Source organism: Streptomyces sp. NPDC028907 (assembly GCF_055564995.1).
In genome coordinates this window covers 57,447-511,230 of record NZ_JBVHVE010000002.1, presented here as the reverse complement: position 1 = coordinate 511,230, position 453,784 = coordinate 57,447, and the positions used below count along the sequence as shown (strand labels likewise).

Here is a 453,784-nt window from a genome sequence, read left to right as displayed (position 1 = left end):
CGTGAGCTGTACGACGTTCAGCGGGCGCCGCGCGGCAAGGGCCAGCTGCGGGAGGGCCTGCGCTATGTCGCCGGGCGCCCCGAGCTGATCTGGACGATCGTCCTCGCCGGGTTCGTCAGCACCTTCGGCTTCAACTTCCCGGTCTACCTGTCCGCCTTCGCCGACGACGTCTTCCACGCGGGCGCCGGCTCCTACAGCCTCTTCAACACCCTGATGGCCGTCGGCTCGCTGGCGGGCGCGCTCCTCGCGGCCCGGCGCGGTACGGCCCGGATGCGGGTGCTGGTCGTGGGGGCGGTGGCCTTCGGCACGATGGAGATCGTGGCCGCGTTCGCCCCGTCCCTGTGGCTGTTCGCCCTGCTGATGGCGCCGATCGGCATGTTCGGCATGACGGTGAACGTCACCGCCAACAGCAGCATCCAGATGTCCACCGACCCCAGCATGCGGGGCCGGGTGATGGCCCTGTACATGATGGTCTTCATGGGCGGCGCCCCCCTGGGCGCCCCGATCGCCGGCTGGATCACGGACGCGTACGGCGTCCGGGCGGGGCTTGCGGTGGGCGGCGCGATCACGGCGACCGCCGCCGCCGTCATCGCCCTGGTGCTGGCCCGTGTGGGCGGACTGCGGTTGTCGGTGGGGTGGAATCAGGGGCGTCCGCGTGCTCGGTTCGTGCCGCGTGAGAAGGAGCAACTGGCGCCGGTGGCGTAGGAGGCGCCAAGGGGTCAGCCGACGGGGAACTCGTCGGTCTCGATGACGAGGCCGACGGGTGTGCCCGTCAGGTCGATGTCCTCCCCGAAGGAAAAGCTGACGTTGCTGTGGTACTTGCCGTCCTTCGGCAGGGTGTGGAGATGCCACTCGCCGGTGTGCGGGTCCACGATCAGGTACGCCGGTACCTCAGCCGCGGCGTAGGCGTCCTTCTTCGGGCCGTGGTCGTTGGCCGCCGTGTCCTTGGAGATGACCTCGGCCACGAATTCGACGTCCTGATAACGCCAGCGGCCCCTGCTGTTCTTCACCGACCGCTCGGCCATGGCCGCCAGGTCGCAGGCGAAGCCGTTCAGATGGCCGGGAAAATCGATCCGCACGTCCGATGCCAAGCGCTTTTGCGAGTACTTGGCGTCCAACTGCTTAGCGATGCAGAAGATGATCTCCCAGTGGTTCTGCCGCTGCGGTGACATGAAGATGTTTCCCCCGACGATCTCGACCTTCGTTCCCTCGGGGATGGGCATCTTCTCAAGCCACTCGAACAGGACGTCCAGAGTCAGCTCGACGCATTCCTCGGCCATCTCGATCCTGTCGTCAAGGACGGTCATCGTGGCGCTCCTCCCCGGCTGCCGCTCGGTCACGGACAGCCGCGCGGTACAACGATACGCACGGTGACCGGGACACGTGTGGCCATGGTCACGCCGCGGCCTGAAGGAGCTAGACCCTCCGGGCCAGCACCTGCCCCGGCCAGTCGTCCCTGCCCGTGTACGTCTCGGTGCGGACGAAGCCGTTGTTCTCGTAGTAGCGGACCAGCTTGCCGTCGGCGCCCGCGTAGCAGTCCACGCGAAGCAGGGAGACGCCCGCCCGTCGGGTCTCCTCGGCGGCGTGGGTGAGCAGGGCGCTGCCCGCGCCGTGGCCCTTGAAGCGGCGGTCGGAGGCGAGCCAGTGGATGTAGCGCTCGGGCTCGCCTGGCGGGGGGAGGTGGGCGAGGTGGGCGCCGGGGGCGTCGGTGAGGGTGAGGGTGGCCGCCGGGACGCCGCCGATCTCCGCGATGAAGACGCTGCCCTCGTTCATGTGCCGGGTCACCGACTCCACCGTCCCGGGGTTCTCCGACAGCGGCTTCGTCCCCCACTGCCCCGTGCGCCCCTGCCCGACCAGCCACTCCACGCAGCTGTCGAGCATGCCGAGTATCGCGGGGATGTCGTCGCGTCCGCCGTCCCTGATGGTGATCTCCATCCCGTCATGGTGCCAGGCTGGACGCATGAGACTCTTCGCCGCCGTGCTGCCGCCCGAGGACGTGACCAGTGAACTGGCCGCCGAGGTGGCCGAGTTGAAGAACCTGCCCGGTGCGGACGGGCTGCGCTGGACCGGCCGGCCCGGGTGGCACTTCACGCTCGCCTTCTTCGGCGAGGTCGACGACGACCTCGTACCGCATCTGTCGGCCCGCCTGGAGCGGGCCGCCCATCGAACCGCCCCCTTCCCGCTGGCCCTGCGCGGAGGCGGCCAGTTCGGGCACGGCAGGGCGCTGTGGACCGGGGCGGAGGGGGACCTGGCGACGCTGCGGCTGCTGGCGGACCGGAGTGAGGCGGCGGCGCGGAAGGCCGGGGTGGACATGGGGGAGCACCGGCGGTACAAGGCCCACCTCACCGTGGCGCGGAGCCGGTCGGCGGTGGACGTACGGCCGTATGTCGAGGCTCTCGGGGAGTTCACCAGCCGGACCTGGACCGTGGGCGAGCTGACGCTGGTGCGCAGCAATCTGCCGAAGTCCGGGGTGGCGGGCGAGCAGCCCCGCTACGAGGCGGTCGCCCGCTGGCCGCTGGAAGGCGCCGGTTAGGCTCGGTCCCGTGGACCCGAAAACCCGGAACCGGATCATGGCCGGTGCGCTTGTGCTGATGTTCGTCCTGGTCGCGGTGGCGGCGGCGTTCGGACAGTAGGCCCGTCCGGCCTCGCCGGCCCCTGCCCTGACCCACCCCGGTTCAGGCGAGCTCGATCAGCCCCAGCCGGACGGCCTCGCTGACCGTCGCCGCCCGGTTCTCCGTGCCGAGCTTGCGGTAGATCCGTACGAGGTGGGTCTTGACCGTCGCCTCGGCCAGGAACAGCGCGCCCGCGATGGCCCGGTTGCTGTGCCCCTCGGCGAGCAGCCGTACGACCTCGATCTCCCGTTCGCTGAGCACCGGCCCGGGGCGCTCGACCGCGTGTCCGACGACCCCGGCGGCGGCCTCCGGCGCCAGGGCCATGCCCCCGGCCGCCGCGGCGCGCACCGCGCGGAACAGTTCCTCGGGAGGGCCCGCCTTGAGGACGTAGCCGCGGGCACCGGCCTCGACGGCCCGCAGGACGTCGGCGGTGCGGCCGTAGCTGGTGAGCATGACGACCCGTACGCCGGTGGTGCCCGCCAGGATCCGGCGGGTGGCCACGATGCCGTCGACTCCGTCGGGGGATCGGCCCGAGTCGGTGAGCCGGAGGTCCATGAGGACGACGTCGGGGCGCAGCCGCGCCGCCAGGTCGACGGCGTCGGTGCCGTCGCCGGTCTCACCGACGACATCGAAACCGGGCTCGCCTTCGAGTAGGGCGCGCAGACCGGCCCGTACGACGGTGTGGTCGTCCACGATCACGATCCGCAGCGGCGCGGCGCCGGTGTCGCTCACCGGGCGCCGACCAGTACGCGGTCCGCGGTCGGCAGGGCCGCCCGGACGCGGGTGCCGTGGCCGGGCGCGGACTCGATGGTGAGCGTGCCGCCGAGGGCTTCCAGCCGGTCGCGTACCCCGGCGAGCCCGAAGCCGCGGCCCGGGCACGTCGACGGGACGGCGGACCGGACAACGGCCGGGTCGAAGCCCACTCCGTCGTCGCGGACCTCGACGGCCGCCGTCGCCTCGCCGCCGTGCAGGAGCGTGACCTGTACGTGTGTGGCACGCGCGTGTTCGCGGGCGTTGGCGAGGAGGCACTGTGTGACCCGCAGCAGGGCCACCGCCTGTTCCAGGGGAGGGGCGACGGCCGGGTTCTCGGCGCTGAAGGAGATCCTGGGCGCCCCGGCGGCGGAACCGGCACGGGCGGTCAGCTCGTGCAGGGCCGCCTCCAGGCCGTCCCGGGCGAGGACGGGCGGGGTGAGGTCGTCGATGATGCCGCGGGTCTGGGCGAGATGCTCGCCGAGTGCGTCGGTGACCGCCCGCATCTGCCGCCGGGCCGCGTCCGGGCGGCGGTCCCAGTCCCGCTCGGCCGCCTGGAGGAGCATGCGGCTGCCCGCGAGTTCCTGGGCGAGCGTGTCGTGCAGGTCCCGTGCGATGCGGGCCCGTTCGGCGAGCCGCCCGGCCTCCCGCTGCCGGCGCGCCAACTCGCCCCGGGTCTCAGCCAGTTCGCGGGTCAGCCGCTGCTGGGTGCGGTAGAGGACGGCCGTTGCCAGAACGGCGGCGACCGGCGGCGCCAGCACATCGGGGTCGGGCCCGCCGCCGACCCGGACGAGCACCGCCACCAGCAGCGCCGTGACGACGCCGAGCGCCGCGCCCCGCACCGCGCGGGTGGGCATCCGCAGGGCCAGCACGGCGAACGGGACGGCCAGCCAGGCGTACCCGAAGGCGAGCGGGGCCGGGACGGCCCAGGCGATCCAGGTCCACAGCAGCAGAAGCAGACCGAGCCACACCGGCCGGCCGCGGCTGCCCAGCCGCTCCCACCGGGCCAGTCCGGCGGCGTACAGCAGGGCCAGCGCGGCGGTGGGCGGCGCGACGGACCAGCACAGTTCGTCGTTCAGCTGGACGAGCCGTACGAGGGTGCCGGCGACGGCGACGAGGAACACCAGGTGCGGGAGGTGCTCCGCCGGCATACGGGGCCGGCGTACGGTGCGAAGGGTGGCGGGCACGACGGTGGCTCCCTGGACGGGCCGACGGGGATTCGGCAATGCCGTCAGGAGTGTAAAGCGATGCCCGTGTGACTGGGGTAAAGCGCTTTCCGTGTGACCGGGCCCAGTGGTGTTACCGCCCCGGGTGCAGTCCGAGCCACCCCGGCGACGGGTCGCCCTTCACCTCGCCGAAGTACAGCGCGAAGGTCTGCTTCAGCCGCTCGATCGCGGCCCGGTCCTCCATGAAGCGCGGGAAGCCGTCGACATGGGCGTTCGGGAGCTTCCACACCGGCTTGAGGCCGGCGGCCGGGGTGACGTCGGTGCGCACCGACCAGCCGTTGAAGCTGGTCTTCTGGCTCTCCTCGGACAGCATCCAGCTCAGGTACAGCTTGGCCGCCGCCGGGTGGGCCGCCTGCTTCAGGATCGCGGCCCGCTGGCCCCACGCCATGAACGGGTGGTCCCCCTCCGGCACGACCCACTTGATCGGGTCCGACGTGGCGACCGGGCTGCCCGCGGTGCCGACCCCGATGGTCTTCGTGCCGCCGCCCACCGCCTCGTCCGGCGTGTGCGTGCCCCGGGCGAACCGCGGCTGCTGCGCGGCGAACTTCGCGACCCAGTCCCAGCCGTACTTCTGCTGGTAGAGGTGGTACAGGTAGAGCACCGCGTCGTCGTCGTGCGGGTAGGCGGAGGCGATGGCGCCCTTCCAGCGCGGGTCGACCAGGTCCAGCGGGGTCCTGGGGGCGTCGGCGCCGGCCGCCCGGACGTCGTACAGGAAGCTGAAGCCGATGACCATCAGCGCCGTCCACGTGCCGTCGGGGTCCTTGAACCCCTTGTGGACCTTGGAGAACCCGGCGGGCTTGTAGGGCAGGAGCCTGCCCTCGCGCTTCCAGCGGGTGAAGTCCTGGAGCGTCTGGAGCTGTACGACGTCGGGGACCAGGGTGTCGGTCGCGAGCTGGTTGTCGACCCGGACGTCGTGGTACTTGCTGTAGTCCACCACGGCGGTCAGCTCGACCTTCGGGAAGCGGGCGGCCCACGCGGCCCGGGTCCCCGCCGCCTGGCCGTCGACGTCCCCGCCCTGGTAGAGGACCAGCTTGCCGCCCTCGGCGACGGCGGCCGCGTACAGCTCGTCGAGCGAGCGGGTCTCCTCGCGGACGCGGCGACCCGACGAGGGGCTGTTGGCGGAGTGGCCGTTCGCGGAAAGGGTGTCCGCGTTGGCCGGCGCTCCGGTCGCCGAGACCGCGGCGGCACCGCCGAGCGCGACACCGGCCCCCGTGGCGAGCAGCCGGCGCCTGCTGAAGTCCCTGGACATGGGGGGTCCTCCAAACCTGTGCGCCGCCACGTCCGTTACGCGGCGGCGCGGCAAGTCTGCCGACGGGAGACGTCACTCCGCGTCGTCCACCCGCTGTCTTCCTGTTCAACCGTTCGATGGAACGGTGTCCTGGGCAGCGGACGTCACCAGGCGAAGGCCTCCGGGGACGGTCCCGGGCCCGGGAAGATCTCGTCCAGCCCCGTCAGCAGCTCCTCGCCGAGCTCCAACTCGACGGCCCGCAGGGCGGATTCGAGCTGCTCCGCCGTGCGCGGGCCGACGATCGGGCCGGTCACGCCGGGACGGGTGAGCAGCCAGGCCAGGGCGGCTTCGCCGGGCTCCAGGCCGTGCTTGTCCAGCAGGTCCTCGTACGCCTGGATCTTCCCGCGTACGGCAGGGTCGGCCAGGGTGTCGGCGGCCCGCCCCGAGCTGCGCCGGCCGCCCTCGACCTCCTTCTTCAGCACGCCGCCCAGCAGACCGCCGTGCAGCGGCGACCACGGGATGACGCCGAGGCCGTACTCCTGCGCGGCCGGGATGACCTCCATCTCGGCGCGGCGCTCGTAGAGGTTGTAGAGGCACTGCTCGCTGACCAGGCCGATGGTTCCGCCGCGGCGGGCGGCGATCTCGTTGGCCTGGGCGATCTTGTAGCCCGGGAAGTTGGAGGACCCGACGTAGAGGATCTTCCCCTGCTGGACCAGCACGTCGATGGCCTGCCAGATCTCCTCGAACGGAGTGGCGCGGTCGATGTGGTGGAACTGGTAGACGTCGATGTAATCGGTCCGGAGCCGCTTGAGCGAGGCGTCGACGGCCCGCCGGATGTTCACGGCCGACAGCTTGTCGTGGTTGGGCCACGCCTCGCCGTCGGCGCCCATGTTGCCGTAGACCTTGGTGGCGAGGACGACCTTGTCGCGGCGCTCGCCGCCCTTCGCGAACCAGTTGCCGATGATGCTTTCGGTACGGCCCTTGTTCTCGCCCCAGCCGTAGACGTTCGCGGTGTCGAAGAGGTTGACGCCCGCGTTCAGCGCCGCGTCCATGATGGCGTGGCTGTCCGCCTCGTCTGTCTGCGGACCGAAGTTCATGGTGCCGAGCACCAGTCGGCTGACCTTGAGTCCCGTGCGTCCGAGCTGCGTGTACTTCATGGTCCGCACGCTAGTCGCGTGGAGTGCGCTCTAGGCAAGGAGCTTGACACTAACTTGGGGTTAGTGCTCTCCTTCGGGAAGTGAGATCTTGAAGTTTCAATCTCCTGCATCCCTCCTGTCCTCCTGAGGAGCGCACATCGTGACCCCCACCACGCCTGCCCGCAGGGCACTTGTCGCCATCCTGGCCTCCGCCACCCTGCTGGGCGCCGCCGCCGTGCCCGCCGTCGCGGCACCGCCGACCGCCTCCGCCACCCACCTCGGTTACGGCTCCGCCACCCGCCTCGGCCATCAGAAGGCCGTCGCCGTCCGCGTTCTCAAGGGCGTGTTCGAGCACGGCGACACCGAGGTCGTCGACCGTCACGTACGCCCCGACTACATCCAGCACAACCCGCTGGCACCGGACGGGGCGGAGACGTTGAAGAACCTCGGTGTCTCGGTCCACCAGCAGTTCCCGGACTTCCGGTACGACATCAAGCGGGTCGTCTCCGAGGGCGACCTCGTGCTGGTGCACTCCAACGTCGTCGCGACGCCGGGTGCCCGGGGGCAGGCCGTCTTCGACATCTTCCGCTTCCAGGGCGGGAAGATCGCCGAGCACTGGGACGTCGGCCAGGACGTGCCGGAGTCCTCCGCCAACGGCAACGACATGTTCTCGACCGAGAGTTGGCCGCGGACGGAGTGGCCGGGGCCGCGGTGGCTGACGGCGTACGACAAGAAGCTCGTGACCAAGGCCTTCGAGCAGTTGATCGTGCGGAAGGATCTGTCCGCGCTCGACCGGTACTGGGGGGCCGAGTACCACCAGCACAACCCGAACATCGCGGACGGGGTGGCGGGCGCGAGGGCGGGGCTCGGGGGTTACTTCGAGGCGTTCCCGCAGTTGAAGGTCACGCCGAAGCGGGTGATCGCCGAGGGTGACCTGGTCGCTGTCCACAGCCACTACGTGAACGCGCCGGGCGAGCGGGGGCAGGCCGTGGTGGATCTGTTCCGGGTGCGGGGCGGGAAGATCGTGGAGCACTGGGATGTGCTCCAGGACGTGCCGGCCACTGCCGCGAACGACAACGGGATGTTCTAGCGGCGGGAGTTGAGGAAGGCCGTCCAGGTGGTGGGGCTGCCTGGACGGCCTTGGCCGCTGTCAGAGCTGGTGGGCCGCCGGGTACAGGGCGGCGAACACGGCGCGGGCGCGGGTGTCGTCCGGGGACTGCCAGGCGCCGATGACATGGCCGGTGGCGCCGTCGGGGGTGGTGTCCGGGGCGGTGGGCCGCAGGACCCGGTGGATACGGAGCGTCGTGCCGTCCGGGGTGGGCAGTTCCGTGCCGCTCTGGTCGTCGGTGGCCTTGACGGGCCAGTCCCCGGAGGGCAGGCCGTCGCCGGTGTAGGCGTGGGCGACCTCGTGGTCGGGGGTGTCGGTGAGGCTCTGGGCCTGGGCCTGGACACGGCCCTCGAACAGGGCCAGCAACTGGGCGACCAGCACCGGGTCGTGGGCGCCGTCGTAGGCCCAGCGCGGGCCCAGTACGCCGTGCTCCATGGTGCCGACGAGGGCGTGCTCGGCGCCGGGGAGCGGGGCGCCACGGTATGTGAGCGGTACGAGGTAGGGGACCGCTGCGGTGCCGGAGGTGTCCGTGGCCACCATGAACTCGATGCCGACCTCGCCCTCGGGGTCGTCCAGCCGGAAGCCGCCGGCCTTGGTCAACGCCGGTTCGCCGGTGCCGGTGTACCAGGGGCGAGTGGGGAGCCAGGAGGTGAGCAGGTCGAGCTTGGTGGGCTTGAGGGTGGTGTGGTGGATGATCGCCATGTCCCCCAGCCTTTCAGCGGTCGCGGGGGAAGTCGTCGGTCTTGAGGTGGAGGTCGACAATGGTCCCGGTCAGGTCGACGTCGGTGCCGAAGTCCACCGGCATCCGGTCCTCGTAGTCGCCGTCCTTGGGGCCGGTGTAGACGTAGCACCGGCCCTGGTAGGGGTCGGCGATGACGTAGACAGGCACTTCGGCGACCGCGTAGGCCGTCTTCTTCGGGCCGTAGTCGTTGGCAGCGGTGCCCTCGGAGATGACCTCGGCGACGAACTCGACGTCCTGATAACGCCAGTGGCCCGTGTCGTCCTTCTTCGCCGAGTCCTTCAGCAGGGCGATGTCCGGACAGAAGCCGTTCTCGTGGCCGGGAAAGTCGATGCGGACGTCCGTGAAAACTTTGATCTCCCTCCCGAACCTGTCCTCAAGGGCCCAGAGGAACCGGCGGATGATTTCCCAGTGCGTGTCCCGCTGCGGTGTCATGTGGACGTTGCCCCCGACGATCTCGACCCTGTATCCCTCGGGGACGGGCATGCGTTCCAGCAGCTCGAACCACTCGTCCAGGCGCTCGGTGTTCGGGTCGGCCATCTTGATCCTGTCTTCAAGGACGGTCATCGTGGCGCTCCTCCCCGGCTGCCCCACGGACAGGTGCAGCCGCGCAGTACAACGATACGCACAGTAACTGCGACACGGAGATGAGGCTCACATGCCGCTCCCAGACACCCAGCACCTCCTCCCCCTCCTCCACCGCACCCTCGCCGACACCGTCCTCGGTATCTACCTCCACGGCTCCGCCACCCTCGGCGGCCTCCGCCCGCACAGCGACCTCGACGTCCTGGTCGTCGTACGCGAGCCCACCACGCACGGCCAACGCCGGACGCTGGTCGAGGAGTTGATGAAGGTGTCCGGCGGCGCCGCCCGCCCCGTCGAGCTCATCGTCGTCGTACAGGACGACGTACGGCCCTGGCGCTACCCGCCCACCTGCGACTTCCTGTACGGCGAATGGCTGCGGGACGAGTACGAGCGCGGCGGTACCCCGGGCCCCGAGCCCAGCCCCGACCTCGCCCCGCTCCTCACCATGGTCCTGCTCGCGGACGCCCCGCTGCACGGGCCGCCGCCAGCCGACCTCCTCGACCCCGTCCCGCACGCGGACCTGCGGCGCGCGATCGTCGCCGGGGTTCCGGAGCTTGTGGGCGAGTTGGACACCGACACCCGCAACGTCCTCCTCACCCTGGCCCGGATCTGGACCACCCTCGCCACGGGGGCCATCCGGTCCAAGGACGCCGCCGCCGACTGGGCCCTTCCGAGGCTCCCCGCCGAACACCGGCCCGTCCTGGCGCACGCCCGCGCCATCTACCTCGGGGAGAGGGATGAGCGCTGGGAGTCCGACCTGTTGCCCGGTGTCCGCCCCTGCGCCGACTTTCTCGTGCAGGCCATCGGCCGTCAGCGGGCGGCGTAGGGCTCGCCCAGGTCCCACGCCTGGTACATCGCCTCCGCGAACGCCTCCGCGATCTTGTGTTCGCCGCTCGCGTTCGGGTGGGTGCCGTCGTAGGTGTCGAGATGGATGTCGTACGACGGGGGCGGGGAGGTCAGCAGGAGCGGGGAGCGGGGCTCGTCGAGGTCCGCGAGGGCCTTCGCGAGGAGTTCGTTGAAGCGGGTGACCTCGGTGGCGAAGGGTTCCTCCGCCTCGGCGCGGATGTTCGGGATCACCGGCAGGACGACGATGCGTACCCGGGGGTTCGCCGAGCGGGCCTCGGTCACGAAGGCCCGTACGTTCTCGGCCGTCTGCTCGGCGTTCGTGTAGAAGCCGAGGTCGATCAGGCCCAGGGACACCAGCAGCACATCCGCCCGGCAGGTCCGCACCGCCTCGCCGATCAGCGGGGCCATGTGCAGCCAGCCCTCGCCCCAGCCGGCCAGGTGGGCGCGGGGGAAGGCCGGGTCGGGGTCGGCGTACTCGTACGACGTGGGCGCGTCCGTTGCCTTGTCGTAGAGGGTCTCGCGCGGGCCGACGAGGGCGAAGGGGCCGCCGTACGTCTCACGCAGGTGCTGCCACATGCGGTAGCGCCACGTGTGTTCGCCGGCGCTGCCGATGGTCTGGGAGTCGCCGACGGGCATGAACCTGAGCATCCGCTCATGATGGACGATCGCTACCTGGCGGTAGGGGCAGGCGGGGTGTGAAGCCTGACACGCCACTCCGACGCCACGCGGGCGCCTCACCGACGTGCCACCGACGTGCCACCGAGGCACCACCGGCCGTCACCCTCCGCCGCCCCGGCTCCGAACCATCGGACCGGATGGCAGGCTTGGCTCATGCGTCGACCGATCGCCCTTCTCACCGGACTGCTGCTCGCGGGGGCCTGCGCCCTGCCCGCCTCCGCCTCCGCCGCCGACGGAGACGGCAAGGGCAACGAGGACTTCACGATCAAGGACCCGCGCATCACCGAGTCCAGCGGCCTCGCCGCCTCGCGTCAGCACCCCGGCATCTACTGGACGCACAACGACCAGGACGAGGGCGCCTACCTCTACGCCGTCGACAGCGGCACCGGCGAGACCGTCGCGAGGATCACCATGACCGGTGTGGGCACCCCGCGCGACGTCGAGGCGATCTCCATCGGGCCGAACAACGAGATCTGGGTCGGCGACATAGGCGACAACGACGGCGTGCAGTGGCCGTACGTCTGGATCTACCGCCTCCCCGAGCCCAAGACGCTGAAGGACCGGACGATCCGGGCCACGCAGTACGTCGTGAAGTACTCCGACGGCACCCGCGACGCCGAGTCGCTCGCCGTGCACCCCAGGACCGGGCGCGTCTACATCATCGACAAGCAGGAGGACGGCGGGCACCTGTACGAGGGCCCGGCCAAGCTCTCCGCCTCAGGCACGAACGTCTTCAAGCCCACCGTCCCCGTCGACCTCTGGGCCACCGACGCCGCCTTCTCCCCGGACGGCCGGACCCTCGCCGTACGCGGCTACTTCGGCGGCATCGCCTACGACTGGAACGGCGGCAAGCTCAAACGGCTGGAGCGCATCAGCGTCCCCCTCGGCCAGGGCGAGTCCGCCAGCTACTCCACCGACGGCACCAAGCTGATGCTCGGCAGCGAGGGCGTCGGCAGCGCGGTGGTGGCGGAACCCGCACCCGGCGACGCCGGATCCTCCGACTCGTCCTCCGGGAGCGGCAGTTCGGCTTCGTCGGACGACGGGGGCGACGGCCCCGACGGCCAGCTCAAGACCGGTGCCATCGCAGTTCTCGTCGCGTGCGTCGTGGTCTTCGGGTTCCGGCGGCTGTTGCGGAGGGGATGAGCGGAGGGGCGACCGGGGGTGGCGTACGCCGTCCTGGTCGCCGTACCCGTGGGGCTGCTGAGCTGGATCGGCATGGTGGCGGAGCCGACGCCGTAGGTGGGTAGGCTCGCGCGAACGGACGTGGAGCAGACACAGAGATTGTGAGCCGTGCGGTGATTCGAGATCTCTACAACGTTCGGCCGCGGCCCGCGGAGGGCGCCACGGGGCCCATCACCACGCCGCTCTCCGACGAGGAGGAGCAGCGCGTCCGGGCCGTGCTGTTCAGCGAGCTCGGCAACACGATCGCCGACCGGGGCTGGGTGCGCTTCCCGGCGTACACCGTGGAGGACAGGCGGCGACTCGTCGCTGTCGCGCAGCGGCTCACCGCCCACTGGGGGCAGCAGGTGCACGTCGAGGCGGAGGACCACACCCGCGTCAGGCTCAGCCTCTCCGAGCACGAAGCGCTGTCGGAGGCTCGCCGCTAGCCCTGCTCCTCCGCCGCGCGTCGCGCGACGAAGACCTCCAGGCCGTCCAGGATCCGCTGCAGCCCGAACTCGAAGTGGTCGAAGTCGGGGCCCCAGGTGTTCTCGTCGAGGCCTGCGAGGAGCGGGTAGCGGCCGGACGTCATGATCTTTTCCAGTATCGGTGCCTGGGCCTGCCAGAACTCCGTGTCCGTCAGGCCCGTCCGGCGCTCCGCCTCCCGCGCGTACAGCTGGGTGCGCGCCGCACCGACGACGTAGCCGTCGATCATGACGATCGCCGAGACCAGTTCGGGGTCGCTCAGCCCCATCGGCTTGATGCGGTCGAGCACCTTCTCCATGCCGTCGAGGGCGCTCGGGCCCAGGATCGGGCGGGACTGGTTGACCTGGAGCAGCCAGGGGTGGCGGCGGTAGAGGTCGAGGGTCGCGCGGCCCAGGGCTTCCAGCGCCGAGCGCCAGCTGCCGTCGCCCAGGTCGGACGGGTTCTCGGAGGGGCGCTGGACGCGGTCCAGCATCAGGTCGAGCAGCTCGGCCTTGCCGGGGAGGTAGCGGTACAGCGACATGGTGCCGGTGCCCAGCTCGGCGGCGACCCGGCGCATGGACACCGACTCCAGGCCCTCCGCGTCCGCGACCCGGACGGCCGCTTCCACGATCTGGTCCAGCGTCAGGGCCGGCTTGGGGCCGCGGCTGGGCCGTCGGCCCGTCTCCCACAGGAGCTCAAGGGTGCGGACGATATCGCCGCTGCCACTGGTTTCCGTACCGCCGGTACCGCCCTTGCCGCTCGTCATGCACTTCAGCTTAGGTCCTTCCGAAAAAACTGGGTACGCCGTACGCGCAATCGGGTACGGTGTACTCAGTTAAGGAGAGGGGGACCCCATGGGTGAGGGAAGCGTCGGCAGCGACGGATACGGCGGCGGATACGCGGTGCGGGCCGAAGGCCTGGAGAAGCGCTACGGCGACAAGCGCGCCCTCGACGGCTTCGATCTGGCCGTCCGCGAGGGCACGGTGCACGGCCTGCTCGGCCCGAACGGCGCCGGCAAGACCACCGCCGTACGCATCCTGTCCACGCTGATCAAGCTGGACGGCGGCCGGGCGACGGTGGCCGGACTGGACGTGGCCCGCAACCCGCGCGAGGTGCGGGCGCGGATCGGACTCACCGGGCAGTACGCGGCCGTGGACGAGGTGCTGACCGGCCGGCAGAACCTGGAGATGTTCGGCCGGCTCTTCCACCTCGGCGGCAAGCGGGCCAAGCTCCGCGCCGGCGAACTGCTGGCGCAGTTCGACCTGACCGACGCCGCCGACAAGGGCGTGGGCAAGTACAGCGGCGGTATGCGGCGCCGCCTCGACCTCGCCGCCTCCATGATCCTCGCCCCGGCGGTCCTCTTCCTCGACGAGCCGACGACGGGACTCGACCCCCGTAGCCGGGGCGAAGTCTGGGAGTCGGTGCGGGCGTTGGTGGCGAGCGGCACGACCGTACTGCTGACCACGCAGTATCTGGAGGAGGCCGACAAGCTGGCCTCGCAGATCACCGTCATCGACCAGGGGCGGGCCATCGCCGACGACACCCCGGACGGGCTGAAGAACCTCGTCGGCGGCGACCGTATCGAGGTCGTGGTCGCCGAGCGGTCCGACATCCCGCGCGTGGTGAAGGTGATCGCCCGGGTCTCGGACGGCGAACCCGAGGCGGACGAGGAGGAGTCGCGGGTGCACGCCCCGGTCACCGACCGGGTCTCCGCGCTGACCGAGGTGGCCCGGACGCTCCAGGACGAGGGCGTCCAGGTCGAGGACATCGGGCTGCGCAGGCCGAGCCTCGACGACGTGTTCCTGCGTCTGACCGGACACCGTACCGAGCCCGCCGCCGGTGCCGGCGAGTCCGCCAAGTCCGCCGAGAAGGAGGCCGTCGCATGACCGCTGTAGACCTGACCGTCCCGGCCACGCGCGGCCGCCTGTACTGGGCCCTCGCCGACGTCTGGAACATCGTCCGCCGGGGCATCACCCACTACCAGCGCCAACCGGTCAACATCGCCTGGCAGTTGGGCTTCCCGATCCTGTCCGTCCTCCTCTACGGCTATGTCTTCGGCAGTGCCATGAAGGTGCCCGGCGGCGGGGACTACAAGGACTTCCTGATGCCGGGCATGTTCGTGATGACGATGGCGTTCGGCTTCATCAACACCGCCACACTCGTCGTCTACGACTCGACCAAGGGCGTCATCGACCGCTTCCGCTCCATGCCGATGGCCTCGTCCGCGGTGGTCGCCGGACGCGGGATCACCGATCTGCTCGCCGCCTGCGCCGAGTTGGCGATCATGATGCTGACGGCCTTCGCGATGGGCTGGCGCCCGGACGGCGGCCTCGGCTTCCTCGGGGCCTTCGGTCTGCTGCTGTGGCTGCGGTTCGCGCTGATCTGGATCGGCGTGTGGCTGGGGCTGCTGGTGCCCAACCCGGAGGCCGCCGGTGGCCTGTTCGCCGTCGCCTTCCCGCTCACGATGATCTCCAGCATCTTCGTCGCGCCCCAGCTGATGCCCGACTGGCTGGGCTGGGTGGCCGCCTGGAACCCGATCTCCTCCACGGCGGCGGCCAGCCGTGAGCTGTTCGGGGTGCCGGGCGAGGCGGTGGCCGGGGACTCCTGGGTCGAGCAGCACGCGCTGCTGATGGCGGGGGTGTGGCCGGTGATCCTGACGGTGATCTTCCTGCCGCTGGCGGTACGCCGTTTCCAGAAGCTGAGCCGGTGACGGGGGCCTGGTCGAGCCCGGGCTGAACCGGTGAATGCCGCGCACCTCCTTGACGTGCCCATGGTGCGTCAGTTTCCTGGGAGGTGCGCGGTGTATGGGAGCGCTCCCATCGTTCCGGGGCCGCGCCACCCCGAGAGGAACAAGGGACATGTTCCGCAGCTTGCGAAGAGCGTTGTGCGTGGCCGCGGCGGCGTTGCTGATACCGCTGGGGGCCGGGGCGCAGGCCGTTGGCGCGGCGAAGCCCGGCGAGGTACGGGCCGCCGGGGCCGGGGCCGGCTACTGGCACACCAGCGGCCGGCAGATCCTGGACGCGGCCGGGCAGCCGGTCCGTATCGCCGGCATCAACTGGTTCGGCTTCGAGACCGGCAACCACGTCGTCCACGGCCTGTGGGCCCGCGACTACAAGAGCATGCTCGACCAGATGGCCTCGCTGGGCTACAACACCCTCCGCCTGCCCTTCAGCGACGACATCCTCAAGCCCGGCACGATGCCGGACAGCATCAACTACGCCGACGGCAAGAACGCGGACCTGCAAGGGCTGACGTCGTTGCAGGTCATGGACAAGATCGTGACCTACGCCGGTCAGATCGGCCTGAAGATCGTCCTCGACCGGCATCGTCCCGACGCGGGCGGCCAGTCGGCGCTCTGGTACACGTCGGCGGTCCCCGAGTCGACCTGGATCGCCAACCTCGGATCTCTGGCCACGCGTTACGCCGGCAACCCGACCGTCGTCGGCATCGACCTGCACAACGAGCCGCACGACCCCGCCTGCTGGGGCTGCGGCGACACGACCCGCGACTGGCGCCTCGCCGCCCAGCGGGCCGGCAACGCCGTCCTGTCCGCCAACCCGGACCTCCTCGTCATGGTCGAGGGCGTCCAGTCGCACAACGGCGTCAACGGCTGGTGGGGCGGCAACCTCATGGGCGTCGCCCAGTACCCGGTCCAACTGGACGTCCCCAACCGGCTCGTCTACTCGGCCCACGACTACGCCACCAGCGTCGCCCAGCAGCCCTGGTTCGGCGACCCGTCGTTCCCCGACAACCTGCCGGGCGTCTGGGACAAGTACTGGGGCTACATCTTCAAGCAGAACATCGCCCCGGTCTGGCTCGGTGAGTTCGGTACGACGCTCCAGCCGGCGGTGGACCAGAAGTGGCTGGCCGCACTGGTGACCTACCTGCGCTCGACGTCGACGTACGGCGCGGACTCCTTCCACTGGACCTTCTGGTCCTGGAACCCCAACTCCGGTGACACGGGCGGCATCCTCAAGGACGACTGGCAGACCGTCGACACGGTGAAGGACGGCTACCTGGCGAGCATCAAGGCGCCGGGCTTCCCGGCGGGCGGCGGGGGCGACCCCGACCCGGACCCGGGTGGCGGCACGGCGACCTGCGCAGCCGCCTACAGCGTCAGCAGCGACTGGGGTGGCGGGTTCAACGCAGAGGTGAAGGTGACCAATACGGGGGCGGCTCCGCTCAAGTCCTGGAAGGTGACGTGGACCTGGCCGGGCTCCCAGCAGGTCACCAGCATGTGGAACGCGTCGTACACGCAGAGCGGGTCGACGGTGACCGCGTCCAACGCCGTTCACAACGGGGCGGTCCCCGTGGGCGGTTCGGCGAGCTTCGGGTTCGGGGGCGCGCCCGGGGGCGGGGGTGTGCCGAGTGTGAGCTGTACGGCCGCGTAGGGGGTTGCCGTACGGATCATCGTCTTTGCTCGACATTACGTAATAACGTAATGTCGAGCAGGACTGGTGATCTCGACGGGGGAGCAACCCATGAACCGAAGGAAGTTTCTCGGCGTGACGACGGCGGCGGCAGGAGTGTCACTGCTGCCGGGCAACGCCGCGGCCGCGGACGACCGGCTGCCCGGGCTCGTCAGGCGGTACCTGGACCAGGCGGTGGCCGCGGGCAGTCCGAGTGTGGTCTGCGGGGTCGTCCGCGGCCGGCGTGCATACGTCGAGGGCGCGGGCGCGGCGGTGGGGCGGGCGGTGCCGGACGGCAGGACGGTGTTCCAACTCGGCTCCATCACCAAGACGCTCACCGCCACGGCCCTCGCGCGCGCCGTCGGCACGGGCGCGGCCCGCCTGGACGCGCCGCTCGTGCTGCCCGCCCGGTTCCCCGTCCCGCGCAAGGGGACTCGGCGGATCACCCTGGCCCACCTGGCGACCCACACCTCCGGTCTGCCCTCCCTGCCGCCGAACCTGCTCGCGGAAGCGGACCCGTACGACCCCTATTCGCACTACACGCTCGACGACCTGGCCGCCGGACTGCGCGACACGGAGCTGAGCACCGAGCCGGGTGCGGACTATGCGTACTCGAACCTGGGGTTCGGCCTGCTCGGCCAGGCGCTGGCCTTCGACAACGTCGACTCGATGCTGCGGCACCGGGTGGCGGTGCCGCTCGGCATGGTGGACACGACGACGACCCTGCGGCCCGACATGGCGTCCCGCAAGGCTGTCGGGCATCTCGAAGGAAAGCCGGTTCCCGACTGGCACGACCGGGTTCTCAGCGCGGCCGGATCGTCGATGTACAGCACCGCCGACGACATGGTGCGCTTCCTGCGCGCCCAACTACGGCCCGAGAGCTCGCCGTTGCGGGACGCGATCGAACTGACCCAGCGGCCCCGGTTCACGGTGGACCCGAACCTGCGCCTGGGACTCGGCTGGCACCTGAGCCGACTGCCCGACGGTTCCACCATGACCTGGCACAACGGCGGCACCGGCGGATTCAGCACCTGCGCCGCGTTCAGCCGCGAGAGCGGCGTCGCGGTGGTCATGATGGTGAACACCTTCAGCGAGGAGACCGCGACCGCCGCCCGCCCGGTCGACGCCCTCACCTTCCGGCTGCTCGGCGAGCTCGCCGCGGCCTGAGCGCGCCGCAGAGCGCACGGTGGTTGCCGGGCGCCCTGCGTCGTCATGCAAGGACGACTACGCCGGGTCGATCGCCCGGGTGTCCGAGCGGCTGGCAGCAGGCGGCGAAGGTGCGGACATCGCGCTGGGCCGGGGAGGTGAGCTGATGCCGGACTTGTGCGGCGCGCTGCCGCCCACGTCCCCGGATCAGTGCGCCAGCGCGATGCCGAAGGCGTCGCCGTCGCTGCCCGCGGTGAAGCCGAGGTCGGCTTCGGCGAGGGCCGTGGCCGATTCCAGGGTGCCGGACCTGACCTTGAGCACGGTGACCGTGCCGGCGGCGTTGCCGGGGGCGCCGACCAGCGGTTCGACGCGGCCGTTGCCGTCGGTGTCCAGGGCGCCGACCGTCCAGCCGAAGTGGTCCGCCTCGGCCGCGGTGCCGGGCACCCCCTCGGTGTCCTGGTCTATCCACAGCGCGCCCTTGGTCGTGATGCCGCCGGTGGCGTTGCCGAAGAGGATCATGGAGGCGCCCGCGCCGGTGGCGGAGCCGACGGCCTCGCTGCGCATGCCGATGACGAGGTCGTCCGTGCCGTCGCCGTCGAAGTCGCCCGACGCCAGTGAGGCGGCGAAGTAGTCCTCGGTCTCGGGGCTGCCGGAGATCCCGGGCGAGGACTGGTCGAAGAGCTTCACGCGGCTGGTGGCGGACAGGCCCTGGGAGCCGCCGTAGAGGACGGCGAGCCGTCCGGCGGCACCCTTGGTGCCGACCTGCTGGTCGGAGACGCCGACGGCGACGTCGGCGTACTCGTCGTCGTTGAAGTGGCCGACGGCCAGCGCGCTGCCCGCGAACTCCTCGATGCCGGTTACGTTTCCGGAGTCGACGTATCCGCCGGAGGCGGGGGTGCCGTTGTTGATGGGCCCGTACAGAATGTGCAGTGAACCGCGGTCCGAGCTGCCCGAGATCTGTTCGCCGATGGTGGCCGAGATCAGGTCGCCGACGCCGTCACCGTTGACGTCCGCGACGGCGAGCTGCTCGCCGAAGCGGTCCTCGGCCTCGGGGATGCCGGGAACGTTGGCGGTGTCCTGGTCGATCTGGACGGTGTCGGCGGCGTTGAGTCCGGTGGCCGTGCCGAGCATGATCTTGATGGTGCCGGCGTTTGACTTTCCGCCGGCGTTGTCGAGGGGCTGGCCGATGGCGAGGTCGCAGTATCCGTCGCCGTTGACGTCGCCGGCGGCCAGTGAGTGGGCGAAGATCTCGTCCTTGGCGACGGTGCCGGGGTAGCCCGCGGTGTCCTCGGTGAAGACCTCGCTCGTGGAGTCGTAGATCCCGCCGGAGCTGCCGTAGTGCACGCTCAGCAGGCCGGCGCCCTCGGTGGTGTCGATGGCCTCCAGCGGGACGGAGACCGCCAGGTCGGCGTAGCCGTTGCTGTCGAAGTCGCAACTCGCCACCGACTGGCCGAAGCTGTCGTCTCCCTCCGGGTCTCCGGAGACGCCCGGGGAGGCCTGGTCGATGCGGACCGCGGTACTCGCCGGACCGGTTGACGTGCCGCCCGCGATGATGACCGATCCCGCGCGCGCGTGACCGCCGACGGAGTTCCCGGGAAGGCCGACGGTGAGGTCCGGCTTGCCGTCGCCGTTGAAGTCGTACGGCGCGGCAGCTCCGCCGGATCCGGCGACGAGGGCGACCGTGGTCGCCGCAGCCGCGCACACGAGCAAAGCGACGGCTGCGTGCCATGCCCTGGGCCGACGTCTGGTTGCCTTCTCTTCGGCCATGGCTGCCCTTCACTTGTCTGCGGCCGTACGGGAGTTCCCGTGACGGGAAATCGCTGTGGAGACCCGTGACCGGGAGTGCGGACCAGGGTCACGACAGACCTGGCCGCGCGGTCGACGACGCAGGTTATCCCGGCTTTCATCTCGACTTGATCACGGTCGACAGGGGGCGCCGCATGCCGATCTGGCAGTGGCTGAATTCGTTTGCCGCTGGTCAATGGGGGTAGCAGACCGTCTGAAGATCCCGTGACCGGCCCGTGTGCGGCAGGCATAGCGGTTGATCTCGTTACAAATCCGTTGTCATGGGCATAGTCAGGGCGCTTGCGATCATCTACCGTGAACGCCGCTCGGGTGCGTCCTGCCCTCCGGTATCGACCGCATCCGGCTCCCCTGCTCCCGGCCGATCGTCTCCACGCGGGCGATCGGCCTTGTGGTTTGAAGGAGTGCCGTGCCCAGCCCCTCTCGCCGCCGCTCGCTCGCGGGTCTCCGGCGCCGTCGCGCCGGACGTCCCGCGCGCGCCGTCGCCCTGACATCCGGCAGTGTGCTGCTGGCACTGTGTGCGACCGTGCTGCCCCAGCCCGCGCTGACCCCGACGGCCCGCGCCGCCGAGTCCGCGCCCTGGGCGGACACCGAGCCTCCCGAGCAGCGCACCGGTACCGCCGCGGGCCGGGGGCACGAGGTCGGTGCCGGGCGCACCGACGCCACCGGAAGCGACACGCTCGACGCCGAGGACCTGAGGGCGGCGAAGGACGCGCTGCGGCTGCACGAGTCCGGCCCCGGGTTCACCCCGGTCGAGCCGGAGGTGAAGGCACCGAAGCTCGAACCGGCCACCACGGGCGGCCCGGACGGCTCGACCGGCTTCGACGCCGGGCGCAGCGTCGAGCTGTCCGGCGAACGGACCACGAACTCCAAGGAGTTCCGCAACCCCGACGGCACCCGCACCACCCGCGTCTACACCGAGCCGGTGCACTACCGGGACGGCTCCGGGGCCTGGAAGGAGATCGACACCTCCCTGGTCCCGGCCGCCGAGGCCAAGGGCACGCCGGAGCAGGCGGGCGGCGACCGGCTCGCCGCCACCTCCGACGACACCGGACTCACCCTGGCCACCCGCGGTGACGACCCCGCGCTGGCCGAACTGACGGTCGACGACGGTCGGCACAAGGTCGGCTTCGGCCTCGCCGGCGCCGCCGGCAGCACCGCCGAGGTGCGGGACGACGCCGCCCACTACGAGGACATCCGGCCCGACTCGGACGTGGTGCTGGAGGCGGCGCACGGGGCCGTCAAGGAGACGATCGTCCTCAACTCGCCCGACGCGCCGCGGGAGTGGACCTTCCCGCTCCACCTCGACGGGCTCACCCCGTCGCTCGACGAGCACGGGGCCGTGCTGCTGAAGGACGCCAGGGGGAAGGTCCAGGCCGTCGTCCCGAAGGGGTGGATGGAGGACTCCGGCCACGATCCGAAGACCGGCGGACCGGCCCTCTCCGGGGACGTCGACTACCGCCTGGTGGAGAGCGACGGCCGCTGGTCGCTCAAGGTCGAACTGGACAACGCCTGGCTGGACTCGCCGGGGCGCGTCTACCCGGTGCGGGTCGACCCGAGCGTCGACGACATCGACACCAACGGCGACTCCTTCGTCCAGGACACCTGGCCGGACGGCAACTTCGCCGGTGACGACGAGCTGAAGATCGGCAGCTACGACGGCGGCACCAACCGCGCCATCAGCTACATGCGGTTCGACAACGTCACCAGCCAGCTGAAGAACCGTTACATCCTCAACGCCGACCTCGGCCTGTACAACGTCTGGTCCTCCAGCTGCACCGCACAGGAGATGACGGTCAACCAGGTCACCGGCTCGTGGAGTTCGACCACGGTCACCTGGAACAACCGGCCGCCGAGCGCCGACCACGTGATCGCCTCCGACTCCTTCGCCTACGGTGAGAACTGCAGCGGCTCCAAGTGGCGCGTCATCGACCTGGGCAAGAAGGGCACCGACCTCGTCGAGGGCTGGGTCAACGGATCGGTCGCCAACCACGGCCTGGCGATGTGGGCCGACTTCGCCTCCTCCGGCCCCTGGAAGCGCTTCGGCAGCGCCAACTCCGCCAACAAGCCCTACCTGGCGATCACGCACAGCGCATACGGCGCCCAGTACAGCGTCGGCTCGCAGACCGCCCCGCTGACCGGTGGCCAGAGCGGCGAGGTCACCGTCAACGTCAAGAACCTCGGCGACTTCACCTGGGAGCCGCTCGGCTGGAACGAGGTCCGCCTGGGCGCCCGGGTGCGCAACTACAGCACCGGCGCCTTGATGGGCCAGGTCGCCTTCACCCGCCTCAACGAGCGCCTCACGCCGGGTGACGACGCCGACCTCAGCGCGCGCATACCCCCGCTGCCCCCGGGGCAGTACAAGATCAACTTTGATATGCAGCGGCTGCGGGACCAGAAGTGGTTCTCCAGCGAGGACGTTCCGGTCGCCACCGTCACCGTCACCTCGCAGGACGTCGGCCCGCGCATCACGGACGTCTACCCGAACCCGGGTGGCCAGGTCGGCAGCCTGACCCCGGCGCTGTACATGTCCGCCGAGTCCATCGACAACTACCCGGCGGGCGCCGCCCTCAACTACTACTTCGAGGTCTGCGCGGGCACCGCCGCAGCCCCGTCCGGCTGTGTCAACTCCGGCTGGCTGACCAAGCGCACCTGGAACGTCCCGGCCGGCAAGCTGACCTGGGGCAAGCAGTACATCTGGCGCGTCAAGGCGCGTGAGAACGGCCTGGCGACCCCGCTGAGCCCCTTCTACACCTTCACCACCGCCGTCGAGCAGCCCGCGATCACCTCGCACCTGGGCGGTCAGGGCCTGGACGGATCCGGCCGTGAGGTCGACCCCGGCATCGGCAACTACACGACCACCGACACCGACGCGACGGTCGCCACGGCCGGCCCCGGCCTGACCGTGACACGCACGTACAACAGCCGCGACCCGCGCTCCGACAACGTCTTCGGCGCCGGCTGGTCCACCCGCTACGACATGCGGATCGAGCCGGACGGCGACGGCACCGGCAACGTCGTGGCCACCCTTCCGACAGGCCGTCAGGTCCGCTTCGGCAAGAACCCCGACGGCAGCTTCGCGCCCCCGTACGGCAGCTTCTCCACCCTCACCGCCGTCACCGGCGGCGGCTGGAAGCTGACCGACAAGGACCAGACCAGCTACGTCTTCGACGACAGCGGCAGGCTCACCGGTGTCACCGACTACCGGGACCGCGAGCAGACCCTCACCTACAACACCTCCGGCGAGCTGACCACGGTCACCGCCACCGGCGGCCGCGCCCTGCACTTCACCTGGTCGGGCGGCCACGTGGCGACCGTGTCCACCGACGCCCCCGCCACCGGCGCCGACCCGCTGACCTGGTCGTACACCTACGACGGCGACAAGCTCACGCTGGTCTGCGGCCCGGAGGACAGCCTCGGCGCCTGCACCGCGTACGGCTACGGTGACGGCTCGCATCACCGCACGGTCGTCCGCGATGCCGGTCCGTTCTCCTACTGGCGCCTGGACGAGCAGGACGGCGCCACCGACGCGGCCAGCGACCTGCCGCTGGACCGGGACGCACACGCCGGCACCTACCAGGACGTGCAGCTCGGCACCGCCGGTGCCCTCGCGGGCAGCGCGGCCACCGCGGCCACCTTCAACGGCAGCACCTCCTATGTGCGACTGCCGGACCAGCTGGTCACCGACACCCCTTATCTGACCGCCGAGTTGTGGTTCCGTACCACCGGCAGCGGTGTCCTCTTCAGCTACCAGAACCACACCCTGGAGGAGGCCACCACCGGCAAGTACACCCCGGCCCTTTACGTGGGCACGGACGGCAAGCTGCGCGGCGAGTTCTGGAACGGCACCGCCGCACCGATCACCTCGGCGGGCACCGTCAACGACGGCACCTGGCACCACGCGGCCCTGACCGCCGCCGGAAACACGCAGACCCTCTACCTGGACGGCGCGAAGGTCGGCAGCCTGGCCGGCGACATCACCCAGGACGACCAGCGCTTCGTCTACCTGGGCGCCGGCTACTGGAACAACTGGCCCGCCACCACCGGCACCATCGGCCACTTCACCGGCGACATCGACGAGGCCGCGGTCTACAACCGCCCCCTCGGCGCCCGCACCGTCGCAGAGCATCACGCCGCCGCGCAGGTCGCCCAGCAGCTCACCACGGCGACACTGCCCAGCGGCCGGGTGCACGCCCAGGTGGCGTACGACACCGTGCACGACCGGGTGTCGTCCTACACCGACGCGAGCGGCGGCACCTACGCCCTGTCGGCGCTGAAGGTCACCGGCACCGAGGCCAAGCCCGCCACCGACGACGGGCCTGCCGTCGCCGGGACCACCACCCTCACCGCCACGGTCACCGACCCCGACCAGCGCAAGTCCAGCTACACCTACGACCCGTTGCAGGGCAACCGGCTGATCGAGCAGACCGACGCCCTCGGCAACACCGCGCACTTCGCGTACGACACCGGCGGCTTCCTGGCGGCCACCACCGGCCCCGACGGCTCGGTCACCCGCCTCGGCCACGACGAGCGCGGCAACAAGATCTCGCAGACCACCTGCCGTGACACCGGCGACGAGAACAGCTGCCACACCTCCTACTACAGCTACCACCTGAACACCGCCGACCCGCTCGACCCGCGCAACGACCAGCTCATCGCCGTACGCGACGCCCGTTCGTCGAGCGCGAGCGACAACACGTACAAGACCGGCTACGGCTACAACGCCTACGGCGACCGGACGTCCACCACGACCCCGGCGACTGCGGACTTCCCGTCCGGCCGTACCGAGTCCTTCACCTTCACCGACGGCACGGAGGCGGCGGTCGGCGGCGGCACGGTCCCGGCGGGCCTGCTCGCCACCAGCACCGACATGCGCGGCAAGGTGACCACGCGGCAGTACACGGCCGCCGGCGACCTGGCGAAGGTCACCGACCCGGCGGACGTGACGACCTCCTACGGCTACGACGCGCTGGGACGGGAGACGTCCGCCAAGCGGATCTCCGACGCGTTCCCGACGGGCGTCACCTGGAACACCGCCTACGACGGGGAGTCCCGCGTCACGGCGCGGAGCGAACCACCGGTCGAGAACGAGGTCACGGGCGTCACCCACCAGGCCCGCACCGCGTACACGTACGACCCGGACGGCAATGTGCTGACCACGGTCGTCTCGGATCAGACGGGCGGCGACCCGGCACGCACCGTCACCCGCACCTACGACACCCACGGCCGCCTCGCCACTCACACCGACGCCGAGGGCAACCAGGAGACGTACGCCTACGACGTCCACGGCCACCAGACCAGCCGCACCCTGCCGGGACAGGGAACCTTCCAGTACACCTACACGGCTGTCGGCAACCTGGCGACGGTCACCCTCACCGGCTACACCGGCGACCCGAACAACCCGGCCGCCGCACGGGACGTGGTGCTGGACTCCTACGCGTACGACCCGGCCGGCCGTCTGGCCGAGCACACCGACGCGATGGGCCGCACCACCCGCACCACCTACTACGACGACGGGCTCGAAGCGCGGCGGATCCTGGTCGGCTTCCACAACCCGGACGGCACCACACGCGATCTCGTCCTCAGCGACCTCGCCTACGACGCGGCGGGCCACCTGACCCGCGAGACCACCGGCAACGGCAAGGTGCTCACCGTCTACGAGACCGACGCGGCCGGCCGTACCACCGCCGAGGTCCTCGACCCGTCGGGCCTGGCACGCCGCACCGCGTACACATACGACGCCGTCGGCGCGGTGCTCTCCGAGACCCGCACCGGCGCGGGTGGCACCCGCACCGAGAAGGTCACCTACGAGCGGCATGTCACGGGTGCGGTCACCCGGCAGACGGTCGAGAACGGCACCGACGACCTCGTCACGACCTACACGGTCGACGACCGGGGCCTGGCGGTCGCGGAGACCTCCCCGCGCGGCAACGCGACGGGCGCCGACCCGACGGCGTACACCACCGACCACACCTACGACGCGCTCGGCCGCCTCACCGAGACGCGGCTGCCCCCGGTGACCGCCGAGACCCGGCAGTCGGCGGCGGCCACCGTCCGCCCGACGAGCACCCTCGGCTACAACGCCTTCGGCGACGTGACGGACGCCCGCGACCCGAACGGGAAGGTCGTGCGCACCGCGTACGACCGCCTGGGCCGCGTCACGGGCACGACCCTGCCCGCCTACACCCCGCCGGGCGCGACAACCCCGCTGACCAGCAAGGTCTCCCGCACCTACGACGCGGCGGGCAACCTGGCCAGCGAGACCGACGCCCTCGGCAAGGTCACGACGTACACCTACGACCAGCTCGGCAACCTCGCCAAGGTGACACAGCCGGCCCCGCAGGACGGCGCCGCCGCCCCGGTGTCCACGTTCACCCACGACCTGCTGGGCGAACAGCTGTCGACCACCGACCCGACGGGGGCCCGCACCGAGGCGACGTACGACGACCTCGGCCGTCAGATCACGGCCACCGTCATCGAACGCCGTCCGGCACAGGGCTCGTTCACGACGACACTCCGCTACGACGACGCCGGCAACCTGCTGTCGACGAACAGCCCGACCGGCCTCACCGCGTCCGGGACCTACAACGCGGCGGGTGCTCCGCTCACCGCGACGGACACCGCGGGCGGCGTGACGGCCTACACCTACGGCCCCACGGGCCTGCCCGCGTCGGTGACGACCCCCCAGGGCCGCACCAGCCGTACGACGTACGACCTGGCGGGCCGGGCGACGGCGACGAGCGACGAGGACAGCGCCGGCACGGTCCTGCGCACCGCGGGCTCGGCGTTCGACGCGGACGGCAACCCGGTCGCGGTCACGGATGAGCTCGGCCACACCACCACCCAGACGTTCGACGCGCTGGGCCGCCTGACCAAGCTGGCCGAGCCGGTCGACGCCGACACCTCGATCACCACGACGTACGGCTACGACGCGGCGGGCCACCGCACGCGGCTGACGGACGGACGGGGGAACACCACCTGGTACGACTTCACGTCGCACGGCCTGCTGGAGTCGGTGGTGGAGCCCTCCACCACGACCCACCCGGACCCGGCGGACCGCACCTGGACCACCGTGTACGACGAGGCCGACCAGCCGGTGAAGGAGCTCCATCCGGGCGGCGTGACGGTCGAGCGCGGCTTCGACGCGCTGGGTCGTCTGACCCGGAACTCGGGCGCGGGCGCCGAGGCGGCCACGACCGCGGACACCTTCGGCTATGACGCGATGGGCCGCCTGACCTCGGCGAGCGCGCCGGGCGGCACCGACACGTTCACCTACGACGACCGCGGCAACCTGCTGTCGGCCGGCGGCCCGTCCGGCACGGCCGGCTTCACCTACGACGAGGAGGGCAGACTCACCGCCCGCACGGACGCGGCGGGTCAGGCCACCTTCGGCTACGACACCGCGGGCCGGCTGCGGACGGCGGCGGACCCGCTGACGCAGACCACACTGACATACGGCTACGACACGGCCTCGCGTCTGGCGTCGATGACGTACGGCGGCGCGGGCGCGACCCGCACCCTGGGCTACGACGTCCTGGACCGCCCCACGTCGGACCAGGTGAAGTCCCCGTCCGGGACGACCACGGCGTCGACGGCCTACACCTACGACAAGGCGTCCCGCCTCGCCGAGAAGACGACGACGGGCGCGGCCGGCGCGGGCACCCAGTCCTACGGCTACGACTGGGCGGGCCGCCTCACCAGCTGGACCGGCGTCGACGGCACGGTCACGTCGTACACCTGGGACAAGTCGGGCAACCGCACCGGCGCGGGTGCCGCGACGGCCGTCTACGACGAGCGCAACCGGCTGCTGTCGGCCGGGGACACCACCTACACGTACTCGGCGCGCGGCACCCGCACCGGCAGCACGGACGCGAGTGGCACCCACACCGCGGCCTTCGACGCGCTCGGCCGGATGGTGTCGGCGGACGGCACGACGTACGCGTACGACGCGCTGGGCCGCCTGGTTCAGCAGGGCGCTGACCCGCTCACGTACGCCGACCAGTCGAACAACCCGGTCGCCACGGCCGCGGGTCTGATCTTCCGTGACCCCGCGGGCGAGGCACTGTCCTCGGCGGCCGGCGACGGCAGCAACGCGCGCGGGCTGCTGTCGGACGTGGTGCACGACGATGTGACGGGCGCCCTCGACGTGGCGACCGGCGCGCTGGGCGCATCGACGTCCTACTCACCGTTCGGCGAGATCACGGCCCAGTCGGGCACCGCCGGACCACTCGGCTACCAGGGCGAGTACACCGACCCGGCCACCGGCCAGGTGAACATGCACGCCCGCTGGTACGACCCGGCGACGGGCGGCTTCTCCTCGCGGGACTCCTGGACGCTGAACCCCGTGCCGTCGATCAACGCGAACCGGTACGGGTACGGCAACGGCGATCCGCTGCGGAACACCGACCCGAGCGGACACGACGTATGTCTCTTCGGTGGCTGCATCGACACCGACTGGGTCGACAAGGGCATCCGAGAGGCCGAACGGTACGCGAACAAGGGGTACAACGCGGCCAAGTCGGGCGCTCGTTGGGTCGTCAAACACCCCGGCAAGGCGCTGCGCTTCGCCGGCAAGCGGGTGCTCGGCCCGATCGGCTGGGCCTGGGACGCGTACGACCTGTACAAGCAGCTGAGCAACCGGCAGACCCGCTTGGAGACGCTGCCCTACGCCACCCCCATTCCCTCCTCGGGACCGAACAACTACAGCACCGGCCCGTACCGTGGCCGCGTCATCTCCTCCGGTTACGGCGGTGGCGGTGGCGGCGGTGGAGGCGGCGGCACCGCGGGCCCGTGCGCGTTCCGCTGCGTCGACGCGGGCCCGCCGCCGCCCCCGCCCCCGCCGCCGTGGGCCGAGCTGATCAAGCAGGCCCTGACGACCAAGACGGCGCGCCCGACCTCGGGCAACCAGGTCGACAAGGAGCACCAGAAGTACGTCGACGACGCGTTCACCCGGGCGCAGAAGGACCTGAAGCTCTCGGAGGACGAGCTGCGGGGCTTCTTCAAGATGTTCCCGCGTCCGGCGGAGGGCTCGTCCTACCAGGAGGAGTTCGCCAATTTCGTCAAGAACTGGCAGGACCAGGAGGAGAACTGCACCTCGGGGAACCAGAGCTCGATCTACTACCACCCGCTCGACGACCTGGACCGAGCCAGGGGCGCGGTCGGATGCCTGCAGAAGGACGCCATCAAGCTGACGGGGCGCGGTGCCGCGCCCGACGACAAGGACACCGACCTGGTCGGCAGTGACACCCGGCGCGACGGCAAGCACGACCCGACCGGCTACCAGAAGGGCAAGGGTCTCGCCAGGGGCCACCTGATCGGCCGACAGCTCGGCGGCAGTGGGACGGAGATGCGCAATCTCGTCCCGCAGTACACGATCCCGAACTCCGTCATCCAGAAGGGCTTCGAGGACAGGATCGCCAAACGCATCACCGGTGGCGAACGGATCTACTACCTCGCTGTTCCGCTGTACGACGGCGATTCCGTGATCCCGTACGAGACCAGGCTGTACGCGATCGGCAATCAGGGCACGAACGACTCGATCGTCGTGAAGAACACGCCGACGGGGAGATAGGCACCGGCCGGGGAGGGGCGACCCTCCCCGGCTTCTCAACGCACCAGCGGGAACCGGTCCCTGACGTCGGTGAGCAGCCGACGGTGACGCGCGGCCCAGTCGCCCGGGGGCACCACGGGCACCGTGACGAACACCTGGGAGCCGGTGACGTCGTAGACGCTCACCTCCGTGCACCCGCTCTCGGTCTCCTCCGTGGGGTCGATCATGATCCGTGGGGAGCGTCCGCTCTCCAGCCAGGTCGCCTTCCGGCCGGCCTCGGCGGAGTCCAGCACCTCGGCCCAGCTGTCGAGGTCGTACGCGTTGAGATACAGCTCGACGCGGCCACTGACAAACCCGGTGTCGACCAGGATCTCGGCCTGGAGGGCGTCGTAGTCGTCAGAGCCCGAGAGACTCAGACCATCGACGATGCGCACGGAGACGCTCTGCTCCTCATCCGAAAGGTGGATCAGCTCGACAGGGCTGGAATCGGGCATGGCGTTGCTACCTCTCGCTGACAATGCGCACACGTAGCACGCCACGATGCCATGAGCCTTCCACAGCGCACACGAAGGGCGCCCTGCGGACCGTCGCAGGGCGCCCTTCGGCGTACGCGCGTCGTACGGCTACAGCTTCTCGATCACATAGTCGATGCACTTCGTCAGCGCCTCGATGTCCGCCGGGTCGATCGCCGGGAACATCGCGACGCGGAGCTGGTTGCGGCCGAGCTTGCGGTAGGGCTCGGTGTCGACGATGCCGTTGGCGCGCAGGACCTTGGCGACGGCGGCGGCGTCGATCTCGTCCGAGAAGTCGATCGTGCCGATGACGGCCGAGCGCTTGGCCGGGTCCGTGACGAACGGGCTGGCGTACTTGATGTCCTCGGCCCAGCCGTACAGCGTGCGGGCGGAGGTGGCCGTGCGGCGGACCGCCCAGTCGAGGCCGCCCTGGCCGTTGATCCACTCCAGCTGCTGGTTCAGCAGGAAGAGGGTGGCGAGGGCGGGGGTGTTGTACGTCTGGTTCTTGCGGGAGTTGTCGATCGCCGTGGGGAGCGAGAAGAACTCCGGGATGTGGCGGCCGGACGCGTGGACGCGCTCGGCGCGCTCGATGGCGGCCGGGGAGAAGACTCCGATCCACAGGCCGCCGTCGGAGGCGAAGGACTTCTGCGGGGCGAAGTAGTAGACGTCGGTCTCGGAGACGTCGACCGGGAGGCCGCCGGCGCCCGACGTCGCGTCGACCAGGACCAGGGAGCCCTCGTCCGCGCCCGCCACGCGCTTGATCGGCATGGCGACACCGGTGGAGGTCTCGTTGTGGGTGAAGGCGTAGACGTCGACGCCCGCCTCGGCCTCGGGCTGCGGGTGCGTGCCGGGGTCACTGGCGATGACGGTGGGCTCGGCCAGCCAGGGGGCCAGCTTGGCGGCCTTCGCGAACTTCGAGCTGAACTCGCCGAAGTTCAGGTGCTGCGACTTGTTCTCGATCAGGCCGTGCGTCGCGACGTCCCAGAACGCCGTCGAGCCGCCGTTGCCGAGGATGACCTCGTAGCCCTCGGGGAGCTGGAACAGCTCGCGGATGCCCTCGCGCACCTGGCCGACCAGGTTCTTGACCGGGGCCTGGCGGTGGGAGGTACCGAGGAGGGAGGCTCCGGTCGCGGCCAGCGCGTCCAGCGCTTCCGTCCGCACCTTGGAGGGGCCCGCGCCGAAACGTCCGTCGGCGGGCTTGATGTCAGCGGGAATCTGGATCTCAGCCACGGGGGGAGCGTAGCTGTTTCGGGAAACCTGGGTGAAACCTCGTCCGTCGGGTGAGACGGCGTTTCCGTGGGCGTCGGAGCGGGTGGACGTCGGCTGGTTTGCTGGAGGGATGACGGATCTCGAAGCAGAGCTGCGTACCGTCGTCCGGGGTGAGGTCCGGTTCGACGTCGCCGCCCGGGCACTGGTCACCATGGACGCCTCCAACTACCGGCGTGTCCCACTCGGTGTGGTCGCACCACATGATGCCGACGACGTCGCAGCCGTACTGGAGGTGTGCCGGGACCACATGGTGCCGGTCGTGGCCCGCGGCGGAGGTACCTCGATCGCGGGACAGGCCACCGGCACGGGCGTCGTCCTGGACTTCACGCGGCACATGAACAAGGTCGTGTCGCTGGACCCGGAGACCCGCACCGCCGTCGTCCAGCCCGGCCTGGTCCTCGACCGCCTCCAGGACGCCGCGGCCCCGCACGGGCTCCGCTTCGGCCCCGACCCCTCCACCCACAGCCGCTGCACGCTCGGCGGAATGATCGGCAACAACTCGTGCGGCTCGCACTCGGTGGCGTGGGGGACGACCGCGGACAGTGTGCGGGAGCTGGACGTGATCACCGCGCGAGGGGAGCGGTTGCGGCTCGGGCGGGAGTGGGCCGGGGCGCCGGAGGGGCTGCGGGAGCTGGTGGAGGGGGACCTGGCCCGGCTGCGGACCGGCTTCCCCGAGCTGCCCCGCCGTATCTCCGGTTACGCGCTCGACGCCCTGCTGCCGGAGAAGGGCGCCGATGTCGCCCGGTCCTTCTGCGGGAGCGAGGGCACCCTCGGCATCCTCACCGGGGCGGTCGTACGGCTCGTGGAGGCGCCAGGCGCGCGTGCGCTCGCCGTGCTGGCGTACCCGGACGAGAGCGCCGCTGCGGAGGCGGCCGCCGGGCTGCTGCCGTACGGGCCGCTCACGGTGGAGGGCATGGCGGCCGACCTGGTGCCCTCACCGACCGCGCTGCCGGCCGGCGGAGCCTGGCTGTTCGTCGAGACGGGCGGGGAGTCCAAGACGGAGGCACGCGCGCGTGCGGAGGCGATCGTGCGCGCCGCCGACGTCGTCGACGCCCTCGTCGTCACCGACCCGGCCGGACAGCGGGCCCTGTGGCGCATCCGGGAGGACGCGAGCGGTACGGCCACCCGGATGCCCGACCGGGGAGAGGCCTGGCCCGGCTGGGAGGACTGCGCGGTGCCACCGGCGCGGCTCGGGGCCTACCTGCGGGACTTCCGTGCGCTGCTGACCGCCCACGGCCTGCGCGGCACCCCCTACGGGCACTTCGGCGACGGCTGCATCCACGTCCGTATCGACTTCGACCTGCTCACGGAGGCGGGCGTCGGCCGCTTCCGGCGTTTCTCGGAGGAGCTCGCCGAGGTCGTCGTGGCGCACGGCGGCTCGCTGTCCGGGGAGCACGGGGACGGGCAGGCACGGGCCGAGCTGCTCCCGAAGATGTACGGGGAGGAGCTGGTCGGTCTCTTCGAGCGGGTGAAGGGGGTCTGGGACCCCGACGACCTGCTCAACCCGGGCATGCTGGTGCGCCCCGCTCCCCTCGACTCCAACCTCCGCTTCGCCGTCCTGCCCCGCGAGCCGGTCGACGTCGCCTTCGGATACCCGGCCGACGGCGGCGACTTCTCGGCGGCCGTACGGCGCTGCGTCGGGGTCGCCAAGTGCCGTACGACATCGGCGACCGGCTCCGCCGTCATGTGCCCGTCCTTCCGGGCCACCGGCGACGAGGAGCACTCCACGCGCGGGCGTGCCCGGCTGCTGCACGAGATGCTCGCCGGGGAACTGGTGACCGACGGGTGGCGTTCGACGGAGGTGCGGGACGCGCTGGATCTGTGCCTGGCCTGCAAGGGGTGCCGGTCCGACTGTCCGGTCGAGGTCGACATGGCCACGTACAAGGCGGAGTTCCTGCACCACCACTACGAGGGACGGCGCCGCCCGGCCTCCCACCACAGCATGGGGCGGTTGCCACAGTGGCTGCGCCTGGTGGCACGCACGCGTACCGCTTCGCTGGTCAACGTGCTGGCCGCCGTACGGCCGTTGGCGTGGGCGGCGAAACGGCTCGGCGGGATCGCGCCGGAGCGGGAGATCCCGCGGCTGGCGACGCGGACGTTCAGCCGGTGGTGGGAGCGGCGGCGTGCGCAGGCGGCGGCCGCAGGAGAGGGCCTGGGCAGGGACGGTGAGCTGGTCATCCTGTGGCCGGACACCTTCACCGAGCACCTCTCGCCGTCCGTTGGGCAGGCGGCCGTACGGGTGCTGGAGGCGGCCGGGCTGCGGGTGGCGTTGCCGCCGACGGTGCGTATGAGGACCCCGTCGGGGGACGGGGGAGCCGACGGGGGCGTGGCGGTGGCGATGGACCCGGTCTCGGTGTTCCGGGGGCGCGGGCGGGTCTGCTGTGGGCTGACGTACGTCTCCACGGGGCAGCTCGACCGTGCCCGCGCGGTGCTGCGCCGCACGCTCGACCTGATGGAGCCGGTGCTGGAGGGCCCCGCCCCGGTCGTCGTCCTGGAGCCGAGCTGCGCGGCGGCACTGCGCTCGGACCTGCCGGAGCTGCTGCACGACGATCCGCGGGCCCGCCGTCTGGCCGACCGCGTCCTGACCTTCGCTGAGACCCTGGAGCGGCTCGCTCCCGACTGGACGCCGCCCCGCCTGGACCGGCCGGCCGCCGGGCAGACCCACTGCCATCAGCACGCGGTCCTGGGCGACGCGGCCGACCGCCGACTGCGTGCCGCGGCGGGGTTGAGCGGGGAGTTGAGCGGTGGCTGCTGCGGTCTCGCGGGCAACTTCGGGTTCGAGAAGGGGCACTTCGAGGTGTCGGTGGCGTGCGCTGAGGAGCAGTTGCTGCCGGCGGTGCGGGCGGCGCAGGAGGGGACCGTGGTGCTGGCGGACGGGTTCTCGTGCCGGACGCAGCTTCAACAGCTGGCGGGGGTGCGAGGGCGGCATCTGGCGGAGGTCCTGGCGGAAGGGCTGGAGGAGAGGTGACGAACGAGCTGGGGCGGGTGGCCGTCCTCTCCGACATCCACGGGGTGCTGCCCGCCCTGGAGGCAGTGCTCGCCGAGCCGGAGGTGGCCGACGCCGAGCGCATCGTGCTCACCGGGGACATCACGGCGGGCCCGCAGCCTGCCGAAGTGCTCGGCCTGCTGCGCGAGCAGGGTGAACGCGTGCTGTGGCTGGCGGGGAACGCGGACCGGGAGCTGGTCGAGTACCGGCGGGGCGAGCGCGACGCGATCCCCGACCCGATCGGCCCGTACGCGGCCGCCTGTCTCACCGACGAACACGTCGCGTTCCTCGCGTCCCTCCCCAAGACGCTCACGCTTCCCGTCCGTGGCCTCGGCGACGTCCTCTTCTGCCACGCCACACCCCGCGACGACGAGGAGATCGTCCTGGTCGACTCGCGGCTCGCCCGGTGGACGGAGATCTTCGCGGACCTGCCGGAGAACGTCCGCACCGTGGTCTGCGGGCACACCCACATGCCCTACGTCCGCCTCGCCCACGGCCGTCTGGTGGTCAACCCCGGCAGTGTCGGCATGCCGTACGGCCGGGTGGGCGCCCACTGGTGCCTGCTGGGCCCGGGAGCCGACATGCGGGTGACGCCGTACGACATCGCCGGGGCCGTCGACCGGATCGTGGCGCGGTGCGCGTATCCGGAGATCGCCGAGTGGGCCGACACCTACCTCAACGCCCGGGCCACGGACGCCGACGCGCTCGGGGCGTTCGCGCCCCGGGACGGGCGGGAGACGGGCTCGTGACCGGGCCGGATCAGCCGTTCGGCCGAGCTCTGTCCGGTGCGCCGGGCCGGAGGCAGCGCCCGACCCGCGAACCCGCGCCGACTGTGCTGGACTGGCCTCAGTCGTCCTGAGCCACGCGCCTCTAGGAGCCCTGACCGTGCCCCTGCCCCTCCGCGTCCAGCCCCTCACCCGCGCCGAGCACCTGGCGTTCGTCGCGGCCCGTCCGTCCGCCAGCCATATGCAGATGCCCTCCTGGGGCGAGGTGAAGCCGGACTGGACGCCGGAGAGCCTGGGCTGGTTCGACGAGGAGGGGCGGCCGACCGGGGCCGGGCTCGTGCTCTTCCGGCCGTTGCCGAAGCTGAAGAAGTACCTGGCGTATCTGCCGGAGGGGCCGCTGATCGACTGGCACGCGCCCGACCTCGCCGAGCGGTGGCTCGCGCCGATGCTCGCGTACCTCAAGAGCAGGGGCGCCTTCTCGGTGAAGATGGGCCCGCCCGTCGTCGTACGCCGCTGGAACAGCGAGGCGGTGAAGGCGGCCATCGCCGACCCGGCCGCCCGGCGGCTGCGCGACGCCGAGCCGACGTCCTGCGATCAGCGTGCCCTCGACATCGCCGAAGGGCTGCGGCGGGCCGGCTGGCGGCAGGCCGAGCCGGGGAGCGAGGAGGGCTTCGCGGCGGGGCAGCCGCGGTACGTCTGCCAAGTGCCCTTCGCCGGACGGTCGTTGGACGACGTCCAGCGCGGCCTCAACCAGCAGTGGCGGCGCAACATCAAGAAGGCCGAGAAGGCGGGTGTGAAGGTCGTGCGGGGCGGCCACGAGGATCTGCCCGTCTTCTACGACCTCTACGTCGAGACCGCCGAGCGGGACCGTTTCATCCCGCGCCCGCTGCCCTACTTCCAGCGCATGTGGACCGCGCTCACCGCCGAACACCCCGACCGCATGCGGCTCTACCTCGCCCACCACGACGGAGACACCCTCGCCGCCGCCACGATGCTGACGGTCGGCACACATGTGTGGTACTCCTACGGCGCCTCCACCGGCCGCAGACGCGAGGTCCAGCCGAACAACGCCATGCAGTGGCGCATGATGACCGATGCCCACGAACTCGGCGCCGCCGTCTACGACTTCCGCGGCATCACCGACACGCTGGAGGAGTCCAACCACCTGCTGGGCCTGCTGCGGTTCAAGGTGGGGGCCGGAGGTGAGGCGGTGGAGTACCTGGGGGAGTGGGACTTCCCGCTGAACCGGATGCTGCACAAGGCGCTGGATCTGTACATGGCGCGGCGGTAGTCCGGCGGCGGCTGGGCCGGGCCGCTCCAGTCCGCCCGTCCACACTCTGGGACAGTGGCGTAATGGGTTCACACACCTGACGGGGTCTACTACCCTGGACTGGGCAGTACAGCATGATGAACGCAAGTAGACCTGCCCTCCCCTGCCCTGTCCGCCCGAGTCGAGCCCTGGAACGCCCGTGAGCACCCCCGACGCCGCCGCCACCCCCGCACCGACCCCCGCCCGGGCCGTTCCCGAGCCGGCCGTCGGCGGCCCGCGCCGCTGGGGCTCCCTCGGCCCGGTGGGTCTCGTGCTCGCCGGAGGGATCTCGGTGCAGTTCGGCGGCGCGCTCGCCGTGACCCTGATGCCGAGGGCCGGTGCGCTCGGCGTGGTGGCGCTGCGGCTGCTGGTGGCGGCGGTCGTCCTGCTGCTGGTCTGCCGTCCCCGGCTGCGCGGCCACTCCCGCACCGACTGGGGCACGGTGATCGTCTTCGGGATCACCATGGCGGCGATGAACGGCCTCTTCTACCAGTCGGTCGCCCGCATCCCGCTCGGCGCCGCGGTCACCCTGGAGGTGCTGGGCCCCCTCGCTCTGTCCGTCCTGTCGTCCCGGCGCGCGGTCAACGTCATCTGGGCCGGACTCGCCCTCGCCGGTGTCTTCCTCCTCGGCGGCGGAGGCTTCGACAGCCTGGACCCCATAGGTGTCGCCTTTGCCCTGGGCGCCGGCGCCATGTGGGCGGCCTACATAGTCTTCAGCGCCCGTACGGGCCGACGCTTCCCCCAGGCCGACGGGCTGGCGCTCGCCATGGCAGTGGGGGCCGTACTGTTCCTGCCTCTGGGCATCGCCGAATCGGGCACGAAGCTGCTCGACCCGGTGACCGTCGGACTGGGCGCGGCCGTCGCCGTCCTCTCCTCGGTCCTCCCCTACACCCTCGAACTCCTCGCCCTGCGCCGCCTGCCCGCGGCCACCTTCGCCATCCTTATGAGCCTCGAACCGGCCGTCGCCGCGACCGCCGGCTTCCTCATCCTCGACCAGTCCCTCACCGCCCCCCAGGCCCTGGCCGTCGCCCTGGTCATCGCGGCGAGCATGGGGGCGGTACGGACGCAGGTGGGGCGCGGGAAGCCGAAGGCCGCCGCCAACGGCCAGCGCCCCGCGGGCAACGCTCGTGATCGAAACACCTAGCGCATCAGCAACCCCTGCACGGAAAGCCCGTGGTTGACGCGCAGTCGGCGCAGCTCCCACAGGGCCACCGCGGTCACCGAGGCCGGGGCGCCGAGCACGAGCAGCATCCGGACCGGTACGGGCACGCCCGCGTAGGCGCCGGTGAACAGGTCGACCAGGGCCATCTCCCACACCAGTGTCATGGCCAGCAGCGGCGGCAGCGTCTCGTGGATGTCGGCGGTGCGGAAGACATGGGTGAGCGCCAGGCCCACGCCCCAGACGATGAACGGCAGCACCCACACGAAGACGACCGCGAGGACGACGACCGTGACGACGGTCATCGCCGGGCCGGTCGCGAAACGGCCCTCGGCGAAGCCGGTGAGCACGATCACCGGGAACACGAACACCGCGGCCAGGAGCGCCACGATCGCGCCGAAACACTTGGCCGAACGGCGCAGCAGCTCGCGCCGGGCCGTGTCCGGCACCAGGGCGAGCAGGATGCCGACGGCGACCGGGAACGTCACGGACAGCAGCAGGACGCTGATCCAGGACTGGTCGGTGCGGTTGTCGACGACGTCCCCGATGGAGTCCGCGATCTTGTACGTGACCGACATCCACACCATCGAGGCCAGACCCACCAAGGTGCGGATCTTCTGCATACGGGCCACCGTGGCGTCCTCGACGATGCCCGGCCTGGACGGCTTGAAGACCCTGCGAGCGGTGTGGACGGGGCCGATCCGCCGCCACAGTCGCATCAACGGGCCGGGCGGTGCGGGCGCCGGCGGACCCGGGTACGGCGGGTACGGGTACGGGTACGGCGAGTTGGGCTGCGGCGCGTACGGCTGCGGGCCATGGGGCGGTTGGCCGCCGGCCGGCGGGGTGGGCTGGGGCGGGTACGGACCCGGATGCGGCGGAAACGGCTGCTGCCGGTGTGGGTCGTAGGGCGGCTGTCCGCCCGGGTTCCAGTTGCTCATCCCTCTGTTTCCCCCGATGTGTGAGAACGCGTCGCCCATGCGACGGGCACGCCGGCCGAGTGTATTGATCGCACCCCCCAACCCACACCCACAACCTTCCCTGGGTGAACACTCCTCAATTAATGCAAGCATGCTTGCTTGTTTTCCTTCCCGCTGCCATGCTCCTCACCACGCCGTGCCAGAGGGGAGCGCACCGTGTCCGATCCGACGCCCGTCTTCGACGATCTGCGTGAGGAGAGCGAGGAACTCGACCGGCTGGTCGCCGAGTTGGACGCCGACCGGTGGGCGCTCGCGACTCCGGCGCCCGGCTGGACCGTCGCCCACCAGATCGCGCACCTCGCCTGGACGGACCACTCGGCGCTGCTGGCGGTGACCGACGTGGACGCCTTCCACACACTGGTGGAGAAGGCGCTGGTGACGCCGGGGTCGTTCGTCGACGAGGGGGCGGAGGAGGGGGCCGCTCTTCCGTCCGCCGAGTTGCTGGCGCGGTGGCGGGAAGGGCGGGCCGCGCTCGACACGGCGTTGCGCGAGGCCCCACACGGGGTCCGCTTCCCCTGGTACGGGCCGCCCATGTCCGCCGCCTCCATGGCCACGGCCCGGCTCATGGAGACCTGGGCCCACGGTCTGGACATCGCCGATGCGCTGGGTGTGGTGCGCACACCCACCGACCGGCTGAGGCATGTGGTGTGGATCGGGGTACGGACGCGGGACTTCGCCTTCGGTGTGCACGGACTCCCCGTGCCGCTCGACGACTTCCGTGTCGAACTCCTCTCGCCCTCCGGTGAGGTGTGGGCATACGGCCCCGAGAACGCCCCGCAGCGCGTCACCGGTCCGGCGCTGGACTTCTGTCTCCTGGTCACCCAGCGCGCCCACCGCTCCGACCTCGCCCTGCGCGCCGAAGGCCCCGACGCCGACCGCTGGTTCGACATCGCCCAGGTCTTCGCGGGCCCGCCCGGCGCGGGACGCGCACCGAAGGGGACGGCACAGTGACCCCGCCCGCCCCGCCGACCCTGCGGATCGGCAACGCCTCCGGCTTCTACGGCGACCGCTTCGACGCCATGCGCGAGATGCTCACCGGCGGCGAACTGGACGTGCTCACCGGCGACTACCTCGCCGAGCTGACCATGCTGATCCTCGGCCGCGACCGGCTGAAGGACCCCGGCGCCGGATACGCCCGTACCTTTCTGCGGCAGCTGGAGGAATGCCTCGGGCTGGCCCACGAGCGGGGGGTCAGGATCGTCGCCAACGCCGGCGGGCTCAATCCGGCCGGGCTCGCCGACGCGGTACGGCGGCTCGCGGACCGGCTGGGTGTCCCCGTCCGCGTCGCCCACGTGGAGGGCGACGACCTCACCGCCTCCCACCCCGGCAGCCTGGCCGCCCACGCCTACCTCGGCGGCTTCGGCATCGCGGCCTGTCTGCGGGAGGGCGCGGACATCGTCGTCACCGGGCGGGTGACGGACGCGGCGCTGGTCACCGGGCCCGCCGCCGCGCACTTCGGCTGGGGGCCGGGGGACCACGACCGGCTCGCGGGTGCCGTGGTCGCCGGACATGTGCTGGAGTGCGGGGCGCAGGCGACCGGCGGCAACTACGCCTTCTTCCACGAGAAGGGCCACGACCTCGGCAGACTCCGCCGTCCCGGCTTCCCTCTCGCCGAACTCCACGAGGACGGCACCTGCGTCATCACCAAGCACCCCGGCACCGGCGGCTTCGTCGACGTCGGCACGGTGACCGCCCAACTGCTGTACGAGACGGCGGGTGCCCGATACGCAGGGCCGGACGTCACCGCCCGTCTGGACACCGTACGGCTCACCGAGGACGGTCCGGACCGCGTCCGCGTCGAGGGCGTACGGGGGGAGGCCCCGCCCCCGACCCTCAAGGTGGGCGTCAACCGCCTGGGCGGGTTCCGGGGCGAGGTGGCCTTCGTGCTCACCGGCCTCGACATCGAGGCCAAGGCCGCCTTGGTGCGCGAGCAGATGACGGACACGCTCGCCAAGTCGCCGCCCACCGAGGTTCGTTGGGAACTCGTGCGCACCGACCGGCCGGACGCGACGACCGAGGAGACGGCGAGCGCGCTGCTGCGGCTCGTTGTGCGGGACCGGGACCAGGAGGTCGTCGGACGGGCCCTGAGCGGGGCAGCGGTGGAGCTGGCGCTGTCCAGTTACCCCGGCTTCCATGTGGTGGCACCACCGGGAAAGGGCTCGCCCTATGGGGTCTTCGAGGATGTGTACGTCCCCCATGGTGCCGTCGCCCATGTGGCCGTCCTCCACGACGGACGCCGGGTTCCGGTGCCGTCGGCCCACGACACCGCCGTACTGGACGACGTGCCGGTCCCGGCCCTGCCTGAGCCGCTGTCACCCTCGCCCACGAGACGCGCCCCGCTCGGTCTCGTCGCGGGTGCCCGCAGCGGTGACAAGGGCGGGAACGCCAACGTCGGTGTCTGGGTGCGGACGGACGACGCCTGGCGCTGGCTCGCGCACGAGCTCACCGCCGACCGGTTCCGGCAGCTGATCCCCGAGAGCGGCGAGCTGAAGGTCACCCGGCATGTCCTGCCCGGCCTCCGCGCCCTCAACTTCGTCGTCGAGGGCATCCTCGGCGAGGGCGTCGCCGCCCAGCACCGCTTCGACCCGCAGGCCAAGGCACTCGGCGAATGGCTGCGCAGCCGCCACCTCGACATCCCGGAGATCCTCCTGTGACCGTCCTCGCCTCTTCCCTGGACCCGAAGAGCCCCGAACACGCCGCCAACCGCAAGGCCATGCTCAGCAAGCTCGCCGAACTCGACGCCGAGCACGCCAAGGCCCTCGCGGGCGGCGGCGAGAAGTACGTCGCACGGCACCGCGGACGCGGCAAGCTCCTCGCCCGCGAGCGCATCGAGCTGCTCCTCGACCCCGACACCCCCTTCCTGGAGCTGTCCCCGCTGGCCGCCTGGGGCAGCGACCACACCGTCGGCGCGTCACTCGTCACCGGTATCGGCGTGGTCGAGGGCGTGGAGTGCCTGATCACCGCCAACGACCCGACCGTGCGCGGCGGAGCGAGCAACCCCTGGTCGCTGAAGAAGGCCCTGCGGGCCAACGACATCGCCCTCGCCAACCGGCTGCCCGTCGTCAACCTCGTCGAGTCGGGTGGCGCCGACCTGCCTTCCCAGAAGGAGATCTTCATCCCCGGAGGCGCCGTCTTCCGGGACCTGACACGGCTGTCGGCGGCCGGCATCCCCACCGTCGCGGTCGTCTTCGGCAACTCGACGGCCGGCGGCGCGTACGTGCCCGGCATGTCCGACCACGTGATCATGGTCAAGGAGCGGGCCAAGGTGTTCCTCGGCGGTCCGCCCCTGGTGAAGATGGCCACCGGTGAGGAGAGCGACGACGAGTCGCTGGGCGGTGCGGAGATGCACGCGCGCGTGTCGGGTCTCGCCGACTACTTCGCCGTCGACGAACCGGACGCCCTGCGCCAGGCACGTCGCGTCGTCGCCCGCCTCAACCACCGCAAGGCGTACGCCGATCCGGGCCCCGCCGAGCCCCCTAAGTACTCCGCCGACGAACTCCTCGGCATCGTCCCCGGCGATCTGCGCACGCCCTTCGACCCGCGCGAGGTCATCGCCAGGATCGTCGACGCCTCCGACTTCGACGAGTTCAAGCCGATGTACGGAACGAGCCTGGTGACGGGCTGGGCGGCCCTGCACGGCTATCCGGTCGGCGTGCTGGCGAACGCCCAGGGGGTTCTGTTCAGCGAGGAGTCCCAGAAGGCGGCCCAGTTCATCCAGCTGGCCAACCAGCGCGACATCCCCCTCCTCTTCCTGCACAACACCACCGGCTACATGGTCGGCAGCCAGTACGAGCAGGGCGGCATCATCAAGCACGGCGCGATGATGATCAACGCGGTCAGCAACAGCCGCGTGCCCCACCTCTCCGTCCTCATGGGCGCGTCGTACGGCGCCGGTCACTACGGCATGTGCGGGCGCGCCTACGACCCCCGCTTCCTCTTCGCCTGGCCCAGCGCCAAGTCGGCCGTCATGGGCCCCCAGCAGCTCGCCGGAGTGCTCTCGATCGTCGCCCGCCAGTCGGCGGCCGCCAAGGGACAGCCGTACGACGAGGAGGGCGACGCCGCCCTGCGCGCCATGGTGGAGCAGCAGATCGAGTCGGAGTCGCTGCCCATGTTCCTGTCCGGGCGGCTGTACGACGACGGCGTCATAGATCCGCGCGACACCCGCACGGTCCTCGGTATGTGTCTGTCCGCCATCCACACCGCGCCTTACGAGGGCGCGCGCGGTGGCTTCGGCGTCTTCCGGATGTGAGGGATCACCAGTGATCACTTCTGTGCTCGTGGCCAACCGGGGCGAGATCGCGTGCCGTGTCTTCCGCACCTGCGGTGAGTTGGGAATCCGGACGGTCGCCGTGTACTCGGACGCCGACGCGAACGCCCTCCACGTGCGCGTGGCCGACGCGGCGGTACGGCTGCCGGGGGCGGCGCCCTCCGACACGTATCTGCGCGGCGACCTGATCGTGAAGGCGGCGCTCGCGTCCGGCGCGGACGCCGTGCACCCCGGCTACGGCTTCCTCTCCGAGAACGCCGACTTCGCCCGCGCGGTTCTCGACGCCGGGCTCGTCTGGATCGGCCCGCCTCCGGAGGCGATCGAGGCCATGGCGTCCAAGACGCGCGCGAAGGAGCTGATGGGCCTCGCGCCCCTGGGCGAGGTCACCGACACCGATCTCCCCGTCCTGGTCAAGGCGGCCGCGGGCGGCGGCGGACGCGGAATGCGTGTCGTACGCCGTCTGCAAGAGCTGCCAGCCGCCCTGGAGAGCGCCCGCACCGAGGCCGCGAGCGCCTTCGGTGACGGAGAGGTGTTCGTCGAGCCGTACGTCGAGAACGGCCGGCACGTCGAGGTACAGATCCTCGCCGACACCCACGGCACGGTCTGGGCGCTCGGCACCCGCGACTGCTCCCTCCAGCGCCGCCACCAGAAGGTGATCGAGGAGGCCCCGGCACCGGACCTGACACCCGAACTGACCGACTCCCTGCACGAGATGGCCGTACGCGCCGCCCGCGCCGTCCACTACGTGGGCGCCGGCACCGTCGAGTTCCTCGTCGCCGGCGACAAGGCGCACTTCCTGGAGATGAACACCCGCCTCCAGGTCGAACACCCCGTGACGGAAGCCGTGTTCGGCCTCGACCTGGTCGCCGAACAGCTCCGCGTCGCCGAGGGCCACCCCCTCCCCGACGGCCCGCCACACGCGCGTGGCCACGCGATCGAGGCCCGCCTCTACGCCGAGGACCCCGCCCGCGACTGGGCCCCGCAGACCGGCACCCTGCACCGTTTCGCCGTCCCCGACGGCGTCCGCCTGGACACCGGCTTCACCGACGGCGACGACATCGGCGTCCACTACGACCCGATGCTCGCCAAGCTCATCACCCACGCCCCCACACGCGCGGAGGCGATCCGCAAGCTCGCCGGCGCCCTGGAGCGCGCGACGATCCACGGCCCGGTCACGAACAGGGGTCTCCTCGTCCGCTCCCTGCGCCACGAGGAGTTCACGTCCGCCCGCATGGACACCGGCTTCTACGACCGCCACCTCCCCACCCTGACCGCCCCGGCCCCCGACCCCCACGCCCCTCTGGCCGCCGCCCTCGCCGGCGCCCACGGCCGCTCCCGCTTCGGCGGCTGGCGCAACGTCCCCTCCCAGCCGCAGACCAAGCGGTACGCGGTGGCGGGCGAGGAGGTCGAGGTCCGCTACCGGCACACGCGCGCGGGTGGCCTGGAAGCGGATGGGGTACGGGTCGTGCACGCCGATGCCCGTCTGGTCGTCCTCGAAGTCGACGGCGTGCGAAGGAACTTCGAGGTCGGGGGATACGGCGACGAGATCCACGTGAACGCGACTCGCCTCACCGCACTACCCCGCTTCCCGGCCCCGACAGCTCAGCATGCCCCGGGTTCCCTGTTGGCGCCGATGCCGGGCACGGTCGTCCGCGTGGCCGAGGGGCTGGCCGTAGGAGCGGCTGTGCGGGCCGGAGAGCCCCTGCTGTGGCTGGAGGCGATGAAGATGGAACACAAGGTCGTGGCTCCGGTCGCAGGGACGTTGAGCGCTTTGTGTGCCGTACCTGGCCAGCAGGTGACGGTCGGCTCATTGCTGGCGGTAGTGCAAGAAACCTAGGGGCGCGGGACCGCATCGATTTGCGGCTTCCGCCGCGTGAGCGCGACCAGCCACAGACAGCCCGCACCCGGAAGGAGTCCCATGCCCCACACTCTCGAATCCGAAGAACACAAGGCCCTACGCGCCGCAGTCGCCGCCCTCGGCACCCGCCACGGCCGCACCTACGACCGCGAAGCCCTCTGGTCCGAGGCAGCCGAACTCGGCTACCTCGGCGTCAACCTGCCGGAGGTACACGGCGGCGGAGGCGGCGGCATAGCCGAACTCTCCATCGTCCTCGAAGAACTGGGCGCCGCGGGCTGCCCCCTGCTGATGATGGTCGTCTCCCCGGCGATCTGCGGCACAGTCATCGCCCGCTTCGGCACAGAAGACCAGAGACGCGACTGGCTCCCCGACCTCGCCGACGGCACCCGCACCATGGCCTTCGGCATCACCGAACCCGACGCCGGCTCCAACAGCCACCGCATCACGACCACGGCCCGCCGCGACCCGGACACCGGGGACTGGCTCCTCACCGGCCGCAAGGTCTTCATCTCCGGCGTGGACATAGCGGACGCCACCCTCATAGTCGGCCGCACCGCGGACGCCCGCACCGGCAACCTCAAACCCTGCCTGTTCATCGTCCCGCGCGACGCCGAAGGCTTCACGCGCCGCCAGATCGACATGGAACTCAACGCCGCCGAGAAGCAGTTCGAGCTGACCCTCGACGACGTACGGCTCCCCGCGGACGCGCTCGTCGGAGACGAGGACGCGGGCCTCCTCCAGCTCTTCGCCGGCCTCAACCCCGAACGCATCATGACGGCCGCCTTCGCGATCGGCATGGGACGGTACGCACTCGCCCGCGCCGTCGAGTACGCGCGCGACCGCACCGTCTGGAAGGCCCCCATCGGCGCCCACCAGGCCATCGCACACCCCCTCGCCCAGGCGCACATCGACCTCGAACTGGCCCGTCTGATGATGCAGAAGGCGGCCTACCTGTACGACGCGGGAGACGACGTCGGCGCGGGCGAGGCCGCCAACATGGCCAAGTACGCGGCCGGGGAGGCCTGCGTGAAGGCGGTCGACCAGGCGGTGCACACCCTCGGCGGGAACGGGCTCACGCGCGAGTTCGGGCTCGCCTCGTTGATAACCGCCGCACGCGTGTCTCGTATCGCTCCGGTGAGCCGGGAGATGATTCTCAACTACGTCTCCCACCAGACCCTGGGCCTGCCCAAGTCGTACTGATCCGCGCCGCGAACCGCGGACACCAAGGGAGCACACATGACGCTGATCGGCCGCACGCGCGCGCGTGGAGTCGAGACCCTCACCCTCGACTCCCCGGCCAACCGCAACGCGCTCTCGGCCGCCCTCGTGGGCGAGCTGACCGACGCGCTGACGGACTGCGCCAAGGACGCCGGCGTACGCGCGATCGTCCTCACCCACACCGGCAACACGTTCTGCGCGGGCGCCGACCTGCGCGACCCGCCGCCCCCGGACGCACTGGTGGCGCTGCTCCGGCAGATCGTGGACCTGCCCAGACCGGTCGTCGCCCGGGTCACCGGGCATGTTCGCGCGGGCGGCCTCGGCCTCCTCGCGGCCTGTGACATCTCCGCCGGGTCGGCACAGGCCACCTTCGCCTTCACCGAGGTCCACATAGGCGTCGCCCCCGCGGTCATCTCGCTGCCCCTGCTGCCCCGCACGGACCCCCGTGCCCTGGCCCGCTACTACCTCACCGGCGAACGTTTCGCCGCGCCGGAGGCGGCCCGCATCGGCCTGCTGACGGTGGCGGGCGAGGACGTCGACGCCGCCCTGACCCCGGTCCTGGACGGCCTGCGCAGGGCCTCCCCGCAGGCCCTGGCCGAGACGAAGGCGCTGCTCACGGCTAAGGTGCTGGAAACCTTCGACCGGGACGCGGCCGACCTGACCGCGCTCTCGGCCCGGCTGTTCTCCTCCGCGCAGGCCCGCGAGGGGATGACGGCCTTCCTAGAAAGACGGGATCCGGAATGGGCGGTGTGAGCACAGTCGGCGACCGCGTGGACCGAGCGGACCGCGTGCCCAAGCAGGACCGCAGCCGCGCCACCCGGCAGCGGCTCCTGGAGGCCGCCGTGGCCTGCCTCGCCGAACACGGCTGGGCGGGCTCCACGGTCTCCGTCGTCGCCGAACGCGCCGGCGTCTCCCGAGGCGCGGCCCAGCACCACTTCCCGACCCGCGAGGACCTCTTCACGGCGGCCGTGGAGTACGTCGCCGAGGAGCGCTCGACGGCGCTGCGGGCGCTGTTCCCGGAGGGTGCTGCCGGGGACCGTCGGGAGGTGGTGTCGGCGCTCGTGGACCTCTACACCGGCCCGCTGTTCCGCGCGGCGCTGCATCTGTGGGTGGCCGCGTCCAACGAGGAGCAGCTACGGCCGCGGGTCACGGAGCTGGAGGCCCGCGTGGGCCGCGAGACCCACCGCATCGCGGTCGACCTGCTGGGCGCCGACGAGTCCCGGCCGGGCGCCCGCGAAACCGTCCAGGGCCTGCTGGACATGGCCCGCGGCCTGGGCCTGGCCAACCTGCTCACGGACGACACGGCACGCCGGGACCGCGTGGTCGCGCAGTGGGCGGCGCTGCTGGACGAGGCGTTGGGCTGAGGGCGCTGTCAGTGCCCGGGGCTACGGTTCGGGCATGGGTGATCACTTCCAGACGATCGTCGACCTCCAGGCGACCCCGCGGCAGGCGGCACAGCTCGCCGAGCGCGTCGTCGAGTGGCTGGTGGCCGAGGGCATCGTGCTCGCCGAGCGCACGGACTGCGTGCTCGGGCAGCCGCTCGGCCATCCCCCGGGCCCCAACTGGCAGCGGGCCGCCGCTCCGGAGGACGCCGGCTGGGACCCATGGGACGGCCTCGCGGTGTACACCGGGCGCACCGTCTTCCACGGCGGGCAGGGCGAACCGGAGGCGGTGAGCTGTCCGCGCTGTGGCGTCACCACCCGGCTGACCACCGACGAGTGGGACCTGATCGAGGACGTCTGGGCGCTGTTCGGAAAAGCCATCGACAACTGGCACAAGACGGGCACGGCCCAGGTCGAGTGCCCCGCGTGCGCCGACTCCGTCCCGCTGCCCGACTGGACGTGGGCCGACGACTGGTTCGCCTTCGCCCACCTCGGCTTCGAGTTCTGGAACTGGCCCCGGTTCACCGAGGAGTTCCGCACCCGGATATCCGAGCTGCTGGACGGCCACCGTACGGCGTACGTGTGGGGCAAGCTCTGACCCGGGGCCCGTCGCCCCGCCGTCCCGCCGCCCCCCGTCAGTCGTCGTCCTCGCCGAGGCCGCCGTCGTCGTCCTGCTGCGCCGCGCGCTGCTTCTCCAGCTCCCGTTGAAGCTTCCGCTGCTTTTCGAGTTCCCGCTCGCGCTGCTGCTGCTGCTGCTGTTCCTGTTCCTGCTGCGCCTGCTCCAGCTCCGCCTGTTCACGCTGCTTGCGCTGCTCGTCCGCCTGCTTGTCCGCCTGCTTGTCCGCCTGGTCGTCCTGCGGGACGCCCGTCTGCGCGGCCGGGGTCGGGGAGGCCGTCGCGGAGGGGGCGGTGGCCTGGGGCGACACGGAGGCGTTCGTGCCGGTCGGGACCTCGGACTCCGTGCCCTCGGTGCCGGTCTTGTCGGGGGAGAACCACAGCATGCCGAGGAGCATCGCGGCCATGAAGAGCGCCGCCGCGGCCGCCGTGAACACCGCGCGGTTCCGGGACGGGGAGCTGGGCCTGGATCTCGACGCGGATCTGGATCTGTTGGCGGATCCGGACCGCGATCCGGGTCCGGGTCCGGGGCCGGGTCTGGATCCCGCGGCGGACGGCGTCCCCTGGGCGGAGGGCAGCATGTACGTGGTCGGGTTGCTGGTCTCACCCACCTGCTGTGACCCGGGGGCGGATGTCGACGCGACCGTGGTCCGACGGGCCGGCGACGTCGCGTCCGGCAGGGGCTCGGGACGCCCCTGCCAGGCGCCGTCGGCGAACCAGTCGGCGGCCTGCTGGGCGGCGGGCCGGTGCTCGGGCTCCTTGGCGAGCAGACCGAGGAGGTAGCTCTCGAAGGCGGGCGGAAGTCCGGGGACGCCCAGTTCGCGGGGCGGCACGGGCACGGCGTCGAGGTGCTGGTGCAGGATGGCGACGGCCGTGTCGGCCTGGAACGGCGGGCGGCCGGTCAGCAGCTGGTAGAGCACACAGCCCAGCGCGTAGACGTCGGACGCCGGTCCCGCCGACTTGCCCAGCGCACGCTCGGGGGCCAGGTAGAGGCTCGTGCCCACGATCTGCCCCGTCGCGGTGAGCGCGGCGCCGGGGTCGTCCATGAAGCGGGCGATCCCGAAGTCACCGATCTTGAGGGTGCCGTCGGCGTCGAGGAGCAGATTGCCGGGCTTGATGTCCCGGTGGACGATGCCCTGCCGGTGCGCGGCCGCCAGTCCCGCGGCGGCCTGGGCGGCGATCCGGGCGACGCGTTCGGCGGGCAGCGCGCCGGACCGGGTCAGCGTGGTGGCGAGGCTGGGGCCCTCGACGAGCTCCATCACCAGGAAGAGCCGGTTGTCGTACTCGCCGAAGTCCCGGACGCCCACCACGTTCGGATGGTCGATCCGCGCCGCCGTCTGCGCCTCCAGCCGGAACCGGGACGTGGCGGTGGGGTCGGAGTCCTGCGGCAGCAGAAGCTTGACGGCCACATGCCGGGCGAGCGTCTCGTCGTAGGCCCGCCAGACCTCCCCCATCCCCCCGCGTCCGATCGACTCGGCCAGCCGGTAGCGACCCGCTATCAGCACCTGATCCCCATCCCTCATGCCGTGAGACATCCCGATCGCCGCAGGCCGCAACTCACCACGTGGGGACGGGTGATGGTGGGATGGCCGCAGCCGCCCCAGCATACTGGCGGAGTGGATCAGTCACGTTCCGTACGGCATCGGTGCCGACACCGAACAGGGGTCCGGCCGCCGAGCGGCGTCACGCGGAGCCGGACGACTCCGCGTGACGACCGGCCCGCCGGAGGGGGTTCCGAGGATTCGGGGGGTTGGGGGCTCGGCGGGATCAGTGCGCGATGTCGGCGTAGCCCTCGACCTCGCGCGGGTCGCGCGGGCCCGGGCCGACGTAGCGCGCGGAGGGGCGCACCAGGCGGCCGGTGCGCTTCTGCTCCAGGATGTGCGCCGACCAGCCGGCCGTACGGGCACAGGTGAACATCGAGGTGAACATGTGCGCCGGGACCTGCGCGAAGTCCAGCATGATCGCGGCCCAGAACTCCACGTTCGTGGCCAGGACCCGGTCCGGACGCCGATTGTGCAGCTCCTCCAGGGCCGCCTTCTCCAGGGCCTCGGCGACCTCGAAGCGGGGTGCGCCGAGCTCGCGGGCGGTGCGGCGCAGGACGCGGGCGCGAGGGTCCTCGGCGCGATAGACGCGGTGGCCGAAGCCCATGAGGCGCTCGCCCTTGTCGAGGGTCTGCTTCACATACGCCTCGGCGTCACCGGTGCGCTCGATCTCCTCGATCATGTGCAGCACCCGGGAGGGCGCGCCGCCGTGCAGCGGGCCGGACATGGCTCCCACGGCGCCGGAGAGCGCGGCGGCCACGTCGGCGCCGGTGGAGGCGATGACGCGGGCCGTGAAGGTGGACGCGTTCATGCCGTGCTCGGCGGCGGAGGTCCAGTAGGCGTCCACGGCGGCCACGTGCTTGGGATCGGGCTCGCCGCGCCAGCGGATCATGAAGCGCTCGACGACGGACTGCGCCTTGTCGATCTCACGCTGCGGCACCATGGGCAGACCCTGGCCGCGCGCGGACTGGGCGACGTAGGACAGGGCCATGACGGCGGCCCGCGCCAGGTCCTCGCGGGCCTGCTCCTCACTGATGTCCAGCAGGGGTTTCAGGCCCCACACGGGCGCCAGCATGGCGAGCGCGGACTGGACGTCGACGCGGATGTCGCCGGAGTGCACGGGGATCGGGAAGGGCTCGGCGGGCGGCAGACCGGGCCGGAAGGCACCGTCGACGAGCAGCCCCCAGACGTTGCCGAACGAGACATGCCCGACCAGATCCTCGATGTCGACGCCCCGGTACCGGAGTGCGCCGCCCTCCTTATCCGGTTCGGCGATCTCCGTCTCGAACGCGACGACTCCCTCGAGTCCGGGTACGAAGTCGGACATCAGGCGGCTCCTAGTGAGGTGTGTGCGACGGATGGGGTTGTGGGTGGAACGACCACATGGCGGTCTGCGGAGATGGCGTACGCCGGTGGTTCCACGGTCACGGACTCGGATTCCGGGCCTTGCCGGTTCTCCGGGCCTCGGCGGACTCGCGGTCCGGGGCGTACCCGTGTGATGCCCCGTACGGCTGACAGTCATCCAACCGGATCGGCAACAGCACGATAACCCCGAGTGCCACTGTTGGGGAGGTCTTACGGCACTCAGTGCCATCCGGTGCCGCGGTGGGCACCGTCCGGTGCGGTGTCGGCCGCATGCGGCAAGATGACGGCGTGACCGACCGAGACGCCGTCCCCCTCGACCCCGCCGCGATGCGCAAGCAGTACCGGGCCGAGGGCCTCGCCGAGAACGACCTGGCCGCCACTCCCGTGGAACAGTTCGCGCGCTGGTTCAAGCAGGCCGCGGCGGAGGCCCACCTCTTCGAGCCGAACGCGATGATCGTCTCCACCGCGGACGCCGACGGGCGGCCCAGCTCCCGTACGGTCCTGCTGAAGCAGTTCGACGAGCAAGGCTTCGTCTTCTACACCAACTACGACTCCCGCAAGGCCCGCGACCTCGCCGAGAACCCGTACGTCTCGCTGCTCTTCCCCTGGCACGCGATGGCCCGCCAGGTCATCGTCACGGGCGTGGCGCGGCGGACCGGGCGGGACGAGACGGCCGCGTACTTCCGCACCCGCCCGCACGGCTCCCAGCTCGGTGCCTGGGCCAGCGCCCAGTCCTCGGTCGTCGCCACCCGCGCCGACCTCGACGCCTCGTACGCCGAGCTGGCCGCGCGCTACCCCGAGGGCGAGCAGGTGCCGGTGCCGCCGCACTGGGGCGGCTTCCGGGTGGCGCCGCGGACGGTGGAGTTCTGGCAGGGGCGGGAGAACCGGCTGCACGACCGGTTGCGGTACGCGGCGGAGCAGGACGGGAGCTGGCGCGTGGAGCGGCTGAGTCCTTGAGCCGGGGCCGGGCGTGGCGGCCCGGGAACGCGAGGTTGCGGAAAGCAGACGACCCGCGAGCTCTGGTCCTCCGCCGGGGCGGAGGAGCCGGCCGGACGTACCGGCGAGCTCGCGGGTCGGGTGACTGCTGGGATTGGGCCGGCTGCACGCGTCTGTCACGTGCTGGTCCGGCACCGCACTGGGTGGGGTGACGGGCCGCTAGCCCGCAGCCACCTCACGCGTCCGGTATTCATACATCTGCCGAACCACCTCCCTTCTCGTGTGCCCTCACATTAAGAAGTGGCTCGCCGCCCGATCAAGTGCTTTTTTCCTTGGACGGGATCCACGCTGGTCACCTAGCGTTCCGTACATGACAGAACTGCGGATTGTGCCCGCGGACGGCGACGCCATGCTCCAGGAGTGGCGGCACGTCCACAACGTGATCGTGCCGCCGGACGAGCTCAGTCTGGACGAGGTGCGTGAGCGCAGCGGCCGGCATCAGCTGCGGAACGCCTATCTCGGGGACGCGCTCGTGGGCTGCTCGACCGTACGGCCGCCGCAGGGCGACGAGGGCGCGGCGACCGTCATCGCGCGCGTGCTGCCCGAGTACCGGGGGCGGGGGTTCGGCGCCGCCCTGTACGAGGACGGACTCGCGCACGCGCGCGTGCTCGGTGCGCGGGAGATCCGGACCGTGATCCTGACCGCCAACACGGGCGGGCTCCGGTTCGCCGAGAAGCGCGGGTTTGTGGAGGTCGACCGGTATGTGGCGCCGGAGGACGAGAACGAGGTGTGGCTGACGTTGCGACTGGCAGGTTTCGAGGTCAGCGGGGCATGAGGGTGGGGCGTGGCGCCTGCGGCCGGTTTCCCCGGATTTCCGCCGTACAACGATTCCTTCAATCTTGTGGGAACTCGGTGTGCGCTGCGTCACGTTCCAGTTAGATGATTGCGAGTGAGCGAACGGACGCGTCGTACGTGCGGACGCAGCTTGGCAGGCTTGGCAGGGGGTCCAGGTGAGTGCTTCCCGGCGTAGTGGGACCACCGACGAGCTGGGGCCGGACGAACCCGAGCGGGACGGTCCGGAGGGTTCGTCGGGTGGCTCGGAGGGTTCCGCAGGCGGCTCTGATCTGCTGGCCGCACTGCTGGACGGGATGGACGCCGCCCTGTGCGCCTTCGACGCGGACGGGGTCGTCACCCACTGGAACCGCGAGGCCGAGCGCATCCTCGGATGGAGCGCGACCGAGGCGGTCGGACGGCACGGGTTCGCCGGGTGGGCGGTGCGCGAGGCCGATGCCGAGGAGGTCGAGGCGCGGCTGATGTCCGCCATGGACGCCCCCGGGCGGCAGGTGCACGAGTTCGCGCTGCTGACCAAGGACGGCGGGCGGGTGCTCGTACGCACCCAGTCGGCGGCCGTACGCGGGCCGGACGGGAAGCCCGCCGGGGTGTACTGCGCCTTCAGCGAGGTGCACGCGCAGATCGATCTGGAGCGGTCGATCGCGCTGAGCGAGGCGCTGTTCGAGGACGCGTCGTGGGGTGTCGTGCTGGTGGACGCCGATCTGCGGCCGGCCGTGGTGAACGCCCACGCGGCGCGCGCGCTCGGTATCGGCCGTACGTCCGTGCTCGGGCGGCCGCTCGGGGATCTGCTCGCCCAAGGCGTCGAGGAACTGGAGAGCGCGCTCACGCATGTGCTCGCCGAGGGCGCGCCGCCCGCGCCGGCCGAGATCTGGGTGAGCGTACGGACTCCGGAGGGCGAGCGCCGCCGGTGCTGGCGCTGTGGCTTCGTACGGCTGGCCTCGCCGCTCGCGGAGGAGCCGGTGCCGCTGGGCGTGGGCTGGCTCTTCCAGGACATGACCGAGGCGAAGCAGGCCGAGCAGGAGGCGGCGCTGCTGCGGTTCCGCACCAACCAGCTGCATCGGGCCGCGCGGGCCGCCGCGGAGTGCGACGACCCGGCGGACGCGGCGACCGTGCATCTCGACTTCGCGCTGGCCGGGTTCGCCGATCACGCGCTGATCGACCGCGTCGCGGGTGGGGCGGTGGCGGATACGGACGCGGACGAGGACTCGGGTCCGGTACGGCTCGTACGCGTCGCCGTGACGCCCTCCGGAGCGCCTGGGCCGAGCCTGCTCGGCGGGGAGGCCGGGCTGCCGGTGCGGTACGCCGAGGGGCATCCGGCGTTGCAGTGCGTGGCCCGGGCCGGGTCGGTGCGGGCCGACGCGGGCAGCATGGCGGCGGAGCAGGCGCGTGCGTGGGCGGTGGGGCGGCAGTGGCCGGCGGACGCGGTGCACGCGCTGTGCGCGGTGCTGCGGAGCCGGGGGCGGACGTTGGGCGTCGTGACGTTTCTGCGGGGCGCGGGGCGGAGCGCGTTCGAGCGGAGCGACGCGGTGTACGCGGAGGATGTCGCCGTGCGGATCGCTGCCGCGCTGGATCTGGCCGCAGTACTGGGGCAGCGGCGGTAGGAGAGTCAGCGCACGCCAGAAGAGTCAGCGGCGGTAGAAGATCCTGTCGCCGTACTGCTCGAACACCCGGCTGTTCCAGTCGAGGCCGCCGTCGACGTTGCCGGAGCGCAGGAGCGGGGGCTCGATGCCGCGGGCGGCCAGGGAGGTGGCCGCGGTGGCCATGACGGCCTGGAGGAGCGCCGCCGTGACGACCGTGGACGCGGGGGCGAAGGGGGCCGGGATCGTGTCGTGGGTGAGTTCCGCGTCGCCGATCGCGATCTTGGAGTCGAGGACGATGTCGCAGTGGTCCTTGAGGTAGGTGCCGGAGACATGGCGGGACTTGGTCTCCGAGGCATACGCCACCGAGGTCACGCCGATGACCCGCACGCCCCGGGTGCGGGCGGTCATGGCCATCTCCACGGGGAGGGCGTTGCGGCCCGAGAGGGAGATGATCACCAGGGCGTCGCCCGCGCGCAGGGGGGAGCTGTCGAGGACGGCGCTCGCCAGGCCGTCGACCCGTTCGAGGGCGGAGCCGAGGGTGGCGGGCATGACGTCCACGCCTACCGCGCCCGGGACGGCGAGCAGGTTCATCAGGGCGAGGCCGCCCGCGCGGTAGACGATGTCCTGGGCGGCGAGCGAGGAGTGCCCGGCGCCGAAGGCGAACAGGCGGCCGCCGGCGGCGACGGTGTCGGCGAGCAGGGTGCCGGCTGCCTCGATGTTCTCCGCCTCCTCGTCGCGGGCCCGCTGGAGGAGGCTGATCGCGGCGTCGAAGAACTGGTCGGCCGGCTTGCTGTCGCTCATGCGGGGCCCTCCGGTGGGGTGGCGGGGGTGCTGGGTGGGGGTGGGGCTCGGTGTGTCGCGGATCACCGTGCGGTCTGGACCAGTGTGGTGTCAATACGGGGGTGCCTGCGACGGCCCGTCGGGGTTCGGTGGGGGTTCGCGTAGCGCCTTGGGTGCGGAGTGGGGCCGGGGACGTACGCGGTTGACGCGCCGTGGGGCTGGGAAATCGCTGGTTTCGGCGGCGCGGCACGGTTGTCAGTGGTATCCGGCAGAATTGAGGGCAGGGCCAGCGCACGCGCCGTGGAGCTGTCTCGCTTCCGGCTGAGCTAATCGCAGAGCTAATCGAGGGGCACGTATGTCCGGACTGATCGACACCACGGAGATGTATCTCCGCACCATCCTCGAGCTGGAGGAGGAAGGTGTGGTCCCCATGCGCGCCCGTATCGCCGAGCGGCTGGACCAGAGTGGGCCGACCGTCAGCCAGACGGTGGCGCGGATGGAGCGTGACGGGCTGGTGTCCGTGGCCTCCGACCGGCATCTGGAGCTCACGGACGAGGGGCGGCGGCTGGCCACGCGCGTCATGCGCAAGCACCGGCTGGCCGAGTGTCTGCTCGTCGACGTGATCGGGCTGGAGTGGGAGCAGGTGCACGCCGAGGCGTGTCGCTGGGAGCACGTGATGAGCGAGGCGGTGGAGCGGCGCGTGCTGGAACTGCTGCGGCATCCGACCGAGTCGCCGTACGGCAACCCCATCCCCGGGCTGGAGGAGCTGGGCGAGAAGGACGGCGCCGATCCGTTCCTCGACGAGGGCATGGTGTCGCTGGCCGATCTCGACCCGGGGGCCGAGGGCAAGACGGTCGTGGTCCGGCGTATCGGGGAGCCGATCCAGACCGACGCCCAGCTGATGTACACGCTGCGTCGGGCGGGGGTGCAGCCAGGTTCGGTGGTGAGTGTGACGGAGTCCGCGGGCGGTGTGCTGGTCGGCAGCGGTGGCGAGGCGGCCGAGCTGGAGGCGGACGTCGCCTCCCATGTGTTCGTCGCCAAGCGCTGAGGCTTCTCGGATCGAGTAACTCCCGGTGGGCGAGCGGGAGTTGTGGTGATCTCGCCCATTCCAAGATTCAGTACGTCGAATCGCAGCGCTCCGCCGATTCGCGTGCCAGTCTGTCGCGTGAGGCATACGACCTGAGAACTCTTGGCCGTGATCGACAGTGATGCGTCCGGCCGGGGAAGGGGCGGGCGGATGTGCCGTGGATGTGGAGAGGGCCCCGGCGCCACATGGCGCCGGGGCCTGTCCTCCCCTGTGCTGACCCGGAGCCCCGAGCTCTCAGGGTCATTCCCCTCGGACCGGTTTCCCCGATCGGTCCGCCTCCCGGTGAAGATCTCCCCTCGGCGGCAGCGATCAATCCTTGAGGGGGGTCACTCGAATGAGGGGTGTTGGCCGCAGAGACGGCATTTTCGAATAGGAGTTCGATACTCTGCGGGTGACGGGTCATGCGGAACGTGCGCTTCAAGGGTGTGCGCATAAGATCACGTCAGACACACAGGACATGCACATCGTGTGCGAGGCACGGCAGGCAGGACACGGTTCACAGGACCGGCCGGCTCGAGCGGTCCGAGCGGAGCTAGGGGGGTGCCAGGACCTATGGCGCGGCGCATCGACGTGACCGGGACGGGCGGCGTACGTCTCGCGGCCTGGGAGTTCGGCGACCCTCCCAAGAACGACCCCCCGACCGAGCACGACGGCAGGCTCGGCGTCCTCTTACTGCACGGCCTCATGGGCCGCGCCTCGCACTGGGCCTCCACCGCCCGCTGGCTCTCCGAGCGGCACCGTGCCGTCGCACTGGACCAGCGCGGCCACGGTCGTAGTGAGAAGTCCGCGCAGACCGACTTCACGCGCGAGGCCTACGTCGACGACGCCGAGGCCGCCCTCGAACAGCTCGGTCTCGCCCCGGCCGTCCTCGTCGGCCACGCCATGGGCGCGTTGACCGCCTGGCAGCTCGCCGCCAAGCGGCCCGACCTGGTGCGGGGTGTGATCATCTGCGACATGCGGGCGTCCGCGCTCGGCTCGGCCTCGCAGCGGGAGTGGTCGGACTGGTTCAAGTCCTGGCCCGTCCCCTTCGCCACGCTCGCCGACGTGCGCAAGTGGTTCGGTGAGGACGACCCCTGGGTGGAGCGGCCCAATGCCGCTCGGGGGGAGTTCTACGCCGAGGTGATGCACGAGCGCGAGGACGGGTGGCGGCCCGTCTTCGAGCCGGAGCAGATGCTCCGGTCGCGGGAGACGTGGGTGTTCGACGCGCACTGGGAGGAACTGGCGCAGGTCCGGTGCCCCGCGCTTGTTGTGCGGGGGCTCGACGGGGAGTTGGGGCGGGCCGAGGCGCAGGAGATGGTGCGGGTGCTGCCGCGCGGGGAGTATGCGGAGGTGGCTGACGCGGGTCACCTCGTGCACTACGACCAGCCGGAGGCGTGGCGGGAGGCGATCGAGCCGTTCCTGGATGCGGTGCGCTCCGCTGGTGACGCCGGGCGCCTATGAGCTCGGAGGGTTCTGTTTGAGGGCGGCTGCGGGTTCGTAGTGGCTTGTCGCGCCCACGCGGCGGAGCCGCATATCGGTACAGCCCCGCGCCCCTGAGGGGGTTGCGGGCCCCTGTGCCGGACAAGGGCCGTCAGCCCTTGCTCACCGCTGTCAGGATCTCCGGGAGGCGGGACGCTGTGCGGGGGGCCGCCAGACGCAGGCCCAGCAGGGTGAGTGCCGCACCGTACGCCGCGCCGCCCGGGAGCAGCAGCCAGGTCCAGGCATCCCCGTCCGCGCTCACGTTCAGCCAGATCGTCAGGGCGATGACGGGGGCGCAGAGGAGGGCGGCGGCGATCATGCCGCCGAAGATGGAGATCCAGGCCAGGCCGGTCTGGCCGGGAGCGACGTTCTTGTAGCCCTCCTGCGGGATGGAGTACGGGAAACGGGCCGACGTCCAGGCGCCGGTCGCCAGCATGGCGCCGAGGAGGGCGAAGGAGAGACCGAGTGCCTCGGGCAGCCTCGGCCAGTCGCCGAGGAGCGCTGTGGTCAGGACGGTCACGAGGGTGGCGAAGGGGAGAGTGATCAGCAGAAGGGCCAGGGCGCGGCCGCGCAGTTCGACGTAGGCGTCCCGGGGGGACGAGATGGTCATCGCGACCATCCAGAAGGCGGAGGTGTCCTGCCCGAACTGGTTGTACATCTGGATGCCGAGCATCCCGGCCGCGAAGCAGGCGAAGTAGATCGAGCCGGTGCCCTGCAGGGCGTTGAACAACGGCACGATGAGGCCGATGGCGAGCGAGGTCACCCAGGCCGCCTTGGTCTTCGGGTCGCGCCAGACGTAGCGCAGGCTGCGTTCCATGACGGTGCCGGTGCGGCCGGCCGGCAGGAGGCGGGCCGGACCCGTGGAGTTGCGTTCGCGTACGGCGGCCTCGGTGACCGCCTGGAGCGTGGAGCCGTCGGGCGAGGTCATCAGCCGGGTGAGGTGGCGTGACCATACGGCGATCAGGGCGACCAACGCGGCCGCCGTCAGTGTGAGTTGGAGGGCGGCGACTCCGTACGAACCCTCGCTCACCGACCGCACCGCCCCGATCGCGGACGCCGGCGGCACCCAGCGCAGCACGTCCGCCGCCGGATCGAGCTGGGAGAGGCCTGATGAACCCAGCCGCTGGGCCCCGAAGTTCACGACCTGCGCGCCGACCGCGATGACCAGGCCGCTCAGCACCGCCAGATCCCGGCCCTTACGGCTGGTCAGCAGGCGGATGTTGGCCGCGGCGACGGCCCGCGCGAGCGCCACGCACACCAGCAGCGCCAGGACGACGGCGATGACAGCGACGACGTATGCCAACCCGCCGTGCGCGACCGCGATCACCGAACCGATGAACAGGCACAGCGTGAACAGGGGGCCGATACCGACCAGCGAGGCCGCGAGCAGGGCCCGGACCAGGGGCCTGGGGCGCAGCGGCAGCATCACCAGCCGGGTCGGATCGAGGGTCTCGTCCCCGCCGGGGAAGAACAGCGGCATCACGGCCCAGCCCAGCGCGAGCACCGCGACCAGGAGCACGACCACGGTGTCGGCATGCGCGTTGTCGCGCAGCATGATCAGGCCGAGGAGTTGCAGCGCGGCGAAGAGGAGCACCACGACCGCCGAGGCGATGTAGGCGGCCCGCCGGCCACCGGACTGCCGCAGCCCGTTGCGGAGCAGCGACAGCTTCAGCCGTACGACGACTGCGGTCACTCCCGTCACGTCGGTCCTCATCGCGCCCCGCCGCCCAGCCAGTCCAGGTCCATGCCCGCGTCGCGGCCGTGCGCGCCGACGAGTTCGAGGAACGCCTGCTGCAGCGAGGCCGCGTCTCCGCGTACCTCGGCGAGGGTGCCGTGGGCGCGAATGCGTCCGGCGGCCATGACGGCGACCCAGTCGCACAGCGACTCGACGAGCTCCATGACGTGGGAGGAGAAGACGACGGTCGCGCCGGAGGCGGTGTAGCGCTCCAGGACGCCCCGGATGGTCTGGGCGGAGACCGGGTCGACGCCCTCGAACGGCTCGTCCAGGAACAGCACTTCGGGGTTGTGCAGGAGCGCGGCCGCGAGCCCGATCTTCTTGCGCATGCCGGTCGAGTAGTCGACCACCAGCTTGTGCTGCGCCCCCGCCAGATCGAGGACGTCCAGCAGCTGAGTGGCCCGCTTGTCGACCTCGGCGCCGGGAAGCCCGCGCAACCGCCCCGAGTACGCGAGCAACTCCCGCCCGGAGAGCCGCTCGAAGAGCCGGAGCCCTTCGGGCAGCACTCCGATACGTGCCTTCACTTCGACGGGGTCCCGCCAGACGTCGTGCCCGACGACCGAGACGGCCCCCTGATCGGGCCGCAGCAACCCGGTCACCATGGAGAGGGTGGTGGTCTTCCCGGCCCCATTGGGACCGACGAGCCCGATGAACTTCCCGGCGGGCAACTCCAGATCGATCCCGGCAACGGCAACCTGCTGCCCGAACCGCTTCCATAGCCCACGCACACTCACGGCCGACGTCATGACTGCCAACCTAGAGGGGCGTGGGGCTGTATCCAATGTGCGGCTCCGCCGCGTGGGCGCGACAAGCCACAGGCAACCCGCAGCCGCCGTACTACCTGTCGCGCCCACACGCATAGGCGAGCGGCGAGATCAACTCCTCCGCATCCGGCAACCACCGGTTGGCCGGGGTCGGCCGGCAGGCCCACTGCACAGCCCCCCGCGACCCGAACCGGGTCGGCGGCCCGGCCACCCACGCGCCCTCACCGAGCGCGACCAGATCCAGCGACCCGACCGACCACCCCAGCTTGCGCACCAGATCGGGAACCTTCACCGACGCACCGGGCAGCACGAAGAAGTGCATCCGACGGTCCGGCGCCAACGTCACCGGCCCGAGCGTCAGCTCCATCCGCTCCATCCGGGCCAGCGCGAGAAACCCGGCCGTCTCCGGGACGGAGATCGCGTCGAAGGTGCGCCCCGTCGGCAGCAGGATCGACGCGTTCGGCTGCTTCTGCCACATCCGGCGTGCGACCGTCGCGCTCCCGGTCGCCTGCGTCTCCCAGTCGGGGCGCGCGGGGTGCGCGCCGGGCGCGGGGCACGCGGTGTCGCCGCAGGAGCAGAGCTGCACGCCGTCGACGGCTTCCAGCCAGGTCCCTGGAAACACGTCCCAGTGGCGTTCCTCGGCATAGCGAACGGCGGTCTCCAGCAGCGTTTCCCCGCGCTGCTTCGGAATCTGTGCGGCTTCGGTGGCCGGGATCGTCTCTTCCACGCTGAACACAACTCCCGCACCCACCTGTAGTTACGGGCGTAGCGCGCGCGGGGGAGGAGCATTGATTCCTCATCTGGGGCGCATGGGTGCACGTGTGGGGGCGCGCGGGAGGATCCGTGGTCGGAGCTGGGTAGCCCATTGTGGGGTCGGCTTGTGCCTTTACCCCGGCAATCCTCGCAAGCCTCGCATTTTCGGTATGCCGACGGGGCATTGATCTTCACGGCCGGAAACTTCCCGCCGTGAACGACACGTCAACTCGGTGCGTGGGCAGGCACCGCAGCCACAGGGGGTACGCCATGGCCGCAAGGCCTCTCGTCGCGCGACAGCCGAACGAACGGCTGCAGGCGCTCATCCAGGAAGCGGGCTGCTCCAACGCCGGGCTGGCCCGCCGGGTCAACATGTGCGGCGCCGAGCACGGCCTCGATCTGCGCTACGACAAGACGTCGGTGGCGCGCTGGCTGCGGGGACAGCAGCCGAGGGGACGGGCGCCGGCGATCATCGCGGAGGCGCTCGGCCGCAAGCTGGGCCGTACGGTCACGATCGACGAGATCGGCATGGCCAACGGCAAGAACCTCGCGTCCGGCGTAGGTCTCCAGTTCTCGCCGACTGTACTGGGGGCCATCGAGCAGGTCTGCGAGCTGTGGCGCAGCGACGTGGGGCGCCGGGACTTCCTGTCCGGCTCCTCCGTCGCCGCCTCCGCGCTGGTCGAGCCCAGCCGCGACTGGCTGATCTCGTCGCCGGACTCACAGGTGTCGCGCTCGGCCGGGCCCCGGGTGGGGCAGTCCGACGTGGCCGCCGTGCGCGCGATGACGCAGGCGCTCGTGGACCTTGACCACCAGTACGGCAGCGGGCATGTGCGCCCGGTCGTCGTGCACTACCTGAACAGTGTCGTCTCCGGGCTGCTGGCCGGGTCGTACCGGGAGGCGGTCGGCCGGGAACTCTTCGCCGCCGTCGCGCGGTTGACCGAGCTCGCCGGGTACATGGCCGTCGACACCGGCCAACCGGGGCTCGCCCAGCGGTACTACATCCAGGCGCTGCGCCTCGCGCAGGCGGCCGGAGACCGGGGGTACGGCGGATATGTGCTGGCCGCCTCCATGAGCCACCTCGCCGCGCAGCTCGGAAACCCGCGTGAGATCGCGCAGTTGGCGCGGGCGGCGCAGGAGGGGGCGCGGGGGCGCGTGACCCCGCGGGCGGAGGCCATGTTCCATGCGGCCGAGGCGCGAGGGCATGCGTTGATGGGGGACGCGCGGGCCGCCCAGATGGCGTCCGGGCGGGCCGTGACCGCGCTGGAGACCGCGGACACCGAGTCCGGGGACGACCCGGCCTGGATCGCACACTTCGACGAGGCCTATCTCGCCGACGAGTTGGCGCACTGCCACCGTGACCTCGGCCAGGCCGAGGCGGCGGGGCGGCGCGCGGAGGAGTCGCTGGCCGGTCTTCCGGAGACCAAGGCGCGGCGCCGGGCGATCGGCTATGTGCTGCTCGCCACGGCACAGGTGCAGCAGCGAGAGATCGAACAGGCCTGCCACACCGGGCTGAAGGCCGTGGAGCTGCTGGAGACCCTGCGGTCCAACCGGGGGGCCGAGTACCTGGACGACTTCCAGCAGCGACTGGAGCCGTTCCGGGAGGAGCCCGTGGTAAGGGAGTTCGGGGCCCGAATGGATCTTCAGGCGGCGGCGTGAAACCAGGGGACGCGAGGGCGTGCACGACAGGGAAACGAAGGCGACAGTGACGAAAGGGGAGCGTATGTAGCGGATGGGGGGCCGGGATTGTTACGGCGGTCACAGCGATGCAGGTCACGTCCTGAGCTGCGTAGCACGCGGATCGGCGGACCCGGTAGCGTGACCCGACGATTCACAAGGTCCCCCATTAGTAGGAGTCCCGGTGACGCAGAGTGGACGGGGCGAGGAGCCCTCGGCGCGACCCGCGCGCGAAGGCATCGTGCTGCCCTCCGACGGCAGTGAGCCGTTGCTGCCGGGCATGACCGGCGGGCAGGGAGGCGGGCCGACGCCGGTGCCGCCCACCCCGCCGACCACGCCCCAGCCCTCGGCACCGCCGGGCGGCCAGTCCTGGGGCACCCCCTGGGGACCCGAGCAGACCCCGCAGGCACCCTCGCCGCAACCGCCGGCCGCGCCGGGCCAGTCCTGGGGGACGCCGCCCGGCCAGTCCTGGGGCGGGCAGGAACCGCAGCAGCCGTACCAGGGCGGGCATGCCGGCGGGTCGGCGTCGCCGGCCCCGTGGGGTGCGGCGCCGGACGCCGGGGGCGCGCCGTCCCAGCCGTTGCCGCCGGAGGGCGTGTCGTACGGCGGGGGAGTGCAGGGCGCGCCGCAGGGCACGCCGTCGTACGGCCATGCGGCGCCGGCCGGTGGATCGCCGTTGCCGGCGCAGCAGCAGTACCCGCAGCAGCCCCAGCCCCGACCTGAGCAGCAGCCGTCGTACGGTCAGGGCGGTGGTCCGTCGGCGCCGCTGCCTGCGGCCGGTGGCCAGGCGTACGGTGCTCCCGGCTTCGGGGCGCCGTTGCCCCCGGCCGACGAGGGCGCGACCCAGTACATACCGCCCGTCGCCGCGGCCCCCGCGCCCGGCGTGGACGAAGGGGCGACCCAGTACATCCCGCCGGTGGCGCCCGGGGCGCTGCCGCCCGAGGTGCCCGGTGAGAGCACGCAGATCCTGGGGCGGGCCCGGCAGGGCGGCGGCGCAGGACCCCAGGGCGGTGCGATGCCGACGCCGGCCGGATCCGACGCCGACGCCACCCAGTACATCCCGCCGGTGACCGGACAGCCGGGCGGGGCGCCCCAGCCGGGGCCGGGGCGGCAGCCGCTCTCCGACTTCGACAACCTCTTCCGCAGCGAGCCGGGCGGTGAGCCCCCGGCCGCCGCCACCCAGCAGCTGCCGCGCTTCCAGCAGCCCCAACCGCAGTCTCAGGGTTCCCGCGAGACGGGGTACTTCCCGCCCGGACCGCACGGACAGCCCGGCCCCCACCGGACGGACTCCGACGACATCGGCGGGGGAGGCCGCGGGGGCCGTCGTACGGGATCCCGGGTGCCGCTCATGGCCGCCGTCGGCGTCGGCATCGCCGTCCTCGGCATCGGCGCGGGCGCGATGCTCGCCGGTGGGGACGGGGACGACCCGAAGAGCGGCGACGACAACCGGCCGGTCTCCGCGACGGCTCCGGCGACCGAGGCCTCCCCGTCGCCGTCCGAGGATCCGGCCGAGCAGCAGGCGATCGCCCTGGACAAGCTGCTGGCGGACAGCGGTGCAAGTCGTACCGCCGTGATCAACGCGGTGGCCGCCGTGAAGTCCTGTGGCAACCTGGCGCAGGCCGCCACCGATCTGCGGGGCGCGGCCAAGCAGCGCAACCAGCTGGTCACCGACCTGTCCAAGCTCGCCGTCGACCAGCTCCCGAGCCACACCGCGCTGACCACCGCGCTGACCAAGGCGTGGCAGGCGTCGGCGTCCGCCGACAACCACTACGCGGCGTGGGCGGACCAGGTGGCGGCCAAGAAGGGGCAGCTCTGCAAGAAGGGCCAGGCCCGTTCCACGGGGCAGACCCAGGCCGGCAACCGCGCCAGCGGCACGGCCAGCGAGCAGAAGAAATCCGCCGCGCAGCTGTGGAACAGCATCGCCAGGAAGTACGGGCTGACCGAGCGCCAGCCGACCCAGCTGTAGGGCGCCGGTCCGGTCAGCGGTGACGGGGGCGCCGGGCGGTCAGCTCAGCTCGGCGCTCCGCAGCGTCCTCGTCACGTCGATGAAGTTCTTGCGGGCCGCCACCAGCCTGCCCTCGCGTACGACCTGGAGGCTCACCTTTCGGTTGACCAGCCGGGGGTAGCCGACAGAGGCGAGAACGTCCTGGAACTTCCACTGGAGCGCAGGGGTGAGCCCGCCCGTGGAGACCTTCAGACCGTTGTTCAGGGCGCCGCGCACGGAGGCGGCGGTCACGGCGTCGTCGCCCAGCGACTCGACGACCTTCTTCAAGACCGTGTACGCGATCCACGTGGTCTGCACACCGGCGTCCGCGGGGTCGATGCGGTTGTCGCCGAAGGCCTGCTCGCTGATCACCTTCTTCATCGGGTCCCAGCGCGCGTCGCTCGCGACGGGGTACCAGCCGGTGATGTACGAGCCCTCGTACGGGCTGGACGCCCCGCCGTTCGCGTTGACCACGGTCTGGTCGACGCTGCCGAGGACGGTGGCGGTGCGGACGTCGGTGTAGTCCTCGCGGGAGCGCCGGAAGGAGTCCATGAAGGTGGTGGTGCGGTCGCCGAGGGCGGGCACCACACAGCCCCGGTCGGTGAGGCCGGTCGTGGAGTACCTGAGCGCCCGCTCCGACTGGCTGCCGTACTCGGTGGCGTCCTCGTCGGCCAGCTGATCGCGGGCGGCCGGATGTCCGCCCGCACGGAGGCCGGAGTTGAGCAGCGGCGGCAGTTCGTCGCCCGCGATGCTGTCGGGGCGCACCAGTGCGACGGGGCCGCAGGTGCGGGCCAGTTCCCGGCCGAGGCCGGCCAGGAGGGTGGGCTGGCCGCCGTTGACGGGGTAGGAGAGCGGGCTGGTGAACTCGGCGTTGGTGATGCCGTAGCCGCCTATGTAGGGGATGCCGGCCCCCTCCAGCGAGGGCAGGAAGGTGTCGCCGTACTGGCTGTAGGAGCCGACGACCGCGACGACGTTCTCCTCGATCGCGCGGTCGGCGCAGGCCGCGGCGGCCACGCTGTCGTTGTGGTCGTTGCAGGTGAGGACCTTGAGCTTGCGGCCGCCGAGGCCGCCGTGGGCGTTGACCCAGCGCGCGTACGCCTGCGCCAGGGCGGGCATGCCGGGCTTGTTGGTCGACTTGGTGTTCTCCGGAGCCCAGGTCATCACGGTGATCGTGGCATCCCCGGAACCCCCCGTGGTACCGGGGATGACACCACATCCGGCTGCCAACGACGCACACGCCACCAGTGCCGCCGCTGTGCGTGCGGAGGCTCGGACGGGCCGGTTGGTGATCGTGGGGAGGACGGTGCTGCGGGTGCGTCGCCTGCCGGTCATGGGTACGCACGATTCCGCCACACCGCTAACCCTGGCGTGACCCTTGGTTATTGTTCGGTGACGGCAAGGTGAATTGCGGGGGTCGGTGAGGCGCCTGTGAGGGGGAACGTACGATCGATGACCGTGCAAGGTTCGGATAGCTCTTCCCGTCGCGGCCGTCGCTCCTCCACCATGGGCGGCATGCCACTCAACGACATGCCGTGGTGGCGCTGGCGCAGCAATGTGCGCTCCGCGCTGCACATGCTCTCCGATCCGGTGTTCCAGCGGGACGTCTGGCTGGCCGGCGTCGACGGATACGGCGACGTCACCGACGCCGTCTACCGCCTCGTCGAGGACACCTGGCTGGACAACTGGTCCGCCGAGAAATACGTCGGGACGATCTTCCGCGACTCGCAGGAGGCGGCGCTCGTCGACACCGCCGTGCTGCGGGTGCTGCGGATCATGCACCAGGTCGGCCCGGACGCGCAGGTCTCCGCGTACCTGGAGAACCAGGGGTGGCCGGAGGCGGTGCGGGCGGCGCGGGACGCGCATGTCCGCATGTCCATGGCCGACGGCGAGGACCCGGACGCTCCGCCGCGCACGCTCGAAGTGCTGGCGATCATGACGCGGTCCGCGTAGGCGGTTCGCTCGGGTCGTCGGCGTGACGGTCCGCGTGACGGGACGACTGTCCGCCGGGCGGGTCGGATATGGGACCCTGTCCTGCATGAACCAGCAGTCCACCCGAGCCGCGGTCCCCGCCGACCAGTACGTCCTCACCCTGTCCTGCCCCGACAAGCAGGGCATCGTGCACGCCGTGTCGAGCTACCTCTTCATGACCGGCTGCAACATCGAGGACAGCCAGCAGTTCGGTGACCACGACACGGGACTGTTCTTCATGCGCGTCCACTTCTCGGCGGACGCTCCGGTGACGGTGGACAAGCTGCGGGCGAGCTTCGCGGCGATCGGGGACTCCTTCCAGATGGACTGGCAGATCCATCGGGCCGAGGAGAAGATGCGGGTCGTGCTGATGGTCAGCAAGTTCGGGCACTGCCTGAACGACCTGTTGTTCCGCGCCAGGATCGGCGCGCTTCCTGTGGAGATCGCCGCCGTGGTCTCCAACCACACCGACTTCGCCGAGCTTGTGGGGTCGTACGACATCCCCTTCCACCACATCCCGGTGACCAAGGACAACAAGTCCGAGGCGGAGGCGCGGCTGCTGGAGATCGTGCGGGAGCAGGGCGTGGAGCTGGTCGTGCTCGCCCGGTACATGCAGGTGCTCTCCGACGATCTGTGCAAGGCGCTCAGCGGGCGGATCATCAACATCCACCACTCGTTCCTGCCGAGCTTCAAGGGCGCGAAGCCGTATCACCAGGCGCACACGCGCGGTGTGAAGCTGATCGGCGCGACGGCGCACTATGTGACCGCCGACCTCGACGAGGGGCCGATCATCGAGCAGGAGGTCGAGCGGGTCGGGCACGATGTCACGCCGGACCAGCTCGTCGCGATCGGGCGCGATGTGGAGTGCCAGGCGTTGGCCCGGGCGGTCAAGTGGCATGCCGAGCGGCGGATTCTGCTGAACGGGCGTAGGACGGTCGTTTTCGCCTAGGAGCTCGGGGGTTCTGGTTCGAGGGCGGCTGCGGGTAGCCGGTGGCTTGTCGCGCGGTTCCCCGCGCCCCTTGACCACGTGCGGTGGACGTGCCTTTCAGGGGCGCGGGGAACCGCGCGAGCAACCACGAACCACCCGCAGCCGCCCCCGAAGCCTCAACCCACCCCTACATCCGGCTCAAGCTCGCCGCAGCCAACAGCACATCCCTGATCGCGGCACGATCACCCACCTGCCCCGCCGCGGCCTCCGCAGGAGACACATGGCCCGCGGCCAGTCGGCAGAACTCCGCGCCGTCCAGGGCGACATGAGCCACCTCGTGCTCGGCGGAGCCCACCGCGGCGGGGGAGTCGAGCGGGATCAGCCACTCCCCGCCGCCCGAGCCCTCGATCTCCAGGCGCAGACTGCGGCCGGGCTCTCCCGCAGGGACGAGGTGTCGGCCCGGCGGCGGCGCGGCCAGCCCCGCGCGGCGGCGGGCCGACAGCACCGTGGGCAGTAGGCGGGCCGCCAGGGCGACCATCTGGTGCAGGTCGCTGCCGGACGGCGGCTCGTACGGGTAGTCCACCGCCTCGGCGATGTCCTCGGCGTGCACCCAGCACTCGAAGGCGCGGTCCAGCATCGCGTCGCGCAGCGGCAGCTCGAAGTCGCCGTACGGAACGGCCAGTCTGCCCGCGCCGCCGCCGCCTCCGTCCCCGCCGCCCGTGAAGGACACCGTGCGGACCAGCGCGTGGGTCTGCTCCCGCCACGGCGCGCGGACGGCCCGGGTCGGCGGGAAGTGCGAGGCGCGCCAGTAGGCGTCCGTGCGCGCGGCCGGGGTCGGCCGGTCCGCGGCCACGTCGCCCATCGGGTCCTCCAGGCCCAGCGCGACGGCCACCAGTCCGTCGACCGTCAGCAGATGCGCGATGACCCCGGCGACGGTCGTACGGCGGCTGGTCGGCTCGTCCTTCTCGAACCAGCGCAGCCGCACGGGAGCGTGCCACTCGGCGTCCCCGAAGTCCTGGAGCAGGGCGTCGAGGCGGGCCGTCTCGGCGTCGTACGGCGTCGCCCACTCGGGCACCGGGATGCGCGGTGGGCGTCGCTCCAGGCAGCCCTCCAGGACGCGGGCGCGCAGGGCGGGGTCCAGGTCGAGGCTCTCGGCGGGGTGCAGCAGGCCGACGGCCTCGCGCAGCCGGAGCGCCTCGTCCGCGCAGGAACCGCAGTCGCCGAGGTGCTCCTCGACGGCCGCCGTCTCCTCCGGCGAGCAGGCGGCCAGCGCCCAGGCGCCGAGAAGCGCCTTCAGGACGCGGTGTTCGAGGACGAGAGGTGCCGCCGGGCGCGGTGCCTGTTCGCTGAGGTCCGCCAGGGCGGGCAGCGGGCGTCCGGTGTCCTCGACGGAGGCGCGAGGGAGCGGTATGCGGGGTGGCTGGTCCGGGGGCGGCTCGGGGGTGGGGTGCCGGCCGTCGTCGTTGCCGCCGCTCAGGCGGTCGGCTCCGCCGGAGGTGTCCCCGAAGCCGATATCCCCGTTCTCCCTGGGCTCCCCGGCTCCCCCGGGCTCGCCGGTCTCCTTGCTCTCCTCGCTCTCCTTGCTCTCTCCGAGGTCGTCGTCCGGGTCCTTGTCCGGGAACCGTTGTGCCTCGTTCACGCCGCGCCCCCGTATCCCGGCGGCGCCCCCGGGGCGGCTCCGGCGTCATGGGCGGTGGAGAGGAGTTGCAGGCCCAGGCGGAGGCGGCGGCGGGCCTCGTCCTCGGTGACGCCCAGGTCGGCCGCGGTCTGGCGGTAGTCGCGGCGCTGGAAGTAGGCCAGCTCCAGGGCGGCGCGCAGGGGGACGGGCATGGACTGCACGATGTAGTCGGCGCGGGCGGCGACCGAGGCGTGCCGCACCTTGCGCTCCAGTTCCTCGGTGGAACCCTGGCCGCCGGCCCGGGCGAGGGCGGCGGTCTCGGTGGCGCGCAGCCGCTGCACGGCGAGGCGGTGGGTCAGCGTGGCGACCCAGGTGCGCAGCGGGCCCTGCTTGGGGTCGTAGCTGTCCGGGTGCTCCCAGACGTGCGCGAAGACGTCGCGGGTGACGTGGTCGGCGGCGCGCTCGTCGGCCAGCACGGTGTGGGCGAGGCCGTGGACGAGTGAGGCGAAGCGGTCGTAGAGCTCGCCGAGGGCGGCCGCCTCGCCGCGGGCGAGCCGCTGCTGCATCTTGCGGTCCCAGCGGGGCGGTGCGTCCTTCTTCGCCATAAGGCCCCCCTCACCGGTCCGTCCTGTCCAGCGTGCGTCCTCCGTCTCCCCGAATGTAGTCGGCACGTCTGACAGCGCACGCCCCTTTGTCGCAATGTGCGCCCCTTGTAGAGCCATGGCTGGTGACACACCTCGATCCCGTGATAGAGGGCCTCGCGCTCGGATCACCCACGGGCCGCGGTCGGACCCGCACCCGGGCGGCTACCCGGCCACCGTCTGATCAGACTCGATCGAACAGGATCGAATGCGATTGAAACAAGCCTTTTCTGATCGGTGACCGTTTTCTGGAGGGAGTTTCAGGGAACAGCCGCTGGGCAGCCGCGCTGCAAGGAAGCGTAGGTGTCGCTTCCGGTTCGGCGAGCGAGGGGCGTGGTGGTGACGTTGAAAGTGACCGGTGGCGAGCGAGGCGACTGGGCTGTGCTCCAGGTGTCCGGCGAACTGGATCTGGTGACCTCGCCGGTGATGCGTCAGCACATCCATGACGTGGTGGCCGAGGGGCGCCACAGCCTCGTCCTCGACCTGTCCGAGGTCCTGTTCTGCGACTCCAGCGGCGTCGGCGTCCTCATCGCCGCCCGCCGTCTCATCCGCTCCTGCCAGGGCACCCTGCGGCTGATACTCCCGGCGCAGGGCGCGGCGGACGGGTCGCACGTCAACCGCGTCCTCGGGGCGCTGGGAGTACGCCGGCTCTTCGAGGTCTACCCGGACGTCACGGCGGCGGTCGCGGACGACGCCCGGCCGCTGTCGGCCTGAACAGGGGCGATCACCGTCGGTAGTGCCACACAGTTGTCCCGGAATTCCCCCGGTCCTGGCACAACCACCGCTTTCCCGCGCCCGGACGCCCCCCGGCGTCGTACGCTCCGACGGGAGGCCGAGAGCCTCGCATTCCACGTGACGTAAGGCGGCCCGATAAGACATGGTCAGCAGCGAGTACGAGCGCAGGAGCGCCGCCCGGTTCGCCACCTTCGACCAGGACGGCAACGGCTACATCGACCGGGAGGACTTCAGCGCGGCGGCCAAGGCACTGCTCGCGGAGTTCGGCATCGCCGCCCGGTCCGACAAGGGCCAGGCGCTGTACGGCGGCGCGGAGGCGTTCTGGCAGGGCATGGCCGGAATCGCGGACCGGGACGGCGACCAGCGCATCACCCGCGAGGAGTTCGTGAACGGCGCGGTCAAGCGGCTGCGGGACAACCCTGACCGGTTCGCCGAGATCGCCCGCCCCTTCCTGCACGCCGCCCTCGACCTGGCCGACTCCGACGGTGACGGAGCCGCCACGGTGACCGACACCGCGCGCGTGCTCGGCTGCCTCGGCGTCCAGCAGGACGTCGCCCGGGCGGCCGCCGCCTCGCTCGACGCGGACGGCGACGGCAGGGTGGCGGAGGGCGAGATCATCACCGCGTTCGCCCGCTACTTCACCGTCCCCGAGTGATCCCCAAGGCCTCTACGCCCCCGAGAAGCGCTCCCTGAGCTTGTACTTGAGCACCTTCCGCAGGGTGTCGTTGCGCGGAAGGGCGTCCACCACCTCCAACTGCTCCGGCAGCTTGTGCGTGGACAGCCCTTCGCCGCGCAGATACGACGTCAGCGCCTGAAGCGTCAGCGGCCCGGCGCCCGCCGGCTGCTCGACGACCGCGCAGACCCGTTCCCCGCGCTCCGGGTCCGGCAGACCGATCACCGCGACGTCCCCCACGGCCGGATGCCGGTGCAGCAGATCCTCGATCTCCTTCGCCGAGATGTTCTCGCCCTTGCGGATGATCACGTCCTTGAGGCGCCCGGTCAGCACCAGATGCCCGCTGTCGGTGAGGCGCCCGAGGTCACCGGTCCGCAGAAACCCCTCCTCGTCGAAGGCCGCCGCCGTCTGCGCCGGGTCGAGATAGCCCTGGCACACCGCCTCCCCGCGCAGCCGCACCTCCCCCTCGACGATCCGTATCTCCATCTCCCGTGGCGGCCGTCCCTCCGTCGTCGCCAGGTTCTCCGCCGTGTCGTCCGGCGCCCCCATCGTGATCATCGGCACCTCGGTCATGCCGTACCCATGGGTGAGCTGCACCCCCATCTCGCGCACCACGGCGTGATACAGCTCCGGTGGCTTCGGTGCCCCGCCGCCCGCCAGCAGCCGCAGCGAGGGAACCGCCTTCACCCCGTCCGGCTGCCTGCGCTGCTCGTTCAGGAGCATCGAGTAGAACGCCGTCGACCCGCCGGCGATCGTCACACCGTGCCGGCGGTAGCCCTCCAGCGCCTCCGGCAGCGCGAACTGCTCGAACATCACCGCGGGGAAGCCGTAGAGCAGGACCATCACCATGTAGTCCGGGCCGCCTATGTGCGCGTAGGGGAAGGCGATCGACCCGATGTCCTCGGCCGTCGGTCGCAGTGCGTGTGCCAGGCAGGAGCCGCCCGCGATCAGCGAGCGGTCCGTGTGCAGCACGCCCTTGGGGTCGGACGTCGTCCCCGAGGTCCAGTAGATCCAGCGCACCGAGGTGCCCTCGGCGGGCGGCGGGGGCAGGACCGACGGATCGCCGTCGGGCAGGGTGTCGTACGCCTCGAAGACCCCCTTCGCGCCCAGCCGTCGCGCCATCGCGGTGTGGTCGAAGCCCCGCCACACGCCCGGCACCGCGAAGAACTCCGCCTTCGACTCCCGCAGCGCGAAGCCGACTTCGCGGTCCCGGTAGAACGGGATGACCGGGGACTGCACGGCACCGAGACGGGCCAGCGCGAAGGACAGCAGGGCCGTCTCGAAGCGGGTGGGCAGCTGCCAGGCGACGACCGTGCCGGGGCGTACGCCCATGTCGTACAGGCCGGCCGCCACGCGCTCGGCACGCGCGCGCAGGTCGCCGAAGGACAGGGTGCGGTTCTCCTGGAGGAGGGCGGGGCGGTCGGGGGTGCGGTCGGCGCGGCCGGCGACCAGGTCCCAGAGGGTGCGGGCGGAACTCAGGACGTGAGCGGTGTCGTTCATGAACAGCCCCCTGCATCGGCCGAACATTGGCTGACGGTCCGTCAGATCGTGGGCAGAGCGTAGGGCTCACCGCCTTGTCGGTCCAGGGGTGCGGGACTTAGCCTTCCCGCAGAGCAAAATATGACGGTGCATCAGATATGGAGTGGCGGCACATGGATCTGGCCCACACACCGGAAGAGGAGGAGTTCCGGGCGCGGCTGCGCGCGTGGCTGGGCCAGGTGCTGCCCACGCTTCCGCCGAAGCCGTCCCCGGACGACTGGCCGGGGCGCCGCGCCCACGACCTCGGCTGGCAGCGGATGCTCTACGACGCCGGATACGGGGAGGTCCACTGGGACGCGTCCCCGACCATGCGCCTGATCTTCCTGGAGGAGACCGAGAAGGCGGGCGCGCCCTATGTGGGGGCGGGCTTCGTCGGGCTCCTGCACGCGGGGCCGACCATCGCGGCCGAGGGCACCGCCGAACAGCGGGAGCGCTGGCTGCCGCCGATCCTGCGCGGGGACGAGGTCTGGTGCCAGGGCTTCAGTGAACCGGACGCCGGATCCGATCTCGCGGCGCTGCGCACGCGCGCGCGTAGGGACGGCGACGACTACGTGGTGACCGGTTCCAAGATCTGGACCTCCCACGCCGAAGTGGCCGACTGGTGCGAACTGTTGGTACGCACCGACCCCGACGCACCCAAGCACCGCGGCATCAGCTGGCTGGCCATGCCCATGGACGCGCCGGGCATCACCGTACGGCCGCTGAAGACCCTCGCCGGGTCGGCCGAGTTCGCCGAGGTGTTCCTCGACGAGGTGCGGGTGCCGGTCGCCAACCGGGTCGGGGACGAGAACGACGGCTGGCGCGTGACCATGGTGACCCTGTCCTTCGAGCGCGGCACGGCCTTCGTGGGCGAGGTCGTCGCGTGCCGACGCGCGCTGCGCGAACTCGCCGTCGAGGCACGCAAGAACGGACGGTGGGACGATCCGGTGCTCCGGCGCCGGCTGGGGCGGCTGAACGCCGAGTTCCGGGCGCTGTGGCGACTTACGCAGTGGAACGTGAGCGAGGCGGAACTGAGCGGCGGGGTGCCCGGCGTCGGGGGTTCGGTTTTCAAACTGAGGTATTCGCACGCCCGTCAGGAGCTCTACGACGCCGCCGCCGACGTTCTGGGGTCCGAGTCGCTGGACCTCGACCGTCCGTGGGTGCTCGACCGCCTGTCCTCGCTGTCGTACACCATCGCCGCCGGCACCTCACAGATCCAGCGGAACATCGTGGCCGAGCGGATCCTCGGGCTGCCGAAGGGACGGTGACGGATGCGTTTCCAACTGACCGAGGACCAGGTGGCGTTGCGCGGCGGCGTCCGGGAGATGCTGACGCGGCGCTTCGGCCCGGAGGCGCTCAGGGCCGCCGTCGAGGAGCCCGGCCGCCTGGACCGGGCGCTGTGGCGGGAACTCGGCGCGGCCGGGTTCTTCGCGCTACGGCTGCCGGAGGCGCGGGGCGGAGTCGGACTCGGGCTGCCCGAGGCGGTGTTGGCCTTCGAGGAGGCAGGGCGGGCCCTGTTGCCCGGGCCGCTGGTGGCCACGCACCTCGCGGCGGGCGCGGTACCCGGCGCGGCCACCGGGGAGACGGTCGTGACGGCCGTCGGCAACGGGCTGGTGGAGTGGCTCGCGCAGGCCGACGTCGTACGGGGGGACGGAGGCGCGGTGGGTGCCGTACCGCTGCGGTCGGTCGACCCGCTGACGCCGCTGCACCGGGTTCCCACCGGCATGGGCATGCCCCCCGGCGCCGTACTCCTCACCGCGGCCGAACAGTTGGGCAGCGCCACACGCGCGTGCGAGCTGGCCGTGCAACACGCCCGGACGCGTGAGCAGTTCGGGCAGCCGATCGGGGCCTTCCAGGCCGTGAAGCATCTGTGCGCGGAGATGCTGGTGCGGACCGAGACGGCCCGCGCCGCCGTCTACGCGGCGGCCGTCACGGCCGACCCCGCCGACATCGACACCGCGCGGCTGCTCGCCGACGACGCTGCCGTGCGCGGTGCCCGCGACTGCCTCCAGGTGCACGGCGGAATGGGTTTCACCTGGGAGTTCGAGGTCCACCTGCATCTGAAGCGTGCCTGGGTGCGCACGCATCGTACGGGGCATGCTACGGAGAGTGAGGAAAACCTCGCTGCCGAACTTCTCGCCGATCCGGCCTGAAAGCCTCTGGTCTGCGGAGTCGCCGACGGCCTCGGCGTGGATGTCGCGGATTGTGGCATACCGGAATTACGGAGCGTTGATATCGGGTTGTGTCCTACGCGTGACTCGTCACGGCCTGGAGTCGGCCGTCCGCTCCGGTACCTTGTGTGAGATGCGAGTGGTTCCGAGCACGAGCCATCCCGGAGTTGCCCTTGAGGCGCCTCCGGATCCGGCGGTGCGCGCCGCTGTTCGCAGGGCGGGAGGGCGTTCTGCCCCCGCCTGTTCGACTCCCCACGACAAGCGTCGCACAGTATGCCGCAGGGGTACTCCTTCGCGCTGGAATATGCCCGAAGCGCTTGTTGGGGTGACTGTACGTCAACCATGCTGTCGGCTAAGGGATTCACGTTCTGTGACCCTGGCTTTGGCCATTGTTCTGGCCATGAAAAGAATGGCTAGGATCGTGGCCCTCGTGAGGCGCGGGGCTATGTGTCCGCCGGTTCGGATGGTGTGAGCGGTGCAGGTGCTTCAAGTGCAGCTGGAGATCCGGCCCGACCCCGCTGAGGTGGGGCGAGCCCGACGCTGGGCACGCTCGCGGCTCGCCGGGTCGGGGATACAGGCCGACGAGCCGCTCGCCGAGACGCTGATCCTGCTCGTCTCCGAACTGGTCACCAACGCCGTGGTCCACACCGGCTGTCCGGCCGTGCTACGGCTCTCCCTGCCGGGTGCGCCCCAGGACCACGCCACCGTACGGCTCGAGGTGGCCGACCGCAGCGGACGGGCGCCGGTGCCCCGATGCGCCGACGGTGACGCGACCGGTGGCCGAGGACTCGCCCTCGTCGACGGTCTCGCGGACCGGTGGGGCTGGAGCGCCGAGGGGGCCGGCAAGCGGATCTGGTGCGAACTGGACCGCGGCGCGGAGCCGGCGGCGTCCGCATCCGCCTATGGGAGCGGAGTGTCGGCGTACGAGGGGCTCGCGTACGAAGCGGTCTGATGTCCGCACCGTCCCGGTGGGGTGGTGTGAGGGCGCATGGATGCGTCGAGGTATGTGAAGCGGTGTGACGGGCGCTCGGCGTGACCATTCCGCCGGAGCCGGTGCACGGTTGCAGAGAGCGCTGTACCCCCGGTTCCGAGGGGCGTCGATGCGCCCGGGCATGCTTCCGTGCGCGGCCTTCTGCAAATAGGGCGTAAGTAACAAATCGCCGACTGGGTGTTGACGCCGCGTGTCCGATTGATCACGCTTGTGGTCAGCGATTCGCCGCGAGGGGACGACGAGGGCTTCGGTGACGGAAGCCCTTGCCGAGTGTGGGTCGTGATTCGGCGTCGGTTCTCCGAGGGCCAGGAGGGCCGGGGCGGGTACGCCGGAGTCGGATGGCGGCGCGCGGTGCCGTGCTCGGGGCGGATGGAGGCACCCCCTGCTCGGGCGGCAGCCGGGAGTGGGGAAGACGCGCCGCCAGCCGACCTTGTGGAAGAGCACCTCGTGGATGAGCTCAGAGAACGGCCACGGGAGCGACGGGAGTCCCCGTACCGCCGACGAACGGCTCGGGCATCGCGGAGAGCAGGAACGCGTAGCGGCCCTCTTGTCCACAGGCTGTGGACAACTCTTCGAGATTCCAGTTCTGACCCTGAAGCATCCCCATCTCGACCAGGTCGAGTGCGTGCACCGGCAGCCACAAATCCTCTGTCTCTGGCGGAAATATCTCAAACGTGAGCGTGTCATTGGCCACGGCCGCCACGTCGCGCGCGTGGAACCACTCCGGCGTACGGATCGACAGACCGGGCGACGGATAGCCGTACGCGTGCTTGTCACCCGCGAGATACACCTGGACCTGCCCCGTCCGTACGAGCACGATGTCGCCGGCACGCACGCGCGTGCCCGCCAGTTCCTCGGCCGCCTCCAGGTCCTGCGGGGAGACCGCGTGCCCGCCGTCGAGCCGCGGGACGCCACGCGCGCGTGCCACGTCCAGCAGCACCCCGCGCGAGACGATGTGGCGCGCCTTGTCGATGCCGCTGAACTCGGCGCCGCCGTGCGGGGTGATGGTGTGGGCGGGGCGGCCGTTGTAGATGCGGCCGGAGTGCGAGACGTGGGTGAGGGCGTCCCAGTGGGTGGCGGCCTGCAGGCCCATGGTCACGGCGTCGTCGCTGCATGCCACGGTCCCCGGGCCGAACAGCTCCTGGTTGATCTGCACCATGGTGTGCAGCGGGTTCACCCGCCCGGGGATCATCCCGGTCTGCACGCCGTCCTGCTGAAGGGGCAGCGCGAGCGGGACGCGCCGGCCGCTGCGGACGCAGGCGGCCGCCTCGCGGACCACCTCGTCGGTGATGAGGTTCAGGGTGCCGATCTCGTCGTCGGCGCCCCAACGGCCCCAGTTGTTCACGCGCTTGGCGATCTCGTTGAACGCGTCCGGCAGTGACATGAGTGCCTCCCCGGGGCTTGTCCCCGCGTATCTGACGGGTCGTAGAATCGATTCGAATCTAACGGACCGTCAGAAACTGCGGGAAGGGGCCGGGGCATGGGGAACTTCTTGGCAGGCAAGGTCGTCGCCGTGACGGGCGCGGGGCGCGGGATCGGACGGGCCGTCGCGCTCGCGGCCGCCGCCGAGGGAGCGCGGGTCGTCGTCAACGACTACGGGGTGTCGGTGGACGGCGCCTCGCCCACCAGCGCCGTCGCCGAGGCCGTGGTCAAGGAGATCGAGGCGGCGGGCGGGGAGGCGGTGGCGGTCGCCGACGACGTGTCCACGATGGCCGGCGGACAGCGGGTCGTGGACGTCGCGCTGTCGTCGTACGGGCGGCTCGACGGGGTCGTGTGCGTCGCCGGGATCCTGCGCGAGCGGATGCTGTTCAACATGACAGAGGAGGAGTGGGATCCGGTGGTCGCCACTCATCTGAAGGGGACGTTCACCGTGTTCCGGGCCGCTTCGGCGGTGATGAGGCGGCAGCGGACGGGGACCCTGATCGGGTTCACCAGCGGGAATCACCAAGGGTCGGTCTCGCAGGCCAACTACAGCGCGGCGAAGGGCGGGATCATCTCGCTCGTGCGGAGCGCCGCGCTCGGGCTGCACAAGTACGGGGTGACCGCGAACGCGGTGGCGCCGGTCGCTCGTACGCGGATGTCGGCCAACGTGCCCATGGAGCTCGCCGAGATCGGGGAGCCGGAGGATGTGGCGGCGCTGGTGGTGTATCTGCTGTCGGACCCGGCTCGGGAGCACGGGGTGACGGGGCAGGTGTACACCGTCGCCGGGCCGAAGATCGCGGTGTGGGCGCAGCCGCGGGAGCTGCGCTCGGCTTATGCCGACGGTTCGTGGACGCCTGAGCGGATCGCGGAGGTGCTGCCGGGGTCGGTGGGAGTGGATCCGATGCCGATGCTGGAGCGGGTGGAGGGGATGGCGAGGGCTGCGCGGGACGGGGCTCGGCCGAACGCCTAGGAGCTCGCAGGGCGTTCTCCGGTCGGCGGCTGCGGGTCAGTTGTGGCTGGTCGCGCCCGCGCGGCGGATCCGCATATCGATACAGCCCCGCGCCCCTGGGGGGCTGCGGCTGTCCGGCGTTGAGAGGAGAGGTCAGTGGACTTTGGATTCGGCGCTGAGGATGAGGCATTCCGTGCGGAGGTTCGGGCGTGGCTCTCAGAGCATGTCGAAGGCGCGCAGGATCGCCGTACCTGGGAGCGCACTCTCGGGAAGGCCGGGTGGATCGGGCTCGGGTGGGGGGAAGCCGGGTACGGGAACCGGGTCGCCACTCTCACCCAGCAAGTGGTGTGGGCCGAGGAGTACGCGCGGTCGGTCGCGCCCGCGCGGTCCGGGCACATCGGGGAGAAGCTGCTGGCGCCGACGCTGCTCGCGCACGGGAGCGAGGAGCAGAAGGCGCGCTTCCTGCCGCCTATCGCGCTCGGGGAGGAGCTGTGGTGCCAGGGGTACAGCGAACCCGGGGCGGGGTCGGACCTCGCCGGGGTGCGGACCAGGGCCGAGCGGGCCTCGGACGGGACCTTCCGTGTCACCGGGCAGAAGATCTGGACCTCACTCGCCCATGAGGCGGACTGGTGCTTCGTGCTGGCGCGCACCGAGCCGGAGTCGCGTCGGCATCACGGCCTGAGCTTTCTGCTGGTCCCGATGGACCAGCCGGGGCGAATCGAGGTGCGGCCCATCCGGCAGATGACCGGGACCAGTGACTTCAACGAGGTCTTCTTCGACGGCGCGCACGCGGAGGATGTCGTCGGGGGCGAGGGCGCCGGGTGGAAGGTAGCCATGAGCCTGCTCGGGTTCGAGCGGGGCGTGTCCACGCTCGCCCAGCAGATCGGGTTCGCGCGGGAGTTGGCGCGGGTCGTGGGCGCGGCGGTGCGGTCCGGTGCGGTGGAGGATCCCGTGCTGCGGGATCGGCTGGTGCGGCAGTGGGCCGAGTTGCGGGTGATGCGGTGGAACGCGCTGCGGACGCTGGGGGGTTCAGGGGGACCGGGGGCGCCGAGTGTGGCGAAGCTGCTGTGGGGCGGCTGGCATCAGAGGCTCGGGGAGCTGGCGATGCTGGTGCGAGGTGCGGCCGGCGCGGTCGGTCCGGGGGAGTGGTCGGCTGCGGCACCGTATGAACTCGACGAGGCTCAGCAGCTGTTTTTGTTCTCGCGGGCCGACACCATCTACGGCGGATCCGATCAGGTCCAGCGCACGATCATCGCCGAGCGGGTGCTCGGTCTGCCCAGGGAGCCCAAGGGGGTCGTCTGATGCGCGCAGTGATGTACGACGGCAAGCGGGTCGAGGTCGTGGACGATCTGGAGGTGCGGGACCCAGGGCCGGGCGAGGTGCTGGTCGCGATCTCGGCGGCCGGGTTGTGTCACAGCGACCTGTCGGTGGTGGACGGGACCATACCCTTCCCTGTTCCTGTGGTGCTCGGCCATGAGGGTGCGGGAGTCGTGGAAGCGGTGGGTGTGGGCGTCACCCATGTCGAGCCCGGGGACCATGTGGCCCTGTCCACGCTGGCCAACTGCGGTGTGTGTGCCGACTGCGACCGGGGGCGGCCGACCATGTGCCGGCACGCCATAGGGCGGCCGGGGCGGCCGTTCTGGCGGGGTGAGCAGGCGGTGTTCCAGTTCGCGTCCAACTCCGCCTTCGCGGAACGCACCGTGGTGAAGGCCGTGCAGGTGGTGCGTATCCCGAAGGACATTCCCCTGCAGTCCGCCGCGTTGATCGGGTGCGGGGTGCTGACGGGGGTGGGGGCCGTCCTCAACCGGGCGAAGGTGGACCGCGGGGACAGTGTGGTCGTGATCGGGACCGGCGGCATCGGGCTGAACGTCCTTCAGGGCGCGCGGATCGCGGGTGCCCTGCGGATCGTCGCCGTCGACGCGAATCCGGCGAAGGAGGCGGTGGCGCGGCAGTTCGGGGCGACCGACTTCCTGACCTCGGCGGAGGGTGTGCGGGAGCTGCTGCCGACGGGGGCGGACCATGCCTTCGAGTGCGTGGGGCGGGTCGAGCTCATCCGCCAGGCGGTCGATCTGCTGGACCGGCACGGACAGGCGGTACTGCTGGGCGTTCCGCCGGCCGGCGCCGAGGCGTCCTTCGTCGTGTCCTCCATGTACCTGGACAAGTCGATCCTGGGCTGCCGGTACGGGTCGTCGCGGCCGCAGCGGGACATCGCGCTGTACGCCGAGCTGTACCGGGACGGGCGGCTGTTGCTGGACGAGCTGGTGACGCGGACGTATCCGGTGGAGGAGTTCGAGCGGGCCGCCGCGGACGCGGTGGCGGGGAAGGTGGCTCGCGGAGTGCTCACTTTCTGAGGTCTCTCGGCGCGGTTTCCACTGGTCTTGTTTGTCCACGGTGACGGCGCGTCGCACGACGGAGGTCAGCCAGGAGTTCGGGGAGCGGTCGTCGTCGGCACACCGCCGTCGCCTCTCGCTGCTGACGGCGGCTCGTTGGTGGGGAGAGGCGCCGGGACGGCTCAAGTGCCGCTGTGGAGCTGGACGTCGGCGTTGTTCGCGGCGCGGAAGGTGCGCCGGTAGCTGGTGGGTGTGACGCCGAGCGCAGCCTGTAGGTGCTGGCGCATCGACTGGGCCGTACCGAAACCGGCTTCCCCGGCCACCTGGTCGACGGAGAGGTCCGTGGACTCCAGGAGGTGGCGGGCGCGTTCGACGCGTTGCTGGGTGAGCCACTGACCGGGGCTGATGCCGACCTCCTCGCGGAAACGGCGGGTGAAGGTGCGCACCGACATGGCCTCCTGGTCCGCCATGTCCCGCAGCTGGATCGGCTCGTGCAGGCGGCCCAGGGCCCAGGCGCGGGCCGTGGTCGTGGACGCCTGCTGCGGGTCGGGCACCGGGCGGTGGATGTACTGGGCCTGGCCGCCGTCCCGGTGGGGCGGTACGACGGTGCGGCGGGCCACCTCGTTGGCGATCGCCGTGCCGTGGTCGCGGCGGACCATGTGCAGGCACAGGTCGATCCCGGCGGCGACACCGGCCGAGGTCAGCACGTCGCCGTCGTCGATGAACAGGACGTCCGCGTCGACCTCGATCCTCGGGAACAGCCGCTGGAAACGCTCGGCGTCGGCCCAGTGCGTGGTGGCCGGGCGGCCGTCGAGCAGACCGGCGGCGGCCAGGACGTAGACGCCGGTGCAGATGGAGGCGAGCCGGGTGCCGGGGCGGATGTGGGCGAGCGCGGCGGCCAGCTCGTCGGTCAGTACGCCCTCCTCGAAGACCGGGCCGAGTTCGTACGACGCCGGGACGATCACGGTGTCGGCGGTGGCCAGGGTCCGCGGCCCGTGTTCCACCTGGATGGCGAAGTCGGCGTCCGTCTGCACCGGGCCGGGTGGCCGGATCGAGCAGGTGACGACCTCGTACAGGAGCCGCCCCAGCGCGTCCCTGGGGCGGCCGAAGATGCGGTGCGGGATGCCCAACTCGAAGGGGAGCAGGCCGTCCAGAGCCAGGACGGCTACGCGGTGCGGGCGGAACTCCGGTTCGCGCTCTTCATGCTCCGGATCACTGCTCATGGCCCGATCCTAACGAATGCTGTCCTTCGGGCCAATGGCTTCGCGACGGCGCAGGCCCGAAGCTCGTTGTCGTGACGCAGACAACCGAAGCCTCCGCCGCCTCCGTCGACCAGTCCCCGCCGACGCCGGGTCGTCCCCGCATCCACCGCGCCTGGTTCGTCGCCGCCGTCGCCTTCGTGACCATCCTCGGCGCCGCCGCCTTCCGCTCCCTGCCGGGGTTGCTCATCGACCCGCTGCACGAGGAGTTCGGCTGGTCGCGCGGCACGATCGGTGCCGCCGTCTCCATCAACCTGGCCCTCTACGGCCTCACCGCCCCGTTCGCCGCCGCGCTGATGGACCGCTTCGGCATCCGGCGCGTGGTCGCCTTCGCGCTCGTCCTGATCGCGCTCGGCTCGGGCCTGACCGTGTGGATGACGGCGGCCTGGCAGTTGCTGCTGTGCTGGGGGCTGCTGGTGGGCCTCGGCACCGGCTCGATGGCGCTGGCCTTCGCCGCGACCGTCACCAACCGCTGGTTCACCGAGCGGCGCGGCCTGGTCACCGGCATCCTGACCGCCGCCTCGGCCTCCGGGCAGCTGATCTTCCTGCCCCTGATGGCCCTGATGGTCGACGACGGCGACTGGCGCCCGGCCGCCGTCACGGTCTCCCTCGCGGCCCTCGCGGTCGTCCCGTTCGTCCTGCTGCTGCTGCGCGACCACCCCGCCGACGTGGCCTTGAAGCCGTACGGCGCGAAGGAGTTCGTGCCCAAGCCGCCCCCGGTGCCGGGCGCCGCCCGCCGTGCCGTCACGGTCCTGCTGAAGGCGGCCCGCACCGGCCCCTTCTGGCTGCTCGCCGGCACCTTCGCCATCTGCGGTGCCTCCACCAACGGCCTCGTCCAGACCCACTTCGTGCCCGCCGCCCACGACCACGGCATGCCCGTCCCGGCCGCCGCCTCGCTGCTCGCGGTCATCGGTGTGTTCGACGTCATCGGCACGATCGCCTCCGGCTGGCTCACCGACCGCTTCGACGCGCGCCGTCTGCTCGCGGTCTACTACGCCCTGCGCGGGGTCTCGCTCCTGTTCCTGCCGATGCTGCTCGCGCCGAGCGTCCACCCGCCGATGCTCTTCTTCATCGTCTTCTACGGCCTCGACTGGGTCGCCACCGTCCCGCCCACCGTCGCCCTGTGCCGGGAGCAGTACGGCGAGGACAGCGCGATCGTCTTCGGCTGGGTACTCGCCTCCCACCAGGTCGGAGCCGCCCTGGTGGCCGTCCTCGGCGGGGTCGCGCGCGATGTCTTCGGCACGTACGACGTGGTCTGGTACGCGTCGGGCGCCCTGTGTGCGGCGGCGGCGCTGATGGCGCTGGTGATCCGGCGCCGGACGGCTCCGGTGGCGGTGGCGGTCTAGGGGGGCAGGGGAGCCCGGGGCCCCGAGACCGGGAAGCCTTGGAATCCGAGAAGCCTGGAATCCGAGAAGCCTGGGGACCTGTGGGCCTGCGGGCCCGAAACAGGGTCTAGAGGAACCGCCCTTTGTGGAACAGCAGCGGCGCCTCGTCCCCGTCGCTCGCCCCCAGCGCCTCCACCCGTCCCACGACGATGAGGTGGTCGCCGCCCGTGTGCACCGCGTGGATCGTGCAGTCGATCCACGCGAGCGTGCCCGCGAGGCGGGGCGAGCCGGACACGGGAGCCGCGTCGTAGGCGACCCCCGCGAACTTGTCCGCGCCGCTCACCGCGAAGGCACGGCACAACTCGCCCTGGTCCGCGCTCAGGACGTTCACGCAGAAGACGCCCGCGCGGGCGATGCGCGGCCATGTCGTCGACGTACGGCCGACCATGAAGGCGACCAAGGGCGGGTCGAGGGAGAGGGCGGAGAAGGACTGGCAGGCGAAACCGGCGGGGGCTGAGGCTGGGGCGGAGCCCGGGGCCGGGGCTGCGGCTGGGGTCGCTGTCGGGACGGGGGCCTGAGGGGCGTCGGTGGTTCCTGGTGCCGTGACAACGGCCACGCCCGTCGCGAAGTTCCCGAGCACCCGCCGGAACTCTGCCTGCCCGACCGGCGCCCGCTCGTCGTCGCCGACACAGCGCAACTCCGGTCTCGGCAGCGCCTGCACGGGCGGTGCGTCGGCCGACCTGAGGTAGCGAACGGCGGCTGCCGCCATCCCTGCGTGTCCCATCACACCGACCATTGAAGCTGACGGTTCGTCAGATTGGAAGGGTTGTGCGCCGTGTGTGCCGGGCACGGTCAGGAGGGAAGGCCGGGCTGGTCAAGCTGCTTGCGCGCGCTCACCGCCCCTGGTACTCGGCGCTCCTGCGCTCCACGAAACTTGCCACGCCCTCCCGTGCGTCCTGAGTCGTCATGTTGATCTCCTGCGCGGCCGCCTCCGCCGCGAAGGCGGTGGCGCGGTCGGTGTCGAGGGAGGCGTTGACGAGCTGCTTGGTGAGGGCGAGAGCGCGGGTCGGTCCGGTGGCGAGGCGCTCGGCCCAGGCGCGGGCCGTCTTGTCCAGCTCCCCGTCCGCGACGACACGGTTGACCAGCCCGAGCCGCTCCGCGTCCGCTGCGGTGAGCGCGTCGCCGAAGAACATCAGTTCCTTCGCCCGATGAGGGCCGATCAGGCGGGGCAGGAGATAGGCCCCGCCGCCGTCGGGGACGAGACCGCGGCGTACGAACACCTCGATGAACTTGGCCGATTCGGCGGCCAGTACGAGGTCGCAGGCGAACGCGAGATGTGCGCCGAGACCGGCCGCGGTGCCGTTCACCGCCGCGATCACCGGTTTCTCGCAGTCGAGAACGGCGGCGACGAGGCGCTGGGCCCCGAGCCGGATCGTGCGCGCCACGTCGCCCGGGACCCGGTCGCCGGCCCCCCGCTCGCCGGCTCCCCGCTCACCAGCCGCCGACTGCCCTCCTCCGCCGCCCCGCAGATCCGCCCCCGTGCAGAATCCGCGGCCCGTGCCGGTCAGGACGACGGCCCGGACGGCCGGGTCCGCGGAGGCGTCGGCGAGGAGTTGGATGATGCGTTCGCGCTGGTCAGGGGTGATGGCGTTGAGGGCTTCGGGGCGGTTGAGGGTGATGCGGCTGACCTGGTTGTCAGTGGCGTGCAGTACCAATGACTCAACGGAATTTCCGGACACACGGGGGGAACCAGACATGTTCACTTCATCGTCGGTACGCATCTCAGCGGCACACCACCAACGCGTCCAGCGCCACCGCGCCCTGCCCCCGCTCCAGCACCATCAGCGGATTGATGTCGAGCTCCGCGAGGTCGTCCCCGAGCTCCAGCACCATGCGCTGCACGCGCAGGACGACTTCCACGAGCGCGTCCAGATCCGCGGGGGGCCGCCCCCTGACCCCGTCGAGGAGGGCCCGCCCGCGCAGCTCGGCGCACATGTCCCGGGCCTGCTCCTCGCCGAAGGGCGGCACACGTACGGCGGTGTCGTGAAGGACCTCCACGAGCACCCCGCCGAGCCCGACCGTCACGGTCGGTCCGAACAGGTCGTCGTGCGCGGCGCCCACGACCATCTCGACGCCCCGCTCGACCATCTGGCAGACCAGGACGCCGTCCAGCGAGACGTCCTCGTAGCGGGCGATGTCGGTCAGCTCGCGGTAGGCGTCGCGGACCTGACTGGCGGACGTCAGCCCGATCTTGACCAGGCCGAGCTCGGTCTTGTGGGCGATGCGCGCGCCGGACGCCTTCATCACCACGGGGTAGCCCACCAGCCCCGCCGCCCGCACGGCCGCCGCCGCGCTGGTCACCAACTGCTCGCGCGGTACGCGGATTCCGTACGCCCGCAGCAGCTGCTTCGCCGCATGCTCGCTCAACTGCTCGCCCGGGCGAATCAACGCCTGCGCCTTGCGGAAGGACGGCGAAGGCGTGCGCGGGGCCTCGTCGAAGGGGGAGCGGTAGCCGGTGACGAAGCGATGGTGGTCGAGGTAGGCGCGGACGGCCGTGATGCAGTTGGCCACCGTGCGGAAGGTGGCCACGCGCGAGGAGCCGAGCAGGACCTCGCGGTACGCCGCCTCGGTGCCGACCGGCGACCCCCACACCACGCAGACCAGCTTGTCCGTCCGCTCGGCGGCGTCCACCAGGTCCTGGACGAGCCGGTCGCTGAGCGGCGGGAAAGGACCGGTGACCGGGCAGATCAGCACACCGACCGCGGGATCGTCGAGGATGGCGTCGATGATCTTCCGGCCGCGGTGGTCGCCGACCGGATGCCCGCCGTTGTCGACCGGGTTGGCCACGTTCAGGTACTCGGGTATCCACTGGTGCAGCTCGGCCTGCTTGGCCTCGGACAGCACCGGCAGCCGCAGTCCCGCCTCCGTGGCCAGGTCCGCGAAGTGCGCGCCCGTGCCGCCCGAGATCGAATAGACGACGACGCCGTCGGCGCGGGGCGGCCGTGCGCGGGCCAACAGGGCGGCGGTGTCCTGGAGTTCGTCCAGGCCGTCGACCCGGATCACGCCGTACTGCCGCATCGCCGCGTCCACCACCGCGTCGGCGCCGGTCAGCTTGCCGGTGTGTGAGGCGGCCGTGCGGGCACCGGTCTCGGTGCGGCCCACCTTGACGGCGACGACGGGCACCTTGCGGCGGGCGGCGCGGTCGGCGGCCAGCAGGAAGGAGCGGCCGTCCTTGAGGCCCTCCACGTAGCAGGCGATGGCGCCCACCTCGGGCCGTTCGGCGAAGTAGGAGATGAAGTCGGCGGTCTCCAGGTCGGCCTCGTTGCCGGTCGGCGCCCAGTGGGAGAGGCGGATGCCGAGCTCCTGGAGGGCGAAGACGGGACGGCCCTGGTGGCCGGACTGGGTGATGAGCGCGATGGCGGGCCCGTCCAGGTCCTCCCGGAACCGCTCGAAGGCGTTGAGGTTGGTGTTCGGCCCCAGCAGCCGCATCCCGGACCGTGCGACGGCGGCGGTGAGCCGGTCCTGCGCGGCGGCGCCCTCCTCGCCGGTCTCCGCGAACCCGGAAGCGAAGACGACGGCGAACTTCACCTTGGCCTCGGCCAGTTCCTCGATCACCGCAAGGGGGTCGGCGATCAGCAGCACGGCGAGATCGACCTGCTCGGGCAGGTCCGCGATGGAAGGACAGCAAGGGATGTCGAAGACGGACGGGCGGCTCGGATGCACCGGGTGGAGCCGGGCGCCGACCCGCTCCGACCAGGCGATCAGCTGACGGGTGACACCGGTGTTCGGCCGCCCCTCGGCGTCGGAGGCGCCGATCACGGCGACCGACTCCGGCCGGAAGAAGCGGTCCAGATCGGGGACGTCGCAGTACAGCGGACGGCCGCTGACATCGAGATCGTCGACATCGGCCGGCCGGCCGTGGACGGCGGGCCCGGGCTGTTCGCCACAGGCGATGACCCGGGCCCGGCGGGAGTCGGTGGTGAGGGTGCCGTGGGTTGATCCAAGCATCGGTCCGCCCGCTCCTGTGTGACAGCGATTAACTGACGCAGTGTCAGATTAAAGGAACTGACGTCGTGTCAGGAACGGCTGTGCAGGCAAAGTTGGCGGATCGGTGGCCTTGGCGGTGTTGGTGCTGATCGGGCGGCGCTGATCTGAAGGCGCTGATCGCAAGGCGCTGCCCTGTCGGCGTCGCTCACAGCACGGCCAGTACCTCCTTCGCCACCCGCTCGCCCGACCGCACCGCCCCGTCCATGAAGCCCATCCAGTACGTGGAGGTCTCCGTCCCCGCCCAGTGGATGCCGCCGACGGGAGTGCGCAGGGCGGGGCCGTACTGGGTGAGGACGCCGGGTGCGGCGATGGAGACGGGGCCGCCGCGGGTGTAGGTCTCGTTGTTCCAGCGTTGCAGGACGAAGGAGGTGGGGGAGGCCGCTTTCGCGCCGAAGTACGTCGCGTAGTCCTTCAGTACGGCCGCCCGGACCTCCGGCTCGCTCGCCGCGTCCAGCTTCCGGGCCTCGTCGGCCTCGATGAAGCCCATCAGGGCGCCGTAGGAAGCGTCGGGCGGGGAGTTGTCGAAGGTGGAACTGACCACACCGGTGTCGCTGACGACCTGGCCGTTGAGTCCGTCGGCACGCCAGAAAGGAGTGTCGTAGATCGCGATGGCCTTGCCGACCGAGGCCATCGGCAGACGCTGGGTCAGCTGGTCGCGGGAGGCCGGGAGCACGGGGTCATAGGTGATGCGGGCGGCGATCGGCGGGGGTACGGCGACGACGACCTTCTTGGCGGTGACGGTGACGCCGTCGGCCGTGACGACGTAGCCGCCGCCGGACCGGGCGATCGTGCGCACCGGGGCGCCCAGCACCACCCGGTCGCCGAGGGTGGCGGCGAGTTTGACCGGCACCAGCTGGGAGCCGCCGACGAAGCGCAGTTCCTGGGCGCCGTTCGCGGTCTCGGTGAGGCGTTCCAGGGTGCCGGGGTTGGCGGAGTTGCCGGCGGCGGCGATGTAGAAGAGGACGAACAGGAAGGAGAGTTCGCGGGGTTCGGCCGAGAAGATCGAGGTGCAGGCCACGTCGAAGAGGAACTTGGCCGAGGGGATGACGGCGTTGGCGCGCAGCCAGGTCTCGAAGGTCTGCCGGTCCCATTCGTCGGCCTTCGCCGCGGTCCAGGGCGCGTCGACCGGGATCTGCTTGGCCAGGTCGTCGAGCGTGGCCTGCACGATCGCGGCGTTGGCGAGTCCGGCCGCGTCGATGGGTGGCACGGCGCCGAGGATGCCGTCGGTGGCGTAGGGGGTCTTCTTGCCGTCCTTGTAGAGGAGGTTGTCGCCGGTGTTGTAGGTGGCGAAGGTCTGCACGCCGAGGGAGTCGGCGAGGGCCTTGATGCGGTCCTGGGTGGGGCCGATGAACTCGCCGCCACCTTCAGTGACGCCGCCGTTCGCCAGGTCCAGCCCGACGACCCGGCCGCCCACGCGGTCGCGGGCCTCCAGGACGACGACCGACTTGCCGGCGGCGGCCAGATCGCGGGCCGCGGTGAGGCCGGCGAGACCGGCGCCGACGATCGCGACGTCGACCTGGCGGGTGGCCGCCGAGGCGGTACCGGCACCGGTCGCGGTGAAGGTGGCGGCACCGGCCGCGGCGGCTGCGCCGCCGAGGAGGGAGCGCCGGGAGAGCCGGGGGGTTCGGGGGAACTGTCGTTCGCTTGCCACGTGCGTCCTCCGTCAGGGCGAGAGGGGGTGGAGCAGAAAAGTTGAACAGTGCTCACATTCTGGCCCCGTGCGGCGGCGCGGTACAGCTCTCCCGTCACAACTGACCCGCGAGTAACAGGAGATCTACGTAAGAGAGTTGAGGGTGTCTACGTCACCGGCAGGCGGGAGACCCGTCGGCTGCCGTCGCGGGCGATGGCCTTCGCGATCTTCTGGGCGTCGATCGCCATTTCGCGGAGGTTGCCGCTGATGGGGTTGGTGTAGCCGGTGAAGTAGAGGCCGAGTGCGTCGGCGGGGGTCCGGGTGCCCTGGGTGACGGGCTTGCCGTGTGCGTCGAGTACGCCGAGGTGGCCGATGAGGTCTTCGAGCCCGCGGGCGTATCCGGTCGCCGCGATGACGGTGTCCGGGGAGACGCGGCTGCCGTCGGCGAGGATCACCTTGTCGTCCTCGAAGCCGTCGACGGCGGCCACTATCTCGACGCGACCCTTGCGTACGGCGTCGATGAGGCCGACGTCGAGGACCGGGATCGCGCCTTCCTTGACCCGGCTGTAGAGACCGGTGTCGGGGCGCGGCAGTCCGTGGGACGACAGGTCCGGCACGCTGAGCTTGGCGACGGGCTTGGCGAGCCGGTCGACGAGGCCGACCGGGAGACGCCGTACGAGGATGCTGGTGCGCTGGGCGGGCCAGCCGGCGGTGGAGCGGCGGACGATGTGCGGGGTCGTGCGGACGGCCAGCCGCACTCGCGAGGCTCCGCCCTCCACCAGGTCCACCGCGATCTCGGCGCCGGTGTTGCCGACGCCGACGACCAGGACGTCGCGGCCGGCGTAGGGCGCCGGGTTGCGGTACTCGCCCGCGTGCAGGAGTTCGCCGGTGTAGCCGGCGCGGCCGGGCCAGTCCGGGATACGCGGGGTGTGGTTGTGGCCGGTGGCCACCACGACCGCGGCGCCGGTCAGTTCACGACCGCCGGTCGCGCGCAGCAGCCAGCCGAAGCCGTCCGGCGCGGGCTCGACGCGGGAGACCTCGACGCCGGTGACGATCTCCAGGTCGTGGTACTCGGCGTACTTCTCCAGATAGCGCACGACGTCGTCCCGTGACACCCAGCGCCCGAACCGACGCGGCATGGGAAGCCCGGGCAGCCCCGACAGCCGCCGGGTGGTGTGCAGATGGAGTCGGTCGTAGTGCCCCCGCCAGGATGCGCCGACCTTGTCCGACTTCTCCAGCACGACAGCCCGCAGCCCCTGGGTCCGCAGCGCGTGTGCGACGGAGAGCCCGCCCGGGCCGCCCCCGATGACGTAGACGGGGCGGTCCGTGGGGGTCGGGGACGCTGTGGAGTCGGCCATGTTCGGGAGCGTAATCACGCAGCCGGTTGATGGGTCTCGGTCAAGCCCGGAATTGGTTGCGGATCGATCACGGCTGTAGGAGGCGTGGGTGGGATCCGTGGCGTAGGGCTCGTGGTTGTGGGGGTGAGGTGGAGGGGCGGCGTGGTGACCGGGGGCGTGGCGGCTGAGGGCCGGTGGCTCTGGCCGTGGCTGTGGATGCGTGGCTGCCATAGGGGGTCTCTGGCGTGGCTTCAAGGCAGGGCGACAGGGCCTGGCACTTCAGCTGCAGATCGCGATCTTCATGTCCGCCGGCCCCTCGGCATCGAGCAAGTGACCTCAGGTGGTGGGGCAGAGGCACTGTCAGATGTGGGCGCTGAAGTAGGCGGCGGCAGCGTCGATGAAGCGGTCGTGTGCGGCCCGTGCGTTCTCCCGCGCTGCGGTGAGCTCCTCGATGCTCGTGGCGGCATCGACCATGTCGTAGGTGGCGACGACCATTTCCTTTGCCGCGGCGTGGACAGCCGGGTCGGGCACGAGGAGCCGCAGCGCAACCAGAGGGCGGGTGATGGCGGAGCGGGTGATATGGGACTTGGCTCGCAGTTCTTCGAGCTCATCGTTGCCGGCGCCGCGCAGCCGAGCCTCCCCACGCATCCACAGGGCCCGGCGGTGGTCGGAGCCGACGGAGGCGAGTGTGGTCACCGCGTCGAGCCGGTCGCGGCGCAACTGCTCGGCGGCGGCTGCGCGCTCGGCACGGCCGGCCGCCAGGTGTTGGAACGTGCCGGTGACGATCGATCCGAGGAGCGTCCCGATGACGGCAACGAGAGTGGTGATCACGATCTGCTTTCCTGGTCGGGCGTCTGGCCCCCGGGCCGGTGCGAAAACGGGTGCGGCCACCGTTGCTCATCGTGAGTCGTGTGGACTGACGATGGGACGGTGGCCGCAGGTCACAGCATGGATTCCGCAAGGTCACAGCCACCTAGGCGGGAAGCTGGCGCTGGTACGTCCCCGGCGCGACGACCACCGCGCGGGTCGTGTCGGCCGGAGGCGCCGCCGCCCTGAAGCAGCTGCCGGGTTCCGGCTCCTGAGCAGGAGATCGTCTGGCCGGCCAGTCGCTGTGGCGGCGCCGCGCCTTGGCCCGGGCCGGCCGTCAGCTGAAGGGGACCGCCTCGGTCGGGGCCGTGTGCCAGTTGGTGACGATCGGCTTGTCGACGGTGATGGTGTCGACCGGGAGGGACTCGGGGTCGGGGTCGTCGTTGCCGACGGCGACGATGATGCTGTCGAGTTCCTTGCCGCCGTCGGTGTTGGTGGTCTTCGGATTGACGCCGGCGTAGGCGGTGGTGCTTCCGCTGAGCTTGATCTGCTCGCCGACGGCCTGTTCGGCGGGGCCGGCCTCGGTGCCGTCGGATCCGAAGGCGACGGTCGGCAGGGCGGCGGGCAGGTAGCAGGTGATGCCCGGCTTCGCCTTCGCGGAGATCAGGATGTAGCCGCCGGCCTGGGTCTCGGACCTGGTGCTCCAGGAGATGTCGTTGGCGCCGCAGACCTGCTCGACCGGCTCGCGCTTGCCGTTGCCGGTGTCCGCGCCGGAGCCGGAAGCGGAGTCGGAACCAGAGCCGGAACTGGAGCCCGAGGCCGACGTGTCCTCGGCTTCCTTGCCCGTCCCGGCGGAGCCCTTGCCGGTGCCCGCGGTCGACCCGCCGGACGAGGTGGCGGACTGCGAACCCTGCGTGGCGGCGCCGGTGTCTGCGGCCTTGTCCGTGTCCTGGCATGCCGTCATCAGCATGGCGCCGCCCACGAGGGCTGCGGAGACGAGTATGGCCTTGCGACGGGTGCCGGACATGAGATCCCCCTGGTCGGTCATCAGTGGTCGTGGTCGAAGCGGTCGGCTTCTCGGTGCTTGCTTGATCACTATGAGGAGCCTGAGAGCCGAGAGGATCCCGGCGTCTTCGTTCCAGGACAACGCTGTCACCGGCTGGTGACACGAACTCCGTCGCGGAGGGGGCGGTAACTGGTCAGTTCTGCTCGGGTAGTTCAGTCGTGAGAACGATGGGGACGATGTGGGTCTCGCCGCCGAACTCGGGCACAGCGCGACGCCGAGCCCGGACTCCTGACGTGTGCCGGGCCCGGCTTCGTATGGGCGGTGGCCGGAGTTGTGACGGGAAACCGGCACCGCGCGTCTCGGGGTCGTCCTTGCTTGCCGGGTCGTCCGTCGGGCCTTCCCCTTGCCCTGGTAACCGCTGATTTTGGCGATCCACGCGATGAAGTCACCCGGGGCCGAGTTCGCCCCATGGCCCTCGTCCCAGTAGTAGAGGTGGCTCACCTCGTCCCCCAGCCCGTTGGCGGCGGCGGCGAGGTTGGCGGAGACCGTGTGGGACGTGTCGGAGTCGTTGGTGCCGAGGCGGATCCACCAGTGCTTGGTGCGGTGCGGGTTGGGCTTCTCGGCGAGGCCGAAGAGGTTGTTCTCGCCGGTCGACAGGTCGACAGGTCGAAGGCGTCGAAGGCCGGAGTGGTCTTCTCGCGGGCGCCCACGTGGGTGAGGAAGTCGGCCCAGGAGAAGGCCTTGCCGCCGGACCAGGTGATGAAGGTGTTCTTGGCCAGGTACGACGTGCGGTCCGCGTCCGACAGGGGCGCGAGGTACTGCGACGCCGACGGCTCCAGGTACTGCTCGACCAGGTACTCGTCGAGGTTGCGGGCGGTGAGAGTGCCGAAGCCGCCGAGGCCCTTCAGGCGCAGCGACGCCTGGTACTCGGCGAACTGCGACCGCAGCTCCTTCGACAGCGTCTGGCCGACCTGTGAACCCAGCCGGAGGGCGGACAAGATTGCCAACAATCCGCGGGACTCATCGCGGATGCACAGGCGATTGTCAGGCCCCGCTTATCTGACGTACCGTCAGATCCATGGACGCGATCTGGCTCACAGGTGCGGAATGGCTGGCCGTGCTCCGGATAGGCCTCGGGCTGTGGTGGCTGGAGAGCTGGCGGCACAAGGACAAGAAGAGCTGGTTCGAGGGCGCGGGGATCTCCTGGGCGGCGGACGTGGCGGCCAAGCACCGCTGGAACGCCGTACGCTCCGGCTTCGATGTCGTCGTGGCACCGCGGCCGCGGACGATGGCGTACGTCGTCCTGTACGCGGAGCTGGCCCTCGGGCTCGGACTCGTCCTCGGGTTCCTGACCCCGATCGCCCTCGTCGGCGGGTTGCTGCTCAACGTCCTCTACTTCACCCTCATGATCCACGACTGGGGCGAGCAGGGACAGAACTCGATGATGGCGCTGATCTCGCTGGTCGCGCTGTTCGGGATGTCCTGGCAGTCGTGGTCGGTGGACAGCGCGCTGGGGCTGTTCGGATGAGCGGGCCGCGGTTCGACCTCCCGGAGGCCGACGCCTTCACGCGTACGTACTGGGACGCGGCGGCCGAAGGGCGGCTGCTGGTGCGCCGCTGCCGGACCTGCGGGCGGGCCCACCACTACCCCCGCGAGTTCTGCCCGCACTGCTGGAGCGAGGACGTCGACTGGGAGCCCGCGACCGGCCGCGCCACCCTCTACACCTGGTCCGTCGTACACCGCAACGACCTGCCGCCCTTCGGCGAACGGACGCCGTACGTGGCCGCGGTCGTCGACCTCGCCGAAGGGCCGCGGATGATGACCGAGGTGGTGGAGTGCGGGGACGGCGGGCGGCTGCGGGCCGGGATGGAGCTGGAGGTCGTCTTCCGTGGCGGGGTTCCGGTGTTCCGGGCGCGTGGGGCGCGTGGGTGACCCGGGCGGGTTTCCATGACCGGGTGAACCAGGGGGAGCCTCGTGAACCAGGGTGCCGACCCGGGCGTCAACCTGTGGGCCCCTGCCGCCGTGAACTCCTGTACCTCCAACACCCGCCTGAGAGTGGGGTCTTGTGTCGGCTTGGTGTCCACGGCGGAAAAGGGTGCACAGCCGCCCACGGGGCGCGGGATCATGAGGTATGCGCCCGGACGACTGGTACTGCACCCAGGATCTCAGCGGCTTCCTCTCCCACGCCGGAGGCTTCCTGCGCTCACGCCCCGATCTGCACACCGTCGCCCTGACGGTGACCGAGACGCTGCGCACCGGCGGACTGCGTGCGTACGGCGACGAGGCGCCGGTCTTCGGCGCGCTGGAGGTGGGCGGACAGGTGCGCGCGGCCTACTTCCGCACCCCGCCCTACCGGCTCAACGTCACGCCGCTCACCCCCGACGAGGCCGAGTCCCTCGCCGCCCACCTGGTCGCCCTCGGCCACTCGGTCCCCGGCGTCATAGCGGTCCGGGAGACCGCCGAGGCCTTCTGCGCCGCCTGGCGCCGTCTCGCGGGCGGCCGGGCCACGGTCAGCCAGCGCCAGCGCCTGTACCGGCTCGGCAACCTGACCGTCCCGCAGCCCCTCCCGCGAGGCCGGGCCCGGGTCGCCGGCAAGGAGGACCGGGAGCAACTGACACGCTGGTACGGCGAGTTCATCGAGGCCGTCGGCGACCACGCCGCCCGCGACGCCGCCGCCTGGGCCGACTCGCGGATCTCCTACGGCGGCGTCACCCTCTGGGAGGGCGAGGACGGCACCCCGCTGGCCATGGCCGGGGTGACCCCGGTGGTCGCCGGCCAGGTCCGGGTGGCCCCCGTCTACACCCCGGCCGCGCTGCGTGGCCGCGGCTACGCGGGCGCGGTCACCGCCCAGGTCAGCCGGGCGGTGCTCAGCTCCGGGGTGCGCGAGGTGCTGCTCTTCACGGACCTCGCCAACCAGACCAGCAACAGCCTCTACCAGCGCATCGGGTACCGGCCGGTGGCCGACTTCACGGCGTACGACTTCCGCGGGACCCGGGGCTTCCCGAGCCGGACCTAGGCCGTGTCCGCCGGTGCCCGAAATGCACCGCCGGGGCGGTGTGATCCGTACGCGCTATTGTGCATCTGCAATCTGTTCGAAGAGTGCTCGCGGGTACGGGGAAAAGTAGGTCTCAGGGTGTCCGATCTGGGGAGGACCATCGCCAACCGGTACCGGCTGGTGGAGCGCGTCGGCCGTGGCGGCATGGGCACCGTGTGGCGGGCCGAGGACGAACTGCTCAACCGGCACGTCGCCCTCAAGAAGCTGCACGTCCCGCCCCATCTGCACGACGACGAGGTGCAGCGGCTTTACGAGCGCACTCGGCGTGAGGCACGCAGCGCGGCCCGGATCTCCCACCCCCATGTGATCGTCGTGCACGACGTCGTCGACGACGAGGGCCTGCCGTGCATCGTCATGGAGTACGTCCCCTCCGTCACGCTCGGCGACCTCCTGAAGCGGCGGGGGGCGCTGCCACCGGGCGAGGCGGCCCGGATCGGCCGGGCCATGGCCGCCGCGCTGCGCGCCGCGCACGACGCGGGTGTGCTGCACCGGGACGTCAAGCCCGCCAACGTGCTGCTCGGGGACGACGGCCGGATCGTCCTCACCGACTTCGGGATCGCGGTGGAGTCCGGCACACCGTCCCTGACCAGGACCGGGGAACTGGTCGGCTCGATCCAGTACCTCGCGCCGGAACGCCTGCGCACCGGGATCGCCGAGCCCGGCCCCGCCTGCGACCTGTGGTCGCTCGGAGCGACGCTGTACGAGGCGGTCGAGGGACGGCCCGCGTTCCGCCGGGACACCGCGATCGAGACGGCGTACGCCATCGCCGCCGACCCGCACGACGCCCCGCGCCGTGCCGGGGCCCTGGCCCCGGTGATCGAGGGACTGCTGGAGAAGGACCCCGACCAGCGCATGAGCGCGCGCCAGGCCGAGCACCTGCTGAGCCGTGCGGCCGACCAGGCGACCCTCCCGCTCGACCCGCCCACGCGACCGGAGCGGGCGGGCTCCGCGGTGGCCACGGAGCCGCGGCGGCGGCGTGGTCGCCGCACCGCGGTGTGGATCGCCGCGGTGCTGGTGGTCGCCGGCGCCGTGACGGGCGGCGTACTGCTGCGGCCCGGGGGCGACGGTACGTCCCGTTCGCCCTCCGCGTCCGGTGCCTCCGGCAGCTCTCCGGAGCCGAGTGCCTCCCCGCCGCCGGTCCCCGTCGGCTACCACCTCGTGGAGGCGGGCCAGGGCTTCTCCGTGCCCGTACCGAACGGCTGGAAGCCCGAGAAGACGCCCACCGGAGAAGTCGCCTACGTCGACCCGTCCGGGCTCGTGGGCCTGAGGGTCCAGGAGGTCGAGTTCGCGGGGTCCGATCCGCTCCAGCACTGGCGGGACACCGAAGAGGCCCAGACGCGCCGCGACAACGCGGACTACGAGCGGGTCAGGATGAGCCGTACGGAGTTCCGGGGACGGGCCGCGGGATACTGGGAGTTCACCTTCCAGGGCCGGGTGCGTGGGTACCGGGGGGTCGAGCTGGCCATCAGCGGTGCCGACAACGCCCAGTACACCGTCTACCTCTCGGCGCCGAGCGCACAGTGGAACGAGTACCGGCCGATCTTCGACACGGCCGTCAACGGGATCCGCCTCCACGACTAGGGCCAGAGCAGCCCCTTCGCCCACCCCGCCTCCGTACGCCGGTAGCCGAGCCGTACGTGCCGTCGTCGGGCGTCCCCCTGGAAGAACTCCACCTCGTCGGGGCGCAGGTGGTAGAGCGTCCAGGTCGGTACGGGGGCGTCGGGCTCGCGCCGGGCCCGCTCCCAGGCCGACTCGGACGCGTGCGCCAACTCCTCCAGCGAGCCGAGGACCTGGCTCTGGCGCCCGGTCAGCGCGGCCGCGAGCGCGCCGGTCGAGCGGGCGTGCAGATCGGCCTGTCCCTCCTGGGCCGGGGCCGCCGTCACCGGGCCCCGCACGCGCACCTGGCGGCCCTGGGCCGGCCAGTAGAAGCCGAGGGCCGCGTACGGGCGGGTCGTGAGCTGACGGCCCTTGCGGCTGTCGAGGTGCGTCGCGAAGGACCAGCCGGACGCGTCGGCGCCGTGCAGCATGACGGTCCGTACGTCCGGCAGCCCCTCGGCGTCGGCCGTGGCGAGGGACATGGTGTGCGGTTCCACCTGCCCGGCCGTGACCGCCTGCGCGAACCAGGCCGTGAACAGGGCGAGCGGATCGGCGGGCGCGGTGGCCGGGTCGAAGTCCGGCAACTCGGTGACCGCCGGGTCCCACACCCGCAGCGACCTCAGCAGTTCATGAAGATCAGGGCCGCGATGTGCCCGCTGGTGCAGATCAGGCTCGGGGAGATCTCTTTCCATGCCCCGATTGTCACGTGCGGGCGCGGCCGGCCCACGCTCAGTCCCTGCCCAGCACCACCGTCCCCGACGAGCAGAACCACCCCCCGGTCGCCGACGCCACCCCCAGCCGGGGCAGCTCCCCGTCGCGCCGCCCCCGCACCTGCCGCTCCCCGCCCTCGCCCCGCAGCTGCCGCACCGCCTCCACGAGCAGGAACAGTCCCCGCATCCCGGGGTGCTGGGCCGACAGCCCGCCCCCGTCCGTGTTGACCGGCAGTTCCCCGCCCCGCACCAGCAGCCGCCCCTTCTCCACGAACGCCCCGCCCTCGCCCTTCCCGCAGAAGCCGAGGTCCTCCAGCGTCACCAGGGTCATATAGGTGAAGGCGTCGTAGATCTCGGCGAAGTCGATCTCCTCCGGCCGCACCCCGGCCCGCTCGAAGGCGAGCCGTCCGCTGACCGCCGCCGGGCCCGTCGTGAAGTCCGGCCACTCGGACATCGCGGCGTGCGAGACGTGCTCCCCGGTGCCGAGCACCCAGACCGGGGCCGTACGGCAGTCCCGTACGAACTCCTCGGCGGCCAGCAGCACCGCCGCGCCGCCGTCGGAGCGGATGCAGCAGTGCAGCTTGGTGAAGGGGTCGGCGATCATCGGCCCCGCGAGGACGTCGTCGACCGTGATCGGGTCGCGGAACATCGCCTCGGGGTTCAGGGCCGCGTTGGCCCGGGCCTGGACCGCGACCGCCGCCAACTGCTCGATGGTGGTGCCGTGTTCGATCATGTGGCGGCGGGCGGCCATGGCGTACTTGGCGATGAGCGTGTGGCCGTAGGGGACCTCGAACTGCAGGGGCCCCCGGGCGCCGAAGGACAGGTCGCCCGTCCGCCGCCCCGCCCTGATGTCGGCGCGGGCGGTGGAGCCGTAGACGAGGAGTACGGCGTTCGCGTGCCCCCGCGCTATCGCGTCCGCCGCGTGGGCCGCCATGACCTCCCAGGTGGCGCCGCCGACGGAGGTGGAGTCGACCCAGGTGGGGCGCAGGCCCAGGTACTCGGCGACCTCGACGGGGGCGAGGGTGCCGAGTCCGGCGGAGGCGAAGCCGTCCACCAGCTCCCGGCCCAGCCCGGCGTCGGCGAGGGCGCGGCGGGCCGCCTGGGCGTGCAGGGCGTACGGGGTGGCGTCGTCCACCCGGCCGCAGTCGGCGAGGGCGACGCCGACCGCGGCGACTTTCCGGCTCGCGGGAGTCATGAGAGGCGGCCTCCAACCTCTGGGCATCTCGTTGCGACCCTCCTAATATGACGGCCCGTCAGATCTGGAGGAAGGGCCTCTGGAGGGAAGAGCCGGAGGGAAGACCCATGGACGCCAGCTTCACCCCCGAGCAGGACGAGATCCGGCGCACCCTCCGCGAGCTGCTCCACAGCCGCTGCGGCCCGCACGAGCTGCGCGCGGCCGTCGACACCCCCGCCGGACACGACCCGGCCCTGTGGACCGCCCTCGCCGAACAGCTCGGCCTGCCCGGACTCGCCCTCCCCGAGGCCTACGGCGGCGTCGGCTGCTCGGCGACCGAACTCGCCCTCGCCTGTGAGGAGGCGGGGCGCTTCCTGGCCCCCTCCCCGCTGCTCGCCACCGCCGTCCTCGCCGCACCCCTGATCGCCGCCCTCGGCACCGACGCCCAGCGCACCGCCCTGCTGCCCCGCCTCGCCTCCGGCACGCTCACCGCCACCCTCGCCGTCCCCGGCCCGGCCCTCGCCACCGCCCTCGCCCTGACCGGCGACAACGACGGCGACTGGGCCGGCGGCGGCCGCGCCGGCGGCGTGCAGGCACGACGGGCCGAGGGTGGCTGGCGGCTGTACGGGCAGGTCGACCAGGTGCTGGACGGCCACAGCGCGAACCTGCTGCTGGTCGCCGCACACGCCGGGGGCTTCGCCCGGTCGAGGACGCTGCTGTTCCTGGTGTCGGAAGAGGCGGCGGGCGTCGTACGAACCCGGCAGACCGCCCTGGACGCCACCCGGCCGCAGGGGCGACTCCAACTCCGGGATGTCGAGGCCGAGTTGCTGGGGGAGGAGGGCGCTGACGTGCTGGCCGCGCTGGCAGCCGTGGGCCAACTGACCGCCGCCGTACTGGCCTGCGAGGCAGTGGGCGCAGCCGACCGCACACTGGAGCGGACGGTGCAGTACGTCAAGCAGCGAGAGCAGTTCGGAAGGCCGATCGGCTCCTTCCAGGCAGTGAAGCACAGGCTGGCGGACATTTACGTGGCAGTGCAGGCCGCAAGATCGGCGGCTTATTACGCAGCCTGGGCTGCAACGCCCTCAAGGGACGCGGGGCTCTGTCGATATGCGGCTGCGCCGCGGGGCGCGACCAGCTCCGACGAACCCGCAGCCGCCCAACAACCCATAGCGGCACCCTCAGAGGCGCGCCTGGCCCTCGCGCAATCGCTGGAAGCGCTCCGCACCGCCTCCGCCGAAGGCATCCAGTTCCACGGCGGCATCGGTTTCACCTGGGAGCACGAGGCTCACCTGTACTTCAAGCGGGCCGCGGGCGACGAGCTGCTCTTCGGGCCGGTGCACCGGCTGCGGGCGCACGCCGCCGACGCGGCCAGGCTCTTCGACGCCCAGGAGGTGGCGGTGTGATCGGCGTGCCGGTGGTCGTGCGAGCGGTGCAGAAGGTGTCCTCGACGCGCGGCTTCGCCAAGGTGGCCCCGCATGTCATCCCGGTGCTCGACCGCGCCGTGCACCGGCTCACGCGCGGAAAGGTGCTGCTCAGTGCCCAGATGCTGCCCGGCGTGATCCTGACCTCCACCGGAGCCCGCAGCGGACAGGCACGCCGTACGCCGCTCGCCTGTATGCCCGAGGACGACGGCCGCTCCTGGCTTCTCGTCGGCTCCAACTTCGGCCGCCCCGGCCACCCCGCCTGGACCCACAACCTCCTCGCCCATCCCGACGCCGAGGTCAGCTGGAAGGGCCGCGACATCCCGGTCACGGCCCGGCTGCTGGAGGGGGAGGAGCGGGCGGCGGCGTGGAAGGCGGCGCTGGGCTTCTGGCCGCCGTATGCGACGTATCAGGCACGGGTGGAGCGGGAGATACGGCTCTTCAGGGTCGTCCGGCGGCCCTAGCACCGCTTGCGTATCAGAGCGTGGCCAGGCGCTGGACCAGCAGAAACGCGCCGATTCCCAGCATCGCCGCCCCGGACGTGCGGGCGACGGCGCGGGCCGCCGCCGGGCGGGCGCCGAGGACCGCGCGGGCCGCGAGGCCCACCCCCAGATAGACGGCGGCGCAGCACGCCATGTGGAGCAGGCCGAACACGGTGGTCTGGGCGGGGACCGGCAGATGGTCGCCCTTCGTCACCAGGAACTGCGGCAGCACGGACAGGTAGAGCAGCAGGCCCTTGGGGTTCAGGCCGCTGATCGTGGCACCGCGCAGAAAGGCCCGGGCCGGGCTCGCTGCCACGGTCTCCTCGGCCGCCCCCGGCGTGCCGGGCCGGCGGAGCACGCCCCAGCCCAGCCACACCAGATACGCGGCGCCCGCGGCCGTCAGCGCGGTGAGCAGCCCCGGCTCGCTCGCGACCAGCACGGCGAGCCCGGCGGCCGCGAGGACCGTGTGCAGCGCGTATCCGGTGACCAGGCCTGCCACCGCCGTCACCGGGGAGCGGTCGCGCAGCCCGGCGGAGATCGCGTACGCCCAGTCGGCGCCCGGCACGCAGACGAGGAGCAGGTCGATGGCGAGGAAGGAGAGGAGCAGTCCGGAGTCCATGGTGGCGACATTAGGTGGGAATGGCTCGAAAGTGTTGTCGAAGTTTGCCCATGATCGGCCCTTGTGAGGGAAGATCTGCCCCATGGACGACGTGGACAGAAAGATTCTTGCCGAGCTCCAGCAGGACGGGCGGCTGACCGTGACCGAGCTGGCCGCGCGGGTGCGGCTCAGCGTCTCGCCGTGCCACCGGCGGCTGCGGGAGCTGGAGCGGGCCGGTGCCATCAGCGGGTACCGGGCCGTCGTGGAGCCGGCCGCCGTCGGGCTGAACTTCGAGGCGCTGGTCTTCGTCTCCATGCGCCAGGAGGACCGGGACACGGTCGCCGAGTTCGAGCGGGCGCTCGCGGACATCCCCCATGTGCTGGACGCGCAGCGGCTGTTCGGCGAGCCCGACTATCTGCTGCGGGTGGCCACCGCCGACCTCGCCGCCTTCCAGGGGCTGTACGACGAGCGGCTCGCGACCCTGCCGGGGGTGCAGCGCCTCACCTCGACGCTGGTGATGAAGCACGTGGTGCGGGACCGGCCCCTGCCCGCTTAGGGCAGGACCGGCCGCGGCCCGCACCGGGTGAGCGGCGCATGCTGCGGTGTGTGGCCCAAGTGCCGTGTTCTGGCGCTGAGTTCACGCTACGAACTGTGAATCGCTGTGGTACACCGGAAAGTGGATCGACGGATCGGCGGATCGGCGAACGGGGGAGCGGACATGACCGGCGAGTACATAACGGTGGTGGTGGGCGGGACGGAGATCCTGGTGGAGGCTGCTCCGGTGCGCGTGTCGGGCTCGGAGCCGACGGCCGCGGATCCTGGGCGTCTCGCCGGGCGCGTACGAGATGCCTTCGAGCAGGCACAGTCGGCGATCGTGGGAATCGCGCAGTCCACGGTGACGGCGATGCAAGGGGCGGGCCAGGCGGTCAAACCGGACTCGATGGAGGTGGAGTTCGCGCTGAAGTTCTCCGTCAAGGGGGACGTCATCCTGGCCGGGGCCGCCGGTGAGGCGGCGCTCAGGGTGAAGCTCACCTGGGACGGGAGGGACGCGCAACAGCAGAACAGCGAGGAGCCCGAGGGCGAGGCGGCGTGACGCCCGTGCCAGGCGGTCTCCCCGGCTATCTGGGACGCATCCTGCATCCGTCCGCCGACATCTCCGCGGGCACCTGCTTCCAACTCGCGCCGGGCGTTCTCGCCACCGCCTTCCACGTACTTCAGCCATACGGCCCCACCCCGGGCGCCGTGGTGCGCTTCGCGCCGCTGGCGGGCGGGCCGCCGTCCACGGCCACGGTCGAGCGGGTCGATCAACGGCACGACCTGGCCGTGCTGCGCACCGACAGCCCGCTTCCCGCATGCGTGCGGCGGGTGGTGCCGACGGAGACGGAACTACCCGGCCTGGAGGTGATCGTCGAGGGCTTCGGGGACGTCCCCGAGCCCGACGGGCGCGGCTACCGGCACATGCTCGCGATCGGGGAATGGCAGGGCGTCACCGAGCGGGACGACGGAGTCGGACAGGGAGTCAGGCGCGGTCGGTTCAACTCCCGGGACGGGCTGCTCGGCATGAGCGGCGCCCCGGTGCGCCGACGCTCCGACGACGCGGTCGTCGGTGTGGTCAGCGCCCGGTACAACAGTGCGGACGGTCGATTACGGGACACGGTGTGGACGGCCTGGACCGAGGATCTCGCCGCGCTCGCGCCCCGGGAGCTGTCCTGGTTCTCCCCGCATCTGCGCACCCATGAGCAGGTGCTGCGGGACCTGCACGGCAAGGAGCAGTACCTCACCACGCTGGACTACGTCAGCCCCGACTCGCACAGCCCGGCCTCCCCGACCCGGCTGATGGACCTGCTCGACGCCCAGTACCTGCCGGGCGGTCACGGAGAGCCGCGGCGTGGCGTGCTGCTGGAGGGCGCCGCCGGAGCCGGCAAGACCCGTACCTGCCATGAGGTCGCGGAGCGAGCCCTGCGGCAGCAGCCGGACGGCTCCTGGCTGGTCCTGCACGCGGAGTCCGGGTCGGCCGTGACGGCCGAGCATCTGGTACAGGCGGCGCTGGCACACGCCCGCGTCGCCGACGCCGAACGCGTTCTGCTCGTCCTCGACTACCTCGACAGCTACTCCAAGCTCTCGCTGTCGGGCCTGCAACGGGAACTCCAGACCCAGGACCAGGAAGGACGTGTGGCGTGCCTGGCCTCGGCCCGGCCCGGTGCGCTCCCGCGGTCGGTGGAGCAGGTCTTCACCCCGGTGTCCCTGGAGGACGGGGAGGAGTACCGCACCAGGGTGGCATCCGCGATCTTCCAGAAGGTCGCCCCGGGGGCATGGAACCGGTGGGGACGGGACCAGCTGGTGGCGTTGTGCAGCGACCGGCCGGTCTTCGCCCTGCTGATCGGGCGGGCGCTGGAGGAGCAGGCGAAGATCCGACGGGACGCCCCCGACCTCTCCGGTCTGCGGCGCGGCGAACTCTTCGGCTGGCTCTGGCGACAGCTGGAGCGCGACTTCCACGCCCCGACCGTCGCGGACCGGCAAACGGGCCAGTCCCGGCCGGCCGTCCGGCTGCTGGCTTCCAGCGTGGCCGTGCTGGCCTGCCCGCAGGACGAGTCCGCCGTCGTGGAGTCGGCGGTGGGCCGGGCGCTGGACAACCGTGCCGACACACAGTTCGCGCACAGTGCCCGTGACGTGGTCGTCACGCTGCATAGGCAGTCCTGGCTGGTCGGCAGCGGTGACCGGCTCGAACTGGTCCACGACATCGTCGCGGACGGCCTGCTCGACGCGACGCTGACGCCTCGGGACACCTTCCAGAGCCGGACCGCGGAGGAACTGCTCGACGCGCTGTGCGACGACGGGCCGGTGTTCGCCCAGGCTGTGCGGCATCTCGCCCGCTGGACCACCGACCAGCCGGAGCATCGGCGGGCCGACACGGAGGCCGCCTGTGCCGCATGGCTGGAGAAGCGGGCGGACCAGGTCCGCGACCTGCTCACCTCCGACGCCGGCGCCGTGACCGCGTTCGACCTGATGGCCTACAGCCCCTGGCAGGCGGGCGTGATCCAGCACTGGGACGAGCTGGTCGAGCCGTGGCTGGGCCGGATCAGCGGCGAGCGGCCCGCCGCCCTGCCCGAGGCCCTCGCCCCAGCCGTCGACAAGATTGACGGGCCGGTGCCGCGCCGCCTTCTCGACGCCGCCCTGACCTGCCTCGAATCCCAGCCGCAGGCCGAGGAGACGGGCCTCTTGCTCCAGGCACTGGTGCATGCGGAGGGCCTGGAGCGGGACCAGCTGGACATCGTCGCCTCCCACGTGCAGGCCTGGGCGGGCCGCCACAAGGGCGATCGGCGCTCCGTCCATCTGCTGGGCGCCGCTCTGTCCCGCCAGGACCTGACACCCCAGGCCGCCCGGCCGCTGGTGAAGGCGGCACGGCAGTGGATACGCCGAAACCCGGCGCACCCGGCCGGCTCGGTCGTGCTGGCCCCGCTGCTCATCCGCGAGGAGCCCGGCAGTGCCGGCGGCAAGACGGTGATCGACGCCGGGCTCACCTGGGTCGTACGTCAGGCCGGCAACCCTGGTATCTCGTTCGTGCTGAAGCATGTCCTGCGACGTACGGACCTGGGCAGGCACCGGGACCGGGCCGTCGGCCTCGCCCTGGCGTGGTTGCGCGCTCACCAGGCGCGGTGGAGTGATCAGCGGGCGCGGCGGCGCGCTCACCACTCGCTCGCGAGCGCGTCCTTCGTCCTGCGCCCCCTGCTGCGCATGGATCTCGCCGCCGACGAGGCACGCGAGACGGTCAGGTACACGAAGAAGTGGCTGGACGCGAGCCAACCGGAACGGCACGTGTTCGTCCTCGGCGCCCTCGTGCGCTGGGACGAGGCGGCCGTCGAAACCGTCACCGAGCTGCTGCTCAGCGAACGGCTGCTGCCCGAGGACCGGAGATTCCTGCTGCAGGACCTCCTGCGCGAGGACCTGCCGCAGCCGCTCGACCGGCACGTCGTCGACGCGACGCTCGACTGGCTGCGCGACCACGGCACGGGACCTGATTCACTCCTGCACCATCTGCTGCTGTGCCGCATCGAACCGGACGACGACGCCTGGGCCGCCGCGTCCCGTATGGCCCTGCGGTGGCTGAAGCTGCCGCACGGGACCGGCGCGGACGCCAGCTTCCTGCTGGACGACCTGCTCACCAAGGACTTCGGCCCCGCTGACACCACCCGGCTGGCCCTGGACTGGCTTGAGCTGCCCGGCGCCGACGCGCGCGCCAGCTATGTCCTGCGGCCCCTGCTGTGGAACCACGGGCGGCTCGGCGAGGACAGCGCCGCACGGCTGGTGGACCTCGCTCTGAGCTGGATCCGGACACACGCGGGGGACCATGAGGCGGGGTTCGTCCTGGAGCCGCTGCTCCTCCTGCGGCCCCTCGACGAGAGCCAGGCCGCCCGCGCCGTGCAGGCCGCCGACACCTGGCTGCGGGCCCATGGGACGATCCCCAGCGCCGACCGGGTACGCAGCCCGCTGCTGGAGTTGTTGGAGAAACTGCTCGCCAAACCAGGTCCCGGTCCCCGCTGCGCCGTCGCCATCACCCCCGCCACGTTGCACCACGCCCGGCAGGGCCGTCGTGCCGTGCCTCTCCTCATCGGTCTGCTGTACGGGGTGCCGAGCGGAACGCGGGAGCGGACGGAGGTGATCGACGGCGCGCTCGACTGGCTGGCCCAGCAGAATTCGCTGGCCAAGAGTTCCAGCAGGATCTTCAAGCACCTGTTCGCGCAGCGCGACCTCGACGAGCAGCGGCTGGCCCGCGGCGCCACACTGTTCCTTGAGCGGCTGGGCCATCAGCCGACGTCGTCCTACGCGGCGCTGCCGCTGGCCGAGCTGCTGCGGCACACCGCTCCCGCGCCCTGGCGTGCCACGGCCGTCACCCTGGCCCTGTCCTGGCTGTCCGAGAACACCCGCCGGCTCCCCACGGGCGAGGTGCTGGCCACGCTGCTGCTCGATCCGGATCCGCCCGGCGCCCGCCGGGCCGAGGTACGCGACTTCGCGGCGGCGTGGCTGGAGGCGACCGAACCCGGGGAGTGGCGGCGGGCGCTCGTCATCGAGGCGCTGGCCGCGCAGCCGATGCCCGAAGCGGAAGCGGGCGGTGGTCCACTGGTGTGAACCACCGCCCGCGAGACAGGACTTGGGTGCCGACCGGCCGATGGGCGACCGCCGGGTGCTACCTCGTCGGCTTCTTGCCGGTCACGCCCAGGTGGACCAACAGGGCCAGGTTCGGCTTCAGTTCGGCCTGTTTGACGCCCCAGGTCTGGAAGCCCTTCTGGTGCGAGGCCACCGCCGCGAGCATCGCGACGATCGAGCCCGCCATCGCGGCCGGGTTGACGTCCTTGTCGACCTTGCCCTTGGCCTGCAACTGAGTGACCGCTTCGGTCAGGGAGTTGTTGACCGAGTTCAGGATCTTCATACGGATCTTGTAGAAGCGTTTGTCGCCCTCGGACGCGCCGAGGTCGACGACCCGCAGGATCGCGTCGTTCCGGCGCCAGAACTCCAGGAATCCGTCCACGAGTTCCTGCGCGGTCTGCCAGCCCGCCTTGCCGACCCAGCTGCGGCCCTCGACGAGCTCGGTCAACCCGGCTCCCTCGGTGGCCATTTGCTCGGCGATCTCCAGGACGGCGCCCTCGACGTCCGGGAAGTACTGGTAGAAGGTCGCGGGCGAAGTGCCCGCCTTCCGGGCGACATCGATGACTTTGACGTCCCGGTAGGGGGAGGAGCTGAGCATCTCGCTGAGGCAGTCGAGCAGCTTCTGCCGGGTCGCCTGCCCACGCCGGCCGGCCACGCGGCCGTCGACGGTACGCACTTGTCCTGTCATGTCGTCAGCTTACCGAGGCGTGATCGGGGCGCGATTCGGCCGACTGCAAATGGGGTGCATGAGTATGCGGAGGCTGGTGTGCCTGGTCTGCGCGCCGCACAAGACGCCGTTACTTTTGCCGCATGGCCGAAAACAGGGCATCCACGAACGGAACGGGATACCCGGAGGGCGTTCCGTGCTGGGTCGACGCACAGCTACCCGATGTGGCGGCGGGCAAGCGGTTCTACGGTGAGCTCTTCGGGTGGGACTTCGAGGAGGCGTACGACTCCACCGTGTGGGCGCTCCTCGACGGTGACCGCGTCGCCGCGCTCGCGCGCAAGCCGGACGGGCGGCTGCCCACCGTGTGGACGGTGTACTTCGCCACCCCGGACGCCCGGGCCCTGGGGGAGCGGATCCGTGCGGCGGGCGGGCAGGTGGTCGTCCCGCCCGTGCGGATGGGGGACGGGCTCGGCTCCGCCGCGCTGGTCACCGATCCCGAGGGCGCCGTCTTCGCGCTCTGGGAGGCGGACAGTCACCAGGGCTTCGGGCGACGGCACGAGGCCGGCACCTTCGCCTGGGCGCAGCTGTACGCCCGGGACACCGAGGCGGCCAACGCCTTCTACGGCGAGCTCTTCGCCGACGCCCTGTTCGGGCCGGACGCCAAGCCCGACTTCGGCCGCGCGGCCGTCTCCGAGGTCTTCTCGGCGATGATGCCGCCCCATTTCGTCGTCCACTTCCGGGTGGAGTCCTGCGCACAGACCCTCGGCGCGGTGAACCGGCTCGGCGGGCGGGTCCAGGTGCCGCCCTTCGAAACGTCGTACGGCACGGTCGCCGTGGTCACCGACGACCAAGGGGCGTCGTTCGCCGTCCTGGAGCGCTGACCGCACTCCTGACCCCTGCGTCCGGCCCCCTTCGGCCGCTCTTCCGCGTCCCACTATGCGAACCGGCGCTTTCGCCGTACGGCGGGCTGTGGTTTTGTCCCAAGACACCCCGTTCCGCCCTCGGGTTCGCAACCGCGCCCCGAGACAGGAAGAATCAGGGTGCGTGCCGCCGAGGCGGTGCGGTGGTGAGACGCTGCACGGGGTCGCGTACATATGTGGGTGACGGGGCCCGTACGGGGAGGTGGCAGGCAGAGTGGTGGATCAGCTGACGCAGCACGATCCGCGCAGGATCGGGCCGTTCGAGGTGCTCGGACGGCTGGGTGCCGGCGGCATGGGGCTGGTCTATCTCGCGCGCTCGGCTTCGGGCCGGCGCGTGGCGATCAAGACCGTCCGTACGGAGCTCGCCGAGGACCAGCTGTTCCGCGTCCGCTTCACCCGTGAGGTGGAGGCGGCCCGGGCGGTCTCCGGCTTCTACACGGCCGCGGTCGTCGACGCCGACCCGCGCGCCGCCGTGCCGTGGCTGGCCACCGCGTACGTCCCCGCGCCCTCGCTCGAAGAGATAGTGAACGAGTGCGGGCCGCTCCCGGCCCAGGCGGTGCGCTGGCTGGCGGCGGGTGTCGCGGAGGCCCTCCAGTCCATTCACGGCGCCGGTCTCGTCCACCGCGACCTGAAGCCGTCCAACGTGCTCGTGGTCGAGGACGGCCCCCGCGTCATCGACTTCGGTATCGCGTCCGGCGTTTCGAACACCCGTTTGACGATGACCAACGTCGCCGTCGGTACGCCCGCCTACATGTCGCCGGAGCAGGCGAAGGACTCCCGCAGCGTGACCGGCGCGAGCGATGTCTTCTCGCTCGGCTCGATGCTGGTGTTCGCCGCCACCGGACACCCCCCGTTCCACGGTGCCAACCCGGTCGAGACCGTCTTCATGCTGCTCCGCGAGGGTCCGGACCTCGAAGGCCTCCCGGACGAGCTGCGCCCGCTCATCGAGTCCTGTATGCAGATGGAGGCCACGGCCCGCCCCAACCCGGCCGACCTCCAGGCCCAGCTGGCGCCCCACCTCTTCGGCTCCGGCTCCGACGACAGCGGTACGGCGTCGGCGTGGCTGCCCGAGCGGGCGGTCGGCCTGATCGAGTCGCGCAGAGGCGGCCGCCCGGCGACAAAGCCCTCGCCGTCCTCCGGCCGCAGCGGAGGCGGCCGCGTCGCCCCCGCGCCGCTGCCGCCCCCGCCCCCGCACGACCCGGTCGTCCCCGGCCCGCAGCCCTCGCCCGTCCCGGTCGGCGCCCCCGACACCGGCCCGGTCCGGCTGGCCGGCGCCGCCGTCCCCATCGGCCCCGGCCCCCGCGTCGCCGACGCCCGCGCCGCCGCCATGCAGGCGCCCCCGCCCGAGGCGGGCCTCGTCGCCTCCTGGTCCAAACCCCGCCCCGGCGTCAACGGCACCGACCCCGCCGTAGGCCCTGCCGTACCCGCGCCGCCACCCACGCCCCCGGAGCCCGCGGCCGGCTGGCGGCCCTGGCGTTTCCGCATGTCGAACGACGTCTGGGGCACCCCCTCCGTCGCCGACGACCTCGTCTACGTCACCTCCTTCGAGGTGCACGCCCTCGACGTGGCCACCGGCCGCCGCCGCTTCAAGACCCGGGACGTCGCCTGGTCGATGGCGGTCGCTGACGGCCGTATCCACGCCTCCGACGGCCCGACCCTGTTCGCCCTGGACTGCCGTGAGGGCGCGGACCTGTGGCGGCTCCAGACGGACGCCTGGGTGTACTCCCTCAAGGCCGAGCGGGGCACGGTCATCACCGGCACGCGCGGCGGCGGCGTCCAGGCCTGGGAGGCCTCGAACGGGCAGAAGCTGTGGGAGCTCACCGGGGCGCAGTCCGACTTCGAGTCCCCGGAGGCCGGGCCGGCGCTGCACGACGGCACCGTGTACGTCTGGCAGGACGCCCGGCTGAAGGCCCTGGACGCCCGGACGGGCGAAGAGCGCTGGTCGTACCCGATCGGCGACGCCGCCTCCTGCGGCGGGGTGCCGGTGCGGGTGGCGCAGGCGCACGACGGCTATGTGTACGTCTCGGCCGGGACGCGGGCGCTCGCACTCGACGTGGTGAGCGGCCTGGTCCGCTGGCACTTCGAGGCCCCGGCGGTCTTCCTGTGCCCGCCGACCTTCGTGCCGGGCCCCGCGGTGACCGGCGGCGGGGTGTACCTCGCCGACTACCTCGGCACGGTCTACGCCCTGGACGCCACCGACGGGCGCGACCGCTGGCGTATCGCCACGGAGTCGCGTTCCTCGATCGAGCCCGTGCTGGTGGCTGCCGGTCATGTCCACGTCGGCAGCGGCAAGGGCCTGTACACCCTGGACGCGGTCACGGGGACGCCGAAGTGGCGCTTCCAGGCGGGCGGCGACATCGTGGGCGCCCCCGCGGTGGCGGAGGGCCGGATCCACTTCGGCTCCACCGACCATCTCCTCTACACCCTGAAGGCGGACGACGGCCGCCTGCGCTGGAAGCTCGCCACGGGCGGGGAGATCACCGGGTCGCCGGTGGTGCGGGACGGGGTGGTGTACGCGTGCAGCAAGGACCGGTGCGTGTACGCGCTGGACGCGGAGAAAGGCACGGGTACGGCGCGCTCCGCTGGGTAGTGCGGGTGGGTGGTGCCGGGTTCGGTGCGTGTTCGGGTGCTGCGCCGTTGTGACTGGGCGCGCGGCTCCCCGCGCCCCTGGGGGTGCGCCCCTGCGGGGCGCTACCCCCTTTCTTCACGGGGCCTGCACTTGGCGCTGCTAACGTGACGTGCTCACGATCAAGTCAACGGGGCTGAAAGGCCATTCGGGGGTCGTACGGAATGAAGCTTCGCCATGTCCGCGCTGTGGCCGTTGTGGCCGGCGTGATGATCGCGCTGACGGGGGCCAAGCGCTCCCACGGCGGTGGCTGTGACGACAGCTCGTCGAGCTCCAGCAGCTCGTCGAGCAGTTCGGGCGGTACGCACTACGACGACGATGACGACGACTACGGGTCCTCGGGCGGCGTCTCCGGCGGCAGCAGCGCGACCGCGTCCGCCGAGGCCACTCAGGACGTGCGGATCCGGAGCTGCGTGTACGACGCGACCCGGGGCGTCGTCGCCCAGGTCGAGGCCACCAACTCCAGCAGCATCACGACTTATACCTACGAGTTCGGCGTCACCTTCAAGGATTCGAGCGGCGCGGACCTGCGCACCAGCACGTCGACCATTCCGTACGTCTCGGCCGACACCACGGAGACGCTGGACGTGGCGGCCTCGTACGTCCCGAACGTCAACGAGAGCATGACCGGCGTCACTTGCGAACTGAGTGACGTGACCCGTACGGCGGTGTAGCTCAGCGGACCCCGTGGTCGCGGCGCCGCGCCCGGAACAGCTCCGTCTGCCGCTCGCCCGGCAGGTTCCCGAGCGCGATCAGGTGCGGCGCCTGCGCGAACGCCCGGTCGAGGGCGGCCTCCTTGGCCGCCCACAGCGCCCGCACGGTCCCCTGCACACCCTCGGTCGGATACCCGGCGATGACGGCCGCGCATTCCTTCGCCGCCGCCAACGCCCCGCCGACCTCGGCGACTTCGGACACCAGCCCGATCTCGTACGCCCGTCGCGCCGACATCCGCTCCGCGCTCCCCATGAGAGCCATCCGCGCGGCCTCCCCGTAAGGCATCCGCAGCGCCATCAGCATCGACTCGTACGCGCTGACCATCCCGTAGGTGGTGTGCGGATCGAAGAAGGCGGCGGTCGGGTCGGCGACGACGAAGTCCGCCTCCCCGAGCAGATAGAAGGCCCCACCGCAGGCCATGCCCCGCACGGCGGCGACGACCGGCTTCCACAGGTCGTTGGACTTCGGCCCGACCCGCAGCAGCGGATCGTCCATCATGTACGGCGAGTTCGGCTGCGGCACGACGGCGTCCCGGTCCAGCCCCGTGCAGAAAGCCCGCTCCCCGGCGCCGGTCAGCACGATGGCCCGTACGGTGTCATCGAACCGCAACATGCGCCAGGCTGCGACGAGTTCGTCGCGCGTCTCCAGGTCGATGGCGTTGTGCCGGTCAGGGCGGTCGAGGGTGATGACGGTGACGCCGGTGTCTTCGTCGGTCGTGAGGTCGAGGCTCATGGGCGCTCCAGGACCCACTGCGGCAGCCCGGTGTCGCTGAAGACGGCCTGGACCTTCGCGCCGATGCGGATCCGGTCCGGGGCGAGGGAGCCGAGGGGTGCGCCGGGGAAGGTGACGAGGTTGCCGACCAGGCGGATGCGCGGGGCGTCGGTGAGTTCGACGACGATGACGTTGTACGGGGCCTGCTCGGCGTAGTCGGGGAGCAGGGGCGGGTGGGGGACGACGTAGGACCAGATGCGGCCGTGTCCGGTGACCTGTCGCCACTGGCTCGCGAAGGACTGGCAGTGCGGGCAGCAGGGGCGGGGCGGGAAGCGGGGTTCGGCGCAGTCGGCGCAGGTCTGGACGCGGAGTTCACCCTGGGCGGCGTACTGCCAGAAGGGGGCGCCGTCGGGGTCGGTGACGGGGGAGAGCATCCGTGGATCAACTCCTCAGTTTCGCAGCAGCAGCGCGGAGGTGGGGACGCCCTCGCCGGCGGTGACGAGGCAGGTGGCGGCGCCGGGAACCTGGGCGGTACTGGTGCCGCGGAGCTGCTTGACGCCCTCGTTGACGAGGTTGAAGCCGTGGACGTAGGCCTCGCTGAGGCCGCCGCCCCCGGTGTTGAGGGGCAGCCGTCCGCCGATCTCCAGGGCGCCCTGCTCGGTGAACGCGCCTCCCTCGCCCCGCCCGCAGAAGCCGTATCCCTCCAGCGACAGCGGTATCAGGGCCGTGAACGCGTCGTAGATCTGGGCGACGTCCACATCCTGTGGAGTGAAGTCGGCGTGCTTCCACAGGTGCCGGGCGGCGGTCCAGGCGGGGCCGGTGAGCGGGTCGTCGTTCCAGTAGTTGACCATGCCGTGATGCTGGGCGGGCAGGCCCTGGGCGGTGGAGTGGACGTAGACGGGGGTGTGGCGGCAGTCGCGGGCGCGTTCGCGGCTGACGACGACGCAGGCCAGGGCGCCGTCGGTCTCCAGGCAGTTGTCGAAGAGGCAGAGGGGCTCGCTGATCCAGCGGGAGGTCATGTACATCTCGCGGGTCAGAGGGCGTTCGTACATCACCGCGGCGGGGTTCTGGTTGGCGCGGTTGCGGCAGGCGAGGGCGACGTTGAAGAGGTGGTCGCGGGTCGCGCCGTACTCGTGCATATAGCGGCGGGCGAGCATCGCGATCTCGTCGACGGGGCGCAGCAGGCCGTACGGGCGGGTCCACTGGGCGGGGGTGGGGAGCTGGGCGGCGGTGTTGCGCCAGGGCCGGGGGCCGCTGCCGCGCTTGCGGGAGCGCCAGGCGACGCCGACGGTCGCCTGTCCGGTGGCGATGGCGGCGGCGAGGTGCGCGACCGTGGCGCAGGAACCGCCGCCGCCGTAGCCGACCTTGCTGAAGAAGGTGAGGTCGCCGAAGCCGACGGCCTTCGCCAGCTCCACCTCGTCGGTCTCCTCCATGGTGTATGAGGCGAGGGCGTCGACCTCGCCGGGCGCGATGCCGGCGTCGTCGAGGGCGGCGAGCACGGCGCGGCAGGCGAGGGTGCGCTCGTCCTCGGGGAGGTGTTTGGCGAAGGGGGTCTGGCCGATGCCGACGATGGCCGTGGCGTCCTTGATGCCGGGTCCGACTGTCATGGCTGCGCACACCTCCACGAGGTCCCTGGCGGCTGACAGTCCGTCAGGCTACAGCTAATCTGACGGGTAGTCAGCTAGTGTGCCGGGAGGCCGTGATGCGCGGTGACGTGGAGTGGGGCAGCATTCCGGAACTCGTCCGATCCGCGGCCGGGCGGTACGCGGACGCCGAGGCGGTGGTGGAGGGCCGCACCAGGATCTCGTACGCCGAACTGGGCGCCCGCGTCGAGCGCGCGGCGGCGGCCTGCCTGGCGAACGGCGTCTCGCCCGGGGACCGCGTCGCCATCTGGGCCCCGAACACGCTGGACTGGATCGTGTCGGCGCTGGGCGCGGTGTCGGCGGGGGCGGTGCTGGTGCCGCTGAACACCCGCTTCAAGGGCGCCGAGGCCGTGGACGTCCTGCGCCGCAGCGGAGCACGGCTGCTCTTCGTGACGGGCACGTTCCTGGGGACGTCGTACGTGGCGTCGCTGCGGCGGGCGGTCGCGGCGGGGCCGGAGCTGCCGGCGCTGGAGCAGGTGGTCGTGCTGTCGGACGACGCCCCGGCGGACTTCCGCACCTGGAAGGATTTCCTGGCGAGCGGGGACGGGGTGGGCGCGGCGCGAGTACGGGCGCGTGCGGCGCAGGTGGACGGCTCCTGGCCGTCGGACATCGTCTTCACGTCCGGTACGACGGGCCGCTCGAAGGGCGTGGTGATCACACACGCGCAGACGCTGCGGTGCTATGGGATCTGGAGCGAACTGGCCGGTCTGCGGCAGGGCGACCGCTACCTCATCGTGAACCCCTTCTTCCACACCTTCGGCTACAAGGCCGGCGTGATCGCCTGTCTGATGCGGGGCGCGACGATGATCCCCCAGCCGGTGTTCGACACCGACACGGCCCTGGCGAACATCGCGGCGGAACGGGTGTCGGTGCTGCCGGGCCCGCCGACCCTGCACCAGTCGCTGCTGGACCACCCGGCCAGGGGCGCCCACGACCTCTCGGCGCTGCGGCTGGTGGTGACCGGCGCGGCGGTGGTGCCGTTGCGGCTGGTGGAGCGTCTGCGCGGCGAACTCGGCGTCGAGACGGTCCTGACCGCGTACGGACTCTCGGAGGCCGGCGGCATCGTGACGATGTGCCGGCGCGGCGACGACCCGTCGGTGATCGCGTCCACGTCGGGCCGGGCGATACCCGGTACGGAGGTCCGCGTCGAGGCCCCGGCCGGCGAGCCCGGCGAGATCCTGGTCCGCGGCTTCAACGTCATGCGCGGCTACTACGAGGACGAGACGGCGACGGTGGAAGTGCTGTCGGCGGACGGCTGGCTGCGGACGGGGGACGTGGGCGTCCTGGACGCCGCCGGCAATCTCCGGATCACGGACCGCGTCAAGGACATGTTCATCGTCGGCGGCTTCAACGCCTACCCGGCGGAGATCGAGCAACTGCTGGGCCTGCACCCCGACGTGGCCGACGTGGCGGTGATCGGCGTACCGGACCCGCGGCTCGGCGAGGTCGGCAAGGCGTACGTGGTACGCCGGCCGGGAGCTGTGGTCACCGGGGACGGCCTGATCGCGTGGGCGCGGCGGGAGATGGCGAACTACAAGGTGCCGCGGGCGGTGGAGTTCGTGGGGGAGCTGCCGCGGAACGCGAGCGGGAAGGTGGTGAAGGGGGAGTTGCGCGCTCGGGTCGGCTTCGAGTCTGTGAAACAACCGTGAAGAGCAGCTGACATGTGAACATTCAAGATCCTCGGGGCCCGAGTATCTGCCAGATTGGCGGCAGGGGGAACGTGACTCACGCCAAGCCGACCACTTTGGAACTGAGTTGACCCACAATCGCATACGCCCAAGAGCCCTCGCCGCGGCGCTCATACCGCTGTGGTCCGGGGCTCTCGTCCTCGCGGGGACGACGATGCCGGCACAGGCCGGCGCCGAGAACCGGACTGATTCCGCCGGCACATACGTGGTGAAGCTGGTCGACGCCCCGGTCGCCGCGTACGAAGGCGGCCTGCGCGGCCTGAAGCGAACCATGCCGGCTCCCGGGAAGCGTCTCGACACCACCTCGTCCCCGTCCAGGGAGTACGTGCGCCGCCTGGACGCAGCCAGGGAACGGGTGCTGGACGCCGTTCCGGGCGCGAGGAAGCTCTACGACTACGACTACACGTTCAACGGATTCGCCGCGAAGCTCACGGCCGGACAGGCGGCCAAGCTGGCCCGGACGCCGGGCGTGGTGTCGGTGACGAAGTCCACCCTCACCAGACCCGAGCCCTCACCCGGACCCGAGTCCTCACCCGGACCCGCCCCGACACCCGGACCCGCCCCGACACCCGGGGCGGACAGCGGCCGGGCCGCCGTCGGCAAGGGGACCGCGCAGAAGTCCTCCGCCCCCGACCGCCCCGCTGCGGCCCCGGCGTCCCCGCCCGACATCCCCCGTTTCCTCGGTCTGTCCGGCAAGAAGGGCCTCTGGTCGAAGCTGGGCGGCCCGCGGCACGCCGGCGAGGGCATGATCGTCGGCGTCATCGACGCCGTCGACCCGAAGAACCTGATGCTGGCCCCGATGCCGGAGCCGCGCCCGGACGCGGCGGTCATCGCCAAGAAGTGGCACGGCACCTGCGACAAGGGCGACCCCAGCGACCCCGCCCACCAGGTCACCTGCACCAACAAGGTGATCGGCGCCGCCTACTTCCGTGCCGACCTGGCCGACCCCCAGCCGATCGACGTGCCCTCGGCCTTCGACATGCACAGCCACGGCACCCACATCGGCACCACGATCGCCGGCGCCCACGACACTCCCGTGTCGATCCCCGGCACCAACGTCCGCGGCAGACTCAGCGGCCTGGCGCCGCAGGCCCGGCTGGCCTTCTACAAGACGTGCTGGAGCTCCGGTTGCGGCGAGGCCGACAACCTGGCGGCGATCGACCGTGCCGTGGCGGACGGCGTGGACGTCATCAGCTTCTCCGTCGGCGGCGGGCTGACCGGTCCGGCGAACCGGGAGGCCATGTTCAACGCCGCGAAGGCGGGCGTGTTCGTCGCCGCCGCGGCCGGCAACGGCGGCCCGGACACGGTGGAGAACACCTCGCCCTGGATCACCACGGTGGCCGCCGAGAGCCACGACACGGGCTACGAGGCGACCCTGGTCCTCGGCGACGGGCGGCACGTCACCGGCCCCGCCTTCAGCGAAGGCGTCCCGGAGACCCCGTTGGTCCACGCCGGGGAAGCCGGCCTTCCGGGCGCCGAGCAGGCCGCGAACTGCGCGCCGGACACACTCGACCCGCGGAAGACGAAGGGGAAGATCGTCATCTGTGACCGGGGGGGCACCGGGTTCGACTTCCAGGGCCGGCTGGACGAGCTGAAGAGGGCCGGCGCGACGGCCATGATCCAGGTCAACACCCCCACCAGCTTCCAGGACGTCTTCGCCGATCCGGCGTTCCCGATGTTCGTGCTGGGTGTGCGGGAAGGAAAGGCCGTCAAGGAGTACGCGGACGCCGAGGGAGCCACCGCCCGCTTCACCGCCACCGTCAGCACACGCGTCGAGGCCCCCGCCGTCACCGGCTTCTCCTCCTCGGGACCCGACCCGGCCTCCGGCGGCGACCTGCTCAAGCCCGACCTCGCCGCGCCCGGGCAGCTGATCGCCGCGGGCACCGTGCCCGGTGGATTCGCCGGATACAAGGGGTCGTTCGGCTTCATGGACGGTACGTCGATGGCGACTCCGCACATCGCCGGCCTCGCCACGCTGCTGAAGCAGCTGCATCCCGGCTGGTCGCCGATGCAGATCAAGTCCGCGCTGATGACCACGGCCACGACGACCGGCACCGAGGGCAGGCCGATCAGCCGGCAGACCGACGCCGGGAGCGGGACGGTCCCCGCGACCCCGCTCGACTACGGCGCCGGCTCACCCCGGGTCACCCGGGCCGCCGATCCCGGCCTGGTCTACGACTCGACGGCGGCGGACTGGACGGCGTACCTCTGCGCGGTGGGCGTCCAGCCGCCCGACGCGGACGCGTGCGCCACGGCCCCCGAGACCGACCCCAGCGATCTCAACTACCCGACCCTCTCCATCGGTGACGTCTTCAACCGCCAGACGGTGACCCGCACCGTCACCAACGTCTCCTCCCGCACGGCCACGTACCGGGCCACGCTCCGGACCCCGCCGGGCTTCAAGGCCGAGGTCACCCCGAGGACGCTGACCGTGGCGCCGGGCGCGAGAGCGACGTACAAGGTCGCCTTCACCCGCACCGACGCCGCCTACGACTCCTGGCGGTTCGGCACCCTCACCTGGAGCGACGGCAACGGCGCCCACCGGGTCAGGAGCCAGATCTCGCTGCGGGCCGCGCGTTTCTCCGCACCGGACGACGTGCGGGTGACCGGTCGGGAGACGAGCGTCGCGCTCTCCACGCGCACCGGCTGGAGCGGAACGCTGACGGCCGCGACCACAGGTCTGTACGCCGGCCAGAAGCACACCGGCACCCTCACGGGCACGGACGAGACCGACTACGCCGGGTCGCCGCCGGGCGCGTCGAAGGCGATCGCGAAGGTCCGTGTCCACGTCCCCGAGGGCGGGCGGCTCGCCCGGGTGGCGATCTTCTCCTCCGACCACCTCGCGGGCAGTGACCTCGACCTGTACGTCTACGACAAGGACGGCAAGCTGGTCAGCCCGTACCCGGGGGAGGGCTCGGACGAACACGTCGACCTGACGCCGGGCGACTATGACGCCTACGTCGTCCAGTACGGCCTCCCCGACGGCACCACGAGCCAGCGGTTCACCCTGTGGACCTGGCAGCCGGGCGCCAGCTCCGCCCCTGACGTCCCCGCCACCGTCACCCCCGCCTCCCAGCGGGTCGGCGGCGACGGCCGGGCACGGGTCACGGTGACCTGGCAGGGCGCGGAGGAGGGCCGGCGGTACCTGGCCCTCGTCGAGTACGGCGACGGTACGGCGGACGTGGGTCGTACGACGTTGGCGGTCAGCGCGCAAGGGAGCTGAGCGAGACGGCCCAGGACGGTGCCCGGAAGAGCAGTACCGGGCTGTCCTGGGCCTCCTTCAGGCGCATGCCGCCTGGTCGTGGGCGACGGGCTCTTGCCATGGACCGGCTCCCACCCGCCTCTTGGCACACCTCGGCCGCGGCAGCTCCCCTCCGGGCCGCCGCGGCCGTTCCCCGTGTGCTGAGGCTTACTTCGCCGGCTTGAAGGGCTCCGACGTGGCGTGGATGTCCTTCGTCTCCAGCGGCTCATCGGTGGCGTGGATGTCCCCCTGGGTGGTGGCGCCCCCGTCCGCCGTCTTCGTGTCGGCGGTCGCGGCCTCGACGGGCTCCGAGGTGGCGTGGATGTCGTCCAACTTGACGACCTGCTCGTCACTCATGATCGCTGCTCTCCACTGGTCTTGTCGGTCAGTCGGTTGGCAAGGCCCGTCCGGTCACTCCCCCGAGGGTGGCCGGACGGGCCTTTGGGCCGCTCACCTTAAACCGCGGGCGTTCGGCCCTCTTCCCCGACCCGTCTGCCCCCCGACGCGACGGATCGACTGCCTAGAGGATGTATGGCGGCGATAAACGAACGATGAACGCCACGACGGCCCCTCTCCGGCAGGCCCTCTCAGGCCGCCTGGACGGGATCCAGCAGCTCCCGCACGGCGGCGGCCTCCGGCGAGCCCAACTCCTCGTAGATGGAGACCGCTTCCTCCCAGCAGACCCGGGCGCGCCCCGTGTGGCCGACGGCGGCCAGGGCGCGGCCGAGCACGGTCAGGACGTTGCCGCGCCGCCATTCCCCGCCGATGCCGCGCAGCACGGTCAGCGCCATCTCGGCGTTCGCCGCCGCCTGGGCGTAGCGTCGCGCGGCGATGTCGACCTCCGCCAGCCGGAACAGGGTCATGCCCTCCCACAGCCGCTGCCGGCTGTCGCGGAAGACTTCGAGGGCCTCCAGGAGCCGGTCGGCCGCGGGAGCGAGCTGCCCGCTCTGGGTGAGCGCCATGCCCAGCGCGTAGCGGCCGTTCGCGCCGCGCATGGAGTTGCCCATGGCGTCGTAGATCTCCATGCCCTCCTGGGCGAGGGACACGGCGCTCTGGGTGCGGCCGGTCGCCAGGTGGATGCGGGAGAGGTTGCACAGCGCGCTGGCCTCGCCCGGGCGGTCGGCCAGCGTCCGGAAGTGCCCGATGGCCTGGGAGAGGTGCTCCTCGCCGTCCGCGTTGCGCCCCTGGTAGAGGGCGATGACCCCGCGCGCGTTGTGCGCCCAGCACACCGGCAGCAGGTCGTCGGCCCGGTGGGCCTGGCTGATGACCCGCTCGGCCTCCTCGTCGGCCATGTCGAACCGGCCGCTGTCCAGGTGCGCGTGGGACAGGGTCATCAGCGCACGGGCCTCGACCTGTTCCACGCCGGCCTCGCGGGCGGCCTCCATCAGGGTGCGTGCGGTGGCCTCGTACTCCTTGGAGTTGGCGCCCGACTCCGAGAGGTCGACGGCGGCCCACAGCAGGTCGACGGCGCGCCGCAGGGCCTGCGGGCGGTCGGCGCACTGGCGGGCGAAGGGCAGCAGACAGTTGGCCTCGGTGTAGAGCCAGTCCCGGGCGCCCTTGCGGTCCGCGAAGGTCAGCCCGGGATGGGTGGTGCCCGCCAGATGGTCCACCAGCCGGTCGCCGGGCCGCTCGGTCGCGTACACCTCCGCCGCCGTGGCCAGATAGAAGTCCAGCAGCCGCGACATCGCCGCCGCACGCTCACCCGGCGGCTGTTCGTCCCGCTCCGCGCACGCACGCGCGTAGAGCCGGACCAGATCGTGGTACCGATAGCGCCCCGGCGCCGCCGACTCCAGCAGCGAGGTGTCGACGAGGGACTCCAGCAGGTCCTCCGTGTCCTCCGGCGGCAGATCCAGTACGGCGGCGGCAGCGGCCAGCGAGATGTCCGGGCCGTCGGCCAGGCCCAGCAGCCGGAACGCCCGGGCCTGGGTGGGCTCCAGGGCGCCGTAGCCGAGCTCGAAGGTCGCCTTCACCGCCAGGTCGCCGGCCTGCAGCTCGTCGAGCCGGCGCCGCTCGTCGGCCAGCTTGGCGGCGAGCACGGACACGGTCCAGGTGCGGCGCGCCGCCAGCCGGGACGCCGCGATACGGATCGCCAGCGGCAGGAAACCGCAGGCCGCGACCACGTCCAGGGCGGCCTCCCGCTCGGACGTCACCCGCTCCTCGCCCACGATCTTCGTGAACAGGGACAGCGCCTCGTCCGGGGACATCACGTCCAGGTCGACCAGATGGGCGCCCGCGAGGTCCACCATTCGCACCCGGGACGTCACCAGCGCCGCGCAGCCCTCCATGCCCGGCAGCAGCGGACGTACCTGGGCGGCGTCCTTGGCGTTGTCCAGCAGCACCAGGACCCGGCGGCCGTCCAGCACCGAGCGGTACAGCGCCGCCCGCTCCTCCAGCGAGTCCGGGATCGCCGAGTCGGCCGTGCCGAGGGCGCGCAGGAACGAGCCCAGCACCGTCTCCGGTTCGGCCGCCCGCGGGCCCGCGCCCTGGAGGTCGACGTAGAGCTGTCCGTCGGGGAAGGCCGAGCGTGCCTGGTGCGCGACGTGCACGGCGAGGGTCGTCTTGCCGACGCCGCCGATGCCGGCCAGCGCGGACACCGCCATCACCCGGCCCTCGGCCGTGGCGAGGACCTCGCTGAGCTCGGAGACGAAGGCGGAACGGCCGGTGAAGTCGGGCACCGTCGCCGGGAGCTGGGCGGGCCGCACCGGCACCACCGCCGGCTCGGCCACCGGGGCCGACGGCTGCGCGAGGCCGGGGTCGGCCTGGAGGATCCGCTGCTGGAGCTCCTTCAGGCCCGGGCGCGGGTCGACGCCCAGCTCGTCGGCCAGCAGGCGCCGCGTGTCCGCGTACACCGCCAGCGCCTCCGCCTGCCGGCCGCTGCGGTACAGCGCCAGCATCAGCAGCTCCCGCAGCCGCTCCCGCAGGGGGTGCGCCGCGGTGAGCGCCGTCAGCTCCGAGACCGCCTCCGCGTGGCAGCCCAGCTCCAGGTCCATGTCGAGGCGCGACTCCTGCAACTGCAGCCGCCACTCCTCCAGCCGGACCCGCTGGGCCTCCGCGTACGGCCCCGGGACGCCCGCCAGCACCTCGCCGGCCCACAGCGACAGCGCCTGCCCGAGCACCTCGCACGCATGGCACAGGTCCCCGGCGTTCTTCGCCTTCTCCGCCTCCGCCGCCAGCTCCTGGGCGACGGCCAGGTCCAGCGCGCCGTCGTCCAGACCCCGTACGGCATAGCCGCCCGACTCGCTCACCAGGACCCCGGGGTCCAGCACCTTCCGCAGCCGCGAGGCGTACGTCCGGACCGCCGCCAGCGCCTGCGAGGGCGGCTCCTCGCCCCACAGGGCGTCGATCAGCTCCGCCGCGGTCGCCGTACGGCCCTCGCGCAGCAGCAGGGCCGCGAGCAGGGCGCGTTGCTGGGGGGAGCCGGTGGGGAGCTGTTCCTCGCCGCGCCACGCGCGTACCGGACCGAGCACACCGAAGCGCAGCGCCGCCGTCGGCTCCGCCGCCGAGAAGCCGTGCCCCCTCTGCTCCGGCACTCGCGGTACCCCGTCCATCCGTCTCCCCTAGGCAGCTGCACGCACCGGACCCCGCTCGGCTCGGCCAGGAGAAACCGATCCTCCCAGCCGGGCTGATCCGACCGACAGGGTCCGGACCCGTTTACATCCCCGCCAGTTTGCCTTGTTCCGTTCGATGCGTCAGCTGTGGAGAGGCTGATCACAGGCAGGCGCGCGGGATATCACAAGGTCCTCACGCGGTCTCCGCACAGCGGTGGCCGCGCCCGCATAGCTGACGGCCCGTCAGATCGGCGCTACCGTGACGGACATGGACACCGAGACCGCGTTTCCGCTGATCATCTCCGTCGACGACCACACGGTCGAGCCGCCCACCGTCTGGCAGGACCGGCTTCCGAAGAAGCACCTCGACACCGGACCGCGCATCGTCCGCGCGCCACTGAAGGAAATGACCTTCCTCGGCGGCCGCTTCAAGCCCGTCATGGGCCGGCCCGGCGACGACGGGCCCGTCGGCGACTGGTGGGTGTACGAGGACCTGCACCGGCCGATCACCCGTCTCGACACGGCCGTCGGCTACAGCAGGGACGAGATCAAGCTGGAGGTCATCACCTACGAGCAGATGCGCCCGGGGTCGTACGACGTCCCGGCCCGCCTCGCCGACATGGACGTCAACCACGTCCAGTCAGCCCTCTGCTTCCCGACCTTCCCCCGCTTCTGCGGCCAGACCTTCACCGAGGCCGCCGACCACGAGCTGGGTCTGCTGTGCGTCCAGGCCTACAACGACTGGATGGTGGAGGAGTGGTGCGGGCCGGCGGCCCGAGGGCGGCTCATACCGCTCACCCTCATCCCCCTCTGGGACGCCGAACTCGCCGCCGCCGAGGTCCGCCGCAACGCCGCCCGGGGCGTGCGCGCCGTCGCCTTCTCCGAGATACCCCCGCACCTCGGGCTCCCCTCCGTCCACACCGACGACTGGGACCCCTTCCTCGCCGCCTGCGACGAGACCGGCACGGTCGTCGCCATGCACATCGGCTCCTCCAGCCGGATGCCCTCCACCTCCGCCGACGCCCCGCCCGCCGTCGGCTCCACCATCACCTTCGCCAACTGCTGCTTCTCGATGGTCGACTGGCTGATGAGCGGCAAGTTCGAACGCTTCCCCAACCTCAAGGTCATGTACGCCGAGGGCCAGATCGGCTGGATCCCGTACATCCTGGAGCGCGCCGACGTGGTGTGGGAGGAGAACCGGGGCTGGGGCGGGGTCGCCGACAAGGTGCACCGGCCGCCGTCCGAGCTGTTCGCCGACCACGTCTACGGCTGCTTCTTCGACGACGCCTTCGGACTCAGGAACCTGGACGCGATCGGCGTCGGCAACGTCCTGTACGAGACCGACTACCCCCACTCCGACTCCACCTGGCCGAAGTCCCGCGAGGTCGGCGAGGCCCAGATGGGCCACCTCGACCCGGACGTCGTGGAGCGGATCGTGCGCGGCAACGCCATCGATCTGCTGGGGCTGACGCCGGACGGGCTGTGGGCCCCGGGAGGCGGCCGTTGATCGTAAACAACCGGTCCTGAACGGAACCCCGACCGCGTACACGCCATCTTCCCCACCGAGGAGCGAAGCACCTCGTACATGAACATTAAGCACATATCACTCTTCGGTCGGGGCAATCATGGCTCTACAGCACGCGCAGGTCACCGTCGTCGTCATCGGGTACGACGACGCCGCCCATGTGGCGGACGCGGTGCGTTCGGCGCTCGCGCAGGGGCCGGCCGTCCGGGAGGTGATCGCGGTCGACGACTGTTCGTCGGACGGCAGCGTGCCGCTGCTGGAAGGGCTGGCCGCCGAGGAACCGCGCCTGAAGGTGATCCGGCGACCGGTCAACAGCGGCGGCTGCGGCACCCCGCGCAACGACGGGCTGAACGCGGCGGCCTCGCCCTATGTGATGTTCCTGGACAGCGACGACGTGCTGCCGCTGGGTGCCGTCGACGCGCTGCTGGAGGCGGCCGTGGGGCACCAGGCGCCGGTCGCCGCCGGCCTGTGCCTGCGCAAGGAGCTGCCGTCCGGGCGCGAGACACCCTGGCAGCACGAGCTGTACACCGCGCGCACGCTGGTCGCCCACCCCGCCCGGCGGGTGAGTCTGGTCCGTGACACGCTCAGCGTCAACAAGCTCTACCGCACCGACTTCCTGCGCGCCCATCGCATCAGCTTCCCCGAAGGCCGTTTCCCCTACGAGGACTTCGTCTTCACCGCCCGCGTGCTGGCCGCCGGCCCGAGCATCGCGCTGGTCCCGGAACCGGTGTACCTCTGGCACGTGCGCCGGTCGGCGTCCCGGCTGTCCATCTCCCTCGACCGCGCGAACATCGCCAACTGGCGGGCCCGGATCGAGGCCGACCGGATGTCGTACGACATCCTGCTGGCCGCCGGGGAGAAGCGGCTGGCGCGGGCGACGCGGGCCCGCTTCCTCGACCACTCGCTGCGGATGTACGCGCGCGAGCTGCAGCTGCGCGGCGCCGACTACCGGCGCGAGTGGTGGGCCCTCACCCGCGCCTACCTGGGCTCCTTCGACGAGGGCGACCTCACGGCGGCGCCCACGCCCGGCCGGATCGTCGCCCGCGTGATCCTCGCCGCCGAGGAGCCGCGCGACCTGGACCGGCTGCGGGAGGTCGCGGCCCGCCCGGCACGGCTGAACCCGCCGTACGCGCGCGCGGACGACGGTTCCCCCATCTGGTCCGCCGACCTGCCCCAGGCGGAGCTGGACCGGCTCCTCCTGCGTCCCGCGCACCGGCTGCCCGCCGCCGTCGACGCCGAACTGCGGCCACGCGCGCGGGGGACGGTGCTCCGGCTGCGTCTGCACGAGATGTACGGGCGGATGGCGGCCGCCGGGCCTGAGAGCGTGGAGGCGGAGTTCGTGGAGCGGGACACCGGCCGCCCGGCGTCCTCCCAGAGGGGGCTCCTCGTGGCCGACCCGGACTCCGAGACCTGGTCGGCCGAGTTCCCGGTGGACCTGGCGGCGTTGGGCGGCGGCACCTGGGACCTCAGGCTACGGCTGCGTTTCGAGGACGGCTCCCGTCGGGAGACCACCGCCCACGCGCTCGCGGGCGCCGGACTGCTGAGCCGGCGCGCCGTGCCGAGCCTGCGGTACGCCGTGCTGCTGGTGCAGCCGTACGCCACCCACTCGGGGGCGCTCGCGGTCCGCCTCGCGCCCGGCCTGAGCGGAGTGGCGGATGTCGTACGGCGCCGCCTCAAGCGCTTCTTCCGCTGATACCCGAGCCGCATCTCACTGCCTGGTGCGGCGTCGCGGACACGACCGCGTCGGCCGTGGGCGGGCTGGACCGCTCTCGCTACCTCTCCAGGAAGCTGAACAGCGCTTCCCACCGCCCCGCGATCTCGTCCGCCCCGTACCTGCGGATGTTCTTCCGCGCCGCGTCGCCCATCCGGTCCCGCAGTGTCGCGTCGGACATCAACAGGTCCAGCTTGCGGGCGAGTTCGCCGGTGTTGCCGGGCCTGGCGAGGAGTCCGTCCTCGCCGTCCTGGATGATCTCGTGGACGCCGGGGGCGCAGTCGAAGGCGGCGCAGGGGACGCCCATGGCCATGGCCTCCATGAGGGCGAGCGGGAAGCCCTCGCCCCTGGAGGACAGCGCGAACACCGAGGCGTCCCGCAGCGCGCCCGGCACGTCGCTCGTGCGGCCCATCCAGCGCACCGAGTCGTCGAGGCCCAGGGCGGTGCAGTGCTTCCGGAGGATCTCCTCGTCCTCGCCGGAGCCGTAGATCTGCAGCACCCAGCCGGGGTGGCGGGGAGCCACCTCCGCCCAGGTGTCGAGGAGCATGTCCACGCCCTTCTCGTCACTGAGCCGGCCGATGCTGATCACGGCCTTCTCGGTGCGCGGTGACGGCACCTCCGGCAGCCAGGGCACGGCGTTCGGCAGGAACGAGGCGTTGTCGAGGCCCGCGCCGATCCACAGGTCGGCGTCCTCGCGGGTGAGGACGAGCATGCGGTCGGCGTCCCGGTAGTGCCTGAGGACACGCTGGAAGCGCGAGGACCGCTTCGCGGTCTCGAACGACTCGTGACTCATCCCGACGACGGTCAGACCGGTGGTGTCGGCGAGCTTCACCCACTCCATCGCCCACACCTGGGTCACGATGACGACCCCGCCGGGCCGCGCGGCACGGAAGAGGTCCGTCAGCACGGCCGCCTTCGCCCGCATGCTCGCGTCCCGCGCCCGGCCGGGGGCGGGTGGCTGGCCGTCGTACAACCGCGTGGTGGGGTACGGGAGTTCGCCGAGGTCGTGCGGGTTCTCGGGGGTGGTGACACCGATGACGTGGACACGATGGCCGCGCTCGGTGAAAAGCCGGGCCATCTGATGGGACCAACTGGTCACACCGCCCATCTCGTCCACACTGTTGGAGACCAGGAAGACGTCCCGCCCCCTCGTGCCTTCGGTCACTTTGCCTTCCTCCAGTCGGTGAAGAACTCCTCGACGACGCGCTGCGCGGCGGTGCCCTTGTCGTACTCGCCGAAGTCGGCCACGAACCGCTCCCGTGCCGCCGCGTACTTGACCGTCTGCTCCTCCAGCGACGAGGCGGCCAGCACGGAGTGCAGCTCCTCCTCCGTGCGGACGACCGGACCCGGAGCCCGTTCCAGCAGGTCGAAATAGGTGCCGCGGCCCTCGTGCACGTACTCCTCGTAGTCGTACGGGAAGAAGAGCATCGGGCGGTCCAGCAGCGCGTAGTCGAACATCACCGACGAGTAGTCCGTCATCAGGGCGTCGGCCAGTGCGAGCAGTGGCGTCACGTCGTGGTGGTCCGACACGTCGACGACCCGGCCCCGTACGGACGGCGGGAGCACGACGTGGTTGAGGTAGTGCGCGCGGACGAGCAGGACGTACTCGTCGCCGAACTCCTCCGCGAACCGTTCCACGTCGAAGGGCAGCGCGAAACGGCGCCCGCCCTGCTGACGGAAGGTGGGTGCGTACAGCAGCACCTTCCTGTCGGCCGGAATCCCCAGTTCCGCGGCCAGCGGCGGGCGTTCGGCCGTCTCCCGGGCGCGCGCGAGCGCGTCGTTGCGCGGGTAGCCCGTCCGCAGCAGCGTCTTCTCCCGCAGCCGGAAGGCCTTGGCGAGGGTGCGCACGTCGTGCTCCGAGCGGACCAGGAAGTGGTCGAAACGGTCCAGGCTGCGCTGCTGTTCCGCCTGCTCGGCGCGGGACTTGAGCTTCCAGCCGGGTTCGTCGAAACCCATCCGTTTCAGCGCGGAGCCGTGCCAGGTCTGGATGTACGTCGTCCCGGGGCGCTTGGTCAGCTTCAGCGGATAGCTCTGGTTGTCGATCCAGAACTCGGCGCGGGCCAGCGCCCGCAGGTACGGCAGCGACCAGCGGCGCACCAGCGTGGCGTCGGCGGGGAAGCCCTGCGGTCGGCCCGTGTACGACCACACCGCCTCGAAGTCGATCCCCTGCCGGCGCATCTCCTCGTAGATCGCCCGCGGACTGTCGCTGTACTGCCGGCCCAGATGGCTCTCGAAGACGACCAGGCGCCTGTGCACCGGCATCCGCAGGAAGACGTCGCGATACAGACGGAGCTTGGTGTCCCCGGAGGTCGCCTTCTTCCGCAGGGCCTTCGCCTTGCGGTACCCGGCCTTCGCGAGGCGGCCCGGGGCGCCCCGCAGGCCGCGGGTGACGAGGACGTTGGCCTTCTTGTCGGGGACGAGCCGGAAGGCGAGGTGGCCGCGGGCGGAGACCTGGGGCTCGATCCGGTCGGCGACCAGCCGGGTGAGGCGGGGGCGCACCGGCACCTCGCCGGTCGCCAGGCCGGGGCCGGCCGCGGTGAGCCGGGTCGTCGTGCGCTCTTTGTCGACGTCCAGGTGGAGGCGTACGTCCCAGACGGCGTCCACGACACCGAGCGGGCGCAGCCCCTTCGACAGGTCCGCAGCGGCCTCCCAGGACACATACGCCCCCTCGTGCCGCAGCGTCGGCACCGGGAAGCGGAAGGTCTGGAAGCGCACGCCCGGCCGGCGGGCGTAGAACTCCAGCTCGGCGGTCAGCCGGGCCGTGGGCGGCACGACGCCGAGCGGGTTGGTGACGCGGCCCGCGAGCCGGACGACACCGCTCGACTCCTCCCGTCGGTACTCGGTCAGCTCGTTGCGCAGGAACAGCTTCCCGACCGGCCGGGCGTGATAGCCGAGCTCGGTGACGTCCAGGACCCGGCGGGCGAGTGGGTCCTCGTCGATGTGCTCGGCGCACCAGTAGACCCGCCCGTCCCTCTCGGCGAGCGGCGCGGAGACCTTGTCGCGGTTGGTGAGCGTGTCCACGGCGGGCAGCAGGTTGTCCCAGTCGCTCATCCGGAGGAGGTAGGCGCAGACCGCGTGGACGGGCTCGACCTCGTCGTACGCGGCCGGGTCGATCGACGTCAGGTAGGGGCGGGCGAGGGCGGCGAACTCCTGGCGGTAGACGGCGTCCCGGAAGGGCAGGTCGCGCAGGTGCAGGACCAGGTCGTGCTTGAGGAACTTGACGTCCTTGCGGAACTTCAGCTCGGTCAGGCCCTGGTCGGCGAGCAGCCGGTCGACCCGGCGGTGCATCTCCATGCGGTGCGCGAAGTTGGCGATCTCGGCCCGGCGGTTGCTGATCGACTTGGCGTCGGTCTTCTCGACCACGTTCCAGTCGTAGACCCGGTTCGGTATGAGCGTGATGCGGCGGGCCGCGGTGTACGCCTGAGCGGAGAACAGCAGGTCCTCGTAGTGGATGCCGACGGGGAAGTCCAGGCCGCTGTCGACCAGGAACTGCCGCCGGTAGCACTTGTTGGTCGAGAGGGTGTCGTAGACCAGCAGGTCAGGCAGTTCGGCGACCGAGTCGAGGGTGCGGGTGCGGGCGTACAGCCACGGGTACCACTTGACCTCCTTGCGGTGGCGCGAGTCGACGTGGACGCGCACGCACATGCCGGAGACCAGGTCGGCGCCGGTGGTCTCGGCCGCCTCCAGGAAGTTGCGGCAGGCGTTGCGCTCCAGGACGTCGTCGCTGTCGAGGAAGAGGACATAGTCGCCGCGGGCCTTCAGGAGGCCGTGGTTGCGCGGCGCGCCGCAGCCGCCGCTGTTCTCGGGGAGCCGGTACGCCCGCACGCGGTCGGGGTGCTCGGCGGCGAGACGGCGTGAAACCTCGTACGAGCCGTCCGTGCTGTGGTCGTCGACGATCACGACCTCGACGCCCCGCAGGGTCTGCCCCAGCACCGAGCGCACGGCTGTGGGCAGCCTGGCCTCGTCGTTGTAGACGATCACGACGACGGACATGGCGATGCCCGGTACGGCCATGTCCGGTATGGCGACGTCGGATATGGCGGATCGCTGATCCACGTCCACATTCACCCCATTCATCACTGCTGCTGCCCTCTGGAAGCGATGATGCGCTTGAGGGCCACTTGGGTAGATGTCGCGGGCGGCGTGCCGGTTGCCTCGGCGGCCCGGCCCCCTTGTCTGACGACCCGTCAGCTACGACTATGGCGACTACGCAGTCCGCGCCGGTCCACATGCCGGACACCGCCACCAGAGGGGGCACCAATGCCAGCTCTGCCGCCGGAAGGGCGTCTCGCCTACGGCATCCAGCTTCCCGTCCAGTCCCAGAGCACGATCTACGCCGAACCCTGGGAGGCCGCCGCCGGCCCCGACGACCTGCTCGCCGTCGCCCGCGCCGCCGACCGCGCGGGCTTCGCGTACATCGCGAGCTGCGACCACGTCGCCATCCCGCGCCGCCTCGCCCCCGCGATGAGCACGGTCTGGTACGACCCGGTCGCGACCCTCGCCCATCTCGCGGCGGTCACCGAACGGGTACGGCTGCTCAGCCACGTCGCCGTCGTCGGCCTGCGCCATCCCCTGCTCACGGCCAAGCAGTACGCCACCCTCGACCACCTCAGCGGCGGCCGGCTGATCCTCGGGGTCGGAGCGGGCCATGTGCGCGAGGAGTTCGAGGCCCTGGGGGTCGACTTCGAGCGGCGCGGGCCCGTCCTCGACGAGTCGATCGACGCGCTGCGCGCCGCCCTCGGCCCCGACGAGTTCCCCGAACACCACGGCAAGCTCTACGACTTCGAGGGCCTCGGCCAGCTCCCCCGCCCCACCCAGGAACACGTCCCGGTCTGGGTCGGCGGCTCCTCCCCGGCCGCCGTACGCCGAGCCGCCCTCAAGGGGGACGGGTGGCTGCCGCAGGGGGATCCGCGGGAGCGGTTGCCTGAGCAGATCGCTCGGATCCGCCGCCTGCGGGAAGAGTCCGGCATCGAGGGCCCGTTCACGGTGGGCGCCATAGTCGAACCCCTGTACGTGGGCGAGCCCGGCTGGGACACAGGGCGCCGGACCCTGTCGGGCGAGGCGGAGCAACTGGCCGAGTCGCTCCGCGCCTACCGGGCGATGGGGGTGGACCAGATACAGGTGCGGTTCCGCAGTCGGAGCCGGAGCGAACTGGTCGATCAGATCGGGGAGTTCGGCGAGACTGTCGCGCCCCTGCTGACGTAGGCACGTCCCTGTGTCCCACTACCTCTCCCGTCAACTTCCGTTATGGGAGCGTGGGACGTGGCTCGACACGAGGGAGAGGGCGTGGCTTCGCAGCAGGCTCGGCGGTTTCTGGACGGTTTGCACGAGAACGTCTGGCGGGGCATGGGGCTGACGCCGAGACCGCGCTCGGCCGAGGACGGTACCGAGGCGCTGACCCTCATCAGTGACCTGTTGTCGAGGCGGGAGGGCCTGATCAGCGCCGAGGACCTGGCGGAGATGCGAGCCGGGCTGCTCCGGAACGAGGAGTTACTGCTCGACCAGACCGTGAGCAAGTACGAGAACGCGCGCACGCTGCAGCTCCTCCACAAGCTGGCCGACGACATCGATCGGGTCGGCCGGGTCCTGGGGTTCCCGATGCCGCGGCGCCCGCTGCTCGGAACCCTCCCCACCGGCCGGGTGAACGTGATGACGATGCTCGTGCCCGGCACCCGGGAGCACCTGCTGCTGTTCGAGTCGGAGTTCACGGGGTTCGCCCACCTGGCCGCGAAGGCCGTGGCCGACGTGCTGCCGTACCGGCGGAGCCCGGACGGCGGAGCCTCCTTCGACCTCGAACCGGGAAGGGTCCGCGAACGGCTCGAACAGCAGCCGCAGTCGGCACGCAGGTTCGGCGAGCTGGTGCGCGCGTATCTGGAGACGGGCATGCCGTACAAAGCGCCTCAGTACACCCAGGAACCCGTGCGCAACACCTGGGCGATGATGCTCTGCGACTCCGTCGAGCTGTTCGCCCTCGGGCACGAGTACGGGCACATCCTGAAGAACCACCTCGGCCAACAGCGCCCGGCGGCCTGGCTGGGCGGCCCGGACCTGGCCGAACCGGAGGAGCTCGCCTGGAGCAGGCAGCAGGAGTTCGAGGCGGATGCCCAGGGCCTCTCACTGTCGATGGCCGCGATGCAGTCCAGGGGCTACGACCTCCCGATCGGCTTCCTGGGAGCCGACTTCTACTTCACCATGACGCACGTCATGGAGCGCGCCATCAGCATGCTGCGCCACGGCCACGACGACGTTCCGGCTGACGAGGTGCCTTCCCGGCCCTCATTGCTGAAGCGCGTGATCCGGCGCGACGGCCACAAGAAGCCCCCCGCCGATGGCGGCGCGCACCCGTCCTCCGTCCTGCGGCGCCTGGCCCTGCGCTATCTGATGACCCGTCACAACGCCCCGCAGGTAGAAACCGCGATCGGGCTCGGCATGAACATGGAGCAGGTCGTGGAGATGCTCTGGCGCGACCTGCGGCCCCGCCTCCTCGAAGCCCACCGGGCCGGAGTGCGGCCGTTGCAGCGCTGGCAGGGCTGACCACCGGTCAGGCGGTGGGGCCGTACCAGACCACGCCCACCGAGGCGACGATGAGCGCGAGGGTGACGAACGTCAGGACGATCGCCGCACGCAGGTCTCGGACCGCGCGGTGGACGCGGGCGCGTTCGGCGGCCACCAGATCGGTGATCCGCCGGACCGTCTGCTCCTCCTTCGGCAGGCCGAACGCCGAGCGGGAGGCCAGGAAGGCACCCGCGCAGGCCGCCACGACGGCCAGCAGCAGGAGCACACCGACCAGCACCCGGGCTGCCGGGGCGAGGCCGACGATCGTGTCCCGGCCGCGGATCACCGAGACCGCGGTGACCAGAGTGAGCATGGCCGCCAGCGCGGTACGCCAGTTGGCCGCAGTCTCTCGCACCGCGCGCAACTCGTCGGCGGTGTAGGCGCGAACGGCCAGGGAGAGCGCGTGGTCCTCGGAAGGGTCCGCCGGACCGGGTGTGACACGGACGGCCATCGGTCAGGCGCCCCACTCGACATGCAGGGACCAGGACGCGCCGCAACCGGTCGCACCCTCCGGTGCGCCGGGGTGCGGGACGCGGCAACCGCACGAGCCGAAGACGTCGTGCGAGCGGTTCGCCGCGGCCGCGCGGCGGGCGGCGTCACGCAGCAGGGCGCCGATCCCGGGGCGCAGGGGGTCGTCGCGGTCCATCGCGCGGTAGCTGACGAGAGGTTCGGCGTGGGCGAAGGCGTGGCCGCAGCGGGGACAGGGCCCGGCGACGAGGATGACCTCGGGGGCGGTCTCGTCGGGCTCGACCCGTACGGTGGCCGACCTCACCATGGCCGCGTTCCACTCGGCGCGGCCCTCCACGGCGTACTCGAGAACCTCGTCGGCCACGACTTCCCCCTTGCGCACGCGCTACGACCGGACCAGGTTAGCGACCCGGCGTGGTGGAGATCAGGACTCCGCAAGAAGTGCTGCGAGTACCTCCTCCGGTGCGGTGCCCCGGGTGAGAGTGAAGTCCGGCCTGATCTTCTTGAAAGCTTGAACATGTCCACGCCGGCCGACGTATGTACGGACGTACTGACGTAGACGTACGCCCGTACGCTTCGGCGGAAGGACACAATGACGTGCGCACTTCCCAGAAACTCACCGTCGCCCTCGCCTGTTCCGAGGACGTCTGGCCGCACCCCGACTGGCCTGCCCCGGACGATCCCTACGTCGGACGGGTGGTGCCCCTGGGCGTGGCGGCGGACGTCGTGATCCTCTACCACGACGACCCCGCCGCGGCCGTACGGGAACTGCCCGCCACCGACATCCCCGCGATCGTGATCAGCCCCTGCCGGGACACCGAGGCCATCGTCGAGGTGTTCCGGGGCGGGGCGGGCTATCTGGTCGAGGGCGACTACTGCACCTGCATGCTCTCCTCCGCCGTCGTGGGCGCCACCGTCGGGCACACCTACCTCTCGCCGGCGGCCTGCGCGGCCCTGCGGGAGGGGGCCCGCCGGCTGCCCACCGGCGGGGCGGCGCTGGAGCGGCTGCGGGAACTGCTCTCGCCGCGCGAACGGCAGATCATGGAGCTGCTGTCGACCGGTCTGGGCGCGCAGGAGATCGGGCTGCGATTACGGCTGAGCGAGAAGACCGTCCGCAACAACCTCAGCAACATCTACGCCAAGCTCGACGCACGCGGAAGCACGGACGCGGTCCTGCGCTGGCTGGGAGCCACACCCGTGCTTCGCACCTGAGAACCGGAAACCGGCCCGGCAACCGAACAGGCAACCGTGGATTACGGCGCCGGCACCTCCGTCAGCGGGATTTCGACGTCGGTGACGTTATCGCCGCCCTGACCGAATCCTGGTTCCGCCCTCAGGGCGCGCGTCGAGTTCTGGATGCCGGATGCTTCGGGAGTCCCGCATTTCACATTGCGCAGCCAGAGCCGGCCGTCGGGAGTTCCGTTCTTAAGGATCTGCGGATAGAAGACGTGGACGCCCGTGGAGCCCTCGCTCGGCGAGAAGAAGACCTTCTGTCCGTCCTGCGCTTCCTGGTAAGTGGCCCGCAGGAATCCGCTCACGTCGGTGCGCTTGGCGGACCACATGAAGAACCCGAGGCTGTCGGGCTGCACGGTGTCCGTCCGGCTGAACGCCAGAGTCGTCGTCTTGTCGTCACGCGTGATGTTGATCTCCGAGGTGTTGAACTTCACGCCGATCTCGAAGAAGGAGTTGCCGAGCTTGGTGTCGGCGGCGGCGGTGAATCCGTCCTCCAGCTGGACGATGCGGGTCACCGAGGCACTCACGTTGAAGGACTTCGAGGCCGTGCCGGTCGAACCGCAGTTGTCGGTGACCGCGGAGACACGCTGGTTGGGCCCGAGGTTGTCCCGCTTGAACTGGACGTCGACGAACTCGCAGTTCTCCAGCTTGTCCGAGTCCGCCGCGCAGTCGGCGGTCACCTCGGAGGCGGTGGCGGCACCCGCCGAGTTCATCAGCGGTACGGCCACCGCGAGGGCCACCAGCGGTGACAGGGCTAGGGTGACGCGCTTCTTCTTGCTCCGGTGGGCTCTGGAGCGGGCGGCGCGAGTCATGGGTTCTCCTGGTGTGGGGGGTGGCTTGTGATCAGCAGTCGGTCAGTACGGCCTTGGAGGTGCCGTCCGCGACGCCGGGGGCACCGGCCGCGCCCGGCAGGATGACGGGGCCCTCGACGACCTCCGGCGCCACGAAGTTCTGCTCGGGGGAGGGGTTGCGCGCGAAGCCGCCCGGGTCGGCGTCGACCCGCACCCGCCATTCGCCGGTCATACGCTGCATCTTCGGCGTGAACTCCATGTGCAGGACCTTGCCGACCGGCACCTCCCGCTCTTCCGTGTCCCCGGCCGTCGCCGACTTGATGGTCATGTCGAGGGTGCCCTTGTGCTTGAGCCAGGATCCGCTCAGGGCGCCGAAGAGCCCTCCGCCGCCGCCCTGCTGGGTGACGGTGTACTTGCCCTGGCCCTGAGCGGCCGTCGCCGACCAGGTGATCGACACCTTCGCCGGCTCGGTGGCGTTCGGTTCGCAGTTCGGGAAGTCGATGGAGGACTTCTCGGTCGGCCCGTCGAATGTCTCGAACTTGGTCTCCACGAAATCGCAGTTGTCGGACCCGAAGGACGGCCCGGCGATCGGGTGCCCGCCGAAATCGAAAATGTCCTGCTCTTTCCCGTTGAGCACCTCGGCCCGCTTGCACATATCCATGATCTGGTCCGGCGTCTTCTCCTCGGCGGCGTTCGCCGACGGCAGGAGTACGGCGGCCAGGGCCCCGCCGGTCACGACGGCCGATCCGACGGCCACGAACCTGATCTTCCTGTTCTTCAGTCTGCGTCTGGACATGGCGAGGATTCTGGATTCCCGTGACGCACGCGCGACAGGGTCAAACATCCCTACCTGTGGGTTCGTGAGATTCGCCTCAGCAACCGCCGGTACTTGTATCTGACGCAACGTCAGGTATGGCGCTACGATGCCAAGTCCACGACGCAGGTCACCGTGTCCACCCATCGAAGGGGGCCGTAATGGGCAAGCTCGACGGACGGGTTGTCATCGTCACCGGGGCGGCGCGCGGGCAGGGCGAGCAGGAGGCACGGCTGTTCGCCGCGGAGGGCGCGGGCGTCGTCGTCGCCGATGTGCTCGACGACCAGGGCGAGGCCCTCGCCGAGGAGATAGGCGCGCTGTACGTCCACCTCGACGTGGGCCTGGAGGCCGACTGGCAGGCCGCCGTCGCCGCCGCGCGCGGGGCGTACGGCCACGTCGACGGGCTGGTCAACAACGCCGGCATCCTGCGCTTCAACTCCCTCGTCGACACCCCGCTCGACGAGTTCATGCAGGTCGTACGGGTCAACCAGGTCGGCTGCTTCCTCGGTGTCAAGACCGTCGCACCGGAGATGGCCGACGGCGGCACGATCGTCAACACGGCCTCGTACACCGCGGTGACCGGCATGGCGGCCGTAGGGACGTACTCCGCCACCAAGCACGCCATCCTCGGTCTCACCCGGGTCGCCGCCCTGGAACTGGCGCCCCGCGGCATCCGGGTCAACGCCATGTGCCCCGGCGCCATCGACACCGCGATGTCCAACCCGTCACTGCTGGACCCGGAGGCGGACGCCGAGGAGACGTCGAGGGCGCTCGACGGGCTCTACCGCAAGCTCGTGCCGCTCGGCCGGATCGGGAGGCCGGAGGAGGTGGCGCGGCTGGCGCTGTTCCTGACCTCGGAGGACTCGTCGTACATCACGGGGCAGCCGTTCGTGATCGATGGCGGCTGGCTTGCGGGTGTCAGCGTCATCTGACCATCCGTCAGCTATTGACCCGTCATGCCGGTGGTGCCACAGTCGTCAAAACTGACGGTACGTCAGAAATCTTCGTGACCGGGGACGGTGAACCTCCTTGGAATTCGGGCTCTTTGTACAGGGATACGTGGGCAAGCGCGCCGAGACCGACCCGCTCGCCGAGCACAAGGCGCTGATGGAGGAGACCGAGTACGTCATCCAGGCGGACAAGTCGGGCTTCAAGTATGCGTGGGCGTCCGAACACCACTTCCTGGAGGAGTACTCGCATCTGTCGGCCAACGACGTGTTCCTCGGCTACCTGGCGCACGCCACCGAGCGCATCCACCTCGGGTCCGGCATCTTCAATCCGCTGGCCCAGGTCAACCACCCCGTCAAGGTCGCCGAGAAGGTCGCCATGCTCGACCACCTCTCGCAGAACCGCTTCGAGTTCGGCTCGGGCCGCGGTGCCGGCTCGCACGAGATCCTCGGGTTCATACCGGGCGTGACCGATATGAACTACACCAAGGAGATCTGGGAAGAGACCATCGCCGAGTTCCCCAAGATGTGGCTCCAGGACGAGTACGCCGGCTTCCAGGGCAAGCACTGGTCGCTCCCGCCCCGCAAGGTGCTGCCCAAGCCGTACGGGAAGTCGCACCCGGCGATGTGGTACGCCGCCGGGTCGCCGCCGTCGTACGCGATGGCCGCGAAGAAGGGGCTCGGGGTGCTCGGGTTCAGCGTGCAGAAGGTCGCCGACATGGAGTGGGTGCTGGAGCAGTACAAGACGGCCGTCGTGAACGCGGAGCCGATCGGGGACTTCGTCAACGACAACGTGATGGTGACGACCACGGCGATCTGCGCGCCCACGCACGCGGAGGCGATCGAGACCGCGGTGCGAGGTGGGCTGCACTATCTGCCGTCGTTGGTGTTCCGGTACCACGACACGTTCCCTCGGCCTGAGGGGTTCCCGGTGTGGCCGGAGACGCTGCCCGAGTACACGCCGGAGTTCGTCGAGCTTCTCATCGAGGAGGAGCTGCTGATCTGCGGGGATCCGGACGAGGTGCTCACGCAGTGCAAGCGGTGGGAGCAGGCCGGGGCGGATCAGTTGTCCTTCGGGCTGCCTGTGGGGGTGCCGAAGGAGGAGACGCTGCGGACGATTCGGTTGATCGGGGAGCACGTGATTCCGAAGATCGATACGGATCCTGTGCATCGGACCACGCGGTTCCGGAGGGGCGTCTGATCGTCGGCGGCGGCCGCGGGCGGGTGGGGCTGGTCGCGCCCACGCGGCGGAGCCGCAGATCGACACAGCCCCGCGCCCCTTCAGGTAGGACATGTCCCCGTAAGTGAAAAGGGAGCCCCCATGCTTGATCACGTCATCAAGGGTGCGACCGTCGTCGACGGGACCGGTGCGCCTGCGTACACCGCCGACGTCGGCATTCGCGACGGCCGTATCGCCGTCATCGGCACCGTCACCGAAGAGGCCCGCAGCAGCGAGGACGCCGCCGGACTCGTCCTCGCCCCCGGGTTCGTCGACCCGCACACCCACTACGACGCCCAGCTGTTCTGGGATCCGTACGCGACTCCCTCCCTCAACCACGGCGTCACCACCGTGGCCGCCGGGAACTGCGGGTTCACCCTCGCGCCCCTCCACCCGGACCGGCCCGAGGACGCGGACTACACGCGGCGGATGATGTCCAAGGTCGAGGGGATGTCGTTGGTCGCGCTGGAGGAAGGGGCGCCCTGGAGTTGGAGTTCGTTCGGTGAGTATCTGGACGCGCTCGAAGGGCGGATCGCGGTCAACGCCGGGTTCATGGTGGGGCATTGCGCGCTGCGGCGGTACGTGATGGGGGCCGAGGCGGTCGGTGGGCAGCCGAGCGGTGAGCAGCTCGACGCGATGCTCAGGCTGCTGCACGACGCCATGGACGCCGGTGCCTGGGGGTTCTCCACCACTCAGTCGTCGAGCCACTCCGACGGGGACGGAAAGCCGGTGGCCTCCCGGCACGCGCGGCCGGAGGAGCTGCTGGCGCTGTCGCGGGCGGTCGGCGAGCACGAGGGGACGCAGATCGAGGCGATCGTCGCGGGGTGTCTGGACCAGTTCAGCGACGCCGAGATCGACCTGTTCGTGGAGATGAGCGCCGCCGCGGGACGGCCGCTGAACTGGAACGTCCTGACCATCGACTCCGCCGTCCCGGAGCGGGTGCCGCGCCAGCTGCTGGCCGGCGAGCGGGCCCGGAAGGCCGGCGGGCGCGTGGTGGCCCTCACCATGCCGATCCTCACCCCGATGAACATGTCGCTGGGCACCTTCTGCGCCCTGAACCTCATCCCCGGCTGGGGGGAGGTCCTCGCGCTGCCGGTGCCCGAGCGGATCGCCAAGCTGCGCGAACCCGACGTACAGACCGAGCTGCTCCGGCACGCCACTTCCAAGGAGGCCGGTGTCTTCCGCCGGCTGACGAACTTCGCGCGCTATGTCATCGGCGACACGTACAGCGAGGCGAACGCCGGGCTGACCGGCCGGATCGTGGAGGACATCGCCCGCGAGCGCGGCCAGGAACCCTTCCAGTGCCTGGTGGAGATCTGCGCCGCCGACGATCTGCGCACCGTCCTGTGGCCCATGCCCACCGACAACGACCCCGCCTCCTGGACCCTGCGCGCCGTGACCTGGCAGCACGAGGACGTCCTGCTCGGCGGGTCCGACGCCGGGGCGCATCTGGACCGGATGTGCGGGGCGCCGTACACGACGCGGTTCCTCGGGGACTGTCTGCGCGGTCGGAAGCTGGTGGGTCTGGAGCAGGCCGTGAAGATGCTGACCGACGATCCGGCGCGGCTGTTCGGGCTGCGGGAGCGGGGGAGGGTCGCGGAGGGCTTCCATGCCGATCTGGTGCTGTTCGACCCGGAGCGGATCGACGCCGGTACGGCCACCCTGGTGCACGACCTGCCGGGTGACAGCCCACGGCTGGACTCCAAGGCGATCGGCGTACGGGCCGTGTGGGTCAACGGGGTCGAGGCGATCCGGGACGACGCGGTGACCGGGGCCGTGCCCGGGCGGGTGCTGCGGTCCGGGCGGGACACCAGGACGGTGGCCACCAGGTGAGCCGCGAAGGGGCGGGGCGGCAGCGGCTGTTCGTCGGGGGCTCGTGGGTGGAGCCGGAGGGCGGGCACTACGGCGTCGTCGACCCGGCCTCCGAGGAGACCGTCGGGTGGGCTCCGGAGGCCTCGCGGGATCAGGTGCACGCGGCCTGCGCCGCGGCCCGCGAGGCCTTCGGGCCGTGGTCGCGTACGACGCCGGAGGAGCGGGCGGCCGTGCTGGCCCGTACGGCGCGGATCATCGGCGAGCGTTTGGCGGCGTACGCCGAACTCGCCCAGGCCGAGACCGGGGCGACGACCGGCACGGCGCGGGGCATGCAGGTCGGGGTGGGTGCCGCCCGTTTCCGGCGGTACGCGCGCGTGGAGCCCGCCGAGTGGGCCGTCCCGCCGCAGATCAACGAGGCCGGGCCGATGGGGAAGGCAGGCGTGATGGGCGCGCTGGCGGTCCGCCAGCCCGTCGGGGTCGTCACCTGCGTCACCTCGTACAACAACCCGTGGGCCAACCCGGCCGGCAAGATCGCCCCCGCGCTGGCCATGGGCAACACGGTCGTCGTGAAGCCGGCCCCGCAGGATCCCCTGTCCGTCTACCGGATGGCGGAGGCGCTGGAGGCCGCGGGCGTGCCGGCGGGTGTCGTGAACGTCGTCTCCGGCCGCGCGGTCGAGGTCGGCGAGGCGGCCGTCTCCTCGCCGGACGTCGACATGGTGAGCTTCACCGGGTCCACGGCGGTCGGACAGCGCATCGCCGAGGTGTGCGGACGGGACATGAGACGCCAGCTGATGGAGCTCGGCGGGAAGGGCGCGGCGGTCGTCTTCGACGACGCGGACGTCGGCTCGGCGGTGGCCGGGATCGGGACGACGTTCTCCTTCTACAGCGGGCAGATCTGCACAGCCCCCACGCGGGTGCTGGCCCAGCGGGGCGTGTACGACCGGCTCGTCGCGCAACTGGCCGCCTACGCCGGGCGGTTGACGGTCGGGGATCCGCGTGCGGCGGACACGGTCGTCGGGCCGGTGATCTCGGCGGAGCACCGGGACCGGGTGGAGTCGTACGTGGAGACGGGCCGCAAGGAAGGTGCCGTGGTGGTGGCAGGAGGCGAACGGCCGTCGTACGAAAAGGGGTTCTACGTCGCGCCCACCCTCCTCGCCGACTGCACCAACGACATGCGCGTCGCCCGGGAGGAGATCTTCGGGCCGGTCGTCTGCGTCATCCCCTTCGACGACGAGGAAGAGGGCATCGCCCTCGCCAACGACACCGACTACGGCCTGATCGACTACGTCTGGTCCGGCGACGTGGCCCGCGCCTTCCGGGTCGCGCGGCGGCTGCGAGCCGGCGGGGTCGGGATCAACACCGTCGGCCGCAACATGGAGGCACCGTTCGGAGGGTTCAAGAAGAGCGGGGTCGGCCGGGACGTCGGGTCGTACGCGCTGCACGCCTACAGCGAGGTCCAGGCGATCGTGTGGCCGGGGTGAACGGCGGGGGCCCGGATCCGGCTCACTGAGGACGGACGGCCCCGCTCACCCGTCCAGATCCACCCGCACCGTCAGCTGCCCCACCCCGACCACTCGGACCGCCGCGCTGTTGAGCCGGGGCAGGGCGCGCAGGCGGGCGCTGGTGTCGTCGTCCGGGAGCAGGTGTGCCGTGCCGGTGTGCCAGCGGCCGCGGAGGCGGACTCGGACCCGTGGATCCGCCTTGATGTTGCGGACGTACTGGGAGCGCTCGCCGAACTCGGAGACCAGCCAGAACGAGTCGCCGACCCGGCGTCCGCCGACCGGGGTGCGGCGGGGCAGGCCGGAGACGCGGCCCGTCGTCTCCAGCAGGGTGTGGGTCGGCAGACGGCGCATGACGGCGTTGAGGCGGCGCTGGAACGCGGTGACGACGCGGTACTTGGTCTCGGGACTGCGGGGCATGGTTTGCCGGGTCTCCTGTCTCGTGGCGGCGGTGATGCCCTTCAATGTCTCTCACGCGGGATCGAACGAACTGCGGAACCCCGAACGGTCCCCTCTGCGAGAGACGGTGCCCATGCGCGTGGTGACCTGGAACCTGTGGTGGCGTTTCGGCCCCTGGGCCGAACGGCAGAAGGCCGTCCTCGCCGTCCTGCGGGACCTGCGGCCCGATGTCGTCGGCCTCCAGGAGGTGTGGGCCGCGGGCGGCGAGAACCTCGCCGGGTGGCTGGCCGACGAGCTCGGCCTGCACTGGACCTGGGCGCCCTCGCCCGCCCCCGAGCGCTGGCAGCGACGGATCGGGGAGCCCGGGGTCGACATCGGCAACGCCGTGCTGAGCCGCTGGCCGGTCGTGGAGCGGGAGGTGCTGCGGCTGCCGGTCCCCGAGGACCTCGACGACGGCCGGCTCGCCCTCTACGCGCGCCTGGACGCGCCCGGTGGTCAAGTGCCCTTCTTCACCGCCCACTTGACGTCCGCGCCGCACGCCTCGGCGGTACGCTGCCGACAGGTCGCCGCCCTCGCCGCCTTCGTCGCCGACCACCGCGCCGGCACCGACTTCCCGCCCGTCGTCACCGGGGACTTCAACGCCTGGCCCGACTCGGACGAGATCCGCGTGTTCGGCGGCATCCGCACCGCGCCCGCCGTGCCCGGCCAGGTCTTCTTCGACGCGTGGGAGTACGCCGACCCGGCCGCCCCGTCCGCCACCTGGGACCACGCCAACCCGTACGTCCACCCGGGCCTCGGCCCCGCCGCCCGCATCGACTACATCCACGTCGGCGGCCCGGCCGGCCCCGACGGCAGCGGCACCGTACGAGCGGTACGGCGGGCCGGGGACGGCCCGGTCGACGGGGTGTGGCCCTCGGACCACGCGGCGGTGGTGGCGGACCTGCAGTCCCCGGGAGCCCAGGCCCGGTCGGCCTGACGCCCAGGCCTGACCGGGGCCCCGTACAGCACGCCCTGCGCCTGACCCGGTGTGAGACCTGATGCTCGATCTCGGGTGGCGTGGGGGTGAGGAAGTCGTGCCGGAAGACCTCACGAGCGTGATCGGCGGTCTGCGGCAGGCGCCCTGACTGGTCGACGGGCGACTGAGGTCTGAGTGAAGGTTGTGTATTTCCTTTGACAATTGAGGAGCGTTGGGTGAGGCTCCCTTTGCGTTGTGCACGTCAAGACTTTGTCAAAGGGCGTGGCGCTTTGTGGCAGACGGCCTGACCCGCCGTCCGGCCACACCCGATCGACGCGTGCCCGACCTCTTCGCGGCGGCACGCAAGATCGTTGAATGTTCATTCATGGGGGAGGTCTGTTTATGATGCGGCGCGGCATGCTCTGGCGGCCGACAGCGGTGACTCTTGCGGCGTTGGCCGCGGCGACGGTCCTGAACACCGGTGCGATGGCCGGCGTTTCGCAGGCGGCGCCCGGTGAGAGAACGGGCTCCCTGGTCGAGGATTTCGCTTACCCGGATCGGGACAAGCTGTTGGCCGAGAAAGGCCTGAAGCTCACCTCCGGTGACGGGAACATCATGCTGGCCGACTGCGCCTCAGGGGCGGGTGATCTGTTGCGGATCAACAGTCGTACCAGCGGCAACGTGTGTTTCGCGGTCTCCGGGCCGGTGGGCTACCTGGCTCTGGAGATCGACAGGGCCTACCTGGCGAAGTCCGACACCCGGGACGGCGTCACGGCGACGGTGCGCACGGAGGATCCCAGGACCGGCGAGAGCAAGGTCGAGGAGACCGGCCTTGAGCCCGGGACCTGGAAGGCGGTGGGGGAGGGGCTCGATCCCGCTCTCGCGTCCACGGTGCTGGAGCTCAGTGTCGGCGCGGACAAGCCCGCGGTGGTGACCGGCGACTCTGCCCGTCCGTGGCTGTCCCGTGTCGTCGTGGGCAAGCCCGGCCAGGCGCAGGGCCGGGGGTGCAGTGGCGCGCTGGTCGACAGGACCTGGGTGCTGACCGCGGCCAGCTGCTTCTCCGACGACCCGGCCGGTGCCGTGCAGGCGGGCGAGCCCCCGCGCGAGTCCACGGCCGTCTTCGCGGGCAAGGCACCGGTGAGGATCAACTACCTGGTGCCGCGTGATGACCGTGACGTGGTGCTGGCCCGACTGGCCGCTCCGCTCACCGACATCGCCCCCGCCACCCTCGCCGGACGGGCGGCCGCCGACGGAACGGCGCTGGTCGCCGCCGGATACGGCCGTACCGACAAGGCGTGGGTGCCCACCGGTCCTCACCACAGCGACGTCACCCAGAGCGCCACCGGCGCGACGAGCGTGACGCTGACCGGCGGCCGCATCTGCAAGGGCGATGCCGGCGGTCCGGTTCTCGACGCGAGTGGTCGCATCACGGCGGTGCAGAGCCTCGCCGACCACACCGGCTGCCTGGGACAGTCCGGGCAGGGCAACGGTGCCACCGCGGCCCGCACCGACAACATCGCCGCGTGGCTGGACAGCAGCACCTTCACCGGTAAGGCCGACTTCGGTCTGGACGAGGGTGCCGGGTCGCGGCGTGTGCTGGGGGGTGCGGCGCAGGAGTTCACGGCGGCGCTGGCCGGTGGTGCCGAGCCGGGTGCTGTGGGCAAGGCCGGTTCGGCGCTGAAGCTGAACGGGACGACGGCGTACGCGGCCACGGCCGGTCCGGTGGTGGACACGACGAAGTCGTTCTCGGTGTCGGCGTGGGTGAAGCTGGACGACAAGGACAGCAACCACACGTTCCTGTCGCAGGCGGGCAACCGGGCCAGCGGGTTCCAGCTGTACTACTCCAAGGCCTACGACAAGTGGGTGTTCAACCGGCATTCCAAGGACGCCGACGACGCGGCGACCATCCGGTCGCTGAGCACGAGCGCGGCGCAGGCCGGAGTGTGGACGCACCTCGCGGGGACGTACGACGCCTCAGCGCAGAAGATTCAGCTGTTCGTGAACGGCAAGGCGCAGACGGCGACCGAGTTCACCACCCCCTGGCGGGCCACTGGCGGCCTGCAGATCGGCAGGCTGCGCTGGCAGGGCGCCTGGGTGGAGAACACCGGCGGCCTCATCGACGACGTGCGGACGGTTCAGTCGGTCCTGACGCAGGCCGACGCGACGTCGATCTCCGGCGGCACGCTTCCCGCGCACCTGCAGGAGTTGGCCTCGTTCCCGCTGGACGAGGGCGCGGGTGCCACGCGGGTCAGCGGAGGCATGGGCGCCGGCCCGGTCGCGACGGTCGCCGGGGCCGGGGCTCAGCTCGGTGCCGCGGGCAAGGTCGGTTCCGCGTTGAAGCTGAACGGGACGACGGCGTACGCGGCCACGGCCGGACCAGCCGTGGACACGACCAAGTCGTACTCCGTGTCGGCGTGGGTCAAGCTCGACAACAAGGACAGGAACCACACATTCCTGTCGCAGGCGGGTAACCGGGCCAGCGGGTTCCAGCTGTACTACTCCAAGGCCTACGACAAGTGGGTGTTCAACCGGCACTCCAAGGACGCCGACGACACGGCGATCGTCCGGTCGATGAGTACGGACGTGGCGCAGACCGGGGTGTGGACGCATCTGGCCGGGGTGTACGACGCGTCGGCCAAGAAGATCCAGCTGTTCGTGAACGGCAAGCCCCAGGCGGCGGTCGACTTCACCACCCCGTGGCGTGCGTCGGGCGGCCTGCAGATCGGCCGACTGTACCACAAGGGCACCTCTCAGGAGCACCTGGCCGGGACGATCGACAACGTCCGTGTCTGGGACCGCGCCGTCGGAGTCGACGAGATCTTCAACGACGGCATCCAGGTCATGAACTGACGGTCGCTGAACCGTTTCCTTTCCTGGGCCCGGTACGGCAGGTCCTGTCGTACCGGGCCCCGGTTTCCTTCAGGCGCCGGAGACACGCTCTCCGCTCCCCTGATCGTTTGATGAGCAGGATCAGTGATGAGACTCAAGAGCAGCTTCGTGCTGCCGTTAACAGTGACAACAGCGTTGGCCACGGCCCTGCCGGCAACCGCTGCGACTGCCCGGCCCGTGGCATCGCCCCCGGCGCAGGCACACTCCGCCCGGTCGGCCGGTCCCGCCGAGACAGCGGCTTTCGGTCTGGACGAGGGTGCCGGGTCGCGGCGTGTGCTGGGGGGTGCGGCGCGGGAGTTCACGGCGGCGCTGGCCGGTGGTGCCGAGCCGGGTGCTGTGGGCAAGGTCGGTTCGGCGCTGAAGCTGAACGGGACGACGGCGTACGCGGCCACGGCCGGTCCGGTGGTGGACACGACGAAGTCGTTCTCGGTGTCGGCGTGGGTGAAGCTGGACGACAAGGACAGCAACCACACGTTCCTGTCGCAGGCGGGTAATCGGGCCAGCGGGTTCCAGCTGTACTACTCCAAGTCCTTCGACAAGTGGGTGTTCAACCGGCACGCCACGGACAGCGATGACACGGATATCGTCCGCGCGCTGAGCAAGGATGCCGCGCAGCCGGGGGTTTGGACCCATCTGATCGGCTCCTATGACGCGGGCAAGCAGACGCTGTCGCTGTTCGTGAACGGCCGGCTCCAGCAGTCGGTGCCGGTCACCGCCGCCTGGCGGGCCACTGGCGGTCTGCAGATCGGCAGGCTGCGCTGGCAGGGCGCATGGAAGGAGAACGCGGCCGGCCTCATCGATGACGTGCGGACGGTTCAGTCGGTCCTGACGCAGGCCGACGCGACATCCATGTACGGCGGCGAATTGCCGGAGCGACTACAGGAGTTGGCGTCGTTCCCGCTGGACGAGGGCCCCGGTGCCACACGGGTCAGTGGGGGCATGGGCGCCGGTCCGGTGGCGACGTTGGCCGGGGGCGGGGCCGAGCTCGGTGTCGCGGGCAGAACCGGCACCGGGTTGAGGCTGAACGGGTCGTCTGCGTACGCGGCCACGGCGGGTGCGGTGGTGGACACGACGAAGTCGTTCTCGGTGTCGGCGTGGGTGAAGCTCGACAGCAAGGACAGGAATCACACGTTCCTGTCGCAGGCGGGTAATCGGGCCAGCGGGTTCCAGCTGTACTACTCCAAGTCCTCCGACAAGTGGGTGTTCAACCGGCACTCCAAAGACGCCGACGACACGGCGATCGTCCGGTCGATGAGTACGGACGTGGCGCAGACCGGGGTGTGGACGCATCTGGCCGGGGTGTACGACGCAACGGCCAAGAAGATCCAGCTGTTCGTGAACGGCAAGCCCCAGGCGGCGGTCGACTTCACCACCCCGTGGCGCGCGTCGGGCGGACTGCAGATCGGCCGGGTGTTCTACCAGGGCACCTTCCAGGAGCACTTCGCCGGAACCGTCGACGCCGTACGCGTCTGGGACAGGCCCGTCGTGATCGGCTGCTCCCGTACGTACGCGATCGGGCACCGGGGCGCACCCGAGATCGCCCCGGAGAACACGATCGCCTCCCTGGAGGCGGCCGTCGATCGCGGTGCGGACTGGGTCGAGACCGATGTGCAGTTCACCAAGGACGGCCATCCGGTCCTCATGCACGACGACACCGTGGACCGGACGACTGACGGCACGGGACGCGTCGACCAACTCACCGCCGAGGAGATATCCAGGCTCACGGTGACGGGCGGTGGAAGCGTCCCCACGCTGGAACAGGCGCTGTCCTCCCTCAAGCCCAGGTCCGCCCGGCTGCTGCTGGAGATCAAGGGGCCACAGACCTCCGCGGCCGTCGACCACGCCCTCCGGCTGGTCTCCGAGGCCGGGATGACCGATCGGACGCTGCTCCAGTCCTTCGACGAGGACGTGGTGCGGGACGCGGCGGCCTCACCGTACGGGACCAAGGTCGCCTTGCTCCGGTCGCAACTCGACGCCAACCCCGTGGCCACGGCCCGCGCGTTCTCGCTCGGCACCTATGCCGTGAAGCTCAACGGTCTCGCGGCCCGGCCCGCGGTGGTGGACCAGCTCAGGGCGGCCGACGTCGACGTGTTCGTGTGGACGATCAACAGCACGAGTGAATGGAAGACCGCGGCCTCCTGGGGAGTCGACGGCGTCATCACCGACCGGCCGGACGGATTCCGGGAGTGGCGGCAATCCCACTGCGTCGAGAAGTAGTTCTCGGCGACGTTCCGCTCCCTTCTCGGCCCGGCGTACGGCCCCTGGGGGGCCGGAGTTTGTCAGCCGACTCATGTGACCAAGGAGAGGAAGGCTTTGAAAAGCAGGTTGAGAGGTGCGTCGGGACGGCGCGGCGTCGTGGCCATGCTGATGTCCCTGGCACTGGCCGTGGGCATGGACCTGAGTCCTGCCGCGGCCGACGAGATGCAGGTGTACGAGAGATCGGACGTCCTGGCGGCATGGGAATACGGCGGTCCCGGGGTGCGCCGGGCGGCCGAGGCCGCTCTGGTGGGTTCGGACGACGACGTCCGTACCTTCCTGTCCCAGGATCTTCCGGTTCTGGAGGAGCAGGACCTGCGGGTGCAGGTCGCCCAGATCATGGCCATCGGCGGTCCGGGTGTGCGTGCGGCGGCCAACGAGGCGCTGGACGGCGGGGTCGAGGAACTCCAGGCATTCCTGAACGAGGCCTTCATCCAGCCCTATGACGACGATCTGCGTGTCGAGGTGGCGCAGATCATGGCCGCCGGCGGCCCGGGTGTGAAGGCCGCGGCCAACAAGGCGCTGGACGGTTCGGCCGACGACTGGCGCGCGTTCATCGACCGGGGTCAGGACACGGCGCGCGAAGCGGACAACCAGGTCCAGACCTCGCAGCTGATGACTGCGGGCGGCCCGAATGTGAAGAAGCTCGCACAGCAGGCTCTGAACGGTTCCGCCGAGGACGTCCAGGAGTTCCTGGACCATGGGTGGCAGGTCGCGGCCGCGCGGGACCAGGAGGCGCTCAGCGTCTCCCAGTTGGCCAAACTGGCGGACCAGGCACAGAAGCAGGCCACGAAGCTGACCGAGGAGGCCAAGGAGGAAGCCGCCAAGGCGGAGAAGGCGACAAAGCGGGCCAAGGAAGCGGCACAGGTCGCGGCGAAGGAGGCCCAGGAGGCCAAGAATTCGGCCGGCAAGGCCGCGGCGGCAGCGTCGCGGGCGGCGGCTGCGGCTGACCGGGCGGCTCAGGCGGCGCGTACGGCGATGTCCGCCGCGGCGGCGGCCAACAAGGCCGCCAGGGCGGCCGCGACGGCCGCGACCCAGGCGGCCTACGCGGCCAGCCGGGCCGGCGGCGCGGCGTCCTCGGCCAGGCACGCCGCCGCGGCGGCGGCCACTGACGCCAGCCGGGCGCAGCAGGCCCGGCAGGCGGCGGTGAAGGCCAACGATGCGGCGGACGGGGCACGGAAGGCGGCTGACGCGGCCGAGCAGGCCGGGATCGCGGCCGAGGCCGCGGGGCAGGCGGCCGGAGCCGCGGCCAGCGCGGGGGTCAACGCGGCTGCTGCCGCGACGGCTGCCGCCGAGGCCGGACGCTGGGCGGGTGAAGCAGGCTCCAAGTCCACCGAGGCGCAGGCGGCGGCGACCAGGGCCAACCGGCTCGCCGGCCAGGCCACGCGTGCCGCCAACGCATCCCAGGCCAACGCCAAGCAGGCGGCCACGGCCGCCCGGCAGTCGCGCAAGGCCGCCAATGACGCCGCGGACCATGCCGAGGCCGCCGCCATCGCGGCGAACAAGGCCGCCGACGAGGCGGGCAAGGCGGTGGACGCCGCAAAGGAGTCCACGGCTGCGGCGAACGCGGCCACCGAGGCCGCCAACAACGCACAGAAGGCAGCCAACCAGGCCAAGACCGTCGCGGAACTCGCCCGCAAGGCCGACGCCGAACGCCTGGCCCAGCAGCAGGACGAGAACGTCCTGGCTGCCGAGGAGGCCAAGAGGGCCTATGACCGCCGGGTCACTGTCGCCGAGTGGGAGGCCGGGCGGATCCAGCAGCTCAACGCCGCGACGCAGAAGCTGCGGGAAGAAGCCACCACGGCCACCGACCCGAAGGTCGTGGCAGCCAAGGGCCGGGAACTCGCGGTCAACCTGCTCACCACGGGCGGGGCCTGGACCCGTGTCGCCGCCGAGACAACCCTTGAGGGCACGGACGCGGACGTGACCGAGTTCGTGCGCGACGGTCTGACGGTGGCCATGGAGCAGGACGACCGCGCCAGTGCGGGGCACATCGCCACCACCACCGACAAGCAGGCGCAGCAGCAGGCCGCCGTGGCCGTACTGGACAAACCGATCGACCAGGTGAGGGAGTTCCTGCGCACCCGGGCCTACCCGGGCAAGGAGCACGACGACCGTGTCGCTGTGGCCCAGATCATGGCGAAGGGCGGGCCGGGCGTGAAGGCCGCCGCCAACAAGGCCCTGGACGGTACCGCCTCCGACGTGCACCAGTTCCTGGAAGTCGGCCAGTACAAGGCCCGCGAGGAGGACGACCGCGTCGCGGTCTCCCAGGCCATGGCAGCCGGTGGACCCGAGGTCAAGGCAGCGGCGCAGGCCGCGCTGTCGGGACCGCCGTCGCACCAGCGGGCGTTCCTGCAGACCGGTCTGTACAAGGCACAGCAGCGCGACGCCAACGCCGCCGCCCACATCGCCGAGATCGACATCCTCCTGGCGGCGGCCGACCGGTCGGCCGCACTCGCCCACAAGGACGCCGCCGAGGCCCAGCGGGTGGCCGCCCAGGCTCGAAAGGACGCCGCCGAAGCCGTCAAGTGGGCCGACAAGGCCCAGAAGTCCGCCGACGAGGCCGCCGACTACGCCGAGCAGGCGGACAGGTCCGCCGATCAGGCGGCCAAGTCGGCAGAACGTGCCGCCGAGTCCGCCAAGAAGGCCCAGAGCGCGGCCGCTTCCGCACGAGCGGACGCGCGAGCGGCCAACCGCTCCGCGGAGCAGGCCGTGAGGTCCGCCGGCCTGGCCTCGAGCTATGCCTCCCAGGCCAATACCGCGGCGTACCAGGCAGCCGAATCCGCCGCCGCCGCGGGCAAGGACGCCAAGGCGGCAGCCAAGGCCGCGACCCAGGCCATGAAGACCGCGGCCGACAAACTGGTCGCGGAGCTGAAGGCCCAGATCCAGAAGGAGCTGGGTGAGGACGACAAACCCCTCTCCGAGAAGGAGTGGCAGAAGCTCATCACGAAACGGCTGTACGAGGCCGAAAAGAACATCGTGACGAGCGGGGACCTGCGGCCGGGCGAGACGATTCTCATCTGCGCCAGCGGCGGTCCCGGGGTGATAGGCGGGTGCACCGAAAGTACTTACCTTGAACGTCTGGTCGCCTGGTACACCGGTGCGTTCGAAATCGAGGAATGCCTCCAGAAAGTCAAGGCGAAGTGTCTTGACGACCTCGTACTCAGTGCCCTCAAGATCAAGGCGCTGAAGGGGCTGAAGTCATGTGAGAAGGCCACGGTCTCCGTGTCGGGCGCACGCGCTCCGATGTCCGACCAGCGCGCGAGGTCGGCGGCGGCCACCGTCCGGGCGGCCGCCGCCAAGTGCCCCAACGGCCGCCTGTCGGACAAATTGCCGCAGGGACTGAGCAAGAAGTACGTGCATGCCTACGAGGAGATCAGGGCGGGGAGGGGATCGCCGAGGATCGACGACGAAACCGGAATGCAGAAGGTTTTCAGGGGAGATGCGGTCCATGAGAAGCCTTGGGCCGGTGCTCTGGAATTCAACGTGCCGGGCGCCGATCCCAACAACGCTCGCATCCTGGTGAAGACCCTTCCTGACGGTAGGAAGGTCATGGGATGGTCGAAGGACCACTACAAGACGATCAAGCCATTTACTGCGCCGCATTTCCCCGATGACGGCTGGCGGTAGTCGAGCAATGCGGCGGTAGCGGAGGAGGGCGCCGAGTCCAGGATGCGCCTCAGGCTGACCGAAGGTGACCTGAGGCGCATCCCGAGCAGTGCCTTGGCCAGGTCTGGGCGGGCGCGACGGGCCGGCTGTGTCGAGGTCGCGGAGCGTCGGTAGAATCAGTGTCCTCATAAGGAAGTGTGATGCGAACATCAGGTCGAGGCGGCGAGGGCCAGAAGTACGCTCTGACCTCGGACGAGGACGAGACCGACTTCTGGGGCTTTGCTCGCGAGGCCGAGGGGTTCTTCACGCCGCTGCCGGGGGAAGAGGACGGGGCACGTCGAGTGCTCCTCACGGGCTGCTCTCCACAGGGCGGTCTGCTGAAGAGCCTCGACCACGTCGGCACTCGTCGTGCCGAGGCGGGGAACGCCTCGTTCGACATCCTTGACGCCGACGGTGCCACCATGGGGTCTTATTTCGTCAACTGGGTGACCGTTGTCGACGTCCAGCCCTCCGCCTGCGGAGCAGACCTCGTGGATCTCACGGTGACGTTGTGGTGTGACGACGCTCTGCGGGGAGCAGGCGATGTGTGGGACCTGATCCGGGAGGGTCGCCTGGATCGCACCGGGATGTGGCACGAACTCGACGCCGAGGGCAGGCGGGCGTGGCTGTCGGTCGCGTTGTGGTCCCGGGAGTATCGACGCCGGGGGAAAGCCGACGCTCCCTCCGGCCAGGTGTTCACGCTGGACGGGCGGCACGTGGTCGACATGGACGGCTTCTACTGCGCGCTCGGTGAAGCCATCAACGGGCCGGGCGGCTACTTCGGTTGGAACCTCTCTGCTGTGGACGACTGCCTGAGCGGCGGCTGGGGCGCATCGCCTCCGTTCACCCTGCAGATGGAGAACTCGGTCGAGGCCAGAGCACGGTTGGTGGAGCACAGTCCCACCGATGAGGGCGAGGCGACCGAGTTCGACCGGCTGCTGGAGATCTTCGAGGAGCGGGGCGTCCACGTAGCCCTGCGGTGACTGGTGGATGTCCTCAATCCTCGAGATCCACCCGCACCGTCGGCAAGTCCGTCCCCACCAGCCGCACCACCGCGCTGTTGGAACGGGGCAGCGTGCGCAGGCGGGCCACGGGGTCGTCGGCGGGGAGGACGTGGGCCGTTCCCTCGTGCCACCGGCCCCCGATCCGCACCCGCACGCGCGGGTCCGCGCGGATGTTGCGGACGTACTGAGTTCTGGGGGCCCATGTGCCCGTCCGCGGTACTAGCGTCCCAGAAAGATCGGGTTCGTGAACGCCGCCAACGCCCCCGGCAGCGGTCCCACCGCAGCCTCGTGCCGCAGCTCCGCCCGCACGTAGGCCGCGTAGGAGGGCGTCGTACGCCACTCCACGACCCCCGAACCGGCCACCGGCAGCGGTGGGCTGGTGAACAGGACGCCCTGGTCGGTCACGAAGCGGACCGTGCAGCGGGGGGCGCCCGAGGCCTCCAGGCGGACCGTCACCGGGCTGTTCCGGTCGACCTTCAGCCGTTCACCGATGCCGGCGTGCTCGCCCCTCGCGCCGGACACGCCGAAGGCCAGCGACACGTTCTTCGACTCGGCCACGTACGACCGCCCCGCCCGGATGCCCTCCTGGATCGCCTCGCGCGTCAGGTCGTCCGCCAGGACCACCGTCTGCGGGCTGCCGACCGGGTCGGGGTCGCGGTGGGCGTCGCTGTTGCCCATGGCCGGGATCCAGTCACGGCCCTCCCGCACCGAGGCCACCAGCATGCTGTCCCAGTCGGCCAGGCTCACCTCGTCGTCCGGCGTGTACGGCCCGTTCCACACCTCGACCGCGTCCGCCTCGCCGAAGCCGAACTTCCAGTTGCAGCCGACGCAGGTGGCGTGCGGGTGGGCGGGTACGACGAGGCCGCCGGCCTTGCGGATCTGCCGGGCGAACCGGCCGAAGCGGTTGTCCCGGGCCCGGTAGCGCCAGTCCACGAAGGTGCCGGGTTCGGTGCCGAGTGCCACCACGTGGCCGTTGCGGGTCGTGACCTCCTCGCCCAGCATGATCAGCAGGTCGTCGCCGGCCAGGTCCGCCCAGTGCGCGTGCGCCGAGTGGGTGTTGTGCTCCGAGCTGTTGATGAAGTCCAGCCCCGCCGCCCGCGCCAGCGCCGCGATCTCGGCCGGCGTACGGCGGCCGTCGGAGAACCAGGAGTGCAGATGGCAGTCGCCCCGGTACCAGGCCCGGCCCCGGCCCTTCGCCCGGTCCGGCGGGTACGTGGGCTCGACGACCTCGCCGGGCTCGCCGTACGTCAGCGTGACGGTGACCTCGTACGGCAGCCCCTGCGGCGCCACCGTGTAGGGGCCCAGCGCGATGTGCCACGTGCCCTCGCGCACCGGGCCCGGCACGTACCCCGGCGTCGCCTCGTCAGCCCGGATGAAGAACTCCGTGCGCGCCCCGCCCGACCAGCCCCGGAAACCACGGCCGCCGAGCTCGGTGCCGCGCCAGTCGAAGATGCCGATGTCGAGGGCGTTGCCGGGGGTGCCGGCCGGGACGGACGGCTTCTCATAGGTGTAGGAGACCTTGATCTCCCGTACCCCGGCCGGTACTTCGACCGGCAGGTACACGAAGTCGGGGGACCCGGGCGGCAGGGTGCCCCGCACCGTGCGGGTCTCCGCGTCCTGGGTGTCGTCGGCGCCTGAAGCGAAGGTCACGCTTCCCAACGTAAGCGCGGTGGCCGCGCCCGTCACGAACAGCGCGCGTCTTCCCAGGCCGGCGTGGCCGCCCGGGTGACCCGTGTGGCCCGCGTGATTGTCCTCGCACATGCTGCTGCTCCCCAGGTCGTCGTGAGTGACAGGGCGTGGGTGGTGCAGTGGTGGTGCGTGCAACTCTCGTATTCAGCCGTGAACTCCCGTACAAGGGAAGGGAATCGGCAGACAATCGGGAGCCGGCCGACAGAGGTGAATCCGTTCCGGGCGACAGAGGCGAATCCGTTCCGGGCGACAGAGGTGGAATCTGTTCCGACCGGTCGGTATGGACATCTGGGCGGTCGCGCGGTACAGATGCAGTCATGCGCATCTCCGTCACGATCTTCCTCACCGACGAGACCATCACCCCGATCCGGCTCGCCCGTGAGCTGGAGCAGCGCGGGTTCGCCGGGCTGTACCTGCCCGAGCACACCCACATCCCCGTCGAGCGGACCACCCCGTACCCGGCCGGCGGCGAGCTGCCGCCCGAGTACGGCCGCACCCTCGACCCATTCGTCACCCTCGGCCAGGCCGCCGCCGTCACCGAACGGCTCGGCCTCGGCACCGGCATCACCCTGGTCGCCCAGCACGACCCGATCGACCTGGCCAAGCAGATCGCCACCCTGGACCACCTCTCCGGCGGCCGGTTCACCCTCGGCCTCGGCTTCGGCTGGAACGTGGAGGAGGCCGCCGACCACGGCGTGGACTGGCGGACCCGGCGCGAGCTGGTCCGCGACCGAATGGCCCTGATGCGGGCGCTGTGGACGGACGAACCCACGGCGTACGAAGGTGAGTTCGGCGGCGTCCGGGCCAGCTACGCCTTCCCCAAGCCGGTGCAGAAGCCGCGCGCCCCGAAGGTCAACGGCCCCCGCACGCTCATCGGCGGGGCGGCCGGTCCCAAGCTGTTCACGCACATCAGCGAGTACGCGGACGGCTGGATGCCGATCGGCGGCCGCGGATTGTCCGAAACCTTGCCTGTGCTCAGGTCCGCCTGGGCGGACGCCGGGCGCGATCCGAACGCTCTCCAGGTGGTGCCGTACGCGGTGTATCCCAGTGCGGGGAAGCTCGCGCACTATGCCGAGCTGGGCATCGAGGAGGTTGTGGTGCAGCTGCCTCCGGCAGGGGAGGCGGACGTGCTGCGAGTACTGGACGACTACGCCGAGTACTTGTAGACCAGGGGCAGTCAGCCAACCCGTTCGGGGGCGCGGGGCCGTATCGACGTGCGGCTCCGCCGTGTGGGCGCGACCAGCCACAACGGCACCCGTACCCGGCAACGCACCATAGGTCCCACGGCCATCCCCGACCCCCGCTGAACCGGCAGAGCCCGAACGTATGCTCAAGGAATGACGACTCCCGCGACCCCCGGAACCGGCTCGACACCTGGCCCCACCGAGAACTCCATGCGTCGCGCCCTCAAACGCGCCCGGGACGGTGTCGCCCTCGACGTCTCCGAGGCCGCCGTACTGCTCCAGGCCCGCGGCGAGGCCCTGGACGACCTCGTCGCGTCCGCCGGCCGCGTACGAGACGCCGGCCTCGACCAAGCGGAGCGTCCCGGCGTCATCACGTACTCGAAGAGCGTCTTCATCCCCCTCACCCGGCTGTGCCGTGACAAGTGCCACTACTGCACCTTCGTCACCGTCCCGGGCAAACTGCGCCGCGCCGGGCACGGGATGTTCATGTCGCCGGACGAGGTCCTCGACATCGCCCGCAAGGGCGCCGCCCTCGGCTGCAAGGAAGCCCTCATCACCCTCGGCGACAAGCCCGAGGACCGCTGGCCCGAGGCCCGCGAATGGCTCGACGCGCACGGCTACGACGACACCATCGCCTACGTCCGCGCCATCTCCATCCGCATCCTGGAGGAGACGGGCCTGCTGCCCCACCTCAACCCGGGCGTCATGACCTGGACCGACTTCCAGCGCCTGAAGCCGGTCGCCCCGTCCATGGGCATGATGCTGGAGACCACCGCGACCCGCCTGTGGTCCGAGCCCGGCGGCCCGCACCACGGCTCCCCGGACAAGGAACCCGCCGTACGGCTGCGGGTGCTGGAGGACGCGGGCCGTTCCTCCGTGCCCTTCACTTCCGGGCTCCTCATCGGCATCGGCGAGACGTACGAGGAGCGGGCCGAGTCCCTCTTCGCGCTCCGCAAAGTCTCCCGGGCCTACCACGGCATCCAGGAACTGATCATCCAGAACTTCCGCGCCAAGCCGGACACCGCGATGCGCGGCATGCCGGACGCGGAACTCGACGAACTGGTCGCCACGGTGGCCGTCGCCCGGCACATCATGGGCCCGAGCGCCTGCCTCCAGGCGCCGCCCAACCTCGTCGACTCCGAGTACGAGCGGCTGATCCGGGCCGGCATAGACGACTGGGGCGGCGTCTCCCCGCTGACCATCGACCACGTCAACCCCGAACGCCCCTGGCCGCAGATCGAGGAACTCGCCGAGCGCTCGGCGGCGGCAGGCTTCGAGCTGCGGGAACGGCTCTGCGTCTACCCGGAGTTCGTACAGCGCGGCGAGCCCTGGCTGGACCCGCGGCTGCTTCCGCACGTCCGGGCGCTCGCCGACCCGCAGACGGGCCTGGCACGTCCGGACGCGGTCGTCGAGGGGCACCCGTGGCAGGAGCCCGAGGAAGCCTTCGTCGCGTCCGGCCGTACGGATCTGCACGCCACCATCGACACCGAGGGCCGTACGTCCGACCGGCGCGACGACTTCGACGTGGTGTACGGCGACTGGGGCGCCCTGCGCGAGGCCGCCGCGCCCGGGATGGTGCCGGAGCGCATCGACACCGACGTCCGCCAGGCGCTGCGGGTCGCAGCCGACGACCCGACGAAGCTGACCGACGCCGAGGCCCTGGCGCTGCTGCACGCGGACGGACCGGCACTGGACGCGCTCACCCGCACCGCCGACGACGTCCGCAAATCGGCGGTCGGCGACGACGTCACGTACATCGTCACCCGCAACGTCAACTTCACCAACGTCTGCTACACCGGCTGCCGCTTCTGCGCCTTCGCCCAGCGCCGCACGGACGCCGACGCCTACACCCTCTCCCTGGACCAGGTCGCCGACCGTGCCCAACAGGCCTGGGACGTGGGCGCGGTGGAGGTCTGCATGCAGGGCGGCATCCATCCGGACCTGCCCGGGACGGCGTACTTCGACATCGCGAAGGCCGTGAAGGAGCGCGTGCCCGGCATGCACGTGCACGCCTTCTCGCCGATGGAGGTCGTGAACGGCGCCACCCGCACCGGCATGTCGATCAGGGAGTGGCTGAGCGCCGCGAAGGAGGCCGGCCTGGACTCCATCCCCGGCACCGCCGCCGAGATCCTCGACGACGAGGTCCGCTGGATCCTGACCAAGGGCAAGCTGCCGACGGCCACGTGGATCGAGGTGGTGACGACCGCGCACGAGCTCGGCATCCGCTCCTCGTCCACGATGATGTACGGCCATGTCGACCAGCCCCGCCACTGGCTCGGCCATCTGCGCACCCTGGCCGGCATCCAGCAACGCACGGGCGGCTTCACGGAGTTCGTGACCCTCCCCTTCATCCACACCAACGCCCCGGTGTACCTGGCCGGCATCGCCCGCCCGGGCCCGACGACCCGCGACAACCGCGCGGTGACGGCGATGGCCCGTCTGCTCCTGCACCCCTGGATCCCGAACATCCAGACCAGCTGGGTCAAGCTGGGCACGGAGGGCGCGGCGGAGATGCTCCGCTCCGGCGCCAACGACCTGGGCGGCACGCTGATGGAGGAGACGATCTCGCGGATGGCGGGTTCGTCGTACGGCTCCTACAAGTCGGTACGCGACCTGGTGGCCGTCGCCGAGGCGGCCGGGCGTCCCGCGAAGCCCCGCACGACCCTCTACGGCGAGGTCCCGGAGGAACGGCAGCGGGCGGCGGCGGCGTCGGACGGGCATCTGCCGGAGCTGCTGCCGGTGCTGGACTGAGGAAGTCCGCCCCGCGGGGGTCGGTACGATGATCCGACCCCCGCTGGAGGGGTTCCCGTAGCTTGTGCAGCTGAGGAGATGCGTGCCGTGCCTGCTCCCAAGGTCTGGGTGACCGGTCTGACGGTGGGAGCGATAGCCGCCGTCACCGTCCTCGCCGTGCAGGCCGACAAGGGGCCGCATCCGACGGCCACGGCGGCGGCCCGCCCGAGCGCGTCGGCGTCGCCGGGCGCGAGCCCCGCCCCGTCGAAGTCCGCCGAGTCCCCCGCAGTGCCGGACGGCTCGGGCACAGGGCGCCGGGTCGTGTACTCCCTCGGCCAGAAGCGGGTGTGGCTGGTCGACGCGAGCGACGCGGCCCGCCGTACCTTCACCGTCTGGCCCGGCACGGTGAACCCGGACCCCGGCACCTACGCGGTGTCGTCGCGCACCATGGCCACCACGGGCTCGGACGGCGTGCAGATCGAGAACATCATCTACTTCGCCGCGAAGTCCGGCGTCTCCATCGCCTTCTCCAACGCCGTGGACGGCTCCTCGCCCCCGCCCGCCGAGGGCAGGCAGACCGGCGGGGTCCGCACGCGCGCGGCCGACGGCGATGCGCTGTGGACGTTCGGGGAGACGGGCACGGCGGTGGTCGTGGTCAATTGATCTCCTCCGCCCCGTGAACGGGGCGGAATCCCTTCTCAGGCCGCGTGCGGCTGAGTGGGTGGTTGACGCTTCACAGCCTGCCCATCGGCTCCGGCTCCACGTCCTGACACCGCCGATCCGGCGGCGTGATCTATGTTGCGGCTTGCGTTGGTGTCCGCGTTCGCCTCGTATCCGCAGCCGTCTGCCTTGCAGGCGAAGCGGGCCTGTGTCTCCCGGCTGCCGGGGATGATGAACCCGCATGCTGAGCAGCGGCGTGAGGTGTTCGCGGCCGGGACCTTGACGATGCTGCCACCGTGCTGGGCGGCCTTGTACTCCAGCAGGGTCACCGTGCGGCCCCACGCCTCACCGGCGATGGCGCGGTTCAGTCCGGCCTTTTGGCGGACGTTCTTTCCGGGGGCTTCTACGGTTCCCCGGGCGGACTTGACCATGTTGGTGATGGTCAGGTCTTCCACCCCGATACGAGAGAAGGTCTCGGTGATCTCGGTGGTGGTCTTGTGCTGCCAGTCGACGGCTCGGCGCTTGGCTGTTGCGCGGAGCTTGGCGATCTGGTCATAGGTGCGGGCGAGGCGACGACTTGTCTTCTCGCCCTTTTTACGGTTCCGGCGCTGTCGGGCCGACTTCTTCTCCAGGCGGCGCAGCCGCTCTTTCTCGCCCTCGCTGAGCCAGGGGCCGTGTTCGCGGAAGGTTCCGTCCGAGAGGGCGAGGGGCTTGGTGATGCCCCGGTCGATGCCGACGGTCGGCCCGGTGTGCTCGGCCGGTTCGAGTACCTCGCGCTGGACGCGGAAGACGACGCGCCAGCCTTCGGCTTCCTTCACGAGGCGGGCACCGGTGACTTTGTTCAGCTTGTCGGCGTGTTTGCCCACGGGAAGGTCACGGGTCCAGCGGAAGAGGACGTGTCCGATCTTCGGCACCCACATGCGACCCCAGCGCCGGTTCAGGCGCACGATCTGCAGGTCGCGGCCCTGGGGGATGTCGATGGCCATGTGGGACCGAAAACGGCCTTTGAAGTTCGGGGCGTCGGCGCGGCCTTCCCAATAGTTCACCCAGGCGCGGAAGTACGTCTTGAGTACGGCCTGCGCGGCTTGTGCGGGGAGGACGCCGAGCCAGGGAAGTTCTTTGCGGCCCTGGCGAATCGCCGCATCGGCGGCAGCAAGGTTCCGCTTGTCCTTGGGGAGCATCGTCCACCAGTCGTGGACGAGGTTCCACATGGTGCGGGCTGCGTGTCCCTGCTCGTCGGCGGCCAACGCCTGGGCGGGGGTGAGGTAAAGCCGGACCATGTGGCCACGCTGCTGCTTCAACTCCCCTCCGCATCCTATTTGTTGGCCGGAAAGGTGATCACCATAGCCTTGGTGCATGTCACCACGATGGGAAGCGGCCCTCGATATCAGGCGCTCGGCGCACGTCGTTTACCACCTTCACGTGCACTTGGTGTTTGTCACGAAGTATCGGCGTGGAGTCTTCACCCCGGCCATGCTCGAACGCTGCGAAGAGATCATGCGGGAGGTGTGCGCGGACTTCGAGTCGGAGCTGAAGGAGTTCAACGGCCAACGCGATCACGTCCACCTGCTCGTGCACTACCCGCCCAAGGTCGCCCTGTCGAAGTTGGTCAACTCCCTGAAGGGCGTCTCCTCACGGCGGCTGCGGCAGGAGTACACGGGCCAGGTCAGCCAGGCGATCACGCACGGCCGCTTCTGGTCCAGGTCGTACTTCGCCGGATCGTGCGGCGGGGCACCGCTGACCGTCGTACGCCAGTACATCGAGAGCCAGCGGCGCTCCGAATGACTCCGGCTGACCGCACCAGTACAGACCCGTACCTCAACCTGACGTCAGAGCAGTCTTAGGATGACCTGCACCCCCCCGCGTGAACGCGGGGGCACCGGCCGAGATCACCGGTCGGCGCCCGCCTTCTGCATCCTTCGACGTACGGCAGGTTCGGCTTCGCTGATGACGATTCGGGGCGGTGCCGCCGTGACGATGAACGCATGACGCACACGGACGCGCGAGCCCTGCGGGCCCCGGAGACCCCACCCACCGGACGGCGGCTCCCCCTCCTCGACGTACTGCGCGGTGCCGCCATCCTGGGCACGCTCATGACCAACGTATGGATCTTCACCGGGCCGGGCGCGGAGTGGGGAGCCCTGGAGGCCGGGACGGACACGGGAGCCGTCGAAGCCGTCTTCAGCGTGCTGGCGAACGGCAAGTTCCTGTCGCTGCTGACGATCCTGTTCGGCGTCGGCCTCGCCATCCAGTACGCCTCGGCGGCGCGGCGGGGGCAGCCGTGGCCGGGGCGCTACCGGTGGCGGGCGCTGTTCCTGTTCGCCGAGGGAACGGTGCATTTCGTGCTGGTCTTCGCGTGGGACGTACTCATGGGGTACGCCGTCACCGCCCTCCTCGTCGCCTGGCTGCTGACCCGCTCGGAGCGGGCGCAGCGGCGGGTGATGTGGTGGGCGGCGGGCCTCCATCTCACGTTCATGGCCCTGCTGACGGCGGCGCTGGCGACGGCCGACGGCGATGACGGCGGCGGTGTCTCCGGGGAGGTCGTCGACCTGTACGCGCACGGCGGCTACCTGGACCAGATCAACTTCCGCCTGGAGAACGCGCCGGCGCTCCGCATGGAGCCGGTCCTGACCTTCTTCCTCCTGCTCTTTCTCTTCCTGCTGGGCGTCCGTCTGTTCCGTGCCGGGGCCTTCGGCGCGGACGAGACGGGCCGCCGACTGCGTTCCCGTCTCCTGGCCTGGGGCCTGGGCCTCGGCCTGCCCCTCAACGCGGCGGCGACCCTGGCCGGCCCGGACTTCTTCCTCCTGGCCCGCTACGGTGCCGCCCCGCTGCTGGCCCTCGGATACATCGGCCTGATCGGCGCCCTGGTGGACCGGGTACGGAAGCCGGGCCCGCTCATGACGGGCCTGACCTCCGTCGGCCGCACCGCCCTGTCCGGCTACGTCCTCCAGAACGCGCTGTGCGTCCTCGTCTCGTACGGCATCGGCCTGGGCCTGGCCGAACGGCTCGGCGACACGGGGCCCTGGTGGGTCGTGGGCCTGTGGATCACGGTCTGCGCGGTCCTGATGACAGGTTCGACCCTGTGGCTGCGGCGCTTCTCGACGGGCCCGCTGGAGGCGGTCCAGAAGTGGGCACTGCGCCACTGACCCCCGTCAGGCGTCGGTGGTCTCCCGCACCGGCTGCCTGACCGGCAGGTGGTTGACGAGCAGCACGACACCGCTGAACAGGAACACCCGCGTCGCCGCATCGAGCCCGTTCCAGTCCCCGGACTGCCACATGGCGAACCACTCCCCGCCGATCGCGATGAACCCGGCACCGAACAGCAGCATCAGCATCAGCAGACCGTAGGTGGAGAACCGACGGGCACGGGCGTCGTCCCGCCGGGCCCACAGCCACGTCCCGTATATCAGCACGAGCGCGGCGACGGTCTCCCAGACGATGATCGCGACGTAGGCGGCGTTCTGAAGTCCCTTGCTCGTGACGGCTCTCCACATCAGGTCGTCGTCCTTGAAGGTCGTATCCATCGCCAGGACGTGCTGCACGAACTGCTGGTTCGTACCGAAGTCGGTGATGTTGCCGAAGGCCACGAGGGATATGTAGAGGGCCGCGGTGGCGGTGAGGAGGGTCGCGGCCAGGTGGAGTGCGGTGCGTGGGGGTGTGGTCATGCAGATCATTTTCCGTACTGGGCCGGGGGGCGGGAACCCATTGAGCCAGAATGACGGGAGCCGGTCGGCCGAGGAGAGGGGACGCGGGATGGCGCAGGCGCGGCCGTCGATGCAGGAGCTGATCCGGCGGCGCAGACGTGCCGGGTTCGTGGGGCGGAGCGCCGAGCGGGCCGCGTTTCGGGCGAACTTCGATGTCCCGCCGCAGGACGAGCGGCATCGGTTTCTGTTCCATGTGCACGGAAACGCGGGTGTCGGGAAGACCTTTCTGTTGCGGGAGATGGAGCAACTCGCCCGTGAGAAAGGTGCGCTCACCGCGTACGTCGACGAGAGCGTCGGCAGCGTGCCGGAGGCGATGACGGCGATCTGTCGTCAATTCGCGGGGCAGGGACACAGGTTCAAGGAACTCGAGCGGTTGCTCGCCGCCCATCGGGAACGACGGCATGAGGCGGAGGCGGCTGTCGCCACGCTGGAGCCGGAGCCGCAGGCCCCGTCGGCCGGCAGTACGGCGGTGATGCGGGCCGGGCTGGTGGGGCTGGGCATGGTGCCGGGGGTCGGCGCCTTCGCCGGGGCGCTGGACGCGGCCCAACTCGCGCAGAGCGCCGACCGTTTGCGGGCAGGACTCAGTTCCCGCTTCCGGAACCAGGAAGACGTGCAGCTGGTGTTGTCACCGGAGCGCGTGCTCACACCTGCGCTGCTCACCGAACTGTCCGACGCGGCATCGGCGGCGCCGTGGATCGTCCTGTTCTTCGACACGTACGAACGCACCGGCCCGTTCCTGGACGGCTGGTTGCACGAGGTGATGACCACGGACCGCCACGGCACGCTGCCCGCCACCGTCGTCGTGGTCACCGCCGGCCAGCACCCCTTCGACACCACCCGCTGGGGTGGCTTCGCCGACTTCATGACCGATGCACCGCTCGGCCCGTTCACGGAGACCGAGGCGCGCGGACTGCTCGCGGACAAGGGAGTTGTGGCCCAGCCGGTCGTCGAGGAGGTGCTTCGCCTCACCGGCGGACTGCCCGTGCTGGTCTCGACCCTGGCCGAGCAGCGGCCCACCGACCCGGACGACATAGGTGACCCCAGCGCCACCGCCGTCGAACGCTTCCTGAAGTGGGAGCAGGATCCCGTACGCAGGGCGGTGGCCCTCGCCTGCGCGCTGCCCCGGCGCCTCGACGTGGATGTCTTCCGGGCAGCCGTGGAATGCCCGGACGAGGATGTCGACCCGCTCTTCGGCTGGCTGCGGGGCCTCGCCTTCGTGGACGACCGCGGGGACCGGCTGCGCTTTCACGACCTGGTGCGTGAGCCGATGCTCCGGTTGCAGCGGCGGCGCTCTCCACGAGGGTGGACCGAGCGTCACGAACGGCTCGCGGGTGTCTTCGGCCGCTGGCGCGCGGAGGCGGCGAGCGGCCTGAGCGCCTATGCGGAGTGGGCGGACGAGCCGTGGCGTGAGCTGCGACTGGAGGAGACGTACCACTTGTTGTGCGCCCGCCCGCGGACCGCGCTCGGCCGGGCACTGCGGGATCTGGTGTGGGTGTGCGGCTCCGACGAGGTGGCCGCTCGTCGCTGGGCGCTGATGCTGGCGGAGGCGGGTGACGCGACGGACGACCCCGCCCTGCGCGAGTGGGGCCGGCTGCTGCGCGAGGCGCTCGCGGACGACGCGAGCGCGATGACCAAGGTGGCGGACCTGGTCCTGTCCCGTCCCGGGCTGGACCCTGGCGGGCGGGCGGTCGCGTACACGTTCCGGGCGAGGGAACTGCGCCACGAGGGAAAGTACGAGCTGTCCCTGGCCGATTCGGACCGGGCGATCGAGCTCGATCCGGAGCTGACCCCGGCGTACGTCGGCCGCGGTCTCGCCCACCGGGCCGTCGGTGACTTCCCGGCGGCGCTGGCCGCACTCGACCGCGCGGACGAGCTGACGCCCGACGACGGGTTCATCATCGCCGAGCGGGCGCAGACCTGTCGGATGGCGGGCCGTTTCGAGGAAGCCGTCGCCGGCTTCGACCGGGCTGTCGCCCTCGACCCGACCGATCCCGCGTTCCTGACGGCCAGAGGGGTGTGCCGGCAGGAGCTCGGGCAGTACGACAAGGCGCTCGCCGACTTCGACCAGGCGGTGCGTCTCGACGAGGACCACGTGTGGCCGCTCGTACGCAGGGCCCGGCTGCGCCGGGTGAGGGGAGAGCTGGACGAGGCGTTCGCGGACTTCGACCGCGCGGTCCGCATCGCGCCCGACTCCTCCTGGGTGGCATCGGAACGCGGGGACGCCTACCGGCTCACCGGCAGGTTCGAGGAGGCCGTCACCGAGCTCGGACGAGCGATCGCCCTCAAGCCCGATTACAGCTCCGCGCTCGCGAGCCGGGGCTGGACCCAGCATGAGCTGGGCCGGCACGAGGAGGCTCTGGCCGATCTCGGCGAAGCCATCGAACTGGACCCCGACTACGCCTGGGCGTTGGTGATGCGAGCTCGGGTGAGAGACGGACTGGATGACCAGGAGGGCAGGTTCGAGGACCTCCGGCGAGCCGCTGAGGTGGACACGGCACAGGGGTGGGCCGCCGGTGAGCTGGGCGGGGCGTGCCTCCTCGCCGGCCGCTACGACGAGGCGCTCGCCGCATTCCACCGGGCACTGGAACAGGATCCGGACTACGACTACGCGTGGGCATCCCTCGGGGCGACCCACCGGGCCCTGAAGAACTACGAGGAGGCCCTGCGGAATCTGGATCGCGCGGTGGCCCTGGACCCGGACTACGCGTGGGCCTACGGTCTGCGGGCGCGAGTCTGTCTGGCGATCGGGCGGAGCGAGCAGGCCCTCGCCGACCTGGACCGGTGCGTCGCCCTGGGGTCGGAGGCCGACTGGGCACGCGGCACGGCCATCGAGGTGCTGGTGCTGTGCGGCCGCTGGGAGGAGGCGTCGGCCCGTCTGACGGATGCGGAACGGGCCGGGGCGCCCGACGCCGACCTGGACCATCTACGCATCGAGATGCACCGGCACCGCGGACACTGGGCGCAGGCGCGGCGGATCTCCGAGCGGCTGCGCGAGGCGGAGCCGCTCGCCGGTGCCCTCCAACTGGCCTTGACCGTGAGCCGGTCCGAGGGACTGCGGGCCGCGGAACCCATCTGGCGGGAGTTGGCTGGCGCGGTGCACGAGGACGACGAGCTGGAGGAACTCGAACGCGCCCAGGGGCGGTGCTTCATCGCCTGCGCCCTCGCCGAGTGGGCCGAGGCCGACCGAGGACTGGCTGATTTGCTCACCCTGGAGCCCGGTTGGGAGGAGCTGGCGCCTGTCGCCGCCGTCCTCACCGACATCCTGGACAGCCCGGACACGGACCGCACCCGCCTCGCCCCTCGCCTGGCGGCGGTCACCGGGGCCTGCGAGGCGGTGCGGGCGCGTTACGCGGAATGAACTGCGAAGGCCTTCAGTTGTCGGGGATCGCCGACCAGTGGTACCCGGGGTTCTTCGGCGGCGGGCCGATCTCTTCGGCCGAAAAGGAACTGGTGAAGGCGCTGTACCGCATCCGGCGCGGGTTCGTCTCGTACGTCAGCAGGCGGTGCTCCTGGTTCATGAGCTCTCGCGAGCAGGTCCGGTGGGTGGTCCGTACGGGCCGGTACATCGTGAGGAGGTTGCGGTCGAAGACGGCTCTGCCGGTGAAGTCGTTGCAGCCGGTGTTGCCGGTGACCCTTCCATCCCGGTGGAAGACGTAGTACACCGCCGTGCCGCCGATGACCGGTACTTGGCCGCCGTCGTCAGCGGCCAGGTACTGCAGTTCCCATCGGGAGCCGAAGAGCCCCTTGGGGCGCAGCAGTTGCAGCGCGACGTAGTCACCCCGCTGGTTCGTCAGGTTCATCGTCAGGTCGTCGACGGGCCGGCTGATGGTGAGCGGCCCGCTGAAGAGCTTCCGCAGTTTCCCCTCGAAGGCGAGATTCGCCGCCGGGCACTGCTCGGCCGGGGGCGCCCCGTCGGTCTTCTCGCCCACGCTGACCGCCGTCTCGGTGACGGTCGCCGCCGCCTTGAACGGAGTGCATGCGTAGTTGCCCTCGGCCGTGTCGCCGTCGCCGAACTCGATCCATGCGGCGGTAGGGGGCGGCGCGATGGTCGTCCGCCCACCGACGCTGATATGCCTCACGTACCAGGCCGCTCCCGCCAGCAGATCCCCGTACGTGGCGGGGGCCTTCGAGGTGGGCGGAGCCGTCGCCCGTCCCGGCTCCGTCGACGTGCAAGCGGTGATGAGGAGCAGGGCGGCGAGCAGGGTTCCGGCGATGGCCCTGGTGCGGGGCCCGCACTTGTCGTTGACAGTCACGCATTGTCAGATGGTCAAAGCCCGCGTGGCGTTGTCGCATCGGCGACGCCACGACGAACGCCGACCAGACGCCATCGGTGAACGCGAGCCGGGAGCCGGCTCTGCCCTTGGAGTCGTGGACGTGGAGCCCCAGTACCTTTCCGTCCTGGAGCTGCCGGACGAAGGTGGCCGACGGCCGGGGCACGCGGTCGAAGACGGCTTGCCGCGCCATGCGTCCACTCCGTGATCAGCTTTCTCGCCGTGCCACGACACGAATGCGTCTACGTCTGCAATGTCACCTGGTACGGGTGATAACTGACCACTCGCGTCCACTTCGGTCACACCTCGCATACCGTTCCGCCCCCTGAACCGACCGTCTCCGGTCGATTACAGTGACGAACGGTCGTGCGAGGACGCTGTCACGGGGAGGTCTGGATGAGTGCGACACTCGGCGCCGTCTGGGGCCGTACCGAGCAGCAGGACTTCCGCAGCCGGGTGCGTGGCACGCTGCTCGGCGCGGCCGTCGGGGACGCCCTCGGGGCGCCGGTCGACGGGCTCGGGCTGGAGGAGATCCAGGAGCAGTACGGCGCCGAGGGCCTCGTCGACCTGGGGTTCGGGTACGGGCGGCGCGGTGCCGTGACCCATCTCACGCAGCTGAGCCTCTTCTCCGTCGACGGATTGATAAGAGCCCAGGTCAGACGGGATACGGGGGCCTGGCATCCGCCGACCGACCTGCACCGGGCCTATCTGCGGTGGGCCGCCACCCAGCGGGACTGGGGGCCCGACGAGCGCCGTAAGGACGACGGGTGGCTGGCCCGCGAGGAGTGGCTGTACGCCCGCCGGGATCCCACTCGGGCGCTCCTGCTCGGCCTCGGGGACGAGACCATGGGCACGTTGGAGTCGCCCAAGAACGCGGCCGAGCTCGGGCCGGAGGCCGTCGCCCGTTCCGCGCCCTTCGGGCTGCTCGTCGGCTGGGAGCCGCAGCTCGTCATGCAGCTCGCCGTGGAGTGCGCGACGCAGACCCACGGGCACCCGATCGCCTATCTGTCGGCGGGCGCGTACGCCGTCGTCGTGCATGGTCTCGCCTGCGGGGAGAGCCTCGACGGTGCCGTCCAGCGCTCGCTCGCGCTGCTCGCCCTGCGGCCCGGCCACGAACCCGTGTCGGACGCGTTGCAGCACGCCCTGGGTGCCGTACGGCAGGGCATGCCCACCCCGGCCCGGGTCGAGGAGCTCGCGGCCGACGGCTCGGCGGACGGGCTGCTCGCGGCCGCCGTGTACTGCGCCCTGGTCGGCGAGGACGTCCGGCACGGGCTGTGCCTCGCCGTGAACCACGACGGCCCCTCCGCCGCCGCGGCCTCCCTCACCGGCGGCCTCCTCGGCGCCCTGCACGGCGAGACCGCCCTGCCCCCGGCCTGGCTGGCCGAGCTGGAGGGCCGCCCCACCATCCTCGAACTCGCCGACGACTTCGCCATGGAGATGACCCAGGGCCCGGCCCTGCACAGCCCGGCGGGCGCGGCACCGGCGTGGCTGGCGCGGTACCCGCGGGGGTGAACCGGGCGACGGGACCGGCCATGGCGCCCGAGGCGTCCGCCCCGCCGGTACGCCGCGCGCTCTGCTGAAGGCCGACCTGCTCCCGCGGGGCATCGGCGGCCTCGACCACACCGGACCTGTGCCTGCTCGGCGGCCGACGCCCTCGGGAGGGGTCCCGAGCGCCCGCTGGTACCCATGACCTGTCAACTCGTGGTGCACGAGCGGCCGTTGACGCCGAGGAGGGGCAGGCACAGGTGATGGTGACGCACACGCTGACGCACGACCCCGTAATCGAGGCCCGGCCCCTGCCACGGGTCCGTCCGCCGCGGACGCCGCCACCGGGAAGGGTGCTGGTGCTGGTGCCCCGGGGGACGTTCCTGGTGGACACCACCGAGCACCGGCTGGCGCTCGGGTACGGCACCGCACAGCTCCGGGCGGCGGAGGACGCGCTGAACGCCGAGCTCCGGCGTGTCACGGGCGCCCCGTCCGTCCGGCTGTATGACGCCCGCGGCGGACTGCGTGCGGTACGGGGCCTGTCGGACGCCCGTGGTCGCAGCCGCGTGCGCGGGGTGCCTCGGGAGGTGACCGGCCCATGACCGTCCCTCCGAAGCCCGCCCACACCCCGGACTCCCTTGCCTCCCGGTCCTCTTCCCCTCACCCCGGCCACCTCACCTGGTCCGCCACCCACACCCGCCTCCAGGCGCTCACCGTCTGGACGGAACGCCGCCCCGGCCACGGAGAGGACGCCGAGCCGCTCGCGGTCCATCACCGGCCCACCGGGAACGGCCTGATCGCCGTGTTCGACGGCTCGGGCGGCTCCGGCGCCGCCCCCGCATGGCACGCGCCCGACGGGGCGACGCACACCGGTGCCTGGGTCGGGGCGCGGAGCGCGCGGTTGGCGGCGGAGTGCTGGTTCCAGGGGGTCGTCGGCGGCGAAGTGCCGGACACCCCCGAGCGGTTGAAGTACTGCCTGCGGGCCGTACTGGACGCCGCGCCCCACGGGGCCCGGAGCAAGGTCACCGGGTCGATGCGCCGGCTCCTGCCCACCACCATGGCCGCGGTCCGCTACCGGGTCGGCGACGAAGGCGTCCGCTGGCAGGCCCTGTGGGCCGGTGACTCGCGGTCGTACGCCCTGCTTCCCGACAGCGGTCTGCACGCCCTCACCCGGGACGACACCCATGAGGACGACACGCTCGCCCAGCTCCGGCAGGACCCGCCGATGACGAACGTGATCTGCGCCGACCGCCACTTCGAACTCTCCGCCCAGCAAGGCGAGTTCCGCGGACCCTGCGTGCTGCTGTCGGCGACCGACGGGTTCTTCGGCTATGTCCACACCCCCGCCCAGTTCGAGTGCCTGCTCCTCGACACGCTCGGGCAGGCCCGGAGCGCGGGCCAATGGGCCGAGCTGATACGCCAGGCGATCCAGCCGGTCACGGCGGACGACGCCTCGCTCTGTCTCGTCGCGCTGGGCTTCGACGACTTCGCGCACCTGCGCGGCGCCTTCGCCAGGCGCCACGACAGCGTCGTACGCGGCGGGTACCGGGACGTTCCGACGGCCGACGGGCCCGACGCGGTGCGCGACTGGCAGGACAGGACGTGGGAGTCCTACCGACACACATACGAGCAGCTCATGCCGGGGGTACGGGAGTGAAGCGGGGCGATGTGATCGGCGGGTACCGGGTCGTGAGCGACCCGACCAACGCCGACGGCGGGAAATGCGTGTGGGCCTTCGCCGAGAAGGACGGCAGGGAGTACTTCCTCAAGCGGTTCCTCGAACCCAAGCGTCCGCGTGAGGGCGGCGGTGGCAGCGCGGCGAGCCGGCGTATCCGGCTGGAGACCTGCCGTGAGTTCGAGGAGCGGCACCGGAGCATCATGGAGCGGCTGCGCCCCGACGCCGGCGGCGCGGGCAATCTGGTCCTCGCCACGGACTTCTTCCACTCGGGCAGCACCTACTACAAGGTCACCGAGCGCATCGACACCGCCGGCCTGGAGAAGCCGCAGTCACTCGGCCCGAAGCAGCGGGCGGTGCTGCTGCGGACCCTGGCGACCAGCCTGCGGCTGCTGCACGACATCGAGGTGGTGCACGGCGACCTGAAGCCGGCCAACGTCCTGGTCCAGAAGCGGGAAGGGGCCGCGTACCACACGGCCAAGCTCATCGACTTCGACGACTCCTACCTCTCCGGTCAGCCACCGGCCCGGGAGGACATCGCCGGCGACTCGCTGTACGGCGCGCCGGAGTGGCGGCGCTATGTGCAGGGCGACGACTCCGTCGAGGGCGCGGATCTGACGACGGCCGTGGACGTGTTCGCGCTCGGCCTGATGACCCACGTCTACCTCACCGGCTCCCTCCCCGGGTACGACAGCCGTTTCGGATCACCGGCGGACGCGGTCAACGCGGCCGACCCCCTGACCGTCGACGAACGGCTCGGCACCTCGACCCAGACCCTGATCGCGGCCATGACCTCGGCCGAGCCCGGCGCCCGCCCCACCGTCGCCGACTTCCTGGCGGCGCTCAAGGGCCCGGAGGCCTGCACTCTCCACGACCGCCCGCAGCCACGCCCGGCCATCCCGGCCGTGGTGTCCGCCCCCGCACCATCCGCCGCCGACGGACCGCGCGGAAGCCGCGTCCAGTTCAACCCGCCCGACCGCCTCGCACACCGGCCGCCATCGCCCCCGACCGACCCCGCCGACGGCAGGCCCGCCGAGTCCAGGGTCCGTATCAATCTCGGTCACCGCCGAGACGGCCTGTCCAGCAACCGATCCACCCCGTGACCGAGAGGACGCACGCACATGAGCGCCGAGATCGAGAAGTACCAGGGGAACCTCCAGTACGCCGTCGACATCGTGATGTGCATCGACGCCACGGGCAGCATGCACCCCGTGCTGGACATCGTGAAGAACAGCTCGCTCCAGTTCCATCAGCGGCTCGACGAGGTGATGGCGAGGAAGAGCAAGGAGATCAGCCAGCTGCGGCTGAAGGTCATCGCCTTCCGGGACTTCGGCGACGATCCGTCCGACGCGATCGAGCAGACGGACTTCCTGCGGCTGCCCCAACAGGTCGCGGAGTTCGAGAAGTTCGTACGAAATCTCAAGGCCACCGGCGGCGGTGACATCCCCGAGTCGGGGCTGGAGGCGCTGGCCCTGGCGATCAACTCCCCCTGGGAGACCGGCCTCGACCGGCGGCGCCACGTCATCGTCATGTTCACGGACGCGCCCGCGCACCCGCTCGGCACGGTGGGTGCCTCGGCACAGACGTATCCGCGGGACATCCCGAGCAGCATGGACGACCTCTTCGAGCAGTGGGGGTACGCCCGCAGCCAGACGGCGGTGATGGAGCAGTCGGCGAAGCGGCTCGTGCTGTTCGCGCCCGAGGAGGAGCCGTGGAAGGAGGCCATCGGGGAGGAGTGGGACCTCACCCTGCACTTCCCGTCCAGGGCGGGCGAGGGCCTGGAGGAGTTCGAGATGGACGAGATCATCGAGACGATCGCGAACAGCCTGTGAGGTTCCAGGTGCAGGGCGCGGACGTCCGGCTCGACCACGACCGGGGGTGGCTGGTCTTCACCTGGGGCCCGGCCGGCGGCACCGACGCCCAGCTGGCCATCCCGCCCGAGCGCTGTGTCTCGGTCCGCGGCCGGTCCGCCGGGCACGGGTCGAGTCTGTGCCTCGCATTCCGGTTCCGGCCCTCGGGGGAGAGCGCCCCCGAGGTCGCGGTGGAGATCGTCGTCGGCCCGGACGGGGCGGAACGGGCCTGGCAGTTCGCGCAGTGGTTCGCCCACCAGTACGGCGTCCAGGACCTCTCCGCCTCCTGGTGGGACCTCGAACCCTCCGCCGCCGAGCGGGAGGAGGCCGACCGGGACTGGCTCACCGCCCCCGTCTCACCGGCGACCCGCGTGCTGCTCCGCTCGGTCATGGCCCGCCTGACCGCCGCGGACACGTGACCCCGGGGAGCGATGATGACCGGGCCGACGTGGCAGTGCTCGGACTGCGACACCTTCAACGACGCGACGGCGCGGGTGTGCGACGTATGCGAGACACCCCGGCGGGCCGCGACGGCCCCCAGGGCCGCCTCCAGCCCGACGAGCGGGGAACCGAGAAGGACGCCGGCCAGGAAGACGCCGCCCCGAACCGGCATCGACCTGGTCGGAGCACGCTCTCCCGTGACGGGGCTGGGATGGGTGTGCCCCAACTGCGGTCACCGAGTCGTCGCGTACTTCACCTGCGACGTCTGCCACACCGGCTGGACACCCGAGGCGACGACGACGGTCCGCGGGAGGCCGCTGACCGGCACCACCCCGCGTCCGACGCCCACGCCGGACTACCCGCGTCCGACGCCCAGGGAGCCGACCAGCGGCGAGATCGTGGCGGGATGCGGCTGCATCCTGTTCATCGCGGCCACCGCCGTCACCCTCGTCGTCCTGCTGATCCTCAACTGGTCGACCGTGACGTCGTTCCTGACGGGCGCCGGCTCCTCGAAGGGCTCCCCGACCCCGTCCCCGACGGTCTCCGCGAGCGGCCCCTGCCCGAAGGCGCTGGCCGCGATGCTGCCGAAGGGCACGGCACCGGGCGCCCGCCTCGTCGCGGCCTACAGCAGGGAGAACGTGAAGGACCGGTACGCGTTCTGCCGTACGAAGGCCGGGAAGGTCTACTACTTCATGGCGAAGAAGACCGGCGCTTCGTACGGCAGGCCCACGGTGGCGACGAGGTCCGGAACCGGGTACCTGGTGCGTTTCCCCGACAGCAGTTTCCGGTTCCGGGAGCTGGAGGTGACGGCCTACGACAAGGACGACAAGGAGCTCTGGAAGGAGAAGCTGACTCCCGAGGCCGCCGTCGACTGACAGTCGAGGACTGCCGGTTGTCGACAGGCGGCCCCGTGCGCTCAGTCCCTCCCGCGCGTCCCCACCGCGTCCTCCACCGGCCCCGCCGGCGCCGGCACCGCGGCCGCCGCGGCCCCGTCCCCGTCGGTGTTGATCTTCTCGACGATCGCGAGCCGCTCCGGGGTGTCCTCCGGCTTCACGTAGCCGATGAGGATGTACAGGACGAGCGACACCGCCAGCGGGATGGAGACCTGGTACTGGAGCGGTACCCCGCCGTCGATCTGCCAGCTGATCGGGTAGTTGACCAGCCAGAAGGCGAGCAGGCCCATCGACCAGCTGGTGAGCGCGGCGGTGGGGCCGGAGCGGCGGAACGGCCGCAGCAGGCCCAGCATCATCGGGATCGCCATCGGGCCCATCAGACCGGCGACCCACTTGATGACGACCGTGATGATGTCCTTGAAGGTGGGGGAGTTGACCTGCGTCGCCGCCGCCATGGACAGGCCGAGGAAGACGACGGTCGTGATCCGCGCGACCCGCAGCCCCTGCCCCTCGCTCCAGGTCCGCGCCCGGCGCCAGATCACCGGCGCGCAGTCCCGGGTGAAGACGGCGGCGATGGCGTTGGCGTCGGAGGAGCACATGGCCATGGTGTGCGAGAAGAAGCCGACGATGACGAGGCCCAACAGGCCGTGCGGCAGCAGCTGTTCGGTCATCAGGCCGTACGAGTCGGAGCCGTCCGTCTTCTGCGACTCGACCAGCAGCGGCGACATCCACATGGGGAAGAAGAGGACCACCGGCCAGACCAGCCACAGGATCGCCGACAGCCGCGCCGAGCGCTCGGCCTCGTACGGAGTGGCGGTGGCCATGTACCGCTGGGCCTGGTTGAGCATGCCGCCGTTGTACTCGAAGAGCTTGATGAAGAGGAAGGCGAGGAGGAAGACCGTCCCGTACGGGCCGACCAGCGGCTCACCGTGGCCCTGGAGCTCCGGCCGGTCCCAGGCGTCGAGGAAGCCGATGCCCTTGTCGTTCAGCTTCATGATGACCGCGACGAACATGGCGACGCCGGCCAGCAACTGGATGACGAACTGGCCGAGTTCGGTGAGCGCGTCGGCCCACAGCCCGCCGATGGTGCAGTAGACGGCGGTGATGCCGCCGGTGATGAGGATGCCCTGGTTGAGGGAGACCCCGGTGAACACGGACAGCAGCGTGGCGATGGCCGCCCACTTGGCGCCCACGTCCACGATCTTCAGCAGCATGCCGGACCAGGCCAGCGCCTGCTGGGTCTTCAGGTCGTAGCGGTTCTTCAGGTACTCCAGCGGGGAGGCCACGTGCAGCCGTGAGCGCAGCCGGTTGATGCGCGGCGCGAACAGCTTCGACCCGATGGCGATGCCGAGCGCGATGGGGAAGGACCACGTCACGAACGACGTGACGCCGTAGGTGTAGGCGATGCCCGCGTAGCCGGTGAACATCACCGCGCTGTATCCGGACATGTGGTGCGAGATGCCGGACAGCCACCACGGCATCTTGCCGCCCGCGGTGAAGAAGTCGCTGACGTTGTCCACCCGTTTGTGCGACCAGACGCCGATCGCCACCATCACGCCGAAGTAGCCGATGAGCACGGCCCAGTCGAGACCGTTCATGTGCGCCCTCCCAGGGTTCAGCCCGGCGCTCATCCTGGGCGCTGTCGCGTGAACACGACAAGCGAGCGTAGGGTCAAGGGAAGGTAAAAATGTTCGAGATGAGGGTCTGAGTTCATCTATGTGAACTCATCGCATCAGCTCCCCGGCGTTGACCAGCAACGACTGTCCCGTCAGAGAACGTGCCCTGTCCGACGTCAGGAACACCACCGCGTCCGCAACGTCCCCGTCCGTGGCGAGATCGGGCAGCGCCATCCGTTCCGTCAGCCGCTTCAGCACGTCTGCCTCGGGTGCGCCCTCCGTCCGCGCCGTGAACTGGACGAACGCCCGCACCGGAGGCCCCCACATCCAGCCCGGCAGCACGGTGTTCACCCGGATCCGGTGCGGACCCAGCTCCCGCGCCAGCGAGTACATCGCGCTCGTCAGCGCCCCCTTCGACGCCGCGTACGCCGCCTGCCGCACCTGCGAGGGCGCGGCGACCGAGGACTGCGTCCCGATGAACACGACCGAGCCCCCGCCCTCCTTCAGGGCCGGCAGGCAGGCCCGCGTCATCCGCAGCGACCCCAGCAGGTTCACGTCGATCACCGACTGCCAGGTGGCGAAGTCGGCGTCCTCGAGACCGCCGAAGTAGGAGTCCCAGGCGGCCACATGGACCACCCCGTCGATCCCCCCGAACCGCTCGCGCGCCAGCGCCGCCAACGCCTCGCACTGCCCCTCGTCCGTGATGTCCGTCGCCAGGTACGCCGTGTGCGCCCCGTCCGGATCGATCTCGGCCGCGCACTTGGCGAGGTTGGCCTCCGTGCGCGCCCCGAGGACCGCGTTCCCCCCGTCGCGCACCACCGTGGCGGCGACCTGGTGACCGAGCCCGGCGCCCACCCCCGACACGACGACGGTCTTGCCCGCGAGCAGTGACATTCCGCTGCCTCCCGACTCTGGACGCAATATCTGACGGCCCGTCAGAGTATGGGTGACCGCAGGAAAGGGGAACCGCATGAGCGAGGACACCCGCAGCGAGACGTACGCCGAACTGGCCGCCGTCGGCCCGTACGGGATCCACCCGGGCCACGCCCTGATCACCATGGTCGAACCGCACCCGGGCCACGAGTACGCCTACAACCGCTGGTACGAGGACGACCACTACTACGCCGGCGCGATGGCGATGCCCTGGATGTACGCCGGGAGGCGCTGGGTGGCCACCCGCGAACTCCAGCTCCTGCGCTATCCGGAGAAGTCGGCGATAGCCCAGCCGGTCACCGCCGGCTGCTACATCTCCACCTACTGGATCACCGCCGGGCGCTACGCCGACCACATGCGCTGGACGGTCGCCATCAACCGCCGCCTCAACCGCGACGCCCGCGTCTACCAGGACCGCACCCACGTCTTCACGGCGTTCCAGGACCACGAGGCCACCGTGTACCGAGACGGCGCGGCGGGCCCCCGCGACTTCCACGCCCTGGACCACCCCTACGCGGGCCTGGTGGTCCAGGTCATCGACGCACACTCCCCCGAGCACCGTGCCGACCTGCTGGAATGGCTGCGCACCCGGCACCTCCCGAAGCGCCTCGCGGGCTCCCCGACGGCCATGGTGACGATCTTCCGGCCCACCCCCCTCCCGCTCGACCGCATGTCGTACGTCAAGCAGGTCGAGGGCGTGGACACCCGGCTCACCCTGCTGTGGTTCGTGGAGCGGGATCCGAGGGAGTGCTGGGAGGACTACTTCACGGGGCTGGACACGGCGGTCGAGGCCGCGTCCATCAGCGGCTCCGCCGCAGGGGGGTGGGGGAGAGTGGAACTGGTGGCACCGTTCGTCCCGACGATCCCGGGGACCGACAGGTACGTGGACCAGCTGCGCTGACGGGACGTCTCAGCGCCACTCCTCCGGGCAAGGCGTCCCCCGCGAGAAGTTGTACGGCGCCGCCAGCCGGTACTCGCCCGCCCGCGGAGCGATCAGCATCGTCCACTTGTCGCCGTGCGCGTCCTCCTCCGTCTCCATCAGGCAGCCGTTGAGGTTGGCGTAGGACTTCGGCCCGTCCGGACGGTTCTTGGACGCCTCCGTCTCCTGCGGCGGGTCCAGCTTCTTGCCGTCGGCGTCGACGAGGCCCAGCCAGGGCGAGTACGGGATACGGATGAGGACGTGCCCCGGCTTGTTCACTCGCATCGTCATCTCGCCCTGCTCGGCCCGCTCGACGACGGCGTTCGGCTCGGCGAGCGGCGCCGGGCGGGTCACCTCGAACAGCTGCCAGTTGGCGTCACCCCACACCTGCCTGAGGTACGGCATGCCGCGCTGCACCAGCTCCCGCTCACGTTCCGCAGCCGAGGGGTCCGGCTCGTCCTTCGGCAGCACCACGAAGTGCACGGCCCAGCGCTTGAGCCACTCGTAGTAGTTCGCGGAGTTGAGGGTGCCGTCGTAGAAGAGCTGGTTGCGCTTCATGTCGGCCTGGCGGTTCCAGCCGCGGGCCAGATTGACGTACGGCGCGAGGGCGGCGGCCTCACGGTGGGAGCGGGCCGGGACCACCTCGACGCGGCCCTTCTCGGCACCGACCTCCTGGAGCTCGTTGACCAGCGGCGCCAGGTCGCGGGCCCAGGACGCCTCCGGGGCGGCGTGGATGATGTCGTCGACCGTCTTGTAGCCGATCCACCCGGCGAAGGTGAGCAGCGCCAGCACGCCCGTGTACCACTTGCGCGAGCGCGGCACCGTGAAGGGCAGCGCGGCCACCAGGGCCGTACCGCCGAAGAGCATCGCGAGCCGGGTGATGTTGGAGCCGATCTGTGAGCTGATCACCCAGACCAGGACGACCGAGAGGCCGTACACCGCGGACACCAGCCGGATCGTCTTCCAGTCCTCGGGCACCAGCAGGAAGGTCACGACGGCGATCAGCAGCGGCAGCAGCACCGAGCCGATCACCATCGGCTGGGTGCCGGAGAAGGGGAACAGCCAGGCCGACAAGGCCACGACCGCGGTCGGCGCCAGCCCCAGCGCCCAGGCCCCCGGCCGCCGCTTCTGCAGGAACAGCGCCACCGCCACGAAGCCCACGAACAGCCCCGCCACCGGCGACGCCATGGTGGCCAGCGCGGCCAGCGGCGCGGCGCACAGGGCCTTCGCCCAGCGCTTGTAGCGCCAGCGGTGCGGCCAGCAGAACACGACGGCGACCGCGCCCAGCGCGAACATCGTGCCCAGCCCGAAGGTCACCCGCCCCGATATGGCGTTGCACACGAGCCCGAAGACCCCGGCGAGGGAAGCCCACAGCGGGTTCTTCACCGAGCGGCTGCGGATCAGGACCAGCGTCAGCAGACCGGCGGAGATCGTGCCAGCGATCATCATCGTCGTACGGACGCCGAGGACCGACATCAGATACGGCGACACCACGCTGTACGACACCGGGTGCATCCCGCCGTACCAGGCCAGGTTGTACGCCGAGTCCGGATGCCGGCCGACGAACTCGGCCCAGGCGTCCTGCGCGGCGAGGTCGCCGCCGCTGCTCGCGAACGTGAAGAACCAGACGACGTGGAGAAGCCCGGCCAGTGCCGTGATCGACAGCACCGGGTGACGCAGAAGACGCTCACGCAGGGCGTGGACGGCGGTGCTCAGACGCGACGGCGGCTCGTCCTCCGTGCGGTTCGGGCCGCTTCCCCGGCGTGGCGCGGGTACGCGTATTCGCGGGCCGGCTCCCCGTCCCGGATCGGCGTCGTCGGCGCGTGTCGGCTCCGCAGTGGCCACGTCTGAGGCACTCCCCGTGCTGTCCCGTCTGCTGTTCTGGCCGCGTCCCGTTTTCCCGCGTGTGGTCGGCCCAGTACCTGAAGGTTCTCCGGTCGCGCCGAGTGAGCGACGACCTGCCCGTTTCGTGACGCTAGCACGCAGCCCGCCGACGAGGCCTGTCGGCGGGCTGCGGTGCCGTGCTGCTTCGCCCTTCCCAGGGTCAGCCGAGGCGGGTCAGCTTGTCCGTGAAGCCCGGTTCGGTCAGGTCCGACTGGAGGGCCACCGGGATCTTGACCGCACCGCTGCTGCCGTCACCCACGGTGAGCGTGCCCACCTCGGTGCCGGCCTTCGCGGTGTGCGGCACCTCGCCGGCGGCGAAGGTCAGCCTCACCTTCAGACCGGACCAGCCGACCGCCTTGACGTCCTTCGTCGCGACGACCGGGGTGCGGCCGCCGAGGCCGTCGTCGACGTACCCGACGACGTCGCCCTTCTTGAGGATCGTCGCCGACTCCAGCGCGTCCTGTGCGGCGCGGATGAGCTTGTCACCGGAGTCGAGAGCGGCGGCGAGGATGCCGCCGCCCGCGTCCGGCTGGCGCACCACCGCGCCGACGACGGTCCGGGTCTCGCCGCCGATCTCCTTCTTCGCGGCGAACACCAGGTTGCCGAGGGCGGAGGTGGTGGTGCCGGTCTTGATGCCGACGACGTTGTTGCGGCCGACCAGCTGGTTCCAGTTGCCGTGGTTGTGGCCCTTGTAGTCGTCGTACGACATCATCGCGGCGACCTCGCGGAAGGCGGGCTCCTTCATCGCCGCCTTGGCCAGCTTCACCTGGTCCACGGCCGTGCTCACGGTGGTGTTGTTCAGGCCCGAGGGGTCGGTGTACGTGGTGTTCGTCATGCCGAGGTCCTCGGCGGTGGCGTTCATCTTCGCCACGAACGCCTTCTCGGAACCGGCGTCCCAACGGGCGAGGAGACGGGCGACGTTGTTCGCGGATGCGATCAGGATGCTCTCCAGGGCCTCGCGCTGGGAGATCTTGTCGCCCTTGGTCACGTTGACCGTCGACTCCTGGCCCGCGTCGGACTGGTCCTCGGCGGCCTGGTCGATCTCGATCTTCGGGCCCTCGGCGCCGCTGTCGAGCTTGTGCTCGCGCAGGATGACGTACGCGGTCATGACCTTGGCCACGCTGGCGATCGGCACGGGCTTCTGGTCGCCCGAGGAGCCGAAGGTGCCGATGCCGTCGACGTCGAGGGCGGCCTGGCCGTCGGCGGGCCACGGGATGTCGACCTTGGCGCCGTCGAAGGTGTAGGTGTCCTCGGCGGTGAGGTCGAGGGTGGGGGTCGGGAGGGGGCGCATGCTCTGTACGACCGCGAAGACGATCGCCAGCAGCAGCACCAGCGGGGTCCAGATCTTGACCCGCCGGATGGCCGTGCGGACGGGGGTGTCCGGGGGCGGCGGCGTGTTCGTCAGCTCGGCCAGCAGGTCCAGCGGGGGCCTGGGCGGCAGGGGTTGCTGGGTGGTGCGCTCGGGGCCGACCTGGGGGACCGCGGCGGTGACGTCGGGGGCGGGGCCGGGGGCCGGGACCGGGGGCTTGGGGGTGTCCTGCTTGATGTCGGGCTTGAGTGCGACGAACTTGCTGGTGCGCTCGGAGGGGGTCTCGGCGTCGGGCTTGGGGGCCTTCAGCATGGTGGTGGGCTGGTCGGCGGGGGGCTCCGCGGGGGGCTCCGCGGGGCGTACGGCCTTGAAGACGGCGGTCGGCTGATCGACGACCTTGGCCTTGGCGGGGGATGCCGGGGCCGGCTCGTCGTCGTCAGCGTCCTCGGCTTCGCCTTCGGCCTTGGTGTTCCCACCCGCACCGCCCGTGCGGGTCTCGTCGTCGGGTGCGGGTGGCCCCTGCGGGGCGTCGTCGCCGTCGGCGGCCTCGGGTGCGTCCTCGTCGGAGGCCTCGGCTTCGCCTTCGGCCGTCGTGTTCCCACCCGCACCGCCCGTGCGGGTCTCGTCGTCGGGTGCGGGTGGCCCCTGCGGGGCGTCCTCGCCGTCGGCGGCCTCGGGTGCGTCGTCCGCGTCGGACGCCGCCGCGGGCTCGTCCGAGCTGTCGTCCTCCTCGACGCCCTCGTCGTCGCTCGCGTCGGCGGCCGCGGGTGCGTCCTCGTCCGCGTCCGGCGTCGCCTTCGCGTCCTCGGTGTCCTCGGAGGCCACCCAAGCCGCCACAGCCGCCCTCAGCCGATCGTCGCCCTTGCCCTCGGCGTCGTCAGCCTCGCCCTTCGCGCTGTCGTCCTCGGCATCCTCGACCGCGTCCACCGTGCCCTCGGCATCAGCGTCCTGCGCCTCGGCATCAGCCTCGGTGTCCTCGGTCACTGCGGCGTCCGCCTCGGCGTCCTCGGTCTCCGCGGCGTCCGCCTCGGTGTCCTCGGCGTCGTCGTCCGCCCCGGCCTTCTTCGTCTTCGCCCTCACCGCGTCCAGCTCCTGCCGGGACAGGACCCTCGTCGCGGTGTCCACGCCGCCCCGCTCGGCGGCAGCGGTCTCGCGGGCCACCGCCAGGCGGGGGTCCGGGCGGGCGGGGGTGGGCTCGTCTGATTCGGGAACCGGGACCGCGCTCCCCGACGTCGGTTCTGCCGACGACTCGCGCTGCTTCGACCTGTCGGGGGACTCGCCCGCCACCGATGCCTCCTCCATGTGCCGCCGCACGCCTCGCGTGCGTCTGCCGAACCGTGAGCCGTCGCCCGGGCACCGTGCCCGTACGACCCCCCGTGCCGCTGTCCGAACCATGTACCAGTGTCCAGGGCGCGGACCTCAACTCATGCGGTAGACGAGAACGACATACCTACCGGTTCCCTTACGAAGCGGTCACGCACCCTCGACAGATGAATGTGAGAGGGGTCACCCTGTCTTTCATCCACGCGGGGAGGCATGGATGGGCAGGAGCCGCAGAACGATTCCGGAGGAGCTTCTGCTGCTGGCGTTGGACCCGACCACGGGTACCACCGCACAGCCGCAGTCGCTCGACCTTGGTCTGGCCGGAGCGCAGCTAGTGGAGCTGGCGCTGGCCGGACGGATAGCCCCAGACGGGGATCGTATCGCCGTGGTGGCACCACGGCCGACTGGAGATCCGACACTGGACTGCGCGTTGGAGTTGCTGCGAAGGCGTGGCGCTCCCGTACGTGCCGTCCACTGGATCGGCGGGCCCCGGCTGGGGCTGCGCCAGACCTACCTCTCGCATCTGGAACGGTGCGGCATGGTGCATGCCGTGGCGGGTCAGATGTGCGGGGTGTTGCCGACGACTCGTTACCAGGCGACGGACAACGCCATCAGCCGGGAGATCAGGGCCCGGCTGGATTCAGCGATCCGTACCGGCGTACCGCCGGACCCACGGACCGCTGCGCTCGCCGCACTGGCTCACGCGGTCGGCCTCGGCAAGCACCTGTATCCGGGGAACGAGGGCAGGTCCTCGCGTTCCCGGCTGCGGGATCTGATCAGGCACGACCCCATGGGCGGTCTCGTGGCGCACGCCGTGATGGACGTCCAGAACGGCGTGGCGGCCCAGCCGCGTCGTAGCCCGGCCCCGGCGACCGGCCGTCAGGCCGCCCCCGGCGGCAGGGCGACGGAACCCGCCCGTGGTGTTCCGGCGCAGCCGCGCCGCGGATCCATGGCGCGTGTCGTGGCCCACTGAGCCGCAGGCAGTCCACGACACGACCCGCACCACCGGGCCTTCGCACCACCGGGCCCCGCGCAACAGGGCCATCGCTCCACCAGCACCGCACGCACCAACGCGCAATGCACCGCACGCGCGCATCACATGCTCCATACGCACGCCACGCGCAGCGCCGCGCCGCCGTCCCCACGACCGGTTCGGGAGCCGCTGTCCGCGCGGGGTGACGGGACCGCACGTCCGGACGACGACCCGGTCCCGTCGCCCCGCGCGGCCGTATGCGCCGGGATGTGCCGGGGTTTTGCGGGGGTGTCCCCGAACTGGCGTGTATCCAGCGCATATCCACCGTTTGCCAGCGGTAGTAAGCACCTTGGTGGCAGTCTGCTCAACAGCAGATACGCAAAGTCGCAATCACAGGCAGGCAGCCGGAGGTGCACGTCCCGTGGCGTCCAATGTCAATCCCACCGTCAGGCGACGCCGGCTGGGCCAGGAGCTGCGCCGGCTCCGCGAGCTCAAGGGCATGACGGCCGAAGAGGTGGCCGAGCGGCTGCTGGTGTCGCAGTCGAAGATCAGCAGGCTGGAGAACGGGCGGCGCAGCATCAGCCAGCGCGACGTCCGCGATCTGTGCGGGGTCTACGAAGTGGAGGACCATCGCATCGTCGACTCGCTGATGCAGATGGCCAAGGATTCGCGGCAGCAAGGGTGGTGGCATTCGTTCGGCGACATCCCCTACAGCGTCTACATCGGGCTGGAGACGGACGCGGCCAGTCTGCGGGTGTACGACCCGCAGGTCGTGCCGGGGCTGTTGCAGACCAAGCAGTACGCGGAGGCCCTGATCGCCGGGGCGTTGCCGGAGACGGCGTCGGCCGAGATCGAGAAGCGGGTCCAGGTGCGGATGCGCCGACAGGAACGAATCTCCACCGAGGAGAACCCGCTCCGGCTGTGGACCGTCCTGGACGAGGCCGCCCTGCGCCGGGTCGTCGGCAACAAGTCCCTCATGCGCGACCAGTTGGAGCAGCTCGTCGAGCAGTCCCAGCTGCCGCACGTCACCGTGCAGGTCATCCCGTTCGACATGGGCGCGCACCCGGGCCTCAACGGGCAGTACGCGATCCTGGAGTTCCCGGACGCGGCCGACTCCAGCGTCGTCTACATCGAGGGCGTCACCAGCGACCTGTACCTGGAGAAGGCGAACGACGTGCAGAAGTACAGCGTGATGTACGAGCACCTGAGGGCGCAGGCCCTGAACGTCGAGCAGTCCCGGCAGTTCATCGCGGACATCGCCAAGGAGTACGCGCGCTGAGAAGCGCCGTACGGTACACCGTCCCCTGGGCAGGACGGAAGACTCCACTGGAATATGCCACCCACCCGAGTGAATAGTCGCTTCGTCAGCCGATGTTGGCGAGTAGCGTCGATCACGCCACCGAGAAACAAGGTTGGCGCGAATCGCGCTGCGCGTTCCGGTCCGGACGCGCGGTGCGGTGACAGCAACTCAACATCTGGCAATTCGGAGCAAACATGGCAATTCGTCAGGGCGCCACGGACACGTGGACCAAGTCCTCGTACTCCACAGGGAACGGCGCGTGCGTCGAGATCAAGTCGCCGGTCACGGCGGCCATGGCGGTGCGGGACTCCAAGGTTCCCGAGGGCCCGATCCTGGCGTTCCCCGCGACCGCGTGGAACACCTTCGTGGCGTCGGTCAAGGCGTGAGGGGCGGTTCCGGCTGATCCTCGCCCAAGACCGACCGCACGAACCACAACTGCACAAGCACCACAGGAAGAGCCCTCTCGACCAGCCCGCCGTCCTTGCCGAGAGGGCTCGGCTGTGCCCCGGCCCCTACGGCCCGGCCGCCCGCCGGGTCATCGCACCGGGAATGCCACGTCGCACACCGGGTCCTGTGGCCCCGCCGCATCCCAGTCCGCGAAGTACACCTCCCGGCACGGGCCCGCCTGCCACAGCCCCTGCTGCGGGATCCACTCCTCCACCGCTTCGAACGCGGCCAGGATCTGCGGATGGGCCACCTGCGCCTTGGAGATCCGGGTGTAGGCGAGCCGCTGAGCCGGCTCGACGCGTACCTTCGTCTCCCGTGTCCGGCCCTGCCGCTCGACCCACGCCCGGGCCGCCGCTTCGTCGGCCACCGGCACGCACGACTCGGCCGGTCCGTCGCTCTCCATCGACACGTCGGAGTGGTACACGACGAACGGCGCCGCCGTGATCCCGCCGCACTCCTGCGCCGCCGACTCCAACCGGCCCAGCGACGCGCCGATCCACGCGGGCAGCTCGCCCGCCAGCACGTGCCGCGTCTCGGTGATCAGCACCTGCTCGAGCACCTCCACCGTCTCGACCACGAACTTCCCGTACATCTCGGAGCTCCTCCCCGACAGCCGTCCACGGAGGTACTCGGCGAGCGTCCGCTGCCCCGCGAGCCGCGCCTCGACATCCGCCCAGTACACGTCGAGCCGGGCAGTGGCCGCGGCCCCGTCCGGCGCCTCGACCACCTCCGCGACCCGCGCGAGCGGCATGTCCAGCTGGCGCAGCAGCGCCACCAGGCGGGCACGCTCGATCTGGCCGACGCGGTAGTAGCGGTAGCCGCTGACCTCGTCGACCCGCGCGGGGGGCAGCAGCCCCAGACGGTCGTACAGGCGCAGCGCCTTGGCCGACAGCCTGGCCCGTGCCGCGAACGCGCCGATGGTGAGCAGTTCGTCGTCCACGGCCCTCATCCTCCGTCACCGGGCGGCCGTTCCGCCCGGTGCGAAGGACACTCGGCCCTGCCCCAGGGGCAAGGTCAACCCCCGGCTACGCCAGCTGGCCCTCGACGGCGGCCACCAGCTCCGCGGCCTCCGGCTCGGTCTGCGGCGAGAAGCGGGCGACGACGGTGCCGTCCCGGCCGATCAGGAACTTCTCGAAGTTCCAGCGGATGTCACCGCTGTGCCCCTCGGCGTCGGCGAACCCGACCAGACGCTCGTACAGCGGGTGCCGGCCCTCCCCGTTCACCTCGACCTTCTCGGTCATCGGGAAGGTCACGCCGTACGTCGCCGAGCAGAACTCGGCGATCTCCTCGGCGCTGCCGGGCTCCTGGCCGAGGAACTGGTTGCAGGGCACCCCGAGCACGGTGAAGCCGCGCTCCGCGTACCGCTCCTGGAGCTTCTCCAGGCCGTTGTACTGCGGGGTGAGGCCGCACTTGGAGGCGACGTTCACGATGAGGACCGGCCGGCCGGCGTACTGGGCGAGGTCGGCGGCGCCGCCGGTGAGGGCGTTGATCTCGACGTCGAGGGGGGAGTTGCTGTCATGGGTCGTCATGAAACGGATGCTAACTCCGCTACGTGTCGCGCCGGCGCCGGGCGTCGACGAGAGCGTCCCCCGCCGCGGTCCGCGAGTACAGCACCGACCGCCCCGCCCGCCGCCGCTCCACCAGCCCCGCGTCCAGCAGCACCCGCAGATGCCGGCCCACCGAGCCGAGTGCCTGGCCGGTCACGGCGACGAGCTGGCTGGTGCTCAGCGGGGAGCCGAGGAGGACGAGGACCGTGGCCCGGGCCGGTCCCAGCAGGGCCCCCAGGCTCGCGGGGGCGGTCCGGGCGCCCGGATCGGTGAGGGCGCCCGTGCAGGCGTAGACGAGCGCGTAGCGATCGGGCTCCTCCCAGGAGACCCAGCCGGCCCTCGGGGTGACCGGCATGAAGACCAGCTCGGCGCCGGAGATCTCGCGGGGCGGGTACTCGTGCAGGTTCACCTGGAGCCGGTTCCCGCCGAGCCAGCGGGTCTGCCCCGGCCGCAGGGAGTCCAGCACCGCCGCCCAGCCGCCCTGGCTCACCCGCGCGGTCCGGGCGGCCACGTCCGCCTCCAGGATCCGCCGGCGCCGGTCCCAGTACGGCCGTACGGTCCGGGTCCAGACGTACTCCAGGAGCGCGGCGGCTCGGTCGGGGAGGTCGTCGCGGTCGAGTACGGCGGGGAGCGGACCGGCGCGGGAGACGGTGAGGTGGGCGCGTGCGGCGGCCGGGTCGGCCGAGCGCACCCGGGCGAGGACCTCCTCGAAGCTCTCCCCGTCCTTGGGGGTGGGGGTGATGAAGTCGGCGATCCAGGACCGGCCGAGGGCGGCGCGTACGAGCTGTGCGGTCGTGGGGTCGGCGGCCAGGCGGGCGCGGTAGGCGGGCAGATGGGCGCGGAGCCAGGCCCGCTCGCCGGGGTGCGCGGGCGTGCCGGCGTGCAGCAGCTTCAGGCTCGCGAAGGTCTCGGTGAACGGGGAGAGGACGAAGCGGCTGCGGACGAGCGTGTCCGCGTTGAGCTGCCACCACCCCATGCGCACCCCCGGTGTTTCGCGTCCGCGCGAAACAATACGACCCGTCGCGTCCGGCGCCGCAGACTCCGCGCATGCGCAGCTACCGCGAGCTCTTCCGCACCCCCGAGTTCACCCCGTTCTTCCTCGCCTCCGCCGCCCAGGGCGCGGCCCTGACGATCGGCGGGCTGGCGCTCGCCACGCTGGTCTACCGGGCCACCGACTCGCCTCTGTTGTCCGCGGTCAGCATGTTCGGGCCCCAGCTCGCGCAGATGCTCGGGGCGACCTTTCTCCTGTCGGGCGCCGACCGGCTGCCCCCGCGGGCGACGCTGAGCAGCATCAGCCTCGCCTTCGCCGCCTGTACGACGGTGCTTGCGCTGCCCGGTCTGCCCGTCGGGGCGATCTTCGGCGTCGTCTTCCTCCAGGGCCTGATCGCCTCGCTGGGCGGGGGAGTGACCGGCGGCCTGCTCAACGAGATCCTGCCCAAGGACGGCTTCGTACTGGGCCGTTCGGTGTTCAACATGGTCTTCGGGCTGGTGCAGGTCGTCGGGTTCGCGACGGGCGGCGCCCTGCTGACGCTGCTGTCCCCCCGGACCTGTCTGCTGCTGTCGGCGGCGCTGTACGCCACCGCGTCCCTCGTCTTCCGCCTGGGCCTGACCGACCGTCCGCCCCGCGACTCGGGCCGCCCGTCCGTCGCGGCGACCTGGCGCACCAACGCCCTCCTGTGGTCCTCGCGCCCCCGCCGCCTCACCTACCTCGGCCTGTGGATCCCGAACGGTCTGATCGTCGGCTGTGAATCCCTCTACGTCTCCTACGACTCCGGGGCCGCCGGCGCCCTGTTCGCCTCCGCGGCGCTGGGCATGTTCGTCGGCGATCTGACCGTCGGCCGCTTCGTACCGCCCGCCCTGCGCCCCCGCCTGCCCGTCCCGCTGCTGCTTCTGCTCGCCGCGCCGTACCTGCTCTTCGCGCTGCGGCCGGGCATGCCCTGGGCCGCCCTGGCCGTGTGCGTCGCCTCCGTGGGCTTCGGCGCGAGCCTCGCGCAACAGGAGCGCCTCATGGCCCTCACCCCCGACGAACTCGCGGGCCACGCCCTCGGGTTGCGTGCCGCCGGGATGCTCACCATGCAGGGGCTCGGCGCCGCCCTCGCCGGCTCGATCGCCCAACTGACCTCGCCCGCGACGGCGATGACGGCCATGGCGGTCGCCTCGCTGGCGGTGACCGTGACCCTTGGGGTGGCGGGCCGTGGGGACGCGCGGGGCGCGGAGAGGGGAGTTTCTCCCACCGACTTCCGAGCCCCGGTGTCGCCAGAATGAGGGCACGGGCGCTTCGGCCCCCGTACCGGAAGCACGAAAGGGGGCGCTCCTGGGGCGGGGGGCCGGCTGCACGCCCCCCGCCCCGCCCGCGCCGCTAGCAGTTGGCCACGGTCTTGGCGCTCTCGGCCTTGTCGTTGAAGATCCACCAGTTCTTCAGGTTGTTGATGGAGCTGTGCTTCACGACGCACATCGACCTACCGGAGTAGTCGTCGTTGTCGTAGAGCCGAATGTTGTAGTTGGTGTTGTTGATCAGCGACGTGATCTCGTTGTCCCCGTTCCAACCGTCGATCTGGTACTTCTGGTTGGTGCCGGTGGGCTTCCAGTTGACGTACTTGCTGCCGGTGTAGCTGGCGTCCTCGTACATGCACATACGGCCGGTGTCGCAGCGCACGACCCGAGTCGAGGCCGCGGTGCTCTCCTGCGCATGCGCCGGGACGGTGCCGAGGGCGAAGATCGCAGCCGTGGCGGCGAAACCGACGGCCGCCCCGCGACCGACGTGTCCCACGAGGGTCTTCCTCTTCGAACCAGTCATGTGTTGTTCCCCCTTGTCATGAGGCACCCGAGGGTGCCGATGGTCCTGACCGAAACCCTTCGGAAGTGGTCGTGTTTGCGCATTGCGCAACCGAAGAGGATCGGTGGGGGAGTCTAGGAGGGCGACCAGTTTTCGATCAAAGGATTTTCCGATCAAGCGGCCCGCCGACACTGTTCCGGCGCGCCAGCTCACGGGGACCCCGTGGCCGCACCTTCTGTAACCGTTCCAGTTCGCACTGTTGACACCCCCCTCGTCAGCCTTTACTGTCGCGGCCAATATTTCGAACATGTGGCTATATTTCGAACGTTGAAAGGCGAGTGCCCTGTGCGTTGCCGGAATCAGCACGCACATGGTCGGAACGCGGCACCGTTTCGAACCATGTGCCGGGCCGCCCCGACCTTGACGACCTCGGCTGCTCCGTGCGGATCCACGAGAGCGCCGAGCCGATCCGCCACGGCGCACGCCTCTGTCTGAAGTCCGGCCTGTCCAGGGGCGCCCGGGGGGCTACCCGCACGGCCCCCGTCTGCGGGACCTGACCCTCGACACCGCCCGGAAGCGGGTGCGGCGCGTCCCGCTCGGTTCGCGCTGCCCGCCGACTGCCCGGCCCGCTCCACCGCTTCTCCTCGGCGTCCCTGCGCCGTCATCCCCACAACGACGAGAAGGACAAGGAACGAATCACCATGCTCAATCGAAGAACCGTCCTCGGCGGAGCCGCCTCCCTCGGCTTCGCCTTGTCCGCCTGCGGCAACGGCAGTGACGGCGGCTCAAAGAACAGGTCCGAGGGCGGTACTGTCGGCGTCGCCATGCCGACCCGGGCCTCCGAGCGCTGGCTCACCGACGGCAAGAGCGTGGTCGCCGACCTCAAGGCCCGGGGGTACAAGAGCAAGCTGGTCTACGGCGACGACGACCCGAAGGCCCAGGTCTCACAGATCGCGGAACTGATCCGGCAGGGCGTCGACGCCCTGATCGTCGCGGCCATCGACAACAAGTCGCTGAACGGCGTGCTTCAACAAGCAGCCGACGCGGACATTCCGGTGATCTCCTACGACCGGCTCATCCTCGGCACGAAGAACGTCGACTACTACGTTTCCTTCGACAACGAGATGGTCGGCTTGATCCAGGCCCACTACATCATCGACAAGCTCGGCCTGGAGGACGGCAAAGGCCCGTTCAACATCGAGTTGTTCGCCGGTTCCCCCGACGACAACAACACCAAGTACTTCTTCGACGGTTCGATGACGCACCTGCAGTCGTTTCTGGACAGCAGGCAGTTGGTCGTCCGGTCCGGCGAGACCGAACTCAACCAGATCACCACTCCTCGCTGGGACGGGCCCACCGCGCAGAGGCGCATGAGCGGCCTCCTCACCAAGTGGTACCGCGGTGAGCGGGTCGACGCGGTGCTGTCACCGTACGACGGCATCTCCAGGGGCGTGTTGTCCGCGCTGAAGTCCGCCGGCTACGGCTCCGGCATCCAGCCCCTCCCGGTCATCACCGGTCAGGACGCCGAACTGGCGTCGGTGAGGTCGATCATCGCGGGCGAGCAGTCGCAGACCGTCTACAAGGACGTCCGTCGGCTCGCCGAGGCCGCCGCAGCCATGGTCGACGACCTGCTCAAGGACAGGGTGCCGTCGGTGGACGACGCCGTGGGTTACAACAACGGCGTCAAGGCCGTGCCCGCCGTCCTGCTGCAGCCCGCGGGCGTCGACAAGACCAACTACGACACCCTTGTCGAGGACGGCTACTTCACCGCCGACGAGCTCAAGTAGCGGCACGCCAGAAGCTCACCCTTGAGGAGGAGGAACCGGGAAGAGCAGGCAGCTGCTGGTGGCGTGGGCGAGCAGACGGTCCTTCGTGTCCACCAACTGCGCTTGGGCGAGGGCGGTTCGGCTGCCTTTGTTGACAACCGTGCCGACGGCGCGCACCGTGCCCGTCTCCGCGGTGATCCGCCGCAGGAACTTCACCGTCAGGTCGAGTGAGGTGTACGCCATGCCTTGCGGGAGGGTGGTCTGGACGGCGCATCCCGCGGCAGAGTCGAGCAGGGTGGCGAAGATGCCGCCGTGCACGCTGCCGATCGGGTTGTAGTGCTCCTCGCCCGGCGTCAGGGAGAAGACCACCCTGCCGGGCTCCACCTCGTCCAGGCGGAGGTCGATGGCGTAGCCGATGGGCGCCCCCGGCAGTCGCCCCGCCTGCAACTCGCGCAGGAAGTCGATGCCGGCCATGCGTCCGGCCGCTTCCGCCGAGACCGCGGGATCTTCCCATTGGTACGTACGTGTTCGTCCCACGACCGAGCGCCCTTCCCATCTGACTTTTGCAGGTGAAGCTAGCTTCCCGCTCAGCTGACTGTCAATGACGAAGCCAGGCCTTACGATGGCCGAATGGAGTGGCTTGAGGCGAGCACGGAGAACTGCCCCGTCCAGCGCACGCTCGACGTGGTCGGAGAGAAATGGACGTTGCTGATCCTGCGGGACGCCGTCAACGGAGTCCGCCGCTTCGACGACTTCCACCGCCACATCGGCCTGTCGGAGGCCGTCCTCAGCGACCGCCTGAGGAAACTGATCGCGGCCGGCATCCTGAAGGCGGTCCCCTACCGGGAGCCGGGCAGCCGCTCCCGCAACGAGTACCGCCTGACCCGCAAGGGCTGGGACCTGTGGCCCGTCCTGATGGCGCTGAGTCAGTGGGGCGAGGCGTACGCCCTCGACGACTCCGAGAGTCCTGTGCTGGACGTTCGCCACACCGACTGCGACGCTCCGGTCCGCGTCGTCGTCGAGTGCTCCGAGGGGCACTCCTCGCTCACCCCCAGGCACGTCACCGCCCGGCTGGGACCCGGTGCCCGGCCTCGGTCGTGAGCAGTCCTTGCTCAGGTGCCCAGGTGTCGGCGCAGCCACTGGCCCATCTGCTGGATGGCCCGGTCGACCTCGGGCACGCGTCCCGCGCCCAGGACGAACGAGTGCTGTCCTTCGGGCAGCGGGTGGACCTCGGAGGTGACCTTGAAGTCCGCGAGGCGGCGGGCGAGGTGGGCGCCGTCGTCGGCGAGGGTCTCGTGTTCGCCGTAGTGGACGCTGGTGGGCGGCAGACCGGTCAGGTCGGCGTTCACGAGGCTGATCCCGGGGGCGGCGAAGTCCACTCCGGGCTCCTGCAGCCAGGATGCCCGGAACAGTTCGAGGGTGCTCCTGCTGAGCATCTTGTCGTTGTCCTCGTTCTCGTCCACCGACGCGTTCTGGAGGGTGAGGTCGGTCCACGGCGAGACGCTGACGATCGCGCCCGGGGCCGCCTCGCCCTTCGCGAGCAGGCGCAGCGGCAGCATCACGGCGAGGGTGCCGCCGATCGAGTGGCCCGTGCTGCCGATGTTCCGCGGCTCGTAGCCCTGGGAGAGCAGCCATCGGTAGGCGGTCTCGGCGTCGTCGAGCTGTGCCGGGTGGGGGTGTTCGGGTGCCAGGCGGAAGTCCACGACGAGGGAGCGGGCGCCGGCGGCCTTGGCTATGTGGCCGGCGGCCTTGCGGTCCGAGTGCATCGAGGCGGTGACCGACCCGCCGAAGTGGAAGTGGAGCAGCGCGCGGTCGGGGTGGGCGTCCTCGGGAATGCACCACAGGGCGGGGACGCCGCCCGCGTCGACTTCGGCGTAGGTGACGCCTTCCGGTTCGGCCGACGCCCGGTGGTTCGTCTCGACGATGTCGCGGATGACGGCGAGGTCGAGGCCCGGTGTCGAGGCCTTCGCGCTCACGCTTCCGATGAACTGTGCGAACTGCTGTGCCTCTGGGCTTGCTCCCATGGCCGTGCTCCTTCGCGGTTCGGTGCCACGCCCACTGTTCGCGGGGGGCCGGTTCATGTGCTGGTCATGACGCCATGAGCTGAGTGCGTAAAGTGAACCCAGAGGGGATGGCGGGCACGAGTGTGCGGGCGGCCGGTCAGTCGTTGTCGGGCGCCATGGAGACCACGACCTTGCCGGCCCTGGTCCGGCTCTGCTCGACGTACGCCATCGCCTCCAGCGTCTGGTCGAACGGGAAGACCCTGTCGATGACCGGGCGGAGCTTCCCGCTGTCGTACAGGGCGCCGAGTTTGCGCAGCTGGGAGCCGTTGGCCTGCATGAAGAAGAACTCGTAGCGCGCTCCAAGCGCCTTGGCCTGCTTGCGGACCTTGCGGCTGAGGGCGTTCATGAGGGCACCCAGGGGGAAAGGGGCTCCCAGCTGCTTGGCGAACTCGGCGTCCGGCGGGCCGGCGACGCCGATGGCCAGGCCGCCGGGCTTCAGCACGGTCAGCGACTTCTCCAGGTTCGCCCCGCCCAGGGAGTCCAGTACCAGGTCGTAGCCGGACAGCGTCTTCGAGAAGTCTTCCTTGGTGTAGTCGACGACGACGTCGGCGCCGAGGCTCCTGACCAGCTTCTCGGAGTCGGTGCCTGCCGTCGTCGCCACCGTGGCGCCGAGGTGCTTGGCGAGCTGGATGACCGTCGATCCAAGGCCCCCGGCACCGGCGTGCACGAGCACCTTCTGGCCCGGCCCGAGGCGGGCGCGGTCGACGAGGATCTGCCAGGCGGCCAGGGCCACGAGAGGCACCGCGGCTGCCTCCTGGGCGGTGAGCGAGGCCGGCTTGGGCGCGACGTCGTCCTCGTCGATGGCGATGAACTCCGCGAAACCCCCGATCCGAAGGTCGCGCGGACGGGCGTAGACCTCGTCGCCGACCTTGAAGCCGCGTACGGCGGAGCCGACCCGCACCACGACGCCGGCCACGTCGTGGCCCAGCGCGAACGGGCGCCGGTACTTCAGGAGGAGCTTGAACTCCCCGTCGCGGACCATCTTGTCGAGCGGGTTGATGCCGGCGGCGCTCACTCGCACCAGGACATCGCGGTCCCGGACGGTGGGCTCGGGCACCCGTGCGGCGCGTGCGCCGTCCTTGCCGTACTTCTCGACGACGAATGCCTTCATGCCGGCCGCCTTACTGGGTGATCTTCCCGGTGGTGGATGCGCGTCGCGCGCCGGCCATGACACTACTGGCTGTGTATATATAAGTAAACTCAGGTGAGGCTAGAATCACCCCATGAATGCGTGGACCGAAGCTGTTCAGGACGCCGGCATGGACCCCCGTCTCGACCGGGACGTGTCGAACTGCTCCATCGCACGGACCCTTGAGATCGTGGGGGAGAAGTGGACGATCCTGATCCTGCGCGAGGTCTGGTACGGCTCGTCCCGCTTCAGCGACTTCGAACGCGTCCTCGGCTGCCCTCGCAACCTCCTCGCGGCGCGGCTTCGCATGCTCGTGGACGAAGGGATCCTGGCCACCGAGACCTACAAGGAGCCCGGCTCGCGGAGCCGGCCCAAGTACGTGATCACTCCCAAGGGCATGGATCTGGTCCCGGCCGTGCTGGGGCTCCTGCAGTGGGGGGACCGATACCGTGCCGACCCCGAGGGGCCCGCCGTGCTGGCGAGGCACCGCGCATGTGGCGCGCACGTCGACGTCCAGATCCGCTGCGAACAAGGCCATGCCGTGCAGGCGCAAGACATCGAGAGCGTTCCCGGCCCTGCCTTTCGCATGAAGCCCGCCGGGTGAGCCGCAGTCAGTTGACGCTGCGCCAGATGTGATGCTCCGCCTCCTCGTCGTAGTCGTCCCCGCCCTCGTCGTCGCGGGTCGCCGGCTGGGGTGTCAGGAAGTGGTCGTGGTACCTGTCCCTGTTGTTCTGCTGCATGAGCTCACGCATGGAAGTGGTCCTTCCTCGTCGTCAGGGCTGTCTCACGAACGGAGTTCACGAACTGAGGTTCTGAGGGCGGTTCACCCGCGGAGGAACCCACCGCGGCGACGTATCCGTCAGGGAGCCGGAGGGCTCTGAACTCCGCCACCGCGTAAGGGGTGCGCGCGGCGAGCGGGAAGCGGGCGCCCCAGCACTCGAACTCGATGCGGCGCAGGCCCGCACGCAGGCCCTGCCCGGTCAGTTTGGCCGCCGCCTCCTTCAGCACCCACAGAGCGGCCCGGCGTTCCGCGTCCCGCGGCACGGCCCGCAGCGCCGCCCGCTCGCCGGGACCGAGGAAGGCGTCGTCGGGCAGCCGGGTCACGCGTGCCACCTGCTCCGTGTCGACACCGACCCGCGCCCCGAGTCCCACGGCCGCCAGTGCGTACCGGCCGCTGTGGGCGATGCTCAGTGACAACTGCGGCCTGCCCACCACATACGGCCGGCCGCCGGGACGCTGCCCGGTGCACAGGCTCGTCCAAGGCGTGCCGATCATCGACGCGGCTGCCCGGCGGGCCAGCCACCGCCCGATCAGCGAACGCGTCCGGTCCGCGGCCACCCGCTTGCGCAGGATCCGTTCGCGGTCGGCCGCGGGCAGCGTCTCGAACACCCTGCGCGCGAGTTCCTCGGTGCCCGGTGAACGCAGATCGTGTGCGAGGAGGAGCACGCGCGGCGGGGCGGCGGCGACCGGCGTCATACGCTCTCCAGGCCCAGCCGTCCGAGGTGCGCGGTCACCGCCGCGGCGCTCCCCGCCTCCGCCGGCTCCTTCCTCGGACCGGCGGCCGCGGCGTGCACCACTCCGGGCGCGAAGATGCTCAGGGCCACCAGCAGCGGGTGGTCGGCGTCCTCGGTCATCTGGTCGGTGGTGTCCACCAGGGCCCTCATCGGGCACCCTCGGACCGCTCGGCCCGGCGCCACACGAGGACACGCCGCCGCGGCCGCGCGTCCACCTCCCGGGTGGCGCGAACGGTGAGGACGTCTCCGTCGAGTTCGACGTCCCGCGACTGCTCGATGCCGATCCAGTCGGGGCGTGAGGAGATCCGGATGTGGTGGACGACCTTCCCGTCCCGCACCCGCCACTCGCCCGCGTAGCCCATGTAGCCGGGGCCCGGTGCCCCAGCCGGTGCGGTGGGCATCATGCTCACCGAGACGTGGCCGTCGGGCGTGTAGATCAGCATGCCCGACGGGGACGGCCCCAGCGGGCCCTCTCCCACGGGCCGCCCGGCCGTGTCCACGTCGTGGAAGGCACTCAGATGCCACACACCGACGATGTCCTGTGTCATGTCTGCTCCTGCTTTCCTGGCGTGGGTCTGATCGGGTCGCTCGTACGGTCGGGGGGCGACGGGTCCGCCCGGGCACGTCGGCAGATCACGCGCTGCCGGGGGAGATCAGCGCGAGGTTCCGTTCCGCCTCCCGCGACCGCAGGCACTCCTCCGCGAAGCCGAGGGCCCTGAGGTGGTAGGCGCGGGCCATCCAGCCGAGGCTGATGTTGTGACCGGCGTCGGGCTGATGCTCCGTCACCACACGGGGCGCCGAGCTCAGCTGGGACCGCAGCCGGGCGACGGCCTGCTGGTCGTGCTGCCACCAGACCTCGTGCTCGGCGAAGGTGAACCGGACCGGTACCCGGATCCGCCCGGCGAACCCGGCGAACTCCTCCGGCCAGCGGACGGCGTCCGCGAGCTCGCGCGGCGGAACCGCGGAGACGACGGTGCCGCTGGCCCGGAACGTCCCCGGCGGGTACAGACGCAGCGGTCCCCAGTTGAGCCGCCAGCCGCGTCGTCCGTGCGTGTCGCGGGCGCTGAGGGGCACCGCGTACTCGCCGCCGCAGCCGGAGATGTCGAGGCCGAGCAGCTCCGGCGCCGTGCCGTCCGCGGCCATCCGCAGCGCCGGCTTGCCGCCGAAGGAGTGGGCGAGGAGGAAGACGCCGCCGCCTGTGTCGAACCGTGCCCTCAGACAGCGCAGGGCCGCGCTGAGCGTCGCCGCCTGGTCCGCGATCCCCTGGCCCTGGGGCAGCTGCCGGGCCGACAGGCCGTAGCCCGGGCGGTCCACGGCCACCGCCGCGAACCCGAGGCTCGTGGCGAGGTCGAGGAACGACGTGTCGGGGTGGGACGGTCTGTGGAAGTACGAGGAGCTCATCCCGGCTCCGTGCAGGGCGACGACCATCGCCCTGCACGGAGCCTGTGACGGGAGGGCGAGCAACGCGGACAGGGTGATGCCGTCCGCGTCGAGGGTGATGCCGCGCGCTCCCGTCGGTGCGGCCGGCTGGGCGACCGTCATGGACGGTCGCCCCCGGCGCGCTGCTCGGCGTACGCCTTGGCGAGGCCTAGGGTCGCCATGCTGTTGGTGCTGAGCGCCGTACGGACGTGGTCGATCGCGTCCTGCACAGTCGCCTCCGCGCCCAGGATCTTCGCGATGTTGTCCGTGTCGACCGTGAACGTGTGCTGGGAGGAGGCCGTGACGCCGTCCTCGGCCGGCGTGATCGTCCAGCGGCCCGTGTGCAGTGTGATCAGGGCGGGCAAGGTGACCTGCTTGTAGGCGATCCGGTGGTGCGGCAGGCACACGCGGTACGACTTCGTGGTGTGCGAGGTGCCGTCCTTGGACAACGTGTCCATCTCGAGCGTCTGCAGCCCCGGCGCCGGCTCCTCCAGCCGCACCGCGCGGACGTGCGGCAGGCGATCGGTCCACAGGTCCGCCCGGTCGATGAAGTCGTACACGTCCCGGGCGGTGCCCCTGATCGTGACCGTGTCCTCGAAGGAGCAGGTCAGCGCGTCGGCGATGCCGTCGGATTCGGCTATCGCCTTCAGCGACTCCAGCTCGGAGCGGGAGTTGCGGTCCACGACCTCGTCGAGCCAGGCGAGGCTCCCGTCGTCGACCGCCCGGTAGTCGTGGTCGAGGCGCACCAGCGTGTCGCCGTCGGGGAGCGCCTCGATGTGCCAGGTGCCGCCCATCGCGGCCACCGGGGGTGTGCTGACCTCCTGCCGGAAGCGGATGCGGAGGTTCTCCGGGTCAAGGGTCCGATGGGACGTCCAGTTCTTGACGGTGTCGCCGGCCGTCGCCCAGATGCGGATGCGCTCCTCGCGATCGCCGCGCTCCACATGGTCGACATAAACGTTCGGGGGGAAGAGCCGGGGCCAGTCCTCGGCATGCGCGAGCATGCGGTGGACGGTTTCGGCCGGGGCCGAGATCTTGATCTCGTGGCGGGACTCGTGCAGCTCCGACGGCATGGTGGAATCCTTCGCGCTCGGGGGGTGGTCAGAAGTTGCCGAGGCCGCCGCAGACGTTCAGCGCCTGGGCGGTGATGGACGCCGCCGTGTCGGTCATCAGGTATCCGACCAGGCCCGCCACCTCCTCGGCGGTGGAGTAGCGGCCCAGCGGGATCTTGGCCTGGAACTTCTCCAGGATCGCCGTCTCCGAGGCACCGGACAGGCGGGAGTAGTTCTGCCGTACGTGCTCGGCCATCGGGGTCTCGACATAGCCCGGGCAGACAGCGTTGACCGTGATGCCGGTGGGAGCCAGTTCGTTGCCCAGTGCCTTGGTGAAACCCACGACGCCGTGCTTGGAGGCGGAGTACGGGGCGCCCAGGACGACGCCCTGCTTGCCGGCGGTGGAGGCGATGTTGATGACGCGCCCCCAGTCCTTGTGCCGCAGTCCGCCCGTGGTCAGCACCTCGCGGGTGAGGCGGAACACGCTGTTGAGGTTGGTGTCGACGATGTCGTCCCACAGCTCGTCGGAGATGTCGGCCGTGACTCCGCCGCCGGGGATCCCCGCGTTGTTGACGAGCACGTCGACCGTGCCGAACCGCTCGACGGCCGCCTGGACGAAGCCACGGATCGCGTCCACCGAGCGCACGTCCAGGACGACGCCGTCCACGTCGAGGTGTTCCTCCTGGAGCTGCTTGACGGTCGTGACGACCTTGTCCTCGGTACGGGACCCGATGAACACCCGGTGCCCCTGCCCGGCCAGCAGCCGGGTGACGGCCAGACCGATGCCGCTGGTGGCACCGGTGACCAGGACGACCCGGCTCTTCTGCTCTGTCATTTCGCCTCTTTCCTTGCGGTTTTCCGTGCCGGCGTGGTCAGGCGGCCTGAGCGGGCAGGTGGGTGGAGATGGCGTCGAGGAGGGCGCGGGGCGTGCTCGCGTCGCCCACGACGGTCTCGTCCAGCTCGATGCCGTACTCGCGCTCGACGCGGCTGGCGGTCTCCAGCAGGGCGAGCGAGTCGTAGCCGATGTCGGCGAAGTCGGTGTCGAGGATGTCCCCTTCGAGGCCGGTGCCGTCGGGGGCGCCGGAGCCTTCGAGGAGGATCCGCTTGAGGTCGTCGAGCGTGAAGGTGCTGGACATGGGGAGCCTTCCTTCTTGGTGCAGTTCGTTCCTGGTACGGCTGATATGGGGTGAGGGAGGGAACGCGGGGGCGCTCAGGAGCGCACGACCATGGCCGAGTTGAAGCCGCCGTGGCCCCGGGCGAGGACGAGCGCGGTGCGCAGGCGGGCGGCGCGGGGCTGGGAGACGACCAGGTCGAGGCCGTAGCGTTCGGCCGGCTCGGTGTGCACCGTGGGCGGGATCGTGTCCTCGCCCAGGGCGAGGAAGGCCGTCGCGAGATCGAGGGCCGCGCCCCCCGCGTACAGCCGTCCCGTCATCGTCTTCGGCGCGGTGACCGGTACGCCGTGCGGCCCGAAGACCTCGACGATCGCCTCGGCCTCGACACGGTCGAGCTCCGGCTCGGCCGCCGCGTCGGCGAACACCACGTCCACGTCGTCGGCGACCACGCCCGCATCCGCGAGGGCGAGCTCAACGGCCTTGCGCAGGCCGGATTCCCGTCCGTCGAAGGTGGCGGCGTACCCGGCGATCTCGCCGTACACCCTGGCGCCGCGAGCCCGCGCCGAGTCCGCCGACTCCATGATGAGCAGCGCGCCGCCCTCACCGGCCACATGGCCGGCGGCCCGGTCGTCGAAGGGAAGGTAGGCGTGGGTCGGCTCCTCGGCCGTGCTGAGACGGCCGCTGGTGTGCAGTCCCACCCAGCCCCAGGAGCACAGCAGCGCGTCCACGGCGCCGGCGACCACGAGGGAGGTGCCCTTGCGGATCTGGCGCCGGGCCTGGGCCACCGCGTCCAGCCCGCCGGCCTGGTCGGTGACGACCACTCCGCTGGGGCCCTTCATGCCGTTGCGGATGGAGATCTGGCCGGTGTTGACCGCGTAGAACCAGGCGAACGACTGGTACGCGCTGACGTACTGGCTGCCTTTGCTCCACAGGTTCTTCAGCTCGTGCTGGCTGAACGCGAACCCGCCCGCCGAACTCGCGGTGCTCACGCCCATGCTGAACTCGGGCAGTTCGGCCGGCCGCACACCGGCGTCGGCGAGCGCCCAGTCGGCCGTGACGAGGGACAGCCGGGTGACGCGGTCGGTCTGCGGCATCAGCCGGCTGGGCAGCTGCTCCTCGGCCGTGAAGTCGTTGATCTCACCGGCGAGCCGCGCGGGGTACGCGGAGGCGTCGAAATGGGTGAGCGGGCCGATGCCGCTCTTGCCGGCGAGGGTGGCGTTCCAGAAGTCCTGCTCGCCGAGCCCGTTGGGCGCCGCCACGCCCAGTCCGGTCACCACCACTGAGGCCGTCACGCCGCACTCCTTTCAGGCTGGGCCAGCACCATGGCGCTCTGGAACCCGCCGAAGCCGCTGCCGACCGTGAGAACGGCGTCGGTGAGCTGGTCGCGGGCGGTGAGCGGTACGTAGTCCAGGTCGCACTCGGGGTCGGGGGTGTGCAGGTTCGCCGTGGGCGGTACGACGTTGTTCCGGATCGCGAGGATCGACGCGGCGATCTCGATGGATCCGATCGCGCCCAGCGAGTGCCCCACCATGGACTTGATGGAGCTCACCGGGGTGCGGTACGCGTGGTCGCCCAGGCTGCGCTTGAACGCGGCGGTCTCGTGGCGGTCGTTCTGCTTGGTCCCCGAGCCGTGCGCGTTGATGTAGTCGATGTCCGTGGGGTTCATCCGGGCCTCGTCCAGGGCGACGGTGATCGCCTCGGCCATCTCCGCGCCGTCGGCGCGCAGGCCCGTCATGTGGTAGGCGTTGCTCCGGGTGGCGTATCCCGCGATCTCCGCGTAGACACGGGCGCCGCGGCGCCGCGCGCTCTCGAGTTCCTCCAGGACGAACACCGCGGCGCCCTCGCCGAGCACGAACCCGTTGCGGGTGCCGTCGAAGGGCCGGGAGGCGTGCTCCGGGTCGTCGTTGCGTGGTGTGGTGGCCTTGATCGCGTCGAAGCAGGCGAGGGTGATCGGCGAGATCGGCGCGTCGGTGGCGCCGGCGACCACGATGTCGCTCGTGCCCTCGCGGATCAGCTCGGCGGCGTAGCCGACCGAGTCCAGCCCGGAGGTGCAGCCCGCCGACACGACGCTGCTCGGTCCCTGCGCACCGACCGCGCGGGCCACCTCGGCCGCGAAGGAGCTCGGCACGAAGTAGTTGTAGAAGTGCGGGTCGGCGTAGGTGTGGTCGACCAGGTCGAGGCGGCCGTCGTCGCTGACGATCCGGTAGTCCTCGTCGAGACTCATGGTGGAGCCGACGGCGGTCCCCACGGTGACGCCGATCCGGTAGGGGTCGAGCGAGTCGAGGGCCAGACCGCTGTCGGCGACGGCGCCACGCGCGGCGACCACCGCGAACTGGGCGGCCCGGTCCATCCGCCGGACCTCCTGCGGGGTCAGGCCGTGCGCGTACGGGTCGAAGTCGACCTCGGCGGCCACGCGGGAGCGGAACGGGGAAGGGTCGAAGAAGGTGATGTTCCGGGTCGCGGTGCGTCCCTCGGTCAGCAGTTCCCAGAACTGCCGGGCGCCGACCCCGCCGGGGGCGAGGACCTCGACGCCGGTGATGACGACTCGTCGCGCGGTCATTCCGCGGCCTCCCAGTGGTAGACGCGGGTGGCGATCTGGTCGGCCGTGGAGCGCCAGCGGTCCGGGGCGTACTTCTTCACCAGCGGGTCCAGGTCCGCGCAGACCTTCACGAAGCGCGGGTCGGCCTCCTTCCACGCCTGGTCGATCACCGCCGTGCCGTTCTCGCTCGGGAAGTCCTGGATGTGGAAGTACACGCCCTGGTACGAGAACAGCTGCCGGCGCCGGGTGCCCATCCGGTACGGAAAGTCGGTGGAATCCAGTTCACCGAAGAGCCGGGCCACCTCGGGAATGACTTCGTCGGCGACCCGGTTCACGATCACCGTGCTGTGCAGGCCGGTTTCCTTGTCCACCGGCGGTTCGCCCTCCCAGTGGTAGAAGGCGACGGCACGGTCGTCGGTCATGGTCGGGTCGTAAGCCGCGACCAGGGGCGCCAGCCGCGCGTCGAGTTCGGCCGCCCGGGAATCCTTCGCCGCTTCCTCGGCGGCCTCGCCGGGATTCTCCCCGGCGAAGTCCTGAATATGGATGAAGACGTCGTAGTAGGTGTACAGCTGTCGACGCTTGAGGCCGGATATCCCCGGCGCGGTGACCGCATCGAAGTCGGCGAAGATCTCGGATATCTCCCTGCTGTAATCCCCGCCCAGTCTGCCCACGCTCACCACAGTGAACATGCCGTGCCTCCCGTTCTGTTCCGCATTGGATTACGCAGCAACTATTCACCAGGCATCGTCGCGGTCTCAACACAATCCACTTCATGACTTCTACATTTCCGATGGAGGGAACGGTCAGGTTTCCTCATGCCCGATTCAGCGTTGTGTCAGGGAGATGTCAGAAGAGCAGATCAGGGCATGAAAAATGCCGCCGCCGCAGCTGGGTGAGCTGCGGCGGCGGCAGACGAAGCCTTTTCCTTCTTTTTTCTCTTTTTTATTTCTCTTTACGAGATCATGGCCATGTTCCGTCCGATACGGAAGCCGACGCCGCGCACGGTGAGGATCCAGGACTTCCCGCCGAGTTTCTGGCGGATGCTGCTGACGTGTGTGTCGACCGTACGGCGGGACCAGGAATTCTCCCAGACCTGGCGCATGATCTGCTCACGTGAGACGACACTGTGCGGATTGACCGCGAGCAGGTGGAGCAGGTCGAATTCCTTGCGGCTCATCGGGATCACCTGGTTGTGCAGCTGCACTTCGCGGGTGAGCGTGTCGATCCGCAACGGGCCGTGCTCGACGACGTGGTCGCTCTGCCGGCGGGGAGTCGCCCGCCGCATCACCGCGTCCATCCGGGCCAGGAGTTCGCGGAACCCGTACGGCTTGACCACGTAGTCGTCCGCCCCGGCCTGCAGGGCCAGCACGCAGTCCAGCTCGGAGGAGCGGTCCGTGATCACGATGATCGGGATGTCACAGGTGGCCCGGATCGCCCGGCACACCTCCAGCCCGTCGATGTCGGGCAGGTCGGGGCCGAGCAGCACCACGTCCGCCTGGTCGTACACATCGAGTGCCTTGGCGCCGGTGTCGACACACGCCACCTGGTGCACGTGCCGGCCCAGTGCCTGGCTGAGCGGCTCCCGCTCGTGCTGCTCGCTCTCGACGAGGAGCACCTGCCAGGTGTCGAACGCCGGGAACGAGACCGGGAGGGGGCGCGCCGGCAGCGTGCCGACTCCGCCGCGGTATCGCTGCTGGTCGACGCCGCCGACAGCAACCGTGAGTATGTCACTTTCCGATATCTCAGCACGCTGTTCCATCCATCTACCCCCATGAACGTGGATGTGCGACGGGAGACATCCCGACCTTCTTTTAATGAAAATTGGTCGGGATTTTGCCGGTCGAGACTCACGGTGGCTCCATTGCCGGCCGTGGCGAACCAGACACGTACTCCGCGGTCCTGGTACGAGCTCTCTATCCGGATGTTCGAAACCGATCCCCAGGAACGCCGCTCGTCACGCTAACACGCGGACATCCGGGCCGGAATGGTGTCGATCATGCTGCGCCAAACGTCACAGACAAGCCCGCTCCATGGCCGAATACATTCGGCCTGGCGCGATTCAACGCATCCGATACCGTGACGCAATTAGAAACTGTCGGCGCATTTACGGTGCGGATCGAGCCGTCACGCCTCCACGTGCCGGACGGCCCGCTCGGGCAGCCACCGGGTGCACAGCGCGGCGCCCGCGACGAGCGCGACGGCCACTACGAGCGCCGTCGAGGTTGCCGCCGTGAAGGCGGACGCGCCCTCCGCCCGCCGCCCGTTCAGGACGGAGAAGAAGACCGTGCCGAGCACGGAGGCGCCGAGAGCGTTGCCCACCTGCTGGGCGGAGGTGAGAGTGCCCGAGGCGGAGCCGGTCTCCTCCTCGCCGACGCCCGAGAGCACGATGTCGAAGAAGGGCGCGATGGCGAGCCCGGAGCCGACACCGATCACCGCGAGCGCGGGCGAGAGCCACCAAGCGTTCACCGGATCGTCCTGCACCGCGATCGTGCCCAGCGCGGCCAGCAGACCGGCCGCGGCGGTGGCGAACCCGATGAACATGGTCCGGCGCCTCATCCCGAGTGCCTGGGAGAACCCGAATCCGAGCAGCATGCCCGCCGCCTGCGCGATCGTGGCGAGCCCCGCCTTCAGCGGGCTCATCCCGAGCCCGAGCTGGAAGAACAGGCTGAACAGCAGCGCACCGCCCATCATCACGCTGAAGAAGAGGATGCCGACGAACAGCCCTGAGACGAAGGCCTTGTTCCGGAACAGCGAGGGGACCACGAGCGTGGGCAGGCCCTTGTCCGCGCGGAGGAACTGGTGGCGGACGAAGCCGGCGAGAGCGCCGACGCCCGCGGTCAGCAGCACGAACACCCACCAGGGCCAGCCCAGTTCGCGGCCCTGCACCAGCGAGAAGACCACCGCGGCCATCCCGGCCGCGGCGATCAGCGCCCCGACCATGTCGATCCTGAGGTCCCGCTGCGGCCGCGACCTGGGCAGCACCGCGAGCCCGGCCACCAGGGCGAGAAGACCGACGGGGACGTTGACGGCGAAGATCATCCGCCAGCTCCAGCCGAAGTAGTCCGCGTCGACCAGCCAGCCCGCCATGATCGGGCCGGCCACACCGGACAGCGCCATCACGGGCCCGGTCACACCGAAGGCCACGCCGACCTTGTCCGGCGGGAAGACGCTCCTGATCATGCCGAGCGCCTGCGGCACCATCAGCGCGCCCAGCAGACCCTGCAGGACCCGGGCGGTGATCAGGGTCTCCGGGTTGGTCGCCAGCGCCGACACCAGCGAGGTCACGGTGAAGCCGGCCAGGCCGATCAGGAAGAGGTTCTTGCGCCCGTACTTGTCGCCGAGCCGCCCGCCGACGAGCAGTCCGGCGGCCATGGCGATGGTGTATCCCGCCGCGAGCCACTGGATGAACCCCTGCGAGCCACCCATGTCCCGCGTGATGGTCGGTCCGGCAACGGTCGTGACCAGCGAATCGAGCAGATCCATGATCTCGCCGACGAGGATGATGCCGACGGCCGCCCATGCCCGCCTCGCGGAGACCGAGGGGCCCGTCGGCAAGGCCACGGACTGTGGCACTTCGGTAGTGGACATGCAGACCTCCTGGGGTCGGGACAGGTGCGATGCCGTCGGCGGCGCGGCGAGGAGTGTGCGATGAACGCCGTACGATGCAGAAACACTGTTCCCATGACCGAACATCCACCTGTTAACGAACACTGTTCTACGGTAGAATGATGTTCGGCGTCAACCCGAATCCGAACCCGCCTCGATCCGCCCCCGCGCCCTTCGGCGCCTCCTCACCGGTAAGGTCTCCGTGATGCGTCAGAAGTCGAACTCCGCCGAAGTGCCCCTCCCGCCGTGGGAGGTGCGCCGGAAGGCCGAGGTGCCCCAGCGTGCCCCGCTCACGGCCGAGCGGATCGTCGACGCCGCGCTCGCGGTGGTCGACACGGAGGGCAGTGCCGCGGTCACGATGCGCCGGGTCGCCGGCGACCTCGGTGTGGTCGCCTCCAGCCTGTACGCGCACGTGCGCAACCGTGAGGAGCTGCTGCTCCTGGTGCTGGAGCGCGTGATGAAGGAGGTCGGCGTCCCGGAGGTCACCGGGCAGTGGGACGCGGACCTCAAGGCGCACTACACGAAGATGCAGCGCGTGCTGTCCGCCCACGGCGACATCGCCCTCTACAACTTCGCGGCCTTCCCGCCCACCGCCATCGGCGTGGCCATCACCGAGCGGCTGCTGTCGGCGCTGCTGAACGTGGGCGTCCCCGCGAAGATCGCCGCCTGGGCCCTGCACCGGCTGACCCTGTACACGACGGCCGACGTCTACGAGGGCTGGCGCCTGGCGCACAAGGACCTGGCCGACTGGATCGATCCTGTCCGCGACTACTTCGCGTCCCTGCCCGCGGAGGGGTTCCCGGCCATCGTCGGCAACGTGGACGTCATGTTGGACACCGACAGCGACGGCAGGTTCGAGCTGGGCCTGGACATGCTGATCTCCGGGCTGGCGACGTTCGTCAAGGACTGACCGCCCTCTCTTTTCGGCCCTCGCGGCCGTGGTCCCGGGGCCGGTTCTTTTCCGTCACTGGTTCTCTGCATTTCCCAGGTCCGAGAATTGACAAAGAGCTGACTCTGGTCTGACCCGCAGGGAAAAACGCCGCGCTAACGTTCATGCCATCCCTCCTCGGCTTACCCAAGGGAATTGTCATGAATGAGATCGAAGCCGACGCCGCCCCGGAATTTCCCATACTCCGCACCTGCCCGTTCAGCGTTCCGGAGACCTATCGGAAACTGGACGAGGCGGGCGGCCGGGTGCATCAGGTCCGCATGTCCGACGGACGCCCCGCCTGGCTCATCACCAAGAACGAGGACGCCCGGGCGGTGCTTTCCGATGTCCGTTTCAGTTCAGAGAAACTTCGGCCCGGATTTCCCGAACTGTCTCCGGGCGGGCTCAAGGCGCTGACTTATTTCTCGCCGTTTCTCGTGAACATGGACGGGCCGGAGCACTCCCAGGCCCGCCGCGCGGTACTCGGCGAGTTCTCCGTGCGCAGGATCAACGCGATGAAGCCGCGGATCCAGGGCATCGTCGACGCCGCCATCGACCGGATGCTGGAGCAGCCGGACCGGCCGGTCGACCTCGTCGCGCACCTCGCGAACCCCGTGCCCACCCTGGTGCTCGAGGCGTTCCTGGGGGTCGCGGCGGACGACCTCGACGCCATCGAGCGCAACACGGGGAGGATGCTGCGCGAGGCCCGGACCGAGGACGAGCAGCGGGCCGCCGCCGACGCCCTGCACGCGCACCTCGACAGGGTCATCGCGGCCAAGGAGAAGAACCCGTCCGACGACTTCCTCAGCCGTCAGATCGAGCGGTCCCGCCAGGAGCGCGGCGGAACCGCCGACCGTTTCGAACTCGCCAGCCTGGTGCAGCTGTTGCAGATCGCCGGACACACCTCCAGCGCGGCGATGATCTCGCTGTCGGTACTCACCCTGCTGTCCGACCCGGAGCAACTGAAGGAGCTCATCGCCGACCCGGCCCGCACCCCGGCCGTGGTCGAGGAACTCCTGCGCTTCCTGTCGATCACCGACACCGGGCCGCTCAGGCTGGCGCTGGAGGACGTGGAGATCGGCGGCGTCCGCATCCGCGCGGGCGACGGGGTCCTCATTCCCACCCTGCCGGCGAACCGCGACGCCGACGCCTTCCCCGACCCCGACCGCTTCGACATCGGGCGCACCCCCGGCACCCGGCATGTCGCCTTCGGCTACGGGGCGCACCAGTGCCTCGGCCAGAACATCGTGCGCGCCGAGCTCCAGGTGATCCTGGACCGTCTCTTCCACCGCGTCCCGGACCTGCGGCTCGCCGCGGAGGCGGACGCCCTGCCCTACACGTACTTCGGCCAGTTCTTCGGCCCCGTCGAGCTTCCCGTCACCTGGTAGGAGGACCAGCACGTGAGCATACGTCTCGGCTACCACATCCCGTACTTCCATCACACGGAGACGGTCACCGACCTCTTCCCCGCACTGGTCGCCCAGGTGCGGGCCGCGGAGGACTCGGGATTCGACCTGGTCACGACGATGGACCACTTCTACCAGCCGCCGCTGATCGGCCCGCCCGACGGTCCGATGCTCGAGGCCTACACCCTGCTCGGGGCGCTGGCCGCGGTCACCAGCCGGGTGCAGCTCTCGACCATGGTGACCGGCATCGGCTACCGCAATCCCGCCCTGCTGGCCAAGATGGTCACGACGCTCGATGTGATCAGCCAAGGGCGCGCCGTGCTGGGCGTCGGTGCCGGCTGGCACGAGCAGGAACACCGCGAGTACGGCTACGAGTTCGGTACGCTCGCCGAGCGCTTCGGCCGGTTCGAGGAGGCGCTCGCAGTCGTCGTCCCGATGCTGCGCGGGGCGCGGCCGCGAGTCGAGGGGCGCTGGTTCCGCGCCGAGGGCGCCATCAACGAGCCCCGGCTCCGGGAGGACCTGCCGCTGCTGATCGGAGGAGGCGGCGAGAAGAAGACGTTCGCCTTCGCCGCCCGGCACGCCGACCACCTCAACATCATCTGCTCCCCTTCGCAGCTGGAACAGAAGATGGCCGCGGTGCGGGCGCGATGCGCCGAGGCCGGCCGGGATCCGGCGACGCTGGAGACCAGCTTCGCCACGCCGCTGATCATCGACGAGGACGGCGACCGGGCCCGCAAGCTGCTGGAGGAGGCGCTGGTCAGGTCGGGCGTGGACGTGGCGGAGCTGACGGACTCCGAGCGCGCCGCGGCGACCGACCGGTTCTTCGTCGGCACTCCGGCCGAGGTCACCGAGCAGCTCCGGTCGCGGGTGCTGTGCCACGGCGTCGACGGGCTCATGGCCAACATGCTCGTCAACGCGCACGATCCCGGCGCCATCGCGCTGGCGGGGCGCACGCTGGCCCCGCTGGTCGGGCTCCCGTGCGAGGCGGGAACGACGACATGACCATGGCCGGATCGCAGCGCTTCACCGGAGGCGATGTACTGATGCAACAGCTGAGGGTCCAGCCCCCGGTGCAACTGCTCTGGCGGGTGCGGAGCCGACCGGCTCCCGAGGCGTTGCGGAAGTTCCACGCCAACCTGGCCCAGGGCCCCTTGAACCGCCGGATGCGGGCGGCCCGGCTGCCGCTGGCCCGTCCGGTCTGGGAGCGGCACACCGACTGCGCCCCCCTGCGGGTCTCCCCCCGGACGATCGCCGCCGAGGAGGTGATGGACTGGGCCGACGCCGCCTGCCGGGTGGACCTCGACGCCCACGCGGGCCGCGGCTGGGAACTGAGCGCGGCGCATGTCGCCGACGGCACCTCCGTGGTGTCCCTGGTGGGGTCGCACGCGCTGACCGACGGTCAGGGTCTCATCGGCGCGGCCACGCTCGCCGCGCGGGAGGCCGCTCGGCAGTGGCGCTCCGGGCAGCCGTCGCTGGTCGACGACCTCACCGACGTGGTGACCGAGGGCCTGTGGACGTACTCCCGGCTGGCACTGTCCCGGCTGCGCGACAAGGTCGCCGAGGTGCCCGCCACCGCCGGCCGGATGCTGCTGGGGCGTTCCCCGCAGGCAGCCGGCGCCGCGCCCGTCCGCTCCCGGCTCGCCTTCACCGTGTCGGCCGCCGAGGCCGAGCGGGTGGCGGAGAGCGGCGGAGGCAGCGTGACGGGGCTGATGCTCGCCATGACCGCGAACATCCTGCGCGCGGCGCGGGGCACCACCGAGGAGGGCGGGCCGTTCACGGTCGGGCTGCCCGTGAGCTTCCGGCGGCCCGACGACCTGGAGTCGTCCAACATGGTCGGGATCGCCACGCTGCGGCTGGACGGCCTGCGCGGGCGCTACACCGACCTGGCGCACATCCGCCGGCTGAGCAAGGCGGTGTACGCCGAGGTGGTCGGGCGGCACCTCACCGGCTATCCGCAGACCGACGCCGCGCTGTCCAACGCCGGCGAGATGCTGCCGGAGGCCAGAGACGCGTTCGGCCCGGCCCTGGGCGTCCTCTTCCGCACGGTGTCGGGCGCCGGAGGTCCTCCCGGCCGGATGAACTGCTTCGTCCTCAGGGCCGGTGCGACGGTGTCCATCGGTTTCCAGTCCGCCGGTGTGTCGGTCGGCCAGGGGCTGGTCGAGGCGGAGCTGGACGCGTGGGGCATGGCCCCCACCCACAGCTGGTGACCCGCCCGCCGCGAACGTAGTCGCGGTCGCGCCCCTCAGCGTCCTCACGGCCCCCGGGAGCACGCGCTCGCCCCATGAGGCACGTGCTCGGCACTTCCTCGGAGCTTGAGAGAACGACGTACTTGTAGGAAAACGCTGTTCACTGATAGAACGGTGTTCGGAACCGAAAAGGCAGAGAGGAACCCGTGATGGACGCTGACGTGATCGTGGTGGGTGCCGGACCGACCGGTCTGACGCTGGCCCACGAGCTGGCCCTCACCGGCGCACGTGTGGCCCTGCTCGACAAGGGCCCCGGCCGGACCGGCGAGAGCCGGGCTCTGAACCTCCACCCCCGCACCGCGGAGATGCTGGCCCTGCGCGGCATGCTCGACGGTGCGCAGGAGCAGGCCAGGGCCCGCCTGGAGACCACCCACTTCGCGCACCTGCCCGTGCCGCTGACGCTGGACGGCTGGGACTCCCGTTACCCGTACCAGGTCGCCATTCCGCAGGCCGAGGTCGAAAAGGTGCTGGAGGACCACCTCGCCGCCCTGGGCGTGCGGGTCCAGTGGAACTCGGAGGTCACCGGCATCGAGCAGGACGACGAGCGGGTCCGCGTCCAGGCCGGGGGAAAGTGGGTCGAGGCGCGCTATCTGGCGGGTTGCGACGGTGGCCGGAGCTTCATCCGCAAACAACTCGGGGTCGAGTTCCCCGGGCTGGACGCGCGCTGGTTCGGCACCGTCTCCGACGTCGTCCTGGGCGTCACCGGCGAGGGAATCGCGACGACCTGGGACACCAAGGGTTCGCCCCGGATGCGTCCGGACGGGTCGTTCGCGAACATCTTCCCGATCGGCAAGGAGTCGGACAACGTCTACCGGATCTTCTACAGCGTCGCCGACCAGGTGATCAGCGACCAGCGCGCCAAGGTGCCGGAGGACGAGGTCGTCGCGGCGATCCAGGAGTTCTACGGAGCGGAGACCGAGGTCAAGGAGGTGCGCTGGGCCTCCCGGTTCAGCGACGCCTCCCGTCTCGCGGAGCACTACCGCGTCGGACGGGCCTTCCTCGCGGGCGACGCCGCGCACGTCCACCTGCCGCTCGGCGGACAGGGGCTCAACACCGGCGTGCAGGACGCGATGAACCTGGGCTGGAAACTGGCCGCCGAGATCGCCGGCTGGGCCCCCGATGGGCTGCTCGACACCTACCACGGCGAACGCCACCCGGTGGGCGCCGCCGTCCTCACCAACACCCGCGCCCAGGTGGCTCTCGGCCAGAAGGGCGTCGAACACGAGGCGCTGCGGGAGATCTTCGCCCAGTTGATCAAGCTACCGGAGGCCAACCGCCTGCTCGGCGGGGCGATCTCCGGGCTCTCCATCCGCTACGACCTCGGGGACGACGAGCCCGTCGGCGCCCGGCTCACCGACTTCGCCCTGCCGGACGGCCGCTGGGCCGGTGAACTGTTCCACCAGGGGCACGGCGTCCTGCTGACCACGCGCACGGAACTCCTCGCCGAGGCGGCGCCCTGGGCGGGCCGCGTGGACGGCGTGGAAGTACCGGAACTGCCCGGCCTCGCCACCGAGGCCGTTCTGGTGCGCCCCGACGGCTACATCTGCTGGGCATCCGGCACACCGCTCACGGAAGCGCTCCGCCGCTGGTTCGGCGCATCCCGGACCTGACCGGAGGCCGGCCTGGCCGCCGCTCGTGTGCGCTGCCCTGCTCCTCCCCCCCCCACACACGTAGGAGATCCACCTCATGACCATTCTGGTGACCGGCGCGACCGGTAACGTCGGCCGCAACGTCGTCGAGCTGCTGCTCGCGGCCGATGCCCCGGTGCGGGCCACGTCCCGGAACCCGAAGACCGCCCGACTGCCTGCGGGCGTCGACGTACGCGCCGGGGACCTGGGCGACCCCGGCTCGTTCGGGGACGCGCTGTCCGGCGTGGAGAAGCTCTTCCTGTTCCCCAACCCGTCCGGCGTCGCCGACTTCCTGCAGGCAGCCAAGGCGTCCGGGGTCCGGCACGTGGTGCTGCTGTCGTCGGCCGCGGTGAGCGAGCCCGATGTGACCGCCAATCCGATCGGGCTCATGCATCTGTCAGTCGAACAGGCGGTGCGGGACAGTGGTCTGGCCCGGACGGTGCTGCGGCCGGCCGCGTTCGCGAGCAACGTGCTGCAGTGGGCCCCCGCGATCCGTGAGAGCGGTGAGGTCCGCGTCCCGTACGCCGAGAGCACGGTGTCCCCGATCCACGAGCGTGACATCGCGGCGGTCGCCGTCCAGGCCCTGCTGTCCGACGGCCACGAGGACGCGACGTACGCCCTCACCGGCCCGGAGTCCATGACACAGCGCCGGCAGGTCGAGCTGATCGCGGCGGCGCTCGGGCGTCCGGTATCGGTCGTCGACCTGGTCGGCGATGCCGCTCGGGCTCAACTGGAAGCCCAGTACGGTGCGTTCGGGGTACCCGGCCTCGTCGACTCCGTACTCGGCACGTACGCGGGCTCGGTCGGCACCGCCGCTCCGGTGACGGACACGGTGGCCCGCGTCACCGGCCGCCCCGCGACGACCTTCGCCGACTGGGCGGCGGAACACCGCACGGCGTTCACCGCGGCCTGACGCCCGGACCTCCGACACGAAGGAGCCGCACCCAGGACGGGTACGGCTCCTTCCGGTTCCCCGGGCCGACAACTGGCCAGAGGCTGCCGACCCGGGCCAGGGCGTGCTCCGGTCGGTACGACCCCACCGGCGGAAGCGAGGAATGCCGTGGATACGGCACGGGGTCAACGCGAATCGCTCAGCGTGACCTGGAAGATCGAGATCGTCGGTGGCGGGGAGGGCGAGGCGCTCGCGAGCCGTCAGGCCGAGGTGATGCACTCCGCAGGAAAATGTCAGGTCCAGGTCCGCGAAGAACGGCTCCTTTCCCCCTGCCCGTGCCAGGTGATCAACTCGAACCGTGACTGGGACGGTCGGCCGCTTCGTTCGCGGCACGGCGGTACTCGGCATTGATGCGCTGAGCCTCCTCGAGCTGGTCCTCGAGGATGACGATGCGGCAAGCAGCCTCGATCGGGGTTCCCCGGTCGACGAGCTCGCGGGCGCGGGCGGCGATCCGCAGTTGGTAGCGGGAGTAGCGGCGATGTCCGCCCTCCGAGCGCAGTGGAGTGATCAGGCGAGCCTCACCGATGGCTCGGAGGAAGGCCGGGGTGGTGCCGAGCATTTCGGCGGCCCGGCCCATGGTGTATGCGGGGTAGTCGTCGTCGTCCAGACGACCGTTGAGTGGAGTATCTGCTGCCATGTCACCTCGTTGTGCAACGCGTCGAGGGGCCCTGGTGCCGTACGGCACCAGGGCCCCGAAGGAAATTCAACACCATCTGTCGGCGCTGATGCTCTGCCGACCTTCTGTTTCCGCTACCCGGCCCTGCGAGGGGAGGGGTGCGGGGATCGCGGCTGCGTGACCGGGGACCACCATCCATTCCGGGGTCTTGCGGTACCCGGACCGAGAGCTTCCCGGGCCGGGCGATCCTGATGGCGTCTGCTCCTCCGTCCTTTCTCTTGACCGACCACTTGATGAACGGGTACTGCGGTACTGCTCGGTGATGCTTTCGGCAGCCCCTCGACCTGCGGGCTGCCCAGTCCGGCTCTCAGCCCCGTCACCGTTCTGCGAACACCTTGGCTTCGGAGCTCCAGAGCCGGACTGACCTGCGAACTTACGTACTGCTACCCGCCAGTTCGTGTCTGCCGGGTCTCGCTCGACCGTGTCAACGAAAAAAAGACTAACCGTGCCAGGAGGTGATGTCTACTCTGGCAAGAGTAGATTTTGGCGCTCAGGGGCCACAGGTCTCCTGTGGCCTGCGATGACGGGTGGAACACGTAGCCGTGGGCGGCGAGAGCGTGGCCGTGTACGGGCGGCGATACGACGGTGAGGGCCCTGCCGACGCGCGTCGGCAGGGCCCTCACCGGGTCCTTGATGGCGGTCTTCCGCCTGTGTTCACACCTGAGGGGTGGCGGTGCCTCCGAGCAGCGCCGAAGCGGTCTGGAACGGAGTGGGGACGCGCACCGGCGCGGCGTCGGGGTGGGCGTGGCAGGTGAAACCGAGGCGGGTCATGGCCCGGACGACTTCGCCGCTGGTGAAGTCGCGGCGGTCCTGTCGGGTGATGACCTGGCCCACTTGCTTGACCGGGTAGCGGCGGCGGCCGATGGTCACGGACTCACCCGCGACGAGCTCGGGAGTGATGCCCTTCATCAAGGCCAGCACCTCGTTCTTGGTGAGCTCGAACGGGTACCGGGCGATGACACAGCGCATGATGCCTCACAGAGGAGAAGGGGAACGGGCCGAACGGGCGAGGCAGATCAGCGGGCGAGGCGGATCAGCGGGCGAGGGTGAGGACGCCCGGGGTCCGGCCATGCTCACCGAGGGCATCGGGCCGAGCACTGGGCGCGGTGAACGGTCCGTCGAGGATGTCCCGTAGGCGGATCCGGTCCGTGTAGGTGGGGCTGCCGCGGAGAACGGCGAGCCGGGTCAGGGTGATCAGGCCCGTGCTCTGGTCGTCCCCGTCGCACAGGACGAGGTGATCGACACGGGCTCCGGCCATGAGGGACAGAGCCACCTCGACCGTCATGTCGTCACGGACCCGGGGACCGGACGTGCCCCTGTCGTCAACCACTTGCCTGGGGGAGCGATCCGCTACCTGGTGCTGCGCCTGAGCCGTCGTCATAGGTGCCTCCTACCTACCGGAAGGGATGGGCTGGTGATCACAACGGCTCTACGCGGCCGAGCTGAAGCCGGGCCGCCGCTGCGCCCTGCGGCGCGCCGCTTCGCCGACAGGCCGGACCTGCCCGGCATGGCCCCCGCGGCCCCGACGGCCCCGGGACGAGGAAGACGTGCCGCGGGGACGTTCCGCGTCCGGCGCGGTGATGACGACCGGGACACCCGAAGGGGCCTGGGCACCTGTGATGCGGCTGAGCTCCGCCTCGCCCGACCGCACCCGGGCGACCCGGGGGGTGATGCCCGCCGCGGTCATCAGCCGGCTCATGCCGCGACGCTGATCAGGGGTCACCAGGGTGACGACGCTGCCGGACTCGCCCGCACGGGCCGTACGACCGCCCCGGTGCAGGTAGTCCTTGTGGTCGCTGGGCGGATCCACATTGACGACGAGATCGAGGTTGTCGACGTGGATCCCGCGCGCCGCGACGTTGGTGGCCACCAGGACCGTCACATGCCCGCTCTTGAACTGGGCCAGGGTCCGCGTGCGCTGCGGCTGGGACTTGCCACCGTGCAGGGCCGCGGCGCGGACGCCGTTGCTCAGCAGGTGCTTGGTCAGCCGGTCCACCGCGTGCTTGGTGTCGAGGAACATGATCACTCGACCGTCTCGCGCCGCGATCTCGGTGGTCGTCCGGTGCTTGTCCGCGTCGTGAACATGGAGTACGTGGTGCTCCATCGTGGTGACCGCGCCCGCTGACGGGTCGACGGAGTGCACGACCGGATCCGTCAGGTAGCGGCGGACCAGCAGGTCGACGTTGCGGTCCAGGGTGGCCGAGAAGAGCATCCGCTGCCCGTCGGGACGTACCTGGTCGAGCAGGGCGGTGACCTGGGGCATGAAGCCCATGTCGGCCATCTGGTCGGCCTCGTCGAGGACCGTGACGGCGACATCGTCCAGCCGGCAGTCGCCCCGGCCGATGAGGTCCTTGAGTCGCCCGGGTGTCGCGACGACCACCTCGGCCCCGGCACGCAGCGCACCGGCCTGCCTGCCGATGGACATCCCTCCGACGACGGCCGCCATCCGCAGGCTCACGGAGCGGGCGTACGGAGTGAGCGCGTCGGTGACCTGCTGGGCGAGCTCGCGGGTGGGGACGAGGACGAGGGCGAGCGGCTGCCGTGGCTCGGCGCGCCGCCCCGCCGTACGGGCCAGTACGGCGAGGCCGAAGGCGAGGGTCTTGCCCGAGCCGGTGCGGCCACGGCCGAGTACGTCACGACCGGCCAGGGAGTTCGGCAGGGTCGCCGCCTGGATCGGGAAAGGTACGGTCACGCCTTCGTGGCCGAGCGCGGCCAACAGCCGTGCGGGCATGGCGAGATCGGCGAACGACTCGACGGCGGGCAGCGGGGGTGTGATCGTCTTCGGAGGCGCGAACTCGCCCTGTACGGCTCGTCCGGGCTGTCGATTTCCGTGGCCTTTGGAACGGCGCGGACCACCGGAGCGGCTGACGCCGGCGCCTCCTCCGAAGCGGTCATATGTGCGGGATGTGCGGGCACGCTGCATGCGGAACCTTCCTTGATGGGCACGTAGCAAGGAATTCCCGCAGCAGATGAGCGGCGCAGAGAATTTCGAGACGAGCCAAAGCCGATGTGGGCGAGTCGGAGCGACGGGGAATGTTTCACCGGGTCGGTGATGCGGTGGAGCTTCCCGTCGCGCGCCCAGAAAAGCAGCGAGCTGGGGCCCGCACCCCAGAGGTGCGGGCCCCAGCTGCGAAGTCTGCGTCAGCGCCGGTGTCAGGCGGGAACGATGTTCTCGGCCGTCGGGCCCTTCTGGCCCTGAGCGATGTCGAACGACACCTTCTGGCCTTCCAGCAGCTCACGGAAGCCCTGGGCGGCGATGTTCGAGTAGTGGGCGAAGACGTCGGCGCCGCCGCCGTCCTGCTCGATGAAGCCGAAACCCTTTTCCGCGTTGAACCACTTCACGGTGCCAGTAGCCATGTCATTTCTCCCTCGGAGGCGGTGTCAGGAATTCGCCCTGTGCGAATTCCGTGTCGCCGTGATGATTACCCCGTCGGAAATGAACCTTCTGGCAACCACACCTGCAACTGAGATCGACAGTAGCACGGTGCAACCGGCCCTGCGCGGTCGATAATTCCGATCGGGTCGACGGTCGAGGAATACTTGCCGTGCCCGGCGTCTATTTCTCATGTCGCGGACATAGATATTGCTCTTCGCGGAGCGGCCCTTCTGCCGTGTACTTCCGCCCACAGCCCCATGACCTCCGCCGACGGGAGATGTGCCGCTGCCACCATCGTCAGCGGATGGCACAGCGCCGAACGCGCCGAAACTCCGCTACCGCGATGAAGGTCACATCCCCCGCGAAGAGCGCGACGGCCGGTAGCCGGCAGGAGGTCGGGCGGGACCGCACGCACCCGCAACCGCAACCTCCTGTGACGTCCGGAAGGCTTCTGCAGGGAGCGGCCGGGCGCCGCGTCAGTCACCGTGAGTGGGTGCGGCCGACTCTTCTTCCTCCTCCATGAAGCGGATGCCCTCATGGGTCAGCGAGGCGGTGGCGGGAGTCTTGTGCGATGTCCAGTCGACGGTGATCAGGCCCGCGTCGGCCAGGTAGGCGCAGGCTGCGGAGAGGTCTGCGTCGGGAAGGCCGACCTCGTCACGGAGTGTCGCGCCACTGACCTCGGGACGATTGCGTTCGACTGCCCCGTACAGGGCTCGGAGGATCGCTTTGCGGTAGGTCTTGCGTTCACGGAGTGTCGTCATGGCTGTCGCTCTCGGGCTCGTGGCCGACGGTGCGGGCCTGACAGGGACGGCAGGCTTCGTAGCCGTCGAAGTCCTGTTCACACCTCGTCCGCGTCGCGGCCTGGCTGATCCGCTGGATGCCGGCCAGGACTGGGCGGGCTGTGAGGCGTGTCTGCCGGTCGATGGTGAGACGGAGACGGTCACCGTCGCGGTCGGCGGGGCATCTGCGCTGCCCGGTCGAGGTGAGCAGCGACGCACCACCTCGGCGCCGCCAATGGACGTCCACGGGTACCTCCTGCGGGCGGTGGCGCTGAGGACATGGTGCAGCCACCGCTCGGAACGTCCGGCGTCCGGCTGCCGCCGCGCTTCCGCATACGCCCATACCCTGAAGCGTATGCCGCGACAGTGATTCCCACGTCGACGCAGGTACCGGGGTCGGGCCGATCCCGGAGATTTCCGGCACCGCCGGCGCCACGGAGTAGCGTGATAGGGGCGAGGCGGGTCCCGTGTTCGCACCGGTTCCGGAAGACGGGTGGTCCCTGATGACCGACTCCGATTCACCCCCTGTTTCCTGGCATCTGCCGAGTGGCGTCCACGCGGCCGTGCGGCCCGGATGTGCGCTGCTCCGGCTGGAGACGACGGAGTCGCGTGAAGGTGTCCTGGACGGTGCGTGGTGGCCGCGGTCGCGCGACATCGGTGCCGAGCTGCCCGCGCTGCTGAGCGCTCTCATCGCACATCTCGGCCCCGTGACGCGCGTCGGGCTGGACTCCGCTGCCTGGGAAGGGCTCCCGACGCGGATCGTCGTCGACGACCAGGTGGTGCACATCGACTCCTTCCCGGTGGGCGACGACACTGTCCTGATCACCCGCGGCGACCAGGACGTGTTCTCACTGCTGGTGGTCCCGCCGCACGCGACACCGGAGGCCGCACATGCCGCGATGGCCCAGGCCGTCCGGGCCGACAACATCAGCCAGGCGGAACAGATCCTCATCGACACCGGGAGCGGGCACGGGCCGTCCGACTGACGAGCCGTGCCGTCCCTCGGCCGAGGCCGACGGACGACGGCGATGGACCCCGCGGCCGGTTCTCTCCAGCTGGTTGGTCACCGCCGCCAGCAGCGGCAGGTGGACCATTGGCCGTCGTCGGACACCTCGACGCAGACCGCTTCGAGAAAGCAGCGTCCGGTGTCAGAGTCGTCGATCAGCCGCGGCTCCCCGCCCGCGAGGCCCTCGCCGGGCAGGGGTACGAGCATCAGCCGGCCGTAGTCCTGCAGCAGAACCTGCGGACGGCGGCCCCCCAATCGCTCCACGTCGGAGACCAAGGGCCCGATGAGATGGGGAGGAAGCTCGTGGGCGCGGTCGAGAACATGGGTCCGACGACCGCGCCGGGCCTCTCACCTGAGTCCGGGGCCTCCTTCCGACTCCCATGTGGCTTCTCCGTCGAGGCCGTTCTCGGCGAGTGCCAGGATGCGTGGAGCCGACAGCGGGTTCTCGGGGTCGGCGGCGGCGGTCAGCATCCGGGTGGCTGCTCCGGCCGGCTCGTCGGGTGGGATGACCAGCAGTTCCCAACGTCCCGTGGTGCTGCAGTCCAGGGTGATGGCATGCGCTTCGGCGGCGAGGTCGCTCTGGACCACCTCGATCACGTGGCCGGGCGCCATCACCTTCCGCGGGGCATCGGGCCAGGACGCGGGGTCCACGGTGACCCTGGTGACGGTCCCGACGGCCGGGTCCAGTGAGCCGACCAGCGCGGGCAGCTCCAGTTCCAGTGCGTCGCAGCGCGGCCACCACGCTCCGTCCAGCGGGCCGTGGCTGACGCCCGGCGTGAGGCTCAGACGGGGCAAGGGCATCCGGTAGGTATGCCCGTCACCTGGTGGTGTGCCTTCGGCGGGCCTTGTGATGGTGTCCATCGTGCGGTCCCGTCCCGGGCGGCACCCTCGGCTGCCCGCGTCTGTCACTCGCCGGGAACGGCCTCGCCGTGTTCGTGCGGCCGAAAAGCTCTCGGTGACTGCCAGAGTACTCCCGGCCGTGGAGGACGACCCGGGGCGCGACCGCCCTGCTGAGGGCGCATCCGTACCGCAGACGGCGGGTGGCGTGACTGCCGCGGTCTGCTGAGGGCGCATCCGTACTGCAGACGGCGGGTGGCGTGACTGCCGCGGTCTGCTGAGGGCGCATCCGTACTGCAGACGGCGGGTGGCGTGACTGCCGCGGCCGGTACGGCCTGCCGGATCATCGACGACAGCGGTCTGATCACCGGCCTGCCGGTGAGGGGCTCTCCAGGGGCAGGGTCAGCACGCAGGGGGCTATGGGGCCGGACAGCCCGACGACCTGCCCCATGTTCTGCCAGCCCCAGGACTCGAATGCGGCCTGTCCGGCCTGGTCGGCCGGATGGAGCAGAGCGACTCCGAGGGCGGTGTGCCGGTCGGTGAGCAGGCGCTGTTGCAGTCGGCGAGCGATGTCGCGGCGCTGAGCGTGCGGGCGGGCGACGACCTGAGTGAGGACGACGAACCGTGCGTATGTGGTGAGCCGTTGGATGCTCTCCTGCAGCAATCGGTCGAACCCTCGCCGGCCGGGGCCGTCCGGGCCGAGCGGAAAGCCGTAGGCACAACCGACCAGCACCGTCGTCTCGGCGACCAGCAGCGCGAAGCCGGGCCGCCTGGCACTGACGGCCAGGTGGCGCAGGAACTCTCCCCGGCCGTGGAACGAGGCACCGGGAGTGTCCGCGACGGACGCCATGGCCAGGTCCGCGATGTCCTGCTCCACTCCTTCGGTCTGCCAACGGGTCAGCCGACGCAGGCGGATTCCGTCCTTGGGGACCGGTTTGCGAGCAGTGTCCTCAGGCGTCCGCTTTCGGTCGGCCGACGGACCCGAGGAAGCCGCTGCCAAGAGGTCGCGGGGCAGCGCGGGTGGCACGGGATCCGTGGGGGCCGCGAGGAGCAGGGGGGTGGAGCCGGTGACGGCGAGGAGCTGGGTGATCTGTGCGCACGGGTGGTGCAGTCGCAGGGAGGTGTGCACCCGGCCGGCGCGCTGTGACATCGACAGGAAGACGTCCAGGCCCCTGGCGTCGCAGGAGCCGACCGTGGTCAGGTCGACGTCGATGACGGTGACGCCGTCGCGCAGACACTGCTCCAGTGCGGCCCGCAGCAGCGGTGCCGTGGCCGGTCCGATCGCACCGGCGAGCGTGACGAGTGCCCCCTCACCTCGGTTCCGCCGGTGGATGTCCAGCCGGGAAAGGACCATCACGCCTCCCCTCGGCAGAAGCGCGGGCCGGTGCGGGCACGCGGTACGCGGGCGGCCATGACGGGCGTGCCCGGAGTTGCTCCGACCGCGGCGGACATGATGCCGACCCGTCTCCGCGCCGACCGCTGGGGTGGCTCGGGTTTTCCTTTCTCGCCGAGGACGACCCGGCGTGGCGGCCGGAGTGCGTGATGCCCTCGGTACCTCCCACCGTACGTCGCCGAGGCGGGAAGCGGCCGCAGCGAGGGTGCCCAGGAGTACGGTGGAGAGAGTCGAGGGTACTTCGTACTCCGGTGACAGGACTGGTCTCGTCCTCGGCGCGCGGCGCTGTAGGGCCGCGCGACACGACACGAGCCGTTTCCACGGCCCGGGGCAGGTGCCGATCATGACCACCGAATTCCTGCAGTCGCACTCACCCTTGGCTGAAAACGTCCCGGACGACGCTCCCGCCGGAGGCACGGTCGAGGTGCGCATCGTCTCCATGGATGCCGAAGCGGCCCGGCACGTCGCGGACGCTCTCCGGCTGCTGTTCGCCGGGGGCGAGCAGCGCAGCTATCCGGCGTTCACGTCGGGGCGAGGGACACGTCTGCACCTCACGCTCGACCCCGCGCGGGGCGCCGGCCCACTCCGTTCCTGGCTGGACAACAGCAGGCCGCCCGTCGACCGGACGCATCCGGGCGAGACTGTGTGACGCGTGCGCCTGCCGGGCTGCGGTCGGCGCCCGGCCCTGCCGCGCTCCACCCGCCTTCCGCCCGGCTGCGGCCGAGGTCGTACGACCTGACCGCCGAACTCCCCGGACTGCTTGCCGGGTTGCCGCACCACTGGGGACGCATCAGCAGTGTGCTCGTGAACGGGACGGTGTGGTCGTTGCCCGGGGACGGGATGCTGGTCGCGGACCGGATGGTGCACCTGCGCCGGACGGACTCGCCACGAGCCGAACACACCGTCTGCCTGCTCGCTCCGGGACACGGCGTCCAGTCAGTGGCTGGCTGGCGCGCTTCCCGCCGGTGCCGCTCTACGCGCTGCGTGCACGGAGTCCAGTCCCCGATGGGTGAGTGTCGGCGAGATCGCGAATGGAACGAAGGGCCGCCACCCACTCTCACCTGCTACGCAGATCGTGCTCCGGCAGGATTCGAACCCGCGACACCCGCATCAGGAGTGGGATCAAATCCTTCCCGGGTGGTGCCTGGCGCTGCCGCGCGGGCTGCCGTCAGCTCACGCCTCGCTCACGCGTGGCGGTGGGCCGGAGAGGCCGGTCCGGCCGGTGCCGCGGGTGGGTTCGGTATCGGCTAAGGCGAGGGCGCCGCAGCGGTATCACGGCATTCCGTGCTCGTCGGGCGGGACCGGACCGCCCGATCTTGTGCTCTCGGTTCGGGGATGTCCTCGTTCGCCGGTCTGTTTCGAGCGCCGGAAAAGGAGACCGAGCCCATCAGAAGTAGACAGTCCATTGGACTGTCTGTCAGTCTACTGGACGTCAACAGGCTGTTCATTGCAGGAGTTTGGGGAAGTCGTGTCCCATGACCAGCAGTTCATCTCCGTGCCCGTCCCTGCTCAGTACGTCACTCGTGTCTACGCCCTGCTTGCCGAACTGGACCTGAAGGAGAGCGAGATGAGCAGTCCGCTGCCCGGTGGGACTCAGGGGGCCGAGCCGGACGGAAGCTGGCCGGTGGAGGAGTGGACCATTGAGAACTTCAGGTCGCTCATCGCCACGGAGCTGCCGTCGATCCAGCGCGTTGCGACCATGCTGGACCTACTCGCCGCTGAGCCGGAGCGCGCGTTTAGCACCACCGCCCTCGTCGAGCGCATCAACCTCGACCGTGGTCAGATCAAGGGCGCCCTGGCTGCCTTCACCCGGCACCTGCACGCGCACTACGGGCGCGGCAACTGGCCGATGAAGTTCGAGTGGGCTACCGACCCCGACTCCACCTACCCGGCTGAGGCGTTCTACCGTCTCGACAAGGCGAACGCCGCTCGCTGGCAGGAAGCACGCGCCACGGTGTAGTGCGCTCGGCGGGGTGGGCCCCGGTTCAGCGGCTCACTCCGGCGGCGGCGGTCCGGCTTCGGCTCCGCCATGGGCTTCCGGCCCTGGGGCTCGATCTGCTCACGCTCGCCCGCTCGGATACGGTCGGTTCCGGCCTGAACGGTTGCCCGCCCGCACCGCTCACGCATACGGCCCCGGACGAGGAGTCCGAGGCGGAACAAAGCGCCTTGCTGGGGGAGAAGCCCCAGGTCAGCGGCGTAACGCCGTGTGCCCCCGGCAGGAATCGAACCTGCGACACACCCGCTTCGGGAGTTTCCCCTGAGCAGGGCTGTGACCTGCGAAAGCGCCGAGCGCAGGATGTCTGGCCAGGGAAAACACCCCTCCGAAGTTCCGGCGGGTTCGCGAGGCTTCCCGCTGGAACCCGGCGTTGCGGCCGAGGGCCGGCCCGAGCTCGCGGTCGCGCAGCTCCAGCCGCCCGCACCCGTGCGGTCGTCCGGGAGGGGCTGCAGCGCAAGCTGGTCAGGATGTTCCAGGTCTTGAGGCCGGGCGGCGGCGCATGCGCGGCGGCAGCGGATCCGGCCGGCCCGACCTGGCCCCTTCCCTCAACTCGTCGCCCGGTCAGTCAGCGGGCAGGCCGAACCAGCGGAGGAGTACGGGTCTTGCGTCGTCGGGGGCGTCCTCAGGCCCGCGGGCATAGCGAGCGAGCAGGTCCAGATAGTCGTCATGGAGTGCGTCCAGCTCACCCTTCGTGAGGTGGATGAGGCTGCGTGAACCCCGCATCCAGCCTTCGGACTCCGCCTGTCCGGCGGTGAACTGCCGGGCGAGCTCGACGTCCTCCTCCATCCTCATCCGGTCCAGCTCGGCCGACACGGCACGCTCGGCCTCCGTCAGCTCACTCTGCGGCGGTCTGCGGATGTCGAGCCCGCGCACCCCGCGCCACCAGCGTTCCCTCCCGGTGGAGCGCTCGGGGATGTCCTCGATGAGGCCACTGCGTTCCAGCATGCGCAGGTGGTAGCTGAGCGTCCCGGTGTTCTCGCCGAGGGCGGCGGCCAGCGTGGTCGAGGTGGCCGGGCCCACCGCGCCGAGGTGGCGCAGGATACGCAGGCGCAGGGGGTGCGAGAGGGCCTTGAGAACCTCGGGACTGTCGACCGTGCGCCGCCCTGCGGCTTCCGCTCTCCGCTCTTTCGTCATGGCGGCAGCCTATTCCAGATGGCAGCCGTTTCTCTGCAGACCTTCCTCTGCAGAGAAATCTCTGCAATGCTGTGGCGTATGACGCCGAACCGAGTGACCTTGAACCGCGCAGTCCGCCGCTTCGCAAGTGCTGCCGCGGGGGCCCTGCTTGTCGGAGTTGCCCTGGGCGCCGCACCCGCGCACGGAGCCGAACAGGCCGCGGGTCTGGCCGAGTTCGACTTCTCCGCCTGTCCGACCGCTGATGAGCTGCCCGCGGGCGCGGACCCCGGAACCTGGCGTTGCGAGGTCATGCACGCCACGGGGCATCTGCGCATGGGTGCCATCGACGAGCCGCTCACCGAACCTATGAAGATCACCTTTGCGGAAGGCCGTGTAGACGGTGAATTCCGGCAGGTCTTCGGGGAGATGGCCGCTGCGCCAATCAGGGTGGGAGGCACCCCGTTGACCCTGACTCCGCGGTACGGCGGCTACTCGGACTTCCTGTCCGACACCACCCGGCGCGGCGAGTTCGACATCAAGTTCGCCATAGGCTCGGTGCGCGGGCTGCCGGCCCTGCCGTCGTCGGGCTGCTCGGTGGGCAGCGATGAGGATGCGGTCCACCTGGTGCTCAAGGACACGGATCCCACGCGGGTGATATCCAGGGACCCCCTGGTCGCCGCCTTCGGTGCCCAGGACGCGGAGTTCGCCGCCCCGGGCACCAGCGGCTGCGGCCGCGTGGGCCGCGCGCTCGACCGAGCCCTGGGCCTGCCGTCCGCGGCGGGGGCGAACGCCTTCGACATGGATGTCACGGTGGCCATCCGGCCCTACATGTAGACCCATCCGTTGAGCAATCGTCAATACTTGTAAGCCAGTTGAGATGATTCAGGCCGCGCGAACAAGGAGTGGGATCGAATCCTTGCCTGCGGGTGCCTGGCGGTGCCGTGTGGTGCTGTTTTCCCTGGTCAGGAGCGCGGGCGAGCCGCTTGATCCGGCGCATGCCGCCCTGTGGCGGAACGTCCGCTCACGCATCGCTCACGCGCTGCCGGTTGCTGAGCAGCGCGTGGGTCAGATCTGGCCGAGGTCGATCTCCACCGGGAAGGGGGCCGCTGCTTTGAGGATGCCGGTGAACACGTCTCCGTCCCGGTAGGTCTTCGTCGCGGGGTCGAGAACGTAGGTGTACACGAGAGGAACGCCTGTCGCGGCCTGCTCGATCCGCCAGTAGAAGCCGATGCCTGCCTTGGCGTACTGGTCGACCTTCACGATCCGGTCGGTGGTCTCCGGGCCCGGCGACACCACCTCCGCGACCAGCAGCACGTGCTCAGGGCGGGTCGGGGTGATGTCGATCGTGTCTGCGCGGTACACGACGACGTCAGGGCGGCGATTGGTGAGCGGAACGTCCTGAAGCCGGACGTCGAAGTCCGTGTCGGCGTTCCACTCCGGGCCCGCGGTGGTATCAAGGGCGTTCGCCAGAATCCGGGTCAGCCGGTTGTGCCGCTTGGACGCGCTCGGACTCGCGACGACCATCCCGTCCACGATCTCGATGCCGGCGCACTGCTCCTCGGACCAGGACTCGTACTCCTGCGCCGTGATCTGCTCATGCATCCATGCCGGGGCCACCATCTCGGCCGTCATGAAGCACCTCCCGGACACTGTGCTGCGGGCCCGATCACGCTGGGCCCAGCGTACTGCTGATGTTCGCGACGCCGGCCACACCGGTGAGAGCTGCACCACCCCGCCACGTGAACCACCGCGGAACCCCGGGCCGCAGGACGCACCGAACGCCGAACGGCGGTTGGACCCGACGGCGCAGGTGCACGCCGAGAGGTTCGCTCTGGCTTGCCCCCGGTCCGGGTCACGTCAGGGACAGGCGCCGTTGTAGGTGTCCTCGTAGCTGCGGTAGATCCCGGCCGTCTTCGTCTTCGCACCGGAGGCCGGTTCCGGGTACTCGATGACGGGCACAGGCTTGCAGACTGCCCACTTCCGTGTGTCCGGAGAGTCGTCGAAGCCGAAGGTGCCGCTGGCTCCGCGTACGCAGTTGACGCAACTCGCCCCGGACTGGGTGCCGAGAATGTTCATGTTGATGACGGTGTTGTAGACGTCGTTGTGCGTCGGCAGGATCGGGGCGCCGCTGGTCTCTTCCCTCCCTTTCCCCGCGCCGCCGTTGATGTCGTCGTACGCTCGGCCGGTGGCCTGGGAGAGCACGGTGAAGGCGTCGTAGTACATGACCGCGTAGCCGTCGTCCAGAGGCTTGCTCCCCCATGGCTGCTTGTCCGCCGGGTCGTCTCGCAGCTTCGCCCGCAGCTTCTCGAACTGCTTCAGGAAGCCGCGAGGCCCGGCCGGGAGCTTCTCGTCGCCCGCCCAGGACCGGGCGTCGACGGAGGCCGCGCCCACGAGGGTGATCCGGGCCTCCCGTAGTTGCTCGGCGATGTCCGTAGTGGTGGACTCGGGATCCATTCCGATCCCCACCTTCAGGATGCGCGTCGGCTTCTCGTGGCCGCAGGAGGGTTCGTTCGCCAGCCGGTCCACCAGGTGGGGCAGATCGTGATCGCGTCCCGCGAAGAAGACCGTGTCCGCCCCGGTCAGACAGATGCTGCGGGCGGCGTCGGAGAAGCGCTGGGGGACGCCCTCGTCGTCGCCGGTCAGTCCCAGATAGGACGCCTGCCGCTGCTTCAGCCCGTACTCCTCGCCGAAGTACGCCAGGAAGACCTCCCGCAGGTCGGCGGAGTAACTGTCCCGCTCCCGCCGGTCCGAGACTAGGAAGCCCGTACCGTTCCCCGGATTCTGGTCGAGGTACTCCCGCAGCGCCTCGGCGAAGAGCTCGTTCGACGGGGAGGTCTTGAAGAGGTAGCCGGCCTCCATGGTGGTGGAGGTGAGGATGGGGCCGATCGCCGGGATCCGGTGAGCGGAGAGGGCCTTGGCCGCGGCGAGGGTGTCCGGAGTGCTGCTCGGCATGCCGAACACGCCGACCAGTGGCGCCTTGTCGTCGGTCATCCCGGCGAGCCGGTCGACGACGGGCTCCCACTGGTCCAGGTCCTTCCCGTCGTGGGCCAGCAGCAGTTGGTAGCGCGGCCCCGCCTGCGCGTTGGCCCGCAGCTGGGCGGCGTGGGCACCCGCCAGCGCACGGGCGATCTGCTCCGTACTCATGGCGCTGGTGGCATCGCTGGTGAACGGCATCATGAGGGCGACCCGCACGTACGGGATCCTGGCCTGCCCGTTCTCCGGGGCCGTCCAGCCCTTCTCCACCCGGGTGTTCTCGTCCGCCACGGCCCGTATCAGGCCCGCCAGCTCCGGATCGCCCTCAAGGACCCCGGCGGTCACGCCCACGCACTCGTCCCCGGCTGCCTCCAGTCCGCCGCCGCACTTCTCGGGCAGCAGCCGTACGACCACGAAGGCGACCGCCGCGAGCAGCACGACGCCCACCGCGAGGACGACCGCCTTGTCGGCCGGTCCCAGCGCGCGGTTCCTGAAGCGGTTCAGCACAGTCCTCACTCCTCGTCTCCGGCAGAGCCGTACGTCGGGTAGGGCCTTCGCTCGCGTGCCGCGGCCGGCCAGGCCCGGGCGGCCGCGTTGAGCACGGCGCGCCCCGAGGGATGCCGCATCGACAGGAACGCCAGCTCGGAGCCGAGGTCGTCGCACAGGTCGGGCAGGGGTTCCGCGTAGGTCTCGGAGAGGTACCAGAGCGTGTGCAGCAGTCTGTTGACGGACCTGCGTACGTCGTCGGTCTCGGCGTAGCGATGGTCATGGGCACCGCGGGCGATCTCGGCGCGCTCGTCCGTCCATCCGCCCGATGGCGGGCGGGGGGCCTCGGCGGCGTACCGAAGGGTGTCCAGCCAGCGGCCCGCCTCCCAGGTCCCGAAGTGCTCGGTCAGCGCGCTCACCACCGAATCCGCGCCGCCTGCCGCCAGGGTGTGCCGGAGAACGTCGGGCTCGTGCCCGGCTCCCCGCGCCGCGTGGTGCTCGCGCAGGAGAGCGTGCAGATCTTCCCAGCGTCGTCCTGGCGGGGCTGCCGCCGACGTCGTACGGGCCTCATGGAGCAGCAGGGCGCGCAGGAAGGGGTCGGAGACGAAACCTGGGGCGGCGCCGGCCGTCCCGGCCGTCCAGTGCTCCTCCTCCAGGTACTGGGCGACGGACGAGAGCCCGGCGCCCGGGAAGCCGCCACCGGCCGGTGCGGACGCCGGCACCAGCGCCTGTGCGGCCTCCCGGTCGCGGGCCAGGGCGAGCGGTATCAGACGGGCGCGCAGCTGGGGCTGCGGAATCATCTGCTCCAGCAGCACCTCGGCGACCGGTCGTCCCTCCCCGGCCGGCAGGTCGAGCAGATCCTCGGGTGCGACGGCGCGTTGTCCACTGGCGCGGACGACCGCCTCGCACAGCGCCCTGCTGCCCTGCGGGTGCCCCTGGGTCAGGGCGTACAGCGCCGACGGCAGATGGCGGTGAAGGGGGCCCTGGGCCGGGTCGAGCATCAGCAACAGGTCGTCGCGGGTCAGCGGTGCCAAGGGGACCACGAGCAGTCCCGCCGACGGCGAGCCGGGGACGGCGCGCTCCCAGCCGGAGGCGTGGATCAGCTCGGGCAGCTCGCGGCGCGTTGCGTCCGGGTAGAGGTCCGCGCCGTCGCCCAGCCTGGTCGCGACGACGACCAGGGGGTCGCGGGTGCCGGACTCGGGCGCGGCACGGTGTTCGAGCAGCAGGCCGAGCACGCGCTGTCCGGCGGCGGTGTGCGCGTTGTCCAGCAGGACCAGGGGGCGCGGCGTCCGGTTGATCCGCTGCCACCGGCCCTGGGCGTCGGTGAGGTCTTCGAGGAACGCGGCGATCAGGATGTGCTCGACCGCTTGCTGGAAGTCGCCGCCCTGGTGGAAGCGCAGGCTCAGCCGGATCAGGGCGGCCTCACCGTCCTCGGAGCCCGAGAATCGGCTCTGGTACCACTGGTGCACAAACCGTTCGGCGCGGCTACGGGTGTGCCGACTGAAGTACTGCTGGATGACCGCCTCGGTGACAGGAGCCAGGTCGTGCGGGCGCCGGTCCGGGTCGGCGAGGCGCTCGCTGACGTCGTCCGTCCACTGACTGCCGTCCACGTCGGCCGTGCCCCTTTCGAGACCGCAGGCCACCAGGAGGCGCGCGAACCGGTCACGGGCCAGCGACTGTTCGGCCTCGCTGCCGCGGTGCCAGCTGGACACCGCGAACAGTCCCGGCAGCAGACGGGAGAACCGGAGCCGCCCGGCGCCCGGGACCATGGGCGCCAGCTGGCACACCAGCTGCTCCAGGATCTCGACCACGGCCGACGTGTTGGCCGCCGTGGAACCGGACCACCGCCCCTGCTCGATCTGGGCGGCATCAACCCTGCCGAGCGGGACGCGCCCGCGGTAGGCCTCTTCCAGGGAGTCCAGGACCGCCGTCCTGCCCATGCCGTGGCGGCCCGTCAGCAGCGTCACGGGGAGGTCGCCGCGGTGTTCCTGGGGGACGAGTTCCCGCCGGTCGGCGGCCAGGCCGACCAGACGGGGCACCAACGCGCGCAGGATGGAGTCACGTGCGTACAAGGGCATCCGCATCGCCCTCTCCCCCGTTCTGTCAACGTCTTTGGTGCCGTCGTCGTTCTGTGCGCTCGGGTGGCTCAGCTTCCGAGCAGCCTCCCCAGCGCCTGGCCGACGGCGTCCAGCAGGAACTGCCTGCCGACCGTGTCGGGGGCGGCACCCAGCAGGCGCCGCATCCCCTCCATCAGCCCGCGCTGCCGGTCCGGCCCGGGGTTGCCGTCGCCGTCGCTGTCGCCGCCGCGCGCCAGGGCGTCCGCGCTGCGCAGCAGGGCCGCGCGGGACTCCGGTTCGAGGTTCAGTCCCGGTGCCAGCTCCGCGATGAGCCGGGCGAGGTCGGCGGGTGCCAGCGCGGTGTGCACCTCGATGCTGTTGTGCACGCTGTTGTCGGAGTCGCCCTGGGTGATATGCCCGATCGACTCGGCCTCTATATGGGTGTGCTGGGCGGGCCGACGGCGCTCGCGCTGCTGTGCCACGTACGCGACGATGTCGGAGGAGCCGCTGAGCACGGCGCTCACGCCCTGCGAGGTGAGAGCCACGTGTGAGCCGACGTCGTTGTGGAACGGCGGCCCCTCACAGGTGATCAGGTCCTCCTCGGCCAGATAGGTGAGGGCCCGGGCGACCTCGCTCCGGGAGAGGGGTTCACCGAGGAAGAAGACGTCCGGCGAATCGAGGAATCCGCTGATCCGCAGCGGCTGCCGGTGCGGGTTGGCGTGAATCCAGTGCAGTACGGCGCGTGCCGCGTGACGGCCCCGCTGGACCGAGTTCGCGCGCAGGGCCTGCAGCCGGCGAGCCCGTTCCGCCCCGGCGGTCCGCAGCGTCACCACGGGAGCACCCGCGTCCGTACCGTGTCCGTCGTGGGAACTGATCAGCTCCTCGGCGCTGAGATGGCCGACGATGGCCCGGACCGCGCTCATGGGAATGCTCTGCAAAGAGCCGAACTCCGCGCAGGAGATCTGGTGGCCCAGCTCCCCCTCCGCCCTGTCCCAGATCCACAGCAGGAGGCGGGGGCCGTACCTCTCGACGTACGCGGCGAAGTCGTCGTGGTCCCTGAACGTGGGCACTGAGGCTGACAATGACGGATCCTGTTCGTCTTCGCACCGACGGCTCAGCTGCGGCACCTACCCTGCTTTCACTCCTGTAATCAGGTCGATTCACCTGGCGCAGAGGTACAACGCCGTCTGAATCACACCAAGTTGGCCACGAGAGGTATAGGGCGGTCCTGGGCGGGAGCCATCAAACCGCCGCGGCCATACGCCGGATGACGGACCGACTCACCGCGGACGCACTCCCCGAGGCTGTACGCGACGAGCAGGGCCGACGGCGTATGCCCAGGTCGACCGTCAGGGAGTATGGGCTCCTCGGCGTACGGCGCGCGCAGCACCTCGAAGACCCGGTCCAGTCCGTCCTGACCGACGACATCACGCGCGCCGACGAACTCCCTCGGTGTCCACGCCTGACGCCGATCCGGTGGGTGATGTGCGCGAGACCGACTCCTTGTCTGCTGACGCACGCTCACGCAAACGGCCCCGGACGCGGAGCCCGAGGCCGACGGCCTACCAGCACGCCTCCCCGGGGTGAGAAACCTCAGGTCAGCGGCTCATCGCGGTGTGTCCCCCAGAGCAGGATTCGAACCTGCGACACCCGCTTCAGAAGCTTTCGGACCGCGGGGTCGGTGGCGGGGACGTGCTCGTGGGCGAGTCCAGCACATGCCTGGGCCCTTGAGGTCAGGGCTGGGTGGTGTCCACGATGAAGCGGCGACTGAGACTGATCTCGCGCGAGAGCAGGCCCGGGTCGGCGGTCACCGTCAGTTCGTACTCCCCGTCCCGCAACGCCCGCACATCGAGCACCCGGTGGCTTGCGACCCACAGAGTGGGAACGATCTCGCCGTTCAGCCTGACCTCGACAGTGCGCAGCGCCTCATTGCGCAGCGCCTCTTCGTCGTTGCGATCGACCACGTCCACTGTGAGCGTGACCTTGGAGAGCGCGGCGGCGTTCAGTACGCCGCTGCTGGGGATGCCGCGTATCCGGAGCTCCGGCTGGTTCACCGCGTTGTCCACCGCAATGGCGCCGATCGCCAGGGCGGCGGCGAAAGCGGCAACCAGAAGGGTGATGAGCACCCTGCGCCGGGACCGGGTTCGCACAGGGCCCGACGTCTTCAGAGCCAGTCGCATGGACACATCCTTCGAGGAATTGCTGCTGTGGGCCGTCGGCGCCACCTCTTCGTCCCGCCCATAGGCCTTGCATCGGCCTCCTGCACCGACTCCAGGACAGGGCCCGAGGACGGACTCGGACTCGCAGGTGTCCGGCGAACCTGATGGTGCCAGCTCAACCGTCACGGAATCCAGTTCGCCCTCACCCACTCCTGGATGAATGAGTCCCGGTACCCGGTGTGGGTGCAAGCTCCCGCCATGTAAGGCCGGTTGACGGCGTCCCCCACCGCGACATCCCCACCACACGGCTTCCGGTGCCGATCGAGCGGGAGATCCTCGGGTCCCCCAGGCCGACGGGCTGGGTGCCGCGGAACTGGATGCCCGGCGCGGGCCTGACCGCGGCGACCTGCACGCCCCGGAGTGCGAGGAAGCTCCGCAGGGCGAGCCCGTACCGAAGGTGGCTCCCGCGCGATCAGCCGTCAGTGCCCCGTGTCCCGACCTACCGAACCTCGTGCGCCCTCACTTGCGTCAGAACGCCTGACCTGTCGGCAGGAGCGGGGAAACACCGCCTACACGGCGGCGCCCGAGCCGCTCACGCAAACGGCCCCGGAAGAAGAGTCCGAGGCCGAATGGAGCGCCTCCCTGTGGGAGAAATCCCAGGTCATCGGCATAACGCGCTGTGTCCCCGGCAGGATTCGAACCTGCGACACCGGCTCTAAGAGTGGGATCGAACCCTTGCCGGGGGGGGTGACTGGCTCTGCCCGGAGGCCAGCGGCCCTCTTCCAGGACCGCGAAGAAGGAAACGGGGGGCATACGGCTGGATGCCCTCGGGATCCAGGCCGTTGACCGGCTCGTCGAGGATCACCGTGGCCGGCGACCGCTTTCGCGCCTACCGTGACGTCCTCGACCCGGCCACGGAGTTGGGCATCCACGCCCATCACAACCTCGCCCCGGGAGTGGTGAACTCCGTCGTCGCCGTCGAGAGCGGTGCTGTCCGCGTCGACGCCTCGCTCGCCGGTCAGGGGGCAGGCTCGGGCAAGGGCGTGGCGGTTGTGCCCGGACCGCCGCGTCCAGACTGCGTCGCCCGGTACCGGCGGGATGTCGCGGGTGCCGGTCAGTGGCAGGCGCGGACGATCACAGTGGCCGACCTGAAGGACATCCAGAGACGCTCGGCCAATCGCCATCGCCATCGCCATCGCCAATCGCCGATCACCAATCGCCGATCACCGTCACGGCCGGCCGGCCGTACACGAGTCTGCTTCCCGAGGCGGACCTGGCGATCGCCGAGGCCGCCGCCCGGCTCGTACGGAGCGGCAGCCACCGCGCCGGTCCCCGACGCTACTGGCCTCGGTTTTGGGCAAGCGCCGGGGTCTGGGCGGGGGCGTCGGTCGGGGCCGGGACGTCCTTCCCGGCGTTTTCCGGCGCGCCGAACCAGGCCACCGCGACCGCGCCCGAGACCGCCAGGACGAAGCCGGTCACCGCCAGCCAGGCGAAGCCGGGGCGTGAGGCGTCCCCCAGCCACCAGACGCCGATCATGCCGGGCAGCACGGTCTCGCCGACGACCAGCGCCGCCGTCGCCCCGTTCACCGAGCCGATCTGCAGCGCGACGGTGTGCAGGTACATGCCGCCGATTCCGGCGACCAGAATGGCGTACAGGGCCGGGTCGGTGAGCAGCGTGCCCAGGTCGAACGGATCGATCCCGTTCAGCACTCGCACGCCCACGCCGAGCGCGCCGAAGCCGAGACCGGAGAGCAGACCGGCCAGGATCGCGGCCCGGGCGCCGAGCAGCCGGACCAGGACCGTGCCGCCCGCCATCAGCAGCAGTGAGATCGCGAGGAGCCACCAGTGGGTGGTGATCGGCGTGTGCCCGCTGCCCTCAGGGCCCGCCGCGCTGGCGAGCAGCACCAGCGCCGAGCATACGACCGCGATCGAGGTCCACTCCGCCCGGGTCAGCCGGATGCCGAGCAGCTTGACGCTCAGGACGGCCGTGATGACGAGGTTGGCGCTGATGACCGTCTGGGAGAGGAACAGCGGCAGCAGACGGGCGGCGAGCGCGCCGAGCCCGAAGCCGACGAAGTCCAGGACCGTGCCGACGACGAACTCCCAGGTCATCGCGGCCTGGGCGGTGGAGGAGAGACTGGGGCCGCCATGCGCGGTGACCTGTCGGGTGGTGTGCCCGGCGGCGGCCGCCTCGCGGCGGGCCGACTTGCGGGAGCCGACGGCCTGGAGGACGGACCCCGTGCCGTAACAGATCGAGGCCGCAACGGCGGTCAGGAGTCCTATGAGCACCGAGCACTCCGTTCGGGGGGTGGTTCCTGGCTGTTCTCCCTGCCAGACGTGGGATCGACCGCCTGCGTTGCGTGGACCGGGTCACCGCCGGCGCGGGCGCCGTGCTGTCCGCTGCAGAACCCCCGGTGCAGAGCACCTTTCCGTACCCAGCGGACGCCTCTGGTTGGCCGGGTAGCCGATGAGGCGGACCGGGGCGTGGGCGTACCCGGCATTGATCATCAACTCGGCCCCGCCGACGATGTCCTCGACCTTCTTGCCACCGCGCGGTTCGATCTGCAGGAAGTTGAAGTCGAGGTCGGCCGCGGCGTCCGGGCCCTTGGACAGGTATCGCTTGTCGACGTAGATACGTCCGGGCTTGACAGTGAAGGCGCCGTGCGGCTTCTTGCCGTCGTCGTACTGCGGGACGAACGTGAGGTTCTTGCGCGCGTCCTGGTCGTCGAAGCAGTGTCCGGCGCTCATCACGATGTTCTTGCCGGGGCTCTTGATGACCGTGCCGCCGCAGAAGCGGCCGGTGTCGGTGCCGTCGTTCCAGAAGAAGGTACCGACGATGGGCAGCCCTTCGAACGGCTTGCTGGGGGAGCGAGGCGTCCTGGTCGGAGCAGGAAACTGCTTAACCTCCTGCTCCTGGACGGGCTTTGCGGCCCGCATGCGCTCCGGAGTCCAGTAGCTGTCGGCGTCGGCGGGAGTGAACCCGCGCGTGTCGTCGTCACCGCCCGTCGGGACGGGAGCTGGAGGAACGGAAGGCTACTCCGCCAGGGCGCTCGGGGTGGCATTCCCCGAACGAGGCGGATCGCCTTGGTCTGCGTACGCCGGAAGATCCGGCAGCAGAATGAGTGCCGCGGCCCCCGCCGCAGCACTCAGTGCTCTGCGCAACTTCATGGTCAAATCCCCCAGATCATATGAGACGCGCGTCACGCCGCCTGGCGTGAGTGCGTCACGGTCGGCCATGGTCGTAATGACCACTTCATGCAGGGGGAAATGCATATGATCCACTTCGCGCGCTCGTCCGTACACGGCGGACTTTTCGCAATTTCCGTGCCGCTGATCCTGCTTGGGTACGCCGGGACGGCATACGCCGACTCACTCCCTTTCCCCGGACGGGGATACGTCTCCGCCAGCGGTCCGGTAGAACCTGGCGAGGCAGTGGAACTCACGGTCAAGGAGCGCCCTGGCAATCCGCACCCGACGGCGGTGGACGTCTCCAGCCCGGCGCTGACCGACGACACCGCCCTGGGTGACACTAAGAGCGCCTGGGTGGGTGCGGGCCGGATCAAAGAGAGCCTGAAGCCCGGCACGTATCCCGTGACGTTCACGCTGCGCCACAAGGACGCCGCCTGCGTGACGGAAAAGGACCGCGACTATGTGTGCGACTACCCCTCGATCGTCCTACGTGGAGAGGTGACGGTCTCGGCTCCGGACGAGGCCCCGGCATCAAGCGACGGGCCGGGCTTCGGCGGCGGCTTGGCACTCGGCATCGCGTCGGGTGCCGTGGTGACGCTGGCGGCGGGCGGGACACTGCTGGGACTCCGGCGCCGCGCGGCTGCCGATGACCCATCGCAAAGCTAAGCTTGGCGTTTATCGTCTTCGGTCGAACGTGGCCCCGAACTTGCTCACGGTTTCGGCTGAGTGCCTGACGTGAGAACAATGAGTCCGTTGCAGCGGGATGTCCCGCGGGATGCGTTTGGCGAACTGCCACTGGTCATATTGTCCGCCAACGCGTATTTGGTGGCCCTTGATCGGCAGATGGATCCCGCTAGCTGGGGCAACACGGCTGTTGTTCGGCGACTTGCGCGCATAGGCCTCGTACCTGCAAGAGTCTGCTCCGGCGAGAGATGAAGAAGCGCAGCGAGCTGGCGGAAGCGCCGCGGCCTAGCTAACGACAGGGACATCCGGCAGGCCACCGTGTGGTTGTCGCCGCACCTGGCCAGGTGACCGAGCAGGTAGCCCTCGCGGGGCTCAGGGCGAAAGCCCTGCGACACCCGCTGTGGATGCGGTCTGGCTGGGCATGGGCAGCTCAGGGGGAAGTGGCGAGTGGTCGGAGTGCAGCGCGGGCGGCGTTTCGTCAGACCTTCTCGACTCGCACGGAGTGTCCCGCGAGGAGTCGATTCATGTCGGCGGTGTCGGAAGTGAAGACGGTTGCCTGAGCTCCCTGCACGGCCTCCCGCCCGGCCACAGCCGCCAGAATGGCATCGATGGCGTACTTGCGCCCATGCAGGCCGGCTGCCTTCAGCATGTCTCGCGCCATGGCGATCACCTGATCGTCCGTGTGCACGATGCGGATCCGGGAGAGCGTCCAGTTCCACAATGCCTGCCTCGACGTTTCGCGAGGATCCCATGCCGCCAAGGTGGTGAGCGCCGAGGTGACGATCGGGATGTCCAGCCGCGGAGCCGTCTTGATCAGTGCGGCCATCTCCCGGTCGCCCTCAACCGCCTTGGAGAGAGCCTCGCAGCCAAACACGAAGACGCGCTGTCGCGGCCGGTGCAGCTTCGCTCGGGCGGTGCGGCTCACGCTGCCTCGTCCGAACTCGATGGCTGCTTGTCATGCCAGCCGTCAATGGCGGCGATGCGGTCCAGCGCCGCTCGCTGCTCGTCGTCCGTCACCGCGCCGTGCTCTTCTTCGAGGCGTTCAGCCAATTCGCGCAATCGGTCCATGGCGTCCTGATGGGCGGCGGCGGCCGCGATGTAGCCGGACACCCCCCGCGCGTCGACGATGCGGCGCAGGCCCCCGAGGGGCGCGTCCTCAGGTGCGCCCGGGGATGCGGACTCCTGGTGGACTCCGGATGTGAGGAAGGCCCTCCTCGTTCAGGCGGTGGCGTAGTGGGAGAGAGCTGGTTCCAGCATGTCGAAGGCGTCGGCCGCCTCCGTGGTGATGGTTTCGGCGATCTCGTCGTTGGAGTGTTCGGCCAGGGTGAGGTCTTGGATGCGCTGGAACAGGATGCGGTGGACGGTGCCGAGCAGTCCGGCGGCCGTCTGGACGGTGATGTCGTTCGGCGGTGCGCCGACGGCCGCGGCGAGAGCGTGGGCCAGGGCGCGTTCGCGCTGGTCATGCAGGCCACGCAGGCACGCCGAGAGGGCGGGGCTGTCGGCGATCATGCGGGCGAAGGCAGGGCCTGAGAATCCGGAGACCGGATCCGTGGCCGCGGCGGCGTCGGCGAAGGCGCGGCGCAGCGCCGCCAGGGCGGACTCGCCGGGCCGTCGAGCGGTCACCGTGTCTGCCAGGGCTGCGATGAACGCGTCCTGGTGGTCCAGGGCCAGATCCTCCTTGCGTGGGAAGTAGTTGGTCACCGTCTTCTTGGCGACCCGTGCAGCGGCGCCGATCTCGGCGATGGTGGTCCGCTCGAAGCCCTGGGCGAGGAACAGCCGGGTGGCGTGGTCGGAGATGAGCTGCCGGGTCTCCTGCTTCTTGGTTTCCCGCAGGCCGGCAGGCTGCGCGGGCGATGTGGTGTAGGTAGCCATGAGGCAATCTTACCCTCGTAGCATTTTTATGTTGACACCCTCATGAGCCTCAGACTAAATTTGCCCCCGTCGCAAGTTTACGATGGCAGTTCGAAGAGGAGAGTCCATGCGTGAAGCCAGCTACGCGTCCTACGCCCCCCTCGCCGCCGGCCTCGATGAGGTCCTGGCCGGACGTACCGGCAGCAGCCCGATCCCCGCGCCGCGTCGCCGTGACAGGCAGCAACCCGCCCGAACGGCCGCCGCCCGCGCCCGGCGTATCACCCCGCCCGTTCGCAGCCTGCCGCGACGCGGCGGCTACTGACCGCACCCCCACCAACGATCACGCCGACCGCCTCGCCCACCAGCGGCGACAGGCGACAGGCTCCGCGAAGAATCCATGAGGAGAACCGTCTTGCAGATCACCGCGTCCACCGTCTCGCTCACCGTCGACGACGTCGCCGCGTCCCAGCGGTTCTTCACCACCCACCTCGGCTATGTCGAGCAGGCCGCCGCCGACGGGTTCGCCTCCCTGACGCGCGACGACGCCGCGGTGGACATCGTCCTGCTTGCACGTGGCACCGAAGTGCTGCCGGGTGACCAGCGCGACCAGCGCGCCTCCGGCCTGATCCTCGCCTTCACCGGCGCCGGTATCGAGGACGAGGAGAAGCGGCTGCGCGCCGAGGGCGTCGACATCACCATGCCGCTGCGTGAAGAGCCTTGGGGCGAGCGGCTGTTCCAGATCAAGGACCCGAACGGAGTTGTCATCCAGTTCGTCGAGTGGACCACTCCTTCCGACCCTGCCTGACCGCTCCGCGCCGACCGCTCCGCGCCGACCGCTCCGCGCCGACCGCTCCGCGCCGACCGCTCCGCGCCGACCGCTCCGCGTGAAGCCGCGGAGGACCCCATCCCGAAGGCCACGGGCCACAGATCCGAAGGACCGTACGTTGTCGCCTGACCCCACCACCGTTCATCCACTGCCGGCGCATGACCGGGTGGTGTTCCTCAAACCACTGGTCACCTCGCCGAAGATCGTCGTGGGCGAGTACACCTACTACGACGACCCGGCCGGCGCGACCGGGTTCGAGCACCTCAACGTCCTGTACGCGTACGGCCCCGAGCGTCTGGTCATCGGCAGGTACTGCGCGATCGCCACGGGAACCAGGTTCCTGATGGCGGGTGCGGAGCATCCGACGATGGGGGTGTCCACGTTCCCGTTCACCATGTTCGGCGGCCGCTGGACCGAGGGGACCCTGGATATCGTCACGTCCATGCCCAGCCGCGGTGACACGGTGATCGGCAATGACGTCTGGTTCGGTTACCAGGTGACCGTCATGCCCGGCGTACGCATCGGCGATGGCGCGATCATCGCGGCCGGCGCCGTGGTCACCGCCGACGTTCCGCCCTACACGATCGTCGGCGGCAACCCGGCCAGACCGATCCGGCAACGGTTCAGCGACGCCGACGTCGAGCAACTGCTGCGCGCCGCCTGGTGGGACTGGCCCGCCAGCCTCGTCACCGAACACGCCCGCACCATCATGTCCGGAACCCCGGACGACATCGCCCGCATCGCCACCGAGCACGGTTTGGGGAAGCCTCTGTGACCCAGGTATCCGTCGAAGAACATGCCGTGGCCGACAGCGCGGCCGGACCCTACGCCCTGACGACGGGGCCGGACGGGGCGCTGTGGTTCACCCTCGTCCACAGCGGCCGGATCGGCCGGCTCGTGCCCGGCGAGGAGCCGACGAGCCATCGGCTCGACCCCACCTGCGGGCCGACCGTCATCACACCCGGCCCCGACGGCGCGCTGTGGTTCACCGAGTACCGGGCGGGCCGGATCGGGCGGATCACCACCGACGGCGTCATCGACGAATTCGGCCTGCCCACCCCCGGCTGCGGGCCGTTCGGCATCGCGGCGGGACCCGACGGCGCGCTGTGGTTCACCGAGACCGCCGCCGACCGTATCGGCCGCATCACCGTCGACGGCCGCATCACCGAGTTCCCGCTCCCCGTCACAGGCGCGTTCCCCTCAGCGATCACCGCCGGTGACGACGACGGGATGTGGTTCACCCTCAACCAGGCGAACGCCCTCGGCCGGATCGGCATGGACGGTGCGGTCACCATCCATCCCCTGCCGACGGAGGCGGCGGCGCCGGTGGGGATCGCCGCAGGCCGCGACGGCGCGCTGTGGTTCGTCGAGATCGCCGCCGGTCAGCTCGGGCGGATCACCACTGACGGGCAGATCACCGAGTTCCCGCTGCCCGACCGCACCGCCCGACCGCACGCCGTCACCGTCGACAGCGACGGCACCGCATGGTTCACCGAATGGGGAGGCAACCGCGTCGGCACGATCACCCCCGACGGCTCCCTGACCGTCCACGACCTGCCCACCCCCCACTCCGAACCGCACGGCATCGCACCCGGTCCCGACGGCGCCGTGTGGACGGCACTGGAGATCGGTGCACTCGCCCGCATCGCCCCCATCGCCCCAGCGGACAGCGCCACCTGACCAGGCTGTATCTCACACAGCATCAGCAGGAGTCGCCCGTACGGCGGCTGGAGAGGAGCATCCTTGAAATGCGCACTCGTGATCTTCGAGACGGACGAGTCACGCCGCCGGATCCAGGCCGACCGGGCGGCGTACCGCAAGGAATACGAAGGCTGGATCGGCAGCATCGCCGCGGCCGGGAAACTGGTCGGCGGTGAAGCTCTGGAGACCGAGCACATCACTCCCACGACGGTGCGCAGAACGGCCGACGGGACACCCACGGTGACCGACGGGCCCGCGCACGCCGGCGAGGAGACCCTCGGCGGCTGGTTCATCATCGACGTGGCCGACCGAGAGGAAGCCGTCGAACTGGCCAAGAACCTCCCCACCCCCGAAACCATCGAGATCCGCCCGATCCTCGAATCCGCTTGAACTGGGCCGGGGACTGGCCCGGTGACCTCAAGGCACGAGCCCAGGTCGAGCTTCACCTCGCCCTACGGGCGCACGTGGCCCCAGGACAGCAGGGTCGGCCCCGGCCTCCTGCCTCGAAGGCCCCTACGTCCGACGGACGGAAGGGCCTTTGACCAGGTGTTTCTCTGTTCCCCCGGCAGGATTCGAACCTGCGGCACCCGCTTTAGGAGTGGGATCGAATCCTGCCAGGTGGTGCCCGGCGCTGCCACGCGGTGCTGTTTTCCCTGGTCAGGAGCGCGGGCGAGCCACTCGATCCGGCGCATGCCGCCCTGTGGCGGAACGTCCGCTCACGCATCGCTCACGCGCTGCCGGTTGCTGAGCAGTGCGTGGGTCAGATCTGGCCGAGGTCGATCTCCACCGGGAAGGGGGCCGCTGCTTTGAGGATGCCGGTGAACATGTCTCCGTCCCGGTAGGTCTTCGTCGCGGATGAGGCTTCGGCCGTCTGTGGAGCCGATGCCGGCGCAAGTCCGCGACAGCGTGCCCGCGCCGGGGGCGCTGCCTGATGGCCCCAACGTGCTCGTTGTCAGGCTGCGGCGAGCGTGTCCTCAGCTGACCTGCGCATCGCGATGATCCGCGTGGTCACTCCGGTTTGGCCGTGATCACCGCTGTCTCTCCCGGCGCCGCGACGCTTGCCGTGCCGTCGGCTGTGACGAAGGGCTCCTGACCGGGCTGCCGTGCGCCGACACATGTGAGGGTGAGCGTGGCGGTCACGGCCAGGACGACAACGGCGGCTCCCGAGAGCAGGAAGGCGTTCTCGACTCCGGCGAGGGTGATGGTGGTCGAGGCCACGAAGGGGGAGATCGCCAGGGCTCCTGCCACCCCGGCCTCCCACAGGCCGAGCGCCTTCGCCAGATGATGGCTCGGTATGCGCTGCTGCACCAGTGCGATCAAGGGAATGTCCGTGAGGGCCGAGGCCAGCCCTGTGGCGGTCAGGAGAACGGCCGCCACAGCATGGGAGGTGACCGTTCCCAGTGGAGCCCGGAAGATCCCGAGCAGGGCCCACGCCAGCACCGCGGCCAGTGCGAGTCTGCGGATGCGCAGGCCGGCCAGGAGCAGGGCGCCCACCACTTCGGCGACCCCGGCGACGCCGAGCAGCAGGCCGTACTGGCCGCCCTGCCCCACGACCACGACCAGCCCGACGGTCAGGAAACCGTTGGTCAGGGCGAGGGCGAGCACGAAGGTCACGATGACCACGAGTACATCGGGAGCCGCCCGCACTGCCCTGAGCCCGGCGCTGAGATCGGACCACAGCCCGGTCTGCCCGCTGGTCGCGGCGGGGCGGGTCACGCGGATGGCTGCCACGGCGACCGCCGAGCCCAGGAAGGTCAGCCCGTTCACCACCAGCACCGACTGCAGCGAGCCGAAGGCCAGCAGCGGCGCCAGCATGAGCGGGCCGACGAAGAAGGCGGCCCGGAAGGCGACTTGCAGCAGCCCGTTGGCCTGCTGGAGGCGCTCGTCCGGCACGATCTGCGGAACGATGGCGTTGCGGGCCGGGGCGAACGGGGCGCCGATCAGCGCCAGCAGCGCCGTGGTCGCCACGAGCAGGGGCAGGTTCAGCAGGTCGAGGGCGAGCAGGACCGAAGCCACGGCCACCACGGCGACCCGGGCCAGGTCGGTGGCGATCATCAGCTTCCGGCGGTCGCGGCGGTCGGCGTACGAGGCGACGACGAAGGTGGCCACGAACGCGGGCGCGAACGCGGAGACGCTGACCAGGGCGACGGCCGTCGGGTCCTTCGTCAGCGACCAGGCCAGCCAGGCGGTCGCGGCGGTGTACAGGCCGTCGCCGAAGCGTGAGATGCCCTGACCGGCGAAGAGAAGCAGGAAGTTGCGGTCCTTCAGCAGTGACATGCGGCCACTGTCGGGTTCCGTCGGGGGCCCGATCCACTTATTAGGCGGATGGCTAATCAGTGGGGCTCAGTCACCTCGCCGTCGCCGTGCAGGAAGCTTTCCAGGCTGGGGGTCAGGCCCGCCACCTGTCCGGGCGCAAGCCGGTACAGGACGTAATAGCCCTCGCGGCGGCGCTCCAGCAGGCCCGCGTCCGCCAGCACCCGCAGGTGCTTGGACAGAGCGGCCTCGCTGACGCCGACGAGCGGGGCCAACTCCTGTGTGCTGCGTGGGCGTTCGGCGAGCAGTCGCAGGGCGCGCAGCCGGGTGTCGTCGGCGAGCGCGCGGAGTGTGCCGACGAGCCTGGCCGGCGGAATCCGCGGGCGGGCTTCCCGGACGATCGAGGAGACGGGGAAGACGAGCCCGAGGGGCCACGGACCGTCGCAGTTGACGCGTACGTGCGGCCACACGTAGGCGCTGGGGGCGAGGACGAGTGTGTCGTCCGGGCCGATGGCGACCTCGTGGTCGTGCGGCCGCTCCAGCCAGAAGCGTTCGGCCCGCGGATCGCTGCGCACCTCCGGCCACAGGCCGCGGAGCATCCCGTACAGGCCGCGCTGCTCGATCTGGTGTCCGGCCTCGCTGACACCGGCGGCGAGTTCGGGTTCGAGCCGTGCCCATTCCTCCTCGAACGCCTCCCGCCAGTAGCGCTCCAGCATGCTCAGGAACCGTTCGAGCAGGGCGCGGGGATCGTCGAGGAGCATCGCGGCCATCGCTTCGTCGCTTTCCCGTGCGACTCGCTCCCGCACCAGGCCGCGTACCTCCGGTTCGTCCAGCACGCGCGGATCCCTGCCCTTGCCGCCGCCCGGCCAGGGCGTGAGCAGGGGGACGGCGAACTCCAGGCGGACCAGTTCCGGATCCGCCCCGCGCAAGCCGGCCAGTTCGTCTTCGAAGTCCGCCAGTTGGCCGGTCGGCCGCGGAAAGAGGAACTCGGGGAAGTACGAGCGCACCGCATAGGAGAACGCCTCGATCTCCCGCTTCAGCGCCGGGGACAGCTTGCGCATCGCACGCACCCAGCCGTGCTGGACGGGGTGGTGCTTGGGCTCCACCAGCACATGGAGACTCAGCACGGCTTCCATCGTCGGCGAGTAGGCGAACCCCACCCGCTCCGCACCGCCGGCCGGGACCCGGAACACGATCGTCATGACTCGTCATCCTTGCCTCATGGCGTCCGTGACGGGAGCCGCGCCGCGCCACAAGCGGCAGGGCCGACCAGAAGGACATCCAGGAGATGCTCGGCCACTCGCCGATCACCATCACGGCCGACACGTACACGAGCCTGTTCCCCGAGGCCGACCTCGCCATCGCCGAGGCCGCAGCGCGGCTCGTACCGCGCGCCCGCGCCGCTCATTCATGGCTCGTCTTGTCCTGGGCAGGGGAGAGACGGCCCAGCGCCAACCGTGCCACGCGCGACCAGTCAGCCGCCCCGCCGCCGACACGCGGTGCGTGGGGGCGACGGCGAGGCACACGCACCCGGAGTGCTCCCGGCGCGCTGCGGCACACGACGGGTGAGGGCAGAACGACATGCTCTCCGTCGATGCCGACCGGGAGGGTGTCCGTGCCGGCTTCGACGACGACTTCCCTCGCGCTCAGCCGGACAAGCCCCCCGGAGCGCGGGCCGCGCACCAGTCGAGCCGCCTGAGCGGTGTTGCCGACCCGCACGCACACTACGCCGAGCAGGCCCGAGTCCAGCCGATCCCTGCGCCCCGGATGGGCCGCGTCGACGGCACGTCCGTAGGGATTGTTGCTGACGAGGAGTGCCTGAAGTCCGTCGACGTACGCAGCGTCGGCCCGCGCCCGCAGCCCGGGCGCCTCCTCGCCCGTGAGGAGGCCGGGGAGGGTGCGCAGGGTCGTGCGCGCCTTGGCGTCCCGGTACGCGGGGTCGGTGACGACGGACGCGTACGTTCCGAATGAGGCGTTGTTGACGAAGACCCGGTCCGCGGCGTACCCGAGGTCGATGCGGACTTCGACGCCGTGGGTCAGGGCTTCCAGGGCCGCCGCCGGATCGTGGCGGTCGAGGCCGAGGTCCAGGGCGAAGTGGTTGCGGGTGCCGGCGGGAATCACCACGAACGGCAGGTCATGGCCCGCCGCGACCTCGGCCACCAGCGCCTGGGTGCCGTCGCCGCCCGCCACCGCCAGCAGATCGGCCCCCTCGGCGACGGCCTGCCGGGCCAGTTCCGTCACATCCTGGCCGCCCTCGAGCAGGACCACCCGGCCGCCGGCCGCCCGGGCCTTGTCGACCAGCTGGAAACGACCTACTTTGCCGCCGCCGGAGCGCGGATTCATGAGGATCCAAGGGCTGTGGGGTGTCTCGGCGACCGCCTGCCCGGACTGCTCGGAGGTGGTGTGCCCGGGGCTCAGGGCCGTACGCGCCGCCGTGACGGCCAGGGCCCACAGAGCCAGGGACAGCAAGGCCGGCCCCAGCATCCCGGACGTGGCATAGAGGGCCAGGACAGCGACCGGTGCCATCACTGACAGGACCGCCCCGAGAGCACGGAGCGCTCCGGTGTGCGCCAGGGCCCACCACACCCCCACGGCGGCCAGCGCCAGCCCGGCGATGCCCGCCAGCGCCCACAGCACGCTCCGCAGACCGGCGGCGACGAGCGCCACCAGGATGCTGCCCAGCAGGGCGAGTACCGCGAGGCGGGCTCGTGCGGCGCTGCCCTCGACTCCGGTCGCGGGGCCTGTCTTCCTCGGTCTCCTCGTGTCACCGCCGGGTTTCACCTGTCCGCCCTTCTCTTCCGCCGCACGCCCTGACCGCTGTGCGCTCAAGCGGGCCCGTGCGGATACGAGGGCCTGTCCGGCGGGCGCGCCTCGGACATGGGACGTTCTTCGGACAGGTCGAAGAGGTTGCCGCGCTGGACCACGCACAGGGCCCAGATGATGAAGCCCGAGATGGTGATCATCACGACCGACCACACCGGGTAGTACGGCAGGGAGAGGAAGTTGGCGATGATGACGAGGCCGGCGATGGCCACGCCGACAACGCGTGCCCAGGTCGCGGTCCTGAGCAGTCCGAAGCTGACGATCACGGCGACCACACCCAGAGCGAGGTGGACCCAGCCCCAACCGGTCAGATCGAATTCGAAGACGTAGCTGCGCGTCGTGACGAAGACGTCGTCCTCGGCGATGGCCATGATGCCCCGGAAGATGTCGAGCAGGCCGACGAGGAAGAGCATCACCGCCGCGAAGGCCGTCAGGCCGGTTGCCCATTCCTGCTTGGCCGTGTGCGCCGGCCGGGGGTGTGTCGCGGTCATCTTGGGCCTCGTTTCCTGTGATCCGGATGGTCAGTGACCAGACGTACGGGAGGTGGATCCCGAGTGCTCCGCCGGACCGTGGCTGGTCAGGACCAGGTCCTTCGCCCTACGGAACTCCTCGTCCGTGATGTCGCCGCGGGCGCGGATCTCGGACAGCCTGGCGAGCTCGTCGACGCTGCTGGTCCGGCCGCCGGCCGCGGTCTGCCTGATGTAGGCGTTGAAGTCCTCCTGCTGTGCACGCGCCTGCGCAACCTCCCGGCGGCCCATGTTCTTGCCGCGGGCGACCACGTAGACGAAGACGCCCAGGAAGGGCAGCAGGACGGTGAACACCAGCCAGCCGGCCTTCGCCCAGCCGCTCAGGTCGTCGTCACGGAAGATGTCCACGACGACCCGGAAGAGCAGGGCGAACCACATGATCCACAGGAAGAACCAGAGCATGCTCCAGAAGACGCTCAGCAGGGGATAGTCGTAAGCCAGGTACGTCTGCGCGCTCATGTCTCCTCCGTCCCCGGCACCCGCCCGGCTGCCGTTTGCGTGCTGTCTTCAGCATGGGCACGGCAAGGGCCGGGCGGCCTCACCCGATGCGGGTGAGCGTGCTGTAGTCGGCAGCACGGGTGGACGCGCACCGGCGGCCGTCCGGTACCAGGAGGTGGAGGCAACAGGGATGCTGCCGGGTGCCTGTGGGCGCGTGCCGAGGCCGGGATTCGCCATGACTCACGGGGCCGCCCCTTCCCTCGCCCGGTCGGCCGGCCCGGCTGCCGCCGCGAGGATCGCCAGGATGATCAGGACGGCCACGGCGATGCCGAGAACGAGGGCCACCGCTCCGACCGTGGGGTGGTTCCAGAGGACCAGCGCCAGCGCTCCCGCCGCGATGACGCCACCGGTGGTCCATGCCCGGTGGTCCGTCAGCCAGCGTCCGGTGGATCCGGTGCGCAGTCCGGCGCGGCGCAGCCCTCGGCCGGCGGCCGTCGTGCTCCGGTCCGCCGCTGTGCGGACGGCGCGGGCGGGGCGTCCGGGACCGTACAGGTAGGCGACCAATGCTGTGATCACCGCCACGACCAGAAGGGTGCGCGTGCTGTCGCGCAGGAAACGTACGAACGTGTCGTAGATGGCGGCGGCGGCGTCGGTGGGCAGTGCGTCAGGCGGGACCGAGTCCAGATAGACCCGTCTCACGACGGCCAGCGCGACGAGCAACACCACCATCATCACGCCGACACCCGTCGCGGTGATCAACAGCATCACCCGGTGTGCCGGATTGGTCCACACGGCGAGTGCGGCGAGTAGGACAGTCAGGACGGGCAGCCAGGTGCCGAGGATGTCAAGCAGCCGCATCGCGTCCTGCGCCCTGCCCAGCTCTTCCGTCTGGAACAGGGTGATCGTCCGGTCGGTGTCCGGGATGGCGGCGGCCTTGTCGAAACCCGCGTCGACGAGCCGCTCCCGTACCTGGTCGACGACCGCTCCCACATCCAGTTGGACGGTGTCGCCTTCAGCACCTACGGCACCCTCGCGGTCGCCGGTGAGCATGTTCACCACGGCGGCGTGCGAGCGCCGGTTGGCGCCCTCCCATACCTGCTGGAAGGCGTCACTGGTGATCACGCGGGTGACGGTGCGGTCCACGACGGTCCTGACCGCGTTGCGCAACGGACCCTCGAGGGACTCGGCCCCCTCCACGACACGGGGCGGAGCCCCGGCGTCCTGGAGGGCCTTGACGAGCGAGACCGTCACCGCCGCGACATCCACGTTCGCTACCACGCGGTCCGTGAGCCGGTTGATCACGACCTCCTGCACAGCCGGCTCGGACGCCAGCGGAGCGACGGTCTCCACGTACCGGTCGGTGTCGGAGACAGTGTCCTGGACCCAGGCCGCGACGACGGCCAGGGGCGCGAGCAGCAGGGCCAGCAGCAGCAGGACGGAGGCACCGACCCGGCGTACCCGCCGGTGGCGTACCGTTGCGTGACGGCGCAGTCGCTCGTACTCCGCTCGTTCCTCGGCGGTCATGACGTGGTGCCGGGTGACGTCTCCGCCGGAGTCCGGCGAATCCGGGGTCGCGGCCGGGTCCATGGGGCTCCTTTCCGCGTGTGCCGCGCCGGTGGCGACGGTCGCTGATCGGGATGACGGTCGGGGAGGCAGCCGAAACGGAGCGCTCGTGCGGTGTCAGGCCGTCGCGGCGGGGGCGCCCGGCCCCGGGGCGCGCGTCTTTTGGAGCGCGGCCCGCCAAGCGAGGGCGACCACCGCCTCGGCCAGACCGAGCAGGACGAGCCACAGGCCGAGCAGCCTGGTCAGGGCACGGGCCGACTCGGCCGGCAGGGCGAGCACCACGATCCCTGCGACGATGCCGAGTACGGCGGCGACCGTGACGACGCCGCGGTGTGGCAGGTCCTCGGCGGAGACGGCCGTGTAGAGGGTGAGGATGCCGGACACGAGCCAGACGGCCCCGGTGATCAGCGAGAGTGCGGCGATCGTCTGCAGTGGGTTCCTCAGGCACAGCACCCCGGCCAGGACGTACAGCACTGCCAGGAGCAGCCCCGGCAGGCGCTCGTGTCCCTCCCGCGCGAAGACGGCCACGAACCGGAACACCCCGGACACCAGCAGGTACAGGCCGATGAGGACCGCCAGGACGTGCAGGGTCGCCTCCGGCCACACCAGCACCAGGACGCCCGGCACCAGCGTCGCGACGGCCGAGCCCAGGAGCCAGGTCCATGAGTGGCCGAGCCGCGCGAACACGTCTGTGGGGTCTCCCAGCGGACCCGGGGCCACACCGCCGGGCTCGGGGGTCTGCCCGGTACGCGATGCCGGACCACGCGGCATGGTCATGGCTCCTCCTCGCGTGATGCCCGTCCCCTCCGAAAGCCGACGGGGCGGGGGAGGGGGTGGTGCGCGGGCACCTGACCGCTCCAGGATCACGCCTGCCGATCGGTGACCGGATCACCCACCACGGGTGATCCATCGACTCCGCCGTGGCGGTGAGGTGGAAGTCTCCCGCTGCCCTGCCCACCCGCCTTCCGGGCCCGGACGGAGCGAGAAGACACGAGATGAGCGATCCGAACACCGCCCGGACGGACCGGACCCGGCCAGGACCGGACGCGGACCGTCCGCGTCGGCGGTGCCGCCCCCGCCGGTGGGCGGCGGTCGTCGCCGGCGCCCGCGCCGTGCTCATCACGGTCGGCCTTGTCACTGCCTACTACCTGCTGCCCCTGGACGAGCGCGGTACGGCCGGCGCGTCGGCACTGCTCGTGTGCGGCCTGCTGGCCGTAATGCTGGTGTTCGGATGGGAGGTCCGGGTCATCGCGCGCTCACCGCACCCGCGACTGAGAGCCGTCGAGGCCCTGGCCGCCACGCTGGTGTTGTTCCTGGTCCTTTTCGCCGGCTCCTACTACTTGCTGGACCGCTCCTCCCCCGGCTCCTTCAGCGAGCCGCTGACCAGGACGGACGCCTTGTACTTCACCCTGACCACCTTCAGCACGGTCGGCTACGGGGACATCACCGCCCACTCCCAGACCGGACGCGTGCTGACGATGCTGCAGATGACGGGAGGGCTGCTGCTCGTCGGCGTCGCCGCCCGGGTGCTGGCGACCGCGGTCCAGGCGGGGCTGCGCCGACAGCGCCGCGCCCCGTCGGCACAAGCGCGTTCCGGCGCCGACGCCGAGACGCCGGACGACGAGGCGGAACCGTGACCGTGCCGGACGCTTTCCCTACGTTTCCTGTGCCCGGACGAGCGAGCGGCGTACGGCAGGGGCCGGACAGGCGCGCGGTCGTCGCACGCCAACAGGACGGTCTTGCCGGCCATCACAACGTGGCCCAGCTCCAGGCCTCGGTCAACGCTTCCGACAGGTGCCCCTCGACGCGGATCTCGTAGCGCACAAGCCGTCCTTCCGTGGACTGCTTCGGGCCGGCGGACGGCGCCATCACCCACGATCGTGCGCCTCCCTCCGTGCCACGACAGGCCTCACCCGGTCCAGGCGGCCGACGCCCGGCGAGCGGACGCCGAGGATCAATGCTTCAGAACGATTTTGAAGGAGATGATCAGAAGCCCGAGCACCAGGTTGACCGATGCGGTGGCGGCCATGAGCCGCGGCGAAGCACCAGCCCGGCGGGCCGCGGCCACGGACCAGCCCACCTGGCCGGCCACGGCGACGCAGAGAGCCAGCCAGAGAGCACCTCGCACGTCCAGTCCCAGGAGCGGGCTGACGGCCACCGCCGCGGCCGGCGGAACCGCGGCCTTGACGATCGGCCACTCGTCACGGCACACGCGCAGTACGACCCGGCGGTCCGGAGCCTCTCGCGCCAGGCGTGCCCCGAACAGCTGGGAGTGCACATGCGCGACCCAGAAGACCACTCCGGTCAGCAACAGCAGCAGCACCAGCTCGGCGCGGGGGAACGAGCCCAGGGAGCCCGCGCCGATCACCACGGAGGCCGCGAGCATGGATCCGTAGACACCGCCCGTGTAGTCCGCGTGGGCCCGGCGCTGTGCCCGGCGCTCCGCGCGGGCCGCGGCCCGGCCGGTCGTGGCTCGGGTTCTGGACATCGGTGACTTCCCCCCGAACTCAGCGAGTCGATCCCATTGCCCCGGCCGGAGTCTCGGTGTCCGGCTGCCGGCGACGGCCCGCCCGTGCGGTCGGCAGGTTCGGCGTGACCAGGAAGCTGGCGAGAGCGATGCCGCCGGTGGCCAGGATCGCCGCCTTCAGGCCGTCCAGCTGCGCGGAGGCGTAGGAGTCCGTGACGGCGTCGACCTCGGACGGCGGCAGCCCGGCACGCTCGGCCGCCGAACGCACCTGATCGGTGGGGACGAAGCTGATCCCGGCCTCCAGGGCGACACCGACCTCCTCACGGGCCTGTTCGGACAGCCGCGGATTTTCGTCCACCTGCGTGGTGAACGCGTGGGCCAGCGCACCGATCAGAATGGACCCGATGAGCGCGGTGCCCAGCGCGGAGCCCAGATTCTGTGCCGTGAACTGGAGCCCTCCGGCTTCACTGCGTTCCTCCTCGCCGACGCCGGACTGGACGACGTTGCCCAGTTGCGAGGCGAGCAGGCCGACGCCCACGCCCAACAGGGCCATGGCGCCGGCGAACTGCGCGTCGTCGATGGCAGGGTCGATGGTGGCCAGCAGCCACACGATGGCGGCCGCCAGGGTCACCAGGGCCAGCCGGACCACCCGGCGCGGCCCCATGACCCGCCCCAGCGACGACGCGGACAGGGAGGTCACGAACATGGTCACGGACACCGGGAGCAGGCGCAGGCCCGTCTCGAAGGCGTCGAATCCCTGAACCACCTGCAGGTACAGCGGGATGGTGAAGAACAACCCCAGCAGGATGAGGTTCTGGCTCAGCAGCGTCATCAGACCGGACCGCAGGACAGGTCTGCCCAGCAGGGACAGATGCACGAGGGGGTCGACGCCTTGGTTCTCCCTCCGCTTCTCCCAGTGCCGGAAGAGCGCAAGGACGGCCGCCCCGGCACCGATGACGAACAGCGTCGGGGCGAAGCCGAGGACGGTGAAGGGCGGATTGCGCGGCTGCACCCATCCCCAGGTGCTGCTCTGCAGCACCCCGAGCACGCCCAGCCCCAGTCCGGCCGCGGAGAGCACCGCACCGACCACGTCGAGCCGGGGGCGCGAACCGCTCGGGGCGGGCGTCGCGATCACTCGGCGGCACAGCAGGACGGCCACGACGACCACGACCTCACCGGCGAAGACCAGCCGCCAGGTGAGGTACGTCGTCACCCAGCCGCCCAGCAGCGGTCCGACCGCGATCCCGGCGCCGGCGAGCCCGCCGATGACCGCGTAGGCGACGGCCCGGTCCTTCCCGCGGTACGACTCCGCGACGAGGGCGGCCATGGCCGGCAGCACCATGGCGGCTCCGAGCCCCTCGATGACGGACCAGCCCAGCGTGAGGACCCACAACGTGGGCGCCACAGCGGTCAGGGCGGACCCCACGCCGTAGACGACCAGCCCCAGCAGGAACATGCGGCGACGCCCCAGAATGTCCCCGAACCTGCCACCGATGATCATGAACGCGGCCATGACGAGCGCGTACAGCGTGATGACGGCCTGGATGGCGGTGACCTCCGTGTCGAAGTCCTCGACCAGCTGACTGATGGACACGTTCATGACGGAGGTGTCCAGGACCATCAGGAACTGGGCCGTACCGAGGACGATCAGAGCCCGCCAGTGCTTCACGCTGTCCACCTCGCAGAGTCGTCCGGCTCAGGCGCGCCGCCGGACCAGGCGAGGCATGGGGCCGGCGCACTTCTCGCTGTTCCTCCTATCGCATCCCAAACCCGGGCCCCTTGCCTCACCCGCCACGGGGGAAGGGCCGCGCCACGGTGGTGTGTGCCGGCGGAGAGGGCAGGCGCCGACTCCGACGGAGACCCAGACGGCGATCCGGGCGATTCGTGGTAGATACGACATGTGCCGCACCGGGAGAATCCGAGAGCTGAGGGCTCCCGCAAGGAGCCCTTCCCTGAACGCTCGCTGCTGGCATCGGTCGTCACCGATCCCAGGCACCTCCCCGAACTCCTCGCCGACTTCGCCGTCCGCCGCGTCGGGCCTGGCGTGCCCGAAGCAATCGCCTCGCTTCGGCGGAGCCACCCCGACGCCACCGAGGCGGAATTGCGGGGCCGGGTGGTCGCTCGTGGCCGACGGGCCGTCGTGTCGGAGGGATCCATCGTGGGCGGCCCGTTCCTCGTGCTCGTTCCCCTCGCGTTCTGCGCGGCGCTGCTCCGCCAGGCACGTACGGTCCTGGAGCTGGCCGATCTCCACGGCCGTGACCCCACGGCGAGTGCCCGCGCCGGCGAACTCCTCGTCCTCCAAGGCGTGTACGAGGACACGGGACAGGCCCAGGAGGCGCTGACCCGCACTGGACCCGCCGCCGGCGCAACCGCCCGCTGGAGGCGATGGGCGGCCCTGTGGAACGTCACCCTGCGGATGGCCCGCATCCTCGGCATTCTCGCGCCGTCCGACGACGGCCAGGACGCGCCCCGGCGTGTACGCCGGGGAGCCGTCCAGGCTTGGCGGTGGTTGCTGCTCGGCGTGGTCTTCCTGGTCGGACTGGTCGCGCCCCTCGTCTGGCTCCCGTATATGGCAGTGGTCTACCGGCGTGCCGATGCCAGCCTGGCGGGCCGTACCCTCGTCTACTACTTCGCCGACCCCGCACCCGCCCCGCGCCGCCGCCGGACCTCCCGCATCGAACCAGACGTCATGGCGGCCGTACTCCGTGCGCTCATCTCCCTCCTCGTACCGCTCGTCCTGACCGTCGTGACCTTCCTGACCGGCCTGCGCATCGCCGAGAGCCGCTGGCCGGTCCTCGGCATCACACTGGCCACGGCGTCCGCCGGGGTCGGCGCGCTCTGGTACTGGCGCCGGCACCGACGCCTTTGACTGTCCTTCGAAGCTCAGCAGGGCGGGCGCCGGACGCTCTCAACGACGTGCGTTCACACCAACCGGAGGTGCGTGCGCGGCGCACCGCGCTCTCCCGACCGCCGCATCGTCGCGGCGACCCGTTCCGCTCACGCAAACGGCCCCGGACGAGAAGTCCGAGGCCGAACAGAATCTCTCCCTGGGGGAGAAATCCCAGGCCATGGGCTTGTTGCGTTGTGCCCCCGGCAGGATTCGAACCTGCGACACCCGCTTTAGGAGAGCGGTGCTCTATCCCCTGAGCTACGAAGGCGGGGGCTTGTAGAAAACCTTGTTGAAAACCCAGGGTGTGGATCTTCGACGAGGAGCGCAAGCCCGCTGGTCAGACGTGGTGCAACGCTCTCCGCTGGGTCATCTGAGCAGACAACGTCACGTACCAACGACTGACCAGGGGTAGCTTAGCGGATGCGCGCCAGTGAGGGTCCTCTGTCTGGGGGCAGGAGGTCGGGGCGGCGAGCTGGAGTGCCTCTGACCTGCGGTGCCTGGGGCTTGCATCGCGCGGTTGGTGGACGTTGTGGGAGCCGGGACCCAGGGCCGTTGGACCGTTCTGCTCCCTGTGTCAGCTTGTGGGGCTACTTGCCGCTGTCTCGGGTGCCTGGCATGACAGGCCGCTCCCGCGGAGGCAGGGGCCTCTTGCACAGCACGCAAGCGGGACACGCTCACAACCTCGGGGTGGGCCCACGGACGCGACGTCCTTGTCATGCTGCTGACCGCACTGGCCACGGCGTTTCCCGACGGCGGCACACCATCGAACGACTCACCGCGGCGGCACCGACGAAGCATTGCTGTACCGGCGGTTCACCGGCACCGCTTTCCCCGGCGCCGTGACAGCCGGTACCCGCGTGGACTTCGCCAGGACCGGCCTGTTCGCCGTCGGCAGCGGAGCCTTTACCGCACAACGCCACGTCGAAGACCTGCTACCCTCACCGGCCAACTGCGCCCGGACCACACCGGATCATGACCGTGTCACCGACGCCGGACAGCAAGCGGCGGCCGCATCGAGAACGTCGATGCGGCCGCCGCTGCCGTGACGAGGTTCCGTCGCCCGACGGTGATGCCGGGATGACGAGAATCAGACGCCGTAGGGGTTTTCGATGATGTAGACCCAGTCCCCCTCGCTCGTCCTCCTCATCACCTCGACCGACTTTCCTTCCACGGTGCCGCCCTCGCTCGTGATCCGCCAGGGCACCTGGACCATCGCCAGGTCGCCGTTCTGATGGACCGACGCGGCCCCCATCTCAAAGGTGCCGGGCGAGGCGAGGTAGGGCTTCAGCGCTTCCTTGATTCCTTCTCTGCCGTAGACGGGCTGCTGTCCCGGTCCCGGTACGAACATGGCGTCTTCGTCGAACAGGGAACCCATGCTGTCGAGGTCCTGGTCCTTGAGGTACTTGGCGAAGCGCTCGTGCACGACTTCCGGTGTCATGTTCTTTCCTCTTCTTTTCTTTCGTTGCGGACGGGTGGGTCGGCTACAGGCCGATCTGCGTGAGCCATTGGCCGGTGGTGCGCGGCGTCAGCCCCAGAAACTGCCGGGCGCTGTCGTGCGCGCTGATGATCTTGTCCGGCACGATGGCGAGGCCCTCGTGCAGTGCGGTGACCGCCCGCTCCCGCGTCTGCGGCGGCGTGGAAGGAGCGGGCCGGTGCGCCGACGGCGGCACTGGGTGAGGTGTCATCGGGTGCGGGTCCGGCAGGGTGAGGGGCCGGCCCGGGGTGGGCCAGTGCAGCGGGGGCCGCATCGAGAACGTCGATAGGGCCGCCGTTGCCGTGGCGAGGTTCCGTTGCCCGACGGTGATGCCGGGATGACGAGAATCAGACGCCGTAGGGGTTGTCGATGATGTAGAGCCAGTTCCCCTCGCTCGTCCTCTTCATCACCTCGATCGCCTTTCCTTCCACGATGCCGTCCTCGCTCGTGATCCGCCAGGACGGCTGGACCATCGCCAGGTCGCCGTTCTGATGGACCGACGTGGCCACCACCTCCATGGTGCTGGGCGAGGCGAGGTAGGGCTTCAGCGCTTCCTTGATGCTTTCCCTGCCGAAGACGGGCTGCTGTCCCGGTCCCGGTACGAACATGGCGTCTTCGGCGAACAGGGAACCCAGTCCGTCGAGGTCCTGGTCCTTGAGGTACTGGGCGAAGCGCTCGTGCAGGACTTCCGGTTTCATGTTCTTTCCTTTTCTTTTCTTCGTTGCGGACGGGCGGGTCGGCTACAGGCCGATCTGCGTGAGCCATTGGCCGGTGGTGCGCGGCGTCAGCCCCAGAAGTTGTTGGGCGCTGCCCTGCGCGTCGATGGTGTTGTCCTGCACGGTGGCGAGGCCCTCGTACAGCGCGGTGACCGCAGCCGCTCCCGCGTCTGCGGCGGCGTAGACGGAGCGGGCCGGTGCGCCGGCGGCACTGGGTGAGGTGTCAGCGGGTGTGCGGGTCGGGCAGGGTGACGGGCTCGCCGGGGGTGGGCCAGTGCAGCGGGACGCCGGCGGCGTCGAAGGTCTGCTGGACGTGGCTGCGGTCTTCGGTGTAGTGCGCCCAGCCCTCGGCGTGCACGGCCACCACGAGGGGGTCGCCGAGCAGGCGGCGGGCCTCGACGGCCTGGACCGCGGTCAGCGACAGTCGTATGTCACCGAATGCCTCGAAGCCGGCCGCGCCCAGGTGCAGCAGCGCCACGTCGACGCGGTACCGGCCGGCCAGGGCGCTCATCGCGTCCAGGTCGACGGTGTCACCGGACACGTACACGCTCGGTGCCGATCCGTCGTCGGTGTGCAGGAGGAAGCCGGTGACCGGACCGGTGAGGTCCTCGGTGCCGACGGGCCCGTGGCGGGCGGGGACCGCGGTGATGTTCAGCGGCGTGCGGCCCGGCGTCGACAGGGTCCGGGTCTGCCAGGGCTCCAGGCCGACGGCGCCGCCCCCGAGATCCTCGGCGCCGGCGACGGTGGTGAACACCTCCGAGGCAGCGGAGGCCACCGCACGCCCGGCGGTGTCGAGGTTGTCCAGATGCCCGGTGTGGCTGACCACGACGGCGTCGAGGGCGGGCAGTTGTGCGGGCTTCAGCGCCGGGCCGGCGGTCTTGCGCACCGGGACCGGGCCGTCCTGGTATTCGGTGCCGGCGGCGTCGAAGGTCGGGTCGGTCAGCAGCGTCCAGCCGGCCAGGTGGATCAGCGCGGTGGGGCCGCCGAGCACCGTCACGGTGTTCACGGCGCGGGTCACGGCAACGTCGGTTACCACGGGTACTCCTTGACGATCAGCGGTTGGCTCCCTCACTCTGACCGAGTTACTTTCTCAAGGGAAGTACATACCTTTAGGTGAGGTGAGCACGTGCAGGAAAGCACGCGAGGCAACGTCCGTAATCCCGCCTGTCCCGGCAGGCAGCTGTTCGACCTGGTCACCGCCCGGTGGGCCGCCCTGGTCCTGGTCGACCTCATGGACGGCCCGCAACGCTGGTCCGAGCTGCGCCGGCGGGCCGGCGGCGTCAGCGACAAGATGCTCGCGCAGACCCTGCGCGACCTCGAAACCGGTGGACTGATCACCCGTACCGTGCACACCAGCCGCCCACCGACGGTGCAGTACGACCTGACCGACCTCGCCCGCGGCGCCACCACCGCACTGCAACACCTGCAGAACTGGGCCGAAGAACACACCAGCGACTACGCCCACCACCGGCGCACCCACACCACCGACCCGAAGCTCTGACAAGGCAGGATCGGTGCACACGTCACCGTGCTTCCGCCGTCTGAGTCAGCGCCCTGACCAGAATGAACCGCGTGCGGAGCTCAGGACTCAACAACGGCTCGCCGTCACTCACGGTAGGCGCACAACGGCTTCCGCACGGCAGGTCGCGGCCGATGGCGGGATCGTGGGTGGCCGGCGCGTCGGCTCGCCGGGCGAATCCACCCTTGCCGCCTGAGCAGCCGTCGATGTACCGCGGCTCGCCCACGCCACTGGTCCACGGCGGAAGCCGGTGCCGAAGAAGCGAAGTCGAGTCGGCGTCACGGGTCTTACCGAGCGTCGGTTCATCCCAGTGATCTAGCGGCGCACTGACGCCATGGCTCCCCTAGGCTGAGGCCGTGATGCGCCGATCAGGTCAGGTGGCCGCCCTCAACGAGGTGGCCGACATCATCGCCGCTCAGCGGCAGTCACTGGCCGAGGCGGCTCTGGAGGCCATGCGGACGGAGATTCCCGGCTACGCCGCCCTCGTGGACGAAGCGCTGCTGGCCGACGTGGTGGCCCACGTGACGGAGGCGGTCGACGTGCTCAGTGTCAGCCTGGCCCGCGACCGACCGGTCACGGACGACGACGTGGCGTTCGTCCGCCCGCATGCCGCGCGGCGGGCACGGCAGGGTATGCCCCTGGTGGATTTCATGCACGCGCTGCGCATCGCGCACCGCGTGATGTGGGAGGCGATCGCCGACTGGGCGGTGCACACGACCGGCGGGCGTGACGTCGCGCTGGAAGCGTGCGGACTCGTCATGGAACTGATCAACCGGGGCAGTACGGTCGCGGCCCGGGCTTATCTGGACGAGGAACAGTTCCTGGCCGTGGAAGGCGACCGGGTGCGTCGGGACCTGCTCGAAGACCTGATCGCGGGACGGGAGCCGGCGCCGGGACCACGGCTGACCGCGGCCACGAAGGCCGGGCTGCATCCCGATACGCCGTGTGCCGTGGTGGTCGCGGTGCCCGTGGGTCCCGTCGGCGACCCCTACAGTCTGCGTTCCGCCGCCTCGCTTCTGGGGCAGGCCGCGGGCGACCCGGCTCGTGCGCTGACCGTGCTGCGGCAGGACGAGATAGTGATCGTGCGGGCGCTGCGCGACAGGGTGGGCAGTGTGTCCGGGGAATCCGTGAGGACGGCTTGGCGGACGCTCGCCGGCCAGGGGACACGGCTCGCGGTGGGCGTCAGCACGCGGTACGACACCGTCGTCGATCTGGGGAAGGCGTACCACGAGGCGGTCTCCGCGCTGGGCACTCTGCCGCCGGACGGTGGCGTCGTCTGTCTGTCCGATCTCAGTGTGCTCGACTATCTGACGCTCCGAGCGGACGAGACCGCCGCACGGATGGTGCCGGCGGCGCTCCGCACCTTCGTGGCCGAGGACTCCAGGGCGGACGGCACCCTGATCAGGACCGTGGAGGAGTACGCGGCCAGCGATCTGAACGTGAAGGCCGCGGCCCAGCGACTCGGTGTCCACATCAACACCGCACATCACCGTCTGGCCCGTGTCGAGGAACGGACGGGGTGCGACCTGCGCAGGCTCGCCGACCTCCAGGAGCTGCTGATCGCGATCAGACTGTTCGGGGGCGGTTCCGGCACCGCGGTGTGACCCGGTCACCTCCGCAGGTGGAGGCCCGATCACCTCCCTCCACAGCGGTGTGATCCGATCACAGTGAAGCGCTCGCTTTGTTGGGCGTCATACCCGATGCCCTGCGCGCCACGGATGCCTAGCGTTGCCGTCGTCGAACCCGCGCGCTCACGCCGTGGCTTTGCCGGCGCCGCCGTAGCCGTATGTGTGCGCGTCGGGCCTGTCGAGCGTGAGTTCCGGTACGAGCCGATCGACGGGAACTGATCCAGATGACCGACCCCACCTCCGTACCCGCCACGCTGTGCGATGCCTTCCAGCGCACGGCAGCCGTCGCGCCCGACACGGTGGCCCTGCGTACCGTGGGCGCGACGCGCACCGTGACCTGGCGGGCCCTCGCCGAGGACGTGCGCCTCCTGGCGGCCGGCCTGGCCGGGCTCGGGGTCAGGCGTGGTGACACCGTCGCGCTGATGATGACCAACCGGGTCGAGTTCTTCCCCGTCGACCTCGCGGCCCAGCATCTGGGCGCCATCCCGTTCTCCGTCTACAACACGCTGCCCGCGGCTCAACTCGCCCATGTCCTGCGCAATTCCGGAAGCAGGGTGATGGTGTGCGAGACCCAGTACCTTTCCGTCGTCCGGGAATCCGGCGTGGCCGTCGAGCACCTCATCCTGGTGGACGGGGACGAGGTCCCGGCGGCAGGCGAGGAAACCAGGACCGCCGACGACGAAACCCTGACGTACGGCGACGAAGCGAAGCCGGCGGAAGGCACCCTCAGCCTGGAAACCCTCCGCGCTCAGGGCCGGGCGAACACCTCGTTCGACTTCGACGCGGCCTGGCGCGCCGTCCAGCCGGACGACGTGCTCACCCTGATCTACACCTCGGGCACGACCGGCCCTTCGAAGGGCGTGGAGATCACGCACGCCAACCTGCTCGCCCAGGCCGCGGGGGTGGCACAGGTCCTGGACTTCCGCTTCGGCGACCGGACCACCTCCTACCTCCCTTCCGCCCATGTCGTCGACCGCTTCACCTGCCTGTACGCACAGGCGATCTTCGGGGTGCAGGTCACGGTGGTGCCCGACATCAAGGAGATCGGCAAGGCGCTGCCGGACTGCCGGCCGACGATCTGGTGCGCCGTCCCCAGGGTCTGGAACAAGATCAAGCAGGCCGTGGAGCTCGGTATCGCGAGTGAGCCGGACGCGCACCGTCGGGAGGCCGTCGGGGAGGCGCTGGAGACCGGCCTCAGGCGTACACGCCTGCTGCAGGCGGGCAAGCCGGTCGACGACGAGCTCGCCGCCGCGTACGCAGAGGCGGACGCCGGCGTCCTGTCCGCCCTGCGGTCCCGTCTGGGGCTGGACCAGGTGCGGTGGGCGGTGACCGGCGCGGCACCCACGCCGCCTGCGACCCTGGAATTCTTCGCGGCGCTCGGCGTCCCCATCTGCGAGGGCTGGGGCATGTCCGAGCTGAGCTGCTTCGGTGCCGTCAGCCCGCCCGCGCGGGCACGGTTCGGCAGCATCGGCACACTGCTGCCCGGCCTGGAAGCACGCCGGGCCGCCGACGGCGAACTCCTGGTGCGGGGGCCGTCGGTGACGAAGGGGTACCGCAACGACCCCGACCGGACCCGCGAAGCCTTCGACCGAGACGGCTGGTTCCACACCGGCGACGTCATCGTGTCCGACGCGGACGACTACCTGACCATCGTCGACCGCAAGAAGGACCTGATCATCAACGAAGGGGGCAAGAACATCTCGCCCGTCACGGTCGAGACGGCCCTCACCACCGCCGGTCCCCTGATCGGCACCGCTGTGGCCATCGGCGACAGCCGCCCCTACCTCACCGCGCTGCTCGTCCTGGACGCCGAGGCCGCGGCGGCCTTCGCCGCCGGGCACGGGCTGCGGCCGGACCCGCGCTCCCTGGCCCGCAACCCCCTGCTGATCGACGCCTTGCGAGCCGCGGTGGCCGAGGGCAACAGCCGGCTGGCACGTGTGGAGCAGGTCAAGCGCTTCCGGGTGGTCCCCGCGTACTGGGACGCGACGAGCGATGAACTCACCGCCACCTTGAAGCTCAAGCGGCAGAAGGTCGCCGAGAAGTACGACGCGGACATCGCCGCACTGTACGCCGACCCGATCCCCTCCGACATCCACGAGCCGGCCGACCGCTGACCGGCCCCATCCACCCAGCCAAGAAAGAAAGAGGGAGGTGAGCGGGCATGAAGTGGAAGCCTTCAGGCGGCAGCGCCGAGCATGCGCCATCCCCGCGAGGCCCCGTCCGACGCCGGCTCGCGATCTCCGGGTCCCTGATCCTCGCGGCAGGGCTCTGCGCCATGCCGGTCCACGGGGCGAGCGCAGCCGCAAACACAAGACCCGGCCAGCCGGTCCGGTCCTGCGAGAGCCTCACGGCTCTGAGTTTCCCGGACGGCACGACGGTCACCAGCGCCTCGCAGACCACCACCACTCCGGTGATCTGCAACGTCGAACTGCTGGTTCCCCAGGACATCCACATGCGCGTGTCACTGCCCGTCGCCACCTGGAACGGGCGCTTCCAAGGGGTGGGAGGCGGTGGCTTCAACGGCTCCGTCCCGGACACGGAGAGCGCGGCGAAGACCGGTTACGCCGCCGCGGGTTCCGACTCCGGTCATACGGCCGACTCCAGCGACGCCTCGTGGGCCTGGTCCCCGACCGGCATGAACCGGTCCCTGATCAACGACTTCATCTCGCGCGCGCTGCACGAGACCACCGTCAAGGGCAAGGCCGTCACCCAGGCGTTCTACGGCGCGTCACCCAACTACTCGTACTGGAACGGCTGTTCCAACGGTGGCAGGGAAGGTCTCCAGGAAGCGCAGGTCCAGCCCCGCGACTACGACGGCATCCTGGCCGGCGCGCCGGCGATCCAGGCGGACCGGTTCCTCCCCGCGGCGATGTGGCCCCAGGTCGTGATGCACGAGCTCGACGACTTCGTGCCCTCGTGCAAGTTCGATGCGTTCAACCGGGCGGTCACCGCCGCGTGCGACACCCGGGACGGCGTGACCGACGGCGTCATCACGGACCCCCGGGCCTGCCGTTTCAACCCCACCTCGCTGGTCGGCACCGTGACCCCCTGCGGCACGATCACGGCCCAAGACGCGGCGGTGGTGGGGAAGATCTGGGACGGGCCGCGACGCCCGGACGGTCGCCGCCTGTGGTACGGAATCCTGCCCGGCGCCTCGTTCGCCAGACTCGCTGCCACCGCGAACGGCGACGGAGTCCCGACGCCCCTCGCGTCGGGCTGGTTCACCTACTGGCTGGCGAAGGACGCGTCCTTCGACTGGCACCGCCTGACCATGGCCAACTTCACCCACTACTTCGACCGCTCCCGTCAGGAGTGGGGCCCCGTCGTCGGCACGGACGACCCCGACCTGAGCGCCTTCCATGCCGCCGGCGGCAAACTGCTCCTCTGGCACGGTCTGGCCGACCAGCTGATCCCGCCTCAGGGAACGACCAGCTACTACGAGCAGGTCACCGCCGCGATGGGCGGCCGGGCGAAGACCGAGAAGTTCGCCCGTCTCTTCACGGCCCCCGGCGTGGGCCACTGCAGGGGCGGCTCCGGCGCCGCCCCGGCCGACCCGCTGGCGGCCCTGGTGAAGTGGGTCGAACACGGCAAGGCCCCCACCACACTGCGCGCCGCGAACGGGCCCATGAGCCGACCGCTGTGCCTGTGGCCGGCCGTCGCCCGCTACGACGGGCACGGCAGCACGAACGACGCCGCCAACTTCCGCTGCAGCGGCCGCCAGTGACGCGCTGAGCGTCTCGGCCGGCAGTCTGAACTTCGCGGGCAGGGATGCCGGTTTCGGCGCCCGCATCTGGCAGCAACGGGCTCCCCGCCGCTATGCCCCCACCGAAGCGGAGAACGTCCGTGTGGTCGGTGACCGTCTGACGGTCACCTGCAACGACCGTCTCCACCCCGCGCCCCGGCCACAGATCGGCAGCTGCGCACCGTCTCCGCCTGGGGCCAGGCGATCCAGGACGACCTGGCGCGTCTGCATGTCGGCGTCGTCGGGTGCGGCTCGGCCGGCATGCTCGTCGTCGAAGCCCTGGCCCGCACCGGCATCCAGAACCTGAGCCTGTTCGACTTCGACACCGTCGAGGAAGTCAACCTCGACCGGCTCCTGCACGCCACCGTCCGCGACGGTGCTCTTCTCCTGCGTCGACCGGCCCTGGCCCCGCTCCGTACTCAACCTCCTCGCCTACGCCCACCTCATCCCCATCGTGGACGGCGGCATCTCGGTCGACGCCCGGGGCGGACGCCTGCAGCGATACGCTCAGCGTTTCCGAATCGACGGCTGTGCGTTCCGGAGCGATCTCCTGGCTCCCCGCTGACCTGCGGCGACGGAGTTTTCTACAAGCCCCACGAAGGCGTACGAAGGCGGGGAACATGCGGATCTCACGGAGATCCGGCGCCTACCTGGCGGATGCGCGATCGGTCGTGGGCAGGTTCTCGTTTGTGCAGGTCAGGGCGGCTGTGTGCCGGGTGGGTGCCGTCTCACGGCAGCGGACGGCGAGTCGGTCGGTGGCCGCTTGCCTCGCCCGGAACTAGGCCGTACGGGCCGGGTCCAGTCCGGTCGGGAGGCTCGGAGGGGTGCCCTGGGTCCAGGCCACGCGGAGGGATGTGGCGGAGATGCGCCAGCCGTCGGCTGTTCTGACCAGTTCGGTGTCGGTGTGGCCGGCGGAGATGAAGACGTCGGCGGAGCCGTCGGCCAGGACGTGGGTGCTGAGCTGGGCGCCGCGGGCCGTGGCTCGGGTGCCGTCGATCTCGATGACGGTGTTGGTGCCGAGGTGCACGGTGCGGTCGAACAGGGCCATTCCCTGGCGGACGCGGGCCAGCAGGGCATCGCGGCCGTGGACGGTGCCGATGGGCATCTCCGCCGTGACGTCCTCGGTGTGGAACGCGCCGGCCCACTCCTCGTCGAGGACGCCGTCGTCCAGGGAACGCAGGTAGCGGTCCAGCAGGTCGGTGATCTCGGCGCGGTCGATCAGGGCTTGCAACTGTCGCTGTCGCTGCGTCTCTTCGGTGTCCATACAGGAAGACTCCTTCCTCAAGCACGCTTGAGGTCAAGGGTGTCCGTCCCTTTCACGGTGAGTCACGCCCGCCCGCCCGCGTCTCGTCCCGTCAGACCAACTCCCTCCCCGAGGCGACCACGACCCCGTACGCATCCGCGATCGCCGCCAACGCGCTGCGATGCAACTCGTCGGCGCTGACGTCGACGATCGACCTCGTGGCGCACGTGTCCGCCGGGACCGTGGGCCTGTTGCCGCGCAGGGCGGCCGACGCGGAGGTGTACGCGACGCACATGTGGGTCATGAACCCGGCGATGATCACGGTCTCGTTCCCGGCTTCGTCGACGAGCTTGCCGAGGTCGGTCCCGTGGAAGGAGTCCGGGGCCTGCTTGACGACCACGGGCTCGCCCTCGATGGGTGCCACGCTGGGGTGGATCCGGCCGATGTCCTGGCGGATGTCGTAGAGGGAATCCTCGCCGTCGTCGTGCTGGACGTGGATGATCGCGGCGCCCGCCGCGCGGGCCCGGGACAGCAGGTCCGACGCGGCGTCCAAGGCGGGCTGCCAGCCGTCGAGTTCCATCGCCCCGCGGGTGTAGGTGTTCTGGTAGTCGACGAGGATGAGGGTCGAGGTCGTGAGGGCGGCCGGCGTGCTGTTGTCGGCACCGGCGAGTTCGCGCAACGTCTTGCTCGGCACAGTCTTCTCCCAAGTGGGTGGTGAGGTGAGGGGTGTTCAACAGCCCGTTGAACCCGTGTGCGACGCTACGGCCCGGACCGAAGCGCCCGCAATGACGTACTGGTTGCAGAAACCGACCCCGGACGGGCTGGGTGCATCGTGAAGCGGTTGATCGTGATCGTGCTGTTCGAAGGCGTCGATCTCCTCGACGTCACCGGCCCGCCGGAGGTGTTCTCGCTCGTCCCCAGGGAAGCCGCCGAACGGGGCGGCTACGAGGTCGTACTGGCCGCCGAGACGATGGAGCCGGTGACCACGGCGGCCGGGGTGCGGATTCTGCCCGACGTCACCTTCGACGAGATCGGCGCCCGGGTGATCGACACCCTGCTGGTGCCCGGCTCGGTCGAGGTCGACAGCGAGCAGCGCATCCACCCCGTCGCCGAGCCCGGCACGGTGGCCCGGGTGAAGGCGCTGGCCGGACGTACCCGGCGAGTGGCCTCGGTGTGCGTGGGTGCGCACATCCTCGCCGCCGCGGGGCTCCTCGACGGCAAGCGGGCCACGACACACTGGTCGACCGCGCAACGGCTTGCCGCGGACCATCCCGCGGTGCTGGTCGACCCGGATCCGATCTTCATCCGTCAGCAGGGGGAGCACGGTGAGGTCTGGACCGGCGCGGGCATCAGCGCCTGCCTCGACCTGTCCCTCGCGCTCGTCGCGGAGGACTTCGGCGAGAGCGTCGCATTGAGCGTGGCCCGGCGGCTCGTGATGTATCTGAAGAGGCCCAGCGGGCAGTCGCAGTTCAGCGTGCCGTTGGAGCAGGTCTCCACCACCCGGCGCGTCGAGGAGCTGCGGCAACACATCCTGAACAACCTCGACCGACGCCTCACCGTCCCGGACCTGGCCGCGTACATGCACGTCGGTGACCGTCAGCTCACCCGGATCTTCAAGACCGAACTCGGTACGACACCGCACGCCTACGTCGAGTCGGCCCGGGTCGAGCGGGCCGCCAACCTGCTGGAGACCACCGACGACACGCTGGAACGCATCGCCTCCCGTTGCGGGTTCGGCACCGTCGACACCCTCATCCGGGCGTTCCGCCGCCGTCTCGACACTACGCCGAGCGAGTACCGGGCCAGGTTCCGCATTGACCTCAAGTGAACTTGAGATTTTACGTTGCCTCTACCGACCTCCCCTCACGGAATCGAGGCACTTCCATGTCCCAGACCTCCCAGGCCCCGCTCAAGATCGGTGTCCTCATCGGCAGCGTCCGCCCCGGCCGCTTCGCCGACAAGGTGGCCCGGTGGTTCGTGTCGGAGATCGGCCGGCGGGACGACATGGAGACCCATGTCATCGATCTGTCCGAACCCGCCCTCGCCGACGAACTCAAGCTCACCCTGGAGCGCTCCGACGCCCCCGGCGACGCGCCGACCCTCGCCCAACGCATCGAAGGCCTCGACGGGTTCGTCGTCGTCACGCCCGAGTACAACCACGGCTACCCGGCCGCCCTGAAGCTGGCCATCGACTACGTCTACCGGGAGTGGCGGGCCAAGCCGGTCGGGTTCGTGTCGTACGGAGGGATGGCCGGCGGGCAGCGGGCGGTGGAGCAGTTGCGGCAGGTCTTCGCCGAGCTGCACGCCGTCACCCTGCGCGACACCGTCTCCTTCCACATGGCCTGGGAGCGGTTCGACGACGAGGGCCGTCCGCACGACCAGGACAGTACCGGCAAGGCCGCCGCCGTGCTGCTGGACCAGCTCGCCTGGTGGGGGCTGACCCTGCGCGAGGGCCGCGCCGCAAGGCCGTACGACGGCTGAGCAGTAGGCCCTGAATATCAGCCTCACAGGCCTCACAGGCCTCACAGGCCTCACAGGCCTCACAGGCCTCACAGGCCTCACAGGCCTCACAGACCTCACAGGTGGCACGGCCTCAGACCATCGCCACCCGCGCGAACCGCCCCGCCACCCGCAGATCCCCCTCCACCCGGCCCGCCGTCTCCACCAGCACCGGCAGCACGTCCCGCACGCACTCCTCCACCGACCGCCGAGCGGCGTGCATCGCCACGTTCACCGCGGCGACGGCCCGCCCCGTACGGTCCCGCACCGGTACCGCCACCGACCGCAGTCCCGCCTCCAGCTCCTCGTCGACCAGGGCGTATCCCAGCGTCCGGACGTCCTCCAGGGTGGCCCGCAGTGTCGCGGGGTCGGTGGTCGTACGCGGTGTCAGGGGAGACAGGGCGCCCAACGGCCGTTCTCCGGGCGGGAGGTCGGCCAGCAGGACCCGGCCCAGGGATGTCGCGTATGCGGGCAGCCGGGTGCCGACGGTGACGTTGACGCTCATCACGCGGCCGGTGGCGGCGCGGGCGGTGTACTGGACCTCCTCGCCCGACGGCGTCAGCACCGCGAGGGACGCCGACTCGTGGACGCGGTCGGCCAGTTCGGCCAGGTGCGGGGTCGCGATCTGGGCCAGCGAGGTGCGGGACAGGGGCGGGTAGCCGAGGGACAGGACGCGCGGGGTCAGCGTGAAGCCCCGGTTCCCCGACTGGCGTACCAGGCCGAGATGTTCGCAGGTGATGAGCGCCCGGCGTGCGGTGGCCCGGGCCAGCCCGGTGGCGCGGGCCACGTCCGTGAGAGTCAGCTCGGCCCGGCCCTCGCCGAAGGCGGTCAGTACGGTCAGCCCGCGGGCCAGCGACTCGACGAACTCCCTGCCGAGTTCCTGCTTGGAGGCCCCCGTCCAGACGGCAAGGCCCGCCGGAGCGGTGCCGGGCCGAGGATCCGGCGCCTCGCGCAGCTCGCGTTCCATCTCCGCGACCGCGGTGCGCAGCCGGGGGAGGAGCGTGTCGCGCAGGTCGGCGGCGGTGTGCCGGCTCGTGTGGCTGACCACGTTCGCCACGCACGCGATCCGGCCGCCGCCCGTATGCGGGTCACGTGGGTCACGCGGATCACGTACCGGTACGGACACCGCCACCAGGCCCGGCTCGATCAGCTGGTCGTCCAGTGCCCAGCCGTCCTCCCGAGCCCGCGCCGCACGGCGTGCGAAGTCCTCGTCGGAGGACAGGTGCTCCCGGGGCGGTACGGCAGAAAAGCCCCGGTCCTCCGGGTCCGCCGCCCGGCGTTCGCGCCAGGCGCGCCAGCGCGCGTCCGTCCACTCCGTGGCGAACAGCGGGCCCGGTGCGGTGCGTTCGGCCGGGAGCAGGTCGCCGATGCGGAAGCTGAGGGACATCGCGCGGCGGCGGGTGGCCTGGTGGATGAAGCGGATGCCGTCGCGGTCGCCGACCGCCAGGGACACCGACTCGTCCAGTTCGTCGGCGAGCGCGTCCGCGTGGGCGGAGAGGAGGGCGGGCAGGCCGAGGGAGGCCAGGTAGGCGTTGCCCAGTTCCATGACTGGGGGTGCCAGCACCACGTCGCGGCCGTCGAGGCGGACGTAGCCCATGCGTGCGAGTGTGGCGGCGATCCGGTCCACCGTGGAGCGGGCGAGTCCGGTGGCCCGCTCAAGGCCGCTCGCGCTCAGGGTGCCGCCGGCCTCTGTCAGCTGCCGCAGCACCGCGACGCCGCGGATCAGCGGCGTGACCGCCTCGGTGGGTACGGCGCGGTCGTCCAGGGGTGTCTTCGCGGGCATCGGTTCTCCGGTACGGCGTTCGCGGCAGGGCCAACCGTAGGCGGTTCTCGCCCCCGCCGCCCCTACCCGTCCCATCCCTGAAGGGGCTCCGCCCCTTCGACCCCGCCAGGGGGCTCCGCCCCCTGGACCCCCGCTCCTCAAACGCCGGAGGGGCTGAAAGAGCCAGACGCCGGAGGGGCTGAAAGAGCCAGACGCCGGAGGGGCTGAATGAGGGGGGGCTGGAAATGGCCTTACCCCCGCGTCACCCGCACCCGGTACCCCCCGTCCAGTTCCGCCCCCACCACCTCCACCCGCACCCCCCGCTTCTCGTCCCGGAATTCCTCCCCCGGCACGAACGTCGCGTCCGAGAGTTCGGCGTGGACGTTCGGGCTGCGTGTGCAGCCGCCGCTGTCCTCGTGGGAGTCGAGGACCTTCACCGGGCCCATCCCGGTGTCGACGTCGGCGTCGACCTTGTAGATCAGGATGCCGGGGCGGCACACGGCCTCGTCGTTGCCCTCGCGGGTGCGCAGTTCGACGGCGTAGCCGGTACGGCGGTCCAGCGGTATGAACACCAGCTTCGGGCCGCCCTCGCGGGCCAGCGGCGTCAGGGCGTACTCGGCCGTGCCGGGCGTGGCCGCGCACCGGACCTGGGCCGCGTCCAGCCAGCCCAGCTTCCACTTGTGCCAGCCGAGCAGGTCGTTGTTGGCACCCCAGTCCTCGCTCATGATGTCCCAGTGGCCGACCGCGCCCCCGCCCTCGGCGGTGTAGAGGTCGGGCAGGCCGAACACATGGCCGTTCTCGTGGGGGAGGACCCGGTAGCCGGTGCGGTGGTAGGTGCCGGAGCCGTCGTCCTGGCGGGAGTAGACGAAGGACGCGTTGGTCACCGAGACGCCGTCGGCCACCGGTGCCTCCGCGTTGCCCGCGAACGTCACCGACAGGACCGTGTCCAGGGCCGAGGGACCGGCGTTCGGGGTCACCAGGACGTTCAGGAAGTCGTACGAGCGGAAGTTCACCATGGGATCGGCCGCGACCACGATGTCCTCGACCAGCTTCCGGTACCCGGGATCGAAGGGCGCGCCGCGCTCTATGCCGTACGCCCGGAACGACTTGGGCATCCGGAGCCAGCGGGGGATCGGGGTCTGCGGGCGGTAGTCGAGGCGGCCGTAGGAGCTGGTGCGGAACCAGTTCTGGGTCTGCGGGAAGAACTCCGCGAAACGGTCGAGGGCCTTGCCCGGGCCGGGCGCGTCGGAGAAGTCGACCATCAGGGTGAGGGCGCGGACGGTGCCGGTGGAGCGGGCGTAGCCGCGGGTGGTCGGCATGCCCTCCGACATCTGGACGGTGGGCCGGCCGCTGATCAGACAGGGGCCGAGCGCGGAGGAGTGGCCCGGGGGCATCGGGCTCGCCCCGGCCGCCGTCGAGGTACCCGCCGTGAGGTGTCCGGTGCCTGCCGAGGTGCTGACCGCCAGGGTCAGGACGGTCACGGAGGCGAGGGCGGCCACACGGCGGGGGCGTATCCGACGGCTCGGCTGCATGCATGGGCCCTTCAGTCCATGGCAGCCCGCCGGACTGCGCGCTGCACCCTCTCGATCACCCTGTGTCGAGGGCTGCGCGGGCGCGCGCTGGAAGAGACCGAACGTGGGTTCTTCGGCCAGTTGCTTGTGACTCAGGTCACATGGATTCTTTCGAGGGGCGGGAAATAACCGGGGACCCTCTCCCCGTTTAGCCAGGTGTCCGAGCGAAACGGGGACACCTTCCCCGGATCGCCACCCAGCAGCATCAGGAGTACGCCGTGCAGACCGTGACCCCCGTAGCGCGCAAGGCGCCCCGGCCGCGCGCCGACGCCCTGCGCAACCGGGAGCGGATCGTCACCGCCGCCCGGGAGATGTTCGTCGAGTTCGGCCCGGACGTGCCGCTCGACGAGATCGCCCGCCGGGCCGGCGTGGGCAACGCCACGGTGTACCGCAACTTCCCCGACCGCGACGCGCTGGTCCGCGAGGTCGTCTGCTCCGTCATGGACCGTACGGTGGCGGCGGCCGAGCTCGCGCTCGCTGAGACCGGGGATGCCTTCGAGGCCCTGGAGCGCTTCGTGCACACCGCGGCCGACGAGCGGATCAGCGCGCTGTGCCCGATGGTCCAGAGCACGTTCGACAAGCACCACCCGGACCTGGAGGCGTCGCGCGAGCGGTGCGAGAGCCTCGTCGGGGCGATCATGGACCGCGCCAAGGCGGCCGGCCAGCTCCGCTCCGACGTGGACGTCGGCGACGTCATGATCGCCGCGGCCCAGCTCAGCCGGCCCCCGGCGGGAACCGGGTGCGGCATCGCCGACCGCTATGTCCACCGTCATCTCCAGCTGTTCCTGGACGGACTGCGGGCCCCGGCCCGTTCGGTCCTGCCGGGCACGGCGCTGACCATGGAGGACCTGCGCCAGGCCTGACCGATCAGTTCAGAGCGCCGCAGCGGTCATCATCCGCAGCGGTTGTCACCGCGGTCATCATCACCATTGGTCGTCACCGTAGTCATCATCACCAGTGGTCGTCACCGCAGTCACCACCACCAGTGGTCGTCACCGCGGCGATTCTCACCGGCCGTCACAGCCGACGAGCCGTCCCCCTTGAGTCACCTTTCCTTCCTCTAGACGCCCTTTTTCCATCACGAAGTCCCGAAGTGGGTACCCCCATGTCCGAAACGGCCGCAAAGGCTCCAGGCAGCACCCTCGGTGCCGCCGATTCCAACCGCTGGAAAGCGCTCGTCTTCATCGCGCTGGCCCAGCTCATGGTCGTCCTCGACGCGACCATCGTGAACATCGCTCTGCCCTCCGCCCAGCAGGACCTGGGGATATCCGAGGGCAACAAGCAGTGGGTCGTCACGGCCTACGCCCTGGCCTTCGGTGGTCTGCTGCTGTTCGGCGGCCGTATCGCCGACCTGTGGGGCCGCAAGCGGGCCTTCGTCATCGGTCTCGGCGGCTTCGCCGCGGCCTCCGCGCTGGGCGGCGCGGCCACCAACGAGGCGATGATGTTCGGCGCCCGAGCCCTCCAGGGCGCCTTCGGCGCGCTGCTCGCACCCGCCGCGCTCTCCCTGCTCGCGGTGATGTTCACCGACGCCAAGGAGCGCGCCAAGGCGTTCGGCATCTACGGCGCCATCGCCGGTGGTGGCGGTGCCGTCGGTCTGATCCTCGGCGGTTTCCTCACCGAGTACCTGGACTGGCGCTGGACGTTCTTCGTGAACATCCCGTTCGCCATCATCGCCGCGGCCGGTGCCTGGTACGTCATCCGTGAGCCGGAGGGCGGCCGCAACCGCTCCTCGCTCGACATCCCCGGCGTGATCCTGTCCACCCTCGGTCTGGTCTCGCTGGTCTACGGGTTCACCCGTGCCGAGTCCGAGGGCTGGGGCGACTCGATGACGGTCGGCTTGTTCGTCGCCTCCGGCGTGCTGCTGCTGGCCTTCGTCGTCGTCGAGTCCAAGGTCAAGGCCCCGCTGCTGCCGCTGCGCGTGATCACCGAGCGCAACCGCGGCGGTGTCTACCTGTCCCTCGGCCTCGCGATCATCGCGATGTTCGGCCTGTTCCTGTTCCTGACCTACTACCTGCAGATCGTGAAGGGCTACTCGCCGGTGAAGACCGGCTTCGCCTTCCTGCCGATGATCGCGGGCATGATCACGGGCTCCACCCAGATCGGCACCCGGCTGATGACCCGGGTCGCGCCGCGGCTGCTGATGGGCCCCGGCTTCCTGGTCGCCGCGCTCGGCATGCTGCTGCTGACCCAGCTGGAGATCGGCTCGTCGTACGCCGCGCTGCTGCTGCCCGCGATGCTGCTGCTCGGCCTCGGCATGGGTACGGCGTTCATGCCGGCCATGTCCCTGGCCACGCTGGGCGTCAAGCCGCAGGACTCCGGTGTCGCCTCCGCGATGGTCAACACCTCGCAGCAGGTGGGCGGCGCGATCGGTACCGCGCTGCTGAACACGATCGCCGCCTCGGCCACCACGTCCTACATCGCCGACCACATCGGCGGCGCGAGCAGCCGGACCCAGCAGCAGCTGGTCCAGCTGGAGGGCATGGTGCAGGGCTACACCAGCGCCATCTGGTTCGCCGTCGGCATCCTGGTCGTGGCCGCGGCCATCGCCCTGACCTTCGTCAACGCCGGCCGCCCGGGCGGTACGACGGTGGCGTCCTCCGAGGAGGGCGCGGCGCAGGAGCTGCCGGTGCCGGTCGTCGCGCACTGACGCCGACGACGACGGTCCCGGCCGTACCCCTCGGGACCTGGCCTACGTACGGGGATGGGGACGCTCCGTACGTACGGCCACAGGACCTGCCCCGGCTCCCTGAATGAGCGGTTCAGCGGAGCCAGGGCAGGTCCGCACCTGCTTCGCTCGGCTGCAGGCCCTCGGCGACGATCCGCATGATCTCGCCGAGGGCCTTCTGCTGTTCGGGGCTGAGCCGGTCGAACACCGCCTGCTGTACGGCCTCCACATGACCGGGTGCCGTCTGCCGCAGCACGTCATGGCCCGCGTCCGTCAGCACCGCGAACTGGCCCCGCTTGTCGTCGGGGCAGTCCTCGCGCCGCACCCAGCCGTTCTTCTCCAGCCGGGCGACGGCGTGCGAGAGACGGGAGCGGGTGATCTTGGCGTACATCGCCAGCTCGGTCATCCGCAGCCGGCGGCGCGGCGACTCGGCGAGCTTGACCAGAAGGCCGTAGTAGACGTGCGGCATGCCGGCGTCCCGCTGGAGCTGGCGGTCCAGGTGGTCCTCGAGGAGCGTGGTCGCGTCGATGTAGGAGCGCCATACGCGCTGCTGCTCGTCGGTGAGCCAGCGCGGCTCCGAGGTCGATGCCGTATTCATGTACTCCACTGTACGAGAGCTCTCCTTGAATTTTTAAATACCTACGCGTACGGTCTTCCACAGGGAAGCTTTAGATTTGAAGCAAATGAGCTTCAAGCCCTCGGAGGGAGTCGCCGCCATGTCCGCCGCAACGCAGGAGCGCATGCCTGCCCTCTACCTCAGCCACGGCGCACCGCCGCTCGCGGACGACCCGATCTGGCCCGGTGAGCTCGCCGCGTGGTCCGCCCAGCTGCCCCGCCCGAAGGCGATCCTCATGGTCTCCGCCCACTGGGAGGAGGCTCCGCTCGCCATCGGTGCCACCGAGACCGTTCCTCTCGTCTACGACTTCTGGGGATTTCCCGAGCACTACTACCAGGTGACGTATACGGCCCCCGGCGCTCCCGCACTCGCCGAGTCCGTACGGAAGCTGCTGCGCGCCCCCGGCATGCCCGTCCAGGACATCCCGGACCGCGGCCTCGACCACGGCGCCTACGTTCCGCTCGTCGAGATGTACCCCGCCGCGGACATCCCTGTCCTCCAGATATCCATGCCGACCCTCGACCCGGTGAAGCTCATGGAAATCGGCCGCAAGCTCGCGCCGCTGCGTGACGAGGGCGTGCTGGTCGTCGGCTCCGGCTTCTTCACCCACAACCTGGCGGCGCTGCGCCAGGGCGGCATCCCAGCCTGGTCCGTGGAGTTCGACGACTGGGGCCGCCGGGCCCTGGAGACCCGTGACTGGGACTCACTCCTGGACTTCCTCCACAAGGCCCCGGCCGGCCGCTACGCCCACCCGCGCACCGAGCACTTCGCTCCGCTGTTCGTGACGATGGGCGCGGCGGACGCGGCGGGCGAACTGGAGACCCCGCAGAAGTCGGTGATCGACGGCTTCTGGATGGGCCTGGCGAAACGCTCGGTGCAGTTCGGCTGAGCCCTGCGGCCCCTCAGAGTTCCTTCTCGTACCAGGCGACGTCCCAGTACCGGCCGAACTTGCGGCCCACCTCCCGGTACGTCCCGACGTGCCGGAAGCCGAACCGCTCGTGCAGGCGCGCGGACGCCTCGTTCGGCTGGGCGATCCCCGCGTAGGCGCGATGCACGTCCTCCTCCGCCAGGGCCTCGAACAGGGCCTTGTAGAGAAGGGTGCCGATGCCCCGGCGCCCGGCGTCCGGCGCGAGGTAGACGGTGACCTCCACGGAGGTCTCGTAGGCGGGCTTCTGCCGGAAGGCACTGGATGTGGCGTAGCCCAGAATCCGCTGTGAGTTGTGTCCGGGACCGTCCTGCGCGGCAACCATCAACCGGTGCGGGCCGTCTTCAGGGTGGGAGAGCAGCCAAGGGCGGCGCTCTTCCGGCGTGAAGACAGCAGTATCGAACGTGATGGGCGTCTCACGTACATAGTGGTTGTAGATGTCGGTGAGGGCTTCGAGGTCACCCTTGACTCCCGGTCTGACCTGCACCTCTGTACGTCCCGACGGCATCGTGCCTCCTCATGTGGCCGGACAGGGTACTGCAAGATCAGAAAAATAGGGGGGCGGGTTGGGAATTCTGTCCTGATTCCAGTCGTTGTTTCCATCGAACGGCGGGCACTCGAGAAGAGTCCCAACCGTTCACGAACCACCCGCCCGCCCCACTTCGCAAGGGAGCACGCATGGCAACCCGTGCCGTCGCCCGTCGTCAGTCCGCCACCGGCGAGGCCGTCGACGCGGCAAGCAGTGTTCGCGCCCATGGCGGCGAGATCGCGGACCGCGACCTGGTCGGCATGTACCTCGACGAGATCGCGCGCACGCCGCTTCTCGACGCAGCCAAAGAGGTCGAGCTGTCGCAGATCATCGAGGCGGGTGTGTTCGCAAGGCAGGTCCTCGACGGATACGAGGAGGCCAAGGCGGACGCCACCCGCGAGGAGCTGGAGGCCCTGGTCGCCGACGGCGAGCGGGCCAAGGACATCTTCATCCGCTCCAACCTCCGTCTGGTCGTCGCGGTGGCCCGCCGCTACCCGCGCAGCGGCCTGCCCCTCCTCGACCTGATCCAGGAGGGCAACGCCGGTCTGGTGCGCGCGGTGGAGAAGTTCGACTACCGCAAGGGCTTCAAGTTCTCGACGTACGCGACCTGGTGGATCCGCCAGGCCATCACCCGCTCGATAGCCGACCAGTCCCGCACGATCCGCCTCCCCGTCCACCTGGTGGAGGAGCTCGGCCGTATCCGCCGGGTCCAGCGCGAGTTCAACCGCGAGCACGGCCGTGACCCCGAGCCGGCGGAGATCGCCGCCGAGCTCGGTTCGAACCCGGACCGTGTCACCGACGTCCTGGACTGGGCGCGAGACCCGGTCTCCCTCAACATGCCGGTGGACGACGAGGGCGAGACCCAGTTCGGCGACCTCCTGGAGGACACCTCCGCGGTCTCCCCCGAGCAGTCCGTCCTCACCCTCCTGCGCAGCGAGGAACTGGACGACCTGATCGGCCGCCTGGACCAGCGCACGGCATCCATCATCAAGATGCGCTACGGCATCGAAGACGGCCGCGAGCGCACGCTGACCGAGGTCGGCAAGGAGCACGGCCTCACCCGCGAGCGCATCCGCCAGATCGAGAAGCACGCCCTGCTGGAGCTGAAGAAGCTGGCCCGCAGCACCGGCTTCGACGCGGCGGCCTAGGCCCTGGGGGCGTGCGACCACCGACGGTCGCGTACGCCGGGTGGCGAAAGACCGCGCAAACATGGCGATGTAACGCCGCTTCAACCGCCAGACCGCCGGGAACAAGCCCTTAGGGCAAGGGAGTTCGGGCCCTGGACCCCCGGGGCCCCGAACCCGCACCGCCTCCACAGACCGAGTCCCGACGCACTCCCCCCGGCGCCGGGACTCTCCCCGAGCCGGGCTTCGGCGCCCATCCCCCCTGGGTGCCGGGCCCGGCTCCACTTCGCCTCGAACGCTGGAAGGGCAGGCCACCCCGTACCTGAACCACGGGGTGGCCCACCCCGAATGGCAGATTGTGCCACATGGGCATAGCCTGCCGAGCGTGAGCACCTCCCCCTCCCTCACGGAGCGACGCAAGGCGGCCACCCGCATGGAGGTCGCCCGAGCCGCGGCCGCCCTCTTCGTGAAGCACGGCCTGCGAGCCACCCGAGCCGAGGACATCGCGCAGGCCGCCGGCATCGCCCCGCGCACCTTCTACCGCTACTTCGCCACCAAGGAAGAGGCGGTGGCCCCCCTCTACACGGCCGGCGCCACCCGCTGGACCGAGGCGGTCCGCGACGCCCCCGCCGACCTCCCCGTCCCCCAGGCCCTGGAACACGCCCTCCACCACACCCTCACCCCGGGCGCCGGTATCTCGGAGTCCTCCTGGCAATGGGTCCGCACCCTGGTCCGGCTGGCCATCTCCGACCCGGCCCTGCGAAAGGTCTGGTCCGAGGCCTGCCACGACTCCGAACGAACCCTGGCGGAGGCCTTGGCGGCCAGAACGGGCCAAGACAACGTTGCCGCCCTGCACTTCGCGGCAGCCGTGGCAGCCGCGGCGATCCGAGTAGCCGTAGAAACCTGGGCGTCCGGCGACGCCCCCGCCCAGGGCCCCCAGGGCCCGGCAGCCCTGGCCCAGGCCAACTTGGCGGCGCTGAGGAACTTCCCGTGGAAGGACATCGGCGGGCACGCGTAGTACGTCGGCTGCGGGTCCGTTGTGGCTGGTCGCGCAGTTCCCCGCGCCCCTGGAGCGTTGCAGTGGCCCGCACCGAGACGCACCGGCAGCCGCCCGTGGCGTGAAGGGGCCGTGTCGGGGTGTCCCGAGACGTACCGGCAGCCGCCCACGGCGTGAAGGGGCCGTGTCGGGGGGTGTCCGCCCGCAGCGGCGGGCGTCAGCGCCGGGCACTTCTCCGAGAACCGAGCCGCCCGACCGAGGACGGACACCCCCCGGCGCGGCCCCGACCCACCCACTCACCGAACCGCGCTACGCGAACCCCACCAGACACCCGCGGGCCGCCGCAGGCATCCGACCCCCACCCACCGCAACGTGCCGCCGCAGGCATCCGACCCCCACCCACCGCAACGTGCCGCCGCAGGCATCCCGGCCCCCACCCACCGCAACGGGCAGCCGCAGGCATCCCGACCCCCACCCACCGCAACGGGCAGCCGCAGGCACCCCCGCCCAACCGCCGGAGGCACCCGCAGGCATCACCCCGCAGCCCGACTCAACCGCCCACCCAACTCCCGCACACACCGCACCAGTTCCCCCGGCCCCTCCACCGAGAACTCACACCCCACCATCGCCAACCGCACAGCCAGCCACTCCACTGGCTCACTGACCACCGCCCGCACCCGGCACCCACTCCCGCCTTCACCCGCCGCCTCCGGCACCCCCAACCACCGAGGCAACCGAGCCCCCACAACCTCCACCCCCGCAGCGAACGTCACGACCACCTCGTACGTCTCCTGCCGAGGCCGAATCGACTGCCGCAGATACTCCGCCGCACTCCCCGTCGGCAACTCCCGCTCGGCGAACCGCACCCCGGTGGCGAACGGCTCACTCACCCGGTCGACCCGGAACGTACGCCAGTCCCCCCGATCGAGGTCGTACGCCACGAGGTACCACCGCTGCCCCGTGGACACCAGCCGATGCGGCTCGGTCACCCGCCGCGACCCGACCCCGTCCTTCGCCCGGTACGCGAACCGCAACCGCTCCCGCCCCGCCACACACGACGCCATGACGGTCAGTGTCTCGGGCGCGATACTCGCCCCGTCCCCACTGGTCAACGGCGTGGTCGCGGCCTGAAGCGTGCTCACCCGGTGCCGTAGCCGCGACGGCAGCACCTGCTCCAGTTTGGCCAGCGCCCGGACCGACGCCTCGTCGACGCCCTCGACGGCGTGCCCCGCGCCCGCCCGCAGCCCGACCGCGATGGCCACGGCCTCCTCGTCGTCCAGCACGAGCGGCGGCATCGCCTTGCCCGCGACAAGCCGGTACCCACCGTCGGAACCCTTCGTCGCCTGCACGGGATACCCCAGTTCCCGCAGCCGGTCGATGTCCCGCCGAACCGTGCGCCGGGACACCCCGAGCCGATCGGCGAGCTCGCCACCGGGCCATTCGCGTGGCGTCTGAAGAAGCGAGAGGAGTGTCAGCAGCCGTGCCGGAGTATCTGTCGTCATGAGTTCGAGGATGCCGTAGAAGTAGGACACGATCTGACCTACTGGCGGAATAGCTTCAGGACATGACCTCAACCGAGACAGCTTCCCCACTCGTGACAGGCGACCGCCGCCGCTGGTTCGCCCTGGCCATCGTGATGACCGCGGCCTTCATGGACCTGGTCGACGTCACGATCGTCAACATCGCCATCCCGTCGATCCAGCGCGAGGCGGGCGCGACGTTCGGCCAGATCCAGTGGATCACCGCCGGCTACGCCCTCGCGTTCGCCGCCGGTCTGATCACGGGTGGCCGTCTCGGCGACATACACGGCCGCAAGCGACTGTTTCTGATCGGCATCGGCGGCTTCACCCTCGCCTCCGCCCTGTGCGGCTTCGCCGCGAACCCGGAGATGCTGGTCGCCTCCCGCATCCTCCAGGGCGCGATGGCGGCGCTGATGGTGCCGCAGGTCCTGTCGATCGTGCACGCCACCTTCCCGGCACACGAACGCGGCAAGGTCTTCGGCCTGTTCGGCGCGGTCGTCGGCCTCGGCGCGGTCACCGGCCCGCTGCTCGGCGCCCTGCTCACGGAGTGGAACCTCTTCGGCCTCGAATGGCGCCCGATCTTCCTGATCAACCTCCCGGTCGGCATCGCGGGCCTGATCCTCGGCAGCCGTTTCATCACCGAGTCCAAGGCGCCGAAGGCCCTGAAGCTGGACCTCGTCGGCGTCGCCCTGGTCACGCTCGGCCTGCTGATGCTGCTCTACCCGCTGACCCGTGGCCGCGAGCTGGGCTGGCCGACGTGGGGGTACGTGGTGATGGCGGGCGCGCTCGTGGTCCTCGCGGCGCTGGTGACGTACGAGAAGAGGAAGGCGACCCGTGACGGCTCCCCGCTGATCGAGTTCTCCCTGTTCAGGGTGAAGAGCTTCGCGGCCGGCATCGCCGTCCAGACCGTCTTCGGCGTGGCGCTCGGCATCTTCTTCCTGGTCTGGACGCTGTACATGCAGTTCGGCCTGGGCTGGAGCCCGTTGAAGGCGGGCCTGACCGGCATCCCGTTCTCGATCGCGGTCTCCACGGCGGCCGGCATCTCGGTCCAGAAGCTGGTCCCGCGCTTCGGCCGCAAGGTGCTCCAGGCGGGCGCCCTGGTGATGGCGATCGGCGTCCTGATCTACATCTGGGAGGCCAACCGCTACGGCCTGTCCATCGCGCCCTGGCAGATGGCGCTGCCCCTGGTCGTGATGGGCGTCGGCATGGGCCTGATCGTGGCGCCGCTGACGGACGCGATCCTCTCGGAGGTGCCGCGCGAGCACGCCGGTTCGGCGTCGGGCCTGATCAACACGGTGCAACAGATGGGCAACGCGCTGGGCCTCGGCCTGGTCTCGGTGGTCTTCTTCGGCGTCGTCGACGACTCCCTGGCCGAGGCCGGGGAGCGCACGGCGGCCGGCCTGGCCTTCGCGGACGGGTTCCAGCACGCGCTCTGGTGGGTCGCCGCGGTGATGGGCGTCATCTTCCTGTTGATGTCCGCGCTGCCGAAGCGACCGGCCCAGCACGTCGAGGGAGCGGCCGATGATCCGTCGCCGGCGACGGAGAAGGAGCCCGCGTTGGTGGGCTGAGAGCGGGGGAGGGGCCCGGCACCTCGGTGCCGGGCCCCTTGTTGTTTCCGTTTCTCCCTGCTGAGAGCCTGGTCATGCCCGATTAGGCCCGAACCTGTTTACTTTCCGGAAATCCGGGCGTAGCCTCCCAGCGAAACCACAAGTTCGGGCACAGTTCGGAGGCGAACGGACATGTACGCACCGGAGCGGCAGCAGGAGATCCTCCGGCTGGCTCGTGACGGCGGCCGAGTGGACGTCCTGTCGCTGGCCGAGGAGTTCCAGGTGACGGCGGAGACGATCCGCCGGGACCTGAAGGCCCTCGACCGCGCCGGACTCGTACGCCGTGTGCACGGTGGCGCGATCCCGGCCGGGCGCCTGGACTTCGAGCCGGACCTCGCCGAGCGCGAGTCGACGGCGGCCGACGAGAAGGACCGCGTCGCGAAGGCGGCCCTCGCGGAGCTGCCCACCCAGGGCACGGTGATCCTCGACGCCGGTACGACGGTGGCCCGCCTCGCCGCCGCCCTGCCGCTGGAGGCGTCCCTCACGGTCGTCACGCACAGCCTGCCCATCGCGGCCCGCCTCGCGGACCACCCCAGCGTCCAGCTCCACCTGGTCGGAGGCCGCGTACGGCACCGTACGCGTGCCGCCGTGGACGCCTGGGCGCTGCGCGCGTACGGCGAGATCCGCGCCGACGTCCTGTTCGTCGCGGCCAACGGCTTCTCCGCCGAGCACGGTCTGACCACCCCCGACCTCGCCGAGGCGGCGGTCAAGCGCGCGGCCGTGTCCGCCGCCCGCCGGGTGGTGCTGCTCGCCGACTCCTCCAAGCACGGCCAGGAGCACTTCGCCCGCTTCGGTGACCTGAGCGACGTGGACCTGCTGATCACCGACAGCGGGCTGAGCCCCGAAGACGCCACCGCGATCGAGCGCGGCGGCACGGAAGTAGTGCGCGCATGATCCTCACCGTCACCCCGAACCCGTCCCTGGACCGCACCTACGAGGTGCCCTCCCTCGACCGCGGCGAGGTCATCCGCGCCACCGGCGAGCGCATGGACCCGGGCGGCAAGGGCGTGAACGTCTCCCGTGCCGTGACGGCCGCCGGGCAGCGCACGGTCGCCGTACTGCCCTTGGGCGGCGCGCCCGGCGCGCTCGTCGCCGACCTGCTCGACGCCCAGGGCATCGAGGTCGCGCCCGTTCCGGTCGCCGGAGCGACCCGCTCGAACATCGCGCTCGCGGAGTCGGACGGCGTGCTCACGAAGATCAACGCGCCCGGCCCCGAGCTGTCGGCGGCCGAGCAGGAGCTGCTCCTGGAGACGGTGCGCGAGCAGTCGCGCGACGCCGCCTGGATCGCCTGCTGCGGCAGCCTGCCGCGCGGGCTCGCACCGTCCTGGTACGCCGATGTGGTCGCCCGGGCGCACGCAGGGGGCGCGCGGATCGCCCTGGACACCTCCGGGCCCGCCCTCCTCGAAGCCCTGCGCGCCCGCCCCGATGTGGTGAAGCCGAACGCCGAGGAACTCGCGGCGGCGGTCGGGCGCCCCCTGACCACCGTCGGCGACGCGCTGAAGGCCGCCGAGGAGCTGCGTGAGATGGGCGCCGCCGCCGTACTGGCGAGTCTGGGCGCGGACGGTCAGCTGCTCGTGGACGGCGCGGGCGCCTGGTTCGCCACCGCGCGCGTGGACGTTGTACGCAGCAATGTCGGCGCAGGTGACTCCTCCCTGGCCGGCTTCCTCATCGCGGGCGGCAACGGACCGCAGGCCCTCGCCTCGGCGGTCGCGCACGGCGCCGCCGCCGTGCAGCTGCCCGGCAGCGTGATGCCCTCGCCTTCCGATCTGGACCCGTCGGCGGTGACGGTCACGGCCGAGGTGCCGGTGGACCGTGTCCTCAAGGAGCCGGTGTCATGACGAATGTCGCGGTTGTCACAGTTGTTGCCGATCCGGTCGGTAAGCGGCGAAGCTCGGCGTTACTCACGCCCGCCGACGGACGGCAGGGCCTCCTGAGCCGCTCTGCCGCCCGGGGGAGGCGGGATTTCCCCGACCCCGCCTCCCCCACCCGAACCTCCCCCCACGGCACCCCCGTCCCCTTCCCCGCCCACCAGACTCACCGGGCGATACGCGTGCTAAGGAGCCCGCGATGAGCGACATGATCACCGCGGACCTGGTCGATCTCGACCTGTCCGCCGACACCAAGGAAGCCGCGGCGCGTGCCCTCGCCGAGCGCATGGTGGCCCTGGGCCGGGTGACCGACCTGGAGGGCTTCCTCGCCGACGTGGCCGCGCGCGAAGCACAGATGCCGACCGGCCTCGACGGTGGCATCGGCATCCCGCACTGCCGCAGCGCCCATGTCACCGAACCGACACTCGCTTTCGGGCGCAGCGCCGCCGGAATCGACTTCGGTGCCGCGGACGGCCCCGCCGACCTGATCTTCCTCATCGCCGCTCCGGCGGGCGCGGACGACGCCCACCTGACGATCCTGTCGTCGCTGGCCCGGCAGCTGATGAACGCCGAGTTCACGGACGCGCTGCGTTCGGCGGGCGACGCGGCGTCGGCGGCGGCGCTGATCCGGGGCGAGGAGCCCGAGGCGGCCGAGGCCGCCGGTTCCGCTCCCTCCGAAAACTCCGTGGCGTCGTCGGTGGCGGCCTCCGCCGACGCCGCCACGGGCACCACCTCCGAGGCCCCCGCCGAGCCGGCCGCCGAGCGCCCCTTCCGTATCGTCGCCGTCACCTCCTGCCCGACCGGCATCGCCCACACGTACATGGCCGCCGAGTCGCTGGAGAACGCGGGACGTGAGGCGGGGGTCGAACTCGTCGTCGAGACGCAGGGCTCGGCCGGCTTCACCCGGCTCGACCCGGCCGTCATCGCGGCGGCGGACGGCGTGATCTTCGCGCACGACGTGGCCGTACGCGAGAAGGACCGGTTCGCCGGGAAGCCGACCGTCGACACCGGCGTGAAGGCGGGCATCAACCGCCCGGCCGAGCTCATCGCCGAGGTCCGTGGCAAGGCCGAGCGCGGCGAGGTCACCGGTGCCGCCAGGCCCGGCACTCCCGTCGAGCGCGCCGGCGAGTCCGGCGAGGGCTACGGCACCAAGCTGCGCAAGTGGCTGATGTCCGGTGTGAGCTACATGGTCCCGTTCGTCGCGGCAGGCGGTCTGCTGATCGCCCTCGGCTTCGCGATCGGCGGCTACCAGATCAACGAGGCCAAGTCGGTCACCGAGCACTTCGACTGGGGCCAGGTCGACAGCTGGGGCGCACTGCTCTTCCAGATCGGCGCGGCCGCCTTCGGCTTCCTCGTCCCGGTCCTCGCCGGATACATCGCCTACGGCATGGCGGACCGGCCAGGCCTCGTGCCCGGCTTCGTCGGCGGCGCGATCTCGGTGACGATCGGCGCCGGGTTCCTCGGCGGCCTGGTCGCCGGTCTGATCGCCGGTGGGGTGGTCCTCGGCATCCAGCGGATCGACATCCCACCGGTGCTGCGCGGCATCATGCCGGTGGTGGTGATCCCGCTGGTCTCCTCGGCGGTCGTCGGCTTCCTGATGTTCGTGGTGATCGGCAAGCCGATCTCCGAGGCGCAGAAGGGCCTGACCGACTGGCTGAACAGCCTCTCCGGCACCAACGCCATCCTGCTCGGCATCCTGCTCGGCCTGATGATGTGCTTCGACCTCGGCGGCCCGGTCAACAAGGTGGCCTACACCTTCGCGACGGCCGGCATCTCGGTCGCGGCGCCCAGCGACTCCGCGATGAAGATCATGGCCGCAGTGATGGCCGCGGGCATGGTCCCGCCGCTGGGCATGGCCCTGGCCACCACGGTCCGCAAGAAGCTGTTCACCACGGCCGAGCGCGAGAACGGCAAGGCGGCCTGGGTGCTGGGCGCCTCCTTCATCTCCGAGGGCGCCATCCCGTTCGCGGCGGCCGACCCGCTGCGCGTGATCCCCGCGTCCATGGCGGGCGGCGCGGTCACCGGTGCGCTGACCATGGCCTTCGGCTCGACCCTGCGCGCCCCGCACGGCGGCATCTGGGTCACCTTCCTGATCGGCAAGCCGTTCCTCTACCTGCTGGCCATCGCGGCCGGTACGGCGGTCACGGCCGGCCTGGTCATCCTGCTGAAGGGCATGCGCCGGACGGCGCCGGAGGGCACCGCTGACGCCGTGTCCCCGGCGGTGGAGGCGAAGCAGCCGGTCGCCGCGTAAGGCTTCCGCTTGCCCCTTTGGGGAGCTGTGAGCTGTTCACGGCACCTGCGAGATACGTCACGGTCCGGGCCGCATGGTCCGGACCGTGGTGTCTACTGGGGCGTATGCCGGAAAACGTCACGATCCTCCAGCTGCTGGGCCCCGTCGTACTCGCCCTGGCGGTCGCACTGTGGGTGACCGGACTGACCCGTCTGCTGCGCCGCTATCGCGCGACGGACCCCCGGCGCGCACCCGGCCAAGCGCTCCCCGGCCAAGCGCTCCCCGGCCAAGCGCTCCCCGGCCTTCCGCACCAGCGCCAGACCGCCCCCGACCTGGAGGCGGTCGAACTCACCCCGGCCGAACTCGACGCCTTCGCGGGACTGGTACGACAGCTCGACAAAGGCCGCTGAGCACGGCATCCGCCGTTACGGCACCTGCGCCGCCCGCCGCTCCATCGCCTCGCGTGCCGCGTCCTCGCTGACGTACACCTCGCACATGTGCCGCCCGTCGGGCGTCGCCGTGTGCTCGACCTCCCAGAGGGAGACCTCCTCGCCGTCGGGCAGCAGGAAGGCGTGCTCGTAGAGCGAGAAGCACAGCCCGGCGCGCGCGGCCCGGCACGGGCGTCCGAATGCCTGTGTGATCTGGTGCGCCCACGCCGTGGCCAGCAGCGCGGCCGTCGCCGCGTCCGGCCGGTCGGGGTTCTCCGCCCGGCGCAGCACCCGCCGCGCGTGGTCCGCCGAGTCGTCCGGCGCATAGGCGTGCCGAGGCGCGGGTATCGGCGACAGCTGTACCGTCACCGGCAGTTCGAAGTCCGGCGCGTCCGGCGGCAGCGGCAGTCGCGCGGTCGCGGCGCGCAGCTCCTCCTCGTCGGTGTACACCTCGTGCTGCGGGTCGCGGCCCCGCGCGGTGTTGTGGACGAGCTCCCACAGCGTGAGCGCCGAGCCGTCGGCGAGCAGCCAGGTGTGCCGGTACGTCTCGCGGTGCAGCCCCGCGCTGTGGTGCGCGGAGTGCAGCGAGCTGTCGTGAGCCAGCGCACAGTCGAGCCGCCGTATCGTCTCGTCCGGCAACTCGAACGAGTTCAGGGCGCGGCCGAGAAGTCGCGCGAGATGCTCCTCCGGAGACTCGGGCGACTCGGCTGGTTCGTACGCTGCCGTCTCGTACGGAACGCTCAAGGTTTCTCCCGGCGTTGCTGCATGTCACCTTGTGGGTGCATACCGTAGCCCCTCGGTCGGACATCATGTCCGGGAACCGAGAAAACGTACGTCCGGTAAAACGCGCGGGCCGCGCGAGAAGTTCCCGCGCGGCCCGACGAACCGTCAAGAATCCCTGCTCCGACGCCACTTCAGGGCGTTACGAAGGGATCAGGCGGCGCTGCCCGCCACCCACTCGTTCCACGACATGTTCCAGCCGTTGAGGCCGTTGTCCGGCGTCACGGTCTTGTCGGGGGAGTTCTTGACGATCACGACGTCACCGACCGTCGAGTTGTCGAAGAACCACCTGGAAGCCGTGTCGCCCTGTCCGCCCTGCACATCCTGCAGGCCGACGCAGCCATGGCTGGTGCCCTGGCGGCCGAAGGGCGGGTTGCCCTTGTTGTACCAGTAGTTGCCGTGGATGAAGGTCCCCGACTGCGTGAGCCGCATCGCGTGCGGCACGTCCGGGATGTCGTAGGCGTTGGCGAGGCCGACCGTCCTGCTGTCCATCCGCAGCTTCTCGAACTTCTCGGTGATCACCATCTGCCCGTTGTACGTCGGGAACTCCGAGCTGCCCGCCGAGATCGGCACCGACTTGATCGTCTCGCCGTCCCGCACGACCGTCATCGTCTGCCTGTTCACGTCGACCGTGGAGACCTGCGAGTGGCCGATGGTGAAGGTGACCGTCTTCTTCTGTACGCCGTGGACGCCGTTCGCGCCCTCGACGCCGTCCAGGTCGATCTTCATCGTGACCTTGGAGCCGGCCTTCCAGTACTGCTCGGGCCGGAAGTCGAGCCGCTGCTCCCCGAACCAGTGCCCGACCACCTTCTGCCCGCTGCTGGAGCTGACGGTGATGTGCGACTGGACGGCCTTCTTGTCGCTGATCGCCTTGTCGAAGTTGAACGACACCGGCATCCCGACGCCGACCGTGGTGCCCTCGTCGGGCGTGTAGGTCCCGATGAAGCTGTTGGCCGAGGACACCGTGGTGAAGGTGGAGTCGGCGGCGGTGCCGCGCCCGTCCCCGTCCTTCGCGGTGGCCGTTATGCGGTACTTCGTCCCCCGCTCCAGCTGCTCCTTCGGCTTCCAGCTGCCCCCGTCGGCGGACAGGGAGCCCGGCACGGCCTGCCCGCTCTCCGCCACCGTCATCTTCACCTCGGTCAGCTTGCCGTCGCTGACCTTCACGCCGGTCGAGTTGATCGAGGCCCCGTTCGAGCCGTCCTTCGCCGAGATCTCGATCGTCGCGGCGGACGACCTGGAGTCCTCGCCGGCCTTGTCGTCGTTGTCGGCGTTGGCGCTCCCGCCGCAGGCGGTGAGCGTCAGGGCGCCGATCATCAGGGCGGCACAGGCCCCCAGTGCGCGCCGCGCTGCTATGTTCGGCGTTGTCACGATCTGCTCCATCTTCATGCGATCTGCGGTATGCGTTCCGTTCCGGGGAGGAAGAGGTCACCGCCCCCGGACCGGGTTCCCGGCGTTCGCGGTGAATGCCGTCACGTGACAGAACCGCGACACTTCGACATCGTCAGACCCCGTACAACTCCCCGTACGACGGCCACACTCCACCCGCCCCGTCCACCGACTGGGCCGCTCGCACGGCCCGCACGATCGCGCGCGTCACCGCGTCCGCGCCCGCCGCCAGCAGCTCGTTCAACGCGAGGGGATGCCCCGCGTCGAGCGGGCGGTCACCGGTGGCCAGCGCGAACACCGTGTCCCCGTCGTTGAGCAGATGCACCGGCCGCACGGCCCGCGCGATGCCGTCGTGCGCCGTACCGGCCAGCTTCTGCGCCTGTGCCTTCGTCAGGTCCGCGTCGGTGGCGACCACCGCGAGCGTCGTGTTCAGCGGGGGCGGCGCGCTCTTCGCCGCGATGTCCGCGAGCCGCTGTCGCGCGGCCTCGTGCAGATCCGCCTCCGGGTGGTCGACCCGCCCCTGGAACAGCTCCCCGTACAGCACCCCGGTCTCCGGATCCACGGCCGACCCGGCCGCGTTGGCCACGACCAGCGCGGCCACCGTGATGCCCGAGCCGAGGACCGTGCTCGCGGTGCCGATCCCGCCCTTGACCGGCCCGACGGTGGCTCCCGTGCCGGCGCCCACGCAGCCCTCCCGCACCGGGGCGCCCGGCTCGCTCGCCGCGGCCGCCTCGACCGCCTCCCGCCCGATGGCCGCGTCCGGCCTCGCGCGGAAGTCGCCGCCCCGCCCGAGATCGAAGACGCACGCGGCGGGCACCACCGGCACGACATGCGCCGGATCCGCCCCGACCCGGACCCCGCGCTGGTGCTCCTCCAGCCAGGCCATCACCCCGGACGCCGCGTCGAGCCCGTACGCGCTGCCCCCGGTCAGCACGATCGCCTCGACCTTCTGCACGAGGTTGCGCGGATCGAGGGCGTCCGTCTCCTTGGTGCCCGGCCCGCCGCCGCGCACGTCCACGGCGGCCACCGCCCCGCCCTCGGGTGCCAGGACGACCGTGGTGCCGGTGAGCCAACCGTCGCCGTTACGCGTCGCGTGACCCACCCGCAGCCCGGCGACATCTGTCAGAGCGTCAACTGTCATGAGCCCAGTGTCGTCCAGCCACCGAGGCCGGCCCCCCGGACTCTCGCAGGACGGGGCCGCGCCTCGCGTCAGACGACCGGCGCCGTCGCCTCCCCGCGCACCCGGCCCGCCCTGCGTGCCGTCAACGTCTCCCCGGTCGCCACCGTCCCCGCCGAGACCAGGCCGGCCGCCGGCACCGCCCAGTCGCCCAGGAAGGTGCAGCAGATCACCAGCAGGGCCGCGGTCGGCAGCACCAGCTGCTGGGCGATGCCCACCTTGAAGTAGCGCGAGTGCAGCGCCCACACGGTGAGCAGATACAGCGCCGTCGGCAGGGTCACCGCCGCCGACGCGGCCAGCGTCGAGATGTGCGCCTTGTGGACGGCCTGCTCGACCGCCACCTCCAGGCCCGCGCCGATCGCCGCCGCCGAGGCGAAGACCACGTAGTGGCCGTAGCCCCACAGGAACGCCTGCCTGTTGGACTTCAGATGGCCGTGGATCGGCACCACGAAGTAGATCCACCAGGCCGCGAAGATGATCAGGAGCCCGCCCGCGGCGATCGGCAGCAGATCGCCCAACGCGTCGTTCTCGTCGATGCCGGTCTTCACGGCGACCGTGGCGGCGGCGATGGTCTCGCCGAGCACGATGATCGTGAACAGCCCGTACCGCTCGGCGATATGACGCGGATGCCAGGACGTCTGATGGTCCTTCTCCGCGAACGGCGGCACACACATCTCCAGGACCGCCATCACCAGGAACACCCAGGGCCTGGCGTCCTCGGGCAGCACCACCAGGCCCACCCAGCCGATCTGACACAGCAGCACACCGCCGGCGTACCGCAGGGCCATCCGGCGTTCCGGGCCCTCGCACGACCTGGCCACGCGCAGCCACTGCGTCACGAGGGCGAGCCGCATGATCACATAGCCGAGCAGTACGGCCAGGTAGTCGTGGTCCTCGAACGCCCTGGTGACCCCGGCGGCCAGCACCAGGACACCGGCGATCTGGACGAGGGTGACGACCCGGTAGAGGATGTCGTCGTTGTCGTAGGCCGAGGCGAACCAGGTGAAGTTCATCCAGGCCCACCAGATGGCGAAGAACACCATCGCGTAGTTGAGGATCCCCTCGCCCGGATGCCCCTCGGCGACGGCGTGCACCAACTGGATGCCCGCCTGGGCGATGGCCACGACGAAGCACAGGTCGAAGAAGAGCTCCAGCGGAGTGGCGGCACGGTGCGCCTCGCCGCGGCCCCGGGCCGTGAGCCGACGCAGGGGACGGCGGTGTCCGGGCGGGCGGGGGGAGTCCGGCGCGGGAGTCGAACTGGACGTCATGGGGTCAAGCACAGCAGATCAGGCGCGGAATTTCCTGCGAAGGGATCACAAGCGCGCAAGCATCCGGGACCTTGGCCGGGAAGGCCGTCGCCGTGCGGGCCGTACCCTGGACGTATGAGCACCGCCCCCGCCTCCGAGCCGCGCGAGCCGAAGCCCGCGCTGATCTTCGACGACCCGCTGGACCAGCAGTCCTCGGACGACACCGACCGTGGCTGGGGCGAGCGACCGCGTGGCGACGGTGACAGCGCGGCAGATCTGAAGCGTTTCCTCGACGAGAAGCCGCCCCACCACATCTGATCCGTTACCGCTGGTCGTGCCCCGAGCCGCGCTGGGCGACCAGCGCGTCGCGGATCTCCTTGAGGACCTCCAGCTCGGTCACCTCGATGACCTCCTGCGTGCCTTCCTTCGCCTTGCGCCGGGCCTCCACCCGGGCCAGGTACTTCGCCATCGGCAGGACCATCAGGAAGTAGACGACGGCCGCGGTGATCACGAAGCTGAGGGTGGCGCCGAGGACGGAGCCCCACAGGATCTGAATGCCCCGCTCGCCTTCGCACGACGAGCTCAGGCACGAGCTGTAGTGATCGAGGTTCTTGGTGCCGATCGCTCCGACCAGCGGGTTGATGATCCCCTTCACCACCGCGTTCACGATGTTGGTGAACGCGGCGCCGATGACCACCGCTACCGCCAGATCGACGACGTTCCCGCGCATCAGGAAGGCCTTGAAGCCGTCCCAGACGCCCGGTTCCTTCTTCTCGCTCACCGCGGAGCCTCTCCTCGTGTGCACAGGTTGTGGAACGAACAGCTCCGCAACCTACGTCAGGGCTAGGCCATCCTGTCCAATTGCACCACCTGAACGAGGGGCTTGACAGGGCGATAAGCACCATGTGCGCGACATGCGCGATCCAGCTCAGCACAGTGTCACCGCCAGCCGCGCCGTAGCGCTCGCGCCCGCGAGACGCGCCGCGGTGGAACGCGGCACCGACAGCACCACCAGCGCCCCGCTCTCGCCCGCGACGTCCAGCGGTTCCGGCACCTTCGACACCCGCGCCCCGCGCGCGACCACCTCGGCGCCGCCCCCGCCCGGCGCGTTCTCCTCCGCGGCGATCACATCGACCCGGTCACCGGGCCGCAGCAGCCGCACGGTGGCCCCGTCGGCGATTCGCACCGGCGCGGACACCCGCTCCACGGCCCGGTGTTGGCGAACCGGCTCCGCCACCGGATGCCCGCGTGCCGGGCCGGTCTCCCCGGGCCCCGCCGCCACGAGCGCGGCAGCCGTGACGGCGAGCCCCGCCGCCGCGGCCCGCCTGCGATGCCGTAGCAGCCGGCGCAACTGGTACAGCCCGCCGCGTACCCGCACGGGAGCGAAGTGCGGCACCTCGCACGTGGCCGGGGCGTCCGGGCCCGGAGGGAGCAGGGCGACAGAAGGAGAGGGAGAAGGAGAAGGAGAGGTCGAAGACGGGTCGAACGGCATGAGAACCACCACCTGCGGCGAGAGATCGGCTTGCGAAGCCACGATGGGGCATCGCGCCGTCGCCCGCCGGAGCCGGTGGACTACTGGCAGGTTGTGGACAACTCCCTCACCCGTACGGGAAGTTCCACATCCACAACCACGCCACGACCACAACCACTCCTACGGTCACGGCTACGGCAGCTCGAACCCCGGATCCATCCCACCCAACGCCGTCGCGCACAGACAGTCCCGCTCCTCGTTCGTCGGCAGCGCGGCCACCGCGTCGAACAACACGCCCCGCAACCGGTCCACGTTGGCCGCGAACACCCGCAGCACCTCGTCGTGCGAGACGCCGTCGCCGGTCTCGGCGCCCGCGTCGAGGTCGGTGACCAGCGTCAACGACGTGTAGCAGAGTTCGAGTTCACGGGCGAGCGCCGCCTCGGGGTGGCCGGTCATGCCCACCACCGACCAGCCCTGGGCCTGATGCCACAACGATTCGGCACGGGTCGAGAAGCGGGGCCCCTCGACCACGACCAGCGTGCCGCCGTCCACCGGCTCCCAGTCCCGCCCTCGCGCCGCCTTCAGCGCGGCCGCGCGGCCGGTCGGGCAGTAGGGGTCGGCCAGGGAGACGTGCACCACGTTCGGCACGGTGCCGTCGGGCAGCGGCAGCCCGTCGAAGTACGTGCCGACCCGGGACTTCGTGCGGTCGACCAGCTGGTCCGGCACCAGCAGCGTGCCCGGCCCGTACTCGGGTCGCAGGCCGCCGACCGCGCACGGGCCGAGGACCTGACGGGCGCCGAGCGAGCGCAGGGCCCAGAGGTTGGCCCGGTAGTTGATGCGGTGCGGGGGAAGATGGTGGCCGCGGCCGTGCCGGGGCAGGAAGGCGACCCGTCGGCCGGCGATCTCGCCCAGGAAGAGGGAGTCACTGGGCGGCCCGTACGGGGTGTCCACCTGTATCTCGGTCACGTCGTCGAGGAACGAGTAGAAGCCGGAGCCACCGATCACGCCGAGTTCGACGTTCGCCTTGTTCGCCATGTCCGCACCCTAACCGCACCCGCAAACGCCGAGGACCCCGCCGCCGGAGAGCGACAGGGTCCCGTAAGAGACGCGTCCCACGTGCCCGTGGGAAGTGCTTACGCGGCGGAGCTGCTGGAGGAGGTGCCGGCGCTCGACGACTTCGACTCCGAGGACGACGAGGAAGACGACGTCGAGGAGGAAGAGGACGAGTCGGAAGAGGAGGACGTCGACGACTTCGACGACGCCGGCGAGCTGCTCGACGAGGAGCCGCGGCTGTCGTTGCGGTAGAAGCCGGAGCCCTTGAAGACGATGCCGACCGCGGAGAACACCTTCTTGAGGCGGCCCTGGCAGCTGGGGCACTCGGTCAGGGCGTCGTCGGTGAACTTCTGCACCGCCTCGAGGCCCTCGCCGCACGCGGTGCACTGGTACTGGTAGGTCGGCACTGTCTTCCTCCTGGCACTCTCACTCGATGAGTGCTAACGACGGTCAAGTGTGACGTATTCCAGCCGCTCAGTCCACTGCCACCGGCACGCGGTGACCGACGCCACGTGCCACGGTGCGCCCGCGGGGCCGTGCCGCCAGCCGTGAACGCAGTGCCACCAGGGTCGCCAGGGCGAGCAGGGTCCCGCCCATCGGCACCAGGAAACCGGCGCCGCCCCAGAAGCGGTCCTCCAGCTGTCCGGCCACGGTGACCGCTGCGGCCTGGCCGAGCGCGACCGCGCCCGTGAGCCAGGTGAAGGCCTCGGTGCGGGCGCCGGCCGGGACCAGGCTCTCGACCAGCGTGTAGCCGGTGATCAGCGCGGGCGCGATGCACATGCCGACCAGCAGTCCGAGGCCCGCCAGGACGAGCACCGAGTGCGCGGCCCACAGACCGGACGCGGCCAGCGCGAGGGCGGCGTAGCCGACCAGGAGGCGGCGCTGCGGGGCCACCCTCCACACGATGGCGCCGCACACGATGCCGGAGAGCATGTTGCCGGCGGCGAAGGTGCCGTACAGGACGCCGTTGAGTCCGGGTTCGCCGATGGACTCGGTGAACGCGGCCAGGGAGACCTGCATGCCGCCGAAGACGGAACCGATGCCGAGGAAGGTCACGATCAGCACGCGCACTCCGGGGATGCGCAGTGCCGAAGCGTGCTCCACGCGCGCGTGCCCGGCGACCGCGACCGACGGCTGGGTGCTCTTCTGCGCGGCGAACAGCAGACCGCCCAGCAGGGTCAGCGCGGCCTCCGTGACCAGGCCCGCGGCCGGGTCGACGGCGGTGCACAGGGCGGTGGCCAGCAGCGGGCCGACGACGAAGGTCAACTCGTCCGTGACCGACTCGAAGGCCGCCGCAGTCGTCATCAGAGGCGAACCCTGGAGCTTCACACCCCAGCGGGCCCGCACCATCGGACCGACCTGCGGCACCGAGGCACCGGTCGGCACGGCCGCCACGAAGAGCGCCCACAGGGGGGCGTGGGACAGGGCGAGCGCCGTCAGGGTCAGGCCGGACAGTGTGTGGACGAGGACACCGGGGAGCAGGACGGTGCGCTGCCCGTAGCGGTCGGCGAGGCGGCCGCTGTAGGGCGCGAACAGCGCCATGGAGACGCCGGTGACGGCCGCGGCGGCGCCCGCCGCGCCGTAGGAACCGGTGGTGTGCTGCACCAGCAGCACGATGGAGATGGTCAGCATCGCGAACGGCTGGCGTGCCGCGAAGCCGGGGAGCAGGAACGTCCAGGCGCCGCGGGTGCGCAGCAGCTGTCCGTATCCCGGGCGGGAGGAGGCCGGCGAGTCCTTCGACTGCTCGGTGGTGACCGTGGATGCCACGGCCCGTGCCTTTCTGCCGCCTGGTAGCGCGACCCCGTCGGGTGGGGGGCGGCGCCGAGAGCTGTCCTGTCGCGCGGAACTGCGGTAGATACCGGTGTCCGCTGAGGAGGGACGTCCCGGCCGCCATACGGTCGCGCCAGCTCTGCGTCAGGCAGAGGTGGTTCGATCTAGGGGTACGCCTGCATAGTACAGGGAGTGCGGGCCGTTGACCTTGTGAACCTGAGCACTGCGGGCGCTCGGCCTGTGATCAGGATGTCCCGTTCGTCCCCAGCCATCCGGCCAGCTTGCCTCCGGCCCCTACCGCGCGCAGCCGGCGTTCGGCGGCGTCCCGTACCGGGTCCGTGGCGACGACCAGCAGTTCGTCGCCTCGTCGCAACACCGTCGTCGGCAGCGGAACGAACGATTTTCCATCGCGGACGACGAGGGTGACGGCGGACCCGGCGGGCAGCCGCAGTTCGTTGACCTCGACGCCGTGCATCTTCGAGCCCTCGGGGATCGCGAAGGACAGCAGGTGCCCGCGCAGCCGCTCCAGCGGGGCCGACTCGATGCCGAGGTCGGCGGGCTCGGGTTCCCCGCCGAGCCGCAGCTTGCGCGCGAACCACGGCAGGGTCGGCCCCTGGACCAGGGTGTAGACGACGACCAGGACGAAGACGATGTTGAAGATGCGGCGGCTGTCCTCGACCCCGCCCACCATCGGAATGGTCGCCAGGATGATGGGCACGGCACCGCGCAGCCCGGCCCAGGACATCAGGGCCTGTTCCCGCCAGGGGACGCCGAACGGCACCAGGCACAGCACGACGCTCAGCGGACGGGCCACCATGGTCAGCACCAGCCCGATGAGGAGCGCGGGCAGGATGTCGTCGCCCAGCTCGTGCGGGGTGACCAGGAGGCCGAGCAGGACGAACATGCCGATCTGGGCGATCCAGCCGACCCCGTCGGCGAACCCGCGCGTGGCGGGCCAGTGCGGCAGCTTGGCGTTGCCCATGACCATCGAGGCCAGATAGACCGCAAGGAAGCCGCTGCCGTGTGCCATCGCGCCCGCCGCGTAGGCGGCGACGGCGATGGCCATGACGGCGATCGGATAGAGACCGGAGGCGGGCAGCGCCACGTGCCTGAGGCCCCAGGAGCCCAGCCATCCCACCGCGAGGCCGATGGCGGCGCCGATGGCCAGCTCCAGCATGATCTCGCCCAGCAGCACGTACGAGTGCTCGATCGGACCGTGCGTGGAGAACGCGACCACCAGGATGACCACGGGGGCGTCGTTGAAGCCGGACTCGGCCTCCAGGGTGCCGGTCACGCGCGAGGGGAGGGGGATTCTCCGCAGCACCGAGAAGACCGCCGCGGCGTCGGTCGAGGAGACGACCGCCCCGATGATCAGCGCCTGCCGCCACTCCAGCCCGACCAGATAGTGCGCGGCCGTCGCCGTGACCCCGACGCTCACCGAGACGCCGAGCAGCGACAGGGCGGTGGCGGCGGGAAGGGCCGGTTTGATCTCCTTCCACTTCGTGCCGAGGCCGCCCTCGGCCAGGATCACGACCAGGGCCGCGTACCCGATGACCTGGGTCAGCTCGGCGTCGTCGAAGTTGATGCCGCCGATGCCGTCCTGGCCCATGAGGACGCCGATGCCCAGGTACACGAGCAGGCTTGGGAGCCCGCTGCGCGAGGAGATCCGGACCGCGGCGACGGCGACGAGCAGGACGAGCGAGCAGACGAGCAGGAGCTGGTTGAGGTCGTGGACAGTCAGCGGCCGTTCCCTTCCCTGGCCCGCGCGCACACGCGCGTGGGCTCACATACATAGGACACGAAGTGGCGGTTCTCCGCACCCAACTACTTCGTTACCTTACCTAACTCTTGACGATTTCTTGACGCTAATGGGTGCATGATCGAACGTCCGTCCGTCCTGGTTCCCTACTCCGAGTCAAGTTGGATCGGGCCCTGCGCCTATGGTTGCTCCAGCACTCCAGGACCGCCTGCCTCTCGCGTTAGGACAGCAAGGACAGCGATGCCCCCCAACACCACCGCCTCCACGGGTCAGAAGCCCGGCAAGTCCGGCAGGAAGAAGGGGCGCAGAGCCCGTCTGATCGTCCTCGTGCTGGTGCTGGCACTTGTCGGAGGCGTCGGCTACGGCGGGTACTGGTCCATCAGCACCGTCCGTGCCTCCTTCCCGCAGACCAAGGGATCACTCACGCTCCCCGGCCTGTCCGGGCCCGTCGACGTGAAGCGCGACGACTACGGCATCCCGCAGATCTACGCCTCCTCCGACGCGGACCTGTTCATGGCCCAGGGCTACGTCCAGGCGCAGGACCGGTTCTACGAGATGGACGTCCGCCGGCACATGACCTCCGGGCGGCTGTCGGAGATGTTCGGCGAGAGCCAGGTCGACAACGACGAGTTCCTGCGCACCCTGGGCTGGGACCGCGTCGCCAAGGAGGAGTACGACAAGACGCTGTCGGCGTCCACCAAGAAGTACCTCCAGGCCTACGCCGAGGGAGTCAACGCCTACCTGGACGGCAAGGACAACAAGGACATCTCCCTGGAGTACGCGGCGCTCGGGTTCACCAACGACTACAAGCCCGAGAAGTGGACCCCGGTCGACTCGCTCGCCTGGCTGAAGGCGATGGCCTGGGACCTGCGCGGCAACATGCAGGACGAGATCGACCGCGCCCTGATGACCAGCCGCCTCGGCCCCAAGCAGATCCAGGACCTGTACCCGGACTACCCGTACGGCCGGAACAAGACGATCGTCCAGAGCGGCCAGTACGACGACATCACCAAGACCTTCCAGCAGAGCGGCTCCGCGTCCTCCGCGGGCTCGACCGGCACCGGTACTGGTACTGGTACTGGCACCGGCACGGGCGCTGCCTCCAGCTCCGGCACCAGCGGCCTGCAGAGCCAGCTGTCGGGCCTCCAGAACGTCCTGGACGGCCTCCCGACGGCCGTCGGCGTGAACGGCAACGGCATCGGCTCCAACTCCTGGGTCGTCGGCGGGAAGTACACCATCACCGGCAAGCCCCTGCTGGCCAACGACCCGCACCTGTCGGCCGCGCTGCCGTCCGTCTGGTACCAGATGGGCCTGCACTGCCGCGCGGTCTCCAGCAAGTGCCAGTACGACGTCAGCGGCTACACCTTCGCGGGCATGCCCGGCGTGATCATCGGCCACAACAAGAACATCGCCTGGGGCATGACCAACTCCGGCGTCGACGTCACCGACCTCTACCTGGAGAAGCTCTCCGGCGACGGCTATCTCCTCGACGGCAAGACGGTGCCCTTCACCACGCGCGAGGAGACCATCAAGGTCGCCGGCGGCTCACCCAAGAAGATCGTCGTCCGCGAGACCGAGAGCGGGCCCCTGCTCTCCGACCGCAGCTCCGAGCTGGTGAAGGTCGGCAAGAAGGCCACCGTGGACACCGCGGCCCCCGACCGCGGCGACGGCTACGGCATCTCGCTGCGCTGGACCGCGCTGGACCCGGGCACCTCCATGGACGCCGTCTTCGCCATGGACAAGGCGGCGAACTGGACCGACTTCCGGGGCGCGGCCGCCCTGTTCGACGTGCCCTCGCAGAACCTGATCTACGCGGACACCAAGGACAACATCGGCTACACGCTGCCCGGAAAGATCCCCACGCGCGCGAAGGGCTACGACGGCTCCGTCCCGGCGCCCGGCTGGGACTCCAGGTCCCGCTGGACCGGCTACATCGACAAGGACGAGCTGCCGTACGAGTACAACCCGTCCCGGGGCTACATCGTCACCGCCAACCAGGCGGTCGTCGACAAGGCCAAGTACCCCTACACGCTCACCACGGACTGGGGCTACGGCGCCCGCAGCCAGCGCATCAACGACCTGATCCAGTCGAAGATCGACGGCGGCGGCAAGATCTCCACCGAGGACATGCGCCAGATGCAGCTCGACAACAGCAGCGAGATCGCCAAGCTGCTGGTGCCCAAGCTGCTGAAGATCGACATCGCCGACAAGGACGTCCGCGACGCCCAGGAGCTCCTGGAGGGCTGGGACTACACCCAGGACGCCGACTCGGCGGCGGCCGCCTACTTCAACGCGGTCTGGCGCAACATCCTCAAGCTCGCCTTCGGCAACAAGCTGCCGAAGGAGCTGCGGGTCAAGGGGCAGTGCCTGTTGGTCGACCCGGTCAACACCACGGGTCCGGCGGACGCGACCGGGAAGGTGCGCGAGTGCGGTGAGCGCGACGCCGACCAGGCGCAGCCGGACGGCGGCGACCGCTGGTTCGAGGTCGTCCGCAACCTCATGGACGACGAGGACAGCGACTGGTGGACGACGCCCGACTCGGGCGCCCGTGAGGGCGCGGAGCACAACCGTGACGACCTGTTCAAGCGCGCCATGATCGACGCCCGCTGGGAGCTGACGGCCAAGCTAGGCAAGGACATCGACACCTGGAGCTGGGGCCGGCTGCACCGCCTGTTCCTGAAGAACCAGACCCTCGGCACCGAGGGCCCCGGTTTCCTCCAGTACATCCTCAACCGCGGCCCCTGGAAGCTCAGCGGCGGCGAGGGCACGGTCAACGCCTCCGGCTGGAACGCCGCCGGCGGCTACGGCGTCGTCTGGGTGCCGTCGATGCGGATGGTCGTCAACCTCAACGACCTCGACAAGTCGAAGTGGATCAACCTCACCGGTGCCTCCGGGCACGCCTACAGCGCCCACTACACCGACCAGACCGACAAGTGGGCCGACGGCGAACTGCTCGACTGGGCCTTCTCGGACAAGGCGGTCGAGGACAGCACCAGCGACACCCTGGTGCTCAGGCCGTGAGCCGCTGACGCCCGTACCGCCGAAGGGGCCCTCCACACGCGCGTGGAGGGCCCCTTCGCGAGCTGGGCGGGCTCAGGGCTCTCCGAAGCGGCGCACCCCCGACGGCGTCACCACCGCGTGCACCGGCCGGTCGTGCGGCTCCTCCGGGACGTGCTCGACGACCTCCGCGTCGTACAGCAGCACCACCAGCGAGGGCCGGGCGCCCGCGCGTTCCAGACGGGCGAGGACACGGTCGTACGACCCGCCGCCGCGCCCCAGCCGCATCCCGCGCGCGTCGACGGCCAGGCCCGGCAGCAGCACCACGTCGGCGTCGGTCACGGCGTCCGGTCCGAGGCGCTCGCCGGAGGGCTCGAAGAGGGCCATCTTCCCGCCGTGTTGGACGCGGGCCAGGGAGTCCTCCCCGAAGTACCCGCCCCAGTCGAGGTCGTTGTCGGGCAGCAGGGCGGGCAGCAGGACACGGACGCCCCGCGCGCGCAGCGCGTCGAGCAGCGCCAGGGTGCCGGGTTCACTCCCCACGGAGACGTACGCCGCCACCACGCGCGCGTGCGCCAGCTCGGGCAGCTCCAGTGCCCGCCCGGCCAGCGCGGCGGCCGACACCCGCAGGTCATCCGCAGTCAACCTGCCTCTCACCGATAGGATCTCCTGCCGCAACACGCGCTTGTCAGGCTCGGCCGGACGTCCGATGTGACTCATAGGTCGCTCCCTTACCCTTCCCAATGTGCTCATAAGAGAGCCAAATAACCGGAGCCTCAGATTCCCTGAAAAGACACCGGATAAGGTGGCGGGCATGACTCAGTCCCACCCTCGGATCACCAAGGCTGTCATCCCCGCAGCGGGCCTCGGCACCCGCTTCCTGCCGGCCACCAAAGCCACTCCCAAGGAGATGCTGCCGGTCGTCGACAAGCCGGCGATCCAGTACGTGGTCGAAGAGGCCGTGTCCGCGGGCCTCGACGACGTCCTCATGATCACGGGCCGCAACAAGCGCCCCCTGGAGGACCACTTCGACCGCAACTACGAGCTGGAATCCGCCCTGCAGAAGAAGGGCGACGCCGGCCGGCTCGCGAAGGTGCAGGAGTCCAGCGACCTCGCCACCATGCACTACGTCCGCCAGGGCGACCCCAAGGGCCTCGGCCACGCGGTGCTGTGCGCCGCCCCGCACGTCGGTAACGAGCCCTTCGCCGTCCTCCTCGGCGACGACCTGATCGACCCGCGTGACCCCCTGCTCAAGCGGATGGTCGAGGTCCAGGAGCAGCACGGCGGCAGCGTCATCGCCCTGATGGAGGTCGCGCCCGAGCAGATCCACCTCTACGGCTGTGCGGCCGTGGACCCCACCGAGGACAGCGACGTGGTCAAGGTGCACGACCTCGTCGAGAAGCCGGCCGCGGCCGACGCCCCGTCCAACTACGCCATCATCGGCCGCTATGTGCTCGACCCGCACATCTTCGGCATACTGCGTGAGACCGAGCCGGGCCGCGGCGGCGAGATCCAGCTCACCGACGCCCTCCAGCAGCTCTCGCAGGACGAGAAGGTCGGCGGCCCCGTGCACGGCGTCGTCTTCAAGGGCCGCCGCTATGACACCGGCGACCGCGGCGACTACCTGCGTGCCATTGTCAGACTCGCATGCGAACGTGAAGACCTGGGCCCGGACTTCCGGACCTGGCTTCGCAGTTACGTAGCCGAGGAGATGTAGCGAGTTGAGCACCGCCGCGCCCCGCCCCGCCGGCCAGGACCACCTCTGGTCGGTGGACGAACACCTGGAGGACATCCTCGCGACCGTCCGCCCCCTCGAACCCATCGAGCTGCAACTGCTCGACGCCCAGGGCTGCGTCCTGGTCGACGATGTCACGGTGCCGGTCTCCCTGCCGCCGTTCGACAACAGCTCCATGGACGGGTACGCGGTACGGGTCGCGGACGTCGCCGGCGCGAGCGAGGAGTTCCCCGCCGTCCTGGAGGTCGTCGGGGACGTCGCGGCGGGCCAGGCCGAACTGCTCCACGTGGGCCCCGGCCAGGCCGCCCGCATCATGACCGGCGCCCCGCTGCCGCCCGGCGCCGAGACCGTCGTCCCGGTGGAGTGGACCGACGGCGGCCTCGGCGAGGGCCCGGTCACCGGGATGCGCGCCCGCAGCCTGGCCCCCGAGGGCGCCCAGGGCCAGGTGCACGTCCACCGGCCGGCCGAGGCACGCGCACACGTCCGCGCCAAGGGCAGCGACGTGAAGTCCGGCGACCGCGCCCTTGAGGCCGGCACGGTCCTCGGCCCGCCCCAGATCGCCCTCCTCGCCGCCATCGGCCGCGGCACGGTACGCGTGCGCCCGCGCCCGCGCGTCGTCGTGATGTCCACCGGCAGCGAACTCGTCCAGCCCGACGAGCAGCTGTCCGGCGGCCAGATCTACGACTCCAACAGCTTCGCCCTCACCGCGGCCGCCCGGGACGCCGGCGCCATCGCCTACCGCGTGGGCGCCGTCGCCGACGACGCCGAGACCCTCCGCTCCACCATCGAGGACCAGCTCGTCCGCGCCGACCTCATGGTCACCACCGGCGGCGTGAGCGTCGGGGCGTACGACGTCGTCAAGGAAGCCCTGTCCCATGTCGCCGACGAGGACGAGGCCGGCAGCGGCATCGACTTCCGCAAGCTCGCCATGCAGCCCGGCAAGCCCCAGGGCTTCGGCTCCATCGGCCCCGACCACACCCCGCTGCTCGCGCTCCCCGGCAACCCGGTGTCGTCGTACGTCTCCTTCGAACTGTTCGTGCGCCCCGCGATCCGCACCCTGATGGGCCTGGAGGACGTCCACCGCCCCCGGACGACCGCGACCCTGACCGCCGACAAGGCGCTGACCTCGCCCAAGGGACGCAGACAGTTCCTGCGCGGGACGTACGCCGACGGCGCGGTGCGCCCGGTCGGCGGCGCCGGATCCCATCTGGTCGCCGCCCTGGCGCACGCGGACGCGCTGATCGTCGTCCCCGAGGACACCGAGAGCGTCGAGCCCGGCGCCGAGGTCGAGGTGGTCCTGCTCGGCTGAGCGACCCTGGTTGGCGGTACCGTGTCGCGCACAGCAGGCCCGTGCGCCGCACCGCGACGGGCCAGGACCGGGAGCGCCACACCAGCATGAGCAAGCAGGACCCATCCACGCAGGACCACCTCACGCACATCGACGACGCGGGCGCTGCCCGCATGGTCGACGTCTCCGGGAAGGACGTGACCGCGCGCACCGCCCGCGCCAGCGGCCGCGTCCTCGTCTCGCCCCGCGTGGTCGAGCTGCTGCGCGGCGAGGGGGTCCCCAAGGGCGACGCCCTCGCCACCGCCCGGATCGCCGGGATCATGGGCGCCAAACGCACCCCCGACCTGATCCCGCTCTGTCACCCGCTCGCGGTGTCCGGTGTGAAACTGGACCTGTCGGTCGCGGAGGACGCCGTGGAGATCGTGGCCACCGTGAAGACCACGGACCGCACGGGCGTCGAGATGGAGGCCCTCACCGCGGTCTCCGTCGCCGCGCTCACCGTGATCGACATGGTGAAGGCGGTCGACAAGGGAGCGGTCATCACGGACGTGCGGGTCGAGGAGAAGACGGGCGGCAAGTCGGGCGACTGGAGCCGGGCATGACACTGGACGCGTCGATCGGTGGTGCACTGCTCGCGCCGTACAGCGCCCTGGTGGTCACCGCCTCCAACCGAGCCGCCGCCGGGGTCTACGAGGACAAGGGCGGCCCGCTGATCGCCGACGGCCTCAAGGGCTTCGGCTTCACGGTCGACGGACCGCAGGTCGTGCCCGACGGCGACCCCGTGAAGGCCGCCCTGCGCGCCGGCGTGGACGCCGGGTACGACGTCATCGTCACCACCGGCGGCACCGGAATCTCGCCCACCGACCGCACACCGGAGGCGACCCGAGCCGTCCTCGACTTCGAGGTGCCGGGCATTGGCGAGGCGATCAGAGCGTTCGGACGGGAGAAGGTGCCCACGGCGGCACTGTCCCGAGGGCTCGCCGGAGTCGCCGGGCGCACGCTGATCATCAACCTGCCCGGTTCCAGCGGCGGGGTGAAGGACGGTCTGGCCGTCCTGGAGCCCCTCCTGATCCACGCCGTCGACCAGATCCGCGGCGGCGACCACCCCAGACCCAGCAGCGGGGGTGCGAGCTGAACAGCCCATCCTGGCCCGTCGTGCTGAGGGACGGCGATGTCGTCCTGAGGCCGATAAAGATGCGCGACCAACGGGCCTGGCGCGAGGTCAACCGGCGCAACCGGGACTGGCTGCGGCCGTGGGAGGCGACGATTCCGCCGCCCACGCCCAGCGGACCGATCGCGCACCGGCCGACCTACCGCCAGATGGTCCGGCACCTGCGCTCCGAGGCGAACTCGGGCCGGATGCTGCCGTTCGTCATCGAGTACCAGGGGCGGCTGGTCGGGCAGTTGACGGTCGCCGGGATCACCTGGGGCTCGATGTGCTCGGGGCACGTCGGCTACTGGGTGGACGAGGCGGTGGCGGGCCGCGGGGTGATGCCGACGGCGGTGGCGCTGGTCGTGGACCACTGTTTCCGCAGCGTCGGGCTGCACCGCATCGAGGTCTGCATTCGCCCCGAGAACCGGCCCAGCCGCCGGGTCGTGGAGAAACTCGGATTCCGCGAGGAGGGGCTGCGTCCGCGATATCTCCACATCGACGGGGCCTGGCGGGACCATCTCGTCTTCGCGCTCACGGCGGAAGAGGTACCGGAAGGGTTGCTCGGCCGCTGGCACCGGGAACGCCCGCAGCGGGCCACGGACGCGAAGTCGCAGAACACCCGGCAGAACCCGCAGGGGAATCCCGCGTAGCTCGAAGGCGCTCCGGAAATTGAATAAGTGTTCGAAATTGATCGCCGGATGACCGGCTCAGGGCATTAAATTCGCGCCCTCGTTGGGCTGCTGATCGCATCGGTCACAAAAAAAGTTCGAAATATCAGCCAGATCGTGCGACACACCGGCTCAATTGGCGGATGGCCTCACGCAAATCCCTCTACCGTGTGAGACGTGAGCAGCAGCGGCCTCATCTACGCAGTCATTGTCGGGGCCTGGGCCGCCTACTTGGTGCCGATGTGGCTCCGTAGGCAGGACGAGCTGAACGAGGCCCGTCCGACGGAACGCTTCAGCACAGCCATCCGGTTGCTGTCCGGACGGGCGGGGATGGAGCGCCGGTACGCCAAGGACCTGCGCGCGCGCTCCACCGAGGAGGGGGAGCTCAGCGCAGACGACCCGGGCGACGTCACCGAGTCGGTGGACGTCCGGGCCTTCGCCATGCCTCCGACCCGTCCGCAGACCCAGGCGCCGGTCCCGGCCCAGGCACCAGGACGCCCGGAACCGGCACGCGACTCCGCCCGGGAGCAGGGGAGCAAACCGGCACCCGAACACGGTTCCCGGCCGACACCCGAACGCGCGAGCGCGCCCTCCGCCGAAGCGGGCTCCGGCCCCGCGGCCAAGGCGCGCCAGCGGGTGCCCGCCGCCCGGCGGGCCCCCTCGGACGAGGCGGCCGCGGCACGCGCCCGGCGCTCGAAGGTGCTCGCGCGCCGTCGCCGTACGACCGTGATGCTCTTCCTCGCCTTCACCCTCGGCGCGATCGTCGCCGCGGTCGGCGGGCTGGCGTTCCTGTGGGCGCCCGGCGTTCCCGCCGTGCTGCTCAGCGGGTACATCGCGTATCTGCGGTCCCAGGAGCGCCGCCGCTTCGCCTACCAGATGGACCGGCGGCAGGCCGAGGCCGCCGCGCAGCGGCTTCGTGAGCATGCGCGCCAGTCGCGCCGTCGCGGCGGCACCGACCCCGGCGCGGGCCTCGACGAGCCCGACGAGGGGTCCGAACCAGGCGCCACCGATCCCGGCCTGTCCGCCCTCGCCGCCGACCGGCGCGCCCTCGTCGAGCAGACCGACCACGCAGAGTGGGTGGACCAGCAGCGCGAGCGGCAGCGCAGGCCCGGGCACGGTGACAGCTGGGACCCGGTGCCCGTGCCGCTGCCGACGTATGTGACCGCCCCGGTCGCGCCCCGGGCCACCCCCGACGTGGACCTCGGCGCCCCGGACGCCTGGAGCTCGGCGCGGTCGAGCACCGTCGGCCGGGACCGGGAGACCGGTGCCGAGGCCGGGGACAGCTCCCCGCGGGGCGCGGAGCCGGGCGACGCGGACGCGGGGCGCGAGGAGGAGAAGGCCGACGGGGGCGGTCGCAGCGACGCCCGCCGGGCCGCCTCCGCCCGCCGGGCCCGCGAACGGGGCCGTACGCCGCTGTTCGACCAGTACGAGGACGGCGACCGGCCGCGCGCCGCCAACGAGTAGCCGCCACCTGCGGCCGGGCCCGGCGGCCGGCCGGGGAACGGATTTCCAAGCAGGCCGATCGGGGTGCTAAAGTTTCACTCGTTGCAAGGGCCTGTGGCGCAGTCCGGTAGCGCACCTCGTTCGCATCGAGGGGGCCAGGGGTTCAAATCCCCTCAGGTCCACCGCAACAACTCTCCAGGGAAACCAGGGAGTTGAAAGATCCCGCCCGATCGGTTGATCGGGCGGGATCTTTGTTGTGCCCAAGTGCCGCCGTCGCGAGGGGGAGCGTGGAGAAGGTCGACGCAGAGTTATCGGCGGGGCGTGCGGCGCCGCTGCGGATCCCGGGCTTCCGGCGGTTCGTACTGGCCAACCTCGTCTCCGCAACCGGGTCCGCCATGGCGCCGCTCGCGCTCGCCTACTCCGTGATCGGGGAGGGCGGCGGAGCCGGGGAGCTCGGGCTGGTGCTCGCCACGAACACCGTGCCGACGGTCCTGTTCCTGCTCGTGGGCGGAGTGCTCGCGGACCGGATGTCCCGCAGCCGGATGCTCTTCCTCGGCAATCTGCTCGCGGCCGTCGCCCAAGGCGCGCTGGCCGTGATCGTCGCCACCGGACACGCGTCGACGACCTCCATCGCGGTCTGCGGATTCGTCTCCGGGACCGCGGTGGCCTTCACCGTGCCCGCCACCCAGGGCGCCGTGGGCCAGATCGTCCCCGTGGAACAGTTGCAGCAGGCCAACGCCCTGCTCAGACTGCCGGGCAACGCCGTCAAGGTCCTCGGCCCGGCCATCGGCGGAGCCGTCGTCGCGGTCAGCGGCCCCGCCTGGGCGCTCGCCTGGGACGCGCTCACCTTCGCCGTCGCCGCCTTTCTGCTCCTCGGGCTGCGGCTGGACGCGCCGGTCATCGTCACCAGCGCGCTCAGTGACCTGCGGCACGGCTGGACCGGGTTCTGGTCGCGGACCTGGCTGTGGACCTACACGGCCGCCGGCACCCTCCTCGTCGCCGCGTGGCTGGCGGGGTACCAGCTGCTCGGGCCCGTCGTCGCGGCGGAGCGGTACGCGGGGGCACGTGACTGGGGGCTCGTGCAGGCCGCTTTCGCGGCGGGGCTGCTGGGCGGGACGGTGGTGTGCCTGCGCTGGCGGCCGTACCGGCTGCTGGTCGTGGCCATCGTGGCCTGTACGCCGCTGGCGGCGCCGCTGCTCGCCATGGGCTGGGGACTGCCGCTGCCCTGGGTGCTGTTGGCCGCGCTGCTCGCGGGGATCGGCCTCGACGTGACGATCGTCGCGTGGACGACCGCTTTCCAGCAGCATGTGCCGCAGGGCGAGTTGGGGCGAATGAGCGCGTTCAACAACGTCGGCGAACGGCTCGCCATCCCCCTCGGCTATCTGCTCACCGCCTTCGCGGCCGGCCTCTGGGACAGCCGGACGGTACTGGTGGCGTGCGCGGGGCTGGTCGTGCTCTCCCTGGCCCTCAACCTCTGTGTGCGGGACGTGTATCGCATCAACCGGCGTACGGGCGAGGAGGACGGGGGCGTCTAACCGGGCTTACGCCTCACAGAGCCTTGGCGTAACACAGGCTGAGCTCGTGGAAGCGGTAGTAGCCGAACTTCTCGCACGGCTCGTACCCGCTGGACGTGTACAGCGCCACCGCCTCCGGCTGCTGGGACCCGGTCTCCAGGACCATGCGCCTGCGGCCCGCGTTCCGCGCGTCCTCCTCCAGCGCGGCCAGGATGCGGCGCGCGAGGCCCCGGCCGCGCATCTGCTCGATGACATACATCCGCTTGAGCTCGGCATCGCCGTCCGCGTTGCCCTCGCCGTTCTCGTCCTGGGACCGCCAGCCGCCGGAGGCGACGGGGGTGCCGAGCGCGTCGTACGCGATCAGGTACAGGCCGTTCGGCGGCCTGAAGTCGGCCACGTCCAGGGGCGTGGCGTCGCCGCCGTCGCCGTAGCGGACGCCGTATTCGGCCTGGACCTGGTCATTGAGCTTGACGGCGTCGGGGTGGTCGAAGGCGACCCGGCGTATGTCCATGCCGAATACCGTATATGAGTTCAATTTCACCGGGTTCCAGAACCGGACTCGGTCCAGGGTGCCGGTATCGTTCCCGGGTGCTCACTGTGACCTCTGTGAATGTGAACGGGCTGCGGGCCGCCGCGAAGAAGGGCTTCGTGGAGTGGCTCGCCGGTACCGAAGCCGATGTGCTGTGCCTGCAGGAGGTGCGCGCGGAGCCGCAGCAACTGCCCGAGCATGTCCGCACCCCGGACGGCTGGCACGTCCTGCATGCGCCCGCCGCCGCCAAGGGCCGGGCCGGTGTCTCCCTCTACACCCGCCGCGAGCCCGACCGCATCCAGGTCGGCTTCGGTTCGAGTGAGTTCGACGACAGCGGGCGTTACGTCGAGGCGGACCTGCCGGGTGTGACCGTCGCCTCCCTCTACCTCCCCTCAGGCGAGGTCGGCACCGAGCGGCAGGACGAGAAGGTCCGCTTCATGGGCGAGTTCCTGGCCTATCTGAAGGACCTGCGCGAACGCGCCGCCGCGGACGGCCGCGAGGTCCTCGTCTGCGGCGACTGGAACATCGCGCACGAGAAGGCGGACCTGAAGAACTGGCGGGGCAACCAGAAGAGCTCCGGGTTCCTGCCGGAGGAGCGGGAGTGGCTCGGCGAAGTGCTCGCTCCGTCGGCGGGCGGCTATGTCGACGTCGTACGGTCGCTGCACCCGGATGTCGAGGGGCCGTACTCCTGGTGGTCGTACCGCGGTCGGGCCTTCGACAACGACACGGGGTGGCGCATCGACTACCACGTGGCGACGCCGGGGCTGGCGGGCCGGGCGCTCAAGGGGTATGTGGAGCGGGCGGCGACGCACGCGGAGCGGTGGTCGGATCATGCGCCGGTGACGGTGGTCTACGGTCGCTGAGGGCTCCGCGAGCCCCTAGGGCGCTATTGCTTGCGCAGCCGCCGGTCCAGCGCCAGTGAGAACTCCGCTTCCACCACGCTTCTGGCCAGGGGGCGCAGCCGCTGGAGGTCGTCCTCGTGGGCGTGGCGCAGGACGATGTCGGTGAACATCTCGGCCAGGTCGTCGACGTGTTCGCGGACGCGTTTGCCGGCGGCGAGGACCTCGGCGAGGGGGATGCCCTCGCGGACGAGGGCGGAGGAGACGTCAAGGAGGCGGCGGCTGATGTGGACGATCTCGTCGCCGTCGGTGCCGAGGTAGCCGAGTTCGATGGCGGCGGCGAGGTTCTCGGGGGTGACCTCGCCCTCGAAGCGGGCGGCGAGTTCCTCGGGGGTGAGGCGGACCGGTTCCTCCTCGGTGGGGGTGTCGACGCCGATGAGGTCGGCGACGTCCCGGCCGTGGTCGAGGGCGTCGGCGAGTTCCGCGATGCCGGTGAGGGTGTGGCCGCGTTCCAGGAGTGCCGCGATCGTGCGCAGGCGGGCCAGGTGGTGGTCGTCGTACCAGGCGATGCGGCCCTCGCGGCGGGGTGGCGGGATCAGCTTGCGTTCGCGGTAGAAGCGCAGGGTGCGGACCGGGATGCCGGCCAGGTGGGCGAGCTCCGCCATGCGGTATTCACGCTTCTCGGTCACCTGGGCACCTTAAGGCGTACCGACGGTAACTTTCCCGGGCCGACCCCTACCGGTCGGTACGGACCTGCCCTACTCTCCCCATTGTGCCAGTGTTCACTGGCATGGTTCCGGTTCAAGTGTGTTCAAGTGTGGAGGCACAGGTATGGCCGAACGCGAACATGTGCGGGTCGCGGTGGTCGGGTCCGGGTTCGGCGGGTTGGGAGCCGCCGTCCGGCTGCGACGCGAGGGCGTCACCGACTTCGTCGTCCTGGAGCGGGCCGACAGCGTCGGCGGCACCTGGCGGGACAACAGCTATCCGGGGTGCGCCTGCGATGTGCCGTCCCATCTGTACTCGTTCTCCTTCGCGCCCAATCCCGACTGGCCGCGCACCTTCTCCGGGCAGGAGCACATCCGGGCCTATCTGGAGCACGTCACGGACGTCTTCGGGCTGCGGCCGCACATCCGCTTCGACTCGGAGGTGGAGCGGATGACCTGGAACGGCGAGCGGCTGTGCTGGGACATCGAGACCAGGAGCGGGAGTCTGTCGGCCGACTTCGTCGTCTCCGCCACCGGGCCGCTGTCCGACCCCAAGGTCCCGGACGTCCCGGGGCTCGACTCCTTCCCCGGCAAGGTCTTCCACTCGGCCCGCTGGGACCACGACTACGACCTGCGCGGCAAGCGTGTCGCGATGGTGGGGACAGGGGCGTCCGCCATTCAGATCGTGCCGTCCATCCAGCCCGAGGTGGAGCGGCTCACGCTCTTCCAGCGCACCCCGCCCTGGGTCATGCCCCGCGTCGACCGTGCCATCAGCGGTGTCGAGCGCTCGCTGCACCGGGCCCTGCCCTTCACCGCCCAGCTGCGCCGCGGACTGCTGTGGGGGATCCGGGAGCTTCAGGTCCAGGCGTTCACGAAGCATCCGGGCGAGCTGGGCTTCGTCGAGCAGTTGGCCAAGCGCAACATGGCCCGCTCCATCAAGGACCCGGCCCTGCGCGCCAAGCTGACCCCGGACTACCGCATCGGCTGCAAGCGGATCCTGCTGAGCAGCGCGTACTACCCGGCGCTCGCCCGGCCCAATGTCGACGTGGTGGCCAGCGGGCTGAGCGAGGTCCGCGGATCGACCGTGGTGGCCGCCGACGGGAGCGAGGCCGAGGTCGACGCGATCGTCTTCGGTACGGGGTTCCATGTCACCGACATGCCCATCGCCGAGCGGGTGGTGGGGGTCGAGGGCAAGACGCTCGCCGAGGCCTGGAAGGGCGGGATGGAGGCGTTGCGGGGTGCGTCCGCGGCCGGGTTCCCGAACTGGATGACCGTCATCGGGCCCAACACGGGGCTCGGGAACTCCTCGATGATCCTGATGATCGAGTCCCAGCTGAACTACATGGCGGACTTCGTGCGCCAGTTGAACGTCCTGGGAGGGCGGGTCGCCCTCGACGCGCGGCCGAGTGCCGTGCACGCCTGGAACCGGCGGGTCCAGGAACGCATGAAGCGGACCGTGTGGAACACGGGCGGCTGCACGAGCTGGTACCTCGACGCGAACGGCCGCAACACCACCGTCTGGCCCGGTACGACCTCGGAGTTCCGGCGGGTCACGCGGCGCGTGGATCTGTCGGAGTACGCCGCGGTCCGGGCCACCGCCGAGAAAGGTGCCAAGGAAGAAGTCGAGGTGACCGCGTGAGCCGGCTCATGCACGTGACGTCCGGGCCGTACGCCCCGCCCGCCCCCGCCCGTGAGCTGACCGCCACCTCCGCGGACGGCGCCCGGCTGCACATAGAGGTGCACGGCCCGACGGACGCGCCCGCCGTCGTCCTCGCGCACGGCTGGACCTGCTCGACCGCCTTCTGGGCCGCGCAGATCCGGGAACTGACCGCCGACCACCGGGTCATCGCCTACGACCAGCGCGGCCACGGACGCAGCCCGGCGAGCCCGGCGTGCAGCGCCGACGCGCTCGCCGACGACCTCGAAGCCGTACTGAGGGCGACCCTCGCGCCCGGTGAGAAGGCCGTGATCGCCGGGCACTCCATGGGCGGCATGACGGTGATGGCCGCGTCCACCCGCCCCGGGTTCCGCGAGCATGCCGCCGCCGTCCTGCTGTGCAGCACCGGTTCCTCGCGGCTGGTGGCCGAGTCCACGGTCGTACCGCTGCGGCCGGGACGGCTGCGGACCTGGCTGACGAAGCACATACTCGGCGCCCGGGCGCCGCTCGGGCCGGTCACGCCGGCCGCCAGGGCGATCCTCAAGTACGGCACGATGGGCCCCGGGTCGGCCCCGCACATGGTCGAGGCCTGCGCGCGGATCGTGCACGCGTGCCCGCGCAAGGTGCGGTACGCCTGGTCGCAGGTGCTCGACCTGCTCGATCTCGACCACGGAGTACGGGAGTTGGCGGTGCCGACCGCGGTCGTCGTCGGCACGGCCGACCGGCTGACCCCGCCCGTGCACGCGCACTCGCTGGCCGCCGCGCTGCCCCACTGCCTCGGTGTCACCGAACTGCCCGGCCTCGGGCACATGACGCCGATAGAGGCGCCCGGCCTGGTGACCGGGAAGATACGCGAACTTGTCACGCGGTACACGCGCAGCACGACGTACTCACAGGTGAAGGAGGGCGCATGAGCAGGGTGAGCCTCGAAGGGCAGGTCGCCGTGGTCACGGGGGCGGCGCGCGGCGTGGGGGAGCTGCTCGCCCGCAAGCTCTCCGCGCGCGGCGCGAAGGTGGCGCTCGTCGGGCTGGAGCCGGACGAGCTCAAGCAGGTCTGCGAACGGCTGCACGGCGACAGCGGCCACTGGTACGCCGATGTGACGGACCATGAGGCGATGGCCGTCGTCGCGCGCGAGGTCAAGGAGCGGTTCGGGAAGGTCGACATCGTCGTCGCCAACGCCGGTGTGGCGAGCGGCGGTCCGTTCGTGGACTCCGATCCGGAGGCCTGGCGGCGGGTCATCGAGGTCAACCTCATCGGTTCGGCGGTCACCGCGCGCGCGTTTCTGCCGGTGCTGATGGAGAGCCGCGGCTATCTGCTCCAGATCGCCTCGCTCGCCGCCATCACCCCGGCGCCGATGATGACCGCGTACTGCGCGTCCAAGTCGGGTGTCGAGGCGTACGCGCACAGTCTGCGGGCCGAAGTCGGTTACAAGGGCGTGCGGGTGGGCGTCGGGTATCTGTCCTGGACCGACACCGACATGGTGCGGGGTGCCGATCAGGACGACGTCATGCGGGAGTTGAGGAAGCGGCTGCCGTGGCCGTCCAACAAGACGTATCCGCTGGGGCCGGCGGTCGACCGGATCGTGGCCGGGATCGAGCGGCGGTCGAGTCATGTGTACGGGCAGTGGTGGCTGCGCGGGATGCAGGGGGTGCGCGGGTATCTGCCGGGGCTCATCGGGACCGTGGGGCAGCGGGAGGTGCGGCGGTTCGCGGACCGGCTGGAGGGGATGCGGATCGGGCTGGTCGGAGCGGGGGGCGCCGCCGACGAGCAGGAGAGGACTACGCGGCGTAACTGATCGACATGCGGGGGGTTATCGCCCGTGTGAATCTGGTCGAGGCCCCACCGAGGGGCCAATCCCCCACTCACTACGGGAGTGAACCCACATGGGTATGAAGGACCAGTTCAAGGAGAAGTCCGAGCAGCTTCAGGAGCGTGCTCGCCAGCACGGTCAGCAGGAGCGCGGGCGCCCGCAGGGGCAGCCGCAGCAGCCGGAGCGGGGCCGTCCGCAGCGGCCGCAGCGGGACGAGGAGTCCGAGCGGGTGCGCCGCGAGGACGAGGAGCGGTTCGACCAGGACTACGACCGGTAGTCGTCGGTCTGTGTGAACGCGGGGTGCCCCCTGTTTGGTGGGTGCCCCGCGTTTGCGTATTCGGGTGCGGGCCCGGTGGGGGTCGCGCAGTTCCCCGCGCCCCTGAGGGGGTTGCCCGCCCCCCCCGTCAAGAAGTACGGGGCGGCAGTTTTGGTCTTGAGCGGTCCGGGACGTGTGTGTAATCCGGGGGCGTTGCCGGGGGGTTGGATTCCAGGAGGTCCAGGGCCAGTTCCACCGCGTCGGAGAGTTGGGCGTGGCGGCCCTCTGCCCAGTCCAAGGGGGTGCGGAGAACCTCGACGTCCGGGGTGACGCCCTTGTTCTCGATGGTCCAGCCGTAGGCGTCGAACCAGGCCGCGTTCATCGGGACCGTGATCACCGTGCCGTCGCCGAGGCGGTGGCGGCCGGTCATGCCGACGACTCCGCCCCAGGTGCGTTGGCCCACGACCGGGCCGAGCTTGAGGAGTTTGAAGGCGGCCGTGATCATGTCGCCGTCGGAGGAGGTCGCCTCGTCGGCGAGGGCGACGATCGGGCCGCGCGGGGCGTTCGAGGCGTACGACACCGGCTGGGCGTTCCTCGTCAGGTCCCAGCCGAGGATCGTGCGGGTCAGCTTCTCCACCACGAGTTCGCTGATGTGGCCGCCCGCGTTGCCGCGCACGTCGACGATCAGGGCGGGGCGGGACATCTCCATGCGCAGGTCGCGGTTGAACTGGGCCCAGCCCGAGCCGCCCATGTCGGGGATGTGGAGGTAGCCGCAGCGGCCGCCGCTCAACTCCCGGACGACGGCGCGGCGTTTGGCCACCCAGTCCTGGTAGCGCAGGGGGCGCTCGTCGATCAGGGGGACCACGGCCACGCGCCGGGCCCGGCCCGCCTCGCCCTCGGCGGGGGTGAAGGTCAGCTCCACCGTCGTACCGCCGGCGCCGGCGAGGAGGGGGTAAGGGCCCGTGGCCGGGTTGACGGGGCGGCCGTCCACGTGGGTGAGCACAGCGCCCTCGCGGATGCCCGTGCCCGCCAGCGGGGAGCGGGCCTTGGAGTCGGAGGACTCGCCGGGGAGGATGCGGCGGACCATCCAGTCGTCGTCGCGGCGTACGAAGTTGGCGCCCAGCAGGCCCTGCCAGCGCTGGTAGTGCGGGGGGCCCTCGTTGCGGCGGGCGGCCGTGACGTAGGCGTGGGAGGTGCCGAGTTCGCCGAGGACCTCGCGGAGCAGGTCGGCGAACTCGTCGGGGGAGGCGACCCGTTCGACCAGGGGGCGGTACTGGGCGAGGACCGCGTCCCAGTCGATGCCGCACATCCCCGGCTCCCAGAAGTACGCCCGGATGAGCCGGCCCGCCTCCTCGTACGCCTGCTTCCACTCCGCCGTCGGGTCGACCTCGTGCAGGATGCGGCGCGCGTCGATCCAGACCGTGGTGTCGCTGTCACCGGACTCGGAGGCGGGCACCGCCCGCAGGTCGCCCTCGTCGACCAGGACGAGGCGGGAACCGTCGCCGCTGACCGCGAACCAGTCGAGATGGTCGACGAGTTCGGACTTCTTCGCCTTGCTGATGTTGAAGTGTTCGAGGGTCGGCCGGCCGGTCGTGTCGTCCGGGTTGGCGAACGTCTCGCCCAGCGCGCCCGAGATCGGCCAGCGCAGCCAGACCAGTCCGCCGCCCGCCACCGGGTGCAGCGCCGAGTACTTGGAGGCGCCGACCGGGAAGGGGGTGACCCGGCTCTCCAGGCCCTCGGTCTCGACGGTCGGCGCGCCGCCGGTCGCCCCCTCCTCGTCCGCCACCGGGTCCAGGCCCCCGGCGGCCGGGCGGCCCTCCGGGGTCAGGGCGAAGGGGGAGGGGGTCGCGGAGGAGAGGGGGACCAGGTAGGGGCGGCAGCCCAGCGGGAAGGAGAGGTCGCCGGTGTGGACGTCGTAGACCGGGTCGAAGCCCCGCCAGGAGAGGAAGGCGAGGTAGCGGCCGTCCCGGGTGAACACCGGGTTCTCGTCCTCGAAGCGGCCGTTGGTGACGTCGACGATCAGCCCGTCCCTTATCCGGGCGAGCTTGATCTGGCGCAGGGAGCGGCCGATCAAGGGGTGCGACCAGGTCAGCCAGGAGCCGTCCGGGGAGAAGGCCAGGTCCCGGACGGGGCCGTTGACCGATCTGATCAGCTCGGTGACCTCGCCGCCCGAGTCCTCGGTCGCGTCGAGCAGCAGGAGCCGCCCGTCGTGGGCCGCGATGGCGAGGCGCTCGCCCTGCGGGTCGGAGACCATCTCCAGGACCCGGCCCACCTCGCCGGAGGCCAGCCGGCGCGGCTCGCGGTCACCGGTCGCCCGCGGCAGGTAGGCGATCTCGACGGCGTCCTCGCCCTCGGCGTCCGTCACGTACGCGATCTGCCCGGCCGAACCGAGCATCTCCGGGAGCCGGACCCGTACCCCCGGGGTGTCGGTGATCGTGCGCGCCGGGCCGTCCCGGTGGGTGAGCCAGTAGAGGCTGCCTCGGACGACCACGGCACTCGCGCGGCCCGTCTCGTCGACGGAGATGCCGTCGACGTGCTGGGCGGCCGGCACCTGGTACCTGCGGCGGCCGGCGCCCGACCCGCTCAGGTGTACGTCCAGGCGGCGCGGCTCGGAGCCGGCGGTGAGGTCGTCCACGATCCACAGGTCGCCCGCGCACTGGTACACCACCCGGGTGCCGTCGCTCGCCGCGTGCCGGGCGTAGAAGGCGTCGTGGTCGGTGTGGCGGCGCAGGTCGGAGCCGTCGTACGCGCACGAGTAGAGGTTGCCGACGCCCTCGTGGTCGGAGAGGAAGGCGATCCGGCCGCCGACGAACATGGGGGAGTCGAGGTGGCCGTCGACATCCGCGAGCAGGCGCTCGCCGTGCAGCCACAGGCGGCCCGTGGCGCCGCCCCGGTAGCGCTTCCAGGAGGCGGGCTCGTGCGGTGGGGTGCCGGTCAGCAGCAGGGTCCTGCGCTCGCCGTCGAGGTCGGCGACCTGGATGTCGGAGCATGGCCCCCAGGGGAGTTTGCGGCCGGGGTCGCCGTCGGGGCGGACCTTGTAGGCGAAGGTGTAGTGGGAGAAGGGCTCGCCGTGGGAGGCGACGGCGAGGATCACGCCTTCGGGTGTCCAGCCGCAGACCCGGGTGTCCGCCGAGCCCCAGTGGGTCAGCCGGATGCCCGGGCCGCCGTCCACCGGGACCAGATGGATCTCGGGGACGAGGCTGCGCCAGCTCGTGTACGCGAGATGGCGGCCGTCGGGGGAGAAGCGGGGGTGGCCGGTCTTGGCGCGGTCCACGGTGAGGCGCCAGGCGCGGCCCCGGCCGTCGAGGGGGGCCAGCCACAGGTCGTCCTCGGCCACGAAGCACAACAGGTCGTCATGGAGATGCGGCAGGCGCAGATAGCTCACCTCCCCATGCTTTTCCTGTGGACGGACCTGGGCAACTCGTGACGATCCAGGCATGGCGATGACGCCGTGACCCACAACACGAACGAAACCGTTTCGTTTCGCTGGAGGGTGCGCTACATTCGTCGTGTACGAAACAGTGTCGTTCGGAGCGGGAAGGTGAGGCAGGCATGACCGAGGTCGCAACGGCGCGCCGCAGTCGGATCACCCCTGAGCGCGAGGCCGAGCTCTACGCGGCCGTGCTCGACCTGCTCCGCGAAGTCGGCTACGACGCCCTGACCATGGACGCCGTGGCCGCTCGCACCCGGTCCAGCAAGGCCACCCTCTACCGCCAGTGGGGCGGCAAGGCCGAGCTGGTCGTGAAGGCCATCCGGCACAACAAGCCGGTCAAGGACCTCGGCCAGATCGACACCGGGTCACTGCGCGGCGACTTCCACGCCATCATGGCGCACGCGGACGACGCCGAGATGGCGCAGAACAGTGCCCTGATGCGCGGACTGGCCATGGCGATGCACGCCAACCCGGACCTGCACAGGGAGTTCCGCAGCCAGATCATCGAACCGGAGATCGCCGAGTCGCGCCGCGTCCTGCAGCGCGCGATCGACCGGGGCGAGGTCCGTGCGGACTGCCCGGCGCTGGAATTCGTGGTGCACATGATGCTCGGCGCGTTCGTCACGTGCACGGTCCTCGACGAGAGGCCACCGACGGCGGCCTTCCTCACCTCGTACATCGACGCCGTGGTCCTCCCCGCCCTCGGTGCCCCCGTCAACTGACGATCCCGTCAACCGACGAGTCCCTTCCCCCAGTACTCCCCAGCAAGCCCTCCACCTGACGTAACCGCTCACGTCGTCGGGCTGATCACCCCTGCCCCAGGGCCTGGATCGGAACCCAGGCCCTGCATCCCCACGACCTGACCGGGAGTCGCCCTCGTGGCCACGTTCCTCTACAAACTCGGCCGACTCGCCTTCAGGCGACGGCATTTCGTCGCCCTGATATGGGTCGCGCTGCTCACCCTCGCCGGTGTCGGCGCGGCCAGCGCGCCCGCCGCGGGATCCACCTCCTTCTCGATCCCCGGCACCGAGGCGCAGAAGGCCTTCGACCTGCTGGAACAGCGCTTCCCCGGGATGAGCGCCGACGGCGCCACCGCCCGGGTCGTCTTCAAGGCCCCGCACGGGCAGAAGATGACCGACCCCGGCAACAAGGCGACCGTCGAGGACACCGTCAAGGAGCTGTCCGACGGCTCCGAGGTGGCTTCCGTCGCCGACCCCTACACCGGGCACGCCGTCAGCAAGGACGGCACGATCGCGTACGCGTCCGTGAAGTACGAGGTCTCCGGCATGGAGCTGAAGGACTCATCGCGCGAGGCCCTTCAGGACGCCGCGCAGGACGCGCGGGACGCCGGGCTGACCGTGGAGGTGGGCGGTGACGCCCTCCAGACCACGCCCGAGACCGGCGCCACGGAGATCATCGGCATCGGGGTCGCCGCGGTCGTCCTCGTCATCACCTTCGGTTCGCTCATCGCGGCCGGACTCCCGCTGCTGACCGCCCTGATCGGCGTCGGCATCGGCATCTCGACGATCACCGCCCTGGCGAGCGCGCTGGAGCTGGGCTCCACCACCTCGACCCTGGCGATGATGATCGGCCTCGCGGTCGGCATCGACTACGCCCTGTTCATCGTCTCCCGCTACCGCGCCGAGCTGGCCGAGGGCCGCGAGCGCGAGGAGGCGGCCGGACGGGCCGTCGGCACGGCGGGCTCGGCGGTGGTCTTCGCGGGCCTGACCGTCGTGATCGCGCTGGTCGGCCTGTCGGTCGTCAACATCCCGATGCTGACCAAGATGGGCATCGCGGCGGCGGGCACGGTCGTGATCGCGGTGCTGATCGCGCTGACCATGATCCCGGCGCTGCTCGGGTACGCGGGCAGGAAAGTCCAGCCGGCCGGCCGGAAGAGCCGCTGGATGGGCGGCAACCGGGCCGAGAAGAAGGCCGCCGCCTCCGGTACGGCCGCCCCGGTCAAGCCCAACATGGGCACGCGCTGGGCGAGCTTCGTCGTACGCCGCCCGGTGGCCGTCCTCCTCCTGAGCGTCCTCGGCCTCGGCGCCGCCGCCATCCCCGCGACCTCCCTCGAACTGGGCCTGCCCGACGACGGTTCGCAGCCGACGTCCACGACCCAGCGGCGCGCCTACGACCTCCTCTCCGAGGGCTTCGGGCCCGGCTTCAACGGCCCGTTGATGGTCGTGGTCGACGCGAAGGGCAACGACGACCCGAACGCGGTCTTCAAGCAGGTCGGCGACGACATCAAGGGCATCGAGAACGTCGTCACGGTGACGCCGGCGACGCCCAACAAGGCGGGCGACACCGCGACGATCACGGTGATCCCGGACGCCAAGCCGTCCTCCGTCATGACCGAGGACCTGGTCCACGCCATCCGTGACAAGGGCACGGAGGTGAAGGCCGACACGGACGCGACCGTGCTGGTCACCGGCTCCACGGCGATGAACATCGACGTCTCGGAGAAGCTGAACGACGCCCTGCTGCCCTATCTGGCCCTGGTCGTGGGCCTGGCCTTCCTCCTCCTGATCGTGGTCTTCCGCTCGATCCTGGTCCCGCTCAAGGCGGCGCTCGGCTTCCTGCTGAGCGTGATGGCGGCCCTCGGCGCGGTCGTCGCGGTCTTCCAGTGGGGCTGGCTCGCGGGCCTCATAGGCGTGGAGGAGACCGGCCCGGTGATGTCCATGATGCCGATCTTCATGGTCGGCGTGGTCTTCGGACTGGCCATGGACTACGAGGTGTTCCTCGTGACCCGGATGCGCGAGGCCTACGTCCACGGCGAGAAGCCGAGCCAGGCGGTGGTGACCGGCTTCCGGCACGGCGCGCGCGTCGTCACGGCCGCCGCCGTGATCATGATGGCGGTCTTCGCGGGCTTCATCGGTTCGTCCGAGTCCATGGTCAAGATGATCGGCTTCGGCCTGGCCATCGCCGTCTTCTTCGACGCCTTCGTGGTCCGCATGGCCATCGTCCCGGCCGTCCTGGCCCTCCTCGGCAAGAAGGCCTGGTGGCTCCCGAAGTGGCTGGACCGCGCCCTGCCGAACGTGGACGTGGAGGGGGAGGGGCTGCGGGCACAGACCGACAAGGACAAGGACGAGGACGGGGACCGGGAGCTGGTGCGCGTCTGACCGGCCGGTGAGATACGCCCGTTGAAGCAGGCCGGCCGGTGAGGGCTCCGTGGGGACGGGTGCCCTCACCGGCCAAGACCGAGGAAGACCAGGGGAGTCAGTGGCCTTCGGCCGGCAAGTCGCAATGGCCCCCACCTCACCCTCGCCCCGGGCATCCGGAATTCATTCGTAGGCCACGTACCCGCCCGCTAGCCTGCGGGGCATGAACCGATTCGACGAGGCTCTTCGTGAGCTCGGGCTGGCCGACCTCCACTCCCGGATCCGCCGGTTCCCGGACGCGACCCGTACCGCCGTCGAGGCCGCCGAGGCGATCGGGTGTGAGCTCAGTCAGATCTGCAAGTCGCTGATCTTCGCGGCGGACGGCGAGCCGGTGCTGGTTCTGCTGGACGGGGCCTCGCGGGTCGACGTCGAGCTCGTCCGCAAGGAACTCGGCGCCCAGAAGGTCACGCGGGCCAAGGCCGAGGTCGTCCGGGAGACCACCGGCTACGCCATCGGAGGCGTACCCCCCTTCGGGCACCGTACGAAGACGCGCGTGCTCGCGGACCGTTCGCTGCTCGGCCACGACGTCGTCTGGGCCGCCGCCGGGAACCCGCACGCCGTCTTCCCGATGGCCCCCAAGGATCTCGTCGCCCATGCCGGCGCCACCCTCGTGGACGTGCGCGAGCAACCGCGGGCTTCGTGACCCCGCTGGTCACGGCCGCCGTCCTGCTCGCGGCCGTCACGCACGCCAGTTGGAACGCCCTCGCCCACCGGATCACCGACAAGCTGGTGGGGTTCACGCTCATCACGGGCGGCGGGGTGCTGATCGGGCTGGCCCTCATCCCGTTCGCGGGGTTCCCGGCGGCGGGGGCGTGGCCGTATCTCCTGGCGTCGGCCCTCGTCCACATCGTGTACTTCGCGCTGCTCATGAAGTCGTTCCGGCTGGGCGACTTCGGGCAGGCGTACCCCATCGCGCGCGGCAGCGCGCCGCTCGTCGTCGCCGTGGTCGCCGCCTTCGTCGCTCATGAGGTCCCGGACGGGTGGGCGGCCGCCGGAATCGCCGTGTCCTGTGCGGGGCTCACGGGCGTCGCCCTGTGGGGTCTGCGCGGGAACCCGCCCGACTGGGCCGCGATCGGCGCGGCGCTGGCGACCGGGCTGAGCATCGCGGCGTACACCGTGCTGGACGGGCTGGGGGTGCGGGCCTCCGGGTCTTCCCTCGGGTACATCGCCTGGCTGATGGCGGTGCAGGGGACAGCCGTGCCCGCGTACGCCTGCTGGCGCTGGCGCCGGGAGACGGTCGCGGTGTTGCGGCCGTTCGCCGGGGTGGGGCTGCTGGGTGCCGCGCTGTCCTTCGCCGCGTACGCCCTGGTGCTGTGGGCGCAGACGAAGGCCGAGTTGGCGCCGATAGCCGCCCTGCGGGAGTCCTCGATCATCGTCGGCGCCGCGATCGGTGCCGTGTTCTTCAAGGAGCGGTTCGGGGCGCCGCGCATCGTGGCGGCGGGGCTGCTGGTCGTGGGGATCGGGCTGATGCTGCGCGCGGGATAGCGGGAGCCCCGTCCGTTCTGGCCGGGGCTCCCGCACCGTCAGGCGTTCGTCAGCCGCTGAAGGCGCTGTTGTTGCAGCCCATCGTCGAACCGAGGTGCGTGCTCTGGGCGCCCGACTCGCCTTCGCCGTTGAGGCCGTTGCCCAGGACGCCGTTGAGGATCCCGACCACGCCGAGGATGTCGAGGTTCAGGTCGTGGGACTTGCAGCTGGTGCTCTGCAGCACCTCTACGTCGTTGCCCCGGGGGCCCTGGTCGGCCTGCGCGGTGCCCGCGCCCACGAGACCGACGGTGGTGAGGGCGGCGACCAGGACCGCGGCCTTGCGAAGCTTGTGCATGTCATCTCCGGTGGAGTGAGGTGGATGCGATTTAGGGAGATTAAGTAGGAAATGCCCCAAATCATCCTGTGGCGCGCCGAGTTTCGCGATCTTCTGCCGGGATGATGCTGTTCCGGGGTGACGACGGCTGCCTGAAGTCAGGCTCTAGGCGCGCCGCGTGATCCCCGACAGGTCGTGTGCCGTCACGCTGTTGCGGTCGGTCACGGACCGGCCGAGGGCGTGGTGGGGCCACAGACCCGCGGCCACCCGGCGACTGCGCTCGCTCCACTGACGGGCCGCCAGGTCACCGGCCTTGTAGTGGTTGAGGGCGAATCCCCCGGTGTGGATGCGCACCAGCGTGAAGCCGCCGGGGTACTCCTTGGCGGCGGCGACCTCCTGCTGGGTGACGTGCGGGGCCCGCGACAGCACGGTGCGCTTGTTGCGGTGGGTGTGGCCGGCGTGGTGGAGGAAGACACCGGGCGCGGACGCGTAGGCGTCGACGACGGCGCGGGCCTGGCGGCGGTCCAGCTGCTGGCCGCGGGTGACCGGGAAGACCGAGTCCCGCACGGTCAGCGGATGGTGGCCGAAGACGAGGGTCGGCTGCTCCGGGGCCTCCCTCAACCTGGCCTGGAACCAAGCAAGTTGCTCCGGACCGAGCCCGCCCGCGTCGGCGCCGTTGCCGGTCTTGACGTAGGTGTCGAGGCCGATGACCCGCAGCCCGCCGAGGTCCCGGGCGAAGTACCCGGGGCCGCCGTCGCCGGCCGGGAACGCGGTCTGGAAGCCGGCGTTGTCCCGCGAACGGTCGTGGTTGCCGCGTACGACGAAGTAGTCCTCGCCGTGAGCGCCGAAGCCGTCCAGGATCCGCCGCGCCTCACCGAGGTCGTGCGCCGCTCCGCCCGCCGAGATGTCACCCCCGGCCAGCAGTACGTCCGCCCCGCGCCGCCGGGCCTCCTCGACCAGGGCGCGGCTCATCAGCTCCGGATACGGCGCCCGGCCCGGCTGCTGCGGCACCCCGCGCAGCAGAGGGAAGCCGCCCACGAGGCCCGCGGTCGTCTCGCCCAGGTGCAGGTCGTTGCAGAGCGCGACCGACAGCAGATGCCGGCCGGGCGGCGGCTGCGGGGTGGTGAAGCAGTACGGCCCGCCGCTCGAACCGAACCCGAACGTCGAGGTGCCCACCGCGTTGCCGCGCACCAGGTGCAGCGGGGTGGGCGTCGCGGCGGTGCCTCGGGAGCGGGCCTGGTAGTAGTACGTCTGCCCCGGCTCCAGGTCGGTGAGTTCGACCTGGTGATGGGCGGTCGGCCGGTCCTCGGACGCCGCGCGGTTGAGCCTGGACGGGTGGGTGCCGTAGACGATCTCGCCCTCGGTGAGCGCCGGGAGCGGGTGGCCCAGGCCGTCGTCGGTGCCGGGGATCCCGGTGTACCAGGTGATGACGGCGCGGTCCTCGGTGAGGGTGACGAGTTCGAGGTTGACGGCGATCAGGTCGTCGGGGTGGTGCGAGCGGGCCCGCTGCACGGCGGCGGAGGCCGACCGCAGCAGGGCGGGGGCGAGACGGGCGCCCGAGCGCAGCACCTCGCAGGGGCCGGGGAAGGCCGACAGTGCCGCGAGGGCGGGCAGGTGGGCGGAGAAGCAGCAGCGCATGTCCTCGATGTGGCCCGGTGGGGTGAACGGGGGAGGTGGCGGTGACGGCGGGGCCAGGTCCGGCGCGCGACATCTCCGTGGAACGCGACATCTCCATGGAAGCAGGGTGAAGGCGGTCACCGAAGGGAGTGTGCCGAGTCTCACTGATCCCGAGTTGCCGTGTTTGCTCCTCTGACTGGTCGGCGGTGCCCTCCGAGGCGCACCCTGGAAGCAGAACTTCCGGAGGTGATCGTCATGATGCACACCGCAGTGGGATGGCATGTCGAGCTGGAGTTCCAGGAGGACGAGACGCACACCAGGGCGGTGGCCATGGTGCGCCTCCCCGACGGCAGCGAGGTACGCGCCCACGGGCACGCCTCACGGCATCACACGGACGCGAATCAGCCACGTGTCGGTGAGGAGATCGCCGGGGCGCGTGCGTTGAACGAGCTGGCGATGCAGATGCTCACGAAGGCGCACGGCGAGATCGACTCCGCGTCGGGGCGTACGTCGCACCCGATCCATGTGTGAGGTGTTGGGGTAGGTCGTATGCCGGGTGCGGTTGGGTGGGGGGCTGGTCGCGCCCGCGCGGCGGTAGCCGCATATTCGACACAGCGCCGCGCCCCTGGGGACGTCCCCGCGTCCGGCGTCACACACGCGCCGAGCCGTTACGCGAGCGCCAACCGCACCGCGCGGATCAACGCCTGTGCCCTCGGGTCCGCTGTCACCGTCTTGCGGAAGCCGTTCGTCACGTAGGCGAAGGCGATTCCCGACTCGGGGTCGGCGAAGCCGAGGGCGCCGCCCCGCCCGGGATGGCCGAAGGAACCCGGGCCGAGGAGCGGGGAGGCGGGGCCGTGCAACATGTAGCCGAGGCCGAAACGGGTGTTGACGACCAGGACGCGGTCCGGGCCCGCCGACTCCTGCGCACGGGCGGCCTCCACCGTCGCCGGGTCGAAGAGCCGTACCCCGTCGACCTCGCCGATCAACGCCGCGTAGAAGCGGGCCAGACCGTCGGCCGTCGCGATGCCGTTCGTCGCGGGGAGGGCGGCGGCGAGGTAGGCGGGGTCGTTCTGGTCGGGGAACGGGGTGATCGCGGCGAACGCGCGACGGGTGAGGGAGTCCGGGTCGTCGTAGGCCTCGGTGACCGACCGCTTCGGGCGTGAGCGCAGTCCACCGGCCGGTTCAGGACCGTCGACCCGGCCGGTACGGCCCACCCGTGCCGTCTCCGCCTCCGGCAGCCCCAGCCACAGGTCCAGGCCCAGCGGACCGGCGATCTCCGCCGCGAGCCACTCGCCGGCCCGGCGCCCCGTCACCCGCCGCACCAGCTCGTCCAGCAGCCAGCCGTACGTCAGCGCGTGATAGCCGTGATCGGTTCCCGGCTCCCACGCGGGCGCCTGCGCGGCCACCGCCTCGGGACCGCGCTCCGGATCCAGCGCCTCCTGGGGCGTGAGCGGCCGGTCCAGCACCGGCAGCCCGGCCCGGTGGTTCAGCACATGCCGTACCAGCAGCCGCTCCTTGCCGTACGCCTTGAACTCCGGCCAGTACGCGGCCAACGGAGCGTCCAGGTCCAGCTCGCCGCGCTGCTGGAGGATGAGCGGTACGGCGGCCGCGACGCCCTTGGTCGCCGAGCGCACGACCTGCGCGGTCCCCTGCTCCCAGGGCTCGGTCCCGTCCACGTCCTTGGTACCGGCCCACAGATCGACGACCTTGCGCCCGCCCCGGTACACCGCGACCGCCGCGCCCCGCTCCCCGAGCCCGGAGAAGTTCCGCGCGAACGCTTCCCTGACCGGCTCGAAGCCCTCGGCCACTGTGCCGTTCACGTCCACGTCCGTACTCCCTGCGCCTGTGCTCCACGGCCACCGCCAGCCATCCCAACACGACCACAGGCCACCCGATTCCGAACTGTGGCCGACATCTCGCCCTACGGCGTTCAGCCCAGCAGAATGCTCACGTCGACGTTCCCCCGAGTCGCGTTCGAATACGGGCACACCTCATGCGCCGCGTCCACCAGCTTCGCCGCGACGTCCGCGTCCAGCACCGGCAGGGACACGCTGAGGGCGACCGCGAGGCCGTAACCGCGGTGCTTGTTGGGGCCGATGCCGACCTTCGCGGCGACCGTGGAGCCGGTGAGGTCGTAGCCCTCCCGGTTGCCGACGAGGATCAGCGCGTTGTGGAAGCAGGAGCTGTAGCCGGCGGCGAACAGCTGCTCGGGGTTGGTGCCGTTGCCGTCGCCGCCCAGCTCCGGCGGCATCGCGACCTTGAGCTCGATCTGGCCGTCCTGGCTGGTGACGTACCCGTCCCGGCCACCGTGCGCGGTGGCCTCGGCGACGTACATGATCTTCGTCGGACGGGTGTCGACGGCGGTGCCCTCGTCGGTCATGGTTGGCCCTCCCCCAGAAATGAAGCGCACAAGTACATCGTGCACAAGGTACTGGCCGGTAGTGAGTCCGCTGTTACCAGGGGGCGGTAACCGTTGGTAAGCCGAGATCAGCGGTTGCGGTCGGCCGCCGCCGTCGCCTTCGTCGCCAGCCGCCACAGCTCCTCGCGCAGCCGCTCCACCTCCGGGCCCCCGAGCCCGGTCTCGGCGAGCAGGGCACCCGGCACGCGCGCCGCGCGCTCCCGCAGCGACTCTCCGCGCTCCGTGCACCTGACCAGCACCGACCGCTCGTCCCCCGCCGCCCGCTCCCGGCGGACCAGCCCCGCCGCCTGAAGCCGCTTGAGCAGCGGAGACACCGTGCCGTAGTCCAGCCGCAGGGCCCCCGCCAGCTCCTTCACCGTCGTCTCGCCGCGCTCCCAGAGGACCAGCAGGACGAGGTACTGCGGGTAGGTGAGCCCGAGTTCGTCGAGGAGTGGACGGTACGCGGCCGTCACCGCGCGCTGGGCGGCGTACAGCGCGAAGCACAGCTGCTCGTCCAGCAGCAGTGAGCCCTCGGTCCCGGTGCCCTCGTCGTTGGTCACGCGCCCATTGTCACGGACCGCGGATCGAAGCCGAACGGCAGCTCCAGGCGATGCGTGCGCATCAGCTCGTCGTCGGAGAGCAGCTCCGACGTCCTGCCGTCCGCCGCGATCACACCCTCGCTGAGGACGAGCGAGCGCGGGCACAGCTCCAGGGCGTACGGCAGATCGTGTGTGACCATCAGGACGGTGACGTCCAACGAGCGCAGGATGTCGGCCAGTTCGCGGCGGGAGGCGGGGTCGAGATTGGAGGAGGGCTCGTCGAGAACGAGGATCTCCGGCTCCATCGCGAGGACGGTCGCGACGGCCACCCGGCGGCGCTGACCGAAGGAGAGGTGGTGCGGCGGGCGGTCCTTGAACTCCGCCATGCCGACCCGCTCCAGGGCCCGGTCGACGCGCTCCTCCAGCTTCGGACCCTTGAGCCCGGCCGCGGCCGGGCCGAAGGCGACGTCCTCGCGGACCGTCGGCATGAACAGCTGGTCGTCGGGGTCCTGGAAGACGATTCCGACCCGGCGCCGGATCTCGGCCATGTGCTGCCTGCCGACGGGCAGCCCGGCGACCCGCACACTGCCCGTGCCGCCGCTCAGGATGCCGTTGAGGTGGAGCACGAGGGTCGTCTTGCCGGCGCCGTTCGGGCCGAGCAGCGCGACCCGCTCGCCGCGCGCGATGGAGAAGTCCACACCGAACAGGGCCTGGTGGCCGTCGGGGTAGGCGAAGGCCAGACCGGCCACTTCCAGGGAGGGAATCGGTTCCGTCACAGTGACCATCCCAGCAGACAGACGACAAGGGCGGCGAAGGGGAGGGCGAGGGCGTACGACCACTGCGCCCGGGACGCGGTCACCTCGTCGATCACCGGCATCGAACCGGCGTACCCCCGGCTGATCATGGCCAGATGTACGCGCTCGCCGCGCTCGTAGGAGCGGATGAACAGCGCGCCCGCCGACTTCGCGAGCACGCCCCAGTGCCGTACGCCCGTCGCCTCGAAGCCGCGCGACTCCCGGGCGATGCGCATCCGCCGCATCTCGTCCGTGATCACGTCGCCGTAGCGGATCATGAAGGACGCGATCTGCACGAGGAGCGGCGGCAGCTTCAACCGCTGCAACCCCAGCAGCAGTTCACGCAGCTCCGTCGTCGAGGCGAGCAGCACGGAGGCGGCGACGCCGAGGGTGCCCTTGGCCAGCACGTTCCAGGCGCCCCATAGTCCGCTGACGCTCAGCGACATGCCCAGCACCTCGACCCGCTCGCCCTCCGCCACGAACGGCATCAGCATCGCGAACGCGACGAACGGCACCTCGATCAGCAGCCGCTTCAGCAGAAACCCGGCTGGCACGCGCGCGAGGTACGCGACGAGCGCGAGCAGCACGGCGTACAGGCCGAACGCCCACATCGCCTCCCGCGGCGTCGACACCACGACCACCACGAACGCGAACGTCGCGGCTAGCTTGGTGTGCGGCGGCAGACCGTGCACGGGGGAGTGCCCGTGCCGGTAGAGCCGGTGCGCGTGCCCTGCGCCCATGTCAGACGCTCGTGCTCGTGGGTGACACGTCGGCCCCCTCGTCCGTACGCCGTCGGCGCACCGCCCAGAAGACGCCGGTGCCCGCGACGACGGTCGCGCCGACGCCGATCACACCGGCGAGACCGCCGGACAGCCGGGCGTTGTCGATGTCCTTGACGCCGTAGTCGGCGAGCGGGGAGTCGGCGCCCGCGTGCTCCTCGGCGGACTCCGAGAAGCCCTTGTCCTCGGCGACCTTCTCCAGACCGTCGGGGCTGGCGGAGGCGTAGAAGCTGACGAACCCGGCGAGGACGAGGGAAGTGACCAGGCCGCTGATCCACAGCGTGCGGCGCGAGGTCCGGGCCGCGACCGGCTGGGCGGACTCGGGCGCGGGGGCGTCGACGAGTTCGCCGCCTACCCGCAGCTTCAGCGGCCGGCGCAGGTCACGGGCCCCGTACACGAGGTCCGGGCGTACGGCGATGACGGCACCGATGGTCAGCGCGGTGATCGCGGCCTCGCCGATGCCGATCAGCAGGTGGACGCCGACCATGGCGGTGGCGACCTTGCCGATCGAGACGTCCGTGGTGCCGCCGATCCAGAACAGCAGCGTGAACGCGAGGGCCGCGGCCGGCACGGACACGATCGCGGCGACGAAGGAGGCGGCGGTGATCGAGCGCCGGGTCTTCGGCAGGACCTTCACCAGGCCGCGGAAGACGACGTAGGCCACGACGACGCCGACGATCGCCATGTTGGTGATGTTCACGCCGAGCGCGGTGAGGCCGCCGTCCGCGAAGAGGATGCCCTGCATCAGCAGGACGACGGAGATGCACAACGCGCCGGTGTAGGGGCCGACGAGGATCGCGGCGAGGGCGCCGCCGAGCAGATGGCCGCTGGTCCCGGCCGCCACGGGGAAGTTCAGCATCTGCACCGCGAAGATGAACGCGGCCACCAGGCCGGCCAGCGGCGCCGTCCGCTCGTCGAGCTCACGGCGCGCGCCGCGCAGGCTCACGGCGACCGCGGCCGCGGCGACCACTCCGGTCACGGCGGAGGTCGGGGCGTCTATGAATCCGTCAGGTACATGCACCTTTTGATGATAGTGGCTTGATGCGAACGGTTCGCAAGAGCGCGAGCCTTGCGTATCGCACGTGTGATATACGCCGGTCCCGACGGGCGGTTCCCGGAAGATATGCGACATTGGAGGGGGAGCGAAGGCACAGCTTTCGCACAGGTCACGCAGTGTGAGAGGGCCGTCCGATGTCTGTAGTCGAACAGTACGCCCGAGCCCACATCGTCACGGACGCGGACCTCCTCGCGGAGGAGCAGGACGCCGTTCCGGTCATCCTGCGCTATGACCCCGACATCGATCCGCGCTCGGTGCGCATCCGGTTGCCCGGGCGCGAGGCCCACGAGTACACCTTCTCGCGCTCCCTGCTGGAACAGGGACTGCGTGCCCCTGCGGGGAGCGGTGAGATACGGGTATGGCCGTGCGGCCGGGTGCAGGCCGTCGTGGAGTTCCACTCCGCGCAGGGGGTGTCGGTGGTGCAGTTCGAGTCGAAGGCGCTGATGAGGTTTCTGCGGCGGACGTATCTGGCCGCCGCACCCGTCGAACGCGAGGCTCAGCTCAGGCGCTGACGCCCGGCCGAGGTGCTCATTCTCAGCCGCCCAGCTTCAGCAGTTCCGCCACGATCGGCCCGGCCGTCTCGCCGCCGTGACCGCCCGCCTGGACCACGCCCGCCGCCGCCAGGTCGTTCCGGTACGCGGTGAACCAGCCGTTCGGCTTCTTCTGGCCGTCGACCTCCGCCGAGCCCGTCTTCGCGCCGACGTCGCCGGTGACCCCGGACATCGCCTCGGCCGCCGTGCCGTAGGCCGCCGTGTACGCCATCAGCTCGCGCAGCTGGGACAGCGTGGATCCGGACATTGAGCGGGAGGCGGTGGCGAGGGTGCGATTGTCGACCGACGGGGCCACCAGGTAGGGCTGCTTGAAGGTGCCCGTCTTCACGGTCGCCGACACCGACGCCATGTTCAGCGGGTTCATCCGCACGCCGCCCTGGCCGATGAGCGAGGCCGCCATCTGGGCCTGCGACTGGACCGGGACGGCGCCGTCGAAGGTCGGGACGCCGACGGACCAGTTGTTCAGGCCCAGGCCGAAGACCTGCTGGGCCTGCTTGGTCAGGCTGTCGTTGTCCAGCTCGGGGGCCTGGCTGATGAAGGCCGTGTTGCAGGAGCGGGCGAAGCTCGCCTTGAAGGTGCCGCCCTTGATCTCGAACTTGTCGTCGTTCTGGAACTTCCAGTGCCCGTAGGTGAAGTACTTCGGGCAGGGGTGCTGCTCGTCCGCCGACGCGAGGCCCTTCTCGATGAGCAGCGAGGAGGTGATGACCTTCATCGTCGAGCCGGGCGCGAGGGAGCCCTGGAAGGCGGTGTTGAAGCCGTGCGAGGAGTTCGCGAGGGCCAGGATCTCGCCGGTCGAGGGACGCAGGACGACGACCGACGCCTTGGACTTCGCGGCCACCTGCTTCTCCGCGGCCGCCTGCATCGCCGGGCTCAGCGTCGTCTTCACCGTGCCCGGGGTGCCCTTGCTCAGCTCCAGCAGGGTCTTGTCGGACAGCTCGGCCTTCTGGGACTCCTTGCCCCGGATCACCTGGAGCTCGACGCCCGCCTTGCCGCCGGCCTTGTCGCCGTACTTCTCGCGCAGCCCGTCCAGGACCGAGCCCAGCGACGGGTACTTGTCCTCGGTGATCTCGCCGCCGTCCCGGTCGAGGGCCTTGACCGGCGGGGTGCCGGACTCGGCGGTGACGAGGGTGTCGCCGTCCTTCAGGTCGGGGTGGACGATCGCCGAGTGCCACTCCACGAGCGGCTTGCCGTCCTCGGCCCGCCGTACGACCGTCAGCGAACTGTCGTACGCCAGCGGCTTGGTGGTGCCCTTGTAGGAGACGGTCCCCTTCACGGAGAAGGGGACCTTGTCGCCGGTGCGGGCGCCGGCGGTGAGGGTGACGTCCTTGATGTGGGCGTCCTTGGTGTAGCCGGTCAGCAGGGTCTTGGCGGCCGTGGTGTCGTCCGTGGCGGCGGACGCCTCGGTGACCCGGCCCTGCTGCCAGGCGCTGAGGAACTCGCGGGCCGCGGACGTGACCTCGGTCGCCGACAGGGGGCCGGTCTTGACGTCCTTCGCCTTGTCGTCGGCGCTGGCCGACGTCGACTGCGTACGGCTGTCGGCGACGGCCCCGCCGCCGAACAGCGCGTAGGCGCCGAACCCGGCGCCGCCGACGACCACGGCGATCATCCCGCCGAGCACGGCGGGGTTGGTCTTCCGTCGCTCAGCGACGCGCCCTCTGTTGCCCACTGCTTTCCGTTCCCTCGCGTATTCCAGGGGCCCCCGCCGCCCCGCCGACCTGAGAGCCTGTGAACGGACCCCCGCCTGCGCTGCGGCGTCCGCAGGCTCTCCCGCATACCAACGACGAGGACCACCCTAGAGTCCCGTGCCCCGGGGGTTCAGTTCAGCCGGACGCTCGTAGCACGTCTGCGACAATCGGGCCCGCCGCGTCGCTGCCGTGGCCGCCCTGCTGGGCCATGGCCGCGGCCGCCACGTCATTGCGGAATCCGGTGAACCAGCTGTCCGAGGTGGCCTCTCCGTCGACCTCGGCGGAACCGGTCTTGGCGCCGATGTCACCGCTCAGCCCGGACATGACCTGCACGGCGGTGCCCTGGGCCGAGGTCGCGGTCAGCCGCATCATCTGCTTCAGCTGGGCGACGGTGCTCGCCCGCAGGCCGTCGGCGGTGGCGAACGGCCGGTCGTCGAGGTCGCGCGCGACCAGATACGGCTGCCGGAAGGTGCCCGTGATCGCTGTGGCCGTCACCGACGCCATGTTCAGCGGGTTCATCTGGACCTGGCCCTGGCCGATGGCGTTGGCCGCGCGGTCCGGGCCGGTGGAGGCGGGGACGTTGCCGTCGAAGGAGGTGATGCCGGTCTTCCAGTCGCCGCCGAGCCCGAACCGCTGCTCGGCCTCCGCCGTCAGCGAGGCGTCCGAGAGCGGCTTCTCGTCGACGAGCTTGATGAAGGCCGTGTTGCAGGAGCGCATGAAGCCGGCCGCGAGGGTGGCGCTCGCGCTCTCGTCCGGCTTCATGCCGGTGAGGTTCTTGAAGGTCTGGCTCTGCCAGGTCGCCGTGTCCGGGCAGGGCGCGGGCCCGTTCATCGTGGTCACGCCGTTGTCGATGAGCATCGCCGCGGTGATGATCTTCATGGTGGAGCCGGGCGGGACGGTTCCCTCGAAGGCCGCGTTGAAGGCGTCGCCACGATGGTTGGCCACCGCCAGCACCTCGCCGGTGCTCGGCTTGACGGCCACCACCGAGGACTGGGCGTACCGCTTCACCGCCTTCTCGGCCGCCGCCTGCACGCTCGCGCTGAGCGTCGTCTCCAGCTTGCCGGGCTTGCCCTTGGCGAGGGTCAGCAGCGAGGTGTCCGGCGACTCGTCGGCGTGCCGGATCGCCAGCTCGATGCCGGGGGTACCGCCCGCCTTGCTGCCGTATCTGTCGCGCAGGGTGTCCAGGACCGGGCCGAGGGAGGGGTACTTCTCCTTCGTCAGCACGGTGCCGTCGCGGTCCACGGCCTCGATGGGCGGGGCCGAGGCCTCGCCGGTGACGAGCCTGTCGTCCTTCTTCAGCTGCGGGTGGATCACGGTCGGCTGCCAGTCGACGAGGGCCCGGCCGGTGGTGATGCCGCGCACCACCTTGAGCTCGCTCTTGTAGGTGAGCGGCTTGGACTTGCCGTCGTAGGTGACCTTCGCCTTCACGGTGAAGGGCACGGTGGCGCCGGTAGCCCTGCCGGGCGTGATCTCCACCCCGGTGATGTGCGCGCCCTCGCTGAAGGACGTCAGCACCGGCCCGGCCGCCGCGTCGTTGTTCGTGTACGCCGCCGCCTGGGCCGCCTCCCCCTTCTCCCAGGCCGCGAAGAACTTGGCCGTGGTCTCCTCGACCTCCTCGGCGCTCGGCGGCCCGGACCGCACCGGCGCCGGCCCTCCCTGGCCGGTCGCCCCGCCGCCGTTCAACGCCGACATGATGTTGTACGCGCCGTATCCGGCCCCGCCCACCATCACGGCGAACACGCCGCCTATCACGGCGTTTCTGACCCCCTTGGACATGCGTCCCTCCCCGTTTTCGTCCACCGAACTGTAAGTGGCGTGGGGGATAAGTGGGGGAGCTGTTTTCTTTTGTTGACCGAATGAACGTCCGATTCGTTGCCCTAGACCCAGGTGTCCAGCCACATCCGGGACCGCCAGCTGTCTATCGGGATCGCCGTGCCCGTGTAGAGGGGCCAGAAGTAGATGAAGTTCCAGGCGATCAGCAGCACCAGGACGCCCGCGCCCGTGGCGCCGGCCACCCGGCGGGTGTCGCCCGAGCCCGGTGGGCCGATGATCGCACCCAGGAGCATGGCCACGGCCAGGCAGAGGAAGGGCAGGAAGACCACGGCGTAGAAGAAGAAGATGGTGCGTTCCTGGTAGAGGAACCAGGGCAGGTAACCGGCCACGACGCCGCAGGCGACGGCCCCGGCCCGCCAGTCGCGGCGGAAGGCCCAGCGCCACAGGACGTACAGGACCGCGAACGCGGCCACCCACCACAGCAGCGGGGTGCCGAGCGCCAGCACCTCGCGCGCGCACTTCTCGCCCGCGTCGGCGGGGCAGCCGTCCTTGCCGGGCGCGGGGGACTCGTAGAAGTACGACACCGGGCGGCCGACGACGAGCCAGCTCCACGGGTTGGACTCGTAGGTGTGCGGCGACGACAGGCCGACGTGGAACTCGTACACCTGGGACTCGTAGTGCCACAGGCTCAGCCACCAGTCGGGGAACAGCCACGACCAGCTGCTGCCGCGGCCGTCGGCGCCCGCCCAGTCGCGGTAGTAACCGCCGGTGCCGTCGGTCGGGGAGAGGATCCAGCCGGTCCACGACGCGATGTAGGTGACGATCGCCACCGGCACGGTCGCCAGGAAGGCGAGGCCCAGGTCGCGCTTGAGCACCGCGGTGTAGGGGCGGCGGGCACCGGCGACCTTGCGGGCGCCGACGTCCCAGAGCACGGTCATCAGACCGAAGGCGACCAGGAAGTACAGGCCGTTCCACTTGGTGCCGATGGCCAGGCCCAGCATCAGGCCGGCCAGCCAGCGATAGGGACGCCAGCCCAGCCGCAGGGTCTCGGCGACGTCCGCGTCGGGGCGGACCCGGCCGTCGGGGTCGGCCGGCAGCGCGGCGGCGAGTCTGGCGCGGGCCCGGTCCCGGTCGAGGACGAGGCAGCCGAACGCCGCCAGCACGAAGAACATCAGCACCCCGTCGAGCAGCGAGGTGCGCGCCATCACGAAGGCCAGCCCGTCCACCGCCATCAGCGTGCCGGCGAGGCAGCCGAGGAAGGTCGAGCGGAAGACACGACGGCCGATGCGGCACAGCATCAGCACGGCCAGGGTGCCCAGCAGCGCCGTCATGAACCGCCAGCCGAACGGGTTGAACCCGAAGATGAGCTCGCCCAGCCCGATGACGTACTTGCCGACCGGCGGATGGACGACGTACGCCGCGTCCGTCGGGATCTTGACCTGGCTGCCGATGTCGAGGATCAGGTCGTTGGCGTTCTTGTCCCAGTTGACCTCGAAACCGCGGTGGACCAGCGCCCAGGCGTCCTTGGCGTAGTACGTCTCGTCGAATATCACCGCCTTGGGGCTGCCCAGGTTCCAGAACCGCAGCACCCCGGCGAGCAGCGTCACCAGCAGCGGACCGATCCAGCCCGACCAGCGCGCGATCCGCTCGGCGAGCGGGCGCGGTACGCCGAGGAACTGCCACATCCGCGGGCTGGGCTGGACGTACGGCGGCACGAGCCGGTCGCGGACGTCGCTCCGGGGCGCCGCCGTGTAGCCGAATCGGCGCAGCCGCTGCTGCCACGACGGCCGCTGCTCGTGGGTCGCCTGGCCCTGCCGGGTGTCCGTGGAGGACGCGGTACTGGTCACCGCGCCATCGTAGGGAACACGTCTGTGACAGTCGCGCGGATGCGCCCTGCGAGGATGGAAACGTGACAGGAACCCTTGTTTTGGCAGGCACCCCCATCGGCGACGTCAAGGACGCCCCACCGCGGCTGGTCGAGGAACTCGCCGGCGCGGACGTGATCGCCGCCGAGGACACGCGCCGGCTCAAGCGCCTCACCCAGGCGCTGGACGTGCAGCCGACGGGGCGGGTCGTGTCGTACTTCGAGGGGAACGAGGCCGCGCGGACACCCGAGCTGGTCGAGGCCCTGCTGGCGGGCTCGCGGGTGCTGCTGGTGACGGACGCCGGGATGCCGTCCGTGTCCGACCCCGGGTACCGGCTGGTCGCGGCCGCGGTGGACAAGGACGTCAAGGTCACCGCGGTGCCGGGGCCGTCCGCCGTGCTGACCGCGCTCGCCCTGTCGGGGCTGCCCGTCGACCGGTTCTGCTTCGAGGGGTTCCTGCCGCGCAAGGCCGGCGAGCGGCTGTCGCGGCTCAGGGAGGTGGCCCAGGAGCGGCGGACCCTCGTCTACTTCGAGGCCCCGCACCGCCTCGACGACACCCTCGCCGCGATGGCCGAGGTGCTCGGCGCCGACCGGCGGGCCGCCGTGTGCCGGGAGCTGACCAAGACGTACGAGGAGGTCAAGCGCGGCGGACTCGGGGAGCTCGCGGCCTGGGCGGCCGAGGGAGTGCGCGGGGAGATCACCGTGGTCGTCGAGGGCGCGCCGGACAAGGGCGCCGAGGAGGTCGACGCCGCGGAGCTGGTACGCCGGGTTCGCGTGCGCGAAGAGGCGGGGGAGCGGCGCAAGGAGGCCATCGCGGCGGTGGCGGCGGAGGCCGGGCTGCCGAAGCGGGAGGTCTTCGACGCCGTGGTGGCGGCCAAGAACGCGGGGGCGTGAAACGCCGTGTGAGCAGGGCGTATATCGCATGAGCGCGCGCCCCATGCGGGGGTAAAGGGAGCCGGGCCTTTCGGCAAGGAACGTCCAAGTCGCCCCCAACAGTGGACAGATGGCGTGCGTTCGCTCCTGCGGAGGAGTCCACTGGGTGGTGGGACGCAACCCGTCCCACCAGCGGACCACAGGAGCTGGCATGAGCGAGATCACCGGACACACTGGCCTTCGCAACGGTGCGACCGCCGTCGTCAACGAGTCGTACTCCTTCGCCTGCATGCGTTGCGGGCACGGCTGGGAGCAGTCGTACGAAATAGAGCACCACATAGACGGCGAAGGCCGTGAGTTCGTGATGTACGTGGCCGACGGCCAGGTCGTGCCGTCGCCCCTGAGCCGGCCCACGTGCCCCAACTGCGACAACCACCTCGTCCGGATCATGCGTCCGGGGCGGGTCTCGTCGGTGCGCGACGCGGTGCACCAGCAGCGCCGGGTGCCGCCGGCCGGTCCCGTGGAGGTGCCGGGCGTGCCGTCGAACGGTGCGGCGTCCAAGGAGGACCACCACTGGCACCTCTCCGACCTCCTGCACGTCTTCCACCGCAAGGCGAGCTGAGCCCGGCGCCGGCGCGCAAGGCCGACCCGTTCGACGGCATGCTCCTTTCGTAGGATCGGGGCATGCCTTCGAACACCCCCGACAAGCACGCCGCCCCGCCGCTCCCGGAGCCGCTCCGGGTGCCGGTCGCCGACTCGCACACCCACCTCGACATGCAGTCCGGCACGGTGGACGAGGCTCTGGCCAAGGCGGCGTCCGTCGGGGTGACGACGGTCGTGCAGGTGGGCTGCGACGTACGCGGCTCCCAGTGGGCGGCCGAGACGGCGGCGCGGTACGACGCCGTGCACGCGACCGTCGCCCTGCACCCGAACGAGGCGCCGCGCATCGTGCACGGGGACCCCGACGGCTGGTCGCGGCAGGGGGCGCGCGAGCCCGGGGGCGCGCGGGCGCTCGACGAGGCGCTCGCGGAGATCGACCGCCTCGCCGCGCTCCCGCAGGTCAAGGGCGTCGGCGAGACCGGCCTCGACCACTTCCGCACCGGGCCCGAGGGCAAGGAGGCGCAGGAGGCGTCCTTCCGCGCCCACATCGAGATCGCCAAGCGGCACGGCAAGGCCCTGGTCATCCACGACCGCGAGGCCCACGCGGACGTGCTGCGGGTGCTGAAGGAGGAGGGCGCCCCCGAGCGGACCGTCTTCCACTGCTACTCCGGCGACGCCGAGATGGCCGAGGTGTGCGCCCGCGCGGGCTACTACATGTCCTTCGCGGGCAACGTCACCTTCAAGAACGCCCAGAATCTGCGGGACGCGGTGGCGGTGGCCCCGCTGGAGCTGCTCCTCGTGGAGACCGACGCGCCCTTCCTCACGCCGGCGCCGTACCGCGGACGGCCCAACGCGCCGTATCTCATTCCGATCACGGTGCGCGCCATGGCCGCCGTCCGGGGGATCGACGAGGACGCGCTGGCGACGGCCCTCGGGGCGAACACGGCACATGCCTTCGGCTACTGACGGATAACCGCCGCATAACGCTCGCAGGGGTACACCTCCGACTTGTCGCGACTGTCGGTAGTCGCGTCGCTTTGGAGAGTTTTCACCGCTCCGCTAGGTTCTGGGGGCCCTGAAACGGACCCCTCCGCTGGAGCGTGTCGTCGTGAGCAACGCGCAGTACGAGACGTATGGCCCGAGCCCGGCCCACCGGCCCCCGGGGTACGGCGGCTTCGACCCGCACAGCGTCCAGACGCTGGCGTACGGCGTTGCGGGCGGGCCGGCGACGCATCCGACGCGGACGGACACGTACAGACCCGCGTACGAGGGGTACGAAGGGTACGGCGGCTACGAGGGATACGAAGGGCGTGACCCGTACGGCGCCCGCGAGGACACCTACCGGCCCGCCTACGAGGAGCCCGAGACGGCGTACGAGCCCGTGGTGCGCCCCCGCAGCGGCCGGCGCGCCGCGCACCGGCGCAGGGCGCGGCTCGCCGAGCGGGGCGACGGACCCATGCGCCGGCTCGTCCCGCAGGCCCTGGTCGTGGCCTTCCTCGCGGGCGGCACGAGCGCCTTCGTCGCCAAGGACAAGGCGATCGAGCTGAACGTCGACGGCAAGCCGCGCACCCTGCACACCTTCGCCGACGACGTCACCGAACTCCTCCACGAGGAGGGCGTCGAGGTGGGTGCGCACGACGCCGTGGCACCCGCCGCCGACGCGGCCCTCACCAGCGGTGACGAGATCGCGGTGCGCTACGGGCGGCCCGTGCGGCTCACCCTCGACGGGCAGCGGCGCGAGGTGTGGACGACGGAGCGGACGGTGGAGGCGGCGCTGCGGCAGATCGGAGTGCGCGCGGAGGGGGCGTACGTCTCCACGTCGCGCTCCCGGCGCATCGGGCGTGAGGGGCTCACGCTGGACGTGCGGACCGAACGCGCCGTGACAATCATGGCGGACGGCCGGGCACGCACCATCCGCACCAACGCCGCGACCGTGGGCGAGGTCGTGCGGCAGGCGGGCATCACGCTGCGCGGACAGGACACCACCTCCGTCCCCCAGGACAGCTTCCCGCGCGACGGGCAGGCGGTCACGGTCCTGCGGATCACCGGCCGCAAGGAGATCCACGACGAGGCGATCCAGTTCGCCGTGCAGCGGGTCGAGGACCCCTCGGTGTTCAAGGGCACGGAGGTCGTCGAGCGGGCGGGCCGGCTGGGCCTGCGCCGGGTCACGTACTCCCTGCGCACGGTCAACGGCGTCAAACAGAAGCCACGGCGGATCAGGTCCGAGGTGGTGCGCGAGCCGCAGACCCAGGTGGTGAAGGTCGGGACCAAGCCGCTGCCGACGTCCGTGCGCGCCGCCGGAGGGCTGAACTGGGACGGGCTGGCGGCCTGCGAGTCCGGGGGGCGGCCGGACGCCGTGGACTCCTCGGGGAACTACGGCGGGCTGTACCAGTTCGACACCCAGACCTGGCGGAACCTCGGCGGCAAGGGCCGCCCGCAGGACGCCCCGGCGGAGGAACAGACGATGCGGGCGAAGAAGCTGTACGTGCGGCAGGGGGCCAGTCCCTGGCCGCACTGCGGGGAGCGGTTGCACGGGTGAGTCACGCGGGCGGGGTCGGCCACGGGCGGACGAGTGCGGCCCGTGGCGACCCGTACCCTTGTGGCCGTGAGCAGCAGCCCCACCCCCGACGCCCTTCTGGGCCCCGCCGACGTCCGTGAACTGGCGGCCGCCCTCGGTGTGCGCCCCACCAAGCAGCGTGGCCAGAACTTCGTGATCGACGCGAACACGGTCCGCCGTATCGTCCGCACCGCGCAGGTCCGCCCCGACGACGTGGTGGTGGAGGTCGGCCCGGGACTCGGCTCCCTCACGCTCGCCCTGCTGGAGGTGGCCGACCGCGTCACCGCCGTCGAGATCGACGACGTCCTGGCCGCCGCGCTGCCCGCCACCATCGCGGCCCGCATGCCCGAGCGCGCCGGCCGTTTCGCGCTGGTGCACTCCGACGCGATGCACGTCACGCAGCTCCCGGGCCCGCCGCCCACCGCGCTGGTCGCGAACCTCCCCTACAACGTGGCCGTCCCGGTCCTCCTCCACATGCTCGCCACCTTCCCGAGCATCGAGCGCACCCTCGTCATGGTGCAGTCCGAGGTCGCCGACCGCCTCGCCGCCGCACCCGGCTCCAAGGTGTACGGCGTGCCGTCCGTGAAGGCCAACTGGTACGCCGAGGTCAAGCGGGCCGGAGCCATCGGGCGCAATGTCTTCTGGCCCGCCCCCAACGTCGACAGCGGGCTCGTCGCCCTGACCCGGCGCACCGAGCCGATCAAGACCACCGCCGCCAAGCGCGAGGTCTTCGCCGTCGTCGACGCCGCCTTCGCCCAGCGCCGCAAGACGCTGCGCGCCGCGCTCGCCGGATGGGCGGGCTCGGCCGCCGCCGCCGAGGCCGCCCTCGTCGCGGCCGGCGTCTCCCCGCAGGCCCGCGGAGAGGCCCTGACGGTCGAGGAGTTCGCGCGCATCGCGGAGCACAAGGAAGCCGCCACCCGGTCCGCCGCCCGGCACGAGGAGTCCGAGTAAGTGAGCGCGAGCGTCGCCGTCCGCGTCCCCGCCAAGGTCAACGTCCAGCTCGCGGTCGGCGCCGCCCGCCCCGACGGCTTCCACGACCTGGCCAACGTCTTCCTGGCCGTCGGCCTCTACGACGAGGTCACCGTGACCCCGGCCGACGAACTCCGGGTCACCTGCGAGGGGCCGGACGCCGACCAGGTCCCCCTCGACCGTACGAACCTGGCCGCGCGGGCGGCGATCGTCCTCGCCGAGCGCCGGGGTCTCGAACCGGCCGTCCATATCCACATCGCCAAGGACATCCCGGTCGCCGGTGGCATGGCGGGCGGCAGCGCGGACGGCGCGGGTGCGCTGCTGGCCTGCGACGCGCTGTGGGGGACGGGCGCCTCCCGCGAGGAACTTCTCGGCATCTGCGCCGAGTTGGGCAGCGACGTGCCGTTCAGCCTGGTCGGCGGGGCGGCTTTGGGTACCGGGCGAGGCGAGAAGCTGCGCGTGCTCGACATGGGCGGCGTCTTCCACTGGGTGTTCGCGATGGCCGGCCGGGGGCTGTCCACCCCCGCCGTCTTCCGGGAGTTCGACCGGCTCGGCGAGGGCACGGTCATCCCCGAGCCCGTCGCCTCCCAGCCTCTCCTCGACGCCCTCGCCAAGGGCGACCCCGACGCGCTCGCCGCCGCCGTCTCCAACGACCTCCAGCCCGCCGCCCTCTCCCTCTTCCCGGAGCTCGCCGACACCCTCGCCGCGGGCCGTGCCGCCGGTGCGCTCACCGCGCTGGTCTCCGGCTCGGGCCCGACGACGGCGTTCCTCGCCCGCGACCCCGAGTCGGCGGCGAAGGTGGCCGAGACCCTGCGGACGTCCGGCACCTGCCGCGCGGTGCGCACGGCGTCGGGGCCCGCGCCGGGCGCCACCGTCGTGCGGATCACCGGAGCGTGACGCCGTACTCACAAGTAGGCGTTCTTTGCCCGATCTCCACACGAATGTACTGCGCTCGCAGTACACGTGGGGCGGGTGGGACCGTTAGGGTCGCTTGACGTTTCAACTGCCGGGCCGTGTCTGTCCCGTGTCCGGCCCCCCACCGTCAAGTGCACTTCTGGAAGGGGACACTTCCGTGTCCGAATCCCCCACCCCAGCCCAGCCGTCTCACCGTAGAAAGCGCTCGCTGTCTCGTCGTGGCGTGATCGCCGCGGGCGGTGCCGTGGCCGCCGGAGCCGCGATCACGCCGATGGTGTTCGCGGCCACCGACTCCGGCGAGAGCGACAACTCCGCGTCCGGCTCCGGCGATTCCGGTACGACGCCGGAGAAGTTTCCCGCCACCCGGACCGAGGCCGCCACCGGCACCGGCGCCGCCACCACCGCCTTCGCCGCCTCCTACGTCGGGGTGCGCTGGTCCGGCGCGGAGACGGGCGCCGCCATCCGGCTCGCGGACGGCGGCTGGCAGAACCTGCACCGCGGCTGCGCGACGGTCGAGAACGGCGGCACGGCCCTGGTCGCGGCCGGCAACGCCACCGCGTACGAGGTCAAGGCCCCGAGCGGCATCGAGGGCGTGCGCTCCCTCGCGATCGACACCACCGACGGCCCGAACCGCACCGTGCAGGTGCCGAGCGAGCCCACGCGCGTGCGTGGCGTCCGCTACCTCTCGCGCGCCGCCTGGGGCGCCGACGAGTCCAAGCGGTTCAAGCCGGACGGCTCGGTGAACTCGCCCGAGACGTACTACCCGCTCCAGATGATCACGGTCCACCACACCGCGACGCCGAACGACGACCCCGACCCGGCCGCGACGGTACGCGCGATCTACGAGTACCACGCGATCACCAACGACTGGGGCGACATCGGCTACCACTTCCTCATCGACGAGGCGGGCAACGTCTACGAGGGCCGCTACTCCGGCGACGACGGCATCCCCGCCTTCAACCCGGACGGCGACCTCGTCACCGGCTTCCACTCCGTCGGCTACAACTCCGGCGCCCTCGGCATCGCCCTGATCGGCAACCTCGACACCCAGGCCCCGACGGACGCGGCCAAGGCCTCCCTGATCCGCCTGATCAAGGTGATCGCCCGGTTCAAGGGCCTGGACCCGCAGGCCCAGGTCACCTACACCAACCCGGTCAACGGCACCAAGAAGGACACCAACACGGTCGGCGGTCACCGCGACTACTTCGACACCGAGTGCCCCGGCCAGATCATGTACGACCTCCTCGGCGAGGTCCGCGCGGCGGCCGCCCGCCGCTGACGCCGAGACGGCACGGCACACCGGTACGCCCCGGGGACACGGGGGATCCCCGGGGCGCACCCGTGCCCGGAAATCCCCGCGGTGCCGGGCCGTCGGTGGGCGCGACTACCCTGGAGGGTCGATCGTCCCCCTGGGCAGGAGAGAAATGGCCGTCAACCTGGTCAATGTCGAGAACGTCAGCAAGGTGTACGGCACCCGTGCCCTGCTCGACGGTGTGTCGCTCGGCGTCTCCGAGGGGGATCGCATCGGAGTCGTCGGGCGCAACGGCGACGGCAAGACGACGCTGATCCGGATGCTGGCCAAGCTGGAGGAGGCCGACACCGGCCGGGTCACCCACTCCGGCGGACTGCGGCTCGGCGTGCTCACCCAGCACGACTCGCTCGACCCCGAGGCCACCGTCCGGCACGAGGTCATCCGGGACATGGCCGACCACGAGTGGGCCGGGAACGCCAAGGTCAGGGACGTACTCACCGGGCTCTTCGGCGGCCTCGACCTGCCCGGCTTCCCGCAGGGCCTCGACACCGTCATCGGCCCGCTCTCCGGTGGCGAGCGGCGGCGGATCGCGCTCGCCAAGCTGCTCATCGAGGAACAGGACCTGATCGTCCTCGACGAGCCCACCAACCACCTCGACGTCGAGGGCATCGCCTGGCTCGCCCAGCACCTGCGCGAGCGGCGCTCCGGCCTCGTCTGCGTCACCCACGACCGCTGGTTCCTCGACCAGGTCTGCACCCGCATGTGGGACGTCCAGCGCGGCGCCGTCTACGAGTACGAGGGCGGCTACTCCGACTACGTCTTCGCCCGCGCCGAGCGCGAGCGCATCGCCGCCACCGAAGAGGTCAAGCGGCAGAACCTGGTCCGCAAGGAGCTCGCCTGGCTGCGCCGCGGCGCCCCCGCGCGGACGTCCAAGCCGCGTTTCCGGGTCGAGGCCGCCAACGAGCTCATCAAGGACGTGCCGCCGCCCCGGGACAGCAGCGAGCTGATGAAGTTCGCCTCGTCCCGGCTCGGCAAGACCGTCTTCGACCTGGAGGACATCACCGTCCAGGCCGGCCCCAAGGTGCTGCTCAAGCATGTGACATGGCAGCTCGGCCCCGGCGACCGGATCGGCCTCGTCGGTGTCAACGGCGCCGGGAAGACCTCCCTTCTGCGGGCGATGGCCGAGGCGGCCCGGACGGACGGCGAGACCCAGCCCACCGGCGGCCGCATCGCCGTCGGCAAGACCGTCAAACTCGCCTACCTCTCCCAGGAGGTCGACGAACTCGACCCGAACTGGCGGGTGCTGGAGGCCGTGCAGGCGGTGCGCGAGCGCGTCGACCTCGGCAAGGGGCGCGAGATGACCGCCGGTCAGCTGTGCGAGACGTTCGGGTTCGGCAAGGAGAAGCAGTGGACGCCGGTCGGGGACCTGTCCGGCGGTGAGCGGCGGCGGCTCCAGCTGCTGCGGCTGCTCATGGACGAGCCCAACGTCCTCTTCCTCGACGAGCCCACCAACGACCTCGACATCGAGACCCTCACCCAGTTGGAGGACGTCCTCGACGGCTGGCCGGGCTCGATGATCGTCATCTCCCACGACCGGTTCTTCATCGAGCGCACCACCGACCGGGTGTTCGCCCTGCTCGGCGACGCCACCCTGCGGATGCTGCCGCGCGGCATCGAGGAGTACCTGGAGCGCCGGCACCGGATGGAGGCGCAGGTCGCCGCCGCCGCGACCTCCGGTCCGGGGGCGGAGAAGGTCGTGCCGGAGAAGAGCGCGGCCGATGTGCGGGCCGCGAAGAAGGAGTTGCAGCGGATCGAGCGGCAGCTCGACAAGCTCTCCGAGCGGGAGAGCGGGCTGCATGCGCGGATCGCCGAGAACGCCACGGACTTTGCGAAGGTCGCCGAACTCGACGCGGAGTTGCGGGACTTGGCGGGGCAGCGGGATGAGCTGGAGATGCGCTGGCTGGAGCTTGCGGAAGGCGCGTAGCGGTTCACGGGGCGACTACGGAAGCGTCGCTGGGGGGCTGTTGTCGTGTGCGGCGCCGTCGTGGCTGGTCGCGCAGTTCCCCGCGCCCCTTCACCGGGGCGCTGCGCGCCTCTGGTGAAGGGGGCGTGAAGGCGGATAACGGGGGCATCACGGGGCGGTCCTCCCTTGGGAACAGGGGCTGATACGGCCCGGTGCGCTGTCGGTGGCGGGTGATAGAAAGAGCCGTCTGAGAACAGTCTGAGAACCGTCGGTGTGGCGGAAACGTGACGGCACAGGACGTGGCACCACACCGGTCACAAGGGGGAACCGCTCATGAGCCAGCCGCCCAACCAGCCGCCCCAGGGCGGTTTCGGCGCACCGCAGGACCCGCGGCAGGGTGGCTTCGGCGCACCGCAGCCGCCGCAGGACGCCCCGCAGACCCCGCCCCCGCCGCCGCAGGGTCCGCCCCAGACGCCGCCGCCCCCGCAGGGCCCGCCGCCCGGTGCCCCGCAGCCCGGCTACGGCTACCCGCAGCAGCCCGGCCCGTACGGCCAGCCGCCGCAGCAGCCGGGGCCGTACGGCTATCCGCAGCAGCCCGGCCCTTACGCTCAGCAGCCCGCCCAGGGTTACGGCTACCCGCCCCAGCCGCAGTACCCGGGCGCCCCGCAGCCCGGCTCGCGCAACCCCTTCAAGGGCAAGCCCGCCCTCGCCGTCGGTGCGGCGGTCGCGGCGCTGGCGGTCATCGGCGGCACCGTGTTCGCGGTGACCCGCGGTGGCGACGACGACCCGAAGAAGCCGGTCGCCCAGGAGAGCGGCGACTCGAAGAACACCGGTTCCCCGACCGACGACCCCGACAACGGCGGTGGCGGTGGCGGTGGAGCCGACCCGGAGAACCTCAACGGAGGCCGTGAGTCCGGCGACTCAAGGGTGCTCTGGTACAAGGAAGCGCCCGACGCGCCCGGCTCCGGCGCCGACGCCCCCGGCATGTGGATCACCGACAAGACCGCGGTGAAGGCCGCCTACAAGCAGGTCTTCGCCTACAACGTCGGTGACGGCGAAGCCACTTGGGACCCGATCTCCTTCCCCGAGAAGATCTGCGCGGTCACCCCGCAGAAGTCCGCCGACGACAAGGTCGTCGTCGCGTACATGAGCGGCGGCAGCGACCGCGCCAAGTGCACCCAGCTCCAGCAGATCGACCTCAACACCGGCGCCAAGGGCTGGAAGGCCGAGGTCGCCCAGGGCGCGCTGTTCGACAGCACGCTCGACGTCGAACTGTCCATCACCGGCAAGACGCTGCTGGTGGCCCGCTCCCAGTCCGGCACCGCGTACGACATCAACAGCGGCGAGAAGCTGTGGGACAAGAAGCGGTACGGCGACGCCTGCTTCCCGGACGCCTTCGCGGGCGGCGAGAAGCTGATCGCCGTGGCGGGCTGCAACGCCAGCCGCAGCAACGAGCACGACGAGGTGCAGGAACTCGACCCGGCGACCGGCAAGGCCAAGTGGACCTGGCAGTTCGCCAACGGCTGGAAGGTCGCGCGCGTCTTCTCCGTCGACCCGTTGGTCATCTACAGCACCAACAAGGACAAGAAGCAGTGGAACATCTCCACCTTCGGTGCCGACGGCAAGCGGCGCTCGCAGGTCGACGTGCCCCTGGAGATCGGCGCCCAGTGCGGCTGGGCCATCCTCCAGCGTGACCTCCAGGGCTGCACCGGCGTGGCCGCCGACGCCGACACCCTCTACATGCCGACCAAGGCCGTCACGGGCCCCAACGAGATCGTCGCGATCAACCTCGCCAACGGCAAGGAGAAGTGGCGCGTGAAGTCCCCGGCGGACGAGTCGATGCTGCCGATCAAGGTCGAGGACGGCAAGCTCATCGCCTACGTCGAGCCGTCGTACGACGCGGGCGGCCAGGTCGTGTCCATCCCGGTCAGCGGCAGCAGCCCCCAGCCGACGAAGCTGCTGCAGAACCCGGCGAGCGCGTCGGACGTCGAGCGAGGCTTCTTCACCAAGGCGTTCGACTGGGCCGACGGTCGCTTCTACCTCTCCAGCACCCGGCTGAACGGCAACGACGCCGCCAAGGAGAAGTTGATTCTCGTCTTCGGCAAGTGAGGCGTGCCCCGCACATCCCCCTCGCTGCCGCCCCTTTCGTCCCCCTCCCCTGAGGTACCCACGCCATGACCCAGCCGCCGCCTCCGCCGCCGAACCAGCCCCCGCAGGGCGGGTTCGGCCCGCCACAGGACCAGCCGCCCCAGCAGCCGGGGAGCGGCGGCTTCGGCCCGCCTCAGACCCCGCCGCCGCCCCAGGCCCCGCCCCCGCAGGGCCCGCCGGCCGGCTACGGCTACCCGCAGGCGCCCCAGGCGCCCCAAGCCCCGCAGACCCCTCCGGGCGGCTACGGCTACCCCGGCCAGCAGCCGTCCGCCCCGTACGGTCAGCCGCAGAACCCCTACGGTCAGCCGCAGGCCCCGTACGGTCAGCCGCAGCCGCCCGGCTACGGCTATCCGCAGCAGACCGTGCCGCTGCACCACCAGGCCGGCGGGCCCGGTGGCGGCGGTGGCAGGTCCAGCTCGCAGCTGGCCGTCATCGTGGCCGCGGCCGTCGTGGTGATCGCGCTGATCATCGGCGGTGGCGTGTGGTACGCCAAGTCCGGTGACGCCGGCAAGGACGACACCGCCGGCTCCAGCGGCGGCACCAGTGGCGGTTCGGACGGCGAGGGCGGCGGCGCGGGCGGCGACACCCCCGACGGCACCGAGAAGGTGCCCTCCGACACCAACTCCTCCGTCCTCTTCCAGGTCCCCGCGCCCAAGGTCGAGGACGACACCAGTGTCGTCGTGTCCGGCTCGTGGCTGACCGACAAGGCGTACGTCAAGAGCGGTGTCTCCGAGATCGTCGGCTACGACCCCGACAAGGGCACCAAGCTCTGGACCATCCCACTGCCCGGACCGGTCTGCCAGGCCAGCAAGCACGTCAACGACGACAACCTCACGGCCGTCGCGTTCCAGCCCGGCAAGCCGACCAAGGACAAGCCCTCGTACGGCTGCAGCGAGGTCGCGGCGATCGACCTCGACGCCGGCAAGAAGCTGTGGACCAAGCACGCCGAGGTGGACGGGTCGACGATCCGCTTCGACAACATCACCGTCAGCGGGAACACCGTCGCGGCCGGCGGCACGCGCGGCGGCACCGCCTTCGACATCGAGTCCGGCAAGCAGCTTTGGGTCCCGAAGGCCGACGACGGCTGCTACGACCTCGGGTACGCCGGGGGCGAGAAGCTGGTCACGATCCGCAAGTGCGGCTCCTACCAGCAGCCTCAGCTGCACGTCCTGACGGTCGATCCGAAGTCCGGCTCGGTGATCTCCGAGTACAAGATGGCCGAGGGCGTCGAGTACGCCAGCGTGATCTCCACCGAGCCGCTCGTCGTGGCCGCGGAGGTCGGGGACACGGATTCCATCGGTCTCTCGGACGTCTTCTCGATCGACAACAAGACCGGCAAGCTGCGCATCCGTATCTCCGTGCCGAGCGACCAGTTCGAGGCCCGCTGCTCCGGTGTCACCACGATCGAGCAGTGCAAGGGCGTCGTGGTGGGCAACGACCGGCTCTACGTCGAGACCAAGCAGCACGACGGCAGCCGTGGCTCGTACGGCATGACCAACGAGATCGTCGCCTTCGACCTCGCCACCGGCAAGCAGACCGGCCAGCGCGCGGACGCGGGCGACCGCTACACGATGACACCGCTCCGCATGGACGGCGGCAACCTGATCGCCTACAAGCGGCCGCCGTACGACAAGGGCGGGCAGATCGTGAGCATCGACGGCGGCACGTTCAAGGAGACGAAGCTGCTGGAGAATCCGGCGTCGAGGTCGGTGCGGGATGTGGAGACGCGGTTGTCTCCGCAGTACTCCGAGATCATCTACTCGCAGGGGCGGCTGTACATGTCCGCCGTGTACGCGAGCTCGTCGACGAGTTCGGACATTCGGAAGGTGCATGTGGTCGCGTTCGGCGCGCAGGGCTGAGGTCGGTCGGGGTCAGGTGGCGTTGTCGGTGCGGTGTCGGCGCGCACGGCACCGCCGCTGCCCGCCGCCGCAGCGGGCGAGGTGCCGCCAGGGGAGCACGACCGTGGGAGCCGCGGCATCCGGCCGCGGCGGTCTGGACGCCGACAACATCACAGCAGTGAGAGCCTGGACGACCAAGGAAGGATCATTGCCGGTCGGTGCCCGGAGCGTGCGTCCTACCAGCCACCCGCCGGCTCACCCGTGTCCGGAGTCGCCCGCAATGTGGTGTACCCCCGCCGGGCACACTCCAGAGGCCCCATGTCCCGCACACGTGCTCACGTGACCCCGGCGATGCTGCGGTACGGCCTCTCCTTCACCGGACCCCACCGCACCGCCCTCTTCGGCGACGGCGCGGTGGGCGCCGCCGTCCTGCTGGACCGGCTCGGCGTCCAGCCGCGGGCGGTGGCCTTCCTCGCCAAGGTGGTACGCGGCGGGGCGTCCGGTACGCGGGTGCCGGCGATGAGGCGGCGGCCATGGTGCGTTCGTGGCTGGAGTCCGCGGCCGCTGGAGGCCGTCACCGAACTGCTCGGTCTCCGGCACGTGCACCGCTCTCGGGTGGCGGGGGAGTGAGCGGCGGGCCTGACACCGTCTCGTCGCCCTTGAATGCGGAAAGCAAGAAAATCCGTCGTTCCGGGGCACTTCTCACCGGTAGGGGCGCGCAACGTCGAACAAGCGTGTAGCTTCCGGGAGCAAAGGGCTGGGGAGTCGGGAGGGGGCTCCTTCTGTCCCTGCGGAGGGGTCTTGGGGGACTGGGGGGTTTCTCGATGGGAGTGCGGCTCATGGTGGTCGACGACCACCGATTGCTCGCGGAGGCGTTGGCCTCGGCGTTGAAGCTGAGGGGGCATCGGGTGCTGGCCGCGGCGGCACCGGCCGCGGGGGCGGCGGAGTTGGTGATCACGCGGGCGCCCGAGGTGTGTCTGCTGGGGACTGCTTCGCCCGCGGAGCCGGGGATGTTCGATCCGGTGGTGAAGATCAAGCGGGAGCGGCCGCAGGTGGCTGTCCTGGTGTTGGGGCCGGTGCCGAGCCCTCGCGGGATCGCGGCTGCGTTCGCGGCGGGGGCGTCCGGCTATGTGCGGCATGACGAGCGTATAGAGGGTGTCGAGCGGGCGATCATGAAGGCCCGGGCGGGGGAGGCCGCGGTGGCGCCCTCTCTGCTGCAGGGCGCCTTCAGCGAGTTGCTCGACCCGGCGGCCCAACCTGACGACGAGGGACAGCGGCTGTTGCAGATGCTCACCCCTCGGGAGGTCGAGGTCCTGGTCCGGGTCGCGGACGGTGAGGACACCCGGCTGATCGCCGCGGGGATGGGGATCGCGCCGTCGACCGCGCGTACGCATGTCCAACGGGTGCTGATGAAACTGGGCGTCGGGTCGCGGTTGGAGGCGGCTGCGTTGGCGGCTCGGACGGGGTTGCTGGATCGGGCCGGTCCGGTGGAGCCATGACGCCTGCGGCGGCCCGTCGCGGTGCTCGGACTTGCGCGAGAGCTGCCGCCGTGGCCGGGATCCTCGACGGCACTGCGCAAGAGTGGTGCGTCGTCCCGGGAGACTGCAGCCCGTCCGGCGTTTGAGGACGAGGCCCTTCGGGCCGATGGCGGAGGTCCAGGGGGCGGCAGCCCCCTGGCGGAGTGATGGGACGGGTAGGGGCGGCGGGGGCGAGGGACTCCTGGCTCGCCCCCGCCCGGGGATCAGGGCGTCTGGTCGTCCGTCCTGGGCGGTGGAGGCGGCGCCGTGGGGCGGAGTTTCAGCCAGGCCAGGAAGAAGAGGCCGAGGAGCAGCATCCCCAGCCCGGTCCAGAGGTTGATGTTGACGCCCTCGGCCTTGTCGATCGCCGCGTCGTCGTCCGTGAGACCGGCGATCGTGACGATGACGCCGTAGATCACGAAGAGGCCGCCGATGATCCGCCGGATGTCGAAGAGCCGGGCGGCCGTCTCGGACTTGCCCTCCAGTTCGGTGACCTCGCGCTGGACGTCCTTCTCGGAGTAGCCGGGGTGGTGGGGGTGGTCGGAGTGGTCGGTCATGGTCTCTCAGCCTCCGGTCGTCAGAACGAGAACGAGAACGGGATGTAGCAGGCGGCCGCCAGCACCACCGCGCCCCAACCCAGCAGCGCCGGCTTCCGGTACCACGCGTCGTCCCCCTCGGCCGGCGGCTCGGCCATGCCGGGCGAACGGGTGCCGTAGACCAGCCCCTGGAGATCCTCCGTCGGCTTGGGCGCCGTGAAGAGGGAGACGGCCACCATGACGACCGCGCCGGCCACGAAGCCCGCGATGGCCGAGACGAAGTTCGCGCCCTGGTCGGAGGGGATGCTGATGACGTCCTGCTTGTAGAGGACGAAGTAGTTGATCATCGCGGCCGTGGTGCCGGCCAGCAGGCCCCAGAAGCCCGACTTCATCGACGCCCGCTTCCAGAACATGCCGACGATGAAGACCACGAACATCGGTACGTTGAAGAAGGAGAACAGGGTCTGGAGGTAGCTCATGATGTTGGAGAAGGAGGAGGCCAGGAAGGCCGTGCCGATGGACGCCAGGACTCCGATCGCCGTGATCAGGCGGCCGAAGCGGACGTAGTAGGCGTCCTCGCGGTCCCTCACCACGTACTTCGCCCAGATGTCCGTGGTGAACACCGTGTTGAACGACGACACGTTCGCCGCCATACCCGCCATGAAGGCCGCCAGCAGGCCGGTCACCGCGATGCCGAGGACGCCGTTGGGGAGCAGGCCCTCCATGAGGTAGGGGATGGCGTCGTTGTACTGGTAGCCGGACTCCTCGGTGCCGAAGCCGGGGACCAGGGCCGCGGCCGCCAGGCCGGGGATCATCACCAGGAACACGATGAAGATCTTCGGGAACGCCGCGATCAGCGGGGTGCGCTGGGCCGCTGAGAGGTTCTTCGCGGAGAGGGCACGCTGGACCTCGGCGAAGTTCGTCGTCCAGTAGCCGAAGGAGAGGACGAAGCCGAGGCCGAGGACGATGGTCAGCCAGTTCGCGCCGAGGGGGTTCGCCTCGCCGATGCCCGTGCCGCCCCACGCGGTGACGAAGTCGTCGCCGTGGGACTGGGTGAGCTTGTCCGTCAGGCCGTCCCAGCCGCCCGCCTTCTTCAGGGCCAGGATGGTGATCGGGATCAAGGCCGCCAGGATCACGAAGAACTGAAGGACCTCGTTGTAGATCGCCGAGGACAGGCCGCCGAGGGTGATGTAGGCCAGCACGAAGAAGCCCGCCACGACGATCGCCACCCATTGGGGCCAGCCCAGGAGGGCCTCGACGACGATCGCCAGGGCGTAGAGGTTCACGCCGGCGATCAGGATGGCCGCGAAGGCGAACAGGATCGAACTGAGCAGGTGTGCCGATTTGTCGAAGCGGAGGAGCAGGAACTCCGGTACCGAGCGGACCTTGCTGCCGTAGTAGAAGGGCATCATCACCAGGCCCAGGAAGACCATGGCCGGGATGGCGCCGATCCAGTACCAGTGCACCGTGTAGGCGCCGTACTGCGCGCTGTTCGCCGCCATGCCCAGGATCTCGGTCGCCGCCAGGTTGGCGGAGATGAAGGCGAGGCCCGTGACCCAGGCGGGCAGGGAGCGGCCGGAGAGGAAGAAGTCGAGGCTGGTCTTCACCGAGCGGCGGGCGGCGAAGCCGATGCCGAGGACGACGACGAAGTAGATGCCGAGCAGCGTGTAGTCGAGCCAGTTCGTGGGGAGCCGTAGCTCGGCGGCGAGGTAGGTGGGGGATTGTGTGGGGGTTTGCATAAGTACTCGCTTCGTTGCGCGAACCGATACAGAGCGGAACCTACGCCGCGGTGTTCAGTAATTGAACACGTCAGATGATGCCCTTTGTTTGATTGTGATGTTGACGCAGGTGGTGAGTTGTGTTTCTCTGTGTTTGGTTATGTTTGATGGAGGCTCGGAGGAGTCTCGGAAGATCTGAGTGGCTCGAATGGAGTCCGCCGTGAAGAAGACCTCGACCCAGCTGGCCGACGGTCGTGAGCTCGTCTACTACGACCTGCGCGACGACACCGTGCGGGACGCCGCCGACCGCCGTCCGCTGGACCGGACCGTCACGACGTCCGAGGTCCGACGGGACGAGTTGCTCGGCGACTGCGTCGCCATCGCCTCGCACCGGCAGGGGCGGACCTACCACCCGCCGGCGGACGAGTGCCCCCTGTGCCCCTCGCAGGGCGACCGGCTGAGCGAGATCCCCGACTCGTCGTACGACGTCGTCGTCTTCCAGAACCGTTTCCCCTCGCTCGCCGGTGACTCCGGGCGCTGCGAGGTCGTCTGCTTCACCTCCGACCACAACGCGTCCTTCGCCGACCTGACCGAGGAGCAGGCGCGGCTCGTGCTCGACGCGTGGACCGACCGGACCTCCGAGCTGTCATCTCTGCCCTCCGTGCAGCAGGTGTTCTGCTTCGAGAACCGCGGCGCCGAGATCGGGGTGACCCTGGGGCATCCGCACGGGCAGATCTACGCCTACCCGTTCACCACGCCGCGCACCGCCCTGATGCTGCGCTCCGTCGCCGCGCACAAGGACGCCACCGGCGGGGAGAACCTCTTCGACGCCGTCCTGGAGCGTGAACTCGCCGACGAGCGGGTCGTCCTGGAGAGTGAACACTGGGTGGCCTTCGTGCCGTACGCCGCGCATTGGCCGTACGAGGTCCACCTGTACCCGAAGAACCGGGTGCCCGACCTGCTCGCGCTCGACGAGGAGGCGCGCTCAGAGTTCCCCAAGGTTTATCTGGAACTCTTGAGGCGCTTCGACCGGATCTTCGGGGAAGGCGAGCCTCCGACGCCGTACATCGCCGCCTGGCACCAGGCGCCGTTCGGGCAGCTGGAGGACTTCGAGGGCGTCGTGCGGGACGACTTCGCGCTTCACCTCGAGCTTTTCACCATCCGCCGCACTTCCGGCAAGCTGAAGTTTCTCGCGGGTTCCGAGTCCGGCATGAGCGTGTTCATCAACGACGTGCCGCCGGAGCGCGCGGCCGAGCGACTGCGAGAGGTAGCGAGTTCATGAGTGGGAAGTACCTGGTCACCGGTGGCGCCGGCTATGTGGGCAGCGTGGTCGCCCAGCATCTGCTGGAGGCGGGTGACGAGGTCGTCGTGCTCGACAACCTCTCCACCGGCTTCCGCGAGGGCGTGCCGGCCGGGGCTTCCTTCATCGAGGGCGACATCCGCGACGCCGCCAAGTGGCTCGACCCCTCCTTCGACGCCGTGCTGCACTTTGCCGCGTTCTCGCAGGTCGGCGAGTCGGTCGTCAAGCCCGAGAAGTACTGGGACAACAACGTCGGCGGCACCATGGCGCTGCTCGGCGCCATGCGTGAGGCGGGCGTGCGGCGGCTCGTGTTCTCGTCGACGGCGGCCACGTACGGCGAGCCGAAGGAGGTGCCGATCGTCGAGTCGGCGCCCACGCGGCCGACGAACCCGTACGGCGCCTCCAAGCTCGCCGTCGACCACATGATCACCGGCGAGGCCGCGGCCCACGGACTCGGCGCGGTGTCGCTCCGGTACTTCAACGTCGCCGGTGCCTACGGCGACTGCGGTGAGCGCCACGACCCCGAGTCGCACCTCATCCCGCTCGTCCTCCAGGTCGCCCAGGGCAAGCGCGAGGCGATCTCCGTGTACGGCGACGACTACCCGACGCCCGACGGCACCTGCGTGCGCGACTACATCCACGTCGCCGACCTCGCCGAGGCCCACCTGCTCGCGCTGAAGGCCGCTCGGCCCGGCGAGCACCTCATCTGCAACCTCGGCAACGGCAACGGCTTCTCCGTCCGCCAGGTCATCGAGACCGTCCGCCAGGTCACCGGGCACCCGATCCCCGAGGTCGTGGCCCCGCGCCGCGGCGGCGACCCGGCCGTCCTGGTCGCCTCCGCCGACACCGCCCGCGAGCGGCTCGGCTGGAACCCGTCCCGCGCGGACCTCGCGGGGATCGTCGCCGACGCGTGGGAGTTCACGCAGCGGCGCGCAGGTTAAGTTCTACGGCCGGTACGGACGGCCGTACGTTCCACGGCCGCTGCGGCCGGTTCAGCAGGGAAGGTCAGGGTCAGGGGATGAGCGTCGACACGGCAGCCGCGGTCGCCGAGCGGTTCAAGGAGCTGTACGGGACCGAGCCGGAAGGGGTGTGGGCCGCGCCGGGCCGGGTCAACCTGATCGGCGAGCACACCGACTACAACGACGGCTTCGTCATGCCGTTCGCACTGCCGCACACCGCGCTCGCGGCGGTCTCACGGCGCGAGGACGGCGTGCTGCGCCTGCACTCGGCGGACGTCGAGGGCGGCGTGGTCGAGCTGCGCGTGGAGGAGCTCGAACCCGGGTCGGACCGGAACTGGACGGCGTACCCGTCGGGTGTGGTCTGGGCCCTGCGCGCGGCCGGGCACGCGGTGACCGGCGCCGACATCCATCTGTCCTCGACGGTGCCGTCGGGCGCCGGCCTGTCGTCGTCGGCGGCCCTGGAGGTCGTGGTCGCGTTCGCGCTCGACGACCTCTACGACTTCGGCCAGAAGGGCTGGCAGCTGGCCCGGCTGTGCCAGCGCGCCGAGAACGTGTACGTCGGCGCGCCGGTCGGGATCATGGACCAGACGGCGTCCGCGTGCTGCGAGGCCGGCCACGCCCTGTTCCTCGACACCCGGGACCTCTCCCAGAAGCAGATCCCCTTGGATCTGGCCGCCCTGGGCCTGCGCCTGCTGGTCGTCGACACCCAGGTCAAGCACTCCCACAGCGAGGGCGAGTACGGCAAGCGCCGCGCGGGCTGCGAGAAGGGCGCGGCGCTGCTCGGCGTCGACGCGCTCCGGGACGTCGCCTACGACGACCTGGAGGCGGCGCTCGACCGGCTCGGCGACGACGAGGAGGTACGCCGCCTGGTGCGCCACGTCGTCACCGAGGACGAGCGCGTCGAGCGGGTCGTCTCCCTGCTGGAGTCCGGCGAGACACGGGCGATCGGCCCGGTCCTGACCCAGGGGCACGCCTCACTGCGCGACGACTTCCGCATCTCCTGCCCGGAGCTGGACCTGGTCGTGGACACGGCCCTGGCGTCCGGCGCCCTGGGCGCCCGCATGACCGGCGGCGGCTTCGGCGGCTCGGCGATCGTGCTGGCGGAGGCGACCGATGTCGACACCATCAGCAAGGCGGTCGAAGAGGCCTTCGCGGCGGCCGGGTTCACGGCACCGAGGGTCTTCGAGGCGGTACCGGCGGCGGGGGCGCGGCGGGTCGGCTGAGCCGAGGTGTGCAGGTCGGGGCCGTTCCTACGGGGGCGGCCCCGTTCGCGTGCTCGGGCGGATGTTTCCCGTGCGGGAGAGGAGCAGGGCGAGTGAACCCGTCCTCAGGCGGGGGCGGCGGCGTGGGCGGTCGGGGCGGGCCGGGCCGCGGCGTGGGGCCACAAGGGCCCCGATGAGGGTCAGGGCCAGGTGGGCCGTCAGGGGGTCCGCGGTTCCGTAGTGGGTGCGGAAGCGGGAGCGCAGGCGCCGGATCCGGGTGGCCAGGTCGGTGAGGGAGAAGGCGTGCAGGGTGGCGCTGGTGGTGAGGCCCTCGGCGCGGTCGAGGGGGAGGTCGTGCAGGTCGTCGAGGAGTTGGAAGACGTACCCCAGCTCGGTGAGCAGGGCGCGTTCCGCCGCTGACATGCCGGGGCGGAGCAAGGAGAGCAGGGCGACCATGCCGAGGCCGCCCTTCCCCCTGGTGATCTCCAGGACCTCCGGCAGGGGGAGACGCGGGTCGCGCTGGGCGCGGGAGCGCAGTTGGAAGGTGTGCAGTTCCCGCAGGAGGGGATGGACCGGGTCGTCGGGCGGGTGGGACAGGCGTACGGCGATGGCGTCGTGCAGCAGGAGCAGCAGTTCCTCCAGGCGGCTGTGCGGGCGGAAGGGCTCGCCCGCGAACAGGGACGCCAGGTCCTCATCCAGGTCCGCGCGGTCGCCGTGGTCGACGAGATCGTCGTAGAGGCGGGTGAACGAGCTGCCCAGGACGGCCAGTTCGGCGTCGAAGGGCACGCGGGCCATGGACGCGTATCCCCACAGGGCGAAGCCCACCTTCACTCCGGTGCCGAGCAGGGTCGCGTGGATCCGGCGCCGCTCCTTGGCATCGGGCACGGTGCGCTCGACGAGCGGGAGCACCGCACGGTCGTACGCCGGCACCAACTGCCGGGAGTCGACGCACAGGAACCGGACGAGCGAACCCCAGCCCCGCGCCGCGACCGCACACCGTAGGACCGCCACCGCATCACGTCGTGTGTCGCTCCTGGCCTCCCCCATGCCGTGAAGCCTTACCGTGGCCCAGCGCGCGTAGTCCATCCGGATGCGCGCCGTGCGCCCCTCGCGCGTCCGACAGGGGGTGACGTCGCGCGGCGTTCGGGTACGGTCTGAACGGGGGAACAACCGGTCCGGAATGGACGGTCGGATGTGGAGACTTCACCAGGAGCAGTCGAACCGTCAGGCCTGCCCGGCGGCCGTCGGGGCGCCGTGCCACGGCCTGACCTGCAAGTGCCGCTGTATCCGCCGGGTTCACGACCGGCGGCCGTGGTCAGAGCGCTGCTCGTACGGCTGCGCACGCCCCGCTTCGCCGAGGCGCAACGGGCGACGCGGCGGGGCTTCGCCCTGGTCCTGCTGCTCTGGGCCGCCACGCAGTTCGCGGTGGAGACGGGGGCGCGGCCGTATCTGACGTGGACCGCCGCGGCACTGACGCTTTGGCTGCTGGGGCGTGTGTTCGCGCTGGGCCGGACCGAGAAGCGGCAGCGCCAGTACGAGCAGCGGTGGCTCGCGGGGCAGACCGAGACCCTGCGGGACACCTGGTTCGAGGTCGTGCGGTGCACGGTGCGGCACCGGCAGGGGCCGGGGCAGGACCGCTGGGACGAGTCGAGCTACGAGCTGGCGTCCCGCGACGACGTGCGCGAACTCCTCGCCCGCCAGGCGTCGGAACGGAAGTCGGGCAGGTCGTCGAAGGTGACCGTGGAGTTCCGGTTCGCGCTGCCCGGCCGGCAGTACGAGGCGCTGGCGGCTGCGGACGCGGACCTCACGGACCTCGAACTGGTCGCCGCCGACCGGCAGTTGGCCTCCGGCAAGGTCCGCTTCCCCGCCGCCGCCTACCACGCCGAGACCCCGCCCGGGCGGCAGGGCGGGTACTGGCCGAGCCGCACCACCTTCTGGGTCCTGGGCCAACCCCTGCTCTTCACGGCGTCGCCCGACGGGCTGCCCGCCGCACCGGCCGACTCGTCAGCCGGCGGCCGACTGATCGGCTGAGCCCCGCGGCGCCGGGGAGTCCGCCGGACGGGCCGCGGCCAAGTGGTGCTGGAGGCTGGCGTGCCGGAACTGGTAGTGAGCGCCCGTGGAGCGCAGCACGCCCAGCCGGTACGCGTCGTCGAGGAAGGTGACCAGGTGCCAGGGCGTACGGCGGTGCCAGGCCAGCCACCACCGGGCCGTGTTGAAGTGGCCCCAGGCGCTGGTCGACAGCACGACCATGCCGAGCCCGGCCCCGGCCAGGAGTGCGCCGACCAGGGCGCCGACCGCACCCGTCGTCGCGGCGGACGCCGAGAACACCAGGTCGTAGCGTGCTTTGTGGATCCCTGCCGTGGCGAGGAAACCGCCCACGGCGGCGCCCGCCGCGGAGCCGAACAGCCACGCGTACAGCACCGCGTCGCGGTCGTCCCGCAGTGACCTGCGCGGGGTGATCGCGTGTTTCGGCTCGGTGGGGCGGGTGAACCGGCGCGCGGTCGCGAAGACGACACCGAAGGCGAGCCCGGCCGCGATCCCGTACGTCACCGAGTACAGCAGTCCCGCGATCAGGCCGCCGGTGACCAGCCCGATCAGGCCGAAGCCGAGGTCGAGCAGCAGGGGGCGCAGGACCAGGCGGGGCTGCTGTGCGGTGCGCCGGGGCGCGAAGCGCCGGGGCGGCTCGGTGCGCAGCAGGCCGAGGAGGGGGCTGAAGACGACGCCGACGCCCGCGCCGAACAGGGCGCCGAACGTGGGCCGTCCGAAGAGACCGAACAACAGCAGGCCCAGGAGGCAGCAGCTCACCGTGCCGATCACGCCGGGGACCACGACGAACGGGTAGCGGGGCACCCCGGCCAGCACGCGCAGGTCCCACCAGCTCAGGTCCACGGCACCGTGCTCGCCGTCGCGGCGCCGGGAGTCCAGCCGGGACGCGAGGAACCGGAGATACCCCAGGGCCGCGGGCGCCGGCCAGTAGCGGGCGGGCCGGCCCGGGTTGCCGTCGTCGGCCCCGACGGGCGGTGACTCGAAGACGACCGGGACGAACATGTCGAGCAGATACGCCTCGATCGCCTCGCTCGTGCCGAACCGACCGGAGTCCAGCAGGTCACGCGGGGTGCTGCCGCGGGGCTGGTAGGTGGCACGGGTCAGGAACAGCATCAACGGCCGGGACAGGGCGGTGGCCAGCGGTCCCGTCGGATCGGTGCGCAGACTGCGCAGGACCGGTTCCCAGCGCTCCAGGTCGTCGGGGAAGTGGGACTCCAGATACGTGACGGTGTCCTCGGCGGCGACCGGCAGCAGCCGTACGACACGACTGTCCGGCAGCGGCTCCTCGGCCGTCGTCGCGTGGAACTCCTCGGTACGGCAGGTCAGGACGGTGTCCGTCGGCAGGTGCGTGTTCTCCCGCAGCGCGCGCAGCACCTGGCCCCGCGCCTCGGGAGGCAGTTCGTCGAGGCCGTCGAGGAGCGGCAGCAGCCGGCGGTGGACGAGGAGTTCCCTCGCCGCGCCGCTGCCGTACTTCGTCGTGTCGCCGAGGAAGCCGTAGTCCTCGGTGAGACGGCGGACGATCCAGTCCTGGAAGCTCGTCTCCGGGTCCCACGCGGACAGTTGGAGCAGCACCGGGACACGCCCCAGGTCGCCCCGGCGGCACAGCGCGAGGGTCAGATCGACGCACAGGCCCGTCTTGCCGGAGCCCGCGTCACCGACGACGACCAGGCGGGAGGGGTGGGCGAGGTAGTCGTCGATCAGGGCGTCGAGCGTGCCGTGCCGGGCCGGCGGGCCACCAGCAGGGGTGCCTGCCCCAGCGGGCGTGCGGGAGTGGGGTTCGCGGACGGTGTCCCACAGCACGGGGATGCGGTCCACCGCGAGATGCTGCTTGCGGCGGCCGGCCTCGGTGGTCCAGTGCCGCTCGATCGCGTGGTTCAACGCGGCCGCCGCCGCGTCGAGTCGGTCACCCTCGCTGCGCTCGGCGTTCCACGCCCAGGTGCGCTGGACGAGGGATCTGGCCGGTGAGGCGATGAGCATGGTCCCGCCGATCCCCAGGGCCGCCGTCACCGGCTCCAGTCCGAACCGGATCACCGCCCAGACGGCCACGACGATCCCGGCCAGCCAGAGAGCCATGGTCCACCGCTCTCTGCTCGTCATGCGGTCATGAAATCCCAACTCGACCTGGCCGTCCATAGCGTGGCGGACGGTCCAGCTCGCCTACGCCCGTCCTCCGGCCCTCCGAAGAGCCGCCACCACCAGCCCTTCGACCTCCTCCCGCGCCACCGTCCGCCCCGTCGCCAGCCCGCTGAACACCAACCCGTCGACGCAGTACAGCAGCGTCAGAGCGCGGCCCGCCGGGTCCGGGGCGCCGTGACTGGTCAGGAAGGTGCGGACGGCGGTGTGGGCCGCGTTGTCGTGCGGGGTGAGGATCGCGCGGAGTTCGGAGTGGCGGACGCTCTCGACGGTGCAGATGTAACGGGCCACGGTGCGGGTGCGGGCGGGACCGGCCAGGCGCAGGGCGATGAAATCGGTCAGCGCGTCGGTGAGTTCGCCGGGCGTGCGGAGGGTCGGCAGGGCCTCGCCGGCCGCCTGGAGTTCCGCCTGGTCCAGCTCGACCAGCCGCCGGACCAGGGCGGTGAGCAGGGCCTGGCGGGTGCGGAAGTACGCCGACGTCGTACCCGGTGGCAGGCCCGCCGCCCGGTCCACGGCCCACCGAACCTCGGGCAGGGCGCCTGCCAGGCCCTGCAGGACGCGGTCGTCCTGGCCGCCGCGCTCGCCGCCGAGCCCGCCCCCGAGGCGGCCCTCGCCCGCTACGACGCCGAGCGCCGCCCCCGCAGTCAGGCGGTCGCGCGGGCCGCCCGCCAGGCCGGGCGCGTGGGGCACCAGCTCGCCAACCCGGTCGCCGTCGCCGTACGCGACGCGGCCGTCCGCCTGACCCCCTTCGCCCTCGCCAAGCACGGCCTTCTGCGCCACCACGCCTGGACGCCCCCGCGGCTCACCCCAGCCGCTTCGTGAGGGTGTACTCCGTGATCCCCGGCGGATAGTCCGGGATCACGCACACCACGTCGTACCCCTGCTTCTTGTAGAACGCCGGCGCCTGGAAGTCCCACGTCTCCAGGCGTACGGCCGTGCAGCCCCGTTCGTCGCGGGCCGTGCGCTCGGCGTGTGCGAGCAGTTGCGAACCGAGGCGGGCGCCGCGATGGTGTTCGTCGACCCAGAGGTACGTGACATGGAGCCAGGTGGTCCAGGTGTGACCGACGAGCCCGCCCGCCACGGCGCCGGCGTCGTCCAACGCCCAGACCTGGAGCGGACGTTCGCGTTCACCTGGGGTTCCGCGCAGGGCGCGCAGGATCGGGGAGGCCGCGGTGTTGGTGTCCCGCAGCCGCCGACGGAGCAGATCGTGCCGTGATTTGTCGACTTCTGTCTCCAGACGAAACATGCGGCTCACCATAAACGCGTCGGCCAACCAGTTCTGCAAATTACCTTCCCCTCCTGCCGCCCGGCCGTACTCTGATGAACGGCACCGGTGGGGGCCGGTGCTGATCAGGGGGCGAGACAGGTCGGGTTCGACGCCCGAAGTGGGGGTAGCAGTTCCTGCACGGCGGCGGCCGTGCGGCCATCCGCGCTTCGGGCGTCGTGCCCGCGACGGTGTTCGTCTCCCGGTGTCGTCCTCATGACGATGGGGTATCCCCTGCTCTTCGGGAGCTTGGGGAAGGGGGTTTCGTGGTTCGCATCCGAGTCCTGGTCGTCGACGACCATCGCATCTTCGCCGAGTCGCTCGCCGCCGCACTGGCGGCCGAGCCCGACGTCGACGTCTCCGCCGCCGGCAGCGGTCCGGCGGCGCTGCGCAGTCTGGAGCGCGCGGCCGCCGAGGGGCGTCGGTTCGACGTGCTTCTCGTCGACGCCGACCTGGGCGGCAACGTCCAGGGCATCCGCCCGGCCGTGCCGGTCCAGGAGGTGAGCGAGGACGGGCTCGTCGACGGCATCTCGCTCGTCGCCGGGGTCCGCACCGCGCAGCCCGCGGTACGGATCATCGTCCTCGCCGAGAAGGACGATCCGCGCCGGGCCGCGCTCGCCCTCCAGGCCGGGGCCTCCGGGTGGGTGGCCAAGGACTGCTCGCTGTCCCGGCTGCTCACCGTCATCCGCGGGGTGCTGCGCGACGAGACCCATCTGCCGCCCGCCCTGCTCACGGGCGTCCTGCGCGAACTGACGGCCGCACGCAAACACCGCACCGAGAGCGAACGCCTCGTGGAGTCCCTGACCCCGCGCGAACGCGAAGTCCTGCGCTGCATGGTGGCGGGCCTCGGCCGCAAGGCCGTCGCCGAACGCCTCTACCTCTCCCCTCACACCGTCCGCACCCACATGCAGAACGTCCTCGGCAAGCTGGGCGTCCACTCGACCCTCGCCGCGGTCGCGCTCGCGCGCCGGGCGGGAGTGGGGCCGGTGGATCTGACCGGGGATGTCGTAGAGCGGGGCGGTCAGTTGGCGTAGAGGGCGGCTGTGCCTGGTTGCTGCGGGGTCGAGCAGCCGCGCCGAGGTTGTTTCCGGTCGGCCGGGGCGGTCGGCTGTCGTGACGGGTAGGCAGGCTCGCACGAGGATCACGCCGTCAGGCCGGCACGGTGGAACTAGGCGAGGCAGGAGACCCCTACTGCTGACGCCCTATCCAGGGATGTTGTCGAACGGGGCCGTCAGCTGCCGCAGCAGGCCCGCCAGTTCGCCCCGCTGGGCGCGGGAGAGTTCCGCGAGGATCGCGCGTTCCTGGTCCAGGAGGCCGGCGAGGGCCTGGTCGGCGCGGTCGCGGCCCTCGGGGGTGAGGCGGACCAGTACGCCCCGTCGGTCGCTGGGGTCGGGGAGGCGTTCCACCAGGCCCTTCTTGGCCAGGCGGTCGATGCGGTTCGTCATCGTGCCCGAGGTGACCAGGGTCTGGGTCAGGAGCTGGCCGGGGGAGAGCTGGTACGGCGTCCCGGCGCGGCGGAGCGCGGTCAGTACGTCGAACTCCCAGGGCTCCAGACTGTGCTCGGAGAAGGCCAGCCGCCGTGCGCGGTCCAGATGCCGGGCCAGTCTGCTGACCCGGCTGAGTACCTCGAGCGGTTCCACGTCGAGGTCCGGGCGCTCCCGGCGCCACGCTGCGACCAGCCGATCGACCTCGTCCTCCATGACGATCAGTGTAGTGGTTGTGTCGACGTGAAGTCTCTTGACGTCAAGATATTCGGGAGGGCAGGCTGGAGAACGAGCGACCGACCGTCAGGAGGCCTCCCCATGTCCGCCGCCCCCACCTGGGACCCCGCGCAGTACCTGCGTCACGCCGGCCACCGTGCCCGCCCCTTCGTCGACCTCCTCGCCCAGGTACCCGACCTCCCCGGCGACCGGCCCCGCATCGCCGACCTCGGCTGCGGACCCGGCAACGTCACCGCCCTGCTCGCCGACCGCTGGCCCGGCGCACACATCACCGGCTACGACAGCTCCGCCGAGATGCTCGACAAGGCCCACGTCGAGCACGAGGGCCCGACCCCGGGCGGCGGCCGCCTCGACTTCGCCCACGCCGACGTACGGACCTGGACGCCCGACGAGCCGTACGACCTGATCGTCAGCAACGCCACGCTGCAGTGGGTGCCGGACCATGTGGAGCACTTCGGCGCCTGGGTGAAGGGCCTGCGGCCCGGCGGCACCTTCGCCTTCCAGGTCCCCGGCAACTTCGACGCCCCCAGCCACCGCCTGATGCGCGACCTCGCCCACCGCCACGGCCTCACCGACACCCTGCGCCACGACGACGCCGTCCTCGCCCCGCAGGACTACCTCGCCCGCCTCACCGACCTCGGCTGCCTCGCGGACGTGTGGGAGACGACGTACGTCCACCTCCTGACCGGCGACGACCCGGTGCTGGACTGGGTCAAGGGGACGGGCCTACGACCGGTCCTCACCGCCCTCGCCGACGCCCCCGAGGCGCGGGACGCCTTCCTCGACGAGTACCGGGACGCCCTGCGCGCGGCCTACCCGGCCGGGGCGCACGGCACCCCCTTCCCGTTCCGGCGCATCTTCGCCGTGGCCCGCAGGGGGGCGTGATGATCACCGCCGTCGACCACGTCCAGCTCGCGGCCCCGCCCGGCACGGAGGAGCGGCTGCGGACGTACTACGTCGATGTCCTCGGGATGACGGAGATCCCCAAGCCGCCCGCGCTCGCCGCGCGCGGGGGCTGCTGGTTCCAGACGGGACCCGTACAGCTGCATCTCGGTATCGAGGAGGACTTCCGGCCCGCCAAGAAGGCCCACCCCGGCCTGCGGGTCACCGGGATCGAGACGTACGCCGCCCGGCTGGCGGCCCGGGGAGCGGTCGTCACCTGGGACCAGCACCTGCCGGGGCACAAGCGGTTCTACTCCTACGACCCGGTGGGGAACCGCCTGGAGTTCCTGGAGCCGGTCACATCATGACCGCCGCGGTCCCAGCAGGCGCGGTACCTCCTCGTGCGGGATGCCCTCTCCGAGTGAGCCCTCCGCCTTGCGCCGCCGGTAGTCGGCGACCGCCAGCGCGTCTTGAAGATCTTCGATCACCTGAGGGGAGACGAGCAGCGCCACCACCTGCTCGCCGTTTGAGTGCCCCAGCGCAGGGTCACCCGATCGATGACACCGACGTCGAGCCTCGCGAGGAGTGAGGAACGTGGCGAAGGAAGAGAAGACCCGTGCGAAGAAGGAACAGGTCAAGGGCAAGGCCAAGGAAGCCATGGGCCGGATGACCGGCAACGAGCGGATGACCGCCGAGGGCAAGACCGACCAGATGAAGGGCGACGCCCGGCAGGCGAAGGAGAAGGGGAAGGACACCTTCAAGCACTGAGGGGGCCCCAGCGGGCGCCCCCAGCGGGCGGCGCCCGGCGCGTCAGCTCTTGCGGTGCCCTATCAGCCGCGGCTTCGCCTCCAGCCCGTCCAGCCCGTGCCACGCCAGATTCACCAGGTGCGCGGCCACCTCCGCCTTCTTCGGGCGGCGGACGTCGAGCCACCACTGGCCGGTCAGGGCGACCATCCCGACCAGGGCCTGGGCGTACAGCGGGGCCAGCTTGGGGTCGAAGCCGCGGCTCTTGAACTCGCGGCCCAGGATGTCCTCCACCTGGGTCGCGATGTCCGAGATCAGCGAGGCGAAGGAACCCGTCGACTGGGGGATGGGCGAGTCACGGACCAGGATGCGGAAACCGTCCGTGTACTCCTCGATGTAGTCCAGCAGCGCGAACGCCGCCTGTTCGCACAGTTCGCGCGGGTGCCCGGCCGTCAGCGAACCGGTCACCATGTCCAGCAGGCGCCGCATCTCACGGTCCACGACCACCGCGTACAGCCCCTCCTTGCCGCCGAAGTGCTCGTACACCACCGGCTTGGAGACCCCGGCCTTCGCCGCGATCTCCTCCACCGACGTGCCCTCGAAACCCTTCGCGGCGAACAGCGTGCGACCGATCTCCAGCAACTGCTGGCGCCGCTCCGCACCGGTCATCCGGGTACGGCGCGTCCGCCGAGGCTTGTCGTTGCTGGGGGTACTGCTCGAGTCGGTCGCCACGGCGTCAATCATGCCGCCTCGGCAGGCTCCTTCCGGCGCCGGGAGCCGCCTTCCCCGGTGTTCCGGCGCGAATCGATACGCGAGCGTGACGGCCAGCGCACGTCGTACGCCCAGCCGAGCATCTCGAACCAGCGGATGAACCGGGCCGAGGAGTCGATCTGGCCCCGCTCCACACCGTGGCGCGCGGACGTCGGGTCGGCATGGTGCAGGTTGTGCCAGGACTCACCGCACGAGAGCACGGCCAGCCACCACACGTTGCCCGAACGGTCACGCGACTTGAACGGCCGCTTGCCCACCGCGTGGCAGATCGAGTTGATCGACCAGGTCACGTGGTGCAGCAGGGCCACCCGCACGAGCGAGCCCCAGAAGAAGCCCGTGAACGCGCCCCACCAGGACATCGTCACCAGACCGCCGATCAGCGCCGGCAGGGCCAGCGACAGCACCGTCCACCAGATGAACTGACGCGAGATCGCGCGGATCGCCCGGTCCTTGATCAGGTCAGGCGCGTACTTGTCCTGCGGGGTGCGCTCCTCGTCGAACATCCAGCCGATGTGCGCCCACCACAGGCCCTTCATCAGTGCCGGGACGGTCTCCCCGTAACGCCACGGCGAATGCGGGTCACCCTCCGCGTCGGAGAACTTGTGGTGCTTGCGGTGGTCGGCGACCCAGCGGACCAGCGGGCCCTCCACCGCCATCGAGCCCGCGACGGCGAGCGCGATCCGCAGCGGACGCTTCGCCTTGAAGGAACCGTGGGTGAAGTAGCGGTGGTAGCCGATCGTGACGCCATGGCAGGCGAAGAAGTAGAAGAAGGCCAGCAGACCGAGGTCCAGCCAGCTCACGCCCCAGCCCCACACCATCGGCACCGCGGCGGCGAGCGCCAGGAACGGGACGACGATGAAGAGGAGGAGCGCGAACTGCTCGACCGACCCCTTCTTCTCGCCGCCGAGCGTGGCTGAGGGAAGTCGGGTGTCGTCGTTCGCCTTCGGGGCGTCTTCGATCACATCGGAGCTCGTGGTCATGGGCGTCCCCTGTGGGGTTTCGAGGGTTGTGGCAGATGCCGGGGCTGTGGGAACTGTTCCCAGGTTCCGTTAAAACGTTCCCTACGGTTCCGTAACCTACGGCGTCGTAAGTATGGCAGTGCGTCGCCCTGCGGCAAGAGCCCGAGAGACTGCGCGTCCGCATGGACACCTATCCTTGGAGTCGGTCGGACAGCGCGGTCCGCTCTGATTTCTTCCCGGATGTCAGAAGCCGTATGCGGCCCAGCCGCGCGGCCCAGGCGCCGGGTTCCCCGCCCGGACGAGCTTCAACACTGCAAGGAGCCGCACCTGTGAGCAGTGCCGACGACCAGACCGTGTCTCAGGAGACCACCAGCACCGAACTGCGTGCCGACATCCGCCGACTGGGTGACCTCCTCGGCGAGACCCTCGTCCGTCAGGAGGGCCCCGAGCTGCTGGAGCTCGTCGAGAAGGTCCGCCGCCTCACCCGAGAGGACGGCGAGGCCGCCGCCGAGCTGCTGCGCGGCACGGAGCTGGACACCGCGGCCAAGCTGGTCCGCGCCTTCTCCACCTACTTCCACCTGGCCAACGTCACCGAACAGGTCCACCGGGGCCGCGAGCTGCGTGCCCGCCGTGCCGCCGAGGGCGGCCTCCTCGCCCGTACGGCCGACCGCCTCAAGGACGCCGACCCCGAGCACCTGCGCCAGACGATCCAGCACCTCAACGTGCGCCCCGTCTTCACCGCGCACCCCACCGAGGCCGCCCGCCGCTCGGTCCTCAACAAGCTCCGGCGTGTCGCCGCCCTCCTGGAGACCCCGGTCCTCGACGGCGACCGCCGCCGGCATGACACCCGACTGGCCGAGAACATCGACCTCGTATGGCAGACGGACGAGCTCCGCGTCGTACGCCCCGAGCCCGCCGACGAGGCCCGCAACGCCATCTACTACCTCGACGAACTGCACGCCGGCGCCGTCGGCGACGTCCTCGAGGACCTCACCGCGGAACTGGAACGCGTCGGCCACAAGCTGCCCGACGCCACCCGCCCCCTCACCTTCGGCACCTGGATCGGCGGCGACCGCGACGGCAACCCCAACGTCACCCCCCAGGTGACCTGGGACGTCCTCATCCTCCAGCACGAGCACGGCATCAACGACGCCCTGGAGATGATCGACGAGCTGCGCGGCTTCCTGTCGAACTCCATCCGCTACACCGGCGCCACCCAGGAACTCCTCGACTCCCTCCAGGCCGACCTCGACGCCCTCCCCGAGATCAGCCCCCGCTACAAGCGCCTCAACGCCGAGGAGCCCTACCGGCTCAAGGCCACCTGCATCCGGCAGAAGCTGGAGAACACCAAGCTCCGCCTCGCCAAGGGCATCCCGCACGAGGCCGGACGCGACTACCTCGGCACCGGCGAGCTGCTCCAGGACCTCACGCTGATCCAGACGTCGCTCAGGGAACACCGCGGCGGGCTGTTCGCCGAAGGCCGCATGGACCGGATCATCCGCACCCTGTCCGCGTTCGGCCTCCAGCTGGCCACCATGGACGTCCGCGAGCACGCCGACGCCCACCACCACGCCCTCGGCCAGCTCTTCGACCGGCTCGGCGAGGAGTCCTGGCGCTACGCGGACATGCCCCGCGACTACCGCTCCAAGCTCCTCGCCAAGGAGCTCCGCTCGCGTCGCCCCCTCGCCCCCACCCCGGCGCCCGTGGACGCCGCCGGCGAGAAGACCCTCGGCGTGTTCCAGACCGTCAAGCGGGCCCTGGAGGTCTTCGGGCCCGAGGTCATCGAGTCGTACATCATCTCCATGTGCCAGGGCGCCGACGACGTCTTCGCCGCCGCCGTCCTCGCCCGCGAGGCCGGCCTCATCGACCTGCACGCCGGCTGGGCCAAGATCGGCATCGTCCCGCTCCTGGAGACCACGGACGAGCTGAAGGCCGCCGACACCATCCTGGAGGACATGCTCTCCGACCCGTCCTACCGGCGTCTCGTCGCGCTGCGGGGCGACGTCCAGGAGGTCATGCTCGGCTACTCCGACTCCTCCAAGTTCGGCGGCATCACCACCAGCCAGTGGGAGATCCACCGCGCCCAGCGCCGCCTGCGCGACGTCGCCCACCGCTACGGCGTCCGGCTGCGCCTCTTCCACGGCCGCGGCGGCACCGTCGGCCGCGGCGGCGGCCCCTCCCACGACGCGATCCTCGCCCAGCCCTGGGGCACCCTGGAGGGCGAGATCAAGGTCACCGAGCAGGGCGAGGTCATCTCCGACAAGTACCTCGTGCCGTCCCTGGCCAGGGAGAACCTGGAGCTGACGGTCGCGGCGACACTGCAGGCCTCCGCCCTGCACACCGCCCCCCGCCAGTCCGGCGAGGCGCTCGCCCGCTGGGACGCCGCCATGGACGTCGTCTCCGACGCCGCGCACGCCGCCTACCGCAAGCTCGTCGAAGACCCCGACCTGCCGACGTACTTCCTCGCCTCCACGCCGGTCGACCAGCTCGCCGACCTGCACCTGGGCTCGCGGCCCTCCCGCCGCCCCGGCTCGGGCGTCTCGCTCGACGGACTGCGCGCCATCCCGTGGGTCTTCGGCTGGACCCAGTCCCGGCAGATCGTCCCCGGCTGGTTCGGCGTGGGATCGGGGCTGAAGGCCCTGCGCGAAGCCGGCCTCGACACCGTGCTCGACGAGATGCACGAACAGTGGCACTTCTTCCGCAACTTCATCTCCAACGTCGAGATGACGCTCGCCAAGACCGACCTGCGGATCGCCGCCCACTACGTCGACACGCTGGTGCCGGACGAGCTGAAGCACGTCTTCGACGCCATCCGCGCCGAACACGAACTCACCGTCGCCGAGGTCCTCAAGGTCACCGGCGAGCAGGAACTCCTCGACGCCCAGCCGGTCCTCAAGCAGACCTTCGCCATCCGCGACGCCTACCTGGACCCCATCTCCTACCTCCAGGTCGCCCTGCTCAAGCGGCAGCGCGACACCGCGGCCGCCGGAGAGACAGCCGACCCGCTGCTCTCCCGCGCCCTGCTGCTCACCGTGAACGGCGTGGCGGCCGGCCTGCGCAACACCGGCTGACCCAGCGGACGAACGACGGTGCCCCCGTGCTCGTACGAGCACGGGGGCACCGTTCGTCTCACCACCCCGGCGGTCAGGCCTTACGACGCCGGAACACCAGGTAGCCGCCCGCGCCGAGCAGCGCAGCGGCCGCCGCGGACAGCAGGCCCACCGGCGCGCCGTTCCCGGTCTCGGCGAGGTCGCCCTCACCACCGCCCTGCGGCGACGGCGACGCGGCCGCCTCGCCCGGCGCCGACGGGCTCGCGGAAGGCTCCTCGGTGGACTCACCCGGGGTCTCGGAAGGCGACGCGGACGCCGACGCGGACGGCGTCGCCGTACCGCCGCCCTCCTCCTCGTCCTCGCAGTCCGTCCAGAACACCTTGTGCTTCGCGGACCCCTTCTCGCCCTCGAAGTTCCAGAACAGCTTGTAGTGCCCGTCGGGCAGCGTCATGTCCGCCGTACGGCCATGACCCTCGCCGTCCAGCGTGATCGCACCGGACTTCACGGTCTCGCCCTTCACGGCGGCCGTCGGCGCCCAGGCCTCGATGTGCCAGGAGACCTGCTGCACGCTGTCGAAACCGAACGCGTCCAGGTAGAACTCGCACACGTGCGGCTCGTTCTTGCGCAGTTCCTCGCCGGTGGAGGCGTCGTGGATCTTGACGGTCCCGTTGTCACCGGGAGCGGTGGCGTGGGCGGCGGCCGGCGCGGACAGCAACGCGGCCGCGGCGACGGCGGAGAGAGCGCCGACGCGGTTGAGGGTACGCATGAGGCAGTAGTCCATCTTCGAGAAGGAACGGGAAGATGTGGAGGGGGCGGCTCAGCATCCAGCCCGGACTGACCCCCGGTCAATCACGAACAGGCAACACTCAGATCCTCCACAGATATGGAGAACGGCCAAGACCTCAGACCGTCACGAACGCCGCGGTCAGCAACGCGATCCCTGAGCCCGCCAGCACCCACGCAAACCGCGTCCGCCCCAACCCACCTGCTACGACGACGGCGGCCAGCAACAACGCACCGCCCAGCGGAACCCACGCGTACAGGACACCCGCCGGCCCCGACCGTACGACGTCGTCACTGCCCGGCTTCACCACAACCGTGTACGTCTGCCCCGTGCGCACGGCCACGGTCTTCTCGATGGTCACCGACCCGCGCGCCCGCGACCCCGCCGAAATCGGCGCGTACGGCCCACTGCACGTGTCCGCACCACACCGCGTCACCTTGATCGTGCCGCTCTCCCGGCCCTTCGTGAGCATCACATGCTGCGCACTGCCCCAGGACGCCCACACGCCCGCGATCAGAATCAGCACCGCGACCGTACCCATCGCCGCGTACCGCCCGAACCGCAGCGCCGTGAAAGCGCCCTGACTGGAGAGAACGGCAGAAGGCATGGCCGCGATCCTTGGCCATACCCCTACGCCCGGTCAACCTCGGCCCGGCCGACCGGCCGGACAAGTCACGAGTTGTACGTGCTTTGCGCCCGCTCCAACCCCTCGATCACCAGACACTCCACGGCGTCCGCGGCCCGGTCCACGAAGTAGTCCAACTCCTTGCGCTCCGCGGACGAGAAGTCCTTCAGCACGAAGTCGGCGACCTGCATACGACCGGGAGGGCGCCCGATGCCGAACCGCACCCGGTGGTAGTCGGCACTCATCGCCTTCGTCATCGACTTCAGACCGTTGTGCCCGTTGTCACCGCCGCCGAGCTTCAGCCGCAGTGTGCCGTAGTCGATGTCCAACTCGTCATGGATCGCGACGATGTTCGCCAGCGGCACCTTGTAGAACTCGCGCAGGGCGTTCACCGGCCCGCCCGAGAGGTTCATGTACGACATCGGCTTCGCGAGAATCACCCGCCGGTTCAGCGGCCCGGGCGGACCGATACGGGCCTCCACCACCTGCGCCTGAGCCCGGCCGGCCCGCTTGAACCTCCCCCCGACCCGATCGGCCAGCAGATCGGCCACCATGAACCCGACGTTGTGCCGGTTCATGGCGTACTCGGGCCCGGGATTGCCGAGGCCCACGATCAGCCACGGGTCATTGGCGCCGGTAGTCACGTCCACGTCTCCTTGATACACGTCGGCCGCTGCCCCGCACGGGAACAGCGGCCGACCAACCGATGACAGCGAGGATCAGGCCTCGGCGACTTCCTCGCCCTCGGCGGCCTCACCCTCCGCGGCCTCCTCGGCCTGCGAGGCCAGGACCTGAAGGACGACAGCGTCCTCCTCGACGGCCAGCGTGGTGCCCTTCGGCAGCGTGATGTCCTTGGCGAGGATCGAGGCACCGGCCTCCAGACCCGCCACGGACACGGTGACCGACTCGGGGATGTGCGTGGCCTCGGTCTCGACCGGCAGCGCGTTCAGCACGTGCTCCAGCAGGTTGCCACCCGCCGCCAGCTCGCCCTCGGTGTGCACCGGGATCTCGACCGTGACCTTCTCGCCGCGCTTCACCAGCAGCAGGTCCACGTGCTCCAGGAAGCCCTTCAGCGGGTCGCGCTGCACGGCCTTCGGGATCGCCAGCTCGTTCGACTTGCCGTCGATGTCCAGCGCGATCAGGACGTTCGGCGTACGCAGCGCCAGCAGCAGCTCGTGACCGGGAAGCGTCAGGTGCAGCGGGTCCGAACCGTGGCCGTACAGCACACCGGGAACCTTGTTCTCACGACGGACACGACGCGCGGCGCCCTTGCCGAACTCGGTGCGCGTCTCGGCGGTGAGCTTCACCTCGGACATACAGATCACTCCTCGTAGAGGTAGATACGGACGTGGTCACCCGGCCACGAACGGCCTGCTACGAAGAGCGCGTCGATAACGGACAACCGGCACCCGAACCAACAGGTGCGGCCTCCCTCGCCGAGCAACTGAAGCAGTCTACTCGGACAGGGAGGCCGCACCCAAAAGGATCTCTACCGCGGACCTCTACTGCTCGTCGAACAGGCTCGTCACCGAACCGTCCTCGAACACCTCACGCACCGCACTCGCGATCGTCGGCGCGATCGACAGCACCGTCAGCTTGTCCAGGTCCCGGCTCAGCTCACCCGGCGTCGGCAGCGTGTTCGTGAACACGAACTCACTCACCCGCGAGTTCTTCAACCGGTCCGCCGCCGGACCCGACAGCACACCGTGCGTCGCCGTCACGATGACGTCCTCGGCGCCGTGCGCGAACAGCGCGTCAGCCGCCGCACAGATCGTGCCACCCGTGTCGATCATGTCGTCGACCAGGACGCACACCCGGCCCTTGACCTCACCCACGACCTCGTGAACCGTCACCTGGTTCGCGACGTCCTTGTCCCGCCGCTTGTGCACGATCGCCAGCGGAGCACCGAGCCGGTCGCACCAACGGTCCGCCACCCGCACCCGACCCGCATCCGGGGACACGACCGTCAGCTTCTCCCGGTCCACCTTCCGGCCCACATAGTCAGCCAGCAGCGGAAGCGCGAACAGATGATCGACCGGCCCGTCGAAGAAGCCCTGAATCTGATCCGTGTGCAGATCCACGGTCAGAATCCGGTCCGCACCCGCCGTCTTCATCAGATCCGCGATCAGACGCGCCGAGATCGGTTCACGCCCACGGTGCTTCTTGTCCTGCCGCGCGTAACCGTAGAACGGCACGATGACCGTGATGGAGCGGGCCGACGCACGCTTCAGCGCGTCGATCATGATCAGCTGCTCCATGATCCACTGGTTGATCGGAGCCGTGTGGCTCTGGATCACGAAGCAGTCCGCACCACGCGCCGACTCCTGATAACGGACGTAGATCTCACCGTTGGCGAAGTCGAAGGCCTTCGTCGGGACGACCCCGACACCCAACTGCTGGGCGACCTCCTCGGCAAGCTCGGGGTGGGCGCGGCCGGAGAAGAACATCAACTTCTTCTCGCCGGTCGTCTTGATCCCGGTCACAGCTGTCTCCTCAGAGGTGTCTCAACAGGGTGTGCACTTATCACGGTACGCCGTGTTTGGCGCACCCGTTTCCGGTCAGTCTTCGCTCTCGACCTGCCGAGACGCCGCCTCGGCCGCCTTCGCCGCCGCACTGCCCGGACGCTTACGGGCCACCCAACCCTCGATATTCCGCTGCTGACCGCGGGCCACGGCCAACGAACCGGGCGGCACATCCTTCGTGATCACAGAGCCCGCCGCGGTATACGCGCCGTCCCCGACCGTGACAGGAGCCACAAACATGTTGTCCGAACCGGTACGGCAGTGAGAGCCGACCGTCGTGTGGTGTTTGTCCTGTCCGTCATAGTTCACGAAGACACTCGCGGCACCGATGTTCGAGTACTCACCGATCGTCGCGTCACCGACGTACGAAAGGTGAGGCACCTTCGTCCCCTCACCGATCGAGGCGTTCTTCGTCTCGACGTAGGTCCCGATCTTGCCCTTCGCGCCCAGCCGGGTACCGGGCCGCAGATACGCGTACGGGCCCACGGTCGCCTGCGCCCCTACGACAGCACCGTCGGCCACCGTGTTGTCGACCCGGGCCCCGGCACCGACGCGCGTGTCCTTCAGCCGGCTGTTGGGGCCGGCCTCCGCGCCCTCACCCAGATGCGTGGCGCCCTGCAGCTGGGTACCGGGGTGAACGACGGCATCCTGCTCGAACGTGACCGTCACATCGACCCAGGTCGTCGCCGGGTCGACGACGGTGACGCCCGCGAGCATGGCAGCGGTCAGCAGCCGGTCGTTCAGAATCCGACGAGCCTCGGCGAGCTGCACACGGTTGTTGATACCCGCGATCTCACGATGATCGGCGGCGACGGAGGCACCGACCCGATGACCGGCCTCACGCAGAATCCCGAGAACGTCGGTCAGGTACTCCTCGCCCTGGCTGTTGTCCGTCCGCACCTTCCCCAGGGCGTCGGCGAGCAGCTGCCCGTCAAAGGCGAAGACCCCGGAGTTGATCTCCCGGATCGCCCGCTGCGGCTCGGAGGCGTCCTTGTGCTCGACGATCGCCGTCACCGCACCGGACGCCGCGTCCCGCACGATCCGCCCGTACCCCGTCGCGTCCGGGACCTCGGCGGTCAGCACCGTGACCGCGTTGCCGTCGGCGGAGTGCGTGGCGGCGAGACGGGCCAGGGTCTCACTGGTGAGGAGAGGGGTGTCGCCACAGACGACCACGACGGTCCCGTCCACGGAGCCGCCCAGCTCTTCGAGGGCCATACGTACGGCGTGCCCGGTGCCGTTCTGCTCCGCCTGCACGGCGGTGCGTACGCCGGGGTCGATCTCACCGAGATGCTCGGAGACCTTCTCCCTCGCGTGCCCCACGACCACGACCAGGTTCTCGGGCTGCAACTCACGTGCGGCGGCCAGCACATGACCGACGAGGCTGCGTCCGCAGAGCTCGTGCAGAACCTTGGGTGTGGCCGACTTCATACGGGTGCCCTCACCCGCTGCGAGAACGACGACGGCTGCCGGGCGAATGGCGCTCACGGGATGCCCTTCGGCTGTGGAGGGGGTGGGATGACATCCGCAGGATACCGGGGTGTTTCCAGGGGGACATGAGAGCGGGCCCTGACTTGGCTGTCAGGGCCCGCTCCGAGGTCTTTGGTGCTGTGGCTCCCCCGCAAGGATTCGAACCTTGTCCTGCTGGTACCAAAAACCAGTGTGCTGCCAGTTACACCACGGGGGACGGCGAGTCAGACCTTACCGGAGACGTGATTGAGCGCGGGACACGCTTCTTGAGCTCGGGTGTTCTCGCTTACGTCCGGTTACGCAATGTGGTGTAGGCCAGTCCACAAAAGTCACCGGAAAACGGGGGCCGGGCGCCCGTAGGCTGGAGGCATGACCACGACGGGGGAAGCCCACGCAGAGGTGCCGCCACCGAGGGCGGGGCCATGGTGGTGGGGCAGGGTGCGCAGTGCCGTGCTGGACGTGAGTCTGGGCGTGGTGTCCGCGGTGGAGTGCGGTTTCGAGGGGGTCCGGTTCGCGGGGGACGCGGGGATCCCGGAGGCCGCGGGGGTGGTGTTCGGGGTTCTGGCGGGGTCGGTGCTGGTGTTGCGGCGCCGGTGGCCGATCGCCGTCGTGCTGGTGTCGATCGCGGTGATGCCGGCCCAGATGGGCTTCCTGATGGGCGTCGTCGGGCTGTACACGCTCGCCGCGTCCGAGCTGCCCCGGCGGATCATCGCCTCGTTGGCCGGGATGTCGTTCGTCGGCGCGTTGATCGTGACGTTCGTGTGGCTGCGGCAGGACGTGGGGCGGGGGGGTCTGACCGTCGGGGACTGGGTGGTTCCGTTCGCCTCGATCACGACGGCTCTCGGGGTGACCGCGCCTCCTCTTCTGCTCGGGCTGTATGTGGGGGCCCGGCGGCGGTTGATGGAGAGTCTGCGGGAGCGGGCGGACAGCCTGGAGCGGGAGCTTCAGTTGCTGGCCGAGCGGGCCGAGGAGCGCGCCGAGTGGGCGCGGAACGAGGAGCGGACGCGGATCGCGCGGGAGATGCATGACGTCGTCGCGCACCGGGTGAGTCTGATGGTGGTGCATTCCGCCGCGTTGCAGGCCGTGGCCCGGAAGGATCCCGACAAGGCGGTGCGGAACGCCGCGCTGGTGGGGGACATGGGGCGGCAGGCGTTGACCGAGTTGCGGGAGATGCTCGGGGTGCTGCGCAGTGGGGGTGTGCGGGCGGCTGACCGGTCGCCGGGGGCTGTGGTGCCGTTGGCCGCTGTGGGGGTTGCCGTGGCCGCGGCGGCCGACCGGGAGCGGGACGGTGGGGACGAGGGGGCTGCCGACGGGCCTTGTCTGTCGGAGTTGGATGCGTTGATCGGGCAGTCGGCGGCTGCGGGAATGGTCGTGGATCTGTCGGTGGAGGGGGAGACGCGGTCGTACGCGCCGGCGATCGAGCAGACCGCGTTCCGGGTGGTGCAGGAGGCGTTGACGAACGTCCACAAGCACGCGGCGGGGGCGAAGACGTACGTGCGGCTCGCGCATCGGGTGTCGGAGATCGCGATGCAGGTGGAGAACGAGCCGCCGCCGGAGTTGTCGTCGGCGTCGTCGGCGCGGTTGCCGTCAGGGGGCAACGGTCTGGTGGGGATGAAGGAGCGGGTGGTGGCGCTGGGCGGGGTGTTCGTGTCCGGGCCGACGGACGCGGGGGGCTTTCGGGTGTCGGCGGTGATTCCGGCGGCGTAGGGGCCTTCCCGTTGCCGTTCCCGGGGGCCGTCCTCGTGGTCAGCCGGCGGTGAGGCGTGCAGGTTCTATGCCGGCGACGAGGGCGGCCAGGGCCTGGTCGATGTCGGGGCCGAGGTACCAGTCGCCGGTGTGGTCGAGGGCGTAGACGCGGCCTTCGGTGTCGATGGCGAGGAGGGCCTGGGTGTCGGTCTCGGCGCCGAGGGGGCAGACCTCGGTGTCGAGGGCGCGGCCGAGGTCGCCGAGGGTGCGGGCCATGTGGAGGCCGTGGAGGGGGTCGAAGTGGACGGCTGCCGGGGCGACCTGGCGGCCGGGGCCGGCGGGGGTGATGTGGAGGCCGCCGAATTCCGCCCAGGCCTCCACGGCGGCGGGGAAGACGGCGTGGGTGTGGCCGGCGGGTGAGGTGTGTTCGCGGAGGGTGTCGGCCCAGATCTCGGCCTGCTTGATGTCCCAGCGGCCGGGTTGCCAGCCGGCGGCGCGCAGGGCGGCGTCGACGGGGACGGGGAAGCGGGTGGTGGAGGTGCGGTCGGTGTGCATCTGCGCTTCGTTCGTCGGTGCCTACGGATGTGCCGGGTGAGGGAGACGGGTCAGCCGTCGGTTGTCGTCGGGTCGACGATGCGGACGCCGAAGTGGGCGCTGAGGGCGGTGCAGGCGCGGCAGGGGGCGGCGAAGCTGCCGTGCAGGGGGTCGCCGTCCTCGCGGATGCGGCGGGCGGTGAGCTTGGCCTGCTTGAGGGCTTTGCGGGCTTCGCCGTTGGTCATGGGTTTGCGGGCGGAGCGTTTGCTGCGGGCGGCGTCGGCGGTGGCGATGTGGCGTGAGATGAGGATGGTCTCGGCGCAGCGGCCGGTGAAGCGGTCCCGCTCGGAGCTGGTGAGGGTGTCGAGGAAGTCCTGGACGAGGTGGTGCAGCTGTGGGGGCTGGTCGCCGCGGGCGGCGGTGCCGGTGAGGGTGGCGCCGCGGACGGAGAGGGCGGCGGCGACGGTGGGGAGTATGCCGTCGCGGCGGTGCAGGAGGGCGGGTGTGTGGGGGGTTTCGGTGGCGCTCCAGCCGATGCGGGGGTCGCCGGACCTGGCCGCGTGGGCGCCTGTCTGCGTCGCGTTCATGTTCATCATCCCCTCCCGAGCATCCCCCGGGCATGCTCTCGGAGGTCACAGAGTGCCAAATGCCGTGGCCGGTGCGGAAGCTGGGGCGTCGCGACACGCCCGGGTTTGGGCGGGCTGTCACGGCGGGGTGACGGCTGGTCACGGAAGCGGAGTGGGTGATGACCGGCGCCGGTGACCGGTGTCGTCGTACCGCATAGGCTGTCGGCACCGCTTTCCATGCGGTGACGCGTGGACGCAGACGAGACAGTCGATACGTGGCGTTGTGACCGAGAGTGGTCATGGTGGCGCGTATCAGAACGCCGCAGGGGGCAACCGCCATGACGACAGGTCGGCTCGGGCAGCAAGCCGCGCCGCCGAACGCGGCCTACGCCGGGCAGGTCGTGCATTTCCCGGATCCGGTTCGGGCGGCCCGTCACCCGAGAGGGGTACGGGTTGACGGGCGTGGTTACCCCGATTTCTCGCCGTACGCGCGGGCGGCGGCGGAGATCGCGGAGCCGCCGGAGGGTTTCGGTGTCGATGAGTTGCGGCTGACGGACTATGTGTCGGCGAACGCGGCGCTGGCGGGGTCGGGGCACGAGTTGTGGGACACGATTCCGGCGGTGGCGACGCCGCACGGCTGGACGTGGCATCACGTGGTGGGTTCGCGGCGGCTGGAGTTGGTTCCGGTCGAGGTGAAGGCGTTGCTGCGGCATCACGGTGGGATCGCCACGTCGGCGGTGGATCACGAGAAGCGTGGGACGCGGCCGTTGCAGGAGACGAGGCCGGCGCATTTCCGGCTGCCGAAGTCGGGTGTGGCGGTGACGGAGGCGCAGGCGCTGGGCGTCGAGGAGGACCTCGGGTACCGGCTGCCGGGCGCGTACCGGTCGTTCCTGAAGGCGGCGGGTGGTTGTGCCCCGGTGGGGACGGCGCTGGACGCGGAGTTGGGGCTCCTGGTCGACCAGCCGCTGTTCACGGTGCGGGACGAGGCGGCGGTCAATGACCTGGTGTACGTGAACAAGTGCCTGCGGGACCATCTGACCAAGGACTACCTGGGTGTCGGGTTCGTGCAGGGCGGGTTGCTGGCCGTGAAGGTGAAGGGCGAGCGGCTGGGTTCGGTGTGGTTCTGCGCGTACGACGACGCGCGGGACGTGGATCCCTCGTGGCCGCCGGCGGAGCGGGTGGAGCGGTTGCTGGTGCCGTGCGGTGAGGACTTCGACGCGTTTCTGTCCCGGCTGGCGGGGTCTCCGCCGGAGTTGGAGACGGTGGCGAATCTGATGGTGGACGGTGGGTTCGCGCGTGCGGTGCCCGTTGCTGCCGCGGCCGTGGGGGAGTGAGCTTCGCGATGGTGACGTTCGCGCAGGCGCAGGAGCGTGCGGAAGAGTGGATCAACGGCGAGGTGCCGTCGTACCAGCATCGTGAGGTGCGGGTGCGGGAGTTCGGCCTCGGGTTCGTGGTGTGGGCCGAGGACCGTGCGGACGGGCCGCGTTCGGACGGGGGCGCGCAGCGGCTGGTGATCGCCCGGGACAGCGGGGAGGCCACGTTGTGGCCGTCGCTGCCGGTGGGTGAGGTGATCCGCCGCTACGAGGAGGAGTACGGCCGTGGGGACGCGGTAGCCGAGCCGGCGCCGGCCGCTCCGGCCCGGGTGGATCTGAACCAGACGTCGTTCTTGTTGACGCCGCCGGAGTGGTTGCAGGAGGCGGCGGACAAGCTGGGGATCCAGGGCCGGGACGGGGGTTCGGGCTCGGAGCCCGGGTCCGGGCATGGTGCCGATGAGGGTGCGGCCGGGGCTTCGTCGGCTGCGTCGCCGGTGCCGAGTGTGCCGGGGGTGCCTGACGGGGCGACTCCCTGGGCCGGTACGGACACCAACCCCGGTCCCGGTGAGGACCGTTCCGTGCCGCTGCCGGAGACGGTGTTCGCGCCGCCGTTGAGCGGCGACGACACCGCGCCGCCGGACGCCAAGACCGCGCTGCTGTCGGGCGGGAGCCAGTTGCCGTCGACGGCGATCGAGCCGGCGCTCGACGAGCCGAACACGCCGCCGGGGGCGCCTTCGTACGGCTATCCGCAGGGTGCCGGTGCGCCGGACACGCCTCCGCCGGGTGCCACGCCGCCGCCCGCGCCTTCGTACGGCTACCCGCAGGGCGGCCCCGAGACGCCGGGGCGGCCGCTCGCGCCGAACGCAGGGGACATCGCGGACGCCGCGACGAGCAAGGCGGCGCCGCCGCGTCCGCGGGGTGGGTCGGTGCCGCCGCCTCCGCCGGGGGTTCCTGGAGTTCCGGGGGCGCCGGGTGCGGGGGGTGCGACTCCCGCGCCTCCTACGCCGCCGTCGGCGCCGGGTGCTCCGGGAGGCGGGTACGTTCCGACGCAGCTCGTGTCGGCGCTCGGTCCTGAGGGGCCCGAGGGCGCCGCGGGGCCGGGAGTTCCGCCGCCGCCCGGTCCTCCCGGTGCTCCGGGTGCGCCGAACCCTCCGGGCGCCCCCAACCCGCCGGGTACGCCGGGTGGTACGCCGCCGGGCGGGGTGCACCATGCCGCCACCGTGCTGGCCGACCCGAACCAGATGGGTGGCGCGCCGCAGCCCCCCGGGCCTCCGGGGCCTCCTGGTGCGCCCGGTGCCCCTGGTGGGCCGAATCCGCCCGGTATCCCCAGCCCGCCCGGCGCTCCGGGTGCTCCGGGCATGCCGCGTGCGCCGCAGCCTCCCGGTCCCCCCGGTGTTCCGGGTGCGCAGGGCGGCGCCCCTGGTGGGCCGCAGCCTCCGGGTGCTCCCGGTGGCCCGGGTTCCTCGGGCGGTGCTCGGGGTGCCGTTCACCATGCGGAGACCGTGCTGTCGGCGCCCCCGGCGGGCGGCCCCGGCGTGCCTCCGCCGCCGCCCGCTCCCGGCGCGCCTCAGCCGCCCGGGGTGCCGGGGATGCCTCCGGGCGGACCCGGTACTCCCCCTGGCGGTCCCGGCGCTCCCCAGCCCCCCGTGCCCCCGGGTGCGGTCCCGCCGCCCGGTCAGCAGGGCCACCCCGCGCCCGGTCAGCCACCGGCGTACGGCTACCCGCAGCAGCCGACGGGTCAGCCGACCGTCGGCCCCGGCTACCAGGCCGTTCTCCGCTACCGCGCGCAGGACGGGTCGGAGCAGCAGCTGATCCGGCGTTCCGCGCCGGGTACGCCGCACCCGGAGTGGCAGATCTTCCATGAGCTGCGGGGCATGAACGTGCCGCCGGACCAGGTGCTGGAGCTGCACACGGAGCTGGAGTCGTGCGAGCTGCCGGGTGCGTACTGTGCGCGGATGATCCGGGAGCAGTGGCCGCAGGCGCGGATCACGTCGATCGCGCCGTACGGCACGGATCACGCGAGCCGGCAGCAGGGCATGCAGCAGCTGCTGGCGCACCAGGGCGAGTTGCACCAGGTGGCCGACGGGCCCGCCCGTCCGGCGCCGGTGCGCGCGCCGTTGCCGCAGGTGCAGGCGGTGCCGCCGATTCCGCCGGAGGGTGTGGCGCAGGAGCTGGCGGGGGCGTTCGGGCCGGGGCTGTTCCGGTTCGAGCAGGCCGCCGTGTCACGGCAGGGTGTGCCGCCGGTCGTGGCGCACAGCCTGATGGTGGGCGGTCTGCCGATGGACATGGGTCCGTTCTTCTGGGCGCAGGCCCAGCCGGGGCGGCCGGTGCCGACGCTGGCGGAGCTGGCGCAGGAGCGCGGGGTGCAGCCGGCGTCGGACGCGGGCTCGTATCTCGTCATGGGCAGCGACTTCGGCAAGGCGCTGTGTGTGCAGTACGGGACGGCGCACATCGTCGCCGTGCCCGTGGAGGCGGGGCCGGGCGGTGCGCCCGTACCGCCGCAGTTCGTGAACACGGGGCTGCCCGAGTTCCAGCGCTGTCTGGCGCTGCTGGGCCGGATGTGGCGGCTTCGGTTCGGTCTGAACCAGGAGCAGGCGGGGCGTTGGACCGTCGACTTCCAGGCGCAGCTGGCCGCGCTCGACCCGGCGGCGCTGGGGTCGCCGGAGAGCTGGTGGTCGGTGCTGCTGGAGCAGATGTGGGACGGGCTGTTGTGACGGCCGTTCGGCTGTTTGTCGTGAGATGACGGCAGCCGGGTGATGTCACCCGGTTGCCGCTGACTGTCGCCGAGTGCGGCGTGCGGGCGTGAGAGGGCCGGCTTCCGGTGGTACTACCGGGAGCCGGCCCTTTCGTATGCGCTCTTGGTCGTTTTGCGCGCCGTTCGTCCTTCCACGCGCCGCTGGTGTTCGTGTGCGCCGCTCGGCGTGCCTGCGTGCCTCCGTGCCCCTGTGCGGTGCCTCCTGCGCGGAGTGTCGCGTTATGAACGCTTCCGTCCGATACATCAAGATGTGCGCTAAATCATCATTTCGCATCCGTTCGGCGGAGAGGGGTTCCAGGATGAGCAGCGCACCGGTCCCGCTCTACGACTTCGTGGTCGTAAGAGGGCGTGGCTACCGTCCCGAACAGGTCGACGCCTACATCGACGCCCTCTTCCGGGACCGTGACGCCGCCTGGGAGCGGGCCGCCCGGCTCACCGTGCTCGCCCGGGAGATGGACGACGAGGCACGGCGGCTGCGGGACGTGGTCGCGGGGCTCGCCCCCACGACGTACGAGGAGCTCGGGGAGCGGGCGCGGCGGCTGTTCGAGCTGGTGGAGGAGGAGGCCGCGGCCGTGCGGGAGGGGGCGCGGCAGGAGACGCAGCGGATGATGGAGGAGGCGCAGGCGTACGCGGACGAACTGCGGGACGCGGCGCAGTCGCACGCCGATGCCGTGACCGCCGCGTCCGAGGAGTGGGCCCGGCAGCGGCTGCTCGCGGCGCGCGCCGAGGCGGGCGAGACCCGTATCGCCGCCCGGCGTGATGTGAAGGAGGAGCGCGGGGAGGTGCTCGGCCCGTTGCGCCAGGTGCGGCAGCAGACCGCCGGTCTGGTCGCGCGGCAGGCCAAGGAGCACGCCGAGCGTTCGGCGCAGGCCGAGCGGGAGGCCGAGCGGCGGCTGGCCGCGCTGGAGAAGTCGGAGAAGGAGCGGACGGCGCGGGCCGAGGCCTCGCTGGCGGAGGCGCAGCAGGAGCTCGCCGACGCGCGGGCCTCGGCCGAGCGGTTGCAGGAGGAGGCGGCCGCGCGGGCGGCGGAGCTTCTTGAGCAGGCCCGGCAGCGTACGGAGCGGATCGCCCGGGAGACCGAGCGGGTGCTGCGCGAGCACGGGGAGATGTGGGACGAGGTGCGCATGCAGATGGACCAGATGCGCAACAGTCTGTCGACCCTGGAGCGGCAGGCGGCGATGGAGTGACCCGGGGGCAGGCCCGCCGGACCGGCGAGAACCCCGCCCCCGCCCCACCTCGCCCCCGGCTCCCAGCGCCAGGCGCGTGCCTCAGTCCCCCCTGCGCACCGCCCCCGCGAGAATCCACCCCTCCACGGCCTCGTACTGCCGCCGCTGTTCCTCCGACTCCCCACGCCCCGACAGGACCGTCCCCAGCCACCCGAAGGCGAAGCCGGCCGGTACCGACACCAGACCGGGCGTCGTGAACGGGAACCAGTTGAAGTCGGCGTCGGGGAACGCCGAGACCGGTGACCCGGAGACCAGATTCGTCCCCGGCATCAGCACCAGCACCACCACCGAGCCGCCGATCAGCGTCCACAGCAGGCCCGCCCGGGTGTACCGGCGCCAGAAGAGGCTGTAGACGAGGGCCGGGGCGATGGCCGAGGCGCCCAGTGTGAAGGACAGGGTCACCAGCGGCTGGAGGCTGCGGTGCTGGACCATCGTCGCCAGCACGATCGCCGGAACTCCCACCGCCAGTGCCGACAGCCGCGCCACCGTCATCTCGCGGCGGCCCGACAACTCCCGTACCCGCGCGGCGAACACGTCATGGGCGAGGGAGTTCGCGCAGGCCAGGATCATGCCGGCGACCGAGGCGAGCACGGTGAGGAAGATGGCCGTGGTGACCGCGGTGAAGAGCAGGGTCTCCGCGGTGGAGACCTCGGCGCCGAACGCGGCCCTGGAACCCAGCAGATACGCGGTGTTGCCCTGCGGGTCCGCCCCGGCGATCACCGCCCGCCCGATCAGCGCCGTCGCGCCGAAGCCGACGACCGTGATCACCAGCACGAACAGTGCCACGCTCGACACCGCCCAGGACATCGAGCGCCGCACCTGACGTGCGCCGGACGCCGTGTACATGCGCATGGTGATGTGCGGCAGCACCGCACCGCCGAGGACGACGGCGAGCTGGGAGCTGATCATGTCGAGGCGGGGGTGCGGGCCGCCCGCGAACTGCAGACCCGACTCCAGGAACGCCGAGCCGACCCCGCTCTGCTGCGCCGCGGCGTCGAACAGCGCGCCCGGGTCCCAGTCGAACTTCGCGAGCACCAGCAGGGCGACCACGGCGCCCGAACCGAGCAGCATCACCATCTTCAGGATCTGGATGAGGGCGGTGCCCTTCATCCCGCCGATCGCGGCGTAGCTGATCATCAGGATGCCGAGGCCGATGATGCACCCGGTCTTGAGGCTGTCGCTGGAGAATCCCAGGATGAACGCCAGCAGTTGTCCGGTGCCGGCCAGTTGCACCAGCATCAGCGGCACCAGCGCGGCCAGCGTCACCGCGCACGCGGCGATCCGCACGCCCCGCCCGGGCATACGGCGCGCCAGCGCGTCTCCCATGGTGAACCGGCCCGCGTTGCGCAGGGGTTCGGCCAGCAGGAACATCAGCAGCATCAGCGACAGGGCCGTGCTCAACGCCAGCACGATGCCGTCGTAGCCGCACAGGGCGACCACACCGGTCGTGCCCAGTACGGTCGCGGCGCTGATGTAGTCGCCGGCGATGGCCAGGCCGTTGCGCATGGGCGACAGGGAGCTGTAGCCCGTGTAGAACTCGTCGAGGTCGTCCCGGTCCGGGCCGGTCATCACGCACAGCAGCAGGGTGATGGTGGCGACGGCACAGAACGCGACCAGCGACATCGCCTGGGCGTCTCCGCTGAAGTCGGTCATCGCCGCGGCCCCCGGTTCCCGGTCTCCCGCCTGGCGTCCACCTCGGCCAGCTTGCGGATGCGGTCCGCGAGCGGGTCGACGTAACGGCGGGCGGTGTGCTCGTACAGACCTATCGCCAGCCAGGTGACGGGCAGTTGGATCAGGGCGAGCAGCAGACCGGCGGGCAGTCCGTCGGTGACCGTGCTCGACATGAAGCCGGGCGCGAAGGCGGACAGGATCAGGAACAGGGTGAAGTAGCCGAGTGCCGTGAGGGTCGCCACGCGCCGCTGCCAGCGGTAGGCGGTCCGCAGGATCCGCAGGTCGCTGTGGTGTCCGAGGGGCGGGTGGTCGGGGGTTCGGTGTCGTGGGGGTGGTGGCCCCGGCGGGGTGGGGGTCTGCCAGGGGTAGGTGTCGTACGACGGTGAGGTGCCGTAGGTCGGTGAGGTGTCGCCCGGGCCGTACTGGTACGGCGGTGACGGGTCGAAGGACGGGGACATCCCGTTGCTCCTTGCGTGGCTCGGGTCCGGTTGCGGCGGACCGCAGGGAGGTGGGGGGCGGGCGAGCCACGCACGTTACTCGCCGGTACCGGAATAGGCGAGGGTTTCACCAAACTGAGTGGTCGGTATGCGCTTTCTCCATCAAACCGTGTCTGACCTGGCGTGTTACCGGCGTTAACTCGGACTTTTGAGCACAGGGCGAAGTCGGCGAAACTGATCCGCCCGACGGATCGTCTTGGCAGGCGTGACATCGACGGCGCAGGCGGGGGCGACCCGGTGGGTGGTGCGGTGGGCGGCCCGGGGGTGCGTGCTCGCCGCGTGCGCCGTGCTGACGGCCGTGCTGCTGGTGTTCCACCGGGCCGTGCCCAACTCCGTGGGGCGCACCGGGAGTCTGCTGGAATCCTTCCTGCCCTGGCTCGGTGCGGTGGTCCTGGTGCTGCTCGGGCTCGCCCTGTTGCGCCGCTCCGCCGTCGCGCTGGTGGCACTGCTGCTGCCCGTGGCGGCCTGGACGTACCTCTTCGGCGGGCTGCTGCTGCCCGCGCCACGGCCCGGCGCGCGCGACCTGGTCGTGGTGCAGCACAACGTCAGCGACGAGAACGCCGACCCGGCGGGCACGGCCCGCGCCCTGGCTGGCGCCGAGCCCGACCTCATCGCGCTGGAGGAACTCGTGCCCCGAGCACTGCCGGCGTACGAGGAGGTGCTCGGCGACAAGTTCCCGTACCACGTGGTGCGGGGGACCGTCGGGCTCTGGTCGAGGCATCCGATCAGCGGGGCCCGGCTCGTGGACATCAGGCCCCGTGGGATCGCGGAGGACTGGAGCCGCGGGCTGCGGGCCGTGGTGCGCACGCCGTACGGCGACGTCGCGGCGTACGTCGCGCACCTGCCCTCGGTCCGCGTCCGGGCGAGCGGGCTCGCGTCCTCCTGGCGGGACGAGAGCGCCGGCCTGCTGGGCGCGGCCGTCGCCGCCGAGCGGGTGCGGACGGTGATCCTGCTGGGCGACCTCAACGGCACGGTCGACGACCGCGGGCTCGCGCCGCTGACGTCACGGATGAACGTGGCGGAGCGGGGCTTCGCCCTCAGCTTCCCGGCCGGCCTGCCGTTGGCCCGGATCGACCAGGTCATGGCCCGCTCGGCGACGGTCGTCCACATCCGTACGCTGCCCGCGACCGGCAGCGACCATCTGCCGGTCGCCGCGCGCGTCACGCTGCGGTAGCGCTGGTCGCGCGGGCGGTTCCGGAAGCCGCCTTCACCCTGCGCCTCCAGCCGACGCGGAGCGCCCGCACGGCTGCCCGGCGGAGCCGGGGGAATGCGAACAGCCGTCCTGCGGATCACGGTCAACGTGCGCGACCGTGCCCGCTCGGCGTGGGCATCCGTCACCATGCCCGTCTCGGCCGTTCACGGCCGAGAAGGTGACCGCTTCTCGACCGTGGCGTGCCATCCGACGCACAGGTGGGCCTCGACCGCAAAGTCCCAGGGGGGAGCGGTCGGAAGTGCCGTGGGGAGTGCCGTGGGAAGCGCGGTGGCCAGTGGCGCCCGGGTGCAGACCGGGGACGACGGCTCCGGTGCGGACGACGGCTCCGGGGCGTAGGGGCTGGAGGGGCTGGCGGCGGGGGTGCTCGCGTTGAGGTACTCGGTCGCGGCGTACCCGGCGACTCCGACCGCCAGGGCCGTGGCCGCGAGTGTGCGCGAGAGCCTGGACAAGCGAAGTCTCCTTCGGGCAGCGGGTGTTCGGCTCACGCTACAAGCGGCGGGATCAGTTCTCCTCCAGTACCGGGAACCGTCTCGGGGCCAGCAGCAACAGGACCAGGAACGCCAGTGCCGCCGCGCCGGACGCGCCCAGGTACACGGCGTGCACCGCGTCGGCGATGGCGCGTCTGGTGGCCTCCGGGGCCGTGCCGCCGGAGTCCAGGGCACGGGTCACCGAGTCCAGGTCGCTCGCGCCGCCGAGCCGGGAGGCCAGGACGCCGTTCGCGACGGCACCGAAGAGTGCCGCGCCCGTCGTCTGGCCCGTCTGCCGGCAGAACAGCACCGACGCGGTCGTCGTGCCCCGCTCCGACCAGCCGACCGTCGACTGCACGCCCACGATCAGGGGCAGTTGGAACAGGCCGAGGGCCGCCCCCAGCAACAGCATCAGCAGGGTCGGCTGCCACGCCTGCCCGGGGTAGGGCAGGAAGGGGAACGCGAGGAGGATCAGGGACGCCGTCCCGATGCCCAGCATCGCCGTGTTGCGGAAGCCGATCCTGCGGTACACGTGCTGGCTGCACGCCGCCGACAGCGGCCAGCTCAACGTCCACACCGACAGCACGAACCCGGCCGTCATCGGGGCCAGGCCGAGGACCGACTGGGCGTACGTCGGCAGGAACACCGTCGGCGCCACCATCAGCAACCCCAGCGCGCCCAGCGCCAGGTTCACCGCCGCGATCGTCCGGCGCCGCCACACCCAGCCCGGGATGATCGGCTCGGCCGCCCGGCGCTCCACGACCACCACGACCGCCACCAGCGCGAGCCCCGTACCGAACAGGGCGAGCGACGGCCCCGACAGCCAAGGCCAGGCCACCCCGCCCTGTACCAGCGCCGTCAGCAGCACGCCCCCGCACGCGAACACCGCCAGCGCGCCCGCCCAGTCGACACGCGCGCGCGTGGCCGGCGACTCCGGGTCCGGGGCGCGCTTCGGCTCGTGCAGATGCCGCACGATCAGCCACAGGGCCACCGCCCCGATCGGCAGGTTGACCAGGAAGATCCAGCGCCAGTCCGCGTACGCCGCCAGGACCCCGCCCAACCCGGGCCCCGCCACCGCCGACACGGCCCACACCGTGGACAACCTGGCCTGGATCCTGGGCCGTTCCTCCAGCGGGTACAGGTCGGCGGCCAGGGTCTGCACCGTCCCCTGAAGCGCCCCGCCGCCCAGCCCCTGCACGATCCGGAACGCGATCAGCGCCGCCATGTTCCAGGCCAACGCGCACAGCAGCGAGCCCAGCAGGAACAGCGCCGCGCCGACGATGAGCACCGGCTTGCGGCCGAAGGTGTCGGAGAGCTTGCCGTACACCGGAAGGGTCACGGTCACGGCGAGCAGATAGCCGGAGAACAGCCAGGAGAAGACCGAGAAGCCCCCGAGGTCGCCCACGATCTGCGGTACGGCCGTGGAGACGATGGTGGCGTCGAGCGCGGCCAGTGCCATCGCGAGCATCAGGGCCGCGACCACGGCCGAGCGGCGGTCCGTTCCGGTGCGCCGTGCGGTGTCGCGTATCGCGGGTCTCGTACTGCCCACCGGGTTCCTCTCGTGATGCGTTCCCCTTGCACCTACCTGCCGCCGACCAGCTTCCCACTTGACCCTGACGTCGCGGGAGGGTGGAGCCTGGATGGGCCGCAGGGTGGCGAGAACCCCGACGCGCGCTCCACCGAAGGGTGGAGAGCCCTTAGGGGTACCTCCGTACTAGGTCTCGGGGAGGGTTGGTACCGCCGGAGGACGAGACGTCCGGGGTGCCGTCCTTAATCTGGCTTTACGCCGCTGGGGGGCGGCTTACCGAACCGGCGGGGGTGGGGTTTTCCCCCGTACAAGACGGGGCTCGGCACCAGCGCGCCGGACCCTGCTCCGGCGCCAGACTCAACGACGTACCCAGTCATCGACGTACCGGCCCACGGCCCAGTACGTCGACTCATAACCGACTTAGGAGACATACCGTGACATCGGCTGTGACCATTCCCAGGCACGGGGGCACTGGAGGGCGTACGGCCGTTGCCGCGCGGGCGCGGCAGGTCGTCAAGGCGTACGGGTCGGGGGAGACCCGGGTCGTCGCGCTCGACCACGTGGACGTGGACATCGCTCGCGGGCAGTTCACCGCGATCATGGGCCCTTCCGGGTCCGGCAAGTCCACCCTGATGCACTGCCTCGCCGGGCTCGACACCGTCACCGGCGGCCAGATCTACCTCGACGAGACCGAGATCACCGGGCTGAAGGACAAGAAGCTCACCCAGCTGCGCCGGGACCGGATCGGCTTCATCTTCCAGGCGTTCAACCTGCTGCCGACGCTCAACGCCCTGGAGAACATCACGCTGCCCATGGACATCGCCGGCCGCAAGCCGGACCGGCAGTGGCTCGGGCGCGTGGTCGACACCGTCGGACTGTCCGACCGGCTGGGGCACCGGCCCACCCAGCTCTCCGGCGGCCAGCAGCAGCGCGTCGCCGTGGCCCGCGCCCTGGCCGCCCGGCCCGAGATCATCTTCGGTGACGAGCCGACCGGAAACCTCGACTCGCGCGCGGGCGCCGAGGTACTGGGCTTCCTGCGCCGCTCCGTCGACGAACTCGGGCAGACCATCGTGATGGTCACCCACGACCCCGTCGCCGCCTCCTACGCGGACCGGGTGCTGTACCTCGCCGACGGGCGCATCGTCGACGAGATGTACAAGCCCACCGCCGACGCCGTCCTGGACCGCATGAAGGACTTCGACGCCCGGGGGCGTACGTCATGACCGTCCTGAAGACCTCCCTGCGCAACTTCTTCGCGCACAAGGGACGCATGGCCCTGTCGGCCGTCGCCGTCCTGCTGTCGGTGGCCTTCGTGAGCGGCACGCTCGTGTTCACCGACACGATGAACACCACCTTCGACAAGCTCTTCGCCGTCACCGCCTCCGACGTCACGGTCAGCCCCAAGACGGCCGAGGACGAGGACGACGGCGGCGGCACCGGCCGCCCGGTCTCGCTGCCCGCCTCCACCGTCGAGCAGGTCGCGGCCGTCGACGGCGTCAAGCAGGCCGAGGGCGCGGTCGCCTCGATGAGCGTGACCGTCGTCAACTCCGAGAACGAGAACATGGGTTCCTCCAACGGCGCGCCCACCATCGCCGGCAACTGGACCAGGAACGACCTGAAGTCCATGGAGATCACCTCCGGGCACGCCCCGCGCGGGCCCACCGAGGTCGTGGTCGACGCGGACACCGCCGACAAGCACGACCTGAAGCTCGGCGACGAACTGCGCACCATCGCCGCCACCGGCGACATCCGCGCGCGGATCGTCGGCATCGCCTCCTGGAAGGTCACCAACCCCGGCGCGGCCGTCGTCTACTTCGACACCGAGACCGCCCAGCGCGGCCTCCTCGGCGCCACCGGACGCTTCACCCAGGTCGCCGTCACCGCCGCGGCAGGCGTGAGCGACACCCAGCTCAAGCAGGACATCGCGCAGTCCCTGAACGGCTCGTACAAGATCCAGACGGCCAAGGAGAACGCCGACGAGAACCGCAAGGACGTCGGCGAGTTCATGGACATCATCAAGTACGCCATGCTCGGCTTCGCCGGGATCGCGTTCCTGGTGGGCATCTTCCTGATCATCAACACCTTCTCGATGCTGGTCACCCAGCGCACCCGCGAGATCGGCCTCATGCGGGCCATCGGCTCCTCCCGCCGACAGGTCAACCGGTCCGTGCTGTTGGAGGCTCTGCTTCTCGGCCTCGTCGGATCCGTCCTGGGCGTCGCAGCCGGTGTCGGTATCGCCGTCGGCCTGATGAAGCTGATGTCGATGGCCGGCATGAACCTCTCCACCGACGACCTGACGGTGAAGGTGACGACCCCGGTCGTCGGCCTGGTCCTCGGCGTCGTCGTCACCGTCCTCGCCGCCTACCTCCCCGCCCGCCGCGCCGGCAAGGTCTCCCCGATGGCCGCCCTGCGCGACGCCGGAACCCCGGCCGACGTCAAGGCCGGCTGGATCCGCGGCCTTATCGGGCTCGTCCTCACCGGCGCCGGCACCTTCGCCCTGTTCGCGGCCGCCACGGCCGACAAGGCGAGCGACGGCGCGCTGATGCTGGGCGGCGGCGTGGTGCTGACCCTGATCGGCTTCGTGGTCATCGGCCCGCTGCTCGCGGGCGCCGTGGTCCGGGTGATCAGCGCGGTCCTGCTGCGCGCCTTCGGCCCCGTCGGCCGCATGGCCGAGCGCAACGCCCTGCGCAACCCGCGCCGTACCGGAGCCACGGGCGCCGCCCTGATGATCGGTCTCGCCCTGGTGGCCTGCCTCTCGGTGGTCGGCTCCTCGATGGTCGCCTCGGCGACGAGCGAGCTCGACAAGTCGGTCGGCGCGGACTTCATCGTCATGACCCAGCAGCAGCGGATCGTGCCGCAGGCCGAGAAGGCCATGCAGCAGACGCCGGGCCTGGCCCACGTCACCCGCTACAAGGACATCGACGCCACCCTGACCTCGCCGGACGGCAAGACCGACGACACCGGGGTCACGGCCGCCGACCCGACGTACGCCGAGGACGTGCGCCGCACGACCACGGAGGGCACCCTCTCCGCGGCCTACGGCAAGAACGCCATGTCCGTCGGCACCGACTACGCCAAGAAGCACGGAGTGCACGTCGGCGACACCATCTCCGTGGCCTTCAAGGGCGGCGAGACGGCGAAGCTGAAGGTCGCCGCCGTCACCGAGGACGACACCTCCATCGACCAGGGCGCGCGCTACATCAGCATCGCGACGCTGGAGCAGTACGTGCCCGCCGACCGGATCCCGCAGAACGTGATCATGTTCGGCAAGGCGAAGGAAGGCCAGGAGGCGGCGGCGTACGCGGCCCTGAAGAAGTCGCTGCACGACTACCCGCAGTACCAGGTCCGCGACCAGACCGACTACAAGCAGGAGCTGAAGGACCAGGTCGGCCAGCTCCTGAACATGGTCTACGGCCTGCTCGCCCTGGCGATCATCGTCGCCGTCCTCGGCGTGGTGAACACCCTTGCCCTGTCGGTGGTGGAACGCACCCGCGAGATCGGCCTGATGCGCGCCATCGGCCTCTCCCGCCGCCAGCTGCGCCGCATGATCCGCATGGAGTCGGTGGTGATCGCCCTGTTCGGCGCCCTGCTGGGCCTCGGACTCGGCATGGGCTGGGGCGCGACGGCCCAGAAGCTGCTCGCCCTGGAAGGCCTGAACGTCCTCGACATCCCGTGGCCGACGATCATCGGCGTCTTCATCGCCTCGGCCTTCGTGGGCCTGTTCGCGGCCCTGGTGCCGGCGTTCCGGGCGGGCCGGATGAACGTACTGAACGCCATCGCGACCGAGTAGCCGAGGAGCCGTCCCGGAGGAGCAGCCGAACAGCCACCGCATACGGGGGTTGCGGGGGACGGGCCCGGTCCGCAGGAGGTACCACCTCCCGGACCGGGCCCGTGCTGTGCTCACCTCACCCGGCGGGCCGCCGCTCCAGCAGTACGAAGCCGTAGGCGGTGCCCTTGACGATGTACCGGGCGTCCGGGTGGAGCTCCCGGGCGTAGGCCTCCACATCGCTGTAGCGCTTGCGGGAGTTGTCGAGGGCGATGTAGTCGGGATCGATGCCGCGCGTGTTGCTGATCCAGAAGACCCGGCAGCGGGAGGTGAGCCGGCTGATCGGAGCTATGTTCGCCTCGACGGAGGCGTCGTCGGGCACCTGGGCGAGGAGCCGCTCGACAGCCGTCACGCGCGCGGGCTTGCGATAGATCTCGCTCTCGGTCAGCGCGGCGAGCGGCAGCGAGGTGGTCAGCGCGACCGAGGCGGCCGCCACGGCGGCGGGCAGGTGCTCGGCGTACGACCGCAGCCACGCGCGCGTGCTGTGCCGTGCGGTGTCGAGGGCGTCGACGAGCGCGAGGGTCACGACGGGCATGAGGACGGCGTTGTAGTGCCAGTCGGTGCCCCAGTACTGGGCGTACGAGGAGACGAAACGCCAGCCGACGGTGGGCAGGGCGATCAGCAGCAGCGGCGAGCGGATCGCGAGCAGCCCGGTGGTGGGGATGAGCAGCCAGCCGAGCGTACGGAGCTTGGTGTCGAGGCCGTCGAAGGGGCCGCCGCCGCCCGACTCGCCCACCTTGTTCCAGTAGTCGTAGGTTCCGGCGCTGTTGAAGCTCGGGATGACCAGCAGCAGGGTGACCGCGACGGCCACCACGCCGAACACGGCGACGCCCATCGCGTACCGCGCCGCCCGCGCGGAGTCCCGGCGGGCCCTCAGGGCGACGACCACGGCGATGGCCGCGACGGTCATCCCCAGGTCCTCCTTCACCAGGACCAGCGGCAGCGCCCACAGCAGAGCCCCACGCCAACGCCGCGCGAGCAACGCCTCAAGGCTGAACGCGATCAGCGGTACGGCGAAGCAGATCTCGTGGAAGTCGAAGTCGACGGCCTGCTGAAGCCCCCACGACAGCCCGTACGCCACCCCGATCGCGAGCCCACGCCCCCGACCCAGCAGCCGGGCCGCGGCTCGCGTGACCGGGACGGTGGACAGCGCGAACAGCGCGGCCTGCGCGAGGAGGAGGGTGACCGGCGAGGGGAACACCCGGTAGAACGGCGCGAGCAGGACGGTCACCGGACTGAAGTGATCGCCGAGGATGTTGAACCCGGGCCCCTTCAGATCCGCGATCGGCGCCTGAAGATGCGCGTACGACCGGATGACCTGCTCGAATATCCCCAGATCCCACGACCGCTGCCCCAGATGCCGGTAACGACCGACCGAGACGATCGCATAGCCGACGAACAGCGCGACGGCCAGCAGCCAGGGGTCACGCCGCCCGGGACCGGGCCGCGCATGCCCTTCCGGGCCCGTGACGGGCGCCGATATATGGGGGTCCGAGGAGGTGTCCGGCGTCGCGGAGGTGGCGGGGGTGGGCATGGGGGGACCTTACGTGGTGTGGGGTACGGGGCCACAGCCAGCCCGTCCGGCGTTTGAGGACGAGGCCCTTCGGGCCGATGGCGGGGTCTGGGGTGGCCGCCCCGGCGGGGTCGAAGGGGCGGCGCCCCTTCACGACCACGTCAACGCCCGTCACCACGGGGACGGACGTTATCCACAGGCCCGGCACCCGCCCGCGCAGCGACGTACGCTGGAAGCCCCCGGCCTGCCACCCGCGTCGGGCCCTTCGTGTTGCCCACCCCCGGACGGAAGCGCCCCCTCCATGAGCCTGCACGGTCTGCTCGACGCCGTAGTCAAGGACACCGCCCTCGCGGAAGCGATCACAGCGGCCGCAGACGGCAACCGCATGCACGTCGACCTGGTCGGCCCCCCGGCGGCCCGCCCCTTCGCCATCGCCGCCCTCGCCCGCGAGACCGACCGCCCGGTCCTCGCGGTGACGGCGACGGGCCGCGAGGCCGAGGACCTGGCGGCGGCCCTGCGCTCGCTCCTCCCCTCGGAGGGCGTCGTGGAGTACCCGTCCTGGGAGACCCTCCCGCACGAGCGCCTCAGCCCCCGCAGCGACACCGTCGGCCGCCGCCTCGCCGTCCTGCGCCGCCTCGCCCACCCGCGCCCCGACGACCCCGAGACGGGCCCGGTCTCCGTCGTCGTGGCCCCCGTCCGCTCGGTCCTCCAGCCCCAGGTCAAGGGCCTCGGCGACCTGGAACCGGTCGCCCTGCGCACCGGACAGACCGCCGACCTCAACGAGATCGTCGAGTCCCTCGCCGCGGCCGCGTACGCGCGCGTGGAGCTCGTCGAGAAGCGCGGCGAGTTCGCCGTACGAGGCGGCATCCTGGACGTCTTCCCGCCCACCGAGGAACACCCCCTGCGCATCGAGTTCTGGGGCGACGACGTGGAGGAGATCCGCTACTTCAAGGTCGCCGACCAGCGCTCCCTCGAAGTCGCCGAACACGGCCTGTGGGCGCCGCCCTGCCGCGAACTCCTCCTCACCGACGACGTACGCGCCCGCGCGCGTGCCCTCGCCGAAGAGCACCCGGAGCTCGGCGAACTGCTCGGCAAGATCGCCGAGGGCATCGCGGTCGAGGGCATGGAGTCCCTCGCCCCCGTCCTCGTCGACGACATGGAGCTGCTGCTCGACGTCCTGCCCAAGGGCGCCATGGCCGTCGTGTGCGACCCGGAGCGGGTACGCACGCGTGCCGCCGATCTCGTCGCCACCTCGCAGGAGTTCCTCCAGGCGTCCTGGGCAGCCACGGCCGGTGGCGGCGAGGCGCCCATCGACGTCGGCGCCGCCTCCCTGTGGTCCATCGCGGACGTCCGCGACCGTGCCCGCGAGCTGGAGATGATGTGGTGGTCGGTCTCGCCCTTCGCCGCTGACGAGACGCTCGACGCGGACACCCTCAAGCTCGGCATGCACGCCCCCGAGTCATACCGCGGTGACACCGCGAAGGCCCTCGCCGACACCAAGGGCTGGCTCGCCGACGGCTGGCGCACGGTCTTCGTGACCGAGGCCCACGGCCCGGCCGCCCGCACGGTCGAGGTGCTCGGCGGCGAGGGCGTGGCGGCGCGCCTGGAGACCGACCTGGGGGAGATCTCCCCCTCGATCGTCCATGTCGCCTGCGGCTCGATCGACTACGGCTTCGTCGACCCCGCGCTGCGGCTGGCCGTCCTGACGGAGACCGACCTGTCCGGCCAGAAGGCGGCCGGCAAGGACGGCGCCCGGATGCCGGCCCGCCGCCGCAAGACCATCGACCCGCTCACCCTGGAGACGGGCGACTACATCGTCCACGAGCAGCACGGCGTCGGCCGCTACATCGAGATGGTGCAGCGCACCGTGCAGGGCGCCACGCGCGAGTACCTCGTCGTCGAGTACGCCCCCGCCAAGCGCGGCCAGCCCGGCGACCGCCTCTACATCCCGACCGACCAGCTGGAGCAGATCACCAAGTACGTCGGCGGCGAGGCGCCCACGCTGCACCGGCTGGGCGGCGCCGACTGGACGAAGACGAAGGCACGCGCGAAGAAGGCCGTCAAGGAGATCGCGGCCGACCTGATCAAGCTGTACAGCGCGCGCATGGCGGCCCCCGGGCACGCCTTCGGCTCGGACACCCCCTGGCAGCGCGAGCTGGAGGACGCCTTCCCCTACGCCGAGACCCCGGACCAGCTGACCACCATCGCCGAGGTCAAGGAGGACATGGAGAAGTCGGTCCCGATGGACCGCCTGATCTGCGGCGACGTCGGCTACGGCAAGACGGAGATCGCGGTGCGGGCCGCGTTCAAGGCGGTGCAGGACGGCAAGCAGGTGGCCGTACTGGTGCCGACGACCCTCCTCGTCCAGCAGCACTTCGGCACGTTCTCCGAGCGCTACTCGCAGTTCCCGGTCAACACCCGGGCCCTGTCCCGCTTCCAGACCGACACCGAGGCCAAGGCGACCCTGGAGGGCCTGAAGGAAGGCTCGGTGGACATCGTCATCGGCACGCACCGGCTGTTCTCCTCGGAGACCAAGTTCAAGGACCTGGGCCTCGTCATCGTCGACGAGGAGCAGCGTTTCGGCGTCGAGCACAAGGAACAGCTGAAGAAGCTGCGCGCCAACGTCGACGTCCTGACGATGTCCGCGACCCCGATCCCCAGAACCCTGGAGATGGCGGTCACCGGCATCCGCGAGATGTCGACGATCACGACCCCGCCCGAGGAGCGTCACCCGGTCCTGACCTTCGTCGGCCCTTACGAGGAGAAGCAGATCGGCGCCGCGATCCGCCGCGAACTGCTGCGCGAGGGCCAGGTCTTCTATATCCACAACCGGGTCGAGTCCATCGACCGGGCGGCCGCCCGCCTGCGTGAGATCGTCCCCGAGGCGCGCATCGCGACGGCCCACGGCCAGATGTCCGAGCAGGCCCTGGAGCAGGTCGTCGTCGACTTCTGGGAGAAGAAGTTCGACGTCCTCGTCTCGACCACGATCGTCGAGTCCGGCATCGACATCTCCAACGCCAACACCCTGATCGTCGAGCGCGGCGACAACTTCGGCCTCTCCCAGCTGCACCAGCTGCGCGGCCGGGTCGGGCGCGGGCGCGAGCGCGGGTACGCGTACTTCCTGTACCCGCCGGAGAAGCCGCTGACGGAGACGGCCCACGAGCGTCTGGCCACCATCGCCCAGCACACCGAGATGGGCGCGGGCATGTACGTCGCCATGAAAGACCTGGAGATCCGCGGCGCCGGCAACCTGCTGGGCGGCGAGCAGTCCGGCCACATCGCGGGCGTCGGCTTCGACCTGTACGTCCGTATGGTCGGCGAGGCCGTCGCCGACTACCGCGCCTCGCTGGAGGGCGGCGTCGAGGAGGAGCCGCCGCTCGAGGTCAAGATCGAGCTCCCGGTCGACGCCCACGTCCCGCACGACTACGCGCCGGGCGAGCGGCTCCGCCTCCAGGCCTACCGTTCCATCGCCTCCGCCAACACGGAGGAGGACATCAAGGCCGTCCGCGAGGAACTCGTCGACCGCTACGGCAAGTTGCCCGAACCGGTCGAGAACCTCCTGCTGGTGGCGGGCCTGCGGATGCTGGCCCGCGCGTGCGGCGTCGGCGAGATCGTCCTCCAGGGCAACAACATCCGCTTCGCGCCGGTGGAGTTGCGCGAGTCCCAGGAGCTGCGGGTCAAGCGCCTGTACCCGGGCACCGTCATCAAGCCGGCGGTGCACCAGCTGCTGGTGCCGCGCCCGAAGACCGCGAAGGTGGGCGGAAAGCCGCTGGTCGGGCGGGAGTTGCTGGGCTGGGTCGGGGAGTTCCTGGCGTCGATCCTGGGGTCGTGACCCGGGCGGGTGGGGGTGCCCTAGTCGACCCGTACCTCGGTGTTCTGGCAGGCGTGCAGCAGCCAGCGTCCGTCGGGCTGCTTGGTCATGACGTAGAGCGGGGCACCCTCGGTGTCGGGTTCGCCGTCCGGTGAGTGGTAGACCTGCCGGACCTTGACGGCCGCCACGTCGGGCCGCAGGAACCGCGTGTGCGCCACCTCGTAGGTGACCTCGCCGTCCCAGCTCGCGGCGGGCAGCACGGCACGGGTGAACTCGGCGATGGCGTCGAAGCCGATGAGGACCTTGCCGTGGCCGGTCGTCCACAGGGCGTCGGGGTGGAACAGGGCGAGGAAGCCTTCGGCGTCCTTGGCACGCTGGGTGCGTTCGACGGTGGCGACGACCTCGGTGATTGCGTCGAGGTCGGTGCGTCCGGTGGCTGCGTGCGCGGTTTCTGTTGACATGTGGATCACTCTGGTTCCTCAAGTGCACTTGAGGTCAAGGGGTTCAGAGGGTCCGGGGGAGAGAGCTCGGGGACTCAGGGCTTGGGGGCTCAGGGCTCAGGACTCAGGGCTCGGGGCTCGGGGCTCGGAGGCTCAGGGGGTTCGGGGCTCGCTCGGCGGCTCGCCGCGGAACAGTGTCGCCGCCAGTGTCCGGAACACCTCCTCGGGATCCCTGTCGCCGACCGGCCCGTCCAGGTTGTGGCCGAGGAGCAGCGTGGCGAAGCCGTGCGCCAGGGACCAGGCGGCCACTCCGGCCAGACGTGCGTCGACGCCGAGAGCCTCGGGTCGTACGCCGGCCACGGCCGCGCGCAGGGCGTCCCCGGCCAGGGCGCGGGCGGCGGTCAGCTCCAGGTCGTCGGCGCGCAGTAGTTCGGGTGTGAACATCACCTGGAAGTGCGCCGGGTGCTCGCGCGCGAAGCGGACGTAGCGCACACCGGCGTCCTTCAGGTCCGCGGCCTCGTGGAGCGTCCCCGCGAGCAGTCCGAACCCCTCGGCGGCGATCGCCGTGAGCAGCCCGGTGCGGTCCTTGAAGTGGTGGGCCGGCGCCGCGTGCGAGACACCGGCGCGGCGGGCGAGATCTCGCAGGCTCAGCGCGGACGCTCCGTCGGCTGCGATGACGTCCAGCGCTGCGGTGAGGATGGCCCGGCGCAGGTCGCCGTGGTGGTAGGGGCGACGGGGGCCGGAAGAGCTGCGAGGGCCGGAAGAGCTGCGGGAGCCGGACGGGTTGTCGGGGCCGGACGGGCTGTGGGGTGGCGGCTGCGGGGCCGGGGCCGGGGCATCGGACGGCTGCGGTGCTGGGGGCATGGTCAGCAGCGTACCTGCAATCTAGTCATTGACAAGTTTCGACGTGCGGGGGCAAACTTGTCAGTGTCAAGTTGCAAGCCTCGGGCGACCGGGATTCTGAAACGGGGTGTGTCGTGACGCAGCACGAGGGACATCTGGCACTGGATCACGTACGTCAGCTCTGGCACCTGCTGGAGCCGCTGCACGCGGTGCTGTACTACGCGCCGGAAGCCTTCGAGGAGGCCGCGGCACTGGGGTACGCCACCGCGGAACGCTGGCCGAGCTACTTCCCCTACCGGGCAGCGCCGTTGGGGGCGGTCGATGCGCGGCAGGTGGCGTCCGCGTTCTACAGCTTCAGCCCTCCCATGGTCGCCGCACACATCGACCCGGCATGGAAGACCGCGAGCCCGGAGGCGCTCCTCAAGGCGCGGGCGCGCGGGATCGACCGGGCCTACCGCGCGATATTCGGCGACCGGACGGACAGTTCCGAACTCGCGGAAGCCGCGGCCCTCGCCCGCCGTGCGGCGGAGGCGGCGGACACCGCGGGCCGCCCGCTCGCCGCGGCCAACGCCGCCCTGGACTGGCCCGAGGCCCCGCACCTCCAGCTCTGGCGCGCGGCGACACTCCTGCGCGAACACCGCGGAGACGGCCACCTGGCGGCCCTGATGGTGGCCGGCCTCGACCCTGTCGAGTCCCTGGTCTCCTTCGCCGCTATAGGGGCCGCGTCGGCCGAGCGCTTCGAGAGCCGCGGCTGGACCAGGCGAGAATGGGCGTCCGCCCAGGCGCGCCTCGCTGCCCGGGGGTTGGTCGACGCCGACGGTGCGGCCACGGAGGCGGGTCGTGAACTCCGTCGCACCGTCGAAGAACAGACCGACCGACTCGCGGCAGCGCCCTGGCAGGCACTGACGCCGGACGAGGCCGCCCGCCTCGTGGAGCTGCTGGGGGAGTTCTGGGTGGCGGTGCTGTCCTCCGGCCTGCTGCCGTCGGAGACGACGCTGGGGATCGGGAAGGTCTGAGGGCACCGGCCGGCCTCCCGGCAACCGAGAGGCCGCCCACCGGAGACGGATCTCCGCGGGCGGCCCTTCTCAAGACGGTCCGATGAAGGCCGGCCGTGACGTGGGCGCCGGGACATGACCTGCTGAGGTGTGCCCCCGCCTCGGGGTCCTGCCCGACGGACGCGTGGTCCTCCGGGAACTCCGGCCGCTACTGCTGCTCGGGCGGCCGGTCGCGGTCCATGCCGATTCCGCGCTCCATGCGCTGCTGCGCGTCGTCGACCTGGCTCTCGTACTTGTTGCCCGTCTTCTCGTTGGCCTGCCGCTCCGCGGCGTCGGACATGTCCCTGGCCTTGTCCTGCGCGTGACGGTTCTTGAACCTGTCGAAGATGCCCATCCAAGAGCTCCTTCCGGAGGTGACTCACCACCGACCATACGCCCGGGTTGTGAGGTATGCGCGCTTGGTCCGATCGTGGCCTGTGCCTGCTGAGGTCTGGACCTCTTGAATGCCGCCGTGCGCCGGGTCGCTACCGTGTGCACGACGGTGTGCCCGGGGAGAACCGGGAAAACCGCCTGTGCGGGGCGGAGCGGAACGGGGCGCAAGGGGAGGGGACGCATGGTGAGGCGTCGAAGGGGCGGGGCGGCGGGCGCCGCGGCGATGCTCGGCATGGTGCTGCTACTGGCGGGCTGCGAGGACGTCGATCTGCCGTCGGCCGGAGCCGAGCCCTCCGGCTCAGCCCCCGCCGCGGGCACCGGCCGCGCGGTGAGCCCACTGGACAACCCCGACGGCACGAAACCCGGACTCGCGCCCCTCACCTCGGACGCCGACCGGGCCGAGGCGCGGGCCCTCATCGAGAAGGTGGCGACCAAGGGCCGCGGCCCGAAGACGGGCTACGAGCGGGACGAGTTCGGCTACGCCTGGATGGACTCGGCCCCGGGCGGCATACCGTTCGCCCGCAACGGTTGCGACACCCGCAACGACCTCCTTCAGCGCGACGGCGAGGACGTCCGCTTCCGCTCCGGCTCGGACTGCGTCGTGGCCTCGATGACCCTGCACGATCCGTACACGGGCCGGACCATCGACTGGGCCAAGTCCCGCGCCACGACCGTGCAGATCGACCACGTCATGCCGCTGTCGTACGACTGGCAGATGGGCGCCTCCCGCTGGCCGAAGGGCAAGCGCCAGGACATCGCCAACGACCCTCTCAACCTCATACCGGTCGACGGCCCCACCAACAGCTCCAAGGGCGACTCCGGCCCCGCCTCCTGGCTGCCCCCCAACAAGCGGATCCGCTGCTCGTACGCCGTGCGCTTCGCCCAGGTGTCGCTGAAGTACGAACTCCCGGTGACGGCCGCCGACAAGGAGATGATGCTGGAGCAGTGCGGAGGCTGACCCGGCGTGCGTCGCGATGTCGGGCGGCGCGCGGAAAACCGCTGGTCGGTGCGGTCGCCCCGCCCCTACGGTGGCGGGTATGCAGCTGAAGGTATCGAGCCTCGCCGAACGCCCCGGGATGCTCGACCGGGTCATGGAAATGCCGGACACCTGGCCCGAGTTCACGACCCAGGACCCCGTGGGCAACGCCCACTACGGCCGGATCCCCCGTGAACTCCCGGAGTACGCGCTGTTCGCCGAGGACGAGCGGGGCGAGGTCGTGGCCCATGCCTACAGCGTCCCCTTCGCCCTCGCCGCCGAGGGCCGGGGCCGACTGCCCGCCCGGGGCTGGGACGAGGTGCTGGTGTGGGCCTTCGCCGACCTGCGCCGCGGCACCCCTCCCGACACCGTCAGCGCCATCTCCGTCGTCATCGCCCCGCACGCCCAGGGCGCCGGCCTGTCCGCCCGCATGCTCTCCGCGCTGCGCGACAACGCCCGGGCCCACGGCTTCCACGAGGTCGTCGCCCCCGTCCGCCCCAGCGCCAAGCACCTCGAACCGCACACCCCCATGGAGGAGTACGCCCGCCGCGTACGCCCCGACGGCCTGCCCCACGACCCGTGGCTGCGCGTCCACGCCCGCGCCGGCGCCACCATCGAGTCCATCGCCCCGGCCTCGATGACCGTCGCCGGCTCCCTGGAGCAGTGGCGGGGCTGGACCGGACTGCCCTTCGACGAGGCGGGTGACATCGAGGTGCCGGGTGCGCTGATGCCCGTGCGGTGCGAGCCGGAGCGGGACCATGCGGTGTACGTCGAGCCCAACGTGTGGATGCGGCACCCGCTGTGAGCCGGCCCGGGACGCGCCGACGACGCGCCCCGCGACGTCGGGTCAGCCGGACTTCTTCCAGTCCTGGCAGCCCGCGGTCTTGAAGTACGCGTCCGAGGCGCTGATCGTGACGACGGCCGAACCGGTCACGTCGTCGTTCGCGATGATCGACTCCAGACCGTGGTCGGCGTCCTTGGCGCGCTCCCAGTAGCAGGAGTCGTCGGTGTTGCCGCTGGACTTGTAGGTGCCGGGGGCGATGTCGACGCCGACTCTGAACATGCCGCCGTCGCCGGACATCTCCGTGGCGGGGGCGCCCTGGTGATGCGGACCGGTGGAAACGGCGGCCACGCGCGCGTGCCCGTGCTCACCGACAACGACGTGCTCTCCGGAACGGCTCCCTCCGGGACGTTGCCCGAGAGCGACGAGGAGGCAGTGCTGACCGAGCCGGGCGATGTCGTCGTGCCGGTGCTCGGCGGCGGCTCCATCGCGCGCGTGATCGACGACGCGACCGCGGGCGCCGCCCTCGGGCGCAACCTCGTGCTGCTGCGCCCCGACCCCACGGCGGTCGACCCCTGGTTCCTGGCCGGTTTCCTGCGCGGCACCGCCAACAACCGCCAGGCCAGCAGCTACGCCTCCACCGCCACCCGCCTCGACGTGCGCCGGCTCCAGCTGCCCCGGCTCCCGTTCGACGAACAGCGCCGCTACGGCGCCCGCTTCCGCGCCCTCGACGAGTTCGAGCGGGTGCTGCGGCACGCGGGCCGGCTGGGGGAGCGGCTCGTGCGGGGCATGTACGACGGGCTGACGGACGGGACGGTCGCGCCCGACTGAGCGGCGAGCCGAGCGGTACCCGTCCGGAAGCCCGGACTCCGCCCGACCTGCGCCGTCTTGCGAAGTGATCAGCACGACAACGGTTCGGTACAACCGGTGACCGTATGTCGGTGTCGACCTATACGCTCGAAGCGTCCGTCGCACCACCGCACTTCAGCCACCGATCGGGAGCAGCCATGCAAGGCCACGGCTACACGCAGCCGGTGAAGCAGCCGCCGCCCACCGGGTGGCTGGTCTTCCTGCGCGTGTTCTTCGTCGTGATCTCGGTGCTGAGCTTCGGCCTGCTGGCGTGGACGATGATGCTGCGCCTGGCCATCGTGACCCGCAAGCCGCTCGACTGGGGCCTGTTCGCGGCGTCGATCGTGGTGGAGTTCGGCGGCCTGATCCTGATGGGTTCCGAGCCCGGCGACGAGATCCACACCGCGCGCGGCTGGACGGGCCTCGCGCTCGTCCTGGGCGGCATCGTGGCCGCCATCGCGTACTACCTCTCCGCGGACATACGCCACTTCCACCAGCTCCGCTACCCCGGCTACGTTGCCCAGCGGCCCCCGGTCGCGGCCCCGGCGTACGGCTATCCGCAGCCCGGTTCGCCGTACACCAGCACGGCGGCGCCGCAGACGCCCCCGCTGCCCCGGGCCCCGACAGCGCACACCCCGATACCGAACACCCCGACACCGAACACCCCGGCGCCCCACGACGCCGTCCCCCACACCCCCGTACCGCCGCCCCCGCAGCGCCCCGCGCCCGCGCGGATCGACCAGGTGCGTGCCGAGCTCGACGAGCTCAGTGACTATCTGCGCCAGCACGACGGCCGACAGGACGGCAACCACGAGGGCGGAAGGTGACCGTGGCGACAGGACGTGTCGTCGCCGGCCGCTATGAACTGTCCACGCTCATCGGACAGGGCGGCATGGGACAGGTGTGGACGGCCTACGACCAGCGACTCGACCGGCGTGTGGCGGTGAAGCTGCTGCGCCCCGACAAGGTGGCCGGGCAGGAGGCGGACGAGCTGCGCCGCCGGTTCGTGCGCGAGTGCCGGGTGACCGCACAGGTCGACCACCCCGGCCTGGTCACGGTGCACGACGCGGGCAGCGAGGGCGAGGAGCTGTTCCTCGTCATGCAGTACGTCGACGGCGCCGACCTCTCCGACCATCTCGCCGAGCACGACCCGTACCCCTGGCAGTGGGCGGTCGCGGTCGCCGCGCAACTGTGCGCCGTGCTGAGCGCCGTGCACGCCGTGCCGATCGTCCACCGCGACCTCAAGCCGCGCAACGTGATGGTGAAGCAGGACGGCACGGTCACCGTCCTCGACCTCGGCGTCGCCTCCGTCATGGACGCCGACACCACCCGTCTCACCCACACCGGCACCCCCATCGGCTCGCCCGCCTATATGGCCCCCGAGCAGGCGATGGGCGGCGCGGTCGGCCCGTACACCGACCTGTACGCGCTCGGCGTACTCCTCCATGAACTCCTCAGCGGCGACGTGCCGTTCTCCGGTTCGACGGCGCTCGGCGTGCTGCACCGGCATCTGTACGAGCCGCCGCTGCCCGTGCGCCGTGTCCGCGCCGAGGTCCCCGAGGCACTCGAAGCCCTGGTCCTGCGGCTGCTGGCGAAGGACCCGCAGCACCGGCCCGCCTCCGCGCAGGAGGTGTACGAGGATCTGGCGGAGCTGCTGCCCGCGCGCGGGACGCCCACCGGCTCGCCGCTGGACCCCACCCGCCCCTTCCTACGCCCGCACGCTCCCTGGCCGGACCGCGCCCGCACCCCCGCGCCCCAGCCCGCCCCGGTCACCCCGGTCGCGCCCGCCACCGAGAAGCCGGACGTCGCGCGCGCCGTCGACGAGGTCAAGCGTCTCCTCGGCGAGGGCCGTATCACCCAGGCCGTCGACATCCTCGGCGCGATCCTGCCCGCCGCCGCCGAACAGCACGGCGAGCACTCCCCGGTCGTGCGCACCCTGCGCAAGCAGTACGCCGCCACCCTCATGGACGACGGCCAGTACCGGCGCGCGCTGCCCGAACTGCGCCGTCTCGCCGACGAACGCGCCGCAGAGGCCGGGCAGGCCGACCCGCAGTCCCTGCGCTTCCGCCTCGACGCCGCCCAGTGCCTGGAACAGCTCGGTGAACCGGCGGCCGCGCTCGCCGAGTACCGGACGCTGCTGCCGTACTACGAGAACCAGTACGTCTCCGGCGACCCCCAGCTCGCCCACGACGTCCGCCGCCGCATCGGCCACCTGCTGCTCGCCCTCGGCGACCGCCCCGCCGCCCACGACACCCTGGCCCGGCTGCTGCTCGACGTGGAGCGCCTGCACGGGCCGGGCCATCCGCTCGCCGGCGAGGTGCGGCGGACGCTCCAGTGGCTGGGGCAGGTGCGCGGCTAGGACGTACCCCGCCGGACTGGGACCAGCAGGCCCAGTGGGCCGGGTGGGGGTGCTTCGGTGCCCGAACTCCTGGCGAATCGTTGGTCGAATGGGTTGGCCAGAGCTTGCCCACTGCCTACCATCGATCACCGCAAGACTTTGTGCACCGCCGCACAAGCTTCCTCGGGAGGTCTCCTTGCACCGCCGCCGTCGTACCGCGCTCCTCCTCTCCGCCGCGATCGTCGCGGCGCCTCTGCTCACCGCCTGCGGAAACGATGCGCATGCCGGCGCGGCGGCCGTCGTCGGCGGCCAGCGGATCACCGTCGCGCAGCTGGAGAACCGGGTGAGCGAGGTCCGTGCGGCACAGCGCGCCGCCGTACCGGACGACGCCCAGTACGCGCAGGTCATCGCCAAGTCCGGCACTCTCCCGCGCGACGTCCTGCACACCATGGTCCTCGACCAGGTGCTGCACCGCGCCGCCCAGGACGCGGGCGTGACCGTCACCCGCAAGGAGCTCCAGCGGATGCGCAGCGGCCTGGAAGGGCAGGTCGGCGGCGCCAAGGCGCTGGAGACGGCCTGGCTCCAGCAGTACGGCATCCCGCCGCAGCGCCTCGACGAGAACCTCCGCCTCCAGCTGGAGGCCCAGAAGCTCGCCACCTCGCTCGGCACCGACACCGGCAAGCCCGCTTTCTGGAACGCCCTGAGTGAGGCGTCCAAGAAGCTCGACATCGACCTCAACCCCCGCTACGGCACCTGGGACGTCCAGAAGAGCGGCCGGGCCGACGCGAAGACGCCGTGGGTGCGCGAGGTGACGGCGGCGCAGCAGACGACGTAGCTGTATGGCGTAGCCGTCCTGCCTGTGGATAACTCGGGGGGCTGTCGGCGAGGTGGGTTACGTTCGGATCGTGAACGCAACCAGTCCCGAAGCCGCCCCCGGCCGCATCGTCCTGCTCACCACCAGCCACCGCGTCGCGCCCGGTCTGCTGTCCTGGCCGGCCTGGCAGGCGCTGCACGCGGCCGACCGTGTGCTGTGCGCGGACGGCGCGCATCCGCAGCTGCCGTATCTGCGCGAGGCAGGGATAGCGGTCGACGAGGCCGCCCCGACCGCCGAGCAGCTGATCGACGCGTGCGCCGGCGGCCGCACGGCCGTGGTCGTGGCCACCGGCGAGGGCGAGCCGGCCCTCACCGACGGCCTCGCCCGCCTCGCGGGCACCGGCCGGGTGCGCATGCCCGAGCTGGAGCTGCTCCCCGCTTCCTACGACCTGCCCGGCGCCCGTCTCCTCGACCTCGTGCAGGTCATGGACCGGATCCGTGCCGAGTGCCCGTGGTCCTCCCAGCAGACCCACAAGGGCCTGGCGAAGTACGGCATCGAGGAGGCCTACGAACTCGTCGAGGCCATCGAGGAAGGCGACCGCGACGAGCTCCGCGAGGAACTGGGCGACGTTCTGCTGCAGGTCGTCTTCCACGCCCGTATCGCGGAGGAGGACGCGGACGCGCCCTTCTCCATCGACGACGTGGCCGGCGGCATCGTCACCAAGCTCATCCACCGCCACCCCCATGTCTTCGGCGACGAGACGGCGACCACCCCCGAAGAGGTCAAGGAGCACTGGCTGCGCACGAAGGCGGTCGAGAAGCAGCGCGAGTCGGTGACGGAGGGCATCCCCCTCGGCCAGCCGGGCCTCGCCCTCGCGGCGAAGCTGGCGTCCCGGGTCAGAACGGCGGGCCTGGAGGTACCCCTGCCGACCGGCGAGGGCCTGGGCTACGAGCTGCTCGCCCTGGCGGTCCGCGCGGAGGCGGCCGGGGTGGACCCGGAGGCGGCCCTCAGGGTCGCGGCTCGGGCGTACAGGGATGCCGTGCGGGCTGCGGAGGGGCTGACACCTCCGGATACCGTCGAGGAGTGACTGACCAGCCCGACCTCACCAGCAGCACTCCCACCAGTACTGCCCCCACCAGCGACACCCCCGCACCCCCCGACCTCTTCACCTGGGAGTTCGCCACCGACCCCTACCCCGCCTACGCCTGGCTGCGCGAGCACGCGCCCGTCCACAAGACGCGGCTCCCCAGCGGCGTGGAGGCCTGGCTGGTCACGCGTTACGCCGACGCCAAGCAGACGCTCGCCGACAACCGGCTCTCCAAGAACCCGGCCCACCACGACGAGCCCGCGCACGCCAGGGGCAAGACCGGTATCCCCGGGGAGCGCAAGGCCGAGCTGATGACGCATCTGCTCAACATCGACCCGCCGGACCACACGAGGCTGCGCAGGCTCGTCTCCAAGGCGTTCACGCCCCGCAGGGTCGCCGAGTTCGCGCCCCGGGTGCAGGAGCTCACCGACCAGCTCATCGACCGGTTCGCCACCGAGGGAACCGCCGACCTGATCCACGAGTTCGCCTTCCCGCTCCCCATCTACGCGATCTGCGACCTGCTAGGCGTTCCCCGCGAGGACCAGGACGACTTCCGTGACTGGGCGGGCATGATGATCCGCCATCAGGGCGGCCCCAGGGGCGGGGTCGCCCGGTCCGTGAAGAAGATGCGGGGCTATCTCGCCGAGCTCATCCACCGCAAGCGCGAGGCACTCCCCGACACCCCCGCCCCCGGCGAGGACCTCATCTCCGGCCTCATCCGCGCCTCCGACCACGGCGAGCACCTCACCGAGAACGAGGCCGCGGCCATGGCCTTCATCCTGCTGTTCGCCGGCTTCGAGACGACCGTCAACCTCATCGGCAACGGCACCTACGCCCTGCTCACCCACCCCGAGCAACGCGCCCGCCTGCAGACGTCCTTGGCCGCCGAGGAGACCGGCCTCCTCGAAACCGGAGTGGAGGAACTCCTCCGCTACGACGGCCCCGTGGAACTCGCCACCTGGCGCTTCGCCACGGAGCCGCTCACCCTGGGCGGCCGGCACATCGCGCCCGGCGATCCCGTCCTCGTCGTCCTGGCCGCCGCCGACCGGGACCCGGACCGCTTCGCCGACCCCGACGTCCTCGACCTCGCCCGCCGCGACAACCAGCATCTCGGCTACGGCCACGGCATCCACTACTGCCTCGGCGCCCCGCTCGCCCGCCTGGAGGGCCAGACCGCCCTCGGCACGCTCCTCACCCGCGTCCCGGACCTCCGACTCGCCGTGGATCCGGGCGAGTTGAGATGGCGCGGCGGACTCATCATGCGCGGACTGCGCACCCTTCCGGTGGAGTTCACCCCGGTTGGGTGAGTGCGTCCCCTCGGCAAACATGACACGCGCTCTTGTCTGTGATCTTCACGTGATCTGCGCGGCATTAACTTGTGACAAGTGATCGTCTGCCGCTACGTTCACGCATCAACGTCGGCGTCCAGGTTTCACGCGCCGCGGTCACCGCTGTCTCGCGAAAGGTCCCCGCATGCTCTCCGGGAACGGTCGTCACCGTCGCCCTCGTCAGGCCCCGGCCATCCTCGTCGCGGCCGGAGTGACCGGGTCCGCCATCGCCATCCCGATGCTCGGCGCCGCGAGTGCCAGCGCCGCCGACGGCACCGTGTGGGACAAGGTGGCCGAATGCAGGAGCGGGGGATCCTGGAGCGCCGCCGACGAGAGCGCCGGCCGCTACGGCGGACTGCAACTGACCCAGGAGGACTGGGAGAGGTACGGCGGCCTCGACTACGCCCCCAGCCCCGACCTGGCTAGCCGCTCCCAGCAGATAGCCGTGGCCCAGGACCTTCTCGCGGCCCGGGGGACCAGCCCCTGGGGCACCTGCGCGGTGGTCAACGGACTCACCAAGGAATCCGGGGCCCTCGACCTCGACACCGGAGTGGAGGAGGACTCCCCCTCCGAGGTGTCCGGCTCATCCGGCTTGCTCGACTCGCTCAACTCATCCGATTCGTCCAGCTCGTCGAATTCGTCCGAGTCGTCCGGTGGGTCGAACTCGTCCGAGGCGTCGAACCAGAGCGACGACCCGTCCGGCACCCCGAGTGAATCCTCGGATGCTTCGTCCGGGCCCTCGCGGGATTCCTCCCCTTCTTCTTCCTCATCCCCTTCAGCGCCTGCGGCGGATGATTCCGCTAAGTCCGAAACGTCCCCCAGCGTAAAGGCCTCACAGTCGCCCGACCGCTCCCCGGTGGAGGCGATCGGTGGGGACAATCAGGACGATGTGGTGCAGGACGTCGGTTCCTGGAGCCTCGTCGACACCGGGGCGATCGACGCCGAGACGGCCGGCTCCGGGCGGCACCGCGGTCCCAGTGCCGACGAGGGCGAGGCCGACGGCGGTGCCGCCGAGTCCGCCAAGTCCTCCGGGCGCCACGCCTCGTACAGCGTCCGCGCCGGCGACACTCTCGCCTCCATCGCCGACTCCCTTGACCTCGACGGCGGGTGGCGCGCTCTGTACGCGGCGAACAAGGACGCCATCGGCCCTGACGCGAACCACATCTTCGCCGGTCAGACCCTGGACGTCCCTGGCGAATAACGGCTGAACAGGGCGAAATGCAGCGCCAGTTCGCGTCACTATTCGCACCTGAATGTCCGTTTTGAATGCAGTGAGAGATAGATCTCAGAAGCCCTGATCGTCTTTGTAATTCCCGGAATCGCGTGTCTACGGTCATGACCGCTCGCCACCAGTGCGAGCCCCGACAGCCGTCACGCCGAATCCTGCCGGCGGCCGTCCGGGAACAGTCGTCGCGTCAAGCGCCGTAGGCAGGAGCGGGGGACCCAAGGTTTGCGCCGGGTCCGGCAGTTGAGGCCCTTCGGGGCCGCACGGCCGGAGCCGGCTTGGGGTGAAGTCGCGCAGCAGCAGCCGAGAGGCGAGCGTGCGCGGCCGGGCAACTCAACCGGCCCGAACCCGACAGCTCACCTCGTAGGCGTCGGTGAGGGGATCTCTCCATGCTGTTTTCCAGCAAGGGCAAGCACCGTCGTCCGTCCAAGGCCGCTCGCGCCATAGCCGTCGTCGGCGTCACCGGTGCCGCCGCCGTCGCCGCCCCGCTGATGGCGGCCGGCAGCGCCTCCGCCGCCACCGCCTCCGAGTGGGACGCCGTCGCCCAGTGCGAGTCCGGCGGCAACTGGTCGATCAACACCGGCAACGGCTACTACGGCGGCCTTCAGTTCTCCGCCTCCACCTGGGCCGCGTACGGCGGCACGGCATACGCCTCCACCGCCGACCAGGCCAGCAAGGCCCAGCAGATCGAGATCGCCGAGAAGGTCCTCGCGAGTCAGGGCAAGGGTGCCTGGCCGCACTGCGGCACCGGCCTGTCGAGCGCCCCTTACAACGGCTCCGGCGCCTCGCAGAGCACCGAGACCGCCCCCCGCGCCACCGAGGAGCAGCCGGCCTCCCGCTCCGCCGAGCGCCCGGCCGCCGAGAAGAAGTCGACCAAGACCGTCACCACCCCGACCGGCAAGAAGGTCAAGAAGGGCGACGGCGAGTACAAGGTCGTCAAGGGCGACACCCTCAGCTCGATCGCCGAGGCGAAGAAGGTCAAGGGCGGCTGGGAGAAGCTGTTCAAGCTGAACAAGGACATCGTCGAGGACGCCGACCTGATCTACCCGGGTCAGCAGCTGCACCTGAAGTAATACAGGGGGACAGCTGAACCACACCGCCCTCACATCCGTGGACCTCGGAGTGAAGGTCTCGTGAGGGTCACCCCCGTCCCCGCGAACTCCCCGCCTCGGTGCGTCTTCCCCCGTACGCACCGGGGCGGGGTTTCTTGTGCCGGACCGTGTGCGTCGGCCCCTTTTGTGCCGAAGTCTTTGTTCCGTTCGGAAACAATTTACTCTCGGTTCTGTCCCACGGGGCGGTCGACCGCTGGCCGAACGCCCGGAGCCGGTTAGGCTCGTCTCGCAGTACCCACCGCGGACTGCGTACCCGCGTCACATCCCAAGAAGGAGATGCTCGTGCCGTCCATCGACGTCGTCGTAGCCCGGGAAATCCTCGACTCGCGAGGCAACCCCACCGTCGAGGTCGAGGTCGGCCTCGACGACGGCAGCACGGGTCGTGCCGCCGTTCCGTCCGGCGCCTCCACCGGCGCCTTCGAGGCCATCGAGCTCCGCGACGGCGACCAGAACCGCTACCTCGGCAAGGGTGTCGAGAAGGCCGTCCTCGCCGTCATCGAGCAGATCGGCCCGGAGCTCGTCGGCTACGACGCCACCGAGCAGCGCCTGATCGACCAGGCCATGTTCGACCTGGACGCCACCGACAACAAGGCATCCCTCGGCGCCAACGCCATCCTCGGCGTCTCCCTCGCCGTCGCCCACGCCGCGTCCGAGGCGTCCGACCTCCCCCTCTTCCGCTACCTGGGCGGCCCGAACGCGCACCTGCTGCCGGTGCCGATGATGAACATCCTGAACGGCGGCTCGCACGCCGACTCCAACGTGGACATCCAGGAGTTCATGATCGCCCCGATCGGCGCGGAGTCCTTCTCCGAGGCCCTGCGCTGGGGCGCCGAGGTCTACCACACCCTCAAGAAGGTGCTGAAGACCAAGGGCCTGTCCACCGGCCTCGGCGACGAGGGCGGCTTCGCCCCGAACCTGGAGTCCAACCGCGCCGCCCTCGACCTCATCGTCGAGGCCATCAAGCAGGCTGGTTACGTCCCCGGCGAGCAGATCGCGCTGGCGCTCGACGTCGCCGCGTCCGAGTTCTACAAGGACGGCTCCTACGAGTTCGAGGGCAAGTCCCGCTCGGCCGCCGAGATGACCGAGTACTACGAGGAGCTCGTCTCCGCGTACCCGCTGGTCTCCATCGAGGACCCGCTGTACGAGGACGACTGGGACGGCTGGAAGATCATCACCGAGAAGCTGGGCGACAAGGTCCAGATCGTCGGCGACGACCTCTTCGTCACCAACCCGGAGCGCCTGGCCCGCGGCATCGACGAGGGCGCCGCCAACGCCCTGCTGGTCAAGGTCAACCAGATCGGCTCGCTGACCGAGACCCTGGACGCCGTCGAGATGGCCCAGCGCAACGGCTTCAAGTGCATGATGTCCCACCGCTCCGGTGAGACCGAGGACGTCACCATCGCCGACCTCGCCGTCGCCGTGAACTGCGGTCAGATCAAGACCGGCGCCCCGGCCCGCTCGGACCGCGTCGCCAAGTACAACCAGCTGCTGCGCATCGAGGAGATCCTCGACGACGCCGCGGTGTACGCCGGCCGCAGCGCCTTCCCCCGCTTCAAGGGCTGAGCAGGCAGCCGGTCGGGCTGACCGGCTGACCCCCACCTGGGGTGAGCCTTAGCCAGTCGTACGTACGTCCCCGTACTCGGTCCCGTACCGTGTGCGGGGACGTACGCGTGTGAAACGGGAGGCGGGACATGGCCGTCAAGGACCGGGACCGGTTCTCCACCGCGACCAGGATCCGGCTGCTCGGCGAGCAGACCGCGGCCCGCGTCTACCGCTCCCAGACCAAGCGGCAGGCCCGGCGCTCCAGGCTCACCGGACGCGCCGCGCTGCTCGCGCTGGTCGTGTGCTCCATGGTCGTGGCGCTGGCCTACCCCATAAGGCAGTACGTCTCCCAGCGCGCCGAGATCGCCGACATGCAGCGACAGAAGGAAGAGGCCGCCCAGCGCGTCGAGCAGCTGCGCGACCTCAAGGCACGCTGGCAGGACGACGCGTACGCCGAGCAGCAGATCCGGCTGCGGCTGCACTATGTGCTGCCCGGGGAGACCGGTTACATCGTGGTCGACCCGGACGCGGCCAAGCAGGCCCGCACCGACCGGCGCGCGGCCGACCGGCCCTGGTACACGAACATCTGGGACGGGGTCGACAAGGCCGACGCGGCCGCCGACCACTGAGCCCAGCGAGAACCCGATAGAAAGACAGGCATGCACACGCCCCCGCCGCCCACCCCGCGCACCGAGCCCACCGACGCTGACGTCGAGGCCTTCAAGCAGCAGCTCGGGCGCCCCCCGCGCGGGCTGCGCGCGATCGCGCACCGGTGCCCCTGCGGGCAGCCGGACGTCGTCGAGACGGCCCCTCGGCTGCCCGACGGCACGCCCTTCCCGACGCTGTACTACCTGACCTGCCCGAAGGCGTCGTCGGCGATCGGCACGCTGGAGGCGAACGGCGTGATGAAGGAGATGACGGCGCGGCTGGAGACCGACCCGGAGCTGGCCGCGGCCTACCGGGCCGCGCACGAGGACTACATCCGGCGCCGCGACGAGATCGAGGAGTTGAAGGGCTTCCCGAGCGCGGGCGGCATGCCGGACCGGGTGAAGTGCCTGCACGTCCTGGTCGCGCACTCGCTGGCCGCAGGTCCCGGCGTGAACCCGCTGGGCGACGAGGCGCTCGCGATGCTGCCGGAGTGGTGGAGCAAGGGCGCCTGCGTGACGCTTCCGCAGCAGCCCGAGGGGGACGACCAGTGACCCGTGTCGCCGCCATCGACTGCGGTACGAACTCCATCCGGCTCCTCGTGGCCGACGTTGACCCGTCCACCGGCGAACTGGTCGACCTGGACCGCCGTATGACGATCGTGCGCCTCGGCCAGGGCGTCGACCGCACGGGCCGGCTCGCCCCCGAGGCGCTGGAGCGCACCTTCGCCGCCTGCCGGGACTACGCGGCGATCATCAAGGAGCACGGCGCCGAACGACTCCGCTTCGTCGCCACCTCCGCCTCCCGGGACGCCGAGAACCGGGACGAGTTCGTGCGCGGGGTCATGGACATCCTGGGTGTCGAGCCCGAGGTCGTCACCGGGGACCAGGAGGCCGAGTTCTCCTTCACCGGTGCCACGAAGGAACTGGTGGGCCGCGAGGACCTGCACCGGCCCTACCTCGTGGTGGACATCGGCGGCGGGTCGACCGAGTTCGTCGTCGGCGAGGAGCACGTCCGCGCCGCGCGCTCCGTGGACGTCGGCTGCGTACGGATGACGGAGCGCCACCTGGTCCGCGACGGCGTCGTCTCCGACCCGCCCTCCGAGCAGCAGATCGCGGCGATGCGGGCCGACATCGAGGCGGCCCTCGACCTCGCCGAGGAGACGGTGCCGCTGCGCGAGGCGAGGACCCTGGTGGGGCTCGCCGGTTCGGTGACCACGGTGTCGGCCATCGCGCAGAACCTGCCCGAGTACGACTCGGCCCGCATCCACCACTCCCGGATCACCCACGACCAGGTCCGCGAGATCACCGACTGGCTCCTGCGCTCCACCCACGCCGAGCGCGCGACCGTACCCTCCATGCACCCGGGCCGAGTTGACGTCATCGCCGCGGGTGCCCTGGTCCTGCTCGCCGTCATGGAGCGCGTCGGCGCCGAGGAGGTCGTCGTCAGCGAGCACGACATCCTCGACGGCATCGCCTTCAAGGTGGCGGAAGACGCCGAAGAAGGTAAGGGCGGCAACTGACCTGCCGAGACGCGGAACGGCCCCGGTACCTCGCGGAGGAACCGGGGCCGTCGTGTCAGCCCGTGCGGGCTTGTCCGTCAGTTGCAGAGGAGGACGAGGAGGCCACTGCATCCTCCATCGTCACCGTGGTGGCCGTGATGACCGTGGTGGTGGCCGTGGTGGCTGTCCGCGGCCTTTGCGACGACATGCGATGCGGACGTCGCTGCCGCGGCGGACGCGGCGGTCGCCGTCCCCAACGCGAGAGCAATGCCCAGAGCAGCGCCGACCGTGACTATTCGGGAGGTGGCCCGCTGGAGGGCCTTCTGTGAGGTGATCATGGCTGCACGTTATGTGCCTGTCTGATCAATTTGCGCGCGGAGCGTGGCCGACCGAGTGACGGCCATGCGGGGAACGGTGATCGGGGTCGCATCGGCGGGGTGGTCCGGGTCTCGTTCGCTACTGCCCGGTAGTCGCAGACTGAGCAGGTCGGCTAGCGTATGAGCGCTCCCGAGGGGGCCTTTCGCGCCCCTCTGAGACCCCCTGGTGATGCCCGCCGGAGAAAGTTCGTGAAGTTCTTCACAAGGAATTGGGCCCTGGAGGAGCACGGACAGGCGCCGGTTGACCCTTCCGAGGGGTGAACAGGGCCTTGAACATGTTCAGATGGCCGGTGTAAGGAAGGTGCGGGAGGGTCTCCCAGGGAGGCGTTCCAGGTCGCTCACAGAGAGCCCGGAGAGCCAGAGAGGCAGCTCACGCGGCATTGACAACGGGGCGTAACGCTTCCGGGTTCCCGATTGTGACCATGACCTGGGTCACGCGGGCCGGGGAGTGTAGCACAGGGTCTGCAAGAGCTTGTGAAGGGGCGCACGAGCGACCCCCCTGAGGCGGGTGGATACTCGATGGCATGAGCACCACGGAGCGTCCCAGGATCCTCGTAGTAGGCGGTGGGTACGTAGGCCTGTACGCAGCTCGGCGCATCCTCAAGAAGATGCGCTACGGAGAGGCGACCGTCACGGTCGTCGACCCCCGGTCGTACATGACCTACCAGCCCTTCCTCCCCGAAACCGCCGCCGGCAGCATCTCCCCGCGCCACGTCGTCGTCCCGCTGCGACGCGTGCTGCCCAAGGCGGAGGTCCTCACCGGCCGGGTCACCACCATCGACCAGGACCGCAAGGTCGCCACGATCGCCCCGCTGGTCGGCGAGGCGTACGAGCTGCCCTTCGACTACCTGGTCATCGCGATGGGCGCGGTCTCCCGCACCTTCCCGATCCCCGGCCTCGCCGAGCAGGGCATCGGCATGAAGGGCATCGAGGAGGCCATCGGCCTGCGCAACCACGTGTTGGAGCAGCTCGACAAGGCCGACTCCACGACCGACGAGGAGATCCGCCGCAAGGCGCTCACCTTCGTCTTCGTCGGCGGTGGCTTCGCGGGTGCGGAGACCATCGGCGAGGTCGAGGACATGGCCCGCGACGCGGCCAAGTACTACACCAGCGTGTCCCGCGAGGACATGCGCTTCATCCTCGTCGACGCCGCCGACAAGATCCTCCCCGAGGTCGGCCCCAAGCTCGGCCAGTACGGCAAGGAGCACCTGGAGGCCCGCGGCGTCGAGGTCTACCTCTCGACCTCCATGGACTCCTGCGTCGACGGCCATGTCGTGCTGAAGAACGGGCTCGAGGTCGACTCCAACACGATCGTGTGGACGGCCGGCGTCAAGCCGAACCCGGCGCTGTCCCGCTTCGGTCTGCCCCTCGGCCCCCGCGGTCACGTCGACTGCGAGCCGACCCTCCAGGTCAAGGGCACCGACTACATCTGGGCCGCCGGCGACAACGCCCAGGTCCCGGACCTCGTCGGCCGCAAGGCGGGCAACGAGAACGCCTGGTGCCCCCCGAACGCCCAGCACGCGCTGCGTCAGGCGCGCATCCTCGGCGACAACGTGATCTCCGGTATGCGGGGCTTCCCGCAGAAGGACTACGAGCACGCCAACAAGGGCGCGGTGGCGGGCCTGGGCCTGCACAAGGGCGTCGCGATGATCGTCATGGGCAAGATGAAGATCAAGCTCAAGGGCCGTCTCGCCTGGTACATGCACCGCGGCTACCACGGCCTGGCGATGCCGACCTGGAACCGCAAGGTCCGCGTCTTCGCCGACTGGACCCTCGGCATGTTCCTCAAGCGCGAGGTCGTCTCCCTCGGCGCGATGGAGCACCCGCGCGAGGAGTTCTACGAGGCCGCCAAGCCCGTGCCGGCGGCTGAGCCGAAGAAGACCGAGGTGAAGGCTTCCTGACCTTTTCAGGTGGCTGAACCGAACGAAAGACCTCCTGCCGTCCGTGGTGCAGGAGGTCTTTCGGCGTTCCCGGGGGCCGTGCCCCCAGACCCCATCGGCCCGAACGGCCTCGTCCTCGAACTCCCCCAGAGGGGGCACCCCCAGACGGGCCGATGATGTGGACTCCGCACGTATTTTGCCTGGCCGTAACGCGCGTGGGGGACTGCGTCCGAGCCCCGCAGGTGTTTACGTGGTGTTGGACATCCGGGATTCCTCGTCACGGAGGTGTGCGCCATGCCACACGCCGCGGTGCGGCTGAAGGGCCTTCTCGAACAGTTGCTGGGAGTTCCGCTCCCGGTGCGCATCCGCGCCTGGGACGGTTCGCAGTCGGGGCCGCCGGGCGCGCCGACTCTCGTCGTACGCAACCGCCGTGCCGTACGGCGGCTGCTGTTCAAGCCCGGTGAACTGGGCCTGGCCCGGGCCTGGGTGGCCGGGGACCTCGACATCGAGGGCGATCTGTACGCCGCCCTCGATCTGCTCGCGGGGCTCGTGTGGGAGCGCGGGGAGGACGCCCGAAGCCTGGCTCAGGCGCTGCGGGACCCCGAGGTGCGTGCCGCCGTGCGCGGTCTCCTGCGGCTCGGCGGACTTCCGCTGCCGCCCGCGCCGCCCCCCGAGGAGGTGCGCCGGGTCCGCGGCCATCTGCACACCAAACGCACCGACAGACGCGCCATCAGCCACCACTACGACGTCGGCAACGACTTCTACGAGATCGTCCTCGGCCCGTCCATGGTGTACTCCTGCGCCTACTGGTCGGCCCCGCCCCCGGACGGCACCCTCGAAGCCGCCCAGCGCGACAAGCTCGACCTCGTCTGCCGCAAGCTCGACCTCCGTCCCGGCCGGCGACTGCTCGATGTCGGTAGCGGCTGGGGCTCGATGGCCATCCACGCGGCCCGCGAGTACGGCGTGAGCGTCGTCGGCGTCACCCTCTCCCAGGAGCAGGCCGCCTACGCCCGCAAGCGCGTCGCCGACGAGGGGCTCACCGACAAGGTGGAGATCCGCGTCCAGGACTACCGGGATGTCGAGGACGGTCCGTACGACGCCGTCTCCTCCATCGGCATGGCCGAACACGTGGGCGCCGAGCGGTACCTGGAGTACGCCGATGTGCTGTTCGGGCTGCTGAAGCCCGGCGGGCGGCTGCTGAACCACCAGATCGGGCGGCGGCCGCAGCGCGACGAATCCTCGTACCAGGTCGACGAGTTCATCGACTCCTACGTCTTCCCCGACGGCGAGCTCCAGCCCATCGGCGTCACCGTCACCCAGCTGGAGCGGGCCGGGTTCGAGGTGCGCGACGTCGAGTCGATCAGGGAGCACTACGCGCTGACCCTGCGCCGCTGGGTCGACCGCCTGGAGGCCGACTGGACGCGGGCGGTCAAGCTCACCGGCCCGGGGCGCGCCCGTGTCTGGCGCCTCTACATGGCCGCCTGCGCACTCGCCTTCGAACGCAACCGCATCGGCGTCAACCAGGTGCTGGCGATCAGGACGCCCGACTCCGGTGACTCGGGGATGCCATTGCGGTCCCGTACCTGGAGCTGAGACGCCAAGGGCCCCGCTCCCTCCCGGGAACGGGGCCCACGCGCGCGTACGGCTATTCCGCCTTGATCGCGTTCAGCATGTTCAGCCGCGCGGCGTTGCGGGCCGGCCACAGTGCGGCCAGGACGCCCACGAGGCCGGCCAGCACCAGGAAGATCCCGATCCGGTCCCAGGGCAGAACCAGCGTGTAGCCCGGGATCTCCCCCTTGATGGTCTCGCCGATCGCCCAGCCGAGGAACGAGCCGAGGCCGATGCCGACGACCGCGCCGAACACCGAGATGACCACGGCCTCCAGCCGGACCATCCGCTTCACCCGGCGCCGGTCGAGACCGATCGCCCGCAGCATGCCGATCTCCTGCTGCCGTTCGAAGACCGACATCGCGAGGGTGTTGACGACGCCCAGCACCGCGATGATCAGGGCCATGGCCAGCAGGCCGTACATGATGTTCAGCATCGTGTTGATGGCGCCGCCGAACTCGTTGCGGATGTCCTGCCGGTCCATGACCGTGATCGCGGGGTTGTCGCCCAGCGCGTCGATGAGGATCTTCTCGTTCGCCGAGGTCTGGCCGCCATCCGTCTTCACGAAGATCTGCTGGATGTACGGCTGCGTCTCGTGCGGCTTCACGACCTCGGTGTCGACGAGGACGGGGGAGAGGAACTCGCTGTCCTTGAAGACGGCGCCGACGGTCAGCTTGCCCTTCTTCTCGTCGCCGAAGGTGACAGGGAGGCTGTCACCCGGCTTCCAGCCCTTGCTCTTGGCCGTCTTCTCGGCGACCGCGATCTGCCCCTTGGCGAGCGAGTCGACGCTGCCGCTGACGACGTCGACCTTCAGGACCTGCTCGATGTCGCCCGGCGTGACCGCGGAGGCGGAGACGAAGTCGTCGCCGCCGAGCTCGAAGTAGACGCTCTGCTGCGGCGAGACCGCCGAGACGCCCTTGGCCTTCTTCAGCGCCGTCAGCGCGGACTGGTCGAGGTCGCCGCCGTTCGCCATCGAGACCATGTAGTCGGCCTTGATGTTGTCCGTGGTCATCTTGTCGATGGCCGTGCCGACCGTGATGCCGAGCACCGAAAGGCCGGTCACCAGCGTCAGACCGATCGCCAGCGCGGAGGCGGTGGCGCCGGTACGGCGCGGGTTGCGGACCGCGTTCTGGCCGGCGAGCTTGCCGGCCACCCCGAAGGGGCCGACGAGCAGCGGGCGGACGAGCGCGATCACCGGCCGGGACAGCAGCGGGATCAGGATGATCACACCGACCAGCGCGAAGAACGCGCCCGCCGCGATGTACATCCGGCCGCTCTTGCCGCCGGACGAGGCACCCAGCACGATCGCGGCCGAGCCGAGGGCGGTGATGGCGGCGCCGATGGAGTTGCGCACCACCAGCGACTTGGTGGTCGCCACCGCGTGGACGCTGTTCATGGCCGCGACCGGCGGGATCTTCGCGGCCCGGCGGCCGGGCAGCCAGGCGGCGAACGTGGTGATCAGCACACCGACGCCGATCGCGGCGAGCACCGGCGTGGCGGAGAGGATCAGCGGGCCGTCCGGCATCTTCATGTCGAACGCGGCCATCCCGGACCGCAGTCCGACCGCGAGGCCGACGCCGAGGACGAAGCCGATCACCGAGGCGACCAGGCCCACCACCGCGGCCTCGGCGAGCACCGAGCGGGTGATCTGCTTGCGGGACGCGCCGACGGCCCGCATCAGCGCGATCTCCTTGGTGCGCTGGGCGACCAGCATCGTGAAGGTGTTGGAGATCAGGAAGACGCCGACGAACAGCGCGATGCCCGCGAAGCCCAGCAGCACCTGCTTGAGCGAGCCCATCCCCTCTTCGATCTGCTTGGCCTGCTCGTCCGCGAGGGCCTGGCCCGTCTGGGCCTCGGCGGTGTCCGGCAGCAGCGGCTTGACCGCGTCCAGGATCTTCGCGTCGTCGGCGCCGGGTGCGGCGGTGACGGTGGCGCTCGCGAAGTAGCCCGGCTTGAGGTACTGCTTCTGGGCGACCGCGGTGTCGAAGAGGACGAGGCTGCCGCCGGCGTTCACGGCGCCGTCCTCGGTGGTGAACACACCGCTGAGGGTGTACTCCTTCACCGGGCCGTTCGTGGCGACCCGGACCCGGTCGCCGACCTGGTACTCGCCCTTGGCCGCGGAGTCCTTGTCCAGGGCGATCTGGTCGTCCTTCACCGGGCCCGAGCCGTCGGTGAACGTGTAGGCGGGGTCCTTGCCGTCCTTGCCGGGGGAGAAGTTGGCGCCCTTGTTGGACCAGCCGACGCCGATCAGCTTCCCGTCGGGGTCGGCGACCCCGGCGAAGCCGTCCACGCGGCCGAGGGCGGCGGCGACGCCGTCCACCGCGGAGATCTTGTCGAGGGTCTGACGGGAGAGCCCGGGCTCTTCCTTCGGGTTGTCCGGGTCGGCGTGCGAGGTGACGGCGACGGCGACGTCGTCGTAGCTCTTCGCCGACTGGTTGCGGAAGGCGTTGGAGAGAGTGTCGGCGAAGACCAGCGTGCCGGAGACGAACGCGACGCCGAGCATCACGGCGAGCACCGTCATCAACAGCCGGGCCTTGTGCGCGAGTACGTTGCGCAGGGCGGTGCGGAACATCAGCTGGTGCGGCCCTTCGCGTCGAACTGCTTCATGAAGTCGAGGACGTTGTCCGCGGTGGGCTTGTACATCTCGTCGACGATCCGGCCGTCCGCGAGGAACACCACCCGGTCCGCGTACGCCGCGGCGACCGGGTCGTGGGTCACCATCACCACCGTCTGCCCCAACTCCCGTACGGAGTTGCGCAGGAAGCCGAGCACCTCGGCGCCGGAGCGCGAGTCGAGGTTTCCGGTCGGCTCGTCACCGAAGATGATCTCGGGCCTGGAGGCGAGCGCGCGGGCCACGGCGACGCGCTGCTGCTGGCCGCCGGAGAGCTGGGCGGGACGGTGGCTGAGACGGTCGGCCAGGCCCACCATCCGGATGACCGAATCCACCCACTGCTTGTCGGGCTTACGGCCGGCGATGTCCATCGGAAGGGTGATGTTCTCCAGCGCCGTCAGCGTCGGCAGCAGGTTGAACGCCTGGAAGATGAACCCGATCTTGTCCCTGCGCAACTTGGTGAGCTGCTTGTCCTTCAGGGAGCCGAGCTCGGTGTCGCCGATGCGCACCGAACCGGAGGAGAAGGTGTCCAGACCGGCCACGCAGTGCATCAGCGTGGACTTGCCGGAGCCGGAGGGGCCCATGATCGCGGTGAACTCGGCCTGCCGGAACTCGACGGTGACCCGGTCCAGGGCGACCACCTGGGTCTCGCCCTGTCCGTAGATCTTCGACAGATCCGTGGCACGCGCGGCCACGGTGGTGGCCCGGTCGGCGATGGATGCGGTGGTCACGAGAAGGCGCTCCTGAGGGACGACGGTGTGTTCGAAGGGACTCATCCATCGTCCTGGTCGAAGAGCGCCGTGTAGTCAGTCGCTGTTCCGGTTCCGAAGGCAGACTGCGGATGGAGGGAGCGCCGTCGCGTCATACCTGAGGATGACGAGGAACCCTGACAGGTGTTCGCGACTGGAACAGGTGGAGCGTCCTTGTTCGGACGGTGAAATTCCGTCATTCCGCATGCGCCGCCAACGGCCGCGCGTAAGGCTGTTGGCAAGTGCGGATGGCGTGTTCCGTGGGCTGATGCACCCTCAGACATCAATAAAATAAGACAACATCGGTCCGCCCGTCCGCTGTTCGGGGGATGTATCCCGATAGGCTCGGAACCGCGATGCGGAGCCCATGGCCTGCCCAGATGGTGGAATGCAGACACGGCGAGCTTAAACCTCGCTGCCCCTTCGCGGGCGTGCCGGTTCAAGTCCGGCTCTGGGCACTTCCGACTCTCCTCCTCCCCGCCGGCTCTGCGGGCTTCCCTTCAAGACTTCACCACCGACCGTTGACAGCGGGCAGGTGTGGCCGGAGACTCACGTCAGGCAATGGTGAATGAAAGTTCACCAGGCGAACAGCGAAGGGAAGCGACCGATGCGTACGACCGTCGGCATCATCGGAGCGGGCCCCGCCGGCCTCCTCCTCGCCCGTCTGCTCCACAACGCCGGCATCGACTCGGTCGTCCTGGAGAGCCGCGACCGCGCCTACGTCGAGCACCGCCAGCGCGCCGGAATCCTGGAGCAGGGCACCGTGGACGTACTGCGCGCGGCCGGCGCGAGCGAGCGGATGGACCGCGAGGGCCTGCGGCACGATGGCATCGAACTCCGCTTCGACCGCAGACGCCACCGCGTCGACTTCCCCGCCCTCACCGACGGCCGGTCCGTGATGGTCTACGCCCAGACCGAGGTCTGCAAGGACCTCATCGCCCTCCAACTCAAGGACGGCGGCCCGCTGCTGTTCGAGGCGGAGGCGCTGGCCGTCGAGGGCGCGGACACCGGCAGTCCCCGGGTCCGCTTCCGGCACGAGGGCGTCGAGGACGTTCTGGAATGCGACTACGTCGTCGGCTGCGACGGCTTCTGGGGCGTCGCCCGCAAGGCGATCCCCGCCGAACTCACCCGGGTCTTCGAGCGGACGTACCCCTACGGCTGGCTCGGCATCCTCGCCGACGTCGCCCCCTCGCACGACGAGTTGGTCTACGCCCGCCACGACCGCGGCTTCGCCCTGCTCTCCATGCGATCCCCGTCCGTCTCCCGCCTCTACCTCCAGGTGCCCGAGGGCACGGACGCCGAGACCTGGGGCGACGACGAGATCTGGGCGGAGCTGGAGCGCCGCTTCGAGACGACCGACGACTGGCGCCTGCAGCGCGGCCCCATCACCCAGAAGTCGGTCACGCCCATGCGGTCCTACGTCCACGAACCCATGCGTCACGGCCGCCTCTTCCTGGCCGGTGACGCGGCACACATCGTGCCGCCGACGGGCGCCAAGGGGCTGAACCTGGCCGTCGGCGACGTCGTCACCTTCGCGCGAGCACTGACGTACGAAAAGGAGACGGGGTCGGCGGAACTCCTCGACGCCTACTCCGAGACCTGCCTGCGCCGGGTCTGGCAGGCCGAGCGGTTCTCCTACGACATGACGACACTGCTCCACCGCGCCCCCGACGCCACCCCCTTCGAGGACCGGCTCCAGCTGGCGCGCCTGGAGCGGCTCGCGTCGTCGCGGGCGGCCGAGACGGACCTCGCCGAGGGGTACACGGGTTTCCCGTTCGGGTGAACGAGGCCCATGCGCACGGCTGCGGGCCAGGGGAGTGATCTCCGGTCGGTTCCGGCCATGTCCCAGCTTGGTTATGAATGATCCCCTCCGTGGCCGGGAATCACCCGGCCGCGTAGCGTGTTGGCCAGCACGACGAGGGAAAGATCCTCCCCAAGCACTAGGGTCAATCCTTTGCCTACCTATTACTCTTGAGCCAAGGCCACGCACGGTGGCCATGGAGGAGTGAAATGAGGAGCAGCAACCCGGTCTTCTCGCGACGGGGGTTCAGCCGCGACAACGGCTACGCGGGCTTCAACACCGCGCCGCAGGCCGGGGGCGCCGCTGTCGGCACGCAGGGCAACCCGTACGCCCAGCCGCAGGCCGGCAACCCGTACGCGCAGAACCCTTACGCCCAGCAGGACCTTCAGTACGGCGCACCGCCGCAGGCCCCGGCCACCACCGGCCGGATGACGATGGACGACGTCATCCTGCGCACGGGCACCACGCTCGGCACCCTGATCGTCACGGCCGCGCTCGCCTGGGCGCTGCTGCCGGTCGACGACGCGAACATCAGCCGGTCCTACGGCATCGCCATCGCCGCCGGTCTGGTCGGCATGGTGCTGGCGCTGGTGCAGTCCTTCAAGCGCAAGGCCTCGCCCGCGCTGATCCTGTCGTACGCCGCGCTCGAGGGTGTCTTCCTCGGTGTCGTCTCCAGCGTCGTCGACAACCGCATCGCCAGCGGTGCGGCCATGCAGGCGGTGCTCGGCACGATGGCGGTCTTCGCCGCCGTGCTGGTGGCGTACAAGGCGGGCTGGATCCGCGTCAACCGCCGCTTCGTCGGCTTCGTGATGGCGGCCGCGCTCGGCTTCATCCTGCTGATGGCGGTCAACCTGCTGTTCGCCGTCTTCGGCGGCGGTGACGGCCTCGGCTTCCGCAGCGGCCCGCTCGGCATCGTGTTCGGCATCGTCGGCATCCTGCTCGGCGCCTGCTTCCTCGCCCTGGACTTCAAGCAGGTCGAGGACGGTCTCGCCTACGGCGCGCCGCGCGAGGAGGCCTGGCTCGCGGCCTTCGGTCTCACCATGACGCTGGTGTGGATCTACATGGAGTTCCTGAGGCTCATCTCGATCCTCAACAACGACTAGCCTTCGACGGCAGTCGGCAAGCGAAGGGCCCCGGGTTCGTCCCGGGGCCCTTCGTCGTCTGTGCGCGCGTCTAGAGGAACTTGCGCGCCGCCCTCCTCAGGTCGTACTCGTGGACGATCGCCTTCGCGTGGCCGTACGCGAGGTCGTATTCGTGACGTAGCCAGCTGACCTTCTCCTCGAAGCGGACGAGGGCCGGGCCTTCTTCTACGGTGCGCAGCCAGTCGGAGACTTCACGACCGGTGCAGTGGGGGATGCGGGCGAGCATGTTGCGGTGGGTCTCCTCGGAGAGGACGTGGGACATCGGCGCCTCCGGACGCAAAGGGGATGTAAGCCGGTCCTTCAGGTCACCGTGCCTGAGCGTTCGCCCGTTGGCAACAGTCGCGTACGCTCACGGCGTGGTTGATACGACGCGTCTGACCCAAGCCGTAGATCACTTCGCCGACCGGCTGCGGGCGGCGCCGCAGTCTCGCTTGCAGCGGGGCGCTGCCGCGGAGGCGCTGGCGCTGGCCAGGTGGTTGGCTTCGTGGGCGCAGGTTGTGGAGGCGCCCGGGGTCGAGCCTCGGGAGATGCCTGACGCCGGGATGTTCGCCGCGGCGGATCAGATCACCGTTGCCGCGCATGACTTGGCGGTGGTTCTCGAGCGTGACGACCAGGTCTCCGAAGCGGTGGCGTTGGTCGAGGAGGCGCAGAAGAGGGCGGGGGTCTGAGGTCTGTTGGCGGCTGACCGCTGTGTGTGGCTTGTCGCGCCCACGCGGCGGAGCCGCATATCGACACGGCCCCGCGCCCCTGGGGGCGTCGCAGGCCCCGGCGCCAGGAACTACAGGCTTGCTATGACCCTGTCGGCCAGGATGTAGACGTTCTCCTCGCCGCAGGCGAAGGTCAGGGTGTACGCGCCTGAGACTCCCGAGCCGCCCAGCAGCACCGGGGTCTCGCCCGCGCGCAGGGCCGACGCCAGGCGTTCCGCCGTTTCGCGGTGACCCGGGGTCATGCACAGGGTGGTGCCGTCGGCGAAGACGTAGACGTCGAGGGTGCCGAGGGGACCGGGGCGGACGTCGGTGAGTTCGGTGGCGGAGGCGGCCAGGTCCTCAAGGGTGGAGACCGTACGCTCATGGTCGTTCACGGCCGGTGAGGAGACCGGGACGAAGTCCGGGTGGGAGGGGTGCCGGCGGCGGGCCGCGGCCAGTTCGGGCGAGTCGCCCGCGAAATCGTCCGTGTCCGCGGTCGGCTCGGTCACCGGCTCCAGATGCTCCAGGCCCGCGAAATCGGCCTGGCGGGGCAGGAACAGCTCGCTGTCGGACAGGCCCAGCAGGGTGGGCGCGTCGGAGCCGTCACGGGACTCCTGGGCGGCCCAGAAGGCGCGCGCCTCGGCCAGCTCCCGCTCGCGTTCCTCGGCGAGGGCCTCGGCGACCGCGGCGCGTATCTCATCGGCCTCGGCGGAGAGGCGGGCCTGCGGGACCATGCCCCGGGCCGCGGCGGCGTTGTTCTGTGCCAGCTCGGTATGCAGGGCCGCGACCTGTCGGCGCAGCACCATGAGGGTGCGCAGGACGGCGACGCCCACGGCGCCGGTGGCGGCCGTGGTGAGCAGCAAGGCGATCGGCATGGCGCTCACTGACGTACTCCCGGTTCAAAGTCGACCCCCGACTTCCTACATCAGCTTGAAGGGCGGACTATCCAGCTGTCAGTGCGTAACGTCACGAAGCGGACAGGATTTTGGGCCTGGCGTTTGGTGGTGCAACGGCGCTGAGCTGCGTAGATCCCTCCGCAGAGGGAGATAGGTCACATCCTGGGGGAGATTGGATCACAAAACGGCCCAGAACCAAGGGGCTTCCCGGGTTCTGGGCCGAAGTCTCACGCTGGGTCGTGAGTTGACTACTCAGGTGATCGCTCGTGGGGTCAGCTGAGGCGCTCGATGACCATCGCCATGCCCTGGCCGCCGCCGACGCACATCGTCTCCAGACCGAACTGCTTGTCGTGGTGCTGGAGGGAGTTGATGAGCGTGGTGGTGATGCGGGCGCCGGTCATGCCGAAGGGGTGGCCGACGGCGATGGCGCCACCGTTGACGTTCAGCTTGTCGATGTCGATGCCCAGGTCGCGGTAGGAGGGGATCACCTGGGCGGCGAACGCCTCGTTGATCTCGACCAGGTCGATGTCGTCGATCGTGAGGCCGGCGCGGCGCAGGGCCTGCTGGGACGCCTCCACCGGGCCCAGGCCCATGATCTCGGGGGACAGGCCCGAGACGCCGGTCGACACGATGCGGGCGAGCGGGGTCAGGCCGAGCTCGCGGGCCTTGGTGTCCGACATGATGACGAGGGCAGCCGCGCCGTCGTTCAGGGGGCAGCAGTTGCCGGCGGTGACCAGACCGTCGGGGCGGAAGACCGGCTTGAGGCCCTGGACGCCCTCCAGGGTGACGCCCGCGCGGGGGCCGTCGTCCTTGCTGACGACCGTGCCGTCGGGGGTCGTGACCGGGGTGATCTCCCGCTCCCAGAAGCCGTTCTTGATGGCTTCCTCGGCGAGGTTCTGCGAGCGGACGCCGAACTCGTCCATGTCCTCGCGGGTGATGCCCTTGGACCGGGCGAGGTTCTCCGCGGTCTGGCCCATGGCGATGTACGCGTCGGGGACGAGGCCGTCCTCGCGCGGGTCGTGCCAGGTCGTGCCCTCCTGCTGGGCGACGGCGGCGGTGCGGGCCTCGGCCTCGGCGAAGAACGGGTTGTGGGTGTCCGGGAGGCTGTCGGAGTTGCCCTTGGCGAAGCGGGAGACCATCTCGACGCCGGCCGAGATGAAGACGTCGCCCTCGCCGGCCTTGATGGCGTGCAGGGCCATGCGGGAGGTCTGGAGGGAGGAGGAGCAGTACCGGGTGATGGTGCAGCCCGGGAGGTGGTCCATTCCCATCTGTACGGCGACGATGCGGCCGAGGTTGTTGCCCTGCTCGCCGCCGGGGAGGCCGCAGCCGAGCATCAGGTCGTCGATGTCGCGCGGGTCGAGTTCGGGGACCTTGGCGAGGGCCGCCTGGATGATGGTGGCGGTGAGGTCGTCGGGGCGCAGGTCTTTCAGGGAGCCCTTGAAGGCGCGGCCGATGGGGGAGCGGGCGGTCGAGACGATCACGGCTTCGGGCATCACGGCTCCAGTCGAAAGGTGTGGCGCGCAGCGCCTCGTTGAGGGGTGGTGGTCGGGCGACGGGTGGGCATACCGGGGGGTCGGGCAGGGCTGTGAGGGAAGTTACCCGTACGTACCGTCGAGGTCACGGGCGTGGCGGTGTGACCCTGACCGCAATTTTCTAAGCGCTTGCTTTCCTCGCCCCCGCCGCTCCTACCCGTCCCGTCCCCAGGGGCTCCGCCCCAGACTCCGCTCGTCAAACGCCGGAGGGGCTGGATCTTCCAGCCCGTCCGGCGTTTGAGGACGGGGCCCGCAGGGCCGACAACAGGGGGTCTGGGGGCGGAGCCCCCAGGGATGGGACGGGTAGGGGCGGCGGGGCGAGGAAGGCTTTTGTCGTTCAGGGGGACGGGGTCACCGGGGTCCGGTCCGGTTCGGGAACGCGGCGGCGGCGTCGGCGTTTCAGGAGGGCCCAGGGGCCCTTCGGGCCGGTCGGCATCGCGGCCGTGACCTCCGTGCCGGCCTCCGACGCGGCCTCGGCCGCGGCCCGGGCCACCGGGAGGAAGCCCTCGCGGCGGGTGACGTCGGGCCGCTCCTCCTCGGCCGGCCAGAGGCCGAGGGCCGCGCAGACCGTCGGGAGGACGGCCATCGCCGCCGTGGCGTACCCCTCCGCCGAGGGGTGGTAGTTGTCGGGGCCGAAGAGCTCGCGCGGGTTCGCCGCGAACTCCGGACCCAGCAGGTCGCCCAGCGACACCGTCCGGCCGCCCTGCTCGACGACACCGATCGTCTGGGCGGCCGCCAGCTGACGGGAGGCGCGCCGGGCCAGCCAGCGCAACGGTTGCTGCACCGGTTCGATGGTGCCGAGGTCGGGGCAGGTGCCGACCACCACCTCCGCACCGGCCGTACGCAGACGTCGTACCGCCGAGGAGAGGTGGCGGACCGAGCGCGTGGGCGGCATACGGTTCGTGACGTCGTTCGCGCCGATCATGATCACGCAGACGTCGGGCGTCAGCGCGGGGTCCGCCAGGACCAGCGCCACCTGACGGTCCAGGTCGTCCGAGCGCGCCCCCGGCAGGGCCACGTTGCGGAACTCCACCTGGCGCTCCGCCACCGCCGCGAGCCCCGACGCGAGCAGCGCCCCAGGCGTCTGTCCCGCCCGGTGCACGCCCTGGCCCGCGGCCGTCGAGTCACCCAGCAGTGTCAGCCGCAGCGGCGTCTCGCCGGGCGTGGCGTACAGGCGGCCGTACCGGCCGTCGGCGTTCGGTACGTGGTTGCTGGTGCCGTTGCCCACATGGCGCCGGGCCAGCCGCACCTCGGCGAGGAGCAGACCGACGGCCGCCGCCCCGGCCAGACCGATGCCGCCGCCGCCGTACGCGGCGCCCGCCGCGATCCGCCGGGCCACCCTCGCCCTCGACATGCTCGTCATGCTTCGCCGCCACCTCCTCATAGCCGTACATCCACTGCTTGCCCCGCACGGACCGTGGCCCAATCCCAACGAGGAGTGAACGACCGTCATGGGCCCCGTGCAGGCCATAGGCTGGCGGAACCAGTAAGACCACTTCAGACCACTTCTTTTGCAGCATCCGGAGACAACGGTGCAATTCCACGACTCGATGATCAGCCTCGTCGGCAACACCCCGTTGGTGAGGCTCAACAACGTGACCAAGGGCATCCGGGCGACCGTCCTGGCCAAGGTGGAGTACTTCAACCCGGGCGGCTCCGTGAAGGACCGCATCGCCCTGCGCATGATCGAGGCCGCGGAGGAGAGCGGTGCGCTCAAGCCCGGCGGGACCATTGTCGAGCCGACCAGCGGTAACACCGGTGTGGGGCTCGCCATCGTGGCGCAGCAGAAGGGGTACAAGTGCATCTTCGTGTGCCCCGACAAGGTCAGCACCGACAAGATCAACGTGCTGCGGGCCTACGGCGCCGAGGTCGTCGTCTGCCCGACGGCTGTCGACCCCGAGCACCCGGACTCCTACTACAACGTCTCCGACCGGCTGGTGCGTGAGACGCCGGGCGCGTGGAAGCCGGACCAGTACTCCAACCCCAACAACCCGCTCTCGCACTACCACTCCACCGGCCCGGAGCTGTGGGAGCAGACGGAGGGGAAGATCACCCACTTCGTCGCGGGCGTGGGGACCGGCGGGACCATCTCCGGTACCGGGCGCTATCTGAAGGACGTCAGCGACGGCAAGGTGCAGGTCGTCGGCGCCGACCCCGAGGGCTCCGTGTACTCCGGGGGCTCCGGGCGGCCGTATCTCGTCGAGGGCGTCGGTGAGGACTTCTGGCCGACCGCCTACGACCGGACCGTCGCCGACGAGATCGTCGCCGTGTCCGACAAGGACTCCTTCCAGATGACCCGTCGGCTGGCCAAGGAGGAGGGCCTGCTGGTGGGTGGTTCGTGCGGCATGGCCGTGGTGGCCGCCCTGGAGGTCGCCGAGCGGCTCGGGCCCGACGACGTCGTCGTCGTACTCCTCCCCGACAGCGGGCGCGGCTACCTCAGCAAGATCTTCAACGACGAGTGGATGGCCGACTACGGCTTCCTGGAGGACGAGGGCCCGAACGCGCGCGTCGGCGACGTCCTCAACGACAAGGAGCACGGCGCCATCCCGTCCCTGGTCCACATGCACCCGGACGAGACGGTCGGTCAGGCCATCGAGGTGCTGCGCGAGTACGGCGTCTCCCAGATGCCGATCGTGAAGCCGGGCGCCGGTCACCCGGACGTCATGGCGGCGGAGGTCGTCGGCTCCGTCGTCGAACGTGAGCTGCTGGACGCGCTGTTCACCAAGCGGGCCTCGCTCGACGACCCGCTGGAGAAGCACATGTCGGCCCCGCTGCCGCAGGTCGGCTCCGGCGAGCCGGTCGGCGACCTGATGTCCGTGCTGGGCACGGCGGACGCGGCGATCGTCCTCGTCGAGGGCAAGCCGACCGGTGTGGTCAGCCGGCAGGACCTGCTGGCCTTCCTCGCCAAGGGCGGGAAGTAGCGGCGAACGCGCGGTGAACGGGGCGTGTCCGCGGCGAACTTGGGATGACCGGGGCCGCTCGGGCCGTCGCGGAACTGGTACGAGCGCGTCACGTTCACGCAGCACCCGCTTAACACGGGTCCGGCACATTAGTGGATGTCGGCAGGGCGGGAGCGGCTCCCCGCCCCGGTCGGCACCGAAACGTCCAAGGACCTCCGGAGCGGCTCCCGGACCTCCATGGACGCCACGGGCGCGTAAGCCAGGCCCTGACCAGGCCCGCGTCCCTCGCGGGGACCGCCGTCGTCCCGCCCCCCGGCAACGGGGGTGCGGCGGTCCCCGCCACACTCTTTCCCCGGGCGGCGAAGACCCGAGGCTCAGTCTTCCCAGCGGTCCTCGTCCTTGGACGGCTTGCGGCGGCCCCGGAAGAGATCGGGGTTGTTGCGTACCGCCTGCACCACGTTGATGCCGACGATGCCGATCCAGGTGACGAGGAGGCCGCGCAGGCCGGCGACGCCGCCGCCGATGCCTGACAGCGGGATCGCCGCGACCAGCGAGACGATGCCGAAGCCGAAGCGCTCGCCGAAGGAGTCCGTCGGCTTCGGGGACCGCGTCCCCCGGGCGGTCGCCATCTGCTGCTCGGCCAGCTGCCGCCGCAGCCGGCGCTCGACCGCCCCGTCGATGCGCTGGTCGACCTTCTCCATGAACGAGTCGACCAGCGCGGACTCGTACTCGTCGCCCAGCTCCCTGCGGGCCTGCAAGGTGGCGTTGAGTTCCTTCTTGAGCTCGGTGTCCCGCGCGTCCATTCCGGTCATGCGATCCACGGTAGGGAGCCAGAGCGAGCGCCGCACTGGGGTTAGCCCCCCTGTTCGGCGGGGGCGGACGGCAGGGCGCCGCCGCATCACCGGCCCTGCTTTCCCGGCCCTTCTTGTCGCGGGTGACGTCCTTGCCGCCGACCCGGATGGTGCCGGAGGTCGGCTCGACCATCCTTGCCCGGCTGTATAACGTCATGCAGAGTTCTTGGTAGCTGAATGGGTTGTCAACGGGTTGGTGTAAATCTGAAGTAACGGGTGCCCGAAGGGCAAGATCGAATGTTCGGGTCGAGGGGAGTTTGGGCGTGATGTGGTCTCGGATCGTGGGCGCAGCGGGATCTGTCCACACCGGCCTCGTCGTCCTCGACGGGATCGGGCTCGGTGTCGAGGACGTCGTCCGCCTCGCCGACGGGAGCGCCCGGCCGGTTCCCGCGACCGACGCGATGAAGCGTGCCGAGGAGTCCTGGGACGCCGCCCGCCTCATCGCCGCGACCGGCCGCGTCTACGGCCGCTCCACCGGCGTGGGCGCGAACCGGAACGAGGACGTGCCCACCGACGCCGCCGCCGAGCACGGCCTGCGCCTGCTGCGCAGCCACGCCGGTGCCATCGGCGAGGAGCTGCCCGCCCGGCAGGTGCGGGCCATGCTCGCCGTACGCGCCAATCAGCTGCTGGCCGGAGGCGCCGGCCTGCGCCCCACCGTCGTCACCGCCCTGTGCGAGGCCCTGGAGGGCGGCACCCACCCGGTCGTGAACGAGTTCGGCTCGGTCGGCACCGGAGACCTCGCGGCGCTGGCCCAGACCGGCCTCGCGCTGGCCGGCGAGCACCCCTGGCGCGGCTCCGGGGCGCCCGAGCCGCAGCCGCTGGACAACAACGACGCCCTCGCGTTCATCAGCAGCAACGCCCTCACCCTCGGCCAGGCCGCCCTCGCCCTGCACGAACTGCGCGGCCTCGTCGCCGCCACCCAGGTCGTCGCCGCCCTCTCGCTGCTCGCCGTCGACGGCTCCCACGAGGCGTACGCCGCCCCCGTGCACGCCGCCCGGCCGCACCGGGGCAGTACCGAGGTCGCCCGCCGGATGCGGGAGCTGATCGGCGCCGAGGACCGGCCGACCCCACCGCTCGGCCGGATCCAGGACCCGTACGGCTTCCGCTGCCTGCCCCAGATCCACGGCCCCGCGCACGACGCGGCCGACGCCCTGGAGGAGGTGCTCGCGGTCGAGATCAACGCCGCCGCCGAGAACCCCCTGATCTCCCCCGAGGACATGGCCGCCTACCACCACGGCGGCTTCTACCAGGCCCAACTCGCCCTCGCCCTGGACCACTTCAGGCTGGCCCTGACCCAGGTTGCCCGGCTCTCGACGTCCCGCCTTTCCACCCTCAACGAGCCCGCCTACACCCGCCTGAGGCCCTTCCTCGCCGACCAGGAGCCCGCCTCGTCCGGCGTGATGATCCTGGAGTACGCCGCCGCCGCTGCCCTCGGCGACCTGCGCGCCTTCTCCGCCCCCGCCTCGCTCGGGCACGCTGTACTCTCCCGGGGCGTGGAGGAGCAGGCCAGCTTCGCCTCGCTCGCCGCACGGCAGACACTGCGCGCGTGCGGCGCGTACCGTCTGGTCGTCGGCTGTGAACTCGTCGCCGCCGTACGGGCGTTGCGCCTGCGCGACCTGCGGCCCGACCCGGAGCTTCCGGTGGGCCGGGCGCTGGCGCTGGCCGAGTCGGTGCTCGACGACGACCTGGCCGACCGGCCGCTCACCGATGATGTGACGGCGGCCGCAGCACTGCTGGACCGGTTCACGGACATCTGGAGGGGGAGCGCGGGATGAGCGCGGACAGGAACACGGGCGGGGCGGCGCACGGGACGGACAGCCCCGCCGCGCGGCTGCAGGCGCTCTTCGAGGGGCACCGGCTCACCCCGACCCAGCGGCGCATCGCGCACAGCATGGTGCGCCGGGCCGCCGACGTGCCGTTCCTGTCCAGCGTGGAGCTGGCCGAGCTGGCCGGGGTCAGCCAGCCGTCCGTGACCCGCTTCGCCGTCGCCCTCGGCTTCGACGGCTACCCGGCGCTGCGCAGGCACCTGCGTGAGGTCGCGCCCGTGGAGCAGGCGGTCGACGCCGGCTCGTACAACGAGTACCAGCAGGCCGTCGAGGCCGAGATCGAGAACCTCCGGCATCTGGCGGAGGTCCTGGCCGACCCGCGTCCGGTGCAGAAGGCCGGGCGCGTGCTCTCGGCCTCGCGTCCGCTGCCGGTGCTGGGCCTGCGGGCGGCCGCCTCCCAGGCGTACGGCTTCTCCTACTTCGCCGCCAAGGTCCACCCGGACGTACGGCTGCTGAACGAGGGCGGCACGATGGTCCACGACCGGATCGACGCCGCTGTCCGGGCCGGCGCCACGGCCCTGCTCTGCTTCGCGCTGCCCCGGCACCCGCGCGAGGTCGTGGACACCCTCGCCTACGCCAAGGAGGCCGGGCTGACCGTGGTGACCGTGGCCGACTCCGCGTTCGCGCCGGTCGCCAAGGTCTCCGACCTGCTGCTGCCCGCCGCCGTCGGCACCGGCCTCGCCTTCGACACGGCCTGCGCGCCGATGCTGCTGGGCCGGGTCCTGCTGGAGGCGATGTGCGACGACCTGCCGGACGCGCAGGCGCGGCTGGAGGAGTTCGACGCGCGGGCGGCGGCGCGCGGGTTGTTCGTCGAGTGAGCCAGTGAGGTGACTTCTTAAGGCTCGTCTCACGTTCGGTGGCTAGCGTGCGCGCACAGCATCTGGACAGACGGGAGACGGGAGGCCGGACGTGGCACGCGGAGGAGGACAGGGGCTGGCTCGGGTGGCCGTCGTCGTACGGGCCGGGGCGGCGCCCCTGTGGTGGCTCGGGGTGTTCGCGGCGGGCATCGGGGTGTTGACGCCGGGGCTGACGGGACGCCGGATCGGGGTGCTGGCCGGGGCGGCGCTGTTCATCCTGGCGACGGCTGTCGTCGCCTGCGTGCGCCGCGGGCGCTACACCGAGCTGAGCCGTTCGGTCGCCCGCGCCGGCAAGCACGATGTGCTCCAGGACCGTGCCGTGGCCGTCCGCAACTGGCGTCGGGGCCACCGCTGGTGGCTGCTGCTGGCCTTCGTCGCCGCGCTGGGCAGCGCGTTCGCCGTGCCCGCGGCGGGCGGGATGCTGCTGGCGGGGTGCGGGACGGGGCTGCGGCTCAAGGCGGCGTGGCTCGGCCGGCGGGAGCGGGACGGGAACGCCCTGCTGTGGGTGCGGGTCGACTGGCTCGACGGCCGGGGCGGCCGGCCCGCGGGCAAGGCGGTCAAGGCCTACCGCGGTACGGGCATCGCCGCGGGCGACGCGGCCCCGGGCGGGAGCCGCCGCCGCACCGCGGCGCCGGTGTAGCCCGGCCGTTCCGGCCGGGGGCGGGTCAGACCTCCAGGTCCTCCTCGATCTTCTTCAGCTGGTGCCTGGCCATCGCCAGGTTGGCCCGCTTGGAGTCGAGGACCAGATACAGGAAGAGGCCGTTGCCGCCGCGCCCGGTGATCAGCCGGATCAGGTGGTACTGGTCGGAGAGGGTGATCAGGATGTCCTCGATGCCGCCCTTGAGGCCGAGGTGCTCCATCGTGCGCATCTTGGCGCGGACGACGTCGGTGTTGCCGGCGGCGGCCACATTCAGGTCGAAGGTCTTGCTGCCGCCCAGCGTGCCCAGGGCCATCCCGCTGGTGTAGTCGACGAGCGCGGCCCCGGTCGCGCCCTCGATCGCGGCGAGGCATTCCTTCAGGGTGGTCTCGGTGTTGGCCATGACGTGTGTTCCTCTCAACTCTCGGTAGTGGTGCGCGCGTCGGTGGTGGTGCGTGCGGAACGCGCGGTCTTCGTGCGGGTGGGCACGGGTTTGGCGGGCTCCTTGGCGGGGCTCTTGGCAGGGCTGCGGCGCACAGGCGTCGCCTTCGCGTCGACGAGCTCTCCGATGCGGGCCCCGGCGCGGCGGCCCTCCAGATGCAGCCGGCCGACGTTGACGCCGTCCGTGGCCAGCAGCGTCAGCACGGCGGTACGGCCCGCCGCGTACGTCGCCACATAGCCGTCCGCCCCGCGTACGAGCAGTTCACGGAAGTCGCCCCGGCCGGTGGCGTCCGCCACCCGCACCGCGACGCCGAGCGCGGCGGCGGTCAGGGCGGCCAGGCCGTCCGGTTCGACGCCGGGGGTGTCGTGGGCGAGGACGAGGCCGTCCACGCCGGCCGCGAGCGCTCCGGTCAGCTGGGGCACACGGGCTCTGAGCCGACGGAACTCGTCGAGTATCGGGGCCTCGGCCGCCATCAGGTGTCTCCTCTCGGCACGGGACCGCTGCGGTGGGCGAGGCACCCCGGCCGGCTCGCGGTCCTTGACGGGACCGCGGTCCTCGATGGGTCTGCGCTCCTCGAAGGGTCTGCGGTCCTCGAACGGTTTGCGGTCAAAGGGCCTCCAGCGCATCCCTGACCCTCTTCAGCAGCGCGACATAGGGGTCGGCGGCGATGTCGTCGGGCGGCGGGTCCGGGGCGGGTGGCCGCTGCGGGGCGACCAGCCCTGCCGCGGCCAGCCGTCTTATGTGCACCAGCGTGTGGAACGCCGGTCGGCCCAGCTCCCGGGCGATGTCCACGGCCCTGCGCACGCCGTCCACCCGTTCCAGCACGGCGGCCTGCCGGGTCGGCACCGTGGGGGCCGCGACCGGGTCGGCGCGGACCAGGGGCGCGCCGTCGGTCGCCGGGTCGGGCCAGATGCGGCGCAGCAGGGCGCGGCGGCGCAGCATCTCGCGCTCCAGCGCGGCCACCGGCACAGGGTGCACCGAGGCGAGCCAGTGCGCGGCGCCGTAGCGGAAGCGACCCGGCGTACTGCTCGGCGCCAGGGCGAAGTACGCGGCGTCGTACAGCGCGCCGACCTGCGCCAGCTCCAGCGCGCCCGGCGTGACCCCGTACCGCGCCAGCCGTCCCTCGTCCGCGCTGTCCTCGGCGTCCCGCCAGGCCTCGGCGGCGAGGGTGCCGTGGGCGGTGAGCAGCTCGGCGAGGCCGGGGGCGAGCGGGCTCTCGGCGTGCACCACCCGGCCCTCGGCGAGATGGAGCGTGCCGTGCTCGCGGTCCAGGACGCCGGTGGCCCGTTCCTCGGCGAGCCGGGTCAGCATCGGCGAGACACCGGCGCCGACCCGCTGGTGTGCCGTCGCCCGGTCCCGGACCGGCAGCCGCGGTGGTGGGGTGGTTCCGACCACGGTCATCCCAGCACCAGCCGTTCGGCCATCTCGCCGAGCCGGATGCGGGCCAGCGCCAGATTGCCGTCCGTGCGCGCCAGCCACAGGTACAGGAACACGCTGCTGTCGAAGGACGTCGGCACGAACCGCAGCACGTGGTAGCTGTCCCGGTTGCTGAGGATCAGGTCCTCGACGGGCGGGTCCGCGGCGTCGGCGCCGTCCCCCGGGCCGAACGCCTGCTGCTCGGCGGCCAGCCGGGCCAGTTCCGCCGCCTCGGCCGCCGCCGTCTCGTGATCACCGCCCGGAGGATCGCCCACCGTGCCCAGGGCCAGCCCGCTCGTCCAGTCGACCAGCGCGGCGCCCCGCGCGCCGGGCAACCGCATCGTCTCCAGCAAGCACTCGTCGATTCCGGGCACCGTCGCTCCCCTCCCGCCTCGGGGTCCGGCTGAGTGACGGCCAAACTACGCAACGTGTGTGCGGCGAGTGAGCGTTCGGGCATTTTCCAGTGGAACATGCGCCGAGTGGCTAGGGTGGGTCAACTGCCCCTGTTTTCACGTGACTTGATCGCGTATGGACTACGGCTCCGGATCGGCCCGCGTCAACGGCGCTTCGGCGTGGTCAGGGTGGTGAGCGAGGCCGCGTGCGCCCCTCCGGATTCGGCCACGATCTCGTCGAGCGACTGCGCCTCGCGGACCGTCGCGAAGGCGATGCCGCCGGCCCCGTCCGGAGCGAAGCCGTAGATGCCGGGCCGGGCCAGGGAGTTGTACGCGTAGTGGTGCGCGAAGTAGTACGCACCCGTGTCCAGCGCCGCCGCGTAGTCCCCCTGCTCCAGTAGCGGCAGCGTGGCCCCCTCGGCCAGCAGGTCGCCCGAGAAGCAGGCCGGCCCCGCCACGTCCTGCAACACCGCCGGGCCCTCCTTCGGGCGCCCCTTGCCGTCGTACGCGCCGATCCGCAGCGGCCAGCTCCCCGGCGCGTACACCGTCCGCGTGGCGACCTGCACACCCGCGTGCGTCACCGCCACCGGACGCCCGCCCGCGCTCTTGGCGTACTCGACCCGCGCCACCACCGTCCCGTGCTTCGCGAGCAGCGAGCGCCCGAACTCCGTGACCAGCCCATAACGCCCGTCGAACAGTCCCGGCACCGCCTCGCCCAGCAGCCGCGCGTACTGCGCGTACGACGGGCTGGTGGCGTCCGACGCGAAGTTCACCGGCAGCCCGCCGCCGATGTCGAGTGTGTCGATCTGCCGCCGCCCGATCCGCCGGTTGATCTCCTCGGCGAGCGCGTACGCCGCCGCGACCCCCTGCGCCATCAGTGACAGCGGGATGCCCTGCGAGCCGGTGTGCGCATGCAGCCGGGTCAGCCAGGGGCGGTCCTGATACGCCCGTACGACCCACTCCCGCGCCCCCTCGTCGCGCAGCGCCACCCCGAACTTCGATGTCGCCGTGGCCGTGGACGTCGCCTCGATGGAACCCCCGCCGACCTGCGGATTCACCCGGATCCCGAGCGGCGAGCGGCTCGCGGCCATGGGGGTGCCTCCCACGCCTTTCGGGCTGTGGGGCAGCATCAGAGCGTCGATGCGGTCCAGCTCCTGCGGGTTGTCCACGTTGACGGCGATACCCAGCGCCAGCGCCTCGCGCAGCTCGGCCGGCGTCTTGGCGGGCGAGTCCAGCACCGTCATCTGCGGACGCAGCCCCGCCGCCCGCGCCAACGCCAGCTCGCCCGGGCTCGCCACCTCCGCGCCGATGCCCTCCTCGCGCAGCAGCCGCAGCACCGGCACCAGCGGGGTCGCCTTCACCGCGAAGGCGTGCAGCACCGGCGTGCCCGGCGCCACCACCGCGTCGAACGCCGCCCGCAGCGCCGCCGCCGACTCCCGGATGCCGGCGACGTCCAGCAGCCCGACGATGGGGGAGCCGGGGGCCAGCAGCCCCTGCTCCACGGCCGCCCGCACGGCGTCGTCCCGCCGGGCCACCCGGTCCGCGTCCCCTGCTGGTGTCCCGAGACCGTTGCCCGCTGCCCCGCCCGCCGTGTCGCCCAGTCCGCTGTCCACGTCATCCCCCGTCGTGTCGTCGTACGAGCCCATGTATCCAGCCAAACACCCGTGACGCGCGAGCGCTGGCCCGCGCATGTATTGACTAGTTCTATTCAGCAGTTCAGGATGTGAATATCCAGCTCAACAGTTCGCAGTCACAGTCCGCTGGGAGGCAGACCATGTCAGGACCCCGCCCCGTCCGAGCGCCGCGCGGTACGGAACTGAGTGCCCTGGGATGGCAGCAGGAAGCCGCCCTGCGGATGCTGCAGAACAACCTCGACCCCGAGGTCGCCGAGCACCCCGACAAGCTCGTCGTCTACGGCGGCACCGGCAAGGCGGCCCGCGACTGGCGCTCCTTCGACGCGATGGTGCGCACGCTGAGGACCCTCAAGCAGGACGAGACCATGCTCGTCCAGTCCGGCCGCCCCGTCGGCGTCATGCAGACGCACGAATGGGCTCCGCGCGTCCTCATCGCCAACTCCAACCTCGTCGGCGACTGGGCCAACTGGGAGGAGTTCCGCCGCCTTGAGGCCCTCGGCCTGACCATGTACGGCCAGATGACCGCCGGCTCCTGGATCTACATCGGCACCCAGGGCATCCTCCAGGGCACCTACGAGACCTTCGCCGCCGTCGCCGCGAAGAAGTTCGACGGCACCCTCGCCGGGACGATCACCCTCACCGCCGGACTCGGTGGGATGGGCGGCGCCCAGCCGCTCGCCGTCACCATGAACGACGGCGTCGCGATCTGCATCGACTGCGACCCGCGCGCGATCGAGCGCCGCATCGAGCACCGCTACCTCGATGTGAAGGCCGACTCGCTCGACCACGCGCTGCAGCTGGCGGTGGAGGCCCGCGACGCCCGCCGCCCCCTCTCCATCGGCGTCCTCGGCAACGCCGCCGAGCTGGTCCCGCAGCTCCTCGCCATGGGCGCCCCCATCGACATCGTCACCGACCAGACCTCGGCCCACGACCCGCTGGCCTACCTGCCGCTGGGCATCGCCTTCGAGGACATGGCCGACGCCGCCGCCAAGGACCCGGCGGGCTTCACCACCAGGGCGCGCGAGGCGATGGCCAGGCACGTCGAGGCCATGGTCGGCTTCATGGACGCCGGCGCCGAGGTCTTCGACTACGGCAACTCGATTCGCGGCGAGGCCCAACTCGCCGGATACGACCGGGCGTTCGCCTTCCCCGGCTTCGTCCCCGCCTACATCCGCCCCCTGTTCTGCGAGGGCAGGGGCCCCTTCCGCTGGGCGGCCCTGTCCGGCGATCCCGCCGACATCGCCAGGACCGACAAGGCGATCCTCGACCTGTTCCCCGAGAACGAGTCCCTCGCCCGCTGGATCAAGATGGCCGGCGAGCGGGTCCACTTCCAGGGCCTGCCCGCGCGCATCTGCTGGCTCGGCTACGGCGAGCGGGACAAGGCGGGCGAGCGCTTCAACGACATGGTGGCGAGCGGTGAGCTGGCCGCGCCGCTGGCGATCGGGCGCGACCACCTCGACTGCGGTTCCGTCGCCTCCCCCTACCGCGAGACCGAGGCCATGCTCGACGGCTCGGACGCGATCGCCGACTGGCCACTGCTCAACGCCATGGTGAACGTGGCTTCGGGCGCCTCCTGGGTCTCCCTCCACCACGGCGGCGGCGTCGGCATGGGGCGGTCCATCCACGCCGGGCAGGTGACCGTGGCCGACGGTACGAAGCTGGGCGGCGAGAAGATCCGCCGTGTGCTGACGAACGACCCCGGGATGGGCGTCATCCGGCACGTGGACGCGGGATACGACATCGCGGAGTCCGTCGCCGACGAGCGGGGCGTGCGCGTTCCCATGCGCGAGGGTGACGACGCGTGACCCTTCCGGGAGACGAGCGGGCTGTGCGGGGCGGCGGGGTGCAGCCTGTCGTGCGTGGTGCCTCCTTTCACGAGATGTGGCGTGAGCTGCTTCCCATCGGGCGGCATCCGGACTCCCACGGGTACCGGCGGTTCGCCTGGACCGGGGCCGATCTCGAATGCCGGGCCTGGTTCAAGGAGCAGGCGGAGGGGCGCGGGCTCGCCTACGAGGTGGATCGGAACGGGAATCAGTGGGCCTGGCTCGGGGATCCGGATGCCGGGGACGCGGTCGTCACCGGGTCGCATCTGGACTCCGTGCCGGACGGGGGCGCCTTCGACGGGCCCCTCGGCGTCGTGTCGTCCTTCGCAGCGCTCGATGAACTGCTCGGCAGAGGCGTCGACTTCGCCAAGCCGCTCGCCATCGTCAACTTCGGCGACGAGGAGGGAGCACGGTTCGGGCTCGCCTGTGTCGGGTCCCGGCTCACCGCAGGGCAGCTCACCGTCGAGGGCGCCCACCAGCTGACCGACGGGGACGGGGTCAGCCTGCCCCGGGCCATGGAGGCGGCGGGGTACGACCCCGAGGGCATCGGCGCCGACCACGAGCGGCTCGGCCGGATCGGTGCCTTCGTCGAGCTGCACGTCGAGCAGGGCCGGGCGCTGGACCTGTCCGGGGACCGGGTCGGGATCGCCAGCGCCATCTGGCCGCACGGGCGGTGGCGGTTCGACTTCCGGGGCGAGGCCAACCACGCCGGCACCACCCGCCTCGTGGACCGGCGCGACCCCATGCTCTCGTACGCCGAGACCGTGCTCGCCGCCCGCCGCGAGGCCGAACTCGCCGGTGCCGTCGCCACCTTCGGCAAGATCTCCGTCGAGCCCAACGGCGTCAACGCCATCCCCTCCCTGGTGCGCGGCTGGCTCGACTCCCGTGCCGAGGACCAGGCGAGCCTCGACCGCGTCGTCGGCGGCATCGAGAAGGCGGCCCGGGAGTACGCGGCAGCTCACGGCATCGACCTCGACGTCGTCCGCGAGTCCTTCACGCCCGTCGTCGAGTTCGACCACGCCCTGCGTGACGAACTGGCCCGCATCCTCGGCAAGCACACCGACATCACCGTGCCCGTCCTGGGTACGGGTGCCGGACACGACGCCGGAATCCTGTCCGGGACCATCCCGACCGCCATGCTGTTCGTACGCAACCCCACCGGCGTCTCGCACTCCCCGGCCGAGTTCGCCGCCGAGGACGACTGCGTGGCCGGAGTGAGGGCCCTCGCCGACGTACTGAAAGGACTGGCCTGCACTTGACGCCCACCCAGCGGACCCGTACGTACTGGCTGGAGCACGCCTGGCTCGACACCCACGTCGAGCCGGGCGTCGCCCTCGACGTCCAGGACGGCCGCATCACCGCCGTACGGACCGACGTCCCGGCCCCGCCGCCCGGCGCCGAGATCCTGCGCGGTCTGACCCTCCCGGGTCTGTCCAACGCCCACTCGCACGCCTTCCACCGCGCGCTGCGCTCCACCGTCCAGGTCGGCTCCGGCACCTTCTGGACCTGGCGCGAGGTCATGTACGCCACCGCCGACCGGCTGACCCCGGAGACCTATCGCGCGCTCGCCCGCGCGGTGTACGCGGAGATGGCGCTGGCCGGCATCACGAGCGTCGGCGAGTTCCACTATGTGCACCACGCCCCCGGCGGCACCCCGTACGCCGACCCCAACGCCATGGGTGAGGCCCTCGTCGAGGCCGCCGCCGACGCCGGCATCCGCATCACCCTCCTCGACACCGCCTATCTCTCCTCCGGCTTCGGGCAGGCGCCGAACAACCACCAGCTCCGCTTCTCCGACGGGACGGCCGAGGCCTGGGCCGAACGCTGTTCAGTTCTCAAGGACCGGGATCACGCACGGATCGGGGCGGCGATCCACTCCGTGCGGGCCGTGCCCGCCGACCAGTTGGCGACCGTGGCGCGGTGGGCCGAGGAGCGGCGGGCCCCGCTCCATGTGCACCTGTCCGAGCAGACCGCCGAGAACGACGCCTGCCGGGAAGCCCACGGCTGCACGCCCACCCGGTTGCTCGCCGACCACGGAGTCCTAGGGCCGCGCACCACCGGCGTCCACAACACCCACCTCACCGACCAGGACATCGCCCTCATCGGCGGCAGCGCCACCGGCACCTGTATGTGCCCGACCACCGAACGGGACCTCGCCGACGGCATCGGACCCGCCGTCGCCCTCCAGAAGGCCGGCTCCCCGCTCTCCCTCGGCTCCGACAGCCACGCCGTGATCGACCTGCTCGAAGAGGCTCGCGCGATGGAGCTGAACGAGCGCCTGCGCACCCGCACGCGGGGTCACTGGACGGCGGCGGCCCTCCTGCGGGCTGCCTCGGCCGACGGCCACGCGGCCCTCGGCTGGGACGGCGCGGGCGCCCTGGAGGCCGGCGCGCTCGCCGACTTCACCACCGTCGCGCTCGACTCGGTCAGGACGGCAGGGCCGCTTCCGCGGCTCGGGGCCGAGACGGCCGTATTCGCTGCGTCGGCAGCAGACGTGTCGCATACGGTCGTGGCAGGTCGGCACGTCGTACGGGACGGGGTCCACGCCCTCGTACCGGATGTGCCGCGAGCCCTCGCGGACGCCGTCGAAGCCCTGCGCGGCTGATGACCGCGGGCCCCCCGCCCACGCGGCCCGCGCCCGCACCTCTCTTCGCCCCCGAACCCGACCCCACCGCCGACCAGGCCACCAAGGACGCCATGAGCAACGCGACGACCGTCAGCCCCGCCCACTCCGCGAGCACCGCAAGCACGCTCATCACGAACATCGCCAGCCTGGTCACCAACAACCCCTCCCTCGGTGACAGATCTCCCCTCGGACTGATCCAGGACGCGGCCGTCGCCATCGAGGGCGACCGCGTCGTGTGGACCGGTGATCAAAGCAAAGCACCCGCCACTGACAATCGGGTCGACGCGGGCGGCCGGGCGGTGATCCCCGGCTTCGTCGACTCCCACTCGCACCTCGTCTTCGCCGGCGACCGGACACAGGAGTTCAACGCCCGTATGTCCGGGCGCCGGTACAGCGCCGGCGGCATCCGTACGACCGTCGCCGCGACCCGCGCCGCCAGTGACGGGGAACTGGAGGCCAACCTCACCCGTTACCTCCACGAGGCCCTTCGCCAGGGCACTACCACCTTCGAGACCAAGTCCGGCTACGGCCTCACCGTCGAGGACGAGGCCCGCGCCCTGCGCATCGCCGCCGCCCACACCGACGAGGTCACCTACCTCGGCGCCCACATCGTGTCGCCGGACTTCGCCGAGGACCCGGCGTCGTACGTCGCCCTCGTCACCGGCGAGATGCTCGACGCCTGCGCCCCGTACGCCCGTTGGATCGACGTCTTCTGCGAGAAGGGCGCCTTCGACGGCGACCAGGCCCGCGCGATCCTCACGGCGGGCAAGGCCAAGGGCCTGCACCCCCGTATCCACGCCAACCAGCTCTCCTACGGCCCCGGCGTCCAGCTCGCCGTCGAACTCGACGCCGCCTCCGCCGACCACTGCACCCACCTGACGGACGCCGACGTGGACGCGCTCGCGCACAGCGCCACCGTCGCCACGCTGCTCCCCGGCGCCGAGTTCTCCACCCGCGCCGAGTGGCCGGACGCCCGGCGCCTCCTCGACGCGGGCGCCACCGTCGCCCTCTCCACCGACTGCAACCCGGGCTCGTCCTTCACGTCCTCGGTGCCCTTCTGCATCGCGCTCGCGGTACGGGACATGGGGATGACCCCGGACGAGGCGCTCTGGTCGGCCACGGCGGGGGGCGCGGCGGCCCTGCGCCGCGACGACATCGGCCGTCTCACCCCGGGCGCCCGCGCCGACCTGCTCCTCCTCGACGCACCGAGCCATGTGCACCTGGCCTACCGGCCGGGCGTACCGCTGGTCAGCGGGGTGTGGCGGCGGGGACGACGGGTCGTCTGATCAGCGGGCGCCCGCCCGCCACCGCTGATCCTGCCGTCCCGCCTCCCGCACCAGGGACGGCCAGCCGTCCCCGTCGTCGGTCAGCGCGTGGTCGAGGGCGATGCCGGGGCGGATCACCCCGCGGGAGTCCACCGTGAACCTCAGGTTCCGGCCGTTGTACCCGTACACCGCGTCGCACTCCCAGATGCCGAGACCCCGGTCCACGGAACCACGGCTGTCCAGGCAGTACCCGGGGTGGTCGTAGGACCGCAGCAGGCCGAACTCGATGTCGTACCGCCACCGCTGGTCGGGCGCGGACGTGCAGGGCGCCGTGATGACGTCCGTGCCGTTGGAGGGGCGGCCGTCGATGTCCAGACACCGGCCCGAGGCGACGTTCACGACCTGGGCGAAGGTGCCGTTCGGCGGTTGGGCGGTGGGGGCGGGCGGCTTGGGACGGACGGTCTTCGTGGGGAGCGGAGTCCTCGTCGGGGACGGCGACTTGGACGCCCTCGACGGTGACGGCGAGGGTGCTGACGGCGCGGGTGATGACGCCGAAGGTGTGGCCGACACGGTGGTCGTCACCGTCACGGCCACCGGCGGCACGCTCACGGCCGTCCTCACCGACGCCACCGGGTCCTGCGCCGACGGCGAACCGCCCTGCGTCGCCAGGAACATCACCAGCGGCAGCAACGCCACCCCGACGGCCGCCGACACCAGCACGACCCGGCGACGGTCCCACGGCAGGCCCGCCCGCGGCCAGCTCCGTTCTGCCGTGTGCCGAGCGGCCACCGTTTCCCCGACGCTCGCCGCGTACCCCGTCCCGCCCCAGGGCAGCAGCCCTTCCGCGAGCGTCCTGGGCGGTGTGTCCCGCAGCGCCGACAGTTCCTCGAACGCCGTGGTGCAGTGCGGACAGCGCGCCATGTGGGCGTACAGATCGGCGCTGTCGCGGGGGCTGTCCGGCCGTACCGACTCCTCGATGAGACGCCCGAAGTCGGGGCAGTCGCGGTCGTCGGAGTCGGCGAGGCGGACGCGCAGACAGGACCGGGCCAGGCGCTGGAGGGCCGGCTCGATGCCGTAGGTCACGTCCTCGCGGCTGAGGCCGAGCAGCCGGGCCGTCCGTTCCACCGGCTCCCGTTCCACGACCCCGTACCAGATCAGCCCCTGTGCGCGGGCCGGAAGGGACTGGAAGGCGGCGAGCATGGGCGGAATGGGGCCGGCGGGGCCGGCCGTGTTCAGGATGAGCAGGAGGCCCGCGTCGAGGCCGGCGGCCCGCTCGTCGGTGGCCCAGGTCCCGGCCAACCGTGCGGTGAGCAGCAGCAGCCGGTGCCGCCAGGGGAGCCCCGGGTCGACGCCGCGCGCCGTCTGCCGGGCCGCGAGCGTGAACGCCTGGGCCGCCAGCTGCCGTGCCGTGGACTCGTTCGGGGTGCACAGGCGGGCGTAGGCGAGGACGGAGGCGTGATGGCGGGCGCGAAGTTCGTGCAGCGCCGGGTACGCGGTGGTCGTGTCGGAGCGCAGCAGTTCGGTGAGCCGCGCGTCGGACGCGTCGGCGTGCACCCCGCGGTCCCGGTCCCAGCCGTCGTCGGCCCGAGCCATCCACCTGCCTCCTTGCAACCGTGCGACCCGCCCGGAGTTCTGCTACCGGCGGGTATGACGGCTCATAGTGGAGGAAGGGAAGCTCTGGGGAAAGGGTTCCCGTGGGTAACGCCTGAATGCGCTGTGCCCGGTGCCCGGCCGACCGATTCGGCGGGGCACCGGGCACAGCGCATTCAGCGGGAGCCGGTCGCCACGGGGTAGGTGGCTGTCACTCCTCGATCGTCAGCCCTTTTCGGAGCCGGATCAGTGTCCGCGACAGCAGTCGCGACACATGCATCTGCGAGATGCCGAGTTCCTCGCCGATCTCCGACTGGGTCATGCCCGCGACGAATCTCAAGGAGAGGATCTTCCGGTCCCGGGGCGGGAGTTCGGCGATGAGCGGCTTCAAGGACTCGACGTACTCGATGCCTTCGATGCCGTGGTCCTCGTAGCCGATCCGGTCGGCCAGCGCGCCCTCGGCGTCGTCCTCCTCGGGCTGGGCGTCCAGTGACGAGGCGGTGTACGCGTTCGACGCCGCCATGCCCTCGACGACCTCGTCGTTGCTCAGGCCGAGTCGCTCCGCCAGCTCCGCCACCGTCGGGGCGCGGTCCAGCTTCTGGGCCAGCTCGTCACCGGCCTTGGCCAGGTCGAGCCGGAGCTCCTGGAGCCGGCGCGGCACCCGCACCGACCACGACGTGTCGCGGAAGAAGCGCTTGATCTCGCCGATGATGGTCGGCATCGCGAAGGTGGGGAACTCGACTCCGCGGCTGAGCTCGAAGCGGTCGATCGCCTTGATCAGGCCGATGGTGCCGACCTGGATGATGTCCTCCATCGGCTCGCTGCGCGAACGGAAGCGGGAGGCGGCGAACTTGACCAGCGCGAGGTTGAGTTCGACGAGCGTGTTGCGGACGTACGAGTATTCGTGGGTCCCTTCCTCCAGCGACTCCAGCCGCTCGAAGAGGGTCTTGGAAAGGGCCCGTGCGTCCACCGGCCCCACCTCGTCGTACGGGGGGATGTCCGGAAGCCCGGCGAGCGCGTCGTCCTGACCGAACTCCTGACCGAAGTCAGGTTCGGGACGTACGTCGCTGTTCAGCTCGATGGGATCCAGATGTTCCGGTGGGGATGCCGACGTCGCGCTCTGGGTATGCGATGCGTCGAGCCGGGGTGACATGATGTCCTCCATCGTTCTCGGCATATGGCTGCCGAAGCCTGTGCGTGCACTGCGGTGTGCGGCGCCTCCAAAGCCGGCCGAGTTCGGTTACGTGTCTCTACTAGCCCTACCCGCTTTCGTGAGCCCACCGCAAGTGCGCTCTGGTCCGAAATGTCCGATTCTGGGTGGATGTTCGGGTGTTGGAGGGCGTAGGGAAGGCGTAGTGTTCGGGAGCGTCAGTCAGCAGCCACGACGTCGGGAGTGAGACACGGCATGGACCGCGGGACGGTCGGCAGCGCACAGTCTGGCCGACTTCTGGTCGAGGTGCGGGAAGAGGGCTCCAGTGCCGTCGTGACTCCGGCGGGTGAGTTGGACCACCACACCGCCGATCTGTTGCGTGAGCCACTCGAGGACTGCCTCGAGAAGGGCTTCAGTCGGCTGGTCGTCGACTGCTCGCGGCTCGAGTTCTGTGACTCCACGGGACTGAACGTGCTGCTCGGGGCGCGGCTGAAGGCGGAGGCCGCCGGTGGCGGCGTGCATCTCGCGGGGATGCTGCCCGTGGTCGCGCGCGTGTTCGAGATCACGGGGGCCGAGGCGGTCTTCACCGTCCACGACTCGCTCGACGCCGCTCTGGCCGCCGAGACCGGCACGGCCGACGAGGCCGACGGGGCGGGGTGACCCCGCGCGTCCGGCCCTGCATCAGAGGTCACATCATTCGTGCCGAATACAGGGGTGTTCCCTCGGCTCGGTCGGGCAGGAGACATCCTGGAACCTGTCGGCTGTGATGTCGGCCACCGGGGGTGGGGGCGTGTGACCTACGTATCAGGCAAGGACTTGTGTACTGGCGTACTGACTCTGCGTACTGACTTCTGAATCGTGTGAACGTTGAACTGGTGAATCGGTGAGGTGAAGCGCTGATGAGCACCACCCGGCCTTTCTCGCCGGGCGACCGCGGCCCTGAGCCCAGCGGCGCTTCCGGGGTGTCGGAGGGGGACGTGCCCGCCACGCAGGGCTCCGACGAGGGCGCCGCGGCGGCGGAGGCGTCCGACGGGGGCGCCGTGCCGTCCTTGCGGCCCGAGCCGTCAGCGGCGCCCGAGGCGTCCGCACGGGCGGCCGCGGGGCGTCAGGTCCGTCGGCTGGACTTCGGCGACCAGAGCGGGGTCGTGCCGCTCGCCCGCGACTTCGCCCGTCAGGCGCTGTACGCGTGGGGCTGGCTGCCCGCCGCCACCGCCGACCAGCGGGCCGCGGCTGAGGACGTGCTGCTCGTCGTCTCCGAACTGGTCACCAACGCCTGTCTGCACGCCGAGGGCCCGGACCAGCTGTGGATCGCCTGCGACAACAAGGTGATCCGAGTCGAGGTCTCCGACAAGGGCGCGGGCCAGCCGGCCCCCCGCACCCCGCACCGCGCGGGCCGCCCCGGCGGCCATGGCATGTTCATCGTGCAGCGGCTCTGCCTGGACTGGGGCGTCATGCGGACGGCGGGGGTGGCGGGCAAGACCGTGTGGGCGGAGCTGGGAGCACCGGCGTAATCGTTTCGGCCGAAGCGCTCCGCCGAGATCCGAACGACAGGCTCTGAGCCCGGCCCCGGGTTACCAAGGGTCACCCTCTCCACCCGAACCTCTTCGCGCGCACGCCGGATCGTCACAACTCCGGTGTGCGCTGTGTCTTCCTTCCTCAAGGCCCCGGGCGTACCTTGACGGCCGATCTGATGTGCCGTCAGGAATGAGGGGACCGTGTCGAAGCAGAAGCGAACCGCCGCGCTCGCGACCGCCGCGGCCCTGGCCGGATCGGCGGTGCTGATGGCCGCCCCCGCGGCCCGGGCCGAGGTCGTCGACGTCAACTACGCCTGCAAGACGCCGATCGGCGACAAGAGCGCCGTCTCGCCCATCGACATCAAGGGCGTCAAGAGCGGCAGCGGCTACAAGATCACCATGTCGTGGCAGAAGGGCGTCTCCTCCAGCCCCGTCGAGCTGGGCAAGGGCGCGATGAACCCGAGCGCCACCATCAAACTGGGCGGCGCCGACAGCGGCACCCTGAACGTCACCGGCCCCGCCAACCAGGAGGCCATTCCCGCCGACACCCCCATCAAGATCAACGACTTGACGGGCACCTACACCCCGAAGAAGACCGGCAAGGTCACCTTCACGGCGGGCGTGCTCACCATCAAGGCGCTCGGCACGACGACCACGTGCACGCCCACCAACAGCCCCGGACCGTCGCTGACCCTCGACGTCACCGCGGCGGGCGGCGGCGGAGCCGACAGCGGGACCCAGGGCGGCTCCGACTCCGGCGCCCAGCTCCCGCAGACCGGCCCCGAGGACTCCGCAGTCGCCCTGGGCACCCTCGGCGGCACGGTGCTGCTCGCGGGCGCGGCGGGCGCGCTGTGGCTGACGCGCAGGAGCCAGACGGCACGCCGCTGACCGTTTCGCCGGATCCCGCCCGCACCGCCCGACCACCGCCCCTCAACGAGGCGCTTCGCGCCGCACCTCCTTGATGGAGCCGCCGATGTCGTCAGCCGTCCGTGTCCTGGCCCTCTCCCTTCTCCTCCTGTCGACGGCCGTCCCCACTGCGACCGCCGCCGAGGCCTGGTCCGTCGCGCCCTCCGGCGGCGGCCGCCCGTCCTTCTACGCCGAGGGCGCGCCCGGGACGGTTCTGCAGGACGCGGTGTCCGTCACGAACCGGGGCGGCGCGCCGGTCACCGTACGGCTGCGCGGCACCGGCGTCCCGATCGCCTTCGCCGAGGGCCGGATACGGATCCCGGCCCGCACCCGCGCCGAGATCCCGTTCACGGTGACCGTCGGGGCTGGTGCGGCCCCCGGCGACCGCTCCGGCGCGATCGTCGCCCGGGACTCCGGCGGCCGGACGCAGAGCGTGGCCCTGCGCCTGCGCGTCACCGGCCCCGAGCTGTCCGCGCTGACCGTCGAACAGGTGGCGGTGCACCCGGAGGGCATCACATACGTACTGGTCAACAGGGGTACGACCCCGCTCGCCCCGAGTCTCGCGGTCCGCGCCGAAGGTGTCCTCGGCCGCCTCCTCGACCGCGCCCCGCGCACCCTGCCCGTCGAACTGCCCCCGGGCAGCCGCACCCGGCTGACCGAGCCGTGGCCCGACCGGCCCGTGCTCGACGTGGTCGACGTGCGGCTGACGGTGGCGGCGGCGGGCGGAGCCGGCGACACCGCGCAGGCTTCGGTGCGGTTCGTGCCGTGGGGCGTCGTGGCGGGGACCGTCGGGGCGCTCGCGGCGGCCGGCGCCCTGTTCGCCGTACGACGCCGAAGGCGCCGCGCACCCCATGACGGCGAGGCGGTCGAAGTCGAACGGCCCTTGCGGCGGCCGGAGCTGACGGGAGCGGGGACGTGAGGGGCAGGGTGCGGATTCCGGCGCTGGTGACGGTACTGGCGCTGCTGTTGCTGCCGATGGCGGCCCTGAGCACGGCTGCGGCCGCCGATCCGCCCATGGTCAAGCTCTCCAAGTCCCAGGCGGGCACGGGCGGTTCGGTCACCGTGACCGGCAGCGGCTGGCGGGCGCGTGCTCTGCTGATGATCCTGATCTGCGGCCAGTCCGTGCCGTCGTCCGGCGTGACCGGGGGCACCAACTCCTGCGCCAACGCGGACGGCAGGGCCGTGACGACGGACTCCGAGGGCCGTTTCAGCCGGAAGCTGCCGGTGGCCGAGCCGCCCGTGCCGTGCCCGTGCGTGGTGCACGTGGCGACGGTGACCGGGGCGAAGGCCGAGGCCGACGCGATCTTCCAGGTCGCCGGTCACGCGGTCGAGCCACTGCCCGCGGAGCCGGCCGGCGGGCGCCTGTCGGTCCTCACGGACACCCGGCTGGACGGCTCCAGCGGCCTGCTCACCTGGTTCGGCGCCCCGCCGGCGCGGACGCTGGTGTTCACGGTCGGCAACGTCGGCACCTCGCCGGTGCGGAACCCGCTCTTCCAGGTCGGCACCTCGCACGGCGTGTTCGCGCCGCAGTGGCAGGAACAGCAGTGGCGCGGCACGATCCAGCCCGGCAGGAAGGCACGGATCGAACTGCCGGTGGAACTCGCCGCCGGGGCGCACGGCGACTACACCGTGTCGCTGAAGTACGGCGGCAAGGTGATGGCCGAACAGCCCTGGGGCGTGGGCCGGCCCTGGGGCGTGACGCTGTTCTGGATCCTGGTCTGTCTGGTCGTACCGGCGGCCGTGTTCCGCGTCGGCATGGCGGTCGTGGACCGCGTACGCCCCCGGCAGGCCACCCGACGCCGCCGACTCCGCCTCCCCGAACCGGCCCTGCGCATCCCGGGGTTGAAGCCCCGCACGGAGGCGAGACACGCCCTCGCCTCCCCGCCCTCGACCCTGCCGTGGTTCACCCCGGACAACGACCCGGGCACGACCGGCAGGCTCTCCGCACCGCACGACGACGGCACGGCCGGTCGGCTCTCCGCACCGTACGACGACAGTTCGACGAGTCCTACGACCCCCACCAGGAAGGCACCCCCGTGAGCAAGCCAAGGAGAGTCACACCGGTACGTCCTCGGAGAGCGACCGCGGCGGGCGCCGCCCTGATGCTCGGCGGCGCGGGCGTGCTGCTCGGCGTGGCCGCGGCGCCCGCGCAGGCGGCCGAGGTGGCGTACGCGACCGAGTGCATCCCGCCCGCGATCTCCGGGCTGCCGCCGGTCCAGGGCACCACGAAGGTGGAGATCACCGCGCCCGCCGAGGCGAAGGTCGGCGACGAGGTGGAGATCGTCTGGAAGTTCGTGCAGGCGGCGTCCAAGAACCCGAACATCCTCGACCTGGAGGCGAACACCGTCCAGCCGACGGGAACCCTGAAGGCGGCCGGCGCGCAGACCGCGGCCATCGCCATGCAGGGCCCCCGGGAGAACCCGCCGATCCCGAAGAACACCGACATGAAGCTGTCCGACATGAAGGGCAAGCTGAAGCTGACGGCACCGGGCGAGGTGTCGCTGACCCCGGACGCGTACAACATCAACGTCAACAAGCCGATCTCCACCGACACCAAGTGCGCGCCGAAGGAGACGGTGAAGCCGGCGGCCACGATCAAGGTGACGGACGGGGGAGGGGGTCCGGGCGGTACGACGGGAGGGCAGCCGACGGTCGGCCCGACGCTGCCGACGGGCCTGCCGACCGATCTGCCGACGGGGTCGTCGAGCCCGACCCCCACGCCGAGTGAGACCGAGACGGGCGGGGACGACGGCGGGACCGGCACCGGGGGCGGGGGCGGCGGGCAGACCGACTTCACGGGCAAGGAGGTCCAGGTCCCCTACGAGTGCAAGACGCCGATCGGCGACAAGGAGGCGACCTCGCCGGTCCAGATCGACGCCAAGAAGAGCGGTGGCAGCTTCGACCTGACGGTGCAGTTCAAGAAGTCGGTGATGGACAGCCCCGCCGACATCCCCAAGGACTCCGTCAAGCCGTCGATGGAGGTCGTCCTGGGCGGCGCGGACAAGGGCACGGTCCATGTCGAGGGCCCGACCAACGCAGAGGCCATCAAGGCGGGCGACCCGATCGAGGTCCCGGACCTGACGGGCACGTACAAGCCGGGGGCGAGCGGGGAGTCGACCCTCTCCCCGGGCGTGCTGACGGTGAAAGCCCTGGGCACTACGACGACATGCACGCCGACCAAGACGGAGGTGTCCCTGACCCTGGACACGACCGAGCAGGCGAGCGGCGCGTCCGGTGGCGGCTCGACCGGCGGTTCGGCGGGCGGCTCCGCCGGGGGTTCCTCCACCGACGGCGGCCTGGCGGCCACGGGAGCGGAGGACCAGGGTTCCCTGAAGGCGCTGGGCCTGGTGGCGGGAACGGCACTGCTGCTGGGCGGCGCGGTGTTCACGTTCATGCCTGGACGCAGGGCGCGCTAGCCCACCCGCCAAGGGGTGCGGGGAACCGCGCACAGGGGCAAAACCAACGGGGCCGCTGAAACCCACTTGGATCTCAACGGCCCCGTCGGCTCGAGCGAGCGCAGCGCTAGCGCACGTCACCCATCAGCGCACGGATCTTCCGCCCGGCCATCATGAACACCAGACCGGCGGCGACAGCGATGACGGCCCACATCGTGTAGTACACCGCGTCCCCGAGCGGAGCGTTCAGCTTGGTGGTCCAGCCGTTGAGCGCGTTGCCCGTCGCGGTGGCCAGGAACCACAGGCCCATGATCTGGCCCACGAACTGCTTCGGCGCCAGCTTCGTCGACAGGGACAGGCCCACCGGCGACAGGCACATCTCGCCGAGGGTCTGCACCAGGTAGACGCTGAGCAGCCAGAAGACGGTGACCTTGCCCGTGTCGCTGTTGGCGGCGGCGGCACCGGCCAGGCCCATGATGCCGAAGGAGCCACCGATGAGGAGCATCGCCAGGGCGAACTTCATCGGCGTGCTGGGCTCACGGTCGCGCCGGGCCAGCTTCACCCACACCGCGGCGAAGATCGGGGCGAGCACGATGACCATGGCCGGGTTCACCGACTGGTACCAGGACGCCGGGAACTCCCAGCCGCCGATCATGCGGTCGGTCTTGGTGTCCGCGAAGATCGTCAGCAGCGAACCGGACTGGTCGTAGATCATCCAGAACAGCACCGCGGTGGCGAAGAACCAGGCGAAGGCCTGGATCTTCGGCTTGTCGGACTTGGCCAGGGCCGGGTTCCGGTACATCGTCACGAAGTAGACGATCGGGACCACGATGCCGAGGACCGCGAGCACGTTGACGACGTGCTCTATGTCGTACGTGCCCAGCGCGATGTCGAGGACCAGCGCACCGAGGGCGATGCCACCCCACAGCGCGACCTTGCGCAGCGCGGCGCGCTTCTCCGCCGGGGAGGCCGGGGTGCCCGGCTCCTTGCCGATGTCGCCGAGGTGGCGGCCGCCGAGGACGTACTGGATGACCGCGAGGGTCATACCGACGCCGGCGACACCGAAGCCGAGGTGCCAGTCGACGTTCTCGCCGAGGTAGCCGACGACCAGCGGGGCGGCCATGCCGCCGATGTTGATCGCCATGTAGAAGAGCGTGAAGCCGGCGTCGCGGCGGGCGCTGGGCTGGCCCTCGTAGAGGCCGCCGACCATCGCGGAGATGTTCGGCTTCAGCAGACCGGTGCCGATCGCGATCAGGCCGAGACCGCAGAAGAACGCGACGTCCGCGGGGATCGCCAGCGTGAAGTGGCCGGCGGCGATGACGATGCCGCCGACGAGCACGGCCTTACGGGCGCCCCAGAGGCGGTCCGCGACCCAGCCGCCGGGCATGGCGGCCATGTACACGACCGCGTTGTACACACCGTAGATCGACGCGGCCAGGGCTTCCCGGCCCGCGAGCGGGCCGTCGAGGACGCCCGCGATCAAGTAGAGGACGAGGATGCCGCGCATCCCGTACCAGGAAAAGCGCTCCCACATCTCCGTCATGAAGAGCGTGGCCATACCGCGGGGGTGGCCGAAGAAGGTCTTCTCGGTACCGGGGGTGCCCGGGGAGGCCGAGTCCTTCGTCAGGCTGGACGCCATGGTCGATCCTTGCTGGTCGGGACGCGCATCGACGCAGAACGGTCACGCGCCCGGTGGGGGGCGGCCGGCACCGGCGGCTACGGCCGCCCGCCCCACGCCCGAGGGGAGTCCGCTTCGGATCGCGAAGCGGAAGACGGCGACCGCCGGGATCCACGCCCCCGCCTTCGGGGGCCCGGCCACAGGTCATTCCTTTTCTGTCCGCACATAAAAGAGACCCTCAGCGTCAAGTGCCGCCGAAGGTCGCCGCAGTGCTACAGGCGTAGATTCACCATACGTCACGACACCGCCGGATATGGAAGGACTTGAGATACGGATCACAGGTGTCGAGGGAACCGCGGGCACCCTTTCCAAGGTCCTTTCCAGGATCGCACCTCACGGCATAGGTCTGTACCACAGCCCTCGAAGGTAAGAGATCTGCCAAGACCGGGTAAGAATCAGGGCGCCGATCACACCCCAGCCCCTGTCGCGGGCGGACTACCATCAGCTCATGACCCGTGTACTGCTCGCCGAGGACGACGCGTCCATTTCGGAGCCGCTGGCCCGCGCACTGCGCCGGGAAGGGTACGAGGTCGAGGTGCGGGAGGACGGACCCACCGCACTCGACGCAGGAATGCAGGGCGGAGTCGACCTGGTCGTGCTGGACCTCGGCCTCCCCGGCATGGACGGCCTGGAGGTGGCCCGCCGGCTGCGTGCCGACGGTCACGCCGTGCCGATCCTCATCCTGACCGCGCGCGCCGACGAGGTGGACACCGTCGTCGGACTGGACGCGGGCGCCGACGACTACGTGACCAAGCCGTTCCGGCTCGCCGAGCTGCTGGCCCGGGTCCGGGCCCTGCTGCGGCGCGGCGCCGCGGAGCCCCAGCAGCCGCCGGCCACGCACGGCGTCCGGATCGACGTCGAGTCGCACCGGGCGTGGATGGGCGACGAGGAACTCCAGCTCACGGCAAAGGAGTTCGACCTGCTGCGGGTGCTGGTGCGCGACGCGGGGCGGGTCGTCACCCGGGACCAGCTGATGCGCGAGGTCTGGGACACGACCTGGTGGTCGTCGACCAAGACGCTCGACATGCACATCTCCTGGCTGCGTAAGAAGTTGGGCGACGACGCGGCCAACCCTCGCTACATCGCGACGGTGCGGGGCGTCGGCTTCCGCTTCGAGAAGAGCTGACGGGCCGTCGGGCATCGGGCCCGTCGCGCCATGTGAGCCGTACAGACAGATAGCAGGACATGCGCCGCCAGACAGATAGCAGGACATGCGCCGCCGACTGATCCAGTCCACCCTCGCCGTCGTTCTCGTCGTGATCGCCGTCTTCGGCGTGTCCCTCGTCATCGTCGAGACGCGGACGATCACCAGCACCGCCCAGGAGCGGGTGGACACCGAGGCGGTGCGGCTGGTCAGCATCGTGGACACCCGGCTCCTCGGGGACCAGACCGTGAACGCCTCGGCGTTGCGCGACCAGATCCAGGGGGATCGTTACGCCGAGATCCGCATCCCGGGCAAGCCCGTGATCGAGGTCGGCACCAAGCCCACCGGGGACGTCATCAGCGCCCACGAGACGGGTGAGGAGGGCGAGACGGTCACCGTGCAGGAGCCGCGCTCGTCGGTGACGCGCGAGGTCGGCCGTACGCTGCTGATCATCGGGGCGGTGGCGTTGCTGGCGGTGATCGCGGCGGTGCTGCTGGCGGTGCGCCAGGCCAACCGGCTCGCCTCCCCGCTCACCGACCTCGCGGAGACGGCGGAGCGCCTCGGCTCGGGCGACCCCCGCCCCCGCCACAAGCGGTACGGCGTGCATGAGCTGGACCGCGTGGCCGATGTCCTCGACTCCTCCGCCGAGCGCATCGGCCGCATGCTCACGGCCGAACGTCGCCTGGCCGCCGACGCTTCCCACCAGCTCCGCACCCCGCTCACGGCACTCTCCATGCGCCTGGAGGAGATCACTCTCACCGACGACCCCGACACGGTGAAGGAAGAGGCGACGATCGCCCTGGCCCAGGTCGAGCGGCTCACGGACGTCGTCGAACGCCTCCTCACCAACTCCCGTGACCCCCGCAACGGCTCCGCCGTCACCTTCGACCTCGACGAGGTCATCCAGCAGCAGCTGGCCGAGTGGCGCCCCGCCTACCGCAGCGCCGGCCGCGCGATCGTCAGCTCGGGCAAACGCCACCTGGAAGCCGTCGGCACGCCTGGTGCGGTCGCGCAGGTCCTCGCCGCCCTGATCGAGAACTCCCTCATGCACGGTGGCGGCACGGTGGCCCTGCGCACGCGCGTCACCGGCAACCAAGCCGTCATCGAGGTCACGGACGAGGGCCCCGGCATCCCCGCCGACCTCGGCGCGCGCATCTTCGAACGAGCCATCAGCGGCCGCAACTCCACCGGCATCGGGCTCGCGGTCGCCCGGGACCTCGCGGAAGCTGACGGCGGCCGTCTGGAAATGCTCCAGACCAAGCCCCCGGTCCTGGCCCTCTTCCTCTCCCGCACACCCCCACCGAAGCCGAGCCAGGAGTCGGGCCCGACGGTGAGGTAGCAGAGGGGCGCCCCCGCCGCCTGGGTTTTTCAGCCCGTCCGGCGTTTGAGGACGAGGCCCGCAGGGCCGATGGCGGGGGTCTGGGGGCGCAGCCCCCAGGGACGGGACGGGTAGGGGCGGCGGGGGCGGAGAACGCGGTGTCAGCCCACGCGCTGGCGAACCCGGGCCTTCTCGGCCCGCTGCCCCCGCTCCAGGAACGATTCCGCGCCCGCCGACGGCTCCTCAGCGGGCAACGCCCGGAACACCCACGTCCGGTACGACCAGAACCGGAACAGCGTCGCCACCCCGATGCCGAGGAACTTGAAGATGTTGCTCTGGAGCGGGCTGTCCCAGCCGAAGCCGTACGTCGCCGCGTACAGCACACCGTTCTCGATCACCAGACCGACCACGCTGAACAGCAGGAACAGACCCAGTTCCTTGGTACGCCGGCTCTTGTCCCGGTCCCGGTACGTGAAGTACCGGAACCCGAGGTAGTTGAAGATGATCGCGACGACAGTGGCGATGACACTCGCCCGCACCACCTGGAGATCGGTCACCTGCCGCACCAGGTTGAACACGAGGAGATTGACCAGAAGCCCCGCTCCACCCACCGCACCGAACTTGGCAACCTCACGCACCAGCCGGTCGAAGCGCTGCCGTACGGCACTACGAGGTACCGGAGGAGGCGCCGATTGAAGCCCCGAGGAACCACGTCCCATGGTCGTGAAGGCTCCTGTCGGTCGATTCGTCGGTCGGTTTCCGTCAACTCAGCCATGCTAACCACCCCCCTGGTCGATTGCCTGTGGGCGAGCTCATAGGTCGGGACACAGGACGGGAAGAGGCTCGAAAAAGTCCGGTAAGAGGGTCGCCCCGGAGCGGCCGATACCCTAGGGGCGTGACGTTCCCGGTAGTCGGCATGGTCGGCGGGGGCCAGCTCGCTCGTATGACACACGAGGCGGGCATCCCGTTGGGCATCAGGTTCAAGCTTCTCAGTGACACCCCTCAGGATTCCGCGGCGCAGGTCGTCAGCGATGTCGTCATCGGCGACTATCGCGACCTCGACACGCTCCGCGAGTTCGCGAGGGGCTGCGATGTGATCACTTTTGATCACGAACACGTACCCACCGAGCACCTCAGGGCTCTGGAGGCGGACGGCATCCCCGTGCGCCCGGGCCCCGACGCGCTCGTGCACGCCCAGGACAAGGGCGTGATGCGAGCGAGACTCGACGCGATCGGCGTGCCGTGTCCACGGCACCGCATCGTGACCGATCCACAGGACGTGGCCGCCTTCGCGGCCGAGGGCCTGCCCGAGGGCGCCGAGGGCGACGGCTTCCCGGTCGTCCTCAAGACCGTCCGCGGCGGTTACGACGGCAAGGGCGTCTGGGTCGTCGACTCGCCCGAGGAGGCCGAGGACCCGTTCCGCGCCGGTGTCCCGGTGCTCGCCGAGGAGAAGGTCGACTACGTTCGCGAACTCGCCGCGAACGTCGTCCGCTCCCCGCACGGCCAGGCGGTCGCCTACCCCGTGGTCGAGTCCCAGCAGGTGGCCGGAGTCTGCGACACGGTCATAGCCCCGGCACCCGACCTGGACGAGACCCTCGCGCTCAAGGCCGAGGAACTCGCTCTGACGATCGCCAAGGAACTGGACGTCGTCGGCCACCTCGCCGTCGAGCTGTTCCAGACCCGCGACGGCCGCATCCTCGTCAACGAGCTGGCGATGCGCCCGCACAACTCGGGCCACTGGACCCAGGACGGCGCGATCACCTCGCAGTTCGCCAATCACGTCCGCGCGGTCCTGGACCTCCCCCTGGGCGACCCGCGCCCGCGCGCCAAGTGGACGGTCATGGTCAACGTCCTCGGCGGCGACTACCCGGACATGTACTCCGCGTATCTGCACTGCATGGCCCGCGACCCCCAGCTGAAGATCCACATGTACGGCAAGGACGTGAAGCCCGGACGCAAGGTCGGCCACGTCAACACCTACGGCGACGACCTCGACGACGTGCTGGAGCGCGCCCGTCACGCTGCCGGCTACCTGAGAGGCACGATCACCGAATGAGCCCCGTTGTTGGCATCGTCATGGGTTCGGACTCCGACTGGCCCGTCATGGAGGCCGCCGCGCAGGCCCTCGACGAGTTCGAGATCGAGTACGAGGTCGACGTCGTCTCCGCGCACCGCATGCCGCGCGAGATGGTCACCTACGGCGAGCAGGCGGCCGAGCGGGGCCTGAAGGTGATCATCGCCGGGGCCGGTGGCGCCGCCCACCTCCCCGGCATGCTGGCCTCGGTCACGCCGCTGCCCGTCATCGGCGTCCCGGTCCCGCTGAAGTACCTCGACGGCATGGACTCGCTGCTCTCGATCGTGCAGATGCCGGCCGGCGTCCCGGTCGCCACCGTCTCCGTCGCCGGCGCGCGCAACGCGGGCCTGCTGGCCGCCCGCATCCTCGCCGCCCACGACGAGGACCTGCTCCAGCGGATGCGCGAGTTCCAGCAGGAACTCAACGACCAGGCCACCGAGAAGGGCAAGCGCCTGCGCGCCAAGGTCGAGGGCGCGAGCGGCTTCGGCTTCGGCTCGGGGAAGTGACGTCGATGACCTCCGCTTCGTTGGCGGCAGCCCGGGAACTCCTGCGCGAGTTCCCGGTCGTCGACGGCCACAACGACCTCCCGTGGGCCCTGCGCGAACAGGTCCGCTACGACC

399 protein-coding genes, 4 tRNA genes, 8 pseudogenes and 1 riboswitch (2 of these 412 only partly in view) are annotated in these 453,784 nt (G+C 70.9%); of the genes and pseudogenes, 219 read left to right on the top strand and 192 right to left on the bottom strand.

The genetic code is table 11. From position 1 onward, the window contains the following. A protein-coding gene (locus tag ACZ4UU_RS06700) for an MFS transporter (protein WP_468037100.1) crosses the window boundary here: on the top strand, positions 1-705 show its 3' portion. 651 nt of this gene lie to the left of the window's left edge; 705 of the gene's 1,356 nt are visible here — the last part of the coding sequence; the start codon falls outside the window, past its left edge; the stop codon is at positions 703-705. Positions 706-719: 14 nt separating this feature from the next. Here the strand turns inward: ACZ4UU_RS06700 and ACZ4UU_RS06695 are convergent, their stop codons facing one another. Together ACZ4UU_RS06695 and ACZ4UU_RS06690 are read right to left on the bottom strand one after the other, a co-directional pair. After that, complete coding sequence (locus ACZ4UU_RS06695) at positions 720-1,307, bottom strand: Uma2 family endonuclease (protein WP_468037099.1); 588 nt, start codon at positions 1,305-1,307, stop codon at positions 720-722. Positions 1,308-1,416: 109 nt separating this feature from the next. Next, positions 1,417-1,935, bottom strand: coding sequence for a GNAT family N-acetyltransferase (locus ACZ4UU_RS06690; protein ID WP_468037097.1), 519 nt, complete (start codon positions 1,933-1,935; stop codon positions 1,417-1,419). A 25-nt stretch (positions 1,936-1,960) separates the two neighbouring features. Between ACZ4UU_RS06690 and thpR the strand changes: the two genes are divergently transcribed. Continuing rightward, positions 1,961-2,533, top strand: a complete 573-nt coding sequence (gene thpR, locus ACZ4UU_RS06685) for an RNA 2',3'-cyclic phosphodiesterase (RefSeq protein WP_468037095.1) — start codon at positions 1,961-1,963, stop codon at positions 2,531-2,533. 142 nt (positions 2,534-2,675) lie between these two features. Here the strand turns inward: thpR and ACZ4UU_RS06680 are convergent, their stop codons facing one another. From ACZ4UU_RS06680 to ACZ4UU_RS06665, 4 genes are all read right to left on the bottom strand, one after another. Further along, on the bottom strand, positions 2,676-3,344 hold the full coding sequence (locus ACZ4UU_RS06680; protein ID WP_468037093.1) for a response regulator transcription factor: 669 nt from the start codon (positions 3,342-3,344) through the stop codon (positions 2,676-2,678). Next, positions 3,341-4,549, bottom strand: a complete 1,209-nt coding sequence (locus ACZ4UU_RS06675) for a sensor histidine kinase (RefSeq protein ID WP_468037091.1) — start codon at positions 4,547-4,549, stop codon at positions 3,341-3,343. The genes ACZ4UU_RS06680 and ACZ4UU_RS06675 overlap by 4 nt, the downstream gene beginning before the upstream one ends. 112 nt (positions 4,550-4,661) lie before the next feature. Then, the gene (locus ACZ4UU_RS06670; RefSeq protein WP_468037089.1) at positions 4,662-5,837 is read right to left on the bottom strand and encodes an ABC transporter substrate-binding protein; all 1,176 of its coding nucleotides are present in this window, start codon (positions 5,835-5,837) and stop codon (positions 4,662-4,664) included. A 143-nt stretch (positions 5,838-5,980) separates the two neighbouring features. Next, positions 5,981-6,973 (bottom strand): aldo/keto reductase, encoded by a 993-nt coding sequence (locus ACZ4UU_RS06665; protein ID WP_468037088.1) that lies wholly within the window; start codon positions 6,971-6,973, stop codon positions 5,981-5,983. Positions 6,974-7,112: 139 nt separating this feature from the next. Between ACZ4UU_RS06665 and ACZ4UU_RS06660 the strand changes: the two genes are divergently transcribed. Then, positions 7,113-8,042 (top strand): nuclear transport factor 2 family protein, encoded by a 930-nt coding sequence (locus tag ACZ4UU_RS06660; RefSeq protein ID WP_468037086.1) that lies wholly within the window; start codon positions 7,113-7,115, stop codon positions 8,040-8,042. A 60-nt stretch (positions 8,043-8,102) separates the two neighbouring features. On the opposite strand, the gene ACZ4UU_RS06655 is transcribed toward ACZ4UU_RS06660, so the two are convergent. Together ACZ4UU_RS06655 and ACZ4UU_RS06650 are read right to left on the bottom strand one after the other, a co-directional pair. After that, positions 8,103-8,762, bottom strand: a complete 660-nt coding sequence (locus ACZ4UU_RS06655) for a maltokinase N-terminal cap-like domain-containing protein (RefSeq protein ID WP_468037084.1) — start codon at positions 8,760-8,762, stop codon at positions 8,103-8,105. A gap of 13 nt (positions 8,763-8,775) precedes the next feature. Further along, positions 8,776-9,366 (bottom strand): Uma2 family endonuclease, encoded by a 591-nt coding sequence (locus tag ACZ4UU_RS06650; RefSeq protein ID WP_468037082.1) that lies wholly within the window; start codon positions 9,364-9,366, stop codon positions 8,776-8,778. A gap of 91 nt (positions 9,367-9,457) precedes the next feature. Between ACZ4UU_RS06650 and ACZ4UU_RS06645 the strand changes: the two genes are divergently transcribed. Further along, complete coding sequence (locus ACZ4UU_RS06645; RefSeq protein ID WP_468037080.1) at positions 9,458-10,210, top strand: aminoglycoside adenylyltransferase family protein; 753 nt, start codon at positions 9,458-9,460, stop codon at positions 10,208-10,210. Here ACZ4UU_RS06645 and ACZ4UU_RS06640 read toward each other — a convergent pair. Continuing rightward, positions 10,195-10,878 (bottom strand): SGNH/GDSL hydrolase family protein, encoded by a 684-nt coding sequence (locus tag ACZ4UU_RS06640; RefSeq protein ID WP_468037078.1) that lies wholly within the window; start codon positions 10,876-10,878, stop codon positions 10,195-10,197. The two genes, ACZ4UU_RS06645 and ACZ4UU_RS06640, sit on opposite strands and share 16 nt — an antisense overlap. A gap of 183 nt (positions 10,879-11,061) precedes the next feature. Here ACZ4UU_RS06640 and ACZ4UU_RS06635 point away from each other — a divergent pair, with 183 nt between their 5' ends. After that, complete coding sequence (locus ACZ4UU_RS06635) at positions 11,062-12,051, top strand: WD40 repeat domain-containing protein (RefSeq protein WP_468037076.1); 990 nt, start codon at positions 11,062-11,064, stop codon at positions 12,049-12,051. A gap of 140 nt (positions 12,052-12,191) precedes the next feature. Next, entirely contained in the window at positions 12,192-12,515 is a 324-nt protein-coding gene (locus tag ACZ4UU_RS06630) for a hypothetical protein (protein ID WP_468037074.1), read from the top strand. Here the strand turns inward: ACZ4UU_RS06630 and ACZ4UU_RS06625 are convergent. Next, a complete protein-coding gene (locus ACZ4UU_RS06625; RefSeq protein WP_468037072.1) occupies positions 12,512-13,297 on the bottom strand; it encodes a TetR/AcrR family transcriptional regulator in 786 nt (261 codons plus the stop codon). The genes ACZ4UU_RS06630 and ACZ4UU_RS06625 overlap by 4 nt on opposite strands. An 88-nt stretch (positions 13,298-13,385) precedes the next feature. Here ACZ4UU_RS06625 and ACZ4UU_RS06620 point away from each other — a divergent pair, with 88 nt between their 5' ends. From ACZ4UU_RS06620 to ACZ4UU_RS06605, 4 genes are all read left to right on the top strand, one after another. After that, the gene (locus ACZ4UU_RS06620) at positions 13,386-14,417 is read left to right on the top strand and encodes an ATP-binding cassette domain-containing protein (RefSeq protein ID WP_468037070.1); all 1,032 of its coding nucleotides are present in this window, start codon (positions 13,386-13,388) and stop codon (positions 14,415-14,417) included. Further along, the gene (locus ACZ4UU_RS06615; RefSeq protein WP_468037068.1) at positions 14,414-15,241 is read left to right on the top strand and encodes an ABC transporter permease; all 828 of its coding nucleotides are present in this window, start codon (positions 14,414-14,416) and stop codon (positions 15,239-15,241) included. The genes ACZ4UU_RS06620 and ACZ4UU_RS06615 overlap by 4 nt, the downstream gene beginning before the upstream one ends. Before the next feature lie 148 nt (positions 15,242-15,389). Beyond that, positions 15,390-16,922, top strand: a complete 1,533-nt coding sequence (locus ACZ4UU_RS06610; protein ID WP_468037066.1) for a cellulase family glycosylhydrolase — start codon at positions 15,390-15,392, stop codon at positions 16,920-16,922. A 90-nt stretch (positions 16,923-17,012) separates the two neighbouring features. Continuing rightward, a complete protein-coding gene (locus ACZ4UU_RS06605; protein WP_468037064.1) occupies positions 17,013-18,107 on the top strand; it encodes a serine hydrolase domain-containing protein in 1,095 nt (364 codons plus the stop codon). A 186-nt stretch (positions 18,108-18,293) separates the two neighbouring features. Here ACZ4UU_RS06605 and ACZ4UU_RS06600 read toward each other — a convergent pair whose 3' ends face one another. Then, positions 18,294-19,853: an FG-GAP repeat protein gene (locus ACZ4UU_RS06600; RefSeq protein ID WP_468037062.1), complete on the bottom strand. Its 1,560-nt coding sequence runs from the start codon at positions 19,851-19,853 to the stop codon at positions 18,294-18,296. 445 nt (positions 19,854-20,298) lie between these two features. Here ACZ4UU_RS06600 and ACZ4UU_RS06595 point away from each other — a divergent pair, with 445 nt between their 5' ends. Continuing rightward, a complete protein-coding gene (locus tag ACZ4UU_RS06595; protein WP_468037060.1) occupies positions 20,299-29,460 on the top strand; it encodes a DNRLRE domain-containing protein in 9,162 nt (3,053 codons plus the stop codon). Positions 29,461-29,495: 35 nt separating this feature from the next. Here the strand turns inward: ACZ4UU_RS06595 and ACZ4UU_RS06590 are convergent, their stop codons facing one another. Together ACZ4UU_RS06590 and serC are read right to left on the bottom strand one after the other, a co-directional pair. Continuing rightward, a complete protein-coding gene (locus ACZ4UU_RS06590; protein WP_468037058.1) occupies positions 29,496-29,933 on the bottom strand; it encodes a DUF5959 family protein in 438 nt (145 codons plus the stop codon). Between the two features lie 129 nt (positions 29,934-30,062). Then, positions 30,063-31,181 (bottom strand): phosphoserine transaminase, encoded by a 1,119-nt coding sequence (gene serC / locus ACZ4UU_RS06585; protein ID WP_468037056.1) that lies wholly within the window; start codon positions 31,179-31,181, stop codon positions 30,063-30,065. A gap of 109 nt (positions 31,182-31,290) precedes the next feature. On the opposite strand from serC, the gene ACZ4UU_RS06580 reads away from it, so the two are divergent. The 4 genes from ACZ4UU_RS06580 (at position 31,291) to ACZ4UU_RS06565 (ending at position 37,384) form a co-directional block, all read left to right on the top strand. Further along, a complete protein-coding gene (locus ACZ4UU_RS06580) occupies positions 31,291-34,188 on the top strand; it encodes an FAD-binding and (Fe-S)-binding domain-containing protein (RefSeq protein ID WP_468037054.1) in 2,898 nt (965 codons plus the stop codon). Continuing rightward, positions 34,185-34,955, top strand: coding sequence for a metallophosphoesterase family protein (locus ACZ4UU_RS06575; RefSeq protein ID WP_468037052.1), 771 nt, complete (start codon positions 34,185-34,187; stop codon positions 34,953-34,955). The genes ACZ4UU_RS06580 and ACZ4UU_RS06575 overlap by 4 nt, the downstream gene beginning before the upstream one ends. 142 nt (positions 34,956-35,097) lie before the next feature. After that, a complete protein-coding gene (locus tag ACZ4UU_RS06570; protein WP_468037879.1) occupies positions 35,098-36,222 on the top strand; it encodes a lipid II:glycine glycyltransferase FemX in 1,125 nt (374 codons plus the stop codon). 178 nt (positions 36,223-36,400) lie between these two features. Then, on the top strand, positions 36,401-37,384 hold the full coding sequence (locus tag ACZ4UU_RS06565) for an EamA family transporter (RefSeq protein ID WP_468037050.1): 984 nt from the start codon (positions 36,401-36,403) through the stop codon (positions 37,382-37,384). On the opposite strand, the gene ACZ4UU_RS06560 is transcribed toward ACZ4UU_RS06565, so the two are convergent. Next, positions 37,381-38,337 carry a hypothetical protein gene (locus ACZ4UU_RS06560; RefSeq protein ID WP_468037048.1) on the bottom strand — a complete coding sequence of 319 codons (957 nt, stop codon included), beginning with the start codon at positions 38,335-38,337 and terminating at the stop codon, positions 37,381-37,383. The two genes, ACZ4UU_RS06565 and ACZ4UU_RS06560, sit on opposite strands and share 4 nt — an antisense overlap. A gap of 195 nt (positions 38,338-38,532) precedes the next feature. On the opposite strand from ACZ4UU_RS06560, the gene ACZ4UU_RS06555 reads away from it, so the two are divergent. The 8 genes from ACZ4UU_RS06555 (at position 38,533) to ACZ4UU_RS06520 (ending at position 47,699) form a co-directional block, all read left to right on the top strand. Further along, a complete protein-coding gene (locus ACZ4UU_RS06555; RefSeq protein WP_468037046.1) occupies positions 38,533-39,327 on the top strand; it encodes a TIGR03084 family metal-binding protein in 795 nt (264 codons plus the stop codon). Continuing rightward, the gene (locus ACZ4UU_RS06550) at positions 39,324-41,030 is read left to right on the top strand and encodes an acyclic terpene utilization AtuA family protein (protein ID WP_468037044.1); all 1,707 of its coding nucleotides are present in this window, start codon (positions 39,324-39,326) and stop codon (positions 41,028-41,030) included. Before ACZ4UU_RS06555 ends, ACZ4UU_RS06550 begins: the two co-directional genes overlap by 4 nt. Beyond that, entirely contained in the window at positions 41,027-42,625 is a 1,599-nt protein-coding gene (locus ACZ4UU_RS06545; RefSeq protein WP_468037042.1) for an acyl-CoA carboxylase subunit beta, read from the top strand. The genes ACZ4UU_RS06550 and ACZ4UU_RS06545 overlap by 4 nt, the downstream gene beginning before the upstream one ends. Before the next feature lie 10 nt (positions 42,626-42,635). Further along, positions 42,636-44,480, top strand: coding sequence for an acetyl/propionyl/methylcrotonyl-CoA carboxylase subunit alpha (locus ACZ4UU_RS06540; protein ID WP_468037040.1), 1,845 nt, complete (start codon positions 42,636-42,638; stop codon positions 44,478-44,480). 81 nt (positions 44,481-44,561) lie between these two features. After that, a complete protein-coding gene (locus ACZ4UU_RS06535) occupies positions 44,562-45,701 on the top strand; it encodes an acyl-CoA dehydrogenase family protein (protein WP_468037039.1) in 1,140 nt (379 codons plus the stop codon). Positions 45,702-45,737: 36 nt separating this feature from the next. After that, a complete protein-coding gene (locus tag ACZ4UU_RS06530; RefSeq protein WP_468037037.1) occupies positions 45,738-46,472 on the top strand; it encodes an enoyl-CoA hydratase family protein in 735 nt (244 codons plus the stop codon). Continuing rightward, positions 46,460-47,083 carry a TetR/AcrR family transcriptional regulator gene (locus tag ACZ4UU_RS06525; protein ID WP_468037035.1) on the top strand — a complete coding sequence of 208 codons (624 nt, stop codon included), beginning with the start codon at positions 46,460-46,462 and terminating at the stop codon, positions 47,081-47,083. Before ACZ4UU_RS06530 ends, ACZ4UU_RS06525 begins: the two co-directional genes overlap by 13 nt. A 34-nt stretch (positions 47,084-47,117) precedes the next feature. Further along, positions 47,118-47,699, top strand: a complete 582-nt coding sequence (locus ACZ4UU_RS06520; protein ID WP_468037033.1) for a hypothetical protein — start codon at positions 47,118-47,120, stop codon at positions 47,697-47,699. A 37-nt stretch (positions 47,700-47,736) separates the two neighbouring features. Here ACZ4UU_RS06520 and ACZ4UU_RS06515 read toward each other — a convergent pair whose 3' ends face one another. Together ACZ4UU_RS06515 and ACZ4UU_RS06510 are read right to left on the bottom strand one after the other, a co-directional pair. Beyond that, positions 47,737-49,221 (bottom strand): serine/threonine-protein kinase, encoded by a 1,485-nt coding sequence (locus ACZ4UU_RS06515; RefSeq protein WP_468037031.1) that lies wholly within the window; start codon positions 49,219-49,221, stop codon positions 47,737-47,739. Positions 49,222-49,483: 262 nt separating this feature from the next. Further along, a complete protein-coding gene (locus ACZ4UU_RS06510; protein ID WP_468037029.1) occupies positions 49,484-50,584 on the bottom strand; it encodes a citrate synthase 2 in 1,101 nt (366 codons plus the stop codon). Between the two features lie 308 nt (positions 50,585-50,892). Between ACZ4UU_RS06510 and pdxH the strand changes: the two genes are divergently transcribed. The 3 genes from pdxH to ACZ4UU_RS06495 all read left to right on the top strand — a co-directional run bounded on the left by pdxH (position 50,893) and on the right by ACZ4UU_RS06495 (position 54,011). Continuing rightward, positions 50,893-51,579, top strand: a complete 687-nt coding sequence (gene pdxH / locus ACZ4UU_RS06505; RefSeq protein WP_468037027.1) for a pyridoxamine 5'-phosphate oxidase — start codon at positions 50,893-50,895, stop codon at positions 51,577-51,579. A gap of 349 nt (positions 51,580-51,928) precedes the next feature. Further along, positions 51,929-52,393 (top strand): GNAT family N-acetyltransferase, encoded by a 465-nt coding sequence (locus tag ACZ4UU_RS06500; RefSeq protein WP_468037025.1) that lies wholly within the window; start codon positions 51,929-51,931, stop codon positions 52,391-52,393. Between the two features lie 175 nt (positions 52,394-52,568). After that, positions 52,569-54,011, top strand: coding sequence for a PAS domain-containing protein (locus ACZ4UU_RS06495; RefSeq protein ID WP_468037023.1), 1,443 nt, complete (start codon positions 52,569-52,571; stop codon positions 54,009-54,011). A gap of 24 nt (positions 54,012-54,035) precedes the next feature. Here the strand turns inward: ACZ4UU_RS06495 and ACZ4UU_RS06490 are convergent, their stop codons facing one another. Then, complete coding sequence (locus ACZ4UU_RS06490; RefSeq protein WP_468037021.1) at positions 54,036-54,791, bottom strand: SIS domain-containing protein; 756 nt, start codon at positions 54,789-54,791, stop codon at positions 54,036-54,038. A 334-nt stretch (positions 54,792-55,125) separates the two neighbouring features. Here ACZ4UU_RS06490 and ACZ4UU_RS06485 point away from each other — a divergent pair, with 334 nt between their 5' ends. Beyond that, the gene (locus tag ACZ4UU_RS06485) at positions 55,126-55,818 is read left to right on the top strand and encodes a metal-dependent transcriptional regulator (RefSeq protein ID WP_055635287.1); all 693 of its coding nucleotides are present in this window, start codon (positions 55,126-55,128) and stop codon (positions 55,816-55,818) included. Positions 55,819-56,409: 591 nt separating this feature from the next. Beyond that, positions 56,410-57,297, top strand: a complete 888-nt coding sequence (locus ACZ4UU_RS06480; RefSeq protein ID WP_468037019.1) for an alpha/beta fold hydrolase — start codon at positions 56,410-56,412, stop codon at positions 57,295-57,297. A gap of 130 nt (positions 57,298-57,427) precedes the next feature. Here the strand turns inward: ACZ4UU_RS06480 and ACZ4UU_RS06475 are convergent, their stop codons facing one another. From ACZ4UU_RS06475 to ACZ4UU_RS06465, 3 genes are all read right to left on the bottom strand, one after another. After that, positions 57,428-59,029 carry a transporter gene (locus ACZ4UU_RS06475; RefSeq protein ID WP_468037017.1) on the bottom strand — a complete coding sequence of 534 codons (1,602 nt, stop codon included), beginning with the start codon at positions 59,027-59,029 and terminating at the stop codon, positions 57,428-57,430. Further along, positions 59,026-59,796 carry an ABC transporter ATP-binding protein gene (locus tag ACZ4UU_RS06470; RefSeq protein ID WP_468037015.1) on the bottom strand — a complete coding sequence of 257 codons (771 nt, stop codon included), beginning with the start codon at positions 59,794-59,796 and terminating at the stop codon, positions 59,026-59,028. Before ACZ4UU_RS06470 ends, ACZ4UU_RS06475 begins: the two co-directional genes overlap by 4 nt. A gap of 91 nt (positions 59,797-59,887) precedes the next feature. Further along, a complete protein-coding gene (locus ACZ4UU_RS06465) occupies positions 59,888-60,550 on the bottom strand; it encodes a bifunctional DNA primase/polymerase (protein ID WP_468037013.1) in 663 nt (220 codons plus the stop codon). A 287-nt stretch (positions 60,551-60,837) separates the two neighbouring features. Between ACZ4UU_RS06465 and ACZ4UU_RS06460 the strand changes: the two genes are divergently transcribed. Further along, entirely contained in the window at positions 60,838-62,223 is a 1,386-nt protein-coding gene (locus ACZ4UU_RS06460) for a transcriptional regulator (RefSeq protein WP_468037011.1), read from the top strand. A gap of 202 nt (positions 62,224-62,425) precedes the next feature. Continuing rightward, positions 62,426-64,207 carry a hypothetical protein gene (locus ACZ4UU_RS06455; protein ID WP_468037009.1) on the top strand — a complete coding sequence of 594 codons (1,782 nt, stop codon included), beginning with the start codon at positions 62,426-62,428 and terminating at the stop codon, positions 64,205-64,207. 39 nt (positions 64,208-64,246) lie between these two features. On the opposite strand, the gene ACZ4UU_RS06450 is transcribed toward ACZ4UU_RS06455, so the two are convergent. Further along, complete coding sequence (locus ACZ4UU_RS06450; RefSeq protein WP_468037007.1) at positions 64,247-65,557, bottom strand: ABC transporter substrate-binding protein; 1,311 nt, start codon at positions 65,555-65,557, stop codon at positions 64,247-64,249. A gap of 117 nt (positions 65,558-65,674) precedes the next feature. On the opposite strand from ACZ4UU_RS06450, the gene ACZ4UU_RS06445 reads away from it, so the two are divergent. Beyond that, entirely contained in the window at positions 65,675-66,175 is a 501-nt protein-coding gene (locus ACZ4UU_RS06445; RefSeq protein WP_383447443.1) for an SCO4402 family protein, read from the top strand. An 85-nt stretch (positions 66,176-66,260) separates the two neighbouring features. Further along, entirely contained in the window at positions 66,261-67,142 is an 882-nt protein-coding gene (purU, locus tag ACZ4UU_RS06440) for a formyltetrahydrofolate deformylase (RefSeq protein ID WP_468037005.1), read from the top strand. 166 nt (positions 67,143-67,308) lie between these two features. Here the strand turns inward: purU and ACZ4UU_RS06435 are convergent, their stop codons facing one another. After that, positions 67,309-68,760, bottom strand: a complete 1,452-nt coding sequence (locus ACZ4UU_RS06435; RefSeq protein WP_468037003.1) for a zf-HC2 domain-containing protein — start codon at positions 68,758-68,760, stop codon at positions 67,309-67,311. Then, entirely contained in the window at positions 68,757-69,344 is a 588-nt protein-coding gene (locus ACZ4UU_RS06430; RefSeq protein WP_468037001.1) for a sigma-70 family RNA polymerase sigma factor, read from the bottom strand. Before ACZ4UU_RS06430 ends, ACZ4UU_RS06435 begins: the two co-directional genes overlap by 4 nt. Before the next feature lie 369 nt (positions 69,345-69,713). Here ACZ4UU_RS06430 and ACZ4UU_RS06425 point away from each other — a divergent pair, with 369 nt between their 5' ends. Continuing rightward, on the top strand, positions 69,714-70,094 hold the full coding sequence (locus ACZ4UU_RS06425; protein WP_234767334.1) for an STAS domain-containing protein: 381 nt from the start codon (positions 69,714-69,716) through the stop codon (positions 70,092-70,094). A 163-nt stretch (positions 70,095-70,257) separates the two neighbouring features. Further along, positions 70,258-70,770 carry an EF-hand domain-containing protein gene (locus ACZ4UU_RS06420; protein WP_468036999.1) on the top strand — a complete coding sequence of 171 codons (513 nt, stop codon included), beginning with the start codon at positions 70,258-70,260 and terminating at the stop codon, positions 70,768-70,770. Positions 70,771-70,782: 12 nt separating this feature from the next. Here ACZ4UU_RS06420 and ACZ4UU_RS06415 read toward each other — a convergent pair whose 3' ends face one another. After that, a complete protein-coding gene (locus ACZ4UU_RS06415) occupies positions 70,783-72,288 on the bottom strand; it encodes a class I adenylate-forming enzyme family protein (protein ID WP_468036997.1) in 1,506 nt (501 codons plus the stop codon). A gap of 152 nt (positions 72,289-72,440) precedes the next feature. On the opposite strand from ACZ4UU_RS06415, the gene ACZ4UU_RS06410 reads away from it, so the two are divergent. The 3 genes from ACZ4UU_RS06410 to ACZ4UU_RS06400 all read left to right on the top strand — a co-directional run bounded on the left by ACZ4UU_RS06410 (position 72,441) and on the right by ACZ4UU_RS06400 (position 75,429). Beyond that, on the top strand, positions 72,441-73,574 hold the full coding sequence (locus ACZ4UU_RS06410) for an acyl-CoA dehydrogenase family protein (RefSeq protein ID WP_468036995.1): 1,134 nt from the start codon (positions 72,441-72,443) through the stop codon (positions 73,572-73,574). Between the two features lie 3 nt (positions 73,575-73,577). Next, positions 73,578-74,459: an acyl-CoA dehydrogenase family protein gene (locus tag ACZ4UU_RS06405; RefSeq protein ID WP_468036993.1), complete on the top strand. Its 882-nt coding sequence runs from the start codon at positions 73,578-73,580 to the stop codon at positions 74,457-74,459. A gap of 508 nt (positions 74,460-74,967) precedes the next feature. After that, positions 74,968-75,429 carry an ATP-binding protein gene (locus tag ACZ4UU_RS06400; protein ID WP_468037877.1) on the top strand — a complete coding sequence of 154 codons (462 nt, stop codon included), beginning with the start codon at positions 74,968-74,970 and terminating at the stop codon, positions 75,427-75,429. A gap of 496 nt (positions 75,430-75,925) precedes the next feature. On the opposite strand, the gene ACZ4UU_RS06395 is transcribed toward ACZ4UU_RS06400, so the two are convergent. Next, positions 75,926-76,852 (bottom strand): cyclase family protein, encoded by a 927-nt coding sequence (locus ACZ4UU_RS06395; protein ID WP_468036991.1) that lies wholly within the window; start codon positions 76,850-76,852, stop codon positions 75,926-75,928. A 96-nt stretch (positions 76,853-76,948) separates the two neighbouring features. On the opposite strand from ACZ4UU_RS06395, the gene ACZ4UU_RS06390 reads away from it, so the two are divergent. The 3 genes from ACZ4UU_RS06390 (at position 76,949) to ACZ4UU_RS06380 (ending at position 80,190) form a co-directional block, all read left to right on the top strand. Then, complete coding sequence (locus tag ACZ4UU_RS06390) at positions 76,949-77,860, top strand: SDR family NAD(P)-dependent oxidoreductase (RefSeq protein ID WP_468036989.1); 912 nt, start codon at positions 76,949-76,951, stop codon at positions 77,858-77,860. Between the two features lie 135 nt (positions 77,861-77,995). Beyond that, a complete protein-coding gene (locus ACZ4UU_RS06385; RefSeq protein ID WP_468036987.1) occupies positions 77,996-79,141 on the top strand; it encodes an acyl-CoA dehydrogenase family protein in 1,146 nt (381 codons plus the stop codon). Further along, entirely contained in the window at positions 79,141-80,190 is a 1,050-nt protein-coding gene (locus ACZ4UU_RS06380) for a Zn-dependent alcohol dehydrogenase (RefSeq protein ID WP_468036985.1), read from the top strand. Before ACZ4UU_RS06385 ends, ACZ4UU_RS06380 begins: the two co-directional genes overlap by 1 nt. A gap of 161 nt (positions 80,191-80,351) precedes the next feature. On the opposite strand, the gene ACZ4UU_RS06375 is transcribed toward ACZ4UU_RS06380, so the two are convergent. Then, positions 80,352-81,392: a GlxA family transcriptional regulator gene (locus tag ACZ4UU_RS06375; RefSeq protein ID WP_468036983.1), complete on the bottom strand. Its 1,041-nt coding sequence runs from the start codon at positions 81,390-81,392 to the stop codon at positions 80,352-80,354. Between the two features lie 71 nt (positions 81,393-81,463). Between ACZ4UU_RS06375 and ACZ4UU_RS06370 the strand changes: the two genes are divergently transcribed. Further along, positions 81,464-82,774: an MFS transporter gene (locus tag ACZ4UU_RS06370; RefSeq protein ID WP_468036981.1), complete on the top strand. Its 1,311-nt coding sequence runs from the start codon at positions 81,464-81,466 to the stop codon at positions 82,772-82,774. Positions 82,775-82,880: 106 nt separating this feature from the next. On the opposite strand, the gene ACZ4UU_RS06365 is transcribed toward ACZ4UU_RS06370, so the two are convergent. From ACZ4UU_RS06365 to ACZ4UU_RS06330, 8 genes are all read right to left on the bottom strand, one after another. After that, the gene (locus tag ACZ4UU_RS06365; protein WP_468036979.1) at positions 82,881-83,537 is read right to left on the bottom strand and encodes a flavin reductase family protein; all 657 of its coding nucleotides are present in this window, start codon (positions 83,535-83,537) and stop codon (positions 82,881-82,883) included. 109 nt (positions 83,538-83,646) lie between these two features. Next, on the bottom strand, positions 83,647-84,510 hold the full coding sequence (locus ACZ4UU_RS06360) for an enoyl-CoA hydratase/isomerase family protein (RefSeq protein ID WP_468036977.1): 864 nt from the start codon (positions 84,508-84,510) through the stop codon (positions 83,647-83,649). Between the two features lie 25 nt (positions 84,511-84,535). Continuing rightward, positions 84,536-86,761 (bottom strand): acetate--CoA ligase family protein, encoded by a 2,226-nt coding sequence (locus ACZ4UU_RS06355; protein ID WP_468036975.1) that lies wholly within the window; start codon positions 86,759-86,761, stop codon positions 84,536-84,538. Between the two features lie 184 nt (positions 86,762-86,945). Continuing rightward, positions 86,946-88,451: a flavin monoamine oxidase family protein gene (locus ACZ4UU_RS06350; protein WP_468036973.1), complete on the bottom strand. Its 1,506-nt coding sequence runs from the start codon at positions 88,449-88,451 to the stop codon at positions 86,946-86,948. Between the two features lie 146 nt (positions 88,452-88,597). Further along, positions 88,598-89,788, bottom strand: coding sequence for a flavin-containing monooxygenase (locus ACZ4UU_RS06345; RefSeq protein WP_468036971.1), 1,191 nt, complete (start codon positions 89,786-89,788; stop codon positions 88,598-88,600). 339 nt (positions 89,789-90,127) lie between these two features. Beyond that, entirely contained in the window at positions 90,128-90,598 is a 471-nt protein-coding gene (locus ACZ4UU_RS06340) for a hypothetical protein (protein WP_468036969.1), read from the bottom strand. Between the two features lie 313 nt (positions 90,599-90,911). Next, positions 90,912-91,601, bottom strand: coding sequence for a DUF4232 domain-containing protein (locus tag ACZ4UU_RS06335; protein ID WP_468036968.1), 690 nt, complete (start codon positions 91,599-91,601; stop codon positions 90,912-90,914). A gap of 476 nt (positions 91,602-92,077) precedes the next feature. Next, positions 92,078-92,578, bottom strand: a complete 501-nt coding sequence (locus ACZ4UU_RS06330) for a hypothetical protein (protein WP_468036966.1) — start codon at positions 92,576-92,578, stop codon at positions 92,078-92,080. An 80-nt stretch (positions 92,579-92,658) separates the two neighbouring features. On the opposite strand from ACZ4UU_RS06330, the gene ACZ4UU_RS06325 reads away from it, so the two are divergent. The 4 genes from ACZ4UU_RS06325 (at position 92,659) to ACZ4UU_RS06310 (ending at position 96,216) form a co-directional block, all read left to right on the top strand. Next, positions 92,659-93,108: a DoxX family protein gene (locus tag ACZ4UU_RS06325; protein WP_468036965.1), complete on the top strand. Its 450-nt coding sequence runs from the start codon at positions 92,659-92,661 to the stop codon at positions 93,106-93,108. Continuing rightward, complete coding sequence (locus ACZ4UU_RS06320; protein WP_468036963.1) at positions 93,105-93,512, top strand: Zn-ribbon domain-containing OB-fold protein; 408 nt, start codon at positions 93,105-93,107, stop codon at positions 93,510-93,512. The genes ACZ4UU_RS06325 and ACZ4UU_RS06320 overlap by 4 nt, the downstream gene beginning before the upstream one ends. 199 nt (positions 93,513-93,711) lie before the next feature. Then, the gene (locus ACZ4UU_RS06315) at positions 93,712-94,596 is read left to right on the top strand and encodes a GNAT family N-acetyltransferase (RefSeq protein WP_468036961.1); all 885 of its coding nucleotides are present in this window, start codon (positions 93,712-93,714) and stop codon (positions 94,594-94,596) included. Between the two features lie 117 nt (positions 94,597-94,713). Next, a complete protein-coding gene (locus ACZ4UU_RS06310; protein WP_468036959.1) occupies positions 94,714-96,216 on the top strand; it encodes a serine/threonine-protein kinase in 1,503 nt (500 codons plus the stop codon). On the opposite strand, the gene ACZ4UU_RS06305 is transcribed toward ACZ4UU_RS06310, so the two are convergent. Both ACZ4UU_RS06305 and ACZ4UU_RS06300 read right to left on the bottom strand, forming a co-directional pair. Continuing rightward, a complete protein-coding gene (locus ACZ4UU_RS06305; RefSeq protein WP_468036957.1) occupies positions 96,213-96,923 on the bottom strand; it encodes a pyridoxine/pyridoxamine 5'-phosphate oxidase in 711 nt (236 codons plus the stop codon). The two genes, ACZ4UU_RS06310 and ACZ4UU_RS06305, sit on opposite strands and share 4 nt — an antisense overlap. Before the next feature lie 37 nt (positions 96,924-96,960). Then, complete coding sequence (locus ACZ4UU_RS06300) at positions 96,961-98,136, bottom strand: thiolase C-terminal domain-containing protein (RefSeq protein WP_468036955.1); 1,176 nt, start codon at positions 98,134-98,136, stop codon at positions 96,961-96,963. A gap of 107 nt (positions 98,137-98,243) precedes the next feature. Between ACZ4UU_RS06300 and ACZ4UU_RS06295 the strand changes: the two genes are divergently transcribed. Both ACZ4UU_RS06295 and ACZ4UU_RS06290 read left to right on the top strand, forming a co-directional pair. After that, positions 98,244-99,518, top strand: a complete 1,275-nt coding sequence (locus ACZ4UU_RS06295; RefSeq protein ID WP_468036953.1) for an acyl-CoA dehydrogenase family protein — start codon at positions 98,244-98,246, stop codon at positions 99,516-99,518. Continuing rightward, positions 99,515-100,000, top strand: coding sequence for a nitroreductase family deazaflavin-dependent oxidoreductase (locus ACZ4UU_RS06290; protein ID WP_468036951.1), 486 nt, complete (start codon positions 99,515-99,517; stop codon positions 99,998-100,000). Before ACZ4UU_RS06295 ends, ACZ4UU_RS06290 begins: the two co-directional genes overlap by 4 nt. 13 nt (positions 100,001-100,013) lie before the next feature. Here the strand turns inward: ACZ4UU_RS06290 and ACZ4UU_RS06285 are convergent, their stop codons facing one another. Continuing rightward, the gene (locus tag ACZ4UU_RS06285) at positions 100,014-100,637 is read right to left on the bottom strand and encodes a LysE family translocator (protein ID WP_468036949.1); all 624 of its coding nucleotides are present in this window, start codon (positions 100,635-100,637) and stop codon (positions 100,014-100,016) included. 82 nt (positions 100,638-100,719) lie between these two features. Here ACZ4UU_RS06285 and ACZ4UU_RS06280 point away from each other — a divergent pair, with 82 nt between their 5' ends. The 3 genes from ACZ4UU_RS06280 to ACZ4UU_RS06270 all read left to right on the top strand — a co-directional run bounded on the left by ACZ4UU_RS06280 (position 100,720) and on the right by ACZ4UU_RS06270 (position 105,743). Continuing rightward, a complete protein-coding gene (locus tag ACZ4UU_RS06280; protein WP_062722382.1) occupies positions 100,720-101,172 on the top strand; it encodes an Lrp/AsnC family transcriptional regulator in 453 nt (150 codons plus the stop codon). A 162-nt stretch (positions 101,173-101,334) separates the two neighbouring features. Beyond that, a complete protein-coding gene (locus tag ACZ4UU_RS06275; RefSeq protein ID WP_468036947.1) occupies positions 101,335-101,709 on the top strand; it encodes a CU044_2847 family protein in 375 nt (124 codons plus the stop codon). Further along, positions 101,706-105,743, top strand: coding sequence for a trypsin-like peptidase domain-containing protein (locus ACZ4UU_RS06270; protein ID WP_468036945.1), 4,038 nt, complete (start codon positions 101,706-101,708; stop codon positions 105,741-105,743). Before ACZ4UU_RS06275 ends, ACZ4UU_RS06270 begins: the two co-directional genes overlap by 4 nt. 58 nt (positions 105,744-105,801) lie before the next feature. On the opposite strand, the gene ACZ4UU_RS06265 is transcribed toward ACZ4UU_RS06270, so the two are convergent. Continuing rightward, positions 105,802-106,449, bottom strand: coding sequence for a TetR family transcriptional regulator (locus tag ACZ4UU_RS06265; RefSeq protein ID WP_468036943.1), 648 nt, complete (start codon positions 106,447-106,449; stop codon positions 105,802-105,804). 122 nt (positions 106,450-106,571) lie between these two features. Here ACZ4UU_RS06265 and kbpA point away from each other — a divergent pair, with 122 nt between their 5' ends. From kbpA to ACZ4UU_RS06250, 3 genes are all read left to right on the top strand, one after another. Further along, entirely contained in the window at positions 106,572-107,309 is a 738-nt protein-coding gene (gene kbpA, locus ACZ4UU_RS06260; RefSeq protein WP_468036941.1) for an AfsK-binding protein KbpA, read from the top strand. Between the two features lie 253 nt (positions 107,310-107,562). Further along, positions 107,563-109,938: a protein serine/threonine kinase AfsK gene (afsK, locus tag ACZ4UU_RS06255; protein WP_468036939.1), complete on the top strand. Its 2,376-nt coding sequence runs from the start codon at positions 107,563-107,565 to the stop codon at positions 109,936-109,938. 200 nt (positions 109,939-110,138) lie between these two features. Further along, a complete protein-coding gene (locus tag ACZ4UU_RS06250; RefSeq protein ID WP_468036937.1) occupies positions 110,139-110,648 on the top strand; it encodes a hypothetical protein in 510 nt (169 codons plus the stop codon). 1 nt (position 110,649) lies between these two features. Here ACZ4UU_RS06250 and ACZ4UU_RS06245 read toward each other — a convergent pair whose 3' ends face one another. From ACZ4UU_RS06245 to ACZ4UU_RS06235, 3 genes are read right to left on the bottom strand one after another with little or no spacing between them, the layout of a single operon-like run. Then, positions 110,650-111,420 (bottom strand): enoyl-CoA hydratase/isomerase family protein, encoded by a 771-nt coding sequence (locus ACZ4UU_RS06245; protein ID WP_468036935.1) that lies wholly within the window; start codon positions 111,418-111,420, stop codon positions 110,650-110,652. Next, entirely contained in the window at positions 111,417-111,833 is a 417-nt protein-coding gene (locus ACZ4UU_RS06240) for a Zn-ribbon domain-containing OB-fold protein (protein WP_468036933.1), read from the bottom strand. Before ACZ4UU_RS06240 ends, ACZ4UU_RS06245 begins: the two co-directional genes overlap by 4 nt. A gap of 15 nt (positions 111,834-111,848) precedes the next feature. After that, entirely contained in the window at positions 111,849-113,006 is a 1,158-nt protein-coding gene (locus tag ACZ4UU_RS06235; protein WP_468036931.1) for a lipid-transfer protein, read from the bottom strand. 95 nt (positions 113,007-113,101) lie between these two features. Between ACZ4UU_RS06235 and ACZ4UU_RS06230 the strand changes: the two genes are divergently transcribed. Both ACZ4UU_RS06230 and ACZ4UU_RS06225 read left to right on the top strand, forming a co-directional pair. Next, entirely contained in the window at positions 113,102-114,691 is a 1,590-nt protein-coding gene (locus ACZ4UU_RS06230; protein WP_468036929.1) for a FadD3 family acyl-CoA ligase, read from the top strand. Positions 114,692-114,797: 106 nt separating this feature from the next. Further along, on the top strand, positions 114,798-117,953 hold the full coding sequence (locus ACZ4UU_RS06225) for a S8 family serine peptidase (RefSeq protein ID WP_468036927.1): 3,156 nt from the start codon (positions 114,798-114,800) through the stop codon (positions 117,951-117,953). Between the two features lie 186 nt (positions 117,954-118,139). Here ACZ4UU_RS06225 and ACZ4UU_RS06220 read toward each other — a convergent pair whose 3' ends face one another. Beyond that, on the bottom strand, positions 118,140-118,328 hold the full coding sequence (locus ACZ4UU_RS06220; RefSeq protein ID WP_468036925.1) for a hypothetical protein: 189 nt from the start codon (positions 118,326-118,328) through the stop codon (positions 118,140-118,142). A gap of 230 nt (positions 118,329-118,558) precedes the next feature. After that, on the bottom strand, positions 118,559-121,519 hold the full coding sequence (gene afsR / locus ACZ4UU_RS06215) for an SARP-family global regulator AfsR (protein ID WP_468036923.1): 2,961 nt from the start codon (positions 121,517-121,519) through the stop codon (positions 118,559-118,561). Between the two features lie 268 nt (positions 121,520-121,787). On the opposite strand from afsR, the gene ACZ4UU_RS06210 reads away from it, so the two are divergent. Both ACZ4UU_RS06210 and ACZ4UU_RS06205 read left to right on the top strand, forming a co-directional pair. Then, the gene (locus ACZ4UU_RS06210; protein ID WP_468036921.1) at positions 121,788-123,026 is read left to right on the top strand and encodes an amidohydrolase family protein; all 1,239 of its coding nucleotides are present in this window, start codon (positions 121,788-121,790) and stop codon (positions 123,024-123,026) included. A gap of 118 nt (positions 123,027-123,144) precedes the next feature. Further along, a complete protein-coding gene (locus tag ACZ4UU_RS06205; protein ID WP_468036919.1) occupies positions 123,145-124,737 on the top strand; it encodes a glycosyltransferase family 2 protein in 1,593 nt (530 codons plus the stop codon). Positions 124,738-124,816: 79 nt separating this feature from the next. On the opposite strand, the gene ACZ4UU_RS06200 is transcribed toward ACZ4UU_RS06205, so the two are convergent. Both ACZ4UU_RS06200 and ACZ4UU_RS06195 read right to left on the bottom strand, forming a co-directional pair. Beyond that, positions 124,817-125,863 carry a glycosyltransferase gene (locus ACZ4UU_RS06200; protein ID WP_468037875.1) on the bottom strand — a complete coding sequence of 349 codons (1,047 nt, stop codon included), beginning with the start codon at positions 125,861-125,863 and terminating at the stop codon, positions 124,817-124,819. A 53-nt stretch (positions 125,864-125,916) separates the two neighbouring features. Next, on the bottom strand, positions 125,917-128,769 hold the full coding sequence (locus ACZ4UU_RS06195; protein WP_468037873.1) for a bifunctional glycosyltransferase/CDP-glycerol:glycerophosphate glycerophosphotransferase: 2,853 nt from the start codon (positions 128,767-128,769) through the stop codon (positions 125,917-125,919). Positions 128,770-129,015: 246 nt separating this feature from the next. On the opposite strand from ACZ4UU_RS06195, the gene ACZ4UU_RS06190 reads away from it, so the two are divergent. Then, a complete protein-coding gene (locus ACZ4UU_RS06190) occupies positions 129,016-129,960 on the top strand; it encodes an LLM class F420-dependent oxidoreductase (RefSeq protein ID WP_468036917.1) in 945 nt (314 codons plus the stop codon). 81 nt (positions 129,961-130,041) lie between these two features. Next, positions 130,042-131,289, top strand: a complete 1,248-nt coding sequence (locus tag ACZ4UU_RS06185) for a hypothetical protein (RefSeq protein WP_468036915.1) — start codon at positions 130,042-130,044, stop codon at positions 131,287-131,289. 7 nt (positions 131,290-131,296) lie between these two features. Here the strand turns inward: ACZ4UU_RS06185 and ACZ4UU_RS06180 are convergent, their stop codons facing one another. Together ACZ4UU_RS06180 and ACZ4UU_RS06175 are read right to left on the bottom strand one after the other, a co-directional pair. Beyond that, a complete protein-coding gene (locus ACZ4UU_RS06180) occupies positions 131,297-131,761 on the bottom strand; it encodes a hypothetical protein (RefSeq protein ID WP_468036913.1) in 465 nt (154 codons plus the stop codon). A 3-nt stretch (positions 131,762-131,764) separates the two neighbouring features. Then, complete coding sequence (locus ACZ4UU_RS06175; protein WP_468036911.1) at positions 131,765-132,142, bottom strand: hypothetical protein; 378 nt, start codon at positions 132,140-132,142, stop codon at positions 131,765-131,767. A 233-nt stretch (positions 132,143-132,375) separates the two neighbouring features. Here ACZ4UU_RS06175 and ACZ4UU_RS06170 point away from each other — a divergent pair, with 233 nt between their 5' ends. Continuing rightward, positions 132,376-132,990, top strand: a complete 615-nt coding sequence (locus ACZ4UU_RS06170; protein ID WP_468036910.1) for a response regulator transcription factor — start codon at positions 132,376-132,378, stop codon at positions 132,988-132,990. Positions 132,991-133,031: 41 nt separating this feature from the next. On the opposite strand, the gene ACZ4UU_RS06165 is transcribed toward ACZ4UU_RS06170, so the two are convergent. Next, positions 133,032-133,823 (bottom strand): hypothetical protein, encoded by a 792-nt coding sequence (locus tag ACZ4UU_RS06165; RefSeq protein WP_468036908.1) that lies wholly within the window; start codon positions 133,821-133,823, stop codon positions 133,032-133,034. Positions 133,824-133,854: 31 nt separating this feature from the next. Continuing rightward, a complete protein-coding gene (locus tag ACZ4UU_RS06160; RefSeq protein ID WP_468036906.1) occupies positions 133,855-134,598 on the bottom strand; it encodes a hypothetical protein in 744 nt (247 codons plus the stop codon). Positions 134,599-134,777: 179 nt separating this feature from the next. On the opposite strand from ACZ4UU_RS06160, the gene ACZ4UU_RS06155 reads away from it, so the two are divergent. The 4 genes from ACZ4UU_RS06155 to ACZ4UU_RS06140 all read left to right on the top strand — a co-directional run bounded on the left by ACZ4UU_RS06155 (position 134,778) and on the right by ACZ4UU_RS06140 (position 140,075). Next, positions 134,778-135,548, top strand: coding sequence for an SDR family NAD(P)-dependent oxidoreductase (locus ACZ4UU_RS06155; RefSeq protein WP_468036904.1), 771 nt, complete (start codon positions 134,778-134,780; stop codon positions 135,546-135,548). A 97-nt stretch (positions 135,549-135,645) separates the two neighbouring features. Next, positions 135,646-136,764: an LLM class flavin-dependent oxidoreductase gene (locus ACZ4UU_RS06150; protein ID WP_468036902.1), complete on the top strand. Its 1,119-nt coding sequence runs from the start codon at positions 135,646-135,648 to the stop codon at positions 136,762-136,764. Positions 136,765-136,884: 120 nt separating this feature from the next. Continuing rightward, positions 136,885-138,615 carry an N-acyl-D-amino-acid deacylase family protein gene (locus tag ACZ4UU_RS06145; protein WP_468036900.1) on the top strand — a complete coding sequence of 577 codons (1,731 nt, stop codon included), beginning with the start codon at positions 136,885-136,887 and terminating at the stop codon, positions 138,613-138,615. Beyond that, positions 138,612-140,075 carry an aldehyde dehydrogenase family protein gene (locus ACZ4UU_RS06140; RefSeq protein WP_468036898.1) on the top strand — a complete coding sequence of 488 codons (1,464 nt, stop codon included), beginning with the start codon at positions 138,612-138,614 and terminating at the stop codon, positions 140,073-140,075. The genes ACZ4UU_RS06145 and ACZ4UU_RS06140 overlap by 4 nt, the downstream gene beginning before the upstream one ends. Before the next feature lie 45 nt (positions 140,076-140,120). Here ACZ4UU_RS06140 and ACZ4UU_RS06135 read toward each other — a convergent pair whose 3' ends face one another. Beyond that, entirely contained in the window at positions 140,121-140,513 is a 393-nt protein-coding gene (locus tag ACZ4UU_RS06135) for a nitroreductase/quinone reductase family protein (protein WP_468036896.1), read from the bottom strand. A gap of 112 nt (positions 140,514-140,625) precedes the next feature. Here ACZ4UU_RS06135 and ACZ4UU_RS06130 point away from each other — a divergent pair, with 112 nt between their 5' ends. The 5 genes from ACZ4UU_RS06130 (at position 140,626) to ACZ4UU_RS06110 (ending at position 151,223) form a co-directional block, all read left to right on the top strand. After that, positions 140,626-141,468, top strand: a complete 843-nt coding sequence (locus ACZ4UU_RS06130; protein WP_468036894.1) for an endonuclease/exonuclease/phosphatase family protein — start codon at positions 140,626-140,628, stop codon at positions 141,466-141,468. A 396-nt stretch (positions 141,469-141,864) separates the two neighbouring features. Then, positions 141,865-144,297, top strand: a complete 2,433-nt coding sequence (locus ACZ4UU_RS06125) for a LamG-like jellyroll fold domain-containing protein (protein ID WP_468036892.1) — start codon at positions 141,865-141,867, stop codon at positions 144,295-144,297. A gap of 216 nt (positions 144,298-144,513) precedes the next feature. After that, positions 144,514-146,553, top strand: coding sequence for a LamG-like jellyroll fold domain-containing protein (locus ACZ4UU_RS06120; RefSeq protein WP_468036890.1), 2,040 nt, complete (start codon positions 144,514-144,516; stop codon positions 146,551-146,553). Positions 146,554-146,697: 144 nt separating this feature from the next. Then, a complete protein-coding gene (locus ACZ4UU_RS06115) occupies positions 146,698-150,222 on the top strand; it encodes an ALF repeat-containing protein (RefSeq protein WP_468037871.1) in 3,525 nt (1,174 codons plus the stop codon). Between the two features lie 179 nt (positions 150,223-150,401). Continuing rightward, positions 150,402-151,223, top strand: coding sequence for a barstar family protein (locus ACZ4UU_RS06110; protein ID WP_468036888.1), 822 nt, complete (start codon positions 150,402-150,404; stop codon positions 151,221-151,223). Between the two features lie 13 nt (positions 151,224-151,236). Here ACZ4UU_RS06110 and ACZ4UU_RS06105 read toward each other — a convergent pair. Then, positions 151,237-151,437: pseudogene (locus tag ACZ4UU_RS06105) on the bottom strand (nitroreductase/quinone reductase family protein); the annotation flags it as partial. A 26-nt stretch (positions 151,438-151,463) separates the two neighbouring features. Next, on the bottom strand, positions 151,464-153,005 hold the full coding sequence (locus ACZ4UU_RS06100; protein ID WP_468036886.1) for a CehA/McbA family metallohydrolase: 1,542 nt from the start codon (positions 153,003-153,005) through the stop codon (positions 151,464-151,466). Positions 153,006-153,250: 245 nt separating this feature from the next. Here ACZ4UU_RS06100 and ACZ4UU_RS06095 point away from each other — a divergent pair, with 245 nt between their 5' ends. From ACZ4UU_RS06095 to ACZ4UU_RS06085, 3 genes are all read left to right on the top strand, one after another. Beyond that, positions 153,251-154,099, top strand: a complete 849-nt coding sequence (locus ACZ4UU_RS06095) for an LLM class F420-dependent oxidoreductase (RefSeq protein WP_468036884.1) — start codon at positions 153,251-153,253, stop codon at positions 154,097-154,099. Between the two features lie 171 nt (positions 154,100-154,270). Then, positions 154,271-156,868, top strand: a complete 2,598-nt coding sequence (locus tag ACZ4UU_RS06090) for a bifunctional FO biosynthesis protein CofGH (protein WP_468036883.1) — start codon at positions 154,271-154,273, stop codon at positions 156,866-156,868. A gap of 78 nt (positions 156,869-156,946) precedes the next feature. After that, the gene (locus ACZ4UU_RS06085) at positions 156,947-157,510 is read left to right on the top strand and encodes a hypothetical protein (RefSeq protein WP_468036881.1); all 564 of its coding nucleotides are present in this window, start codon (positions 156,947-156,949) and stop codon (positions 157,508-157,510) included. A 35-nt stretch (positions 157,511-157,545) separates the two neighbouring features. On the opposite strand, the gene ACZ4UU_RS06080 is transcribed toward ACZ4UU_RS06085, so the two are convergent. Continuing rightward, entirely contained in the window at positions 157,546-158,787 is a 1,242-nt protein-coding gene (locus tag ACZ4UU_RS06080) for an RNA-guided endonuclease InsQ/TnpB family protein (RefSeq protein WP_468036879.1), read from the bottom strand. A gap of 76 nt (positions 158,788-158,863) precedes the next feature. On the opposite strand from ACZ4UU_RS06080, the gene tnpA reads away from it, so the two are divergent. Beyond that, positions 158,864-159,292: an IS200/IS605 family transposase gene (gene tnpA, locus ACZ4UU_RS06075; RefSeq protein ID WP_468036877.1), complete on the top strand. Its 429-nt coding sequence runs from the start codon at positions 158,864-158,866 to the stop codon at positions 159,290-159,292. Positions 159,293-159,492: 200 nt separating this feature from the next. Continuing rightward, a complete protein-coding gene (locus tag ACZ4UU_RS06070; RefSeq protein ID WP_468036875.1) occupies positions 159,493-160,653 on the top strand; it encodes a DUF418 domain-containing protein in 1,161 nt (386 codons plus the stop codon). Between the two features lie 6 nt (positions 160,654-160,659). Here the strand turns inward: ACZ4UU_RS06070 and ACZ4UU_RS06065 are convergent, their stop codons facing one another. Continuing rightward, positions 160,660-161,172, bottom strand: coding sequence for a DUF2165 domain-containing protein (locus ACZ4UU_RS06065; RefSeq protein ID WP_468036873.1), 513 nt, complete (start codon positions 161,170-161,172; stop codon positions 160,660-160,662). A gap of 88 nt (positions 161,173-161,260) precedes the next feature. Here ACZ4UU_RS06065 and ACZ4UU_RS06060 point away from each other — a divergent pair, with 88 nt between their 5' ends. Further along, entirely contained in the window at positions 161,261-164,569 is a 3,309-nt protein-coding gene (locus ACZ4UU_RS06060) for a tetratricopeptide repeat protein (protein ID WP_468036871.1), read from the top strand. Between the two features lie 13 nt (positions 164,570-164,582). Here the strand turns inward: ACZ4UU_RS06060 and ACZ4UU_RS06055 are convergent, their stop codons facing one another. Next, complete coding sequence (locus ACZ4UU_RS06055; RefSeq protein WP_468036869.1) at positions 164,583-165,464, bottom strand: META domain-containing protein; 882 nt, start codon at positions 165,462-165,464, stop codon at positions 164,583-164,585. A 414-nt stretch (positions 165,465-165,878) separates the two neighbouring features. On the opposite strand from ACZ4UU_RS06055, the gene ACZ4UU_RS06050 reads away from it, so the two are divergent. The 7 genes from ACZ4UU_RS06050 (at position 165,879) to ACZ4UU_RS06020 (ending at position 171,808) form a co-directional block, all read left to right on the top strand. Further along, positions 165,879-166,994 carry an ADP-ribosylglycohydrolase family protein gene (locus ACZ4UU_RS06050; protein ID WP_468036867.1) on the top strand — a complete coding sequence of 372 codons (1,116 nt, stop codon included), beginning with the start codon at positions 165,879-165,881 and terminating at the stop codon, positions 166,992-166,994. A 233-nt stretch (positions 166,995-167,227) separates the two neighbouring features. Then, on the top strand, positions 167,228-167,569 hold the full coding sequence (locus tag ACZ4UU_RS06045) for a hypothetical protein (protein ID WP_468036865.1): 342 nt from the start codon (positions 167,228-167,230) through the stop codon (positions 167,567-167,569). Continuing rightward, complete coding sequence (locus tag ACZ4UU_RS06040) at positions 167,566-168,624, top strand: serine/threonine protein phosphatase (RefSeq protein ID WP_468036863.1); 1,059 nt, start codon at positions 167,566-167,568, stop codon at positions 168,622-168,624. The genes ACZ4UU_RS06045 and ACZ4UU_RS06040 overlap by 4 nt, the downstream gene beginning before the upstream one ends. 32 nt (positions 168,625-168,656) lie before the next feature. Beyond that, complete coding sequence (locus ACZ4UU_RS06035) at positions 168,657-169,745, top strand: protein kinase domain-containing protein (protein WP_468036861.1); 1,089 nt, start codon at positions 168,657-168,659, stop codon at positions 169,743-169,745. Between the two features lie 18 nt (positions 169,746-169,763). Next, positions 169,764-170,474 (top strand): vWA domain-containing protein, encoded by a 711-nt coding sequence (locus ACZ4UU_RS06030; RefSeq protein ID WP_468036859.1) that lies wholly within the window; start codon positions 169,764-169,766, stop codon positions 170,472-170,474. After that, positions 170,471-170,911, top strand: a complete 441-nt coding sequence (locus tag ACZ4UU_RS06025; RefSeq protein WP_468036857.1) for a hypothetical protein — start codon at positions 170,471-170,473, stop codon at positions 170,909-170,911. Before ACZ4UU_RS06030 ends, ACZ4UU_RS06025 begins: the two co-directional genes overlap by 4 nt. A 15-nt stretch (positions 170,912-170,926) precedes the next feature. Then, positions 170,927-171,808 carry a zinc finger protein gene (locus ACZ4UU_RS06020; RefSeq protein WP_468036855.1) on the top strand — a complete coding sequence of 294 codons (882 nt, stop codon included), beginning with the start codon at positions 170,927-170,929 and terminating at the stop codon, positions 171,806-171,808. Between the two features lie 41 nt (positions 171,809-171,849). Here ACZ4UU_RS06020 and ACZ4UU_RS06015 read toward each other — a convergent pair whose 3' ends face one another. Both ACZ4UU_RS06015 and ACZ4UU_RS06010 read right to left on the bottom strand, forming a co-directional pair. Then, on the bottom strand, positions 171,850-173,424 hold the full coding sequence (locus tag ACZ4UU_RS06015) for a sodium:solute symporter family protein (RefSeq protein ID WP_468036853.1): 1,575 nt from the start codon (positions 173,422-173,424) through the stop codon (positions 171,850-171,852). A 126-nt stretch (positions 173,425-173,550) separates the two neighbouring features. Further along, positions 173,551-174,336: an SDR family oxidoreductase gene (locus ACZ4UU_RS06010; RefSeq protein ID WP_468036851.1), complete on the bottom strand. Its 786-nt coding sequence runs from the start codon at positions 174,334-174,336 to the stop codon at positions 173,551-173,553. Positions 174,337-174,412: 76 nt separating this feature from the next. Between ACZ4UU_RS06010 and ACZ4UU_RS06005 the strand changes: the two genes are divergently transcribed. After that, on the top strand, positions 174,413-175,276 hold the full coding sequence (locus tag ACZ4UU_RS06005) for a hypothetical protein (RefSeq protein WP_468036849.1): 864 nt from the start codon (positions 174,413-174,415) through the stop codon (positions 175,274-175,276). A gap of 9 nt (positions 175,277-175,285) precedes the next feature. On the opposite strand, the gene ACZ4UU_RS06000 is transcribed toward ACZ4UU_RS06005, so the two are convergent. Then, positions 175,286-177,139, bottom strand: a complete 1,854-nt coding sequence (locus tag ACZ4UU_RS06000; protein ID WP_468036847.1) for an MFS transporter — start codon at positions 177,137-177,139, stop codon at positions 175,286-175,288. Between the two features lie 199 nt (positions 177,140-177,338). Continuing rightward, positions 177,339-179,774 (bottom strand): serine hydrolase, encoded by a 2,436-nt coding sequence (locus ACZ4UU_RS05995; RefSeq protein ID WP_468036845.1) that lies wholly within the window; start codon positions 179,772-179,774, stop codon positions 177,339-177,341. A 253-nt stretch (positions 179,775-180,027) separates the two neighbouring features. Between ACZ4UU_RS05995 and ACZ4UU_RS05990 the strand changes: the two genes are divergently transcribed. From ACZ4UU_RS05990 to ACZ4UU_RS05980, 3 genes are all read left to right on the top strand, one after another. Then, on the top strand, positions 180,028-180,783 hold the full coding sequence (locus ACZ4UU_RS05990; RefSeq protein ID WP_468036843.1) for a GOLPH3/VPS74 family protein: 756 nt from the start codon (positions 180,028-180,030) through the stop codon (positions 180,781-180,783). A gap of 421 nt (positions 180,784-181,204) precedes the next feature. After that, entirely contained in the window at positions 181,205-182,062 is an 858-nt protein-coding gene (locus ACZ4UU_RS05985; RefSeq protein ID WP_468036841.1) for a helix-turn-helix domain-containing protein, read from the top strand. A 215-nt stretch (positions 182,063-182,277) separates the two neighbouring features. After that, positions 182,278-182,469 (top strand): DUF397 domain-containing protein, encoded by a 192-nt coding sequence (locus ACZ4UU_RS05980; RefSeq protein ID WP_234768280.1) that lies wholly within the window; start codon positions 182,278-182,280, stop codon positions 182,467-182,469. 149 nt (positions 182,470-182,618) lie between these two features. Here the strand turns inward: ACZ4UU_RS05980 and ACZ4UU_RS05975 are convergent, their stop codons facing one another. From ACZ4UU_RS05975 to ACZ4UU_RS05965, 3 genes are all read right to left on the bottom strand, one after another. Next, complete coding sequence (locus tag ACZ4UU_RS05975; RefSeq protein WP_468036839.1) at positions 182,619-183,479, bottom strand: MerR family transcriptional regulator; 861 nt, start codon at positions 183,477-183,479, stop codon at positions 182,619-182,621. Positions 183,480-183,555: 76 nt separating this feature from the next. After that, positions 183,556-184,059, bottom strand: a complete 504-nt coding sequence (locus ACZ4UU_RS05970) for a glutathione peroxidase (RefSeq protein WP_468036837.1) — start codon at positions 184,057-184,059, stop codon at positions 183,556-183,558. Positions 184,060-184,078: 19 nt separating this feature from the next. After that, positions 184,079-185,053, bottom strand: a complete 975-nt coding sequence (locus ACZ4UU_RS05965) for an ArsR/SmtB family transcription factor (protein WP_468036835.1) — start codon at positions 185,051-185,053, stop codon at positions 184,079-184,081. Positions 185,054-185,124: 71 nt separating this feature from the next. Here ACZ4UU_RS05965 and ACZ4UU_RS05960 point away from each other — a divergent pair, with 71 nt between their 5' ends. Next, on the top strand, positions 185,125-186,342 hold the full coding sequence (locus ACZ4UU_RS05960) for an MFS transporter (protein ID WP_468036833.1): 1,218 nt from the start codon (positions 185,125-185,127) through the stop codon (positions 186,340-186,342). A 94-nt stretch (positions 186,343-186,436) separates the two neighbouring features. Here ACZ4UU_RS05960 and ACZ4UU_RS05955 read toward each other — a convergent pair whose 3' ends face one another. Then, complete coding sequence (locus ACZ4UU_RS05955) at positions 186,437-186,874, bottom strand: peptidase inhibitor family I36 protein (RefSeq protein WP_468036831.1); 438 nt, start codon at positions 186,872-186,874, stop codon at positions 186,437-186,439. A 680-nt stretch (positions 186,875-187,554) separates the two neighbouring features. Here ACZ4UU_RS05955 and chvE point away from each other — a divergent pair. After that, positions 187,555-188,640 carry a multiple monosaccharide ABC transporter substrate-binding protein gene (gene chvE, locus ACZ4UU_RS05950; RefSeq protein ID WP_468036829.1) on the top strand — a complete coding sequence of 362 codons (1,086 nt, stop codon included), beginning with the start codon at positions 187,555-187,557 and terminating at the stop codon, positions 188,638-188,640. Between the two features lie 15 nt (positions 188,641-188,655). On the opposite strand, the gene ACZ4UU_RS05945 is transcribed toward chvE, so the two are convergent. After that, positions 188,656-189,156 carry a PaaI family thioesterase gene (locus ACZ4UU_RS05945; RefSeq protein WP_468036827.1) on the bottom strand — a complete coding sequence of 167 codons (501 nt, stop codon included), beginning with the start codon at positions 189,154-189,156 and terminating at the stop codon, positions 188,656-188,658. A gap of 93 nt (positions 189,157-189,249) precedes the next feature. On the opposite strand from ACZ4UU_RS05945, the gene ACZ4UU_RS05940 reads away from it, so the two are divergent. After that, positions 189,250-189,720, top strand: coding sequence for a winged helix-turn-helix transcriptional regulator (locus ACZ4UU_RS05940; protein ID WP_468036825.1), 471 nt, complete (start codon positions 189,250-189,252; stop codon positions 189,718-189,720). A gap of 11 nt (positions 189,721-189,731) precedes the next feature. On the opposite strand, the gene ACZ4UU_RS05935 is transcribed toward ACZ4UU_RS05940, so the two are convergent. Then, positions 189,732-190,643, bottom strand: a complete 912-nt coding sequence (locus ACZ4UU_RS05935) for an alpha/beta hydrolase (RefSeq protein WP_468036823.1) — start codon at positions 190,641-190,643, stop codon at positions 189,732-189,734. A 136-nt stretch (positions 190,644-190,779) separates the two neighbouring features. Beyond that, entirely contained in the window at positions 190,780-191,793 is a 1,014-nt protein-coding gene (locus ACZ4UU_RS05930; RefSeq protein WP_468036821.1) for an NADP-dependent oxidoreductase, read from the bottom strand. Between the two features lie 148 nt (positions 191,794-191,941). Between ACZ4UU_RS05930 and ACZ4UU_RS05925 the strand changes: the two genes are divergently transcribed. Continuing rightward, positions 191,942-192,415 carry a winged helix-turn-helix transcriptional regulator gene (locus tag ACZ4UU_RS05925; protein WP_468037869.1) on the top strand — a complete coding sequence of 158 codons (474 nt, stop codon included), beginning with the start codon at positions 191,942-191,944 and terminating at the stop codon, positions 192,413-192,415. 7 nt (positions 192,416-192,422) lie between these two features. On the opposite strand, the gene ACZ4UU_RS05920 is transcribed toward ACZ4UU_RS05925, so the two are convergent. From ACZ4UU_RS05920 to ACZ4UU_RS05860, 13 genes are all read right to left on the bottom strand, one after another. Next, positions 192,423-192,563 (bottom strand): hypothetical protein, encoded by a 141-nt coding sequence (locus ACZ4UU_RS05920; RefSeq protein WP_468036819.1) that lies wholly within the window; start codon positions 192,561-192,563, stop codon positions 192,423-192,425. Then, positions 192,556-193,287, bottom strand: a complete 732-nt coding sequence (locus tag ACZ4UU_RS05915) for a 4'-phosphopantetheinyl transferase family protein (RefSeq protein WP_468036817.1) — start codon at positions 193,285-193,287, stop codon at positions 192,556-192,558. The genes ACZ4UU_RS05920 and ACZ4UU_RS05915 overlap by 8 nt, the downstream gene beginning before the upstream one ends. After that, a complete protein-coding gene (locus tag ACZ4UU_RS05910) occupies positions 193,284-193,475 on the bottom strand; it encodes a hypothetical protein (protein WP_468036815.1) in 192 nt (63 codons plus the stop codon). Before ACZ4UU_RS05910 ends, ACZ4UU_RS05915 begins: the two co-directional genes overlap by 4 nt. Continuing rightward, complete coding sequence (locus ACZ4UU_RS05905) at positions 193,472-193,873, bottom strand: lipocalin-like domain-containing protein (RefSeq protein ID WP_468036813.1); 402 nt, start codon at positions 193,871-193,873, stop codon at positions 193,472-193,474. The genes ACZ4UU_RS05910 and ACZ4UU_RS05905 overlap by 4 nt, the downstream gene beginning before the upstream one ends. 85 nt (positions 193,874-193,958) lie before the next feature. Further along, positions 193,959-194,867: an alpha/beta hydrolase gene (locus ACZ4UU_RS05900; RefSeq protein WP_468036811.1), complete on the bottom strand. Its 909-nt coding sequence runs from the start codon at positions 194,865-194,867 to the stop codon at positions 193,959-193,961. Then, positions 194,864-195,814 carry an aromatase/cyclase gene (locus ACZ4UU_RS05895; RefSeq protein ID WP_468036809.1) on the bottom strand — a complete coding sequence of 317 codons (951 nt, stop codon included), beginning with the start codon at positions 195,812-195,814 and terminating at the stop codon, positions 194,864-194,866. Before ACZ4UU_RS05895 ends, ACZ4UU_RS05900 begins: the two co-directional genes overlap by 4 nt. 28 nt (positions 195,815-195,842) lie before the next feature. Then, entirely contained in the window at positions 195,843-196,628 is a 786-nt protein-coding gene (gene fabG, locus ACZ4UU_RS05890; protein ID WP_468036807.1) for a 3-oxoacyl-ACP reductase FabG, read from the bottom strand. A gap of 37 nt (positions 196,629-196,665) precedes the next feature. Then, positions 196,666-196,929 carry an acyl carrier protein gene (locus ACZ4UU_RS05885; RefSeq protein WP_468036805.1) on the bottom strand — a complete coding sequence of 88 codons (264 nt, stop codon included), beginning with the start codon at positions 196,927-196,929 and terminating at the stop codon, positions 196,666-196,668. Positions 196,930-197,003: 74 nt separating this feature from the next. Next, positions 197,004-198,197 (bottom strand): ketosynthase chain-length factor, encoded by a 1,194-nt coding sequence (locus tag ACZ4UU_RS05880; protein WP_468036803.1) that lies wholly within the window; start codon positions 198,195-198,197, stop codon positions 197,004-197,006. Continuing rightward, on the bottom strand, positions 198,194-199,465 hold the full coding sequence (locus ACZ4UU_RS05875) for a beta-ketoacyl-[acyl-carrier-protein] synthase family protein (RefSeq protein WP_468036801.1): 1,272 nt from the start codon (positions 199,463-199,465) through the stop codon (positions 198,194-198,196). The genes ACZ4UU_RS05880 and ACZ4UU_RS05875 overlap by 4 nt, the downstream gene beginning before the upstream one ends. After that, positions 199,462-200,133: a TcmI family type II polyketide cyclase gene (locus tag ACZ4UU_RS05870; protein WP_468036799.1), complete on the bottom strand. Its 672-nt coding sequence runs from the start codon at positions 200,131-200,133 to the stop codon at positions 199,462-199,464. Before ACZ4UU_RS05870 ends, ACZ4UU_RS05875 begins: the two co-directional genes overlap by 4 nt. Before the next feature lie 263 nt (positions 200,134-200,396). Further along, positions 200,397-201,203: a response regulator transcription factor gene (locus ACZ4UU_RS05865; protein ID WP_468036797.1), complete on the bottom strand. Its 807-nt coding sequence runs from the start codon at positions 201,201-201,203 to the stop codon at positions 200,397-200,399. 365 nt (positions 201,204-201,568) lie between these two features. Continuing rightward, a complete protein-coding gene (locus tag ACZ4UU_RS05860; protein ID WP_468036795.1) occupies positions 201,569-203,032 on the bottom strand; it encodes an MFS transporter in 1,464 nt (487 codons plus the stop codon). Between the two features lie 223 nt (positions 203,033-203,255). Here ACZ4UU_RS05860 and ACZ4UU_RS05855 point away from each other — a divergent pair, with 223 nt between their 5' ends. The 6 genes from ACZ4UU_RS05855 (at position 203,256) to ACZ4UU_RS05830 (ending at position 210,171) form a co-directional block, all read left to right on the top strand. Continuing rightward, positions 203,256-203,960: a TetR/AcrR family transcriptional regulator gene (locus tag ACZ4UU_RS05855; RefSeq protein WP_468036793.1), complete on the top strand. Its 705-nt coding sequence runs from the start codon at positions 203,256-203,258 to the stop codon at positions 203,958-203,960. Between the two features lie 179 nt (positions 203,961-204,139). Next, positions 204,140-205,366: a cytochrome P450 gene (locus tag ACZ4UU_RS05850; protein WP_468036791.1), complete on the top strand. Its 1,227-nt coding sequence runs from the start codon at positions 204,140-204,142 to the stop codon at positions 205,364-205,366. A 12-nt stretch (positions 205,367-205,378) separates the two neighbouring features. Further along, positions 205,379-206,386: an LLM class F420-dependent oxidoreductase gene (locus ACZ4UU_RS05845; RefSeq protein WP_468036789.1), complete on the top strand. Its 1,008-nt coding sequence runs from the start codon at positions 205,379-205,381 to the stop codon at positions 206,384-206,386. Next, the gene (locus ACZ4UU_RS05840) at positions 206,383-207,591 is read left to right on the top strand and encodes a hypothetical protein (protein WP_468036788.1); all 1,209 of its coding nucleotides are present in this window, start codon (positions 206,383-206,385) and stop codon (positions 207,589-207,591) included. The genes ACZ4UU_RS05845 and ACZ4UU_RS05840 overlap by 4 nt, the downstream gene beginning before the upstream one ends. Before the next feature lie 188 nt (positions 207,592-207,779). Then, positions 207,780-209,240, top strand: coding sequence for an FAD-dependent oxidoreductase (locus ACZ4UU_RS05835; protein WP_468036786.1), 1,461 nt, complete (start codon positions 207,780-207,782; stop codon positions 209,238-209,240). Positions 209,241-209,316: 76 nt separating this feature from the next. Further along, positions 209,317-210,171, top strand: coding sequence for an NAD(P)H-binding protein (locus ACZ4UU_RS05830; RefSeq protein WP_468036784.1), 855 nt, complete (start codon positions 209,317-209,319; stop codon positions 210,169-210,171). Between the two features lie 325 nt (positions 210,172-210,496). Here ACZ4UU_RS05830 and ACZ4UU_RS05825 read toward each other — a convergent pair whose 3' ends face one another. The 7 genes from ACZ4UU_RS05825 to ACZ4UU_RS05795 form a co-directional block, all read right to left on the bottom strand. After that, the gene (locus tag ACZ4UU_RS05825) at positions 210,497-210,847 is read right to left on the bottom strand and encodes a helix-turn-helix domain-containing protein (RefSeq protein ID WP_468036782.1); all 351 of its coding nucleotides are present in this window, start codon (positions 210,845-210,847) and stop codon (positions 210,497-210,499) included. Between the two features lie 693 nt (positions 210,848-211,540). After that, a complete protein-coding gene (locus ACZ4UU_RS05820; protein WP_468036780.1) occupies positions 211,541-211,855 on the bottom strand; it encodes an SCO5918 family protein in 315 nt (104 codons plus the stop codon). A gap of 64 nt (positions 211,856-211,919) precedes the next feature. Next, a complete protein-coding gene (locus ACZ4UU_RS05815; protein WP_468036778.1) occupies positions 211,920-212,267 on the bottom strand; it encodes a CBS domain-containing protein in 348 nt (115 codons plus the stop codon). A gap of 48 nt (positions 212,268-212,315) precedes the next feature. Beyond that, positions 212,316-213,809 carry a DEAD/DEAH box helicase gene (locus ACZ4UU_RS05810; RefSeq protein WP_468036776.1) on the bottom strand — a complete coding sequence of 498 codons (1,494 nt, stop codon included), beginning with the start codon at positions 213,807-213,809 and terminating at the stop codon, positions 212,316-212,318. Between the two features lie 230 nt (positions 213,810-214,039). Next, positions 214,040-214,243, bottom strand: coding sequence for a cold-shock protein (locus tag ACZ4UU_RS05805; RefSeq protein ID WP_004986771.1), 204 nt, complete (start codon positions 214,241-214,243; stop codon positions 214,040-214,042). Between the two features lie 495 nt (positions 214,244-214,738). Further along, entirely contained in the window at positions 214,739-215,023 is a 285-nt protein-coding gene (locus tag ACZ4UU_RS05800; protein ID WP_468036774.1) for a hypothetical protein, read from the bottom strand. Further along, the gene (locus tag ACZ4UU_RS05795) at positions 215,007-215,288 is read right to left on the bottom strand and encodes a hypothetical protein (RefSeq protein ID WP_468036772.1); all 282 of its coding nucleotides are present in this window, start codon (positions 215,286-215,288) and stop codon (positions 215,007-215,009) included. Before ACZ4UU_RS05795 ends, ACZ4UU_RS05800 begins: the two co-directional genes overlap by 17 nt. 256 nt (positions 215,289-215,544) lie before the next feature. Between ACZ4UU_RS05795 and ACZ4UU_RS05790 the strand changes: the two genes are divergently transcribed. Next, positions 215,545-216,027 carry a DUF5994 family protein gene (locus tag ACZ4UU_RS05790; protein WP_468036770.1) on the top strand — a complete coding sequence of 161 codons (483 nt, stop codon included), beginning with the start codon at positions 215,545-215,547 and terminating at the stop codon, positions 216,025-216,027. Between the two features lie 110 nt (positions 216,028-216,137). Here the strand turns inward: ACZ4UU_RS05790 and ACZ4UU_RS05785 are convergent. From ACZ4UU_RS05785 to ACZ4UU_RS05775, 3 genes and pseudogenes are all read right to left on the bottom strand, one after another. Next, a pseudogene (locus ACZ4UU_RS05785) lies at positions 216,138-216,368 on the bottom strand (serine/threonine-protein phosphatase); the annotation flags it as partial. 27 nt (positions 216,369-216,395) lie between these two features. Next, a complete protein-coding gene (locus tag ACZ4UU_RS05780) occupies positions 216,396-216,848 on the bottom strand; it encodes a DUF5994 family protein (protein WP_468036768.1) in 453 nt (150 codons plus the stop codon). Positions 216,849-217,248: 400 nt separating this feature from the next. Next, positions 217,249-218,238, bottom strand: coding sequence for an STAS domain-containing protein (locus ACZ4UU_RS05775; protein WP_468036766.1), 990 nt, complete (start codon positions 218,236-218,238; stop codon positions 217,249-217,251). A 382-nt stretch (positions 218,239-218,620) separates the two neighbouring features. Here ACZ4UU_RS05775 and ACZ4UU_RS05770 point away from each other — a divergent pair, with 382 nt between their 5' ends. From ACZ4UU_RS05770 to ACZ4UU_RS05760, 3 genes are all read left to right on the top strand, one after another. Next, entirely contained in the window at positions 218,621-218,926 is a 306-nt protein-coding gene (locus ACZ4UU_RS05770; RefSeq protein WP_468036764.1) for a hypothetical protein, read from the top strand. Continuing rightward, positions 218,923-219,528, top strand: coding sequence for a DUF5994 family protein (locus ACZ4UU_RS05765; protein WP_468036762.1), 606 nt, complete (start codon positions 218,923-218,925; stop codon positions 219,526-219,528). Before ACZ4UU_RS05770 ends, ACZ4UU_RS05765 begins: the two co-directional genes overlap by 4 nt. Before the next feature lie 217 nt (positions 219,529-219,745). Beyond that, on the top strand, positions 219,746-220,237 hold the full coding sequence (locus tag ACZ4UU_RS05760; RefSeq protein WP_468036760.1) for a hypothetical protein: 492 nt from the start codon (positions 219,746-219,748) through the stop codon (positions 220,235-220,237). Between the two features lie 597 nt (positions 220,238-220,834). Here ACZ4UU_RS05760 and ACZ4UU_RS05755 read toward each other — a convergent pair. After that, positions 220,835-221,407, bottom strand: coding sequence for an ArsR/SmtB family transcription factor (locus ACZ4UU_RS05755; protein ID WP_468036758.1), 573 nt, complete (start codon positions 221,405-221,407; stop codon positions 220,835-220,837). A gap of 93 nt (positions 221,408-221,500) precedes the next feature. Here ACZ4UU_RS05755 and ACZ4UU_RS05750 point away from each other — a divergent pair, with 93 nt between their 5' ends. Further along, positions 221,501-222,220: a hypothetical protein gene (locus tag ACZ4UU_RS05750; RefSeq protein WP_468037867.1), complete on the top strand. Its 720-nt coding sequence runs from the start codon at positions 221,501-221,503 to the stop codon at positions 222,218-222,220. 231 nt (positions 222,221-222,451) lie between these two features. Here the strand turns inward: ACZ4UU_RS05750 and ACZ4UU_RS05745 are convergent, their stop codons facing one another. The 7 genes and pseudogenes from ACZ4UU_RS05745 to ACZ4UU_RS05715 all read right to left on the bottom strand — a co-directional run bounded on the left by ACZ4UU_RS05745 (position 222,452) and on the right by ACZ4UU_RS05715 (position 229,813). Then, positions 222,452-223,018 (bottom strand): Uma2 family endonuclease, encoded by a 567-nt coding sequence (locus ACZ4UU_RS05745; protein ID WP_468036756.1) that lies wholly within the window; start codon positions 223,016-223,018, stop codon positions 222,452-222,454. Between the two features lie 225 nt (positions 223,019-223,243). Beyond that, positions 223,244-224,866, bottom strand: coding sequence for a hypothetical protein (locus tag ACZ4UU_RS05740; RefSeq protein WP_468036754.1), 1,623 nt, complete (start codon positions 224,864-224,866; stop codon positions 223,244-223,246). Positions 224,867-224,871: 5 nt separating this feature from the next. After that, a complete protein-coding gene (locus ACZ4UU_RS05735) occupies positions 224,872-226,929 on the bottom strand; it encodes an ATP-binding protein (RefSeq protein WP_468036752.1) in 2,058 nt (685 codons plus the stop codon). A 62-nt stretch (positions 226,930-226,991) separates the two neighbouring features. After that, positions 226,992-227,972, bottom strand: coding sequence for a hypothetical protein (locus ACZ4UU_RS05730; protein ID WP_468036750.1), 981 nt, complete (start codon positions 227,970-227,972; stop codon positions 226,992-226,994). 290 nt (positions 227,973-228,262) lie between these two features. Continuing rightward, positions 228,263-228,349, bottom strand: a pseudogene (locus ACZ4UU_RS05725) (CarD family transcriptional regulator); the annotation flags it as partial. 286 nt (positions 228,350-228,635) lie between these two features. After that, positions 228,636-229,028 carry a hypothetical protein gene (locus ACZ4UU_RS05720; protein WP_468036748.1) on the bottom strand — a complete coding sequence of 131 codons (393 nt, stop codon included), beginning with the start codon at positions 229,026-229,028 and terminating at the stop codon, positions 228,636-228,638. Between the two features lie 713 nt (positions 229,029-229,741). After that, a pseudogene (locus ACZ4UU_RS05715) lies at positions 229,742-229,813 on the bottom strand. 123 nt (positions 229,814-229,936) lie between these two features. On the opposite strand from ACZ4UU_RS05715, the pseudogene ACZ4UU_RS05710 reads away from it, so the two are divergent. Next, positions 229,937-230,098, top strand: a pseudogene (locus ACZ4UU_RS05710) (4-hydroxy-2-oxovalerate aldolase); the annotation flags it as partial. Positions 230,099-230,399: 301 nt separating this feature from the next. Here ACZ4UU_RS05710 and ACZ4UU_RS05705 read toward each other — a convergent pair. Both ACZ4UU_RS05705 and ACZ4UU_RS05700 read right to left on the bottom strand, forming a co-directional pair. Further along, on the bottom strand, positions 230,400-231,350 hold the full coding sequence (locus ACZ4UU_RS05705) for a hypothetical protein (RefSeq protein WP_468036746.1): 951 nt from the start codon (positions 231,348-231,350) through the stop codon (positions 230,400-230,402). A gap of 81 nt (positions 231,351-231,431) precedes the next feature. Beyond that, positions 231,432-231,998: a hypothetical protein gene (locus ACZ4UU_RS05700; protein ID WP_468036744.1), complete on the bottom strand. Its 567-nt coding sequence runs from the start codon at positions 231,996-231,998 to the stop codon at positions 231,432-231,434. Positions 231,999-232,334: 336 nt separating this feature from the next. Here ACZ4UU_RS05700 and ACZ4UU_RS05695 point away from each other — a divergent pair, with 336 nt between their 5' ends. Further along, complete coding sequence (locus ACZ4UU_RS05695) at positions 232,335-232,916, top strand: hypothetical protein (protein ID WP_468036742.1); 582 nt, start codon at positions 232,335-232,337, stop codon at positions 232,914-232,916. A gap of 496 nt (positions 232,917-233,412) precedes the next feature. On the opposite strand, the gene ACZ4UU_RS05690 is transcribed toward ACZ4UU_RS05695, so the two are convergent. The 3 genes from ACZ4UU_RS05690 to ACZ4UU_RS05680 all read right to left on the bottom strand — a co-directional run bounded on the left by ACZ4UU_RS05690 (position 233,413) and on the right by ACZ4UU_RS05680 (position 234,806). After that, entirely contained in the window at positions 233,413-233,859 is a 447-nt protein-coding gene (locus ACZ4UU_RS05690; RefSeq protein WP_468036740.1) for a hypothetical protein, read from the bottom strand. Continuing rightward, positions 233,856-234,044 (bottom strand): hypothetical protein, encoded by a 189-nt coding sequence (locus ACZ4UU_RS05685; protein ID WP_468036738.1) that lies wholly within the window; start codon positions 234,042-234,044, stop codon positions 233,856-233,858. The genes ACZ4UU_RS05690 and ACZ4UU_RS05685 overlap by 4 nt, the downstream gene beginning before the upstream one ends. A 108-nt stretch (positions 234,045-234,152) precedes the next feature. After that, positions 234,153-234,806 (bottom strand): TetR/AcrR family transcriptional regulator, encoded by a 654-nt coding sequence (locus ACZ4UU_RS05680; RefSeq protein WP_468036736.1) that lies wholly within the window; start codon positions 234,804-234,806, stop codon positions 234,153-234,155. Positions 234,807-234,912: 106 nt separating this feature from the next. Here ACZ4UU_RS05680 and ACZ4UU_RS05675 point away from each other — a divergent pair, with 106 nt between their 5' ends. The 5 genes from ACZ4UU_RS05675 (at position 234,913) to ACZ4UU_RS05655 (ending at position 237,702) form a co-directional block, all read left to right on the top strand. Further along, the gene (locus ACZ4UU_RS05675) at positions 234,913-235,107 is read left to right on the top strand and encodes a hypothetical protein (protein ID WP_468036735.1); all 195 of its coding nucleotides are present in this window, start codon (positions 234,913-234,915) and stop codon (positions 235,105-235,107) included. A 90-nt stretch (positions 235,108-235,197) separates the two neighbouring features. Continuing rightward, on the top strand, positions 235,198-235,590 hold the full coding sequence (locus tag ACZ4UU_RS05670; protein ID WP_468036733.1) for a VOC family protein: 393 nt from the start codon (positions 235,198-235,200) through the stop codon (positions 235,588-235,590). A 139-nt stretch (positions 235,591-235,729) separates the two neighbouring features. Next, positions 235,730-236,386 (top strand): CatB-related O-acetyltransferase, encoded by a 657-nt coding sequence (locus tag ACZ4UU_RS05665; RefSeq protein ID WP_468036731.1) that lies wholly within the window; start codon positions 235,730-235,732, stop codon positions 236,384-236,386. Further along, on the top strand, positions 236,383-237,291 hold the full coding sequence (locus ACZ4UU_RS05660) for a Vgb family protein (protein ID WP_468036729.1): 909 nt from the start codon (positions 236,383-236,385) through the stop codon (positions 237,289-237,291). The genes ACZ4UU_RS05665 and ACZ4UU_RS05660 overlap by 4 nt, the downstream gene beginning before the upstream one ends. Positions 237,292-237,354: 63 nt before the next feature. Next, positions 237,355-237,702 carry a YciI family protein gene (locus ACZ4UU_RS05655; RefSeq protein ID WP_468036727.1) on the top strand — a complete coding sequence of 116 codons (348 nt, stop codon included), beginning with the start codon at positions 237,355-237,357 and terminating at the stop codon, positions 237,700-237,702. A 618-nt stretch (positions 237,703-238,320) separates the two neighbouring features. On the opposite strand, the gene ACZ4UU_RS05650 is transcribed toward ACZ4UU_RS05655, so the two are convergent. The 7 genes from ACZ4UU_RS05650 to ACZ4UU_RS05620 form a co-directional block, all read right to left on the bottom strand. Beyond that, entirely contained in the window at positions 238,321-239,589 is a 1,269-nt protein-coding gene (locus ACZ4UU_RS05650) for an MFS transporter (protein WP_468036725.1), read from the bottom strand. 56 nt (positions 239,590-239,645) lie between these two features. Next, positions 239,646-240,767, bottom strand: a complete 1,122-nt coding sequence (locus ACZ4UU_RS05645; RefSeq protein ID WP_468036723.1) for an ArsR/SmtB family transcription factor — start codon at positions 240,765-240,767, stop codon at positions 239,646-239,648. A 202-nt stretch (positions 240,768-240,969) separates the two neighbouring features. Continuing rightward, positions 240,970-242,346: a diacylglycerol/lipid kinase family protein gene (locus ACZ4UU_RS05640; RefSeq protein WP_468036721.1), complete on the bottom strand. Its 1,377-nt coding sequence runs from the start codon at positions 242,344-242,346 to the stop codon at positions 240,970-240,972. Positions 242,347-242,390: 44 nt separating this feature from the next. Next, positions 242,391-242,879 (bottom strand): DUF7144 family membrane protein, encoded by a 489-nt coding sequence (locus ACZ4UU_RS05635; protein WP_468036719.1) that lies wholly within the window; start codon positions 242,877-242,879, stop codon positions 242,391-242,393. A gap of 30 nt (positions 242,880-242,909) precedes the next feature. Further along, the gene (locus ACZ4UU_RS05630) at positions 242,910-243,374 is read right to left on the bottom strand and encodes an SHOCT domain-containing protein (protein ID WP_468036717.1); all 465 of its coding nucleotides are present in this window, start codon (positions 243,372-243,374) and stop codon (positions 242,910-242,912) included. Between the two features lie 219 nt (positions 243,375-243,593). Further along, the gene (locus ACZ4UU_RS05625) at positions 243,594-244,940 is read right to left on the bottom strand and encodes a hypothetical protein (protein WP_468036715.1); all 1,347 of its coding nucleotides are present in this window, start codon (positions 244,938-244,940) and stop codon (positions 243,594-243,596) included. Positions 244,941-245,033: 93 nt separating this feature from the next. Further along, complete coding sequence (locus ACZ4UU_RS05620; protein WP_468036713.1) at positions 245,034-245,693, bottom strand: HdeD family acid-resistance protein; 660 nt, start codon at positions 245,691-245,693, stop codon at positions 245,034-245,036. A gap of 218 nt (positions 245,694-245,911) precedes the next feature. Between ACZ4UU_RS05620 and ACZ4UU_RS05615 the strand changes: the two genes are divergently transcribed. Continuing rightward, positions 245,912-246,553 carry a potassium channel family protein gene (locus ACZ4UU_RS05615; RefSeq protein WP_468036711.1) on the top strand — a complete coding sequence of 214 codons (642 nt, stop codon included), beginning with the start codon at positions 245,912-245,914 and terminating at the stop codon, positions 246,551-246,553. Positions 246,554-246,870: 317 nt separating this feature from the next. Here the strand turns inward: ACZ4UU_RS05615 and ACZ4UU_RS05610 are convergent, their stop codons facing one another. Then, a complete protein-coding gene (locus tag ACZ4UU_RS05610; RefSeq protein WP_468036709.1) occupies positions 246,871-247,404 on the bottom strand; it encodes a hypothetical protein in 534 nt (177 codons plus the stop codon). Positions 247,405-247,423: 19 nt separating this feature from the next. Next, positions 247,424-249,052: an MFS transporter gene (locus tag ACZ4UU_RS05605; RefSeq protein ID WP_468036707.1), complete on the bottom strand. Its 1,629-nt coding sequence runs from the start codon at positions 249,050-249,052 to the stop codon at positions 247,424-247,426. A 231-nt stretch (positions 249,053-249,283) separates the two neighbouring features. On the opposite strand from ACZ4UU_RS05605, the gene ACZ4UU_RS05600 reads away from it, so the two are divergent. Then, complete coding sequence (locus tag ACZ4UU_RS05600) at positions 249,284-250,252, top strand: hypothetical protein (protein WP_468036705.1); 969 nt, start codon at positions 249,284-249,286, stop codon at positions 250,250-250,252. Between the two features lie 216 nt (positions 250,253-250,468). On the opposite strand, the gene ACZ4UU_RS05595 is transcribed toward ACZ4UU_RS05600, so the two are convergent. The 5 genes from ACZ4UU_RS05595 to ACZ4UU_RS05575 all read right to left on the bottom strand — a co-directional run bounded on the left by ACZ4UU_RS05595 (position 250,469) and on the right by ACZ4UU_RS05575 (position 253,499). Beyond that, positions 250,469-250,541, bottom strand: a tRNA-Arg gene (locus tag ACZ4UU_RS05595). Positions 250,542-251,360: 819 nt separating this feature from the next. After that, positions 251,361-251,711 (bottom strand): YybH family protein, encoded by a 351-nt coding sequence (locus tag ACZ4UU_RS05590; protein WP_468036703.1) that lies wholly within the window; start codon positions 251,709-251,711, stop codon positions 251,361-251,363. A gap of 43 nt (positions 251,712-251,754) precedes the next feature. Next, positions 251,755-251,958, bottom strand: coding sequence for a hypothetical protein (locus ACZ4UU_RS05585; protein ID WP_468036701.1), 204 nt, complete (start codon positions 251,956-251,958; stop codon positions 251,755-251,757). Between the two features lie 136 nt (positions 251,959-252,094). Next, positions 252,095-252,445, bottom strand: a complete 351-nt coding sequence (locus ACZ4UU_RS05580; RefSeq protein ID WP_468036700.1) for a YybH family protein — start codon at positions 252,443-252,445, stop codon at positions 252,095-252,097. A gap of 241 nt (positions 252,446-252,686) precedes the next feature. Then, positions 252,687-253,499, bottom strand: coding sequence for an MBL fold metallo-hydrolase (locus tag ACZ4UU_RS05575; RefSeq protein WP_468036698.1), 813 nt, complete (start codon positions 253,497-253,499; stop codon positions 252,687-252,689). 90 nt (positions 253,500-253,589) lie between these two features. Here ACZ4UU_RS05575 and ACZ4UU_RS05570 point away from each other — a divergent pair, with 90 nt between their 5' ends. From ACZ4UU_RS05570 to ACZ4UU_RS05545, 6 genes and pseudogenes are all read left to right on the top strand, one after another. Continuing rightward, complete coding sequence (locus tag ACZ4UU_RS05570; RefSeq protein WP_468036696.1) at positions 253,590-253,964, top strand: winged helix-turn-helix transcriptional regulator; 375 nt, start codon at positions 253,590-253,592, stop codon at positions 253,962-253,964. A gap of 377 nt (positions 253,965-254,341) precedes the next feature. Further along, positions 254,342-255,586 carry a PucR family transcriptional regulator gene (locus tag ACZ4UU_RS05565; protein WP_468037865.1) on the top strand — a complete coding sequence of 415 codons (1,245 nt, stop codon included), beginning with the start codon at positions 254,342-254,344 and terminating at the stop codon, positions 255,584-255,586. A 248-nt stretch (positions 255,587-255,834) separates the two neighbouring features. Then, positions 255,835-257,724: an AMP-binding protein gene (locus tag ACZ4UU_RS05560; protein WP_468036694.1), complete on the top strand. Its 1,890-nt coding sequence runs from the start codon at positions 255,835-255,837 to the stop codon at positions 257,722-257,724. A 47-nt stretch (positions 257,725-257,771) separates the two neighbouring features. Continuing rightward, positions 257,772-259,334, top strand: coding sequence for a tannase/feruloyl esterase family alpha/beta hydrolase (locus tag ACZ4UU_RS05555; protein ID WP_468036692.1), 1,563 nt, complete (start codon positions 257,772-257,774; stop codon positions 259,332-259,334). A 147-nt stretch (positions 259,335-259,481) separates the two neighbouring features. Then, positions 259,482-259,655: pseudogene (locus ACZ4UU_RS05550) on the top strand (ThiF family adenylyltransferase); the annotation flags it as partial. A gap of 73 nt (positions 259,656-259,728) precedes the next feature. Beyond that, positions 259,729-259,917, top strand: coding sequence for a hypothetical protein (locus tag ACZ4UU_RS05545; RefSeq protein WP_468036690.1), 189 nt, complete (start codon positions 259,729-259,731; stop codon positions 259,915-259,917). A gap of 213 nt (positions 259,918-260,130) precedes the next feature. On the opposite strand, the gene ACZ4UU_RS05540 is transcribed toward ACZ4UU_RS05545, so the two are convergent. Together ACZ4UU_RS05540 and ACZ4UU_RS05535 are read right to left on the bottom strand one after the other, a co-directional pair. Next, positions 260,131-260,616, bottom strand: coding sequence for a nuclear transport factor 2 family protein (locus ACZ4UU_RS05540; RefSeq protein WP_468036688.1), 486 nt, complete (start codon positions 260,614-260,616; stop codon positions 260,131-260,133). A gap of 91 nt (positions 260,617-260,707) precedes the next feature. Continuing rightward, on the bottom strand, positions 260,708-261,289 hold the full coding sequence (locus ACZ4UU_RS05535; protein ID WP_468036686.1) for an isochorismatase family protein: 582 nt from the start codon (positions 261,287-261,289) through the stop codon (positions 260,708-260,710). A gap of 135 nt (positions 261,290-261,424) precedes the next feature. Between ACZ4UU_RS05535 and ACZ4UU_RS05530 the strand changes: the two genes are divergently transcribed. Together ACZ4UU_RS05530 and ACZ4UU_RS05525 are read left to right on the top strand one after the other, a co-directional pair. Next, on the top strand, positions 261,425-262,423 hold the full coding sequence (locus ACZ4UU_RS05530) for a GlxA family transcriptional regulator (RefSeq protein ID WP_468037863.1): 999 nt from the start codon (positions 261,425-261,427) through the stop codon (positions 262,421-262,423). 56 nt (positions 262,424-262,479) lie between these two features. Continuing rightward, the gene (locus tag ACZ4UU_RS05525; RefSeq protein ID WP_468036684.1) at positions 262,480-263,076 is read left to right on the top strand and encodes an NADPH-dependent FMN reductase; all 597 of its coding nucleotides are present in this window, start codon (positions 262,480-262,482) and stop codon (positions 263,074-263,076) included. 112 nt (positions 263,077-263,188) lie between these two features. Here ACZ4UU_RS05525 and ACZ4UU_RS05520 read toward each other — a convergent pair whose 3' ends face one another. Beyond that, positions 263,189-264,877: an IclR family transcriptional regulator domain-containing protein gene (locus ACZ4UU_RS05520; RefSeq protein ID WP_468036682.1), complete on the bottom strand. Its 1,689-nt coding sequence runs from the start codon at positions 264,875-264,877 to the stop codon at positions 263,189-263,191. A gap of 230 nt (positions 264,878-265,107) precedes the next feature. Then, positions 265,108-266,388: a M6 family metalloprotease domain-containing protein gene (locus tag ACZ4UU_RS05515; RefSeq protein ID WP_468036680.1), complete on the bottom strand. Its 1,281-nt coding sequence runs from the start codon at positions 266,386-266,388 to the stop codon at positions 265,108-265,110. A 257-nt stretch (positions 266,389-266,645) separates the two neighbouring features. Between ACZ4UU_RS05515 and ACZ4UU_RS05510 the strand changes: the two genes are divergently transcribed. Both ACZ4UU_RS05510 and ACZ4UU_RS05505 read left to right on the top strand, forming a co-directional pair. Beyond that, positions 266,646-267,290, top strand: coding sequence for a TetR/AcrR family transcriptional regulator (locus ACZ4UU_RS05510; RefSeq protein WP_468036678.1), 645 nt, complete (start codon positions 266,646-266,648; stop codon positions 267,288-267,290). Positions 267,291-267,532: 242 nt separating this feature from the next. Continuing rightward, a complete protein-coding gene (locus ACZ4UU_RS05505) occupies positions 267,533-269,074 on the top strand; it encodes an MFS transporter (protein WP_468036676.1) in 1,542 nt (513 codons plus the stop codon). 112 nt (positions 269,075-269,186) lie between these two features. On the opposite strand, the gene ACZ4UU_RS05500 is transcribed toward ACZ4UU_RS05505, so the two are convergent. Further along, entirely contained in the window at positions 269,187-269,690 is a 504-nt protein-coding gene (locus tag ACZ4UU_RS05500) for a MarR family winged helix-turn-helix transcriptional regulator (RefSeq protein WP_468036674.1), read from the bottom strand. Between the two features lie 118 nt (positions 269,691-269,808). On the opposite strand from ACZ4UU_RS05500, the gene ACZ4UU_RS05495 reads away from it, so the two are divergent. Further along, a complete protein-coding gene (locus ACZ4UU_RS05495; RefSeq protein ID WP_468036672.1) occupies positions 269,809-270,597 on the top strand; it encodes a dioxygenase family protein in 789 nt (262 codons plus the stop codon). A 13-nt stretch (positions 270,598-270,610) separates the two neighbouring features. Here the strand turns inward: ACZ4UU_RS05495 and ACZ4UU_RS05490 are convergent, their stop codons facing one another. Then, the gene (locus ACZ4UU_RS05490; RefSeq protein WP_468036670.1) at positions 270,611-271,141 is read right to left on the bottom strand and encodes a GNAT family N-acetyltransferase; all 531 of its coding nucleotides are present in this window, start codon (positions 271,139-271,141) and stop codon (positions 270,611-270,613) included. Between the two features lie 170 nt (positions 271,142-271,311). Here ACZ4UU_RS05490 and ACZ4UU_RS05485 point away from each other — a divergent pair, with 170 nt between their 5' ends. Next, the gene (locus tag ACZ4UU_RS05485; protein WP_468036668.1) at positions 271,312-272,310 is read left to right on the top strand and encodes a sigma-70 family RNA polymerase sigma factor; all 999 of its coding nucleotides are present in this window, start codon (positions 271,312-271,314) and stop codon (positions 272,308-272,310) included. Between the two features lie 409 nt (positions 272,311-272,719). Further along, positions 272,720-273,304, top strand: a complete 585-nt coding sequence (locus ACZ4UU_RS05480; protein ID WP_468037861.1) for a TetR/AcrR family transcriptional regulator — start codon at positions 272,720-272,722, stop codon at positions 273,302-273,304. A gap of 512 nt (positions 273,305-273,816) precedes the next feature. On the opposite strand, the gene ACZ4UU_RS05475 is transcribed toward ACZ4UU_RS05480, so the two are convergent. Beyond that, the gene (locus tag ACZ4UU_RS05475; protein ID WP_468037859.1) at positions 273,817-274,785 is read right to left on the bottom strand and encodes a helix-turn-helix transcriptional regulator; all 969 of its coding nucleotides are present in this window, start codon (positions 274,783-274,785) and stop codon (positions 273,817-273,819) included. A 62-nt stretch (positions 274,786-274,847) separates the two neighbouring features. On the opposite strand from ACZ4UU_RS05475, the gene ACZ4UU_RS05470 reads away from it, so the two are divergent. From ACZ4UU_RS05470 to ACZ4UU_RS05450, 5 genes are all read left to right on the top strand, one after another. After that, complete coding sequence (locus ACZ4UU_RS05470; protein ID WP_468036666.1) at positions 274,848-276,371, top strand: MFS transporter; 1,524 nt, start codon at positions 274,848-274,850, stop codon at positions 276,369-276,371. A 171-nt stretch (positions 276,372-276,542) separates the two neighbouring features. Continuing rightward, positions 276,543-277,304: a DeoR/GlpR family DNA-binding transcription regulator gene (locus tag ACZ4UU_RS05465; protein WP_468036664.1), complete on the top strand. Its 762-nt coding sequence runs from the start codon at positions 276,543-276,545 to the stop codon at positions 277,302-277,304. Next, positions 277,301-278,248 (top strand): 1-phosphofructokinase, encoded by a 948-nt coding sequence (gene pfkB, locus ACZ4UU_RS05460; protein ID WP_468036662.1) that lies wholly within the window; start codon positions 277,301-277,303, stop codon positions 278,246-278,248. Before ACZ4UU_RS05465 ends, pfkB begins: the two co-directional genes overlap by 4 nt. 229 nt (positions 278,249-278,477) lie before the next feature. After that, positions 278,478-280,529 carry a PTS fructose transporter subunit IIABC gene (locus tag ACZ4UU_RS05455; protein ID WP_468036660.1) on the top strand — a complete coding sequence of 684 codons (2,052 nt, stop codon included), beginning with the start codon at positions 278,478-278,480 and terminating at the stop codon, positions 280,527-280,529. Between the two features lie 104 nt (positions 280,530-280,633). After that, positions 280,634-280,918 carry a hypothetical protein gene (locus ACZ4UU_RS05450; RefSeq protein WP_468036658.1) on the top strand — a complete coding sequence of 95 codons (285 nt, stop codon included), beginning with the start codon at positions 280,634-280,636 and terminating at the stop codon, positions 280,916-280,918. A 15-nt stretch (positions 280,919-280,933) separates the two neighbouring features. On the opposite strand, the gene ACZ4UU_RS05445 is transcribed toward ACZ4UU_RS05450, so the two are convergent. The 4 genes from ACZ4UU_RS05445 to ACZ4UU_RS05430 form a co-directional block, all read right to left on the bottom strand. Then, the gene (locus ACZ4UU_RS05445; RefSeq protein ID WP_468036656.1) at positions 280,934-281,680 is read right to left on the bottom strand and encodes a DUF6227 family protein; all 747 of its coding nucleotides are present in this window, start codon (positions 281,678-281,680) and stop codon (positions 280,934-280,936) included. 189 nt (positions 281,681-281,869) lie between these two features. Continuing rightward, entirely contained in the window at positions 281,870-283,084 is a 1,215-nt protein-coding gene (locus tag ACZ4UU_RS05440) for a L,D-transpeptidase (protein ID WP_468036654.1), read from the bottom strand. A gap of 133 nt (positions 283,085-283,217) precedes the next feature. Continuing rightward, positions 283,218-284,243: a P1 family peptidase gene (locus tag ACZ4UU_RS05435; RefSeq protein ID WP_468036652.1), complete on the bottom strand. Its 1,026-nt coding sequence runs from the start codon at positions 284,241-284,243 to the stop codon at positions 283,218-283,220. A gap of 68 nt (positions 284,244-284,311) precedes the next feature. After that, positions 284,312-285,547 carry a low temperature requirement protein A gene (locus ACZ4UU_RS05430; RefSeq protein ID WP_468036650.1) on the bottom strand — a complete coding sequence of 412 codons (1,236 nt, stop codon included), beginning with the start codon at positions 285,545-285,547 and terminating at the stop codon, positions 284,312-284,314. Between the two features lie 114 nt (positions 285,548-285,661). Here ACZ4UU_RS05430 and ACZ4UU_RS05425 point away from each other — a divergent pair, with 114 nt between their 5' ends. Then, the gene (locus ACZ4UU_RS05425) at positions 285,662-285,844 is read left to right on the top strand and encodes a hypothetical protein (RefSeq protein ID WP_468036648.1); all 183 of its coding nucleotides are present in this window, start codon (positions 285,662-285,664) and stop codon (positions 285,842-285,844) included. 4 nt (positions 285,845-285,848) lie between these two features. Here the strand turns inward: ACZ4UU_RS05425 and mscL are convergent, their stop codons facing one another. From mscL to ACZ4UU_RS05395, 6 genes are all read right to left on the bottom strand, one after another. Continuing rightward, complete coding sequence (gene mscL / locus ACZ4UU_RS05420; RefSeq protein ID WP_468036646.1) at positions 285,849-286,307, bottom strand: large conductance mechanosensitive channel protein MscL; 459 nt, start codon at positions 286,305-286,307, stop codon at positions 285,849-285,851. 147 nt (positions 286,308-286,454) lie between these two features. After that, on the bottom strand, positions 286,455-287,018 hold the full coding sequence (locus tag ACZ4UU_RS05415; protein WP_468036644.1) for a hypothetical protein: 564 nt from the start codon (positions 287,016-287,018) through the stop codon (positions 286,455-286,457). Positions 287,019-287,189: 171 nt separating this feature from the next. Next, a complete protein-coding gene (locus ACZ4UU_RS05410; protein ID WP_468036642.1) occupies positions 287,190-288,032 on the bottom strand; it encodes an S-methyl-5'-thioadenosine phosphorylase in 843 nt (280 codons plus the stop codon). Between the two features lie 98 nt (positions 288,033-288,130). Then, complete coding sequence (locus ACZ4UU_RS05405; protein WP_468036640.1) at positions 288,131-288,457, bottom strand: FmdB family zinc ribbon protein; 327 nt, start codon at positions 288,455-288,457, stop codon at positions 288,131-288,133. Between the two features lie 67 nt (positions 288,458-288,524). Continuing rightward, on the bottom strand, positions 288,525-289,817 hold the full coding sequence (locus ACZ4UU_RS05400) for an MFS transporter (protein ID WP_468036638.1): 1,293 nt from the start codon (positions 289,815-289,817) through the stop codon (positions 288,525-288,527). 247 nt (positions 289,818-290,064) lie between these two features. Then, positions 290,065-291,591 carry a potassium/proton antiporter gene (locus tag ACZ4UU_RS05395; protein ID WP_468036636.1) on the bottom strand — a complete coding sequence of 509 codons (1,527 nt, stop codon included), beginning with the start codon at positions 291,589-291,591 and terminating at the stop codon, positions 290,065-290,067. Between the two features lie 228 nt (positions 291,592-291,819). On the opposite strand from ACZ4UU_RS05395, the gene ACZ4UU_RS05390 reads away from it, so the two are divergent. After that, positions 291,820-294,600, top strand: a complete 2,781-nt coding sequence (locus ACZ4UU_RS05390; protein ID WP_468036634.1) for a penicillin acylase family protein — start codon at positions 291,820-291,822, stop codon at positions 294,598-294,600. Positions 294,601-294,672: 72 nt separating this feature from the next. Here the strand turns inward: ACZ4UU_RS05390 and ACZ4UU_RS05385 are convergent, their stop codons facing one another. After that, positions 294,673-295,293, bottom strand: coding sequence for a 5-formyltetrahydrofolate cyclo-ligase (locus ACZ4UU_RS05385; protein ID WP_468036632.1), 621 nt, complete (start codon positions 295,291-295,293; stop codon positions 294,673-294,675). 94 nt (positions 295,294-295,387) lie between these two features. On the opposite strand from ACZ4UU_RS05385, the gene galU reads away from it, so the two are divergent. The 8 genes from galU (at position 295,388) to ACZ4UU_RS05345 (ending at position 302,395) form a co-directional block, all read left to right on the top strand. Continuing rightward, on the top strand, positions 295,388-296,290 hold the full coding sequence (gene galU / locus ACZ4UU_RS05380; RefSeq protein ID WP_468036630.1) for a UTP--glucose-1-phosphate uridylyltransferase GalU: 903 nt from the start codon (positions 295,388-295,390) through the stop codon (positions 296,288-296,290). Positions 296,291-296,294: 4 nt separating this feature from the next. Continuing rightward, the gene (gene glp / locus ACZ4UU_RS05375) at positions 296,295-297,617 is read left to right on the top strand and encodes a molybdotransferase-like divisome protein Glp (protein WP_468036628.1); all 1,323 of its coding nucleotides are present in this window, start codon (positions 296,295-296,297) and stop codon (positions 297,615-297,617) included. Between the two features lie 86 nt (positions 297,618-297,703). Next, complete coding sequence (gene moaC, locus ACZ4UU_RS05370; protein ID WP_468037857.1) at positions 297,704-298,198, top strand: cyclic pyranopterin monophosphate synthase MoaC; 495 nt, start codon at positions 297,704-297,706, stop codon at positions 298,196-298,198. Next, positions 298,195-298,731, top strand: coding sequence for a MogA/MoaB family molybdenum cofactor biosynthesis protein (locus ACZ4UU_RS05365; protein ID WP_468036626.1), 537 nt, complete (start codon positions 298,195-298,197; stop codon positions 298,729-298,731). Before moaC ends, ACZ4UU_RS05365 begins: the two co-directional genes overlap by 4 nt. A gap of 20 nt (positions 298,732-298,751) precedes the next feature. Beyond that, positions 298,752-299,399: a GNAT family N-acetyltransferase gene (locus tag ACZ4UU_RS05360; protein WP_468036624.1), complete on the top strand. Its 648-nt coding sequence runs from the start codon at positions 298,752-298,754 to the stop codon at positions 299,397-299,399. A 195-nt stretch (positions 299,400-299,594) separates the two neighbouring features. Then, complete coding sequence (sepX, locus tag ACZ4UU_RS05355; RefSeq protein ID WP_468036622.1) at positions 299,595-300,881, top strand: divisome protein SepX/GlpR; 1,287 nt, start codon at positions 299,595-299,597, stop codon at positions 300,879-300,881. Positions 300,882-300,968: 87 nt separating this feature from the next. After that, positions 300,969-301,042: transfer RNA gene (locus ACZ4UU_RS05350), tRNA-Ala, on the top strand. Between the two features lie 105 nt (positions 301,043-301,147). Next, the gene (locus ACZ4UU_RS05345; protein ID WP_468036620.1) at positions 301,148-302,395 is read left to right on the top strand and encodes an MFS transporter; all 1,248 of its coding nucleotides are present in this window, start codon (positions 301,148-301,150) and stop codon (positions 302,393-302,395) included. Positions 302,396-302,408: 13 nt separating this feature from the next. Here ACZ4UU_RS05345 and ACZ4UU_RS05340 read toward each other — a convergent pair whose 3' ends face one another. Beyond that, the gene (locus ACZ4UU_RS05340) at positions 302,409-302,885 is read right to left on the bottom strand and encodes a GNAT family N-acetyltransferase (RefSeq protein ID WP_468036618.1); all 477 of its coding nucleotides are present in this window, start codon (positions 302,883-302,885) and stop codon (positions 302,409-302,411) included. 77 nt (positions 302,886-302,962) lie between these two features. Between ACZ4UU_RS05340 and ACZ4UU_RS05335 the strand changes: the two genes are divergently transcribed. Continuing rightward, positions 302,963-303,766, top strand: coding sequence for an exodeoxyribonuclease III (locus tag ACZ4UU_RS05335; RefSeq protein WP_468036616.1), 804 nt, complete (start codon positions 302,963-302,965; stop codon positions 303,764-303,766). A 23-nt stretch (positions 303,767-303,789) separates the two neighbouring features. On the opposite strand, the gene ACZ4UU_RS05330 is transcribed toward ACZ4UU_RS05335, so the two are convergent. Beyond that, positions 303,790-304,431 carry a MerR family transcriptional regulator gene (locus tag ACZ4UU_RS05330; protein ID WP_468036614.1) on the bottom strand — a complete coding sequence of 214 codons (642 nt, stop codon included), beginning with the start codon at positions 304,429-304,431 and terminating at the stop codon, positions 303,790-303,792. A 142-nt stretch (positions 304,432-304,573) separates the two neighbouring features. On the opposite strand from ACZ4UU_RS05330, the gene ACZ4UU_RS05325 reads away from it, so the two are divergent. The 4 genes from ACZ4UU_RS05325 (at position 304,574) to ACZ4UU_RS05310 (ending at position 308,190) form a co-directional block, all read left to right on the top strand. Next, positions 304,574-306,085, top strand: coding sequence for a flavin-containing monooxygenase (locus tag ACZ4UU_RS05325; protein WP_468036612.1), 1,512 nt, complete (start codon positions 304,574-304,576; stop codon positions 306,083-306,085). Beyond that, complete coding sequence (locus tag ACZ4UU_RS05320) at positions 306,082-307,017, top strand: alpha/beta fold hydrolase (RefSeq protein WP_468036610.1); 936 nt, start codon at positions 306,082-306,084, stop codon at positions 307,015-307,017. The genes ACZ4UU_RS05325 and ACZ4UU_RS05320 overlap by 4 nt, the downstream gene beginning before the upstream one ends. Continuing rightward, positions 307,014-307,898, top strand: a complete 885-nt coding sequence (locus ACZ4UU_RS05315) for an SDR family oxidoreductase (protein ID WP_468036608.1) — start codon at positions 307,014-307,016, stop codon at positions 307,896-307,898. Before ACZ4UU_RS05320 ends, ACZ4UU_RS05315 begins: the two co-directional genes overlap by 4 nt. An 88-nt stretch (positions 307,899-307,986) precedes the next feature. Next, complete coding sequence (locus ACZ4UU_RS05310; RefSeq protein ID WP_468036606.1) at positions 307,987-308,190, top strand: hypothetical protein; 204 nt, start codon at positions 307,987-307,989, stop codon at positions 308,188-308,190. 127 nt (positions 308,191-308,317) lie between these two features. On the opposite strand, the gene ACZ4UU_RS05305 is transcribed toward ACZ4UU_RS05310, so the two are convergent. Next, positions 308,318-311,554, bottom strand: coding sequence for a S41 family peptidase (locus tag ACZ4UU_RS05305; RefSeq protein ID WP_468036604.1), 3,237 nt, complete (start codon positions 311,552-311,554; stop codon positions 308,318-308,320). A 167-nt stretch (positions 311,555-311,721) separates the two neighbouring features. On the opposite strand from ACZ4UU_RS05305, the gene ACZ4UU_RS05300 reads away from it, so the two are divergent. From ACZ4UU_RS05300 to ACZ4UU_RS05285, 4 genes are all read left to right on the top strand, one after another. Then, a complete protein-coding gene (locus ACZ4UU_RS05300; protein WP_468036602.1) occupies positions 311,722-312,324 on the top strand; it encodes a TetR/AcrR family transcriptional regulator in 603 nt (200 codons plus the stop codon). A 156-nt stretch (positions 312,325-312,480) separates the two neighbouring features. Beyond that, positions 312,481-314,721: an MMPL family transporter gene (locus tag ACZ4UU_RS05295; RefSeq protein WP_468036600.1), complete on the top strand. Its 2,241-nt coding sequence runs from the start codon at positions 312,481-312,483 to the stop codon at positions 314,719-314,721. A gap of 202 nt (positions 314,722-314,923) precedes the next feature. Continuing rightward, complete coding sequence (locus ACZ4UU_RS05290; RefSeq protein ID WP_468036598.1) at positions 314,924-315,403, top strand: YbaK/EbsC family protein; 480 nt, start codon at positions 314,924-314,926, stop codon at positions 315,401-315,403. Next, a complete protein-coding gene (locus ACZ4UU_RS05285) occupies positions 315,400-316,245 on the top strand; it encodes an EamA family transporter (protein WP_468036596.1) in 846 nt (281 codons plus the stop codon). The genes ACZ4UU_RS05290 and ACZ4UU_RS05285 overlap by 4 nt, the downstream gene beginning before the upstream one ends. Before the next feature lie 49 nt (positions 316,246-316,294). Here the strand turns inward: ACZ4UU_RS05285 and ACZ4UU_RS05280 are convergent, their stop codons facing one another. Together ACZ4UU_RS05280 and ACZ4UU_RS05275 are read right to left on the bottom strand one after the other, a co-directional pair. Continuing rightward, positions 316,295-316,579 (bottom strand): hypothetical protein, encoded by a 285-nt coding sequence (locus ACZ4UU_RS05280; RefSeq protein WP_468036594.1) that lies wholly within the window; start codon positions 316,577-316,579, stop codon positions 316,295-316,297. 144 nt (positions 316,580-316,723) lie between these two features. Continuing rightward, complete coding sequence (locus ACZ4UU_RS05275; protein ID WP_468036592.1) at positions 316,724-318,196, bottom strand: purple acid phosphatase family protein; 1,473 nt, start codon at positions 318,194-318,196, stop codon at positions 316,724-316,726. A 234-nt stretch (positions 318,197-318,430) separates the two neighbouring features. On the opposite strand from ACZ4UU_RS05275, the gene ACZ4UU_RS05270 reads away from it, so the two are divergent. Continuing rightward, positions 318,431-318,706: a DUF1876 domain-containing protein gene (locus tag ACZ4UU_RS05270; protein ID WP_468036590.1), complete on the top strand. Its 276-nt coding sequence runs from the start codon at positions 318,431-318,433 to the stop codon at positions 318,704-318,706. Positions 318,707-318,843: 137 nt separating this feature from the next. Here the strand turns inward: ACZ4UU_RS05270 and ACZ4UU_RS05265 are convergent, their stop codons facing one another. The 6 genes from ACZ4UU_RS05265 to ACZ4UU_RS05240 all read right to left on the bottom strand — a co-directional run bounded on the left by ACZ4UU_RS05265 (position 318,844) and on the right by ACZ4UU_RS05240 (position 323,706). After that, complete coding sequence (locus ACZ4UU_RS05265) at positions 318,844-320,001, bottom strand: serine hydrolase domain-containing protein (protein WP_468036588.1); 1,158 nt, start codon at positions 319,999-320,001, stop codon at positions 318,844-318,846. A gap of 104 nt (positions 320,002-320,105) precedes the next feature. Beyond that, positions 320,106-320,555, bottom strand: coding sequence for an organic hydroperoxide resistance protein (locus tag ACZ4UU_RS05260; protein WP_468036586.1), 450 nt, complete (start codon positions 320,553-320,555; stop codon positions 320,106-320,108). Between the two features lie 107 nt (positions 320,556-320,662). Continuing rightward, the gene (locus ACZ4UU_RS05255; RefSeq protein WP_468036584.1) at positions 320,663-321,133 is read right to left on the bottom strand and encodes a MarR family winged helix-turn-helix transcriptional regulator; all 471 of its coding nucleotides are present in this window, start codon (positions 321,131-321,133) and stop codon (positions 320,663-320,665) included. Further along, positions 321,130-321,897, bottom strand: coding sequence for an energy-coupling factor ABC transporter ATP-binding protein (locus ACZ4UU_RS05250; protein WP_468036582.1), 768 nt, complete (start codon positions 321,895-321,897; stop codon positions 321,130-321,132). Before ACZ4UU_RS05250 ends, ACZ4UU_RS05255 begins: the two co-directional genes overlap by 4 nt. Continuing rightward, a complete protein-coding gene (cbiQ, locus tag ACZ4UU_RS05245; protein WP_468036580.1) occupies positions 321,885-322,646 on the bottom strand; it encodes a cobalt ECF transporter T component CbiQ in 762 nt (253 codons plus the stop codon). The genes ACZ4UU_RS05250 and cbiQ overlap by 13 nt, the downstream gene beginning before the upstream one ends. Before the next feature lies 1 nt (position 322,647). Further along, complete coding sequence (locus ACZ4UU_RS05240; RefSeq protein WP_468036578.1) at positions 322,648-323,706, bottom strand: energy-coupling factor ABC transporter permease; 1,059 nt, start codon at positions 323,704-323,706, stop codon at positions 322,648-322,650. 170 nt (positions 323,707-323,876) lie between these two features. Here ACZ4UU_RS05240 and ACZ4UU_RS05235 point away from each other — a divergent pair, with 170 nt between their 5' ends. Next, positions 323,877-324,254, top strand: coding sequence for an SsgA family sporulation/cell division regulator (locus ACZ4UU_RS05235; protein ID WP_468036576.1), 378 nt, complete (start codon positions 323,877-323,879; stop codon positions 324,252-324,254). Positions 324,255-324,276: 22 nt separating this feature from the next. Here ACZ4UU_RS05235 and ACZ4UU_RS05230 read toward each other — a convergent pair whose 3' ends face one another. From ACZ4UU_RS05230 to ACZ4UU_RS05220, 3 genes are all read right to left on the bottom strand, one after another. Then, the gene (locus ACZ4UU_RS05230; protein ID WP_468036574.1) at positions 324,277-325,959 is read right to left on the bottom strand and encodes a penicillin-binding transpeptidase domain-containing protein; all 1,683 of its coding nucleotides are present in this window, start codon (positions 325,957-325,959) and stop codon (positions 324,277-324,279) included. Between the two features lie 154 nt (positions 325,960-326,113). Next, positions 326,114-327,754, bottom strand: coding sequence for a penicillin-binding transpeptidase domain-containing protein (locus tag ACZ4UU_RS05225; protein WP_468036572.1), 1,641 nt, complete (start codon positions 327,752-327,754; stop codon positions 326,114-326,116). A gap of 101 nt (positions 327,755-327,855) precedes the next feature. Beyond that, on the bottom strand, positions 327,856-329,598 hold the full coding sequence (locus ACZ4UU_RS05220; RefSeq protein ID WP_468036570.1) for a dolichyl-phosphate-mannose--protein mannosyltransferase: 1,743 nt from the start codon (positions 329,596-329,598) through the stop codon (positions 327,856-327,858). Positions 329,599-329,660: 62 nt separating this feature from the next. On the opposite strand from ACZ4UU_RS05220, the gene rsmI reads away from it, so the two are divergent. The 12 genes from rsmI to ACZ4UU_RS05160 all read left to right on the top strand — a co-directional run bounded on the left by rsmI (position 329,661) and on the right by ACZ4UU_RS05160 (position 344,229). Further along, positions 329,661-330,509 carry a 16S rRNA (cytidine(1402)-2'-O)-methyltransferase gene (gene rsmI / locus ACZ4UU_RS05215; protein WP_468036568.1) on the top strand — a complete coding sequence of 283 codons (849 nt, stop codon included), beginning with the start codon at positions 329,661-329,663 and terminating at the stop codon, positions 330,507-330,509. Positions 330,510-330,699: 190 nt separating this feature from the next. After that, a complete protein-coding gene (locus tag ACZ4UU_RS05210) occupies positions 330,700-331,110 on the top strand; it encodes a hypothetical protein (protein WP_468036566.1) in 411 nt (136 codons plus the stop codon). 62 nt (positions 331,111-331,172) lie between these two features. Further along, a complete protein-coding gene (locus ACZ4UU_RS05205) occupies positions 331,173-332,054 on the top strand; it encodes a TatD family hydrolase (protein ID WP_468036565.1) in 882 nt (293 codons plus the stop codon). 142 nt (positions 332,055-332,196) lie between these two features. Beyond that, positions 332,197-333,627, top strand: a complete 1,431-nt coding sequence (locus ACZ4UU_RS05200; RefSeq protein ID WP_468036564.1) for a ubiquitin-like domain-containing protein — start codon at positions 332,197-332,199, stop codon at positions 333,625-333,627. Between the two features lie 66 nt (positions 333,628-333,693). Then, the gene (gene rsmA, locus ACZ4UU_RS05195; protein WP_468036563.1) at positions 333,694-334,596 is read left to right on the top strand and encodes a 16S rRNA (adenine(1518)-N(6)/adenine(1519)-N(6))-dimethyltransferase RsmA; all 903 of its coding nucleotides are present in this window, start codon (positions 333,694-333,696) and stop codon (positions 334,594-334,596) included. Next, entirely contained in the window at positions 334,597-335,511 is a 915-nt protein-coding gene (locus tag ACZ4UU_RS05190; RefSeq protein WP_468036562.1) for a 4-(cytidine 5'-diphospho)-2-C-methyl-D-erythritol kinase, read from the top strand. Positions 335,512-335,752: 241 nt separating this feature from the next. Then, positions 335,753-336,808, top strand: coding sequence for an N-acetylmuramoyl-L-alanine amidase (locus ACZ4UU_RS05185; protein ID WP_468036561.1), 1,056 nt, complete (start codon positions 335,753-335,755; stop codon positions 336,806-336,808). 145 nt (positions 336,809-336,953) lie between these two features. Then, a complete protein-coding gene (locus ACZ4UU_RS05180; RefSeq protein ID WP_468036560.1) occupies positions 336,954-338,765 on the top strand; it encodes an ABC-F family ATP-binding cassette domain-containing protein in 1,812 nt (603 codons plus the stop codon). 312 nt (positions 338,766-339,077) lie between these two features. Then, a complete protein-coding gene (locus tag ACZ4UU_RS05175; RefSeq protein ID WP_468036559.1) occupies positions 339,078-340,853 on the top strand; it encodes an outer membrane protein assembly factor BamB family protein in 1,776 nt (591 codons plus the stop codon). Positions 340,854-340,918: 65 nt separating this feature from the next. Next, positions 340,919-342,751, top strand: coding sequence for an outer membrane protein assembly factor BamB family protein (locus ACZ4UU_RS05170; RefSeq protein ID WP_468036558.1), 1,833 nt, complete (start codon positions 340,919-340,921; stop codon positions 342,749-342,751). Positions 342,752-343,048: 297 nt separating this feature from the next. Further along, on the top strand, positions 343,049-343,360 hold the full coding sequence (locus ACZ4UU_RS05165) for a hypothetical protein (RefSeq protein WP_468036557.1): 312 nt from the start codon (positions 343,049-343,051) through the stop codon (positions 343,358-343,360). 194 nt (positions 343,361-343,554) lie between these two features. Continuing rightward, the gene (locus tag ACZ4UU_RS05160) at positions 343,555-344,229 is read left to right on the top strand and encodes a helix-turn-helix transcriptional regulator (RefSeq protein WP_468036556.1); all 675 of its coding nucleotides are present in this window, start codon (positions 343,555-343,557) and stop codon (positions 344,227-344,229) included. 242 nt (positions 344,230-344,471) lie between these two features. Here ACZ4UU_RS05160 and ACZ4UU_RS05155 read toward each other — a convergent pair whose 3' ends face one another. Together ACZ4UU_RS05155 and ACZ4UU_RS05150 are read right to left on the bottom strand one after the other, a co-directional pair. Further along, entirely contained in the window at positions 344,472-344,804 is a 333-nt protein-coding gene (locus tag ACZ4UU_RS05155) for a hypothetical protein (RefSeq protein ID WP_468036555.1), read from the bottom strand. A gap of 20 nt (positions 344,805-344,824) precedes the next feature. After that, a complete protein-coding gene (locus ACZ4UU_RS05150) occupies positions 344,825-346,522 on the bottom strand; it encodes a sodium:solute symporter family protein (protein WP_468036554.1) in 1,698 nt (565 codons plus the stop codon). A 199-nt stretch (positions 346,523-346,721) separates the two neighbouring features. Here ACZ4UU_RS05150 and galT point away from each other — a divergent pair, with 199 nt between their 5' ends. The 3 genes from galT (at position 346,722) to galK (ending at position 349,983) form a co-directional block, all read left to right on the top strand. Next, positions 346,722-347,783 (top strand): galactose-1-phosphate uridylyltransferase, encoded by a 1,062-nt coding sequence (gene galT / locus ACZ4UU_RS05145; RefSeq protein WP_468036553.1) that lies wholly within the window; start codon positions 346,722-346,724, stop codon positions 347,781-347,783. Beyond that, the gene (galE, locus tag ACZ4UU_RS05140) at positions 347,780-348,742 is read left to right on the top strand and encodes a UDP-glucose 4-epimerase GalE (RefSeq protein WP_468036552.1); all 963 of its coding nucleotides are present in this window, start codon (positions 347,780-347,782) and stop codon (positions 348,740-348,742) included. The genes galT and galE overlap by 4 nt, the downstream gene beginning before the upstream one ends. A gap of 77 nt (positions 348,743-348,819) precedes the next feature. Further along, positions 348,820-349,983 (top strand): galactokinase, encoded by a 1,164-nt coding sequence (galK, locus tag ACZ4UU_RS05135; RefSeq protein WP_468036551.1) that lies wholly within the window; start codon positions 348,820-348,822, stop codon positions 349,981-349,983. Positions 349,984-350,010: 27 nt separating this feature from the next. On the opposite strand, the gene ACZ4UU_RS05130 is transcribed toward galK, so the two are convergent. Then, positions 350,011-351,009 carry a hypothetical protein gene (locus tag ACZ4UU_RS05130; protein WP_468036550.1) on the bottom strand — a complete coding sequence of 333 codons (999 nt, stop codon included), beginning with the start codon at positions 351,007-351,009 and terminating at the stop codon, positions 350,011-350,013. Between the two features lie 264 nt (positions 351,010-351,273). On the opposite strand from ACZ4UU_RS05130, the gene ACZ4UU_RS05125 reads away from it, so the two are divergent. After that, a complete protein-coding gene (locus tag ACZ4UU_RS05125) occupies positions 351,274-351,993 on the top strand; it encodes a hypothetical protein (RefSeq protein WP_468036549.1) in 720 nt (239 codons plus the stop codon). Here ACZ4UU_RS05125 and ACZ4UU_RS05120 read toward each other — a convergent pair. Both ACZ4UU_RS05120 and ACZ4UU_RS05115 read right to left on the bottom strand, forming a co-directional pair. Beyond that, entirely contained in the window at positions 351,967-354,105 is a 2,139-nt protein-coding gene (locus tag ACZ4UU_RS05120; protein ID WP_468036548.1) for an NACHT domain-containing protein, read from the bottom strand. The two genes, ACZ4UU_RS05125 and ACZ4UU_RS05120, sit on opposite strands and share 27 nt — an antisense overlap. A gap of 60 nt (positions 354,106-354,165) precedes the next feature. After that, positions 354,166-354,654 (bottom strand): TetR/AcrR family transcriptional regulator, encoded by a 489-nt coding sequence (locus tag ACZ4UU_RS05115; protein WP_468037855.1) that lies wholly within the window; start codon positions 354,652-354,654, stop codon positions 354,166-354,168. A gap of 6 nt (positions 354,655-354,660) precedes the next feature. Here ACZ4UU_RS05115 and ACZ4UU_RS05110 point away from each other — a divergent pair. Then, positions 354,661-354,963, top strand: a pseudogene (locus ACZ4UU_RS05110) (FAD-dependent monooxygenase); the annotation flags it as partial. On the opposite strand, the gene ACZ4UU_RS05105 reads toward ACZ4UU_RS05110, so the two are convergent. Continuing rightward, complete coding sequence (locus ACZ4UU_RS05105; protein ID WP_468037853.1) at positions 354,944-355,399, bottom strand: GNAT family N-acetyltransferase; 456 nt, start codon at positions 355,397-355,399, stop codon at positions 354,944-354,946. The pseudogene ACZ4UU_RS05110 and the gene ACZ4UU_RS05105 overlap by 20 nt on opposite strands. A 272-nt stretch (positions 355,400-355,671) precedes the next feature. Here ACZ4UU_RS05105 and ACZ4UU_RS05100 point away from each other — a divergent pair, with 272 nt between their 5' ends. Beyond that, positions 355,672-356,439 (top strand): LuxR C-terminal-related transcriptional regulator, encoded by a 768-nt coding sequence (locus ACZ4UU_RS05100; RefSeq protein ID WP_468036547.1) that lies wholly within the window; start codon positions 355,672-355,674, stop codon positions 356,437-356,439. Between the two features lie 168 nt (positions 356,440-356,607). Here ACZ4UU_RS05100 and tamR read toward each other — a convergent pair whose 3' ends face one another. Further along, positions 356,608-357,105, bottom strand: a complete 498-nt coding sequence (gene tamR / locus ACZ4UU_RS05095) for a MarR family transcriptional regulator TamR (protein ID WP_062722200.1) — start codon at positions 357,103-357,105, stop codon at positions 356,608-356,610. A 102-nt stretch (positions 357,106-357,207) separates the two neighbouring features. Here tamR and ACZ4UU_RS05090 point away from each other — a divergent pair, with 102 nt between their 5' ends. From ACZ4UU_RS05090 to ACZ4UU_RS05080, 3 genes are all read left to right on the top strand, one after another. After that, positions 357,208-358,011, top strand: a complete 804-nt coding sequence (locus tag ACZ4UU_RS05090) for a trans-aconitate 2-methyltransferase (RefSeq protein WP_468036546.1) — start codon at positions 357,208-357,210, stop codon at positions 358,009-358,011. Further along, complete coding sequence (locus tag ACZ4UU_RS05085) at positions 358,011-358,376, top strand: VOC family protein (RefSeq protein WP_468036545.1); 366 nt, start codon at positions 358,011-358,013, stop codon at positions 358,374-358,376. The genes ACZ4UU_RS05090 and ACZ4UU_RS05085 overlap by 1 nt, the downstream gene beginning before the upstream one ends. A 226-nt stretch (positions 358,377-358,602) precedes the next feature. Further along, positions 358,603-358,776, top strand: coding sequence for a CsbD family protein (locus ACZ4UU_RS05080; RefSeq protein WP_468036544.1), 174 nt, complete (start codon positions 358,603-358,605; stop codon positions 358,774-358,776). A gap of 42 nt (positions 358,777-358,818) precedes the next feature. Here the strand turns inward: ACZ4UU_RS05080 and ACZ4UU_RS05075 are convergent, their stop codons facing one another. Continuing rightward, entirely contained in the window at positions 358,819-359,496 is a 678-nt protein-coding gene (locus ACZ4UU_RS05075) for a TetR family transcriptional regulator (protein WP_468036543.1), read from the bottom strand. Next, positions 359,493-360,503, bottom strand: coding sequence for an acyl-CoA desaturase (locus ACZ4UU_RS05070; RefSeq protein WP_468036542.1), 1,011 nt, complete (start codon positions 360,501-360,503; stop codon positions 359,493-359,495). The genes ACZ4UU_RS05075 and ACZ4UU_RS05070 overlap by 4 nt, the downstream gene beginning before the upstream one ends. Before the next feature lie 308 nt (positions 360,504-360,811). On the opposite strand from ACZ4UU_RS05070, the gene ppc reads away from it, so the two are divergent. Next, positions 360,812-363,553, top strand: coding sequence for a phosphoenolpyruvate carboxylase (ppc, locus tag ACZ4UU_RS05065; protein ID WP_468036541.1), 2,742 nt, complete (start codon positions 360,812-360,814; stop codon positions 363,551-363,553). A gap of 73 nt (positions 363,554-363,626) precedes the next feature. Here ppc and ACZ4UU_RS05060 read toward each other — a convergent pair whose 3' ends face one another. The 7 genes from ACZ4UU_RS05060 to ACZ4UU_RS05030 form a co-directional block, all read right to left on the bottom strand. Then, positions 363,627-364,298 (bottom strand): LPXTG cell wall anchor domain-containing protein, encoded by a 672-nt coding sequence (locus ACZ4UU_RS05060; RefSeq protein WP_468036540.1) that lies wholly within the window; start codon positions 364,296-364,298, stop codon positions 363,627-363,629. A gap of 136 nt (positions 364,299-364,434) precedes the next feature. Further along, positions 364,435-364,923: a hypothetical protein gene (locus ACZ4UU_RS05055; protein ID WP_468036539.1), complete on the bottom strand. Its 489-nt coding sequence runs from the start codon at positions 364,921-364,923 to the stop codon at positions 364,435-364,437. Between the two features lie 65 nt (positions 364,924-364,988). Next, positions 364,989-365,591: an aminoacyl-tRNA hydrolase gene (pth, locus tag ACZ4UU_RS05050; protein WP_468036538.1), complete on the bottom strand. Its 603-nt coding sequence runs from the start codon at positions 365,589-365,591 to the stop codon at positions 364,989-364,991. Positions 365,592-365,660: 69 nt separating this feature from the next. Then, on the bottom strand, positions 365,661-366,257 hold the full coding sequence (locus ACZ4UU_RS05045; RefSeq protein ID WP_468036537.1) for a 50S ribosomal protein L25/general stress protein Ctc: 597 nt from the start codon (positions 366,255-366,257) through the stop codon (positions 365,661-365,663). 186 nt (positions 366,258-366,443) lie between these two features. Further along, positions 366,444-367,424, bottom strand: a complete 981-nt coding sequence (locus ACZ4UU_RS05040; RefSeq protein WP_468036536.1) for a ribose-phosphate diphosphokinase — start codon at positions 367,422-367,424, stop codon at positions 366,444-366,446. 75 nt (positions 367,425-367,499) lie between these two features. Further along, the gene (gene glmU / locus ACZ4UU_RS05035; RefSeq protein ID WP_468036535.1) at positions 367,500-368,948 is read right to left on the bottom strand and encodes a bifunctional UDP-N-acetylglucosamine diphosphorylase/glucosamine-1-phosphate N-acetyltransferase GlmU; all 1,449 of its coding nucleotides are present in this window, start codon (positions 368,946-368,948) and stop codon (positions 367,500-367,502) included. Between the two features lie 123 nt (positions 368,949-369,071). Further along, positions 369,072-369,147, bottom strand: a tRNA-Gln gene (locus tag ACZ4UU_RS05030). Between the two features lie 152 nt (positions 369,148-369,299). On the opposite strand from ACZ4UU_RS05030, the gene ACZ4UU_RS05025 reads away from it, so the two are divergent. Continuing rightward, the gene (locus ACZ4UU_RS05025) at positions 369,300-370,637 is read left to right on the top strand and encodes a sensor histidine kinase (RefSeq protein WP_468036534.1); all 1,338 of its coding nucleotides are present in this window, start codon (positions 369,300-369,302) and stop codon (positions 370,635-370,637) included. 39 nt (positions 370,638-370,676) lie between these two features. Here ACZ4UU_RS05025 and ACZ4UU_RS05020 read toward each other — a convergent pair whose 3' ends face one another. Continuing rightward, positions 370,677-371,171, bottom strand: coding sequence for an SUKH-3 domain-containing protein (locus ACZ4UU_RS05020; RefSeq protein ID WP_468036533.1), 495 nt, complete (start codon positions 371,169-371,171; stop codon positions 370,677-370,679). 50 nt (positions 371,172-371,221) lie between these two features. Beyond that, the gene (locus ACZ4UU_RS05015; RefSeq protein ID WP_468036532.1) at positions 371,222-371,746 is read right to left on the bottom strand and encodes a YwqJ-related putative deaminase; all 525 of its coding nucleotides are present in this window, start codon (positions 371,744-371,746) and stop codon (positions 371,222-371,224) included. Between the two features lie 308 nt (positions 371,747-372,054). On the opposite strand from ACZ4UU_RS05015, the gene ACZ4UU_RS05010 reads away from it, so the two are divergent. The 3 genes from ACZ4UU_RS05010 (at position 372,055) to ACZ4UU_RS05000 (ending at position 376,971) form a co-directional block, all read left to right on the top strand. Then, complete coding sequence (locus ACZ4UU_RS05010) at positions 372,055-373,050, top strand: SMI1/KNR4 family protein (protein ID WP_468036531.1); 996 nt, start codon at positions 372,055-372,057, stop codon at positions 373,048-373,050. Positions 373,051-373,058: 8 nt separating this feature from the next. Further along, the gene (locus ACZ4UU_RS05005) at positions 373,059-375,743 is read left to right on the top strand and encodes an SUKH-4 family immunity protein (RefSeq protein ID WP_468036530.1); all 2,685 of its coding nucleotides are present in this window, start codon (positions 373,059-373,061) and stop codon (positions 375,741-375,743) included. A 340-nt stretch (positions 375,744-376,083) separates the two neighbouring features. After that, the gene (locus ACZ4UU_RS05000; RefSeq protein WP_468036529.1) at positions 376,084-376,971 is read left to right on the top strand and encodes a cellulose-binding protein; all 888 of its coding nucleotides are present in this window, start codon (positions 376,084-376,086) and stop codon (positions 376,969-376,971) included. 81 nt (positions 376,972-377,052) lie between these two features. Here the strand turns inward: ACZ4UU_RS05000 and ACZ4UU_RS04995 are convergent, their stop codons facing one another. Further along, positions 377,053-378,663, bottom strand: a complete 1,611-nt coding sequence (locus tag ACZ4UU_RS04995) for a sodium/solute symporter (RefSeq protein ID WP_468036528.1) — start codon at positions 378,661-378,663, stop codon at positions 377,053-377,055. Continuing rightward, positions 378,660-379,139, bottom strand: a complete 480-nt coding sequence (locus ACZ4UU_RS04990) for a DUF485 domain-containing protein (RefSeq protein WP_468036527.1) — start codon at positions 379,137-379,139, stop codon at positions 378,660-378,662. Before ACZ4UU_RS04990 ends, ACZ4UU_RS04995 begins: the two co-directional genes overlap by 4 nt. A 307-nt stretch (positions 379,140-379,446) precedes the next feature. Between ACZ4UU_RS04990 and ACZ4UU_RS04985 the strand changes: the two genes are divergently transcribed. Then, positions 379,447-380,352 (top strand): endonuclease/exonuclease/phosphatase family protein, encoded by a 906-nt coding sequence (locus tag ACZ4UU_RS04985; RefSeq protein WP_468037852.1) that lies wholly within the window; start codon positions 379,447-379,449, stop codon positions 380,350-380,352. Positions 380,353-380,534: 182 nt separating this feature from the next. Here the strand turns inward: ACZ4UU_RS04985 and ACZ4UU_RS04980 are convergent, their stop codons facing one another. Next, complete coding sequence (locus ACZ4UU_RS04980; RefSeq protein WP_468036526.1) at positions 380,535-380,840, bottom strand: hypothetical protein; 306 nt, start codon at positions 380,838-380,840, stop codon at positions 380,535-380,537. Positions 380,841-380,892: 52 nt separating this feature from the next. Further along, complete coding sequence (locus tag ACZ4UU_RS04975; RefSeq protein ID WP_468036525.1) at positions 380,893-382,407, bottom strand: MFS transporter; 1,515 nt, start codon at positions 382,405-382,407, stop codon at positions 380,893-380,895. Positions 382,408-382,820: 413 nt separating this feature from the next. Between ACZ4UU_RS04975 and ACZ4UU_RS04970 the strand changes: the two genes are divergently transcribed. Beyond that, positions 382,821-383,609: an ABC transporter ATP-binding protein gene (locus ACZ4UU_RS04970; protein ID WP_468036524.1), complete on the top strand. Its 789-nt coding sequence runs from the start codon at positions 382,821-382,823 to the stop codon at positions 383,607-383,609. Continuing rightward, on the top strand, positions 383,606-386,176 hold the full coding sequence (locus ACZ4UU_RS04965) for an ABC transporter permease (RefSeq protein WP_468036523.1): 2,571 nt from the start codon (positions 383,606-383,608) through the stop codon (positions 386,174-386,176). The genes ACZ4UU_RS04970 and ACZ4UU_RS04965 overlap by 4 nt, the downstream gene beginning before the upstream one ends. A gap of 115 nt (positions 386,177-386,291) precedes the next feature. Here the strand turns inward: ACZ4UU_RS04965 and ACZ4UU_RS04960 are convergent, their stop codons facing one another. After that, positions 386,292-387,746: a DUF2079 domain-containing protein gene (locus ACZ4UU_RS04960; protein ID WP_468036522.1), complete on the bottom strand. Its 1,455-nt coding sequence runs from the start codon at positions 387,744-387,746 to the stop codon at positions 386,292-386,294. Positions 387,747-388,026: 280 nt separating this feature from the next. Here ACZ4UU_RS04960 and mfd point away from each other — a divergent pair, with 280 nt between their 5' ends. Beyond that, positions 388,027-391,557, top strand: coding sequence for a transcription-repair coupling factor (gene mfd, locus ACZ4UU_RS04955; RefSeq protein ID WP_468036521.1), 3,531 nt, complete (start codon positions 388,027-388,029; stop codon positions 391,555-391,557). A 20-nt stretch (positions 391,558-391,577) separates the two neighbouring features. Here the strand turns inward: mfd and ACZ4UU_RS04950 are convergent, their stop codons facing one another. After that, a complete protein-coding gene (locus tag ACZ4UU_RS04950) occupies positions 391,578-391,997 on the bottom strand; it encodes an SgcJ/EcaC family oxidoreductase (RefSeq protein WP_468036520.1) in 420 nt (139 codons plus the stop codon). Positions 391,998-392,129: 132 nt separating this feature from the next. After that, a complete protein-coding gene (locus tag ACZ4UU_RS04945; protein WP_468036519.1) occupies positions 392,130-392,840 on the bottom strand; it encodes a TetR/AcrR family transcriptional regulator in 711 nt (236 codons plus the stop codon). A gap of 113 nt (positions 392,841-392,953) precedes the next feature. Between ACZ4UU_RS04945 and ACZ4UU_RS04940 the strand changes: the two genes are divergently transcribed. Beyond that, on the top strand, positions 392,954-393,835 hold the full coding sequence (locus tag ACZ4UU_RS04940) for an SCO6745 family protein (RefSeq protein WP_468036518.1): 882 nt from the start codon (positions 392,954-392,956) through the stop codon (positions 393,833-393,835). A gap of 187 nt (positions 393,836-394,022) precedes the next feature. Here the strand turns inward: ACZ4UU_RS04940 and ACZ4UU_RS04935 are convergent, their stop codons facing one another. Continuing rightward, positions 394,023-394,208 (bottom strand): Rv0909 family putative TA system antitoxin, encoded by a 186-nt coding sequence (locus ACZ4UU_RS04935; RefSeq protein WP_468036517.1) that lies wholly within the window; start codon positions 394,206-394,208, stop codon positions 394,023-394,025. Positions 394,209-394,427: 219 nt separating this feature from the next. Here ACZ4UU_RS04935 and ACZ4UU_RS04930 point away from each other — a divergent pair, with 219 nt between their 5' ends. Further along, positions 394,428-395,204: an HNH endonuclease family protein gene (locus ACZ4UU_RS04930; protein WP_468036516.1), complete on the top strand. Its 777-nt coding sequence runs from the start codon at positions 394,428-394,430 to the stop codon at positions 395,202-395,204. A 79-nt stretch (positions 395,205-395,283) separates the two neighbouring features. Continuing rightward, on the top strand, positions 395,284-396,027 hold the full coding sequence (locus ACZ4UU_RS04925; RefSeq protein ID WP_468036515.1) for a GNAT family N-acetyltransferase: 744 nt from the start codon (positions 395,284-395,286) through the stop codon (positions 396,025-396,027). A 42-nt stretch (positions 396,028-396,069) separates the two neighbouring features. Here the strand turns inward: ACZ4UU_RS04925 and ACZ4UU_RS04920 are convergent, their stop codons facing one another. Beyond that, positions 396,070-396,354 (bottom strand): hypothetical protein, encoded by a 285-nt coding sequence (locus ACZ4UU_RS04920; protein ID WP_468037911.1) that lies wholly within the window; start codon positions 396,352-396,354, stop codon positions 396,070-396,072. Here ACZ4UU_RS04920 and ACZ4UU_RS04915 point away from each other — a divergent pair. From ACZ4UU_RS04915 to ACZ4UU_RS04860, 12 genes and pseudogenes are all read left to right on the top strand, one after another. Beyond that, positions 396,298-396,834 (top strand): annotated as a pseudogene (locus ACZ4UU_RS04915) (restriction endonuclease subunit S domain-containing protein); the annotation flags it as partial. The gene ACZ4UU_RS04920 and the pseudogene ACZ4UU_RS04915 overlap by 57 nt on opposite strands. 176 nt (positions 396,835-397,010) lie before the next feature. Further along, positions 397,011-397,679: a hypothetical protein gene (locus ACZ4UU_RS04910; RefSeq protein ID WP_468036514.1), complete on the top strand. Its 669-nt coding sequence runs from the start codon at positions 397,011-397,013 to the stop codon at positions 397,677-397,679. A gap of 38 nt (positions 397,680-397,717) precedes the next feature. Further along, positions 397,718-399,211 (top strand): protein kinase domain-containing protein, encoded by a 1,494-nt coding sequence (locus tag ACZ4UU_RS04905; RefSeq protein ID WP_468037850.1) that lies wholly within the window; start codon positions 397,718-397,720, stop codon positions 399,209-399,211. 175 nt (positions 399,212-399,386) lie between these two features. Continuing rightward, positions 399,387-400,025 (top strand): SurA N-terminal domain-containing protein, encoded by a 639-nt coding sequence (locus ACZ4UU_RS04900; RefSeq protein WP_468036513.1) that lies wholly within the window; start codon positions 399,387-399,389, stop codon positions 400,023-400,025. Positions 400,026-400,095: 70 nt separating this feature from the next. Continuing rightward, positions 400,096-401,091, top strand: coding sequence for a nucleoside triphosphate pyrophosphohydrolase (locus ACZ4UU_RS04895; RefSeq protein ID WP_468036512.1), 996 nt, complete (start codon positions 400,096-400,098; stop codon positions 401,089-401,091). Then, positions 401,088-402,398: a cytochrome P450 family protein gene (locus ACZ4UU_RS04890; RefSeq protein ID WP_468036511.1), complete on the top strand. Its 1,311-nt coding sequence runs from the start codon at positions 401,088-401,090 to the stop codon at positions 402,396-402,398. The genes ACZ4UU_RS04895 and ACZ4UU_RS04890 overlap by 4 nt, the downstream gene beginning before the upstream one ends. Before the next feature lie 166 nt (positions 402,399-402,564). Beyond that, positions 402,565-403,620 carry a LysM peptidoglycan-binding domain-containing protein gene (locus ACZ4UU_RS04885; RefSeq protein ID WP_468036510.1) on the top strand — a complete coding sequence of 352 codons (1,056 nt, stop codon included), beginning with the start codon at positions 402,565-402,567 and terminating at the stop codon, positions 403,618-403,620. A gap of 209 nt (positions 403,621-403,829) precedes the next feature. Then, positions 403,830-404,029, top strand: a riboswitch (cyclic di-AMP (ydaO/yuaA leader). A 4-nt stretch (positions 404,030-404,033) separates the two neighbouring features. Continuing rightward, positions 404,034-404,717, top strand: a complete 684-nt coding sequence (locus tag ACZ4UU_RS04880) for a transglycosylase family protein (protein WP_468036509.1) — start codon at positions 404,034-404,036, stop codon at positions 404,715-404,717. Between the two features lie 315 nt (positions 404,718-405,032). Next, positions 405,033-406,319, top strand: a complete 1,287-nt coding sequence (gene eno, locus ACZ4UU_RS04875) for a phosphopyruvate hydratase (RefSeq protein WP_468036508.1) — start codon at positions 405,033-405,035, stop codon at positions 406,317-406,319. Positions 406,320-406,447: 128 nt separating this feature from the next. Next, positions 406,448-406,927, top strand: coding sequence for an FtsB family cell division protein (locus ACZ4UU_RS04870; RefSeq protein ID WP_234765881.1), 480 nt, complete (start codon positions 406,448-406,450; stop codon positions 406,925-406,927). Positions 406,928-406,957: 30 nt separating this feature from the next. Then, positions 406,958-407,497: a DUF501 domain-containing protein gene (locus tag ACZ4UU_RS04865; RefSeq protein WP_468036507.1), complete on the top strand. Its 540-nt coding sequence runs from the start codon at positions 406,958-406,960 to the stop codon at positions 407,495-407,497. Continuing rightward, positions 407,494-408,465, top strand: a complete 972-nt coding sequence (locus ACZ4UU_RS04860; RefSeq protein WP_468036506.1) for a Ppx/GppA phosphatase family protein — start codon at positions 407,494-407,496, stop codon at positions 408,463-408,465. Before ACZ4UU_RS04865 ends, ACZ4UU_RS04860 begins: the two co-directional genes overlap by 4 nt. A 77-nt stretch (positions 408,466-408,542) precedes the next feature. On the opposite strand, the gene ACZ4UU_RS04855 is transcribed toward ACZ4UU_RS04860, so the two are convergent. Further along, positions 408,543-408,782 carry a hypothetical protein gene (locus ACZ4UU_RS04855; RefSeq protein WP_468036505.1) on the bottom strand — a complete coding sequence of 80 codons (240 nt, stop codon included), beginning with the start codon at positions 408,780-408,782 and terminating at the stop codon, positions 408,543-408,545. 563 nt (positions 408,783-409,345) lie between these two features. Here ACZ4UU_RS04855 and ACZ4UU_RS04850 point away from each other — a divergent pair. Both ACZ4UU_RS04850 and ACZ4UU_RS04845 read left to right on the top strand, forming a co-directional pair. After that, positions 409,346-410,722 carry an NAD(P)/FAD-dependent oxidoreductase gene (locus ACZ4UU_RS04850; protein ID WP_468036504.1) on the top strand — a complete coding sequence of 459 codons (1,377 nt, stop codon included), beginning with the start codon at positions 409,346-409,348 and terminating at the stop codon, positions 410,720-410,722. A gap of 273 nt (positions 410,723-410,995) precedes the next feature. Then, positions 410,996-412,294 carry a class I SAM-dependent methyltransferase gene (locus ACZ4UU_RS04845; RefSeq protein ID WP_468036503.1) on the top strand — a complete coding sequence of 433 codons (1,299 nt, stop codon included), beginning with the start codon at positions 410,996-410,998 and terminating at the stop codon, positions 412,292-412,294. Between the two features lie 52 nt (positions 412,295-412,346). On the opposite strand, the gene ACZ4UU_RS04840 is transcribed toward ACZ4UU_RS04845, so the two are convergent. Both ACZ4UU_RS04840 and ACZ4UU_RS04835 read right to left on the bottom strand, forming a co-directional pair. Then, positions 412,347-414,881 carry an ABC transporter permease gene (locus ACZ4UU_RS04840; RefSeq protein WP_468036502.1) on the bottom strand — a complete coding sequence of 845 codons (2,535 nt, stop codon included), beginning with the start codon at positions 414,879-414,881 and terminating at the stop codon, positions 412,347-412,349. After that, positions 414,881-415,651, bottom strand: coding sequence for an ABC transporter ATP-binding protein (locus ACZ4UU_RS04835; protein WP_468036501.1), 771 nt, complete (start codon positions 415,649-415,651; stop codon positions 414,881-414,883). Before ACZ4UU_RS04835 ends, ACZ4UU_RS04840 begins: the two co-directional genes overlap by 1 nt. Before the next feature lie 392 nt (positions 415,652-416,043). Here ACZ4UU_RS04835 and ACZ4UU_RS04830 point away from each other — a divergent pair. The 3 genes from ACZ4UU_RS04830 (at position 416,044) to ACZ4UU_RS04820 (ending at position 418,573) form a co-directional block, all read left to right on the top strand. Next, positions 416,044-416,127 (top strand) — tRNA-Leu (locus tag ACZ4UU_RS04830). A gap of 149 nt (positions 416,128-416,276) precedes the next feature. Continuing rightward, positions 416,277-417,452 (top strand): 4-hydroxybenzoate 3-monooxygenase, encoded by a 1,176-nt coding sequence (locus ACZ4UU_RS04825; RefSeq protein WP_468036500.1) that lies wholly within the window; start codon positions 416,277-416,279, stop codon positions 417,450-417,452. Between the two features lie 227 nt (positions 417,453-417,679). Continuing rightward, positions 417,680-418,573, top strand: coding sequence for a Bax inhibitor-1/YccA family protein (locus ACZ4UU_RS04820; protein WP_383448263.1), 894 nt, complete (start codon positions 417,680-417,682; stop codon positions 418,571-418,573). A 70-nt stretch (positions 418,574-418,643) separates the two neighbouring features. Here the strand turns inward: ACZ4UU_RS04820 and ACZ4UU_RS04815 are convergent, their stop codons facing one another. Beyond that, positions 418,644-418,874 carry a DUF4287 domain-containing protein gene (locus ACZ4UU_RS04815; RefSeq protein ID WP_030049879.1) on the bottom strand — a complete coding sequence of 77 codons (231 nt, stop codon included), beginning with the start codon at positions 418,872-418,874 and terminating at the stop codon, positions 418,644-418,646. A 94-nt stretch (positions 418,875-418,968) separates the two neighbouring features. Here ACZ4UU_RS04815 and ACZ4UU_RS04810 point away from each other — a divergent pair, with 94 nt between their 5' ends. Beyond that, a complete protein-coding gene (locus ACZ4UU_RS04810) occupies positions 418,969-419,280 on the top strand; it encodes a hypothetical protein (protein WP_468036499.1) in 312 nt (103 codons plus the stop codon). A gap of 110 nt (positions 419,281-419,390) precedes the next feature. Here ACZ4UU_RS04810 and ACZ4UU_RS04805 read toward each other — a convergent pair whose 3' ends face one another. From ACZ4UU_RS04805 to ACZ4UU_RS04795, 3 genes are all read right to left on the bottom strand, one after another. Next, a complete protein-coding gene (locus ACZ4UU_RS04805; protein ID WP_468037848.1) occupies positions 419,391-420,173 on the bottom strand; it encodes a hypothetical protein in 783 nt (260 codons plus the stop codon). Positions 420,174-420,466: 293 nt separating this feature from the next. After that, complete coding sequence (locus ACZ4UU_RS04800; protein ID WP_468036498.1) at positions 420,467-421,687, bottom strand: acetyl-CoA C-acetyltransferase; 1,221 nt, start codon at positions 421,685-421,687, stop codon at positions 420,467-420,469. 376 nt (positions 421,688-422,063) lie between these two features. Next, on the bottom strand, positions 422,064-423,089 hold the full coding sequence (locus ACZ4UU_RS04795) for an SGNH/GDSL hydrolase family protein (RefSeq protein WP_468036497.1): 1,026 nt from the start codon (positions 423,087-423,089) through the stop codon (positions 422,064-422,066). A 169-nt stretch (positions 423,090-423,258) separates the two neighbouring features. On the opposite strand from ACZ4UU_RS04795, the gene ACZ4UU_RS04790 reads away from it, so the two are divergent. Continuing rightward, the gene (locus tag ACZ4UU_RS04790) at positions 423,259-424,647 is read left to right on the top strand and encodes a cystathionine beta-synthase (RefSeq protein WP_468036496.1); all 1,389 of its coding nucleotides are present in this window, start codon (positions 423,259-423,261) and stop codon (positions 424,645-424,647) included. Positions 424,648-425,000: 353 nt separating this feature from the next. Here the strand turns inward: ACZ4UU_RS04790 and ACZ4UU_RS04785 are convergent, their stop codons facing one another. Continuing rightward, positions 425,001-425,438, bottom strand: coding sequence for a hypothetical protein (locus ACZ4UU_RS04785; RefSeq protein WP_468036495.1), 438 nt, complete (start codon positions 425,436-425,438; stop codon positions 425,001-425,003). Positions 425,439-425,743: 305 nt separating this feature from the next. Between ACZ4UU_RS04785 and ACZ4UU_RS04780 the strand changes: the two genes are divergently transcribed. From ACZ4UU_RS04780 to ACZ4UU_RS04770, 3 genes are all read left to right on the top strand, one after another. After that, a complete protein-coding gene (locus ACZ4UU_RS04780) occupies positions 425,744-427,252 on the top strand; it encodes an aromatic amino acid ammonia-lyase (RefSeq protein ID WP_468037846.1) in 1,509 nt (502 codons plus the stop codon). Continuing rightward, entirely contained in the window at positions 427,249-428,121 is an 873-nt protein-coding gene (locus tag ACZ4UU_RS04775; RefSeq protein ID WP_468036494.1) for a MurR/RpiR family transcriptional regulator, read from the top strand. Before ACZ4UU_RS04780 ends, ACZ4UU_RS04775 begins: the two co-directional genes overlap by 4 nt. Before the next feature lie 91 nt (positions 428,122-428,212). After that, positions 428,213-428,800, top strand: a complete 588-nt coding sequence (locus ACZ4UU_RS04770) for a hypothetical protein (protein ID WP_468036493.1) — start codon at positions 428,213-428,215, stop codon at positions 428,798-428,800. Between the two features lie 25 nt (positions 428,801-428,825). On the opposite strand, the gene ACZ4UU_RS04765 is transcribed toward ACZ4UU_RS04770, so the two are convergent. The 5 genes from ACZ4UU_RS04765 to ACZ4UU_RS04745 form a co-directional block, all read right to left on the bottom strand. Beyond that, entirely contained in the window at positions 428,826-429,200 is a 375-nt protein-coding gene (locus ACZ4UU_RS04765) for a roadblock/LC7 domain-containing protein (RefSeq protein WP_468036492.1), read from the bottom strand. Positions 429,201-429,214: 14 nt separating this feature from the next. Then, positions 429,215-429,712: a roadblock/LC7 domain-containing protein gene (locus tag ACZ4UU_RS04760; protein WP_468036491.1), complete on the bottom strand. Its 498-nt coding sequence runs from the start codon at positions 429,710-429,712 to the stop codon at positions 429,215-429,217. Between the two features lie 133 nt (positions 429,713-429,845). Next, a complete protein-coding gene (locus ACZ4UU_RS04755) occupies positions 429,846-430,640 on the bottom strand; it encodes a transcriptional regulator (RefSeq protein WP_468036490.1) in 795 nt (264 codons plus the stop codon). Further along, the gene (locus ACZ4UU_RS04750) at positions 430,637-431,029 is read right to left on the bottom strand and encodes a hypothetical protein (RefSeq protein WP_468036489.1); all 393 of its coding nucleotides are present in this window, start codon (positions 431,027-431,029) and stop codon (positions 430,637-430,639) included. Before ACZ4UU_RS04750 ends, ACZ4UU_RS04755 begins: the two co-directional genes overlap by 4 nt. A 182-nt stretch (positions 431,030-431,211) precedes the next feature. Continuing rightward, positions 431,212-432,693: a type III PLP-dependent enzyme domain-containing protein gene (locus ACZ4UU_RS04745; RefSeq protein WP_468036488.1), complete on the bottom strand. Its 1,482-nt coding sequence runs from the start codon at positions 432,691-432,693 to the stop codon at positions 431,212-431,214. Positions 432,694-432,821: 128 nt separating this feature from the next. Between ACZ4UU_RS04745 and hutU the strand changes: the two genes are divergently transcribed. From hutU to hutI, 4 genes are all read left to right on the top strand, one after another. After that, entirely contained in the window at positions 432,822-434,486 is a 1,665-nt protein-coding gene (hutU, locus tag ACZ4UU_RS04740) for a urocanate hydratase (RefSeq protein WP_468036487.1), read from the top strand. Positions 434,487-434,560: 74 nt separating this feature from the next. Then, positions 434,561-435,763, top strand: a complete 1,203-nt coding sequence (locus tag ACZ4UU_RS04735) for an allantoate amidohydrolase (protein ID WP_468037844.1) — start codon at positions 434,561-434,563, stop codon at positions 435,761-435,763. Continuing rightward, positions 435,760-437,109, top strand: coding sequence for a formimidoylglutamate deiminase (locus ACZ4UU_RS04730; protein ID WP_468036486.1), 1,350 nt, complete (start codon positions 435,760-435,762; stop codon positions 437,107-437,109). The genes ACZ4UU_RS04735 and ACZ4UU_RS04730 overlap by 4 nt, the downstream gene beginning before the upstream one ends. After that, entirely contained in the window at positions 437,109-438,416 is a 1,308-nt protein-coding gene (gene hutI / locus ACZ4UU_RS04725; protein WP_468036485.1) for an imidazolonepropionase, read from the top strand. The genes ACZ4UU_RS04730 and hutI overlap by 1 nt, the downstream gene beginning before the upstream one ends. Here the strand turns inward: hutI and ACZ4UU_RS04720 are convergent, their stop codons facing one another. Then, on the bottom strand, positions 438,417-439,988 hold the full coding sequence (locus ACZ4UU_RS04720) for a ricin-type beta-trefoil lectin domain protein (protein ID WP_468036484.1): 1,572 nt from the start codon (positions 439,986-439,988) through the stop codon (positions 438,417-438,419). It lies immediately after the preceding gene. A gap of 208 nt (positions 439,989-440,196) precedes the next feature. Next, positions 440,197-441,150: an RNA polymerase sigma factor SigF gene (locus tag ACZ4UU_RS04715; RefSeq protein WP_468036483.1), complete on the bottom strand. Its 954-nt coding sequence runs from the start codon at positions 441,148-441,150 to the stop codon at positions 440,197-440,199. 240 nt (positions 441,151-441,390) lie between these two features. On the opposite strand from ACZ4UU_RS04715, the gene ACZ4UU_RS04710 reads away from it, so the two are divergent. From ACZ4UU_RS04710 to ACZ4UU_RS04685, 6 genes are all read left to right on the top strand, one after another. Further along, on the top strand, positions 441,391-441,795 hold the full coding sequence (locus ACZ4UU_RS04710) for an STAS domain-containing protein (RefSeq protein WP_468036482.1): 405 nt from the start codon (positions 441,391-441,393) through the stop codon (positions 441,793-441,795). A gap of 239 nt (positions 441,796-442,034) precedes the next feature. Further along, the gene (locus tag ACZ4UU_RS04705; protein ID WP_468036481.1) at positions 442,035-442,646 is read left to right on the top strand and encodes an ATP-binding protein; all 612 of its coding nucleotides are present in this window, start codon (positions 442,035-442,037) and stop codon (positions 442,644-442,646) included. A gap of 204 nt (positions 442,647-442,850) precedes the next feature. Continuing rightward, positions 442,851-443,537: an LPXTG cell wall anchor domain-containing protein gene (locus tag ACZ4UU_RS04700; RefSeq protein WP_468036480.1), complete on the top strand. Its 687-nt coding sequence runs from the start codon at positions 442,851-442,853 to the stop codon at positions 443,535-443,537. A gap of 85 nt (positions 443,538-443,622) precedes the next feature. Next, a complete protein-coding gene (locus ACZ4UU_RS04695; protein ID WP_468036479.1) occupies positions 443,623-444,474 on the top strand; it encodes a hypothetical protein in 852 nt (283 codons plus the stop codon). Next, positions 444,471-445,595, top strand: coding sequence for a hypothetical protein (locus ACZ4UU_RS04690; protein ID WP_468036478.1), 1,125 nt, complete (start codon positions 444,471-444,473; stop codon positions 445,593-445,595). Before ACZ4UU_RS04695 ends, ACZ4UU_RS04690 begins: the two co-directional genes overlap by 4 nt. A 62-nt stretch (positions 445,596-445,657) precedes the next feature. Then, positions 445,658-446,971 carry a hypothetical protein gene (locus ACZ4UU_RS04685; RefSeq protein ID WP_468037842.1) on the top strand — a complete coding sequence of 438 codons (1,314 nt, stop codon included), beginning with the start codon at positions 445,658-445,660 and terminating at the stop codon, positions 446,969-446,971. Positions 446,972-447,077: 106 nt separating this feature from the next. Here ACZ4UU_RS04685 and ACZ4UU_RS04680 read toward each other — a convergent pair whose 3' ends face one another. Then, on the bottom strand, positions 447,078-448,589 hold the full coding sequence (locus tag ACZ4UU_RS04680) for a peptide MFS transporter (RefSeq protein ID WP_468036477.1): 1,512 nt from the start codon (positions 448,587-448,589) through the stop codon (positions 447,078-447,080). 487 nt (positions 448,590-449,076) lie between these two features. On the opposite strand from ACZ4UU_RS04680, the gene ACZ4UU_RS04675 reads away from it, so the two are divergent. Both ACZ4UU_RS04675 and ACZ4UU_RS04670 read left to right on the top strand, forming a co-directional pair. Then, a complete protein-coding gene (locus ACZ4UU_RS04675) occupies positions 449,077-449,754 on the top strand; it encodes a response regulator transcription factor (RefSeq protein ID WP_061919258.1) in 678 nt (225 codons plus the stop codon). Positions 449,755-449,839: 85 nt separating this feature from the next. Continuing rightward, positions 449,840-451,111 carry an ATP-binding protein gene (locus ACZ4UU_RS04670; RefSeq protein ID WP_468036476.1) on the top strand — a complete coding sequence of 424 codons (1,272 nt, stop codon included), beginning with the start codon at positions 449,840-449,842 and terminating at the stop codon, positions 451,109-451,111. Positions 451,112-451,251: 140 nt separating this feature from the next. Here ACZ4UU_RS04670 and ACZ4UU_RS04665 read toward each other — a convergent pair whose 3' ends face one another. After that, positions 451,252-451,809, bottom strand: a complete 558-nt coding sequence (locus tag ACZ4UU_RS04665; protein WP_468036475.1) for a GtrA family protein — start codon at positions 451,807-451,809, stop codon at positions 451,252-451,254. Between the two features lie 176 nt (positions 451,810-451,985). On the opposite strand from ACZ4UU_RS04665, the gene ACZ4UU_RS04660 reads away from it, so the two are divergent. The 3 genes in view from ACZ4UU_RS04660 to ACZ4UU_RS04650 are tightly spaced (at most 5 nt apart) and all read left to right on the top strand, a layout consistent with a single transcriptional unit that may run on beyond the window. After that, positions 451,986-453,146 carry a 5-(carboxyamino)imidazole ribonucleotide synthase gene (locus ACZ4UU_RS04660; RefSeq protein WP_468036474.1) on the top strand — a complete coding sequence of 387 codons (1,161 nt, stop codon included), beginning with the start codon at positions 451,986-451,988 and terminating at the stop codon, positions 453,144-453,146. Next, positions 453,143-453,670, top strand: a complete 528-nt coding sequence (gene purE / locus ACZ4UU_RS04655) for a 5-(carboxyamino)imidazole ribonucleotide mutase (RefSeq protein WP_468036473.1) — start codon at positions 453,143-453,145, stop codon at positions 453,668-453,670. Before ACZ4UU_RS04660 ends, purE begins: the two co-directional genes overlap by 4 nt. A gap of 5 nt (positions 453,671-453,675) precedes the next feature. Further along, a protein-coding gene (locus ACZ4UU_RS04650) for a dipeptidase (RefSeq protein WP_468036472.1) crosses the window boundary here: on the top strand, positions 453,676-453,784 show its beginning. The gene runs 1,082 nt beyond the window's last position; only the first 109 of its 1,191 coding nucleotides appear in the window; it begins with the start codon at positions 453,676-453,678; the stop codon falls past the right edge of the window.

What these genes read in the sequence shown, in the direction of transcription:
- ACZ4UU_RS06695 (WP_468037099.1), bottom strand. Translation starts at nt 1,307, where the DNA reads ATGACCGTCCTTGACGACAGGATCGAGATGGCCGAGGAATGCGTCGAG.
- ACZ4UU_RS06690 (WP_468037097.1), bottom strand. Translation starts at nt 1,935, where the DNA reads ATGGAGATCACCATCAGGGACGGCGGACGCGACGACATCCCCGCGATA.
- thpR (WP_468037095.1), top strand. Translation starts at nt 1,961, where the DNA reads ATGAGACTCTTCGCCGCCGTGCTGCCGCCCGAGGACGTGACCAGTGAA.
- ACZ4UU_RS06670 (WP_468037089.1), bottom strand. Translation starts at nt 5,837, where the DNA reads ATGTCCAGGGACTTCAGCAGGCGCCGGCTGCTCGCCACGGGGGCCGGT.
- ACZ4UU_RS06665 (WP_468037088.1), bottom strand. Translation starts at nt 6,973, where the DNA reads ATGAAGTACACGCAGCTCGGACGCACGGGACTCAAGGTCAGCCGACTG.
- ACZ4UU_RS06655 (WP_468037084.1), bottom strand. Translation starts at nt 8,762, where the DNA reads ATGGCGATCATCCACCACACCACCCTCAAGCCCACCAAGCTCGACCTG.
- ACZ4UU_RS06650 (WP_468037082.1), bottom strand. Translation starts at nt 9,366, where the DNA reads ATGACCGTCCTTGAAGACAGGATCAAGATGGCCGACCCGAACACCGAG.
- ACZ4UU_RS06645 (WP_468037080.1), top strand. Translation starts at nt 9,458, where the DNA reads ATGCCGCTCCCAGACACCCAGCACCTCCTCCCCCTCCTCCACCGCACC.
- ACZ4UU_RS06640 (WP_468037078.1), bottom strand. Translation starts at nt 10,878, where the DNA reads ATGCTCAGGTTCATGCCCGTCGGCGACTCCCAGACCATCGGCAGCGCC.
- ACZ4UU_RS06635 (WP_468037076.1), top strand. Translation starts at nt 11,062, where the DNA reads ATGCGTCGACCGATCGCCCTTCTCACCGGACTGCTGCTCGCGGGGGCC.
- ACZ4UU_RS06625 (WP_468037072.1), bottom strand. Translation starts at nt 13,297, where the DNA reads ATGACGAGCGGCAAGGGCGGTACCGGCGGTACGGAAACCAGTGGCAGC.
- ACZ4UU_RS06620 (WP_468037070.1), top strand. Translation starts at nt 13,386, where the DNA reads ATGGGTGAGGGAAGCGTCGGCAGCGACGGATACGGCGGCGGATACGCG.
- ACZ4UU_RS06615 (WP_468037068.1), top strand. Translation starts at nt 14,414, where the DNA reads ATGACCGCTGTAGACCTGACCGTCCCGGCCACGCGCGGCCGCCTGTAC.
- ACZ4UU_RS06610 (WP_468037066.1), top strand. Translation starts at nt 15,390, where the DNA reads ATGTTCCGCAGCTTGCGAAGAGCGTTGTGCGTGGCCGCGGCGGCGTTG.
- ACZ4UU_RS06605 (WP_468037064.1), top strand. Translation starts at nt 17,013, where the DNA reads ATGAACCGAAGGAAGTTTCTCGGCGTGACGACGGCGGCGGCAGGAGTG.
- ACZ4UU_RS06600 (WP_468037062.1), bottom strand. Translation starts at nt 19,853, where the DNA reads ATGGCCGAAGAGAAGGCAACCAGACGTCGGCCCAGGGCATGGCACGCA.
- ACZ4UU_RS06590 (WP_468037058.1), bottom strand. Translation starts at nt 29,933, where the DNA reads ATGCCCGATTCCAGCCCTGTCGAGCTGATCCACCTTTCGGATGAGGAG.
- ACZ4UU_RS06580 (WP_468037054.1), top strand. Translation starts at nt 31,291, where the DNA reads ATGACGGATCTCGAAGCAGAGCTGCGTACCGTCGTCCGGGGTGAGGTC.
- ACZ4UU_RS06560 (WP_468037048.1), bottom strand. Translation starts at nt 38,337, where the DNA reads ATGAGCAACTGGAACCCGGGCGGACAGCCGCCCTACGACCCACACCGG.
- ACZ4UU_RS06535 (WP_468037039.1), top strand. Translation starts at nt 44,562, where the DNA reads ATGCCCCACACTCTCGAATCCGAAGAACACAAGGCCCTACGCGCCGCA.
- ACZ4UU_RS06530 (WP_468037037.1), top strand. Translation starts at nt 45,738, where the DNA reads ATGACGCTGATCGGCCGCACGCGCGCGCGTGGAGTCGAGACCCTCACC.
- ACZ4UU_RS06525 (WP_468037035.1), top strand. Translation starts at nt 46,460, where the DNA reads ATGGGCGGTGTGAGCACAGTCGGCGACCGCGTGGACCGAGCGGACCGC.
- ACZ4UU_RS06520 (WP_468037033.1), top strand. Translation starts at nt 47,118, where the DNA reads ATGGGTGATCACTTCCAGACGATCGTCGACCTCCAGGCGACCCCGCGG.
- ACZ4UU_RS06510 (WP_468037029.1), bottom strand. Translation starts at nt 50,584, where the DNA reads ATGTCCGACTTCGTACCCGGACTCGAGGGAGTCGTCGCGTTCGAGACG.
- pdxH (WP_468037027.1), top strand. Translation starts at nt 50,893, where the DNA reads ATGCGGCAAGATGACGGCGTGACCGACCGAGACGCCGTCCCCCTCGAC.
- ACZ4UU_RS06500 (WP_468037025.1), top strand. Translation starts at nt 51,929, where the DNA reads ATGACAGAACTGCGGATTGTGCCCGCGGACGGCGACGCCATGCTCCAG.
- ACZ4UU_RS06490 (WP_468037021.1), bottom strand. Translation starts at nt 54,791, where the DNA reads ATGAGCGACAGCAAGCCGGCCGACCAGTTCTTCGACGCCGCGATCAGC.
- ACZ4UU_RS06485 (WP_055635287.1), top strand. Translation starts at nt 55,126, where the DNA reads ATGTCCGGACTGATCGACACCACGGAGATGTATCTCCGCACCATCCTC.
- ACZ4UU_RS06480 (WP_468037019.1), top strand. Translation starts at nt 56,410, where the DNA reads ATGGCGCGGCGCATCGACGTGACCGGGACGGGCGGCGTACGTCTCGCG.
- ACZ4UU_RS06475 (WP_468037017.1), bottom strand. Translation starts at nt 59,029, where the DNA reads ATGAGGACCGACGTGACGGGAGTGACCGCAGTCGTCGTACGGCTGAAG.
- ACZ4UU_RS06470 (WP_468037015.1), bottom strand. Translation starts at nt 59,796, where the DNA reads ATGACGTCGGCCGTGAGTGTGCGTGGGCTATGGAAGCGGTTCGGGCAG.
- ACZ4UU_RS06460 (WP_468037011.1), top strand. Translation starts at nt 60,838, where the DNA reads ATGGCCGCAAGGCCTCTCGTCGCGCGACAGCCGAACGAACGGCTGCAG.
- ACZ4UU_RS06450 (WP_468037007.1), bottom strand. Translation starts at nt 65,557, where the DNA reads ATGACCGGCAGGCGACGCACCCGCAGCACCGTCCTCCCCACGATCACC.
- ACZ4UU_RS06445 (WP_383447443.1), top strand. Translation starts at nt 65,675, where the DNA reads ATGACCGTGCAAGGTTCGGATAGCTCTTCCCGTCGCGGCCGTCGCTCC.
- purU (WP_468037005.1), top strand. Translation starts at nt 66,261, where the DNA reads ATGAACCAGCAGTCCACCCGAGCCGCGGTCCCCGCCGACCAGTACGTC.
- ACZ4UU_RS06430 (WP_468037001.1), bottom strand. Translation starts at nt 69,344, where the DNA reads ATGGCGAAGAAGGACGCACCGCCCCGCTGGGACCGCAAGATGCAGCAG.
- ACZ4UU_RS06420 (WP_468036999.1), top strand. Translation starts at nt 70,258, where the DNA reads ATGGTCAGCAGCGAGTACGAGCGCAGGAGCGCCGCCCGGTTCGCCACC.
- ACZ4UU_RS06415 (WP_468036997.1), bottom strand. Translation starts at nt 72,288, where the DNA reads ATGAACGACACCGCTCACGTCCTGAGTTCCGCCCGCACCCTCTGGGAC.
- ACZ4UU_RS06410 (WP_468036995.1), top strand. Translation starts at nt 72,441, where the DNA reads ATGGATCTGGCCCACACACCGGAAGAGGAGGAGTTCCGGGCGCGGCTG.
- ACZ4UU_RS06405 (WP_468036993.1), top strand. Translation starts at nt 73,578, where the DNA reads ATGCGTTTCCAACTGACCGAGGACCAGGTGGCGTTGCGCGGCGGCGTC.
- ACZ4UU_RS06395 (WP_468036991.1), bottom strand. Translation starts at nt 76,852, where the DNA reads ATGTCACTGCCGGACGCGTTCAACGAGATCGCCAAGCGCGTGAACAAC.
- ACZ4UU_RS06390 (WP_468036989.1), top strand. Translation starts at nt 76,949, where the DNA reads ATGGGGAACTTCTTGGCAGGCAAGGTCGTCGCCGTGACGGGCGCGGGG.
- ACZ4UU_RS06380 (WP_468036985.1), top strand. Translation starts at nt 79,141, where the DNA reads ATGCGCGCAGTGATGTACGACGGCAAGCGGGTCGAGGTCGTGGACGAT.
- ACZ4UU_RS06375 (WP_468036983.1), bottom strand. Translation starts at nt 81,392, where the DNA reads ATGAGCAGTGATCCGGAGCATGAAGAGCGCGAACCGGAGTTCCGCCCG.
- ACZ4UU_RS06365 (WP_468036979.1), bottom strand. Translation starts at nt 83,537, where the DNA reads ATGGGACACGCAGGGATGGCGGCAGCCGCCGTTCGCTACCTCAGGTCG.
- ACZ4UU_RS06360 (WP_468036977.1), bottom strand. Translation starts at nt 84,510, where the DNA reads ATGTCTGGTTCCCCCCGTGTGTCCGGAAATTCCGTTGAGTCATTGGTA.
- ACZ4UU_RS06355 (WP_468036975.1), bottom strand. Translation starts at nt 86,761, where the DNA reads ATGCTTGGATCAACCCACGGCACCCTCACCACCGACTCCCGCCGGGCC.
- ACZ4UU_RS06345 (WP_468036971.1), bottom strand. Translation starts at nt 89,788, where the DNA reads ATGGCCGACTCCACAGCGTCCCCGACCCCCACGGACCGCCCCGTCTAC.
- ACZ4UU_RS06335 (WP_468036968.1), bottom strand. Translation starts at nt 91,601, where the DNA reads ATGTCCGGCACCCGTCGCAAGGCCATACTCGTCTCCGCAGCCCTCGTG.
- ACZ4UU_RS06325 (WP_468036965.1), top strand. Translation starts at nt 92,659, where the DNA reads ATGGACGCGATCTGGCTCACAGGTGCGGAATGGCTGGCCGTGCTCCGG.
- ACZ4UU_RS06320 (WP_468036963.1), top strand. Translation starts at nt 93,105, where the DNA reads ATGAGCGGGCCGCGGTTCGACCTCCCGGAGGCCGACGCCTTCACGCGT.
- ACZ4UU_RS06315 (WP_468036961.1), top strand. Translation starts at nt 93,712, where the DNA reads ATGCGCCCGGACGACTGGTACTGCACCCAGGATCTCAGCGGCTTCCTC.
- ACZ4UU_RS06305 (WP_468036957.1), bottom strand. Translation starts at nt 96,923, where the DNA reads ATGGAAAGAGATCTCCCCGAGCCTGATCTGCACCAGCGGGCACATCGC.
- ACZ4UU_RS06300 (WP_468036955.1), bottom strand. Translation starts at nt 98,136, where the DNA reads ATGACTCCCGCGAGCCGGAAAGTCGCCGCGGTCGGCGTCGCCCTCGCC.
- ACZ4UU_RS06295 (WP_468036953.1), top strand. Translation starts at nt 98,244, where the DNA reads ATGGACGCCAGCTTCACCCCCGAGCAGGACGAGATCCGGCGCACCCTC.
- ACZ4UU_RS06285 (WP_468036949.1), bottom strand. Translation starts at nt 100,637, where the DNA reads ATGGACTCCGGACTGCTCCTCTCCTTCCTCGCCATCGACCTGCTCCTC.
- ACZ4UU_RS06280 (WP_062722382.1), top strand. Translation starts at nt 100,720, where the DNA reads ATGGACGACGTGGACAGAAAGATTCTTGCCGAGCTCCAGCAGGACGGG.
- ACZ4UU_RS06275 (WP_468036947.1), top strand. Translation starts at nt 101,335, where the DNA reads ATGACCGGCGAGTACATAACGGTGGTGGTGGGCGGGACGGAGATCCTG.
- ACZ4UU_RS06265 (WP_468036943.1), bottom strand. Translation starts at nt 106,449, where the DNA reads ATGACAGGACAAGTGCGTACCGTCGACGGCCGCGTGGCCGGCCGGCGT.
- kbpA (WP_468036941.1), top strand. Translation starts at nt 106,572, where the DNA reads ATGGCCGAAAACAGGGCATCCACGAACGGAACGGGATACCCGGAGGGC.
- ACZ4UU_RS06250 (WP_468036937.1), top strand. Translation starts at nt 110,139, where the DNA reads ATGAAGCTTCGCCATGTCCGCGCTGTGGCCGTTGTGGCCGGCGTGATG.
- ACZ4UU_RS06245 (WP_468036935.1), bottom strand. Translation starts at nt 111,420, where the DNA reads ATGAGCCTCGACCTCACGACCGACGAAGACACCGGCGTCACCGTCATC.
- ACZ4UU_RS06240 (WP_468036933.1), bottom strand. Translation starts at nt 111,833, where the DNA reads ATGCTCTCCCCCGTCACCGACCCCGACGGCGCCCCCTTCTGGCAGTAC.
- ACZ4UU_RS06235 (WP_468036931.1), bottom strand. Translation starts at nt 113,006, where the DNA reads ATGACAGTCGGACCCGGCATCAAGGACGCCACGGCCATCGTCGGCATC.
- ACZ4UU_RS06230 (WP_468036929.1), top strand. Translation starts at nt 113,102, where the DNA reads ATGCGCGGTGACGTGGAGTGGGGCAGCATTCCGGAACTCGTCCGATCC.
- ACZ4UU_RS06220 (WP_468036925.1), bottom strand. Translation starts at nt 118,328, where the DNA reads ATGAGTGACGAGCAGGTCGTCAAGTTGGACGACATCCACGCCACCTCG.
- afsR (WP_468036923.1), bottom strand. Translation starts at nt 121,519, where the DNA reads ATGGACGGGGTACCGCGAGTGCCGGAGCAGAGGGGGCACGGCTTCTCG.
- ACZ4UU_RS06210 (WP_468036921.1), top strand. Translation starts at nt 121,788, where the DNA reads ATGGACACCGAGACCGCGTTTCCGCTGATCATCTCCGTCGACGACCAC.
- ACZ4UU_RS06205 (WP_468036919.1), top strand. Translation starts at nt 123,145, where the DNA reads ATGGCTCTACAGCACGCGCAGGTCACCGTCGTCGTCATCGGGTACGAC.
- ACZ4UU_RS06200 (WP_468037875.1), bottom strand. Translation starts at nt 125,863, where the DNA reads ATGGGCGGTGTGACCAGTTGGTCCCATCAGATGGCCCGGCTTTTCACC.
- ACZ4UU_RS06195 (WP_468037873.1), bottom strand. Translation starts at nt 128,769, where the DNA reads ATGGCCGTACCGGGCATCGCCATGTCCGTCGTCGTGATCGTCTACAAC.
- ACZ4UU_RS06190 (WP_468036917.1), top strand. Translation starts at nt 129,016, where the DNA reads ATGCCAGCTCTGCCGCCGGAAGGGCGTCTCGCCTACGGCATCCAGCTT.
- ACZ4UU_RS06180 (WP_468036913.1), bottom strand. Translation starts at nt 131,761, where the DNA reads ATGGCCGTCCGTGTCACACCCGGTCCGGCGGACCCTTCCGAGGACCAC.
- ACZ4UU_RS06165 (WP_468036908.1), bottom strand. Translation starts at nt 133,823, where the DNA reads ATGACTCGCGCCGCCCGCTCCAGAGCCCACCGGAGCAAGAAGAAGCGC.
- ACZ4UU_RS06160 (WP_468036906.1), bottom strand. Translation starts at nt 134,598, where the DNA reads ATGTCCAGACGCAGACTGAAGAACAGGAAGATCAGGTTCGTGGCCGTC.
- ACZ4UU_RS06155 (WP_468036904.1), top strand. Translation starts at nt 134,778, where the DNA reads ATGGGCAAGCTCGACGGACGGGTTGTCATCGTCACCGGGGCGGCGCGC.
- ACZ4UU_RS06145 (WP_468036900.1), top strand. Translation starts at nt 136,885, where the DNA reads ATGCTTGATCACGTCATCAAGGGTGCGACCGTCGTCGACGGGACCGGT.
- ACZ4UU_RS06135 (WP_468036896.1), bottom strand. Translation starts at nt 140,513, where the DNA reads ATGCCCCGCAGTCCCGAGACCAAGTACCGCGTCGTCACCGCGTTCCAG.
- ACZ4UU_RS06130 (WP_468036894.1), top strand. Translation starts at nt 140,626, where the DNA reads ATGCGCGTGGTGACCTGGAACCTGTGGTGGCGTTTCGGCCCCTGGGCC.
- ACZ4UU_RS06125 (WP_468036892.1), top strand. Translation starts at nt 141,865, where the DNA reads ATGCTCTGGCGGCCGACAGCGGTGACTCTTGCGGCGTTGGCCGCGGCG.
- ACZ4UU_RS06115 (WP_468037871.1), top strand. Translation starts at nt 146,698, where the DNA reads ATGCTGATGTCCCTGGCACTGGCCGTGGGCATGGACCTGAGTCCTGCC.
- ACZ4UU_RS06110 (WP_468036888.1), top strand. Translation starts at nt 150,402, where the DNA reads ATGCGAACATCAGGTCGAGGCGGCGAGGGCCAGAAGTACGCTCTGACC.
- ACZ4UU_RS06100 (WP_468036886.1), bottom strand. Translation starts at nt 153,005, where the DNA reads ATGTGCGAGGACAATCACGCGGGCCACACGGGTCACCCGGGCGGCCAC.
- ACZ4UU_RS06095 (WP_468036884.1), top strand. Translation starts at nt 153,251, where the DNA reads ATGCGCATCTCCGTCACGATCTTCCTCACCGACGAGACCATCACCCCG.
- ACZ4UU_RS06090 (WP_468036883.1), top strand. Translation starts at nt 154,271, where the DNA reads ATGACGACTCCCGCGACCCCCGGAACCGGCTCGACACCTGGCCCCACC.
- ACZ4UU_RS06085 (WP_468036881.1), top strand. Translation starts at nt 156,947, where the DNA reads ATGCGTGCCGTGCCTGCTCCCAAGGTCTGGGTGACCGGTCTGACGGTG.
- ACZ4UU_RS06080 (WP_468036879.1), bottom strand. Translation starts at nt 158,787, where the DNA reads ATGGTCCGGCTTTACCTCACCCCCGCCCAGGCGTTGGCCGCCGACGAG.
- tnpA (WP_468036877.1), top strand. Translation starts at nt 158,864, where the DNA reads ATGTCACCACGATGGGAAGCGGCCCTCGATATCAGGCGCTCGGCGCAC.
- ACZ4UU_RS06070 (WP_468036875.1), top strand. Translation starts at nt 159,493, where the DNA reads ATGACGCACACGGACGCGCGAGCCCTGCGGGCCCCGGAGACCCCACCC.
- ACZ4UU_RS06065 (WP_468036873.1), bottom strand. Translation starts at nt 161,172, where the DNA reads ATGACCACACCCCCACGCACCGCACTCCACCTGGCCGCGACCCTCCTC.
- ACZ4UU_RS06060 (WP_468036871.1), top strand. Translation starts at nt 161,261, where the DNA reads ATGGCGCAGGCGCGGCCGTCGATGCAGGAGCTGATCCGGCGGCGCAGA.
- ACZ4UU_RS06050 (WP_468036867.1), top strand. Translation starts at nt 165,879, where the DNA reads ATGAGTGCGACACTCGGCGCCGTCTGGGGCCGTACCGAGCAGCAGGAC.
- ACZ4UU_RS06040 (WP_468036863.1), top strand. Translation starts at nt 167,566, where the DNA reads ATGACCGTCCCTCCGAAGCCCGCCCACACCCCGGACTCCCTTGCCTCC.
- ACZ4UU_RS06030 (WP_468036859.1), top strand. Translation starts at nt 169,764, where the DNA reads ATGAGCGCCGAGATCGAGAAGTACCAGGGGAACCTCCAGTACGCCGTC.
- ACZ4UU_RS06020 (WP_468036855.1), top strand. Translation starts at nt 170,927, where the DNA reads ATGACCGGGCCGACGTGGCAGTGCTCGGACTGCGACACCTTCAACGAC.
- ACZ4UU_RS06015 (WP_468036853.1), bottom strand. Translation starts at nt 173,424, where the DNA reads ATGAACGGTCTCGACTGGGCCGTGCTCATCGGCTACTTCGGCGTGATG.
- ACZ4UU_RS06010 (WP_468036851.1), bottom strand. Translation starts at nt 174,336, where the DNA reads ATGTCACTGCTCGCGGGCAAGACCGTCGTCGTGTCGGGGGTGGGCGCC.
- ACZ4UU_RS06005 (WP_468036849.1), top strand. Translation starts at nt 174,413, where the DNA reads ATGAGCGAGGACACCCGCAGCGAGACGTACGCCGAACTGGCCGCCGTC.
- ACZ4UU_RS05990 (WP_468036843.1), top strand. Translation starts at nt 180,028, where the DNA reads ATGGGCAGGAGCCGCAGAACGATTCCGGAGGAGCTTCTGCTGCTGGCG.
- ACZ4UU_RS05980 (WP_234768280.1), top strand. Translation starts at nt 182,278, where the DNA reads ATGGCAATTCGTCAGGGCGCCACGGACACGTGGACCAAGTCCTCGTAC.
- ACZ4UU_RS05975 (WP_468036839.1), bottom strand. Translation starts at nt 183,479, where the DNA reads ATGAGGGCCGTGGACGACGAACTGCTCACCATCGGCGCGTTCGCGGCA.
- ACZ4UU_RS05970 (WP_468036837.1), bottom strand. Translation starts at nt 184,059, where the DNA reads ATGACGACCCATGACAGCAACTCCCCCCTCGACGTCGAGATCAACGCC.
- ACZ4UU_RS05965 (WP_468036835.1), bottom strand. Translation starts at nt 185,053, where the DNA reads ATGGGGTGGTGGCAGCTCAACGCGGACACGCTCGTCCGCAGCCGCTTC.
- ACZ4UU_RS05960 (WP_468036833.1), top strand. Translation starts at nt 185,125, where the DNA reads ATGCGCAGCTACCGCGAGCTCTTCCGCACCCCCGAGTTCACCCCGTTC.
- ACZ4UU_RS05955 (WP_468036831.1), bottom strand. Translation starts at nt 186,874, where the DNA reads ATGACTGGTTCGAAGAGGAAGACCCTCGTGGGACACGTCGGTCGCGGG.
- chvE (WP_468036829.1), top strand. Translation starts at nt 187,555, where the DNA reads ATGCTCAATCGAAGAACCGTCCTCGGCGGAGCCGCCTCCCTCGGCTTC.
- ACZ4UU_RS05940 (WP_468036825.1), top strand. Translation starts at nt 189,250, where the DNA reads ATGGAGTGGCTTGAGGCGAGCACGGAGAACTGCCCCGTCCAGCGCACG.
- ACZ4UU_RS05935 (WP_468036823.1), bottom strand. Translation starts at nt 190,643, where the DNA reads ATGGGAGCAAGCCCAGAGGCACAGCAGTTCGCACAGTTCATCGGAAGC.
- ACZ4UU_RS05930 (WP_468036821.1), bottom strand. Translation starts at nt 191,793, where the DNA reads ATGAAGGCATTCGTCGTCGAGAAGTACGGCAAGGACGGCGCACGCGCC.
- ACZ4UU_RS05925 (WP_468037869.1), top strand. Translation starts at nt 191,942, where the DNA reads ATGGACCCCCGTCTCGACCGGGACGTGTCGAACTGCTCCATCGCACGG.
- ACZ4UU_RS05920 (WP_468036819.1), bottom strand. Translation starts at nt 192,563, where the DNA reads ATGCGTGAGCTCATGCAGCAGAACAACAGGGACAGGTACCACGACCAC.
- ACZ4UU_RS05915 (WP_468036817.1), bottom strand. Translation starts at nt 193,287, where the DNA reads ATGACGCCGGTCGCCGCCGCCCCGCCGCGCGTGCTCCTCCTCGCACAC.
- ACZ4UU_RS05910 (WP_468036815.1), bottom strand. Translation starts at nt 193,475, where the DNA reads ATGAGGGCCCTGGTGGACACCACCGACCAGATGACCGAGGACGCCGAC.
- ACZ4UU_RS05905 (WP_468036813.1), bottom strand. Translation starts at nt 193,873, where the DNA reads ATGACACAGGACATCGTCGGTGTGTGGCATCTGAGTGCCTTCCACGAC.
- ACZ4UU_RS05900 (WP_468036811.1), bottom strand. Translation starts at nt 194,867, where the DNA reads ATGACGGTCGCCCAGCCGGCCGCACCGACGGGAGCGCGCGGCATCACC.
- ACZ4UU_RS05895 (WP_468036809.1), bottom strand. Translation starts at nt 195,814, where the DNA reads ATGCCGTCGGAGCTGCACGAGTCCCGCCACGAGATCAAGATCTCGGCC.
- fabG (WP_468036807.1), bottom strand. Translation starts at nt 196,628, where the DNA reads ATGACAGAGCAGAAGAGCCGGGTCGTCCTGGTCACCGGTGCCACCAGC.
- ACZ4UU_RS05885 (WP_468036805.1), bottom strand. Translation starts at nt 196,929, where the DNA reads ATGTCCAGCACCTTCACGCTCGACGACCTCAAGCGGATCCTCCTCGAA.
- ACZ4UU_RS05875 (WP_468036801.1), bottom strand. Translation starts at nt 199,465, where the DNA reads ATGACCGCGCGACGAGTCGTCATCACCGGCGTCGAGGTCCTCGCCCCC.
- ACZ4UU_RS05870 (WP_468036799.1), bottom strand. Translation starts at nt 200,133, where the DNA reads ATGTTCACTGTGGTGAGCGTGGGCAGACTGGGCGGGGATTACAGCAGG.
- ACZ4UU_RS05865 (WP_468036797.1), bottom strand. Translation starts at nt 201,203, where the DNA reads ATGGAACAGCGTGCTGAGATATCGGAAAGTGACATACTCACGGTTGCT.
- ACZ4UU_RS05860 (WP_468036795.1), bottom strand. Translation starts at nt 203,032, where the DNA reads ATGTCCACTACCGAAGTGCCACAGTCCGTGGCCTTGCCGACGGGCCCC.
- ACZ4UU_RS05855 (WP_468036793.1), top strand. Translation starts at nt 203,256, where the DNA reads ATGCGTCAGAAGTCGAACTCCGCCGAAGTGCCCCTCCCGCCGTGGGAG.
- ACZ4UU_RS05850 (WP_468036791.1), top strand. Translation starts at nt 204,140, where the DNA reads ATGAATGAGATCGAAGCCGACGCCGCCCCGGAATTTCCCATACTCCGC.
- ACZ4UU_RS05840 (WP_468036788.1), top strand. Translation starts at nt 206,383, where the DNA reads ATGACCATGGCCGGATCGCAGCGCTTCACCGGAGGCGATGTACTGATG.
- ACZ4UU_RS05835 (WP_468036786.1), top strand. Translation starts at nt 207,780, where the DNA reads ATGGACGCTGACGTGATCGTGGTGGGTGCCGGACCGACCGGTCTGACG.
- ACZ4UU_RS05830 (WP_468036784.1), top strand. Translation starts at nt 209,317, where the DNA reads ATGACCATTCTGGTGACCGGCGCGACCGGTAACGTCGGCCGCAACGTC.
- ACZ4UU_RS05825 (WP_468036782.1), bottom strand. Translation starts at nt 210,847, where the DNA reads ATGGCAGCAGATACTCCACTCAACGGTCGTCTGGACGACGACGACTAC.
- ACZ4UU_RS05820 (WP_468036780.1), bottom strand. Translation starts at nt 211,855, where the DNA reads ATGCGCTGTGTCATCGCCCGGTACCCGTTCGAGCTCACCAAGAACGAG.
- ACZ4UU_RS05815 (WP_468036778.1), bottom strand. Translation starts at nt 212,267, where the DNA reads ATGACGACGGCTCAGGCGCAGCACCAGGTAGCGGATCGCTCCCCCAGG.
- ACZ4UU_RS05810 (WP_468036776.1), bottom strand. Translation starts at nt 213,809, where the DNA reads ATGCAGCGTGCCCGCACATCCCGCACATATGACCGCTTCGGAGGAGGC.
- ACZ4UU_RS05805 (WP_004986771.1), bottom strand. Translation starts at nt 214,243, where the DNA reads ATGGCTACTGGCACCGTGAAGTGGTTCAACGCGGAAAAGGGTTTCGGC.
- ACZ4UU_RS05800 (WP_468036774.1), bottom strand. Translation starts at nt 215,023, where the DNA reads ATGACGACACTCCGTGAACGCAAGACCTACCGCAAAGCGATCCTCCGA.
- ACZ4UU_RS05790 (WP_468036770.1), top strand. Translation starts at nt 215,545, where the DNA reads ATGACCGACTCCGATTCACCCCCTGTTTCCTGGCATCTGCCGAGTGGC.
- ACZ4UU_RS05780 (WP_468036768.1), bottom strand. Translation starts at nt 216,848, where the DNA reads ATGCCCTTGCCCCGTCTGAGCCTCACGCCGGGCGTCAGCCACGGCCCG.
- ACZ4UU_RS05775 (WP_468036766.1), bottom strand. Translation starts at nt 218,238, where the DNA reads ATGGTCCTTTCCCGGCTGGACATCCACCGGCGGAACCGAGGTGAGGGG.
- ACZ4UU_RS05770 (WP_468036764.1), top strand. Translation starts at nt 218,621, where the DNA reads ATGACCACCGAATTCCTGCAGTCGCACTCACCCTTGGCTGAAAACGTC.
- ACZ4UU_RS05755 (WP_468036758.1), bottom strand. Translation starts at nt 221,407, where the DNA reads ATGACGAAAGAGCGGAGAGCGGAAGCCGCAGGGCGGCGCACGGTCGAC.
- ACZ4UU_RS05745 (WP_468036756.1), bottom strand. Translation starts at nt 223,018, where the DNA reads ATGACGGCCGAGATGGTGGCCCCGGCATGGATGCATGAGCAGATCACG.
- ACZ4UU_RS05735 (WP_468036752.1), bottom strand. Translation starts at nt 226,929, where the DNA reads ATGCGGATGCCCTTGTACGCACGTGACTCCATCCTGCGCGCGTTGGTG.
- ACZ4UU_RS05700 (WP_468036744.1), bottom strand. Translation starts at nt 231,998, where the DNA reads ATGCGGGCCGCAAAGCCCGTCCAGGAGCAGGAGGTTAAGCAGTTTCCT.
- ACZ4UU_RS05695 (WP_468036742.1), top strand. Translation starts at nt 232,335, where the DNA reads ATGATCCACTTCGCGCGCTCGTCCGTACACGGCGGACTTTTCGCAATT.
- ACZ4UU_RS05680 (WP_468036736.1), bottom strand. Translation starts at nt 234,806, where the DNA reads ATGGCTACCTACACCACATCGCCCGCGCAGCCTGCCGGCCTGCGGGAA.
- ACZ4UU_RS05675 (WP_468036735.1), top strand. Translation starts at nt 234,913, where the DNA reads ATGCGTGAAGCCAGCTACGCGTCCTACGCCCCCCTCGCCGCCGGCCTC.
- ACZ4UU_RS05650 (WP_468036725.1), bottom strand. Translation starts at nt 239,589, where the DNA reads ATGTCACTGCTGAAGGACCGCAACTTCCTGCTTCTCTTCGCCGGTCAG.
- ACZ4UU_RS05645 (WP_468036723.1), bottom strand. Translation starts at nt 240,767, where the DNA reads ATGACGATCGTGTTCCGGGTCCCGGCCGGCGGTGCGGAGCGGGTGGGG.
- ACZ4UU_RS05635 (WP_468036719.1), bottom strand. Translation starts at nt 242,879, where the DNA reads ATGACCGCGACACACCCCCGGCCGGCGCACACGGCCAAGCAGGAATGG.
- ACZ4UU_RS05630 (WP_468036717.1), bottom strand. Translation starts at nt 243,374, where the DNA reads ATGAGCGCGCAGACGTACCTGGCTTACGACTATCCCCTGCTGAGCGTC.
- ACZ4UU_RS05625 (WP_468036715.1), bottom strand. Translation starts at nt 244,940, where the DNA reads ATGGACCCGGCCGCGACCCCGGATTCGCCGGACTCCGGCGGAGACGTC.
- ACZ4UU_RS05620 (WP_468036713.1), bottom strand. Translation starts at nt 245,693, where the DNA reads ATGACCATGCCGCGTGGTCCGGCATCGCGTACCGGGCAGACCCCCGAG.
- ACZ4UU_RS05615 (WP_468036711.1), top strand. Translation starts at nt 245,912, where the DNA reads ATGAGCGATCCGAACACCGCCCGGACGGACCGGACCCGGCCAGGACCG.
- ACZ4UU_RS05610 (WP_468036709.1), bottom strand. Translation starts at nt 247,404, where the DNA reads ATGTCCAGAACCCGAGCCACGACCGGCCGGGCCGCGGCCCGCGCGGAG.
- ACZ4UU_RS05590 (WP_468036703.1), bottom strand. Translation starts at nt 251,711, where the DNA reads ATGACACCGGAAGTCGTGCACGAGCGCTTCGCCAAGTACCTCAAGGAC.
- ACZ4UU_RS05585 (WP_468036701.1), bottom strand. Translation starts at nt 251,958, where the DNA reads ATGACACCTCACCCAGTGCCGCCGTCGGCGCACCGGCCCGCTCCTTCC.
- ACZ4UU_RS05580 (WP_468036700.1), bottom strand. Translation starts at nt 252,445, where the DNA reads ATGAAACCGGAAGTCCTGCACGAGCGCTTCGCCCAGTACCTCAAGGAC.
- ACZ4UU_RS05565 (WP_468037865.1), top strand. Translation starts at nt 254,342, where the DNA reads ATGCGCCGATCAGGTCAGGTGGCCGCCCTCAACGAGGTGGCCGACATC.
- ACZ4UU_RS05560 (WP_468036694.1), top strand. Translation starts at nt 255,835, where the DNA reads ATGACCGACCCCACCTCCGTACCCGCCACGCTGTGCGATGCCTTCCAG.
- ACZ4UU_RS05555 (WP_468036692.1), top strand. Translation starts at nt 257,772, where the DNA reads ATGAAGTGGAAGCCTTCAGGCGGCAGCGCCGAGCATGCGCCATCCCCG.
- ACZ4UU_RS05540 (WP_468036688.1), bottom strand. Translation starts at nt 260,616, where the DNA reads ATGGACACCGAAGAGACGCAGCGACAGCGACAGTTGCAAGCCCTGATC.
- ACZ4UU_RS05525 (WP_468036684.1), top strand. Translation starts at nt 262,480, where the DNA reads ATGTCCCAGACCTCCCAGGCCCCGCTCAAGATCGGTGTCCTCATCGGC.
- ACZ4UU_RS05520 (WP_468036682.1), bottom strand. Translation starts at nt 264,877, where the DNA reads ATGCCCGCGAAGACACCCCTGGACGACCGCGCCGTACCCACCGAGGCG.
- ACZ4UU_RS05515 (WP_468036680.1), bottom strand. Translation starts at nt 266,388, where the DNA reads ATGCAGCCGAGCCGTCGGATACGCCCCCGCCGTGTGGCCGCCCTCGCC.
- ACZ4UU_RS05505 (WP_468036676.1), top strand. Translation starts at nt 267,533, where the DNA reads ATGTCCGAAACGGCCGCAAAGGCTCCAGGCAGCACCCTCGGTGCCGCC.
- ACZ4UU_RS05500 (WP_468036674.1), bottom strand. Translation starts at nt 269,690, where the DNA reads ATGAATACGGCATCGACCTCGGAGCCGCGCTGGCTCACCGACGAGCAG.
- ACZ4UU_RS05495 (WP_468036672.1), top strand. Translation starts at nt 269,809, where the DNA reads ATGTCCGCCGCAACGCAGGAGCGCATGCCTGCCCTCTACCTCAGCCAC.
- ACZ4UU_RS05490 (WP_468036670.1), bottom strand. Translation starts at nt 271,141, where the DNA reads ATGCCGTCGGGACGTACAGAGGTGCAGGTCAGACCGGGAGTCAAGGGT.
- ACZ4UU_RS05485 (WP_468036668.1), top strand. Translation starts at nt 271,312, where the DNA reads ATGGCAACCCGTGCCGTCGCCCGTCGTCAGTCCGCCACCGGCGAGGCC.
- ACZ4UU_RS05480 (WP_468037861.1), top strand. Translation starts at nt 272,720, where the DNA reads ATGGAGGTCGCCCGAGCCGCGGCCGCCCTCTTCGTGAAGCACGGCCTG.
- ACZ4UU_RS05475 (WP_468037859.1), bottom strand. Translation starts at nt 274,785, where the DNA reads ATGACGACAGATACTCCGGCACGGCTGCTGACACTCCTCTCGCTTCTT.
- ACZ4UU_RS05470 (WP_468036666.1), top strand. Translation starts at nt 274,848, where the DNA reads ATGACCTCAACCGAGACAGCTTCCCCACTCGTGACAGGCGACCGCCGC.
- ACZ4UU_RS05465 (WP_468036664.1), top strand. Translation starts at nt 276,543, where the DNA reads ATGTACGCACCGGAGCGGCAGCAGGAGATCCTCCGGCTGGCTCGTGAC.
- pfkB (WP_468036662.1), top strand. Translation starts at nt 277,301, where the DNA reads ATGATCCTCACCGTCACCCCGAACCCGTCCCTGGACCGCACCTACGAG.
- ACZ4UU_RS05455 (WP_468036660.1), top strand. Translation starts at nt 278,478, where the DNA reads ATGAGCGACATGATCACCGCGGACCTGGTCGATCTCGACCTGTCCGCC.
- ACZ4UU_RS05450 (WP_468036658.1), top strand. Translation starts at nt 280,634, where the DNA reads ATGCCGGAAAACGTCACGATCCTCCAGCTGCTGGGCCCCGTCGTACTC.
- ACZ4UU_RS05435 (WP_468036652.1), bottom strand. Translation starts at nt 284,243, where the DNA reads ATGACAGTTGACGCTCTGACAGATGTCGCCGGGCTGCGGGTGGGTCAC.
- ACZ4UU_RS05430 (WP_468036650.1), bottom strand. Translation starts at nt 285,547, where the DNA reads ATGACGTCCAGTTCGACTCCCGCGCCGGACTCCCCCCGCCCGCCCGGA.
- ACZ4UU_RS05425 (WP_468036648.1), top strand. Translation starts at nt 285,662, where the DNA reads ATGAGCACCGCCCCCGCCTCCGAGCCGCGCGAGCCGAAGCCCGCGCTG.
- ACZ4UU_RS05415 (WP_468036644.1), bottom strand. Translation starts at nt 287,018, where the DNA reads ATGCCGTTCGACCCGTCTTCGACCTCTCCTTCTCCTTCTCCCTCTCCT.
- ACZ4UU_RS05410 (WP_468036642.1), bottom strand. Translation starts at nt 288,032, where the DNA reads ATGGCGAACAAGGCGAACGTCGAACTCGGCGTGATCGGTGGCTCCGGC.
- ACZ4UU_RS05390 (WP_468036634.1), top strand. Translation starts at nt 291,820, where the DNA reads ATGCCCCCCAACACCACCGCCTCCACGGGTCAGAAGCCCGGCAAGTCC.
- ACZ4UU_RS05385 (WP_468036632.1), bottom strand. Translation starts at nt 295,293, where the DNA reads ATGAGTCACATCGGACGTCCGGCCGAGCCTGACAAGCGCGTGTTGCGG.
- galU (WP_468036630.1), top strand. Translation starts at nt 295,388, where the DNA reads ATGACTCAGTCCCACCCTCGGATCACCAAGGCTGTCATCCCCGCAGCG.
- moaC (WP_468037857.1), top strand. Translation starts at nt 297,704, where the DNA reads ATGAGCAAGCAGGACCCATCCACGCAGGACCACCTCACGCACATCGAC.
- ACZ4UU_RS05365 (WP_468036626.1), top strand. Translation starts at nt 298,195, where the DNA reads ATGACACTGGACGCGTCGATCGGTGGTGCACTGCTCGCGCCGTACAGC.
- ACZ4UU_RS05340 (WP_468036618.1), bottom strand. Translation starts at nt 302,885, where the DNA reads ATGGACATACGCCGGGTCGCCTTCGACCACCCCGACGCCGTCAAGCTC.
- ACZ4UU_RS05325 (WP_468036612.1), top strand. Translation starts at nt 304,574, where the DNA reads ATGGCCGAACGCGAACATGTGCGGGTCGCGGTGGTCGGGTCCGGGTTC.
- ACZ4UU_RS05315 (WP_468036608.1), top strand. Translation starts at nt 307,014, where the DNA reads ATGAGCAGGGTGAGCCTCGAAGGGCAGGTCGCCGTGGTCACGGGGGCG.
- ACZ4UU_RS05310 (WP_468036606.1), top strand. Translation starts at nt 307,987, where the DNA reads ATGGGTATGAAGGACCAGTTCAAGGAGAAGTCCGAGCAGCTTCAGGAG.
- ACZ4UU_RS05300 (WP_468036602.1), top strand. Translation starts at nt 311,722, where the DNA reads ATGACCGAGGTCGCAACGGCGCGCCGCAGTCGGATCACCCCTGAGCGC.
- ACZ4UU_RS05290 (WP_468036598.1), top strand. Translation starts at nt 314,924, where the DNA reads ATGAACCGATTCGACGAGGCTCTTCGTGAGCTCGGGCTGGCCGACCTC.
- ACZ4UU_RS05280 (WP_468036594.1), bottom strand. Translation starts at nt 316,579, where the DNA reads ATGCACAAGCTTCGCAAGGCCGCGGTCCTGGTCGCCGCCCTCACCACC.
- ACZ4UU_RS05275 (WP_468036592.1), bottom strand. Translation starts at nt 318,196, where the DNA reads ATGCGCTGCTGCTTCTCCGCCCACCTGCCCGCCCTCGCGGCACTGTCG.
- ACZ4UU_RS05270 (WP_468036590.1), top strand. Translation starts at nt 318,431, where the DNA reads ATGATGCACACCGCAGTGGGATGGCATGTCGAGCTGGAGTTCCAGGAG.
- ACZ4UU_RS05260 (WP_468036586.1), bottom strand. Translation starts at nt 320,555, where the DNA reads ATGACCGACGAGGGCACCGCCGTCGACACCCGTCCGACGAAGATCATG.
- ACZ4UU_RS05250 (WP_468036582.1), bottom strand. Translation starts at nt 321,897, where the DNA reads ATGGTCACTGTGACGGAACCGATTCCCTCCCTGGAAGTGGCCGGTCTG.
- cbiQ (WP_468036580.1), bottom strand. Translation starts at nt 322,646, where the DNA reads ATGGGCGCAGGGCACGCGCACCGGCTCTACCGGCACGGGCACTCCCCC.
- ACZ4UU_RS05235 (WP_468036576.1), top strand. Translation starts at nt 323,877, where the DNA reads ATGTCTGTAGTCGAACAGTACGCCCGAGCCCACATCGTCACGGACGCG.
- ACZ4UU_RS05225 (WP_468036572.1), bottom strand. Translation starts at nt 327,754, where the DNA reads ATGTCCAAGGGGGTCAGAAACGCCGTGATAGGCGGCGTGTTCGCCGTG.
- ACZ4UU_RS05210 (WP_468036566.1), top strand. Translation starts at nt 330,700, where the DNA reads ATGAGCGAGATCACCGGACACACTGGCCTTCGCAACGGTGCGACCGCC.
- ACZ4UU_RS05205 (WP_468036565.1), top strand. Translation starts at nt 331,173, where the DNA reads ATGCCTTCGAACACCCCCGACAAGCACGCCGCCCCGCCGCTCCCGGAG.
- ACZ4UU_RS05180 (WP_468036560.1), top strand. Translation starts at nt 336,954, where the DNA reads ATGGCCGTCAACCTGGTCAATGTCGAGAACGTCAGCAAGGTGTACGGC.
- ACZ4UU_RS05175 (WP_468036559.1), top strand. Translation starts at nt 339,078, where the DNA reads ATGAGCCAGCCGCCCAACCAGCCGCCCCAGGGCGGTTTCGGCGCACCG.
- ACZ4UU_RS05170 (WP_468036558.1), top strand. Translation starts at nt 340,919, where the DNA reads ATGACCCAGCCGCCGCCTCCGCCGCCGAACCAGCCCCCGCAGGGCGGG.
- ACZ4UU_RS05165 (WP_468036557.1), top strand. Translation starts at nt 343,049, where the DNA reads ATGTCCCGCACACGTGCTCACGTGACCCCGGCGATGCTGCGGTACGGC.
- ACZ4UU_RS05160 (WP_468036556.1), top strand. Translation starts at nt 343,555, where the DNA reads ATGGGAGTGCGGCTCATGGTGGTCGACGACCACCGATTGCTCGCGGAG.
- ACZ4UU_RS05155 (WP_468036555.1), bottom strand. Translation starts at nt 344,804, where the DNA reads ATGACCGACCACTCCGACCACCCCCACCACCCCGGCTACTCCGAGAAG.
- ACZ4UU_RS05150 (WP_468036554.1), bottom strand. Translation starts at nt 346,522, where the DNA reads ATGCAAACCCCCACACAATCCCCCACCTACCTCGCCGCCGAGCTACGG.
- galE (WP_468036552.1), top strand. Translation starts at nt 347,780, where the DNA reads ATGAGTGGGAAGTACCTGGTCACCGGTGGCGCCGGCTATGTGGGCAGC.
- galK (WP_468036551.1), top strand. Translation starts at nt 348,820, where the DNA reads ATGAGCGTCGACACGGCAGCCGCGGTCGCCGAGCGGTTCAAGGAGCTG.
- ACZ4UU_RS05130 (WP_468036550.1), bottom strand. Translation starts at nt 351,009, where the DNA reads ATGGGGGAGGCCAGGAGCGACACACGACGTGATGCGGTGGCGGTCCTA.
- ACZ4UU_RS05120 (WP_468036548.1), bottom strand. Translation starts at nt 354,105, where the DNA reads ATGACGAGCAGAGAGCGGTGGACCATGGCTCTCTGGCTGGCCGGGATC.
- ACZ4UU_RS05105 (WP_468037853.1), bottom strand. Translation starts at nt 355,399, where the DNA reads ATGGTGAGCCGCATGTTTCGTCTGGAGACAGAAGTCGACAAATCACGG.
- tamR (WP_062722200.1), bottom strand. Translation starts at nt 357,105, where the DNA reads ATGGAGGACGAGGTCGATCGGCTGGTCGCAGCGTGGCGCCGGGAGCGC.
- ACZ4UU_RS05090 (WP_468036546.1), top strand. Translation starts at nt 357,208, where the DNA reads ATGTCCGCCGCCCCCACCTGGGACCCCGCGCAGTACCTGCGTCACGCC.
- ACZ4UU_RS05085 (WP_468036545.1), top strand. Translation starts at nt 358,011, where the DNA reads ATGATCACCGCCGTCGACCACGTCCAGCTCGCGGCCCCGCCCGGCACG.
- ACZ4UU_RS05075 (WP_468036543.1), bottom strand. Translation starts at nt 359,496, where the DNA reads ATGATTGACGCCGTGGCGACCGACTCGAGCAGTACCCCCAGCAACGAC.
- ACZ4UU_RS05070 (WP_468036542.1), bottom strand. Translation starts at nt 360,503, where the DNA reads ATGACCACGAGCTCCGATGTGATCGAAGACGCCCCGAAGGCGAACGAC.
- ACZ4UU_RS05060 (WP_468036540.1), bottom strand. Translation starts at nt 364,298, where the DNA reads ATGCGTACCCTCAACCGCGTCGGCGCTCTCTCCGCCGTCGCCGCGGCC.
- ACZ4UU_RS05055 (WP_468036539.1), bottom strand. Translation starts at nt 364,923, where the DNA reads ATGCCTTCTGCCGTTCTCTCCAGTCAGGGCGCTTTCACGGCGCTGCGG.
- ACZ4UU_RS05045 (WP_468036537.1), bottom strand. Translation starts at nt 366,257, where the DNA reads ATGTCCGAGGTGAAGCTCACCGCCGAGACGCGCACCGAGTTCGGCAAG.
- ACZ4UU_RS05025 (WP_468036534.1), top strand. Translation starts at nt 369,300, where the DNA reads ATGACCACGACGGGGGAAGCCCACGCAGAGGTGCCGCCACCGAGGGCG.
- ACZ4UU_RS05020 (WP_468036533.1), bottom strand. Translation starts at nt 371,171, where the DNA reads ATGCACACCGACCGCACCTCCACCACCCGCTTCCCCGTCCCCGTCGAC.
- ACZ4UU_RS05015 (WP_468036532.1), bottom strand. Translation starts at nt 371,746, where the DNA reads ATGATGAACATGAACGCGACGCAGACAGGCGCCCACGCGGCCAGGTCC.
- ACZ4UU_RS05010 (WP_468036531.1), top strand. Translation starts at nt 372,055, where the DNA reads ATGACGACAGGTCGGCTCGGGCAGCAAGCCGCGCCGCCGAACGCGGCC.
- ACZ4UU_RS05005 (WP_468036530.1), top strand. Translation starts at nt 373,059, where the DNA reads ATGGTGACGTTCGCGCAGGCGCAGGAGCGTGCGGAAGAGTGGATCAAC.
- ACZ4UU_RS05000 (WP_468036529.1), top strand. Translation starts at nt 376,084, where the DNA reads ATGAGCAGCGCACCGGTCCCGCTCTACGACTTCGTGGTCGTAAGAGGG.
- ACZ4UU_RS04995 (WP_468036528.1), bottom strand. Translation starts at nt 378,663, where the DNA reads ATGACCGACTTCAGCGGAGACGCCCAGGCGATGTCGCTGGTCGCGTTC.
- ACZ4UU_RS04990 (WP_468036527.1), bottom strand. Translation starts at nt 379,139, where the DNA reads ATGTCCCCGTCCTTCGACCCGTCACCGCCGTACCAGTACGGCCCGGGC.
- ACZ4UU_RS04965 (WP_468036523.1), top strand. Translation starts at nt 383,606, where the DNA reads ATGACCGTCCTGAAGACCTCCCTGCGCAACTTCTTCGCGCACAAGGGA.
- ACZ4UU_RS04960 (WP_468036522.1), bottom strand. Translation starts at nt 387,746, where the DNA reads ATGCCCACCCCCGCCACCTCCGCGACGCCGGACACCTCCTCGGACCCC.
- mfd (WP_468036521.1), top strand. Translation starts at nt 388,027, where the DNA reads ATGAGCCTGCACGGTCTGCTCGACGCCGTAGTCAAGGACACCGCCCTC.
- ACZ4UU_RS04950 (WP_468036520.1), bottom strand. Translation starts at nt 391,997, where the DNA reads ATGTCAACAGAAACCGCGCACGCAGCCACCGGACGCACCGACCTCGAC.
- ACZ4UU_RS04945 (WP_468036519.1), bottom strand. Translation starts at nt 392,840, where the DNA reads ATGCCCCCAGCACCGCAGCCGTCCGATGCCCCGGCCCCGGCCCCGCAG.
- ACZ4UU_RS04935 (WP_468036517.1), bottom strand. Translation starts at nt 394,208, where the DNA reads ATGGGCATCTTCGACAGGTTCAAGAACCGTCACGCGCAGGACAAGGCC.
- ACZ4UU_RS04930 (WP_468036516.1), top strand. Translation starts at nt 394,428, where the DNA reads ATGGTGAGGCGTCGAAGGGGCGGGGCGGCGGGCGCCGCGGCGATGCTC.
- ACZ4UU_RS04925 (WP_468036515.1), top strand. Translation starts at nt 395,284, where the DNA reads ATGCAGCTGAAGGTATCGAGCCTCGCCGAACGCCCCGGGATGCTCGAC.
- ACZ4UU_RS04910 (WP_468036514.1), top strand. Translation starts at nt 397,011, where the DNA reads ATGCAAGGCCACGGCTACACGCAGCCGGTGAAGCAGCCGCCGCCCACC.
- ACZ4UU_RS04885 (WP_468036510.1), top strand. Translation starts at nt 402,565, where the DNA reads ATGCTCTCCGGGAACGGTCGTCACCGTCGCCCTCGTCAGGCCCCGGCC.
- ACZ4UU_RS04880 (WP_468036509.1), top strand. Translation starts at nt 404,034, where the DNA reads ATGCTGTTTTCCAGCAAGGGCAAGCACCGTCGTCCGTCCAAGGCCGCT.
- eno (WP_468036508.1), top strand. Translation starts at nt 405,033, where the DNA reads ATGCTCGTGCCGTCCATCGACGTCGTCGTAGCCCGGGAAATCCTCGAC.
- ACZ4UU_RS04870 (WP_234765881.1), top strand. Translation starts at nt 406,448, where the DNA reads ATGGCCGTCAAGGACCGGGACCGGTTCTCCACCGCGACCAGGATCCGG.
- ACZ4UU_RS04865 (WP_468036507.1), top strand. Translation starts at nt 406,958, where the DNA reads ATGCACACGCCCCCGCCGCCCACCCCGCGCACCGAGCCCACCGACGCT.
- ACZ4UU_RS04855 (WP_468036505.1), bottom strand. Translation starts at nt 408,782, where the DNA reads ATGATCACCTCACAGAAGGCCCTCCAGCGGGCCACCTCCCGAATAGTC.
- ACZ4UU_RS04850 (WP_468036504.1), top strand. Translation starts at nt 409,346, where the DNA reads ATGAGCACCACGGAGCGTCCCAGGATCCTCGTAGTAGGCGGTGGGTAC.
- ACZ4UU_RS04845 (WP_468036503.1), top strand. Translation starts at nt 410,996, where the DNA reads ATGCCACACGCCGCGGTGCGGCTGAAGGGCCTTCTCGAACAGTTGCTG.
- ACZ4UU_RS04840 (WP_468036502.1), bottom strand. Translation starts at nt 414,881, where the DNA reads ATGTTCCGCACCGCCCTGCGCAACGTACTCGCGCACAAGGCCCGGCTG.
- ACZ4UU_RS04825 (WP_468036500.1), top strand. Translation starts at nt 416,277, where the DNA reads ATGCGTACGACCGTCGGCATCATCGGAGCGGGCCCCGCCGGCCTCCTC.
- ACZ4UU_RS04820 (WP_383448263.1), top strand. Translation starts at nt 417,680, where the DNA reads ATGAGGAGCAGCAACCCGGTCTTCTCGCGACGGGGGTTCAGCCGCGAC.
- ACZ4UU_RS04815 (WP_030049879.1), bottom strand. Translation starts at nt 418,874, where the DNA reads ATGTCCCACGTCCTCTCCGAGGAGACCCACCGCAACATGCTCGCCCGC.
- ACZ4UU_RS04805 (WP_468037848.1), bottom strand. Translation starts at nt 420,173, where the DNA reads ATGCCGATCGCCTTGCTGCTCACCACGGCCGCCACCGGCGCCGTGGGC.
- ACZ4UU_RS04800 (WP_468036498.1), bottom strand. Translation starts at nt 421,687, where the DNA reads ATGCCCGAAGCCGTGATCGTCTCGACCGCCCGCTCCCCCATCGGCCGC.
- ACZ4UU_RS04795 (WP_468036497.1), bottom strand. Translation starts at nt 423,089, where the DNA reads ATGACGAGCATGTCGAGGGCGAGGGTGGCCCGGCGGATCGCGGCGGGC.
- ACZ4UU_RS04785 (WP_468036495.1), bottom strand. Translation starts at nt 425,438, where the DNA reads ATGACCGGAATGGACGCGCGGGACACCGAGCTCAAGAAGGAACTCAAC.
- ACZ4UU_RS04780 (WP_468037846.1), top strand. Translation starts at nt 425,744, where the DNA reads ATGTGGTCTCGGATCGTGGGCGCAGCGGGATCTGTCCACACCGGCCTC.
- ACZ4UU_RS04775 (WP_468036494.1), top strand. Translation starts at nt 427,249, where the DNA reads ATGAGCGCGGACAGGAACACGGGCGGGGCGGCGCACGGGACGGACAGC.
- ACZ4UU_RS04765 (WP_468036492.1), bottom strand. Translation starts at nt 429,200, where the DNA reads ATGGCCAACACCGAGACCACCCTGAAGGAATGCCTCGCCGCGATCGAG.
- ACZ4UU_RS04760 (WP_468036491.1), bottom strand. Translation starts at nt 429,712, where the DNA reads ATGGCGGCCGAGGCCCCGATACTCGACGAGTTCCGTCGGCTCAGAGCC.
- ACZ4UU_RS04755 (WP_468036490.1), bottom strand. Translation starts at nt 430,640, where the DNA reads ATGACCGTGGTCGGAACCACCCCACCACCGCGGCTGCCGGTCCGGGAC.
- ACZ4UU_RS04745 (WP_468036488.1), bottom strand. Translation starts at nt 432,693, where the DNA reads ATGGGCTCGTACGACGACACGACGGGGGATGACGTGGACAGCGGACTG.
- hutU (WP_468036487.1), top strand. Translation starts at nt 432,822, where the DNA reads ATGTCAGGACCCCGCCCCGTCCGAGCGCCGCGCGGTACGGAACTGAGT.
- ACZ4UU_RS04735 (WP_468037844.1), top strand. Translation starts at nt 434,561, where the DNA reads ATGTGGCGTGAGCTGCTTCCCATCGGGCGGCATCCGGACTCCCACGGG.
- hutI (WP_468036485.1), top strand. Translation starts at nt 437,109, where the DNA reads ATGACCGCGGGCCCCCCGCCCACGCGGCCCGCGCCCGCACCTCTCTTC.
- ACZ4UU_RS04720 (WP_468036484.1), bottom strand. Translation starts at nt 439,988, where the DNA reads ATGGCTCGGGCCGACGACGGCTGGGACCGGGACCGCGGGGTGCACGCC.
- ACZ4UU_RS04715 (WP_468036483.1), bottom strand. Translation starts at nt 441,150, where the DNA reads ATGGAGGACATCATGTCACCCCGGCTCGACGCATCGCATACCCAGAGC.
- ACZ4UU_RS04710 (WP_468036482.1), top strand. Translation starts at nt 441,391, where the DNA reads ATGGACCGCGGGACGGTCGGCAGCGCACAGTCTGGCCGACTTCTGGTC.
- ACZ4UU_RS04705 (WP_468036481.1), top strand. Translation starts at nt 442,035, where the DNA reads ATGAGCACCACCCGGCCTTTCTCGCCGGGCGACCGCGGCCCTGAGCCC.
- ACZ4UU_RS04695 (WP_468036479.1), top strand. Translation starts at nt 443,623, where the DNA reads ATGTCGTCAGCCGTCCGTGTCCTGGCCCTCTCCCTTCTCCTCCTGTCG.
- ACZ4UU_RS04685 (WP_468037842.1), top strand. Translation starts at nt 445,658, where the DNA reads ATGCTCGGCGGCGCGGGCGTGCTGCTCGGCGTGGCCGCGGCGCCCGCG.
- ACZ4UU_RS04680 (WP_468036477.1), bottom strand. Translation starts at nt 448,589, where the DNA reads ATGGCGTCCAGCCTGACGAAGGACTCGGCCTCCCCGGGCACCCCCGGT.
- ACZ4UU_RS04675 (WP_061919258.1), top strand. Translation starts at nt 449,077, where the DNA reads ATGACCCGTGTACTGCTCGCCGAGGACGACGCGTCCATTTCGGAGCCG.
- ACZ4UU_RS04670 (WP_468036476.1), top strand. Translation starts at nt 449,840, where the DNA reads ATGCGCCGCCGACTGATCCAGTCCACCCTCGCCGTCGTTCTCGTCGTG.
- ACZ4UU_RS04665 (WP_468036475.1), bottom strand. Translation starts at nt 451,809, where the DNA reads ATGGGACGTGGTTCCTCGGGGCTTCAATCGGCGCCTCCTCCGGTACCT.
- purE (WP_468036473.1), top strand. Translation starts at nt 453,143, where the DNA reads ATGAGCCCCGTTGTTGGCATCGTCATGGGTTCGGACTCCGACTGGCCC.